This is a genomic window from Arthrobacter alpinus, assembly GCF_001294625.1.
Classification (GTDB): Bacteria; Actinomycetota; Actinomycetes; order Actinomycetales; family Micrococcaceae; genus Specibacter; species Specibacter alpinus_A.
In genome coordinates, this window is record NZ_CP012677.1 from 115,343 (window position 1) to 576,715 (window position 461,373).

Here is a 461,373-nt window from a genome sequence, read left to right on the forward strand (position 1 = left end):
GTGCCGCTGCCCTTTTCGCGCGCTGCGTCCAGGAGAGCGGACTACCTGCAGGAGTATTGAACGTCGTCGTCGGCGGAGGCAGAGAGATTGCCAATGAACTCGTTGGCCACCCTGGTATTGATGTAGTGTCCTTCACTGGCTCGACCGAAGTTGGCTCCGCGATCGCACGGCAAGCAGCAGGAACGATCACCCGCGTACACCTAGAGCTAGGGGGTAAATCACCCAGCCTAATTGCCCCAAGCGGCGACCTTACCACGGGTGTTAAAGTGACCCTAGCAAACTGTTTCCTGAACTCGGGTCAGAGCTGCAACGCATTGACTCGTCTCCTGGTACCCAGAGAGAACCTGAGCCAAGTAGAACAGCAGATTCTTGGGTTGATGCCACGCCATCAGCCGGTGGACCCATGGTCGAATGGTGCCCGCATGGGTTCAGTCGTTTCGGTCGCACGCCAGGCCTCCATCTGGAGCGATATTCAGGCCGCCAAAGACCGCGGTGACACGATTCTTGCAGGCGGCACGGGGCTCCCGGATGGCATCGAACGAGGGGCTTTCGTGCGGCCCACTGTCTTTTTCGACACGGACCCTAATAGCCCAATAGCGCAAGAAGAGGTCTTCGGCCCTGTTCTCACCGTTCTCGCCTACGACGATCTGAACCACGCCCTCGAACTGGCAAACGCAACCCGCTACGGGCTCGGCGGGAGTGTTTGGGCCTCGACGAACCACGAAGCGGCTGACATTGCACGCGAAATCCGTTCAGGCCAGGTAGATCTTAACGGCGGAGCATTCAACCCCGCCGCTCCTTTCGGTGGCTTCAAAGCATCAGGATACGGTCGAGAACTCGGCCGGTACGGGATTGCCAGCTTCATCGAACCGCAGTCGCTGCAGAACTGATCGGAGATACAAAATGTCTTACTTCATCATCGACCACCCGCGCCCGGGACTGGCGATCGCCACAATTAACCGACCCGAGAAGCTAAATACGATGACCGGGCCGCTTCTTGAGGAAGCGGTAGAACAGTTCGCCGCCCTCGACCGTGATCCTGAAACTCGAGTTCTCATCCTTACCGGAGCAGGACGCGCGTTCTGCGCAGGGGGTGACCTCAGCGAGGGCCCCGGGGGCGCTGTGACTGCGGGTCTATCGGGAGAAGCCGCCGGGGACCTCCTTCTCGATTTTATGAAGACAAGCACAATCCTCAGCAAAGGAAACTTCACCACCATCGCCGCAGTCAATGGAGCTTGCGCAGGTGCTGGACTTTCTTGGGCAGCGGCATGTGATCTGCGAGTAAGCGCCTCGGCCGCAAGATTTAATACAGCTTTTCTAAATGCCGGCCTCTCAGGGGATTTCGGAGGCTACTGGTTTCTTGAACGCCTCATCGGACGAGGACGAGCTATTGACCTATACCTTCGGCCGCGACCATTCGATGCTCAGGAAGCCCTCGACATTGGTTTCGTATCCGCTGTCGTACACAACGCTCTTGAAAGCGCGTCGGAAATCGCAGATAAGCTTCTTGACTGTGCCCCCATTGCGCTTCAATCGATGAAACGGAATTTCGTGGACTCCAGTTTGCCGCTTGGTGAATACCTCACTCAGGAGGCGCACCGGCACTCCGCTTGCGTGGACGCGAACGACGCAGCAGAAGCGGCGCGGGCGTTCGTGGAGAAGCGTGCTCCCCATTTTGTTGGTCGCTGAATGCTCCCATCTATGGAAAATGATCTTATGAACATTACTCAAGAATTTGGTGAGGATGTCCCAACCGATAGACTCTCATCGATGCCGAATGTCCAGTCTGAGAAGCCAAGACGCAAGTCTCCCTCGCGCGTAACATCTGTCAATACGCGCGACGCGATCGTAGCGGCTGCAGTGAGCGCATTCTACGATAATGGATATCATGGCACTGCGATACGTGAGATCGCGTCGCGTGCGGACCTCTCGTTGTCGGCTCTGTACCACTACTTCGCGTCAAAGCAGGAACTGCTGGCAGGCATTATTGACGGTTTCATGGTCGAATCCGTTCGGGTGATCGACGCGGCGGTACAGTCCGCTGGTGCAGATCCTGGGGCTCGACTCCGTGCCGCGGCTCGCACCCAAGTCCACCGAAACGCCACTAACATTGCGCTGAGCTTCATCACCAACAGTGAGATCCGGAGTCTCGAAGGCGCAAATCAACTACGCCACATCGGTCATAGGGATCAGATTCAGGCACTTTTTGACGATGCGGTCATGGACGGAAGGAAGCAAAGGCTGTTCGATGTCACATACCCGAAGGAAGCCAGCCGTGCGATCGTCACAATGTGCACCGCCGTCGCAACATGGTACCGGCCCACCGGGCCGCTCACTCCTGACGAAGTTGCCGACCGCTACGGTGAGTACGCACTGAATCTGGTGAACGCAAGCTAGCTCACATCGGGTCACTAATTGCGCAGCTCGAAGCCGAACGACGCCCATGTGTATTCGCAGAGCAGAACCCAAAACTATGCCATTTTCGCTCTTGGATATTGGTTGGCCCGGGGCCGGCTGGCAGATTGGTGCCACGCTTGGCTGGGTGCGACTCGCTCATTTTAAGGCCCACTCCGCTGGCTTGATAGAAGGTTGTCCGGCCCGGCCATAAGTTTGGGCAGTGACCCACTAGCGAACTGCCTCGGCGTGACTCTCCTCGGATTGGCACTATAGAAGCCGGTCCGAAGGAAGAGCTTTAGATGACCATCGTGACCATCGTGACCAGCCAGGACACCCATGTAATAAACGTGGACACCCATGCCAACCCGGGCACCGCCGCCATGCTTGCCTTGGCGACCGGTCCAGTCGTTGACATCGCCACTTTTACGGCAAGGCTGCCGAGCATCGCCCGGCCCACCGGCTGGATAGGCAGGCGGTACTCAGCCGGACAGGTCTAGGTCATCGTGGAGGGCACTAATGCCTGCGGCGCCTGCCTGACACGGGCGCTCCGTGGGGCCGGGTCCAGTGTTTGTGACGTGCACCCACAAAGGATCTCGTAGCGGGGTGGGGTACAAAATTCAATTGATGCGGTGACAGCAGCACAGTCTATCCTTGGCATAGAGGTCGATTCCTTGCTCGGGCCCAGTGCAGATTGTGGCCGGAGCTTTTAGCAGATCCGCTTGGAAATGCGCGCAAGATAATGGATCGTCAAGGGTCAGCTGAGTGCTCGGGAGTAACCGCGATTACCCGGACTACCGTACTAGAAGTCGATGCCGGGAATCATTCAGGCGTCTCTTTCCAGCAGACTCTTTTTGTGCCCCGATTGTTCCGCCTAACGACAGCGACACGCCCTTAGCCAGCATGAGGCGTGTCGGGTGGCCTGAACTTACGTCAGATCAGCAATATCGGATGTTCGGATGTAATTCCTAGTACGCTGACTCAGATGATTTTAGGGTGAAATAGCATATTGAAGAATGCCGGGCTCGAAGTCGCGCGCAAGCCGGTGCGGAGTTCCCACCACGTCATACAAAACTCATACTTTTGAAGACCCAACGACCATAATTTAGTATCTTGCATCGTTGCAATGACGCCATGCGGGAACAGGCCAAAAGGGCCTATAGGCAACTCAAAATGGCCGCTTGTTGGTGAAGCGGGGTTCGTAGGCGTTGATAACTGACGAAGGGTTTTGAGCTCTTGACATGCTCTGACCTGCAGCAATAGATTCCACTGCTAATTCTGCGAAACTCTTTGGCTAGCCGTCTCGTCGAGCAGTTTCGGTTGGAATTCCACAGATGTTCAGCGGTTGGATTGGTTGCTGTCATCACGTTTTTCGCTTGTTCACCAATTTATGAGAGCTTGGCAGGAGCTGAGTTGCGTTCATTCATCAGGGTGTACCTCGGGGCAGGGGAGTGGCTGGTGGTTGTCTTGTCAATGGTTCCATTGATGGGACCGACTAAAATTGTCATTAGCACTGTGAGTCGATGGTTCACATATTTGATGCGAATCGTGTCTAGGGCAGGTCCGTTCGGCCAGCGCTCTGTGCTGCTCCAATGACGCCGGCAGAATTGTGCAATTGAGCTGGTCTAATAGGTGTGGCCAGACGTATCTGCGGGAGAAATTCTTCATGCCGGACTGAGATTCCGCCGCCTATGATGATCAGGTCGGGGGAGAATAAGAACTCTACATGCGATAGGTATTGCTGGAGGCGCGAGGAGTAGTCAATCCAGCTCAGTCCTTCATTTTCGCGCGCGACTGCTGAGGTTGTGGTTTCGGCCTTGAGTCCGCCAATTTCTAGGTGGCCCAGTTCAAGGTTGGGTACAAGGTTCCCGTTGATCATCAGGGCCGAACCGATTCCTGTGCCGAGGGTGAGGACTAGTACCGCTCCTTTGTGCCCTTTTCCTGCGCCGTGGCTTGTTTCAGCCTGGCCGGCAGCATCAGCGTCGTTAACGACATGGACCGTTCGTTGGAGTGCTTCTTCGAGGAGCATTTCAACTTTCTGACCGATCCATTCGTCGCTGATGTTGGCTGCTGAAAAGGCTGTTCCCTGTCGGATGATGGCAGGGAATGCGACTCCCACGGCAGCGAATTGCGATGGAGTGGTTTCCCAGGATTGAACATCAGCGACTATTGCGCGCACAGCTTTAGCAATGGCTGCGGGGTTGGCCGGCTGGGGTGTATGTTGCTGGGCGATAGGGCTGACGAGGGTTCCGGTCGTCGTGTTCACCACCCCGTATTTGATGGCGGTGCCGCCAACGTCGATGCCGATGCGCAGGGAGTCGTGGGTAGTTTTCTCCAAGGAGGGTCCATTCGTTGTTGCAGTGCTGGGTTGGATGTGCAACGGACACTGCCGCCCGCCCCAGATTCTGTGCGGGCGGCAGTGTCCGGCTTATTGGTTCGCAGGTTCTAAACGAGCCAAGCGGTGGCGTCGGCGGGCAGCTTGCCATCTTCCAAAGGAACGCTGCTCAGCGCTACTGTTCCTTCGGGGAGCTCGATGGCGGTCGTGCCGAAGTTGGTGATGACGTTCCAGCGGTTGGGACGGGCGAAGTGCAGCACGTCAGGGTTGCTGTTGGTGATCCAGGCAAGCTCCTCGGAAGTTTGCAACGATCTGCGCAGGTCCAAGGCCTTGCGGTACATGTTCAGCGTTGAGCCTTCCAATGCGTTTTGGACCGAAACTGCGTGCTGGGCAAACCACGCAGGCTGTGGGAGGTGTGCTTTGGCGCTGCTGAACCCAAACGAAGTCTCTGAGCTGGTCCAGGGCAGCGGTACCCGGCAGCCGTCACGACCCTTCTCAATGCCTTTGTTGCGGAAGAACGCGGGATCTTGGCGATCGGCGTCGGGGATGTCAGCCACCTCATGCAGGCCCAGTTCCTCGCCCTGATACAGATAAGCCGAACCTGGTAGTGCCAGCATAAAGAGGGTCGCTGCTTTAGCGCGGCGCAGACCGAGCTCGCGGTTCAGCTCAGTCGGGGCTCCGCCTGCCAGGATCCAGTCCTTGCCGTCTTGGGTCTTTGCTGGATCTGCCAGCTTCGGCAGCCCGTAGCGGGTGGCGTGGCGCACCACGTCGTGGTTGGAGAAGACCCAGGTGGAGGAAGCGCCGGTGGCGACAGACTCCGCCAGATTCTTCGTGACGATCGAGGCGTAGGAATCTGCCTCAAAATCCGCCATGAGGAGATCAAAGTTGAACGCCTGGCCCAAACCTTCGGTGGAGGCGTAACGGGCACGGCGGGACTGGTCCACCCAGGCTTCGGCAACTGCTGTGCGCGGAGGGTTGTACTCGTTGAACAGGGCCCGCCACTCGGCATAAATTTCGTGAACCTCGTCCCTGTCCCACAAGGGGTTTGTGCCGTTGTTCAGTTTCTCCAGTTGGAGAATCTGTGCTTGGGACGGCAGTGGTTCGGTCAGGTCCTTCATCAAGGCGTGCGCCACATCGATGCGGAAGCCGTCAACGCCCCGGTCCGACCAGAAGCGCAGTGTTTTCAGGAAATCGTCGCGGATCTCCCTATTGGCCCAGTTGAAGTCGGGTTGTTCGGAGGCGAAGAGGTGAAGGTACCACTGGCCGTCGGGAACCTGGGTCCAGGCCGGTCCGCCAAAGACGGAGACCCAGTCCGACGGTGGCAGCTCGCCGTTGGTGCCTTGTCCGTCACGGAAGATGTAACGGGCGCGGGCCGCGGAGCCCTTCTCCGCTGCGAGGGCTTCCTGGAACCATGCGTGCTGGTTCGAGGAGTGGTTGGGGACGATATCCACGATGAGCTTGATGCCGGCTGCGTGCAGGGTCTCTGTCATCTCATCAAAGTCAACCAGAGTGCCCAAACGGGGGTCAACGTTGCGGTAATCGGCTACATCGTATCCGCCGTCGGCGAGCTCGGAGGGGTAGAAGGGGCTGAGCCAGACTGCGTCCACACCTAGTTCTTTCAGGTAGGGAACCTTGGCTGTGATGCCCTTGATGTCGCCGAGTCCGTCAGCATCCGCATCGTAGAAGCTGCGAGGGTAGATCTGGTAAACAGCGGCTTGGCGCCACCAATGCGGATCAACGACAAGCAGATCCGGCGAGGGGGCGGAAAGCGTAGAAGCAGACATGGAATGTTCCTTTTTCAGTAGTGCGTTTTTTGTGGGTCGTTGAGGTGCAGGGTGCTATTTGACAGCGCCGCGCATGACGCCGGACATGATCCAGCGCTGTGCGAAAAGGTAGACGAGCAGCGTTGGTGCCAAAGCCATGAGGTAGGAAGCGAAGGCAAGGGAATAGTTGGTGTTGAACTGGCCTTGGAACAACTGCTGGACCACTGGCAGGGTTTGCAATGCGGGGTCGGCTATGAGCATCTGGGGGAGCAGGAAGTCGTTCCAGGAGCCCAGGAAGGCGAAGATGCCCACGGTGGCGCTCATGGGGGCGAGCAGCGGGAAAATGACTTTACGGAACGTCTGCCAAGTGCTCGCGCCATCGAGCCTTGCCGCTTCTTCCAGCTCGATCGGGATGGACTTCAGGAAGGCGATGAAGAGTAGTGAGTTGAAGGAGATGCCACCCACGATGTGGATGAACGCCACGCCCAGCGGGTTGTCGATGCCGAACATGGCCGTCTGCTTGATCAAGGGAAGGATCACTACCGGGAAGGGCACAAACATGGCCGAGAGCAGGTAGATGTAGGAGAGTCGGAAGAATTTCCGGTCCCAATTGCGCACAATGGCGTAGGCCACCATGGAGCTGGCGCCCAGGGCGCCCAGCACCGAAATGACGGTGATGAAGGCCGTGGACATGAAGGCGGCAGGGTAATTTGTCATCTCAAAGGCTTGTCCGAAGTTTCCCCACTGGGGATCCGTGGGCCAGGCGAAGCCGGTTCCGGAGGCTGCTTGTTCGGGGGATTTCAGGGCCATGCTGATGGTGAAGTACAGCGGCACCAGGATGGTCAGGGATGCCACGAGCATCAGCGCTGTCATCCACCAGTTGATCTTGTAGCCCTCACGGTTCATCCGGCGAATCTTGGTGGGTCGGGGTACATCCAGTTGTGCCGGGCCGTGGAGTTCTGGCTGCAGTTCCGTCAATGGTGTTGTCATTACAGTGAAACCTCCCGACGGCGCAGAATTTGCAGCTGCAGCAGTGAAATGATGAGCGTGATGATGAAGAAGATGATGGCGTTGGCCATTTGGTAGGAGTAGTCGCCGCCAGCAAAGCCGGAGAAGATGCGCATGGCAACTGATTGGGTGGCCGTTCCGGGACCGCCGCCGGTCAAGGCGACAATGATCTCGTAGGTGCCCAAGTAGCCCTTGAATCCAAGGATGATGTTGATGACGACGTATCCAGCGATCAGGGGAAGAGAGATGCTGCGCACTTGGCGCCATGCTCCTGCCCCGTCCAGGGAGGCTGCCTCAAAGAGGTCCGGTGAGATGCTTTGCAGGCCTGCTAGGTAGATGATGGTGGCTCCGGGGGCGGCTTGCCAGACGGTAACGAAAACGATCGCCGCCCAAGCCCAGTGCTCATTGGCCAGGATGCTCGTGGCCAGCGGGGCGATTCCCAAACTGTCAGCGATGGTCGGCACGGTGTTGGAAAACAGGTAGTTGAAGACATAGGCAATGATCAGTCCCGAGAGCACCATGGGGATGAAGTAGATGCCGCGGATCCCGGTCTTCCATTTGATTCGGGAGTTCAGGCCGAGAGCCAACAGCAGGGCCACTACGTTCACGGTAATGGTTGCCACGATGGCGAAGAAGAAGGTGAACGCGTACGAGGCAAGTATTTCCGGGTCGGTAAAGATGTTCTGGAAGTTCCGCAGGCCCACCATTTTCCAGTCGCCGTAGCCGGCGTAGTTGGTGAAGCTGAAGAAGCCACCAATGACGGCCGGGACGGTGCTGAACAATGCGAACAGCAGCAGGACCGGGATGATCATCCAGTAGTAGGTCGGATCGACCTTGCGGCTGGGGCGCAGCTGCTGCGCAACTGCGAGAGTGGAGGCTTTCCTGTTCTTCTTTTTATCGGTGCTGGGCATCTCTGGCGCGCTGACGTCGGCTGGGACGGTCATGATTCTCTCCTTCAAGGGACTAGGCGTTGCGGGTGGCAACGCGGTGCCAGGCGTCGTCGAGGGTGGTCAGGAATGCTTTGTCGTTTCTATTCAGGGCCAAGGTTTGGAAGTAGTTGTTCAACGTGATGGCTGGTGGAAAGTAGTTGGTCACATTGAGGTAGTACTTGCCGGAAGTGATCAGCGGCTGAAGTCCGGAAATCTGCGGGTTGGCGTTCACTGTGGCTTCCTTCAGGGGCGAGAAAGCGGAGAACTTGGTGTTGTAGGCATTGACCACAGCTGGGTCCATGAGGTAACTGACGAAGCGTTTGGCCGCTTCGAGCCTTGGTGTGGAGCGGACGATGGAAAAGGTCATGTCCAAGGTGACTTGAGCCTTTGTTTCAGTCGGATCCTCACTCATGGGCAGGGCAAAAGTACCCACTTTGAGATCAGGATTGATGGTGGTCAATTCCGACAGTGCCCATGGACCCTGCATGTACATGGCTGCGCCGCCCTTGGCGAAGGCTGCATTGCCATCGGTATAGGATCGGCTGCCAGCATCCTTTTGCATGAAGCCTAAGATTTTCAGGAACTTATCTGTGGCGATTTTGAAATCGCTGCTGAAGGAGACAGTCGGATCGCTTTTCAAGTCCTCGGCTGTTAGTGGCATGCGTGAGAAGAAATCAGCAAGGTCTACTGTGCCCCCAGATGCATAGCCATAGGGTTGGCCCAGCGTCCACGAGTCTTTGAATGTGCCGTAGATGGGCGTCAGACCGGCAGCTTGGAAGGTAGTGCAGGCTCCCAAAAACTCACTCCACGTGGTGGGCACGTCGACACCGTGCTGGTCAAACAGTGCCTTGTTGTAGATGACGCCAGCTGCTGCCAGTGAGAAGGGCAGCGCACTCAATTCCGAGTCTTGGTATTGCCCGAAGGATTTGATGAGTTCAAGAGACTTAGGATCTGCCATGGCTGCTGCCGGAAGGTCTGAGAGGTCGGCGAAAATGCCTTTCTTGGTGAAGTCGGCGACTGTCACCGAGTAGGCGTTAGTCACCACATCGGCTGGGTTGTCGCGGATCAATCCTGGAACCCAATTGCCGGCATTAAAGTCCTGAACGACACGGATATCCGGATTCTTTGACTCGAAGTCCTTGATGAGAGCGTTGAAGTACTCCACGACTTCGGGCTTGTTTTGCTGCAAACGAATGGTGGTGATGGTATCCGCAGAGGTGCCAGAGCAAGCAGGCAGGGCGAGACCTACTGCAGCGACGGCTGCCATGGACAGCAACTTTCGACGGGTCAGGCCGGAGGGGCTCACAGTACGGTTCCCGCGGAGGATGGGGAAACAGCCTTCATTAAAAACTCCCTTGTTCTTTCGGGCGGGGGTGGATCGCACACGCTGCGCTGATGACAATCCGTCATAAGATTTAGGGTCTATATTTAGACTCAAAATTTAATCGCTGTTAGTATTATTCACAACACACGCCTAGACGTCAAGGGGATTTTATTTGGAACTCACTGCAAATGCCCCTCAGCAGCTGCGTCACACCAACATGGGTGCCGTATTGGCTGTCATGCGGCGCTCTGGCCCGGTCACCGGCACCGACCTCATCGAGGCAACCGGCCTGGCACGCGCAACGGTTATTGCCGTGTGTGACGATCTGATCCAAGCCGGCTGGGTGCGCGAGTTGGCGCCGCAGAAAATGACAGTGCAGAAGGGCCGTCCAGCAAGAGTGTTCGAATTTGATGCGCGAGTCGGAGTCGTTGTTGGCCTAGATTTTGGGTCTGAAAAGACCACTGCACTTGTTGCCGATCTCCGGGGAAATATATTGGCGAAGGCCACCGAGAGCCTGGGTGGATTCACGGCCCCGGATGCCGAGCGCCTAGCCACCATCGACAAGGCGCTCCGGAAGGCATTGGCTGACGCCGACGCACGGCACGCGGACGTCTTGGTTGCTGGTGTGGGCATCGCGGCACCGGTGGACCGCAGCGGCAATATTTCCCACAGCCAACCTTTTTGGGAGAGCTTGGACATCGGCATCCAAGAGAACCTGCGTGACCGTTTCGGCTGGCCGGTGCTTTTGGCAAATGACGCTAACCTTGCGGCCATGGCTGAACATTGGATGGGTGTCGGCCGTGGTGTCAACGACCTGGCCGTCATGTTGGCAGGGGAGCGCATTGGCTTTGGATTCATGGATTCCGGACAGCTATTACATGGCGCCTCCGGGCGCAGTGGTGAAGTCGGGCTCCTCGACCTGGTCGATGGTGTCGGGACACCAGACGGCATTGCAGCTTTGGCTCGTGACATGGCTGTTGCTGCTTGCAAAAAGGACTCTCCTGCGACAGTTCTGGCAACGCTGGCCGATAACAGCGAAGTGGGCATCACCGCCGAGGCCGTCTTTGCCGCGGCAGCCCAAGGTGACCTTGTCTCTCAGCAGATACTTGATGCCATAGGTAGGCGCATGGGCCGCGTCGTCGCCGTAATGGCAACGTTCATGGATCCGGAACTGGTGGTTATTGGTGGGGCAGTGTCAGCAGCTTCGAGCATTTTGTTGACACCACTCCGATCGGAACTGGCTCGCTATATGCCCAACCCGCCGAGGGTCGAGGTGTCCACGCTGGGGGACGCAATCGTCACACTCGGAGCCGTCAGGTTAGCTTTGGACTACGTGGAAAAGCACGCTTTGAACCTGCGCTTGGACGTGTAACCCCGAATGTACGCGCTATTTGGCCATCCCCGGTAACGGTTTTCTTGACGAGAAATTCGTTGGCTGTGGTGCGGTGGATTGCGTCGCGTTCGGCACTACTCATCCAGAACCCGAGTTTGACACTGACCCATCGTCTGTCGACCGAAGTAGTGGCGACACCGCCAACCGCTCGAATCTAGAATTCGATGCCACGTCGTAGATGATCAGCCAATTAGTCAGTCCCATCAAAGGAACCTTTGATAGGATGACGGGCTCTCACCGCTTTGCACTGCAAGTATGCGTTTCTGGACGTTGCCGCTTTACTGGTGGCGTCACCGTATGTGTACTCAACCGATCCTATCGGGACAGCAACACGCCCAGGATGAGCGTGGGGTGTGCCAATTGGGGAATGCCGGTGTTGGGTCTTGAGGATTGGTTCGGCGAACACAACAACTTGCAGACTTGCTCGGGTGAATCAAGAGTAAAATGAAATGCACACCGTTGGTGTCCTGTTGGCGATGCTCGAGGGCGCGCAGCAGCCAGGCAGGTAGTTCCCACCACGTCATACAAAACTCATACTTTTGAAGACGCAACAGCGACTATTTAGTATCTTGCATTGTTGCAATCAAAGTATGCAGGAACAGGCCAAAACGGCTTATCGGCAACCTCGAATGGACCCCTGTTTCGCAAGCGGGGTTCATAAACGTTGATAACTGACGATTGGTTTTCATCGCTCTATATGCTCTGACCTGCGGTGATAACTATCGTTGCTAGTTCCATGTGGTTGTATTTCTGGCCGTCCAGCGCCGGCTGTTTCGGTTCGAATTCGAGTGTCTCCTGGTCTTAGGGCGACCACCAGACATTGACCGTCGATGGCTACTCAAACACCAGTACTCGCCTCACGGTCTCATTCGGAGACGATGTCTAAAGCATCCCGGACCATACGAATCGGTGAATTGCTTGACAAGCCCCTACGCCAGCTTCTGACAGCCCTTGACACACATCGCTGCCGCAGTGGGCGGAGTTGTCAGACGTCTGCAGTAGCTCCACAAAACCCAAACTCGGTACGAGCCCTAAAAATGGCAAGTCGCCGACGATTCGAGTTGGAGACGTCGTCAATATCGATTGGATATGAATCGAACTCATCCGTGAGGTGGGCCGCCATTCGCTCTCGTACCTCGATGGAAATCGCGGTTCTCCATTCTTCCGTGTCAAAGCCGAGGTTTTGTCTATTGGTTTCGAATCCGGTCCAATTCTCGACATTTACCATCGCGATGGCGACCAACTCAAATGCGGCGACATCTCCGTCGACGATTCGATCGAGCAGCCCGGTGAGTGCCCCCGGACCCTTGGTTCTGGCGACCAGCGAAAGTCTGAACCTTAGTGATCCAAGTGGCTCGAGTGCAGATCGACCTTCGCCCGCAAGCGCGTCCACGAAATGACCAGTGAAGTCGGCCAGAATTGCTTTGGTATTCTCATCGCGGATGCTTCCCCACGATGCTCCCACCTGACGCAGGATGTCGAAGCAAAGATCTTCACTGAAGCGCTCAAGGAGTCCATCGCGAGTGAACTCGCCGGCACCATAGCCACGTAGAACCTCGTCGGACAACCAGTCAAGAATAATGTCGACCGTTGACTCCCGATCGTTTCGGCTGGACTCGACGCGTTTGTACTCGACGAGGAGGAACATGACGAGTTTTTCTACTGCGTCATTCCCACCCAAGAGTGTCCTACGGTGTTCGTGGAGCTTGTTGAAAGCGAGTCGTGCTATTGAGGGGTGGGCGGTTGTAATTGTCTCCAAGACGGCCGTCTCCGCCATGTCGTCAGGCTCTCTGCTCAGCAACGAAGAGATTGCTCGAGCCACCATCACGTCTGAGACGTCGTTTTCCGGAACGCCCAGGCTGTAGTAGCGCTCGGTGTAGAGCCAGTTGGAGAACGCTTGTGGGTGAAGTACATCGCGACGCGGAGCCTGAATTTCCGGGAAGAGAAAGCAGACGCTGTCCCATGCGCCTGTGATGTCAGTTGGGTCTGCCCAAGTTTCAGATGGCCCACTGGATCCGGCGGGGTCCGTAAAAACTGCTGGATAGCACCTTGTTGTTAACGGGAGATCTGTTGAAGAGCCCAGGAATTCCCGTCGGGATCGCTGAAGTAGGCGTAACGGACGCCCCCGCCCATATCGCTGACCTCGGACACCTCTACCCCGGTGCCAAGAAGTGTCCGGCGGATGGTGTCAAGATCATCCACCACTAAATGCAAGCCATGGACTGGTGCTGCTGTGGGATCGCTGATACCCACGCCAACAACAATGGAGCACGCTGATCCGGGGGGTGTCAGCTGGACCACGCGCATGCCGTTGCCGGGCTCAATGTCATGATCTAGTTTGAAACCCACTTGATCAATGTAGAACGCTTTGCTGCGGTCAACATCCGTTGAAGGCAGCGGAACCAATTCCAAACGCATGTCCATGGGAACTCCTTACTAACGGCAAAATTTGAGAAATGTCTACAGGGCTTGATTGCCTCACTGCCATGGTAATCACTAGAGGCAAGTAGACGCTGCCAGTACACTTTCTTCGAGGGGATGACTTAGTGATCCGCCACGATGGCCGCGCTGTAACCCGGCAATGTCAACGCGGGCTCGGAACCAGCACCAGCTAGCTGGGTCCCGCCGTCAGTGGCTAACAGTAGATGCTGTCCATGGACAGGCACGTCCACCATTGTGGTGGAAAAATTCAGGCCCACACTGATCCCGCCCCTGCGCAATACCAGCCACTTCGCGTCCTCGTCAAAGCGGACCGAGGTGGCAGCAAAGTCCGGCTGGCTGAGTTCGGGGGTGGAACTCCGCAAAGAGATCAGCCTCTTGTACAAGTCTAAAAGCCGCGCATGATCGCCGTGGGAGACTTCTGACCATTTGAGCTTGGATCGGGTGAACGTCTCAGGGTCCTGCGGGTTGGGGACCACCGTTGGGTCCCATCCCATAGCCGCGAACTCTTCCAAACGACCCTTCGCAGTGGCTTCAGCCAGCGCCGGCTCGGGATGGGAGGTAAAGAATTGCCACGGCGTGCTGGCCCCAAATTCCTCCCCCATGAACAGCATGGGTGTGAAGGGCGAAGCCAGTGTTGCCACAGCGGCGAGCGCTAGCTGCCCGTACTCCAGAGTCTGTGACAAACGATCACCGGCTGCACGGTTGCCGATCTGATCATGATTCTGATTGCAGACCACCAAGGCGGAGGGATGCACCACCTTTTTGTCGATCTCCCGGCCGTGATGGCGGCCCCGGAAACTGGAGTAGCTCCCGTTGTGAAAGAAGCCCTCCTGTAATACCTTGGCAAGCGCTCCCACTGAATCAAAATCGGCGTAGTAACCCGCTGTCTCGCCGCTGACATTGACATGTACGGCATGATGGAAGTCATCACTCCATTGCGCTCGCAGCCCGTTGCCATTTTCCGATCGCGGATACAGCAGCCTTGGATCGTTGAGATCTGATTCTGCGATCATGGACACAGCCCGGCCGGTCTCGGCAGAGATGGCCTGGGACATTTCTCCCAGCTCTTCAAGAAGGGGCCGTGCCCGCTCATCCTGCAACGCGTGGACGGCGTCCAGCCGCAGGCCATCCACATGGAAGTCCCGCAGCCACATAGCAGCGTTTTGAAGAATGTAGCTCCGGACAGTGTCCGATCCCGGTCCGTCCAAATTCACGCAATCGCCCCAAGAGTTGCCGGCACCCTCTTTGAGGTAGGGGCCAAAACGGGGAAGGTAGTTCCCGCTGGGACCTAAATGGTTGTACACCACGTCTTGGATGACGCCGATCCCTGCCCTGTGTGCCGCATCGACAAAGCGCTGGTAGGCGGCCGGGCCGCCATAGCCCTCATGGACCGCATACCAGAGCACGCCGTCGTATCCCCAGTTGTGTGTGCCGTTAAAGTCATTGACTGGGAGCATTTCAATGAAGTCAATGCCGAGCTCTGTCAGGTAATCCAGCTTCTGCGCTGCCGCATCCAACGTGCCCGCATCGGTGAACGTGCCAAGGTGCAGTTCATAAATCACCGCACCGGTCAGCTCCCGGCCGTGCCAGTGACCGTCCTTCCACGGGTGCGCGGTGGGATCGAAAGTGCGCGAGAGCGAATGGACACCGTTGGGCTGCCGGCGGGACCGCGGATCCGGCAGGGGAGTGCTGTCCCCGTCCAACAGGTAGCCGTAGTCCACCTCGGCGCCCGTGGGGGCACCGTGACAGGTCCACCAGCCCTCATCCCCGGCTGGCTCGTCGCTGCACCGGGTCATGACATGTTCGTTCCCGTCAGCGCGCAGAATCACAGTATCTGCGGCCGGAGCCCACACATCGAAGCGTCCGCGCTCTGTTCCCTGGTGGTTCAAGGCACTCTCCTTTTCACTCTTGAGGGATTAAACGGGGGTAGCGGCGGGGGCCAGGCCACCTGATAGCGGCTCGAGGTGGCTCTCGGGTTTCAGGAGGGCCACGGGGTGGCTGGAAAGGATGTCTCCTACGGGTACCTCGCCTGCCGTGAAGCTGCGGCCCGTCAGCTCATCAGACATAGTGCTGGCTAGGTGGATGTAAGTCTCTTGCCAGCCACCCATTTGTTTCAGCCCATGGGGAAGCCTGGTTGCCAGTGTCAGTGCACCTTGGCCGTCACCGCCGTCGCGGCTGAAGGCCAGCAGGTGTTTCGCTGCCGGACCTTGGGCATACACGGGGGTGTAGCCGCCAAACAACTGCGGGTAAGTGCGGCGCAGCCGAAGCGCACGCGAGGTCACCAGCAGCTTTGTTTGCTCCCCAGCGGCCGACGCCGGCAACGAGCCTTCGTCCAGCTGCTCTAGCATCCGCTGGCGTGCGCGGAAATCGACGGGCCGGCGGTTGTCCGGGTCCGTGAGGGAACGGTCCCACAGCTCAGTACCCTGATAGACGTCCGGAACGCCGGGCATAGTGAGCTGAACAATTTTTGCGGAGAGAGAATTGGATGCCCCATAGGGCTCCAACAAGGCAACCAGCGTCTCCAGCTCGCGGTGCGCCTGCGGGTTGTCGAAGGCAGCATCAACCACCTCCGCCAACCGCTCCTCGAAGCTCTCCTTCGGGTGTGCCCAATCGGTTGATTTCCCGGCTTCACGGGCTGCCTTTTCAGCGTAAGCGTGAAGCCTGCCGCGGTCCGCCGGCCAGACACCGGCTATGGCCTGCCAGAGCAAATTGGCCAGCGGTCCGTCAGGCAGCGGAGCCAAGTCCTGCATGCGCTGCACAAACTGCCCCCACACAGCCGGCAGTTCCGCCAAAACAGAAATCCTGGCCCGAGTATCCTCGCTGCGTTTGGTGTCATGGGTGCTCAACGTTGTCATAGATAGCGGGATTCGCTCCTGACGGCGGCGCATCCGGGCGTGGAATTCTGCCGGTGGGATGGCGAACTCCGTGGGGTCCGCCCCCACCTCCGTCAAAGTGCCCAAGCGGTTGTGGCGGAAGAAGGCGGTGTCCTCCACCCCTTTGGCCATGACCATACCGGAGGTTTGTTGGAAGCGGCGGCCCAGCTCAGCGCCGTCGTCCGGGCCCACCTCCAGCAGCAGCGGCAAAAGGATCCCCACCGCATCCTGGAGGTCGGGGCGCCTGCGGGCAGCCTCCTCGCACGCCACCTGCAAAATCTGCACACCCTCTGGCAGGTACGTCCGGTAGATGGGGAAGCAGGCGATGATTTCAGAGAGCACATCAGCCCAGTGCTCAACACCCAATCTGGTATTCCCCGGCACCAGCCGGGCCAACCGCAGCATTTCCGAGTGCAATATTCCATCCGTGACCCGCCGCTTGGTGCCGTGGATGGTCTCCTCGTAGTCCGGTATTGGACCGCCGCGCAGCGTGGCACTGACAGCATTGATGCCCGGCTGCCCGGTGTTGTCAATGAAAACCCGGTCTATGTCCGCCAAAGCGTCGTAGCCCGTAGTGCCCTCGCAATCGAAACTTTGGAGAAGATCCTCGCCCGGCTCGAGGATCTTCTCCACCAGCACATACCTGCCGCCAATTCCCTCCCTGAGCCGGTGCAAGTAACCTTCCGGATCAGCCAGACCGTCGGGATGGTCGATGCGCAGCCCATCCACCAGATCCTCATCAAACCAGCGCAAAATCTCCTGGTGGGACTGGGCAAAAATCTCCGGGTCCTCTACACGCAGACCGGCCAGCGAGTTCACGGCGAAGAACCTGCGGTAGTTCAAGTCAAAGTCTGCCCGGCGCCACCCGATCAACTCGTAGTGCTGCCGGTCATGAACCTGGGCCGGCGTCTGGCCCTCCGAGAAAGTGCCCTGTGCTAGCGGGAAGCGGTGCTCGTAATAGCAGAGCTCGCCATCTTTGATCTCAAGGACATCAACATCTTGATCATCTTCAAGAATGGGGATGCGGATCCGTCCCGCTCCGGCCGCCCAGTCGACGTCGAACGCGCTGGCCCACGGCGAGTCCTGCCCCTCTTTCAGGAGGGACCACCACCAGGGGTTCGCCTTGGGTGTTGCTACCCCCATGTGATTGGGCACAATGTCCACCAGCACGCCAAGACCGGCCTCGCGCGCCGCCTGGGAGAGAGCAATCAGCCCCTCCGGACCGCCACGGTCGGCATCAATGGTGGAGGTGTCCGTGACGTCGTACCCGTGTTTTGAGCCCTTCTCCGCCGTCAAAATGGGGGAGAGATACACCCAATCCACACCCAGCAACTTCAGGTAAGGCACGGTGTTGGCCGCATCAACCAAGGTGAAGTCGGCGTTCAGTTGCAGCCGGTACGTAGAAGAGGGCGAACTCATAACACAGCTCCTTCGACTGGGGTGTCACCTTCGGGTTCGTCCGTGGTGTCCGGGGTCATGGCAGCCAAAGACGCTGCGGCGGAGTCGTCAACCAGTTCTTCTGGGCCGGAATAGGCGCGCAGGACCATCGTGGACTTTCCCGCCAATTCAACGGTTACGCCAGCATCGGGCAGCTCTGTATCGGCGCCTCCTGCAGTGTCCACCAGAATCTCCCAGGACGGAGAATATTCTTTAGGGGGAAGTTGGAAGTTCAGGGCTTGGTCATCGGCATTGAACAGAAGCAAAAAGCTCTTGTCAGTGATGCGGCGTCCGCGGCTATCTTTCTCCCTAATACCTTCTCCGTTGTAGAAGACGCCCACGCAGCGGCCAAATCCACTGTCCCAGTCTTCGGGGCGCATATCCGCCCCGTCTGGCCTGATCCAGACGATGTCCGGGAGAGCTTCGCCTTCTCCGCGAACAACCGGCCGTCCGTCGAAGAAGCCGCGGCGCCGGAAAACGGGATGGTCGGAGCGGATCTGGTTCACCTTGGCCGTAAACTCCACCAAGGGCTGGTCCACAGCATCCCAATGCACCCAGCTGAGCTCGGAATCTTGACAGTAGGTGTTGTTGTTACCTTGCTGGGTGCGGCCTAGTTCATCCCCGTGCACAATCATCGGAACGCCTTGAGAGAGCAGGAGCGTGGTGATGATATTGCGTTGCTGGCGTGCACGCAGGGTCAGCACAGCGGGGTCATCTGTGGGGCCTTCAACACCACAGTTCCAGGAGCGGTTGTGCGACTCGCCGTCGTTGTTGTCTTCGCCGTTGGCCTCGTTGTGCTTCTCGTTGTAAGAAACCAGGTCGCGCAGGGTGAATCCGTCGTGGGCCGTGACGAAGTTGATGGAGGCTACGGGACGTCGTCCAGAATTTTCATACAGGTCCGCAGAGCCGGTCAGTCGGGACGCGAACTCGGCGAGTGTTGCCGGTTCTCCACGCCAGAAATCCCGCACCGTGTCCCGATATTTGCCGTTCCATTCTGTCCACTGGGGCGGGAAGTTACCCACTTGGTAACCGCCGGGGCCAACGTCCCAGGGTTCGGCAATGAGTTTCACCTGGGAAATGACCGGATCCTGCTGGATCATTTCAAAGAAGGTGGAAAGCTTGTCTACGTCATAGAATTCACGCGCCAATGTGGACGCTAAATCGAAGCGGAAGCCGTCCACATGCATTTCCAGCACCCAGTAGCGCAAGGAGTCCATGATGAGTTGCAAGGAGTGAGGATGCCGGACGTTTAGCGAGTTGCCTGTTCCGGTATAATCCATGTAGTACTGGGGGTCATCTTCAACTAGACGGTAGTACGCGGCGTTGTCGATGCCCTTGAACGACAGGGTTGGGCCCAAATGGTTGCCTTCTGCGGTGTGGTTGTAGACCACATCGAGAATGACTTCGATCCCCGCTTTGTGAAGATCGCGGACCATGGCCTTGAATTCTTGAACCTGCCCGCCGTGCTCACCGGAGGAACTGTAGGTGTTTTGCGGGGCAAAGAAGCCGATGCTGTTGTATCCCCAATAGTTGCTGAGGCCCTTCTCCACCAACGTCCCATCGTTGACAAACTGATGGACGGGCATAAGCTCGACTGCGGTGATGCCAAGTTTTTTGAAATGGTCCAACATCACCGGATGGGCAACGCCGGCATAGGTGCCGCGCTGCTCCTCGGGTATTTCACTCTGGAGCGCAGTGAGGCCCTTAACGTGGGCTTCGTAAACAACACTCTCGTGGTACGGGATGCGCAGATGCCGGTCCCCATCCCAACTGAAAAACGGGTTGATGACCACGCTGTACATGGCGTGCGGTGCTGAATTTTCTTCCTGCCGCGCGTCCGGATCATCGAACTGGTAGGAAAACAGCGACGGATCCCAGTCAATTTGGCCGTGGATGGATTTTGCATACGGGTCCATTAGTAGCTTATTCGGGTCGAAACGTAGGCCTTGTGCCGGGTCGTACGGTCCATGAACGCGGTAGCCATACTGCTGGCCTGGTTGGACCTCAGGAAGATAGCAGTGCCAGACGTGGCCATCCACTTCCTCCATCTCGATGGCGGTCTCCGTCGAATCATCGGCCAGAAGACACAACATCACTTTCTCGGCGCGCTCGCTGAAGAGTGAAAAGTTGGTGCCCGTTCCATCGAAGGTGGCTCCCAAGGGGTAGGCATTTCCAGGCCAAACTTCCAAGTGTCCTCCAAAGTGAGAGATCAGTGATGTGCAGTTCCGGACCCGAATTCAGATCGTGCAGGTCACAATACCCGATCGACACGGGTAGTTTGTGGGTAGGTGACCACCGCTACTGATGCGTCAAGGGCACTCGAGTGCGCGCGAAAGCTACTTCCCGTACTGCCGGTGAGTAGCGTGCCGCCCCGTTAGCCCAGCGGATACTGGCAAAGGTTCCACTGCGGACTGCGGATTTGGGAGCGCCATACCTAGACCACGTTCAGCGCTGAAGGTACTTGTGGCGCCGAACTGTGGGGATTCACAATTTAAATCACCAGCCACCGGATGGTGAAGAATATGTCACCCCCGGGTGCTGGGAATAATCGCAGACTCTGCCTTCGGAAGGGACCGATGAATGCTTCATCGGAGTCCGTTCATTGGCGCATTGCAGTAGCGCAGCCGATGTGAAATCGACGGGAAAGTTCACCCAGCTCTAGGCCGACCAGACAAGAAGATGTACCCCTGGCAGATGGGAACATCAAATTGCGGTCTATTGAACACTCCGCGTCATAAGTCGCTAAACCGTGGCGTAAGCCGTTACGCTGAGTGGCTTCTCTTATATCCCTAAGAGAACTGACAACGAAGAGAACGGGAGTTTCGCTCATGCGTGGAAGTAACCTTGTCTTGTATAAACTATCGTCGGTATCCTCGTGGCCATCGCCTAGATCATCTGGATCGTTTCAGCTATTTAGGTGAATACCGGCTCGCCACCGGTCAGAGTTTCTGGTCAGTGCTGAAAGAAGCTTCTTCTGAGAGGCTTGGGAAACAGTTTGTCCTTTGTCCTAAGCCTCTCAGTTTTTAATTTCATACTGCTGCAGGTTTGACTGCTTGATTACCACACTTCGAGGCGTCCATTAAAGATTTTGAAACTATTATAGAGATGTTGAAACTCTTATTTGCTGTTTCGCTAGGCGTAGGAAAAGGTCAGTAGAGCTTGTTTGCTCCGCCGTCGGCCATCAAGGTTTGCCCTGTCATGTAGCGTGAATCGTCGGAGAGCAGGAATGCCACAATTGGGCCCATCCATCTCGGAACCACCGAAGTGGCCCAGCGGCACCTTCTTCAACGTGTTCTATTACATTTCCGGGAATGCCTCGCTCCATGCCTGAACCCGGCATTTTCATGATGGTGGTGTTGTGCCTGGGATTCGACATCTCGGGATCTGACCGACTCATTAAATACTCATTAAATTGGGTGACAACTACCGACTCTTCAGTACCATCCATTGTTGCGAGGCTTACGCACCAACAAAGGTCAGGAACGGCTTTTGACAAGTCGAATTGGACGATCGAGACGACAGCGGGTTCATAAGCTTTGATAACTGACGATCGTTTTTTAGTGCTCAACATGCTCTGACTTGCGGTTATAGATTTCGTTGGTGTTTGCGCACAGTTGGAATTCCGATCCTCCAACGCCGGCTGTTTCGGTTCGAATGAAGTGCCTGATCGCGGTGCCGACGTATTTTGAGTGGGTCTGATCGGGTGGATAGCCTGGCCTTGGTGCCACGGGGATGAAAGCTCCGATCTACGTCTCTTGTTCTGAGAGGCGACCACTCTGGGAACGTTTTCTTGATGTGTGGGGGCGTGGAGGAGGCATGCGTTCATACTTCAGTTCTATGGTGCCGCCCATGACTGCGGGACTGCCTCGCTTAGGTATGGGCGTATTAGTAGATCGTTATGCACTAATACATATAGTCATAATGGTTCATGATGGTATACCATTATGACTATGGTTCAATCGTGGATGACTACAGAGGAAGCTGCGGAAGAGCTGGCGGCCACGCGGGCTATGGTCCATAAGCTCTTGAAGAGTGGAGGTCTGCTTGTCGCTGGCCGTGCTGGACGCTCGATCCTCATCGATAGCGCCTCAGTCCAACGGTACAAGAACCGGCGCACCCTGAAGGGGCGAAGTTGGAACGCCGCTACGGCTTGGGCCGCGCTCAACATCATCGAAGGCGGAACCCCCGGCTGGATTGACGCGACGGCCCGGTATCGTATCAAGCAACGCCTCAAAATCATGGATCCCGCCGAACTGGCCGCCGCTGTAGGCACCAAAGACAAAGTCAAGCGCTACCGCATTGCACCTGCTGGCATTTCCCGTGCCGCAGACTACTTCCTGCCTACCGGAACTACTGCCCTGAACGATTCAATGGTTGCGGATCGCTTCGGGCTTGCCGCCGGACGGACGGATGTTCTGGAAGGCTACCTCGACACAGTCAGGGAGACGATGATTGTCAACGGACTGTCTTTGGTGGAGGACCCTGCCGGGAATATCATCATGCACATCGTCGATGACGGATACGCCTTCGAGGGCCCCGGCACCCCCGATGCTGTCATCGCCGTCGACCTCATGGAATCACTGAACTCTAGGGAGAGGGCTGCCGGCGAAAAAATGCTCAAGGACATCCTCACACAGTGGAAAGAAGCCAATGGTGGTTGAACGCGAAATTTGGACTGTTGAGGCACCTGCCGGAGGGTGGACGTCACCTTGGCCGCAATGCATGGAGTTGGCCGCCGCGATCCCTTCCGAACAGTGGACACTGGTCGGAGGACTCATGGTTCAGCTACACGCAACGGCAGCTGGTCTGCCGGTTAGTCGGGCCACCACGGACGTGGACATGGTGTTACACATCGAGACAGAGGCAACCACTGCTCCCAAGATGCAACAAGCCCTCGGGGCCCTGGGTTACGAGATCGAGCAATCGATCGACAAGGACGCACCCGCGCAACGCTTCATTCGGGGCAAGCAGCAGGTCGACGTCATGGTCGCCGACCACACGGCGCCGAGGAACATAACGAAGATGGCCGGCAGAGAGCCGTTCCAGATCGAGGGAGGCACACAGGCTCTCCAACGCACAGTAAACGTGGTGATCACTGGCGATGATGGTGCCGAGACTCGACTGAGCATCCCCAACCTGCATGGCTCCCTCGTTCTCAAAGGTGCCGCCTACATGACGGATTCACGTGATCGAGGCCGGCACTTGGACGACGCAGCCGTGCTGTGCGCATGCATTAAAGACCCCTACGCCATCGTCGAGGAGCGTCATGGCTCTGACAGGAAAAGATTCAAAGCTCTGTTCGCTGCGCTCGAGTCTCCGACGCACCACGGATGGATGCAGCTCGAAGAATCAAACCGACAAGCTGCACAAGACGTACTGCGAATCCTGGCAACCGCCGACAAGCTGCCTGCGCTGCCTCCGATCGGCCGATTGGGAGGCCCGACCTGAGTCAGCCTACGAAGCCATCTAGTCTTGTCGGCCACCTCGTAAAGCTGGCCGCAAATCGTGAACCGTCCCGCGAATCAAGCCACGTTTTAGTGGCGTCGCCGTCACACCTATCCCGACCCGTTGCGATCGAGGGCAGAAAGGTGTTCAAGATCAGAGTCAGGTGTGACGGTCAGCAAAATCCCGCGTCGGTGCGCTGACGATCCGTTCCGTGAAATTTGCGGTTTAACGGCTAGCCGCGAAGAAGCAAGAGTAAAATGAGAAGCACAGCTTCGGTGGCTAATTGGCTATGCTCGTGGTCGTGAACCAGTCTGATGGGAGTTCCCACCACGTCATACAGAACCCATACTTTTGAAGACGCAACGACCACTATTTAGTATCTTGCATTGTTGCAATCGCATCATGTAAGAACAGGCCAAAGCGGTCTATTGGCAACACTGAATGGACTGTCCCTTCGCAAGCGGGGGTCGTCGGTTCGAATCCGACAGGAGGCCCATTGGTGGTCGATAGTTGCTGATAGCCCGCAGTAGTGGGCGTTTTTGGCCACGACGGAACCGTTTTCAGGGGTATGGACCGCATAGAGCGCAAAGGTCGTCGGCCCGAATCTGGCCGAGGCCCTCGGGCATCGGGGAGCCAAGAAGCCCGGATTTACGGGCTTTTTGGACAGTTGCGGGGTGTGTTTTCTGCCCAGCAACATGCGCGTTTAAGCGCCTTGGCTGTCGAATACAACTGTCGTCGGTTCGAAGGGCTGGTTTGGGGTGGGGTGGTGGCGTCTGACCTTCGGTTTTGCTGTGGAAGCCACAGCTCTTTGGCGCACCGTTTCGAACAGACTCATTAAAAACTCATTAAATTGATCGTCAGGTTGCCTCGGTGCATCGAAGGATTCCCTTGCCTTGGCCCGGTTCCGCCGTGGTGGCATTTTGGTTGCCGTGCAATCGGTGTCCCCTGGGATATTGGTGCACGATGTTGCCTAAAATCGGGTGTCGTTGCCTGATTCTGACCAGTTGGCCCGACCCGACCTGTTGCCTGGGTCACGCAAGTTGACAGGCGGGATCCAGTACACGTCTGCCTACCGGCCAAACTGCGAAGCTGCCCCCGCCTTTTGGGTGGCGATCCGGTGCGGGCGCCAGCAGGTAGACGGCACCGCAACGCGGCAGTCATGCTGGCGAGCTGTGCGGGCGGGATCCGGCCCAGATCAACGGCAATCCCAACCTGAACCGAACCGCTCGACCTCACTAGCCCCAACCCTGGAGCAGCCAACGCAGCCTAACCGTCGGGCGGGCAGGTTCAAAGGAACCGACACCTTTCCCTTCCTGGCGTCGCAGCAGGGAATGCCGCTGTGGGCTGTTGAGCGCATCGATCTGAGGCTAATCCTAGGAGTGACCAAGAACTCGTCAGCGTTGGTTCGTTGGCACCATGTCCATGAGATCGGCTGTTGTCGCGGGTCAAGCCGGATCAGGCTGGCGATTCTGGCATCGCTCCGAGCCGGCGCAGTAACTATCAAAGCAACGTCGCACGTGCGGGCGATTGCGTCTCGGGACAGCCGGTCACCCGTGCGCGTTTAGCTTGAATTGTGCTAGTAATGGCCGTCGGTGCCATTGTGGACGGCAAACGCAGCTTTTAGTGTGTCTTGGGTCACTAATTTTCACTGTTGAAAGAATGAGGAATCCATGGACAAACGCATTCGTCTACCAAAGGAAAATAGGAAATCTAGATTTGGGCTTGCTGCCGTTTCTGTGGCTGTCTTATCACTGACCCTGCTCGTTCCGCCCGCGCAAGCTGACCCTGTTGCTGACCAAGCACTATCAGCGACACTCCAAAACGCAGCCTCCTCGGGGTTTCTGAAGGAGTTCCATGGCCAGGATCAAGTCTTTGACGGCACTCGGACTGTGGAAATTGACGCGGCAGGAAAAGGCCGTCTGAAAGCGAATCAGCAGGGCACGATTCTTGTTCGCTTCTACTCGGACAATGCTACAAACCAGGTACTTCTTGCCGGCGGATCAGGAACGTCGGCAAACAGCTATGGTGCAATTCTGGCCAACGGTGTGGGCACGAGCAATCGTGTTCGGGTCGACTTCCCGGCTGGGATGCAGGCGAATCTGGATGGCCCGGCGGTCACTGGTGCTTGGCATACATTTGCCTACAGCGTCGACGCGACGCCAGGGGGAACCACAGCCCGCACGGTCACCAGCATTGATGGCTCGACCACAACACAGTTTCCGAATTTCGCTTCATGGTTCAGCACCAACCCACAGATCAACGCCCTGGACTATCTCACCATTGGCGGCGCTCCCGGAGTACTCGCGAACTCCTCGAATAACGGCCTGTTCAATGGAAAGATTGCATTCGTTGCGTTCGTGCCGACGAAGTATTCACAGGCACAACTTAGTTCCATTACGAGTGGAATGTGGGATGGGACGCAGGTCTTCTATAGGGGTGATGCGACCACCTCGAAGTTCTTCCGAATCCCTTTCCTACTCAACACATCCGCTGGTACGTTGATTGCGGGGACTGACGTCAACAGGGCCACGACAGGCGACTCCGCAGACAATATCGATGCCGCCCTCCGGCGTAAGGCGAACGCTTCATCACAGGCTCCTGCGGCAGGCTGGGACCCCGCGACGGTTCCCTCCGCGTTGCATATGAAGGACTATGCTGACGAACCTGGTTACAAACAGTCCAGCGCTTCGGTGATTGACGGCGCAATTGTTCAGGACACGCTAAATACCCAGCGCATTTTTACACTGACCGACGCGTTCCCCTGGAATGGCGGTGTATTTGAAAAACTAAACGTTCTTGCCGACGGCGGCGTCCAGGGCGGTCGAGCCCGCAGCATGGCCTACGGGGACGGTTTTGCCACGATTGCTGGCAAAAAGTACTTGCTGTTGTCGAGTCAGAACATCAAAGGCAGCGCCGACGGCCTGACAAACAACATCAACAACAACACCGATCGTTCGAAATTTGACTACGTTGCCGACGTCAACGGGCCCAAGGACTCCTCCGGTCGAATCTCCGTTTACAACCTCCAAGGAACGCCGCGGCCCTATTCGTCCACTGCCACGCATGTGTCCGACTCGAATCTGGCCCTCGGAACACTCACCAACTATTCTCTAGACGCCGAATTTGCCCTCTTCAACTCAGGGACGCCCCTGATAGTGCAGCAGAAATCAACGAGCGGTGGCGGACTACAAGTACCGCTGAAGATCTTTTACGAAGCCTCGCCGTTGCAGATGTACAACACGAGCTACATTTTGCAGACCCACTCGGACGACGACGGGCAGAGCTGGGTTTCGGACCAATTGATCTCAGGCATGGTGAAACGGGAAAACTCCAGGTGGTACTTGCTTGGCCCGGGACGATCCATCCAGATTCAGAAAGGGGCCTTCGCCGGCCGGCTCGTCGTTCCGGTCTACTACCAAGGTGGAACGTCGACCGAAGTAATCTTCAGCGATGACAACGGCAAAACCTGGAGCCATGGGGAACCGCTTCCCACGTCACTGGCAAGCCACGAGTCCTCGGTCGTCGAACTCCCCGATGGAAGCCTGCAAATCTACGTCCGCAACACTTCCTCCAGCGGCGGTAAGGTACTGACCTCTGCAAGCGGAAACGGGGGAGCGAGCTGGAGGGCCGTTGGCTCCGCCTTTGGCGACAATTCTGCGGGAATCAATTCCCAGATCTCAACGGTGACACTCCAGGCCCCGGTCGTTTCGCCAACCACCGGCACGGCGCAGCCAGCCTTCCTGATGACAACCGCGATGTCTAGTGCCAGGACCAACGGCGTCGCGAATATCGGCCTCGTTCATGAGGACGGCAACTACGCCGGCGGAGCCAAGAAGTACCGCATCGAGTGGATCAAGCAATATCAACTGACAGGCGCGAACGAGAAGTTCGCATACTCTTCAATGGCCCAGCTAAACAACGGCAAGGTCGGGATTCTTTATGAAGCTGCGCCGACCGGTTCTTGGTCCGATGGACTTCAAGCCATGTATTATAGAGAACTTGAGATCAGCGACCTTCTAAACTAAGTGATTGCCGTCGGGAGGGAATTTGATGCAGGCGCAACGGATGAAAAGTCGGATTCCTTAAACATGGAGGACCGATTGCCGTCAGTTCGCCTGACAGTGCTCCACGCCGAGGCGTATCAATTTCCATCCAGCTGGATGTTCCCTCCGACGGCAATTCCCTATTCAATCGCACGCATTGTTACCGGCGGTACCGGGATCTTCATCGTTGACGGTGAACAGTTCCCGGTACTGCTCGGAGACGTTGCGCTCATCCCCGAGGGCGCCACCCTCGAATGCCGTTCCACATCGGTGAACTTCTCTTTCATCTCAATCAGGTTTACGACCTCCGCAAGCATTGCGGGCCGAGATTTCCTTTCCGAGCACCTTGGCCTGCAGCGCATCACGCCTAATTGTGCTGAGACCGATTTGCTGCACCATTTCCATGAGCTCGAATCGGGGTGGGCTGCCTCGGGGCAGGGCCGAGCATTCCTGCTGGCCGGGCATCTTAACCTGATCATCGCTGCTCTATCCGCTCGCCCAGGTGGCGCCAACTTGCCTGGCAAGGTGAAGAAAAATCTGATTCTTCCGTCTGCCAACGCACTGGATCCTCGAATCGAATCGATCGTGGAACTGTTGGCGGGGAATCCTCGAACTAATCCAAATATCAAGGCGCTGTGTGCACAAGCCCACCTAAGTGAGTCAGCCCTGCGCCGGCTGTTCAAAGGTCAAATGGGAAAAACAATCAGTGAATATCATCGAGATTTACGCATGATGGCTGCCGCCAGAGAGCTCTTCCTGACAAACAGAAAAGTCGGAGAAATCGCCCACGACTTTGGCTACCACGACGCCAACTATTTTGCCCGGTTGTTCCACGGAGTCTTCGGAATCCCACCCACGGCTTACCGAAGACTGACACGTCAGGGGTAGTAGGAAGTGTGCGCGCCGAGCTAGGAGAAGAATGGGAGGTCAGGAACTGCGGTGGGGGAGTCGTGGAACGGCTGCCATCTTCTGAACTTGCCCTCGGAGCGGTTCGTAGCGATCGAGAATTGCGGCTTGATAGCGGCGCCCTCGGGAATGCAGTGCCATCTCGTACATAACCCTGTGAGTCTTGGCGGTTTCAAGGAGTTCTTCTTGGCTGGGAGTGCGAATGGTGTTGGCAACGGTGGAGTGGACTTCCCAGAGCGCCGTTCCCAGCTGTGTGGCGAGTTTGTTTCCCGCGTGGCCCAATAGCTGCTGGTGGAAGCGCTTCTCAGCGGCAACAACTCCCGCTGGGTTGTTGGCTGCCGCATGAGTGTCCATGTCCGCCAGGGTTGCCTCAATGGCGGGGTCGGGAGTCTGCGCCAGACCGGCCATGACATGATCCGTTAGCGCAATATCGAAGGCCTCACGCAAATCGATCAAGTCATCAACGACCTCAAGATCACCTTGGCTGCTCAGGAGCCCCTTGAAAATCAGACTCTCAATAGTGCCAGCGAATGACATTTGACCGACAAATGTCCCGTGCCCGTGCCGGATCTCGATGATATCGAGCGCAGCCAAGGTTCGCAGAGCTTCCCGCACACTGGAACGGCTGGCACCCAAAATTTCAGCGAGATCCGTCTCGCTGGGCAGGGGATCGCCAGGGAGCATGCGCCGGTCCAGTATGTAGCGCTTAAGCCTGTCTGTGAGGCTCTCTCGTTCCGCATGGGGCGCGGCCCATCCACCGATGTCTTCATTAGTGCTCATGTGCCAATCCCTTCTTGATGCCGCCATTGCGTTACGGAGCGACGTTTCAAAGCTACAGCTAAGTACATCACTGTCTGATCTCCTATGGCTAGTCCTCGGACGTACGAGGACCAATGAGCGGCAAAATTACGCAAGTTTCTGGATATTTTCTGAAAATACTTGACTTGAATCACATTGGTCATGAACTATAGGTCCTACAGTGTCAGACATCTGGCAACGAAAAAGTAGTACCAATCACATCACTTACCCGAAGGAGAAGCATGCGTGACACAGTCGAACACCGCGGTCTCGATCGCCGTGCGTTCTTGAAGTACACCGGTTTGATCGGCGCTGCTGGCGCCGTGACAGCAGGGGTGGCCGCCTGCGGCGGTCCCAAGTCCAGCGGATCCGTTGCAGGCAACGCCGCGGCCATGGACCACATCGACGTGGCCATTGGTTACAACAACAACAGCAGCTGGGACCCGCTGAACACGGGCTCAGCCTTTGCCATGGCCGCGCACAACCACATTTACGAAGGGCTGTGGGATGCCGAAGCTGTCACCCGCAATCCGTACGCAGCGCTGGCCAGTGAAATGCCGGCAGATCCGAAGTCATCGGAATGGACCGTCAAGCTGCGCTCCGGCGCAACGTTCCATGACGGCAAGCCGGTGACGGCTGATGATGTGGTGTTCTCCTTCGGGCGCGTTCTGAACACTGACAAGAAGGTTCTGACCAACGCCTTCTTTGCTTCCTGGCTCAACGGCGTCAGCAAAGTGGACGACTCTACGGTGAAGATTTCGATGAAGTTCCCGTTCGCGGCCGCCGTTCAGCGCTTCTCGATCGTCAAGATCATGCCCAAGCATGTATTTGACGCCCAGGATGGAGACTTCCTCAAACAAGGTAAGAACGCCGTTGGTTCTGGCCCCTTCAAGGTCAAGAGCCACCAGGACACCTCGTTCACCGCCTTCGAATCGCACGCCGGATACAACGGCGCCCTCAAGCCGACCTTCAAGTCGATGCAGTGGAATGTTTCCGTCGATGCGGCCGCGCGGGTGGGCTTGCTGACCTCCGGTGTGGCCGGAGTCCAGATTTCGGACAACATCCCGCAGGACAATATTGATCAGCTCAAGGGCAAGGGCCTGAACGTTGAAGGTGTAGACAGCATGAATTTGCTGGGACTGGTCTTTAACACCAACAAGGCCCCATTCAATGACAAGCGCGTGCGCCAGGCTCTGCGGATGGCCATCGATACGCAAAAGCTCATCGACGTCGCCATCGCGGGGCAGGGCACTCCGGCCACGTCATTCCTGCACAAGGCCAGTCCTGAATACTACAAGGCGGCCACCCAGTACGACTACAACCCCGAGAAGGCCAAGCAGCTCCTGGCGCAAGCAGGAGTCAAAGACCTGGCTGTGACGTTGTTGTCCACCAACATCTCCTGGACCAAGGTGGCCGTCAATACCATCAAGGAAGGCTGGGACGCCGTGGGCGTTGCCACCACCTTGGACATCCAAGAAACGGCGGCCTTCAACTCCAAGGTTGCCGCCGGTGAACCCGTTGACGCGCTGACGTTCTCCGGAAACCCTAACCAGTTTGGTGCTGATGCGGATCTGAATATTCGCTGGTTTTACTCGAACTCCAATACGTTCCTCCCCTGGAATAAGTGGGGTGAAACGGCCGAGTTCAAGGCTCTGGATGCTCAGCTCAACGCCGCCATCCAAGCCAGCAACCCGGCCGAGCACAAGGCCAAGACGAATGCTGCCCTGGACACCATCGCCGATGAAGCGGTGATCTACCCGGTGATGCACATGAAATTGTTCACCGCCTGGGATCCGAAGAAGGTCAACGGGGTCAAGGCCTTGGACATCCCAGGAGTGAACCTTCTGAAAGCCACCCGAACGGCGTAGTTGCTCGCGCCACCAGCTGTGCGCCGGGGCCTCGTAGGACAGGCCCCGGCAAGCGACCCCTAACTTCCCGTACTCAAAGGAGCCCGTAGTGGTAATGGTTCTACGACTGCTCGGACGACGTGTCATCTCCTTGGTGCCGCTTGTTCTCGGCATCATCTTGTTCGTCTTCACCGTCATGCAATTTTCCAAAACCGATCCAGCCGTGGCGGTTTTTGCAGACGCACCCGTCTCCGCGGACCAGCTGGAACAGTTCCGGCAGGAACACGGGCTCAATGATCCGTTCTTTATCAAATACTTTGTTTTTGTTGGCCTGGTCATTCAGGGTCAACTGGGTAAGAGCTTGGCAACAGGCGAGAGCGTCGTGAACATGATTTCTACGGCGCTTCCGCTGACACTTCAGCTAACTTTCCTGGGCCTGATCATCGCCCTGAGCGCGGCGTTTATCCTTGGCACCGTTTCGGCCATCTACCGGGATCGGTGGCCGGATCAACTGATCCGCATCATCACACTTCTTGGCGTCGCTGCCCCTTCCTTCTGGATCGCACTCCTGCTCGTGCAGTGGCTGGCAATCGACAACCCCATATTTCCCTCCAGTCGGTACATCAATCCGGGGGACTCCTTCTCCGGTTGGCTGCAGAGCATGACTTTGCCCGCGTTGTCCCTGGCCTTCCCCATCGCGGCACAGATGACCCGCATCATCAGGACCTCCATGGTGGAGGAACTCGACCGGGACTATGTGCGTACTGCACGCGGCGGCGGACTACACCCCGTGGTCGTCGTAGGACGCAATGTCCTGCGTAACGCATTGATCAATCCACTGAATGTGCTCGGACTTCGCGTCGGATATTTGATGGGCGGCGCCGTCGTTATTGAACAGATGTTCAACCTGCCTGGCATGGGCCAAGTCATGATCGAAGGCGTCAAGAACAACGAACCCGCCATTGTCCAAGGCGCAGTCCTGACCATCGCCTTGGGTTTTGTGGTCATAAATCTGATCGTTGACATTCTCTCCATGATCGCCAACCCCAAGCTGAGGAGCCACACAGCATGAGGAAACAACTTGCACAACGCCTTTCACGTCCGGGCTTGAAACTGGGTAGGCTCACCGTCTCCGGCTGGATTGCCGTCGTCGTTCTTGGTTTGGTCATCTTGGGTGCGATCTTTGGCCCCATGATCATCACAGCAGATCCAAACCTGCAGACAATTGCGAGCAACAAGGCCCCTAGCTGGGCGCACCCGCTGGGCCTTGACGGGCAAGGACGGGACCTGCTGGCACGACTCGCGACCGGTGCCCGCTGGTCTCTGGCCATCGGTCTCGGAGCGACTGCCCTGGCCTTGGTCGCCGGTGCCGTGATCGGTTCAATCGCCGCCACGAGCCGCAAGGTGGTCGATGAAGTCATCATGCGGATACTGGACATCATCATGGCGTTTCCAGGCATAGCCCTGGCCGCCGTACTTGTTGCCGTCTTTGGCCGAGACCTGCCGGTGCTCATTGCGGCCATCGGATTCCTGTACACACCCATGGTTGCCCGAATCGTCCGCGCCAATGTCTTGGACCAGTACGGCGAAGACTATGTGGCCGCCCAAAAGATCATCGGGGCCAAAAAGTTCTTCATCGTCACCCGGCATGTGGCCATCAACTGCGCCGCACCGATTCTCGTTTTCTGCACGGTCCTGGTTGCCGACGCCATAGTCTTCGAGGCGTCGTTGTCCTTCATTGGCGCCGGCGTCCAGCAGCCCTACGCCTCATGGGGCAGTGTCATCGCCGAAGGCAAGGAACTACTCATGCTCGGCGGATGGTGGGCCACCACCTTCCCTGGTCTGCTGATCTTCGTCACCGTGGTGTCCCTGAACGTCCTTGCAGAAGGCATCTCCGACGCGCTGGCAGCACCCACGGCCCGAGCCGCCAAAGCTGCCACCACGGCGCACAAAGCAGAACAAGCAGAATTCGACGACGTCCGCTCTGAGACTGGGGTGGTAGATCTGCCGGGCCTTGCCGCCGCGGCCGCCCGCATCAAGACCCGGCTCAAGGATTTCTCAGGCCACGCCCCGGTCCTGCAAGTGAAAGACCTGACCATCTCATTTCCCGACCGACACAACGGCGTCAACGTGGTGAACGGCGTCAGTTTCGACGTTCGCCCCGGGGAAGTCCTGGGATTGATTGGTGAATCCGGTTGCGGAAAATCCTTGACCTCATTGGCCATCATGGGCTTGGAACCCAGGGGCGCAAAGATTGGCGGGTCCATTCTCTTCCTGGGACAAAACCTACTGGAGATGAAGCCCGCCAAACGCCGGGCACAAATGGGACACGGAATCTCGATGATCTACCAAGACGCCCTGTCCTCACTCAACCCGGCCATGACCATTCGCGCCCAACTGGGCCAGTTTGTTCGCCGCGGTGGGAAGCGTAGCTGTGAGGAGCTCCTGGAACTTGTGAATCTGGACCCCAACAGAACCCTCAAGGCCTTCCCCCACGAGCTATCAGGGGGACAGCGCCAACGCGTCCTCATTGCCATGGCACTCTCCAGGGAACCCAAACTGATCGTTGCCGATGAACCCACGACCGCACTGGATGTCACCGTCCAGGCCCAGGTCATGAAACTGCTGTTGCGTCTCAAGGACGAACTCGGGTTTGCCCTGGTGTTGGTTTCCCACGACCTGGCGCTGGTCTCGGACATCGCCGACCGGATTGTAGTCATGTACGGCGGGCAAGTAGCCGAAGCAGGCTCCATCGATGCCGTGATCGGCCAGCCCGCCCACCACTACACCCGCGGCCTGCTCTCAGCGGTGCTGTCCCTGGAAGCGGGGGATGAGAACCTGACACAAATAATGGGCGTCGTACCCTCTCCCGCCGATTTCCCTGCTGGGTGCCGCTTTGCCGACAGGTGCCCGGCGGCAACGGACATCTGCAGAACCGACGAACCACCGGTGCGCCAGACCCAGGAAGACCATATGGTGGCCTGCCACCATCCAGCCGTTGAACTGCCCGAACCAATGAAAGTGAAGGCCCTGGTATGAGTGCAGTGCAAACTGGGGCAGCCACCCTGGCCGGGGACCAAGACCAGCGGAGGCCTGTCCTGGAACTGAAAAATATTCATGTCCGGCACAGCATCAAGGGCCTAAGCCTGTTCGGCAAGGAAACGGTATTTGCCCTGACAGGTGCCAACCTCAGTGTCTCCGCGGGTGAAACTGTGGGGATAGTCGGAGAATCCGGCTGCGGAAAGTCCACACTCGCAAAGGCCATTGTCGGCCTGCAAAAACCGTCCGACGGTGAGATCTACTTCAACGGGGCTTCCCTGTGGGACATGTCGGCAGACCGCCGTCGCACGGAGTTTGGCCGCAACGTCGGCATGATCTTCCAGGACCCGTCGACGGCCCTCAACCGACGCCTGGCCATCCGACGGATCCTGCGCGACCCGCTGGATGTCCATGGGATCGGCGACGGCGCCTCCCGAGACCGCCGCGTGCGGGAGCTGATGAATCTCGTGGGTCTGCCGGAGAGTGCCGCCGACGCATTGCCAACACAGCTTTCGGGCGGGCAACGCCAGAGGGTCGCCATCGGCAGGGCCTTGGCACTGGGACCCTCTCTGCTGGTGGCCGATGAACCCACGTCCGCGCTGGATGTTTCGGTACGGGCCCAAATCTTGAACCTCCTGCTCAAGCTGCAGAAGGAGATGAACCTGGCCATGATCTTCATCTCCCACGACATCCAAACCGTCAGGCGCATGAGCGACCGCATCGCAACGATGTACCTGGGCAGGATTGTCGAGGAAGTTCCTTCAGCACTAACCCCCGAAGGTGTCGCCCACCCCTACACCAAGGCGCTGCTCTCAGCCACGCCCAGCATTCTGGATGAGATCAACCCAATCAGCCTCGAAGGTCCCGTGCCATCGGCCGTTCGACCGCCGTCGGGGTGCCCTTTCCGTACCCGTTGCTGGAAAGCAAGCAGCGAATGTGCCCAGGAGATGCCACCGGTGAGCGTCCTCAGCCAAGAACCGTTGCACACGCTGCGTTGTTTCCACCCTGTGAACAGCGGCGATGCAAGCGCGCCGACCCCATCCATTTAGTTACTGCCCACCACTTTGTACCACCCATATTCCTAAGAGGTTGACCATGCATTTCACTCCCATCCGTGTAGCCGTGCTCGGCTCCGGATTCTTCGGAAACACGCTTGCCATGGCATGCAAGGATCACGACGACTTCGACGTCGTTGCCATCTGCGATCTTGACGCGGCATCCGCGCACGAGCTCGCGGGCAGGGCCGGGGCCCGCGCGATCTCAGATCCTGCAGAGCTGGCCACGGCCACTGACATTGACCTGGTCATGATCGCCACACCCAACCACACCCATGCCACGGCCACCATGGCGTTGCTTCAAGCGGGCAAGAGTGTTTTTGTGGAAAAGCCACTGGCCATCACGGCAGAAGATGCCCTGGCGGTTATGGCCGCCGCAGCACTCAGTGAAGGCCGCCTCCTGGTGGGCCATGTGGAGCGGACCATGCCAGGAATCAAAAGACTGTTCCTTGAGGCGCGGTCCGGGGCACTGGGAACCTTGTTGGAGGGCTATGGGAGCCGCTCCCGGCTGGTCCATGTACCAGAAGGAGCAGAAGACTGGTGGAAGCTCGACCGGAGCCGAAGCGGTGGCGAGCTATTGCATGAGATTCACGAACTTGACTTGTTGACGTGGGTCTTCGGTGAGCCGGTGGAAATCCGCACCACTGCTGGGGCACCGCGACCGGTGGGTACTCGTGTGGAAGACAGTGTGCACAAGACCACCTTGAAGTTCGCCTCGGGCGCCGTCGCCTATCACGAGCTGTCCACCTCCGCCCATGTCCCCGACTGGAAGTTCCGCGTCTCAGGCACCGAGGCTGCCGTAGAGGCAGACCTTAGAACTGCCGTGGTTCGCCGCTTCGTGGACGGCGTGGTGACCGAACAATGGGGCATCTTCGATTCGGAGCGAGCCAACGATTCACTGCGGGAGTCTTCCCAAAAGAAGCAGTCCTACAACGCGGCAGGAGCAGTGGGTCCGTACTGGATGCAGGCGGCCGTGGAAAGCGAGCTGTTGGAAATCCTTGCCGCGATGCGCGGGCAGGACAGTGTCTTGCTGGAGTCCCCGGCAACAGCAGTCCTGGCCGGGGTTGAAGCCATGGCGCAGGCCGAGGCAGCACGGGCCGTGGCCAAGATTGAGTCCAGCCCAGCGCTGGCCGGTGTTTGATCGTGGGGAGCACCGTCGCGATCATCGGTAGCGGCAACATTGCCCGTGACCACCTCACCGCCCTGCGCGCCATACCTGGCGTCGATGTTTCCTACGTTTACGGCTCCAATCTTGAGCGTGCGGCCTCCCTGGCTGCCCTCTACCCGGGAGCGAAAGCCACCACGGACATTGGTCAGATCCTCAAGGATCCTGCCATAACGGCGGTGGACATTGCCAACGCGACCCCGGATCATGCACGGTTCGCCATTGCCGCCGGTGAAGCGGGCAAACACGTCCACGTGGAGAAGCCGGCAGCCCTGAACCTGGCGGACTTGGACGCGATGATAGCGGCCACCGAAGGGCGCGAGCTGAGCCTGATGGTGGGGCAGACAGTCCGCTTCCAACCCTCTATAGCAACCATTGCGGCGTCCTTGCAGGGCGGCGAGATTGGGACTCCACGGCTAGCCCATGTGAGCTGGTATACCGGCTACGTGTGGCCAGGTGGGTGGCGCGGATGGCAACTGGATGCCGCCAAGTCCGGCGGTCACCCCGTGCACAATGGCAGCCATTGCATTGACCTGGCCATCTGGCTGCTGCAACGCACACCTGTCAGGGTTTTTGCCCGCTCCTTTCCCAGCTATGCCGCGAAGATGCCGGTCCATGACAGCTTCCAACTCACAGTGAAATTCGACGACGGCTCCTTGGCTCTGTTGGAGATCTCCTATTCGCTGCGTAAACATGCCGACACGTTGCGCCGGATTGTGGTTGCCGGGTCGGAGGGCACCTTGGCGCACAGCACCGACGACGACCCCGGGCTCACCAGCGACGGAGCACGGCCCGCACCAAGCTCCGTGGAAGGTGCAATGACGGCACAGCTAAGCCACTGGATTGACCTGGTCGAGGGACGCGCCGATCCCATCGTGAAGACAGCTGAAGTCCGGGCCGCGCTTGCCACCGGGCTGGCTGCCCAGCAATCTCTAGATACCGGGCGGGCCATCGAACTTTCCATTCCATCCATCCACGCGAAAGGCGCCATCCTGTGAACGCCACCACTTGGCTGAAACCCAAACTTCGGATCGGCTTCCTTTCCGGAATCCGCCATGCGGTACCGTACGCCGAAATTCTGGCTGACCTCCCCGACGTCGAACTTGTTGGGGTGGCTGAGGAGCCCCAGTCACCCGCGTGGATGAAGGAGGACAGTGCCAAGGCCGCAGCGGCCGTCGGGATCACCTATTTCGATTCTCTCGGGCCCCTGCTTGACGCGAACGCAGTCGACGCGCTCATCGTGTGCAGCGAACCCACTAGGCATGCTGCCCTGGCGGCCCGGGCCTTGGCGGCGGGCCTGCACGTCCTAGTGGACAAGCCCATTGGCACCAGCCGGGCAGACATCGACCAACTGGTCCGAGCGGAGGAGGCTGCGGTTGGCACTCTGAGCGTCATTAACAGGCTGCATTCTCCCGCGGTGCAGCGTCTGCGGCGTTGGATCGATGCGGGCACCATGGGGCTTCCCCTGCACGTGGACGTTGAGTGGTTTGCCAGTGGGGCACACTTCGCGACCTCGGTGGAGCGACCCGAGCTGGTGGTGGATCCTTCGCTGTCAGGGGGAGGGGAGCTGTTGAATTTCCTTTTGTACCCGGTGGACTACATCCGCTTCCTGACAGGGCTGGAAGTGGTGGAAGTTCATTGCGAGGCGTCAACTTTGTTTGGCACGCTGCACGAAGAAAACGGCGTGGAGGATTGTGCCATCGTCTCGCTGCTCCTCCAGAACGGGGTCACGGCCACTGTCACGCTGGGCAGGGTTCCTGCCGCACCGGGCCTAGGCCCGGTCTCGTCGAGCATTAGGATTCTTGGATCGCACGGTAATGCCAGTTCCGACGACGATAAACCTCAGGTCAGCCGGTATGACAGCGCGGGTGGTGTCGCGGCGCTGCCCATCGGCGGTCCCAGTTCCGTAGCGATTTTGCGTATCATGCTGAAGCAGTATGTTCAGGACCTGCAGTCAGGGTCCACGCCGGGGTATGGCATCTCTGACGCTGCGGCAAGTTTGGCCATCATCGAGGCGGCCTATGAGTCCGTGGTTCAAGGACAACCAGTTACCGTCGCATCGTACGGTTGAGTTCGCCGTGCGGGCAGATACCCTGGCGCTGGTGGGAAGAGCCGCCTTTGTGTTTGGCCCAAATTCGCGGGTAGCAGTGGTTTCGCACGTCTCTGGCCAGGGTTAGCGCGATGGTGAACCATCCGCGACCCCAATGTCGGGGTCAAAGCAATCCTCACCCGGCGCCACCAAAAGCGATACAGAATCACCCCGCACTCGCTACCAAAAGCCTCTTCCATACAAAGGTCCGTGGGCAAGTACAGTGCTGTTGCTGTGGGCAGGATAATATGGGCGACCCACCCACGGCTTCGAGTGTTGCGGTGCTGCGGCGGCTCTTTCGCTAGGCCGTTGTAGGCGCCAATATTCGGAGCCCAGGTCGAGTTCACTGGCCAGCTGAAGATGTCGGTTCCTCCGTTGCTAGGAACGATCACTCCCGCACTGATGGCAGGCGATCCAGCACCAAGAGCAAACTGCGGTGAGGCGAACCAGTCGTTTCCGTGATAGCTCGGTTGGATCATCAACGGGTCGGCAACGACGCTGCTAGCGTCCTGGCCGGTGGCGGTCTGGAAGGCGGCGAGAGAGCTGTAGGAGGTGTTGTTGTAGGTGAAAGTGGGAGTCCCCCCACTGGCAAAGTAGCGGTTGTTGTTCAGCGTGGCGTTGTTCGTCGTGGTCGAGATCATGGGGCTTGCTGATCCGCGGTAGATGAGGTTGTTACGGACCTTTACCGTCGCCGGGGCAAGGAAGGGGCTTTGGAGTCTGATGCCCTGCCCGGAGCTGGCCCTGGTCAGGGTGTTGTTGTAGATGTCCAGTGAGGTCACACCCCCGGTGGCATAGGGTTTGCTGACCATAATGTCGGGGGCCGAGGCGTATTTCGTGCCGTTGTTGGACATAATGTTGTAGCGGATCACCGCATCGCTGGGACCGTCGCCGGCGATGACTGAGGCGCCGTAGTTGTGGTTGTCATGAAGAAAGTTGTACTGGATCAAGTTGTTGGTTGTCATTCGGTCGGCGTCTAGGCTTGAACCGTCGTTGCCGGAATATCCCTCCCGGTTGCCCCAGGCATTGTTCCACTGGGCAGTGACGCTGTCGGTTGTGTCCCACCATGCCCCTTCCCCGTTCATGCCGGACGGGTTGGCCGGGCTGGCACCTGATCCCGAGCCGTTGTTGTAAAGCTGGTTGCCACCGATGAGCACGTTCGTGGCACCAAAGACTTGGAGTCCGGTGGCGTCGTTGTCGTGCAGTTTCGAGTATTGGACGCGCACGTTCTGAACCCCTGTTTTAGGTTGCGGGGTGGTGTCTGTTGCCAGATTCATGTGGCAACCGGGGGTGTTTTCACCGTTATATCCGTTGGATGCAGGGTCGTATTCGGCCATGTGGTAATGTCCCAGCTGCACGCCGGCGATGTGGTTGTTGTTCGCTTCGACGTTGTCCAGGAGGATTCCGGAAATTGACGTGGTGGCCTCGCAGGGTTCGATGACGATTCCGCCGGCGCCGACCACCCACTGGTTGAATGCCCCGACCCAGCCGTTGTCGTGGACGTGGACATTGCGGATGGTGATGCCGCTGTAGGCGGTGTTCGGGGTGGTGGCAGTGATGTGGATGTTTTGCCAGTACCCGCCGGTAACTTCCAGGTTCTGGATGGTCCAGTTGTTTTGGTTGGTCAGGCTAATTGCAGCTTCCGGGCCTGTAGGCCCGGTGGGCCCGGCAATGATGGGAGCAGCGCCTGTGCCGTACGCGTCGAGAGTGATGGGCGAGCCCGCAGTACCCGATCCGAGGGGGATCAGAGCTCCAGAGCAGGTAGTTCCTCTTTTGAAGTAGACAGTGTCGCCTGCGGCGAATGTCTGGGAGTTGACGGTGGCGAGGCCGTTCCAAGGAGATGCCTGGGTTCCTGTGCCGCTGGTGGAGCCCGAACAATCGACATAGTGCGTCGAGCTTGACGCCGAGGCAGGGACGGCAGCTCCGAAGGCACTGAGGACCACTGCGGCGGCGACAAATACGCTGATGGACGCACGGCGATGTGGGGGCTTGGCGCTTGGCTGGCGGTTACTTGTGGACGGTGTTTTCGGTGACAAAGCTGCTCCACGTTGAGTTGTCCGTGGTGATTCCCTGCGCATTGCGCGGGCATGGTGCACGATAATCCTGGCGGGATGCTCGCTAGGTGGTGCATCCCGCCGGACTTTTCTGTTAGCTGCAGCTATTTGACGGTAAGCCCTTTTGCCTTGATTTCTGAAGTGGCCTTTTCCTGCAGCCCGTCGATGATTGTTGGGATGGGGTTGTCTTTGCTGGCCTTGACAAGACTATTGGTGATCTCGGTGTTGAGTTCAGTTTGGACCGGTCCCCACTGCCAGTCGTACTTCATGTTCTTGGCTATGTCCTTGAACGGCGCATATATCGGGGAGTTCCCGAAGAATGGCACTGGCTGGTCCACCACTGGATTGCTCAGTCCGGCTACCGATGCGGGCCAGAGGCCACCTTTACTGACAAGTTCCTTCACTGAGGCCGGGTCGGTGCTCATCCATTGGGCGAACTTGACAGCGGCCTCGGGCGTTTTGCAGCCTTTGAGGATGGCGGTCGAGGATCCTCCCATGTCAGCGTTGGTCTGTGGTGAATCGGTCCAGACCGGCAGGGGTGCCACTGCCCATTTTCCGGAAGTTGAAGGTACATTTTGTGCGATAACGGCGGTATCCCAGAGCCCGAATGGTTCAGAAAGGATCTTTCCTTCGGCCATCTGCTTGTATAGCGCGGGGGTGTAGCTTTCCTGGGATGTGATGGATCCGTCGTCGATCATGCTCTGCCAGAAGGCGGCGACTTTCTTCGTTGCCGCGTCATTGACGTGCACTCCCCAGGAGTCCTTGTTGAGGGTGAACCAGCTGGCTCCTGCCTGGCGGCTTACGCCGGCCCAGAAGGTTGCGTCGTTGCTGAAGTAGCCCAAGGATACCGTGGGATCGGCCGCCTTGACTTTGGCTGCGTCCGCTTTGTAGTCTTCCCATGTTTTGGGTGCCGTGATGCCATACTGCTCGAAAAGGTCCTTTCGGTACAGGAGGGCCATGGGTGCGGTGTCAACGGGGATGCCGTAGACGCCGTCGGCGATGGACACCGATTTCCAACCTGCGGGGGTGAATTGGCTGTCCATGCCTTTGGTGTACTTGCTGATGTCCTGGGCGGCTCCCTGGACCACGAAGTTGGGTAGCGACTCGTATCCGATTTGGGCCAAGCAGGGTGCGTTGCCCGCTTGAACTGCCGTGAAGACTTTCGGATAGGACTTGACGCCGGAAGGTGTTTGGTTGAACTTGACCTGGGTGTTCGGATTTTGCTTGTTCCAGAGGTCAATGGCTTCTTTGTATCCCGGGGCCCAACCCCAGAAGTCCATGGTGACTTTTTCTGTAGTGGCGCCAGTACTTGCACCGCTGCCTATTGTTGCGGAGCCTGAACAGCCAGAGAGTGCGATACCGGCTGCTAGGGCGGCGGCCGCAATGGTCCATGCCTTCTTCGTGGTGTTTTTCATATTTTTCCTTTACTTGATTCCGCCGGCGGTGAGGCCCGCTTTCCAATACCGCTGCATCGTGAGGAACAAGGCGATGAGAGGCAAAACTGAGATGAATGCTGCAAAAATGACGATGTTCGTCGGAACTGCGGCCCCCGTGACCATGGTTTGTTGCCAGGTTACGATGCCGACTGAGAGGGGCTGCAATTCCGGGCTGGAGACCATCATCATGGGGAGGAAGTAGTTTGCCCAGGTGCCTACGAACTGGAGGAGGAATATCGTGACCAATGCCGGTCCCATAATTTTCATTCCGATGGAAAGGAAGATCCGCAGTTCTCCGGCACCGTCGACACGGCCGGCTTCCAGGAGCTCATCCGGGATGGTTGCTGCGTAGATCCGGGCTAGATAGATACCGAAGGGGCTGATAAGGAGGGGGATCATGACTGCCCAAGGGGTGTTGATGATCCCGATCTTTGAAAAGAGCAGGTAGAGAGGAACCGTGAGAAGCATGATCGGCATAAGTGTTGCGCCAAGGACAGTATTGAACACAGCTTCTCGGCCACGGAATTCATATTTGGCCAAGGCATAACCGGCCAGGGCTGATACCGCTGTACTGACGACAGCGCCAACGATCGAATAGAGGAAGGAGTTGCCCATCCATCGGAAGAAGATGCCGTCTTGGCGCGTTAGAAGGTCTCGGAAATTGTCAAAGAAGTGTAGTTCGGAGAACCAAAATGCGTTGGTTGAAAATAGGTCGCCATTGTTCTTCGTTGAGGCCACCACAAACCACCAGATGGGTATGAGGAAATAAAGCGCAGCCATGGTCATCACGGCTAGGACGCCGTACTTGGTCAGCGCCGCGTGCTGACGCCGTCGATCAGCGGGCTCCACTCGCTGACTCAAGGGCTGGTCACTGTGGGGATCACTGATCTTAGAGGCAGACGCCACTCGTTCAGCTACGTTGGATGCTCTTTGTTGCATTTAAAATGCACCTCCACGGCGCTGCTGGTACTTAAGGAATCCGAAGGACAGGACAAGTGTCACTAGAGCCAGAATGACCGAGCGGGCCGCAGCACCGTTGAAATCGTTGCTCATCACCGCCGCATAAACGGCCATAACCGGGCTGAAGGTTGGGTCCACATTGGGCGCAGAATTGCGCAAGATGGCGGGCTCTGTGTAGAGCTGGATAGTGCCGATAATCGAGAAAACACTCGCCATGACTACTGCCGGCCGTATGAGTGGGACCTTGATTGCCCAAGCGGTTCGCCATGGTCCAGCACCGTCAATCGTGGCAGCTTCAAGTACCTCTGCGGGGAGGGCCTTCAGTGCCGAGTACATGATGATCATGTTGTAGCCCGTGAATCCCCAAGTGATCATATTGCCGATGGTGAAAGGGATAGCGAAGGGGGTGGTCATATCCAGCGTAAATCCCAGAGCCTTCGCAATAGAAGTGAAGGGGGAGAGGGAGGGCTGGACTAGAAAGGCCCACATGAGGGCACTGACGACTCCCGGTATCGCGTAGGGCATGAAGTAGATGAGGTTGAAGGAACGTTTGCCAATGGTTCGGCGGGCGTCCAACAGTAGGGCCAGACTCAGGGCTAGTGCCAACATCAGGGGAACCTGGATGACGCCGAGGATGATGACCCGAAGTATGGAAGTCGTAAAGGCCGGATCTGTTAAGGCAAGCACGTATTGGTCGAGTCCGGAAAAAGTGCTTCCGCCGGATGCCTTGGGACCAAAACCGGTGCCACTGGATAGCTGCATCCGGTGAATGCTTTGCCAAGCCGTGTAGCCGATAGGTATAACAAACACTGCCGCGAACAAGACGATAGCTGGTGCTAAGAATCCCCAGGGTGCTTTGGCTGACTTGGAAGAACGAGTCATAACGGTTGTTTCGCTGCTTGGGACGGTCATGCGTCTACCCCTTGCATTGTCCATCGACGATGATGGCCGGAGTTCGCTGGATGATCAGCCACCGCTCTTCGTAGTCGCGTGAAGAATGAAGCATCGTGTGGATACGTTTCGAGTGTGAGTTCGTGGCCAGCGACTTCGTCAATGAGCTCACATACGCTTTGGCGCCCAATTTGTGCGGCAAGGTGGGAGAGCAGGCGGTGGTCATCGGCCGCTTGGTCCATGTATTTGAGTCGCAGCGACGAGACAGGTGAACCGTTTGCTCCCGGATAGACAATAAATGGATCGCCTGCTGGAAACGCCATGCCGGCATCAGTCACGAGGTAGGGGTTGATAGTTTCCAAAGAATACTGGCTGTTCCAGAAGTTGAACCCCCAGTGGAGGAAGCCGCCGATTCCGCTGCGGAACAGTTGGACTCCAATGATGCGGGTTCGTGAGCCCGGCATGCCAATGTGTCGGTTCGTGAAGTTCGTTGTGTATGCGCACGAATAGTACGCCCACACGTCTGAGACGCCCGCGGCCATGACGCCCTCGACCTCGCCGACAATAGATACGGCGCGATCCACTAGGCCGCTTAGGGCGTAGCTGGAATCCGATATGGCATCCATGATTGGCATGCCCTTCAGGTGGGGTGTCACCAGAGAACGCGCATAGGAATAGCTGTCAATGTCGTCGGAGCCGGGCTCGTCAGAGATGTGCCATACACAGTGAGCAGTCCATCCTTTATCGGTGAGAAAACCGACAAGGGCGGGCAGTAGGGCACTGAGGAATTCTCCGTACGAACCATCTCCTACGTCGGTTTCCCAGCCAAAAATCCGGGTTTCAGCCATCGAACCGGCGGCCGTTGTGGCCATGACTTTCGGGGCGTGTTTTGCGCCCCATTGGGTAAACAGCGGACCAAATTCGATGGTAGTGATTCCGGAGGTCAACGCCATCGAAATCCATCGTTCGAGTCTGGTGAAATCGAAGCGATAGCCTCCGTTTTCGGCGCTGACACCAACGAGCTGGACGGTAAGACGTTCGCCGCCTCGGGCGGTATCTAGGGTCGGGGTGAACAACGGCGTCAGAAGGGTGTCGATTGAATGTTGTCCCATGAAGGCGACGTAGCTTTCGACGATCTTCCAGTGTTCCTCACTGAAAACGTCCACGTTGTAGTACGTCGCGAGGCAGTCCGTGTGGAGCCACTCGCTGTGGCTAAATGTGGGGGTCCTATCGACCAGCACCGCGGACGGAACCACAGTCACGTGGATGGACGCACTGGCATGCAACTTATCAACGTCGTCAATGAATTCCACAGAAACCGTGTAGGTGCCGGGAGCTGCGTCTGCTGCTATGGGATGGTCGATCCAGACCGATTGCCAATGCTCGGGTAGGAATCGCACCCTGGGAATGTTCCCCGAGGGTTCGTCGTCTAACGATTGGAGAATATCGGGTAGGAGGGCCGGCTTCGTCTCTAAATAGTTTTTATCGGCGCCTGGGTAGGTCGTCAGTGTGCAGGGCACGAGCTTCACCAGGAAAACTTTTGCCGAGTCGGCCAATGGCAACCCGGAGACAAGCTTGACCTTGCACCTGACCCGGTCGTAGTCCTGGAATTCCTCGGCCCTAAAGGCGACCTGGAGTCCGAGAGTTTCTCCTGGAAAGGCCAATAGGTTGTCGCGGTCGGCGAGGTTGCCTACGGCGGTGTCCGTGGGCCGGATTTTCTCGAGGTTATCGACAAAGACCGCCGTGGCCTTTTGCTGAACGTGATTCTGCATTGATTCCTTCATTCGGACAAGGGGAGAATGTGACCTGTCGCACTTCATTAGGGTCCAACTACAACATCCAATGAATCAGTTGTCAAGGAGTCCTTCATAACTTGTGGATTTATTGCGCTTTCTGGTCCCAGGTGTTCGGTTCGAGCTCTTACCCCCCGTAGAATCGCCTCATGACGGATCCCTTGATTGAACGTGGCGGCTTACAGGCACTTAGGACGCTCAATAGGATTGCCGTACTCAACTGCCTCCGCGACTCAGGCAGGGAACTGACGGTCACGGACCTGCATCGATCGACGACCCTGTCCCGGCCAACGGTCAAGCTGGCCCTTGGGGACCTCCTGCGCGATGGTCTGATCGTGTCTCCTGAAGAGTTGGGGGGGACAACCCTGCGCGGTGGAAGACCCGCCAGGAGGTATACATACAACGCGCATTCAGGGTACGTGGTGGGCGTTGTCATCGGGATGCAGCGTATTGAAGTTGCGTTGGCTGACATGACAGGAACAATAGTTGCTAGGCAGGAGGTGCCTGCCGCCTCGGGGATTGAACGGCGTAGCCAGTTGCACGTGGCACTGTTGAAAATCATCGAAAAAACCGGGCTGCAACTGGGCTGCGTTCGCTCAATGACTATTGGAACATTGGGCATCGTGACACCAAACGGAGTGGCAATGCGGAACGAGACGGTGCCGGAACTCTCTCAGGAGGGGTACTTCGAAAGCCTGCGCTCCGACCTCCCGTTTCCTGTGGCCATAGAGAACGATGCCAACCTCGCTGCCGCGGCAGAATTCGCAGCTCGCTCCGCCATCGAGGTCACGGATATGGTGGGTCTTCATGTCAACACGGCCATTGGCAGTGGGGTCGTGCTTGATTCAAAACTTTACCGAGGAGCCAATGGTGCCGCAGGTGAAATGGGGTTCGATCAAAGGATGGGTTGGGACAAATCCCACGAAGTCCTTGTCCAAGCCGCTGATGACCACAATGTCAGTGTCCGGGCACTCTTCCGACTGGCCGGGGAAGGCGCTGCATGGGCTAGTGACTGCGTAGAGCAATTCGCTGATGCTGTTGCTCCAGGGGTGATCGCTCTCCTCCTGACTTTGGACCCGCCCTTGATGGTGATTGGAGGCGATGTTTGTCTTGCTGAAAATGTATTCGGGTCGCGCTTAATTCAAGCCCTGGAAGTTGTCCTGCCCGTCGTACCAGCCATCAGCTTTTCAACGCTTGGGCGCGATTGTGTCTTGCTCGGCGCCATCCAGCGCAGCCTTGATGAGGCGCACCAAAATCAAACGAACCAGGAGATCTCGGAGCGCCCGGACCTCCGATGATCTCTCGACGGCAGTCGGGCACCGGGTTGTCACCTGGGAGGGTGTCGCTTGGAAACGCGTAGTTGGTTTCCGTCCCCGCGGAGTGTCGCGAAAATCTGGTTTGCTATTCTGCCAGTGGCCAGGCACGCTCTCGGTGATCGAAGGTACAAGTCATCCAATGTGCAAGGACCATCTTCTCTCCAGATGTTTTCCGTTTGCCTAGGAAGTCTGACGAGAGACCAATGAATGTTCGATCCCGCGCAGTGGCCGTGCTTATATTGTCATTAGGTTTGATCGAATCTGCCAGCGTACTCGTCGACTCCGCAACCCACGACGCGTTGCCAGTCGACGCCTGTCCGGCGGCTTCCATGTGCACATAGCGGGTGGACAGCACCGTCTGGGACACCGCCGCGGCGGCCAGGTATCTTGACCGTGGCAACCAACGGCCGAAACGTGTGTGGGATGTAACCGACTCATTAGAAACGCATTAAATTGAACGACAACTGCCGCCCCTTCAGTACCATCCATTGTTGCGCGCTCGCCGCCCTGCCAAAAGCCAAGAACGGCTTTTGGCAAGTCGAAATAGGCGATCGAGTCGACAGCGGGGTTGATATGCGTTGAAAACTATTGATAAGTATCAGGTGTCGAACATGCCTCAGACCTGCGGCGATAGTTTTCCACGTGAACTGGATAGGTTGATTTCACGCTTCTATCCCAGGCAGCAATATCGGTTCGAATGTCCAAGGATCAAGATCGGCGGAATGTTGCCCTGACGTGGGTTTAGTTGCCCTGACGTGGGTTTATGTGTGGATCTGCAGGCACTGAAAGGCGCCTGATCTGTTTGGCCCATTCATTTGGCCCCTCCCCACTGCGGGCGATCGTTGATTTTCCGCCTGCTGCGAGGCGCGCTCCTAGGAGTGGCCAAAACGAATGGGCGGTGCCAAGCCGTCTTAGCAACATTGTCGTTGAGTAGCTTGGTGAATACTTCGCGTGGCGTGAAGAATCCTGGGACGGCGCGGGGGAGGTCGTTGAGCTCGTCGGCAATGGATTTCAGAATAACTACCAGCCACCAAACCTTTCATAAGCGCCCCGACTGCAACAATCAGGGCATTGCACCAGGTGCCCCCGGTGACGGTCACCATGCCGTTCAGTGAGAGGGGCGCAGCCGCGGCGGCTGTGGCAATTCCTGCCGCAGCCCCCCTTGCCCACTGCCAGCGGGGAAGCTGACGCCATTCAGCACCCAGGGAAATCAGCTGCGCGTGGACTCTTCCCCGGTCAATGCCGGCCGGAATTTCCGGTTCGATCCTGCTATTCGTGGTCATGTCTGTTCCTAGCTGTGCAGGGATTGTGCGGGTGCCGGTGGGTGGCGACAATCCGTGCGGTGCAGACGATGGCAGTCACCACTGCCATCCCGAGGAAACCGTGTCCGGAGTATCCCCCTGAAGTAAGGACCCGGCCGGCCAACGCCCCGGTACTCGACGCGTACCGGCTAGATACCGCCGGATCCAGGTCCATGAGGGCCAGCTTTGCGCCGCCGGAAGCTGTGATGAAGGGCTTGCTGCTTCTGCAGGCTTCTCGTCGCCTCAGCTGGGCGGGCATCAGGCTCGAGGGCCGGGGCGTGGGCCCGGTGGTTTCCTACGAGACCGTAACGGCGGCCATTTTCGCCCGCAATTCTTGAATGTCCAGCTCCTTGATGCTGCTGATGAGCAGCTCTAGGCCGGCCGCGTTCATCGCATTCGACTGTGAGAAGACGCCGATCCCTTCTCGGAAGGCCATCAGGGTAGGAATGGAGGTGATGCGGGCGGCGGCGGAGAGTCCGGGCTCGGCCTCGGTTTCCACCTTTGCGAAGACTATGTCCGCATGGATCTCGGATATTTGGCTGTGGTTGGGGCGAACATCCGGCAGGGCCCACACCAGGCTGCCCAGAAGTTCACCAGCACGATGTCGTTGCCGCTGACGGTGTCGTTGAAAATCTTTTCCCACATATCGATAGTTGCCATGACAGAGTTTTATACCCTAGTGGGTATATTATTTAAGGTTTGAAGCGGGCTGTGCAGTTTCGCATAAATACCCATGGGGGTATTATGATGGGAGAAGAAAACGCCCATCCGGCTCCTGAGCATCGCGAAAGGACACCAGTAATGAAGAGCATTGCTAGGCAAGACTGCGATGCGGTCAAAGTCATGGAGGTGTCACCGAGGGGTGCTGTAAGGGTCACTCGGTCACTGACCAGAGTGGTGGCAAATGAGGATGGCCTCGACCGTCACCCGCCTCTATCGCGCCCAGGGGCACCCTTCCAGTTGATCGCCGGCATCGAATCTGGGACTGAGAGCAGCAACGTAGTCACCTAGCTGGCAACCACCCAAGTGGCCCTGGTTGAGGCATATTGAAAGTTATCTCGACGGCGATGCGGGACTGCCTCACAGGGCCAGTGGACGTCCCCGCTTCAGGGGCGGTGAGGTCTGAGAAGCTGGATCGGCGGCACACGCTGGCGGAAATCAGCACACTCTGCATGCTCTTGACCTGAGCATGCACCTGCCTCCTCCCGGAGGAATCCCTAAGTTCACTTCTTACGGGGCGAGAGCCCTGGAGACTATCGAAAGGTCCAACCCATGGAAATCAACCCACAGCAGCTCGCTGAACAGCTCAAGAGCGGCTACGACGCCCAGATTGTCGATGTCCGTGAAGCAGCTGAAGTCGCCGACGGCATGATTCCCGGCGCCAGGCACATCGCCCTGGGCGAGTTAGCGGACCGTCTCAGCGACTTGGACAAGTCCCGTCACGTCATCGCCGTATGCCGCAGCGGGGCCCGCAGTGCGGCTGCCGCAGACCAGCTCGCCGCCGCAGGTTTCACCGCCTACACCGTGCCGGGCGGGATGCTCGATTGGACAGCCGCAGGCTTTCCCGTCAGCTGACCCCCACCAGACCGTCCGGGCGGCATGCCTCAAGTGCCGCCCGGACTTCCACTTTCCCAGACCCTGTCCCTGACATGTCCAATCGGACGGTGGATGGCGGCTTCACACAAACGCGGGGCCGCCGCCGGAAATGCTTCACAACAGACCGAAAGAGATCATGAATTCCTTGAAGACGACCAGCACCATTGATTCCCCTCCTCAGTCCATCGATGCCTCAACCTTGAAGTTCTGGGAAGACAACCACAAAGATCTGATGATCATTGATGTGCGCAATGGCGCAGAGTTTGATTCCCTGCACATAGTGGGCTCCTACCATGTGCCCCTGGCGATGCTCAGCGAGCACGCGGAAGAGTTCGCTGCGAAGATGGGCACGCGTGTGGTGCTTGTCTGCCAGACGGGCAACCGGGCAGAGCAGGCCCGCAAACACCTTGATTCCGTCGGTCTGGCTGGTGCCAGTGTCCTCTCCGGAGGAGTCCCCGCCTACGCCGCTGCCGGCGGAAACGTCGTCCGTGGCAGTGGACCCTGGGCTCTGGAACGCCAGGTTCGGATGACCGCCGGCTCCCTAGTGCTCGCCAGCGTCGTCGCGGCGAAATTTGTCTCCCCCAAACTCGGCCTGATCGCTGGTGGGATCGGGGCCGGACTGACATTCTCTGCTGCAACGAACAGTTGCGCCATGGGACAGATGCTCTCCAGGATGCCGTGGAACCGCTCCGCCAGCGAGCCCACCGCCCACCAGGCGCTACAGAACCTGAGCACGCGGGCATGATCGTAACCGCGGCCGCGTTTGGGCTGATCGTCGGCGCACTGCTGGGCCTGGTCGGAGGCGGCGGATCCATCCTCGCCGTGCCCGCCCTGGTCTACGGCGTGGGGCTGCCGCTTGCCGCGGCGATCCCGACGTCGCTGGTCGTTGTCGGCGCTTCCTCCGCCGTCGCGGTCCTGCCCCGGCTACGCAACGGAGTGAACTGGCGCCTGGCCTTGATCATCGGCGCCGCCGGAACTGCGACGGCGTACCTCGGAGCGGCAGTCAACCGTCTCCTGGACCCCAAAATTCTGCTGCTGGCCTTCGCCGTCATCATGGTCTTCGCCGGCATCCGGATGCTCATGCCCACCACTAGTGCTGGAGGTGCCTGCGCGCTGCCCGGCGGCGGGATCAACTGGCGCAGCTGCCTTCCCAAGGCAATCGCCACCGGCGCCGTCGTCGGATTCCTCACCGGCCTGCTCGGGGTCGGTGGCGGCTTCTTGATCGTCCCGGCACTCACCCTGGTGCTCGGACTCCCCATGGCACTGACGGTCGGGACGTCTCTGGTCATTATCGTCATCAACTCAGCTGCCGGCTTCGCCGCCCATCTCGGAGACCTACAGATCGACTGGACAGTCGCGGCAGCCTTCGCCGTAACCGCGATGGCTGCCTCACTCGTGGCCGGACGGATCGGCACCAGAATCCCGGACAGGGCCCTCAAACGCGGCTTTGCCATCCTCGTCCTGGTGATCGCCGCCTACGTCGCACTACAGGCACTACTCTCCTGAGGTACACGGCAAGGAGACAAAGGAAGCGCCGAAGGACATGTCCTCCGGCGCTTCCTTTGTCCCAACAGCTATTTCTGGGTCCGTCAGGGCAGATTTACCGTCCGAACAGCTTCGCAAAGAAGCCCTTGCCAGCCGACTTTTCCTGCTCATGCCCGCGACAGCGCTGGGAGGCCGGAACCCCGCGCATGACCTGGTCAACGTGCTGGCCACAGCCCGCCCACGTCGTCTTCTGGCACTTTTTACATGTCACCGCACGGCACATCTGCTTGCTCCTTCGTCTGGATGGATTGTCCCATCAGTATACCCCATGGGGTATTGAGTATTCTCCGAAATACTTCACCCGCCGCACTGGCACCCCATGCGCCGGGTGGGGTATGACGCGAGTATGCCAAAAGAGAGCGCAAGTCATGCACCAGCTCGTTGCTAAGCCGAACCGGGGACCGCGCGGAAGGGGTGATCGGTATGGTTAGGCAGGCTGGATGGGGGAAGTAAGTGCACTCCGTGAGGGATCAGCGTTGTTGCATCTGGGCCAACGCGTACCTTTCCCGGAAGAAGAAGGCTAGAGGGCAGGTTTGTGGTCGGTGTCACGCATCCGTACAGCCACGAGGATTCCCGATAATACGGTGACGGCGCCAACGACGGCGACCGCCGCTGGGATGCCGTAGGCGTCCGCGAGGATACCGGCGATCAGGGCGCCGACGGCGAATCCGCCGTCGCGCCAGAGTCGGTAGATTCCGACGGAGCGTGCACGCCAGGCTGGGTGGGCGACGTCACCGATTGCGGCCAGTAGGGTGGGGTAGACCATGGCGGTGCCGGCGCCCAGCAGCACGGCGGCAGCGAGCCAGATCCCGAAGTCTTGCCCGAGGGCAACCATTCCCAGGGCTACTGCTTGGACGAGCATGCCGCCCACGATCAGGGGTTTGCGTCCGTACCTGTCTGACAGGGCGCCGGTGACGAGCTGGCCCGCACCCCAGACAGCTGGGTAAACGGCCGCTAGGATACCGATGCGCTCGATGCTCAGTCCGGCGGACGCGAACAGGACGGGGAACAGCCCCCAGGCGAGGCCGTCGTTGAGGTTGTTCACCATGCCGGCCTGGCTGACCGAGGACAGGGATTTGTCCCGGAAGCTGGTCAGCGTGAAGACCTGCCGATTGCTCAGATCCGCACGTGCACTGGGATGGGCCACGGTGTGGTTGGCGGCTTCCAGTTGGGCATGGTGGTGGGTTTCCTTCACGGACAAAACGGAAAGGCCCAGGCCCAGGGCGATGTAGGCGGCGCCGAGTAGGAACGGTCCCGGACGGAGCCCATAGTTGGCTGCAATGTAGCCGGTGGCCAGTGCTGTGGCGGCGACGCCGAGGTAGCCGGCCGCTTCGTTCAGGCCCATGGCCAAGCCGCGACGTGAGGGTCCGACGAGGTCCATCTTCATCATCACGGTGGTGGACCAGGTCAGGCCCTGGCTGATGCCCAGGATCACGTTAGCGGCCACGATCCAGCCCCAGGAAGGCCCCAGAATCAGTAGCAGTGGGACGGGGATGGCGATGAACCAGCCGGTAACGAGGACTGGTTTTCGACCGTAGCGATCGGAAAGGGTGCCGGCGAAGTAATTCGTTCCGGCTTTGGCCAGCCCGAAGGCCAGGATGTACGTCAGCGCGGATGTGTAAAGGTCCAAGTGGAAGACCTGGTCCGCCAGCAGTGGCAACACCGTCCGTTCCTGGCCGAGGGTTCCGCCGACAAGGGCGTTGACGGCTACCAGGAGCATGAACTGGGCCAGGTTCTGGCGCAGCCCCAGCGTGACACCGGGCCGCGCTCCGGGACGCTGCGTTGAAGAGGTGTTGCCGGATGTCATCGCTGCACTCCAGTTGTCGGTGATACATGCGTTGGCGGCAGTCGGGACACCCGACCGCCGCCAACGCTGTCAATCGTTTAATTCAGGTACTGACAGTCTCAGTTGCTGGGCACAGCTTCCCGTTCCTGCTGCCAGGCGGCGTAGCTGCCGTCGAGTTCGACGACGTCGTAGCCGGCCCGGCGCAGGGCGGACGCCGCTACCGAGTTCCGGACCCCGCTCTGGCAATAGGACACGATGGTTCCCTCCGCCGGCAACTCGTCCACGTGCCACATGACACGGCCGCCGCTGAGCTGGTGGGAGCCAGAGATGTGACCGGCGGCGTGTTCGGTGCGGTTGCGGACATCTAGGAGCATCGCTGCGTCGAAACTGTCCAGTTCTTCAGGCTGGATGAGCTGCGGGGTGCTGGCAGGCAAGCCCTCGATGCTAGTGACGTAGCCGGCGACAGTGTCGATGCCGACCCGGATCAGGTGGTCCCACATCTCCTGCGCGGCAGCCTGACTGGGGGCCAGGAGCACGAGTGGGTTGGTGTCCGTTTCAGGATTCACAACCCAGGCACCGAAGCTTGCGGTGGACTTCCCGGCCGGGATGTTCAGAGACCGGGCAACCGTGCCTTCGTGGACCTCAGCGTTGGAGCGGGTGTCAACAAACGTCACCGCGTCCTGGGAAAGGTCGCGGACGACGTCGGCCGTGGCAAGTTCTGCCAGTTGGGCGCGTGCGCCCATCACGGCAGGCCCTTCCCGGTTTTCGCGCTTCATCCGGGCGAAGTAAGCATGGGCGTCAGGCTGGCCGTCGAGGAGTTCGTTGATGAAACCTTCCTCGTCGTTGGCCGCGAGATACGGGCCCCACCAGGCGTAGAGACGCTCGTAGCCGACCGTGGAGGACGGGATCGCACCCAGGGCCTTGCCGCAGGCACTGCCGGCACCGTGGCCGGGGTGGACCTGGACGTGGTCCGGCAGGGTCAAGAACTTCTCTCTCAGGCTCGAGAAGAGCTGCTTGGCCCCGGCGAAGCGGGTATCAACGCCGCCGGCCGCCTCGTCGAGCAAGTCCGGCCGGCCCAGGTCACCGGAGAACACGAAGTCACCCGAGAGCAGGTATCCCGGAGTGTCCGCGAACGCGCCGTCGGTGATCAAAAAGGATAGGTGCTCGGGGGTGTGCCCCGGGGTATGAAGGGCCTTGACGGTGATGTTCCCGAGGGTGATCTCGTCATTATCATTGAGGCGTTCGGCCTCGAAACCGTACTGCCAGTCCGTCCCGCCCTCACCGGAGACGTACGCGGTGGCTCCGGTCGCGGCGGCCAGTTCACGGGTACCGGAGAGGAAATCAGCATGAATGTGGGTCTCGGTGACCGCCACAATTCTCATTCCGTTCGCTGCAGCCAGGGACTGGTACACGGCGATGTCACGTCGAGGGTCGACAACGAGTGCTTCACCCTTGGCTTGGCAGCCAATCAGGTAGCTGGCCTGGGATAGGTCTTCGTCATAAATGCGCTCGATAAGCATGGGGCTCTCCTTCGGTGGGCGGTGGGGATTTTCCGGGAGGGATTCTCCGTTCCTCTACTCACAAAGATAATACCCCATGGGGTATCTGGCAAGCGGGGCGTAACCGCCCGGGCGCGGGGACCTAACCGCTAGCCTTCATACCCCATGGGGTATATAATGTAGAAAATACCTGCCGAGCTTTGGAGCCCACCATGGAACTTGATTCAACAGAAATCACCCCGATTATCAACCGCCTCAAACGCGCCCAGGGCCAACTCGCCGCCGTCACCGGCATGCTCGAAGAAGGCCGGGACTGCGAAGACATCGTCACACAGCTCGCAGCGGTCTCCAAAGCGTTGGACCGGGCAGGATTCGCCATCATCGCCACCGGCCTGGAGCAGTGCATCACCAAAGAAGATGCCAGCATGAACAAGAAAGACCTCGAAAAACTTTTCCTGTCCCTAGCCTGAGCGGCAACAACCACACCAAAACTAAACCCACGGACGGCGAGGTTGTCTCGCGGGCCGGTTCCAGACAGCCCTTAGGGTCCAATACGGCCGGTCCCTTATTGGCAATCCTTACGCCGGTCCCGTCAGGTCTCGCTGGGGCTCCCGGGGTGGTCGGCGGAACAGCGGTCGCAGGAGAAGAGCGGAGAAGGAAAAAGATGAATGGATATGGTTCGGCGATGGGTTGGACGTGGTTGTTCTGGCTGCTCCTGATTATCGGCATTGTCCTGCTGGTCATCTTTGCCGTGCGAGCCTTTTCCGGGGGAATCACCCGGCCCGGGACCGGCCGGCGTCCAGGCGCGGGTACGGAACCCTCCGGCATTATCGGTGAGACTACCGCCCGACGGATCCTGGACGAACGCTACGCCAAGGGTGAATTGAACGCAGAGGAGTACCGTGAACGACTCAAGGTCCTCGGGGACGATACCTGATGCAACCCCTCATCCGCCGCAGTGCCCTGTTCCTAGGAGGTGTCGGGGCCATGGCCGCTGCAACGGGTGCGGTGGGATTGTTGTGGGGGCAGGGCCCTGGATTCCAAGCCGCCGTCGGCCAGGAGCTGATTGTGTGTGATCGACTAGTTGTAGGCCGTTTCAGCTCGGGTTTCCTGCCAGGTTAGTGGCTGGTTTCCAGCCAAAAGAGCGCTAAGAATTAGGCCAGGTGTTTCCCGGAAATTTTGTGGTTTCGGGATTGTCGGAAAAGTTGAGATCACCGTGTGGTCCGGGCCCTTGCGTGGCGTGTTGCAGATATGGGCCCGCCACCCCCAGATAGGTTCCTTACGGCGCTGCTATTGACAGAGCGAGTGCGCCGGAAGGGCTGGAAAGCAGATGACGGTACCCATGTCCGTTCAAGAAAATATCAGAAGTTTAGACTCCCAGGGAGTTTCCGGGCGGGAAATCGCCAAGAGGTTGGGCGTGAGCGGGGAATTCGTGGCGAAATACGCTGATGATTTGGATTACTCACCAGCGCCACCGGCACCCAATACACGGCCAGGTGGGACGGTATTGACCGGTTTCGAACACATCATTGATCAGTGGCGTAGCGAGGACGCACGCCGCCACCGTAAACAGCGCCACACAGCCAAGCCGGTCTTTGACCGGTTGATTGAAGAGCATAGTTACACGGCAACGTACTCCCCCGTGCAGCGGTACGTGAAGAAGTGGAAAGCAAGGAACCGCCACGACAAGGAAGGCTTCACGGAGTTGGTGTGGCCGGCAGGGACGGCCCAGGTTGACTTCGGGCAGGCCGAGGCGATTATTGCCGGGATCCGGCAAGTATTGCACGTTTTTGTGGTGACGTTCCCGTTCTCAAATATGCGTTTCGCACAGGCATACTGGGGTGAGACGGCCGAGTGCGTCACTCATGGGTTGCGAACCGTGTTCAAACATATGGGAGCCGCACCTCGCCATCTGGTCTTTGATACCGCCACCGGTATTGGTCGAAGGACCGGGACGAAGGTCATTCAGACGAAACTCTTCTCCGCGTTCAAGCTGCATAACCGGCCCCAGTCACGCTATTGCACCCCGTATTCAGGGCACGAAAAAGGCAACGTTGAGAACGCGGTGGGATTCCTGCGCAGGAATTTGATGGTCCCTGAACCGGAAGCTGCGACCTTGGAAGCATTGAACGAAGCGCAGTGGCGGTGCATATGTTGTCATTAGGTTTGATCGAATCTGCCAGCGTACTCGTCGCCTCCGCAAACCACGACGCGCTGCCAGTCGACGCCTGTCCGGCGGTTTCCATGTGCGCATAGCGGGTGAACAGCTCCGTCTGGAACACCGCCGCGGTGGCCAGTGATCTTGACCGTGGCAACCAATGGCCGAAACGTATGTGGGATGTAACCGACTCATTAGAAACTCATTAAATTGAGCGACAACTGCCGCCTCTTCAGTACCATTCGTTGTTAGGCACTCGCCGCACCGCCAAAGACCAGGAACGGGTTTTGACAAGTCGAATTGGAGGATAGAGGCGACAGCGGGAGAATTGCCTCTGTCTTTACGCAGGGCAATCCGACGAGGCAACCTTGAATCGAACTAATGCCAAGCCCGTCCGTTGGCAATTGAATCATCGACGCGGGCAGGCTCGAGCAATGCTTCCAACGCCAATTCTGCTGCGCCCGTAAGCCCTGCTGCTGAGCCCACTACGGAGGGGCGGATCTCCAAGCCACTGGTCAATGAAGGAAGAAAATTCCCGTAGACGGATTCGCGAATGCCTGCCAGCAAGGGTTCGGGTGATTCAGCCAAGTTTCCGCCCACAATAATGATGGACGGGTTCATGACAGCTGCCAAGATTCCCAGCATTTCGCCCAGCTCGCGGCCTGCCTGCCGGACAAGTTCCACGGCCTGCCCATCCCGTTTGCGCACCAGGTTGACGATGTCACGGCTGCTGTGGACTACTTGACCGCTGTCCATTAAAGCTTTGGCAATGGAGCGGCCACTGGCTACAGCCTCCAAACAACCCCACTGTCCACAACTACACTGAACCGTGCCACCGCGAGGGATATGCCCAATGCTGCCAGCTTCGCCGGCAGCACCCTGCAGAATGCGGCCATCGATCACAATGCCGCAGCCCACACCCATCCCAACTTTGAGAACAATCATGTTTTGGTACTTCTCCGGGCTTTGACGCTGCTCACCTCGGGCCATAATGTTGGCGTCTTTATCCACCAACACTGGGATCTGCGGAAAGACTTGCGCAAAGGCATCGGACACCGACCTGTTTTCCCAACCGGGGATTTCCGGGTGGGTCAGTGGCCCCTGCTGGACCGAGTTGGGCACGCCCACTCCGATAGCCCGAATACGCGAGGTATCCAGCTCCTCCTGGTGGCAGAGACCCTGAAGATCAGTGATTACACCACTGAGCACGGTCTGCGGGCTGTCGTCAGGATCCAAATCGTTCTCCGACGTGGCCAGCAGTGTGCCAGCCAAATCGGTGACACCTACACGCACGTGGCTTCCGCCAATATCTGCCACCAGTAAGTACCCGGCGAGATGGTTGAACGAATACGTTTCGGCAGGACGGCCGCCAGTTTTGCTCGGCTGCTTATTGGAGGAAACATATCCGGCACTTTGGAGGTGGTCAAGCCGTTCAATGAGTGTTGTACGCGCCAACCCGGACTCGCGGACCAGCTCGCTCTTGGTCCACCGGTCCGCAGTCCGAATCAGCCGCAACAGCACGCCAGGTCCTGTTGATCCCCAGGACTGGCCTGCCTTACCTTCTTTACCCATTTACTTTCAGTCTTTCGCTTGCCGTGTCCCACTAATGTAGGGGAAATACCGGCGAGTCACTAAAAGTCGCCGGGTTCCTGAATCAGTATCCCGCCGACTCGGAATCGGCTGCACCCTCAGACAGGACTGCGCGAGAACCGGAGACACCCAGTCGCGTGGCGCCAGCAGCAATCATCGCCAGCGCAACTTCACGGCTACGGATGCCGCCGGATGCCTTCACGCCCAGCTTGCCGGCAACAGTTTCGGACATGAGCCGAACAGCGTCCACACTGGCACCACCTGCCGGGTGGAACCCCGTGGAAGTCTTCACGAAGTCAGCACCGGCTGCTGCCGCTGCTCGGCAAACGGCAACGATTTGTTCATCGTTAAGCGCAGCAGACTCGATGATGACCTTCAAAATTGTAGGAGCCGGGACAGCCTTACGCACCGCCGCGATATCCGCCTCAACCTTGCCAAACTCACCCTCCACAGCAGCCCCAACATCAATGACCATGTCAATTTCATGGGCACCCTGCATTACCGCCAAGGCAGCCTCAGCAGCCTTGATGCTCGAGGCGTGCTTGCCACTGGGGAAGCCACACACTGCTGCGATCTTCAGTGACGCAGAATCCGGCAACTGAAGCGGGAGCATATTGGGGGAGACGCAAACGGAGTACGTGCCCAATCCCAGTGCCTCGTCCACAGTAGCTTGGACGTCGGCGGCTGTAGCCTCCGGCTTGAGCAGTGTGTGATCAATGAACTGGGCAAGATCTGTTGAGGAAAACTCGGTGCCTGAAAAAGTGTTCGTCATGGGAAAAGTCCTTCTACGTTAGTTAATGGCAGTCATGGTTACGGAAGCGCTGCTGCGCAAAGTTCTCTGCGCGGCCTCCAATACGGTCTCCAAGCTGATCCCCTTGCGGCGCAATACTTCGGCACCATTGCCCGAGAGGCCAAAGCCTTCAACGGAAACGGCCTCACCGTAGGTACCAAGGAATCGGTACCAACCCTGCGCGGAGCCCGCTTCAACGCTGACGCGGGCACTGACGGAGCGCGGCAGCACGTACTGCTTGTATTCCTCGGGCTGGGCATCGAACCATTCAATGCAAGGCATGGACACAACACGTGTTCCGATGCCCTGATCGGTGAGTGCGGTGGCAGCCTGCACGGCCAAGTGAACTTCAGAACCGGTGGCGATGATGATCAGCTCAGGTGCTTCTTCGGTGTCTAACAGAATGTAGCCGCCCTTCTTGGTTCCTTCGCGGACAGCATCCACCTGCTCGAGCGTTGGAATATTCTGCCGACTCAAGACCATGGCCGTGGGGCCGGAGTTTTCCTGGAAGACCCGCTCGTAAGCAGCCACGGTTTCATTGGCATCACCGGGACGGACAACCGACAAACCGGGGATGGCTCGGTGCGCCCACAAGTGTTCCACAGGCTCGTGGGTGGGGCCGTCTTCGCCAACGGCAACAGAGTCATGGGTCCAGACGTAGGTGACCGGCAATTGCATCAAGGCAGCTAGGCGTACCGAGGGGCGCATGTAGTCGGAGAAGACAAAAAACGTCGCTCCAAAGATGCGGGTCAGGCCATTGAGTGCGATGCCGTTCAGGATGGATCCCATGGCGTGTTCGCGGATGCCAAAGTGCAGGACGCGGCCATACTCATTGCCCGGCCACTCCGTGCTCACAACGCCGGGCGGCAACATGGACTGGAATTCGTTGGACCATGTTCCGTTGGTCTCGGCCAAGTCGGCGGATCCGCCCCAGAGCTCTTCAATGCTGTGGCCCGCGGCGGCGAGCACCTTGGAGCTGGCGATGCGAGTGGCCAGGCTGCTTCCCGGCTCAAAGGTGGGGAAATTGGCGTTCCAGCCTTCAGCCAATTCGCCCTTGAGAAGGCGGGTCAAGAGCGCAGCCTGCTCGGGGTGGGATTCTTCCCACGCGGCGAACTTCTCGGTCCACGGACCCTTGAGTTCCAGGGCACGGTCAGCGGCGGCTGCCCGAGTCGAGGTCAACAGCTCATCGGGCATGACAAAGCTCTTGGTGGGATCCAGGCCTAAGGCGGACTTGGTGGCAGCCACTTCATCCGCGCCGGGAGCGCCGGCGTGAGCCTTGGCAGTGCCGCCAAGAGTAGGCATGGGGAAGCCGATCCGGGACCTGAGCCGGATGAAAACAGGAGCATCTCCCGCATCCAACGACGCGTCCAGGCCCGTGCGGATAGCGGTCAGCGATTCGGCGTCCGCGATTTCCAGGACCCTCCAACCGTAGGATGCCATGCGTGCGCAGACGTCGTCGCTGGTGGCAATGGCGGTGGAACCCTCGATCGAGATCTCGTTGTCATCCCAGATCAGGACGAGGTTATCGAGCTTCCAGTGTCCTGCCAGCGATGCGACCTCGTGGCTGATGCCTTCTTGCATGTCGCCGTCGGAGGCTAGGCAGAAGATCTTGTAGTCAAAGGCACTGCTTCCCTTTGCGGCGTCGGGGTCCAACATGCCGCGAACCCTGCGCGCTGCCAATGCCATGCCAACAGCGTTTCCAATACCCTGGCCCAAAGGGCCCGTGGTGGTTTCAACGCCGGCCGTGTGGCCAAACTCGGGGTGTCCGGGGGTCAAGGAATCCAGTGTGCGGGCGGCCTGAAGATCAGCCATTTCCAGTCCGTATCCTTGCATGAATAACTGCACGTAGAGGGACAGACTGGTGTGTCCACAAGAGAGGACAAAGCGGTCTCGGCCCAGCCATGAGGGTTCTTTCGGGTCATGGCGAAGGTACTCCTGGAACAGAGTGGATAGGAAGGGGGTCAAGCCCACTGCCGTCCCGGCATGTCCTGATCCTTTGGCCTGAACCACGTCCAGCGGCAGTACTCGCGCATGCCTAATAGCATCGGCGGTGGATTCGAGGGTGAGGGCATTGGTCATGGGGCGCTCCTTGCAGAATTTATGAGGAAGAATCTACGGCCAAAAACATCTTATAGCGAAAGTTTATATAGTAATGACGAAATAAGCAATAAGTGCTGAAGGGCTGGTTGATTGTGCTCGAAGGCATCAAAAAGACGGCTGGACCACCCCGCAGGGTGGTCCAGCCGTCTCGGTCCAAGCTGCAAAAATTAGGCGTCGTGGTCTGTTTCCAAGATTTTGACGAGCCGCTCGAGCGCTTCTTCGGCTCCGTCGCCCTCGGTGCGTAGCACCACAACTTCACCAAATTCAATGCCCAGGCTCATGAGTCCGAGCATGCTGGCAGCATCCATGGCGTCCTCGGCAGGCTCACCTTGGCGGGCAATGGTGATGTCCAAGTCGAAATCTGCGGCGGCTTCGGAAAATATTGCTGCGGGGCGGGCATGCAGTCCCACACGGGTTGCAACAGTGGCGGTGCGTTCAATCATGAGTCTTCCTTCAGTTGGTGGGGGAGGGGCTTAGAGGCCGAGTTGTTCAAGGATCGGCAGTTGCTCACGAACAGCCTGCCGGGCCGCCGAGGCGCTCTTGGCGTGAAGTGCCACGGCAGCCAGTCGTTGGGCGTCGGCCAGGCTAACCGTGGTCAGAACCGCGGCCACCGGAGCCAGTGCGCGTGCGCTCATGGACAGTGTTGAGACACCCAGTCCCACAAGTACGACGGCGAGAGCCGGGTCCGCGGCGGCCTCGCCACAGACACCCACCGGCTTGGGTAAGCCCGTGGTGACCTGCGCTTGGAAGGCGCCGTCGGCCGTTAGCTTGATGAGCTGGAGCACGGCCGGCTGCCAGGGGTCATTGAGCGTTGCCAAGGGACCCAACTGGCGGTCAGCGGCCATGGTGTATTGGGTCAAATCATTGGTGCCCAAGGAGGCGAAGTCGGCCTCGCCTAGAATGGCCGAGGCCGTCAACGCTGCCGAAGGAACCTCCACCATGACACCGGCCGTGGCCAGCCCGGCAGCCCTGGCCATCGCGGTGAAGTTGGCGGCTTCCTCTGCGGTAGAAATCATCGGGGCCATGACCCAAACATCAGCGTCATGGGCGGCCGTGGCCATGGCAATGGCCTGTAGCTGGCGTTCCAGAACGCCAGGAGAGGTGGTGTCCGTCCGGTACCCACGAACACCGAGTGCCGGGTTGTGCTCATCAGCAACAGTCAAGAACGGCAATGGTTTGTCGGCGCCAGCGTCAAGGGTACGGATGACTACCTTTTTGCCGGGGAACGCTGCCAGCACGCCACCGTAGGCGGTAATTTGTTCCTCAACGGTGGGCTCGCTCTCGCGGTCCAGGAAACAGAACTCTGTTCGCAGCAGTCCTACGCCTTCGGCTCCCGCTGCGGCAGCCTTGAGCGCGTCCTCGCCGGTGCCAACATTGGCCAGAAGCGGAATATGTAGCCCGTCAGACAAGAAGTTTTCGCCACTAAAAGCAGGTATTTGGGAGGCTTGGGCCGCCCAGGTGGCGGCCGTTGCACGCAGAGCGTCGTCCGGGTTGGTGGTGATGCTTCCGGCTGCGCCATCAACGTAGACCTCAGTGCCATCGGCAATACCGTTCACGCCAGCGGCGGCAACAACGGCTGGCAGCCCCAGCATACGAGCGAGAATGGCAGTGTGTGATTGCGGGCCTCCGTCGGAGGTGATCAAAGCCAGGATCCATGCCGGATCTAGGGTGGCGGTGTCTGCTGGTGCCAAATCGGTAGCGGCCAGAATATAGGGGACATCGGAGACGGGGATGCCCGGTACCGGAAGTCCTTGGAGCGCTGCCACAATGCGTGAGCGCACATCCAGCACATCTGTGGCGCGCTCGGCCATGTAGCCGCCCAATGCAGTGAGCGTATTTGCCACTGTTTGACCGGCTTCCCAGATGGCTCGTTCCGGGGAGCGGGGGCCACCGGGGGCATCCGGGGAGAGCAATTTGATGGCGGCCTTGATGAGCATGGGATCGCCGGCCATCAGCGCTGTGGCTTGCAAGATTTCCTTGCTTTCTTCTGCTGCTGATTCGGCCCGGTTGCGCAGTTCTTCCTGCACAGCTTTGGAAGCGGTCCTGATGGAAGCCTTATTCGTTTCCAAAGATGCTTCAGCGTCGTGGGGAGCATCTACTGCAGGTTCTGAGATTGGCGCGGGCATTTGCAGCACAGCTCCCAGTACGCGTCCGGCGTTGACGCCTACTCCCTGAAACACCACGGCAGCTGGCTGGGTTCTGCGTGCACGTTGCAAAGCAGAATCCACATCGGTGAGCAGTTCATTCCAGCTGGCTACGAACTTCTTCAGGCCTTCAGCTTCCAAAAGCGCGGTGACCTCATCGTAGGAAACTCCGAGTTTTTCCAGTGCCACCATGGTGTCGGCCGCAGTTTGGGTGTAGCCGGTGATGGTGTCCCCGGCAATGACGCCATAGTCAAAGGTGGCTTGAAGTGTGGCTTCCGGCATGGTGTTGACGACGCCGTCCGTGACCAGCTCACTGACATACTTGGTGTCGGAATAGGCAGGATTCTTGGAGCCCGTGGAGGCCCACAGCAGGCGCTGCGGCACGGCCCCGAGCTCAGCCAGTGCCCGCCAGCGCGCAGTGTCCACGCTGGCACGGAAAATTTGGTGGGCCAAGATAGCGTTGGCCACCCCTGTTTTGCCTCTCAATGCCAGGGCTTCCGGGGTGCCCATGGCCTCTAGCCGCGCATCAATCTCAGCATCCACCCGGGACACGAAGAAGGACGCCACGGAGTGGATGGTGGAGAGATCATGACCGTTCTTGGTGGCCAATTCCAAGCCACTCTGGAAGGCGTCCATGACCTCGGCATAGCGAGTGAGGGAGAAGATGAGGGTGACATTGACACTGATGCCATCCCCCAGCACGGTGGTGATGGCGGCAAGGCCCTCGGTGGTTGCCGGAATCTTGACCAGGACGTTGCTTTTGCCGACTTTGGCATGGAGCTTTCGGGCCTCTACAACAGTGGCTTCGGTATCCCAAGCCAGACGCGGGTCCACTTCGATGGACACCCTGCCATCGACCCCGTTGCTCAAAGTAGCCACGGGGAAGAGAAGATCGCAGGCGTCGGTGACATCCGCCGTCGTAATTTCCCAAACGGCCTGCTCAGCGGTGGCACCTTGCGCTGCGAGAGCGGCAATGGTGACGTCATAATCGCTGCTGGAGGTGATGGCAGCATGGAAAATACTGGGATTTGTGGTTACGCCGACCACATTCTTCTTGCTCACGAGTTCTTGCAGGCTGCCGGTGGATAGCCGTGAGCGGGAGAGATCGTCGAGCCAGATGGACACTCCGGCGTCTGACAACTGGCCGGTTGGTGTGGAAGACATGTAATTCTCCTGGACGTTTCAAGGGGTGAGCCTGCCTAGAGCGGTGTGCTCTGGGCAGGCTCACGGGGTGTTGGTCAGTGGTCTGCGGTCCCTGAAAACATTTCGGATTTCAGGGACGTCGGACGTGGTGATACTTAAGAAGCGGTGCTTTCTGCAGCTACCTTCCGGTCGGCAAGCTCAGCCTTTGCCTGAGCAGCAATGGCAGCCTCGGCAGCCTTTTCTTCAGCAATCCAGGCATCGCGCTTGGCGCCTGGAACCCAGCCACGGTTGACAACCTTGACCTGGAAGATGATTCCGGCCGTCACCAAAACAACGGCAATCAGGACGGTCAAAACGGCGCCAAGGGCGCTGCTGCCAAGCAAGCTCACACCGACCAGCGTACCGAACCAGCCAAAGTCGGCATCACCAAAGGTGCTGTTTGCGAAGCCCAAGTCACCTAGAACCAGCAGCAGGATGGCAGGCAGGATGGTGATGATGACACCGTTGACGAAGCCGCCTAGTACGGCACCGCGGCGTCCACCAGTTGCATTGCCGTATACACCGGCACCACCACCGGTGAAGAAGTGGGGGACCATACCGGGCAGGATCAAAGCCAAGCCAAAGGCCGGGTTCAACCAGATGGCCAGCAGGCCAAGAGCCAACAGACCGCCAGCGAAGGAGCTCAGGAAGCCAATGAGAACTGCGTTGGCACCGAAGGGGAACACGATGGGGATATCCAGAGCCGGCTTGGCGCCGGGGACGACCTTTTCGGCGATGCCTTGGAAAGCAGGGACCAATTCGCCAAGGACGGTGCGCACACCGTAGAGAATCACAGCCACACCAACACCGAACTGCAGCGCCTGGGCCAGACCGGCCATGATGAAGGCTCCTCCATCGGCAGCGCCAAAGATGGCCAAGGCTTCGTCCATGGGCAGTGCGATCAGGCCCCAGATGGTGAAGACCATGTAGATGGCAATCATGGACAGGGAAGTTGCAACCATGGAATCACGCAGGAACTTCAAGCTCTGCGGGAACTTGATGTCTTCCGTTGACTTGCTGCGCTTGCCTGCAACCTGGCCGGCCGCACCGGCAGCCAGGTAGCCCAGCGAACCGAAGTGACCGATGGCGATGGAGTCGTTTCCGGTGATCTTCTTGGTCCACGGGTGAAGGAAAGCCGGCATGACCACCATGATGACACCGAGCAAAAGTGCTCCGATCAACACGACGAGCCAACCAAGGTCAGCGCCCAGACCCACTGAAAGCACCACGGTGAGCATGGTGGCCATGAAGACCATGTGGTGTCCAGTCAAGAACACGTACTTCAACGGGGTAAAGCGGGCCAACAAGAGCATGACAACGAAGCCAAGGGTGAGCACGTAGGCGCTTTGGGCACCAAACTCTTCCTGGGCCATGGCTGTGATGACCTCATTGGTGGGGATGACGCCCTGCGCGCCAGTGACCTTGAGAATGAGCTGGCCCAAGGGATCCAGCGAACCGACCACTACGTTGGCACCCGCACCTAAGATCAGGAAGCCAATGGCTGCCTTCAAACCGCCGCCAATGACCTGCCCGGCGTTCTTGCGAAGTGCCATCAGGCCCAAGGCGGTAATGATACCGATGAGGTACGCGGGGACATTGAGGATTTGTTGCCCAATGAAATTAAGTACTACTACGAGCCACTCCATAACGGATGTTCCTTTCGATGCGGGTGGGCCAGGTTACTGGAGGGCTTCGGTGATTTTGGTGGTGATTTCTTCCAGGTCAAAGAAGTTGTCGATGATGATGACCTTTGCGGGCACATCTCCGAGCTCGCCTGCCAGTTCGTCAGAGGTCAGCACGATCTCTGCTGTCTGGGCTGCGCCCTTGGCAACGCCCATGTCTGCGGCTTCAACGTCGGCGTCGATTCCGAGTTTTTCGAGTACTTTTTCTGCGTTCATCTTGAGTAGCACTGAGGTGCCGATACCCATGCCGCACACTGCAACAATCTTCATGGTGGTGCCTTTCATTGAGTTGATTCATTGAGTTGATTCGAAAACTGAGGGAACGATTAGGCTGCGGATGCTGCGTCAGTCAGAAGTGCGCGCAACTCATCTCCTGATTCGGCAGCCACCAGCTGCTCCAACTTGCCTTTTTGGGAGAGGATTCCAGCCAAAGCCTTCAAGACATCCATGTGAGTGGTGTGGTCAATCGCAGCCAGACCGATGACAAGGGAGACGGGATCGTTTTTCGGATGACCGAACTCCACCGGATCTTTGAGACTGACCCAGCTGAGCCCGCCCGTCAGGACGGCTTCGGAGGGCCGGCCGTGGGCCAAGGCTATGCCCGGGGCGATCACGATGTACGGGCCGTGCTCTTCGACCGCTGCAATCATCTGGTCCGTGTAGGCATCTGTTGTGGCGCCTCCGGCAACGAGGCCTGCGCCTGAGAGACGAATTGCATCACGCCAATTCTGGGCGCTCGCTTTGGTGGTGATTGAACAGAGGGCTTCAGCCAAATTAATTGCCACGGTGGATCTTTCGTCAGTGAAAAAGTGGAAGCACCATTTCCGGAGAACCTGTGCTTGAAATCACGCTAACATGCAAATAAGCCTTTTGTCTACAAATAGACCAAAGTCTTTCGAAGGGGTGCGGAGCCTAACCGGTGCACTGCAGCGCGGTGCGTTGGTGGGTGGCTATTGGGCCTTGGCGGCAGTGCGGGTAAGTCTGCTGATCCGGTCAGGGGCAAAAAGTGCATCCTGGGCAATAAGGGAGGCGCCTGTGACTCCAGCGATTGAGCCAAGTCGAGAAGGTTCCACCACGAGCCCCTTCAGCGAGTACTCTCTGGCGCCTGCAAAAATGGCTTCCCGAATGGTCGCCACAAAGGCTTCGCCTGCCTGAGCCAAGTTTCCGCCAACGATCACTGCCTGAGGATTGAGTAGACCCACCACGCCCGCCAATGTCTGGCCGATGTAGGTGCCATGTTCGGACAATAGTCGCAAGACTTCCCGGTCTCCGATCCGGGCAAGGTCGACGATGTCCTGGCTGGTGCGCACTTTGTAGCCGAGTGTGCGCAGTTCCTCGCGAATGACGCCGCCACTGGCGACGAGTTCAAGGCGCTGGAGGCGGCCACCATTGGCGTTGGGCCAGCTTAGATCGCCGGCGCCACCCCGCGATCCTTGATAAATGGAACCGTCGAGCACAAACGCCGAACCAAGTCCGATACCCGCCTTGAGAACCACGATATCGCTGTACTCGCGCCACCCTCGCCTGGCTTCGGCGAGGGCTAAAATGTTGACATCCCTATCGACAGCGAAGACGGCATGGCCGTACCTTTCCGCGAAAAACTCCCGGACCAAAACGTTTTCCCACTGTGGGTCCAGCTGAGGGCTACCCAGCCGGCCGCTCTCAAAGTCCACAGGGCCAGGGACTCCCACTCCAATTCCCACAACGTCCTGATGGGTTTTATTGAGGCGGCCCAGCATGTGGTCAAAGACTTGACCTGCCCAGTCGAAGATCTCCGTGGGGCCTTCGCTCGGGGCAATGTCGGCTTCGTCTTCGATGAGGACATTGGAAGCCAGATCTGTGATGGCCAAGCGGGTGTGGGACCCGCCGATATCGACGGCTAGGAGTAGGCCGGCGTCGGGATTGACAGCAAATTCTTCCGCAGGACGCCCGCCTTGAGAGTCGGACTGGCCCACGCTGATGATGAGTTTTGCTTCCAGAAGTTCGTCCAGCCGTCGGGCCAAGGTTATTCGAGACCAGCCAAGGTGATTAATGAGGCTACGCCGTGAGGTGGCCTGGCCGGAGCGAATGAGATTTAGGGCTACTCCGGAACCTGTTGAAAAGACATGCGGCATGAGTTCCAGCTCTCTCCTGGTGGCTGACGGGAATCTGCCTTGCAAGGGTAGTTAAGTACACATTTATACTAAAGATAGCAGAGTGGCTCATCCTTAGGCAGGGATTTTCCAGTCTCTGCAGGCAGTTGTACAAGCTGGCAATTGTCAGTTGGTATAGCCCCGGCGAATGTTGGCGGCAAGTGCGGGTACCGTCTTCCGCGGCGGAATTAGCTGGGGTTCTGGGCTGACGATTCAGCTACAGTTCCAGCTGTTTGAAGTACCGCTTCTGGCTTTCGTGAAAGAACTGTGATGATCGAACAGGGTGTCGCGCACGCTGGCATGCTGATCGCGCTTACAAGTCACCGTTGCTCGCCGCGTCCCCTAGTGATCACGTCTCTGAAAACCGTGGCCGGATACTAGATTCGGCTAGGCCGTCGATTCGAAGTCAACATTGGGTCAGGAATTTCCTGCCGACGTTGGGCTTTGCTTCAGTGGAGCAGCCCTGAGCTTGCCGGTAGCGAAGAGTTAAATTAGGACGCTGCCTTTCCGGCAGCGATTGTAGGAAGGGCACTGAGAGCTGGCATTAGAATTTCGGGACATCCGTTTCAAAAGCGGCAAAAAGAGTCTCGGGACTCGTGCGGTACCAGACATAAAAGCGGTCAGACCTGCTGGGACCGGCAGCAGCGAACTTGACCCAGCCTAACCCGAGGAGAAGTGACCTGCAGTGCTGAGCCTTTGGGCTATTGTGGCGACCCGGGGGCACGGGATGAATCAAGAGTAAAATGAGAAGGGCAGCAATGGTGGTTGACGTGCCAGGTTCGGGGCCGTTCAGCAGTCAGGTGGGAGTTCCCACCACGTCATACAAAACTCATACTTTTGAACACACGACAGCGCCTATTTAGTATCTTGCATTGTTGCAACCACATCATGCAGGAACAGGCAAAAAGAGCCTATTGCTAGCGCTTTGTTGACCCCTGATCAGCAAGCAGGGTTATAAACGTTGATAACTACTGAGGGATTTTGAGCACTCAACACACTCTGACATGCGGTGACAATCTCGGTTGGTATCTTATTGCTTCGCAATTCCGGGTGTTCAGCACTGACTGTTTCGGTTCGAATATCGCATGCCGCAGGCCCGCTCGATTCCATTTGAGCATAGAAATGCAACCGCCTTGGATTACTTGGCCTGTGCCCAGCGGGGGATGCTCAATGGAGATCATTCACTTGCAAGGTAGATCCGGTTAGGTCGTGGTGCAAAGCAATCAGGATGACGCTGCTAGTGCACTGACGGAGGCGGCCGATATTCGTAAATTTTTCTTCTACGATCTGCATCGAATAAAAGATCGTATAATTCTGCATATTCTTTAGGCAACAGAGGCGCCTCGGAGGGCGAGTTAGGCAGCGCGAGTGTCCTTCCGCGAGCACTAACTCATCCAGCGAAGTATTCACTCATAGTGTGGGTAGATCCTCAGGTTAGAACGTGTCCACAGTCACCCTCGACGCAGCTTGTAACTGAAGGTTGCGTTTGTGTCGAAAAAGTTGTTCGTTTGCCCCGGAACTTTGCCGCAGATTGGGCGCCCACACAGCGTTTTCCCACATAAGCAACGCTGCCGGTAGCGTGGAGCTATGACAGCATATAAGGTAGTGAACCCCGCCACTGGCACCACACTCGAGGAATTCCCAGAAGCCACCGATGCCGAAATAGCGTCCGCCATTGCCCAATCCCATGAGGCTTTTGCCAAGTGGCGCCACTCGCCGGTCCATGACCGCTCTAGCGTTTTACACAGGGTTGCGGACCTGTACCGCACCCAAAAGCAGTTCTTGGCGATGCTTATTACCGAGGAGATGGGCAAACCGCTGCGGGAGTCTATGGGGGAGGTAGATTTGGTGGCTGACATCTTCGACTACTACGCCACGGAGGGTCCTGGCTTCCTCGCAGATGAGTTTCTCACCGTTAGAGGCGGGGGTGAAGCCATTGTCCGCACTGCACCGGTGGGGCCGCTTCTTGGAATCATGCCGTGGAACTACCCCTACTATCAGGTTGCCCGATTTGCGGCTCCGAACCTCATGCTAGGTAATACAGTTGTGCTCAAACACGCCCCGAGCTGCCCCCGCTCAGCGCTGGCCATCGCACGGATCTTCGAAGAAGCAGCTCTTCCTGATGGCGCGTACATCAATCTCTTCGCCACTAATGATCAAGTGGCCACCATTATTGCCGATCCCCGGGTCCAGGGTGTTTCTCTGACGGGCAGCGAACGTGCGGGTTCGGCGGTCGGTGAGATTGCGGGCAGAAATCTGAAGAAGTTTGTCCTTGAACTGGGCGGCTCAGATCCCTTCATCGTGCTCGACTCCCAAGATATGGCGGCCACGGTCAAAGCCGCGGTGTCCGGGCGCATGGGAAATGGTGGACAAGCTTGCACTGCGTCTAAGCGATTCATAGTGCTGGAAGATATTTACGACGATTTCCTCGAGCCCTTTACTTCTAAAATGGCGGCTATTGTCCCAGACGACCCCACCAATGCCTCCACTCGCTTTGGACCCTTGGCTTCTGAAGTTGCAGTGGAAGGAGTTATTAGCCAAGTGGATGACGCAATCGCCAAGGGTGCAACGTTGTTGACAGGAGGAACGCGCCTCCAAGGCCCAGGCGCCTTCATGCACCCTACTGTGCTGGCAGACGTTACTCCTGACATGCGTGCTTTTCACGAGGAGATTTTTGGCCCGGTGGCTGTAGTGTACAAAGTCAAGAATGCAGAGGAGGCCATCGCCTTAGCTAATGGTTCGGCCTACGGTCTCGGCGGATCGGTCTTTAGCGCCGACCCCGAAAAAGCAAAGCAGGTGGCGGATCGTCTCGACACAGGGATGGTCTGGATCAACAGCCCCACTGGAACCCAAGCGGACCTCCCTTTCGGTGGTGTCAAAGCTTCCGGTGTTGGCCGGGAACTGGCCAAGTACGGCATGAGTGAATTCGTCAATAAGAAACTCATCCGTACTCCGCTTTCATAGCCCCAAAAAGCAGTAGCCCCGTTTCCCTCGAGGGAAACGGGGCTACTGCTTTTGCCTGCAACGCCTAACCCAGTGCCAAGATGTTCTCCAGTGGCTCGCCGCTCGCAATTCGCCCGAGAATGGCTGGCTCTGCAAGATCTGAGGCTTGTGCCTTGTCGAGCACAGCGGCGGCTGTCGCTTTGCTCAGGACCACCACACCGTTGTCATCACCCATTATCAGATCACCAGGGTGCACTGTTGCGCCCCCGATGGTAATGGGAACACCAAATACGCCGCGGCCTGAGTTGTGCCGCTTGGTGGTCAGGCAGGTGCTGCCCTGTGAGAAGACCGGTAGAACAGAACCGTCCTCCGCCGGTTCGCGGAGCTCGGCCACATCGGTGACGGGGCCGTTGACCACAATTCCGGCGGCACCCTTCGACCTGGCAGCCGCAGCAGTGACTGCGCCTACCGGGGCATGGATAGTATCGCCGCCCATGTCCAGAACCAGCACTTCGCCTCGGCGCAACCGAACCAGAGCTTGATTGACCGCGATGGCGTCTGCATCGGGAATGAGAGCGGTGGAGGCGACCCCGAGCATCCTGCTGCCAGGGACAACAGTGGCAATCATTGGCGAGCAAAAACCATCTTCCAAAAAATGCCCTAACGTGGGCAGGCTGAGCGTCCCGAGCTGGTCCAATAAGTCTTGCTCTACCAAGTCCACAGATGGTTCAGTCATTCGCTACAGCTCCTTGACTGGTTCGATGAGTGCGGCAACGCATTCGATTTCCAGGCTGACGCCCCACAGCGAGACACACGCTGAGGTTCGCGCCGGCTTGTGCGCTCCGAAAAACTCCTCATAGACGGAGTTGTACTCAGCCAGCTGCTCGATGTCCGTTAGGTAGGTGTTCACTTTAATAACATGCTCCAAGTCCGATCCGGCTTCTTCAAGAATGGCTTGAAGGTTTCGAATGGTCTGGCGCACTTGGTCCGAAAACTCCGCAGGCTGGTCAGTGAGGTCACTCCGGGCTGGGATTTGACCGGAAGTGAACACCAACCCGTTGGCTACCACGGCCTGGGAATAAGGTCCCACGGGCGCGACATGGCCAGGTGCGGCGTGAATGCGCCGGATGCTCATTTGGAGACCTCAACACTATCTGACGGGGCATCTTCGACTTCGTGGATATTTCCGTATCGGGTTTCAGTAAGGAGCAGAAGGGCCAGCAACGAGGCGACTGCCGCGCCCATGACGTACCAAGCGATGGATGAGCTCTGACCTGTCGCGGCAAGTAGAGCCACGGTGATAGCTGGTGTGGCAGCGGAGCCCAACAAGCCGGAGAGCATGTAGGCGATAGATAGGCCGGAGTAACGAACTTTGGAGCCGAACAGTTCAGCGAGGAACGTAGCAATGGGTCCGTAGTTGGCGGAGAACGCTAGCATCATCAGGCCATAGCCGAGGAACAATAATACGGGAGATCCAGTATCCATCATCCAGAAGAGGGGGAAAGCGAGCAAAGCCTCGGCGATCACGCCGGCAAAGATGATGGGCTTACGCCCCACCTTGTCTGACAACCTGCCAAAGAATGGAATGGCAAAGAAGGCCACGATGCAGGCGAACATGACTGCCCACAGCAGCAGTGTCTTTGAGTGGCCTAGCTCCTTGGTTCCGTAGTTGACGCCCGAAGCGACCAAGAGCGTGAAGGTGCTGCCGGTGGACAGCGTGGCGATGCCGCCAAGGACTACCTGGCGCCAGTATTTCTTCATCAGGACGGCAAACGGAATTTTGGCTTTGGCGCCGGTTTGCTGGACCTTCTTGAAGGAGGGCGTTTCTTCGATGTGCAAACGGATGTAAATTCCTACTGCAACCAGAACTGCGGAGAGCAGGAAGGGGACGCGCCATCCCCAACTCAGCAGGCTTGCCTCATCGAGAGTACTGGCCACGATCAAAAACGCAATATTGGCCAGCAAGGTTCCGATTGGGACACCGATCTGAACCATGGAACCAAAGAACCCGCGCCGATCCGCTGGAGCGTGCTCCACGGTCATCAGGACAGCACCACCCCATTCGCCACCCAGCGCGAGCCCTTGGCACAGTCGCAAGGTAAGCAGCAGTAGGGGCGCTGCGACACCAATGGTATTGAAGTCTGGAATCAAGCCAATTCCGAAGGTAGCAACACCCATGCCGATCAGGGAGATCAACAGCATTGATTTGCGGCCCACCCGGTCTCCGAAATGACCGAAAATGATGGCGCCAACCATGCGGGCCACGTAGGCCGAGGCGAAAGTCATGAACGCCAGTATGGTGCCAATCGCGCCGTCGAGATCCGGGAAGAAAATCTTGTTGAATACGAGGGCTGATGCCGTTCCGAAAAGGAACAGGTCGTACCATTCAACAGTTGTGCCAATGACACTGGCAGTGGCAATTTTCCGCATTTTGCTGCGGTCCAGTTTTTCGGCTTCCGCAGTGATACGTGTTACGTCGGTTGTCATGTGGGGCTCCAATGGTGATGATCCGGGGCGAGGAGAATAGGAAGGAGTAACTTCAACATCTTGTTCTACTATCCATTCGAGGTGCTGTGAGTCACAAGGCGGATCCGCACACGTTTGGGAGCCTGGGATTGGGCAGATGCACACTTACGATCCGTCATTACAGCAACAACGATGACTGATTACGCCCAGGCAATAACGACGCGGGCTATTTCGGTGGGAACCGTCAGATCGATCCCGGTCACTTCTTTGAAACGTCGCAACCTGTTGAGGATGGTATTTCGGTGGCAGAACAAGGTCTCTGCAGTGACCGCGACATTGCCGTTGAGTAAAAAGCAGGTCACCGTTTCCCTTAGCCGTTCAAGCTCTTCCACACGGCAGCTGCCTAACTGCAACTCCAGGAGCGCCCTGAGGTCGACGCCAGTCTCGTCTAAGCGAGTTCTCGCAAGTCGCGCCCAGTGCTTGTCCACCGTTACGGGAGCGTGGTCAGTGGGTTTGGTCAGTTCCGAGAGAGCGGCGGCGACTCGTGCGGCGCTTGCCAACCCCATCAGGCCATCTGCAGAGACTGCAACCCCGCAGGGGATGGTTGCCACCCCAGTGGGTAGTGCATCTAGGGTACCGAATTTAAGTTCCGTGATAGGCCAGAATACGTAGGTGTAATCGGCAGACTCGTGAAGGAAGATTGGATTTGAGGGGGTGGGAAACGCGGCCAGTTTGCGGAGCTCTTCCGCCCGCTGCCCTTTGCCGGCAGCAATGGCGTATTGGGCGTCTACATTGACATCGAAGGCACGGGCAAACCGCTCCCGTGTCTCAACATGTCGACCCTGAGCGCTGAAAAGAGCCGAGATGAATTCCTGTTTTACCCCGGCTTCTTGCTGCGCCATAGCGACTCGTGTTGATAGATAGCTTGAATGGATCGCGGACGCATAGTCGTCGACCACGCGCCAAACATCCTCGGCTCGTGAAGCCATTAGAGATGCATCAGCGGGGGTGGACAGGCGCAGGAGTGTGGACCAGATGATGGGAAAGTCTAGGCGCACTGCCGACATTAGGGCCTCGGCCGCCACTCCCTGGCGGGCGCGGCGCGCGCCCAAGCCGGTGGCGAACTCCACCATGCGTGGATAGTGTTCTTCACCGGCCATGGAATTGAGGATGAGACCGATAGATACGACCGCTGAATTTTCCAACTCTTCGACAGCAAAGGAATCGCCCGAGTAACCTGCAATGGCCTGCACCCGCTCCACGAATAGCTTTTGCATGGCGGGGAGCCTGCCTTTGAGCTCTGTCACCAGGAGAACCCAGCGACCCTCGCTCGTCTCAGGTTCATCGAGCGATGGACGGAGCGGAACAGAAGGAATGTGCATAAGCACAGCCTAGACGAGGAAAATCGTTGAGCCTGGCTAGTTCCCCCCACAACCACAACTGCCATCATGGGTAGTGGCGGTCCTCACGGACGCCACTATTGTGAAAACACTTGAAAGGTTGTCTGACATGAGCTCCTCCACTTTGGCACCAGAGCGGGCCGTCTCCGCAGGGCATCTCATCGTCGCCCAGCTCGAAGCGGCAGCCATTCCTCGGGTCTATGGTGTTCCGGGGGAGAGCTATCTCGACGTGCTTGATGGGCTCCATGAATCACCTATCACCACCGTTGTCACAAGGCACGAGGGCGGTGCCGGTTTCATGGCACTAGCGGAGGGAAGACTCACAGGGTTGCCGGGCATCGCCATGGTGACCCGCGGACCAGGCGCCGCCAACGCGTTCATCGCCGTTCACACCGCATACCAAGACGCCACCCCATTGATTCTCTTCGTCGGGTTGATCCCCGTAGCGGACCGAGGCCGCGAATCTTTCCAGGAATTCGATATCACCTCCTGGTTTGGAAGCACGGCCAAGAAGGTCCTGGTCCTGGACGATGCTGCCTCAGCGGCCTCGATGGTTGAGGATGCCATTCACACTGCAATGAGCGGCAGGATGGGCCCGGTGGTCATCGGACTGCCAGAAGATGTGCTGACCCACATGGTCCCCGGTGGCACCACTGTACCCATGCGCGCACGGGCCCAGAGTGGGCCGACGTCGACCGCGCTCGCCGAGCTGGGAGGCAAGCTGTCAGAGGCAAAAAAGCCACTGATCATCGTGGGTGGCGAAGGTTGGACGCAGGACTGCGGCACAGCGCTGGTATCTTGGGCCGCCAGCCACGGAGTGCCAGTGGTCTCAGATTTCCGGGCCTACGACGCGGTGCCGCACGCGTTCCCGGGCGGCAACAGCTATGTTGGCAGCCTCGGCTACGCCCGAAGCGACGCGAACGCCCAGCGGCTAGACGAAGCAGATCTGCTCTTGTTCATCGGATGCCCCCGCGCAGACGTTCTCAGCGACGGGTTCACTCGTGGACTCACTGCAGAGACTGTAGTGGCAATGCCTGGAGACACTTTGGGGCACTTCGGTCGGATTGACCAACACATCGTGGCAGATGTCAGGACCTTCGCTAATGAACTCGCCGAGCTGGACTTGAAGATGGCAGTTCTGCCGGAATGGCTCAAGCGTGCACGCGAGGAATATGAAGCATACTCAACGCCTCACCTAGACGGCGGTTCCCACGTAGACATGAGCGCTTGCATGACGGTCCTGCGCGAAGAGCTAGAAGCAGATGCGATCATCACCTACGGTGCGGGCAACCATGCCCTGTGGCCCGCGCGGTACCTCCAGCACACTGCGGCGCAGTCCTTGGTGGCCCCCCGAAATGGCGCCATGGGAGTCGGCATCCCTGCAGCCGTGGCGGCAAGCATGGTGTACCCAAACCGCCAAGTAGTTTCCGTTGCCGGAGATGGCTGCTTCATGATGAACGGCCAAGAGATAGCAACGGCCATCGCCTACGGTGCGAAGTTTGTCGTGATCGTCGTCGACAACCAATGCTTCGCAACCATCCGAGAGCACCAAGAAAACCACTACCCCGGAAGGCCATCCGGTACGGGGCTCGTGAACCCGGACTTTTCCGCACTAGCCCGGTCTTACGGCGGCTATGGGGAGCGGGTGGAGCGGACCGAGGATTTCCGCGGCGCGTTCCAGCGGGCGGTCCAAAGCGAACTACCCGCCATCCTGCACGTGTTGCAGGATCCACTAACCAGGTCCCCGAAAACATCAGATTAGCCGTCTCGCTCCGCGGTAGCCTCCCCACACAATGCTTAAGGAACCCTCATGTTGAAAACAATTCTCGAACCCAATCCAGGCAACTTCACAGGTGACGACGCCGATTTCATGGCAGACTTCGCCATGCTGTGCACCTTCGGTGCCACCACCAACGGAGGCGTTGACAGACTAGCCGCATCCGCCGCCGACGGCCAACAACGAACGTGGTTCACACAGCTGTTGACGGACCAAGGTTTCACCGTCGAATTTGATCAGATCGGCAACCAATTCGGGACTTACGAACTGGTCCATGGTGCCCCTTACGTTCTCGTGGGTTCCCACCTAGACTCCCAGCCCACTGCCGGCCGGTACGACGGCGCATACGGCGTACTTGCCGCTGCACACGCCGCTTTCCGCGTAGTTGCTGCCTATAAGAATTCCGGATCACTGCCGAAGTACAACATAGCCGTTGTCAACTGGTTTAACGAGGAAGGTTCACGCTTCAAACCCTCCATGATGGGCAGCTCCGTCTACACCAACAAGCTGGAACTCGATCAGACACTGTCGACGCAGGACCGCGACGGCGTGACGGTAGCCGAGGCGCTCGCAGCTATTGGATGCCTCGGTGTGGGGTCAGGGCCGCAGGCCGCGTGCTGTGCGGAAATCCACATTGAGCAAGGCCGCAGCATGGAGCGTGGAGGGATCACCATCGGCATCGTCGACTCAAACTGGGCCGCCAATAAATACGAATTTATTGTCAATGGTGAGCAGGCACATACCGGATCCACTATCATCACCGACCGCAAAGATGCCCTGTTGGGCGCATCCATGCTGGTGGTAGCCGCTAGAGAGCTCGCCGATAGCTTCCCCGGCGTCCTCCATACTTCCGTGGGTCAACTAGATGTTTACCCCAACTCACCGGTGGTGGTTCCCTCACGAGTCACTTTGTTGTTAGACCTGCGCTCTGCGGATGAAGACGTGCTAGCGCAAGCCGACCTCCAACTCCACGGGCACATTGAAAAGATCGAGAGGCTGGCCAATGTGACGATTGCTAAGGAGGCTTCGCACTGCTGGCCGGTGACACCTTACCAGCCAGCCGGCGTCGAACTAGCAGAGAAAGCCGCAGCCAACCTTGGACTTCCCCACCAGCGTGTAAAGACCTTGGCAGGCCACGACTCCACCAATATGAAAGATATTGTCCCCACTGTCATGTTGTTCGTACCTTCAGTTGATGGCATCTCGCACAATGAGCATGAGTACACGCGTGATGAGGATATTGTCTCCGGCCTCCACATGCTCACAGATGTAGTGGGGCGCCTCGCGGAAGGTGAGCTGAATTAGGCAGCGTATCTAGGATGGCTCAGCTCACCTACTTATGTATAAAGCCAATTGACGACCCTCGTTTTTCACTCTGCCATGGGTCTGCGGTTTCTGCGATTCGGAAAGCCAGGATGGGCTCTCACTGTCGCTTGTTGGCTGCACTCTCGTAGGGATGAACGCTGAGTTCATCCCTACAAGGATGTCGTTGCGGCGAACTGGGGATGAATCATTGCTTTCACGGTCTTCGGAACAATTTCTGGACTGTTGTTCTCGATATTTCTCTAACGGGCGACCCGATGTTAAGCCCAGGGCGGCTGAAAGGTCGTTTAGCTGGTAGTGATGCCTGCTAGCTTGAGTGCCCAGCTGGGGTGGTTGCGGGCTGCGCGAGTAGCTTTGGCGAGGTTGGTTTCGCCTTTGAGCTGGAGAATGGTGATCGCGATGTTCCTTAGAGATCCCATAACTCGTGGTGCTTCATCGTTCCTGACCTGGGAGTGGTCTTCCCTCCGGGTCACGTTGCGCCGGTGGTGGAGCCCTTTTTCAATGGCCCAATGGCCGCGGATCCACGCCCCCTATCTCTGAGCCGCCCCGGGAATTATGCCGCCTTTTTATTGGTGGCGACGTCGTACATATCCCCGATCGTGCCGATCGAGGCCACAACAAGTTCAGGATCAGAGTGAGGTGTGGGCGGTGTCATACCGTCGAAGCAACAAGTTGGTTGAGTAGAGGAGTTGCTGGTGGGGCGTAGGCGATTGTCGTTTTCGGATCGGGCGGACATCGCCGTAGGCATTCTGGCTGGCAAGTCTGATCGTCAGATCGGTGCGGATCTTGGCCGTGACCACACGATCATTTGGCGGGAACGCCACAGGAATTCGACGAAGACCCGCGGGTATCGTCCGGTGAGTGCGGACTGTGCTGCTGAGCGTCGGCGTAGCCGGCCGCAGGCACGGAAGATCGAGACGGATCCGGTCCTTGCCGCCCGGGTGAAGGCTGATCTGGCCAGGTCTAGGACGCCGCGGCAGATCGCCGGTCGTTTGCGTTTGGAAGCCACAGACGACAGCGTTGAGACCATGACGAAATCACCCGACGCCGAAGGCCGCACCGTCTCCCACGAGGCGATCTACCGCTGGATCTACGCCCTGCCCAAGGGCGAGCTTGCCAAGTCCGGAATCCTGCTGCAATCCAAGCGCACCAAACGAAAATCAGTGAAGCCGCTGGGTGAACGCACAGGTGGACGGATCATTGGCATGGTCAGCATCGACGACCGTCCAGAGGAAGCAGCAGATCGCCGTGTTCCAGGTGCGTGGGAAGGGGACTTGGTGGTCGGCAAGGGCGGCAAGAGTGCTATCGCAACCCTGGTCGAGAGGCACAGCAGGTTCTTGATCATGCTGGGCCTGCCTGAAGGCAAGAAGGCCGACGGCCTCGCCGACGTGCTGATCAACCGGGTCAATGACCTGCCGGCCCTGATGCGTGGTTCCCTGACGTGGGATCAAGGCACCGAGATGGCCCGCCACGCACAACTGACACTGGCCACGGACCTTCCCGTCTATTTCGCACATCCCCACTCGCCGTGGGAGAGGCCATCGAACGAGAACACCAATGGGCTGATCAGGGAGTACCTGCCCAAGGGCATCGAGCTGACCAGTCATCAGCCCTACCTGGACTCCATCGCTGATGAGCTCAACGACCGGCCCCGCGCCGTCCTGGGATTCCTCACACCACGAGAAGTATTCACCAAGCTACTCAACGACGATGTTGCTAAGACGGCTTGACACCGCCGTGCCCGATAGTCAGGAACCGCGTGGGGGCGCTCAAGTCCGGTACCTTGAATTGCGCTATCTGCAGGTTCAGCGTCATGGATCGGAAGTAAAATGAGAAGGGCAATATGTCGCTTCGTTGGCTCGACTGCGAGGACCGTGGCGCAGTAGGCGGGAGTTCCCACCACGTCATACAAAACCCATACTTTTGAACACGCAACAGCGACCATTTAGTATCGCGCATTGTTGCACTCACATCATGCAGGAAAAGGCCAAAACGGCTTATTGGCAACTCCGAATGGACCCCTGATGCGCAAGTGGGGTTCATCGGTTCGAATCCGATAAGGGGCCCTCAAGTTTCGGAGGGCCAAAAAGACCGGATTTGCGGGGTATTTGGTAGTGGCAGGGTGGGCTTCCACCCCGCCATTACGCGTTTAAATGGCGCGGGCGTATGAACGCTCATTTCAGAGGTTGGTATCGCCTGCCGGTCGTGTGAAGCCATGATGTGCTTTAGGTTAATTCGTCAGCAAATTGTGAGGCTCCAATGGCCGCGGCATCAGTTCCCAAACCGCTGCGTAGAACCTTGATTGGTTTCCCGGAAATAGGAGGGTTGCGTCGCAATTCTGACTCCATTGCCGGATACAAAATATCCCATGCGTGAGCAACACCTCCACCAACGATTAACGTGGAAATATCTAGAATGCCTGAGATCATCAGCGCAGCTTTTGCCAATCCCGTGCCAGCGTCGGCGAATAGTTCGAAAGCTATCTCATCACCCGCCCGGGCCAGCTCCGCAACGTTCTTGGTGTCGCAGGCTTTTCCGGTCGATTGGGCATACAAGGAGGCGATAGAGCGACCGGCGGCTATTGTCTCCAAATGGCCGTATCGGCCACAGGTGCACAAGCGGTCTCCGAAGCCGGGAATATGGCCGATCTCGGCTGCCGCTCCGTGCTCCCCGGCATGCAGAACGGAATTCAGGACAAGCCCTCCACCGACACCGGTTCCCAGCGTAATCCCAAAGAAATTCGCAACTCCATTGCCTGCACCAAATCGTTGCTCTCCAAGCACGAAGGCTGCAACATCATTGCCCACGCGTACGGGCAAAGCCAGGCTTGCGTTGAGTTTTTCAGCAAGTGGGTAGCCTGCCCATCCCGTGAAAGAATCGCTGGCAGCTTGGACCCTGCCGCCAGCGTCAATGATGCCAGCAGCACCCACTCCTACCACTCTCGGGGTCACTCCCGATCGGTTAGTGGCTAAGGTTGCTACTTCGTGGCAGGCATCCACAATAGCGTCTCCACCGTGTTTCGCGGGAGTGTCGGTGGAAGCCCGTCCTTTTACTTTTCCATAGGCATCCACCACGACTGCGGAAATACCAGTTCCGCCGATATCAATTCCTAATCTCGGATACACGGTTAGGATCCTTGCAACGAGGTTGACAACGATGCATTGCGCGCCTCGCGGCGCTGCTTTTGTACAATGGGATTCGGTGACGGTACTGAGGCCAGCAGGTGACGGGTGTATGCCGCTTCGGGGTGTTGCAGCACTTTGGAGGTCGGGCCTGTCTCGATCACGTTTCCGTGTTGCATGACGGTGACACGCTGAGAGACCGAGTGCACTACGGCTAGGTCGTGGCTGATGAACAGGCAGCCGAAGCCGTGTTCTTTCTGCAGGTCCAGCAACAGGGTCAGCACCTCGTCCTGCACCGAAACATCCAGCGCGCTGGTCGGTTCGTCGGCAATGAGTAATTCCGGGGCCAGAGCTAGGGCGCGCGCCAATCCAATGCGTTGCCGTTGACCGCCAGAAAGCTCGTGGGGGTAGCGGTTAGCGTTGGTGGATGACAGACGAACTGCTTCAAGTAATTCGCGCACGCGGGCATCTCGAGTGGCGCGACTGGGGCGTTTGCCGTTGACTCCGTGCATGATCAACGGCTCGGCAATCGAGTCGCTCACCGTCATGCGTGGGTCAAGTGATCCACCGGGGTCTTGAAAGATGATTCCGATGCGTGAACGCAACTTGCGGGTCTCCCGGGTCGACAGTTTTAAGACATCGCCACCAAAAAGGGTGATTTCACCTCCCGTAACGGGAACCAATCCCAGGGGAGCTCGTCCTAGGGTCGACTTTCCAGACCCTGATTCGCCCACGAGACCGACGATTTCACCGCGATTGATTACCAAGCTGGCCTGGTTGACTGCACGAAGCTTGCGTCCGCCACTGGTGTAGTCAACGCAGACCTTGCGCATTTCCAACACAGGGTTGGTCATCGAGCCATTTTTCGGGGGACTCGCACGGTATGACTCCTGAGCGCGTTCTTCGGTCACAATGCTGTCCCGCTGCGCCTCGGGAAGTGTTGGAACGGCTGCCAGCAGGGCTTGAGTGTAGGATTCTGCAGGATTGATGAGCACTTGGATGGTGGTGCCAGTTTCGACCACCTTTCCTGCATTCATGACAACTACCCGGTCCGACAAATCTGCAACAACGCCCATATTGTGGGTGATCAGCAACAGTGCGGTGTTGGTTTCTTTGACGAGGTTGCGGAGCAACTCGAGGATTTCAGCTTGGACCGTCACATCGAGCGCTGTAGTGGGCTCGTCAGCAATAATCAATGCCGGATCGCAGGCTAGCGCGATGGCGATAACTACACGTTGGCGCTGGCCGCCGGACAGCTGGTGCGGGAAGCTCTTGGCCTTGATAACTGGATCGGGAATGCCGACTCGAGCTAGCAGTGCAACGGCACCGGTCATCGCTTCGGCCTTAGAAACACCGCGATGGTTCAGGATGGCTTCGGCTACCTGTTTGCCGACCTTCATTGAGGGGTTCAGCGCTGTCATGGGCTCTTGGAAGACCATGGAAACAACGTTGCCGCGTTTGGAATTCATATCCGACTCTGAGGCGTTCAAGACATCGCTACCATTGACCTCGACCACGCCCGAGCTATGGGCAGTGGACGGCAGTAGCGCCATGGCCGTCAAAGAGGTGATGGTCTTGCCGCTACCGGATTCGCCAACGACAGCCACTACCTCTCCGCGGTCGACGGAGAAGGAAACCCCACGCACCGCGTTGACGACACCGATCTTGGTTTTGAAGTCCACGACAAGATTCTCGATCTTCAGCGCCGGGACGGTGGGGTTCTTTAATGAAGTGTCGATCATGACTGGCCTTTCACATCAAACATGTCGCGCAGTCCGTCACCAATGAAGTTGAAGGCGCTCACGATCAAAACTATGGCAATACCTGCGGGGAAGATCAGCCACCAGGCACCCGAATACACCGAGGAAATACCGTCTGTGAGCATTGCTCCCCAGTCGGTGGAGGGCGGCTGCAGGCCCATGCCCAGAAAACTCACGTAGGCCACGAGCAAGATGGCGTCGGCAACTTGGAAGGTCGCATTGACCACCACAGTGCCGATGGTGTTAGGGATGATGTGACGCAGGATCGCACGAGAGTTGCTGCCACCGGTGGCTTTGATAGCCAACACGTAGTCGCGGCTCTTGAGCGATAGCGCCTCTGCACGGGTGAGCCGGGCAGGGACAAGCCACGAAACGACTCCGATGATCAGCACCATCATCCACTCGCTCGGGCGGACGATTGCTGAGATGACCAGCAGTAAGAAGATGCCTGGGATAGCGATGCCCGCATCAACGACGCGCATCATGGTGGCATCGACCCAGCCGCCTAGGTAACCAGCGACAGATCCCCAGAGGGTTCCCAAGATGGTAGCGAGTACTCCCGCTGCAAGACCCACCAAAATCGAGGTGCGGCCTGCGATCATCAGGCGGCCCAATACGTCATAGCCCAGCCCATCGGTACCTAGCGGATGGCCATCTTCGCCGGGCTTGAGATCCGCCTTCATCAGGTTCGTTGAGATCTGCTCTGTGTGGTAAATGAAGGGTCCGATGAAGCTGAAGATCATCAGTGCAATAACGATGATGACACCGATGACTGCGAGCTTGTTGGAGAAGAACTGCTCCACCGCTCGGGCGGTAGGAGATTTGGGGAGAGCTTGGCGGCTCAGGGTTGTGGCACTCACTTAACACCTCCACGGGCGCGGGGATCGAGAACGAACTGGGTGATGTCGGCCAACAGAGATCCGACGACGGTAGCTACAGAAATGACCAGCACGCAGCCCAAGAGGACCGGGAAGTCGCTTGTTTGCGCTGCGTTCCAGAAGAGCAGACCCATTCCCGGGTAGTTGAAGAGTTGTTCGACGACTAGGGCGCCGCCGAACATGACCGGTAGATAATAGCCAAGCATGGTCACCACAGGCGTCAACGAGTTACGCAGTACATGGCGGGAAATGACTTTGTTCATCGGCGTGCCCTTGGCACGGGCCGTGCGAACGTAGTCCTCGTGAAGATTGTCGATAGTTGCTGATCGCATGTAGCGCGAGAATGTTGCAACGCCAGCCAAACCGCTGGTGAGGATTGGTAGGATCATTTCCTTGGGCTGGGACAGGATCTCTGCCACCGTATCGCCCTGTGGTGCACTGGCCGGAAGCCAACCTAGCAGCTGAGAGAAGAGCATGATCAGCAGCAGTCCGAGGAAGAAACTCGGTGTGGAGTACACAACGAAGTTTAATCCGGTCATCACGTAGTCAAAGGCCTTATTGCGACGCATGGCTTGGGCCATGCCCAAAGGGATGGCGACCAACAGGGCGCCAACGATTGCGGCAACGGACAAGATCATAGTCTTGGGAAGTCGTTGGGCAATGAGTGAGGAGACGTCTGTGTTCATGACGAATGAACGACCTAGACCTCCTTTCACCCACTGGCCCACGTAATTAAAGTACTGCTGGATGAGCGGGAGGTCGAAACCCTGCTCATGGTTGAAAGCCTTAATTTGGGCTTCGGTGGCCTGTTGGCCCAGGATGCCGCGGGCTGGTCCGCCGGGCAGAGCCTGGAGCAACAGGAACACAATAACCGAGACGATCGCGATGACGACCGCCGCCTGCACAAGTCTTTTGGCTAAAAACCAACTGAACAGCCGAATCCCTGAGCTATCGCGAATGGCGGTGGTGTTAGTCGACATCGACGATTCTCCCTTCTTGTTGCGTGGATACTTGCTTGGTGAGCTAGGAAGCTCGAATTACTTGTTCCAACCCCAGCGCTGTGGGAAGAAGTTGGCGGTGGGGTCCTGAGTGGTGCCTGTCATTCCGTCGCGGATGACTGAAACCTGGTAGACCGGGTTCGGCAACCACATCACCGGCAATTGCTCAGCCATCAGTGCCGAGTATTTCTGCATTGTGGCAGGGTCGTTGGTGAGCAGGGCATCGTTCATGAGCTTGTCAGCTTCTGTGTTCGAGTAATTGCCGAAGTTCACCGAGGCGCCGGTAGCGAAGATGCGTTCGCCGGTCGGGTAGGCCGGGAAGTACCAAGAGCCTGCGGCCCCGAAGTAGGAGAACTCCCAGTTGCAGTCAGCTGAAGCGGATTCACACGGAGCGGTTCGGTTCAGCACGGTGTTCAGCGGGGCTTTGTCGAACGTGACGCCAACGCCGATGTCACGGAAAGAAGACTGCATGGCGGCAAATTGCTTATCAGCCTCGTCCGAGCCCGACTGGACCATCATGGTTAGTTGCATCTTGGTTCCGGCTTTAACGCCCTCGCCGCACTGATTGTCTGCGGTTCCCTCGGATTCGCAGACCAAGACTCCATCAGATCCGGCTTTCCAGCCATGGTCAGCGAAGAGCTTCTTGGATTTTTCCAAGTCGAAGGGATAAGGGTTGTTTTTCTGTGTGTCGGAAAGGAACTGCGACGGAATATCCTGAGGGACCGGACCGTACACCGGGTTTGCCCCATCCTTCCAGACCACCTTGGAGATCGTAGGCTGGTCGACGGCCGACTGCAACGCCTGGCGGACGTAAAGCTGTTTGAACGTGCTACCCATCTTCGGGTTGTTGAAGTTGTAGGGCATGTAGGTTACTGCCCAGCCCTTCCAAGGATCAATCTGGTAAGCAAGGGATTCAAACTGGGACTTCTGGTCCATCAATGAGGTAGGAATGTAACCGTAGTCGATACCCTTGGCACGCAGCCTGTTCACTTCTGCGTCGGACGAGGTGAAAGGAAGCAAGTTGACCGTGGTGACGTTTGCTGAATCCGGCCCGTCATACTTCTCATTCTTAGCAAGGGTGACCTTGCCGGAGTTGTCGAAGCCTTTGAGCGTGAACGGACCCGAAACAGCCTGCCAAAGCGGGTTAGTGGCGTAGGAAGACATGTCTTCGGAGGACTTGGTCAGGTACTCAAAAATCTTCTTTGCGCCGTCAACCGTGCGGTCCTCATCCCCGACTTTAGCGTCATCGCCGGTCTTGGCCCAGGCATGGTGTGGCAACGGTTTGATGGAGGTCAACTGTGTGGAAGACATCCAGTCTTGGTTGTAGACCTTGTCGAAGGTCAGCGTGAAGTTCTTTTCATCACTGTACTTAATATCGGTGATGTTATCCGGAAGGCGTCCTTTCTTGTAACCGCCCCAAGTTTCCTTGTTGGCCTTGATTAAGTTGAACCAAAACTCAACGTCACGGGTGGTGATGGCAGTGCCATCGGACCAGTGCATGTCCCTCAAATGGAACTTGACGGAGGTGCCGTCGGCAGAATACTCCATTTTGTCGGCGATGCCGGTTTCCAGGTCGAGCTTCATCTCGCCCTTGGAACCGTCAAATGTCATCAACGGCGACCACAGCGATTGCGCAATGGAGGAGTTGTGAGTTGCCATCTTGCCAGCAATGCCGACGGGAAGGATCCAGTTGGGAGTTGCATTCGGCGGAAGTGCGTAGTTCACAACGTTGGTGTCAACTCCAGCTGGCACCGCTGCGGCACTTCCGCCGGTGGTGGGCTTTTCGCCTGCACCGCCGCTGGCACAGCCGGTGAGTAGTAAAGCGAAGACGGTCACGCCAGCGGCAATTCCGGCTCTCAGACGTTTGCGATCGTTAGACATTGGACGATCTCTCCTGATTCTTAGGGGTGGGTGTTATGTCAAAAACCATTAGTTCGCCATCGAACAAAGTTTCATTTCCGACGGAAGAACTATGTGTAATATAGAGCACAAGTGGTGGTGATTACACCTCAGATCGGTAACGATCGGATTTCAACTCCGAAAATTCAGGTGTTTACTAGCGAAAGTCGTAATCTATGAGCCACGAAAGGATGTGCTGATGAGTACTGGTAACCTCGCAGTCGATGTGCTGCGCAGCATTGCTGCGCAACCGATCACGCGTTCCGCTCTGGCCAGGGAGATGGGCCTTGCCCCGTCCACCATTTCAACGAAGGTCAACGACCTGATGAAAGCGGGCCTCGTGGAGGAAGGCGGGATGGCGCCCTCACAGGGGGGGCGGCCTGGCAGACTGCTGTCGATTTCCTACCGAACTGGCCGGATAGCCGTCATCGACATGGGTGTCAAGCATGCCAAGCTGGGCCTGGCTGACCTCTCGCGGACCATCCTGTGCAATGAGTCCTTCGAAGTCGATGTAGAACAGGGCCCTATTGCTACCGTTGAATTATTGGCGGCCAAGGTGCGGGCCATGCTCGAGCGTGAGGGTGGGGAACTGCTTTCGGTGGGCATCTGCCTGCCGGGGCCCATTGATGTGATTCGCCGCGTGGCGGTAGCGCCGTCGCGAATGCCTGGCTGGCACAACCAGGATGTTGGGGCATTGCTCGAGGAGGCTTTGGGTGTCCCGGCAATCACAGATAATGACGCCAATCTCGCAGCCTTAGGTGAGTACCTCACCCGTCCGGATGCCGCCGCCAACTCCATCACCGTTCTGGCCGGCACAGGCGTGGGAACCGGCATCATCGTCGGCGGCGAGCTCTACCGAGGGTCTTCATACGCGTCCGGGGATATCACCCACACCAAAGTGGAAGCAGCGGCGGATCGAATGTGTTCCTGCGGAAACCGCGGCTGCCTTGAAACGATTGCCTCCGGTGCTGCAATTGTCAGTGACTTGGTGAAGATTGGCACGCAGGTCAACGACATTTTCGAAGTTCTGAACCTGGTCCGCGATGGCGACCCCACTGCCAATGGAGTGGTGCGCGAGGCTGGCCGGCAGCTCGGTCTGGCATTGAGCACAGTGGTGAATTTTTTCAACCCGGGAGACATTTACCTTACTGGTGCGCTCTCGGGAGCAAGCGTCTACGTGGCTGCGGTACGGTCCCAACTTTACGAACGGTGCCTGCCGTTGGCGACGGCGGGGTTGCGCGTTGAAGCCGCCTACGAGGGAAGCGAGTCCGGACTCGTCGGTGCGGCCGAACTGGCCATCATTCATCTGCTGAGTCAGCCAACATTGAACGTTCGATTCTCCATGCCGGTCATCGAATAATCCACATCACTACTGCACCTCCAAACTTTTTTGGTCCTCTTATTTGCCTTAGGAGCATTACTCCCATGAACGCATCACCCCTCCAGCCACGTATCGGCATTGGCGGCATGTCCATCGAAGCGTCCAACTTCTCCCCGCACCGATCGGGTTTTGAAGCATTCAACTTCACTAAGGACGGCGTGCTGCTTTCGCGTTACACGGCGCTAACCCCCGGTCATGAGAACCACGATTCGGCTGTGGCCGACGTGGCGATCTGGGTTCCGCTGGTGCACGCGCGCTCGCTGCCTGGCGGCATGGTGCAACCGCAGGTCTATGAGGCGCTGAAAGCCGAATTGATAGAGATGATCCACGCACAGGGCCCGTTCGACGGTTTCTTCTTGGACATCCACGGCGCCATGACGGTGGTCGGGTACCAGGACGCCGAAGCGGACCTGACCAGTGCCGTTCGCGAGGCCCTAGATGAGGAAAGTACCAGAGCCGGAACTCCTCGCACGCTAATTTCAGCCACCATGGACCTACACGGTAACGTCTCAGCTGATTTGGTTCAATATTGTGATTTGATCACCTGCTACAGAATGGCACCCCACGAGGATGAGCAAGACACTAAGACCCGTGCGATGACGAATCTGATCAAACGGTTGGTTGAGGGAACCGGTGCCCCTGCCAAAGCCTACGTACGCATCCCAGTGCTGCTGCCCGGAGAAAAGACTTCCACCCGGCTGGAACCGGCTAAGGGAATCTATGAAGCAATTCTGCCGATTGAAGCCTCCGCGGGTATCGTCGATGCCTCGATCTGGGTAGGCTACGCGTGGGCAGATGAACCGCGTTGCTACGCCTCCGTGGTGGTTACTGGAGATAACGCAGAACTCGCAGCAACTAAGGCTACCGAGCTAGCCACCAGCTACTGGGATGCCCGTGACGACTTCGAATTCGTAGCTCCTGCTGCAGATTTGGACACGTGCCTGAACGCAGCACTGGCCTCGGATGCAAAACGCCCCTACGTGCTCTCAGATTCGGGCGATAACCCGACAGCTGGCGGGTCGGGAGATGTGACTTGGACGCTGACTCAACTGGTCAATGACCCGCGTTTTGGCGAAGGTGGCCAACGTACCGTGGTGGCATCCGTCTTTGATAAAGATGCCGTCGCGGCTTGCTTCGCTGCCGGTTTGGGCGCGAAGATCGAGGTTTCTGCCGGCGCGCTGGTTGACCACGTGCATTCGGGCCCCATAGTGCTTCGCGGCACCGTGCTCCATCTGACCGAAGGGGATGCCACTTCCGGCCGTGTCGCCGTCGTTAGGGTTGGATCAATCGAGGCCATCATCACCGAACGCCGCAAGCCGTACCACCAGATCGCCGACTTCGTCGCCGCCGGGCTCACCGTCACGGATGCGGACATTGTCGTGGTTAAGATTGGCTATCTTGAGCCCGAGCTCTTCGAGTTGGCAGCTGACTGGATGCTGGCGCTGACTCCTGGTGGAGTGGACCAAGATTTGGCTCGCCTCGGACACAAGAACATTGAACGTCCAATGTTCCCGTTCGACACCGGCATGCCTGCCCCGGATCTTACCGCCAGGATCTTTGCCTCCATCCCTGTCGGCGCATAGCCCATGGCTAAGCTTGAGATTGCGGTCCAGGACGCAGCAGGTGCGAAGATCGCGATGGAAAACGGCGTGGACCGCGTCGAATTGTGTACGGCTTTGAGTATGGGCGGATTGACGCCGTCATTGGGTACCATCGAGCAAGTGCTGGCGGTCGGCATCGACGTCCACGTACTGATTCGTCCCCGAAGTGGAGGCTATGTATATACGCCTGCTGAAGTCGAGCTCATGGTCGCAGACATTACTCATGCTGCCCGTGCCGGCGTTGCCGGGATCGTCATCGGCGCTCTTACCGAGGGTGATAAAGCACTGGACTTGCCGGTGCTGGCGGTCTTGAGCAAGGCAGCGCATCTAGTTAATCCAGACATAGAAATCACAGTCCACCGATGCGTGGATGTGCTGCTGGCAAACGATATCCCGGTACACGAGCTCGTCGCCCAACTGCGAGAGCTTGGTGCTGCGCGAATCCTCACTTCTGGCGGCACATCATCCTCACTGGCAGGAGCAGAGGTCCTTCGCATGCTGCAGGTGGAATCTGCCGGTAGCCCAGAGATTCAAGCTGGCGGCGGCGTGAAAATTGAGGACATTCCGGCGCTGGCCGGATTGGACGCCATTCACCTGTCTGCACGTACACGAACCGTGCGGGGTTCCAGCGGACCCGGTGGTGGAGAATCAGCATTTGATGTCACTTGCCCTAATCTTGTAATCGCAGCGGCTTCGGCCATCGAGGAACATTCCATGGCCTCGCGCAACAGGGTGAGGTTTCCTGAACAGTTGACCAGCGGTGAGCCGTTCGATGCAGCAGGGTATCTCCCCTGCAGTGTTCGCCTTCGGTAGTCAGACGGGCGACGTGCCCGCGCTGGCTGTGGGGTCGCGGTCCTCCTGGGCTGACATTCGTATGCAGTGTTCTGCCGAACCCATGAGATATGCGATTCGTTCGCCTGATCCTACATTGAAGATGTCTTGCATCTGATGTGTCTCAAGACTCGAGGCCTAAGAGCAGTCATGCGCTCCAGACCGTACTTGCCGGGTTGCGGTGCGCCCTAATCCTTCAGGCCACCTGTAACTCATCATTGTCAATGCAAAGCGGAGGGCGTTCCCAGCAAACAGTCGTTGCAAGTTTGGTTATACAGCCACCCTGGTGGGAACTTTGGGTGGTTGGACGACACTGGTTCCGTTGATGGGACCGCTTGTTAGCTCCGCTGGTTTCGAATGGCGAACGATGGAGCCGTTGATTTTCTATGTCTTGAATTGCGGGTGCTCGCGGGTACCGATGTTTGACGTGGTGGTTTTCTTTTTTAGATGTCATGGTCGTCGGGCCCGTAGATGAAGGCTTTGGCGTAATCAACTGCTTTTTTGAAGGCTTGGTTGCGCAAGGTGATGTGTTCGGTTACTGGGGATTCGAGATAGTCGGTGATTCCTGGCCGGAGCAACCAAATATCACCTGCCGGGGGTAGGTAGAAGACGGTGAAGGAGCGGTTGGTCTCATCGTTGGCCCATACGGGTACGACGGCTACTGCTGCGCCGGTGTCGACATTGATCCATTGAGCGCGGGGGAGTGGTTGCGCCTGCACTTCGGGGTCGAGGAAGGGTGCGGTTCCTTTGCCCCAGCGCTGTTCGAAGCGTTCGTTGAAGGCCGGTAGCAAGGGAGAGTCGTAACGACGCCATGCACTCATTTGAAATGCACCTCCTGGTAGGTGGTTCCTACCACAACGAATTGATGATTGACGCAGGCTTTCTGTGGGTTGCTGTTGATCTGTTATCTGGTTCTTGTCCCGGTGAAGGTGTTACTGGTCCGGGTAGCAAAGGTTCTAATTTGGTGGTGATTGTGACGTTCGCTGAGTGCTTGTTGGCTTGTATGGGCGAGTAGATCTTTAGCGTCCATAATCTGCTTGCGCGTTTGCGCACTCAGCGATGGTGGCGACCCTCCTGGGGGGTCCTCAGGTGGGGCTTCTAAGTTGCTTAGAGTTCGACTGGCACCGATAATTCGTGGCTGCACTGTCGCTGTGCGGTGATGGTGGTTGGATGGGGGCGGCCCCGGCTGTGTTACCGGGACCGCCGGTGATGGTTCAACGTAGCGACGGTTTTTTATCGGGCGCGGTTTGCGCAGTGGTTACCTTCCTATCTATCGGCTCTGTGCTGTTTGTTGTCCCTACAGATGCAATGTTTTCCGTTCGTGGATGGGACGTGTGGGTCTTTGAGCGTTTAGGCGTTGATCGCTTGGCGCTTCTTATCTTTAGTGTTGATAGAGATTTTACGTGGCTTGGCCTTCTCAGCCACCGGGATCCGCAGGCTCAGCACACCGCTGTCATAGTTCGCTTCGATATTCTCCGTGTCCAAGTTCTCACCTAGAACGAGTTGCCGGCTGAACACTCCACGCGGTCGCTCTGCAGCGAGCATTTCCACCGTCCCATCCAGATCTGTTCGTTCTGCCCTGACGGTGACGACATTGCGTTCCACATCTAGGTTGATGGAGTCTGGGCTAACGCCTGGTAGGTCAAACTCGACTTCAAAGGTGTCCCCATTTCGCCATGCATCCATGGGCATGGCCGCGGGCCGGTTAGTCGTCCCCAGCACCTGTTGGGCGATCCGGTCAAGTTCACGGAACGGATCTGTACGCATCAACATGGTTAGTCACTCCTTGTTAGTGTCACATTAATCTTCTGTAGTGACCTCTCAGATCTATGCTGAGAGGTATAGATTTTTTATAGCATGAATGAGAAGCTGATGCAAGAGAACTTTTCATGGACCTTCCAGGACAAGCCCGAGGAGTGCTGATGGTGAGCGAACAGCCACGAACCCGCGGGGTGTATGCCATCTCCGTGGCAGCGGAAATCGTAGGAATGGGACAGCAGAACCTTAGGCTCTACGAACGCAACGGTCTCGTTGAACCTGGACGCACCGATGGAGGAACGCGCCGATACAGTGAAAATGACTTGACCACGCTGCGCAGAATAGCCGAGCTGCTCGCTCTGGGACTGAATCTTTCCGGGATCCGTCTGGTTTTGGCTCTTGAAATCGAAAACACGGCTCTGAAAACAGAACTTTCTCACCGCGCCCGAAGACCAACATAAACGCCAGTAGTACCGAAAGACTTGGAATCCGTTTGGGGTGTTCTTGAGTTGCGGTATAGCGGGCTCGAGAGTTAAAACAAAATCTGGTTTACTCATCACGCTGCATCACGGCAACCAATATCTTCTCGGTGCGGCCGCGCCAGTCGGGAAGTGCCATATCCAGTGCATCTAGTCGCCATGGTCGCAGTGTTTTCTCAGCTCTCTTTTGATGTTGGCCGTGGAGCCAAAAAACCTAGTGTGTGCTCGCGCTCAGTTTCATAAGCCCTGTACCTGGGCAGCTGGCCAACGGCTACGATGCAGTCCCGGAACTCGGTGAGCCGAGTAAGCCATTGTTGGTCAAGTTCTTGTTGCCGGTTGGATGTGAGCCAACCGGGGAGACTGCACAGAAGAAATATTTTTGGTGTTGACAGGTTCCCGTGGTGGTAGGGGCGTCGTTGCTCGCGCAGCCAGATGTGGAGGGATCTCTCAACCGTGTCACCGTCATGGTGGGGGGGCGGTCGTGTTCGGCAAAAAAGATCTTGCGCTTCCTTCATTCGCCGGCGCCATCCAGTGCTGGGGCTGGCAGGATCCCTCGCGGCAAGGGCTGCCTCATGTCTTTCGCGGAGTCCGGGTTGGTAATATTCGTGGACTTGGTGGTGCCGGTCGACGGTGTTGCGCTGATGGTGACAGCGATCGGCTATTTCGCGCACGGCAAGACCGGCTGCGTACATCAGGTCCCATTCGGGATGCCTCGAGATTTCCCAGCCGCCCATGCCAGAGACACTAGCCCATAGCCCCGTGCTGGACCAGAGCTGCTATGCAGCTGTGGATATCTTGGGCGGGGCGGGCCACACCGTGCTGTGAAAAGGGTTCCACTTACCGCTACGACTCCCACATGTGTGGATGACCTGTAGTGCAATTTAGTCCCGAATAAGGGCAGCTCTTCCCGCCATTTTGTCTGACTTTTGACAACGTGCAGCTGATGTGGTGTCCGGGCGTTTTTGCGTTTACGTCCAGCTGTGTGGTGGAGTTTGCCTCGACACCGTGCGGGTCAGTTTTTTGATTATGTTGCAGTGAGTTCTGGGAGCAAAATCGCTTCCACTACGTGGGCTGTGGGTGTGGTGTGCATGGCCTTGAGTTCGGCCATGGAGGTTTCGCAAGAGGTAGCGTCGGTCCCCGGCTTCCCATTCGTCATGTTGCTCGACGAGGACGGCTCCGGCGAGCCGCAACAAGGCTGCGGGGTTGGGGAAGACCCGGACGACGTCGGTGCGTCTTTTGATTTTCTTGTTCACCCGTTCCATGGGGTTCGTGGACCAGATCTGGCGCCAGTGCCTGGCCGGGAAGCCGGTGAACGCGAGCACGTTACGCATGAAATGCACCCGGCAGCGCTGCCAACCCGCACCTTGGAACACCGTGGAGATGGCCTTCTTCAAGCCATTGTGGGCATCGGAGATAGCCAGCTTCACCCCGTCCAGTCCACGGGCCTTTAGCGACCGCAGGAACGAGGTCCAGAACCCCTCGTTCTCGCTGTCTCCGACATCGAAGCCCAAGACTTCCCTGCGCCCGTCAGCGGCCACACCGAAGGCGACCACGACCGCCTGGGACACGACCCGGTGCCCGACCCGTGCCTTGCAGTAGGTCGCATCAAGGAACACGTACGGGTAGTCCATGGCCGAGAGATCCCGGTCCCGGAAAGCACCGACCTCATGGTCCAGGTCCTCACAGATCCGGGACACCTCGGACTTGGAAAATCCCTGTATCAGCCCCGAGCGCCTTGACCAGATCATCGACCTTGCGGGTGGAGACACCGTGCAGGTAGGCCTCCATCACCACGGCGTAGAGTGCCTGATCCACGCGGCGCCGGCGCTCCAGCAACGCAGGGAAGAACGAGCCGTTGCGCAGCTTGGGGATCTTCAGGTTCAGGTCCCCGGCGGTGGTCGTCAACGTCCTGGGCCGGGACCCGTTGCGCTGGATTGTGCGGGCCTCGGAGCGTTGGAATGGGGCAGCACCGATCAACGCGGTGGCCACGGCCTCGATGAGCTACTGATACAGCGTTTCGGTCGCGGTGCGGATACGGTCGGAGACATCGGTGAGTTTAAGTTGGCCATGCAGGTCGAACAAGGCAGACTGGTCTAGAGCCATCGTGTGTTTGTGTCCTTTGTGAGTTCTTTGATCGGTACTCACTGACCATCGCACGATGGCTCTTCACATCAGAAATCCGATGCTCAGCAACCGGAAACTACACCACTCCATGGGACGTAACCGCGTGTTGTGCCGCTGGGGGAGTCCTGATGGGAAGGGTTTACTTTTTTGGACGTGGAGCAAGGCCCTGTCTGTCGTACCGATTTTCCAGCCGCTGGGGTCATTGCGTAAATTACAGCGCATCTTTGTTATGAAACCCGTAGGTGGTTCCAGCGAATCACTCATCGTGATTCATCCGCAGGGTTTACCCTGCCGTGCCCAGGAATCTCGGACGATAGTTTCGAACAGGTCATTGTCGATCCCGTCTAAACGGGTGGTGTAGGGGCAACTCTTCCCCACCCGATGGGGGCCCAGCTTCTCGAAACGCGGATCGGGATCGTAGGCGTTGTAGAGCCCGTAAACGGACAGTGCTGCTGACCTCGGTGACAATCCGATAACCAGTGAGTCACCCTCATGGCCAGAGGCGTAGCGCTAGTGGTAACTACCAAACCCGATTATTGAACCGGACTGCCCGGTCGGTATCTGATTGACGGGTTGCTATGGCTGGATCATGGTGGCGGGCCATTTGAGTTCACGACGGCAGCTGGGGTGCTGGTCCCGTCTCGCGCGTCATCGAGGCAGGGGGGCACATGGGCATCGATTTTTGGTGGGGACACCGTATGTTTGGGCGGTCCCACTGGCCAGGCAGGCGGAAGCAGGACGCACCCCTATGGGTTTCATGGAACGAACAATGAACGCAACGCAGCAGGTGCCGCACCCATAGGGTGCAGCACCTGCTGCGTTGCGGGGCGGCGGGGCCGCTAGTGAGCTCCGACGCTGACGGCAACTTCGTTGGGGACAACGTCCATTTTTTTGGAGGCCTTGACCTTTCCGGTGATGAGGTCCACGGCGTGAACGGTGTTCGCCGCGGGTTCAGTGACATAAGCGGTGTTGCCATTGACGGTGATTGCGGGGTGGGCATCCTGCCACTCGACGGGGCCGTCCCACCCAGCGATCACAGGGAAAGTATTGACGATCTTTCCATCGTTCGGGTCAAGGACGTGGATGGATCCGTCCGTGGAAAGGATGTAGGCCAGGTCCCCGGGGCCCCGGGCAACGTCTCGAAACGTGTAATTGACATTGCTGGGAAGTTGCACCACGTTGTAGCTTTTCTTCTCGGTGTCGATCAGGGCCACGGAGTTGAGCAGGTACCCTTCGGCGTCGGGATCATTCTTGTAGTCGCCAACTACAACGGGGCTGGTTTCCGAGACATAGGCGTTCCCCATCCGGCCGTATTTGTCCGGTGCGGTGAACTTGTGGAACCTGCGCTGGTGGTACATCAGTGCGCCGTCCTCGCAACCGAAGATCACGGCTTCATCAGCGGCAGTTCCCTCGCCGTGGATCCCGGGGCATTGTTTGCTCTCCGCGAAGGAATGCCAATGGTCCTCGTGGGCCTCCAGCGCAACGGCTCCGGAGCGTGAGGTCTCATCGCCGACTGTGGTGAGCAGTGTCCCGTCCGCCAGCACGATCGACACGCCATGGTGGGCCGAATCGGCCGTGTACGTCCGCGTCTGCGGCAATGCACCGCTGGCTTGTGCCAGCTCGTCGGTATTCAGGATGGTCGTGGTGCCGGTTCCGTCGTCGAAGAGGACCGTATTGCCGGCATGCCGGACTACATGGCCTGGCGCGGTTGCTTCGACCACCAGGTCGGTGAGCTTGGGTTTGGCCATGTCGAGCAGCTGGAAGCCGGCCTTCGTGGTGACGAAGACGTGCCGGCCGTCGCCGGCTGCGTTGAGTCTGGTGAACTCCTCGGAATCAATAGTTGTCACGAGCTCCAGGCTGGTGCCGTCCAGGATGCTGATGCTGCCCGCAGAAGAGACGGCAATACGGCCGTGGGCGTTATCGGAACCGCCGGACGCCGCGGCATTTGATCCGGCTGTGCCGGATGCGTTGCCGCAGGCAGTGGCCAGAAGCGCGATTCCTGCGAGAACGGCGGTGACGCCGATGCGGGCTTTTCTTGTGTGGACCATGGGTTGTTTCCTCGTTTTTATTTTTTGGGTGCAAGTGCTGTTGTGTGGGCGTACTCAAGGGGCGAGCCCCTGGACAATTCGTTGGGTGTTGGTGCGCATCATGTCGATATAGGTAGGTGCCTCGCCGTCGGGGCCGGTCAGTGACTCCGTGAACAATTCACGGACCTGTACGTCCACGCCGGCTTCCTTGGCCAGGACCTGGACCAGGCGGTCGGGTTGGGATGATTCGGCAAAAATAGTGGGAACGCCGGCGCTGGTGATCGCTTCACTGAGTTGGCGCAGGTCCGCTGCACTGGGCGCCGCGAGCGTGGTTCCTCCGGGAATGACGGCCCCAACGACCCGAAAATCGAACCGCTCCGCAAGATAGCCAAATACGTGGTGGTTGGTGACTAAGGCACGGCGCTCCCGGGGGAGTGCCGCGAAGGCTGCCGTCATCTCGCTGTCGAGTTCTGCCAGTTGGGCACGGTACGCAGACGCACTGGCGGCCAGCTTCCCGGTATCGATGCCAGCGATCCTTCCGGCGGCGGCCTCGATGGCGTCGACGATCGTGAACATGGCCCCCGGATCGGTCCAAAAGTGCGGGTCCGGGGCACCTTCCGCGTCCCCCACACTGTAGGATACGACGTCGATCATGTCACCGGCCACCAACAGGGGAGCGCCCGCGGCGGCCGCCCTGTCCAGATTCTGCTGCAGCCCTTCCTCCAAGCCCAGCCCGTTCGACACCACCAAGTCCGCAGCGCCCAGCTGGGCCGCCTGCTGTGCGGAGATATCGAAGGAGTGCGGATCGGCCCCGGGCTGCATGAGTGTGATCACGGTGGCCTGGCCGCCCAGGACCTGGCGGGTTACATCTCCGAGAATGTTCGTGGTGACCACGATTTGCGGACCCTGCGAGGGGGCAGGTTGCCCGCAACCCGCCATGATCAGCGCCGCCACCGCGGCAGCGGCCAGCCACAGCAGACGCCTCATCGGCCGGTTTCCACGAGATGCACTGGCTGTGTGGGCAAGGTGAGGGTCCGGGCAATGCGGGCACCATCGGCGTAGGCAATCTCAAACACCAAGCCTTCTGCTGGGGCGCTGACGTAGGCGCGCTCGCCGTCAACAGTGAGGTCTACCTTCCCGAGCAGTTCCGGTTCTGCCAGGGTGGCTGGCATCAGCGGCGCGGTGGAGGAGATGGGTTTGTTGCTCCTGCCGTCATACACCTGGACTGTGCCGTCGCTGCCAACGACGACGACGTGCCCGGCTTCGTCGTCCACCGCGGCAGCGGCGAGCACGGGTGTGGCGGTGGGAAGCCAGCTCCACGAGACGTCGCGGGTATTGAGCAGCCACACGCCGGCATCTTTCCCGAGGCCGGCCACGGTGGGACGGCCCTTTCGTCCGGCGAAAGACGTTGCCGGGGCAGTCGCCTCTGCCGGATAGGGAACGTGTTCGAGCGCCGGCTTGGTCCCATCGCTGGTGGCGATCACCGCACCGTCGGCGCAGCCGATCACGAGACCCACGCGGGTGGTGATGGTGCCCGCAGCGGCGGGGCACTCCGCCGTCGTCAGTTCCCTGCCTCCGGCATCAATGGCGCGCAGGCGGGCGGTGTTGCCATTTGCGTCGGCCTCGGTGACTACTGCGCCCTCACCCAGTGCAGCGATGATACCGGAGTGCGGGGCAACGTCCAGGCGGAGAGACTCGGTAATGGTTCCGTTTGAAAGCGCGGCATTGTCAAGGAGGACTGCGGAACCGGACGACGGAAAAAACAAGCCAGTGGTGCCGGCGGTGGAGAGTAGCCCCGTGGCGACAGTCGCCGCACCCTCCCCGGAAACGGTGCCGACCATGGTGGGTTCGGCGCGATAATAGTGGGAGTGGTCTCCGTGGTTCCAGGTCCACACACCACTGTCGATGATCTGCACACCGTTGGCACTTGCCGCAAAAACAAAGCGCCCATCACTGGTGACATGAAGTGGGGGTGCCACGGACCCCAGCTGAGTATCTGTGCCGCCGAGGAGATCGAGCATGGAAGCCTGGCCTACGGAGTCGACGGCCACAAGATGAAACTGTGGCTCAGCAACCTCTGTGGCGCCGGCGATCGCGCCGTGTTTTTGCGGGGTAGATTCCACCGTGCCAGGTTGTGAGGCAGGCACACTGTTGCATCCAGCAAGAGAAAGGAGAAGGGCGGCAGCCAGGATCGCGTGTGGTGTTCGAGTTCTCATTGTTACTTTCCAGTGGGTGGCAGGGAAACGGGGAGGGGTGAGCGTGCTGGGGCCAATTCCTGGACGGTGGTTGCCGCCACTCTGCGATGAACCCCAAGCAGGGTTGCGGTGCCATGTGAGAAGCCGGCAAGGGCGATGGCGGCAGCCGCGACGGAAGCCCCCGCCGCCGTGCCCGCGTACCAAGAGCAAAGTAGGCCTAGCCCGACGGCGAGGATGCCGCACGCGGAGGCCACCACCATGCGGGTAGGGATGCGGGATGTCCAGGGGCTGGCTGCGACAGCCGGGGCCAGGAGTAGCCCGACCACCAGCAACGATCCAACAGCCTGAAACGAGGAAATAACAGCTAGCGTCACCAAGCCCACCAGAGCCAGCTGCGCTAGGTGGGGACGAAGCCCCAGGGTCACGGCAATGCGGGTGTCGAAGGCCGCGGCGACGAAGCTGCGATGCAGGGCCGACGCAACAATTATTGTGACGATTGCAGCGCAGAGCAGGCCGATCAGATCCCCGCTTGTCATGGCGAGGATGTCACCGAAAAGCATAGCTGTGGCGTCGGTGGCAAAGGATCGCGAGTGCGAGACGATGATGACACCGAGGGACAGCATGGCAACAAACAGCAGCCCGATGCTGGTGTCGTAGGACAACCGGCCACGCCGCTGCAGTGCGCTGATCAGTGCAGTCATAACAATGGCACTCACCGCACCGCCAACGACGGCAGGTAACCCGGCAATTGTTGCCAGGGCAACTCCAGGAAGCATCCCGTGGCCTATCGCTTCACCAAGAAATGCCATGCCGCGGATAACAACCCACGTCCCCACCACACCACAAATGATGGCAACCAGGGCGCCGCCAAGCAGCGCTCGCAGAATGAAGTCCGCGGTAAAGGGGTCAGTAAGCCAATGCATGCCACAACACTAATGATAATGAGAACAATTATCAAATAAGTGATTAGGGTGAGGTATGACTTCTTCTGACTATGCCCTGCGTGGGCGAAACTTGTCCTTCAATTTTGATGGTGCTCCCGTGCTTCAGAATGTCGATGTTGACTTGCGATGGGGGACAGTGACCGCCATCGCCGGACCCAACGGAGCTGGCAAGTCGACGCTCATCGAGATTCTTGCCGGTGTTCGACGGGCCGTGGCGGGCACAGTGGTGCGGGCTGCCGAGGTGGCGCTGGTGGTTCAGACGGTGTCCGCCCCGGATGCGCTGCCCCTCACCGTTCAAGAGGTGGTGCTGATGGGGACCTGGGGCGCGACAGCGGATGCTTCCGTGAAAATTGATGCCAGGGAGCGACGAATCCGTGTCGCCCAAGCGCTGGACCGTGTTCAGCTCGCCGACCTGGCGGCGGCGCCCTTTGGTAATCTCTCCGGTGGCCAGCGCCAACGCGTCCTGCTAGCGCAAGGCATTGCCCGCAGGGCGCGCATCTTCCTCCTTGATGAACCTGCGGCGGGACTCGATGCGCAAAGTCGTGAACGCACTCGCGCCATCCTTGCTGCCGAAGCGAGTCGAGGCGCAGCGGTCGCCTGCGTCAGTCATGACGAGGATTCCATTGCTGACGCCACGTCCGTGATTCGGTTGGAGGGCGGATTTAGAGTCGGCTAGCCGGCAGCCCCAATGACCCATTGTTGGTGAGGTGGGGCTTAGATTCCCCGAGAGTTAGCCGGGCCCTACCGGGTTGAATCCCGACGATTCCCGCCGACTGGACTTCCACCGGCACTGTCAGTTTCCCGTTGGCCGGTCCAAAGGTCCGCCGCTGCAGCAAATCAGTCCCGGGGAACAGACGCACGCTGGCGAGCTCAATTTCACCGATGGTCTCGTCGAGTAAAACGCACTGAGATCCCCGCCTGGGCGGGGATCTCAGATGTCACTAAAATGTTGGAGCGATTAGTATCCGGTTGCGGTGCCGCCTTGCAATACTCGCTCAGTGCCGGACAGACCAAGGCGGGTGGCTCCGGCGTCGACCATTGCTTGAGCTGCGGCCCAGTCGCGGATGCCGCCCGAAGCCTTGATACCGATTCGCTGGCCCACCGTCTTGGACATCAGTTCCACGGCGTGGACGGTTGCCCCGCCGGCGGGGTGGAACCCCGTGGAGGTCTTTACGTAATCAGCGCCGCAGCTCTCCGCGATCTCACAGCATCGTACGATCTGATCATCCGTCAGGGCTGCTGTCTCCAGGATTACCTTGAGCACGGTGGGTGCAGGTACCGCTGCGCGTACTGTCGCAATGTCGCGGCGAACCGCGTCAAAGTCACCGGACAGGGCGGCGCCAACGTCAATCACCATGTCGATTTCGTCCGCACCATCCTGGACAGCGGACTGAGCCTCTGCGGCTTTGATGCTGCTGCGGTGCTTACCCGATGGGAAACCACACACAGCAGTGATTTTGACCGTCGGGGTGGTCAGGGGAAGCATCGACGGCGAGACGCACACCGAGTAGGCGCCCAGTCGTGCGGCATCGGCCGCAGCTGTTTCGGCTTCGGCCTGCGTGCCGGTGGACTGCAGGAAGGTGTGGTCCACCATGGAAGACAGTAGTTGCGGGGTCAGTTTCGTCATGTTCGTCCTTTATTCGTGGTTCGAGCTGAAGTGGGGTTGGCGAGTGACGCTACTTGCAAGTTGCCCGATCGCCCAGTCCGCGAAGGTAGTCACAGAATTCGCCGACGCTGGCACCGGTGACAAGTTTTCCTTGCAGCACCCGGGATCCCTCCACGGTTTCTCCGGATGCGACGGCGTGGCTGATCTTGATGACTTCCTGCCCCAGCGCAAACGGTGATTCTGCGTTCGTCGCAGACATTTCACCGTTCCTGACGGCGTCCAGGGCGTCACCAATTCCGTCGTTTCCGACGATCTTGATCGAGCCCAGCAGCCCGCGGGACTTGACAGCGGCTACGGCGCCCAGCGCCATTTCATCGTTGGCACCGTAGATGCCGGTGATTGCCGGATTCGCTTGGAGCATGTTCGTGGTGACGTCAAGGGACTTGCCGCGATCGAAGTCTCCGGATTGAATGGCAACCAGCTCGACACCGGGGCACTCCTTCATGCCCTCCTGGAAACCGACGGAACGGTCCCGTGCCACGCTGGTGCCCAGAATACCCTGAAGTTCGGCTGCTTTTCCGGTCCCGCCCATGGCTTCGCACAGAGCCTTGGCACCATTCTTGCCAGCTTGAATGGCATCGTAGCCAATGAAAGCGGCCAAGGTGCCCTGGTCGGGGACCCGGTCAAATGCGACAACGGGGATATTTGCTTGGTTGGCCTGAATGGTGATCGAGCCTCCGGCCTCACTGGAAGTGGGATCCAGAACCAATACGCTCGGTTTTTTCACCAAGGCTGTGGTGGCTTGATTCAAGGACTGGGTGTCGTTGTTGTTGGCGTTCTGGACGTCCAAGTTGAGGCTCAACTTCGCGGCCTGATCCTTGGCTCCGTCAGCTACCGAGACAAAGAACGGGTTATTGAGGGTGGAGATCACCAAGGTTGCTGATTTATTAGAAGCACCAGCAGCGTCGTCGCCGGTTCCACGGACCACGGTAGTAATACCAGCACCCACTACCAACAGGGCCAGAATCGTCACGGCAGCAATTTGGGGGGTTCGCGCCCGGGCGCCAATTTCCAAGGTGCCAGCCGCCGTCGTAGGTCCTGCAGTCTTGACGCCCGACGGCGGTGGCTGGCGGAAGATCCGCATCAGCACCCCTGAATTCCGGTCGATGTAGACGGCAAACAAGATCACAGCACCCTTGACCACGCCCTGCAGGAACGGGGAGACGTTGAGAAGGTTCAATCCGTTATCGATCATGGAGAGCAGGACGGCGCCGATGACGGTGCCGAGCAGAGCGCCGCGGCCACCAGCCAGGCTGGTCCCGCCAATGATGACGGCTGCGATGGCGGAGAGTTCAAGTCCGGTACCGGCGGTGGGCTGGGCTGTTCCGAGACGCGCGGTGAGGATGAACCCTGCAATGGCTGCCAAGACGCCGGAGATCATGAAGGCCATGATCTTCACGCGGGCTGTATTCACACCGGCCAGACGCGCAGCATCTTCGTTATCGCCGGTGGCGTACAGTTCGCGTCCGTAACGGGTGCGCGCCAAAATGTAGCCAAAGAGTACGGTGGCACCCACCATGATCCAGATGGGTGTTGGAATGCCCAGCAGGTTTCCTTGCCCCAGGGCCAAGAAGGCCTCGCTGGTGACCTTGACCGGGTTACCTTGGGAAAATTGCAGGGTCAGCCCAGCAAATATCGACATAGTGGCCAGGGTGGCAATGAACGATGGCATCCTGGTTTTGGTGACCAAAAGGCCATTGATGGCACCAGCCAAGGCACCTACCAGCAGTCCGGCCGCCAGACCGGCCACCGGCCCATGGTCGGTCATCACCGATGCTGTTATGATGGCGCTGAAGCCGAGCACCGCACCAACGGAGAGATCAATTTCGGCGAGAATGATGACGTAAGTCTGGCCGGCGGCGATCAGCGCCACGACGGCAGCAGTAAGTAGAATATTGAGCATGTTCGAGGACTGCAGGAACAGCGGCGTAGCGAAGACGAGGGCGATGGCCACCAGGGCCAACATCCACACCGCGCGCAGCTGGTCGTTGAAAAGGGAAAACTTTTTCATCGGGCTAGGGTCTCCATTGCGTGTTCAAGGACGGCTTGCTGTGTCAAGGCGGGCGCGGAAAGTTCAGCGTTGATGCTGCCTTCGTGCATGACCAGCACACGGTCTGACATTTCGACTAGTTCGGGAAGGTCTGAAGAAACAAGGACGACGGCCACTCCTTGAGCGGCGACGTCATTGATGATGGAATAGATTTCAGCTTTTGCGCCCACATCTACACCGCGAGTGGGTTCCTCCATCAACAAGATGGCCGGATTACTCAATAGGCAGCGGGCCAACAGGACCTTTTGCTGATTGCCGCCCGAGAGGGTCCCCACGGCATCCTCGATGCTGGTGCATTTGATACTGAGCCGGTCCGAAATTTCCTGGCACCGTTCCCGTTCCTGCTTGCGGGATACGACTCCGTTGCGCGTGACAGCACCGAGAGTGGCGAGAGATTCGTTGTGCGAGATGGGCTGCGCGAGGGTGAGGCCTTCCGCCTGACGGTCCGGGGTGAGGTACGCTATGCCTGCCCCGATGGCTTGTTGAGGGGACTTCAAGCTGACCTCCTTGCCATCTAACTGCACCACTCCACTAGCATTGTGCAATCCAAACAAGGCCCTGAGCACCTCGCCTTTGCCGCTTCCCATGACCCCACCGATTCCGAGCACTTCGCCGGCATGTACTTGAAAGGAGACACCATTGATGCCGACGCCGCGTAGCTCGTTAACGTGGAGGCGGACGCGGTCTGTGGCGTGGTGTTCCTTCGGGTAAAAGTTCTCCACTTCCCCGCCCACCATGGCTGCCACAACTGACTTCTCGCTCAGTTCCTTGGGCGTGCCACTGAGTGAAACCTGGCCGTCACGCATGACTACGATCCTGTCGGAAAGCGCAAAGACTTCGGGCAAACGGTGGCTGATGTAAATGATGGATACCCCGGCGGCCTGCAATTTGCGCACCTGGTGGAATAGCAGCTCGGACTCCCTGTCATCCAGGGCAGCCGTCGGCTCATCCAGGATCAGAAGGCGTACTGAGTGGTTTAGGCAACGGGCAATTTGCACCAGTTGTTGTTCGCCGAAGCTGAGTTTTTCCACCGGAAGGCGGGTGTCAACGTCGATCCCCACCTGAGCGAGAAGTTCGGCGGCACGGCGGTGCATCTTCTCCTTGTTAACGAAGAAGCGGCCAAACTCGGCGGTCCCGTCGTGGGCGAAAATGTTTGAGGCGACGTCCAGTTGCGGGAAGAGGTTGTTCTTCAATTCCTGGTAGATCACTTGGATGCCATCGGCCATGGCGTCCTGCGGTACATGGTAATTGCGTGCCTCGCCGTCGATCATGATCTGACCGGAATCTGGCTGATAGGCGCCAGCAATGATACGGGTCAGCGTGGACTTCCCAGCCCCGTTTTCGCCCACGAGGGAGAGAATTTCGCCCGGTTCGATACTGAGGTCGATGCCACGCAGGACGTTGTTGGGTCCGAAGGACTTCGTGATGGCTGTGAGTGAAATGGCCATTTAGTACACCACTCCAGCCACGAGGATCACGTTGGCGTAAGGCGTGAACTCGCCGGAGCGAACGGCCGCCTTGGAATTTTGGGTGCGGGATTTGAAGTCCGTGTGCGGAACCAGCTCGAGGGGGATGTTGTGCCGGTCAAGGCGTTTGCGCAGGGCCTGGTACATCTCGGGGCTGTGCGAGGTGATCTCACTGGCAGCAATGGCACCTTCAAATTCAGCCTCCGCCAGGACAACGTCCAGGCATTGGAGGAATTCAGGCACGTTGGCTGTCAGTGCTAGATCAATTCGTTCCACCCCGGCGGGGATGGGCAGGCCGGCATCGGTCACCACCATTTCATCGGTGTGGCCGAGTTCGGAGATGACCCGGGATAGTGCCGGGTTAAGGGTGCCGCTATTTTTTCGCATTTTTGCTCCACTGCTTTGTAGAGGGATGGGTGCTCGTAGGGAACAGATCGGACGTGCTGGTGTGTCTAGCGGCCCGCCAGGAACAGGTCGACGGTTTCGCGTTGGGGAAGGCTGGGGCTGGCTCCGGCTACGGTGACAGCGAGTGCGCCGCCGGCCATGGCGCGGCGCAGGGCCTGCTCCCAAGTGAGTCCTTCGGCGAGGGCGCTGCCAAGGTTGCCGGCGAAGGCGTCTCCGGCGGCGGTGGTATCCACAGCCGCAACCTCGAACGGCTTGTGGAGGCTGATCCGTGTTGTCTCATCGCCGGTTTCACCAACACGTTCGACGACGACGGCACCGGCACCGGCGAGTGTCACCACGGCCCGGGCTACTCCTCGATCGGTGAACCATCGCCCGGCCTTCGCTGCGGATTCCTCGTCTGTGACGCTGATTCCTGTCATGAGCCGGGCTTCGGTTTCGTTCGGCGTGACAATATCCACATGCTGCCAAAATTCCTCGTCCAGTGGTGCATCTGGCGCAGGAGCTGGATCCAAAATGACGGTGATGCCGCGGGATTTGCATCCCTTGACGGCTTCAAGGGCGGAATCATGCGGGATTTCGAGTTGGATCAGGGCAACCGTGGCGTCCAGTTCAGGTGCATTCAGTGACGCCCTGACGTGCTCTGGGCTCAGGAGCGAATTGGCGAGCGGGATCATGACAATGTCATTTTCCGCGGAGGAGTCCACCCTGATGTGGGCAATGCCTGTGGGTCCTTGACCGCGGAGGACATGGTCAGTGTTGATGAGTTCCTCGGCTAAGGTACCGAGCACCAGCTCGCTAAACGAGTCGTTGCCGACACTGCCAATCAGTGCAACGGCGCTGCCGGCACGAGAAGCAGCCAATGCTTGGTTGGCACCTTTGCCGCCAAGCACCATCGTGAAGGTGTTGCCGAGCACAGTTTCGCCCGGCTGTGGCAACCGTTCGCTGAAGCTGGTGAGATCGCAGGTAATGCTGCCAATCACCAGAACACTGCCGATTCTAGGCACAGTAAACGTCATGGGGGTTCCTTTTGTCTTGGAAATAGGGTGGGGAAGTCCGCGGTTTGGACTAGTGAATAGGTGGTTCCGAACAGGATTTTCGGATGGTCAGCTTCACCGGCAACACCATGTGCCGAAACTCTTGCGGCTTACCAGCATCAGCACCGTCGATGCGAGCCAGGAGAAGGTCGGCTGCGGCATGTCCTTCCGCGATGGCCGGACGAGAAATCACAGTGACCGGTGCGGGCAGCAGTTCGGCGAGGTCGAAATCGTCAAAGCAGAGAAAGGAAAGGTCCCCGGGAATGGAGACGCCCGCCGCATGGAACGCCAGGAGGGCTCCTTGGGCCATCGTATTATTGCCGACGAACACTGCCGTAATGCCGCTGCTAGTATCCATCAGTTCACACGCGGCCTGGTGCCCAAATGCCCTCGTGAACTCACCGATTTTGGTGTCCTCCTGTTTGACTTCAACGCCGGCTGCGGAGAGAACGTCGAGGAATTCGGTGTGCCGGACTTGGCCGGGGAGCGTTTCTTGCCGACCACTGATGACGCCAATTCGACGGTGCCCCAGTGAGAGGAGGTATTCGGCTGCCATTCGAGCACCGCCTGCGTTGTCAACATGAACCAGATCGAACTCGGGGTTCTCACCCACGGTCCGGTCGATGAGAACGACCGGCTTGCCCAGTTCCGTCAGCATGCGGCGGGTCCGTTCGCTCGCCTCAGCTGGCACAATGGCAACGGCGTCAACGGCATCGATGAGGCCACCCAATACATCAGATTCGGCCGTGAATTTTTCGTCGCTGCTGGCCACGATGATCCGGAAGCCCTTGGCCATGGCACGTTCTTCGATGCCACGAACCAACGCAGCGAAATAGGGGTTGGAGATGTCTGGGACAATCACGGCAATGGTGTGGTGGCGCCCCAGTCGAAGTCCGCGGGCACTGGCGTTGGGTCGGTAGCCCAGTTCGCTGATGGCCCGTTCCACAGCCGCCCGGTTGCGGATGTTCTCACCCGATAACATTCGGGAGATCGTGGCGATGGAAACGCCTGCGTGTTGCGCAACATCGTGGATGTTTGCCATGGTGCACGCTCTCCTTTGAGTCGTTTGAAGTCTTTTCGCTACCGGGAATTCCAATGTTCTGGAACGTTGCGTGAGTCCGATCACGCTCCGCTTGAATTACTGTAAACGTTTTCAGTTTGGATTGCAAGACGCGGTGGTGACCTATTGAACACGTCCTCGTAGCCGTAAACGTTGAGGTGACAGTAGTGACCACGTTAACGAGCCGTCAACTGTGGAGCCGTTACGCTGGCGCCCATCCGTACCTCAAGAGATTCGTCCCAAGCTGGAAGATGATCCGATCAGTTCGGTATGCATCAAGAGTAAAACTGTTAGCACCACCTTGGTGGCTGGTTGGCTACGCTCGAGGCAGGGAAGGAGTCTGGCGGGAGTTCGCACCACGTCACGCAAAACTTATCCTTATCAATGCAAAGTGGAGAGTATTTAGTATCGCTCGTTGTTGCGAAATGGCCATACGGGAACAGGCAAAAAAGGCCCATTGACGGCCCAAATTTGCCCCTTGCAGGACAGTGGGGTGACGAACGTTGACAGCTGACAACAATTTTGAGGAGCTGAACATGCCTCTGAACTGCGGTGAAAGTTTTCCACGTGAATCGAACAGCATAATTTAACCTGCCTATCCCACTTAGCAATAACGGTTGGAATCCCAAGGGTCCCCGGTGACTGGATTGCCCCGTCCCATGCCGACATTGCTGGCAATGCGCAGGGTGTGGCGCAGTCTCATCATGGCTTGCTCCATGCTGTCTCACAACGAAGAGTGCGTACCTTCGCCGGAACCGGATGGGCCGATTCAATCCAGGATGGGACCGATGCCGACAACGTCCACCTGATACGTTACCGCTGAAGCACATGACGTACTTGACCTGTAGCCTCGTTCCATTACTCCCGAGACGCGTAGGAGGAATGTGTGGTTCGCGCAGAAAATGGGGCTCTCCTGACGTAAGAGTGGGTTCGGTTATGTCTGGTAGGGGAGTTTGATGTCTAATGGGCCACAGGCGAGCATTATCAGGGCCAGGGCGGCTTCTGACTTTTTGTGCTACTGGAATGGGTTTGGGAACTCTTCGTGCTGTTCAAGATCATTTTCATAATCGAAGCTGTCGCGTTCACTGGTATCAGGCTATCCACCCGGACAGCGGAATTAATCGGCGGAAGCGTTAGCGGAATCCGGGCAATAAGATCAGAATGATCGCGTGGTGTGGCCTCACCCCTGTTACTAAGCACCGGATTGAGGCCAAGAGGGTACATAATTTAGGGCATGGAGATGGTTAGAGCGGGTCGGGTTACGCGAGTGCTGAAGCAGTGAGTCGGTGGCATGTTGGTACACGATCCGCTTCGAGGAAAGTGATGACGTCTGAAGGAGGCCCATACGGCAAGGCTGTCAGCGCAGTCCGGGCTGGCGAGCTCGATGCGGATAAGGCAGCAGACCAGCTGATCGACAGGATGACCGATCGGGAGCTCCTTGGACTGCTTGACGGCGACTCCCCCAAGCAGCTGCTGCCGCTCATCCCGGTGCTGCTGGATCGGCGGCCTTTCGTGGCCGGGGCGGTCCCGCGGCTCGGCATCCCTGGAATCCGGTTTAGCGACGGCCCCCGCGGCGTTGTGATTGGCACCTCCACCGCCTTCCCTGTGACGATTGCGCGTGCCGCGACGTGGGACCCGTCTCTGGAGGAGCGGGTAGGTCAAGCTATCGGGTTGGAGACCAGAGCACGGGGCGCCAACTACTCCGCCTCCGTGTGTGTCAACCTGCTTCGCCACCCCGCGTGGGGACGGGCGCAGGAGTGCTACGGCGAGGATCCGGTGCTCACCGGCCGGATGGGGTCGGCCCTGACCAGAGGTGTACGTGTGAACGTGATGGCGTGTGTGAAGCACTTCGCGCTTAACTCGGTGGAGAACGAGCGGTTCGAGGTCGATGTGTCGGTAGGCGAGCACGCCCTCCACGAGGTGTACCTGCCGCACTTCAAGGCCGTTGTGGATGCGGGGGTCGATTCCGTGATGAGTGCTTACAACAGGGTGCGGGGCGAGTATATGGACGTCAATCGTCCACTGCTCACCGATGTGTTGCGGGACGAGTGGGGCTTCTCGGGGTTCGTGACGAGCGACTGGGTATTCGGTACCCATGATGCGGTCCTCAGCCTTCAGGCGGGGATGGACGTGGAGATGCCGCTGCGGCTGGTGCGAGCCCGCGATCTGCCGGCCGCGCTCCACCGGGGTGAGGTGGCCCGTGCGACCGTGCTGCGCTCAGCGCGCCGCATCCTGCGCACCAGCGTGTTGCATGCCGCGACGCGGGAGGAGGCGGGGCCGAGCCCTGACCTCATTGCCTCGCCGGCGCATCGGGAGCTGGCCTACCGGGTAGCCGCAGAGTCGATCGTATTGCTGAAGAACGAAATCACCGGTGCTGCGCCGTTGCTACCGCTGGCTCCCAATACCGGGCACCTCGCGGTGATTGGGCGCCTCGCGGGGCGGGCGAATCTAGGCGATCACGGTTCCTCACGCGTTCGGCCCCCCTCCACGGTCTCGCCGCTGCAGGGGCTAAGGGAGGCGCTTCCCCAGGTACGGATCACGAGCACCTCCGGCAAAAACGTGCGTGCCGCAGTCGCGGCGGCGGCCGCAGCGGAAACGGTGATCGTCGTCGTCGGTTTAGACCAGCACGATGAGGGCGAGTCGGTCGTCACTGCTGGTGTCGACGTGGGCGTGCTCGGCCGGGCATTTGGCTCTGGGCGACTCCGGGCGCCGCTCATTGCCCTGGCGCATTTGGCGTCGTGGTTTGTACGGGGCGGCGACCGCGACTCGCTCGATCTGCGCCCCTCCGATGTGCGCCTTATTCGCGCGGTCACTGCAGTAAATTCACGGACCGTCGTCGTGCTGATTGGAGGCAGCGCGATCCTCACGGAGGAGTGGCGAGACCGCGTGCCGGCGCTCCTCCTCGCCTGGTACGGGGGGATGGAGGGCGGCCATGCGCTAGCGAGCGTGCTCACCGGCGTCGCGGAGCCCGGCGGACGGCTGCCGTTTGTGCTGCCGACGGACGCCGCGCATCTGCCATCATTCGACAGCGCTTCGAAGTCCGTCATCTACGACGACAGGTGGGGTCAACGCATGCTCGACGGTGACGGGCACGCGCCGGCATTCCCGTTCGGGTTCGGCCTGGGCTATACGACGATCGAGCAGCGGCTCCTCGACCACAGGTTCGACGACACGGGCGGCAGCGCGGACGTTCTCGTGACGAATACCGGTGATCGAGAGGGATCGACCGTCGTGCAGGTCTACGCCGCGGACACTTCCCTCCGCAGGCCGGTAGCCCAGCTGCTGGGCTTCCAGAAGGTGACGCTGCAGCCAGGCGCGGAGTCGACCGTCCGGGTCACATTGGATGCGGGGCCCACGCTGCAGCGCGATCCGGCGACACAGGGCTGGGCCCCGCGCGCCGGCGACTGGGCTCTGCTTGCTGCCCAGCACAGTCCCAGCAGTTGGGTGGACGCGCGCCGATTACGGTTCCCTGGGGCCTTGATCGAGGAAAACGGCGTCGTGGACGGTCAGCCGACCTGAGGTCGATGTGGGTCGTGCCCTGGTCACCCGGGGAGGGCGCGAGGCTGTGCCGAGAGCGCCTCAACGCGGACGGGGAGCAAGTCGTCGCCCTTCAGCATTGCGCGGAGCAACCGCCGCGCTTCCCACCGGAATGAGACCGGCGCCAGATCACGCCGCAGTAACAGGCCCCCATCCGGAGTCGCGTACCGCTTCTGCAGATCACCCAGTTCCTCCGATCGCAGCAGAGCCACCGTATTTCCTGTGGCCTGCTCGACCAGCCGGACCAGCGAGGATGGACCCGTGAGGTCAGTCGCGACGAACCGCTGCACGCTCGATGTAAGGATCGTTTTCTGCGCCGCGCGGCTCACGACCAGGGGACGGAACGGTCCGTCCAGCAAGCCGTTCAGTACGTCAGCCGCCGCGTCAGGGCGGCCGATTCCCTGCGCCGCTGCTTGCATTCGTTGCAGACGGCCCGGCTCGCGCAGCAACTCGTCGATCTTCCAGCCGATGGTGGCGGTATTGTTGCAGCGAACGGCCGCCCCCTGTTCCATCAGATAATCGCCGTTGCGGACCTCCTGCCCCGGGATGGGGTTGACCAGCACCATGGGTAGCCCTGCGGCCATGCACTCCGATGCCGTCAACCCGCCCGGTTTACCCACGAAAAGGTCTGCGCGGCGCAGCAGCTGCGGCATTTCCGTTGTGAAGCCGAGGACACGGTAGCGGTCGCCAGCGGAGGCCAGGAGCGCCTCGATGCGCTGCCGCAGCGCGTCGTTGTAGCCACACACAATTGTGGCCGTGAAGGGGGAGCGCATATGCAGCGTCTGCCGCACGACCGCGACGGCGTAGTCGCCTCCTTTCGCACCTGCCGAGATCAACAGCATCGGGGGCTCACTGACATCGCGCACGGGGGCAACATCCGGCGCAGCCGCGATCGGGATCCCCGTGGCCGCGACGCGGTCAGGAGGCAAACCGAGCGCCGTCAGCTCCACGCGCCCCTCCTCCCTGGCCACGAAGAGCATGTGGAATGCGCTCGTAAGCCACAGGCCCTGGAAGTCGTAGTCCGTCGTGACCACAGCAGTCCTAGCATCGATCACGCCGCGAAGAAGAAGTGATGCCATCAGCTGGGCTGGCAAGAAGTGGGTGCACACGATAGCGGTGGGACGGAATCGTTTGATCGCACGGATGACCGGAACCGCATTCACCCGTGTCCAGGGGTCGATTGGACCGCGGCGTCCGAACGGCGGATCACTGGCGTCATAGCCCCACTCGACCAGCCATGGCAACTCCTTGACTAGAACGAAGTAACCCTTCCCCAGCACGTCGCGGTAGAGCGCGCTACTCACCTGCAGCACATCCAGTACCAGCACCTCGACGATGTCCGCGCGCGCGGCGCACGCCTGTCGGACCGCCGCCGCGGCGCTGTTGTGCCCCGATCCCACTCCCGCGGAGAGGATCATGACGCGCTCCCCACTGACGCTGATTGGGCTCCGCGCTGACGGCCTACGCATGAAGACATTTTTCACGCCCATTCCCCCAACTGCTCATCGAAAATCAAAACTGCCTCTTTTTAGAGTAGTGCAATTAAGGCATACTCCGCATCTGCTACACCGAGCGCGAAAATCGTCATAAATTAGTGTGTTTTCAGAAGGGGTGAACAAAAATATTAGAGGTCGCACCGAGGGGTATCAATTTTAAGACTGCTCAGCACCGAAATTCGGGAAAAAACAGTACGGCTCCTTGCCCTTTGTTAGAATAACTTGATTTCCTGCATGAGTTGTACAACGAGGTTATTGAAACAGAAATGGTGCGAATCTTCGATGAGGGAATAAATCGTGGAGAGACCCTGATATATATCCACTGAATATTTTTTATCGATTGGGCCCTGACGTGGAGGCGGCCAGCCGCCCCGCCCAAGGGGGTTCTTCGCGGTTAGTTATGAATATCAGCCCACTAAAGGCTGAAGTAGAGGCCGGTTCGCGCAACTGAAAATGCTTGGACGCGGCTGTGAAATTCATTGCCTCATGGCGGTGTTCTGTTATCGCTCAATGTCGCAATCGGCGGAGAATTGACCCTACTATGGTGGCTGTCAAGGGAAGAGTAGTTGTAGTTGGCGGAAGAGATTTCGGGCGAGGGAGCGTTTCAGAACGCGTTTGATTTCCCGATAGCCGAGGCCTTCGGTGGTGCATGGTTCAACGAATGTCTTCGTGGGGCAGTCGAAGCGCATACGGGTCTTGATCACCACGTCCAAGGCCATCTTCAGTTGTCGGTCGCCTTGGCGATTGAGGCGGTGTCTGGTGGTGTTTCCTGAGGAGGCTGGCCGGGGTGACACCCCGGCGAGGGATGAGAATGCAGCCTCGCCGCGGATTCTGCCGTGGTGGGAGTAGGCGGCAATGATGATCCCGACTGTCACTGGTCCGAGTCCTGGCTGTCCTACGCGGCGTGGATGGCCTTGGCTAGATCGATGGCTTCCTTGCGGGCGCTTCTTTGCTCCATGCTGTCGGAGGTGCGGTCCCGCCAGAGACTAATCTCAATGAGTTGCTTGTCAGTGAGGGCACGGCGGGTATTCATTCCCAGATCTACGTGACCTAAGGCGTTGAGCGCATTGCGGTTAGCTTTGCCTTGCTCCTGAACCCTGCGTCGGATTGCCAGGAGCACGCTCAAGGCCGCCCGCTCGCCCTCGGCGCGGGGATGGAGTAACCGGTCTAACCCTGTACTCAGGATACTCAGCGCCGCCGCTTGGGCGTCGATGGCACCGTTTTTGCCAGCCCCGGTGCGGGCTGCCTTCTTGGGTGGTTTGGCCTCAACGACCGGGATGTGTGCAGCGGTCAGGGCTCGGGTTAGAGACGCCCCGTGGGAGCAAGTGCCTTCTACCGCGGCAATGATTTCCCCGGTAGTGTTGCGCAGGATCCATGCGATAGCGCGCTTCGTGCCAGCGGTCGTGACCGGGAAGGCCTCGCAGCCGGCGCAGGCACCGGCTGCGAGGATGGCGTAGGTGTGGGTTCATGCGTGGGTGTCTACACCGATGACGTAAGCGTATTTTCTGCAACGATGGTCATAACGGTGATCCTCCATTCCAGGGTGCTGATGACCGTTGTGGGCGGCATCGGCCTGGAATAAGGTTCTTATCAGGCAGCTCTCTAATGAGGCACAAACCAACGGTTCGGCCAACCTTTTATAAAGCCATGATGAGAGGCCGGGCTGTCATGGCGGACAAGTCAATTCCAAGGCACCGCTAAGGAATAACGGGCCAGAGAGTGTATGAGTCACGCCACGGCGGCTCTGCATCGATCCTGCCAGCGGGCACCTGGCCTGCCAATATCTATTAGTGAGAGTGCAGCGGGGGCTGTGGCGTGCATGGCTAGGCCCGGTCTGGTGCTGGCTGCATGAGGTGAGGGCCTTGGGAGAGAATCAGATTCCTAATGGGTAGTGGCAAGCCTGAGGCTAGCTGCCTGACTTGACCTACTCGGACCGGGTGTGACCCCCCAGAAAAACCCCATCGGAAGACGTGGAACCCGACGCCCACCCAGCGGCATCAGACCACACCCGCATGCCCAAGACCTTCAAATCAGACCGGCAGCTAGTCAAGCCTCTGCCGGGCCAATACCCAGACCGCCAGGCAAAATCTGGGTCAGGTAAATGACACCACGTTAAGGCATTAGAGAAACGGTTGATCGAAGTCCCCGAGCGGGATTGTCAGTATTTTGGAATTAGCTTCCAGAAAAGTGTTGCGTGGATCACAATATTAAACTAGAGTCTAGTTTCAGTTATTGAACGTGCCGCTGGATGTTGCTTACCCCTCTCGGGAATTGACGTCCGTGATCTTGGAGTGATTAGATGCCGCTGTACCTCGCCGAAGACCAAGCCGATCTGGCCACCGCCGTATCCGACTTTGCCGACCGCTTCGCCGATATCCGCCAAACCCACGAAAACCTTGACAGTTACGGTGCCGGGGGCCGGCCCTCCCATTGGGATGAGCTCGTGGCGAACGGGCTGCACGCCCTGCACATCAGTGAGGCGCATGGTGGGCAGGGCGGCAGCGTTGTTGACACGGGCGTTGTCGTTGAGGAATTCGGGCGCCGGTTAGTTCCCGGCCCGTATGTCTCCACCGTCCTGGCCAGCGCTGCCGTAGCCGGGGCCGCGGACTGCAAGGCATCCACACGAGGCCTAGACCTTTTCGCCGAAGGTGCCACCGGCGCCCTGATCATGCCAACCGCCGCAGTGACAGCTCTCGCCACAGGTGAGGGCTGGGCATTGAGCGGGCAGGTACCGGTAGCGTCGCTGCTCTCCGCCGAATGGCTCGTTGTCGGTTTCGCCGATGAGGCGGCAACCCGCTTTGCGCTTGTTAATGCCGAGAGCGAGGGACTCTCCAAAGTAGCCGGCAGCAGCACGGATCTGACCCGCGACGCAGGAACGCTCGTGCTGGAGGGATTGCTGATCGACGTTGATGACGTTCTGGCAGGCCTGGGCGTGCAGTACGTGGAAACCCTGCAGGCAGGTATGCTCGCCGCGGAAGCATCGGGGATCATGCGCTGGGCGGTGGAAGCCACCACGGACTACTCCAAGATCCGCGAACAGTTCGGCAAGCCCATCGGCTCTTTCCAGGCCGTCAAGCATAAGTGCGCCAACCTGCTCATCACCTCCGAACTGGCCACCGCTGCCGCTTGGTCGGCGCTGGTGGCACTGGATCAGGGTGTCGACCAGCAGGCGCTCGCGGCCGGCTCCGCAATCCAGGGCGGCATCGTCCCGTCGGTGGACGCCCTGACCGAGGCCGTCACGATCTTTGGTGGCATCGGGTACACGTGGGAGCACGACGCACACCTGTACCTGCGCCGTGCCATCGCCACCGTGGCCCAGGTGGCCCCGGTGGGTGCACGCGCCACCGCACTGGGCCGTGCGGCCCTGGAACTTGACCGCCGCATCGACATCGAACTGCCGGAGGAAGACCCCGCGTTCCGCCAGCGCATCGGTATGCTCTTAGATGACGCCGCAGCCCTGGCCAACGAACACGACGGCGGACGGTGGAACTCCCGCGGCTCGCAGCGCACGTTCCTCGCCGAGAATGGACTTGCGGCCCCGCACTGGCCGGCCCCCTACGGCCTCGGCGCAAGCCCCGCCGAACAAGTCGTCATTGCCCAGGAATACGCCCGCCGCAACCTCCTACAGCCCTCCTCCGTGATTGGCGAATGGGCCATGCCCACCATCCTCGCCTACGGCAGCGAGGATGTTAAGGAAAAGTTCGCCCTCCCCACCCTGCGCGGCGAACTCATCTGGTGCCAGCTCTTCTCCGAACCCGGCGCCGGGTCCGATCTCGCTGGTCTGTCCACCCGCGCCGTGAAGGTCGACGGCGGCTGGGAACTCAGGGGGCAGAAGGTCTGGACCTCCGGGGCCCACGAAGCGGACTGGGGCATCTGCCTGGCGCGCACCGACGCCGACGTGCCCAAGCACAAGGGCCTGAGCTACTTCCTCGTTGACATGCGCGCCCCGGGCGTAGACATCCGGCCGTTGAAGCAATCCACGGGCGACGCCGAATTCAACGAGGTGTTCTTGGACTCCGTGTTCGTCCCGGACGCCTACCTGCTGGGTGAACCGGGCCAAGGCTGGCGAATCACGGCCACCACGCTGCAAAACGAGCGCACCCAGATCTCTTCCGGCGTTTCGACCGGAACCGAGGAGTCCCTGCGCCGGCTCATCACTGATGGTGGCTACCCGGCAACCGACGACGCGGCCTACGCGGCACTGGGGCGCATCGTGGCCGTCAGCTCCGCGATTGGCGCGCTTAACCTGCGAGAAACCCTGCGCCAGGTCAACGGACTCCAGCCCGGCTTTGGCTCATCCCTGGCCAAGGTCGCCCACGCTCGGCTTTCCCGTGAAGCCGCTACCGTAGTTCTGCAGCTGGCTGGCCCGGCGGCACTGTTTGCTCAAGCCCCGGCGGACGCGGTGACCGGGCTGCTGGGAGTGCCGCAGGTCCTCATTGGTGGCGGAACGGTTGAAATTCAGCTCAATGTCATCGCCGAACGCATCCTGGGGCTGCCCAGAGGCTAGAGCCAACGCCGAACGCGGTAACCCGGCGGCGCCGAACAATCCTTCAGCACTCCAAGTTTTACCGAAAGGAACCCTTTTCGCATGACAACGATGACAGGCGAGGTTGCCACATTGAAGACCCTTGATACGGCGCGGCTGCGTGAACTTCTTGAACCCCGAAGTATTGTGATCATCGGCGCGAACACGAAGTCCAGCTGGTCGCAGTTCACCCACTCCAACCTCCTCGCCGGCGGTTTTCAGGGGGAGCTTCACATGGTCAACCGGCGAGGCGAGGAATGCCACGGTCAGCCGTCGTTCACCTCGATCTCCGAGCTGCCCACCGTGCCCGAGCTAGCCATTGTGCTCACCGGCACCAACTCGCTAGAGACCATCCTTGAAGAGGCCAGGCTAAAGGGTATCCGCAACCTGATCGTGCTGGCCGCCGGCCTGGGCGAGGCCGGGCCGGAGGGCCAGGCGCTTCAGTCGCGGCTCGTGGAGCGTGCCCGCGAAGCGGACCAGCTCATCCTGGGTCCGAATAACTTGGGCTTCGTGAACTCTCACGCGAAGGTGGCCGCTTTCAGCCACATGACGCAGATGCCCATGCTCCCCGGCGGTGTCGGCGTGGCCAGCCAGTCCGGTGCCTTGGCCATCTACCTCCTACCGCATATGGCCTCCCGCGGCGTGGGCTGTTCCATGGCGGTCACGGTGGGCAACGAGGCCATGATCACCGCCATCGACGTCATGGACATGCTGGTCGATGACCCTGGCACCCGCGTCATTGCCGCCTACCTGGAGCAAATTTCCAACCCGGAGCACTTCTTATCCGTCGCGAAACGCGCTCGCCTGGCCGGCAAGCCAATAGTGGTTTTCAAGGCAGGACGGGGCGAAGTCTCTGCCCGCGTGGCAGCGGCTCATACCGGCTCGCTCGTGGGGGATGACAAGATCATCGATGCTGCATGCAAGCAGTTCGGCGTGGTGCGCGTGGACAACATTGAGGACCTGGTGGCGACCGCCGGCATCATGGAATCTCACGGCCGAATTTTCGGCAACCGCATGGGTGTGGTGACCGGGTCCGGTGCCATGTGCGCACTGATCGCCGAGAAGGCCGAGGCATCCGGGCTGGAGATGCCGGCACCCGCACAGGGTACCGTGCAAGCACTGCACGACGCCGGACTGCCCTCCTTCTCCACTGTCAACAACCCCATGGACACCACCGGCTACATCTCAGTGGACCCGACCATCATCACCAAGGCCAACCAGTGTTTCATTGATGACGACAACTTTGACTTCATCGTCATCAACAGTGGCTGGCCCATGAGCAAGCCCATGGCTGACATGGGACGGCGGAACCAGGATGAGCTGCACCGTCAGCTCACCTCATCCCCGAAACCGGTCATCGGTATGAGTTTCCTGCCCACAGAGGTTACCGAGTTTGGGCGCAACTTTGCCAGCGAACACGGACTGCCGCATGCCTCTGACTCCTTTGACCGCGGTATCCCGGCACTAGCCCGCAGTACTTGGTGGAGCAAGCGGGTGGATGAACTGACTACCGACCCCGTCGTGGCACCGGCAGAAGTAATCGAAAAGCCCGCCGGTGCCGAGGGCTGGAGCGAAATTGAGGCCGGCGCGTTCCTGCGTAAACATGGTGTTCCCTATATTCCGGCCGCCATCGCCACCTCCGCTGAGGCCGCCGTTGCGGCAGCAGGGGACATGGGATACCCCGTGGTCCTTAAGGTTGCCTCCGAGGACATCGCGCACAAGACAGAGGTTGGTGGAGTGCGACTCATGCTGCGCGACGCCGAGGCGGTTGCCGATGCCTATGCTTTCATCATGACGTCGGTGGCCGACCTCGCCCCGGACGCGCACATCCAGGGAGTGGCCGTCTCGCCTATGCGCCCTGCCGGGAACGAACTGCTGGTGGGAATTGTCCGGGACCCGCAATGGGGACTGGTGCTCGCCGTCGGATTTGGTGGGGTCATGGTGGAAATCCTTCAGGATTCCGCACTGCGACTGCTTCCCGTGGGGCCGGATGAGATCCGCCGAATGCTCGAATCTCTCAAAGGTATTGACCTGTTGAAGGGTTTCCGTGGAAATGCCGCGACGGATATGAATAAGCTGGCTGAGATCATCTTCCGGGTCTCCCAGGTGGCCGTGGGCCTGGGTGAGCAGCTCGATGAACTAGAAATCAACCCACTGCGCGTTGCCGGTGACGAGATTGAGGCCCTGGATGCCTTGATCCGTTGGAAGCAGCCGTAATGCGCAGTCGCGAACCCAAGGCCCGGTGGTAGCGTTGGTTGTACACCGGATATCCCAGCAGGAGGCGAACTATGGTCGAATTACTCTCTGGCGAACGGACCGAGCTTCCGGCTTATCAGAGGCTGCGACGCCAACGGATCTTGGACGCGGCGAAATCGCTGCTGCACAACTACGAGTACGAATCGATTCAGATTCGAGACGTGGCAGCGGAAGCAAACGTTGCGCTGGGAACGCTCTACCGGTATTTCTCCTCGAAGGAACACCTTTACGCGAACGTGGTGTACGACTGGACCGTGCCGTTCAGTGCTGCGGAGCTGTCGGAGGTGGAGGAGCTCGGCACAATCGAAACCGTCTCCTTGCGGTTGCGCATGGCGTTGGCGGCGTTCGAACGGCGACCCAATTTCTACAAGGCCATCCTGATGCTGCGCTCCACAAACGATCCGGACGTTTCAGTACTCATGCAGCAACTCGGCACCTCGCTGGAGAAACCCATTCTTTCGGACCTCTCAATGCTTCCGCTGGACGAGGCCTCGGACATCACGGCCATGATCTGGTGCGTGCTGATGGACCTCGTCGCCAGGCTGCTTTCCGGGGACAAAACCATGGACGAGGCGTTGCGGATCTCAGACAGGTTCGTGCAGATGGTCGGTTTGCGACTGCAGCAGTTCGAGGCAGAAACCGCCTAACGACCGCGCAGGCCGCAGCTTCCGGGCCGGTGGCGTAATGAGCGCCCACGAGCTGGACCACTTGGCCATCGCCGTCCCCGCCTGGGGTCCGGCCGGTGCCGTCCTGAACCGCGAGCTGGGGGCCCGATGGGCCAGCGGATTCCGCATGGACGTCTTCAGCCCGTGCCAGCTGGCCGTAGCCCAGGACATGCGCCTGGAATTGCTGGAACCCGGCAGCGGGGAACACTCCTTCATCCAGCGCTTCCTTTCCAACAACCAAGAACGTCCCGCACCCCACCACATCACGTTCAAGGTCCACGATATCCGTGCGGCCATTGCCGGCGCACGTGATGCGGGGATCGAGCCCGTACTCGTCAACCTGGAATATTCGCAGTGGCAGGAGGCATTTCTGCATCCCAAGGACACCGGTCTGGGCTTCCTCGCCCAGATGGTCCAGACGTCCCACAGTGTCGAGGAGCTCACAGGTTCGGCGGTCAACTCACGCTCCTGCCCGTGGGAACAGTCGGACTCCGCACCACTGCGTCTGACCTTGATCCACGGCACGGTGGCCAGCTTGCAACAGGCACGGCACGTCCTGTGCAATGTGCTCGGCGCCCGTGAAATTCTCGCCGAGGCTGGCCCGCTAACGGCCGCCTTCCACTGGGATGAGGGTGCAGAACTGCTGCTGACCGAAACACCCCGCGGCGGCATCGAGGGGCAAAACCTTTCATCGCGCACCCACGGAATCCACGGCATCGTGGCCGTCCCGGCGGATGTGAAGTGGCAGCTTAGTGAGCATTGGGATGAGCTTGACGGGCTGCTTGCCGAAGGCACCCTGCACCCCGAGCTTGGCCTGAGTATCACTTCCGTCGGCCGCGTTCCCGCGGTGGCTGGGCCGTAGCCGCCGCGGCCCGTCGCGACCTCACCGCACCACTCATACGAACCTGAGGGGCACCGTTACCGTGTGCCTTCACAACAACCAACAAGCAATGAAGGAGACCACCATGGGACTTCGAGGGGAAGCCGCAATCCTGGGCTTTTACGAACTGCCGCCGGAACGCAAACTGGCACGCGAAAAGACCTTCAACCTGGAACAGTGGGCCCGCCTGTCCAAGGCGGCACTAGACGATGCCGGGCTTGATGCAACAGACATCAACGGCATCGTCACCCCGCTGATTGGCGAGGCGAGCATGTTTGTTCCCTCCACCATCACCGAGTATCTGGGCATCGATGCGAACTTTGCTGAGATCGTCGATCTCGGCGGGGCTGGATCGGCAGCCGCAGTCTGGCGGGCCGCGGCCGCCGTCGAACTTGGCCTCTGCGACGCCGTCCTCGTCACCTTCCCGGGGACGCACGACGTGCCTACGGATGATCGCCGCCCGTTTGTTATGGACGATTCGATGTACTTTGGCGCATCCTCCAACAGATACGGCTCGCCGCAGGCGGAGTTCGAGATTCCGTTCGCAAACCTGGGCCAGAACGGTCCCTACGCCCAGGTTGCCAAGCGGTACGGCCACGAGTTTGGCTACGACGAGCTGGCCATGGCGAAGATTGCCGTGGACCAGCGCACCAACGCCTGTGCCACACCGGACGCCATTTTTTATGGCAAGCCCATTACAGCCCAAGACGTCCTGGACTCCCCGATGGTTGCTGACCCGCTGCACATGCTGGAAATTGTGATGCCCTGCCAGGGCGGCGCCGCCGTGGTGATTGGTAATAAGAAAATGGCCGCCAAGTCCAAGAACCGCCCCGTCTGGATCAAGGGCTTTGGCGAACGCGTCCCCTATAAAACACCCACCTACGCGAGGGACCTCATGTACTCGCCCATGGTCCACGCCGCTGACCAGGCCTTCTCGATGGCCGGGATCACCCGTGATGACGTGGACATGGTCTCCATTTACGACTGCTATTCCATCACTGTGCTCATGAGCCTGGAAGATGCAGGATTTGCCGAAAAGGGCAAGGGCATGCAATTCGTGAATGAACACGACCTCACGTTCCGCGGCGACTTCCCCATGAACACCGCTGGTGGCCAGCTCTCCTTCGGTCAAGCGGGGGTAGCCGGCGGCATGCACCACGTGATCGACGGCGTCCGTCAGGTCATGGGGCGTGCCGGCGAAGCGCAAGTTACCGACTGCAACCGCGCTTTTGTCACCGGTAACGGCGGCATCATGAGCGAGCAAACAGCACTCATCCTTGAAGGGGAATAGGAACACACCATGAGCACCACATACACGCCACCGGTCTTGACCGCACCGCTTCCGGTCCCGACCCCGCTGACCCGACCTTTCTGGGATGGCTTGGCCGAGCGCAAGGTCCGTATCCAGTACTCCCCGTCGCTGGGCGAGTACATCTTCTATCCCCGCCCGCTCGCACCGCGCACCTTGGCAGACGACTTGGAATGGCGCGAGATTTCCGGGGCTGGAACGCTCTACACTTACACGATCACCACGCGCCCCGTGGCACCGCACTTTGCCGCGGCGGGCCCCATGATCCTAGCCGTGGTGCAGTGGGACGAGGGCCCCAAATTCTCCACGGAGCTTCTCAACGTTGCGCACGAGGACGTCCAGATCGGTATGCGGGTCAAGCCCGTTTTCTGCGATTACCCTGAAGCGGGCGTCACCATGCTCCGCTATGAACCGGAGGTCTGAAATGGTTGCCGTTACACAACAGAACCAGCCCGAATTCGTGCTGCCGGATGTAACCCTGCGCATCGGTTCCACTACGCGGAGCACGGGGGCCCAAACCCACGAGCACATCAACCCGGCCACGGGACGCCCCGACGCCGCGGTACCCATGGCCAGCACGGCCGATGTTAACGAAGCCGTCCGCATCGCCCAGGAGGCGTTTTCGGTGTGGAAGGCAACACCTGCCGTCCAACGAGGGCGCGCATTGCTCAAGCTTGCTGACCTGGTGGAAGAACACACAGCAGAGTTCGCTGCCCTGGCCACCGCCGACAACGGCGCCCCGACCATGACGGCGCGTAACATGGTCAGCGCCTCGGCCGAATGGATCCGCTATTACGGGGGATGGGCCGATAAACTGCCGTTGGGGCGCATCACGTCGGTGGCCGGTGCAGGCGGTTCCTTCGGGCACACCCTGCGCCAGCCCTACGGGGTGATCGGCGTGGTGATTACTTGGAATGCACCCCTGATGTCGTTGGCCATGAAGATCCCTGCTGCGCTGGCGGCTGGAAATACCGTTGTGGTCAAGCCGAGCGAGCTTACCCCTTTCAGCGCCATGCTTTTCGCCGACCTCGTCCATGAGGCGGGGATACCCGACGGCGTGTTCAACGTTGTCACCGGTGGTGCTGAAGCAGGCGCCACCTTAGTGAGCCACCCGTTGGTTAAGAAGGTCTCCTTCACCGGCGGCCCCGAGACGGCACGGAAGATCACGGCTGCGTGCGCACAGACCTTCAAACCGGTCTTGCTTGAACTGGGCGGAAAGTCGGCCAATGTGGTTTTTGCTGACGCCGACCTTGATGCGGCGGCTTTGCATGCCGCCTTCATGGCTTTCGGGATCATGACAGGACAGGCTTGCGCCTTGCCTACCAGGCTGCTAGTGCAAGATTCGATCCACGACGAGTTTGCGGCAAAGGTGGCCACCATTGCCGCATCCTTCAAAGTCGGGAGCCCGCATGAGCTGGACACCGTTTGCGGGCCGGTCATCAACCAAAGTGCCATCGACCGCATTGAGGCCATGATGGCAAAGGCCCGAGAAGACGGTGCCAGCGTGTTGACCGGTGGTGCCCGTCTTGGTGGGGAACTGGCCGAGGGCTTCTACTATCCGCCAACCGTGGTGGCGGACGTGGACCGGGAGAGTGAACTGGCCCTACAGGAAGTCTTTGGACCGGTCCTGGCCGTCATGCGCTTTAGCGATGAAGCCGACGCTGTGGCACTGGCCAACAGCACCGATTACGGACTCTCGGGCTACCTGTGGACCTCTGACGCCAAACGCGCCGTGAGGGTTGCCGAGCAGCTGGAAACTGGTGAAGTGGTGGTCAATGGGGCGCCCAGTGCCGTGGCCGAGCGCCCGTTCGGCGGTATTGGTCATTCTGGCAATGGCAACGAAGGAGGGCTCGAGGGGCTCGAGGAGTTCTTCTGGACCAAGTCCGTCGCCTACGGCACCATCTAGACGCCACGCCCGGCACTATCCATTCCGATCGGCTGGTCCTTTTTGCCCCGTAGTGCACCCACCCACGGTGCCGCGGAAAGCGTGTAAAAACCGTTGGGGCCGCCCCACCAGGTGGCACCAACGGTGCCCGGTGGGCGCACACACATGTAGGTCCGCCGTTTTCAAAGAATGTTCTTTACCCCGCCCGCCGATTCTGTGAGGGCACAACCACTTTCTTTTCAGCACACCTAAGAAAGGATGGACAAAGATGTCCTTCGCTGACCTCCGGAGAACCGGAACCCTGAAAAAACTCAAACGCCCCGGATTCGCGGCGGTGGTCACGGTTCTAATCCTGGCCGAAGTCGTCTCGGCGTTTGAACTGTCCATGATGTATGTGACGCTTCCGACGTTGATCAAAGAATTCCAAGTTGATGCCAGCACCGTTGCGTGGGTGGTCACGGCGTACCTCTTGGTTTCCGCCTCCGCCGGCGTCATGGGTGGGCGCTTCGGAGACTTGTACGGCCGCCGAAAGGTAATGATCATCGTCTTGATTATTGCCTTCGCTGGCTCGCTGCTCTCTCTGGTCGGTGGCAGCCTGGGCATGATCATCCTAGGCCGTGCCGTCCAAGGCACGGCGGGAGCCCTGATGGGACTGGCCTTTGGGCTGGCGCGCGAGCACATGGCTAAGGAACGCATCCCCGTGGGTGTCTCCATGATCGGAGCCTCTGCCTTGATCGCAGGCGCTGGCGGTGCGCTGATTGCCGGGATCATGATTCAACTCTTCTCCTGGCACCTCATTTTCATCTTTTCCGCCATCCTTGCACTGGTTGCCGCGGCAGCCATTGTGGCAGTCATCCCGCGCGACACCGTGAACCCCAGCAAGGAGAAGCCAGATTTTCTCGGCGCTGTCTTGCTGCCGGTTGCGGCGAGTGCAATCTTGCTGGCCCTTTCCGGCGTCTCAAAGACGGGATTTGGCTCGGTTGAGTTCCTCGGGCGGATGGCTGCCGGACTGGTGATAGCGGCCGTGTGGGTCTGGTGGGAATTGCGTGTTGAGTCTCCCATTGTGAATCTGAGGATGTTCAAGAACCGCCAGCTTGCCCTGGTCATGACAGCCACCATACTGGCTGCCCTGGGCCCGATTGGAGGCATATCGGTTCCCAGCCAAATGATTATGCAGTACCCCACTACGCTGGGCTTTGGCCTCGGTTTTACTCCCGCGACGGCTGGTGTTTTTAGCGCACTGACGGCCGTGGTCGGTTATCTGTTCTCGCCGCTGGGTGGCAAGCTGGCCTTCCGCTTCGGTGCGCGGTCCGTCTTCATCGCAGGACTCACCCTCATGGCCGTCGCCCTTCCCACTATTCTTCTCACTTACGGGAACGTGGTGGCGTTCTGCTTGGCCATGGCACTGAACGGGATAGGTGTTGCACTGACATACGGTGCCCTCCCCAATGTACTCATTGAGGCTATTCCCGAGACCCACACCTCGGAAACGGCCGGCACCAACACGATGGTCCGCAACATAGGTCAGTCCGCGGCCACGGCTATCGGGGCCATCGTCCTTGCCAGCTACCAGGACCCCAAGACCACCATCGTGGCGCAGACGGGCATCAGCGCAAGCCTTGTCATTGTGCTCGTGTTCGCCGTCATGGCCGTCGTTGTTGCCCTGCTACTGAAACGCCATCCCGTGCAATGGGTTCCTGAAACTTTGCAGGAACGCGCCCTACGGCGTGGAACGCCGGCCCCACTTCCTGCGATGGCCTCCGACTGATCCACCCCAGCACACTAAACCTCGCGGCGCCCTGCCCTCGCTCCCGCTCGGGAGGCTGGCAGGGCGCCGCGAGCTGTGGACACCGGCAAGGCAACATGGTCCCAACAATAGACAAGAACTAGAATCTTGTTATAGTATTTGTTAGAGAGTGATCTACGCCACCGTGCGGTGGCCGTCTGAACTGTGGGGTACATTCCCGCGAAAGGAGCAGGGCAGTGACGATCCACATGCACAACATTGGCAAGAAGAATGAGGGGGAGCCCTTCTCCTGGACGTCAAAAGATGCACTTTTGTATGCACTGAGCGTGGGTGCTGGTGCCTGTGACCAGAGCGGAAACCTGGCGTTCACTACCGAAAATTCCCGAGGCATCAAGCAAAAGGTCCTGCCGACGTTTGCCGTGGTGCTGGGCTCCTCCTCGGGCCCCATGGATGAACTTGGAGACTTCAAGCTCTCGCAGATCCTGCATGGCGGCCAGCAGATCACACTGCACGGGGCGTTGGCCGCCAGCGGAACCGTGATTCCGGTCAGCAGCATGAGTGCCGTGTATGACAAAGGAAAGAACGCCATCATTGCCTTGAGTACAGAACTGCTGGACGCGCAGACCCGCGAACCCGTGGCCACGAGCGTGACCACCATGATTATCCGTGGCGAGGGCGGCTTTGGCGGGCCCCAGGGTCCATCCGAAAGCTGGGAGGTCCCGGACCGTCCGGCAGATGTGACGGTCGTGGCGGCTACCACCTTGGACCAGGCCCTCATTTACCGGCTCAACGGGGATCGCAACCCACTGCACTCAGACCCTCAGTTGGCTAAGATGCTTGGCTTCGACAAACCGATCCTGCACGGGCTGTGCACCATGGGTTTTGCTGGCAGGGTGCTGCTGGAACACGTCTGCGGATCGGATCCGGAAATTTTCGGTTCGCTCAGCGTCCGCTTCGCCTCACCTGTGGTGCCTGGCGACGAACTAGTCACCACCATCTGGAGGAACGAGACCGGTGCCGTGTTCCAGGTCAAGGTTGGTGACACCGTTGTCCTTGACCGTGGCACCTACGTACAGCGCAGCGCCACAGTGGCACACGCCACCTCAGAACCAGCAGCGGCCAAGGCCTAGGGCCCTCCAGAAGGAAAGGAACGCCATGAAGATTGCAGTTCTCATCAAGCAGGTCCCCGACACGGGGGAAGAGCGCAAGCTCACCGCTTCCGGTGCGGTCGACCGGGACGCCAGTGACCGGATTGCCGACGAAATTACCGAGCGAGCACTCGAATTTGCCCTGCGTGAAAAGGATGCCGAGAAGTCAGTGGAGATCGTCGCTGTCACGATGGGCCCCGGAACCGGCACCGAAGCGTTGCGCAAGGCGCTCTCGATGGGCGCCGATTCGGCCATCCACGTGCTCGACGACGCATTGGCAGGCGCAGATACTCTCACCACCGCCAAGGCCCTGTCCGGTGCGCTGAAGGACGGCAGCTTTGAGCTGATCGTGGCCGGAAATGAATCCACCGACGGCCGGGGCGGCGTCGTGCCGGCCATGGTTGCCGAGCTGTTGGGATACCCGTTTCTAGGCTCGATGGACACCGTTGCTATCAGCCACGGCACTGTGTCCGGTCAGCGCCAGGATGTCGAAAGCGTCCAGTCCCTAACCGGCAGCCTCCCCGCCGTCATCTCCATCACCGAAAGCTTCGCCGAAGCACGCTTCCCCAAGTTCAAAGGCATCATGACTGCCAAGCGCAAGCCCGTGGCTGTTGTCAGTGCCACGGCCGCCGGCCATTCCGGAACCGGTCACGCGAACGGAAACGTGGTCCTGGCGGCAAGTCGCCGACCAGCACGAACGGCCGGCATGAAGATCATCGACGACGGGACCGCCGCCATCCAACTCGCTGACTACCTCAGCGCCGAAAACCTGATCTGAAAGGTCTGCCATCATGAGCAACATCCTGGTCAATATCGAAGTGGCAGCAGACGGATCGCTGCGCCCCACCACAGCCCACCTCCTAGGGATGGCAGCACGGCTCGGAGAACCCGTGGCCGTCCTGGCAGCGACCAAGGGAGAGTCGCTGGAACTCGTGAGGAAACTGGGCGAACTGGGCGCGGGGACTGTGGTGGTCGTTGAGTGCCCGGGGTCCTCAAACCACGTCGCTGCCGCATCGGTGGCCGCCCTGGCTGACGCCATGACGAGCCACGCACCGGCTGCCGTGCTGGCCTCCACGAGCCCGAGTGCACGCGAAGTCATTGGTCGCCTCGCGGCCCGTACCGGAAACTCCGTGATCGTCGAAGCCATCGACGTCACCAACGACAATGGCCGGATCGTGGCAAGCCATTCGATCTTCGGAGGAAGCTACACGACGGAGTCAGGTGTTGGTGCGGGCATCGCGCTGGTCACCGTCTCCTCTAGCAGCTCCGATGCAGCCCCGGCTGTTGCCTCTCCCGTAGTGGAAGTGCGCGTACTGGATGTTGATACCCGCTCGGTTGCGGCGATCACGCACGTGGCGGTCGCCTCGGTAGGATCGGGACGTCCCGAGCTGCGTTCGGCCCGCATTGTGGTCTCGGGGGGCCGCGGTCTGGGCTCAAAGGAAAACTTTGTGCTGGTGGAGGAAATGGCCGACATGCTCGGGGCGGGGTTGGGGGCTTCCCGTGCTGCGGTCGACGCCGGGTACGTCCGGCAGAGTTGCCAGGTCGGGCAGACGGGAGTCAGCGTTTCGCCCGAACTGTACCTAGCCGTGGGTATCTCCGGTGCCATCCAGCACCGGGCCGGCATGCAGACGGCCAAGCGGATCGTGGCCATCAACGCCGACGCCGACGCCCCGATCTTCGACGTCGCCGATTTCGGTATCGTCGGGGACCTTTTTACGGTTCTGCCCCAGTTGCGGGATGCCATTGCTGCACGCAGTGCCGCGCGCGCTGGCGTTTAGGGAGAGTGCCCGGTGTCGTTGACAACCAAGACCAACCCCCCTCCCCGACGCGAACGTCAACGTTGGCTGGGACTACTCAAGTGGGTCGCCATCGCGGTGGTGGCGCTGGCCGCCGTCGTGCTGGTTGCCCGCTGGGCACGCGAGTTAGGCCCCGTTCAAGACTTCCTGCTCCAGTACCCCGGCCACAGCGAACTGCCCGTGAATGCGCCCGTGGGGATTCCCGCCTGGCTGGGCTGGCAGCACTTCCTCAATGCCTTCTTTCTGGTGCTAATCATCCGCTCAGGCTGGCAGGTCCGGACCACGGCTAGGCCCAAAGCGTACTGGACGCGCAAGAACACGGGGCTGCTGAAAACCAAGGGAAAGCCGACCAAGATCAGCCTGGAACTATGGTTCCACCTCTCCTTGGATGTGCTGTGGCTGCTCAACGGAGCGGCGTTTGTGGTGCTCCTATTTGCCACGGGTGCGTGGATGCGCATCGTGCCCACGAACTGGGACATTTTTCCCAACGCGCTGAGCGCTGGCCTGCAATATGCATCGCTGACCTGGCCGGTGGAAAGTGGGTGGGTCAACTACAACGCCCTGCAGGTACTTTCCTACTTTGCTGTGGTCTTCATCGCCGCACCGCTGGCGGCGATCAGTGGCGTCCGGATGAGCCCGGCCTGGCCCAAAGGCAAGGCTGCCTTGGACAAGGCATATCCGATGGAGATCGCACGGAAGATCCATTTCCCGGTCATGGTGTTCTTTACCGGGTTCGTCGTGATGCACGTGACGCTGGTGCTGTGTACGGGGGCGTTGGCAAACCTCAATCACATGTTCGCCGCCCGCCAAGACGCCGGTTGGCTGGGTTTTGGCATCTTTGCCGCCTCACTGGCCGTCATGGTGGGGGGCTGGCTCCTGGCCCGGCCCATCTTCTTGCGGCCCGTCGCCGGGCTGATGGGAAAGATCTCTAAATAGGGGTTGCAACGTCTGCCAGAATTGGACACACTGTCCGCAGCTAGGGATCGACCGATTCCACGAACGGAAACCAAGGAGTCAGCATGCAGCTCGAGAATAAGGTAGTCATCGTCACCGGTGGTGCTTCAGGAATTGGGGGTGCGATCTCCAGGGTGTTGGTGGCCCGCGGCGCCAAGGTTGTAGCGGTTGATGTCAACGCAGAGGCCGGGGGATCGCTTCAACAAGATCTTGGGGAGAACGTCCAGTTCATTTTGGGCGATGTCAGCGAGAAAGCGGTTGCAGCGTCCGCGGTTGAACTTGCCAAGACAACCTTTGGCGGGTTGGACGGTTTGGTCAACAACGCCCATGCCTCGCGACAGGCAATGTTCAACGAGTTGACCGAGGAACAGTGGGATCTGTCCTTTAATACAGGTTTCCGGGCCACCCGCCAGTTCATGGCGGCTGCCTACCCGCTGCTGGCCGTCAACGGCGGTTCGGTTGTGAACTTCGGTTCGGGCTCAGCCATCGTTGGGCAGCAGACCCAGGCTGCCTATGCTTCGGCCAAGGAAGCAATCCGCGGGCTGTCCCGTGTCACAGCCAACGAATGGGCCAAGGACAACATCCGTGTCAACGTTGTCTCACCCATGGCACTCACCGCAGGTGTGAAGGCATGGAGCGAGGCGTTCCCCGAGATGTACCAGGATTCCCTCGCCAAGGTGCCCCTGGGCCGTTTCGGGGATCCAGAAGCAGATGTCGCACCTATCGTCGCATTCCTGCTTTCTGATGATTCACGCTATATGACCGGCCAAACCATCATGGCGGACGGTGGAGCCAACAAGATCTACTGATCCTTCCCACCTATAGGTTCCACACCGGACACGGCCAGCCTCAGACCTCCTGAGGGAGGATCTGGGTTCCCCTCGTTTCCAGGGATTTTGTCAGGCTGCATGTCGTAGGAAATCCGTTGACTCTCATGACCCGTCCGGAAGTATTGTAGGAATGTCGGAGTCGATTTTGGAGTTTGCGGGAATGCCGGATCCGGCGGTGCTTCGCCGGGTGGATTCGGAGTGCCAGACGACGGTCCTGCTCGCTGCGCGGGTGCGGTTCTTGTATGAGTGCGACGATGCGGGGTTACGCAATCTGGCGGTGGTCGCGCTCTCGGACGCCGGGGTGGCGTGCCGCCGGGCGTCGGAGTTGTTCGGGCTGAGCCCGGAGTAAGTGTCGATGTTGCGGGCCCGGGCCAGGACGTGGGCCGGGGAAGGTGTGAGCCAGACCGAGATCGCTGCCCGCCTCGGGGCGGCACGGTCGGTGATCAGCGAGATGCTCGCCGGGCACGGGGCTTGACAATCCGTTCCGCAGACATCGCATCTGGCGGCGGCTCAGGAATCGGGACCACGGCTCGCTGCCGTAAGTAGTGCATCAACACCACAAACGATGCAGCCGTCGGATGCGTCTGCCGTGTTTCCCCAGGGAGATCGTCAAGGAACCTCTGCAGCACCCCATCCGTCAGTGCGCCAGCGGCCAGTCACTGTCCCTGAAGCCAACGACTCAACCGCGCAACCAAGGATCCCAGCTGTTGTGTCTTCGACGGCGCATATCCACGTCCTACCAACAGCTCCCGGTAGCCGGCCAGATAGGGAGCCAAGGGGCCGTTTGGGCCCAGAAAATACTTCGTCATCATGCTCACCTTCCCGTATTGAGAAAACAAGCTTGCGCCACACGCGATTATATAGAAAGCGAATGGGTGCAGATCAGCACGCCGGCAACTGATTTCTCGGCCAGGGCTACCCGGTTTCTGCATAATTGCGCGTTCTACATAGTGGCGGTTATGCAGAATTCTTCATAAAGGCCATGCACCAGGCTCGGTGATCCACGGGCGGTGAACGCGCACCCGTCCAAGCTTCCACTCTGCCTTGATCTGAGCCACCGCGCGGCGGGTGGAACGCTCCGATCCCTCTTAACCCGTCCCCACCAGCTTCTGGTGGGTGGCATCGGTGCCCGTATCCGACCCCGTGAATTTTCCACGTGCTCCTCGATCTTGGGCAGGTACTCATCAGTGATCTTGTCTTTAGACACCGGCTCCGCCAAGGACCGGCCGGCATCCCGGTCAGCGACATGCTTGGCCACGATGTGGTGCGAACAGCCCGTCAGCTGGGTTGCGGCGCGAAACGACTTCGTAAGATCGAACGCTTCAAGAATTTCTATGAACTGGCTATCCCTGTAACTGCCGTGATTATGCGGTTCGTGGGACTCGCCAGGGACGTTCGGGTGGTGTTCCGGCGAGGGTGCGTGGCAGCGCGTGGGGTGTCGGCGGCGGGACAGGGGTTTCCGTCGACTTGCGGTGGGTGATGGCCAGATTCGTAGAGGTGGTGGGTGGGCCGGCTACGGCTGACTCGAGCAGTCGGAAGAACAGCAGGCCCCTCGTGTGTGAGTTACGTCGGTTGAAGCGGAACACGAACTCGTCCAGCTACCCCCGGAGACGCTCGGGCAGCACGCTGCCTTGGTAGGTGCCTTCAAGGACCCGTTTCGTCAGCGAGAACAAGAGGTGTACCCCCGGGAGAGACGGGTGCGCGGGCTGGCTCGAGGCTTTGACATTGTGCACCTCAATGGCGGCCGCTGCTCGTGGGTTAGGGGGGCCACCCATCCGTGATGAGTGTCGCCCCGGGGACACGTGGGCTCGGATGAAATCGGACCGGCTGGCCGATGAAGCATCGGCGATGATCTGTAGTCTGGCCCGGCCAAATCCTTCGCCCCGGCGCTCAATCGTGCCGGCCACGAGCGTCTTGCCTGCCGCACCGCGTCCGAAGGTGCCGGGGCTGCTCCCGCCGATGAAGGTCTCATCCATTTCGACCCGCCCACTGAGACTGTCACGCCCGGACTGGCTCATCACCGATCGTAGTTTATGCGTCATCGTCCATGCAGTTTGGTAGCTGCCAATCTCCGGCACCCGTTGCAGGGTCAGCGCCGACACCCCCTGCTTCGACGCCATCATCAGCCACGCCGCTTCAAACCAGACGGTCAACGGTGTGTGCGTGCGGTGGAATACCGTTCCCGCGACTACGCTGACACGGCGCCTACAGCCAGCACACCGGTGCATGCCCGGCACAACACCCCAATCGCCGACGTCCGCACACCATGGGCAAACGAACCCATCCGGCCAACGCAGCCAGTCCAGATAGTCAACACAGTCCGCGTCCGACCGGAACCAGGCCCGCAGCTCGGGCAGCGACCCAGGAAAATCCTGGCCCTCCAATGGCGAATCCATCATGAACGACACAATACGCGCAGCCCCAGACATCACGGCAGTTACATAGATAGCCAGTTTCTATGATTTCTCCGTCAGACTTCCTACAGAGCCTCTTCCTGGTTTGGTTTGGTGCGACTAGGCACCGACATCGAACCCCAGGAAGGGGCTTCCGCAGTTAACAACACGGCGATGCTAGAAAATAAGAGTGGGCAGATCTGATGACCACCAATGTGCATTTCTGCTGGCCATTAGTGGGCATTTTTTCATGGCCGGTAACACAAGTTCCCCCCAGGCTTTACTACTGCGTGGCACAGGACCGCGCAGTGTCGAACCGGTTCATTTCCCTGCCGTCCACCCGCAACCGCACTATCGGCGCACAACTGTTCCTCCCCGGAGCCGAAGGATTCTTGCACTGGGAATCAACTTTTACAATTCACTCCACTCCAGCGGGAGCATTGCCCCGTTCACAGACACCTGAGCGGGCAATGGCTTTCCGGGCAGAGACTCATTCTTGGTCTATCCTGCACCGGACGGGGAATTCTCCGAGTCCATCCGGTGCAAGGTGTTTGCAGAAGCCATGAATGACATGCGAGCCATGGAACTTCTGAGGACAATAGCATGTTCCGAGGAGGTAGCGCGGATAATTGATCCTGACTCCTCGATCACGCTCAGCCACTTCTCCTACGAGCCCGATCACTACCGATCGGTCATCAACCAACTAGCACTGCGATTGATGAAGTCAAATTAGTGAATGCGGTGGCTCCGCAGTGACGAGGCTGCAGCCCGTCGGTGGATGAGGGATTAGCCTGCGAACTGTAGAGCCGACTTGCTGACCAGAAACGGTTTGATGTGCTCGGTCGCTAGGGCCACATGTGCAGGGTGTGCTGAGTATGCGCGCCAAGACGACTCGTCATTGAACGACATCCGAAAGAAGACTGACGCGTTTCCTTCAGCAAGTCCAAGATCCGCGTGGACGTCAATTTCCTTGAGGCCTTCAATGACGCCGGACAGGGCTAGTAAGCCGTTGACGATCGCATTTTGCTGCTCCGTCGTCGCATCGTTTGTGAGGGTCAGCATGACATTGTGGTGGATCATTGTTCTCCTTGTTTTGGGTACTTATCGAGTTCTTCAAATGAAGTTGTGGGGGAGTCTAGACGTCACGGAGCACTGGCGGAACCTAACCAGTTAAGGATCTTCTCCGGGGTGACGGGCACCTCGTCGATGCGCACACCGTAGGGTGCTAACGCATCTTCGATTGCGGAAACTACCGCCGCTGGCGCGGCCATTCGGCCACCCTCACCGATACCTTTGACGCCTCGGTACGTGAACGGTGACGGTGTTTCCAAATGGCCCAACCGAATAGCAGGTACGTCGAGGAAGGTGGGCAGAAAGTAACTTCGAAAATCAGTGTTCTGTGGTCGGGCCTGTTCATCGAATGCCAGCTCTTCGGTCAGGGCCGTGGCGATGCCCTGGACCGTGGCGCCCACCACCTGACCACGTACCGCATCAGGGTTGACAACTGTTCCGCAGTCGTGCATCACGAAGTAGTCCAGAAACGTGACGACACCGGTCTGAAGGTCTACTTCAACCACCGGAATATGAACGGTGTGGCCCACGATCGGGGCGTAATTCCCCCAATCTGAGCCATCAGCATTCGGCATGCTGGACATTGGATGGTCGTAGGTGTGTGTGCTTTCCAGCCCACTTCGGGAGCCATCTGGCAGCCTGAGCGCTTGCCCGTTGGCTAGGCGGGCGATGGTGGCCAGTGTTGCGATGCTGTCGGGAGCACCTTGGACTGCAAAGGAGGTACGTGAGGGATCCCAGACTAGATCCGCTGGGTCGGCTTCCAACAGATTTGCGGCTAGCGGACGCATCTTTTCGATGACTTCCAGGACGGCACCGGCGACTGCTCCCGACAGCATAACCGTCATGCGGCTGGCTGATGGCCCCATGGCTGGTCCTGCCATTGAGGTGTCAAGTCGTGAGACCGAGACAGAGTCGACCGGTACTCCGAGTTCCTCGGCCACGACAGTTGCGGCGATTGTCTCCGTTGGTGTCCCTAGGGATGGGGAATGCAGGGCTACGCGCACCGTCCCCTGCGCGTCGATGCGCACGGATGCTGACTCAGCGGCAGTGGTGTTGCGACCGGGTTCCTGATCGAACATCAGCCACAGGGCTGTGCCGGTCTGGACGCTTCGCTCTTGGCAGGAAACCAAACCGATACCGATGGCGTGGGTCGCATCCTTGGACTCGCGCGCCTTAGCCTGACGTTCGCGCCACATGTCGTACGAGGACTCTTCTAGTGCTCGGTGGAGAGCGGTGGGATAGTCCCCAGAGTCGTATAGGTTTCCCGTCGCGGTGCGGTACGGGAATTGCTCAGGTTGCAGCAGGTTCAGTTCCCGGATTGCTACCGGAGATAGGCTCAACTCAACGGCAGCCGCGTCCACCAGACGCTCCAGCATGAAGTTGTGTGCTGCTCCGCCGAACCCTCGATAGGCCGCTTGGGGTACCTTGTTACTCAGTACTGCGGTGAAATCAAAAGCGAAGGCAGGGATGTCGTATGGACCAGTTGCTTGGGCAAGGGGCTCAGCGTTGTTGATTGGGCCCAAGATGAACGCCGAGCCGTAGTCTTCGACGATTGAGAACCGGAGCCCCAACATCTTGCCAGAACTGTCTAGGGCGAGTTCGGCGTCGTAGGAACGATCTTCACCGTGGTTGTCACCGCCCACAAGGTTCTCGACGCGACCCTCAATATAGCGCACCGGTCTGGCGGTCAATCGTGAGAGCAGCGCACAGATCACCATTGCTCGGGGTTGCCAGAACTTGGCACCGAAAGCACCACCGATGTCGCAGGCAATGCCTTTGATACGATGTGGTGGCAAACCCAACGTCGGTCCCAACGTCCACAGCAAAACATTGCTCTGGTGATTGCTCCAGAAGGTCAGTTCGTCAACGCCCGGCTCCCACTGTGCGACACAGCCGAACGTTTCCAACGAAGCTCCCGTTTGCCGGGGCCATTTCAGTTTGCGCCGGACGACGTGGGCCGCATTTTTGAAGACACCAGCTGCGTCTCCAAAATCATGTTGCCGATGCATAATCAGGTTGCCTGCAATGTTTTCGTGAACGAGCGGCGCACCTGGGGCTAGTGCCGCATCTGCATCCGCTATCGGTGGCAGGTCCTCGTAGGTCACCCGTATGAGCTTGATTGCATCTTCTGCTATCGCCCGGGTCTTGGCGGCAACAGCAACGACCGGCTCGCCCACGTGGCGGACCTTGTCGGTGGCGAGGGCGTGGAGAGGGATGTCCAGTGGCGGATTGTGCATCTGGGCCATCGTGTAGATGTTCGATGTGGATTCCTGTACGTCTGCACCGGTGATAACCGCGTGCACACCCGGAAGGGCTCGCGCTTGTGTCACGTCGATGTCGATGATTCGCGCGTGAGCTGTGAGACTTCGCAGCAACGCAACGTGTAGCATGCCAGGTAGTTGGAGGTCGGCCACGAATTTTCCACCGCCGCGCACGTGTCGTGCCGACTCGATGGTCTCGCGCGGTTGGCCAAACGCGTGCGATGGGCTTGTAGCAGGTGTGGTTGGGGCTGGTGAGCTCATGGCGGTTATTCCTCCCGCTCTTGATCCTGTTTTATCATCGATGCAGCAAGTTGCACGGACTCGACGATCTGGTCGAATCCGGTGCACCGGCACAGGTTGCCGTGCATCCAGTCACGGATGGTCTCAGGACTTGGGTCTGGGTCATGTTCGAGCAGGGATTGGGCGGTGAGCAACATGCCCGAAGTGCAGAATCCGCATTGAAGTCCGTGTGCTTCTCGAAAAGCTCGTTGTATGGGAGCTAACACTGTTGGTGACTTGGCCAGACCTTCAATGGTGCCGATGGCATCCCCCTCGGTCTGGGTTGCGAGCACTAGACAACTACGCTCTGGGCGGTTGTTGATCAATACCGTGCATGCACCGCACACTCCGTGCTCACAGCCAAGGCGGGTACCGGTCAATCCGCATTCCTCGCGGAGGGCATCGGCGAGAGAAGTTCGATCCTCGACAAAGACTTCGTGGACAATACCGTTAACTTCAAGATTCACTGCTCTCACGTCCCGCTCCCAACTGCTTCGTCAAAGGCTCTGCTAGCAAGTATCGGAGCGACCTGGCGTCGGTAGCCGGCCGTAGCGCGTTCGTCATCAAACGGCAACAAGCGTGTGGATAGATCTTTGAGAAGCTTGGCTCGATCGGTGCCCACCAGCAGGATTGGGGTCGGTGCTGCTCCGAAGACGACTAGTCGCAATAGTCCAGATGACTCTCGCGTTGCGACCGCCCCCACCACTGGCCAGGTGATGTGCGTTCGCCGGACCAAATGAAATCCCGATCCAGACAGCGCATTTTTAGGAATGCGGATTCGCACGATCAGCTCGTTTGGGCTCAGGACAGTTCGGTGCTGGCCAATTTGAAGGTCCGCGGCATCAAGGGTGCGCTTTGTTGTGTCCACGAGGGCATTGAGGACAATCAGTGTGCTGGGCAATTGAGATGTGGAGTCCGCCCAGGCAAGGCTCCCGCCCAACGTGGCACGGCTTCGGATTCCGACCGCTCCCACTGAACCGAGAACTCTTATTAAAAGGGGGGCCGTAGTGGCCACCTCAGGTGAATCGCTGATGTCCCACATTGGAACGCCAGCGCCAATCGTCAGAAATTCAACGTCTTGAGTGATTCCTCGAAGCTCTGCCAGCTTGGAGATGTCTACAAGACTGTTCTCGGACCGGTCGCCTAAGCGCAGTGCAGGAAGTAGACTTTGCCCGCCGGCAAGCACCGCTGGCACCGGCTCTGAACCGAGCATCAGCGACGCCTCCAGCAGGTTTGCTGGCCGTTGATATGACAGCGGAGCGAGCTTCATGATTTACCTAGCCTAGTGTTCACGAAGGAGCGCCCCGTGTCCGGAAAGTTGGTCGGTGATTCCATTTTCTCGTAGCGCCAGCCACCACGTTGCAGCATTGATCGCAATCACCGGTTTGCCCAAGATCTGCTCCATTTCGTCGGCCAGCCCGACCGCCGAGAGGTTCGTTCCCACCTGGACGATGGCATCCACCCCGTCGTGATCTACCTCGTAGATGGCCTCTCGCAAAGTTTCTTTGGGTACTCGCGCAATCGAGACAGCTGTCGGACAGCGCAGCCCTTTAATTTTGGAAACGGGGTGTCCAATTTCCTCGAAGAATCGCACCACGTTTTTATCCCCCACCTCTTGGTAAGGGGAAATAACACCGATCTTTTTGGCTCCGAACAGTTCGAGTGCCTTCCGGCACGCATCGGCACCTGTGGCGACACGAAGCCCGGAAAAAGACTCGATATCTTGGGTGAACTTTATGTTGCCTTCCACACCACCCCAAAAAGTTTCTGCGCTCATCCCCATCACTAGGTAGTCAGGTTCTGCGGTCAACACTCGGGAACACGCTTGGTCAATCTCGCCACGAATCTGCCCCAGCAGCGCCTCGAAGGCCGAATCGCTGGTGATTTCTTGGTCTCTGATATGGATCCGACCAACATGAGCCGTCACTCCAGGAACTCCCATGCGGTAATAGTCCGGCTCAACGACCGTGTTTGTTGAAGGAGCGAGAACTCCAAAAACTCCGCGCCAACCAAGTACATCCGTCATCTGGGGTGCCTTCCGTTAATGTTCATTTTGTGCTGATTGTATACTATCTACTGCGCCATGGACGATACCCTGCCGGCCTGTGATCGCGAGTTCGATAACAAGATCGCTGGTATTCATGCTTTGTCAGTCTGTTTCTGCAGTGAATCTACCCATTTCTCGCTACCGGGTCAATAAGATTGCATACAATTCAACTCTATTTCGCGGCTGCTTCAGCGGGCGACGAACTTCTCCAACAGATTCTGAGCCCCAGGTGTAGCGATGGCTCGGGCGATCGTCCGGGCTTCTTCGGCACCCACCTCAGCTCTAGTGGATTCCCATCCGCCACGTATCAGGCGGCGCGTCTGTCCAAGTGCTAAATGCGGTCCAGCTGCGAGGCTCTTAGCTAAATCAAAGGCACGCTTCGTCGGCGAACCATCAGTGGCAACCTCGGCGATCAAGCCCCAGGCGAGGGCTTCATCTGCAGTCACGGCTCGATTCGTGAGGGCCATCGCCAAGGCCCTCTGCTGTCCGATGGCTCGCGGTAGAAGGTACGACGTGCCGCAGTCGGGTGTAAGTCCAACCCCGGAGTAGGCCAGCACGAACTTGGTAGACGGATCTGCGATCACCAGATCGCAGCTGAGAATTAGTGCTATACCGGCTCCTGCCACAGCGCCCTGAACGGCCGCGACCACGGGCTTCTCTAGCTGTGCCAGTTTTCTCAGCGCCCTGTCGAGTGTTTCTGCAAGTCCTTCTAGGTAGAGTGCATGGTCGTCCGCAGCGAGCATTGAACGCAGGTCCCCGCCGGCACAGAAGCGCTTACCTGCGCCGGTGACCAAGATAGCGCGAACGGCTTCGTCGGCTGCCGCCCTGTCGATCGCCATTTCTAACGCCTGGGCTGTTGGCTGATCGATCGCATTGGACTCCTGAGGTCGGTTGAGCTCGATGTGAGCGACGGCGTCAGAGTTCTCGTATCTGATGAGATCACAGGCGGCGGTTGGATTGGTATCGGTCATGGCGGGGGTCCCTATCTCGAAATCGGTAAGATTGTATGCAGTATCTACCATTATGCGGACCAAAGGGCTATTGACAGACCGCTAGACGTTCTGGTTGCATACAATATGTGACCCAGACCATAGCACCTACCCAGTCCGCCAACTACGTTGGGACATCGCAACGCAAACACAATGGAGACAAATTCCTGCGTGGTGAGATGATATACATCGACGACGTCCGGATCCCTGGAATGCACTTTGCAGGGATCGTTCGTAGCCCGCATCCGCATGCCCGGATCAAGTCGGTGGATCTGAGTAAGGCCAGTAATGCCGAGGGAGTTGTCTTTGTTCTGTCCGGAGAAGACGCGGCGAAATACACTGATCCTATCCCTCATTTTATTAGTCCAGAAGCCTTTGGTGGCAAGACTACGGATGTGCGATGCCTAGCGGTCGACAAGGTCGTGTATGTGGGTGAGCCGGTGGCTGCAGTTGTTGCGCAGACACGTCAGGACGCCGAAGCTGCTGTGGAGTTGGTGGAGGTTGAGTATGAGGTCCTCCCTTTTGTCATCGATGGCGAAGAGTCGCTGAAACCGGAAGCTCCACGCATCTACGAGCATTGGGACGACAACAAGGTCATCAGCATTCCGTTCATTAGCGGAGATACCGAGGCCGTATTCGCCGAAGCCGAGCACATTCTGGAGGACGAACTTAAAATCCAGCGGTACTCCACCCAACCCATTGAACCGCGCGGGTACGTGGCGGTTTATGACGTACGGGAGGGGAGCTACACCTTCCATGGTGCTTGCCAGAACCCCCATCCTCTCCGCTGGGTTCTCTCACACACGCTGCGTGTTTCGGAGAACGACGTTCGCGTGATTGCGCCTACAGTGGGTGGCGCCTTCGGTTTAAAGATGCATGGGCACCCTGAAGAACCTTTGATCTGCATTCTCAGCAAGCTCAGTGGCAAGCCTGTAAAGTGGATCGAGGATAGGACCGAGACCATGCTGGTCGGAGCCCGCGAACAGATGCACCGCTTCAAGGTCTCCTTCACCTCTGCCGGCAAAATTACGGCGCTGAAGGACCACTTCATTGCCAACGTGGGTGCCTTGGGAGCCCCTCCCGGCTGGGGCATGGTCTTCCTGAGTGGCCTGGCCTTTCCCACGGGCTACAAGATCGGCGCCACCGATGTGCTGGCCACGGTGGTAGCCACCAACAAGAGTCCATGGAACGCTGCCCGGGGCTATGGCAAGGAAGCCACTGCCTTGGTCATGGAGCGCATCATCGATCTGGTGGCTCGCGAACTGCAGATGGATCCGCTGGAAGTCCGCCGCGTCAATCTCATTGAGGCCCATGAGTTTCCGTACAAGACCGCTGGCGGTCTCAACATTGATTCCGGTGACTACCACGCCGCCTTAGACAAGGCAGTCACTATGATCGGGCTTCCTGCTCTGCGGGCAGAGCAGGAAGAACTGCGCAAAGAGAATCGCTATCTCGGTATCGGTTTTGCTTTTGAGCTCACACCGGAGTCAGGCGATATTCCCGGAACGTTGGTCGGCGGATTCGACACCTCCACAGTAAAGATGGACCCCTCCGGGAAAGTGACCGTGCTGACGGGCGTGACCACACCGGGTGGAGGAAACGACACGTCGATTTTACAGATTGTTGCGGACCAGGTCGGCATCGAGATGTCAGACGCGAGGATCATTCAGGGCGACACTCTGCTGACGCCGTACGGATTCGGCAACTACAGCGGGCGAAGTATGGTGACCGGTGGAAATGCCGCCTACCTGGCAGCAAAGGATATTCGCGCGAAGCTGTTGGTAATCGCGTCTCGACTGCTCGAAATCGATGAGAGCGACATTGACCTACGGGGTGGTTGGGCCAGAAGTCTCAGCGATCCGAGCAAGGCGATCAAGATCTCAGAAATCGCCTACACGGTCTACACCTTGGCATTTGCTACAGCCACCGGAGTGGAGCCACCGCTGGAGTCCACGCGCGTTTACCAGCCTGACAACATTCAACACACCCCCGACGCGGAGGGGAAAATCAACATCTATCCGACCTATTCCAATGCCGTGCACGTTGCAGTGGTCGAGGTGGACGCCGAAACAGGACACGTCAAGGTCCGTCGGTTTGGCACCGTCCATGACGCAGGGACTATTATCAATCCGCGTTTCGTGGAAGGACAGATGGAAGGTGCAACCACGATGGGAATCGGGGCTGCCTTGATGGAGCACTCGATTCACGACCCAGCAACGGGCCACCTTTCCACCAACCGTTTCAAGACTTACCTCATGCCGCGAGCCAGCGACGTTCCCATGTTTGAATCGGTGCACCAGATAACACCCAGCCCCTACACCGCGCTCGGAACCAAGGGAGCTGGGGAGGCAGGGGTAGGTGGGGCGCAAGCAGCGGTCTCCAACGCGGTGCATGACGCTTTGGCGCCACTGGGAATCACGATCCGTCAGATGCCACTGAACCCACAGAACGTTCTTCACGCCATCACCACCCAGCGAACGGGGCAGCAAGCATGATTGCACACCGATTCAAGTACTCACGTCCTCGCTCCGCAGAGGAGGCTGCCGCTGAATTGGCGCAGATGGACGGGCACGAAACAGCCATTATCAGTGGTGGCACGTGGGTAGTGCCTGAAATGAGTCAGCACCTTCGAAAACCAGAACTGGTCATCGATCTGAAGTCAGCTGGACTCGCAGGCGTACGCGCCGAAGCCGATGCCGTTGTGATCGGCCCGGCTACGACATACACCCAACTGGCACAGTCCAAGCACACCCCGAATTTTCTGAAAAAGGTTGTAGTGGGAGTCACCGGTGGCTCGCAGATCCGGAACCGTGGCACGATTGGCGGTTCGGCTTGCTACGCGAACCCTGCATCAGATATCCCCGGCGCGCTGGTGACACTGAAGGCGACGCTGCATCTTCGCTCCCATGGATCCACTAGAACTGTCGAAGCTGAGGATTTCTTTCTGGATGCCAACGTAACGCGCCTAGAACCTGGCGAGATCTTGGAATCGATCAGAATCCCGTCCAAGGAAGCTGGAAACCTCTTTTCCTATGAAAAGTTCAAAACCGCCCAAGGAAGCTGGCCAATAGTCACCGTCGGTTGCATTGCCTTTGAAGAGGATGCCGCACGGCGAGTTGTCGTGGGCGGTGCCGGAGCCACTCCGTTCGTGGTGGACCTGGACGGACAAGAGAGCGAGGAAGAAATCGCCGAGCGGGTACGTGAGGCAATGCGCCAGCCTTGGAGCGACGTCTTCGCAACCGCAGACACCCGCCGTCATATCGCGTGCGTCATGACGCAACGTGCCGTACGAGAAATTGCCGCCACCAAAAAGGGAGAACACTCATGACCAACCGGCAGCATAAACTTCCCGTGAATGTGGTTGTCAACGGCGTCAGGCACGAGGTCCACGTCGATCCACGTCTGGCGTTGGTCGACTTCTTGCGTGAAGACTTGGAGTTGACCGGTACCAATGTGGGCTGCCGTACCGGCGATTGTGGTGCCTGCACCGTTAGTGTTGACGGAGACGTTGTCAAGTCCTGCCTATCCTTGGCGGTGAGTGCTGACGGTAGCGAGATTCGTACCATCGAAGGTTTCGCCGGAGAAGGTGAAGAGTTGTCACCCATCCAGACGGCATTCTGGAACGAGTTCGGCTTCCAGTGCGGATACTGCCTTCCTGGGATGCTCTTCTGCACCGAAGAATTGTTGGATGAAAATCCTGACCCAAATGAAGCCGAAATTCGACACGCTATTGATGGCAATCTGTGCCGCTGCACTGGTTATCACGGAATCGTCCGGTCGGTGAAGGCCGCTGCCTCGGCCCGACCATGCGCATCGCGATGCGCTCCCGCTCCCGCTCCCGAGTGAGTCGATACATTGTGCGTCCCAATGACGCCACGTGCTTCTTCGTGCTCACATGCGCGTCCCAATCGTGGCCACCCAAGCAGAAATGTAACTAATGCGAACAGTAGTCATAGAAGCCCCAGGGAATGTCGACGACATGGTGGTCAAGGTATCACCGCGGCCTAGGCCACACGCGGGAGAGATTCTGGTACAGGTAGAAGCCGCAGGCGTCAACTTCATTGACATCTACCGACGCACCGGTGCTTACCCGGTGGACTATCCACACGTTCCCGGCCTTGAAGGTGCCGGCGTCGTCACTGAGCTTGGCGACGGCGTTACCGAGTTCGAGGTCGACGACCGAGTGGCGTGGGTCTGGGTGCCGGGGTCGTACGCGGAGATGCTGGTTGTTCCGGTGGAAGCGGCTTTGCGGTTGGAAAACTCCGTAGATAGCGTGACGGCGGCCGCCTGCCTTCTTCAAGGCATGACCGCTCAGTACTTGGCGGACTCAACTTTTGCGATTTCTCATGAGCACACCGTATTGGTTCATGCAGCCGCAGGTGGAGTCGGGTTGATGCTGACGCAGCTGGCTGCAGCACGAGGCGCGCGCGTCATCGGTACGGTATCCAGTGCCGAAAAGAGTGCAATGGCGTATGCGGCAGGTGCCGAGCACGTCACCCGTTACGACTTGCTAGCCGACATAACACAGCAACTGCCCTTGCTGGTCCGTGATTTGACCGATGGCGTTGGTGTCGACGTCGTCTACGACGGAGTCGGACGAACGACGTTTGACGCATCGTTGGCATCATTGAAGCCACACGGCCTCCTCGCACTCTACGGGCAGGCATCCGGTCCGGTTCCGCCTTTGGACTTGGGTCGCCTCAATGCCGCAGGGTCGCTGTATGTGACGCGGCCCAACTTAATGCACTTCATATCCAATCGGGGAGATTTGGAACGCCTAAGCGCTCAGGTCATGGAATCCATCGCGAACAAGGTCATTGAAGTCCAGATTTCTCGATCATTTCCATTGGACGAGGCTCCAGCAGCACATCGTTTTCTTGAGAGTCGACAGAGCACAGGCAAGATAGTCCTGACAATGGATCCAGTATCTTCAAATTCGTCCTGCCCAGACAGCGGAGGTTGAACAGAATCCATGTGCCCGACTTCGATCAAGTCCTGTGCAGAGCTTACCGATAGGCCCCGGTCGACCTGGTATCCGTCAGATGACGGGCTCGCCACTATAGGCTATCGGGTGTTGGCCATGCAGGTACCTCTGCTCGTGGAAGGCGCTCCGGGTACCGGCGGCAAGAGCGCATTGGCCAAAGCGCTCGCTCAGACGCCCGATATCGAGTTGATCCGGTTTCCGGGCTATGAGGGGATCGACCCCAGTCACGCGATCTACGAATCGGATTTCAATCGGCATTTCCTGCATTTGGGTGCTGCGGAGACTACGGGGGATTCCATCGCAGGACAGTGTGAAGCCCTAGGGGGAACCGAGCGCTCGACCTACGACGAACGGACCCTCCTCACCCGGCCGATCATGCAGGCTCTGCGCCAGAGCTGGGGCGTCGTTGTCGTCCTCGCCAGCCATGGCTGGGAAAGCGATGATCCGGCTCTGCTGGGAGAGCGGCTAGGGCAGAGCGGCATCGTGGCCGCGCTGCTTCCTATCGACCCCCTACCGTCAGCCGACTCACTGTGGAGATTTGAAGATATGTTGGAGGTGCTTTCTGATGCGTGATGTACTGGCCGAGCTGAAATCGGAGTGGGAGCTCGGAAATACGGCAGGATTAGCCACCGTTGTCAGGACGTACAAATCCGCTCCGCGCCTGGCCGGGGCCTCCATGCTAGTCACGCGCGATGGACGAGCCGTCGGATCGGTATCCGGCGGCTGCGTGGAAGGTGCGGTGTATGAGTTGGCCCGGGAAATGGAACACACCGGCACCGCGGTGCTGCAGCGCTACGGGGTGAGCGACGATGACGCGTTTTCTGTGGGGCTGACTTGTGGTGGGATCCTGGACATCTTTGTTGAACCGGTAAGCCCGGCAACGTTTCCCGAGCTTGAGGCGGTCTGGGATGATATTGGCGCTGGAAGACCGGTAGCCGTGGCCACAGTTATCAGACACCCGTCGGCCGACTGGGTGGGGCGTCGGCTGGTGGTGCGCCCCGCCGACAGCGACGGCTCGCTCGGCCACGCATCCGCCGACCATGCCGTTGCCGAAGATGCGCGCGGCCTGTTGGCCGCGGGGCGCACTTCGACTCTGGGCTATGGTCCGCAAGGACAACGACGGGGCGAGGGGATGGAGATCTTTGTGGCCAGCTATGCGCCGCGACCGCGAATGCTCATCTTTGGGGCTATTGACTTTGCCGCCGCGGTTGCCAGCCAGGGATCGCTTCTGGGCTACGACGTGACCGTCTGCGATGCGCGAAACATTTTCGCCACTGCAGCCCGATTCCCTGATGCGGACCAAGTGATCGTGGACTGGCCGCACCGGTACTTGAAAGGCCAGCTCGAGGCAGGTTTGCTGGACGGGCGCACAGTGATCTGCGTGCTGACCCACGACCCAAAGTTTGATGTGCCCTTGTTGGAGATCGCCCTGCGGATCCCGGCGCTGGCCTTTGTCGGAGCCATGGGATCACGGCGTACCCATGAGGATCGGATGGAAAGGCTGGTGCAATCGGGACTACGTGCGGAGGAACTCGCGCGGCTGAGTAGTCCAATTGGACTCGATCTGGGATCCCGTACGCCGCAGGAAACGGCAGTCTCAATTGTCGCGGAGATCATCTCAAAACAGTGGGGCGGAAGCGGCGAGCCGCTAAGTGGAATCTCCGGATCAATTCACGGTTCCTCGCACGAATCTCGAGAGCCATGGCCGAGTATCGAAATCAACTCAAAGAAATAGCATCGCAAGCGACAAGATTAGTCAAACGTCTCGCAGCTTCGGCTAGCAGCCCTGGTGTTTCGTCAGTTTGCATGTGAAAAAGCTGGACTGTGGAATCGTTCCGCCTGGGGAGACGCTGTCGGTACCTGGCGACAGAAAGCAAAGCTATTGGACGGAGTTCGCGGTTACTACTGCATTCCTGGCGGCCAGAATGTGAACGCGCATTACAGCCTCCGCCCATTCCCCGTCGCGGGCTTTTGCGGCCGCCACGAGTTCGGCATGATGCTGCATGCTTCGTTTGAGTTCCTCAGGGGTGTAGCTCATGAAGGTGTGTGCCACCATTGTTGGCCGCAGGATTGCCCGCAGCGCAATGGAAAGGTGCCTGTTGCCACACAGTTCTACGAAGATGCCGTGAAATGCGCCGTTGAGAGCGCTCAGCTCGTTGTGCCGGCCGGCTCGCACAGCTTCTTCCATTTGGTTTGCCAACAGCTCAAGCCGCTCAACGTCCACATCGGTGAGGTGGGGTACTGAGAGGAGGGCGGCATGGGGTTCAAACCCAGCGCGAACGTCATAAAGGTCAGCGATGTCCCCGGCGCTAAAGGAGACAACCTGTGCTCCTTTATTGCGGCTGATCTCCACTAGGCCTTCTGCGGCCAATCTTTTGATTGCCTCGCGAATAGGAGTCCGGCTGACCCCGATGCTCTCGGCCAAGGTTTTTTCCCTAAGCCAAGCGCCGGGTGGCAGGATGCCTGAAGCCAGCATGGAGCGCAGTTGATCGTAAACGCTCTGTTCTGCGCCCTGCCCGAATTCGTAATCCGGTGTGGTCGAATCGATGTTCATGACTGTCGCACCTTGCATGTTGGACGATGGGTTTTACTCACGGGAGGCAGGTGTTGCCAGATCCAGTCTAACTCTGGCAACACCTGCACGGTTTATGCCGTGTGCCCTGGCTGGGGAGTCTTTCCGTTTTCGATGTAGGCGATGATACTTTGGCTGTCCATCACTTCAGCGTACTTGGCCTGAAGGTCGTATAGAGACGCTTCATGCACGCCATCATTGCGGTCCGCCACACCGTCGCTGACAACGAGGGGAATGAAGCCGTGTTGAATGGCATCCACAGCCGTGGCTCGGACGCAGCCGCTGGTACTGGTTCCTATAATGATGACGGTATTTATCCCCTGGGATCTAAGCGTGGAGCTAAGGCTCGTTCCGAAAAAGGCGCTGGCATATTGTTTTACTATCACGGTTTCTTCAGACAACGCCTCCACCTCGGGCATAAGCTGACCATGTATTGTCTCGCCGATGAGGGTTTTCAGTGCAGGGATCTTTTTGACGAAAACGCCGCCGTCCAGGGCGTTTGGACCATAACGGACGATGGTGTGTATTACCGGCACTGCTCGGCGTCTGGCTGCTGCGATGACTGCTGCCGCCACTCCCAAGCAGTCTGACGGGGGCAGGCACAAGGGGCTCTGCGGATCGAAGTAGGCCCGCATGAGATCTATCGAGATCACGGCCGGGCTGCTTCCGGGCGTCAGGGCTCCATTGAAGCCCTCGTTGAAGTCGTCCACGGCTGTCATTACACAGTCACGGGCGGCATCGGTGCCGGCAACCCGGTCTCTGCGAGGCAGTTCGCCAGCAGGGATTCCATATCACCACCACGGTTGAACAGGGGCAGCGGCTCAACACGGGTAGAGCGCAGCCGGGTCCGCAGCGCGTCCGTTGCACTGGAATCGAGTTCCCCATCTTCGTTGCACACCACACCGTTGCGCAGGGCGCCTTCGGGGGTGACGAGTCCTCGACGCACCTCCTTGCATACCAGCTCGGGATCCCGTTCCAGCGGATCTCCCCAGCCACCTCCACCCCAAGTCACGAAATGTAGGACGTCGTTTATCCCGACGGAGATGTCGTGCACTTTGCTGGGCAGAATCTCCTTGCTGCCGTCGGCCCGGTCGATCCATTTCTTACCTCGGTCCCCGGGTTCTCCGCCCTTGACTCCCCACGGATACGTCAACCAGCGGTCATCGTGGATCGCGATGGTGCCCGGCTCCAGGAAGCGGTAGGCGACGTCGACTCCGTTCCCACCGCGGTGCAGGCCCGCACCGCCGGAATCAGCGATGGTTTCCCAGCAGTCCACCACTAATGGGTAGTAGGATTCCAGATACTCACAGGGAATGTTGACAAAGGACGGCCATAGCGAGTGCCCGTCCGGGCCATCTCCCATGGGGCGACCGGGAATGCCGCCGAAGCCGATGGAATAGAGCTGGAACCACTCCCCTTTTCGTTCCCCACTACTATAGTTGCCGGAGTACATGAAATGGGGGGAAGAGGAGAAGCCGGCGGCGTTAAGCAGATCGGGGTTTGCCTGACCGAGCAGCCCGCCAAAGAGATCGAAGAGGCGGCCGATCCCGTGGTTTCTCCCATTCAGGGCAGCCGGGTATTGGGGCTTCCAGAACGAATTCTCGGGGATCTTTACATCCACCAGGGGATAGAAACCGTCATTCCAGAGAATTTGCGGGTCTGCCACCGTGATCATGTAGATGCCGAAGAACATGCGGATCAGATTCTCATTGATGTAGTAGTTGATGGGCCCCTGGGCCTGGGGGCTGCTGCCGGTGAGGTCAATCAGCACCTTCTCCCCGGTCCTGGTGATCGCCATCCTCAGCTCGTAGGGACCATGACCGCGGCCGTCGTCGTCAATGTAGTCGGTGAAGGAAAGTGTTTCCCCTTCCTTGAAGACCAGGGTAAGCAGGACTTTCATGGCCCGAAAGTTGCGGTCCAAGAGTGCGTTCAGTGCCGAGGTGTACACATCGACTCCAAAGCGTGCGCACATCTCCTGGACCCGTCGTGAAGCAGTTCGGCAGGCGGCGACGATGCCGTTGAGGTCAGCCCGGTTCCAGTCCGGTTTACGGACCTGGTTCAAAATGATCCCCAGCGACGTCTCGTCGCGTACGCCCTGCTTGTATAACTTGAACGGGGGAATGATGACGCCTTCTTCAAAGATGGTGCGGGCGTCTGTGGGCATGGAAGCCGGGGTTTTGCCGCCGACATCTGTCATGTGGCCAAATTGTGATGCCCAGCCGACGATTCGCCCTTCAAAGAAGATGGGCATGACCACCAGCCAGTCGTTGGCGTGACTGATGGCGGCTCCGCACGAATAGGGGTCTGATGTCATCAGCACATCGCCCTCTTCGATGGTGCCGCTGAAGTTTTCCAAGAAGTCCGGAATGGATAGACCAAACTGCCCGACAATCATTTTTCCGGCCGGGTCCGCGATCAACGGAAACTCGTCATGCTGTTCGCGGATTCCGGGGCTCAACGCAGTGCGAAAAAGGGTTTCATCCATTTCATAGCGGGCGCTGCGGAGTGCGTTTTCGATCAGGTCAAGGGTCACAACGTCCACGTCCACTGCATTGAGGGGTTGTGTGGCGGTTTCAATTAAAGTTGCCATGGAGTCAGTCCTTTGTGGTTTCGGAGTCTTCAGTGGGACGGATGAGCAGGCTGCCGTGCGGGTGAACTGTCGCTGCATGACCTGGCAACACCAGGGTAGTGGAGTCCATTTCGGTGATGACTGCGGGCCCGTTAACCACGTTCCCTGCCTTCAGTAGACCCCGATCGTAAATGACGGCCGGAACATAGTTCCCATCGACGAACAATGTGTGCTTGCTCAATTTCGCCGGGGACGGATCGGTGCCGCCTGCCTCGAGTGTTACTGAGGCTACTTCTGGCCGTGGGCCGCTGACAGTAGCGCGGGCGGTGACAAACTCGTGCTCATTGTCCAGCAAAAAGGCGAAGAGGCGCTCGTGCTCAGTATCAAACTGGGTGCGGAGATGGTTCAGGCCATCTCCGCTAAGGAAGGTGCTTATATCCATGGTGATGGGGATTTCGAATCCTTGACCGTGATACCTCATGTCCGCCGAATAGCTAACGGTCAAGTCGTTCTCGTCCAGACCGGCGGCCAGAAGCGATTCCCGGGCAGTCCTTTCGAGTTCTTTGAGGATGTCATAGACCAGTTGGTCGCTGAGTTCGCTAAATCGCTGGACCAGGGTTCGGGCGGATTCATCACGCAGGCTAGTGGTCGCGTCCCCGTAGGCGCACAGGACGCCCGGTGACGGCGGGATGATGACCGGCCAGGCGCCAGTCAGCTTCCCGAGAGCATTGGCGTGCAGTGGCCCCGCCCCTCCGAACGCCACCAAGGCGAAGTCGCGTGGATCAAATCCCTGTTGCGTCGATACCAGTTTAAGCGCGCCGTAAATGTTCTCGTTGACGATGTGCAGGATGCCTTCTGCGGCACCCTCAATCCCGTCCAGTCCGATCGCTTCGGCGATGGTCTTCACGGCAGTTCCGGCAGCCTCAACGTCTAGGCCAATTTCTCCACCCGCTAGTTGGGGCAACAGATAGCCAAGGACCACGTTCGCGTCTGTAACGGTTGGTTCCATCCCGCCGCGGTCGTAGGAAGCAGGCCCGGGTGAGGCACCGGCTGATTGGGGCCCCACTCGCAGGGCCTGGGTCAGCGGGGGAACATGCGCTATGGAACCGCCACCGGCACCCACTGTTCTAACATCTACCGAGGTGGCGCGCACTGTGAGGTCACCGACAGTGGTTTCGCGCCCGATTCGCGGTGTCAAATTCTGGACAAGTGCCACGTCAGTGGACGTGCCTCCCATGTCAAAAGTCAACAAGTCGGAGAATCCCGCTTGTTCGGCGGCCCAGACGGCACCGGTCACGCCGCCGGCGGGTCCGGAAAGCAACAAGGACACAGGATTGTTCGCGGCTACTTTCCCGGAGACCAAGCCTCCGTCGCTGCGCAGGATGGACAACTGGGCATCGATCCCGGCCTCACCGAGCTTGTTCTCGAGATTGCCGACATAACGGGATACCTGACCTTGAACATAAGCGTTCGCGACGGTGGTGATGGTGCGTTCGTACTCACGGAGTTCGGGAAGAACCACGGAGGAGCGCGAGACGGGGATCCCGGGGAGTTCTTCAGCGGCGATCTGGGCAATGCGCGCCTCGTGGTCCCCATAAGCGTAGGAGTTGATCAGGCTGATGCTGAGCGCCTCGATGCCTTTCTTCTTGAGCTTGCGGAGCTGAGTCCTGACGTCCTCTTCGTTGAGGGGAGTGAGGACTTCGCCGTTGGTGCTCACTCGTTCAATGACCTCAACGGTGTCTTCGAGGTCGGCCAGCGGCTCAGGCTTGGGCCAAATGATCCATCCGGCCAGTCCGCCGGGAACAAACGATCGAGCGATTTGCAGCACCTGACGGAATCCCTTGGTGGTTACCAGACCAACGCGGGCCCCTTTTTTCTCTAGGATGGCGTTGGTGGCCACGGTTGTACCATGGAGGACTTCACGCACGTAGGATAGTGGAATGTTGGCGGCGGCGCAGACCTGTTCAATGCCGTGAAGGACGCCTATGGATTGATCCTCGGGCGTGGATGAGGTTTTGAAGCGGTGAGTTTCCCCAGTCTCCTCGTTGATTAGCAGAATGTCTGTAAAGGTGCCGCCGACATCTACACCTAGTCGAAATGCCATCAGTTCTCCTCTATATCTGTCTCTGCTCAATGCTGCGCGCTGGTGCGCCGCTGAGCTGGGCTGTAATGCAAAACGACGCCCATGCCATGCAGGGCCGACTGTGCGAACCACTTCCTCAGGTCCGGTGTCCCGTTGGAAAAATCCGCAGTGGACTGCTGTAACGCAGCTCACATAACTCAAGTTCAGGGTAAAGTCATAAAGATCAACTGTCAACCCGATTGCATACTATTTTGCCGAAATATTAAGGATTTACTTGACTAGCGACCATAATCCTGCAAAGTTGTATACATCTTTGCTGTTCACATTCAACCGTTGAACAACTTCCCCATCACCAAAGCCGTTTCCCGGGAGGGCTGCCATGACCACCACCATTGAAGCGAAATCTGACTCAGGACCACTGTCGGGCCTCCGCGTTATCGAGATGGGCCAGTTGCTTGCAGGGCCCTTCTGCGGGCAAATGCTCGGCGACATGGGAGCGGATGTTGTCAAAATTGAAGATCCGACCAAGGGCGATCCGCTTCGGCAATGGGGCCGGCAACTACCTGAGGGCCAGTCCCTCTGGTGGTCGATCGTGGGACGCAACAAACGTTCAGTTACCTTGAACCTGCGTGAACCCGAGGCGCAGGATATTGCACGAAAGCTGCTATCCACGGCCGACGTTCTTATCGAGAACTTCCGTCCAGGCACCATGGAGCGGTGGGGCATGAGCTACGAGGCTCTGGCGAAATTGAATCCGAAACTCATAATGGTGAGAGTTTCCGGGTTCGGTCAGGATGGCCCCTACTCCCAGCGAGCGGGGTACGGCGCCATCGGCGAGGCCATGGGTGGCCTCAGGTATGTGGTGGGTGATCCTTCGATGCCGCCATCGCGCGTTGGAATCTCAATCGGGGACACCCTCGCGGCACTGTTCGCGACGATAGGGGCGTTGGCGGCCGTCCGCGAACGTGGGTCCAGCGGGCGGGGCCAGATCGTGGACTCCTCCATTTATGAGTCCGTTCTTGGAGTGATGGAATCACTGGTGCCGGAATGGCAAGTATCCGGGTACCAGCGGGAACGCACCGGCGCAATTCTCCCCAACGTCGCCCCCAGCAACGTCTACCCCACCAAAGACGGCAAATGGGTGCTCATCGCCGCCAACCAAGATACGGTGTTCGGGAGGCTGGCTGTTGCTATCAACCAGCCTGAACTGGCCGCCGATCCGCGCTATGCAACGCACGGTGCCCGCGGAGAACGTCAGGAGGAACTGGACGGGATCATCGGTGAATTTACATCCACGCAGCTGGCCCAGGACCTAGAAGTCTTGTTGGAGAAGCATGGAGTCCCTGCAGGTAAGATCTTCCGGCCTGTGGACATGCTCACCGATCCACAGTATTTGGCTCGAGAATCCATCATTTCCGTGGACCACCCCGTCTTGGGTCCTGTCTCAATGCAAAACGTCTTCCCGAAGCTAAGCCGTACCGCGGGCACCGTCCGGTGGCCGGGCCCGGCATTGGGGCAGCACACCGCGGAGGTTCTCTCCGGGATCGGGATCACGGATTCTGATTTGTCGACACTGCGAGCTAGGGGCCTTGCATGAGCCTTCCACAGCTGCCGTCTTCCATTCGGCTGGTTGAAGTTGGTCTGCGCGACGGACTCCAATCGGTTGTTGAGCCAGTGCCCACCGGGGACAAGGTGGAACTGGTTCATATGCTGATCGATGCTGGAGTGAGGGAGATAGAGGCCGTCTCTTTTGCCCATCCCAGAGTATTGCCACAACTAGCGGATGCTAGTGAAGTCATGGCTGCGGTACCGCGTCCCCCCGGCGTTGTGTACAGGGGGTTGGCTCCCAATCTCCGCGGCGCACAGCGTGCTGCGGAATGCGGATTAGACGAGCTCGTCGTCGTCGTCTCAGCAGACAACCAGGTCAGCATGCGCAACCAAGGTATGAGCATAGATGAGGTCCTGGCGGACTTGGTTAAAATTGGTGAATTGACGCAGTCCGTCGGCACGCGTCTGGTTGTTGCCGTCGCTTGTGCATTCTTTGCGCCGGCCCGTGGACCTGTCAGCAGGGAAGAGCGGCTCCGCGTGGTGGAAGCTGCCATTGATGCAGGTGCCAGCGGTGTGTACCTCGCCGCTACCTCAGGTGAGGAACATCCTGGTGAAATGTACGATGGCGTCGCACAAGTGTGCCGGGACTATGCCGAGTTGGACGTGGGTGTGCATCTTCACAACCGCAACGGCTTCGCTCCGGCCAACGCTCTTGCTTCCATGATGGCTGGCGCCACTTGGCTAGAGGGATCCTTCGGGGGGCTAGGGGGGGATATGTGGTTCCCTGGAGATCCCGCCGTCTTGGGCAATGCGGCATTGGAGGATCTGATCCACCTGTGCGACGGACTTGGGATCGCAACCGGGATTGACCTTGCGAAGTACATGAAGGTCTCGGACCGGATCGCTCAACTTACCGGGCGCCCGTCGGCATCCTTCGTTTCGCGAGGGGGTACCCGCCACGACTTAGCCACGGCCCGTTGGCCGGCAAATATTTGAATGTCACCACCAAAGCAACGGTGTGTTGGAATCGAAATGGCTGGCACTTCACCGTGCAGAGGCATCCGAATAAGGCAGGTGAAGGAGCGTAAATCATTGTGCGCCGGAACCCCCTGTTGTTGCCAGTGATGGCTTCCGCAGCATAACAAATACGCCCATTGAGAGCAGTGAAAGGACGGTCATGGCGAAGACGCTGGCTGAAAAAGTTTGGCGTGATCACGTCGTCCGCCAGGGCGAGGGTGACGGCGATGCCGCACAGCCGGACCTTTTGTATATTGACCTTCACCTCGTGCACGAAGTCAGCTCGCCCCAGGCCTTCGAGGGTTTGCGGCTGGCCGGTCGGCCATTGCGCCGCCCGGATCTGACCATTGCCACGGAGGATCACAACACCCCCACGCTGGACATCTTCAAGCCGATCGCGGACCTTACCTCCCGCACCCAGATCCAGACGCTGCGCAACAATTGTGCCGAATTCGGTGTGCGCCTGCACTCGCTGGGCGACGCCGAACAGGGCATCGTGCATGTGGTGGGCCCGCAGCTGGGCCTGACCCAGCCGGGTATGACGGTGGTTTGTGGAGACTCGCACACTTCAACGCACGGTGCAGTGGGCGCCCTCGCTTTTGGTATTGGCACCTCCGAGGTGGAGCACGTCATGGCCACCCAGACACTGCCGCTGAAGCCGTTCAAAACCATGGCCATCAACGTCGAGGGCACGCTGCGCCCCGGCGTGACCTCCAAGGACGTCATCTTGGCCATCATCGCCCAGATCGGCACCGGTGGTGGCCAGGGCTACGTGCTCGAATACCGTGGATCGGCCATCCGTGCACTGTCCATGGACGCCCGCATGACCGTGTGCAACATGTCCATCGAGGCGGGCGCCCGTGCTGGGATGATCGCCCCGGACGAGATCACCTTTGCTTACCTCAAGGGCCGCGCTCATGCACCGGTGGGTGCGGACTGGGATGATGCCGTTGAGTACTGGAAGTCCCTGACAACAGAGGACGACGCCGAATTCGACGCCGAGGTGTTCCTAGACGCAAACACCCTGGAGCCCTTCGTCACCTGGGGCACCAACCCGGGGCAGGGCGTCTCCCTGAACGACGCCGTTCCGTTCCCGGAGGACTTCGGCGACGAAAACGCCAAGGCCGCCGCCGAACGGGCACTGGCCTACATGGACCTCGAAGCAGGCACCCCCATGAAGGACATCCGTGTCGACACGGTTTTCCTGGGCTCTTGCACCAACTCCCGCATCGAGGACCTGCGCGCCGCCGCGGACATCATCCGCGGCCGCGAAAAGGACCCCAACATCCGCATGCTGGTGGTGCCCGGATCCGCCCGCGTCCGCCTGGAAGCCGAAGCCGAGGGCCTGGACAAGGTGTTCGTCGACTTTGGTGCCGAGTGGCGTTTTGCCGGTTGCTCCATGTGCCTGGGTATGAACCCTGACCAACTGGAACCGGGGGAGCGTTGCGCCTCGACGTCCAACCGCAACTTTGAAGGCCGCCAGGGCAAGGGCGGGCGCACCCACCTGGTCTCACCCGTCGTCGCAGCCGCCACGGCTGTTCGCGGCACCCTCAGCTCGCCGTCGGACCTCTTGCCGGTGGTCGAGCCTGTCGAGACCACATCCGCCCAGACCGTAGCGTAAGGAGCTCACACCATGGACAAGTTCTCCACCCACACCGGTATTGGTGTCCCGCTGCGCCAAAGCAACGTTGATACCGACCAGATCATCCCGGCCGTGTACCTCAAGCGGATCACCCGTACCGGCTTCGAGGACGCCCTGTTCTCCAGCTGGCGCAAAAACCCCGAATTCATCCTCAACCAGGAGCCGTACAGCGCTGGCTCCGTGCTGGTGGCAGGCGCCGACTTCGGAACCGGTTCCTCCCGCGAGCATGCTGTTTGGGCGCTGAAAGACTACGGCTTCAAGGCCGTGCTCTCCTCACGCTTTGCCGACATTTTCCGCGGCAACTCGGGCAAACAAGGCTTGGTGGCCGCCGAGGTGGCCCAGGACGACATTGAGCTGATCTGGAAAGTCCTGGAGAACGCTCCGGGGACGGAGGTCACTGTGGACCTGGTGGCCAAAATGGTCACGGCGGGCACTGTTGTGGCCCCGTTCCAGATTGACGACTACACCCGCTGGCGCATCCTGGAAGGCCTGGATGACATTGGCCTGACGCTGCGCGACGAACCGGCCATCACCGCGTTCGAGGCCACGCGTCCGACCTACAAGCCCACCACGCTGCCGGCGAAAAGCTAGGTCTGTGGGGCGGTATTGGCTTGGAGATAGGGCTGTTCTGCGGCGGATTTGCCGGTTCTGCTTGGATCATTGTCGGGTATTAGCGCGGGATACTGGCTCGTTCCGCTCGATGAATTCAGATGCTGACTGTGTCCTCGGATAGAGGTATGAGTTCGTCTTTTCTTAGTTTCTGTATTTCGCTAGATCGCTGTGCTGGTGTGGAAATTGTGGAAACTGGCTATCCCTGTAACTGCCGTGATTATGCGGTTCGTGGGACTCGCCAGGGACGTTCGGGTGGTGTTCCGGCGAGGGTGCGTGGCAGCGCGTGGGGTGTCGGCGGCGGGACAGGGGTTTCCGTCGACTTGCGGTGGGTGATGGCCAGATTCGTAGAGGTGGTGGGTGGGCCGGCTACGGCTGACTCGAGCAGTCGGAAGAACAGCAGGCCCCTCGTGTGTGAGTTACGTCGGTTGAAGCGGAACACTAACTCGTCCAGCTACCCCCGGAGACGCTCGGGCAGCACGCTGCCTTGGTAGGTGCCCTCAAGGACCCGTTTCGTCAGCGAGAACAAGAGGTGTACCCCCGGCAGAGACGGGTGCGCGGGCTGGCTCGAGGCTTTGACATTGTGCACCTCAATGGCGGCCGCTGCTCGTGGGTAAGGGGGGCCACCCATCCGTGATGAGTGTCGCCCCGGGGACACGTGGGCTCGGATGAAATCGGACCGGCTGGCCGATGAAGCATCGGCGATGATCTGTAGTCTGGCCCGGCCAAATCCTTCGCCCCGGCGCTCAATCGTGCCGGCCACGAGCGTCTTGCCTGCCGCACCGCGTCCGAAGGTGCCGGGGCTGCTCCCGCCGATGAAGGTCTCATCCATTTCGACCCGCCCACTGAGACTGTCACGCCCGGACTGGCTCATCACCGATCGTAGTTTATGCGTCATCGTCCAAGCACTCTGGTAGCTGCCAAGCTCCGTCACCCGTTGCAGGGTCAGCGCCGACACCCCCTGCTTCGACGCCATCATCAGCCACGCCGCTTCAAACCAGACGGTCAACGGTGTGTGCGTGCGGTGGAATACCGTTCCCGCACCAACGCTAACCCAGCGTCCACAGCCAGCACACCGATGCATGCCCGGCACAACACCCCAATCGCCGACGTCCGCACACCATGGGCAAACGAACCCATCCGGCCAACGCAGCCAGTCCAGATAGTCAACACAGTCCGCGTCCGACCGGAACCAGGCCCGCAGCTCGGGCAGCGACCCAGGAAAATCCCGGCCCTCCAATGGCGAATCCATCATGAACGACACAATACGCGCAGCCCCAGACATCACGGCAGTTACATAGATAGCCAGTTTCTGGAATTTGAGGAGGCTGTGGCAGCCAGCAAGCAGGCCGCATTCTCGTCCTTGTTTCTCCAGCCCGCGTGGCAGGAGATGGTTGCCTTGGCGGGTGCTTATTTGCTCGAAGACTGGTTCCACGATGGCTTTGCGGCGGGCGTAGATTTGTGTTGCCTTTCTTCTTTTTCAACTTCCAGCCCATTCGTTCGCCCAGGGTCGAGTTGGACGGGTCCTGCCCCCCAAGCGATTCCGGGATCAGGTGTTGAGTTTCATGCGTCGGGTGGAGATAAGAAACTCGGTGGAATGGGCTGCTTCAACAGCCTTCACATGCTCAAGATTCGCTGCTGAACAATGGCATGTATCGGCACTATACATCTTGGGCATTGTCCCTATCGTTTCCACAATGTGTTCGATCATGAGAATTAGCTGCCGGATATCGGTGGGTTTGCTGTTCAACGTGGTCGCGATGATGACCTGGTAGTCAGCTGCTATAACGGCTTGGCCGTTGTAGCAGTAATGGTAGGAACCATCCGCGGTCTTCATGATCCGCGCATGCGGGTCGGCGGAGTTCCGCTGCGAAGTGGGCTTACGCTCGGCCGTCTGAGCAGCTGCCTCACCCCCGAGTTGATGTAACTACCGTTACACTTACGCGACTTCTCCTCAGCCAATACCTTTTGCTTGGCAGTGAGTCGGTCGTATGACATGGCCTCGTGTGGTGAGGCGTTCGCCCGGATCTTCGTCCTATCCAAAGCGATCTTGCCCACGGACGCCATCCCGGCCGCTTGGCACAATTGCAAGGCTTCCAGGAACTCGTTCCCCAACGCGGCCAAGTGTCGTTCACGGAATCTGCTAATCGTGCGGAGGTCCGGGGCGGTTCATATTGAGGCACCACGTACATACGGGAGGCAACTTCCCTCGTCTTTGCTATGTTTCAGGAGGGTATCCCTGCCTACCTCTGGAGACAAGAGAGCCATTCAAACCACTCAAAGGAGCCACGAGCGGTATCGGATCCCGGCAGAATACCTTGCCTGTGTCTGGTCTTGAACTGCTGGCTGAGAAAAGCCAATTACCACCAAGGAATCATGAATGAAAGATCTGGGCCGTCGTGATCCCCGCAGTGGCCGCGCTTTCATTTTGTTTGGGCTTGGCAATGAACAGAGTCTTGCTGGATGTTGCAGCTTCATTGCTGCTGCTCATCGCCAGCGATGCCGTTATTGCCCTCGGCATCAGGGACCACCGGCGGGGTGAAAACATGGACAACACCCTTGAGGCTGTTGCTCCCATGCTGGGTGTTCGAAGGCTGTCGCGGGCCCTGCCGCGAGTGAGCCTTTAGAAGTGCGGTTGGGTGGGAGGAGCCCTTGGGGGAGGGGTCAGGCATGGTCAAAGCCTTTCCACGACTATCCAATCGAGAGGTGCAGGAGTCAAGCAAGGCCGGTACGAAAAACCTCAACACCCAGGGGGCTTGGTATCCGCTGGCCGCCAGTTGTCGATCTTGAGAAGGCTCGCCGCGTTACCACCGAATATCTGTTGGACGTCCTCCTCAGGCATGCCCATTTCCCAGCAAATTCTCAACTGGTCGCTCAGGTAGCGGCGGGCGAAGCCTCTGGGGAACCAGGAGGAGTCCGATCCAAAGACAATTCGTTCCGGACCCATGGTTTCGTAGAAACGGCGAAACAAATCCTCCAGGGTGAGCTGTTGGGCCATGTATCTGACCCATTGGTTTGATCCAGAGGTATCCACAATGACGTTGGGGCATGCCCACATTAGGAAAAGCACTTCCTGAACGTGCTGAATGCCAAAGTGGGGGATGACAAATGTGACGTCCGGAAAACGTTTGGCCGTCCGCTCAAGCGAGGCTGGATTGCTGAACGCGTTGTGGGCAATGCCGCCGGCCGAACCACAGTGGCCGAAATGAATCAGCACCGGAACCTTATATCGGGCGGCAACGTCCCAGACGGGATCGCCTGCCTCGTCGTCCATGCGTGCGGAAGCCAAGGGTGCAAAGAGCTTCAGTCCGCGTAGCCCACCCTGGGCGACGCCGTCCTCGAATGTCTTGGCGGCACCCGGCGCAAAAGGATCGGTCATGGCTGCCATGCCAAGGAATCTGCCCGCTCCACGCTCCATCAAGGCAGTCATGGACTCGTCTCCGCCAGCAGTGACAAAAGCCGCGTACTCAATTCCATTTGTATCCAACTCTGACTTCCACCGATCTGCTTCGGCTTCCCAACCAGCGTCGGTGGAGAGGGGTTCGGGATCGGCGAAATCCCAGCTGCGCCGCCACTTCGCAGACGTCTGTGCCACGGCTTTCGCGCGGCTTGCCTGACCGGCGTCGAACCCGTCGCAAGCATCCCTGCCTGTGGCCGAGTCCGTGCCGAATTGACCACCTGACAATGCCCGAGTGAGAGGATCGTGGGGCATACGAAAATGCAGGTGGAAGTCAACGATCGATATGCCCTGAACAGTCGGGCGCCCATTTATCATTGCATTGTCCATCTCAGTGCTGCACCGCCGCTGCAGGGATTCTACACAGTGCTACATCAGCCCGTTCGTCAGGAACTGTCGAGACCATCTTGGTGGCGTACTCGACGGCGGCGGACAAGGCGTGTGCCGTAGCCGCACCCCGATCCAAGGAGACTAAGAACGCGGCATTGAACCCGTCACCTGCCCCCGTTGAATCGATCACCTGTACCGGCGCGGCCCTGTGCTCAAACCATTCCCCAAGCGGGGTGGCCACGCCGGCACCCCGGGCCCCCATTTTCACCACAACCAAGGTGTCTGTGGACATTGCAAGCTCGCGGGCCGCCCGTTCAGTATTGGCGTGTCCAGCCAAACCGTGAAGCTCATCGGCGTTTGGGAGGAAAATATCTACTTCCTTCATCGCCAGAAGCACTTCCGTGCGGGTTTCCGCCGTCCATCCTTGTGGCGGCCATCCGGTATCTAACACTGTTTGTGCCCCTGCGGCTTTCGCACGCCGGAACAGCTCTAACAGTGCAGGACCCTGCATGCCCGGCAAGAGAAAATAGCCAGCCAAAGCGAGAAATGACGATTCCAGCATTTGGTCTGTAATGTCCGAGGGGCACATGGCTGCCATGGGCCCCAAAGAGGATAGGAAGGCCCTGTCTCGGCCGGGAGCTTCCACTGCAACGGTCATTCCGCTCGCCGTTCCAGCGGTTCGCAACAGGTGCGACTCCAGACGGGGCCGGTCAAGCTCCGCCTCCAAGATCAATAGGGACGAATCGTCGCCCACCCGCGAAACTAGTTGCGTTGTTAGTTCAAGCCCGGCGCACCGCACAGCAAGGTTTCCTGCAGAGCCGCCTAACCGGATGCTAATGGAGGGGACAACTGTTTCAGTTCCCGGTGCTGGAAGCTCACGGGTGTCTGCGACGATAATGTCGAGGTTGGTGTTTCCGACGACGGTAATTCCAGCCTTCACCAGTGACCGTCCTGGACCGCGGCGCGGGCAGTGTGAAGCAGCCCGTCTCGGGTCTCCTCCAACAACGTCAGGCGTTCGCGAACTTTCCGCCCTAGTGCCGATGCACGATCCTGCGATGCTGCGGCGTTCTCGCGCACGGCAGCAATACCAGGGCTTCCGATCTGGTGGCGTTGCAGGATCAGCTCGGGCTGCTGTCCGGCGCTGAGCGTCATCTCCACCAGCCCTGCTGTTGCCTTCTGGCCGGCATTCTCGAAAGCTGCGCAGACGTCGTCGCCGGTCCAGTCAGCGGGGGCATGCTGACGCACCAGCTGACCCACAATGTCGTGGGCTGCACGCCACGGGATGCCATGGGCAGCCAAAGCCTCAGCCACGGCGGTGGTCGTGGTACCCAGGGCCACGATTTCTGCGGGATCCGGCAGTTGCCCTATTTCCAGATCCAGCAACAGGCCATCGAGCATACGCATGAATCGAACGACACGGTCCCCGGCACGCCACAGGTGCTTTTGCACATCTGTGGTGGCATTGTTCGAGTCTTCATACCAAGCCGAACCGATGTTGGCGTAGCTTGCGGCCATATCAGCGGCAGTAGCGCCCGCCATGGACACCATGTGCTCCAAAACCACGGGGTTTTTCTTCTGCGGCATGATCGATGACCCCTGTGTGTAAGGGGTGGGTGTCTGAACCCATTTGAATGTCATCCATTCCAGAAGTACCCGAGAAAAGCGGGCTCCGGTGGCTGTAATCCGAGCCTGGACAGCAGCCAAACGCATGAAGTGTTCGGCACCGGCCACAGCCTCGTAGCTGGAGGTGAAGCTGGAATCGAAGCCCGTCAGTCTGCCTACGAGATCGGAATCGATGGGCAAGTCTGTGCCGGTGAAGGCTGCGGATCCCAAGGGGGAAACGTTCAGTTCGGCGTAGATGCTGAGCATTTCCGTGGCTTGGCTGAGCATTGCCTCGGACAGGCCTGCCAGCACGTGACCGATGGTGGTGGGCTGAGCCGGACGGCGGTGGGTGAAACCGATGATGAGGCTTTCGGCATGCACGTCAGCCTGGGCGGCGGCGTCGGCAGCACATTGGATCACCAATGCTGTTTGTTCCAGAAGCTGACGGCGAAGCACCATCCGGAACACCCCGGCGTCGAGGTCGTTGCGGCTACGCGCAAGCTGCACATCAAGTTCCGACGTGGGAATGCCACATTCATGCGCCAATTGCTGTTCAAGGAAGTAGTACGGGTCCTCGACGCTGCCATCGAAGTGAAACTCCTGCTCACCATCCTGGGTCTTTTTCCATAGCGCCAACAAACCCTGCAGCAATAGCTTCCCCCGGCTCTGGGGCAAGATGTTCTGGTGCGTGAGCATGTACACGTGCGCCAGGCTGGCCTCGACCATAGCTGGGTAGATGTGCGGCGCAGCTTCCTCGAAAGCGACTCTGAGGTGGTTGTCCCAATAGATGGACAGTTCGGGGCGGTCCTTAAGCTCTGGACGTGGCATTGGCTGGTTCTGGGGCGTGCTCATGTGTGTCACCGTTTTCTTGGTTTTGCTGGAGTGCGGGGGAGAGGGCCGGCGTCATTGACAGGGAGGGGCCCATGGGCTTGAAATTGCGTACTTTCTTGATCCGTCGCGGAGTCTCCAGCCGTTGGGAAATGATCAAGACGATTAGAATGAGCAGCATTTGCAGGGTTCCGTAGGCGGCCGCTGTGCCGAATTCATTGGAGTAGATCCTGTTGTAGATCTCCACTGATAGTGGCGCGTAGCGGGCCGGGTAGATCACTACCGAGGCCACATATTCCCCGAATCCTTGGATGAAGGCCATCAGCGCGCCAGCCATGATGCCCCTAGACATCAGTGGCACAGTTACTGTCCGCAATGCCTGCCAAGGCCCTGCGCCCAAACTGCGTGCGGCTTCTTCTACAGAAGGGTCAATTTGCGCCAGTGAGGCGCTCGCAGACCGGAAAACGAGCGGCAGGAACCTCACGAAGTAGGCCGCCGGTAGGATCCACAGTGAGCCGATGAGCACCTGGCCAAAGTTAAACGGAGTAGGGGTGGCGAAGGCTGTCACAATATTCACACCGATGACGGTGCCAGGTAGGGCCCAGGGCAGCATGACCATGATATCGAGCATGGCTTTGCCTGGGCCTTTCCACCGAGTGACAACCCATGCTGCAAGGACACCGAAAACAACACAGCCGAGCATGGCTATGAACGCCATCTGCGCGCTGACCATGATGGGACGCAAGGTCGACGGGTCGGTGAAGAGGCGGGTGAAATTCTCGAGGGTGTATTCGGGCGGGAGGATCTGGATGGTCCATGATCCATCAACGGTGAATGACAACAAGGCGATGGTCGCCGCAGGAGCCATAAGGAATAAAACCAATAGCAAGGAACCAACTCCGGCGGCTACTTTCGGGACCATGCCGTGGAGGACCTTAACAGTTTGCGGTGTTCCCTTGGAGGAACCGCGGTGGATACGCCGATTTTCATACCAGCGCATAGCCAACAGGAACAAAATAGAGACCACTGAGAGGGCTACCGCTTGGGCGGCTGCAACATCGTAGGCGCCGCTGGTGCGGGAAGCGACGATCTGCATGGTCAACGTCTGGACGTTGTAGAACTGTGGAGCCGTGAATGAAGCCATGGAGACCATGAACGTCAACAGCGCGCCAGAAACTAAAGCCGGGGTGAGCATGGGCAGCAAAACAGTGCGCCACATGCGGAAACGACTGGCACCCAAGTTCAGTGCGGCCTCCTCCATCGAGGCGTCGGATCCGGCAAGAGCTGAGGTGACTGCGAGGTAGAAGTAGGGGTACATCGTCATGGTGTGGACTAGGAGCACTCCCCAAATGCCGTTGACGGAAAAATCCGCTGCGTCCACGCCGAAATAGCGGGCAAGGAAACGCGGTACGATGCCACTTTCGGCATACAGAAAGTAGAAGGAGATGGCACCGATGAGGGGCGGCAGCGCCATGGGCAGCAGTGCAAACAGACGCAGAACTTTCCGCCCAGGGAAGTCGAATCGTGAAAGTAGAACCGCCAGTCCCGTTCCTAGCAATCCAGTGGTCAGAACCGAAACCAGTGAAATGGTGATGGAGAGAATCAACGCATTTTTGGAGGCTCCCTCAAGGAATCCTGCGTAGGCGCTGCCGCCTCCCTCGGCGCTGGTGGTGGCCGTTGCGAGCATGGGAACCACGATGTACACCAACAGCACAAGAACCAGCGGCGCCGCAAGGATATAAACGAAACGGTCCGACGAGGTCAGGGAAGATCTCCGGCGGGGAACCGCCGTCGGACCGGTCATGGTTGGACCATCCATACGCGATCTTGATCCGGCTGCATGGACACCAGATCCCCTGGTTCTGCCCGATTGAAAGAATCTGGAGCGGAAACCACAATCTTCATGCCCTGCCATGCGATCTCATACACGTTGACTGCGCCAGTGAATTCGGAGGTGAGGACTCTGCCGGTGAAATTTCCGGGTTCTTCTCGACCTTCGATGACACTGAGGCGGATGGATTCAGGCCGGAGGGAAACTGCCGCTTCCTCGCCAACAACAACCCCGGCCGAATACGTGCCATCAATGCGTGGTGCGTTCAAGATGGTGCCGTCAGCAAGTTTGATACTGACGGTGGTTTTTTCGTGGCCAAGCACGGTACAGGGCAGCACGTTCGAGCGGCCAATGAAACGCGCCACGAATGAGGTGGCTGGCTGGCTGTAGACCTCGCGGGGAGATGCAACTTGGTGGAGCTTTCCTTCGTTCAGGACGGCCACCCTGTCACTCATAGCCATGGCTTCGGCTTGGTCATGAGTGACGTACAAGCACGTGGTGCCGGCGGCCTGTTGGGTGGATCTGATCTCTGCGCGAGTTTCTTCACGGAGCTTCGCGTCCAAGTTGGACAGAGGCTCATCCAGAAGCAGTGCTTTGGGGCTGATGACGAGTGCACGAGCAAGTGCAACTCGCTGTTGTTGACCGCCGGAGAGCCGATCGATGCGACGGTCGCCAAATTCTTCAAGTCCTACTTGAGCAAGTGCTTGGTCGATTCGTCGCTTTTTATCCGGTTTGGTTACCTTGCGCATATTCAACCCGTAGGCCACGTTGCCACGGACGGTCATATGAGGAAACAATGCGTAGTTTTGAAACACCATGCCCGTGTCCCGCTTATTGGGGGCCATGTTGGTGACGTCTTTGCCATCGAAGTGGATACTTCCACTGGTGGGCTGAATGAAGCCGGCAACCATGCGCAACGTGGTGGACTTGCCGCATCCGGACGGTCCCAAAAGCGTGAAAAGCTCTCCGTCTTCGATGGTGAGGGTTAGGTCGGAGACTGAGGGCTTGGCTCCGGAGTACGTTTTGGTGATTCCGTTGAGGTAGACGCGTGTCATGGTGTGCTCCACAGGGGGTCTGGTCGGGTACTGACAGGGGCGGGCCGTGATGTCCCGCCCCTTAGCGTTAGCTGGTACTAGCCTTGGTTCTTAATGTTCTCTGCCCAGTACTTGCTCCACTCGGGCTCGTTCTTGTTCACACGATCCCAGTTCACATCCATTTCCTTTAGGTCCAGGTCAGCCAACCATGAGGGCTCAGATGCCAAGGAGATCGTCGGGATTTGGAAGTACTTCTCGGCAAGCTTGCTCTGCTCGTCCTGGCCAACCAAGAAGGTAAGGAAGGCATCCGCGCCGGCTGAGGAAGGGCCGCCCTTGATCTTGGCTACGCCGTCAATCAACATCGGAGCACCTGAAGTGGGCACCACTGGAGTGAAGGGAGCCTTCTGCTTTTCGATCTGCAACATGATGTCTTGAAGGTTCCAGGCTGTGGCCGCAGCCTCCTGACGAGTGATGCGCAGGTACAGATCGGTGGGGTTGGCGGCGTAGACCTTGGTGTTGGCATCAAGCTTACGCAGCCAGTCGTAGCCTGCCTCCGCACTTCCGGCGCCGTCGTACTTCCTGTCGATCATGGATGCATAAATGCTGCGCATGGTTCCGGAGGCGAGGACGTCGCGGATAGCGATTTTGTCCTTCATCTCTGGAGCGATCAGATCATCCCAGTCCTTCGGCGCCTGCTCGGCGGTCATCATGTCATGGTTGTAGAAAATAACTTCAGCAAGTTTCATTTCACCGACCCAGAGACCATTAGGGTCACGCTGCGCGGCGGGCACAGCGTCGATGACATCCTGGGGCGCGGGGGAGAAGACGCCTTCAGTAGCGCCCTGCTGCATTTGCTGCTGAGTGCCACCCCACCAGATATCGCCCTGCGGGTTCGCTTTCTCGGCCTTGACACGCTCCAAGGCTTCCTGCGCGCCCAGGGTTAGTAGCTGCACTTTGCCAGCATATTTAGGGTTAGCTTTTTCAAAATCGGCCACTACTTCCGTAGCTAGGCCTTTATCGCGTGCGGTGTAGATAGTCAGTGAGCCAGATTCCTTGGAGCCGGCATCGTCGCCGGAGGCTGAGGTTGAGTCGAGACCGCAGCCTGTCATGCCCAGGCTAAGTGCGAGCCCGCCGGCAAGCAACATGAATCGCAGTGGATTTTTCGTCATTGATATCTCCTAGTGATTTTTGTCAGGTAGTTGGTTGGAAAATGAAAAAAGTGGTGTTCTGATTAGCTCGCAGCTTCGGTAAACAAGGTTTCAGGTGCCTTCAGAACTTTGGCAATGGCACCGTGCAGGATCCCGGTACTGCCAAGTTCCGCGAAGACGACGTCGGCGGAGGAGGGTGCGGATCGCTGCACCATTTCACGCAGTTCATCACGGGCAGTTTCGCCCAAGTGCACGGCGTGACCGGAAAAGATGACACGGGAGGGGTTGACGATGCAGACGCACACGATGGCGGCAAAGGCCCAGGCTTGGAGTACTTCAGCAAGTAGCTCGGCGGCTTGTGGTTGCGAAGATTGGCACAGGGATCCAATGACGTCTTCGCTGGGCAAGCGTAGACCGTTTTGGGCGCCCAGCTTTTGGATTCCCTGGGCGTTCCAGCGGGTTTCATAATCGCCGTGTTCCCCTTGCGGCTTGGCTTGCAGACTTTGCGGCAGGAAACCAATTTCCCCTGCAGAGCGGCTGGCCCCTTCGAGGACCTCGCCGTTGGCAATGATGGTTGCACCGATACCGTCATCCACGTGGATCAACACCAAGTTATCCACGCCGTTTCCTGCGCCAGAGCAACGTTCACCTAAAGCGATCAGGTTGACATCATTTTCCACGGTTGTGGGTAGTCCCGTTTTGGCCTCAAGTTCTTCAGCCAGACGGAGGTGGGCCATCGGACCAAACGCAGGGGCCAAGGCAAGGGAACCGTCGCTGGTCACCACACCCGGGAGGGCAATGACGATGTGGACAGGTCGGATTTGAGCCCGTCCATGCACTTCGGTGACTGATGTGGCAATGCTTTCCACCGGGTGTGTCGGATCAAAATCATGTTCCTGGAAATCCAGCCGCAGGCCGTCGAGGTCGACCAATGAGCACCAGACCCGTGAAGCGGAAAATCCAACGACTGCCACAGTCACGGAGGAGCGGTTGAGCTCAAACAAAGTCCTGCGGCGTCCTCCGGTGGATTCCTGCTGGCCCAGTTCCCGGAGGTAGCCGGCATCACTAAGGTCCTGCACAATGCCTGTCACAGTTGAGGGGCTGTAGCCGGTCAACTGTGCCAAATCGGTCCTAGCCAAGGGGCCTGACGACAGCAAAGTGCTGAAGATTGCTCCAACACGGATCCGACGCAGGGCATTTCGTCCTGTGGGAGCCGAGGGCTGTGATTTAAGTAACATACTTACTTTATACTTTGAATAAAGTAAGAATGCAAGTGGCGTTCGCCACATTTCCCGGGGCTCGAGTTCGATTGTCGGCTAAAGGAATCCCCGGGGCATTTGGCAGCTCGGGGACGTCGGAATCGCTCACCGTGAATTTCAGCGGTTGCGCCCGGGCTTTAAGTCATGGCTGCAGTTGGTCAACCGGGAGGCTTTATCAACAGGCTGTCAGAGAGTGCACTTTCCTCAATACTCCACCGCCCGCCAACTCTTTGGGTATCAAAGCGGACGTCGTGAATGAGCGTGAGCAACCTTTCTGGGTGGACTCCCAAGCCTTTCGCTGGGCCATGTTTATCAAGGACTCCTTACGGCAGCTGTCCACATACGGCCGATTCGTTGCGAAACCCGTAGTTACCTGATGCGAAACATCGGTATCTCGCGGTTGCGCACAACCGCTGAGGCGTGTCCTTGGGGATTCGCAATGATGGTCCAACTTGGGCTATAGACTCTGCAAATGAACGAATCGTTGCCGGAGCCCGTAGTTGACGTCATCCGAAAGACCGTGGGCCGCTCGCTGTTGGCGTTCGCCGCAGTTCAGGGTGCAGTGATCGGGGGCCTTGTCGTCCTAGACATGGTCAAAAAGAAGGGTCGGAGCAAGCGCAAGGGCTTCCCTCACCCGGGCATTTTTGACAGGACAGTCGCTGATACTGATATTACGACCTACACCTTTGGCGCGGACCTGTACCGTGACATGCTCCAAGCTATCCACGAAGCAAAAGACTGCATCCTGATAGAAACTTACATCTGGAAAAATGATGAAACCGGTCAACAGTTCAAGAACGCCATCAACGATGCGGCTGGGCGTGGCGTCAAGGTTTTCATCATTTACGACGGATTCGCGAACCTGGTTGTGCCGTCCTCTTTCTTCCAGTTCCATCCGGACATCCGCGTCCACCGCTTCCCCGTGCTGCGCACCTCGATGCTCACTCAAACCCTGCGCAGCACCGGACTGGACCACCGCAAGCTCCTGATCGTGGATGGACAGATTGGTTTCGTGGGCGGCTACAACATCGGGTCCCTGTACGCCACGGAATGGCGAGACACGCATCTGCGGCTGGTGGGCCCGTCCGTCTGGGATCTGCGCCAGGCGTTCGTGAACGTCTGGAACGAAAACGCGTCCGGAACCACACCTGAAGTTCCCCACACCACACCGGAGGTTTGGGAACCGCGGATCCGTGCGGTCAACAACATTCCGGCAAACCTTGTCTACCCGATCCGCGGCGTCTACCTGGACGCAATCACCCGCGCCACCCATCACATTTATGTCACCATGGCCTACTTCATCCCGGACCAGCAAATCCTGCGGGCATTGCAGGCTGCCAGCAGGCGAGGCGTTGACGTGCGCATTATTCTTCCTAGGGATTCAAACCACGTCCTCTCCGACTGGCTCTCCCGCGGGTTTTACCGCTCCCTACTCGAGGACGGGGTGACCATACTCCTCTACCGTGACGCGATGATTCACGCCAAAACGGCCACCATAGACGGGAGCTGGTCAACGGTGGGCAGCGCCAATATCGATAGGCTGAGCCTAACTGGGAACTATGAAATCAATCTCGAAATTCACGATGAAGGTTTCGCCTCAGATATGCAGAAGATATTCGAATTCGACAGCCGGAACTGCGAGGAACTGACGATCGCGGAATGGCAGCAGCGTTCGCCGCTTGCCCGGTTCAGCGAAACCGTCCTGATTCCTCTCCGGCCCCTCCTCTAGGCACCGACTCATGGCCGCTGGGCTGATCGCTTTGGTCCTATACTCATCCAGTAATTGTGGATCTTCCGGCGTCGTATCTTTGGCTGAGGACGCCTAAGTCCCACCCTGATATTTCAGAGTGGGACTTAGGCAAATAACGGATAGATTGTGCGTCTAGACCTTGTTTCGTACCTGGCGCAGGACTGCCATCACAGCGCCTACGACCAAGAGGATGATTCCGATCCAAAGTAGAAATGCTGCAGCCTTCACTGCAATGCCGAGGACGAGAAGTACGATTCCAACAATGATAAGTGCCAATACGATTCCCATTTCCCCAACGTACATCCATGGCTAATCAGAGGCAAGCAGAACCTGAGAATAGTTTTTATGAAAATACTTTCGAAACTCGGATGGCTGGCAAGCTGTGTTCTTCGCATGTTCGGGTGTCGCCGGCCGGGCGTGGACGAGTCTGAATAGTCCGGAGGCATTCGGGGGTTGACAATGACCGCCGTGGCTCGACCCATAGCAATGATAGCAATGAGTAGGGCTTGCCCTCCGGGCAGAGAGCAGGGTCCGGGTGGTGTGACCGGTGGGGGATGAGGAGTTGGCCGGGCATCGCATGGCGATACTTTAGTCATTGTGGGTGACGATGCTGCCTCCGCGGTCCAGGGTTCGTTGGTGGCGTCATCGTGACGGCGAGACCCGCCGTTCCGACCGGAGCGCTGCGTTATCCCAGACGGTGTCCTCAAGCTGGTTTTGTTGGTTCAGCCAGTGGCCGCCGGCTTGCCCGTTCTTGGCCGCTGCCGTTTCCGCACGAAGTGGCCCCTTCCCACCGGCGGCCATGGTAAACAATAGTCATTGGCATGAGTGTTTGGCAGAGAAGCAGGAGCGGGCGCGATAATGATCGTGAACAGCACCGAGCGGGACGAGGCGGCCTTACGGGCAGGGAAAATACCTTGCCCGGCGGGCTGTTCGAACCGGCTGCGCCGTCACGGGCACGACCGCACTGGCGGCCAAGGCTGCCGGGCCGGCTCGTACAACTTCCACCATCGACACTCAGGAATCAGCTTCCACACACCAGCAAACGGCCACTGTGGACTGGTCGGGGAAGTCGCTGCGCAACGCTCCGAAACACTCGCCGCAGCACGGGGAAAACACCCCAACCGCTTCAACAAAACCCCGACCCTAAAATTCTTGACCTAACCGGGCCCGCCTGGATCAACCAACCCAAGGAAACACTGAAAAACTAGCCGCCTAACTCCCGCTGGTACCGACCGACTTGAAAAATTCCGCCACCAATGTCAGCAGTGAGCAGGGCTGCGGGTTGATCCAGCGCTAAAGATCCTGCGCTAAACGAGCCCGACAAGTCGTTGCGCGTACCGGACGTAGTCGTTGGCAATGGAACCCGGGGAGAGTGGACCTGCCGTGCTGAACCACTGCGAGATGCCGGTGCACATGGTGATCAGTGCACGCGCAAGCTGGGAAGCGTCGGCCACATCGAAGGCGCCCCGTGTGGCCCCGAGCCGCAGAATGTCGATGAGCAGGTACTCCTGTCGGTCTCGCGCGGCGATGCTTCGCGCCTGCGCCTCCGGCTCCAGGCTGCGCAGCTCGGTCGAGGCGAGGAACGCCAGTTCCCTCCTGTGAGCGTGAAATAGGGCCAGGCACTGGATGTGCAGCCCCAATTGGAGCACGACGTCGTCGCCGGCCTCGGCATGCGCAGCCAGGCTCCGCCGCCAAAGATCATCCATGGCGAGGTCCATGATGGCCACGATGATCGCGTGCTTTGAAGCGAAGTGGTAGTAGAGCCCCGGCAATGACAACCCTGCGGCTCGTGCAAGGGTGCGGGTGCTTGTGCCGTGGTAACCATGTGCCACAAACGTCTTTACTGCGCAGCGCAGCAGCGGCGGCAACGAGTCCTGCTCAAAGTTACGCCAATCCATCTCGCCCATCGGCTCCGTGTCGACCTCCATTGCTGCCCTCCAGGTCTGCCGGATCAAATCCAGTCATGCGTCATGTGCTTGACACGCTGGGTGTGCCCGTCCAAAATGAGTTTACCGAACGATCGCTCAGTACCGAGGATAACGGATGCACATGAATCATGACAATGAAGTCAATGCTCGCCGCCTGACAGGCAAGACCGCCCTGGTTACCGGCGCCAGCCGCGGAATCGGGCTCGCCATCGCCCAGCGGCTGGTCGCCGAGGGTGCCCGGGTCGCCATTACGGCCCGCAAGGCCGATCCTCTCGCCGCGGCCGCTGCGTCCTTTCCCGCCGGAAGCGTGATCTTCGTGGCTGGCAAAAGTGATGACCCAGTTCATCGTGCCGAGGTTCTGAGCACCATAGCCGACGAATTCGGTGGGCTTGACATCCTCGTCAACAACGCGGGGATCAACCCGGTGTACGGGCCCTTGATGGGTTTGGATCTGGATGGCGCCCGCAAAATGATCGAGGTGAATGTGCTCGGCACACTGGCTTGGATTCAAGGCGCGTACCGCCATGAACGCCTAGACTTCGCAGCGCGCAAAGGCTCGGTAATTAACATTGCTTCAGTGACCGGCTACACGCCCGCCGAAGGAATTGGAATGTACGGCATTACGAAGGCCGCCATCATCCACCTCACACGCACACTCGCCGTCGAGCTTGGTCCCGACATTCGCATCAATGCTGTTGCTCCGGCCGTCGTGAAGACCCAGTTTGCCCGCGCACTGTATGAAGGAAAGGAAAAGGATGTGGAAGCTGCTTACCCGCTCGGCCGCCTTGGCACCCCTGAGGACATCGCCGGTGCCGTCGCCTATTTCGCGTCACATGACTCCTCCTGGGTGACGGGCCAGACGTTGACCCTCGACGGCGGACTGCTCGCGGCCGGGGGCACAGCGTGAGCGAGCTGCCTGCAGAGTTTGAGGACCTGCGCCTGCGTACCCGCGCATTCATCCGCACCGTCGTGGTCCCCGCCGAGCCCGCCCCCGGCGTCCGCCTCGGCGAAGAACTGCGCGCCACACTGATGGCCGCCGCCAAGGAGGCTGGCGTCTTCGCACCACATGTTCCGCGTGAATACGGTGGTCAGGGCGTGCCGATCGAGCACTGGTCGGCCATCTTCCAGGAAGCTGGCTACTCGCCGATCGGTGCGAGCGTACTGAACTGTATGGCGCCCGATGAGGGCAATATGCACATGCTCAATCTCATCGCCACTGAGGAGCAGAAGCGGCGTTACCTGGCGCCCCTCGCGGCAGGGGAGATACGTTCGTGTTTCGCCATGACCGAGCCACACCCCGGGGCCGGATCCGACCCGGCCGCCTTGCTGACCGAGGCGGTGCGTGTCAAGGGTGGTTGGTTGATAAACGGCCACAAGCGCTTCATCAGTGGTGCGGAGCTGGCCGGCTTCGTCATCGTCATGGCGCAGAACGCTGCCAGCGACGGTGTGCCGGCTGGGGCGACCATGCTGCTGGTGGACATGGATCATCCCGGTGTCAGGATTGGCGCGCAAATCCAAGCCATTGACCGAGCCATCGCAGGAGGGCACCCGCATGTGCACTTCGAGGACTGCTTTGTCACCGATGACGCCGTACTGGGTGCCCCGGGCGAGGGTTTCCGCTACGCCCAGATACGGTTGGGGCCAGCGCGCCTCACACACTGCATGCGTTGGCTGGGACTGGCTCGCCGTTCGCTGGACATTGTGCTCGACCGCACAAACGAACGTGAGATCTTCGGGCATCGGATGGCGGAGCTTGGCATCGCACAGGACATGCTCGCCCTTTCGGTGATTGACATCGAGACATCCGATGCGATCATCACCAAGACCGCGGCACTGCTGGAGACCGATCCGAAGGCCGGATCTGCCTTGTCCTCGATTGCCAAGGTGCACTGTTCCGAGGCGATCTTTCGGGTCATTGACCGTGCGATTCAGCTTTGTGGCGGTGATGGCGTCACCGACAACCTGCCGCTGGCAGCGTTTATGAACGAGGTGCGTCCGTTCCGTATCTACGACGGCTCGAACGAGACGCACAAATGGGCGATCTCCCGCCGGGCATCCTCGCGGCGACGCAAGGAAGTCGCTGCCGGAGCAGCGCGCATGGACATTTTCGACGCGGACACGGCCTGTGTGAAAAGTGCTGGCGGGGCTCACCGATGATTTCGACGCCGGACGGGGTAGAGGTTGTCGCAACGCGCGCGGAGGCAGCGGCCATGGCGCGTCCGCCCTTGCTGGTCCTGGAAGCGCTCACGGAGTTCCTGGATGCCGAAGACCTGGGTTCCGGGGCGATCTGCTGGCTACGGATTGGCGAGGGCCATTCGAACCTGACGTACTTGCTGCGAAGGGGTGCGCGCTCTCTGGTGCTGCGTCGGGGTCCCCGGCCCCCGCTGCCGAAGTCCACGCACGACATGGTACGCGAGTCGCGCATTCAGCGGATGGTGAAGGACGCCGGAATCGCGGTGCCGAACATCGTCGCCGTGTGCGCGGACCCTTCGGTGCTGGGTGTGCCGTTCTACGTGATGGACTATCTCGACGGTGTTGTCATCACCAGCGAAGAACCGCCGGATTTCGCCACCGTCGAACGGAGGCGTGCCACCGCGTTCGCCGCCGTCGACATGCTGGTTGCGCTGCACAGCGTCGATGTCACGCGGGGCGGGTTGGAAAACGTTGGGCGCCCCGACGGCTACTTGGAGCGCCAAGTGAGCCTGTTCTCCACTTTGTGGGACACCTCCACCCAGCGTTCGGTGCCGGAGATCAAGTCCGTCGCGGCCTGGCTTGCGTCGAACACGCCAACGAGCCAGCGCGCCTCCGTAGTGCACGGCGACTTCCGCATGGGTAATCTCATGTTTGAGCAGTCGGCCCCACCCCGGGTGCTCGCGATCTTGGACTGGGAGATGGCGACCGTTGGCGATCCGCTTGCGGACCTCGGCTACTTCCTGGCGACGTACGCAGAAAAGGGGGAGGCCTCCACGCCACTTGAACTCACCCAGGTCACCCGCTATGAGGGCTACCCCACGCGGGACGAGCTCGCTGTGCGTTACGGTGCCGCGACGGGTCTGGACCTTTCAGAACTGCGCTGGTATCAGGCCTTCGCACTGTGGAAGGCGGCTGTTTTTTGTGAGGCCATCTACACGCGCTGGCTCAACGGCGAGCGTCCTGGCGACACATTTGCGCCAACACTCGCCGACGGCGTGCCAGCACTTGCCGGGGCATCTGCCAGACTCATCGGAGCTGGGCTGAGAGGAACCCGGACGGATCCAGAGGCGGGTGAGCACGGGTGCAGCTAGTCGCACCCGACCACAAAGCTTGCCACGGTGGACACACTGCCGCCAAAGTTCAAGGTGGCGACGTTCTTGGCCCCCTCAACCTGGATCTCACCGGCCGCGCCGATCACTTGGCGGCGCGCGTCGTTGAGCATCCTCACTCCCGTTGCCCCCACCGGATGCCCGCCGGAGAGCAGCCCGCCAGAGGGGTTGATCGGAATAGATCCCGACATCTCCATCCGGCCATCCTCGATCGCCTGCCAGGCTTTGCCCGGCTCGGTGATGCCCAGGTGATCGATTGCCATGTAGGAGCTGATCGAGAAGCAGTCGTGAAGTTCGATGGCATCCAGGGCGTCGGGGCCCGCGATTCCGGCACGTGAGTAGCTGTCCAGGATCGCAGCCCGCAGGTGCGGGAACAAATACTCGCTGCCAAGAGATGCGTGCAGCTTCTCGCCGAGCGCCATTGAGGAGGTTTTATGCCCCCAGCCTTTGAGCCGCGGCGGCATCTGCACGTGGCCGTGCTTCATGCGCCAGCGCTGGGCGTACTCGCGGCTGGCCAGTACCACGGCACTGGAACCATCGCTGATGCGGCCGCAGTCGCTTTTGCGCAGCGAGCCTTGAACAAGGGGATTCACCTGGTCGTCGTCTACAAATGATGCCGCCGTCTCGACCCAGTCCCGGGTCTGCGCCAGCGGGTTCCTCCGAGCGTTCGCGCGGCTGTTCTGCACCAGCCTGGACAGGTGTTCGGTGGTCATTCCGCCGTAACGGCGGGAGATTTCTTCGGCGATTCGATCGAAGGCGGCCGGCCAGGCCAGTTCCCCGAGATCTTCCCTGGCGCGCCAGCTCGCACAGCCGAGGTTTTTTGCCGCGACTGTTCCTGGCACGTTGCGCATCTGCTCCACGCCGAGCACAAGAACGACGTCGTACAGCCCGGCTTCGATGTCGGCCATTGCACCCAAGGCTGCCATGCTTCCCGATGCGCAGGCTGCCTCGTGACGCGAGGACGGCAGCTCACGCCACTGGTCCATCACTGCCGGGAGCATGGCGCCTAGGTGTGACTGGCCGGTGAAGATCTCGCTGGAGTGGTTGCCCACGTGCCCGCGTTGAACATCGACGGCGTCGATCCTGGCATCGTCGATGGCGCCGACCGCGGCCTCGCGAATCAGCGAGAACACCGCATCGCCGATGCCCTCCGCGGCGAGGTTGCGCTTGAAGTCCGTCTGGGATCCGCCCAGCAGATAGACGCCTTTGGTGCTGTTCATGCTCAGTGGCTCCTTTGGATGCGGCTTAGGCGAAAGCTTCGATGACGATGGCTGTGGCAAGTCCGAGGGCTGCGGGAATGGTGACGAGTCCATATCCGCCGCCCTGCCTGCGGAGCTGGTCCAGGGCGTTGGCGACGAGGATGCCACCGCTGGCGCCTAGTGGGTGGCCGACGGCAATGGCGCCGCCGTTCGGGTTGACGATCTCCGCTGACACGCCTAGCTCGCGAGTCAGCAGCAGGGGTGTGACCGCGAAGGATTCGTTGACCTCAATGATCGACAAATCACGTGCTGAAAGCCCCGCCCGGGCAAGCGCTTTCAGGCTGGCGGGCACGGTGGCTTCCAAGCCCGGTGAGCGCACGGCCGCCTGGGCCCAGCCCAGCACTTGGCCACGCGGTTGTTGCTCGTGCTCCTTCGCCCACCCCGTGGAGGCGAGCACGAGGGCGGCAGCGGCGTCCGCAAACTGCGGGGCGGTGCCCACAGTGTGCCTTCCGCGGTCTGCGCCGCCGGTCAACTCGAGGCGGCGTTCGACCCGCTCCCAGAGCGGATCGTCGGCAAACAGCGGGGCAAGTGCCGCCATCGATTCCAGGGTGGTGTCGGCTCGTGCACCCTCATCGCTGGTCAAGACGACGCCGGATGGCGTGGCGACCGGGACGATGGAATCCCACACCGGTGCCGCACTCGATCGTTGCTGCGAGCGCAACCCGTAGGCGTCCAGCTCGGCGCGGGAGATCCCGGCTCGGACTGCGGTGGCATCGGCTGAAACGCCGATCGAGACGAAGCCGGTTTCCTCACCCACGCCCGGGTCAATCGCGAAGGATGGCTGGTCCGCCAGCATGGGTACGCGTGACATTGATTCGACTCCAGCGACGACGATCAGCTCGGCACCGCCGGAGAGAATCTGTGCGGCGCCGGCGCTGATGGCGTCCAGGCCCGAGCAGCACAGACGCGAAACCATGCCGGTCGGTACGGCGTCCGACCAGCCAGCTAGCATTGCCGCCACCCGGCCGACGTTTCCGCCCTGTTCCCCGACAGCCGTACTCACCCCGACGATCACATCGTCAACTCGATGCTCGGGCAGCCCGCGCACTGTGAGTTCGCGCAGAAGCACAGACAGAAGCTGTGCCGGGGAAAGCTCGGCAAGTGTGCCGCCCCCGCGTCTAACCCGTGCTCGCGGGGTGCGTACGGCGTCGAGGATCAGGGCACCTTTCACGCCTGAGCCTGCGCCAATACCTTGCGCAGCTCGCGCTTGATGACCTTGCCGACCGGGTTCCGCGGCAGCACCTCAAGCACGCGCAGGTTTTCGGGCAGCTTGTAGGAGGCGATGTGTTGCTCGCGCAGGAACGCCACGAGTTCGGGCAGGTCCAAGGTGGTGTCGGGGTGAAGCGAGACGAACGCAGCGACCTTTTCCCCCAGCATCTCATCCACGTCGCCGACGACGGCGACATCCGCCACGGCAGGGTGGCGCATGATCAGTGTCTCCAGCTCGACAGGAGCAATGTTCATGCCGCCACGGATGATGATGTCCTTGGAGCGATCGACATAGCGCACGTACTGGCTTTGGTCGCCAGCGATCTCGAAAATGTCACCGGTCTTCAGGTAGCCTTCCGCATCGAAAGGGTTGGCGAGCGTCTCCGGGTTGAGGTAACGCGCGAACAACTGCGGACCACTGATGTGCAGCTCTCCGGGGATTCCGGGTTCGGTGATCTCCTCGCCGGTGACCAGGTCATAGATCTTCACGTCCGCCCATTCTGAGAGACCGATGGACCACTTCACGCCCTCTGCTCCGTAACGCGGGAAGTACTTTGCCCGGTCGTCGGGGTTCGGCACGTCAACATGGCTGGAGAGCAGGCCGACACCCTCGTTGGAGCCGAAGAAGTTGATGATGGGAATGTTGAACTTCTCCTGCCAGCCCCGCACCATGGCTGGGTTGAGCGGGGCGGAGCCAGAGCCGATCCGGGTCAGGCTGCTTAGATCGATCTTGCTCAGCAAGGCTTCGTTGTGCAGCAACATGGACAGCAGCGCCGGCGGGGCCAAGGTGTAGCTCACGCGCTCAAGGGCAATCTGGGCGAAGAAGGTGGGTGCGTCGAACGGGTGGTGTTGGACGAGCACGCAACCGGTGCGTATCCATGGCAGCAGCATTGCGCAGATGCCGGCCATGTTGATCATCGGGAACGCGTTCAAGATGACGTCGTCGGTGGTGGTCGCCGAGGCGTCCTGGCAGACCATGCTGAACACGAGCCAGTCATAGTGCGCCCGCATAACCCCCTTCGGCACGCCTTCAGTACCCGAGGTCCAGCAAATACTCACACAGTCATTGGGGTCATTTGGCGTGTTCTTCCGGTAAGTGGCGAGATCTGCCTCGTCGGCAGCCGTGGCCAGGGTCGGGAACAGGTGGATGACCCCCTCGCTGTCAGCAGCAAGTGCGTCTCCGGCCAGACCATAGCTGAACACCTCGCGGAGGGTAGGGATTTGCTCACGCAGCCGTGCGAAGTCATCGGCCGGATGCCGTTCACCGAAAGCGCGCGCAGCAATAACCCAGTCGAACTCCGCGGCATTGCCCATCGTGATGGCCTCGTGATCGCGGTACTGCATAGCGAGAGGAGATACTGTCGCACCCAACGTCCACGCCGCGATGAGCGCCTCTGTGAGCTCCGCACCGTTGGCCAGCTGGACACCAATGGTGTCTCCTCGCCGCACGCCAGCCTCGGCGAGACGTGCGGCGAGGGCCGTCACCTCGCTGTCGACCTCGCGCCAACTCAGGCGTCGGGCGGCACCCCCCGCAAGGGCGGCACGGTTCGCCGGGTCCAGAAGTGCGAGTGTGTCGCCACGTCGGGCGGCGGTCGCGCGGAACATTGCGTCAATGGTCTCCGCAGTCCACTGCCCGCTGGCAAGGAGGTCGTCGACGCGGGACTGGGGGTGCAGATTCAGACGGCTGGATTGCATAGGACTTCCTTGCTTAGTGGGGGTCCGCCCAACAGCATTGTCGAACGGAATCGCGAAAAGGTGAATCTGGGGTTTAGGAAAGCTGGTCGGCACGAATCCAGGTGGCGTGGAATCCGGCGGGGACGGACTGCGGAAGCTTGATGCGGGCCACAGGTCCGGCCGCGATGTCCTCGGCCGCGAGCACCAGGATTTCGCCCTTGCCCTCGGCCTCGTCGTTGACGAAGGTTACTAGGTAGCCGTCGCTGTCATGCTTGGAGCCGTCGCGCGGGGCGAACGGGCTCTCCGAACCCCAGCGCCCTGCGCCGAACTGGTAGCTCTCCTTCGCACCGGTCTGCGAGTCGTGGCGCACAATGCCGTCGAACAGCAGGGTCGGTTCATTCGCCAGGCTCATGTTGTAGGAGTAGCGGTGCCGTGTGCCGACGATGCGCTGGTCCATGCTGGGGAACTCGATATTCTGGTCGTCGAGCGGGCGCTCGCTGGTCTGCCCGGTCGCCAGGTCGAACTCGTAGCGGTAGAGCTGGGCGTCGAGTCGCATGTACGCGAGCATATTGCCCAGCGGGTGCTCGAAAGTGCTCTGATGCTGCGGGTTCTTCACCCGGCACACCTCCATGATGACCTTGGAGCCTTCCTCCCACGAATTGACCACATGGTAGATGTAGCAGGGCTTGGCCTCGAACCATCGCACGTCGGCGCCTGACCCATACCGGGGGATCACGGCAAACCGCGACACCAGGGACTTGTCGTAGAAGATGCGGTACTTGCCGTTGCGGCGTGCTTCTTGATCCTGCACCAGCGGCAAATCCATCAACACGGTGTAGTTCGGGGTGATCGCCATGTCGTGCGGTAAACGTGGTCCGGGGGTGTCTACCTGAGCAAGGTGCGTCTGCGTGCCGTCCGCGCCGATAATCCCGTAGCGCATGTAGTCCATGTCCGGGCCATAATCGAACCAGAGCAGCTCTCCGGTGCTCTCGTCGGCTTTCGGGTGTGCCATCATGTCACCGGCGAAGGTGCCCAAGAAGTCTTGGGCACCTAGGGTCTCCAGGGAGAGCGGGTCGACGGCGTACGGGTCCCCGCACAGGTACCAGGTGGCCAGGACCTGGCCGCGATGGAAAATGACGTCGGTGTTGGCGGAATCCTTGATGCCGAGGCCGTGACCGTTGCCGAACGGGTTTGATTCCGGATTCTCCATGAGACCGGTCCACAAGGACTTGCCGGCCGCGGATTCTTCGTGGAAAGCGCGGGTACGTATCCAGCGGTTACGATAGCGCACCTTGCCGTTGTCGAAATGCACCGCATGGATCATGCCGTCGCCGTCGAACATGTGGTAGCGGCCAGGAGAGTCGAAACGCCGGTTCGGACCGTTGCGCAGGTAGACACCATTGAGGTCACGCGGTATCTCGCCAATGACCTCGAGGTCTTCCAATGACAGCTCCGTTTGTACCGGCGCATAGACCCCCAACAGGTAGGGGTTGTCGAACGAGGCGTCCGCACCCATTGCCCGGGCGACGGCGATGGGCTTCTCCGGATTGGTGATGGTCATGTTCTGGACCTCGATTTCAGTCGTGTGAAGGGTGCAGTGGGCGGCGGGACTGGACGATGCGGAAGCGTCCGGCAATGAACGATTCGTCGGTAAGTGTGGCGGTGCCGGCGGGGTTGAGGCCGGAGACGTGAAAATCACTGAAAGCGGCGGAGAAGTTGATGGGCATGGCGCCGGTGACGTTGCTTGTCAGGGAAGCGCCCGCGGCAGCGAACGCTTCTTCTGCGTCGTCGATCAGGTCCTCATTGGTGGAGTACAGGAACGCGGTGATGGCCCCATGGAGGGCGGCATCCTCGGACGCGCGACGCAAGGCCGTGCGAGCATCAGGCACCCGGATAAGGAAGACAACCGGGCCGAAGCGCTCGTGTGTGAAGAGCTCCGCATCTTCGGGCCCGACCCGGACGATCAGCGGCGTGCTGGTCCGGGCCTCCGGATAGTTCGGGGCAGCCCAGCTGCGAGGAGTGCTGAGCACCTGCGCGCGGGAGCTCAACGCCTCGGTGAGCTTGCTGATCTCCTGGATCGTGCGGTCAGACTGGATGGTGCCCAGCACCGCTGCGGCACGCCGGGGGCTTTGGAGGATCGCTTCGACGGCGTCCACCAGAGCCTGTTCAACCCCCTCTGCGGTGAGTACGCCGTGGGGGGTTCCCACCCCGGACTCGGGAACGTAGATGTTCTGCGGGGCCGTGCACATCTGCGCGGAGAACAAGGTGATGGCGCTGGCAATTGCTCCGAACGCGGCGGAGGTGTCGGCGAACGAGTCCAGAACCACCGAGTTCAGGCCAGCAGTTTCGGTATATATGCGTGCCTGGCGGGCGTTCGCCTCTATCCAGGCACCGTAGCGCGGGGAACCGGTGAAGTCGACGACGCGCACCTGCGGGTCGGTGGCCAGCACCGAGGTGATCGGATCCGCGGCGGAGTCGACGGCAAGCTGCACAAGGTCAGCGTCGCAGCCAGCCTCGAGCAGGGTCTCGCGCATGATCTTCACAGCCAGCGCCATCTGCAGCACAGAGGAGGGGTGTGGTTTGACGATGACAGGGTTTCCCGCCATTAGGTTCGCGAAGATGGCCGGATACACGTTCCAGGCGGGGAAGCTTGCACAGGCCACGACCAGGGCAGGACCCATTGGCACGATGCGGTAGCTCTTCTGCAGTGAAATGAGCTCGGTGCCGAACATCTGCTCCCAGGTGGCGTTGGCGGGTACCCGTGAGAGCATCTGCCAGGCGGTGGCAATGGCTTCCAGGCCCCGGTCCAACGCATTCGTGCCGCTGCCGGACTGACCCATGCCCCGCCCCTGGCCTGTGGTGTGCATTGCAGCAAGGCCCAGCACCGGGTTCGCCGCAAACATCCGCTCAGTCATCTCGAGACAGACTCCGGCGCGCTCGCCGATGGTCCGGGCGCTCCAGCCGGTCAGTACCCCGCGTGCCCGTTCGATCAACGGGGCGGCCCCAGCTCGCGGATAGCTGACGCCGAGGGGGAGACGGGTCCACGGAGACACCTCGTCGGGCTGTGCCGTGATGGCCCCAACGTTGCCCGCGAGGTCCAGTGGAGTGTTAAGGATTGCGGAGAAGGCCGCATCGGCATCAGCGCCTGTGGGGCCGGCCGGTTCGCGGCCGGTGAACCCGCTGAAGGCCGCCCGGGTGCTGACCGCTTGGACGGCGGCTCTCAACCGTGCCTCATGCATGACGGCGAGATGGGTAGGCGTGAACGCCAATTTTTGCTCGGGGGTGGTGGTCATTGAGAACTCCTCATTTCAGTACCATAAGCGAAGTTAGGTGGATAGGCAAGGACTATTTTTACCTGTTCGGTTTATGTCATTTAGGCCAAAGGAGCAGCTGCGTGCAGCGAAAAAGTGCGATTCGTCCGCCGTCGTCGTCAAATACTTCCGCGTCCCACACCTGGGTACTGCGCCCGCCATGGACAAGCACCGCCACCGTGCGGACCGTCCCCGTGCGCGCGGTGCCCACATACGAGGTTTTCTGCTCCAAGGTGGTGAAGCCGGCGGCGCCGGACGGCAGTGACAGCCGGCATCCGAAGCCGGCGGCCGTGTCGGCCAAGGCCACCACGGAGGCGGCATGCAGGTAGCCGTTGGGGGCCAGCACAGCCGGGACCACTGGCATTTCCGCCTCGATGCGCCCGTGTAAGGCACCGGTGATCTTGATGCCCAGGGTGCCAGGCAGCCTCCCGATCCCGAGCGCCGTCAGCTCGGCCGGGTCCGCTGCGCCGGGGTAAGCGGGCGTTGGGCGTGCCCCGTAATCCCTATTCACTGCTCCACCTCGACGGCGACGGCGATGCCCTGCCCGACCCCTATGCACGCCGTCATGATGCCCAGGCCGCCGCCCCGTTCGCCCACGCCGTGGGCGCAATCGATCAGGGCTCGAGTGGCGGATGCCCCGAGTGGATGGCCGAGAGCTATGGCCCCGCCGTGTGGGTTGATCAGCACATGCTTGGGTGGGTCGAGTTTGGCCAGACAGGCCAGTACAACGGCAGCGAAGGCCTCGTTGATTTCCAAAACCGCGACGTCGGCCAGGGTCCGCCCAAGCTGGTGCAGGAGCTTGTTGACCGCTTCGACCGGGGCCAGGGCGAAACGGGAAGGGTCGACTCCAACGACGGCGGAGCCAACGATGCGCGCGATCGGCAAGACGCCGGATTCTGACACCCGCCTGCCCGAGACGATCAGCGTCGCGGCGGCACCGTCGCTCAGTGGCGAGGAATTCCCCGCAGTGACCGCCCCGCCGGCGGAAAACGCGGACGCAAGCACGGACAGTGCCCAGGCGCTAGTGGTGGGGCGGATGCACTCGTCGCGAAGAATCCCGGCCGTGGGGATGACCCGGCCTGCGTGGAAGCCGGTGTTCCAGGCGGCATCGGCGAGCGTGTGGGATCGCAGTGCCCAGGCATCCTGGCCTGCACGGCCAATTCCAAGCTCCTGGGCAATCAATTCGGCCGATCGCCCCAGGGTTTCCACCCAGGGCCCGGGAAATTTCGGGTTGACCATCCGCCAGCCGAGGGCCGTCGGCACCAGTTCCAGCTGCGTCGGCAGCCGGTCGTCGATGGGGGCGATCACCTGTGGGGCGCGGCTCATCCCCTCCACGCCGCCGGCGATCACGACGTCGGCATCCCCCGCCCGGATGGCACGCGCTGCCAGCACAATGGACTCCGCGCCTGATCCGCACAGGCGATTGACGGTTGTTGCGGGTGTGGAGACCGGGAGACCGGCAAGCAGTGCCGCCATGCGGGCAACATTGCGGTTGTCTTCACCGGCACCGTTCGCGTCGCCAAGGATGACGTCATCGACGCCGGCCGCCACTAGGGTCGGATTCCGTGCCACGATCTCGCGCAGGGGAGCCGCGGCCAAGTCATCAACCCTTGTGCGGGAAAGCGACCCTCGATATCGCCCGAAGGGCGTGCGAACGCTGTCAACGAGATAAGCGTGATTCTGGTCCATGGACGTCTTTGTCATAACCGTACCTTTCGCATCAGACTTCGTTTATAGTACTCATTATGACGATGGAAACGTTAGATGGGTTTAATGTGGTCGGTGATGTGCTCGACGCAGCCGCCCAGCGCTATGGTCATCAGACGGCGGTGCAGGATGCCACGGGCCTGCTCACCTTTACCGAACTCCGCGACCGGTCCAGGCGTCTCGCCGACGCTTTGCTTCGGAGCGGGCTCCGTCCCGGCGACCGGGTGATCGAAGCCCTCCCGAACAGCTGTGACTTGCTGGTCAGCGAAATGGCGCTGGCGCTGGCGGGTCTGGTCCGGGTGCCATTGAACCCCCGCCTTGGTACCCGGGAATGGCGTGGCATTCGTGAAGACTGCGGTGCCCGAGGCCTCATTGCAGAGGACCAACTGGCAGGTGTTGACGGCGCCCGGATCCTTGAGAGCATCTCGTGCGAGATCTCGGTGCGAACGGATGGGGGAGGCCTGGCGGCCCTGATCGAGTCCGGATCCTGCGACACGGCCCTGCCGGCCGCCGCACCGGAGGATCTGCTCGGCCTGGCCTACTCGTCGGGAACGACCGGACTGCCGAAGGGCGCGCTGCGCACCCACCGAATGCGTCTGGCCGCCACGCACGCAATGCTGCACCATGTTATTGAACCCACCGGCGTGCCCGCAGCCTATTTACACGCGGGGCCCGCCATCCACACCAGCGGCCTATTTATCTTGCCAATGCTCGCCCTGGGCGTCAGGCAGGTCATGGCGCACCATCCACAGCCCGCCGAAATCACCCGAATAGTCGTTGCCGAAGGCATCACCCACCTGGCCCTGGTACCGAGCGTCATCGACGCGCTCACATATCTGCCCACCTCCGATCGCGCCTCCTTCGCCGGGGTGCGGATGCTGGCGTATGCCGGGGCCCCCATGCGGCCGGCCCAGACCCGGCGCTGCGCCGAACTGCTAACCGATCGCCTGGTGCAGTACTACGGACTGGTCGAGGCGATCCCTCCGCTCACCGTGCTCAACATCGATGACCACGCCCGCGGCTTGGGAGAAGAGCCGTCCCTGCTCACCTCGGCCGGCCGGGTGGTATCGGAGGCGCGGATGGAGATTCTGGCGGACGACGGCGTCGGCGAGATTGTGGTCAGCGGTGCCATGGTGGCACCAGGGTATTGGAACGCCGCCGAACGGGCCGACCTGGGCAAGTCGTTCAGGGCTGATGCCCTACTCACGGGCGACGTGGGCCGGATCGTGGACGGATACTTGTATCTCACCGATCGCAAGAACAACATGTTGATCAGCGGCGGATACAACATCTATCCCGCCGAAATCGAAGCAGCCGTCGAATCATGTGAGGGCCTACGCGACGTCGTTGTGGTCGGTCTCGCTGATGAGCGCTGGGGGGAGCGAATCACCTTGGCCTATACGACAAAGTCCGGGCACGATCTAAACGACGGTCAGCAAGAAGAGCTCCGTGAGCGTTTAGCGGCCCTGACCCGGCACAAGCAACCGAAGGCGTGCCATTTCATGCCCGATTTCCCTCTCGGAGCCACCGGCAAGATCGACCGGAGATCCGTCGCGGCGCGACTTGCCGCCGTCGAACTTTCCCTCCAGCCCAACTGCTCCCGAAAGGACCCTACCCCATGACCCCCTTGGAACTACTTGAGCGCCTGCGCATCCCGGTGATGGCAGCACCGATGTTTCTGGCATCCGGGCCCGAGCTCGTCATCGCGGCGAGCCGTGCCGGCATCATCGGCTCGTTCCCCACGCCGAACTGCCGCACGGCCGAGGAGCTCGATGCGTGGCTGACCCAGATCACCACAGCACTGGGCACCGGCGCCGACGCCCAGCCCTGGGCGCTGAATCTCATTACGCACTCGACGAACACACGCCTCGGTGCCGACCTGGAAATGGTTGAGAAGCACCGCCCGCCGATCGTTATCACTGCCCTCGGCTCGCCCCGGCCCGTGGTGGAGGTGGTGCATTCCTATGGTGGGATCGTGCTCGCAGACGTTGTTTCGATGAAGCTTGCCCGCAAGGCCGCAGACGCCGGGGCCGACGGGCTCGTGTGCGTATCTTCGGGCGCGGGCGGACATACCGGCCACCTATCGCCGCTGCCGTTCATCGCCGCCGTGCGTGAGCGCTTCGATGGCCTGGTGTGTGTGGGAGGTGGCATCGCAACCGGTGCAGGTATTGCTGGCGCCGTTGCTGCCGGGGCTGATCTGGTCTATATGGGCACGCGCTTCCTCGCCACGAAGGAGAGCATCGCCTTGGAGGGTCACAAGAAGATGGTGGTCGACAGTGAGATAGATGACCTTGTTGTCTCTGCGGCCATCACCGGCACGCCGGCATCCTGGTTGCGTGCTTCGCTAGAAGCCGTCGGCATCGATCCCTCCGCAACGGGCGCCACCTCACGGGACTACTCCATGGAGGCGTCCAACGTTCGACGTTGGAAGGACACCTGGGCTGCAGGTCAGGGGCTCAACAGCATTGACGCGATCGAGACCACAGCGGATATTGTCGATCGCTTGGTGGCCGAGTACGGCGCTGCGTGGGATCGAGTCGACAGGATTGCCACCACCCGCTGACTATACTGGCAAGGTGTCAGTAACTATTCCGCCCGGTGGCAGTGCAATCGGGTCAGCACTGCTCGCGCTCGGGGACCGCTGGACACTGCTGATCCTCCAGCGGGCCTTCGTTCTCCACACCCGCCGCTTTAGCGACTGGCGTGCGCAGCTAGGCGTCAGCGACTCTACGCTGGCCGCACGGCTGCGTGATCTGGTCGCCGCCGAACTCCTCGTACGCGCACCTTACGATGACAACGGCCGTACCCGCGAAGAGTATCTGCTCACGCCGCGGGCGCTGGAGCTGTACAGCCTGTTCCTGGTGATCTGGGGTTGGGAGCAGGCCTCGATGCCAGGCGCCAAAGACGCGCCGCATCTGATCCACGATAAATGCGGGCAGTCGATTCTTCCGCACCTGGGGTGTGGTGTCTGCGGGACCGCCCCGGTCACGGCGCGCGAGACCACCGCTGAGCGCGCTGAGCATGCCGAGTTCGCGAAGATCAGTGTGCCCAGGCTGCACCGTCGCGCCCAAGAGACGGGCACCCCGACGGATGCCATTTCCTATTTCCCGCAGACGATGGGGATTCTCGGCGACCGCTGGAGTACAGCGATCCTTGCAGCATCCTTCATTGGCATCCGGCGTTTCAACGCTTTCAAGTCGGAGCTTGGCATTGCTCCGTCGATCCTCTCGGACCGGCTGCGACGCTTCGTCGGCGTCGGCGTGCTGCACGCTCCCAATGACGCGGGCGAGTACCGCCTCACCGCCAAGGGCATGGGCTTCTTCCCAACCTTTGCCCTCATCGTGGACTGGGCTCAGCGATGGTATGCCGCTGCGCCCAGTCGTGAGCTGACCATCCGACACACCGCCTGCGGGGCGCCGCTGCACCCAGTCCTTTTCTGCTCACTGTGTGGTGAGCTGCTAGAGCGCACCACCGTCCACTTTGAGTTCTCACCGACCACAACGCAGAGAGTCTGAACCGGGCCGTCGATCTGTCCTGGATTGTGCTGGTCCTCCCCATCGCCGACCCGGCCCGGGTGCTTGGCGATGTCTTCTTCGACGGCGTCACCACCTTGCTCGACGGCGACGGACTCACCGCCATGGTCTGAACCCCGGACCAGAACTGGTGGCGGACGCACACCAGCCAGCTGGGCACGTTCTGAAGTTTGTCCAGATTGATGTTCAATGGCACGCGGGTTACCAGCGGTGTCCTTGTCAGTGCCTTCGCCTCGTGCCTGGGCCAGAACCTACGTGAGCTCGTCGGGAGGAGAATCCCCTAAATACGAGTAGCACCACGACCATCTCCACGGTGTTCATCATCATGGGTATCCTGTTGGCCGGTGTTGGCCGGTGTTGGCCGGTGTTGGGCCGGCATGCGGCAAATGCGGCGATTGACCACTTTCGTGGTGAGAGTGGCTCGCGGGAACGATTGGGAGTGGCCTAACGCTGTTCGTGATCGAATGATGGGTGTTTCATGGGCGATCCCCATTACAGGGTGCGGAGTCAGATTGACCTCAACCGGCTCAGGCGGCAAACATCTGAGTTTTAGTACCATGCGTTGTCATGCATCATTGCAGCCAATAAAGGTCAAAAATAGCCAACAACAAAATGGAAACGGTAATCTAGTCGACAGCTGGTCAGGGGGAGGTCCCTGGTGCCGGATCATGGTGAGGTGTCATCGTGCGTTTTGGGTGACCGGAGGATCTCCATCTCTTGATGGAAACGATTCCGAGATGCGTACTTTCTTCAGTTACCGCGATCGCGGTAACTGAAACGGGGGTCACATTCGAAACCTCATACTCTGATTGAACCCTCCCACTCGCGGGCTCCCCACCAAGATTGTATTCAAAGGCTGCACCATGATTTCCAAACGTAGTGCTATGAAGATTGGTACGCTGCTCTGTGCCGTAATGGCTCTCTCCGCCTGCGGCGGTGCATCGAACTCGAAGGGTGCCGCGGAGTCCAGCGAACCAGTCACCGGTGGTGAGCTTGTTGTCGCGTCTCTCCCATCGATGATCGACGGGTCTGACGCCTGTGGGTCAACAGGGAGTTGTGTCATGCAATGCCCACAAAGCGTCACAGTTCGGAAATGATGATCTTCTTCATGGTGAGCATGCGCTGGTAGGCGCCTGGGTACTTCATCAGTTCGCCCATGTTCTGGGGCACGATCTGCCAACTCACGCCAAAACGGTCCACCAGCCAGCCACATTGTTCGGCTTCGGGTACCTCGGAAAGTTCCTCCCACAATTTGTCGATCTCATCCTGGCTCGCGCAGGAGACTTGCAAGGAGAGCCCTGGTGTGAAGGTGAAGTGGTGATCCGTGCCGCCGTCCATGGCGGAGAACCACTGGCTGGCGAGGTGGAACTCGGCGAAGAGGATGCCACCGGAGTCTCCTGGCTTAGGTACCACCATTTCGGTGCCCGAATCCGGGAGAAGGCCGGCGTAGAGGTCGATGGCCTGCTGGGCCTGGGCCACAGGGCCGGTGAACAGGAACTGTGGAATCAGCATCGGTCGTTGGTTTCCGGCCGGGTCGGCCAGCATGAGCTGCCAGTTCACCCCCAAACGGTCCTCGACCCAGCCGTACAGCTTGCTGTGCGGGTACTCGCCCAATGCCATGCGCACCTCGCCCCCATCTGCGAAGGCTTCCCACACGCTGTGGATGCAGGTGCGCGCCTCCTCTTCGCCGCCGTCGAACATCAGCGGATCCATGTTCAGGATGAACGACAGGGCAGGCGTTGGACGGAACTCGGTCCCGGCATTAATGAGGCGGATCTGGTAGCCGCCAACGCTCACATCAACCACCAGCGGTTTCCCTGCAAAATCGCGTTGGGAGTCCGGCAAGTCCTGCCCCGGATAGGACATGGTGACCTCAGCCGACGTTTTCGGAAGCACGGCAGAATAGAATTCGCCGGCCTCCACCGCATTGCCCTGGCACCATACGTTGGGCACGATCCGTTGCATGATTCCTCCTCGCGAACTATTTCAGCATGGCACGATCGTCAGGCGCCATCAATAGATGACGAATCGGAAATGTGCCCGCACCGGGGATATTCCACCGTCTAGACGCACAGGCCCACAGCCGGACGAGGTTGAACTGGACAGCGCCAGGGGAGGGGCGCCGTCGTCCGCTTCCAAAAAACGGGTGCTGGCCAGGACGAACTTACCTCTGAATACAGAGCCTGGCTCACCCAACGAGGAACAATATAGCCCAGCGTAAAAAACTGATTGACAGTTATAGGAGCATCGCGTAGGGGGTAAGCGCCTTCGTGATCGCCCGACGTTGACTCATCGTAAGCTCCATGCCTCACAGTATCCCGCCAGCAACCACCAGCAGGAACGATGCGCCGCTACCTGGACACTACCAAATGATTCTTCGATAGCAGCTAGGCGGGCATGTTTGCTGAGTAAATGCGGAAGTTCGCTTTCCACCGTGGGGTGTCGTACCGTGAGGAATAGCCCTATCAAGCCGTTGGGGAACGGATAAGAGGAGAAATCATGAATAAGTTGGCCAAAGGTGCTATTGCCGCGGGTGCCGCAGGAATCTTGTTGCTCGGTGGTCTCGGAACGCTGGCTTTCTGGAACGACTCAACGGCCGTCAACGGTGGGAACGTGACCACTGGAACACTGGCCCTCAGTGATGCGGTATGTGACGGCGGGTGGGTATATGCGGTCGGCAATGCCGGAGTAGGCGCCCCGGTAGGGCTGATTGTTCCGGGCGACACGATCTCCAAGGAATGCACGTTCGCGATCACTGCAACCGGTGACAACCTGGAAGCGGACCTCGTCATCCCTGCGGAGGTAACCTTCACTAGCAGTCCCGATGCCCCCACGCTCAATGCAACGGCCTCGGCGAGTTACACGACTGCTGGCGGTGTGACTGGCGCTACCGTAACTTCTGCCAATGACGGGGACATTGTCACAGCCACTATCAAGGTTGTGTTTCCGTTCGGGGATGCCGCCCTTGTCAATACCAACGACACGCAAGGGATCCTATCTACCTTGGACGACATCACCGTCTCGCTCGCCCAGACGGAGTCCTGATCTTTCGCATCGAGCGCTGAGTAATGGTTGTCCGGTCCTTACTTCGCTGGTTCGGGCAAGTTGTTGCGTGGCTGCTGATCCTTTCGGTGGCAGCGAGCGTGGCGGTGGCGGTGGTAATCCCGAGGATCACTGGCGCAACACCGTACACGATTCTTACCGGATCGATGCAGCCGGAGTTGCCTCCCGGGACCTTGGTGGTGGTGAGACCGGTTGATGCTAACAAGATCAGCATCGGCTCGGTCATCACCTACCAACTCCAATCAGGCAAGGCTACCAACGTCACCCACCGTGTAGTGGCTCAAGGCTTCGACACCAAGGGCGGACTGCGTTTTCAGACTCAGGGAGATGCCAACAACGTTCCTGACGAGAATTGGGTCAAACCAATTCAGATCAAAGGCGAAAAGTGGTACGCAGTTCCCTACCTAGGATACGTCAACAACATACTCATCCGAGAGGAGAGACAGATGGCGGTATACATCGCGGCTGCGCTCCTTCTCGGGTATGCGGCATTTTCGTTCATCGGAGCCATCCGAGATCGTGGAGGTCACCGCAGAACCTCGGCCGACTCTTGAGGCGCCGTTTCTGGAGTGTTTTGGTGTGTACCGCGGTCCTCTTCTGCCTGGTGGCGCCAGCCGCGTACGCAGCCGATGAGTTGCATGTCAGCTGGGACGGCGACGCTTGGTCAGAGCAGTTGAGTGAACCGCTGTTCGATCCCGCACTGCGCTGGGTTCCCGGCGACTTTGAAGTAAAAGTTTTCTATATCCGCAACCATGCCAAGGGTGGAGCGACTCTCACGATAGCGGTTACCACTACCGATCGTGATCACCTTCTGCGCTATGAGGACATCAGGCTCTCGGCGCGCGTCGCTTCAGGTGATTGGGTGGATTTGGAGCGCACGGAGCAGAACTTCCGGCTAAACAATGAAGCGCTGCATGCTGGTGAGGTACGTAAAGTAGAGGTGCGCGCTCATTTTGATTCGGACTCACCGAACCGCTCTCAAAACAAAGAACTGGCACTGAATTTTCGCGTGGTTCTTTCCGATGAACAAGTCGCAACCGAAGACCCTGAGGGGCCAGGAACTAATGACGAGGAATCCACTGGGCCTCTTCCGCAGACGGGAGCGTCAGACGTCCGCTGGTCAATCATTACTGCCGGAATCGCCATGGGTGTCGGCATTGCACTCCTAGGGATGCGTAAGCGAGAGGAGACCGAACATGAGAGATCACACTGAACCCCGTTTTGGCGGTTTTTGGCGGGGGTTGGCCTCACGCAAGGTTCGTGCTGTGCTCTGTCTCGGAATCTTCGCCGCCCCTGCAGCCGTGGGAACCATGGCCTACTGGACCGATGAGGCCACCATAGAGTCCGGTACGTTCACTGCAGGCACATTGGACTTGACCGTGGGCGGCGCAGTGGAGGACAGCAACTACCTCCCAGGCCCCGGCGGCACACACGAATACTCCACTTTAACCATTGCGGATCTGCTCCCTGGCGAGAGCATTGCCCGCCCGTTCATCGTACGAAATTTCGGCACCACAAGATTCATCTATAACGGGTTTGTCCACACCACGAACAACGCCCTCGCTGCATCCGGCAACGAGGGTGGACTGCAGGTCGCAATCTATGCCGGCGGCTCGCCGACCAACGCTGGCACACAAGCAGCCGGGGATCGAAGTGGCAGCTGCCCCGGCGGGGACTTGCTCAAGAACCAGGAAGTTAGCACTTCAACCAATACAGTGGAACTTGCCCCTGCGGACATTCCCCTCGCCCCGGGCGCGACGCAGACTCACTGCGTCGTAGTCCTCCTCGACTTGGTGGCACCGAACGCGCTCCAAGGAGCGCGTACCCAACTGATAGTGGAGCTGGACGCCAAACAGATGGGGGCTCCATGACAACGCCAGAACCGACCATTCGTAAGACGGGCCGCCGAGCGGTTGAGGTACTCCTCTGGTGCGGTGCCGGTCTTGGTAGCTTGAGCATCATTGCCGCTCTCGCTGCGGTGATCTTTGGCATTGTGCCGTTGGTGTTCACCTCGGGCTCGATGTCACCAGAAGTACCAACAGGCTCCCTCGGCCTAGCTCGTACCGTGGCTGCCAGCGACCTCCGGGTCGGGGACGTCGTCAGCGTCACCGCATCCGACAAGACTCGGGTCACGCATCGGGTTCTCGCCGTCGAGCAACAATCGGACATCGCTGCACTGACCCTCAAGGGTGACGCCAACCCTGGACCAGACCGAGAAACGTACGCCGTCACTGAGGCAGACCAGGTTTTCTTCACTGCGCCGTACCTCGGCCGGATTATCATGATCCTCACCAGTCCATGGGGGATGTTCGTTGGCGGTCTCACTGCTGCGGCACTTCTGCTATGGGCATTCCGTCGCCAGCCGTCGGCTGGCGACGACTCGGACTCCGGCTTAGAAGACGAGACTGCGAAAAAACCGCCGGAAGCGCCCCCCGTGAAGTCCGGCTGGCACCGCGCGCACCAAAGGAAGGTCCGGATAAGGGCGACCGTGTTAGCCGTGGGCATCCCCGCCCTCCTGCTCACCACTGTGGCCTCCGGTACTTCCGCATATTTCACCGATACCGCCGAAGTGACGACGACGGGCTTCGTCGCGCACCGGGTGCTACAGCCCGGCCCCGCCACTTGCACAGCCAACGCGAATAGCATCACCGTTGGTACGACGCCCCTAGCTGATCCTCGCTATACCTACTGGGCCCGTGTCTACACCCCAGCTGGTGTCGCGATCTCTGACTACAAACAGATGACCGGTAATCCGGCCACGGCCAGATTAAACACATCCAATTTCACGCCGCCACTTGCCCTGAGAACAACCTACACGGTTCGTATTCACTCCAGAGTCGGGGCCCCGGGGCCCACCGGGTCATCGGGGTGGGAATCACAGGTATTCCGGCGGGCAGAGTTCAGCACGACAGGTACGACCCTCCAATGCGGCGCGGCCATCGTGCCTCCGAACATCGTGTTCACTCAGCCGACCAATGGCTTCACCGGAACCAAGGCGCAGCTACAGGCTCGGCTCGACCGTGATTGCGATCGAATTGTTGGGGGTATCTGCGGAACAGCAATCGACCCGAATGGAACGGTTGTGTCCGTGGAGTACATCCTTCAGCGGACCAATATTGGCACGTATTGCTATGTCCCAGGCGGCAACCCCAACGGATACCCTGCGGGTGGGTCATGCAGATACCGGAGTGCGGAACGAAACGGGGACACGTGGACGATCCCCGGTAACCTCTTCGGCGGACTCATAGGTTGGAACTACACGCTCACCATCAAGGCGACAGACAACCACGGAGCCGTCACGGAGAAAGCGATCGAGTTCAGGGTGACTCCCTGACGCTGGCCATTCCGAGCAATCGTATGCTGAGATCCATCGCCCCTCTCTAAGTTCCGGTTCCGTACTCCCCGGGTAAAGGACGCGAACTCCTGCACATCCGGGTCGACCGGCCCAAGCTCACCTGAAGTTACGTAGGTTAACACAGGAAGATCCCCGGATTTCCCGGGATCTTCCTGTGTTTGTGCTTGGGTGTCTGGCTACTTCCGGGTGCAGACGCAGGGTCTCAGCCATGACCCGTGCGAGTGTGGCCCGTCTTGCCTCAACATGCGTGAGCGGGGCATCAGCGTTCAGGTCACGCAGTTCCTCAGAAATTGTGGCCTGCGACTGCTACGACTCCTGTGCCGAGTAGCTCCAGATCGAAGTAGAGCATGCTGTGATCGCAAAGGAAGCCATCGATGCCAGTTCCACAGCGACAGCAACTCCGAACATGCGTGACGCGCTTCTCCGGCCCATCTGCGATGAGACGACCTAGGCGCCGCTGACAAACTCAGCCTGCCCTCCGCCGTACAACACGTCAATGTTGTACACATTGCCGCGGGCGGGCAGAACCACCGAGCAGGTAAAGCCGTCGTACGTACTTCCCGAGTACGCTGAAAAGCACAGATAACCGACAGGAGTGCGGGAAGGCCCAACCAACTTTGAGCAGCACGACGGCGGCGCAGGTGTTGGCCGAGCTGGCTACCCTGGAAGACCCGAGGGCCCGCGCCATCAATGAGCGGCACGGCGACGACCACGGGGTGAACCTGGGCAAACTGCGCGCCATTGCGAAGCGGCTGAAGATGCAGCAGGAGATTGCCCGGGAACTGTGGGCCAGCGGCGACACCGCGGTACGGTTGGTGGCACTGCTGATCCGCCGCCCCAAGGACTTCGGCCGCGATGAGCTGGACGCCATGTTGCGTCAGGCCCGTCCCCAAAATACACGACTGGTTGGTTAACTACGTGCTGAAGAAGAGCCCGCATGCCCAGGAGCTGCGGGTGGCCTGGTTCACGGATCCGGACCCCGTGGTGGCCAGTGCCGCGTGGGCGCTGACAAGTGAACAGGTGGTTACGAATCCCGAAGGCCTAGACTTGCCGGGGCTGCTGGAGATCATCGAGGTACAGATGAAGGACGCCCCGGACCGCCTGCAATGGGCCATGAACAACTGCCCGGCCCCGATCGGGATCGAGCACCTCGAGCTCAGGACCAGGCTCTGAGCATCGGGGAACGCCTGGAAGTCCTCAGGGACTACCCGACGCCGCCGAACTGCACCTCGCCGTTCGCACCCATCTGGATCACCGAGATGGTCCGGCGGAAGGGCGGGGCAAGCTAAGCGAACCGCCAGGTGGAGTTCTTGGCAGCCCCCTACACGCTGGTTGTCATGGCCGGAATCGCTTTCTCACAACTTGCCCTGGTCGCCGTCTGGGTGTTCAGTCCATGGACCAGCGTGATGCTCGCCGTGGGCAGGGTCACGGTCTCCGGCACGGCATTCGTGCGCCTCATGCTGGTCCTGATGTACTGCGCCTAACCTTGCCTAGAGCAGTCCGAGCTGCGCAAAAGCCGCAGCCATGCCCGCCCGGCTCGGCGGTGGCGCCGTGCGGTCGATCCCCAGAAACGCGATAGCAACGGCCACGCCGTCGGCCTTGCTGATGCCGCGCTGGAACAGTTCCCCGGAGTGCATACCCTCGGTTGCCATCGAATTGGCGACGACGTCGATGTCCGGCCCGATCTCGCAGGCCAGGGCGGCGAGGGGAATCGGGGACTCGAAGACGGATGCCTTGGCGAAGCGCGGAAGCAACTTCCCCAGGGTGCGCAGCGGTCCCAGAATGCTTGAGGAGCCGCTCTGGTGTCTATCCGGTGACTCCTTGAAGTGTGCCTCGACGATGACACGCAGGCGATCCTGCGCGGCCGGGGGCGCATGGAGTTATTCCTGCGCCTCAAGGATGTACACGGCATGGTGGACGTTAAGGGCCGGCACGGTCCTGGCCGCCAGGTCTGCGGGGAAGCGGCGGTCAAGGAGGACTTCACCGGCCACCTCTACCTAGGCGCCAGCACTGGCGATTAGGCCGTCAAAGCCCGCCTCGAGGATGTGCTCGGGGAGCATCGACACTGGCCGGCCGGTGCACAAGAAGACTTTGTGGCCGGCAGCACGTGCCGACCGGACAGCCCGTACATGGGCATCCGGGACAACCCCGTAGTCGGCGTAGGTCCCATCAACATCGAGGAAGACGGCATGGATGGTCTTTGCGGTGGTGCGTGGCTGGGCGGTCATGATCAGGGAGTCTACCCGGGCAAAGTCTCCAGCCGGCGGAGTATGCCGCGTGAATCTAGTGGCGCACACAGGCTACGACGTTGGTACGGTCCGCCGGCTCCAGCAGGTCGCGGTTGTGCTTCCACTTGTTGTCGATGCGATGCGCGGTGGCAAGTTCCGTCAGCCGCGGCTCAGGAACCAGCAGCCGTCGCGCTTCGAGCCGTGAGGTAAGGCGACTTGGACACTCGCCAAGCCGCCATAGCTCACGGGTCGCGTGCGTCCTACTCCAGGATTGCGGAAACACAGTGAAGAAGACTGGCCTGCTGGGTGCGTTGAGCTGGCAGAGCACCGCCCTGTACTACCAGATCATCAACGAACACATCAAGGAAGAACTGCGTGGCCGGCGAGATCGAGGACGCCATTGCTGTTCCGTTCCTGCATCTGGCTGACATCACCGCGGTTGCCGTGGCAAATGCTGGAATCGGAACCATTGGATTGCTGGGCGCCCAATTCACGATGGAAGAAGACTTCTCCATCGAGCACCTGAAATCCCAGAGATTGCCAGTAGTGGTCTCCCTCGCCGGACGACGGGGCAACCGTCAACCGAATCATCTTGAGGGAACTGGTGCTGGGTGCATTTAAGGACGAATCCCGCAGTGGGTACCGACGCATCATCAACGATCAAGGCGCCCAAGGCATCGTCCTTAGCTGTACCGCGATCGAGATGCTCATCGGCGCAGAGGGGCTCGGCGCTACCGGTGTTCTCGACCACCCGGCTTCACGCCGAGTCTGACGGTGCGCCGCCGAGGTAGACGCTAAGCCGCGTCTGTCTCGGCGGTTCCCGTCTACCTCGGCGAGGTCCGCGCAGAGCTCAGCCCCGCCGGGTGGCGAGGTCCGCGCGGAACACTAGGCGTCGACGTCTCGCTTGAAGACCAGCATCAGGGCCCGCATGCCCAGCACGAACCCGCCAAAGAGCAGGGCGAATCCAAACACGCCGTATAGGTGGATCTGCCCGGTCAGCAAGGGGCCTTCGTTGCTGGTGATCAGCATGATGGAGCCCAGTACGGCCGACCCCGCCAAAACGGCCACGATCAGCTGCTGGAACAATCCGGTGAGGTAGCGCCTGTCCGAAGGATGGGCCAGGACGCGCACGTTCATGTTGAAGCGCCCGTGTTCGAGGTCCTCGGTGATCTTGTTGAGGCGTCGCGGGAGCCGGTTGAGCAGCGGCAGTAGTTGCATGGCGCGTTGCTCCAGCTCGTCCTTGACGCTGCCGAGCTTGAATCTGTCGGCCATGAGCCGGCTGCCCTCGGCGCGGGAGGCGGCTACCAGATCCATGGTCGGGTCGATGATTTGCAAGGTGCCTTCGACGGCGGCCAGGGCCCTGAAGGCGGCGCCGATCTGGGCGGGCACGGCGAACTTGTAGGCGATGACCAGTGACATCAGATCGCCGAACATCTTCTGGCTGCCGCCGGGGCCAAACCCGACCCGGTAGCGGGTGAGCAGCTGCCCGAGTTCGCGTTCCAGCGCCCTTTCATCCAGGGTGTCGGGACGGTCCAGCAGTTCGATGAGCGCGTCGGTGGCCCCGGCACTGTCGTTTTTGTCAATGGAATACAGCATCATGCCCAGTGCGGTTTGCGTGGCCGGGTCCAAGCGGCCCACGGCACCGAAGTCCAGCAGGCCCAGGGTCCCCTCCGAGGTGATGAAGATGTTTCCTGCGTGCAGGTCGGCGTGGAAGACGCCGTCTGAGACGATCTGCTCAAGGGTGGCGCCGAGCAAGGTGGTGGCCAGGGCGCTGCGTTCCTCAGCGTTCAGACCGGCCAGCAGGGTGCCGGCTGAGCTAACGGGGCGCCCTGGCAGCGTGTCCATGACCAGCAGCCGTTCGCTGGAAAATTCCGGGTACGCGTGGGGAACGGAAACGGAAAAGTTGCCCGACACCGCCAGGGAATGCTCAATGCTGCGCATGTTCTCCAGCTCGATCCGGTAGTCAAGTTCCTCCTCTAGGGACCCGGCAAAGCCCTGCGCCAGGGTGTACACACCCAAGGACTTGCCCCACGGGGTGGTCTTGTTCAGCCAGTGCGCAAGCCGCAGGATGATGTCCGTGTCCAGGTTGACCTGGTCCAAGGCCCCGGGGCGCTGGACCTTGATCACCACGGAGGTCCCGTCAAGCAAGGTGGCCTGGTGCACCTGGGCCACGGATGCCGCCGCCAGTGGGATCGGGTTGATGTCACTGAAAACTTCGGCGACCGGGCGGTCCAGACGTTCCTTGATCGCGGCAGAAATCCGCTCCCACGGTTCCGGACTTGCCTTGGTTTGAAGTGTCTGAAGTTCGCGAATGTACGTTTCGGGAAGCAGGTCCTGGCGGGTGGAGAGCATCTGGCCCAGCTTGACAAACGTGACCCCGGCCTCGTTGAGCGCGTTGCGCAGGGCGCGGGCCGTTTTGGCCTCCCGCTCGGTGCTGTCGCCGTTGCCAAAGCCGCGCAGCCGCGAACCAAGCCCGTGGCGCACGGCGATCGCGACAACGTCGGAATACCGTCTGGTGCGACGTCGTCGTGCCTTCCAGCCCGTGAAAAGGGAGCTGAAACGGGGCAGGGAACCGGTGGGGAACGCCGCCTCGATGAACACGAGGGCGCCCACGCCGAGGGCAAAAATCCAGCCGACGGCCAGCACCAGGAACAGCACGGCCACGGCTGGCGCCACATTCAGGCCGTTGGTGTTCTGGTCCGTGGCAGCCCGGAATAAGTACTGAACGGTCAGCCCCATGGTGGCGCTCATGATGAACCCCACCATGATGGAGCGCGGCCAGCCAATGGGCACACCCACCACGCGCCGCACCACGGTGGCCGCAAGCCACGACTGCAGCAGCAGGAACAACAAGCCCGCAATACTGAGCACGACGATCAGCACAAAGTCCACCACGGCCACTAGTTGCCGCCCGGGAGGTTGGCGGTGCAGGCAAGATTCACGAAGGCTCCTATGGGCGGGACGGATATGTCCTTACTTTAGCCTCGGCGGGCATCCGCAGGAAGTCGCTGGGTGTTTCCGGGGAGAGCCCTTCGCTGGGCACGCAGGTGCCGGCGGAGAGGCACATTCCCTGGATTGGGCAGACTAAGGTCAGGAGCAGCAAGCTCCTGTAGCCCAGGTGGGGGAAAAACCAATTTTGAATCCAACGGGCAGGAAAAGGCCGGAATCATGAAACGAGCAAAGTTGCAGGCACAAGGCACTGCGTCCGCAGCGCTCAGCCATGACCGACAGGAGGCTGGACAGCCCACGAGGCAGCAGGACGACGGCGGTGTCCAGCTCCCGCTGGATCTCCCACCCTCCGAGCCCGTGGCGGTTGGTGGGCCGAGGTTCCCTGGCACGTGGCTACATCCTCACCCTGGGCGTGCTCGGAGCCCTGGTGACAGGCTTGGCAGTCTACAACCTCCGCGGCATCGTCTTTTCCGTGTTCCTGGCCATGTTCGTCGCCGTTGGCCTGGATCCGCTGGTGCGCTGGCTGCAACGGCGCGGGCTGGCCCGAGGCTGGGCGACGGCGGCCGTGATCATGCTGATTGTTGCACTCATGGTGGGAGTGCTCTTGATGGTGATCCCCCTGCTGGTGGGACAGGTCCAGAACCTCATCACCGGCATCCCCGCAGAAATTGTGCGTCTTCGAGACCACGGCTGGTTTGATGAGGTGAACGCCGCCAGCAACGGCGTGCTCGGAAACATCCTGACCTGGATCTCCGGCGAGGGCACCCGTCCGCAGTTCCTGGCCACCGTTGGCACCGGAGCCGTCGGCCTGGGCTTCACCATCGCCAACGCCATCGGCTCGGGGTTCTTCATCGCCAACTTTTCCATCTACTTTGTGGGCACCTACGACTCCACCAAGAACGCCGCATTTGGCTTTGATCTCGGCTTCGCGCCGAGAGAACGTGGCCGGCTACACCAACCGGATCCTAGAAAATGTGGGCCGCTACCTCAGCGGGATGGTGCTGCTCGCACTGGCCAACGCGACGTTCAGCGTCGTCGTGCTGCTCATTATGGGTGTGCCCGGCCCGTTCGTCATCGGGATCGTGGCCTTCCTGGTCACCCTGATCCCGATGATCGGCACCGTCCTGACCACCTTTGCCATGTCACTGCTGGCCCCGGTCCATTCCCCGACGGCCGGCCTGGTCGTCTATATTGCCATGCTGGTGTACATGCAGTTGGAGGCCTACGTGTTCACCCCGAAGGTCATGAGCAAGGCCGTGAAGATCCCGGGCTCGGTGGTGCTGATCTCCGCGGTGGCCGGCGGGCCCCTCTTCGGGCTGCCCGGGGCGCTCGTGGCCATCCCCATTTCCGCCGGCGTGATCCTAGTCCTGAGTGAAGTGGTCCTGCCCGCCAAGAACCGCAGCTGACCGGGCAGCCGTCCAGCGAACGGATGGCAGCTACCAGCAGGCAGAACCGCAGGCCGAACCGCAGTGCGCAGCCTGTTGCCAAAAAAGAAAATTGTGACTATAGTCTCACAGGTCAGGGTAAGAATATGAGACCTCCTGTTGGAGGTCACGTTCTGCCCTTTTTTCATGCGGAGGGAGCAGCATTTCCAGCGGGCACGGTTTCCTGAGCGAAAAGGTGACACCGTTGTCAAATATTGTTCTCCGAGGTGTGCACGACGTTGTGTCATACATCGACTCCCGTCCCAAGATTTCCGGTCGTGCAGGCCTGATCTGGTGGCTGGCCCTTGGTGGCCTGTTCCTGGATGCGTTCTCCAACTCCGCGTTGGCCGCGGGCCTGGGCCCCATGACCAAGGACCTGCACCTGTCCGCCATTCAGGTCGCCACTCTCACCTCCCTCGCTTCCTGGGTAGCCATTGTTTTCAACCCCATCGGCGGCTGGCTGGCAGACAAGTACGGGCGCATACCCCCGCTGATCATCGCCAAGGTTCTGGCGCTCGTCGGTGCCGGGTTGGCCGCTTTTGCCCCCAGCTTTGAAATGGTCATGGCTGGCCGATTTTTTGTGGGCGCCGCCTACGGAATCGACTTCGCCATCGCCATGGCACTGCTGGCCGAATTCACCCCGGCCCGCTTCAAGAGCCGCCTGAATACCTGGCAGGGTGTCTGGTACACGGCTGTAAGCTCCAACCTCATCCTTGCCGTCCTGTTCTACAACATGGGCGTCGGCGCAGCCATCTGGCGCTACGCTGTTGGCTCCGCCGGCGTGGTTGCCTTGATCATGTTCATTTTCCAGCTCACATACCTGGTGGAAAGTCCCACATGGGCCGCCCGCAAGGGGATGCTGGAACGCGCCGCCACGTACATGACCAAGATCTATAAGGAACCGTTCGTCGCCGCGGACGTTGAGGACCGGGCCCCCATCCTGAACCAGGCAACCAAGGGCTTCGCCAACGTTGCCCTGATCTTCAGGGGAATCTACCTGCCGCGGACCATCTTGGCCGGCACGGTACAGATGGCCCAGTCCATCCAATACTTTGCCGTGGGCTGGTACCTGCCCATCATCAGTCTGACGCTCTTTGGGCAGAACTTTGTGGTGGCCACGCTCGGTGCGCTTGTCTTCAACCTGTTCGGCATACTTGGTGGTTTCATGTCGCCACAGATCGGCAAATTCTTTGGCCTGCGCAAGGCGTCAGCCTTGGGCTTTGGGGCTGTGTTTGTGATGCTGGTGATCCTTGGCCTCTTCTACGAGACCATGCCGATCTTCCTGGCATTCCTGGTGCCGTCGCTGTTCATCCTCTTCCACTCCGGAGGTCCCGGCGCGAATGGCAAGAGCCTGTCCACACTGTCCTTCCGCAGTGAACTCCGGGCCGGTGCCAACGGCATCATTGGGGCTATCGGGAGCACTGGCGCCGCCCTGGGCCTGTTGGTCTTCCCCATCCTGAAGGAAGACTTGGGCCTAGGACCGACGTTCCTGATCCTCTCCGTCGTCCCGCTGACCGCCTGCATCATCTGCTCGGTGATCAAGTGGGATCCCACCCGGACAAGCATCAGCCCCGACGAGGAGACCAACGCACCGCAATTCAAGAGTGACGTGGCCCTGGCCACTGCACTAGTCAAGTAGGAGCCAGGAGATGAGAATCCCAGCAATCCTGTCCATCGACGAAGGCACCACGGGAACCCGCGCAGCCTGGGTGACACAGGACGGCGGAGTCCATGGCCTGGAATACCGGCCCTTGTCCGTGCACAGCCCCAGACCGGGTGTGGTGGAGCAAGACGCCAACGAAATCCTTCAAAAGACCATCGAATCCGTGCACGCAGTGCTCGCATCAGCGAAAGTTGCGGGGGTGGAAGTCAAGGCTCTTGCCATCGCCACCCAACGCGCGACGGCGGTCCTGTGGGACACAGCCACAGGCGCCGCCTTGGTGCCTGCAATGGTGTGGCAGGACAACCGCTTCGCTAAGGAATTGGCTGAGCTGGGCCCTGACTGGGACGAACGTCTCCTTGCAACGGTTGGCCGTCCCACAGGTGTGAGATCCCCCTACCTGTGGGCGGCCCATCACCTGCGTGAGACCGCTGAAGTCAAGGCCGCCTATAGGCAGGGGCGGCTCGGCTTCGGCACCATTGAAACGTGGCTCCTGTGGAGTCTCACAGCGGAGCGTGCCTACATCGCCACCAGCACCAATGCCACTTCGGCGGGTGCCTATGTTCTGGCAACCCACGAATACGAGACCGACTGGATCACGGCATTGGGCTGCCCCCTGGATCTGCTTCCTGAGCTGCGTCAGGACTCCGACTTCTTCGGGCACACCGACGAAAAGCTCCTGGGCATCAGGATTCCGGTCTTGGCAGCCATGGGTGATCAGCACGCCAGCACCGTGGGTCTGGGCTGCCTGGAGGCTGGACAAGCCATGTGCGGACACGGGACCGGAAGTTTTGTGGACATGCTCACCGGCCCCACCCCACCCTTAAAGCCGGGAGTGTACGACGGGACGCTGACCATGGTTGGTTGGCGCCGTCACAACGAAACGTTCTACGCCGTGGAAACTTTCACGCCCACCACGGGATCTGCTTTGGACTGGGTGTGCAACACGTTGGGCTGGTTTGAATCGTCCCGCAAAATAAGTGAGCTGGCGGCCACCGTACAAAGCTCCAACGGGGTCTTGTTCATCCCGTCACTGACAGGCATCCGCACCCCGGTGGTTGAACCGGGTTTGCGGGCCTCACTCACCGGATTGTCAATGGCCAACACGCGGGCGGAAGTTGCCTATGCAGTGCTGGAAGGGATCGCCCATTCGGTGGCCAGCAGCATGGAAGCGAACGCAGAATCCGCCGGCATGGCCGTGACGGAAATTGTGGTTGGCGGCGGGCTTTCCGGCAGTGATGCCCTGATTCAGATGCAGGCGGACCTCACAGGTATCCCCATGCGCCGGCTGCCCGGAACGGAGTTTGCCACCCTGCGTGGGGTTGCTTTCATGGCGGGATCTGACGGGCTCCTCTGGGACTCGCTGCAAGATGCCGTGGCAGCTCTTGGACCCGGCGACGTTTTTGAATCGCGCACTTGTGAACCCGAACGGTTGGCGCGGCGCAGTGACTGGCATAGGCGCATTGCCAGCGACCTGGGCCTAGTACATCCCGGATAACAGATTTTTCACCTGCTCATCAATACAGTTCTCAATGCAACTCTCGGAAGTGATAAACACCATGATTTCCCTACCTTCACGCAAACCCAAGATGGGCCGGGCCAAAATGGTCTCGGACACACCCCTGCCCTTGGCGCGTCACGAACAAGTCGACCGACTCGACAACGGGCATTTTGACATCATTGTGGTCGGTGGCGGAGTTACCGGCGCCTACACGGCCATGGATGCGGCACTGCGCGGCTACAAGGTGGCCCTGTTGGAAAAGGATGACTTTGCCTCAGGCACGTCCTCGAAATCCTCGAAAATGATCCACGGCGGGTTGCGCTACATTGAGCAGGGGAACCTGCCGCTGGTGCGCCACTCCCTCCTGGAACGCCAGCGGCTGCGCAAGAATGCGCAGCACCTGGTCCAGCGCCTGCCGTTCTTGTTTCCCGTGCTCTCAGACAACGGCGTGTTCGACCGCCGCCTGGCTGCCGGCTTTGAAAGCCTGCTGTGGACCTACGACCTGGCTGGCGGCTGGCGCGAAGGCGTTATCCACCAAAAGCTGACCAAGAACGAGGTCCTGGCGCACTGCCCCACGTTCAAGGCCGAAAAGCTTGAAAGTGGCTTCATGTACTACGACGCCCGGGCCGACGACGCCCGCCTCACCCTTACGCTGGCCCGCACCGCGGCGTACCACGGAGCCGTGGTCCTCAACGGGGCAAAAGTTACCGACGTCACCCGCCAGGGCGGCAAGGTCAACGGGGTGGTGGCCGAGGTTGACGGGCGGGAGATCCGCGCCCACTCAAGCGCTGTGGTCATCGCCACGGGTGTATGGCTGCGCGACTGGACAGGGGCAGGCAAGGACGTGGACGCGCCCACCATCCGCCCCGCCAAGGGCGTGCACATCGCCGTCCCGTGGACCAAGATCCGCAACGACTGCACCGTCACCATCCCGGTCCCCGGCCGCAACCGTCGTGCCACCATCACCCGCTGGGGGGACACTTCCTACCTGGGCACCACCGACGAGGACTACAACGGCAACCTCGACGACGTGAACTGCACCCGGGAGGAAATGGAATTCCTGCTCGACGGCGCCCGCACGGCCTTGAACATCGACATCGAGCCCGAGGACGTGGTGGGCAGTATTGGCGGCTGCCGCCCGCTCGTGGCACCGCCCGGCGGAAAGACTATTGAGGTCAAGCGCAACCACGAGATCCGCACCGACCCCGACGGGCTGGTCACGGTGGTGGGCGGCAAGCTGACCACCTCCCGACACATGGCCGAGCAAACTGTGGACGCAGCCCAAAAGGTGCTCGGTGAACGGCGCCGCTGTAAGACCAAGTCCGCGTACTTGCTGGGTGCCGCTGGCTACGATGCGGAGGCGATTGTGGCCTCAGGAGGGCTCGCCTCCCATCTGGGGGAGCGGTACGGCACCGAGTCTCGGTTCGTCACCGACATCCTGGCCAGCGACCCCAGCTTGAACAAGCCGATAGTGGAGGGGCTGCCGTATCTGGAAGCAGAAGTGGTGTACTCGGCACGCCACGAACTGGCCCGCAGCGTGGACGACATCCTCTCGCGCCGCACCCGGGCACGCATAATGGCCCGCGACGCCTCCGCAGCGGCGGCCGAACGCGTAGGTGAGCTCTTGATGAAGGAACTTGATCTGCCGGCACTTGAAGTTCAGGCCCAGGTGGCCTCCTACCGAAACCAAACCGCGCATGAACGCGCCATCCTCATGGGAGAAAAGTAATCATGATCAGTAAAGAAGCACTCAAACGTGGATACAACCGTGGCAACTACACCGTCGGGGCACCCACCCAGCCGGCATTTGCGCAAAACCTTGGCCCTGTCTCCGGCGACCCGGTCTTTGGCACCACGCCGGTGACGGTTCCCGCCGAGGTCCTGGCGGAGCTGGCTGCTGTGGCCGATTCCGTGGTGACGGACCCCGCCGAGGTGGCCGACGGCACCCGTGACTGGTGGGCGGGCACCATGATCGCCGAGACTGGCGGCCGCCCGGCCGCCCCGGAAGCGGTCATCGTGGCCGTGTCCAGCACGGAACAGGTGCAGGCCGTCATGCGTATTTCGCACGCCCGTGACCTCCCCGTCACCGTTTCCGCAGGCCGCAGCAACGTCACAGGCGCCGCACTGCCACTGGCCGGGGGGATCGTTCTTGACGTCTGTGGCTTGGACAAGTTCCTGGGCTTTGATGAGGAAAGTCAGATCATCGAGGTTGAGGCAGGGGTCTTTGGGGACATTTTCGAGGAGAAGATCCAATCCGAATATGGCATGACCATGGGCCATTGGCCGTCCTCCTACGCCATCAGCACCGTGGGTGGGTGGGTTGCGTGCAGGGGAGCCGGCCAGCTTTCAACACGCTACGGAAAGATTGAGGACATGGTCTTTGGTATGGATGTGGTGCTGGCCAACGGCGATCTGGTGACGCTGGGCAACAGCTCCCGCGCCGCCGTCGGACCTGACCTCCTGCAACTGTTCATCGGCTCCGAGGGAACCCTGGGTGTGGTGACAACCGTCAGGTTTCAGCTGCACCGTCTGCCCGACCACGGCCGGGCGATCGCCTACGGGTTCAACACTTTCGCGGAGGGTTTGGAGGCCTGCCGCGAGATCATGCAGCAGGGCGCAACGCCTGCCGCACTGCGCCTGTACGACAACCTCGAAAGCGGTGTGCAGTTCGCCCTGCCCGACACTAACGTCCTGCTGGTGGCGGACGAGGGCGCCACGGAATCCGTAGAGGCGACGCTGGCCATCAGCGAGCGGGTGTGCGCCGAGACCGGCAGCAAGCTCGACGGTGACGCCATCTTTGAGCGCTGGCTCGAGACCCGATACCTGACAGGCAAGAGCGCTGAAGGCTTCAAACGTAGCCCCGGTCTGGTGGCCGACACCTTGGAAATGATCGGCCCGTGGAAGGGCCTGGCCGAGGTTTACGACGACGTCGTCGCCGCGGTAAACTCCGTTTCGGGCACACTTGCAGGTTCAGCCCACCAATCGCACGCCTACATCGACGGCGCATGCCTGTACTTCTCCATGCGCGGCGACGTAGACGTTGACAAGCGGGCACAGTGGTACCGGACGGCCTGGGATGCGGCGAACGATGTCATCATCAGGCATGGTGCCACGCTCAGCCACCACCATGGAGTTGGGCTGTTGCGCGGACCCTATATGGAACGGTCCCTGGGAACCGGATTTGGCGTGCTGCAGACCATCAAAGCTGCGTTGGATCCCAAAAACCTGTTGAACCCGGGCAAACTGGGGTTGTAACGCACCCATCAGGGGCCCTTCAAGCAACGCAGAAAGCGAGCACAAAATCATGCGTGACCTTCCCGAAGACCTGGCTGGGATGTTGGCCCGAAACCCGGTCATCGCAGCCGTATTTGGCGTTGAGAACGTGACTGGCTTTCTGGCGTCGGAGTGCCGCGTGTGCCTTTTGGCCAACGTGGCACTCCACGAACTTGAGGGCCTGATCGCTGTCTTGTCGGCAGCAGGCAAGTTCACCTTCGTGAACGTTGACAACTGCTCCGGGCTTGGCAGCGACCGTGGCGCTATTGAGTATCTCAAGAAGATTGGCACCCAAGGAGTGGTTAGCACCAAAACCGCGCTCATCCAACGGGCCAACGCCATGGGAATGGTGACCATACACAAGGTGTTTGTCACCGACCGCTCCAACCTGCCCCGCAGTGCCCTCGCCGTGGAACAAAGCAAGCCGGCCCTGGTGCAAATCATGCCGTGGCCGGTGGTGGCAGTGCTGGAGCCGGGTGAAATCCGTGCACTGTCACCGTACATTGCCGCCGGGTTCATCAAGACCGCCCCGGATGTGGCGGCCGCCCTCCGTGAGGGCGCCACGGGGGTCTCCACCAGCAGTCCCGAATTGTGGGACCTGGCCGTGCGCCAGTAGTTCCCTTTCCTCTCAACTAAGGATCACAGCCATGTCATCGAAATATTTTCAGGTCATTGCCCACTACTTTCCCCAGCCCGATGAGGTTCAGAACGTCTTGGGGCTGCTAAGTGGGCTGGCTGCGGCAAGCCGGACCGAGGAAGCCAACCTCTCCTATGAGTTTTTCCGTGGCGAAGAGGATCCCGCCCACATCGTGATCCTGGAACGATACACGGATGCCGCCGGTTTTGCCGCGCACCGCGGGTATGATCACTTCAAGACCATCGGCCTGGGCCAGATCATTCCCAAGCTGGCCTCCCGCCGCGTTGAAAGCTATGAAGGGTCGACGGATGCCTGAAGCGACGCTGATGACCAGCGCAATACTCCGCCACTCCACCGCCGGCCGGCCCTACAAGGACAGCCAGCCGCTCACCCTAGAACGGCTACCCATCCCGGTGCCACGTGCCGGTGAAGTCCTGGTGAAGATCGAACGTGCCAGCCTTTGCCACTCGGACCTCTCCGTCATTAACGGCTCCCGGATCCGGCCGCTGCCCATGGCCCTGGGGCATGAGGCCAGCGGCACCGTGGCCGACGTCGGTCCCGGCGTGGACGGGGTCAAGTTCGGTGACCGGGTGGTTCTGGTTTTTGTCCCCAGCTGCGGGCACTGCAAGGCCTGCGCCAGTGGGCGGCCGGCCTTGTGCCATCGCGGCGCCGAAGCGAATGGCGCCGGAGAACTCCTGCACGGTGAAGCGGTGCTGCGTTCGCAGTCGGGGGAGAGGATCAACCACCACCTCGGTGTTTCCGCCTTCTCAGAATATGCCGTGGTGGCCCGCGAGTCTGTGGTGGTGATTGACGACGACGTCCCGTTGGATGTCGCCGCCATGTTTGGTTGCGCCGCACTCACCGGCATCGGCGCCGTCATCCATTCCGCGAAGGTCACTGCGGGGCAAACAGTGATTGTGTTCGGTATGGGTGCCGTGGGTCTCGCCGCGGTCATGGCGGCCGTCCAAGTCCCTTACGCCACCGTCATTGCGATTGATCCGCTGCCAGAGAAACAAGCGTTGGCATTGAAATGCGGTGCACACTTTGCCGGGGCCCCGGACGAGGCGGCCGCGCTGGTGGCCGCCCACTCAGGCTTCGGTGCGGACGTGGCCATCGAAGCCGTGGGCAGTGCCAAGGTCATGGAGGCCTGCCTGGCCCTGTTGGGCAGGGGAGGGGCGCTGGTCTCGGTGGGGCTGCCCCACCCAGAGGCGATGCTGCACGTCCAGGCCCTGCAATTTGCCGGTACCGGCAAGCGACTGTTGGGTTCCTACATGGGCGACGCCGACCCCGCCCGCGACATCCCCGCCTACATCCAACTGTGGAGGAACGGGAAGCTGCCCCTGGAACTGCTGCATACGGACACCAAGCCGCTGACCGAGATCAACGAGGGGCTGGATGCGCTCGCTGACGGACTGGTGGTGCGCCGAGTGTTCACCTTCGAGGGCCTGTGAACACCTAGCGCTGCGCGAGCCGTGAGATATGGCGACTTACGCGGGGCGTAAGTCGCCATATCTCCAGGGTCACCGGGCGGGCGTCCCAATGGACGTCAGACGAACAGTGTTTCGCCCACGAAGCCGCCGGGCTGGCACCCCGGCGGGATGGCGAACACGGCCGAGCCCACCGGTGTCGTCCATTCATTGAGCAGGTCCAGCTCATCCAGCCGCTGCTGGATGGGCACGAACTGCCGGTTAACGTCGGCCTGGTAGGAGGCAAAGACCAGGCCGGACTCCGAAGCCCGGCCCGCCCCGGGAGCCACGTCGTAGTTGTAGGCGCGCCGGTAGATCCGCTGCGATTCATCCTCCGGCCGGGCCCGGCGCAGGTGCGAAAAGTCGGCAATGACCGGGAATCCTGCGGCGTTCACGGCATCGAAATCCGGTTCGTCGTGCTCCTGAACCCCTGTCAACGGTGCCCCGTTGTCCATTCTGCGCCCGATTGACTCGTCGCGCCCGGGCCGGTCCAGCCCGTCCCATTTGTCCAGGTCCATGCGGATCCGCCGGATTACCAAGGATGTTCCGTGCTCCGTCCACGCCGGATTGGCGGCGTCACCCCACACCACCGCCCCGAATTTCTGGCTGCCCGGCCCAGGGTTGGCAGTGCCGTCCACCTGGCCGAAGAGGTTGCGCATGGTGGTCCCGGTCTCGTCGCTGCCGCGGGCGCGCCGGAACCCCTGCTGGACCCATTTCACGGTGGCGAAGCTCCGGCTGTCCTTCAACAGCATCCTTTGCGCATGCGCCACCGTCATTGGGTCATCCGAGCAGATCTGCAGTAGCAAGTCCCCACCGCTGAATTCGGGCACCAGGCGGTCGATGGAAAACGCCGGTAACGGTTTCAGCCAGGCCGGAGCCTTCGCGGGGGCGACGACGGACATCAGACCCGGTCCGAAGCCAAACGTCACCGTCAGCCGGGCCGGCCGCACCGCCATCTCACCCTCGGTGTCCGCCAGGGCGGCCTTCCCGCCGGTCAGCTTCGCGGCGTCGTCGCTGAGCAGTTTCAGCAGCGCCCTGACCCGGTCCGGGACGGTACCCGGATTCAAGTCCAGGGCGATGAAGCTGCCGTGGGCCTGCGGGGGTGTTTGAACCCCCGCCTGCCGGACACCATAAAAGGGCACGATGGTCTCGCCATGGAGCTGGATGTCCAACGCCGGCGACGCCGGATTCTGTGCCGTCCCGGTCAGGGTGGCTCCGACGGCGGCCAACGCGCCCAGGCCGGCTGCTGCACCACCAAAGATCAGGTGCCTGCGCTGCAGGCCCCCGCCCCCGGGGTTGCCAGGGGGCGGGATATCCCGCCCCGTTGATGGGTGATTGCCCATGATGTCCTTCCCCGGGCCGTTACTTGGTGTGGGATGAGGTGTCGGACTCCGGGGTGCTGTGGCTGGAATCGCCATGTTCCATGCCGCCGTGCCCGGCGTCTTCGACTGAGCCGCCGTCGTAGTTCTCATTGGCGCCGCTGAAGTCCTTGCCAGGGGCGGTGAAGGTGAGTGTTCCGCCATCGGAGAGCTTGAGGGTGAAGGTGACATCGTCGCCGGCCTTGATGGGTTTTTGCAGACCCATCAACATGATGTGGTTGGCGCCTGGCTCGAGCTTGAACGTGCCCTTCGACGGGACCGTGAAACCGCCTTCCTTGGCCCGCATCTGCATGGACCCGCTGGCACCAGGCACCGTTTCGTGCAGTTCCACCATGGGTGAAATGTCCGTGGCGGCACTGACTACCGTGACGTCCGCGTCGCTGCTGTTGCTGATCACGCCAAAGGCGCCCGTCATGCCTGACTCCGAGGCCTTGATCCAGGCGTCGCTGACAGTCACAGCCGGCGTTCCGTGGCTGGCTGTAATGCTGGCCGGAGCCGCTGTTTCGTTGCTGGCGGCGCCACAACCGGCTAGGGCCAAGGATGCCGCGGCGAGAAGGGACAGGGCCGGAATGAGGGAGATCTTGTTCATGATAAAACTCCTGAAGCTGTGCCCCTGCCACCGCTGATGGGGCCGTGGCGGAGGGGAAAATTTGATGTGTTTAGTTGCTGGCCGGTGGGCGGCGCATCCGGCGCAGCACGACGACGTAGATAAGGTAGGTGCCCAGGCCCGCCGCCGCGCCAATCCCGGCAGGCAAAAGCCAGGCCGGAACGCCGTTCGCGGAAGTTGCCGCCAACGCCTCCGTGGTGGTTGCCAGGGCCTGCCCGGACGTGGTTGCAGCCTGTGGAGCCGGAACGGAACCGGCCGTGGCGGCGTCGCCCACCAAGAACGTGTAGCTGCCGTTGATGGGGTGACCGTCGCTTGAGACCACCCGCCAGCGGACCTGGTATTCGCCGTCGGGCATGCCGGCGGGCAAGGGCTGCGTGAGCTTCTCGCCGTTTAGGACAGGTGCGTCCTGAACCCAGTTTTTGGTGTCCGAGCCGATGACCCGGACCTCGTGGCCGAGGTTCAGCAGTGTTCCGTTGAAGCGGATTTCAATGTGGAGCGGGGCCGTTACAAGGCGCTGCCCGGGGGTGGGTGTGGACGAAATGATCTGGTCGTGGGCGGCTGCCAGGGGTGCCCCGGCCAGGGACAAGCCCAGGCAGAGCAGGAGAACTGCCAGCACAGAGGCGCCGATTGAACCAGGATTTCGCCATGAAAGTGAGTGCAAATGATTTTTTGCCATGGCTGCTTCCCGCCCCGCCGCCGCTTGGGCGCACGCAGGGCTTTGGGTGGTAAAACGCTGGGCGTTTTAGGACACGGGGAAAGGCAGCGGGGGCCGCGGTGGCGCATGGACAGCAGCGGCACGCCAAGACTGCGCAGGGCCCGGACGGGCCAGCTGTCCGGGCGGATCTGGGGGCCCGAGTCGACGGGAACCGGCGCGAACAGCGGAATCAGGCGGACCAGCCGGAGCCGGAGCGCCTGGAGCAGCCGGACGGCAGCGACTTCGCCGTGGCGCAGTACGGTAATGGTGGCGACCGCGGCGAGGGCATGGCCCAGCCACATGAGGGCGGAGTCGTGGTCCATGGCCGTGGGCACCATGGCGGTGACCGCATCCACTTCCCTGGTGTCCATGAGGTGGCCGGCATGGCCCATTTGTACGCGGGGTGCCGTCATGGCGGAGGATGCGGTACCGGCGCTGAAAAGCCAGTGGAATACGGTTTGGCTCAGTGCCACTGCGGCAGTCAGGCGCCACAGCGACAGGACGCGGCCGGCCAGAAGAGTGCAGACAAGGCCGGAAAGCGCGAGGGAAAGAACAATGACAGGCAGGCTGGGGATGCCACCGCCGGCAATGGAGTGCGAGAGTGCTGCGGCGAAGGTTGCGGCAGCTGCGCCGGACCATCCGCGCGCAAGGCGAATGCCGCGTGCTGCCATCACCGCCCCCTTGTCAGATCTCCGCCGGTTTGCCCGGACAAGACGAGTATGGCACATTTCTACAGCGTGTCGAAAATGCCGGTCGATTTCACCTCGGCTGCCGATCTGATAGAACGGACCAAAGCGCGGAGGTTCGCGAAGGGTGCAAACACGGGCTCGGCGTCGCACTTCATTGCAGCGTCAAGACTGAAAAACCGGCACGAAGTGCCGGGTCAACCTGCCGTATTGAGGAGTAAGAGATGGTCAAGGATTTCAAGATCGTCCACGAATCGGAGATCGACGGGACTCCGGATGCGGTGTTCTTTGCTGCGACCGAAGGCAACTCCGGCTGGCTGTGGCCCTCTCCGGGCGGGCTGGAGAAGACGGTGGGAGGGGCCGGTCCCATGGGCAGCACCGTCACTGCCTGGGACCCGCCTCACCACTACGCCAGCCGGATGGAGGGCCCCAATGGCTTCTACAACGAGCTGGAATTTGAAATTTCTCAGCGACCGGGCGGCAAATCATGGCTGCGGTACGTCCATAGCGGCGTCCTTTTTGGGGACTGGGAGAAGCAGTACGACGGCGCCGCCAAGCACAGCGCGTTCTATATCCACACGCTGGGCCAGTACGTAAAGTACTTCGCGGGGAAACAGGCCGGGTTCGCCGATGTGCAGGGGCCCGCTGCGTCATCGTCGCCGGAGGCCTTTGAGGCGGTCAAGGCCGCGTTGGGAATTCACGGCGCCGGAGCCGGCGGACACGTCAGCGTCGCCATTGCGGGGCTCGGCACGGTAGACGCCGTGGTGGACTACCTGGACCCGAATTTTGTGGGCCTGCGCACCGAGGACGCCATGTACAGGTTCTTTGGACGAAACGCCTTCGGCGCGGTGGTGGGCATGACTGTGCACCTGTTCGCCGACGGTGCCGACGCGGAGGCTGCGGGCACGGAGGTTGCGGGCGCGGCCTGGAGTGCATGGCTGAACAAGCTGTTCGCGTAGGTAGCAGGCGACGGCCCGCAGTCGGGCGTTCCCTGCCGCCGTCCCCATGAAAAATGATCCCGTTCCCGCTCTATGATCCCTCAATTCCGGGCTCATAAAGCGGGAACGGGATCATTTTTGCCTTCTCAACGGCGCCGAACCGCAGGTGTACGGGGGGGCTCGGGCATGCGGGGAAGACCCTTGCTTGATGTGCATTTTTGCGCACCGTATCTGCGCGATTGGGCTTTGATGTTCGGGGGTGAACCCTGCAATACTCGCAGGAAACAACCACAACGTGGGCCACATCACAATGTGGAGAAGTTACCTAATTGTCAATGTCGACAGGCGCGCACTTGGTGCGGAGGAGTAAAAATGAGCTCACCAGCTGGTATATCCCCATCTGTAAAGGATTCGGGGCTGCGGAAGGTCGTGGCAGCCTCCATGGCCGGGACCGTCGTGGAATGGTACGAGTTCTTCCTCTACGCCACCGCCGTCACCTTGGTGTTCGGCAAGATGTTCTTCCCCAACTCCGGATCAGAGCTCGACGCGATCATGGCAGGTTTTTTGACCTACGCCGTCGGCTTTGTTGCCCGGCCCATTGGCGGTATCGTCTTTGGTCACTTCGGCGACAAGTTCGGCCGTAAGAAGCTGCTCCAGCTGAGCATCATCTTGGTCGGTGTTTCCACGTTCCTGATGGGCTGCCTGCCCAGTTTTGCTCAGGTCGGCTACTGGGCGCCGGCACTCCTGGTGGGGTTGCGCTTCATCCAGGGCTTCGCCGTCGGAGGCGAATGGGGCGGTGCTGTCTTGCTGGTGGCCGAGCACAGCCCCAACAAGTCACGCGGCTTCTGGGCGTCTTGGCCGCAGTCGGCGGTGCCGCTTGGTAATCTGCTCGCCACGGGTGTCCTGCTGACCTTGTCCTCCATGCTCAGTGAGGCCGCATTCCTGGGCTGGGGCTGGCGCGTCGCTTTCTGGCTCTCCGCCGTGATCGTGCTGATTGGTTACTACATCCGCACAAAGGTCAACGACGCCCCCATCTTCCTTGAAGCCCAGGCGGAAATGGAAGGAAATCCGCAGTCCGGTTATGGTGTCTTGGAGGTCCTGCGCCGCTACCCGCGCGGCGTGTTCACCGCCATGGGACTGCGCTTTGCCGAGAACATCCTGTACTACCTGGTGGTCACGTTCTCCATCACTTACCTGAAGATCATCGTCAACATCGACACCTCCCGGATACTGTTGCTGCTGTTGGTGGCTCACGGCGTCCACTTCTGTGTGGTACCCCTGGTGGGCAAGCTCTCCGACACGATCGGGCGCAAGCCCACCTACATGCTCGGTGCACTCACGGGCGCCACCTGGGGCTTCTTTGCATTCCCCATGATGGACACCCGCAACGACCTGATGATCCTGGCCGCGGTCACCATCGGTTTGTTGTTCCATGCACTGATGTACGCCGGCCAGCCTTCCATCATGGCTGAGATGTTCCCGACCCGGATGCGTTATTCGGGTGTTTCGCTCGGTTACCAGGTCACCTCCATCGTGGCCGGTTCCATGGCCCCGTTCATCGCCACCGGACTGGTGGAACATTACAAATCCTCGGTCCCCGTGGCACTGTACCTGCTCGGAGCCTGCATGGTGACGGTGGTCGCGGTGCTGTTCCTGAAGGAGACCAAGGGCGTATCCCTGCAGGACATTGACGACGCCGATGCTGCCGGAACGCTGGCCCTGGGCCGTGCGGCCGCCGCCAAGTCCGCAGCAAAGGTGGGTTAGGAATGTCCGCAAATACGGCGGGGACCGGTTTCTTGGCCGGACGGCGTGCCCTTGTCACCGGCGGTGCCGGCGGTTTGGGGGCCGCCTGTGCCCGGGCGCTGGCGGCCCAAGGCGCCTATGTCGTCGTTGCTGACCGGGACGGCGCGGGGGCTGCCCGGGTGGCGGCCGAGGTCGGCGGCGAGTCGTGGGAGGTGGATCTGTTGGACACCCGGGCCCTGGAATCGCTCTCCTTGGAAGTGGACATCCTTGTCAACAACGCCGGCATCCAAACCATCAGCCCCATCGAGGACTTTGACCCGGCCGCCTTCCGTCGTATTCTGGCCATCATGTTGGAGGCGCCGTTCCTGCTGATCCGCGCAGCACTCCCGCACATGTATGCCCAAGGATTTGGGCGGATCATCAACATGTCATCCATCCACGGGCTGCGCGCATCGGCCTACAAGTCCGCGTATGTGGCAGCCAAGCACGGCCTGGAGGGGCTGTCCAAGGTCACTGCCCTGGAGGGTGGGGCGCATGGGGTGACCAGCAACTGTGTGAACCCGGGCTACGTGCGCACGCCGCTGGTGGAGGGGCAGATCGCCAGCCAGGCAGCCGCCCATGGCATCCCCGAGGAAAGGGTGCTTGCACAAATCATGCTGGACAAAAATGCCATCAAGCGGCTCATCGAGCCGGAGGAGATTGCCGGGCTCGTCACCTGGCTTGCCTCGGACCAGGCAGCCATGGTCACCGGCACCTCCCACATTATGGACGGCGGCTGGACGGCGTAAGGTGCCGCCCGCCGTCGTCCATCAGCCGGGGAGGAGCTGTTGGCGTCGGGCTCGGGTTTCCTGCAGGAACGCAGCCACGACTGCCTGCACGGCGGGCGAACGCAGCGACTCGGGCCGGGACGCAGCCCAAAACTGCACCTTTTGCTCTACTTCTTTGGGCAGGACGCGGACAAGTCCAGGTTGCCCGTCCGCCATGAACGCGGGCAGCATGCCAATCCCGGCATTGGCCCGCACGGCCTCGATCTGGGCGAACACGCTGGTGGCCTGGAAATCCGCTGGCTTGGCGGTCAGGGTCCGGTGCTGTTGGACCAGCTCCGCCACTTGCAGGGTTGATTCCACGTAGGAGATGAAGCTGTGGGTGGCCAGCGCGTCAACCGTTTCCGGCATGCCGTTCTTGGAGACATACTCCGGGCCCGCATAGAGCCGCAAGGTGTAGTCGGAGAGCAGGATGGTCTGCGCCCGACCGGCGTCCACGCTTCCCGGCACCACCTCGATGTCAACGCCCGAGCGGTTTTGGCTCAACCGGCGCGTGCCGCTGAGCAGTTCCACCCGTAGCAAGGGGTGCTTGCCTTGCAGCCGGGCCAGCGCCGGTGTAGCGATGAGTGCGCCAAATCCGTCGGATGCGCTCACCCGCACCACCCCGGAGACCGCGTCCACGCCGTCCTGGATGCCCGACGTGAGGACGCTCAGGCTTTTTTCGATGCCTTCCGCCGCGCCAACGGCGGCCCGGCCCAGCTCCGTCAACTCCCAGCCCTGGGGTGTGCGTTCTAGGGTACGCCCGCCCAGTTGCTTGTCCAAGGCCAGTATCCGGCGGGAGACGGTGGTGTGGGTTGTCTCCAGCGCATCGGCCACTGCGGTGAAACGGCCAAGCCGGGCCACCGTGAGTAGGATCAGCAGGTCGTCGGGACTGGGGAACCTCTTGAATTCCACCATGGGAGGGCTCCTTACTAATTAGGTGGGCGGACGCCCCGCCGCGTGCTGTGCATGAACGCACATGCACTCTGCCTTTTTCGGTCTTGTTTGCACTCTATCAGGGTGTGATGCTGGTCATATCCGCCAATGTCGGTGGACTAAGGACATAATGGGAATCGTCAGGCAAAGGAGCTTTCATCATGGCAGTTGTGGCATGGATTGGTTTGGGCAACATGGGTGGACCCATGACGGCCAACATGGTCAAGGCCGGGCAGGCGGTACGCGGCTTCGATCTGAGCGAAGACGCGCTCGCCGCTGCCGTTGCGAACGGTGTCACCCCTACCTCCTCGATCGCCGACGCGGTCCAGGGCGCCGACGTTGTCTTCACCATGCTCCCCAAGGGTGACCATGTGCGCAACGTGTACTTCGGTGACGGCGGAATTCTGGCCAACGCGGCCAAGGAAACCCTCCTCATTGACTCCTCCACCATTGACATCGAGTCCGCGCAGGCCGTGCACGACGCCGCTGCTGCCGCCGGCTTCCGCTTTGTCGACGCCCCCGTCTCGGGAGGCATGAGCGGAGCGGCTGCCGCCACCCTCACCTTCATGGTCGGCGGCGAAGGCGGCGCCGTGGCCGACGCCTGCTCCTACATCGAACCAATGGCCGCAAATATCATCCCCACCGGTGGCGCCACCACCGGCCAGGCCGCCAAGATCTGCAACAACCTGATGCTGTTCATCAACCTGGCCTCCACTGCCGAGGGCGCTGTACTTGCCGACCGGCTGGGCCTGGATAAGCAGGTCTTCTGGGACATCGCTTCCGTCTCCTCCGGCGACAGCTGGGCGCTGCGCACCTGGTACCCGTTGGCCGGCGTGGTCCCCACCTCAGCCGCCAACCGCGACTTCGCCCCCTCCTTCACCGCCGAACTGGCCAACAAGGACATCGGCCTGGCCATCGCAGCCGCCCGCAGCACGGACACCCCGCTGGAGATCGGCGAGCACGTCCAGCAGCTGTTCCAGCGCCTCATTGACCAGGGAGAGGGCGGCAATGACTGCTCCCAGATCGTGTCCCTCGTGGATGGGTCCTTGAAAACTTCCGCTTCCATTGCTTCTGCCTAAGGAAATTGCCATGACTGATGTTCAAACAGTTCCGGCCGTCCGGGACTGGCCCATGTGGATCGGTGGCGAGGAAGTGGCTTCGGCTGGCGGTGAATGGCGCAATGTTGACAACCCCGCCCGCCGTGAAGCCGTCATTGCCCGCGTCCCTTCCGGCAACGTGGCAGACGTTGAAAGGGCCGTTGCCGCGGCCCGGGCCGCCTTCCCGGCCTGGCGATCCCAGCACTTCAGCGGCCGCTCCAAGGCGCTGCTGGCCATCGCCGACGAGCTCGAGGCCCGCACGGAGGAATTTGCCGTGCTGACTGCGCTGGACACGGGCAACGCGCTGCGCACGCAGGCCCGCCCCGAGGCCACCACCATGGTCTCCATGTTCCGCTACTTTGCCGGCGTGGCCGGTGAGGTCAAGGGCACCACCTTGCCAGCGGGGGAAAACCAGCTGCAGTACACCCGCCTTGAACCGCTGGGCGTGGTTGCCGCGATCCTGCCGTGGAACTCGCCGCTGATGATCGCCGCGTTCAAGATCCCGGCCGCCCTGGCCGCTGGCAACACCGTCATCATGAAGGCCGCCGACGACGCCCCGCTCACCATTTTGCTGCTCGCGCAAGTGTGCAACAAACACCTCCCGGCCGGCGTCGTCAATGCCATGACAGGGCGCGGTTCCGTCATCGGTGAGGCCCTAGCCAACCACCCCGGCGTGGACAAGGTCTCCTTCACCGGCTCCACCGAGGTGGGGCGCGGCGTGGCCGCCCAAGCCAGCGCCCGGCTGGCACACATGTCCATGGAGCTGGGCGGGAAGAACCCCTCCATCGTGTTCCCTGACGCGGTCGACGACGAACTCATCGACGGCCTGCTCCTCGCCTCCCGCTTCACCCGCCAAGGCCAAAGCTGCACCGCCGGCTCCCGCCTGTTCCTTCATGAGGATATTTACGACGACGTTTTGGCCCGCCTGAGTGCCAAGCTGGGTGCGCTGAAGGTGGGGGACCCGCTCGATGAGGCCACAGACATGGGCGCTGTCATCAACCTCAAACAGCACACCGCCATCACCGGCTACCTCGACGAAGGCCGCGCCACCCCCGGCATGAAGGCTGTGCTCGGCGGCAGCGCCCCCACCGACGCTGCACTGACCGAGGGGTACTACCACCTGCCCACAGTGTTCAGCGGGGTTCGGAACGAGTTTCGGCTGGCGCAGGAGGAGATCTTCGGCCCGGTCCTGGTGGCGATCCCGTGGAAGAACACCGCGGAGGTCATCCGCATGGCCAACGACACCAACTACGGCCTTGCCGCGTATGTGTGGAGCCATAACCTGGACGACGCGCTGAACACCGCCCACCAGGTAGAGGCTGGATGGGTGCAGGTCAACCAGGGCGGCGGCCAGGTGGCCGGGCAGTCCTACGGCGGCTACAAGCAAAGCGGTATGGGCCGGGAAGTCTCGCTGGAAGGCATGCTGGAAGGGTTCACCCAGACCAAGCAGATCAATGTTCGGCTGCGCGGAGTACCCAATGGGTGAGAACTCCTCGCTGCCCCTAGATTCAACGCCGCCGCTGGAGGGTATCCGCATCCTGGATCTGAGCCGCGCCCTGGCCGGCCCGTACGCCACCGCATTACTGTCCGACCTTGGCGCCACGATCATCAAGACCGAAAGCATCAAGGGTGGTGACTCCAGCCGGTCTTGGCCCCCCTTTGAGAACGAGCACAGCCTGTACTTTGACTCGACTAACCGCGGCAAGGAGTCCATTGCCATCGACTTCTACAGCCCGGCCGGGCGGGACTTGTTGTGGCAGTTGGCGATGAGCGCCGACGTCGTGGTGGAGAATTTTCGGCCCGGCGTGTTGGCAACCATGGGCCTTGACCCGGAGGATCTGCGCGCGTCCAAGCCGGAGATCATCATCGCCTCGGTGAGTGGTTTCGGGGCTACCGGACCACTCTCGCAGGCGCCCGGGTTGGACCAGGTGGCGCAGGGCATGAGCGGGCTGATGTCCGTGACCGGTCCCGACGCCGAGAACATGTTCCGGGTGGGGGTGCCCATCGTGGACCTGGTCTCGGGCATCAACACCGCACTTGCCATTGCGGCCGCGTTGGTGGGCAGGGCTCGCACCGGCGTGGGGATGGAGGTCTCGACGTCGCTGCTGGAAACCAGTCTGGGGTTGGGCGCCTTCCAGGCCCAAAAGTATTTGAGTACGGGCGAGGTTCCCGTACCGTTGGGCAACACGCACGCGGCGCTGACCCCCTACGGGGTGTTCGCCACCTCGGACATCCCCATCATCATCGCGGTGGGCAACGAAAAGCAGTGGCGCAAGTTGGGCACCCTGCTGGGTGCCCCGGAGCTGGCGGAGCGCCCTAAATACGCAACAGGCAAGTTGCGCCACGCCAACGAGGCCGCGCTGAAGGTTGAGCTGGAGGAGTTGCTGGTCCACCGCACCGCCAACGAATGGCTGCCCATGCTGCGCGCCGCCGCCATTCCGGCCGGACCCATCTACAACTATGAGCAGGCGTTTGCCGATGACCAGGTAAAGGCGCTGGGCATGGTGGAAACCGTGCACCGCGCCGACGGCTCCGAATTGCCGCTGGTGCGTGGCCCCATCTCTGTCAACAGGGTGGCGCCGCGTATCCGCAAGGCCCCGCCGTCGTTGGGGGAGGACACCCTTGCCGTCCTGGCTGGGTTGTCGCTGACGGAGGACCAGATCGCCGGACTGGTGGAGGCGGGTATCGTGCTGGCTGCGCCATCGGTGCAGCCGGGGCTCGTGCCATGAGCGCAGTAGCTGTTCAGGAAGTGATAATTCAGGCAGGGGAGAGGGCAGGCATGCTGCGCATTGAACAGGCCGGACCGGTGGCCACACTCATCATGGACAACCCGGGCATGCGCAACGCCATTACCCAGGACATGTGGCAGCAGTTCGAGGACCTGCTGGCGCAACTCGATGCCGACGACACTGTCAAAGTGGTGGTGGTGCGCGGGGCTGGATCCCACTTTTCGGCGGGCGCGGACATCGCCTCGGTCCAGAAGATCCTGCACGACCCGGCCACCGGACAAAGCGACGGCGGTGACATCACCGTCGCGGAGAGTGCCATAGCCCGGTTCCGCAAGCCCACCATCGCCGCCATCGACGGCTACTGCGTGGGCGGCGGCTGGCAGATCGCCGGCGCCTGCGACATCCGCCTGGCCTCCGAGCGGGCCGTGTACGGTATCACCCCGGCCAAGATCGGCATCGTGTATCCGCTGTCCGGGATCAAGCGCCTGGTGCAGCTGGCGGGCCCGGCCACCGCAAAGTACCTGCTGATTAGCGGCGACTTCGTCAACGCCCAAGAGGCGCTGCGGCTTGGCCTGGCCACGAAGGTGATCGCACTGGACAGCTTCTGGAATGACGTTGAGGCTTTTGCGCTGCACCTTTCGGCGCGCTCGCAGTTCTCCGCTCAAGGGCACAAAGCGCTCATTAATGCCATGAGTGCCGGGGCCGGCGACGCCTCGGTGGATGGGCTCAGCGCCTACTGGCAGGGACAGATGGCGGTCAGCGAGGACGCGGCCATCGGCGTTGCCGCCTTCCTGGCCAAGGAGACGCCCCACTTCACCTGGTTGCGACCGCACGAGGACTGAACCGGGGCGCGTCACAAGCGCAGTGTCCTTTTCAGTACTCGGCTGCACATCCCTGATACGTCCGTAGTGGCAATCTCCTGTCGACGCCCTGGACACGGTCACCTGGCAGGCACCGGAACACTGTCCATGCGAAGCCTCAAGGCCTTCAGACGACGTTCAACAGCACCTTCCGTCGACCGCACCAACGCCATCGACCTGAACTGTACTGGGGGAAAGGGAGTGAAACTGATCAACGCGCTGCGCAAGTCACCGACACCATGTCATCTGTAACCACCTAGCAGCACAATCCACGCAGGCGCGAGATGCCGGTCATACCACCGAGAGCTGAGCCCGGTGACGCAGAGGAAAGTCCCAAAACAGTGCGTGGGGCCTCGTCGCAAGCATCGGGGAGCCCATCCTCTCGAGGACCCCGAGCGTTTGGCCGACGCCATGGCAGCCGGTGGCGCGGTCCGTCCTGGCGCGGTCCGTCCTGGAGCAGATGCTCAGCCCGCGACCGACGACGTGAACGCAGTGGAGAGCAGCACCAGACAAACGGCCACAACAGTATGGAAGAAGCTCTCCGGCGGGTTGATTGCCGACCCCGGATTGCATGGGAAGTCCAAGTCATGGAATTCTCCTGCCGCTGGATAAGCTCGGAGAACTTGAAATCAACATGCATTCGGAGCAGTTGCGCCAAGAAGGCAGCTGGGACTACCTGGTGTATCTGACTTCCCTGCCGAAGTATGAGAATGACGAGCCGTTGATATCCAGCCTCAACATCACCAAGCTCTCGGCCGTGATCGTTTTGACCGCCTTGGGCATCGTGCGCAAGAAGCGCCTGCAGCGGGCCATGGAACAGGCGTTGTCCAAACTGCACGGAGTGGATGATCCTTTCCTTGATGAAAAAGGCCATGTGTCGATGGTGATCAAACCGCTCGCGTTAGAACCTAGGGTTGATGCGGTCGAGGCCAAGGAAAACTCCACAGAGACCGCCAAGAGCCTCAGGGGATGGATCTTGGTGCTCATTGGCATGGTGCGAAGCAACCGGCCCTGTCCACCGCGGCCTTCGGTGTTTTCTACACCAGCATCTGGAGCATGGCAGACTACTTGCCGACCCGCCGTTTGATGCTCATCAGCCAGCTCTCAATCATGGTCATGGGAACCTGGCTCGTGGCGCACAACGGACTGTGGGAGCGACCGCGCGGATCCAAGCATGTGAAAAATGCGTGTGATGTAGAACCTAGCCACGCTGATAACCATCGTGATCGCGATACTCATCATGTATCTGGCACTTTTAGCCGTCATTTTGACCGGGGCGCTGATCATCATCGACCCGGTGTTCCTCTCACTGCAGATTGAAGGCGAAATCGGTTTTCGCGAATACGTGAACCTCTCCTGACTCTCGGCATCCCGGGGCACTATGGCCGGGGCAGTGGGATCAAGTTTCGACAATGAGGAATCCGTGCGGAAGGCGACCTTCAGCCGCCGGGACTATGAGCGCCGGCAGATCCGCCTAGAGAAGGAAGCAAACGAGAAGCAATGAAAGTGCGACAGGACCATGCAGTTTCGGAGCGCCGAGGCCCATCAATCCTGCCTCGTTTTACCGGAGGTCCAGACAGCCATAGGCGCCGCACGGCCGCTGCTGTCCGGCGCTCCTGGCGGATTTCTCTTCAACGTTCTCGGATCCCCACTTAGCGACTGAACCGCGGTCCTCCGCGTGCGCGCTCCCTGACCCGCTGTCGGAACTCCTCGGGCATCCCGTACGACGTTCCGCTTGCGGACGCATCTACTCGACGCCGTGTGTATAGTGCCACGTCAACTTCTCTCCTAGGCTCAATCCCAGCGTCTTTCGGATCGTCGTCCGAAGGGGTGGCATGTGGGTGCCCCCACTGACGGGCAGCATGGTTGCGTCGTAGGCCTCACCTGCAAGGGTGCCGAAGAACGTGGCGGATTGGGCCAACGTCAGGAAAGTGAGCGGTGCATGAGGGTTGCTGCGCCTGGCCCAATCAGTTCATTGACGGCTACGGGCCGTCCTGATACGGAGAGTAGAAGGGCAATCATGGGGCCCCGGACCTCGTGGCCGGACCCATGTTCGAAGGCGCCGTCAGAGGCGATAAATCGCAACCCCTCTGCGTATTCTTTGCCGCCGCCGATCTTGACGGAAGTTCTCAGCTGGTAGTCCAGCGCGGTTGCTACGTGAGCCGGGGAATAGTCCCGCCTGATCGCAACGGCGCGGCGGATGTCCTCTCCGTGCACGAAGGCTTCGACCAGCCGAGTTGCCAGCGGCGCCGGGGGGCCTGATGTCCGGGTCGACACGGCACAAAACTCAGCCAGTGTAAGACGGGGATCGTGGGCGCGTTCTCGGGTGACCCCCGTGGCATTGTCGCGATCGAAGTTGAAGCCGGCAGCCATCATGCGTCGGGCAAAGCCCAATCGGGTTGTCTTCGCAGTATCAACGAGGTGAGCGAGCACGTCATGTACATTCCAGCCGACGCACAATGAGGGCGTCTGCCACTGCGCCTCCTCGAGGAGCTCTAGGTCATGGATAAGGGCACGACGTTCGTCGTGCACCACTGGCCAGATGATGGAGCCCTGCCTCGACGTCATCACACTAATAAATCAGTAGCAAGCACTTCGGTGCAAGTAGCAGCCTTGCTTGGGCCCTGCACCAAGTCTCGATAGCAGGAAACCCCTTGACGCTGCGATTGATGCCGTTTCACCGATTGCTTCATTGAATCGTCCCGAAAGAGGTACGACTACTGGGCACGACAAAACGCGAGTATTCATAATCAGTCGAAGTGGGATGTGCTTCTCAGGTGTAGCAGGCATGCCCCGTGTGAGGGAAAACATGCACCGATACAAATTTTGCACTTGTGCAAGAAGTGCGCTGGTGCATAAACTGTAGTCATGCAAAAAAAACCTGTGCCCCTGCGCGAGCGGAACCGGCTGGATACGTGGGCGTTGATCCACAACGCGGCGTCGTCCCTGGCGCTCGAAGGAGGATTGACCCATGCGACGGTGGAAGCCATCGCCGAATCCGCCGGAGTCTCCAAGCGAACGTTCTTCAACTACTTCCCCACGAAGGAAGACGCCGTGCTGGGCATCCAGGCGCCCACTCTCACCGCGGACGCGGAAAACGCGTTCCGGACCAGTGAGAGTCCGGACCTGTTCGGACGCACGGTTCACCTGATGGTGGCCGTGATCCGCACCATGTTCCCGGCTGAATCCTTCACCTCGCAGCGCAGGGAGCTGTCAAAGCAGTTCCCGGAGCTGCGCAAGCGGATGGTGGAACATGTCGGTGCCGCCGAGCAGCTCGTGGAGTCAGTGCTGATGGAGCGCTATAACGACCACGACGCGTTCCGTGCGGGGCTGCCCGGCGGCCGAGACAGCGCCGCGGCGCTGCTCATGCTGGCCGGCACGGTCACGCGCTTCACCTATAAGCGTGATCCAGGTGCAGCGTTCTCCGACGGGGCAGGGGCAGTCGATGAAGCCATTGAAATCTTTAGAGAGGTAATACAAGCAACCTTATGAGTACCCCAACACCAGCTATTGCGCCGGCCGACCCCGGCGCCAAGCGCAAAATCGTCTTACTTTTCACCGGCTTGATGGTCACGATGCTTTTGGCGTCGCTGAACCAGACCGTCCTCTCCAGTGCGCTGCCCACCATTGTGGGCGAGCTCGACGGTGTCGAGCACATGGCCTGGATCATCACGGCTTTCATCCTGGCCTCCACCATCATGATGCCGGTATATGGGAAGTTGGGTGACCTGCTGGGCCGCAAGCCCATGCTCTTGACCGCCATCATCCTCTTCACCGTGGGCTCCATCATCGGCGCCCTGGCCCCTGACATGAGCACCCTGATCGTGGCCCGCGTCATTCAGGGACTGGGAGGCGGCGGTCTGATGATTCTCTCGCAGGCCACCATCGCCGATGTCGTCCCTGCCCGTGAGCGTGGCAAATACATGGGCATCATGGGTGGGGTGTTTGCGTTCTCCTCCGTGGCCGGACCGCTGATCGGTGGAGGGTTGACAGAGGGTCCTGGCTGGCGCTGGACGTTCTGGATGAACGTGCCGTTGGCCGCGCTGGCCATCTTGGCCACCATCTTCTTGCTTCACGTGCCGCGCAAGACTTTCGATGTGCGCCCCAAGATCGACTACCTCGGCATGATGCTGATTGCTCTGGCCACCACGGCACTAGTTTTGGTGGGTACCTGGGGCGGCTCCGAATTCGCCTGGAATTCCCCGGAAATCCTGGGGTTGATCTTCGCCGCAGTGGTCACTGGTGTTTTGTTTGTCGTCGTGGAAAACCGTGCCGCCGAGCCCGTCATGCCCATGATGCTGTTCAAAAACCGCAACTTCAACCTGACAACCATCGCCGGGCTGCTGACAGGCATCGCCATGTTTGGTGCCATCGGTTACATGCCCACCTACATGCAGATGGCCACCGGCTACTCCGCCACCCAGGCGGGCCTGCTGATGATCCCCATGATGGCGTGCATGCTAGTTGTTTCGGTGATTGTTGGCCGACGCGTTTCCACCACCGGACGGTACAAGGTTTCCCCCATTGTGGGCTCAGTGATCCTGGCCGCATCGTTGATGCTCCTGTCCACCATTCACGCCGATTCGCCGATCTACCTGATCTGCATCTACTTAGGCCTCATGGGCATCGGCTTGGGTGCTAGCATGCAGATCCTGACGCTGGTGGCGCAAAACTCCTTCCCCATGAAGTTTGTGGGCACGGCCACCGCCGGCCAAAACTACTTCCGGCAGGTAGGCGCCACTTTGGGTTCCGCCGTCGTCGGCGCCATGTTCGCCAACCGGCTCAAGGAACTCATCGTGGAGAAAATGCCGGCCGGATCCGGTTCAGGGAGCGGGAACTCCTTCACGCCAACCCTGGTCAATGCCATGCCGGCCCCCATCAGGACGGCCGTGATCGAGTCCTACAACGAAGCGCTGATCCCGCTGTTCCTCTTGATGGTTCCGCTGGCCCTGCTGGCCGCCGCTGTGCTGTGCTTCGTCAAGGAAGTGCCGTTGGAGACCAAGCTGGACCGCGACTCCACGGTGGATATCGGCAATGCCTCCATCGAGGAATTTGAGCAGGCCATGGTGGGGAACGACGCCGGCCACCAGGATAAGCGCGAATCGTCGGTTACTCCGGCGGGGAAGTAGGCGACGCCAAAGCCACACGCTGACGCGGTGGTGACCAAGAATCAACAGATTCGTGGGCACCACCGCGTCAGCGTCGTTTAAGCCCGTACTTTTGGTGTGTCCTCGGTGATCTTGCCCCGGGACACGCGGAACTTTCGGTCCGTTTGGCCAGCCAGGGCCTGGTCATGGGTGACCACCAGGATGGCGGTTTCCTTCTCGTGGGCCAGCTGGTGCAACAGTTTGATGATCATCTCCCCGGTCTCGTCGTCCAAGGTGCCTGTGGGTTCATCGGCCAGGATCAAATTGGGGTTGTTGGCCAGCGCCCGGGCAAGGGCGACACGCTGCTGCAGGCCACCAGAGAGACGGTTGGCTTTGCGCTGGTGCATTTCCTCGGTCAGGCCCACCTGGTTGAGTCGTTCGTCGGCGCGTTCGCTGCGCTTGGCATGTGAGACGCCGGCGAACTCCATGGGAAGCATGACGCCTTCTTGGGCCGAGAGATTGGGGATCAAATCGTACGCCTGAAACACAAAGCCAATGTCGTCCCTGCGGTATGCGGTGAGTTTACCGTCGGGCAGTTTGGAGATGTTCACCCCGTCCACAATGACATCTCCGGAGGTGGCTTTGTCCAGGGCTCCCAGAAGGGAGAGCAGGGTGCTTTTGCCGCCGCCGCTCTTGCCAAGGATCGCGGCAAACGTTCCTTGCTCGATGGCGAAACTTACCCCGTTGACGGGTCTGATGGTCTGATCGCCAGACTTGAATGACTTGACGACGTCGGTAACACTCAGCATCGCTTATTCTCCTCGCAGGACTTCGATGGGGCGGACCTTTGCTGTCAGCAGGGCGGGGATGAGTGCGCCAATGGCGGCGATGAGCAAGATCCCCACAATGCCAAGGACCAGGGTTTGCGAGCCGACTGAGGTGCTGATGGTGCCGATCAGCTGGTCGGCGCCGGCCAGTGCGCCACGAGTGCGGGTAAAGCCGCCGCCTGCCCCGCCTGCCGCGCCTGCGGCTTCACCGGCTTCACCGGCTTCACCGGCTTCACCGGCTCCGCCGAAACCGCCCCCACCAGTACGGGTGGCGGTGGCCCCGGAGGAGGTGTTTGCGGCAACCAGGGCGCTGACAATCGGGTTGCTGCTGAAGGCCGCCACCACGGCACCCACCACCGTGCCTAGAACCACCAGGACCATGGCTTCAAGACACCAATTTCGTGGCGGCGTTCACGGACCACCATGATCATGATCAGCAGGATAATCAGGCCGGCCGTTATCAGGGAGGCGATGAGGGGGATGCTTTGTACGCTCCCTAGGGAGCTGATGGCGGACTGCAGATTTGCCGAACCCGAAGTAGCGTCCACACTGCTGGCTCCGAGTGCTGCGGTCAGTGCAGTTTGGGTGCTTGCGATGTTGTCGATGCTGTCGACCACAACGGTGAAGCTGCTGAGCTGGCCGGCTTGGTTGGTCAGGGTATGCGTGGCCGCCAGCGGCAAATAGATGCCGTAGTTATTGAAGGCGTCACCGGCGTCGAAGATGCCGGAGACCGTCATGGCAGGGTCCTGCACGGTAAACGTTGAGCCCACCGTGAGGTTGTTCTTGGTTGCCAAGGGACTGCCCGCCAAAGCCTGGGTGGAGGCGTCTGCAAAGTCCGTCAGCGCCGTCCCGCTGGTGAGATTGATGGCCGTTCCGGTGGCGGTGGTGGAGGCGGAAACACCAGTAGCCTGAATCGGAATGCTAAAGGTTGGGGTGGTGGTTGAATCGCGGTGCTTCCTGAGCTGCTGGAGCCGCCGTTGCTGTTGTTTCGTTACCCCAGGGTTCCCGGGGGGGCCACTACGGATTCAAGACTGGTGGTGCCGCTGGCACCAAATCCGCCGTCTGGTCCGCCCCGTGCGGGTTGCCGCCACCCAAACCGCCACGTGAGCCTGCCGGGTTGACGGTGAGGTTGTTTCCCACGAAGCCTTAAGTGAGTCGACCTTGCTGCCGACCGCCTGGTTGGACACCAACATGGCCAGGGCTCGGCCAATGGCCACCGCCAAAATGACCGCGACGGCGCCGCTACGCACCTTATTGCGAAACGCGTTGCCCACGCTTCGGGAAACCACACCCATGACCTGTTCCTGCCATTTTGGCCGCCCTCGCGGCGGCCGTTGCCTCCAAGTTCTGCGCGCTGGTGTGGCGTCTACAAGGTGCGGGCTGTGAGTGGGCTGTGAGATGGTTGGCCGGTAGACTGGGGGAAGCGAATACATGCCGACGTAATTGAGGGTCTCTTGCTGGAATTTACCGCCCGATTTGCCACCGCCGCCGAGATTGACCAATGGGACACCTTGGTTACGGCGAACCCCAACGGGGGCAATCTGCTGCAGTCAGCCGCCTTCGCGGCAGTCAAAAAAAACTACGGATGGAATACTCAATTCATCGCCTTCCAGGGCCCCGGCTACACCAGCTACAACCTGGTGCTGGAAAAGGACTTCCCGCTGCTGGGCAAGTTATGGTATCTCATCAAGGGCCCAGATGTGCCCACCGTGGAGGACATTCCGGCGATGATGCAGGCGCTGCGCGTCTTCAACCGCAAGGCCAAACTGAACGTGTTCGCCGTGAAAATCGAACCGGATGTTGTTGACTCAGAGGAAGCCAGGGCGGTGCTTGTCAGCGCTGGCTTGGTGAAGTCCGCGGACCTGCAGCCCAACGACCACACTGCCTTGCTGGACATCTCCCCGGAACCCAACCAGTTGCTGCGCAATCTGCATTCTCGTGGTCGCAACGCCGTCCGACGTGCCCTCCGCGAAGAGGTTGAGGTGGTTCGTATGGAACCCACCGAATCCACCATGCGCAGCATGTATGAGCTCATGGTGGGCACCATCACCGCCAAATCCACCAGCAAGGCCCGCGACTTTGCGTACTATCGCCAGTTCTGGAGCGAATTTTGTTCGCGCGATCAGGGCCGTTTTTACTTTGTCTACGAAGACGGCGTCCCCTCGGTGGGGGCGTTTGTTATCAACTACGGAATCAAAGCCACGTATAAGGACGGCGGGTCGCTCCAGCAGCGCAAGCAGTACGGCGATTCCCACCTGGTGCAGTGGGTGGCCATCAACGACATGTTGGAGCTCGGGGCCCGGGAGTATGACTTCTGCGGGACGCCGCCGTCGGCCAGGCTCAAGGACCCCACCCACCCCCACCACGGCCTGGGCCTGTTCAAGACAAGCTTCACCAAGACTGTCACCGATTTTGTGGGCTGTTACGACCTGGTGCTCAGCCCGCTGCGGTATAAATTGTTCACAAGCTTCGCCGAACGAGTGTTCCGACAGTTGTATACGCGGCGCACCGGGCAGCAGTTCTACTAAACCTTTTGTGATGTTCGACGTCGGCACCGGCCGCCGTCGGGCACCGCGGGTCCTGGCTTCAAGGAGAGCGGATGAGCGACAGCTCCAAAGACCGGGAACACCAAAACCGGCACCACCAAGACAAAGCGCCCAAATCTAGGACGGCACCGCCCGCCGGGATGATCCCGCTGGTCCCTCAACCGCGGCCCAACAACGCTGCACGCAATGTGCTGCGCCGCCTGGTCCAGAGCGAAACGCCTCCCACGGCGCCGATGAACATTGTCCAGCGCCTGGCTGGCAGCCCGTACGCCAATCCCATGATCCAGGTGGGCAAGGTCGAAGAATCTTCCCGAAAGAGCATTGACTTCGCCTTGCTCCTGGCGGAGACCATGTTCCGCTACGGGGCAGGCGCCATGGAAGTGGAAACCTCCATCATCGCCGTCACAGCCGCTTTTGGCCTGCGCGGAATCGAAGTGGACATCACCAACCAGTCGGTGATCATCAACTACGCCCGGCGTGATGGGATCCCCATCACAGTGCTGCGGGTGGTGCGTTCCTGGACCAACAATTATGCCGGGCTGGTGCAGGTGCACGAGTTGGTGAGCGAGATTGTCAGCGGAGGGGTTGCTGTGCCGGAGGCCCACCAGCGCCTCTATGTCATCATCAAGCGGCCCAAACCGTTTCCGCGGTGGATGGTGTCAGTGGCCGAGGCTGTATTTGTGGCCGCCGTGGTGGGTGTCATTGGCGGCTCCGTCTTTGGCATGCTCGTGGCGTTGCTGGCCATCCTGCTCGTCAGCCAGGTGGCGCGGGTCCTAGGAAAATGGCTTGTTCCCGACTTCTTCATCACGGCCGTCAGCTCCTTCATTGTCACCGCTGTGGCAGTCTTGTGCTTCATGTTCCATGTCCCGTTGAGCCCGTCGCTGGTGGTTGCGGGAGGGATCTTGTTGATGCTGCCGTCGGGGCGGCTGGTCTCGGCCGTCCAGGATGCCATCAACGGTTTCCCCGTCACAGCTGCGGGCCGATTCCTCTCAGCGTTCCTGACCTTTGGTGCCATTGTGGGTGGCATCGCCGTCGCCCTCGTCACCAGCGCGCTTTTTGGCGCCGAACGTCTCAATGTTGCCGAACCGATCGCAGGCTCGCAGCCACTAATTTTGGTGCTTCCGCTTGTTGCCGTGGCCACGGTGGCCATTTGCATTGCCGAGCAAACTGCCGCCCGGCTGCTGCTGCCCACCATGGCTGTTGCATTGGTGGGATACCTTTCCTACTACGTCAGCTTGGAGGTGGGCCTGGGTGACCGGTTCGCGCCGGCGCTAGCGGCCGTCATCGTCGGCGTCCTGGCCCGCGTTGTTGCCCTACATTTTCGCTCACCACAATTGGTGGTGGCGGTCCCGTCCATCATCTTCTTGCTGGTGGGACTGTCCATCTTCCGGGCCATGTTCGTGCTAACCCTCACCCCCGAGGATTCCGGCGTCGGGGCCCTGGGACTCTTCAACGCTCTGGTGGTCATCTTGGCTGTGGCGGCCGGCGTGGTCCTAGGCGACAACATCGCCCGCCCCTTCGCACGCAGAAACGGTGTCAAGGACAAGCGCAGGAACCGACGGCGGTAACCTGTCACTTGGGCCTGGAGGCGGGGCGTCGGTGGCTACAGGATCTTGCCGATGGGCTGCTTCTTCTCCGCCTGGAAGTAGTCCTCGGTGCGGCCGTAGGCCCAGTAGCCCGAGATTGAGACCTGGGAGCGGTCCAGGCCACGCTGTTTGAAGAGGACATCGCGGAGCTTCTTGACGTATTCGCGTTCCCCGTGGACAAACGCATCCACGGGGCCCTCCATCCACGGACCGGCCGTAACGGCGTCTATCAGCGCGGTGCTTTCGGCTGGGGTGGCGCCATCCCTGAAGAGCCAGGTCACGGCCAGGCCCTCTGGCGCGTGAATCGGCTGGAGGTCCGCGGCGGTGTCGACCTCAAGAAAGGCGTGCCCCAGGGCGTCGGCCGGCAAGGACTCAATGGCGGCCGCGATTGCCGGCAGGGCTGCCTCGTCACCGGCGAACAGGTACCAGGCGGCGTCGGGGTCGGGCCGGTAGGCACCGCCGGGGCCCGAAAAGATGATGCGATCCCCGGGTGCGCAGCTGGCGGCCCATGGCCCGGCCAGGCCGGTTTCCCCATGCAAAACAAAGTCGATGGCCACTTCCTGTGCCGCCATGTCAACCCAGCGCAGCGTGTAGGTGCGGGTGGCCGGCCACTGCTCGCGGGGCATGGACTCGCGCAGGGCAAAGACATCCACTGGTTCGCTGTAGTTGACCCCGGGCTGCAGGAAATGGATTTTCACATACATGTCGGTGGCGTCCTTGGCGAGAAAATCTGTCAGCGCCGGCCCACCGGCCACGATGCGCACCATGTGCGGGCTGAGCACTTCCTTGCGCAACACCGCCAGGGCGAATTGGGCGCGGGGCTTGACCGCGGGGGCTGTAAACGGTTTGGTGCTGGCTTCAGCGGGGTTCACTTGTTCACTCCTGAACGGGCGGCGGGATGAAACACAAAGGCGGCGAAGTTAGGTATACCTAACACTACCAGCTTGCCGGGGACTAGGCCCGGAGCGCCCAATCGATGGGGGAGGCCCCCTGCTCTGCCAGGGAGGCGTTGACGCGACTGAAGGGCCGTGAGCCAAAGAACCCGCGTGAGGCCGACAACGGGCTCGGGTGGGCCGATTCGATGATGGAGGTCCGGCCTAACGTGGGTGCCAGCTTTTGTGCGTCTTTCCCCCACAGGACGCTGACCAGTGGCTTGTCTCGGGCCGCCAAAGCCTCGATGACCGCGCCGGTGACCTCTTCCCAGCCGCGACGGCGGTGTGAGCCTGCCGCGCCCGGCGCCACCGTCAGCACCCTGTTCAGTAGCAGGACACCCTGCTCCGCCCAGGCGCTGAGGTCGCCATGGGGGGCCGGTGCGATGCCCAGGTCGCTCTGGAGTTCCTTGTAAATATTCTTCAGGCTGCGCGGCAGCGGACGGGTCGTCCTGTCTACGGAAAACGCAAGACCCACCGAATGGCCTGGGGTGGGGTAGGGGTCCTGGCCCACTATGAGGACCTTGACCGCGGCCAGCGGGGTTGACAGCGCACGCAACACCTTGGTGGGTGGAGGCAGGAAGGAAGATCCGGCGTCGTATTCACGCTGGAGCATGCGACCCAAGGACTGCAAGCTGGCCTCCATCGGCAGCAGTGTTTGTGCCCAGTCCTGGGCCAGCAAGGACAGCGGGTCGCGGGCCAGCGCCGTCAGGGCCTGCAATTGGGCCCCGTCCCAGGCGGGGGACGAATGGGGGGAAGGAAAATCAAAGAGGCTGGGGGTGGAGTCCATGGTCCCATTCTCACGGTTGTGGGGCCAAGTTGTTCCCTCCACAGGCCGGGCCAGGTGTTGTGTTTTCCACAGCTGGGCGAATGACATGGTTGTGGTTCGCCCCTATCATGGAAGGGAAGAGTGGCTCCGCGACGGCGCCGCTGAAAAAAGTCAGACGCTGAATTGGAGAATTTGTGGCGGAAACATCCGGGCAGGTGCCGCATGCGCCGGACCCTGGGGGAGAAACTGGTGCTGGTTTAAGCGAACGGGACACTGCGATGCTGGACCTTGAACGGCAGTGGTGGAAGTACGCCGGCGCCAAGGAACAAGCCATCCGGGAGCTGTTTGACCTGTCGGCCACGCACTACTACCAAATCCTGAACGCTTTGATCGACACGGACGCCGCACTGATGCATGACCCCATGCTGGTCAAGCGGTTGCGTAGACTACGTATGACGCGCCAGAAGGCACGAACCGCACGCCGGCTCGGCAATTGACGCCCACTCACACTGCCTCACCTCTGAAGGACAGCACTGCACTATGAGCAATTACCCGCGCGATGAATTCGACCGTGTCCCGGAAAATTCGGCACGCCACGGCGTTCACCGAGCCTCGCTGGAAACTCCCACGCGCTCTCTGTTGCCGCTGATGATCTTCGGTGTGGCGGCGTTGTGCATCGGCGTGTTGGCGTTCTTCGTCGTGCCCAAAATCGCTGGCAACGACACGGCCGCCCCGCCGCCCCCAGTGGGTCAAAGCGCTGCGGCGACGACGGCGCAAACCTCTTCCGATGTGCTGCCGAGCCCCACCTCTTCTGCGACGCCGACAACGACGCAGGCGCCAACCCCCGAACCCACTGCTGCACCCACCCCCGACTCCGTGGTTGACAAGAGCACGCCGGTGGCCGTGTACAACGGGACAGGCACACCCGGGCTGGCTGCAAAGTACGCCGCGCTGGTGACCGCAGGCGGCTGGACGGTGTCACAATCTGCCAACTGGGGCGGGCTGCCCCAGGCGACGTCAGTGATTTTCTACAGCGGCGTGACACAAAAGGCCAATGCCCAGGCACTGGGAACACTGCTGAACATCACAAACTTGGTGGATACCGCCGAGCTGAAGATTCCGCTAACAGTGGTGCTGGGGCCTGGAGCGTAGCTTTCAGAACCCGCGCCGTGTGCATTTGCTGTGCACCTGGATCGGGTCCGCAAATGTCAAGAGGGAGTTCGCCCGCAGCACATTGACGGCCCCGCGCTTGCACTCTCGGGTGTCGAGTGCTAATTATTGACTTAGCACTCTGAGGTGGTGACTGCTAGTTTCTAAGCAGCGCATCGCCGTCGGAGGTCATAACTTTCCTCATGTGGTGAGGATTTTGGTGCAGGCGTGAAAGAGATCGCCGGTTCCTGATCCGTCCGTCGCGGGCACCGCACGCAGGGAAGCTGAGTCCCAAATGACCGTCCCGAAAGGACTGAAGCCTACATGGCCAAGATCATTGCATTTGATGAAGAGGCACGCCGCGGCCTTGAGCGTGGGTTGAACATCCTCGCCGACGCCGTCAAGGTCACCTTGGGCCCGCGCGGCCGCAACGTTGTTCTTGAAAAGAAGTGGGGAGCCCCCACGATCACCAACGATGGTGTGTCCATCGCCAAGGAGATCGAGCTCGACGATCCCTACGAGAAGATCGGCGCCGAGCTCGTCAAGGAAGTCGCCAAGAAGACTGACGACATCGCAGGCGACGGCACCACCACAGCCACCGTTTTGGCACAGGCACTGGTCAAGGAAGGCCTGCGCAACGTCGCGGCCGGAGCCGATCCGCTGTCCTTGAAGCGGGGCATCGAGAAGGCTGTTGCAGCCGTCATCGAGGAGCTGCTGGCTTCCGCCAAGGAAATCGAAACCAAGGAAGAGATTGCCGCCACGGCGTCCATCTCCGCCGGTGACACCGAGATCGGTGCACTCATCGCCGAGGCCCTGGACAAGGTTGGCAAGGAAGGTGTTATCACCGTCGAGGAGTCCAACACCTTCGGCCTGGAGCTTGAGCTCACCGAGGGCATGCGCTTCGACAAGGGTTACATCTCCGCGTACTTCGTCACCGACACCGAGCGCCAGGAAACGGTTCTTGAAGACCCGTACATCCTGATCGTGAACTCCAAGATCTCCAACGTCAAGGATCTCGTCGCCGTCCTGGAAAAGGTCATGGCTTCGAACAAGCCGTTGCTGATCATCGCCGAGGACATCGAAGGTGAGGCTCTTGCCACGCTGATCGTGAACAAGATCCGCGGCCTGTTCAAGTCTGTCGCCGTCAAGGCTCCGGGCTTCGGCGACCGCCGCAAGGCCCAGCTCGCGGACATCGCCATCCTCACCGGTGGTCAGGTCATCGCCGAAGAAGTTGGCCTCAAGCTGGAAAACACCACCCTTGACCTGTTGGGCAAGGCCCGCAAGGTTGTTGTCACCAAGGACGAGACGACCATTGTTGAAGGTGCTGGCGACGCCGAAGCCATCGCAGGCCGTGTGGCCCAGATCCGTGCCGAGATCGAAAACTCCGATTCCGACTACGACCGCGAGAAGCTGCAGGAGCGCCTGGCCAAGCTGGCCGGCGGCGTTGCAGTCATCAAGGCCGGAGCCGCAACCGAGGTTGAGCTCAAGGAGCGCAAGCACCGCATCGAAGATGCTGTGCGCAACGCCAAGGCTGCAGTGGAAGAAGGCATCGTCCCCGGCGGCGGCGTTGCCCTGATTCAGGCTGGCGTGAAGGCATTCGCTAACCTGAACCTGAGCGGCGACGAGGCCACTGGCGCCAACATCGTCAAGGTTGCCATCGATGCGCCGTTGAAGCAGATTGCCTTCAACGCGGGCATGGAGCCCGGCGTCGTTGTCGACAAGGTTCGCGGTTTGCCCGTAGGCCACGGACTGAACGCCGCAACCGGCGTGTACGAGGACCTGCTCGCAGCTGGCGTCAGCGACCCGGTCAAGGTGACCCGTTCCGCACTGCAGAACGCGGCTTCCATCGCCGGCCTGTTCCTGACCACCGAAGCAGTGGTGGCCGACAAGCCTGAGAAGGCTGCTCCCGCCGGCGGCGGCGGCGACGACATGGGCGGCATGGGCGGCTTCTAACCGCCTGCTCCACCCGTTATTGTTTGCACCATAGGCGTCCTTTCCCTTGCGGAAGGGGCGCCTTTGGCTTTTAGTGTCACCGCCATCTGAAAGTATGGATGCATGACTATTATTGCTGCCGCCGATGGTTCGGCCCTTGGAAATCCCGGACCCGCCGGCTGGGCCTGGTACGTGGATGAGAACTGCTGGCGTGCCGGGGGTTGGCCGCACGGTACCAACAACATGGGCGAGCTCATGGCCGTCCTTGACCTCTTCAAGTCAACGGCCCATCTGCCCAGAGAGCCGCTGCATATTCTGTGCGACAGCCAGTACGTCATCAACTCGGTTACCAAGTGGATGCCAGGTTGGAAGCGCAAGGGTTGGAAGAAATCAGACGGCAAGCCGGTTCTGAACCTTGAATTGCTCAAGGAGATCGACGCGGCACTGGTGGGCCGCAAATACACCTTTGAGTGGGTAAAAGGCCACGCCGGCCACGAGCTGAACGAGGCAGCGGATGTTCGCGCCCGTGACGCCGCCACCGCCTTCCAGGCCAAGCGCGCCCCGCGAGAAGGACCAGGCTTTCCCGGTGCGGACACGGCCCGGGCAGGCGCGTCGGCCTCGGCCGCTGCGCCTGTTCCCCCTAGGGAAACACCCGCCAGTCCCGGAGTTACCCCAACAGCGCAGGCACTTTTCCTCCTCCCCGACGAGCCACAGCAGCTGGATCTGTTTTTTGGCGTTGACGACGAGCCGGACCCCGCATACAACAGTGTCCCCGACGACGGGCTCAAGATACTGGTGAACCTGGAACGAGAGCTGATGGATCCAGAGTTCAGGACCGACGCGTCCAAGCTCGCGATGTTGCTGCACAAGGACTTCACTGAGGTGGGCGCCTCCGGGCGGTCCTGGACCCGCGAGGAAGCCATCACTGCCCTTGGTGGGGATCAACCCGCAGATGCGACACTGGAGGTCCTCACGCTTGATCTGGTGGATGCGGAAACAGCCCTGCTCACGTACCGGAGCGTGGAACCGCGCGGCAGCGTGCTGCGCAGTTCACTGTGGCGCCGTGACAGTGGCCGGTGGCAGTTGCGTTTCCACCAAGGAACCCCGGAAGCATAAGCGCTGCACGCCAGTCACCGGGCCGTGAACATCCTGGTGTTGGCGTCTTCGGCCTGTGAGTACTGCGTGGCCGCCATGGACAGCGCGGAATTGATGCTCTCCAAGGACGCCTCCACCCTAATCTGCGTGGCGTGCCATTCCTGCAGAAGTGCCTGAAAATTGGTGGCAGCCGAGCCCGTCCATGTGCCTTGCAGATCCAGAAGGTTCCGTTTCATGGCGTCCACCTCCATCCGAATACGGTCAACGGATGCCTTGACTGCAGTACTTTTAATGGCAAGATCGTCGCTGTTGACGTTAAAGATGGCCATGGCGCACTCCTTAGAAAGGGGTTGTTCAGCTGGGATACTACGGATACTTCCACCGTAGTTCCGCTTTGGAACAGTCAAAAGCGCTGGGCAGGCAATTGTGAACGACTCAGCCGATCGGTGCACCTGTGGAGGAATCAATGGTGCCGCCAGGAACCGGATCGTCGGCGCTCTCCGCCGCGTCGCCGTCGTCCAAGGCCTTGAAAGGCAGTTCAATGGCAAAGGTAGCGCCACCGCCTGGGGTCGCCTCCACCCTCACGGTACCGCCGTGGGAGGCCACAATGGCGGCCACAATGGCCAAGCCCAGGCCGCTGCCGCCGGTATTCCTGTCGCGGGAGGAATCAGCCCGGTAAAAGCGTTCAAAGACGCGCGCGGCGTCGTCCTCGGAGATGCCGGGGCCGTGGTCGCGGACCTTGATCACGGAGAACTTTTGGCCCACGCGATCCTGGATGCCTACCATGATTTCCACGCGGGTGCCCTCTGGGGTGTAACGCAGCGCATTACCCATCAGGTTCGCCACTACCTGGCGCAGTTTCGCCTCGTCGCCCACCGTGGGGGCAGGGGCTCCCTTGCCGCCGTCCAGGCCCACGACGGTGAAGACCCGCTCCCGTGCGCTGGCACGGGCGTCGAGGACGGCGTCGTGGCCAATGAGCAGCAGGTCAACAGGCCTGAGCTGTAGCGGGCGCTGTTCGTCAATGCGGGCCAGCATCAGCAGGTCCTCCACGAGGGAGCCCATGCGTTTGGCTTCACTTTCAATCCGCCCCATTGCCATGCCCACATCCTCCGGGCCTTGCAGGGCGCCGTGCCGGTAAAGCTCGGAGAAGCCGCGGATGGTGACTAGGGGTGTGCGCAGTTCATGGGAGGCGTCAGCTACAAAGCGTCGCATACGCTTTTCAGACGCCGTCCGGGCGGCAAAGGCATGCTCAATGTGGGCCAACATGGTGTTCAAGGACCCGGAAAGCCGGCCCACTTCGGTGGCAGGATTTTCGATGTCCACACGCCGGGAGAGATCGCCGGCAGCGATAGCGGCAGCGGTTTTCTCCACCCTTCCCAGCGGGCGGAAAGACCGCGTCACTGTCCAATACGCAATCATGGTGCCCAAGGTGACGGCAAGGATGGCCACGCCGGCAATGGCGACGGCTAGCCGTTCCATGGTCATATTGAGGTTCTCGTAGGGCAGACCAACCACCACATAGCCCTCGAGGTCACCGGATGCACTCGGGGCATCGGTGGGGCCCAGGGAAAACGACAGTGGCGCAATGACGGTGATCCGCCACGGGGCGGCGCCGTCGCTGCTGGGCACAGTGAACTTCTTGCCGTTCAGCGCCGTGGCCTGCGCCATGGTGTACGCAGGATAGACAGGTTTGTCCTTGCCAGAGCGGTTCTGGGCCGCTAGGGCTGAACTGTCAAAGTGGAAGCCCACATAGTAGTCAAAGCCAAACGGTGACGCGCCCGTACTCTGCGAATCAACGGTGCCAAAGACGGCGATGGATTTTTGGAACGTTGTCAGCTGCGAATCCATCTGGTCTTCCAGAAAGGAATGTAGCAAAAGAAACGTCGTGGCACCCAGCGCCAGCAGCGAAACGCTCAGCAGCGCGCTGATGATCGCCACCAACTGTGAGCGCAGTGAGGCGTTCTTCCACAACGTAATCAATGTTCTTAGCGCTTATCTGCCGCCCGCAGCACGTATCCCACGCCGCGCTTGGTCTGGATCAGTGCAGGGAGCGTCGCATCGGTGTCCACCTTGCGGCGCAGATAGGAGATGTAGGACTCCACAATGGAGGCGTCGCCGTTGAAATCGTATTCCCAGACGTGGTCAAGGATCTGAGCCTTGGAGAGTACCCGGTTGGGATTGAGCATCAAGTAGCGCAGCAGCTTAAATTCGGTGGGGGAGAGTTCCACAGTCTTGCCGGCGCGGCGGACCTCGTGGGCGTCGTCGTCGAGCTCCAGATCGGCGACGCGCAGGACCGCGTCGTCGTCCTCCGTGGGCTGGGTGCGGCGCAGCACAGCACGGATGCGGGCAACCACCTCATCCAGGCTGAACGGCTTTGTCACGTAGTCGTCGCCGCCAACCGTCAAACCGGTGACCTTGTCCTCGGTGTCGTCCCTTGCCGTCAGGAACAGGACAGGGAAGTGTCTTCCAGCGGCGCGTAGACGGCGGGTCACTGTGAAACCGTCCATGTCCGGGAGCATGACATCGAGCACGGCCAAATCTGGGTTGTGTTCCTCGGCGGCGGCCAGGGCCTCGCGCCCATTGGCTGCGGCAATCACTTCAAATCCGGCGAACCGGAGAGAGGTTGAGAGTAATTCACGGATATTGGGCTCGTCGTCAACAACGAGCAGCTTAGCTTCGGGTCCGGTCTTCTTCACCATTTGAGTCTCCGACCATTTGCTGGGAATAAGCTGAATATTCCGTGGGTAAGTACTGTCAGCATACGCTCAGGGAGTTCCCAGCGGCTAGTAGGGGATTGAAAAGATTTCCTCACGCTGGTGCTCAGTAGCGGTGTGTGGCAGCACGAGCTTCTTCAAAAACGCGCGGTCCTGGTGCTCCACCGCCCACTGGAACAAGAGTTCCCGCATCTCCTCCAGCACGGCCGAGCTGGCTGTCTCGACTGCCAGGTTGCGCAGCTCCCCAGGGTCGGCGACGACGTCGTGCAGTTGTTCGCGGTGAAGCCCCCAGTTGTAGACCGCGTACTTGTACCTGTCGTGTATCAGGGCGCGACCGGTTGTCACGGGTCCGCCCTGCGGGCCGTCGGTGAACGTCGTTTGTACCACCACGGGGGCCGGTGCTGAGGCCTCCGACGGCGAGCTCCGGGACAGCGCCGCACAGCAGACTGCCGAGCCGACGGCGAGCCCGACGGGTGTGTCGATGCCGGCTACCTCGCACAGCGTGGGCAGCAGCCCCAGCACGGCCGCCACGGGTGTGTCCACCTTCTGCGGTGCCGCGCCGGGCACCCGCAGCAGGTAAGGGACGCGAATCGATTCCTGATACAGAGCAGTCTTTTGGTTCCAGCCGTGGGAGGCGTCGCCGTCGCCGTGGTCACTGATGAACACGACGGCGGTCCGGGACAAGTCGATCCCCTCCAGCAGCGCCCCGATGCGCCGGTCCACACGCTCCACCAGTTCCGCGTAGGCGCCACGGTAGTGGCGCCAGTGGTCGGGACCGAAACCGGAGGCGCCGTAAACGTTGGCTGCACGGGTTTGTTCCACACCCAACGCCACGGGGGCATAGGGCGACGGCGGAAAGTTGGCGGGCAGCGGCGGTGCTGCGCCGGTGGAGGTGGGCTGCGCATCCCCGTAAGGCATCGGCTGGCTGCGGGCGTATTCGCAAATCGTATGAGGGTCGTCAAAGGAAGCCACCAGCAGGAATGGCTTGGTGTCCTGCCGGTCTTCCCGGGCGCCCAGCCAGCTGTGGCAAGATTCCACCAGTCCCTGGTCCCCGAAAGGGTGGATGGCGGTGAACCCGTCGGCCTCCTCGGCGCTGGCTGCCCGGGCGTGCCACTTTCCCGCATACGCACAGTCGTAGCCGTGTGCCGCAAACCAGTGGCCCAACGACTCGGGCCCGTGGCCCGGTTCCGGCAGGGAACCGGGGGCGCCCTTGGCGTTGGACATGATGCCCAACTGGTGCGGATACCGCCCGGTGACCATGGCACTGCGGGCGGGCACGCAGAGCGGAAATGGCGTGTAGGCCTGTGTGAACATCGTCGACGCGGCGGCGAGTCTGTCCAAGTTCGGCGTACGGAAATGTGCGTCGGTATCTTTGCTGCGTTCCAGGGCGTGGGCTGCGAACTGGTCTGCCATGATGAGCAGGATGTTCATGGGGCTCCGATCAGGGTGGCCAGGGCGGACTCTCCTGCCCAACGCTGTTTCGCGTCGGCCAGGGCGGTGCGCAGCCCGGCGGCATGGTGGCTGATGCGCGTTGCGTCGGTGATGTTGGACTGTTCAAACGGGGCGTTTGCGAGGTCGTACAAGGAAGTGGATAGCCCGTGGACGGGGTGGAAACTCGCCACGAACTTGCCTATGGCCGTGCGCAGGCCCCGGATGCTCACATCGTCGGCGTTGCGTGGGTAGTAGAAGTAGAGGGTATGCGGAGTCGTGAGGGGAGGGGTAAGCGCTGCCGCCGTGGGGTGGGTGTGGCTGAGCAGAGAGGCTGAGACGTCTTTGCCTTGCATGTGTTCGGGCACCTGCCCACCAAAGCCCAGGATCCCCAAAAGGGTGGGCGCGATGTCCACGCTGGACAGCCCGGCGGTGGCGGCGGCTTAATACGGGGGTGCGGTGGCGGCCGCCTCACGCCCGACGTCGGAGTGCACGTCAACGTTGGGCCGGTTCAGCAACTCTGCGGCGCTCAGCGCCGCGTAGCTGCGGTCGTGGCCGGGCGGCAGCTGGTCAAAGGGCTGGTGGGGTGGATTGAAGGGCACGGCCAAGGCGAAGGTGATGACAGCGGAGCCGGGCCCGGCGGTCCGGGCCAGAAAATCCACGGCCACGTCCGTCTCGTGGGACGCGGACCACCCAGCGACGTTGACGCGTTCGTGCCGGCCGGCGTCGGAGGTCCAATAGTGCAGGGTCAGGTGGGCGTCGTTGCAGCCGGAGGAGTACCAAAAGTCGAAGCCGTGGCGGCGGTCCGGCGGTGAGTAGGCGTCCCAGTAGCGGCCGTCCGCCAGTGGCCTCGCGCCGTTGACGGCGTCGGCGGGCACCGGAGCCTCCAGATGCCACTTTCCGATATAACCGGTGTTGTAGCCTGCATCCCTCAAGACGGCAGCCCATGACGGGGCGTCGGGCCGCAGCCCCACACCCCAGGCGGCGGTTTCCGAGTTCACATTGTGGGTGACCCCGTTCGCCTCCGGGTACTGCCCGGACATCATCATGGCCCGGTGCGGGCTGCACACCGGATAGTTGCTGGCGGCGTTGGCCAAGGCGACGCCGCTGGCCACCAACGCATCCAAAATCGGGGTGGAAACAGGGTCGCTGCCCGGCTCCAGGCACATGGCCCGGAACAGGTCGGCGACAATGAACAACACGTTGGGGGCTGGCATTACTTGCCCATGCCCAGGGTCAGCCCCTCTGTCAGACGCCGGCCCAGCCATACGTAAATGATCAGCATGGGAAGGACTACGATGCACAGACCGGCGAACAGGCCGCCCCAGTCGGCGCCGGAGTAGGTCTGCTGTTGCACAAAGGAGACCAAGGCCACCGGAAGCGTGTACTTCTCGGTGGACTGGATCAGCGTCAGGGCCAGCAATGTTTCATTCCAGTGCGCCACAACCTGTAGGACGAACGCTGTCAGGATGCCGCCCTTGGCTAGGGGGAGCGTGACCTGGACGAAGGTGCGCAAGGCGGAAGCGCCGTCGAGCGCTGCCGCCTCCTCCATCTCCATGGGCAGGCTGCGGAAGAACGCCGTCAGCAAGAACACGGTGAACGGCATGGACATGGCGATGTAGACCAGGTTCAGGCCGATCAGGCTGTCCGTCAGGTTCACCTCGTTGAGCATGATGAACAGCGGGATCAAGATGACCTGTGCTGGGATGCCCAGGCCCAGGATGAAGTACAGGCTCAGCCCGTTGGTCAGCCGGCTTTCCACCCGACTCAGGTAGTACGCGGCAGGTGCGGCCACGGCCACCGTCAGGAAGGAGGAGACGCCTGTGGTGATGACGGAGTTGAACGTGGCGGTGGCGAAGTCGCTCACGGTCCAGGCCCGGACAAAGTTGGAGAAGTCGAAGGTGTTCGGCATGCCCCAAGGGTCGCTGAGGATGTTGCGGGTGTCGCGGAAGGCCTGCAGGACCATCCACGCCAGCATGGCGATGCTGATGGCGACGACCGCCCACAACAGGAAGACGCCTACGCTGCGGAGAACGTTGTTCTCGGCCCGCAGTGCCGGGCTGACGCCGCGGTAGTACTTTGTCCGGGGCTTGGCGGCCTTCTGCTCTTGCGGCACGTCGGGTTCGGTGAGGATGCTCATGGAAGGTTCCTTAGAATTCAACGGCGTCACGGCGCATGGCCCGGCGCAGCAGCACGACAAGCACCGAAACAAGGGCCAGCGAGATGATGGCCGACGCCGTGGCGGCACCGTAAGCGGGCGTGGACTGGCCGGAGAAGGCGGTGACATAGGTGTAGACGGCGGTGGTCCAGCTTTGGGTGGGCGGGATGCCGGCGCCGCTGCTGCCGCCAAAGACCCAGATGATCTCAAAGATCTTGATGGAGGAGATGGTCCACAGCACCGCGCAGGTGCCGAACACGTCCCAGGTCAGCGGCAGGATCACATAGCGCAGCCGCTGGAAGGCGGTGGCCCCGGCTAGGGCGCAGTCCTCGTAGAAGTAGGGCGGGATGCGGTCGACGCCGGCCATCAAGATGGTGGTGAAGTAACCGGTGGTGGTTGCCACCAGAGTTGCCATGATGAGCGGGAAGATGTTTTCCTGGGCCAACCAGGCCGGCGGCTCGGTGATGCCCAACGGCTTGAGCAAGGTGTTGACCATGCCGCCGGGGTTGAAGATGAACCCGGCCAGGACTCCAAATACCAGGGCGTTGATCAGGTGCGGGAAGAAGATGACGTTGCGGACAATCTTTTTCCCCGCCATGTCACGCAGGACCAGGGTCATGGCGAACGCCAGGATGAAGATCGTGGCACCTACTACAAACAGCAGCAGCAGCGTGTTGCCGAACGACTTCAGGAACAGCGGGTCCTTGAAGACCTTCACGTAGTTTTGCAGGCCCACAAACTTCATGGGGCCCGAGCCGGCCCACACGTGCAGGCTGATCCAGCCGGCGCCGATGGCTGGGACGATGAACAAGACGGTGTAGAAGAGGAAGGCGGGGCCCACGAAGGGCACCAGGAGCTTGCGGCGTTGGCGGTCTATGCTGCTGCCGCCCTGCCCCGGCTTCGACGCCTTGGCCAGAGCCTTGGGTGAAGCCGGGGCTGCGGCTGCAGCTGTGCGGCGTCCAGTGGTGGTGGACATTTAGCTGTTGTCCTTCCAGTACCCGATCTGGGCGGCCTTCATCTTGGCAACAAATTCGCTTGCGTTGATCTTGCCCAGGAAGAGTTCGTCGTTGATGGGCCAGAGGATTTTCTCCACGTAGCCGGGAGCGGTGACGCCGTCATTTTGCAGGTAGACCTCTTCGGCGCTGTCCAGGGCCTTCTTCACGGAGGCGATCTCCGGGGACGTTGCGGCATCCTGCCGGATGGGTAGCACCTTGGCGTCGGTGCCGTAGGCGTCCTGGTACTTCTTGCCCAGCATGAAGGTAGCCAGTTTCAGTGCCAGCTTCGGGTTTTCGGCCTTCTTCGGAATGGCCCAGCCGACAAAATCGGCACGGACGGACTTGGGCTGGCCGGCAACAGGCGGGAACGGGAAGGAGGAGAACTTGAAGCCCTCGGAGGCGTAGGTGCTAGTCTCGGTGGGGATCCAGGAACCGTTGAGCAGCAGTTCCGCCCCGCCGTTGGCCCACACTTGCTGCTGTGCCGGCCACTTGCTGGCGTTGTAGCCCTTGACGAGATAATCGCCCTTGGCGATCTGCTCAACGTTCTTGGCAGCATCCAAGACCGCCGGTGCATCCCATGCGGCGCCGGTCTTGTCGGCGGCAACCTTGGCGAATGCGCCTGTGCCGCTGCTACGGATCAGGGCCGTGGTGAACCACATGGAGTTGTAGCCGGCAATGTCGCCGTCGGCTGACAGAGGTACCTTGCCCTCGGCCTTGTAAGTGTCCAGGACCTTGATGAAGTCATTCCACGACGCCGGAGGTGCACTTTCCAGCTCGGGGTGCTTGGCGGCGTCGTACCAAATACCGTCGGAGCTTAGGCTGTACGGCAGCATCCACGGCTGGCCGTCCTTGTCCTTGATGTTGCTGACCTTGACATACTTGGCCGGGATTAGCTCAGAGACCTTCTTGCCGTCAATCTCGGCGGCGTAGGCATCTGTGAGCGGCAGGGCCTGGCCGGTGTCCCCCAGTACGGGAGCCAGTTTGGCGTAGGGGCCGTCAACAATGTCCGGGACGTTGTTGGTGTTCAGTGCCGGGACAAGCTTTTGGACGTTGGAACGTCCCTGCCACTGTACCTTGACGGTGGCGCCGGTTTCCTTCTCAAAGTCGGCAATGGCTCCGGCGATGACCTTTTGCTGCGGCTCGCCTTCTTTCCACATGGACCAGTACGTCAATGTACTGCTCTCTTGCTTTTCTGCTGCCTGCGGGCCGTCTGTGCCGCCGCCGCAGGCCGTCAGGGCCAGTGACGCGCCAGCCAGGACTGCCAGCGTCCGTGTGAAACGGGATTTAGTACTCATGGAAGATACCTCGTGAAGTTGTTGTGCCGTAGGTCACGACTCAGTGACATGACTCAAACAGCTTTGAAAGAGAGTAATCAAGGAGTACTTCGAAACAACTTTTCCGTATGTTCATGCGGGTGAGGGGTGAAAGCGGCCGTAGGCGCCGGAGTTCACGGTGCCTCCGAAAGAGGAATCCTTGAAGTACAGTTCAAATACACCTTTATTCATTCCTTTTACTTCTGGCAGGCTCAAGACCGAGTGGGCTACGCAGAGAGGGCACCGTGAGCAAAAAAGCAGCATCCGGGCGCATCCGCGACACCGATAACAGGGGCCTGAAATTCCAGGCCCTGGCCGACGACCTCCGTCGCGGAATCCTGGCTGGCACCTGGGCCGTCGGGGCCAAACTGCCCACGGAGGCCCAGCTGGCTGCGGAGACGGGTATGTCCCTGACCACGGTACGACGCGCCTTTGACGAGCTGGTGCAGGCAGAAATTGTGGTGCGCCGGCAAGGTGCGGGGAGCTTTGTCGCAGGCCGTCAGCCGGTCCGCCGTCGTTCCCGGTTTGCCGTGGGCGTGCTCCTGCCCGACACCCAGCTCTATTACCCCCGTGTCCTGCAGGGCATTGAAGAGACGTTGTCCGCGCAAGATGTCAGCCTGCAATTGGCTACCTACAACTACCAGCCCGAACGGGAGGACCCGAGCATCGAGTTTCTGGTCAATTCCGGCGTCGACGGGCTGATCCTGGTCCCCACCCTGGACGGGATCGCCGATCCGCAGCAGCGGGTGCGGGAGCTGGCCGCCCTGCATGTGCCGGTGGTGTTGTTGGAGCGCAGCTTGATGGATCTGGGGCCGGGGGACCGAACGGAGCATGTCTGCTCGGACCACCAGGGAGGCGCGTACGACGCCGTTTCGCACCTGTTTGCCCTGGGCCACCCCCGCGTGGCGTTGCTGACCCGGACCCAGACTCCCACCGAGCCGGCGATCGTTGCCGGCTACGAGCGGGCTGCGGCCGATCTGGGCTTTGCGCCGTTGGTGTTCCGGGCGCTGAAACAGGAGTGGGAAGCCGGGGCTGCGGAGGAGCTGCTGGGGCAAGTGCGCAGTGCCGGGGTCACGGCGGCCCTGGTGTTCGGGGACCGGGAAGCGACCCTGTTGGAGGCGGCCGCACGCCGTGCCGGGGTCCGGATCCCGGAGGACCTGGCACTTGTCTCCTACGACGACGAACTGGCGGACCTGGCCGAGGTGCCGCTGACAGCGGTTGCCCCGGCCAAGCACCGGATGGGCAGGATGGCTGCGGAGATCTTGCTGCGGCGCTTGGTGGAGGGCGACGACTGCCCCATCCACCAAGTGAGGCTGCGCCCGCGACTTGTTATCAGGGAATCTTGCGGCGCCAAAAGGCAGTCCGCGCAGTAGAAATTCAGTGCAGTAGAAACAGGAATGAGTGGAAATGCGATTGGGAATTGTTGGGGCCGGCGCTGTTGCCAGCCTGCATGCGCAAGGTGCTGCTGTCCTGGAAGGGCTGGAACTTACCGCTGTCTGCGATCTGAGAGAGGATGCCGCAGCTGCCGTGGCCGGGCCGTGGGGTGCCGCCGTCTTCACCGACTACCATGCGATGCTGGCGGCGGGGGTGGTGGACGCCGTCGTCATCAACACCCCGCACAGCCTGCACAAGGACATGGTGCTGGCCGCTGCCGCGCACGGGGTGCACGTGCTGGTGGAGAAGCCCATGGCCACCACGCTTACAGACTGCCTGCTCATGGAGGAGGCGTGCGCCCGCGCCAACGTGGTCATGGTGGTGGGGCTGATCCAACACTTCATGGCGGAGAAACTGGCACTGCAGGGGGCCCTCGCCGCGGGAAAATTGGGCCGGGTGCTCATGGTCCACGACTACCGCAGCACCGATTATCGCCCCGGCGCCCGCCCGGCCTGGTTCTTTGACAAGGCTGTTTCCGGGGGCGGGGCGTTCATCAACATTGGCGCGCACTGCCTTGACCGCAGCCTGTGGGTGGGCGGCGCCCCTGCCGTACAGATCAACGCCACCACGCTGCACCGCTTCGGGGCGCCCGTGGAAACCGACGGTTGCATGGAACTGACCCTGGCCAACGGGGTGGAGGTCCGCATCACCATCGTCTCGGACACCCCGCAACACATCGATGAAATGCTGATTGTGTGCGAGTTGGGCACTGTCACCGTGGACCCGCGCAAGGGCACGTTCATGGAGATCGACGGTGCCAGCACGCAGCTGCACGCCACCACCGACCATGACATACAGGACGCTTTCACGGCGCAGTTGGCCGATTTTTCGGCCGCAGTGGGTGGCGCTGCGCCCAGGGTGAGTGGGGACCATGCCAAGCATGTGGTGGAACTGGTCCTGACCGCATATGAGTCTGCCGAGCGTGGTGCGCCAGTGCGACTGGACGCCGTGTGTGCAGTGAGCGGGGTTCGGGGCTGATTTCACTTTCCCTCTGCGCGAAACTTGCCGCCAGTTCTGCGCATAAGCGCCCATGCGCAGAACCGGATGTGGCTTTCGCGCAAAGAAAAAGCCACTTTCGCTATGCGCACGATTGAATGTGAATGCGGCGCATCGCTAAAGTGGCTTGGCGGATTTAGCGGTGCAGCCCGATCTCCACGGTGGAGCCCAACAAGCCTGCCGTACGGATGGTCACAACAGTGTTGCCCTGGGCATCCAGTGTCAGGGTGGCCCCCGACCCGGAGGTGATGCGCCGGTACTTGGTGCCGGCGAGCGTCACGGACACGGACTCAGCACCCTGGGTGGGCTCTGACACGGCCAGCGTGCCCTGGCCCGGATTGCCGTTGAACATCACGCACGCCGCGCGGTCGGCGGAGATGGAACCGACGGTGCCAGCCTGCCAGAACAGGGCCGCAGCACCCTTGTTGCCAAATTCCACGCCTTGGCCGATGGCGTCGTTGCGCAGGATCTGCGGCGCCTTCCAGTGCCAGCAAGACTTGCCCGAGCAATGCGGCATTGTTTTCGTGGGCGGAGCCGGGTGTGGCCCAGGCCGTAGCCATCTGGGCCAGCCGCTTGTAGGTGGTGACCATCTGCGCGTCAACTGTGAGGGCGGCGTCGCTGAAGACCTGGCTGCGTCCTGGGCCGCTCACCAGCAAGGCCACCGAGGTGTTGACGGCGGTGTCGAGGCCGGACAGTGCTGCGGCGAAATCCGGGTCCCCGGCGGTGATGAGCTTGCGCCCCGTGAGCTGGTCCACCCACCGCTCCCGCAGTGCCTGAAGTTGTTCGCCGGTGGCGCTCCCGGACGCCTGTGCAAGGGGTGCGAACCCGGTGGTGAGAAGCCCGGCAAAAGTCAGGGCGCCTGCACCCTGGAGTAGGTGCCATCGAGTCAGTCCATGCGTCATTGCAGAAGTCCCTTGTTCACGGGCCGCCGGCATTCGCGCCACCAGCCCTGGCCGTACTCGCAGTCAAGGACACCCAAAGAAGAGGAATAAAGGACTACCCAGCACGATGGTCCTCAAGGGCAGGGCCCCTAAAAGCCGTCCCAGTTGGGTGCCGTGAAAGCGCCGAGCGGGTCCGGGCCGCTGGCCCCAAGCACTCCAGCAGGCAGGGGGCTGTGCTGCCCGGCCCCGGCCACCGGCAGCGAGGCGCCGTCAAACTCGGGCACACCGTGCTGCGCAAACCAGCCAGCCAGCCGCGATCTCAAGCCCGCCACGGCAGGGTGCGCAACTGCGTCGTGCATCAGGTTCATGCGCTCGCCGGGGTCCGCGGCGAGGTCATACAGCTCGTGGGGGCCGTGGGGATGGCGATGGACGTACTTGAAATCGCGCGTTCGGATCATGCGCACCGGCCCGTATTCGTCATAGACCACGACGGCGTTCCCTGCCCGTGCGTCTGCGGTCCCGCCTGCCTCTGGCGTGCTGTCGGTGCGCAGCAGCGGTGCGAAGGAGCTACCGGGGCCCGTCTCGAAGGGTGCCGGGTCCAATCCGGCCAGGTCCAGGATGGTGGCGGCGACGTCGTAGGCGGAGAGGAGTTCCTGGCGGAGTTGCCCGGCGGCGATGCGGCCCGGCCAGTGGAAGATGGCCGGGACCTTGACGGAGGAGTCGTACATGTTTTGCGGGAACGTGCCGTTGCCTTTGCCCCACACGCCGTGGTGGCCGCAATTAAAGCCGTTGTCGCTGCTGAAGATCACCAGCGTGTTCTCCGCGATGCCCAGTTTTTCCAGGTGCTCCAGGAGCCCGGCGATGGCGGCATCCATGGCACTGACCGCGGCAAAGTAGCCCACCAATGCCGCCCGCACGTCCGGTTCCCCGCCGATGGCCACACCGTCCACGGTGGGCTGCCACGGGTGGGGCTCCTCCTGCGGGCAGCTGTCAAAGGCGCAGTCCGCGTACAGGTCCTGGAATTCCTTGGGGTGCTGGCCCTTCCACGGCTTGTGCGGCGCCGTGTAGTTCACCGTCAGGAAAAACGGCTCCTTGCGGGCGGCCTCCCGGTCCAGGAACGCGTGGGCATCGTCGGTGATGATGTCCGTGAGATAGTCGGTGACTTCCTCCCGGGTGCCGTTGCGGTACATGGTGGCGCCGAGGTACGGGCTGCCGCCGCCCTCGAGGCCGTACCAGTGGACGAAGCCCTTGCGAGGAGCGTCGTTGGCGCCAAGGTGCCATTTTCCGGACAGTCCCATCCGGTAGCCGTGATCGGCCAGCGCATCGGTAAATATTTCTTGCCCGGCCAGGTAGTCGGGGGCCTGGGCGCCCACCTCGACGCCGGTCAAGTAGTCGTGCACGCCGTGGCGGGACGGGATCTGCCCCGTCATCAAGCTGGCCCGGGCGGGGGAGCAGACGGGGGAGACGCAAAAGTAGTTCTCCAGGCGGGTGCCGTCCGCTGCCAGTGCGTCCAGGGTGGGGGTGTGGATGTCCTGGTTGCCGGCGCAGCCCAGCGCCCAGGGACCCTGGTCGTCGCTGAGGATGAAGAGGATGTTGGGCTGGCGGGCCGTACTGCTGGCCATGGATGCTCCTTCGAAGACGGTAGACCTCTATAAATACCATCTTTGCAGGAGAGGAATAAAGGATAAGTGGACGAACCGCTACATTGCTGGAAAGCGGTTTCCGCACTACTGTGGAGGGACATTCGTTGACCAGGAAAGGCATGTCCATGCGCTTGGCATTTTCCACCTTGGGTTGCCCCGGAGACTCATTGGAGCAGGTCCTGGCACTTGCACACGCCACTGGCGCCACCGGCGTGGAGCTGCGGGCAGCCGACGGGGAATTCGTCCACACGGGAATGGGCGCCCAGCAGCGCCGGGCGGTTCGCAAGGAGCTCGCCGACGCCGGCGTGAGCGTGCTGGCACTAGCCAGCTATGTCCGGGTGTGCGCCCCCGCAGCCGGGGACGGCGACAACGCTGCCGGGTACGGCGTGGACGACGGCGTGCTTGCGCACTTGCTGACCGCCGTCGACCTTGCCGCAGACCTTGGGGCCGCCCATGTGCGGGTCTTTCCCGGTGCGGGTCTGGCGCCGCACCTCCCGGGGACACCCCTGAGTGATGAGCTGGCAGCCGCGGATCGACGAGGCGCGGCACGGCTGAATGTAGCGGCCGCCCGGGCCGTGGAGCGCGGGGTGGTCCTGTCCTTGGAAACCCACGACTCGCACCCCCGCGGCGCCGATATTGTGCGCATCCTTGCCCATGTGGACCCCGGCGCGCCCGTGCGGGTCATTTGGGACCTCATGCACCCGTGGCGCCACGACGAGGCTCCTGATGTGACGGCCGGGCTGCTGGCGGATTCCCTGGCGTATGCCCAGTACAAGGACGGCACACGGATCACAGGCACCAACAACGTGACGCTGTCCCTGCCAGGCCTTGGGCAGTTGCCGCTCTTGCAGATGCAGGAGTTGGTGCGTGAGATTTCCGGAGGCGATCGTGACCCGTGGGTTTCGCTCGAGTGGGAGCGCGCCTGGCACCCCGAGCTGCCGCCTCTGCGCGAGGCACTTGACTCATTGAAAGCCGTGCTGGTGTAAACCACGAAAATTATGCCTAATACCTTCTTGTTTTCCTAACGATGTTAGGCGCACACTGGGGTATGAGCACAGTGCAGTACGGGCAGGCGGCGCGGGACCGGCGTACGGTGCACCGGGCCGCCACAGTGGATTAGATCCGCACAGCGGCCCTGAGTATGATGGAGAGGGACGGCGTGGCGGGCATGTCGCTGTCCGCTGTAGCCCGCAGTGTGGGCATGAAACCGCCGTCGCTCTATGAGTACTTCCCCTCCAAGAAGGCACTCTACGACGCGCTCTTTGAACAAGGCGCCACGTCCTTGCGTGCTTCTGTTCAAACGGCCGCAAGCATCCCTCCCGCTGGCGACCCGATTGCGGCACTGAGGGCCGGCGCCGCCGCCTACGTAGAGTGGTCGCTGACCAATCAAGTGTCCGCGCAGCTGCTGATCTGGCGGCCCGTTCCTGGATTTGAGCCCTCCGATCGCGCCTATGCGCCCAGCCTTGGCTTGATGTCGGACATGCGCGAGCTTTTGGAGTTTGCCGTCGAACGGGGGCGCCTGCGCCCGGCAGCCGCAAGCAACGACGCCATACTGTTGCTCACCTGCGTGATCTCCGGCGTCGTCTCCCAACAATTGGCCAACGAACCACTGGCCGGTGCACAGTCGGGGCGGTATGCCCGGCTGCTGGACCCGGCCATGGCCATGTGGCTCAAGCACTATGCCTACTAAGCGAGAACACCATGAAGAGCGTGCAAGAATCCCCAATTTCACTTTCCACTGAGCGTCAGCGCGCAGCCGCAGGCTATGGTTCGATCATGAGCGGGATCGCGGACCTTTTGGACGGGATAGGTGAAACGGATTGGGAGCTGTCCACCGAGTGCACCGGCTGGAGCGTCCGTGACATAGCGGCCCACCTGCTGGGCGCCCAAGAGGACGGGATGAGCGTTCCCACCGCGCTGCGTCGGCGGCGAACCGGCAAACGGCGCTATCCCGGCCTTTCGCTGCTAGATGCCGCCAATCAGGTGCAAATTGACAGCCATGCCCAGAAGTCGACGCAGGATCTCGCCCTGAACTACCGGGCAAACATTCCCAAGCTCGCAAAGCGCGTGGAGAGGTTCCCTAAAGTGCTGGCGCACATTCCGGTGGACAAGACCATGGCACCAGGAAATTCGCCACTGCGGCTGGGATATCTGTACAACGTGATCTACCTGCGCGACGCATGGATGCACGGCATAGATTTGGCCCGCACCACCGGACACCCGCGCCCCGTCAGCGACATGGAGGCCATGGTGGTGGAGCAAATCATGGCCGACGCCTCAATTCAATGGGGCGCCGGACCCGGGCTGGAGGTGGAACTGACAGGCGAAATCTGCGGATCCTGGCAGCTGGGCCGCCCCGGCCGGCCTTCCCTAGCCACCGCCGTCGGGCTCGACTTATGCCGGCGCCTCTCCGGGAGGGAACCGGATACTGAGGTTTTGGCTGTCTCGGCAAGCCCGGCACAGGTGGACAAGCTGGCGCGTCTACGGATCGTGTTCTAGCCGGGCAGGTGCGCGTAAATCTCCACTGGGCCCAGGATGCCGGCCTGGAACGCGGTGCGCAGATTGCCCAACGCCGCGGCGTCAACACCCACAGGCCCGCCACGGCCCGGACCGGCATTTATGGCCCGGTCAATGAAGTCAATCCCCTCCTGCACCGTCTTGGATTCCAGGTCCACCTCGAAGCCGGCCTGGGCCAGCGCATCACTGTAAGCCAGCGGTGGCTGCACAAAAGACATCTCGGCGGTGTTGGCCCACGGCAGCGGGTAGTCCTCGGGCTCCCCGCCCAAGACCATGATGTCGTACAAGGCGATGACACCGCCGGGGCGCAGCACCCGGGAGGCCTCAGCAAAGACCTGGTCCTTGTCGCGGATGTTCATGCCCACATGAATGATCACTGCGGTGTCAAAGGAGCTGTCCTCGAGTGGCAGGGTCAGGGCGCTTCCCTGGCTGAAGGTCACGGACCCCGCCAGTCCGGAGCGCTGTGTCAGGGACCGGGAAAGTTCCACGAACTCGGGCGTCAGGTCCACGCCGTGAACCTCGACGCCGTATTCGTGGGCCAGGTGCCTGGCCACACCGCCCATCCCGGAGCCGATGTCCAGCACCCGGATCCCGGAGCCAATGCCTGCCCGTTCGGCCAGCCGTGCGGTGGCGCCCGGACCTCCAATGTGGAGCTGGTCGGCACCGTGGAGGTCTGCGGGAACAAAATGCTCGGGGTCCTTGCCCTCTCTCCGGAGCATGCCCAGCAGTTGCGCCCCCGCATCGATGCGCCCGTAATGTGCTGCCACTGACTCTTCGAAAACCATGACGCCTCCACGCAAGCTCTACAATTGCCTGTGGCACCAGATTCTACTCTTCATGCTCCCCAGTGGCGGCAGGAATATCCGCGGCATCCACGGTGTCCCGGGCCACCAGCGCGTAGAACCGGGCGCTGCGGCCATCCGCCTTCGGGCGCATCAACCTGCCCAGCCGCTGCGCCGCCTCTTGCCGGAACCCAAAGGACCCCGAGACCTGGATGGCTACCGAGGCTTCCGGGAGGTCGATGGAAAAGTTGGTCACCTTAGAAACCACCAAGGTGGGAATCAGGCCGCGGCGGAATTCGTCAAAGAGCCGCTCGCGTTCCTTGACCGGGGTGGTGCCCTTGATCAGAGGGGCGCCCACGCGCGCAGCCAACTCCTCCAGCGGGTCGATGAACTGCCCAATGGCCAGTATTTGTTCGCCGGCGTGGGCTGCCACCCAGCGCTCGGCCACCACGGACTTACTGAGCGACGAGGCACACAAACGGTACTTTTCGACGTCGTCCGCCAATGCATAAGCCAGCCGCTCATGCCGCGGCAGGTCAATGCGCGCCTCAACACAATCCGCAGGCGCAATATACCCCTGGGCCTGAATGTCCTTCCACGGCGCATCGTAGCGTTTGGGGCCGATCAGGGAGAAGACCTCCCTTTCGCGGCCGTCCTCGCGCACCAAAGTGGCGGTCAAACCGAGGCGACGGCGGTCGGCCAGATCCGCGCTCATGCGAAAGGCGGGGGCCGGGAGCAGGTGCACCTCGTCGTAGATGATCAGCCCCAGTCGTTGTCATTGAGCAAGTACAGATGCGGATACACCCCGCCGCGGCGCCCACCAGCGTTTTCCCCGTGCGGCAGGGCAAAACCACGACGCCGGAGCCGGCGGCCCAGAAGTTCACCACTGCCTGGTTTTGGAAGGGTCGCAGCGACCATGCGTTGCCGGGAGCGTCGACGTCCCCGGAATTTAGGGCTATGGCGTGCGGCCTACCGTCCACGTACGCGGCCAGGTCTTCCGCCGGCCAGCCCGCCTTGAGCAAGAGTTGCTTCAAGGTTCCACGGGCGGAAGCCTGTACGGTCACGGTTAGCTGGTCGATTCGCGGGCCCAGCAAGGGCCCGATCCTTTTCGCCCGGGATACCTCCTCCAACACGGCACGGTCGGTGCTGCGCAGAACGAGCCCGTGGACAGGGTCCTTTTCCAACCGCAAACGCCCGTAGCGGAACATGATCTCGGCAATGTCAATGAGTAAGGGGTGTGGCACCGGAAAGCGCGAATAGCTCAGCAAGGTGTCCAGAACCTGTTCGGTGTCGATCCCGGCTGCCCGCGCATTCCACAGCCCAAGCGGTGTAATCCGGTAGCTGTGCATGTGCTCCGGCGCGCTCCAGCGCGGCAAACGCGGCGATGGCGTGGCGCGCCTCCGCAGCCTGCCCGTGTCCGACCCCCAAGAGAATGGTCTTGTCGCTTTGAACGCTCAACGGTCCGTCGTTCAAGGTGATTCCTCCTTGCCGGCCATCGATTCCACGGCCATCACCTGGGCCAAACGAGAAGTTCTTTCGGCACCGCCTGCCACTTCCATGGCCCGCAGCCGCCCCTCCAGCACGCTGCTTGGCCCGCCGCCTGCCGCGCCCAGGAGCGTGGCCCCTGCTGTTCCGTGGGCCGTTGCCGGGCGGCGTTGGCTGGGGCGTTGACTGGGGCGCAATCCTGGTTCAGGTAGTGCAGGCCTGGCGGGACCGGGGTGCTAGCGTGGCGGGTCAAGAACCCCAGGATGCCGTCGGCGGTGTATCCGACCGCCAGGACCCGGTTCAAGGATGCAGCGCTGAAACGAAACACCGCAGCCATGCCCCGGCCCTCGGGGTGGGCCAGCAACGCCAGTTCAGCGGCAAGTTCGGGAAGCAAATATCCGGGCGCCACCGCTGTGAGGTCACCTCGGAGCAGAAAATGATCCACCGCTGCCGGCAGTGTGCTTTCCAGCAGCGTCAATGCCTGACCCACCGGTCCTCATGAACGGCGGTGCTGCGTCCACGAGAAATACTGCTGCACCTGATCAGGTGTGGAGGCGAACGCCTGGCCTGCGAGCTGGTGGCCTGCGGAGGCTAGGGCCTGCAAACAAGCTCGGCGCAGGGCGGCTAGGCCCGGCTGTGTAACGTCTGGCACCAAGGCACCAAGGCACCAAGGCACCAAGGCACCGTGGGCAGGGGAGTCTGCGCCAGCCCCGGCGGCAAGCCTGTCGCTCAGGAGCCAGGACTTGACAAGAAATGCCCATTGTTCGGTCCGGCCTAGCGACAGCCAGTCCTCGGCTGTGGCCGCCCAGCGGGAACCAGCGGCGCAGCGGTCCGTACTGCGGGAGATGAGTTTCGCCATGGCCACCAACTCAAGATAAAAGTACACTTGTGCTATATCTATGGCGAGTGCTGTGGTTTTCGACGCTAAATGTCGCACCCCAAACTTTGGGGATCCGTAGTAGACCGGCGGATTGTAACTTTGGTGGTTTGGTGTTGTTCATGCTGGACAGCGGTATCGGTGCGGGAGGCCTTGCCAATGTATGGTTCGGCAAGGACTTGGCTCTGTGTGGTTGTGGAACAGAGGGCACCGCTACAGACCTCGATGCCAATCCCGCCGTCGAGTTCCAACATCAAAAATAAGGGACAAGTCCGAGGCCGCAGCCGGTGAACGGGTGCCCGAGCTGGTAGATGGTTGTGCCACGTGTTCGTGGTGACCCAGTAACGGTGCAAGGATGTCAAGGCGGCCCAGGCAATGGTGAGAAAAATTCCCTGAGTATGTAGGTTGGATTCGGTTGTTGGCCTCGATGGAAACAGCGTGCCCCGACCGCATGCGACGGTGCGGACAGGCGTGACCAACAGCCTAGGCAACCTACACGCATCTTGCGGGTGTAGCAGACGCCGTGGATATTCGGGGCGATTCCTGCCATGAGGATAATGATGCTCCAGCGTGGGTGCGGGGTGACTTCCCGACGGTATCGTAGGTATTAGGCTGATCTTTTCAGCCATCCGTGCGCTGTGAGTGGGTGCTCCTGCTTCCCGCCAACCCATGCAAAGGCAATGACGCCATGGTGATTTTTAGCCGTCCCCAACCGGGGACCCTGCCGACAACGCTCAAGCTCTTAGTGGCCATCATGATTCCGTCCGTCATCGTCAGCGTGCTCGGAGGGGCCTCGGCCAGCATGGGATTCGGGCTGGCCATGGGTCTTGGGATGGCGGTTACTCCCGTCAGCAAGCCGCGCCAGGCAGCACTACTGGTGATCGTTGGTGCCGCACTTGGCGGGTTGGCTTCCTTGGCAGGTTCAACGCCCTGGGCCATCGCCGTACTCATGTTCGTCTCTGCGATCCTCTCTGCAGCAACCAACCAGCGCTCTGCCGGACTGCTCTCGCTGACTCCCGTCATGGTGATCCTCTTTGGCCCCGGCCCCATCAACCTCCCCTGGTGGTCCGCGGTGCTGTGGATTCTTGCCGGAGGGTTGGCAGGAGCCCTCATCACCCGGCTACTCAAGTTCCAGGCCCCAACACTTCCCGTTGAAAAACGCACCGCGTTGGAGCATGGCATCGCGGTAGGCCTATTGTGTGCCGCGATCATGTACTGGGCCTTGGCCAACAGCATCCCACATGGGTACTGGGTCGCGGTGACCGTCCTGATGGCCCTGCGGCCATTGGCTAATCAGCGGCGCGAGACCCTCAACGGACGCCTCATCGGCACCTTACTGGGGGCCATTATCGCCTTGCTGGCCGTGTTGTTCCTACCCGTCTGGGGCGCAGTCATAGTGGCTGTACTGTGCCTGTTCTTCATGGTTTGGTATTCCATGGGAGGTGCATACCTCATGCAAGCTTTGGCTTTGACACCGATGCTGTTGATCTTCGCCTCCCTCGGAGACATCGATCGCGGATTCGAGCTAACCTTTGAGCGAGTCATTTTCACGGTGATTGGAATCGCCGCTGCTGTCTTGGTCGCCTTGTTGCTGCGACGCTGGGAATCACGGCGCGAGGACCTCTCCGCATAGGCACACAACACCACCCCGCATTTGACTCCCTATGGTGCCGCACCCTAATCTCCGACTCAGCCGCCGTGACACAGAAACGGCACGCCGAGCACGCCGAAAAGATCTCTGCCGCAACATCAACGACCGCATTCCCTCAATCACCGAACGTGAAGAACCACGCACCACTGAACCCACACGCCGCGGGCGGTGCCTGCGCACCTATGAAGAGGATGAATGATGAACCAGACCTTCATCGTCACCAAAGAACACCGCCGCATCACTGAGTTCGCCAATGCCGTGAGGAAAGAAAAGACCATTGGAATCTGCCACGGCGAGTATAGGGAAAAGCTTTACGCCCTGGCGAACAGATCCCGAACGGTCTTCTACGCGCCAGAAGTGCTCTGCCGTCCCAAGATGCTCATGGACGAGATAAACCGATACCAGGTCAGAATCGGTGGATGCATCGACGCGCATATCCACAGGAACGACCACCCCCCCGCATAATGAACGGCATCACCGGACTGGTCGAGCTACTGATCATTGACGAAGCAGAACGACTCACAACTACAGCCCTGGAACTCCTCCGCGACGAACATGGCCGGACACACTTAGCTATAATCCTCATTGGACTGCCCGGAATAGACTAACGATTCCGTCACTACCCACAGCTCTACAGCCGTGTCGGATTTTCCCACCGATACCGCGCACTCTGTCGTGAAGAACTCCTCTTTGTCCTCGATCGACATTGGAAGCGACTGGGTCGTACGCTCGATGCCGACGACTTCACCGATGCACAAGCAATCGCAGCGATCGAACGAGTCATGCGCGGCAACTTCCGCGTACTCGAACGACACTTTCCTCAAATTGCCCGCATCCTCAAAATCAACCAACTCGAAACCATCACAGACGACATCATCGAAGCCGCCGCGAGTATCCTTGTCATCGGCAACTAACGACAGCGAACGATCACAAAAAAGCCAGCTCACCCAGCTCGGCGAGAAGGTCCGCAACGGTGAACGGAGTCGCGCCCGGGAGGGTCGAGGCGGTGGCGGCCAGGCCGTGGCAGTCGGGGGCTTGTTCATGCAGGCGCTGCAACGCCGGGAACACCTGCAGGTGCGGCAGATTTAGCAGCTCCAGGGCGGACTCGGAGCCGGCCCGGCTGGTGGCTCGGGCCGCCAGCGCGGCGAAATCCGGCACGGACGGGTCCATCAGCCCGGCCGCTCACCAGCAACTGACGCAGCCGCTGGTCGGTTCGGGCGGCAAGGTGGCCCCTCGAGAGCGCGTGGGTGGACACGAGATTTGGTTACGGCGCCACTAGAGCCTCCGGCGCCGTGCCACAGAATGCAGCACGCTGCCGCCCATCATCAAAAACGCTGCGGGCAGGGCGATCATGGCAACCCAGTTGAACCCAGGCCAGGGAGTACCGCCGGCCCATTTGCTGATCAAAACGATGATCAAGGCCACAAGCGCGATCAATGCCAAGGCCATGGCAGCGTAGTTGAAAAGCTGCCAGAAGCGGTCGCTGGCAGAGAAGGTGGAGGGATGCTGGCTCATACCATAACGCTAACAGGGGACGGGGGCGCCACAAAGCGGCGGGAAGTTTCACAAACACGCTAACCTTAGAGGTAAATGACCAGCACGCCATGTGCCTGAGAAGTACCTGCCGCCCCTTTCACAGCGCACCGGTACGGCGAGTATTGCTCGCGCAGGGCGCAGGCGTGGTTCCGCACTGATGAAACAGACGAGGTAACGCAAGTGCCGATCGGCAAAGTTAAGTGGTACGACAACGAAAAAGGCTTCGGCATTTTGACTGCCGACGACGGTCGTGAAGTTTTCCTGCGCGCCAACGCGCTGGCGGCTGACACCGGGGAAATCAAGCCCGGCATGCGCATGGAGTTCGGTGTCGCGGATGGCCGCAAGGGCGCCCAAGCCATGGCCGCAAAGATCTTGGACCGCAGCCCCTCAGTGGCCAAGGCCAAACGGATGCCCGCCCGGGACCTGGCACCCATTGTGCAGGACGTGGTGTCCTTGCTGGAACACTCCATAGGCTCACTGACCAACGGCAAATACCCGGATGGTGACGCGAGCAAGATTGCCGCCGCGTTGCGCAAGGTCGCCGACAACTTCGACGCATAACGGTGCCCACGATGACCGAACTTCCCACGGAACCTGCCACTTCAAGCGAGAAGGTGGCAGGTCTCGCGCCGCGCCCGGGCGTGCCCGTCTGGCGGGTGGGCAAGCCTGACGCTTTCCTGGCCGACGCAACCGCCACGGCACTTGCCGCCGTGCAGGAGATTGCCACCGACCAGAACATTGGCAAGCATGTGGGGGTCCGCAGCGAAGGCGTCAGATGCGTCACGCATCTCTTCGAATGCAAGCTCCCCGGCTATGTGGGATGGCAGTGGTTTGCCACCCTCACACGCCTCTCACGCTCTAAGGACGCCACCGTCAACGAGGTGGGCATGCTGCCGACCAATGATTCGGTGCTGGCCCCGCCGTGGGTCCCGTGGGCTGAGCGCGTGCGCCCCGAAGACGCCGCAGCGGTCGAGCCCGTCGAGGCCGAGTCCGACGTGGTCGAGCCCGTCGAGGCCGAGTCCGACGACTGACCTACCGCCGGCCCGGCCGCGATGAGAACCCAACGCACGAAAAAAGGCGACTCCCACAGTTGGGAGTCGCCTTTTTTCGTACGTTCGGGGAGGACGGCAGATAACAATTGACACTGGCCGCAGCCAAGAACAGTATGTGCACATGGATGAGGCTGCAGTTGACGTGGTGCGGAAATTCTACGAGTCCATTGCCGAACGTGACATGGACAAAGCGGAGGGCTGTTTCGCCGCAGATGCGCTGTGGCATTTGCCCGGCAAAAGCCCGATTTCCGGTGACCATGTTGGCTGGGCCGCGATCAGGGACGAATTTCTACTCAAGCTGGCGCCGCTTTCCGGAGGGACCTTCCGGGCGGAGCTGCTCGACGTCGCGGTGGGTGAGCGGTATGTGGTGGCCATCCAACACGCAACCGGTGCGTTTGGTGGACGAGTCTTGGACATCACCGGGTGCCAGCTCATGCGTGTTGAGGCAGGATTGATACGCGAGGTGCGGGGGCACTATTCGAACCAGGAGCTGCTCGACTCCTTCTGGGAAGAACCGGCCAACTGACGGCCATCTCTGCCGTGAATGGCCCGGGCCGGCCCGATAAGAACCCAAGCCACGAAAAAGGCGACTCCCAAAGTTGGGAGTCGCCTTTTTTGTGGCTTCGAGGGCTGCTTAGAGGTTTTCGATGACGTAGTCGATGCACTTGGTCAGTGCCGTGACGTCGTCGGGCTCAATGGCGACGAAGGTGGCGATGCGCAACTGGTTGCGGCCCAGCTTCCGGTACGGCTCGGTATCGAGAATCCCGTTGGCACGCAGCACCTTGGAAACGGCGGCGGCGTCCACGGAGTCATCAAAATCGATGGTGACGATCACGTTGGAGCGGTCCTGAGGGTCAACCACAAACGGGGTGGCGACCGGTGAGGCCTCGGCCCAGGAATACAGGCGCCCTGCGGAGTCGGCGGTGCGCTGGGAGGCGAAGTCGAGGCCGCCGCTGGCGTTGAGCCACTTGACCTGCTCGTTGAGCGTCACCAGGGTGGAGAGCGCTGGGGTGTTGTACGTCTGGTTCAGCAGCGAGTTATCGATGGCGGTCTTAAGGTTCAGGAAGTCCGGAACCCAGCGGTCGGTGGCGGCGATCCGTGCAGCCCGCTCCAGCGCGGCGGGAGAGAACAAGCCAAGCCAAAGTCCGCCATCGGAGGCAAAGTTTTTTTGAGGGGCAAAGTAATACACGTCTGCCTCACCCACGTCCACGTGGAGGCCGCCAGCTGCCGAGGTGGCGTCCACGAGCACCAGGGCGCCGTCGTCGACCCCGGCAACACGCCTGACGGGAGCGGCAACACCGGTGGACGTCTCATTCTGCGGCCAGGCGTATACATCGACCCCGGCTTCCGCAGTGGAAACGGGGCGCGTGCCCGGGGCCGACTTGATGATGGAGGACGCCTCAAGGAACGGCGCGTTGTTCGTGGCGGAGGCAAACTTGGAGCCAAACTCACCAAAGGAAAGGTGCTGGGCTTTCTTCTCCACGAGACCGAAGGAGGCTACGTCCCAAAACGCGGTGGAACCGCCAACGCCCATGATGACTTCATAGCCGTCCGGTGCCGCGAAGAAATCCGACAGGCCGCTACGCACCTCGCCCACCAGGTTTTTCACGGGTGCCTGGCGGTGCGAGGTCCCCAGTAGGGACGCACCAGCGGCGGACAAAGCTGCCATCTGCTCCGGTCGGACCTTCGATGGCCCCGCGCCAAAACGGCCGTCGACCGGGCGAAGATTGGCAGGGATGGTGAGGGGTGTGGATTCGCTCACAAATATCTCCAAAAAGTATGCGATGGAAGTTTAAGGCGCCAATGGCTGTTGTCAATTCTGCCGTAAACCCGCGAACATCGAAAACGCGGGCCGCATGCTGAAACAATCCGGCCACTTTTCCGGATTGGTAACAAGGAGGTGTTTTCATCCCTTGTATTAAGCACGGTAACGTAGGGGTAAAGTCCGCCCCGGAATCTCGCTCAACATCAGGAGGAATCTGCCGTGACAGATCTTATCGACACGACGGAAATGTATCTGCGAACCATTCTTGAGTTGGAAGAAGAGAACATTGTTGCCTTGCGTGCGCGCATCGCAGAACGTTTACATCACTCCGGCCCCACCGTCTCGCAGACCATCGGGCGGATGGAACGCGACGGCCTGGTCATTGTTTCCGGTGACCGCCATCTGGAACTCACACCGGCGGGGCGCAGCAAGGCTACCCGTGTCATGCGCAAGCACCGGCTGGCAGAGCGTCTACTCTCGGACGTCATTGGCCTGGACTGGGCCTATGTTCACGAAGAAGCATGCCGGTGGGAACACGTCATGAGCGAGCGTGTGGAACAACGTTTGTTTGACCTGTTGGGACGCCCCGAGGAATCCCCTTACGGCAACCCCATCCCCGGGTTGGAAGAACTGGGCGGGCGGGCCGCTCCCGTGTTCGCTGCCGGCCTTGTCACACTCGTCGATGCCATGGCCACCTATTCCCCGGAGCAATCAGTGACAATTCACCGTTTGTCGGAGCGGATCCAAGTGGAACCGGAGCTGTTGACCCAGCTCGATGAAGGCGGGTTGCGCCCCGGTGCCAAAATCTCCCTGGCCCAGGTGGGCGAGTACATTTCGGTCCGGGTGCCCGGAATTGACGGGGCGCTGGAGCTGCCTCCGGAAGTCGCATCCCATGTGTTCGTCTCTATGGCGTAACCCCTGAATTTTGGCGGGTAGTGGGGTGCCCGAACTGCTTCCATATGTAACGGAATTATTACGACGGGGTCTTTTACCGTATAGTAACAAGCTGGCGCTGTAACCAAAGCGTTACCACCTTCTGACACTGAGCCTTGCCTTCAGGAGATGGATTGATACACGTTCAGGCAAGGACGGGGGAACCATAAAACGGCGAACTAAACAGTTCGCCTTGGGGTGAAGCCCGGTCTCGTAACGCACAAATGCTCAAGTCGCAGGCAGTTGCTTGCGCCTGGGGCGCCCGTGTGCACAGGGCCCGGGCCGGATCAAAAGTTGCACTCTCTGATCCGAATCCGACAGCTAACTCCGCAGGTGTCCCAAAGAGAGGTATTTAGTGTCAGAGGTTAAGCAGCACGGACGCCGTCGGGCGACCGAGCCAACTAGTCACGAGCTTGTCCCGTTTGTGGGCAGCCGCCGTGACGCCCTCGCCGCCGAGCGCTCAAGCGCAAGCTCCCAGGCTGGCCTGAGCCAGTTGCTGCGGGCAGGGCTTGCCAACGGTGCCGGCCAAAAAGTAGGCATAGCACTCGCCGCAACGGGCCTGGCCCTGGCGGTGACTGTTCCCTCTGCCACTGGCATGTCCCTGGCCAGCACAGACCTTAGCTCGGCGGCCACGGCGGAAATCGTGGTTTCCGCCGGCGCAGACATTCCCATTTCCTTCACAACTCCTGCCCTTGGCAGCGTGTTGAACCAGGACGGCCAGCTGCGCGAGACGCTCAAGGTCAAGGCCTCCAACGTCACCGCCCAAGCAGCCAAAGGCACACTGTCCGCCCCGTTGAAGACTCTCGTGGAGTCCTCGCCGTTTGGTGCCCGCATCAACCCGCTCACCGGCGCGGCCGGCGAAGTGCATACGGGGCAGGACTTTGCCGTCCAGTGCTCCACAGCCGTCTTTGCCGCAGCCAGCGGCACGGTAACTTTTGCCGGATGGCACTCATACGGTGGCGGCAACAGGGTGGTCATCGATCATGGCAACGGCCTCTCCACCTCTTACAACCACCTGAGCTCCATTGGTGTCAAGGTTGGACAAAAGCTTCAGCGTGGCGACCAGGTGGCGCTCAGCGGCACCACAGGCGCCTCCACCGGCTGCCACCTGCACTTTGAGGTAATCGTCGATGACGAGACAGTCGACCCCAAGGGCTGGCTTTAATCCCTCCACACGGGGAGCCAGGTCACAACTTAGAGACCTGACCGTGACCTGAACGTGACATTGGCAAAAAACTGTTGTACCGTCGTAATCGCGCTTACTTCGAATCAAGTTGGCGCCCACGAGTAGATTGCTTAGCTCTGCCACTGCTCATGGTCCGTTCGTAACAATCGTCTGGCAGAGACGGGGGAACCAATAACGGGCTTTGTATCTTGAAGTCCTTGGGGTGAAGCCGCAAAGCATTCATGAGGAGAAGCTTCTTCAAGGGAATGCGGAGCGGCCGGGTGACTCCCATCCGAATCCGACAGCTTACCTCGCAGGCTTTGGGAGAGGATCCTTCTTGTCTTCAAACACTACCCTTGGGCGCCATCGCGCCGAGGTTGTTCGGACCAGCCCGATGTCCGCCATCGCAAAAGCCGTCAGCTCCAACGTCGGTGGTGTGGGGCGTCAAGCAGCAGTGATTGCCGCGGCATCAGGTCTCGTTCTTACATCAGGTATTGCAGCAAATGCAGCAACCCCCACCGTGGAGCGCGCCTCCGACGGTGGAACCACGCTCAGCCTGAACACGGAGCTTGCCTCCGCTGTAACGGCGGCATCCACGGTGACGATCTCCTTCGCCACTCCCGTCGTCTCCTCTACGCCCGCCCCTGTTGTTGAGGCACCCGTAGTTGCAGCTAAGAGTAATGAAGTTGTCGCAGCGCCTGCCGCGAAGACAACTGCTCCGAAGGTCACCAGTGTAGAGACTCCGGCAGTTGCCGCCCCTGTAGTCCAGAGCGGCATCGGTGCAACCATTGCAGCGGCAGCTTTGGCTCAGCTCGGTGTTGCACAGGATTGCACGGCCTTGGCCAGCAACTCCTTGGCAGCTGCAGGCATCAACTACCACGGCTGGCCGGCAGGTTACCTGTCCTTGGGTCGCACGGTTTCCGCGGCTGAAGCCCAGCCCGGAGACTTGATCTACTACGCAGATGGCGGCATGGGCCTGGCCCACATCGCTGTTTACATTGGCAACGGCCAGGCCGTACACGGTGGATGGGGTGGCGGCATGACTGCCATCTTCTCCGCAAACATCGGCTCGGGTCCCGTTTTCATTGCGATGGGTCACTAAGCAACAAATCTTTGCAAGCAAGGACCCCATCATTGATGGGGTCCTTAGCTTTTTAACGATTAAGGACGCGTCTTTCTAGAGGCTGGCCCGCGGCGAAGTTGCCGCCGAGGCGGAAGGAGCGGGCTCAACGGCCGGTTTTGTGCGCCTTGGTGCCGGAGGTATCTGCGCCCGCTGACTCAATGGTGGTGGCCAGCGGGATCTCCTTGATGAAGAACAGCAGGATCCCCGCCAACAACAGCAACGGCACCATGTAGATGAAGATCGGTGTCAGGGCGTCGTTGTAGGCGCCCACCACGATGTTCCGTACGGCAGCGGGCAGTTCTCGCACAAGCTCGGGGGTGAGGGAGTTGGATCCACCTGATCCGCTTGCGCCGGTGGCGGGCAGCCGTTCCATCAAGAGGGTGGTCAGCCGTGTTGCAAAGAGGCTGCCGACGACGGCGGCACCCAGGGATGCGCCAATCTGGCGGAAGTAGTTGCTGGAGGCGGTGGCCATGCCCACCTGGGAATTGGGGAACTGGTTCTGGACAATGAGCACCAGGATTTGCATGCTCATGCCCAAGCCGACGCCCATGATGGCAAGGTAGGCGCAAATGAGCCAGACCGGCATGGCCGCCGTCATGGACGAGAGCAGCACCAGCGCCCCGGCCACGATGAACATCCCGGTGATGGGAAGCCACTTGTACCGCCCTGTCTTGCTCACCAGCTGTCCCGAGGCGATGGAGGTGACAAGCAGTCCGGCCATCATCGGGATCATGAGCAGCCCGGCTTGGGTGGCGTTGGCGCCGGTCACCATTTGAAGGTACGTGGGCAGGTAGGCCAGCGTGCCAAACATGGCGATCCCGGTGATTAGAGCCGCCGCCGTGGTCAGGTTGAAGTTGCGATCCTTGAACAGGTGCAAGGACATGATGGGAAGATCGGCTTTGTGCTCCACCCAGATGAAGGCGCCCGCGCATGCAACGGTACCCACTCCCATGGCCAAGATGGTGGGGGAGCCCCAGCTGTACTTGGTACCGCCCCAGGTGCTGACCAGCACCAAGAGGGTGGAGGTGATGCCCAGTAGCGCCATGCCTGCCACATCCACCCGGCCTTCCGGGCGGGCGCGCTTGGGCAATTTCAGGAAGAACACCGCCGAAATGATGGCCAGGATACCCAGCGGAACGTTCATCCACAGGCCCCAACGCCAGCCAATGCCATCGGTGAACCAGCCGCCTAGCAGCGGGCCTGCCACCGAGGACAGGGCAAAGACGCCGCCCATGATGCCCATGTAACGCCCACGCTCCCTAGCGGGGACGACGTCGGCAATAATTGCCTGCGAGAGCAGCATCAAACCTCCACCACCGAGCCCCTGGACGCCACGGCCGATGATCAGCCAGGTCATGTCCTGGGCCAGGCCACCGACAATCGAGCCGAGGATGAAGACGGAGATGGCGGTAATGAAGATGCCTTTGCGGCCCATCAGGTCGCCCAGTTTTCCGTAGATGGGCAGCATGATGGTTGAGGCCAGGATGTAAATGGTGATGACCCAGAGCATCTCATCCACACCGTGCAACTGGCCCACGATGGTGGGCAGTGCCGTACTAAAGATTGTTTGGTCCAGCGAGGCAAGAAGCATGGTCACGATCAGCCCGGCGAACACCAGCAAGATGCTGCGCTTCGTGGTGACGCCGGGGTTTGGTGGTATTGCGGTTGTTATTGACATGGGAGGTCCTAGAGTGAGGATGCCGCTGAGAAGGGGTGCGGAGGCGTACGACGGCGCGCTGGCGCGGGCATGTGCGCCGGTGCCCTTTACGGCCAGTGCTCGTTCGCGGTGACGCGCTGGATGAGCGCCGACACGCTGCGCACCAGCTCCTCGCGCGTGGCAGCGAAGTTTCCGGCCACCCACTTTTGCATGGCGTAGCGCATGGCACCCGACACGAGGGCCACTATCATGCGGGCCTCGTCCTCAAGGTCGGGTGTGGTTGAGAGATCGCGGCCCTGGAAATGGTAGCGGTCCATCACATAGCCCACAAAGGTTTCCGCGGTCTCGCTGATCCGTGCCTTTTCCCGGTTCAACAACTCGGGGGTTTGTTGGATGAGTTGGTGGCGGGCACGGACGAGGGCCACACCTGGATCCCCATCCACCATGGTTTCGGCGATCAGGCTGAACAGATCGCCAAACACGCTGGACCCGGTGCCCTCAACAAACCCGCGGACCCGCTCGGGGGAGGGCATGCTCTTGCCGGCGGTGATGAACGCGCCTTCCTTGGACCCGAAGTAGTTGAAGAAGGTGCGTTGGGAAATCATGCTGGCGTCACAGATCATCTCAACCGTGACATTTTCATAGCCATTCGTCAGGCCCAGCTCGATGGCGGCGGTCCGGATGGCAAGAAGTGCTGCCGTGCGCTTTCGCGCACGAAATGTCTCTTCCTGCACCGGGACGCTCATGCCGCCATCATCTCCTGACTCTGGTCGCCAATCCGCGGCGACACCGTCAGCATATTTACAGTGCCTGTAAATATGCAGTGAGTGCACATTCAACTTTAGGGTAGCCGTGGCCCGGCCAACGGCCTGTGGACTCGCACTACGATAAGAGTTATGAACGCGTGGAAAGAGCAACGATGCTGGCGGTGATCCTTGCCGGTGGCCGCTCCCGGAGGCTGGGCGGGGTACCCAAGGCAGGCCTGATGGTGGACGGTGCAACGCTCCTGTCCCGGACGGTGGATGCTGCTTCCGCGGTCACTGGCGCCGGAGCCGGCACCGGAGCAACTGGCAGCGCCGCGGACGCCAGCATCGCCGTCGTCGGGCCCGCTCAGGGAATGGAAACCTGGTTGGCAGGGTGCGCACACCGCCCCGGACTGCACATTCTCCAAGAAGATCCTCCCTTTGCTGGCCCGGCAGCGGGAATCGCCGCGGGTCTGCAGGCCCTCGGTGCTACTCAGGGGCATGTCCTGGTTCTGGCATGCGACATGGTGCACGCTGGTGCGTTGGCGCAATGGCTGGAGCAGGCAGTGGCCGGGTGCGGGCCCCTTGAAGGCGTCATAGCCGTGGACGGGGGACGCTGGCAGCCGCTGGCCGCCATCTACCCCGTGGCGCCGCTGAACGAGGCCATTGCGGAGGCGCGGGAGGCGCACCGGCTGCAAAACGCTTCTGTCTTCTCCTTGCTTGCTACTGTGAAGTTGAGGGAATGCGCCGTCCTTGCAGGCTTGACGGCGGACATTGACACCTTCAATGACGCCCGGAGTCACGGCATCGCCGTTCCGGACGTGAAATAGCTTTGTGAAACAGCTTCATGCGAAAGGGCTTTAAATGGAGAACCAAGACGAGGTCTTGCAAGCATGGCTGGACAAGCTGCTGGACGCCTTCGAGATCGCCGACATTGACGTTGACGTGCACGCGGTGTTGAATCTGGCCGGCGTGGCAGCACATTCGATTGTGCGCCCCGCGGCCCCGCTGACCACCTTCGTGGCCGGGCTGGCCGCCGGCCTCGCCGCAGGGTCAGGGCAGGCGTCCGAGGCTGGTGCCATGGCGGCGGCACTCGGCCTGGCCAAGAAGCTGGCAGCGGCGCAGGCCCCTGCGGCCGAGTAGACCGCCATGGCGCCAGGGAATCCCGAGCCGCGCGTGCTTGCCCATACCTGGGAGGAAGCCCGGGCGCTGGCCTATGCCGTGGCCGCGCCGCTTCCGGTGAACAGCGTGCCGTTGGCGCAGGCGGGCGGCCGGAAACTGGGCGCGGACGTGCTGGCCCTGCACAACATGCCGCACTACGCCTCCTCGGCCATGGACGGCTGGGCCGTCGCAGGGAGCCCGCCATGGATCCTTGCCGAACCCGGCCGCCGCCTCACGGCCGGACAGGCGGCGCCCATCGTCACCGGCGGCCTGGTCCCTGCCGGGGCCAAGGCAGTCCTGCGGGCCGAGTCTGGGGAAATTTCCACAGACGACGAAGGCCTGCCGGTGCTGGTACGCAGCGGCGCAGCCAGCCCCGGGGAGCCGCGGAACGGCCAGCACATCCGCCCCGCCAGCGAGGAGGCGGCAGACGAGGAACTCTTGATCAAGGCCGGCACCATGCTCAACCCCGCCCACGTCGCCTTGGCGGCCCTAGGCGGCCACGACCGGCTCCCGGTGTTCGGACGGCCCACGGTGTCGCTGGTGTTCACTGGCGACGAGGTGGTCTCCAGCGGCATTCCGGCCCCCGGCCGCGTCCGTGACGCGTTCTCACCCCAGCTCGGAGGCGTGGTGGAAATGTTAGGGGGGGCCGTCGTCGCACTGCAACGGGCGCCGGACACCCTACCCGGCATGCTCGCCGCGCTCCAGGACACCGAAACCGAACCGGCGGACGTCGTCATCACCACCGGCGCCACGGGGCACTCACGCGCGGATTTCTTGCGCCGGGCTCTGACGCACATGGGGGCCAAACTGCACGTCAGTTCCATTGCCATGCGCCCCGGCCACCCCACCTTGCTGGCGGAGCTGCCCGACGGCAGGTTCCTCGTGGGGCTGCCCGGCAACCCGCTGGCCGCCATGATCGGGCTGCTGATCGTAGGCGCCCCGTTGCTGGCCAGGCTCGGAACCTTGCCCGTTCCAGTCACCTTTGAGGTTGCGTGCGGCTCGCCCATCAAGGAATACCACGGGCCCACCAGACTCATGCCGTACCGGCTGGTTTATGGGCTGGCCTCGCCCTGCGCCTACACGGATTCGGCCATGATGCGCGGCCTGGCGGCGGCCGACGGCGTGATGGTGGTGCCCCCGCACGGCGCCAAAATGGGCGAGACACTTACGGCGGTGGCCCTACCTTGGGTTTGAGCATCCGCTGCTCCGACGGGCGGGTGCTGGGCGGAGAGCTATTCGCCGTACCCGACGGCGTCGAACGGCTCGGCACCGTGGTCATCGCCTGTGCCACTGCGGTGAAGGCCAGCTACTACCACCGCTACGCGGCGTTCCTGGCAGCGCACGGATTCGACGCCGTCACCTTTGACTACCGGGGCATTGGGGCCTCCGTCGGCGGCTCCCTGCGTGGACAAAAAGTGCGCTGGTACGAATGGGGAACCCTGGACATTGACGCGGCGCTGACGTGGGCGCTGGAGCGTTCCGCCGGGCTCCCTGTGCACCTGGTGGGGCACAGCTTCGGCGGTTTCGGGGTTGGTCTGGCACCCCACGCAAGCCAGGTGCAACGCATCCTCACGGTGGGCGCGCAGCACGCGTATTGGCGGGACCTGCGGTTCAAGGACCAAGTGAGGCACTGCGCCCAGGCTGCGGTTGCTGTGCCGCTGGTGGGAGCTTGCGGCTACTTTCCCGCCAAACGCCTGGGCTTGATGGAAGATCTGCCCGGCGGTGTGGCCGTTGATTGGGCACGCAGTCGCAAGGACTTTACGACGGCGACCACCGGCGACCAGCGTGCGGCCCTGTTGGCGAGCCTTGCCCGTGTCACGGCGCCGATTCTGGCACTGGCCAGCACCGACGACTCCTACGCCACCATCGCCGCCATAGAACGGGCCGTGGCCTACACGCCCAACAGTGCCGTCCGCATCATCCACCTGCGCCCCGAACAGTACGGGGAGTCCTCGCTGGGACACTTCGCGTTGTTTCACAGCCGTTTCCGGCGCACCTTTTGGGAGCAAACACTGCGCTGGCTCAAGGCCGGTGACTGGCCCGCTGCCTGAAGTGCCGGAACCGTGACCAGCGCAGGACACCAGGTCCTGTTAGCGCAGCACAGAGCTGAGCAGCAGGCTCGTCTCGCTGTTGACGATGCCCGGTATGGAGCGGATTTTCCCCAGCACCAGGCCAAAGTCGGCCAGGGTTTGGGTACCCGGCTCGGCCGCCAGGTCCCAGCCGCCGTTGGTGGTGTGAACTGCCCGTATTTCCGGCAGGCCCTTGAGCTCACTGATCACCCGATCCGTGTCACTGCCCTCCACGGCAAGGAGCGAAACGGCCCGGATGGTCGGCGGGTCCAGTTCGTCGCGCACGCGCACGGAGAATCCCACCACGGTCCCGGAGGTGAGCAGGCGTTCCAGCCTGCTGTTCATCCTTGCCCGGGAAACGTCAAGGCGCCTGGCCAGGCTCGCCACGGGTTCCCGGCCATTTTCGCGCAGTGCCGACAGGAGTGCGCGATCACGATCATCCAAGGCAGCCAGGGAAACAGTGTACTGACGTAGGGTGCATTCTGCGTTATTCTTGCGCTAAATGTTGGTATTTTGACCATTGAACATGCAAATCGCCGCCTCGTAGAGTGAAGGAAAACAAGATCGAGGAGAGACCATGACGCGTTTTGTAGATGTGAAGACATGATTGGCTGGGTGGCTTCCCGCGGGCACTAAACCATCATGGCCCAAATGGTGGCCTACCTGGAAGACGATTTCCGCCGCTGGGAGGAATTCGAGAAAACTCCCCGCGTCGCCAGCCACAGTCCCTTCGGCGTGATTGAACTGATGCCCGCCAGTGACCGTGACACTTATGGGGTTAAGTACGTGAACGGGCACCCCTCGAATCCGCACGGCGGCAATATCGGCCATGGTGGCCAAGAAACTGACACGGACAAATTCTGAACATCTGGCCCTCATCGGTACCGGCAGCCAATCCGAGTTCCAGGCGCTGGCGTTACGAGGCGTCCTGGGCATCGAAAAACTCACCGTTTGGGATACCGTCCCGGCTGCTATGGAGAAGTTTGCCAACCATATGCGCCCACTCGGCTTCGACATCACTGTGGCACATTCCGGCGCCGACGCTGTCAGGGGAGCCGACCTCGTCACCACCTGCACAGCAGACAAGTCCAAGGCCACCATTCTCACCGCCGATTTATTGGGGCCGGGCAAGCACCTCAATGCCATCTGCGGGGATTGCCCGGCAAGACAGAACTGGACCCCGAGATCCTTCGTCGCGGGGACGTTTTTGTCGAGTTTGATCCGCAAACCCGCATCGAAGGGGAAACTCAGCAGATGCCGGCCAGTTTTGCCGTCACCGAGTTCTGGCGGGTGCTGATTTGTCAGGCTGCCGGGCGCACCTCGGAGGATCAGGTGACGATTTTTGACTCTGTCGGCTTCGCGATTGAGGACTTCTCCGCGCTGCGCTACGTCCGGGACTGCGTCGATGGCACAGGTTTCTATGACGAGATCGACCTAGTGGCGAACCCCGACGATCCCAAGGACCTGTTCGGCCTCATCGGAGCCTTGGTCCCGACAAGTTGACCCGCCGGCTACGCGACTGGCTCGAGCCGGATCACCACGGACTTGGAGGTTGGTGTGCCGCTGACGTCGGCCTTGGAGTCCAACGGGACCAGGACGTTGGTTTCCGGGTAGTAGGCGGCGGCGCAGCCTACGGGAGTGGAGTACGCCACCACCCGGAAGTTAGGTGCCCGGCGGTCCACGCCGTCCTTCCATTCGGAGACTAGGTCCACCATGGTGCCGTCTGCGATGCCGAAGGAATCAAGATCCTTTTGGTTCACAAACACCACACGGCGCCCGTTCTTGATGCCGCGGTAGCGGTCGTCCTTGCCGTAGATGGTGGTGTTGTACTGGTCGTGGGAGCGCAACGTCTGCAGCAGCAGCCGTCCCTTCGGCACCTTCGGGTACTCCATTTCATTGGCCGTGAAATGGGCCAGCCCCGAATCGGTCGAAAAGGAGCGCGAATCACGCGGGCCGTGCGGCAGGACGAAACCGCCGGGCACATCGATTTTGGCCTCAAAGTCCTCGAAGCCGGGGACGACGGCAGCAATGTGCTTACGGATCAGGCTGTAGTCGGCGTTCATGGCAGACCAGTCGGCGACGGGGGCACCCGGGCGGGTGCCGCCGTCGTCCGTTTCAAAGAGCCGTGTGGCGAGAGCGCACACGATCGCCACCTCGGAGAGTAGGTTCTGTGACGCCGGGGCCAGCCGGCCGCGCGAGGCGTGCACGGCGCTCATGGAGTCCTCGACCGTGACGCGCTGGTCCCCACCCGCCTGGGTGTCGCGCTCGGTGCGGCCCAAGGTGGGCAGGATCAGCGCCGTCCGGCCGGTGATCAGGTGCGACTTGTTCAATTTGGTGGAGATTTGCGCTGTCAGGGAAAGCCGGCCAAGCGCAGCCTCGGTGACATCCGAGTCGGGGGTGGCGCGGACGAAGTTCCCGCCCATGCCTAGAAATACGCCCGCCTTGCCGTCGCGCATGGCCTCGATCGCGGCCACCGTGTCGAAGCCGTCGGGGCGGGGGGAGGCGAACTTGAATTCCTTATCGAGGGCGTCGTGGAAGCTTGCGGGCATGCGCTCGAAGATGCCCATGGTGCGGTCGCCCTGCACGTTCGAGTGGCCGCGGACCGGGCACACGCCGGCGCCGGGCTTGCCGATGTTTCCCTGCAGCAGCAGCACGTTGACCACATCGCGCAGCATGGCCACGGAGTGCTTGTGCTGTGTCAGTCCCATGGCCCAGCAGACCACGGTTGCTTTGGATGCCAGGAGCCGCAGGCCTGTGGCGCGGATTTGCGCCTCGCTCAGGCCCGTGGCGGTGACGATTTCGGACCAGCTGACGGCCTCCAGCTGTGTCAGGTATTCGCCCAGACCCGTGGTGTGCGTTTCGATGAAGGCCGAGTCAAACACGCGGCCTTCGGTGGGGGACCCCGGACGGCGCTGCTCCTCGAGCAGGAACTTGCCCAGTCCCTGGAACAGTGCCTGGTCCCCGCCAAGCTTGATCTGCAGGAAGTCATCCGCCAGCGCCGAGCCGCCGCCCACCAGCCCGCGAACCGTTTGCGGGTTTTCAAAACGCATCAGCCCGGCCTCCGGCAGCGGGTTGATGGCGACAATGACGGCACCGTTCTTCTTGGCCTTCTCCAGCGCTGTGAGCATGCGCGGGTGGTTGGTTCCCGGGTTTTGGCCCGCGATCAGGATCAGCTCCGACTGGTAGATGTCCTCCAGCGACACCGAGCCCTTGCCGATGCCGATGGTCTCGGTGAGCGCCGAACCGCTGGATTCATGGCACATGTTGGAGCAGTCTGGCAGGTTGTTCGTGCCCAGCCCGCGCACCATGAGCTGGTACAGGAACGCCGCCTCGTTGGAGGTGCGCCCCGAGGTGTAAAAGATGGCCTCGTCGGGGTTTTTCAGGGCCTTGAGCTCGTCGGCAAGGATTTCCAGGGCACGCTCCCATGAGACGGGAACATAGTGGTCGCTGCCCTCGGCCAGATACATCGGGTCGGTCAGCCGGCCCTGCTGGCCGAGCCGGAAATCGTCCCATTCACGCAGTTCGCTGACGCTGTGTTCTGCAAAGAACGACGGCGGCACCCGCCTTTTAGTGGCTTCCTCGGCCACCGCCTTGGCCCCGTTTTCACAGAATTCGGCCTTGTGCCTTTTGTCGTTCTCGGGCCAGGCACAGCCGGGGCAGTCAAAGCCGTCTTTCTGGTTGATCTTCAGCAAGGTCTGGGCCGTACGGACGGGGCCCATCTGCGTCAGGGAGATTTCCATGGCGTGCATAATACCGGGGATTCCCACCGCCTTCTTTTGCACTCTGCCAACCGAAAGTTGCTGCTCGTCGATGTTTTCTTGGGGCGCCTTGCCAGCCAAAATGGGTCCCTTCGCCGTTGAGGATCTACTCTGATCATAGACGTGTTCGCTTTTTTGAGAGGATTGTATGGGACGGCTTGTTCAGCGGGTCAAGGCAACCAGGATTGACATCACCGGGGGCCGACGCGTAGTGCGCGAAGAGTCCTTGGCTGTAGAGGAACCGTTAGAAGTCCGGTTGGGGCACGACTCATTCAGCGTCACCATGCGTACCCCGGGTGATGACTTTGACCTGGTCGCGGGTTTTTTGGTGTCGGAGGGCATCATCTTTGAGCCTGAGCAGCTGATCTCGCTGAGGTTTTGCGCGGGCGAGGACGAAAACGGCCAGCAAACCTTCAACGTGGTGGAGGCGCAGCTGCGTCCCGATGTCGCCATGCCGTTGCCGGCAGCCCACCGCCACGTGACCACCTCCAGCGCGTGCGGCATCTGCGGCACGGCATCTATCGATGCCGTGCGTAAGTCCTCGCACTTCACCCGATCCGCGGCCGTTGACGAGCCGTTTGTTTCCGCTGCCGTGCTGGCAGCCCTGCCGGACACGCTGCGTGAGCAGCAGAAACTCTTTGACAAAACAGGGGGTGTGCACGCGGCCGGCCTGTTTGCCCCTGACGGGGAACTGCTCTCACTGCGCGAGGATGTGGGCCGTCACAATGCGGTGGACAAGGTGGTCGGCGCCGCGTTCCGGGACCGGCAGCTACCCCTGGGCAAAACTATCTTGCAGGTGTCGGGTCGGGCCTCGTTCGAGCTCGTCCAAAAGGCCGCGATGGCAGGGGTACCGATGCTTGCGGCCGTGAGTGCGCCGTCGTCTCTGGCCGTTGAACTGGCTCAGGAAGCCGGTGTGACGCTCGTGGGGTTCAGCCGCGGCAACACGCTAAACGTCTACACGCACCCGGGCCGCGTGGGCTAGTTATCGCCGGTAAAATCAGTGATTTCGGGGATCGTGGGCCGTTGTGGCATGCCGACCGCCGTAGGATTGATGGTGTTTTCCCGGCCCAACTCGGTGACCTGAAAGGAAATACCCATCCGCGGGTTGAGGTCCTTGTGGTCGACGGCGGCAAGGGCGAATGCCTTCAATGATGCCCTCATGACAGGCTCATGGGATGCCGTACCTGCCTCCGCCTAGATGCTCCCGTCCACGGAACCGGCATTCCGGGTCTTGGCGCTGCCCTTGGTTGCGCGCTGCGGGGTACATCGTCCAGTAGCAGGGACCAACTTACTTTGAATAGTTGCGAATTTCTTCAACGGTGGGGGATTGCGGCAGGCCCAGTACGTTCGGGCGGATACCGTTTTCCTCGTCACCTTCGGGGAAAACGTAGAACTCGACTTTACTCACCGACTTCAGCGATCCTGAGGCACCTGAAACGGCCCGCAAGGAGCCGGCCAGAACGCTTTCAAGGTCCGCAGCCGGATCAGCCGTCACCCGAACATTGATGACGGCGCCCATGCCGCCCGGGTCCGTGTAACGCACCTTGCTGGTAACGACGTCGGGCGTGGCCTCCAAGGCGGCTGTGGCGTCGGCAACAAAAGTGTCCCCGGCTTTCTGTGGACTACTAGAGCCACAGGCACCGAGCAACCCTGATAGAAGTCCCACGAGCAAGAGAATACCAATTTTGCGCTGCATGATTGTCCTTGTTGTGTTACTTGCGGCTGAAGTCAATGTCCACCGCAGAGACTCTGCTGGGGTCATCGGTAATGAAAACCTGCGTTGACGGATCATTTTCGAAGCGTCCAATATCAGGGTACTTGCCTAGCTGGGTCAGGTCCTGCCTGTACGTGTTTTGGTCGTGCATGGCGGGAATGAAGTCGCCGATGGGGCCGGAGAAAGGCGGATTGTCCGTTGGGACCACGTGGACATTGGGCGCTTGCTGATATGTAGTCAGATCGCTCATGGTGCCGCCGCCATCAAACATGGGGACGATGTCAGCGGGGTGTGCGATCGCCAGGTAGTTGATGTTCGGATCAATGGCGTAAGGCTGCGTGGGTGAGCCTGCTGTCAAGACGGTGGTGAGATTGTATTGCCCCGTGAAGCTCGGATCGGTGGCCAACTCTTGGGCGATCATCCCGCCCTGGCTGTGGCCCACCAGCATGACCGGCGCCTCGGGCGGGATGCCCGCCCTTGCCATCGCTTCGGCGACAGCCCTGCTGGCCGCTGATGATTGTCCGGAGGCAAGCCTGACGTTGCTGGTGTAGTCCAACGGATTGTTGTTTGAGTTGGCAGTGTTGGATTCAGTGCCTGGAATATTGACGATGTAGGCGTATGTGCCGTCGGGCTGCCGGACCGACACGATGCGGACCCCGGCCGTCGGGTCCCCGTTTGAATCAGTAGCTTCGTATGCGCTCAGGACGCTGTCGAAGATGTCAGCCACACTGGTTGGCTGTGTCAGGGAAGACTCGCTGCTGTTGGTCACCGCCTGCGGACCACCCACCTCCACCATTCCGTCATCAAAGAATTTTGGATTCACGAGGCCACCGGTCAAAGTTGTTGTTATGGCATCAACGCCGCTTCCCGCGACAAGACCCAGCGACGCCAAAACAGAAATTAAAGAGGGCGGCCCGTTAATAAGAGCCGCAATGGGAATCGCCGCCAGATACCCCAGATTGCCATAAAAGTTCAGGTTTGCGTGGACCACCGGGTTGGCCAGAATTTCTTGTCCGAGCCAGTCAAGGCCGTCCTTGACGTCGTCGAACACGTTGCCAACGCCGTCTGTGATGTCCTCCCACAAGTCCTTGGCCCCGTCGATCAGTTCTGCCAGGGGCCCGCCCCCGCCGTCCACGGCACTGGCGCGTTCCTGCTCGGCAATTTCACGCAGCAGCGCCATTGCAGCAAGTTCCAAGTTTTGGGCGGTGTGGTTCAAGATGGTCCGGTTGCCCGGCCACTGCGACCGGAAACGTTGGCTGTCGGGCCCCTGCCAGCCTGCGCGGGCAATCGTCTGGTTCAATTGCGCGCCCGTGCGGTTTAGCTGGTGGGCAGAGTCTTTCAGCGCGTTGACCAGGTCCAAGCAGTCCTGTGGGTCAAGTCCCTGTAGACCGCCGCTCATTTGGCTTCTTCCTTTTGCGCCGCAGCCAGTGCGTCGTGTGCGCCAACCACGGCAAAAACGAGTTCGTTGGCGATGTGTCCGGCAGGCACCTCGGTCAGGCGCAGTTCCGGGGTTTCGCTGACGCGGGTTGTCACCGAATACAGTCGGTCGTCCTTGACCGACCACATCCCGGCCCAAATCCTGGTCGGCATCCCCTGCATTGCTGTGACAACACTGAGCGTAATGTTGGCGTCCTCGTCGTTGACAAGGCTGGCGACCGGTTCCGGCAATGTTGCCGGATCGGTGCCGGCGCCGAGAACAGCAGGGGGCTTGGCATCCAGAGGCGCGGCTTTGGCGGCTGCGCGGACAACGTCAAGGGGTGGCAGCAGCCGGGCAGCTGCGCCCCACACATTCTCCTCGTCAAAAAGCGTGATTTCCATGCTGTCCTCACTGCCGGTAATGACGGTGCCCTGCCCCTCACGCTCGGACAGGTGCCGTTGGTGCGCCGCCAATCCGCGCCCGGCCCGCAAGCCCAGCACGCTGGTGGTGCTGACCCCGTTGTACGTGGCGCGGGCCGTGACGGTGATGGGTGCCGTCAACAGAAGTGCGACGGCGCCCATCCACTGCCGCTTCACCTCACCTGGACCCGGGGATATGTCAAGCGAGTTCAGCTCGGCCCAAGCTGCCGCTGCGGCTTCTTCTTCCAAGGGGGCGGCTTGCGCTCCTGCCGGCTGTTCGTTGTGCAGACCGAGCGTGGCACTGGTCGATTCGCACAGCAGCGCCCAGGCGGCAGCACTCATCTGCACGCGGCGTAAAATGATCGGACGTTCTGGCACTGTGGCGGTCATGGGTTCCTCTGCTGGCAGCTGGGCTAGCCCTTGTGCCCGGGCACGGGAAACAACTTCCTCCTAAGTTACTTCACAGCAGTGTTGGCTGGCGATGGGGTGCAGTCCCCATTCCGCCGATCTTCGGGCCACCGGCAAGCTGTGATTCCACCGGCAAGCTGCCTCACAGATCCGAAAAAAGGGAGAGCGGGCTAGATCTCATGGAGGAGGCGACGGACGAACGCCTGGGTACGTTCTTCCTGCGGATTGCGCAGCACCTGGCTGGCCGGGCCGCGCTCCACCACCACGCCACCGTCCATGAACACCACTTCGTCGGCCGTCTGCCGGGCAAAGGCTAGCTCGTGGGTGACGATCACCATGGTCCAGCCTTCCTCCGCGAGTTCCTTGATGACGGCCAGAACGTCATCCACCAGCTCGGGGTCCAACGCTGAGGTGGGCTCATCAAACAACAGCAGTTGCGGCTTCAACGCCAGCGCCCGCACAATACCCACACGCTGCTGCTGGCCGCCGGAGAGCTCAAAGGGGTGGGCGTCGCGCTTGTCAGCCAACCCAACCCGCGCCAGCAGTGACTCGGCCTCGGCTACCACCTGAGCGCGCGGCCGTTTCTGCACCTGTACGGGCCCCTCAATGACGTTTTGCAGGACAGTCATGTGGGGGAACAGGTTGTAGTGCTGGAAGACCATGGCGCTGCGGTCGCGCAGCGCGGCTACCTCCTTGGCCCGGACCTTCTTGGGTACGGAGGCGTCGTTAAAATCCAGGGTCAGTGCCGGCAGCTCGGGCACGACGCCGCTGCCTCCACCGCTGCCCGGGCCGGCCGCCGCGGAGGAGCTTTGGGCACCCACGGTGACCGATCCGGCGTCCGGCAGCTCCAAGCCGTTGAGTGAACGCAAGATGGTGGTCTTGCCAGAACCGGACGGGCCGATCAGGGCCACCACCTTGCCCCGGGGGACGGCCAAGTCAATGCCGCGCAGCACCGTGTTGGCGCCGAAGGACTTGCTCAGGCCGCGGACCTGCAGCACGGGCTCAATGGGCAACATAACGGTCCAATCTCTTTTCCAGACGGGTCTGTGCCGTGGACAGCGCCAGACAGATGACCCAGTAAATGAGGGCGGCCTCAAGATAGAGCAGCATGAACTCCTGGCTAAAAGCGGCCACCTGCTGGGCCACCCGGAACATCTCGGTGACAAGGATCAGCGACGCCAAGGAGGTGTCCTTCACGAGCGAAATGAACGTGTTGGACAACGGTGGCACCGACACCCGCGCGGCCTGCGGCAAGATGATGCGCAGCAGCGTCTGATTGCCGGACATGCCAATCATGTGCCCGGCCTCCCATTGGCCTTGGGGCACCGAAAGGATGGCGGCGCGAATGACTTCCGCCGCGTAACCGCCCACATTCAAGGAGAAGGCGATGATGGCGCTGGGCCACGGATCAATCTTCACACCAATGGCAGGCAGCCCGTAAAAAATCACAAACAGCTGTACCAGCAAGGGGGTGCCGCGGATGACGGAGACGTAGAACCGACCGGCGCCATTGGCCAGCTTGTTGGAGCTGATCCGCATCATGGCGACGACCAGGGCCAACACCAAACCGACGGCGAAGGAAGCCAGCGCCAAGGGAATGGTGCCTTTCACGGCGCCAAGCAGCAGCGGCCCCAACGAACTCCAAAACAAGTCAAAGTCCATGACTGAACCCTAGCCCCTGGTGGCCGGCGGGAAGATTACTTACTGACGTCTTGGCCAAAGTATTTTTCGCTCAATTTTCCTAGCGTGCCGTCTGCGGACAGGTCCTTCAACGCGGTGTTGACTGCCTGCGTCAATGCGGTGGAGCCCTTCCGGAACGCAAACGCCGACTCGGAGGATTCCTTGGTGGTGGCGGCGACCTTCAGCCCGGAGTCAGGGTTAGTGACCTGGTAGTCAAGGAAGGTGAGCTTGTCATTGACGATGGCGTTGACGCGGTCATCCTTGAGCAAGGCGACCGCCTGAGCCCACCCCTCAACGGCCTCCACTTTGGCACCGCTGTCTGTGGCTAGGGTGAACCAGTTACTTGTCAGCGACTGGGCTGTGGTCTTGCCCTTCAAATCCGTAAAGGAGGTGATGTCGTTGGTGCTGTCCTTGACGACAATGACGCCCTGGGAGACGGTGTACGGAGTGGAAAGCTCGTATTTGGCCTGGCGGTCGGGGTTGACGGTGACCTGGTTGGCGACGGCGTCGAAGCGCTTGGCTTCGAGGCCGGCGAAGATGGAATCCCACTGGGTTTCCTCAAACTTGGCTTTCACACCCAGTTTTGCGGCAACAGCCGTGGCAACCTCGACGTCGTACCCGGTCAGGGCGCCCGCGCCGCCCTCATGGAAGCTGAACGGCTTGTAGGTGCCTTCCGTGGCGAACACGATTGCCCCGGCGCCCTTGACAGAGCTCAGGGAGGTGTCGGTGCCGGAGGAATCGCTGGCCCCGGGCGTGCCTCCGCACGCGGCAAGCGCGATCGACGCCGCTGCAAGCATGCCGACAAGCCCAAAAGTACGACGATTCATTCTCAAGTGTTCCTTTGCTGTAAAAATGTTCTAAGCCCGGCTGCCAAGTAGGGAGCGGGCCGCCCATAGTTGGACGTTAGCACCGCCAAACCCCAAAACAAGAGGCAATATTTCAGTTTGTTACGAAATTATGAAGCATGTGAATTGACGCACAGGCGGTTATTGCGCTAGGAGCCGATTGATGGAACATGGAATTCCCAAGCCTGAGCCGGGGGTTTAGGCTGATAGCTTGCCCTCATTAACTGTTAAGGAACACACGCATGAGTATGGAAGGCGCGGCATGGAGCTCACTTTGGAGCACCATGCGCTCGGACAAGGGCGATGGCGGCATCTCCAAGGACACCCTGCGCAGGACCGTACTGTTTGCCAAACCGTACAGCCGCAAGCTGCTGGTGTTTGTGTTGCTGTCTGTGGTCTCTGCTGCCTTGGCCGTGGCCACTCCTGTGCTGGCCGGGCAGGTGGTAGACGCGATTGTGGCCAAAACCGCTGTGAAAACGGTGGTGAACCTAGCCCTGCTCATTGCCTTGGTGGCAGTGCTCGACGCCGGGCTGTCGCTGGTGATCCGCTGGATCTCGGCCAACCTGGGTGAGGGTGTCATCCTGGATTTGCGAACCGCGGTGTTTGACCACGTCCAGCGGATGCCGATCGCGTTCTTCACCCGGACCCGAACCGGTGCCCTTGTCAGCCGGCTCAACAACGACGTCATCGGCGCCCAGCAAGCCTTTTCCGGCACGCTCTCGGGCATCGTCTCCAACTCGGTCCAACTCGTTTTGACGCTGATCGTCATGCTGAACACGTCCTGGCTGGTGACCGTGCTGGCCCTGGTGCTGCTGCCCATCTTCTTGATGCCGGCCCGCCGCTTCGGCCGCCGCCTAGCGGGGCTGCGGCGCGAAGCCGCCGATCTGAATGCGGACATGAGCACACAGATGACCGAGCGTTTCTCGGCCCCCGGCGCTACGCTCGTGAAACTGTTTGGCCGCCCTGCAGAGGAATCCCGCGAATTCGCGGCCCGGGCAAACAGGGTCCGTGACATTGGCGTGCGCACCGCCATCATGCAGTTCGTGTTCTTCACCGCCTTGATGTTGGTCTCCTCCCTAGCCCTGGCACTCGTCTACGGGCTTGGTGGAACACTGGCCATCGGCGGCTCACTCAACGCCGGCGACGTCGTCGTCCTGGCCTTGCTGCTGACCCGCCTCTACGCACCACTCACCGCTCTGGCGAACGCACGAGTGGACATCATGAGCGCCCTGGTCAGCTTCGACCGGGTCTTTGAGATCCTGGACCTGAAGCCGCTCATCACCGAGAAGCCCAGCACTGTGGCCCTGCCGCCGGGCCGGTTGAGCGTTGAGTTCTCCGACGTCCGCTTCGCCTACCCATCAGCCGACAAGGTTTCCCTGGCCTCGCTGGAGGATGTGGCAGTGCTGGATACCCGTGGCGGGGAGGATGTGCTGCACGGGATTTCCTTTAAGGCCGAGCCGGGGCAGACCATCGCCTTGGTGGGCTCCTCGGGGGCTGGGAAGTCAACCATCGCCCAACTGCTTTCCCGCCTGTACGACGTCGACTCCGGCAGTGTGCGCATCGGCGGGGTCGATGTGCGGGACCTCTCCTTCGACGGATTGCGCGCAGGCGTCGGTATGGTCACCCAGGACGGCCACCTGTTCCACGAGAGCATCCGTTCCAATCTGCGCCTAGCCAAGCCCACCGCAACGGATGAGGAAATTTGGGATGTGCTGCGCCGGGCCCGCTTGGAAGCCTTTGCGTTGGCGCTGCCCGACGGACTGGACACGGTGGTGGGGGAACGCGGCTACCGGCTCTCCGGTGGTGAGCGCCAGCGCCTGACCATTGCCCGGTTGCTGCTGGTGCAGCCGGCGGTGGTCATCTTGGATGAGGCGACGGCTGCCCTTGACTCCACGAACGAGGCCGCGGTCCAGGCGGCGTTGGGTGAAGCGCTGGAAGGACGCACGGCGCTGGTGGTAGCCCACAGGCTCTCCACTATCCGCTCCGCAGACGTGATCTTGGTGGTGGAAGGCGGGAACATCGTGGAGCGCGGAACCCACGATCAGCTCATCGCCGTCGCCGGGCGCTACGCCGAGCTACACGCCACCCAGTTCGCGCAGGCGGTGGCTGCCGTGACCGATGCATCAGCAGCGGAGCTCGGTGACAGCTAGGCAGGCTGGTGGTGCCGGCAACCCCTGAATCGAACGTACAGCAGATGTTGATGTTCGTCGGTAACATCAACACCTGCTGTACGTTCGACGCGGGGGCAGTGTGAACGAGGTGCGATTCAGGCCGGGCGCGGGGCGAACATGATGACGCTGACGCCGAGGAGGCAGATCAGTGCGCCGGTGACGTCCCACCGGTCTGGGGAGAACTTGTCAAAAATCATCCCCCACGTGAGTGAGCCGGCGATGAACACCCCGCCATAGGCCGCCAGGACCCGGCCAAAGTTTGCGTCCGGCTGCAGCGCGGCAATGAAGCCATATGCGCCCAGGGCCACCACGCCCAGGGCCGCCCACCACCACGCCTTGTCCTCACGCACCGCCTGCCACACCAGCCAAGCACCGCCAATTTCAGCCACGGCGGCCAGCACAAACAAAATAACGGCCTTGGTGATGGTCATGGCCTATTCTCCCAAAGTACGCGAGGGCCTGCGCCCGTCGATGCCTAGGAATACCAAGGCAAGAAGGATAGGGCCGTAGGTCAGCAGTGCAGAGAAGCCCAGCACCTCACCCAAAAACAATGAAACGCCCACCAGCAACACCGGCTCCACATAGCTGAGCAGCCCAAACAGGGACAGTGGGAGCCACTTGCTCGCCAGCAGGTACAGCACCATGGCGAGCCCGCCGAGAACTCCGATGACCAAAACAGCCCACAGACCCCCGTTTGACGGACCGCCGGACACGCCGCCGGACGCGCCATGGGGGCCCGCCACGATGAGGTAGATGCCTAGGGGTAGCATCGCCAACAGTTCCGCCCCAAACGCGGCCAGGGTGTCGAAGCCGATCTTGCGGCGCAACACAAAGTAGATCGGGTAGGCCAGGCAGACCAGCAGGGTGGGCCAGGCCAGTCCGCCTGCGCTCAGGGCCTGGTGCAGCACGCCCAGGCCGGCGGCGGCCACCGCCAGTTTCCGCAGGGGACTGAGCTTGTCCCCGAAGAACAGACGCCCCGCCAGCACCATTGTCAGCGGGAGCAAGAAGTAGCCGAAGGACACCGACAGTGCCATGCCGTTCAGTGGCGCCCACATGAAAAGCCACAGTTGCACGCCTACCAGCCCCGCGGCAAAGGCCCCGGGAAGCAAGAGTGCGGGCCGTCGTCGAACACGCACCAACAGGGTGCGCACCTCCGCACGGCCCCACGCCACAAACGGCACAATAAGAGCCAAAGTCAGCAGGGTGAGCACCACACGCCAACCAAAAATTTCGCCGGAACCCCACCCTGGCAGGGACCCGGCGATCAGGAAGATGGCGGCAAACAATGCCGACGCCGCGATGGAAACCGCGGCCCCACGCCCGGCGTTGGGGGTGCTCATGAGAAAGGCCTTTGCTGACGGGCAAAAAACGACGGTGCCGGGGCCGGAACAAACACGGCTACGGAAAAAAGAGTGCCCCCGCCGGGGATCGAACCCGGATTAGCCCTTTAGGAGAGGGCTGTCTTATCCATTGGACTACAGAGGCGCGTCAACTAGCCTAGCGGAACAGCATCTGAGATAAGAAACTGGACACCACGCGGGCGGACGGCGAACTAGGAGGCTGCCGGGGAGGGTTTGCGCCTGCGCCCCAGGAACAACGCCACGCCCAACGTTGCCAGCGAAATCACCAATAAGAACCACGACGCAACCACCAGGGCCGACGCCATGGCGACGGCGCCGGCGTCGAGCGTCTGGGCGGAGAGCAGGCCGTCAATGGCAAAGTTCGCCCAAATCTGGACGATGGCGAACAGGATGGGGAACGCCCAAAAGATGCGGCGCAGCGGCTTCTTCGCCACGTTCACGGCAATCATCGTCATGGACGTGATGCCAAAGACCAGCGGAAACAACATGCCTGCCGTCTTGTGTAGAAACTGCAGCTGGCCGTTAGCGGCGGCATCCATTGCCGCACGCAACGCCTCAATGTGGGCCACATCAAAGCCAAACACCATGGAATCGGGCATGGACAGGCCCCCGGAGAGATCCGTCATCTGGCTCAACGTGAGCACATGCAGGTACCAAAACAAGAACAAGCTCGCAGCGGCACCGGCGATCAAGATCATGTTGGCGTTGTTCGCAGCCTTCGCCGGCGTGCGTTGCGTGCTCGGGTTGGTGGCAGCCGTGCGCGGCGGCGAAGCATGCTCGCCATGCTTGGCGGCGCGTTGTGCGGGAGTTTTAGCCATGGAACCATTATCGCCCACGATTAGGGTGGGTGCATGACCGAACAACTTGACCATCGCCTCAGTGACGTCCAACTCGCAGCCGCGCTGGTGCGCAACGCCGGCGGGCTCGCCCTTCGCATGCGCCAGCGCGGGCTCCAGGAGCTGCGGGACACTGCTGCCCAAAAGTCATCGGTGTCCGACGTCGTGACCTCCGCCGACCTGGCCGCTGAAAGTTACGTCGTGGAACAGTTGCGCCGCTGCCGCCCGGAGGATTCCATCCTGGGGGAGGAGGGCGCCGGCTACACGGGCACCTCGGGGCGAATCTGGGTGATCGACCCGGTGGATGGCACGTATAACTTCTACAGCGGTTCCACCTACTGGTGCTCGGCCCTGGCGCTGACAGACGCGGCAGGGGTCTGGCCTGCCGGGCCGGACAGCCTGACGGACGCCGCGGTTCTGCTCGGGGCCATCTACCAGCCCCAGGAAGAGAAGTTGTGGCTGGGGGGAACCTTGCAGGCCGCCACCCTGAACGGCAAACCCATCGTCGTGGATCCGTGCCAACACGTGGGCCAGCTGTCCGCTGGAACCTACATCCACCCCAAGTGGCTCGGGGATCCGCAGGCGGGAGGTCCATGGCAGCGGGCCGCCCAACTGCCGGCTGCGCTTCGCATGCTCGGCTCCGGCTCCTGCGACCTGGGCCGGGTGGCGCAAGGTGAGCTCGGAATGTGGTTCCAACACAGTGCCCCCTCCTGGGACTGGCTCCCCGGGAAAGGGATCGTACATGCGGCGGGAGGGGACACCGCGGTGGTGCGGGTCAACGGGCTCGACTGGTTTGTGGCCGGGCCGGCCGTGGCCGTCGCCGAACTCAAGGCGGCGTTAGCAGCCGGGGCACTGTAGTGCGGATATGCACAAGCACCGCGGGTTCAGCGCACAGTGTCAGTGAGGCCAACTAGACTGGGAGTCACCATGGATATGTTGTTTGACCCTTACGCCAAAAAGCCCAAAGCTGCAGATCAAGGGGCCCTGCCCGGCCTCCACGGAAGCCTCCACGCCGAGCTTCCGGCCTGGATGCCGTCGGAAGATCCCGGTGCGGACGCACCCGAATCCGCAGAGCCCGCCTCCGGCGAGCCCGAATACCTTCGCGCCACCAGCGGCCTCGGGGCCGCCTCTGCTCCGACACACGGCACCAGCCGTTGGCCGGACCCGGCCGAGCTCCTGGAGGGCATGAACCCGGAGCAGGAAGCCGCCGTGGTCCATGCTGGCTCGCCGTTGCTCATTGTGGCAGGGGCAGGCTCGGGCAAGACCCGCGTGCTCAGCCACAGGATCGCGTACCTGCTGGCCACCGGCCGGGCCCACCCCGGCCAGATACTGGCCATCACCTTCACTAACAAGGCCGCGGCGGAAATGCGTGAGCGCATCACGGCGCTCATCGGCGAACCCGCCAAGACCATGTGGATCTCCACCTTCCACTCCTCCTGTGTGCGGATCCTGCGCCGCGAGGCCAAGACCATCGGGCTGAACACCAACTTTTCCATCTATGACTCCGCCGACTCCCTACGGCTGATCACCTTGATCTCCAAGGGCTTGTCGCTGGATCCGAAGAAGTTCGCGCCCAAGGCGATCATGCACAAGATCTCGGCGCTGAAGAACGAGCTCATCGACGCCGACGAGAACTCCGCCAACACCAACTTCCAGGACCCCTTCGCGGCCGCCGTGGCGGAGGTCTACTCCGGCTACACCCAGCGCCTACGCCAGGCCAACGCCATGGACTTTGACGACCTCATCGCCCAGACCGTGTACATGTTCCGGGCCTTCCCCGGCGTTGCCGACGCCTACCGCCGCCGTTTCCGGCACGTGTTGGTGGACGAGTACCAGGACACCAACCACGCCCAGTACGCGCTAGTGCGCGAGATTGTGGGCGAGGAGGGACCGGTATCCGGGGGGCCCAGCTCGACCTCCGGGTGGGAGAGCATTGAGCCGGCCGAGCTGACAGTGGTGGGCGACTCCGACCAGTCCATCTACGCCTTCCGCGGGGCCGACATCCGCAACATCGTTGAGTTCGAAAAGGACTATCCCAGCGCCGACACCATCAAGCTGGAGCAGAATTACCGCTCCACCCAGAACATCCTCTCCGCCGCCAACGCCGTGATCTCGCGCAACCCCAACCGCCGTGAAAAGCGTCTGTGGACCGCAGAGGGTGACGGTGAGAAGATCGTTGGCTACGTTGCCGAATCCGAGCATGAGGAAGCCCGGTTCATCGCCGAGGAGATTGACAGGCTCCAAGACGAGACCGACATCCGCCCCGGCGACGTCGCCATCTTCTACCGCACCAATGCCCAGTCCCGCGCCATCGAGGACATCCTGGTCCGTGTGGGCCTGCCCTACCGGGTGGTGGGCGGCACCCGCTTCTATGAGCGCAAGGAAATCAAGGATGCGCTGGCCTACTTGCGCGCCCTGGTGAACCCGGATGACGACGTGAACTTGCGCAGGATCCTCAACGAACCCAAGCGCGGGATTGGCGACCGGGCCGAAGGGGCCGTGGCGGCGCTGGCCGAGCGCGAACGCATCTCCTTCTCCGCGGCGCTGGCCCGTGCCGAAGAGGCACCGGGCATCGCCTCCCGCTCACTGAACATGGTCAATGCCTTCGCCAAGATGATGGCGGACTTGGGCGAGGTGGCCGCCACTTCGGGGCCTGCAACTGCCCTTGAGGCCGTGCTGGAACAATCTGGCTACCTGGAGGCGTTGCGCACCTCAAACGATCCCCAGGACGAGTCGCGGGTGGAGAACCTGGCCGAGCTTCTCGCCGTCGTGCGTGAATTTGAGAAGGACAATCCCGAGGGGAAGCTGGGGGAGTTTCTGGAACAGGTCTCCCTCGTAGCCGACGCCGACCAGATCCCCGACGCCCCCGGCGGATCCGAAGCCGAAGCTGCCGCCGCCGTCGCGGAGGCCAAACGCCTTGGCGTGGTGACGCTGATGACCCTGCACACGGCCAAGGGGCTGGAGTTCCCCGTGGTGTTCCTGACGGGCATGGAACACGGCATCTTCCCGCATTCACGCTCCGCCACGGACCCCAAGGAGCTCGCCGAGGAACGCCGCCTGGCCTATGTGGGCCTGACCCGTGCGCGCAAACGCCTGTACCTGACGCGCTCGGAGGTGCGCAGCCTGTGGGGGCAGAGCCAGTACAACCCCGCCAGCCAGTTCATCGACGAGGTCCCCGCGGAACTGATCGAATGGAAGCGTGAGGGGACCTCCCGCGTGGCCCCCACGGGTGGGGGCGGGTTCGGCACCAGCCGGTACTCCGGGTCCTCCTGGGGAGCAGGGTCCGCAGTGGGCGGGCTCGACGCCGGCCAGCTTCCCGCCAGCCTCTCCGCCAGGACCGCGGCGGGCCGGGTCCAGCCGCAAAAGGAAGTCATCTCCGTGGTGGTCGGGGACAGGGTCAACCACACCTCCTTCGGGGATGGTACCGTCACCGCCGTGCAAGGCGCCGGGGACAAGACCGTGGCTACCGTGCAGTTCAGCATCGGCGAGAAACGGCTGCTGCTGCGCTATGCGCCCGTCACCAAGTTGGAACCTTGATCCGGCACCGCGGGGCGCTGGCCGCCGCAGCCATGGCCTGCGTGCTGGCCCTGACGGGTTGCGTGAGCGTGCCCATCAAGGACGGAGCCCCGGCACCGGCCGGGGAAGAGGCTGCGCACTTGAGCTATCTGGACAGGCTCAAGGCCACACCGGTGGGCGTGCCAACGGAGGCGGTCAGCAGCACTGAATTGCCGCAATTTGTCAGTGATTCACGCAATGTGGCCTGCGTTTTCACCACGTCCAAGGCCGGGCACCTGAACCAGCCCTGGGAGCCCAACAACTTCGGCGACAGCGCCAACGCGACGGCGCCGGCCATCCCGGTTGTCAATTGCCGGATGGCTGTCTATCCGCAGCCCCGGGCCGGCGATGTTGTGGACAATTGCGCCGGGACCAACATTGGCTACCTGGGCGGCACGGCACTGTTATACCCCGACAAGGTGGTTTACGGCGGGTGCCGGGCCGGTGTCACCGCAGTGGAGGCGTCCGTGGTGTCGAAGGACGCCTCCAACCAGTTCGCTGGCGGCTTCCCTGTGCTGGCTCCAGGCACAGCCATGGAAGCACAGGGATATCGTTGCGCGCCGATGGACACCGGTGTGGCGTGCGCGAACCTGACCGCCGGTATTGGCTTCTTTCTGGCCGCAAACACCTACGAACTCTTCGGGCCGGGGCCAGCACCCTTGCCGGGCGCCACCACCCCAGCCACAGCCCCGGTGCGATGACCGCACGGCCCAGGTGCCGTGCGTCGTGCGCCCAAGTGCGCCAATTGTGAGACGAATAACCACCAGAGACGGTGGTGTAAGGGCGGAATATGTGCTTTACCACTAACGCGGTAATGTGTAAAAAGGGGTTTCGGCCCCCTTGATCACTACTTCGACGTAGAAGGACACAAATCCGTGGACCTGTTTGAATACCAGGCGCGCGACATGTTTGAGGCTCACGGCGTTCCCGTGTTGGCCGGCATCGTGGCGCACACCCCTGAAGAAGCAAAGGCAGCAGCCGAGAAAATTGGCGGCGTCACCGTCGTCAAGGCACAGGTAAAGGTCGGTGGCCGCGGCAAGGCCGGCGGCGTCAAGGTGGCAAAAAATGCTGATGAAGCATTCGCGCACGCCTCCGCCATCCTCGGCATGGACATCAAGGGCCACACCGTCAACACGGTCATGATTGCCCAGGGTGCAGACATTGCGCAGGAGTTCTACTTCTCCGTTTTGCTGGACCGGGCGAACCGCAACTACTTGGCCATGTGCTCGGTGGAAGGCGGCGTCGAGATCGAGGTGCTTGCAGTCGAGCGCCCCGAGGCCCTGGCCCGGATCGCCGTTGATCCTGCCGTGGGCATCGACGCGGCCAAGGCCGACGAGATCGTTGCCACAGCAGGCTTCAGTGCCGAATTGGCCCCGAAGGTTGCCGCTGCGATCATCAAGCTGTGGGACGTCTTCGTCAAGGAAGACGCCACCCTCGTTGAGGTCAACCCGTTGGTCCTCACCGGCGCCGGCGACATCGTCGCCCTTGACGGTAAGGTTTCTCTGGATGAGAACGCCGACTTCCGCCACCCGCACCACCTCGAGCTCGAGGACGCGGCAGCAGCTGACCCGTTGGAGGCCAAAGCCAAGGCTGCGGACCTGAACTACGTCAAGCTCGACGGTGAAGTTGGCGTCATCGGCAACGGCGCAGGCCTGGTCATGTCCACATTGGATGTTGTGGCCTACGCCGGGGAAAACCACGGCGGCGTCAAGCCCGCCAACTTCCTGGACATCGGCGGTGGAGCATCCGCAGAGGTCATGGCCGCTGGTCTGGACGTCATCCTCAACGACCCCCAGGTCAAGAGCGTCTTTGTTAACGTCTTCGGCGGCATCACCGCCTGTGACGCTGTCGCCAAGGGCATTGTTGGCGCGCTGGCCGAACTTGGTGCAGCAGCGAACAAGCCGCTCGTGGTCCGCCTCGATGGCAACAACGTTGAAGAAGGCCGCCGCATCCTCAACGAAGCCAACCACCCGTTGGTCACCCTGGCCGCCACGATGGACGAGGGCGCCGACAAGGCTGCCGAGCTCGCCCACGCTGCAAAGTAGAGGTTTAGAAAACACATGTCTATTTTCTTGAACAAGGACTCTAAGGTCATCGTCCAGGGCATCACCGGCGGCGAAGGCACCAAGCACACCGCCCTGATGCTCAAGGCCGGTACTCAGATTGTTGGCGGCGTGAACGCACGCAAGGCCGGCACCACGGTTGTCCACGGCGACGTTGAACTCCCCGTTTTCGGTACCGTTGCAGAAGCTGTTGCCGAGACCGGTGCAGATGTCTCCATCGTGTTCGTCCCCCCGGCTTTCACCAAGGACGCCGTCGTCGAGGCCATCGAAGCCGGCGTTCCGCTGGTTGTTGTCATCACTGAGGGTGTGCCGGTCCAGGACTCTGCCGAGTTCTGGGCACTGGCTCAGTCCAAGGTTGACGCTTCCGGAAACCAGGTTACCCGCATCATCGGGCCGAACTGCCCCGGCATCATTACCCCCGGCGAGGCACTGGTTGGCATCACGCCGAACAACATCACCCAGAAGGGCCCCATCGGCTTGGTTTCCAAGTCCGGCACCCTGACCTACCAGATGATGTACGAGCTGCGCGATTTGGGCTTCTCCACCGCGATCGGCATCGGTGGCGACCCCGTCATCGGCACCACGCACATCGACGCACTTGCTGCATTCGAAGCGGACCCCGAGACCAAGGCCATTGTCATGATCGGTGAAATCGGTGGCGACGCTGAAGAACGCGCGGCCGAGTACATCAAGGCCCACGTCACCAAGCCGGTTGTTGGCTACGTGGCAGGCTTCACCGCTCCCGAGGGCAAGACCATGGGCCACGCCGGCGCCATTGTCTCCGGCTCCGCGGGCACGGCTCAGGCCAAGAAGGAAGCCCTCGAGGCTGCCGGTGTCAAGGTTGGCAAAACGCCGTCCGAGACCGCAACGCTGCTGCGCGAAGTTTACGCAGCCCTGTAGAGATTTCTTGCTCCACGCGAAAGCGCGGCCGCCGCACCAGTTTCCCTGGTGGGGCGCCCGCGCTTGCGCGTTTAACGCAAACGGCAAAGTACGACGGCGCGCCACTCGCCTGAGCCGGGCAGCACCTTCAAGGCCCGCGGGGTGGATGGTAACGCTCTGTGCCCAGGACATGACCAAAGTAGGCGCAGACCTCGGACACGGTCGCCTCCTGCGTGTGGATGCGACCCCGCCAAGGGTTGAAGCCAATGCCGGCGCTCCCGTCTGGCAAACGAACTCTACCCCTCCAGGAAGGAATCATCATGTGGCATGACTACGGACTAACCTGGGGCGACGCCAGCCGGGTGGTGCTCTCCGCCATTGCGCTTTATGCCCTCGTGCTCATGCTAATCAGGCTCATGGGACAGCGTACGATGGCGAGCCTTTCCAGTTTCGACCTTGCCGCAGCAGTGGCGCTGGGCGCCGTCGTTGGACGCGCAATCCTTGGCTACACACCCACCCTCACGGCCGGTGTGCTGGGCCTGGTCACGTTGCTGGTGCTGCAGGCACTCACTGGGCAGCTGCGCCGCTTCCCCAGGATTGTCACGATCGTCAACAACAGGGCATATCTGCTCATGGCCGGGAGTGAGATTGTGGCGGCGAACCTCAGGAGAACCCACGTCTCCGAGGATGAAATCAGCGCCAGGCTGCGTCTGGCCGGCATCCGGAGCCGCAAGGAAATTGCCTGCGTTATCCTCGAGGCGACGGGGGAGATCAGCGTGTTGCGCATCGGCGTGGCCATTGAACTTGAGCTTCTGGAGAATGTGAAGGGAGCGGAGCTGATTCCCGCGTCGTACCTGGCCTTGCGCGGGGACTGACCTGACGGTCAGGAAGTAGCAGCACCTCCGCAGCGGGCGGATCCAGTGTGCTGCCGGGAACCCGGTGCAGGTGGGAGTTACGCTTCCGGCGACACCATGGGCAGCCCCTCAGCCGCCCAGCCACTCATACCGCCTGCAAGAGTGTCCGCGTTGAAGCCCAACTCGGTCAGAGCCTGCGCAACACGGGTGCTGCGACCGCCCCCATGGCACACGGCAATGATGCGGCGGGACTTATCCAGCTCGCCAACGCGCGCCAGGACGTCACCTGCCGGAATGTGCACGGCATCCTCGATCATGCCCGTGGAAAGTTCGCGGGCCTCGCGCACGTCAATGATCTGGACATCCATGTCCGCGGCCAAGACGTCGGCGGTGGTGATTTCTTGCACGGGGGCTCCTGGAGGGTAGTTGCTGGCCAATCGAAGTACTCTCTCACAGTATCGGCAATCCGCGCGTCGCCGGGGTCGATAGGCTGGGGACGTGAACGCACCCCTGGCTCCGCGCGCCCGAACCGTCGATATTGAGGACGTTGCGCGTTTCGACGTGCTCCTGGCGGAAGGGGCAAAATCCATGCATGGGTGGCATTTTCAGGCCGTGGATCTTCGGCGGCGTTCGCAGGAGTTAGGCCGGCTCAAGGCAAGCGGTGCCATTTTCATGGGCTGCCTCTTCGAACCGGGAATCGAGGGCCTGCTACGGTCGCGCGGGGCCCTGATCTTCCCCACCCTGCCCAACATCCCCTTCAACGCCTACCGAGGGCACCTGTACACGGGCGCGGAACTCTACGCCGGCATTGGCGACACGGAATATGAAGCGGTGCCCGATGCCCAGATTTATCAGTGGACCTTGCAGGCGGGGGCCAGCCGCGCACTCAATGCCACGCTCGCCACGGCCATGCACGACCACGCCATCTCGGACGCCCTCGATGACTTCCTTACGGAGTCCGAGGCGGCCGGAACACTGGTTGTGGGGGTCATGGGAGGCCACGCAGGCGCACGCGACAGTGCCGACTATGCGCAGGCCGCACAGTTGGGCCGGACCCTGGCCCGCCAGGGGTTCATGGTTGCCACAGGGGGTGGCCCGGGCGCCATGGAGGCGGCAAACCTGGGCGCCTACCTTTCCCTGTACGACGACGCCGCCCTGGACAGTGCGCTGGGCACCTTGGCTGCCGTCCCCGGCTTCCGGCCCTCGATCACCAGGTGGGCGCGTGCCGCGGCAGCCGTGCTGAGCCAGTTTCCGGCGGGGGCCTCCACCCTTGGCATCCCCACCTGGTTTTACGGCCATGAGCCGCCCAATATGTTTGCCACCCACACGGCCAAGTACTTTGCGAACTCCATCAGGGAAGCCGTGTTGCTTGAGCGGTCCACCGGCGGGACCATCTTTATGCCGGGCGCAGCCGGAACGGTGCAGGAGATCTTCCAGGACGCGTGTGAGAACTACTATGCGGCGGACACGGCCGTCACACCCATGGTCCTTGTGGGCCGCCGGCACTGGGAAAGCGAGCTGCCGGTGCGGCCCTTGCTTCAAGCGTTGGCGGGCGGGCGGACCATGGCCGGGCACGTGCACGTGGTCGATTCCATCGAAGAGGCGTGCGCGCTGTTGGCGAAATGAAAGCTGGCCGACTTAAGGCGGGACTAAACTCCGCCGAGCCGGTTGGTGATTTGTTGGGCGGTCCGTGCACAGGCCTCGCCCAGGGTCGCCAGCCGTTCCGGGGAGACCCGGAACCGGGGCGCCGGGATCAGCACCGCCGCCACCAGATTGCCTCGGTGGTCGCGGACGGGCGCGGCAACACCCACCTCGTCCAGCGAGGATTCACCGTAGTTGGTGGCGAAGCCCCGTGATTCGGCATCCTTGAGCCGGAGCAGGTAAGCCTCCATGCTGGCCTCGTCCACGCCGGCATAGGTGATGGTGCCGTTGAGGATTAAGGCGCGCACGCGTTCTTCTGACTCGGCTGCGAGGAACACCTGCACGGAGGCGCTCATGGCGTCGTGGTAGCGGGCGCCCAACGGGGTGGTGTGCTTGACCTGCTGGGGGCTGGCAATTTGTTCCACACACATGGACTCGCCGCCGTGCCAGACCATCAGGGCACTGGTTTCCGTTGTCAGTTCGGTCAAGCGGAGCAGCAGGGGATAGGCCACGCGCCGTTCCTCCAGTTCGGCCAGCAGGGGGCCGGCCACGGCGATCAGTCCCAGTCCTAGCTTGAACCGGCGCGAGTCCGGATCTCGCTCCACCAGGTCCTCCTGCTCCAAAGTGGTCAGGATTCGGGACACGCTACTCTTGTGCATGCCGACGCGCTGGGCGATCTCGGTCACGCCCAGCAGCGGTTCCTCTGCCGAAAAGCAGCGCAGCACGGCGATGGCGTTGACAATCACCGAGGTGCCGCGGGATTCGGAGTTGCCGTTGCCGGCGTCGGCCTTGGCTGCGGGAGTCATCATGATCCCCATCTTTCCCTATTCTTGCGGACGTTAAACACATTCGCGGCGCCACCGTGAGTTCGTGGCGCCGCGAAAGGGTTGTTAGGCGTTGATGATGTTGTTTTCGGGGCCGAAGCCGAATTTGGTGATATTTTCGGCGCCGTCCTCGCCCACCACGAGGATGTCGTGCTCGCGGTATCCGCCGGCGCCGGGCTGCCCGTCCAGGACGGTGATCATCGGTTCCATGGAGACCACCATGCCCGGTTCCAGGACGGTGTTGATGTCCTCGCGCAGCTCCAGCCCGGCTTCGCGGCCGTAGTAGTGGGAGAGGACTCCGAAGGAGTGGCCGTAGCCGAAGGTGCGGTTGGCGAGCAGGCCGCGGTCGATGTAAATCTCATTGAGTTCGGCGGCGATGTCTTTGCAGACGGCGCCGGGCTTGATCAGTTCCAGGCCGCGGCGGTGGACTTCGACGTTGACGTTCCACAGTTCCAGGGAGCGGGCGTCGGGCTCGCCAAGGAATAAGGTGCGTTCCAGTGCGGTGTAGTAGCCGCTGGTCATCGGGAAGCAGTTTAGCGAGAGGATGTCGTGTTCTTGGAGTTTGCGGGTGGTGGCCCAGTTGTGGGCTCCGTCGGTGTTGATTCCGGACTGGAACCAGACCCAGGTGTCGCGGATTTCCGAGTCGGGGAAGGTCCGGGCGATCTCGTGGACCATGGCTTCGGTGCCGATCAGGGCCACCTCGTATTCGGTGATGCCTGCGGTGATGGCGGCCTTGATGGCTTCCCCGCCAAGGTCCCCGATGCGGGCGCCGTGCTTGATGACAACAATTTCCTCGGCGGATTTGATCATGCGCTGGCGCATGGCGTCCTGTGCCACGTCAACTAGCGTGGCGCCGTCGAACGCTGCCTGGAGCTTGTTGCGGTTGTCCAGTGGCAGGGTGTCGTCCTCAACACCGAGGCGCCGGACCGTGACGCCGCGGGTGCGCAGGGCTTCCTGGATGGCGAAGATGTAGTTGTCCCGGCGCCAGTCCGTGTAGACAATATTGTCCCCGTAGCCGCGGCGCCAGGGCATGCCGGCGTCGATGTTCGCGGTGACGGTGACTGTGTCGTCCTGGGTGACCACCATGGCGTAGGAGCGGCCAAAGTAGGTGAACAGGAAGTCGGAGTAGTACTTGATGCCGTGGAAGCTGGTCAGGACGACGGCGTCGAGGTCCTTCGCTGCCATGATCTTGCGCAGTCCGGCAATGCGTCGCTCCATCTCGGCGTCGGTGAATGTCAGCTGCACCTTCTGGCCGTTATGCAGCACTTTCAGGCGCTCCAACTCAGAAACGGAGGTGGCGTTTTCGGGGGTGATGATGCTCATGGTGACTCCTTGTTGATATTGCGTATGTAAATTCGAGGGAATGGTGGGGCTGTCAGTGCTTCAAGGGGGCCTTAGAGGTTTCCTTGGCCAGTGACACAGCGATCAGGGATACGACGGCGGCACCCATCAAGTACCAGCCTGGGGCCAGGTCGGAGCCGCTGAGCGAGATGAGCAGTGTCGAGGCGAACAGTGCGGTGCCGCCAAAGAGAGCGTTGGTCAGGTTGAAGCTCACGGCAAATCCGCTGTAACGGACCTTGGTGGGGAACAGCTCGGCCAGGAAGCTGGGGAGTGTTCCGTCGTTGAGGGTCAGCATGGCGCCCAGCAGGATCTGGACCATGATGATGATCAAGAAGTTGCCCGTGCCCAGGAGCATGAACGCCGGCACCGTCAGCACCACGAACAGGATCGAGGCCGTGATCAGGACGCGTTTGCGGCCGAACCGGTCCGAGGCCATGCCGGTCAGGAAGATGAAGCCGATGTAGGTGGCCAGGGCAACCGTGGTGGCGATGAAGGACAGGGAGGCATCTAGGCCCACAACCTCGCTGAGGTAGGTGGGCATGTAGCTGAGGACCACGTAGAAGCCCACGGCGTTCAGGACCACGGCGCCGACGGCGATCAGCAGCGGGCGCCAGTGTTCCCGGAACAAGGACAACACCGGCGCCTTGATGGCTTCGTCTTCCTTCTCCAGGGCCAGGAATGCCGGGGTGTCCTCGAGCTTGACGCGGATGTAGCGGCCGATCAGGCCCATCGGTGCCGCGAGCAGGAAGGGGAGCCGCCATCCCCAGGAGTTCAGCTGGTCCGTGGACATGGACACGGACAGCAGCAGGGCAATCAGGGAGCCCAACAGCAGTCCGGCCGCCGTGCTGGCAGGGACCACGGCGGCGTAAAGGCCACGCCGGTTCGCCGGGGCATACTCCACCAGAAACGCGGAGGCACCGGCATATTCGCCGGCCGCCGAGAAGCCCTGGACCACGCGGACCAACAGCAGCAGGATCGGTGCCCAGATGCCGATCAGGCCGTAGCTGGGGATCAAGGCAATGGCAAAGGTCGCCGCGGACATGATCAGGATCGACAGGGACAGGGCGTTCTTTCGGCCCACCTTGTCGCCGATGTGCCCCCAGATGAAGCCGCCGAGGGGACGGACAAAGAAGGAGATGGCGAACAGGCCAAACGTCAGCAGTAGTGCCGTCTGTTTGTCCGCTTCGGGGAAGAATACGTGGGAGATGGTGACAGCCAGGTAGCCGTAGACGGCATAGTCGAACCACTCAACAAAGTTCCCAATGAAACTCGCGCCAACCACGCGGCGCAGGGTGCTCTTGGAAACACCCCTGCCGTCATTGGGTGTGGGCTGGCCGCTCAGACTTGTCTGCTCCGGAATGGGAGGCATCGTTGCCGTCCGGCCGGTGCTGGAGGGTTCGTGATTTGTCATTAGGTCCACCAAAAGTGTTTGAGGTTGCGTTCAGCGCAACACTGTTGCACTAGACTATGTGTGGGCCGGGTCACTGTCAAGGGTCTTAGTGGCCAGCATTTTCTTCCTCGTCAAGGCAAAGGCGTCACTGCGGGAATTTATCCGCAGTGACGCCTTTGTTGCATTCCGTGCAATTGAGTTGAACAGGCGAAGCATGGCTCCTAGGCGGGCACGCCTGCCGGTTTACGGGTCAGCTCGGCGGCCAGGTCTTGGGCCAGGTCCTCAACTACCTGTTCGTACAGCAGGATGCCCTTGTTCGCACTGGAACCGGCCGCAGACGACAAGCAGCCCGTTGCGGGTGTCCTCTCCGGCACCACCGGGAGGCGGTCGAAACGCGGCAGCATCGCTGCCGGACCGTCCACCAGCCGGTCCAAGGCGACCCTGGCCGGTTCCAAGTGAAGCATGAGTGAAGTTTCCAACACCCCGCCATGCTCGATGTCCCAACCCGGGAAACCATCCGGGTAGACAAGAGCGAGCGTGTCCTGGCTGACAAAGTCCCAATAGGACAGCAGTAACACGCTCTGTTGCGCCCCAGACCCGATCCCCAGATCTTCCAGAGCCAGATCGATCCCCTCATACAGGAACTGGTAGTTCTCAAAGTGTCCGTTGATAAAGACCACGTGCCGGACGCCCTGATTGAGGAAGGACTTGACTAGATTACGCGCCACACCGATTAGTGAGGCGCCATCCAGGCTGGTAGTTCCGGAGAGGTGATTTCCGCCCCCGGACTTCTGCTGTGACTTGTACCCGTAGGCTATGGGCTGCGCAACAAGTGCACCCAGCCGCGTGGCGACGGCCTCGGCGAATCGCGAGGACAAGATGGTGTCCGTCCCCAGCGGCAGGTGCGACCCATGCTGTTCCAGCGACCCGACGGGGATCAGGACAATCGCGTCCCCGGATGCAAGGACTTCACGGTAGGCGAAGGCGTCCATGTCTTCCAGAAATACTGATTTGTCCATAGTGATGATTCTCCTCATTGCGTGCGGCTTACAAGGTAGTGGGCTGCGGCGACCGGGCGGCCGCCGCGAAAGGGTTGTTAGGCGTTGATGATGTTGTTTTCGGGGCCGAAGCCGAATTTGGTGATATTTTCGGCGCCGTCCTCGCCCACCACGAGGATGTCGTGCTCGCGGTATCCGCCGGCGCCGGGCTGCCCGTCCAGGACGGTGATCATCGGTTCCATGGAGACCACCATGCCCGGTTCCAGGACGGTGTTGATGTCCTCGCGCAGCTCCAGCCCGGCTTCGCGGCCGTAGTAGTGGGAGAGGACTCCGAAGGAGTGGCCGTAGCCGAAGGTGCGGTTGGCGAGCAGGCCGCGGTCGATGTAAATCTCATTGAGTTCGGCGGCGATGTCTTTGCAGACGGCGCCGGGCTTGATCAGTTCCAGGCCGCGGCGGTGGACTTCGACGTTGACGTTCCACAGTTCCAGGGAGCGGGCGTCGGGCTCGCCAAGGAATAAGGTGCGTTCCAGTGCGGTGTAGTAGCCGCTGGTCATCGGGAAGCAGTTTAGCGAGAGGATGTCGTGTTCTTGGAGTTTGCGGGTGGTGGCCCAGTTGTGGGCTCCGTCGGTGTTGATTCCGGACTGGAACCAGACCCAGGTGTCGCGGATTTCCGAGTCGGGGAAGGTCCGGGCGATCTCGTGGACCATGGCTTCGGTGCCGATCAGGGCCACCTCGTATTCGGTGATGCCTGCGGTGATGGCGGCCTTGATGGCTTCCCCGCCAAGGTCCCCGATGCGGGCGCCGTGCTTGATGACAACAATTTCCTCGGCGGATTTGATCATGCGCTGGCGCATGGCGTCCTGTGCCACGTCAACTAGCGTGGCGCCGTCGAACGCTGCCTGGAGCTTGTTGCGGTTGTCCAGTGGCAGGGTGTCGTCCTCAACACCGAGGCGCCGGACCGTGACGCCGCGGGTGCGCAGGGCTTCCTGGATGGCGAAGATGTAGTTGTCCCGGCGCCAGTCCGTGTAGACAATATTGTCCCCGTAGCCGCGGCGCCAGGGCATGCCGGCGTCGATGTTCGCGGTGACGGTGACTGTGTCGTCCTGGGTGACCACCATGGCGTAGGAGCGGCCAAAGTAGGTGAACAGGAAGTCGGAGTAGTACTTGATGCCGTGGAAGCTGGTCAGGACGACGGCGTCGAGGTCCTTCGCTGCCATGATCTTGCGCAGTCCGGCAATGCGTCGCTCCATCTCGGCGTCGGTGAATGTCAGCTGCACCTTCTGGCCGTTATGCAGCACTTTCAGGCGCTCCAACTCAGAAACGGAGGTGGCGGCGGAGGAGATGTCGATGGTCATGGGATGTTCCTTATGCGTGTGGTGGTGAAATATTGGGGGGGGTGCTATGCGATGTGAGCTGGCTCCACGCGCTTTTCCTCAGTGGCGTCGCCGTGTTCTGCCAGCACGTCGTCTTCATTGAGACCACCGCGGATGCCGAGGGGTACGCCAGCCTTGATGCGCTTGCGGAACCGTGGGTATCCGAGGGCGAAGTAGAGGCCGGCTGAAGTGACTGTGCCGGCCAGCCAGGAGAGGTCGATTCCACCCATGGCCGTTGCGATGGGTCCCTGAAGTGCCGGAATCCCGCCGTACATGAACATCCAGGTCATGAGGATTCCAACAAAGAAGGCTATGAAAGCGATCGGATTAAAGTTCTTAAGGGACGTGGACTTCGGATCCAGGAACAGGTACGAGTAGTCCTTGTGGTGCCGTTCAAAGATGAAATAGTGGACTGCCATGATGCCGCCCCAAGTTGCCACCCAGGCCACAATGGTGCCCAGCCATGTATCGAGGATCGTCGCGAAGTCCTCCGCGAACATGAAGAAGATGACGGCAATCATGGATAGGATTCCCACCAGGATGGAGAGCTTGCGGCGGGAGAGCTTCACATCCAGGGCCTGGAAGGCGACACCGAAGGTGTACAGGTTGATGATATTGGTCGCAATGGGGCCGTGGATCACGAGCAGGATGACCGGGATGGCCATAGTGCCAAAGTTGGAGACAATCAGTTCCCCTGGATCGGCCGAACCGTTTTTGGTTGCGAGGCTGGCGCCAAGGATACCCAGCCAGACGACCGGCAGGAACTGGCCCAAGACGCTGACCAGGAAAAGCTTGGCCGGTTTGACCTTACGGCTGACAAACCGGGAATAATCAGGGGCGTAAGTGAACCAACCGATTCCCCAGCCAATGCCGATCACGGTCATAATCGCGGACATGGCGGCGATGCGCGGCATGCCCTCCAAAACGTGGCCGGCCGGTCCCGCGTAGCCCCAGTTAATGTCAAGGTGCGTCCACGCGATGATGGACATCGCGACCAGAACGATAACGGTTGGTGGCATGGTGATGCGTTCAAACTTGGCGATGGCACGATAGCCTCGGTAACAGATGGCCACCTGGACTGTCATGATGACGGCGGCGACGGCGATGCGAACCAGCAGGTTGCGCTGGCTGGGGTCAACCCACCCGATCATGCCGAACAAGGCCATGACAAGGTCCAGGATGACCCACGTGTTCACAGCTGACCAGCCAATGGCTATGGTTGCCTGGATGGCGGCCGGGAGATATGCGCCGCGCCGGCCAAAGGCCCCGCGGGCCAGCAGCATGCCCGTAGCTCCGGTCCGCTGGCCCAGGATCACGAAGAATCCGAAGCCCGCCATGCCGATGGCGTTTCCGACGATCAGCACGATAAGGGTGTCGCGCAGGCCAAGTCCAAGTTGGATTCCCAGAGCTCCGAGGATCCAGTTGATCGGGGCAACGTTGGCGCCTGCCCAGATCCAGAACTGACCGGAGAGTTTGGTGGTTCGCAACGATTCGGGGATGGGTTGCAGGACGTCTTCAACCTCGACAATCGTAGTTTCCTGCGACCGTCGGCTAACTTTGCTCATGCAAATCTCGATTCACTTCGTCGTGATTGGTTTGGAAGATTGCTTTAGCCTATTAGTGATCTGACGCACATGACATATACATTTTGATTACACTAATCGCAGATGTTGCGACAGTATGTCTCCAATTAATGGCAGGATAATCATGATCACACTCGCAGAAGTCCTTGCTTCCACGGCCATGTCGGAGGCAGACCCCATACTGCGCGGGAATGTTCCCGGTACGTTACGGCGCATTGTCCGGTGGGTGCATTCAAGCGAAGTGCTTGAGATTGCCCCGCTTCTGCGAGGAGGGGAGTTGCTGCTCTCCGGCGGCGCGGCGTTGCTGGCTCTTCCCCCGCAGGAGCAGGACCTGTATATCCGCAGCCTGGCGGGCCGGAATATCGCGGCTCTGGCCCTGCAGACTGCCGGTCAGGGTGCACCTCTGTCTGCCCGGCTCATAGCGGCGGCAGACAGCTATGGACTGCCCGTGATCGAGTTGCGCTCGGTAGCGCCGTTCGTTGACATTGCCGAGGCAGTGAACCGCCTTGTGGTCAATGAGCAGGCGGCTGCCCATCAGGTGGTCGACGAGGTCTCCCGCCGCATTGCACGCCAGATCACCGACAGGGGCCCGCACCTGCCGTCCATCCTTGAAATGGTTGCCACGGCCTTGGTGGCTGAGGTGTCGATGGCCGCTTCTGACGGTCTGCCCATGGGCCATGCAGGCAGCGCCATCGCAGGGGACGGGTCAACAGTGGTGACCGGCATTGTGGTTGGCGGACAGCTGGCCGCCGAACTGACTCTCCGTTCCCTGTCGGCAGACCCGTTTTTGTTGGAGCTGGCAGCCGATCGACTCTCGGGAATTCTGGCACTGGCCCTAGCGCAGGCTTTTCGCCCCACGCCCGCACAAGTAGCCAATGCGCGGCTGATGGAGGCCGTGATCGAGGGTGTCGGTGTCGGAAACGTCGAGCGGCTTTGGCTGGCAGCCGAGTTGCTGCCGGGCCAGGCGGCGGTCATGGCCATCTTTCGGGCCTCAGGCAGGGAGGCCAACTTCTCCGCCGTCGAAAGAGTCCTCCGTGCCGGGGGAGGGAAAATCAAGTCGCATTTGTGGGACGGGGACCTGGCCGTGCTGTTCGCCTTGCCCCGAAGCAAGACGCGGAAGTCACGTGAAGCTCTGCTCCATGCGGCGCGGGAGGCCCTGCGCGGCACTGACACCTGCGCGGCTTTCGGGCCGACCGTGGACGACGGTTTCCGCGCTCACGAGTCCTATGTGGAGGCGCAGGAAACCATGGGACTCGGAATGCCTGCCGCGGGCGAGGTGCTCGACGCCATTGAATTTTTGGGCCGGCGAATCGTGAGGGCGGTGCCCGACTCGGGCTTTCTGGAGTTGTATGTACGCGCGTGCATCGGGGAGGTATTGGACTGGGACCGTAAGCACGGCACGGCCCTGCTTGCAAGCCTGCTGTGCTGGCTGGAATCGGGGTGCAACACGACGGCGTCCGCCGTCACCTTGAACGTTGAGCGGCAGACCATGCACAAGCGGTTGAACAAGATCCGGGACCTGCTGGGCGGGGATCCGCGCACCTCGGGCAGGCTGTTTGCCATCCACGTCGCTGCGGCGGCGGCCGCATACGCCGCACTTGCTCCGACTATTTCCAGGCGAGCTATTCACTAGCTACAGCACGCTGCGGATGGTCTTTTCAAAGCTGGTCACGTGCTCCAACGCCAGCCTGCCGGCCAGTTCGGCGTCGCCGTCGGCGATTGCATTGAGCAACTCGACGTGTTCAATGATATGTCCGGCCACTGACGGAATTTTGTCCAACACCAGGCACCAGATGCGAGTCGCCAGGTTGTCGTACCGGATAAGCACGTCCTCCAAGTGCGGATTCGCGGCGGCCGCATAGATCTGCCGGTGCACCATGATGTCATATCGCATGAGCGAGAGCTGGTCCGTGCCGCCGGGGCCTGAACCTGCAATGTCGGCAGCCAGTTCCCGCAGTCGGCTTCGCATCTCCAGTGTGGCGGTCTGCGCCGCTCTCCGGGCCGCCAGTGGCTCCAGGAGTTCGCGGATCTCGGAAATATCTGCCAGTTCCGTGATGTCGACTCGGGTCGCAAATGTTCCCCGTCGCGGATAGGAGACCACCAAATGGTCGCTTTCCAGCCGCTTGAGCGCCTCGCGTACCGGGGTGCGCCCAATCCCGAGCTTCGTCGCCAGGGCCGAGTCGTTAATGGCATCGCCCGGTCGGATCTCCAACATGATCAGCTGGTCGCGCAGGTGCCGGTAGGCCTGCTCTGACAACGGCAGCCCCGCTTGGGCGGCTGCCTCGTCTTTCACTGCAAGACTCATCGGTGGCTCCTCCTTGGGTTCTGGATGGCGTCGCCTCAACTGGCTGGCGGCACCGTGTTTGAACGACGCCCTTGACGCCGAGTGATCTACAACATATTATTGCACTCAATCTAATATATCAGTCATGTATTAGTTGACTAGTAGTTGTTGACTACTAAAGACTTGCAAAGGAGCAACCCATGGTAGACGTGCTTACAGACACCCTTTCCAGCGTAGACGCCGAAGTCGACGCGGCCATCACAGCCGAACTTCTGCGCCAGCAATCAACGCTGGAAATGATCGCCTCCGAGAACTTTGCCCCCACCGCTGTCATGGAAGCCCAAGGCTCGGTGCTGACCAACAAGTATGCCGAGGGCCTCCCGGGTAAGCGCTACTACGGCGGCTGCGAGCACGTTGACGTGATTGAGCAGCTGGCCATCGACCGGGTCAAGGCCCTGTTCGGTGCCGAGGCCGCCAACGTCCAGCCGCACTCCGGCGCACAGGCCAACGCCGCCGCCATGTTCGCGCTGCTGGATCCGGGCGACACCATCATGGGCTTGGATCTGGCCCACGGCGGGCACCTGACCCACGGCATGCGCATCAACTTCTCCGGCAAGCTGTACAACGTGGTCCCGTATCATGTGCGCGAATCCGATATGACAGTGGACATGGCCGAGGTTCAGGCGCTGGCACTGGAACACCGGCCCAAGCTGATCGTGGCCGGCTGGTCCGCCTACACCCGCCAGCTCGACTTTGCCGAGTTCCGCCGCATTGCGGACTTGGTTGGCGCCTACTTGATGGTGGATATGGCCCACTTTGCCGGCCTCGTGGCAGCCGGACTGCACCCAAGCCCGGTGCCGTACGCCGACGTCGTTACCACCACCACGCACAAGACCCTGGGCGGCCCGCGCGGCGGCGTCATCCTCAGCAAGGAATCCCTGGCACGGAAGATCAACTCCGCCGTGTTCCCCGGTCAACAGGGCGGCCCCCTGGAGCACGTCATCGCGGCCAAGGCCGTGTCGTTCAAGATCGCGGCCACGGATGCTTTCAAGGAGCGTCAGGAACGCACCCTGGCAGGTGCCAAGATCCTGGCTGCGCGCCTGCTGGAGGCGGACGTCGCCGAGTACGGGATCTCCGTGGTGGGTGGCGGCACCGACGTTCACCTGGTTCTTGTGGACCTGCGTAACTCCGAGCTTGACGGCCAGCAGGGTGAGGACCGTCTGCACCGGATCGGTATCACCGTCAACCGCAACGCCGTCCCGTTCGATCCCCGACCCCCGATGGTCTCTTCCGGGCTGCGGATCGGCACCCCGGCTCTGGCAACCCGCGGATTCGCAGCTGCAGAGTTCACCGAGGTTGCCGACATCATCGCCGAGGCTATCAAGGGCGAGCTCAGCGAAGAGGCCGCTGTGCTACTCCGGGACAGGGTCACCGTCCTGGCCGAGAAATTCCCGCTCTACCCGAACCTGTCCGCCGAGACCCTCTTGAATGGAGTTGCCCCGTGAGCACCGAACAACTGCCCGAACACCCGGAATTCCTGTGGCGCAACCCGGATCCGAAGAAGTCATACGACGCCGTGATCGTTGGTGGCGGCGGCCATGGACTGGCTACGGCATACTTTCTGGCCAAGAACCATGGCATGACGAACATCGCCATCTTGGAAAAGGGCTGGCTGGCCGGTGGCAACATGGCCCGCAACACCACCATCATCCGCTCCAACTACCTGTGGGATGAGAGTGCAGCCATCTACGAGCACTCCCTGAAACTGTGGGAGATTCTGCCAGAGGAACTCGACTACGATTTCCTTTTCAGCCAGCGCGGGGTCATGAACCTGGCCCACACGCTCGGTGACGTGCGTGAAAGTATGCGCCGTGTGGGCGCCAACCAGCTGAACGGGGTCGACGCCGAGTGGCTGGACCCGAAGCAGGTGAAAGAGCTGTGCCCCATACTGAACATCAACGACAACATCCGTTACCCCGTGATGGGCGCCACCTACCAGCCCCGGGCCGGTATCGCCAAACACGACCACGTGGCTTGGGCGTTTGCGCGCAAGTGCGATGAGCTGGGCGTGGACATCATCCAGAACTGTGAGGTCACCGGCTTCATCAAGGACGGCAATCGCGTCACCGGCGTCAAGACCAGCCGCGGCACCATCAACACCGAAAAGGTGGGGCTCTGCGCCGCGGGCCACAGCTCGGTGCTGGCCGAGATGGCAGGCTTCCGCCTCCCCATCCAGTCACACCCGTTGCAGGCACTGGTCTCGGAACTGCACGAACCGGTGCACCCCACAGTGGTCATGTCCAACCACGTGCACGTCTACGTCTCCCAGGCCCACAAGGGTGAACTGGTGATGGGGGCCGGCGTCGACTCCTACAACGGCTATGGCCAGCGTGGTTCTTTCCATGTCATCGAGGAACAGATGGCGGCCGCAGTGGAACTTTTCCCCATCTTTGCCCGCGCCCACGTGCTGCGCACCTGGGGTGGGATCGTGGACACCACCATGGACGCCTCGCCCATTGTGGGCCTGAGCCCGGTGGAGAACATGTATGTTAACTGCGGCTGGGGGACCGGCGGGTTCAAGGGCACGCCCGCCGCCGGACTGACCTTTGCCCACACCATCGCCACCGGCGCCCCGCACACGCTGAACAAGCCGTTTTCCATGGAACGCTTTGAAACCGGCGCCCTCATCGACGAGCACGGCGCCGCAGCCGTGGCCCACTAGTACCGGCCCCACCAGACAAGGAGTACAAGATGTTGTTGTTTTCATGCCCCAACTGCGGGCCGCGCAACGAAGGCGAATTCCACTACGGGGGACAAGCTCATGTGGCCTACCCCACACACCCGGGGGACCTCTCCGACCGAGAATGGGCGGAGTATCTGTTCTTCCGAGAAAATACGAAAGGGCTGTTTGCGGAGCGGTGGGTGCACAGCACCGGCTGCCGCAAATGGTTCAACATGGTCCGGGACACTGTCAGCTATGACATCCACGCGGTCTACCGCATGGGCGAGCAGCCACCGACGGACCTTGACCCGGCAACCACACCGGCAAACGCACCAGCCCAGCCGCTGGCGCCCGCCCAGGCAAGTAACACCAGCACATCGGAAGGAGTGTAGCCATGACACCGCAGAACAAGCAGCCCAACCGGCTCGCAAGCGGCGGCCGGATCGACCGCAGCACCACCTGGAACTTCACCGTCGACGGCGTCGGCCACACCGGCCACCCGGGCGACACCATCGCCTCCGCGCTGATCGCCAACGGCCGTCTGGCCGCAGGCAACTCCCTCTATGAGGACCGCCCTCGCGGCATTCTCTCTGCAGGCGTTGAGGAATCCAATGCGCTCATCAAGGTTGCTGGACGATTCCCCGGCCACGCGGCCGAATCCATGCTTCCGGCCACGGCCGTCTCCCTCGTTGACGGGCTCGACGTCGAATTCCTTTCCGGCCTAGGCAGGCTCGATCCGTCCCAGGACGAGGCTGTCTACGACAAAAAGTACGTCCACACGGACGTCCTGGTGGTCGGCGGAGGGCCCGCAGGGCTCGCCGCGGCCCGCGAGGCGGCCCTTACAGGCGCCCGCGTCATCCTCATCGACGACCAGCCGGAACTGGGCGGGAGCCTGCTTTCCGGACGCGACGAACGCGTCAACGGCATCCCGGCTCTGGACTGGGTGGCCGGGGTTCAGGCGGAACTGGGCGCAGCCGCTGAATGCACGGTGCTGCACCGCACCAGCGTGTTCGGCTCCTACGACAGCAACTTCCTGATCGCCGTGCAGAACCGCACCGACCACGTTGCGGCGGCCCCAGGTGACGGCGTCTCCCGCCAGCGCATCTGGCACATCCGCGCCAAGCAAGTGGTCCTGGCCACTGGCGCCCACGAACGCCCCATCGTGTTTGAAAACAACGACCGCCCCGGCATCATGCTTGCCTCGGCGGCACGCAGCTACCTCAACCGCTACGGCGTGGCGGCCGGGTCCAAGGTGGTCATCGGCACCACGAACGACAGCGCCTATCAGCTCGCCGCAGACCTGCTGGCCGCGGGCATCGAGGTGGCCGCCGTCGTTGACGCCCGCCCGCAGCTGTCGCCGCTGGCCGCTGCCGCAGCGCTTAGCGAGGACGTGCGTGTCATCACTGGCAGTGCCGTGGTCAACACCGCCGGTGCCACGGCGCTGGAGGCGGTCATGCTCGCCGGGATCGACGCCGACGGCGCGCCCGTCGGCGCGGTGGAGGAAATCGCCGCGGACCTGCTCGCCGTCTCCGGCGGCTGGAGCCCGGTGGTGCACCTGCACAGCCAGGCGCAGGGCAAGGTGCGCTGGGACGTGGAGCTGGCCGGCTTTGTGCCGTCCACCGTGGTAAGGAACCAGCAAAACGTTGGCGCCTGCCGCGGCAGCTACGCCCTCGCTGACTGCGTGGCCGAGGGAGCTAGTGCCGGTTCTGTTGCCGCCGTCAACGCCGGGTTCGCCACGGCCGCCGCCGTTGCTGCCGCCACCGCAGTGGCGGCGCGCCCCGCACGCCCGGCCCAACCCACGGGCCCCACCCGCGCATTGTGGCTGGTGGGCGGTACGCAAGGATCGGCGTCGGACTGGCACCACCACTTCGTGGACTTCCAGCGCGACCAAAGCGTTGCCGACGTGTGGCGCTCCACCGGTGCCGGACTGCGCAGCGTGGAACACATCAAGCGCTACACCTCCATCAGCACCGCTAACGACCAGGGTAAGACCTCGGGCGTGAACGCGATTGGCGTCATCGCCGCAGCGTTCCGCCAGCAGGGCACCGTGGTGGACCCGGACATCGGCGCGATCGGCACCACCACCTACCGGGCACCATTCACACCCGTCGCGTTCGTGGCTCTGGCCGGCCGGCAGCGCGGGGACCTGTTCGACGCCGCCCGCCGCACCTCCATCCATTCCTGGCACGTGGACCGCGGCGCCCTGTTCGAGGACGTGGGCCAGTGGAAACGGCCCTGGTACTATCCGCAGCCGGGCGAGGACATGGACGCGGCCGTGCTGCGCGAGTGCGCTGCAACGCGTGAGTCCGTGGGATACATGGATGCCACCACCTTGGGCAAGATCGAAATCCGCGGCCAGGACGCCGGGGAGTTTCTGAACCGGATCTACACCAACGCGTTCAAGAAGCTCGCCCCCGGCTCCGCCCGCTACGGAGTCATGTGCACCCCGGACGGGATGATCTTCGACGACGGCGTGACCCTGCGCCTGGATGAGGACCGCTACTTCATGACCACCACCACCGGCGGCGCCGCCAAGGTGCTGGACTGGCTGGAGGAATGGCAGCAGACCGAATGGCCCGAACTGGACGCCACCTTCACCTCGGTGACCGAGCAATGGACCACCATCGCTGTTGTCGGGCCCAAGTCCCGGGCCGTGCTGGCCAAGCTGGCCCCGGATCTGGACCTCTCCAACGAGGCCTTCGGATTCATGGCGTTCCGAGAGACGGTGCTAGCCTCCGGCGTTGCGGCGCGGGTGTGCCGCATCTCCTTCTCCGGCGAGCTCGCCTACGAGATCAACGTCCCGGCCTGGTACGGACTCTCGACCTGGGAGGACGTGACGGCGGCGGGGGAGGAATTCAACATCACCCCGTACGGCACCGAAACCATGCACGTGCTCCGTGCCGAAAAGGGCTACCCGATCGTCGGCCAAGACACCGACGGCACTGTCACCCCGCAGGATGCGGGCATGGACTGGGTGGTTTCCAAGGCCAAGGACTTCATCGGCAAGCGATCCTACCAGCGCGCCGGCGCCGTCCGGGAGGGCCGCAAACACTTGGTCAGCGTGCTGCCGGTGGACGGTTCCATCCGCCTGCCGGAGGGCACGCAGCTGGTGGCGGCCGGGGTCAGCGTGAACCCCGCCTACGGGCCCGTGCCCATGCAGGGATTCGTCACTTCCAGCTACCACAGCGCCGCCCTGGGACGGTCCTTCGGGCTGGCCATGATTAAGGACGGACGCAACCGGATCGGTGAACGCCTCATCGCTGCCGTCGGGTCCGAGCTGGTGGACGTGGTTGTTGGGGAAACAGTACTTTTTGATGCCGAAGGGAAGCGCCGAGATGGTTAACACAGCAGCAAACGCAAATGTACAGGCACTGCGACGGAGCCCGGCTGCGCACCTATGGACGGACTTCGAGGTGGCCGTAGTGGTGGGGGAGTACGGGGTTGCCTTGCGCGAAATCCCGTTCCAGCGGATGGTCGGGATCCGCGTGGACCCCCTGTCCGAGGCTGGGCAGCGGATCGGTGCGCGGACGGGCGGGTTGCCCGCCAGTTGCGGGCAGGTCACGGCCGGGCCGGGCGGGGTGAATACCCTGTGGCTGGGGCCGGACGAGTTCCTCACCATCGCCCCCGACGACGGCGGCGCGGACGGTGGCGGGCTGGCCGCCAGCCTCGTTGAGGCACTGGGTGACGGTGCCGGGCAGGCCATCGAGCTCTCCAGCAACCGCACCACCTTCGAGCTGGCTGGGCCCAGCGCCCGGGCCGTGCTCGAGAAGAGTTGCGCGGCTGACCTGCACCCGCGCTCCTTCGCTACCGGCACCGCCATCACCACGGAAATCGGCAAGATCCCCACCATCTTGTGGAAGACCGGCGATGACGCGTTCTTGATATTCCCGAGGGCTTCTTTTGCCGACTACCTGGGACGCTGGCTGTTGGACGGCATGCGGGAATTTGCCGCAGGGAACACGTCATGGCACTAAGCGTCCTGGACCTGTTCTCCGTCGGCATCGGGCCCTCCTCTTCCCACACTGTGGGCCCGATGCGTGCGGCGAAGCGTTTTGCCGACGGACTTAAGCGTGACGGCGTACTCACCGGTGTGGTCCGCATTGAGGCCCAGCTATTCGGCTCGCTCGGCGCCACGGGCCGCGGCCACGGCTCGGACAAAGCCGTGGTGCTGGGGCTGCAGGGGCAGGACCCGGAAACTGTAGACACCGCCACAGCCGACGACCAGGTTGCAGCGGCGGCGCTGGATGCGCAGCTGATGCTCGGGGGCCGGCACCGCGTGGACTTCAACTACGAGAAGGATGTGGTGCTGCACCGGCGCAAGTCGCTGCCGGCCCACCCCAACGGCATGACGTTCCGGGCGCTGGACCACGCCGGTGCGGCGGTGCGCGAACGCACGTACTACTCCGTGGGCGGCGGCTTTGTGGTGGACGAAGAGGCTGTGGGGGCGGACCGGGTGGTCATGGACGAAACCGTCCTGCCGCACCCGTTCAGCACCGCCGACGAGCTTCTGGCCATCTGCGCCCGGGAGGGCATGAGCATCTCCGAGGTCATGATCTCCAATGAACTGGTGTGGCATTCGGAGGAGGAATTGCGGGCCAAGCTGCTGAACATTTGGGCCGTCATGCAGGCTTGCGTGGCCAACGGTTGCGCCGCCGAGGGCATCCTGCCCGGCGGGCTGAGGGTGACGCGCCGTGCGCCAGGGCTTTTCCGCACGCTGCAGGCGCCCGAGGACGCCTCGGACCCCCTGCGAGCCATGGAGTGGGTCAATCTCTTCGCCCTGGCAGTCAATGAGGAAAACGCTGCGGGCGGGCGCATTGTCACCGCCCCCACCAACGGGGCTGCCGGCATTATCCCGGCCGTGCTGCACTATTACATGAAGTTTGTGCCGGGTGCCAACGACGACGGCGTCGTGAAGTTCTTGTTGACGGCCGCGGCCATCGGCATGCTCTTCAAGCTCAACGCCTCCATCTCCGGCGCCGAGGTGGGCTGCCAGGGCGAGGTGGGCTCGGCGTGTTCCATGGCCGCCGGCGCCCTGTGCGAGCTACTGGGTGGAACACCCGTGCAGGCCGAGAACGCCGCGGAAATCGGCATTGAGCACAATCTGGGCCTGACCTGCGACCCCGTGGGCGGGCTGGTGCAGATCCCGTGCATTGAACGCAATGCGATCGCCAGCGTCAAGGCGATCAATGCCGCACGGCTGGCCCTGCACGGGGACGGCAGCCAGAAAGTTTCATTGGACAAGGCGATCAAGACCATGAGGGAAACAGGTGCCGACATGATGAGCAAATACAAGGAAACCTCCCGCGGGGGCCTAGCCGTGAATGTGATCGAGTGCTGACATGGACACTTTGGTAGAGCCGGTTGAAACGGCCCAATATGTGCTCACGCTGGATTGCCCGGACGGTCCCGGGATCGTCCACCAGGTTTCCGGCGTTTTGTTGGGGCAGGGCGCGGACATCATCGACGTGCGTCAGTTCAGTGACCGTCAGCACCTGAGGGTGGTGGCCGGGGCGCCGGAACCGGACGGCCGCTTCTTCATGCGGCTGCACTTTGAGGCGCCGGCTGGGGAGCTGACCCAGGATGCGCTGCGTGCGGCGCTGGAACCGGTGGCGAAACAGCACGGCATGCGTTGGGAGCTGCGCCCGCACGGCGCCAAGCGGCGGGTGTTGATCATGGTCTCCAAGTTTGAGCATTGCCTCAACGACCTGCTGTTCCGCACCCGCACAGGGGAGTTGCCGGTGGAGGTGGTGGCTGTGGTTTCCAACCATCCAGACCATCAGCGGCTGGCGGAGTGGCACGGCATCGCCTTCTTCCACGTACCCGTCACCGCCGACACCAAACCACAGGCGGAGGCGCGGCTGATGGAGCTGGTGGACCAGTTCGACGTCGAACTGGTGGTGCTGGCCCGCTACATGCAAGTCCTCAGCGACGGGCTCACCCGCCACCTGGAGGGACGCGCCATCAACATCCATCACTCGTTCCTGCCCAGCTTCAAAGGCGCCAAGCCCTACCATCAGGCCTATGCGCGCGGTGTGAAGACCGTTGGGGCCACGGCGCACTACGTCAACAGTGAACTGGATGAGGGGCCCATCATCTCCCAGCAGGTGGTCGAGGTGGACCACACTTTCGGTCCGGAGGATCTGGTGGCTGCCGGGCGGGACACCGAATGCAAGGCACTCAGCAACGCCGTGCGCTGGCATTGCGAGGGCCGGGTGATAGTCCAGGGGAACAGGACCATCGTGCTGCGCTAGCGCGGAGAACCTTCCGCTATGCGCAGGACCCGCCCGGATTTCGGCGCAACTTGTCCAGTGGCGCCAAACTCGTCGCGAGTCGTACGCATGATGGATGGTCCTAGCCGCCCACGATCCCGCCAAAAGCCAGCCCGAGCAGATACGTTGCCGCCGCTGCACCCATGCCGATACCCAGCTGGCGCAGTCCCCGCCACAGCGGTGAGGCGCCTGAGAGCAATCCGACGACGGCGCCAGTCCCCATCAGCGTCAGGCCCACCAACACACAGGCCAGGACTAGGGCGCTCACCCCCGTCATGCCAAACACAAACGGCAGGATGGGGATGATGGCGCCGGAGGCAAAGAAGCAGAAGCTGGAGGTGGCGGCGCCCCAAGCAGTGCCGAGGGTTTCGTGGTCGTCCGCGGACTTGAACTCGTCGGGGCGCAGGGACAGGCTGGGATCACAGTCGCAGGTGAAGCCACCCATGCGCTCGGCCGCACGGTGTTCGGCTGCTTCGCGGGACATGCCACGGGCCAGGTACACCAGCACCAGCTCGTTGTTCTCCAGATCCAGCGACGGAGCTGCGGACAGGGTGATCTGGGTGGGTTGGGAGGCGTCCAGGAGTTCACGCTGGGACCGCACAGAAACAAATTCGCCCGCCCCCATGGACAAGGCGCCAGCCAGGAGCCCCGCCACACCGCTGAATAAAACCACCTGGCTGCCCACGCCCGTGGCCGCCATGCCCACGACGAGGGAGAGGTTGCTGACCAGTCCGTCATTGGCGCCAAAAACCGCCGCCCGGAACGATCCGGAGAGACGGATGCGCCCCCGCGTGGCCAGGCCTCGGACCACCTCTTCGTGGATCGATTCGTCGGCGGCCATGGCGTCGGTGGCGTCGGCGTCGGTGGCATAGGGGGAGCGGGATTCCGAGCGTTGGGCCAGGGCCAGCACAAAGACGGAACCGAAGCACCGGGCCAGCAGGCCCAGCAACTGATTGCGGGCGGACGCGGCCACCGGCGGCTCGGCGTGCTCGCCCAGAAGGTTCAACCAATGCTTTTCGTGGCGGCCCTCCGCCTGCGCCAGGGCCAGCAAGATGGCTTTTTCCTCGCCCTCGCGGCGTTTGGCCAGGTCGCGGTAAACGGCGGCTTCGGCCCGTTCGTCGGCCAGATATTGGCGCCAGCGACTGATTTCTACGGGGGTGGGAATGCGTTCTGGCACAGTAGGGAACTCCTCAAGTAAGCCATTACTGTAGCGCGTATTGGTGGCAATTTCCGGCCGGTGATCCTTGAAAAATAGTTTCGGCCTACCGCACTTTCGCCCGGCTAGCCACGGAGAAAAGGACGTGCGCAAAAAGGGTGCGGATATGCTGGGAATCACGCAGCGTTGGCGGCCACGGATCGGAAGCAGGTCAGTGAAAATGGTTGAGGTGCTTTTCCCGATGATGACCGGGGACCCGCAGGACCAAGGCGTGCTGACCCTGTGGCTGGTGCCCGACGGCGACGCCGTGCGCCCCTACCAGGTGCTGGCCGAGGTCACCATCGACAAGTTCGACGCCGAAATCAACGCCCCCGCCGCGGGCGTGCTCACGTGGCACGTCCAAGAAGGTGACGAGGTGGCGCAGGGCGCCGTTATTGCCACCATCGCCTAGCCGCCGGGGTTGCGCCGGCCTAGTACTTTTCGAGTTTGAAGCCCAGGCTGCGGCTCTCCCGTGAACCGGTCTGCGCCATGGTGACCACCAGCGTGCCGATTTCCGGTACCCAGCGGGCGGCACGCACCGCCGCCGCCAGCGCGTCCACCAGCAGTGCCGGTGCGGCGCAGAAGTAGCTGTGGTGACCCCTGGGGGTGAAAAAGGTGACGGCGCCCAAATTCACATCCACGGCCGGCAGAACGGGGATGCCGGCTGAGGGTGGGGCCGTGCGGGGAGCGGCGTTGTGAGAAGAGCGGCTACGGTCTGCGGAAATAGTTGCCATGATCAAACCTTTGATGGGGGTGCTCTTACCCGCGGATCCAGTCACCGCAGGTCACTTCCTCATCCGAGCCACCCTGTGAACATGGGGTTGGCGTGCGACCAGTCGGAGCTTGGCATCGCATCTCGTGAAGCTGGTTTCCACCGTAGCGCTTTAAAGTACGACGGCGGTTGATGACGTAATTTATTACGTCACCAACCGCCGTCCTACGTTGGTCGAACTACACGGTGGTGCTGTTCTTGCCCGTCATGACGGTGTCGATATCATCTGAATTGGAATCAGTGGCAGCCGCTGCGAGGCGGTCGTCCCAAATCTTGCGGATGTTCGCGGGCGTTGCCGGGGTCAGTAGGGAGACCGCGATGTAGACCACCAGCGAGGCGAGCAGGCCAAAGTAGATCGGCTCGTTGGCGTAGATGCCATCGGCGCTGGGGATCACGCCGGTGGCGTACAGCACCAGCAGGGCGATGGTCAGCAGGCTGCCAACCACCATGGACCAGGCGGCGCCAAGTCCGTTGCCACGCTTCCACACCAGGCCGCCGATGATGGACACCAGCAAACCGCCAACCAGGATGTCGTAGGCGATGGTCAGGGCGAACACCACGTCGTTGACAACAATGGAAATCAGGACCACTAGGAGCCCCAGGCCCAGCACGTACCAGCGGTTGGCGTTGACGTCATGCTCGGGGTTGGAGCTGTCTGAGGTGTCGATGGTTTTGCCGAACCAGCTGGCCACGAACGGGACAACGTCCTTGCGGGCCACGGTGGCGGCGGCAATCAGGGAACCCGATGCGGTGGACATCATGGCGGCCACGGCGGCGGCCATGACGATCCCACCAATGCCGATGGGCAGCAGGTGGGTGGCCACTTCGGCGTAGACGACGTCCTTGCCCAGGTTGGCGACGTCGATGGTGGGCAGAGCTACCTTGGCGGCCAGTCCGATCAGGGCGCCGGCCACGCCATACAGGATGCAGTAGATGCCGGCGGTGGCGCCGCCCCAGCGGGCCACCTGTGGGTCGCGGGCGGTGAAGACACGCTGCCAGATGTCCTGGCCAATCAGCAGGCCCAGGGTGTAGACCACGAAGTAGGTGATGATGGTCTGGATGCCGATGCCGTCCCACGCGAAGAAGCTGGCGTCAACGCGTTCCTTGATGCCGTCGATGCCACCGGCGGCGTTCCACGCGAACGGGAGCATGAGGAAGAAGATGCCCACGGTCTTGATCACGAACTGCACCTGGTCGGCCAGGGTGATGGACCACATGCCGCCAACGGTGGAGTAGATGAGCACAATGGCCCCACCCACGGCAATGGCCAGCCAGCGGTCCCAGCCGAACAGCACCACAAAGATGGTGGCGTAGGCGCCGGTGGAAGTTGCCGAGATCATGATCGTGTAGGCGAGCATGACGATGCCCGACATCTTGGTGGTCTCCTTGCCGTAGCGCAGGCTCAGCATTTGGGAGACCGTGTAGATCTTCAGCTTTTGGATGGTGGGGGCAAACAGCAGGCTCAGCAGCAGTACCCCGATGCCAATAGCAACCACCAGCCACATGCCTGAAATGCCGAACTTGTAGCCTAGCCCCACGCCTCCCACGGTGGAGGCTCCACCGAGGACGACGGCGGCCATGGTGCCGGTGTAGAGGAAGGGGCCAAGGCGTCGGCCGGCCACGAGGAAGTCACTATTGTTCTTGGTTCGGGACTTGCCCCACCAGCCGAAGGCCAGCATGGCCACCAAGTAAATGACGACTATTGCAATGTTCAATGTCACGTAGTGCTCCAAGGTGCTGTGAGGGGGATTCCCCAAAAAAATTGCCTGGTAGGCAACATCTGTTGTCCAATAGGCTAAACTGTGATTGAGGTAACAGTCAAAAAATCGAAGTGTGTGTGATGCCCGTATAGAGTCACGGTGGGCGCATCAGGCCCGCAACCAAGAAGGAGCGAGAATGAAAGCGTTGCCCGTAGAGCCTAGTACGGCACCGGTGGCCATAGGATCCCGAATTCGGGCAGCGCGCCAGTCCCAGCGACTCACTATTGAGCATGTGGCAGATGCGACCGGCCTGACCAAGGGGTTTCTTAGCCGGGTGGAACGCGATCTAACCTCACCAAGTGTGGCGTCTTTGGTGACATTGTGCCAAGTTCTCTCCATCTCCATCGGGGACCTCTTTGCCGTCCCCGAGACGCACTTCACCCCTGCCGGCGAGGGACCGCGCATCTCCCTAGGCGGCGACGGGATCGTGGAGCGGCTGCTCACGGCCAGGTCCGAGCGCCGGCTTCAGATCCTCTCGGCCACCATTGCCCCGTTTGGGCGAGGCGAATCCGAGCTTTACGCCGTGGACTGCGACGTGGACGTGCTGCACATCATCAGCGGTGAGCTGACTCTGATCATGACAGCGGAATCCTATGACTTGCAGGCAGGGGACACGCTCTCCTTTTCAGGACGCGAACCACACTCCTGGGAAAACCGCTACGGCACCCCCGTCGAGGCGCTGTGGATCCTGGTTCCTGCAGCCTCCGGTCCGGGAGGCTAGCGGAGCCGGGTGCGCTCGGAGCCGGGCGCGCACGGAAAGTGCGCCCTCGCGGGGTTAGCCGACGTGAACCCAGGGGCGCTTGGTGAGGTCCGGCTCGGCCTCGCGCAACACTTCCCGAGTGACGGGGGCGATCTCGCCTTCGCCAAAGAACAGGAACTTGAGCAGGTTGTAGATCGGGTTCCCTTCGTTCCACCGGAAGTAAATGTGCGGGATCAGGCCCGTGGCGTCGCGGACGTGCAACAGCACCGCGGCAATCGTGTTGGGCACATTGGAGCCGTGGACCTCCAGGATCTTGTAGCCGTGGCGCATCACGCCACGGATCTCCAGTGCCGTTTCAAAGTCGGAGGAATCATCGACAATGACCTCCATGAACAGCACGTCGCGGGGATCCCCCATCGCGTTGACCGCCACCGCGTGGTTGAGTTTGCGGCGGTAGGCTGCGGCGTTGCGGGTCTTGGGGTCGTGGGAGATGATCCTGATGGTGCCCTCGTCCACGGATGCCACAAAGTTCATGGCGGCCTCGTCCATGCGGATGTAGGTGGCCCGCAGTTCGAAGGCCCGGCGCATGCGCGAGAGCAGGCTGACCACCACGATCCCCAGGATGAAAAGCAGGGCGATCTTCAGCCCGTCGGGGCGCTCGATCGAGTTCGCCACGGTGGTGTAGAGGAAGGCCAGCGACACAGCGCCAAAGCCGATGGTTTGCGCCCGCTGCTTTTTTCGCCGGGCGGAGAGCGTGACGGCGATGGCCGCCGAGGTGATGAGCACCAGTACGCCGGTGGCATACGCACCGCCCTGGGCGTCGACGTCGGCCTTGAAGACCAGTGTGATGATGACGGCGATGACGGTGAATACCAGGACCAGCGGGCGCACGGCGCCGGCCCAGGCTGGGGCCATGCCAAAGCGCGGCAAGTAACGCGGGACCAGGTTTAGCAGACCGGCCATAGCTGAGGCTCCGGCAAACCACAGGATGGCGATGGTGCTGACGTCGTACGCGGTGCCGAAGCCTTCGCCGAGCAGTTGGTGGGCTAGATAGGCAAGGGCGCGGCCGTTGGCGGCGCCGCCTGGCTGGAATTCTGCGGCCGGGATCAAAATGGTGGTGGCCAGGGACGAGGTGATCAAGAACGTGCTCATGATCAGCGCCGCCGTAGTCAGCAGACGCTGGGCGCCCTTGATACGACCCTCGGGATTGGCCTCGGTGTCACTGGGGCGGCCCTTGATCTGCGGCATGACGGCCACACCGGTCTCAAAACCGGACAGGCCCAGGGCCAGGCGGGGAAAGACCAGCAGCGCCACGGCCACCACCATGACTGGACTGCCGTGCTGGGTGGTCAGTGCGGTCCACCAGTCGGCCGTCAGCAGCGGACTGCCCACCACATGCACCAGCGAAACGCCGATCACCACCAGATTCAGGGTCAGGAAAATGCCCACCAGGACCACGGCAATACCGATGGCCTCCTTGAACCCGCGCAGGAATACTGCGGCCAGCGCGGCAATCAGGACCAGGGTGATAATGACGTTCTGGCCATCAAGGAACTTCGGGGCAAACGGGTTTTCCAACACATGCGCGGTGGCATCGGCGGCAGACAAGGTGATGGTGATCATGAAGTCGGTCGCGGCGAAACCCAGCAGGGCCAGCACGAACAGCTTCCCCCACCACTTCGGCAGGAGGCGTTCGAGCATGGCGATGGAGCCGGCGCCGTGCGGGCTTTCGCGCGCCACGCGCTTGTAGACCGGAAGGGCGCCAAAAAGTGTGACCAGGACCAGCACGATGGTGGCAAGGGGGGCCATGACCCCGGCGGCCAGGGCGGCGATGGCCGGCTGGTAGCCAAGGGTTGAGAAGTAATCCAGCCCCGTCAGGCACATGACCCGCCACCAGGAGTGGGGTTTGTCGGCTGGGGACGGTTTTCCGTGAGGGCCCTGCCGCTTGCCCGAACTTTCAGGCATCCCTTCCAGGAGCCAGTGGCGCAGTGCCTGCGTACCCTTGGGCTTGAATCGATCCCCTGGGTCCGGCGGCGCCTGGGAGAGGGATGTCATGCGAGGGTCCTTTCTAGCAAGGATGCACGGCCGATCGGCCGCAGTACCTCACAAAATGCGCTGTTGCTGCTCAGTGAGACTAACACCGCCGCCGAGCCGCGGCCCCGGTTTTGACGAAATCTATACGGAGGCGCGGTGAGTGAGCTTATCCGGGTTCCCTGTATTTTATCTAAGGAAAACTTTTGGTTCACATTAGACAACTTCAGTTGTACGATGGTGAACGAACGTGTGACGCAGGTCAACTCTTAAAAACGAGGACATCCATGAAAGAGCTCCGTATCGAGGCCAACGGCAACCTTGGCCCGATCGATTCCTCCCGCATCCCGCGCTACGCAGGTGCGGCCACCTACGCACGCCTCCCACGCCTGGACCAGGTCGCCGCGGCCGATGTCGCCGTCGTTGGAGTCCCCTTCGACAGTGGCGTCTCTTTCCGCCCCGGGGCCCGCTTTGGCGCCAATCATGTGCGTGAGGCATCCCGCCTGCTGCGCCCCTACAACCCCGCCTGGGACGTCTCACCGTTTGAAAACTGCCAGGTGGCCGACGCCGGCGACATGGCCGTAAACCCGTTCAACATCAACGAGGCCATCGAGACCATCCAGCGAAACGCACTGGACCTGACCGCCGGCGGTGCCAAGCTGCTGACCATCGGTGGCGACCACACCATCTCCTTGCCGCTACTGCGAGCCGCGGCCGAACGCGCTGGCGGACCCATCGCCATGCTGCACTTTGACGCCCACCTAGACACCTGGGACAGCTACTTTGGCGCCGAATACACCCACGGAACACCCTTCCGCCGCGCAGTGGAGGAGGGCATCCTGGACACCGAGGCCATCTCCCATGTGGGAACCCGTGGCCCGCTGTACGGTAAGAAGGACCTGGACGACGACCACCGCTTCGGCTTCGGTATCGTCACCGCCGCCGACGTTTACTACCAGGGCGTGCTGGAAACCGTCGCGAAAATCCGCGACCGGATCGGCAGTCGACCGCTCTACATCTCCGTCGACATCGACGTCCTGGACCCGGCGCACGCCCCCGGTACCGGCACTCCCGAGGCCGGCGGCCTCACCAGCCGCGAACTCATCGAGATCATCCGCGGCTTCCGCGGCATGAACCTGGTGGGTGCGGACATCGTGGAGGTGGCTCCGGCTTACGACCACGCCGAAATCACAGGTGTGGCAGCCAGCCATGTCGGCTTTGAATTGGTCACGCTCATGGCTGACAACTTTCGTGAGGGGGACCGTTTCGGGACCCCCACCGGCTACGCGGCCCAGGCGCTGGACGCCGAAGAACGACGTCGGCCCGCCGGATTTGCGCCGACCGCCACCGAAGGAGCAGCCAAATGACGGACGTCCAGATCCTGGTCGAGGCCCAGCCCCAGCGCAATGGCGGGGACCTTGTTGTGGAGACGTTGGCTGCCCTGGGCGCGAAGACGGCATTCGGCATCCCCGGACAGCACGCCCTGGGGCTCTTTGACGCCCTGGGCCGCTCGCCCTTGCACTTTGTCTCCTCCCGCGTGGAAAATAACTCCGCTTTTGCGGCCGACGGTTACTCCCGTGCCACCGGCGAGGTGGGTGTGCTGTTCTTGTCCACCGGACCAGGCGCCCTGACGGCGCTGGCCGGGTTGCAGGAGGCTTACGCCACGTGTGTTCCCATGATTGTGGTGGCCAGCCAGATCCCGTTGGAAGGCCTGGGTGCCCGGCGCAAGGGCATGCTGCACCAGCTCGATGACCAGAAGGCGTCAGCGGCCAACGTGACCAAGAGCCAGCGGCTGATCCAGCACGCCTCCGGCATCCCGTCCGCCATCCAGGATGCCTGGACGGAGGCGGTGTCCTCCCCGCAGGGCCCGGTCTGGATCGAGGTGCCGCAGAACGTGCTGCTCGATCCCATCTTTGTGCCCGCGGTCGAGGACGCACTGGCGGACCCTTTCGACAACCCGCCGCGCGTCGAACTGGTCCGGGAGGCCGTGAAGTGGCTGTCCGCCGCCGAGCGCCCGGCCATTGTGGCCGGTGGCGGCGTGCGCCGCGGGAACGCCCACCAGCAGTTGCTCTCGATCGCGGAGAAGCTCAACGCCCCGGTGGTGTGCACTCCCGGCGGCAATGGTGCGTTCCCGTGGAACCATGAGCTGTCGCTGCAGTCGTGGGTGGAGGACAAGCACGTCACCGAGGTTCTCGAAGATGCCGACGTCCTAGTGGTCATCGGGTCTTCCTTAGGTGAGGTCTCCAGCAACTACTTCACCATGGAGCCGCGCGGACGCATTATCCAGATCGACGCCGAACCCCGCGTTCTGGAATCCAACCGCCCGGCCCTGGGTATCCGTGCCGACGCCGGCCAGGCGCTTAGTGCCCTTGACGCCGCACTGACGGAACCTCACGGGGACAAGGCCCAATGGCACGGAACCACCCCGCAGGCCGTCGTCGCCGAAACGCTCGCCAAGGTGCAGGCGCGCTTGGACGGGCAGGATCTGGCGCTGGAGCGCAAGTTCATGGCCGACATCCGTGAGGCAGTTCCGGCGGACATGCAGACCTTCTGGGACATGACCATCTCCGCCTACTGGGGCTGGAGCTGCTGGGATGCCAGGGACGGCGAGTTCCACTCCGCCCAGGGCGCCGGCGGACTCGGCTACGGCTTCCCGGCCGCCATTGGCGGGGCGCTCGGCTTGCAGAGCCAGGGCAAGCCCGCACGCGTCCTGGCGGTTGCAGGCGATGGCTCCTCCATGTACTCCATCTCGGAGCTGGCCACCGCCAAGCAGCATAACGCCCCGGTCACCTGGCTCATCGTGGACGACGGCGGCTACGGCATCCTGCGCGAGTACATGATCGACACCTTCGGCAAGGCCACCCACACGGAGCTGGCCCGGCCCGACTTCGTGAAGCTGGCCGAGGCGTTCGGTGTTCCCGCCCGACGCGTGGCGCCCGAGGATGTCGGGGACGCGTTGAAGGCGGGTTTCGCCGCTGACGGGCCCAACGTCGTCGTGGTTGATGTCTTGTTGAAGATGTTTGGGCCCACTCACCTGGACATCTAGGGCCGCCCCTCCCTCGAACGTACAGTAGTTGTTGATGTTGGCGAACAACATCAACAACTACTGTACGTTCGGCATTCAGGTGGTGGATCGCCGCTGGTTCAACGCGGATCCTTCCGCTTTGACGATCCCGCTGGTGAAGTGGGTGTTGAAACCCTCCTGGTCGGTGCCGGAAACCGCGTATACCAAATCCCGCTGACGTATCGTGGAGCGCCGCTGGAGGGTGCGCAGGCATTCCTGGTGGGCACCATGAAGCATTCAGTGCTCGGGGACCGGTGGGTGTACGACGCCACAGCCGACCCCGTCTATGTTGGCGAGCTTGCCGCGGCGTTGCTGGCCGGCAAGCCGCAGGCAGTGAAAACCCGTGAAACTGATGGCAAGATTGAAACGTTGCCGGACACCGCGGAGCTTTTCAGTACCGGAACTTCGGGAACGCAGATCCCCACGCCGGAGATTGCCGCTCCCACCACGGCGCACGGGATCGTCAACATTCCGGTGGGTGCGCTGACGCTGAGCGTTGTCCGCGAACTGGATCTGGCTGGCGTCGTGCCTGCAAAAAAGGCACTCGGCGTGACGTGGGCGGGCAGGAAACCCCTGTTCTGGCTGCTACTTTTTAGGTCGCTTGTCGGCGTTGCGGTGACGGAGCCACAGGGTAACGCCGAGGACGACGGCGGTCACGAGGACCGCGAGCAGGATCCACGCTGATGCGGGGGTGGTGCAGATTCCAATCATCGGGACGCATGCCATGGTGCCGCTGGCCGTCCATTTCCAGTGGACCTCCACCACGTGATACAAGGAACGTTAGGATTCGGTCATGACAGAGACATCCGTCCGCCGCGTCATCCGCCTGTTTCCTGACTACGGCCATCGGTGGCCACTATGGGAGGACAGTACGGCCGGGCGAGTGACGAAATACACAATGGAGCCCGCGGACTTTGGGCTGTCAGAGAGTCTCACGCTCCGGCTTCGCACGTGGTATGACGCCTGGGATGCCGAGAATTTGTACGACGGCGGTTGGAGTTCGCCTGAAAATGAAACTGCGTGGAACGTGGAGGGTGCCAGTATCGCCGAGCAACTTTGCGAAGAAGTCAAAGCCTTCGCTGACGTGGAATACACCGAATAGAATCAGCGCCCGCTGAAGGATTCCCACCACGGGACGGATGCATGGGCCCACTAATCCACACCCCAGCCGGGCGACATTTTAGCCGGTCTCTGGCGACCAGCCGGGCCCGTCCTGCGCGGAGCGCAGCTCGCTTGCGATCGAAATTCTGGACGAACGGATCTTCGCCGAAGTGTTCCCCTGTGGCACAATCCTGCTTGTGAAGAACATCAATTTGACTGGACAGCTGATATGCCAAAGTGACGAAGAGATGGCTGTCGTTACAGAGTTGTTGCCTCGGCATATTGAATTGGCGCGTGCTGAACTTGGGTGCATTTCTTTCGAGGTGAACCAGACAAGTGACCCACGAGTATGGAACGTCTCCGAGTCTTTCCAAGATGCCGGCTCCTTTGAGCTTCACCAAGTGCGCGTCAAAGTTAGCGACTGGGGGTATGTGACGGCGGGCATCAAGCGAAACTATTCCGTGTCCGGCCTATAGATCCGGGGTTCACGCTTGAGTCAAGGAGTTGGTGACTGTGAAAGAGCTTCCGAACATTCCCCCGTGGGGGATCGTCCTGTGTGTTTGTGTGGCCGTAGCGTCAACTACCTTTTTAGCCATCGGGCTTTTCCACGCGCTAGCGGGTGCCGGGACGACGCAAGTCCTCTTTGACGCCTTAATTGCCGGTGCTCTGGCGCTCGGTGCCTGGTCCGTCCCAGTCAGGGGAAACCCTGCGCTTTCGAGGCATTCGGAAGGCCCGCCCAACCGTCGGAGCCCTCTTGACTAGTGGTGACATGAGCCACCAAGTGCTAAGTCACTCCAAAGTGTCCCGGCTCGCAGGTGCTGTGCAGGTGACGTCCGAAAAATGACAGCGTTGCCCTCAACCCATTCTTGAACATGTTCAAAAAGCGTGCTTTACTCATAGTTGAACGTGTTCAAACGAGTGGAGTTGGCGATGGACAACAAGAGCATGCAAACCAAGGACCTGGTGCTGCAAACGGCATTGGGGATGTTCCGCAGCAAGGGCTTCACGAAGACCACCATGCGGGGCATCGCCGCAGAAGCCGGCGTCTCGCTGGGTAGCGCCTACTACTACTTCGCCTCCAAGGACGAGCTTGTTCTGGAACTGTACAGGGAGTCGGTGGGGGAGCAGCGTGCCGCGGCCTCCGCGGCAATGGCCGACACCACGGGCCTGGCCGTGCGCCTGAAGGCCGCGCTGCATGCAGGGGTCGACGCGCTCACCCCGTACCACCACTTTGGCGGGGCCTTCATCTCCAGTGCACTGCCCCCGCAATCTGCCGTCAATCCCTTCGGGGAGGCCTCGGGTAAGGCCCGTGAAGACGCCATCGCCATCTTCGCCGAGGTCATCGAAGGCACCAAGGTCCCCGTGTTTCTCCGGGCACAGTTGCCGGAACTGCTGTGGCTGGGATACATGGGCGTGGTGCTGTTCTGGGTCTACGACCGCTCCGAGGACCAGCGCCGCACCCGCACCCTGATCGACGGCGCGTCACCGCTCATTGCAAAACTGCTCTCGTTCTCCCGGCTGCCGGTGGTGCGGCCCCTGGTCGAGGAAGCGCTGGCGCTCAAGGTACGGCTCCGGCCATGAGCACCATGGTGATTGCAGGTGCCTCCGGCTTCATTGGCAGCTACTTCCGCCGCGAACTGACCGACGCCGGATGGACAGTGCTCACCATCGGCCGCAGCGGTGATGCCACCTGGGGAGACGCGGCCGCCATGACCGCCGTCTTGGAGGGTGCCGACCTGCTCGTGAACCTGGCCGGCAAGTCGGTCTCATGCCGGTACACCCCGGCTAATAGGGCCGAAATCTTCCGATCGCGGGTGGAGACCACGGCCGAGCTGGGCCGTGCCATCGCCGCGTGCCAAGTGCCGCCGCGCGACTGGTTTAACGCGAGCACCGGCACCATCTACCGCGATGCCCGGGACAGGGCGCAAACGGAGCGCGACGGCGAACTTGGCACCGGCTTTTCGGTCGAGGTGGCGCGGCGCTGGGAAGCAGCCCTGGCTGCAGCAGTGACGCCGGAGACGCGGAAGATCCCCTTGCGGATCACCATCGTGATGGGTCCCGGTGGCGGCGTTATGCGCCCCTTCGTCACTCTGGTGCGGCTGGGACTGGGCGGGCGCATGGGCGCCGGCACACAAAAATACAGCTGGATCCACGTGACGGACCTGCTGCGGGCGGTGCTTTTCATTCACGAGCAGCCAGGGATTGCAGGACCCGTCAACATCGCTTCTCCCAAGCCGGTGACGAACGCCGAGCTCATGGCCGAGGTCCGCCGCGCCGTGCGCATGCCTTTCGGCGTGCCAACGCCTGCCTGGTTGCTTGGCATGGGCGCCGTGCTGATCTGCACCGAGACCGAGCTGGTCCTCAAAAGCCGCTGGGTGCTGCCTCAAAAACTCACCGACGCCGAATTCACCTGGCGTTTCCCCTCGCTGCGCGGCGCCCTGGCTGACATCGTTGCTGGAGTTCCGGTGGTCGCCCCTGTCCGGACCCCTAGGGCCCAATCGTGACCGGGTTCCGGATGCGCTACGGCGTACCCGCCTTCCTGCTTGGGTGGCTGGTCACGTTCCTGACCTTTTGCTTGGTGGTTGCGATTGTCCTGGACATCTCCTCTCTCGCCGGTGGTATGGGCGGTTCAATAGGGATCGTCGTGTTCGGCTATGCGGTCCTCTTTGGGGTTGTCCCGGCAGTGGTCGTCGGGATGCCGTTGGCCGCGTTGACCGCCTGGCCCCTGCAACGGATAAGGAACCAGTGGTGGCACGTGGCGGTCCATGCCGTCGCCATCGGTACGGTGGCCGCCGTCATTGCGCTTGTGGGTTTCCGGATCGGCGGCCTAGCCGCACTGTCCCTGGTTTTTGCCCTGTTCGCCTTCGGTGCAGCGGCGGGCCGGGCCAGTGTCATCAAGGTGGTGGCTCGTCGTAACGTTAGGTAATCGCGGGGCTGCTAGCCGCCGATGGAGGCCCGGTGGAAGTCGGTGTGCCAGAGGTCCACAACGGTGCCTGCGCCATCGGTGACGAGGTATTCCGGCCAGCGGTCGAACGCGGAGCAGGGGTGTGAAATGCCCAGCTCCACGATGTCCGTCACGGCCAAACCCTCGGCGCCCAGCAAAACGGCGTGGTGGTCAAAGAGTTTGTGCACGGTCGCCGTGGCGTCCGCCTTCTCAAGACCAGCGGCGGAGAACGCGGCTAGGAAAGGTGGCAGGCCGGCGTCGTACGGCAGATCCCGCTTGCCAGCGCCCAGTACCACCAAGCCATCCTCCGGGGCTGAGACCACCAGCGCCCGGACAGTCAACGCGGGTATGAGACCCGGGATGGGGTTGACGCCCGCGTAGGTGCCGTGGTCGTGCGTTGCATAGCAGCCGGAGCGCAGCATGTTGATGGTGCCGGGGACGCCGGAGGGTAGGAATTCGATCACCCGGTCCGGGAACGCAGATCCGCCCATGGAAAAGATCGGCGCCGGCGTTTCAAACTGCCCGGCAAGTTCCATGAAGATCTCGCGGGCCAGCCGGCAGTGGCGATCCACGGCGTCCAGGTTGATGGCGTCGCGGGAGTTCGGTGCCACGCCCTCGTAGCCGGACACCCCCACCAGACGCAGTCCAGGTGCAGCCGTGATGGCCAGCGCCACGTCGTGGGCCGCGGAGGCGGAGCGCACGCCCGTCCGCCCGGCCAGGGCCCCGACGTCGACCAGCATGTCCAGGGCCCGGCCGCTGCCGGCAAAGAGCGAAGCCGCAACGGCCACGCCAGCTACGGAGTCGGCGAAGATGCGCACAGTGAGGGAAGGGTCCGCCTCGAGCCACGCCTTGAGTCGGCCTAGGCCGTAACTGTCCACCACCTGGTTGGCGATGAGGACGTTGCGGTGGCCCCAGCCCAGCACGGTGCCCACCTGGTCAACGGTCGCCACGGTCACCCCGACGGCGCCCGCGGCAAGCTGTCGCCCGATGATGGGTGCGGACATGGTGGTTTTCACATGCGGGGCCAGGACCACGTTTGTGTCGCGGCACCAGGCGGCCATGATCTCGATGTTGCGCTCAAGGGCGGCGGCGTTCAGTCGCAGCTGGGGGTAGGCGGATTCGTTCACCAGTTTCTCCATTTCGGTACCACGCGGGCCAGGATGCCGGTATTTGCACGATGGTGGCAAGTCTATCGGCGCAACGGGTGGCGAAGTGGTTGGATTAGCCTATGACAATTGCTGCCATGCCCGGGTCGCCGGCCGCCCCAACCCTGACCGTCACCACCTGCACCGTTGAGCTGGCCGAGCTGGGCCAGGACTCGCCCCTGCCCTCGGTGCAGCCGCTGCTTGAACCGCCCTATGTGGTGGGCGGCGAAGGGATCCCGGAGGAGGTTGCTGCCGGATCACGCTGGGGCAAGGCGAAGAACTTGTACCCCTACCCGATGCAGGACGCCTATACGCGGGAGACCAGCGCAAGCGAGCTGACCGCCGTCGTGCTGGAAAACGATCACGTCAAGGCGACGTTCCTGCCCCAACTGGGCGGGCGGCTGTGGGCGCTGACCGACAAGGCCACGGGCAAGGAGCTGGTGCACACCCAGGACCGGATCCAGTTCGCTAACCTGGCCCTGCGCAACGCCTGGTTTGCCGGCGGGATCGAGTTCAACATTGGCACGCGCGGGCACTCGCCAACTACGTGTTCGCCCCTCCACAGCGCCATGGTGCGCACCCCGGAGGGGCAGGAAGTGCTGCGCATGTGGGAGTTTGACCGCCTGCGCGAGGTGGTGTTTCAAATTGACGCCTGGCTGCCCGCCGATTCTAAGGTGGTGTTTGTGGCGGTGCGCATCCGCAACCCCAACGATTTCACCGTCCCCATGTACTGGTGGACGAATGCGGCCGTCCCGCAAACCGCCGCCACCCGGGCTATCGCCCCGGCCGCCCGAGCTTATGCCACTGACTATGACGGGTCCTTGTCCATTGTGGCGCCCACCGATTTTCACGGGGTCGACGCCACCTATCCAGTGCGCAACCTCCACGCCGCCGACTTCTTCTTTGACCTTGGCCCGCAGGAGCGCCGCTGGGAAGTTGTCATGGACGATGCCGGGGACGGACTTGCGCTGGTTTCCTCGGATGCGCTGCGGGGCAGGAAACTGTTTGTGTGGGGCGAGAACGTGGGCGGGCACCGCTGGCAGGAGTGGCTGACGCCCACCGCGGACGGGGTGCCGCGCCACTACGCCGAGATTCAGTCCGGGCTGGCCCAGACCCAGTTTGAGCATGTGCCCATGCCGGCAGGCGCATCCTGGCAATGGGTGGAGGCCTACGGCAACGCCGCCTTGGACCCGGAGATCGGCAACGGTGCCTGGTCCGGGGCCGTGGCACATGGGGCACAACGTATTGCGGCATTGGTTTCGGAGGCCGCCGTGGATGCCGCGCTCGCCGACGCCACCCGCTGGGCGGACCTGGCTCCGAGCGAACTGCTGGTGGCGGGCAACGGCTGGGGCGCGCTTGAGGGGGTGCGGCGCCGTGCCGCAACCCTTGATTGGATTGACGAGACCGGAACACCGTTTGCCCCCGAAACCCTCACCATGGACCAGGCCCCATGGCTGGAGCTGTTGGCCGCCAACGACGGCATCGTGGAAAAGCCTTTTGAAGCCTCCGCCGCGTCCGTGGTCCGGCACCCCTTTGCCGGTGCCGCAACGTTTGTGCGCGGACTGGATTGGGAAGACCTGCTGACGGCCGGACGCAATTCCAGCGCCGAAGCCCGCTTTCACCACGCCTCCATGGTCCATGCCAGGGCGTCGTCCTCGGCAACGGACATGGAAGTGGTGGCGAAATTGTACCGCGGAGCGCTCGCCGACACCGAGCTCAGCGATGCCAGCCGTGCCCTAGCCCACCGTGGTTTGGGCCTGACTCTGCTTACCCTGGAGGACACGGCAGGGGGTGTGGCGGAGCTCGTGGCCGCGTGTGCCATGGAACCAGACAACCGCTGGCTGCTGGTGGAGGCCATGACGGAGTTGATCGCCGCGAACCGCCCCCAAGCAGCCCTGGAGATGGTGGGCAGGGCGCCAAAGTCCTTGGCCGACGTCGGACGCGTTGCGTTCCTGCGCGCCCTGGCCCACGCGCGATCGGGGGAGTCCGGGAAGGCCGCGGAGCTGCTCCGGGCCGGGCTGGAAGTGGCGGATCTGCGTGAGGGCGAAAATTCCATCACGGCCCTGTGGCAAGAGGTTTGCCCCGACGACGAGGTGCCGGAGGCGTACCAGTTCAGCATGCGCTAAGCCCCGTGACTGGTTAGCTTTGGCTGTTTAGGGGACTCTAAGCAGCCAAATTTCTCAAGTGACGCAGGCACCGGCACCGGCCCAGGTGGCGCTTGTGCCGATTTTTGACACCCGAGGTGAGCCGTGTCATAGTCTCCTATATGAACTTGTCAGACAGCTGGACAGCCGGACAGTCGCAGATTGTTCGTGTCAGCGCCGCCGAAGCAGTTTTCAAGGCCATTCGCGCAGCCATTGAGGGCGGGGAACTGGCCATTGGGACAAAGCTCAGCTCGGAGACGGCCCTGGCGCAGCAGTACGGCGTCAGCCGCTCAGTGGTACGGGAGGCGTTGCGCTCCTGTATGGCGTTAGGGCTGACCTCCACCCAAACAGGCAAGGGCACCTTTGTGGTGGCCAGCCGTGCCACAGGCGATCTGGTGCTGGGGCAATACTCCGCCCGCAGCCTGATGGAGGCCAGGCCCCACATTGAGGTGCCGGCCGCGGAACTTGCCGCCCTGCGGCGCACTGATGATCAGCTGGAGCAGCTGCGCGGCATTGTGGATGCCATGGTGCACGAGGACGACCCCGAAATTTGGGTCAGCCTCGACGCCAGCTTCCATGCCGCCGTAGCCCGGGCCAGTGGCAACGGCGTGTTTGAACAAGTGGTCAACGACATTCGCGACGCCATGGCCAAGCAATCCGAAACCATCAACCTCATCACGGGACGGCAGCGCCAGTCCGACGACGAGCACCTGCTGATCTTGGACGCCATCGCCCACGGTTTCACCACGGAAGCAGGCCATGCCATGGCCGTCCACCTCTCGGCTGTGGACGACGCCCTCACCATGATCAGGGGAGAAAGCACCTCATGAACCTCACCGAATTTCCGGCCCACGTCCCCTTGGCGGTACAAACTCGCGGTGACATGGTGGAAAGCGTCCATTTCGGATCGCTGGTTGCCCTGAATGCCAACGGAGAAACGCTCGTGACGCGCGGGGATCCCGGTGCCCGCATCTACCCGCGATCGGCGTTGAAGCCGCTGATGGCCGTTGCCATGCTCCGCGCCGGACTGGACATTGAGAACGAGCACCTGGCCCTGGCCTCCGCCAGCCACTCCGGCGCAGCCAGCCACCAACGTGTGGCTACGGAAATTCTTACCGACGCGGGCCTGGCGCCGAAGGACCTGCGGAACTCCCCGGATCTGCCCTACGGGGTTGCCGAGCGCGAGCAGTGGTTGCGCGACGGGCACGGCGCCACCGCGCTGGCCCAGAACTGTTCGGGCAAGCACGCGGCGCTGCTGGCCACCTGCGTGGTCAACGGCTGGCCCCTAGAAAGTTACCTAGACCCGGCGCATCCTCTGATGGCACTTATCCGTGACACGGTGGCTGAGCTGACGGGCCAAGAGCTCACCGAGATCAGCACCGACGGCTGCGGCACGGAGGTCTTCGCGCTGTCCCTGACCGGCATGGCCCGCGCCTTCCGCACCCTGGTGACGGCGGTGCCTGGCACCCCCGAGCGCCGGGTTGCCGATGCCATGCGCGCCCATCCGGACATGGTGGCCGGTGAAAACCGTGACGTGAGCGTACTCATGAACACGGTGCCCGGGCTGCTGGCCAAGGACGGTTTTGAGGGCATCCAGGTGATCGCCCTGGCCGACGGCGGTGCCGTGGGGCTGAAGATATCCGACGGCGGCGACCGGGCACGCATGCCAGCTGCGGTTCCGGCGCTGGTGGCGTTGGGCGTGGAGCCGGCGCTTCTCGGCCGGTTCAACCAGCTGACTGTCCTCGGTGGCGGCCAGCCTGTGGGATCGCTTGAAGGCATCCCCTACTAACTTCTTCACCCAAACAAAACCCGCGCAAAAAGCCCGAGCAAAATTGTCCCGCGCAACGGCGCGCAACCTATTTTTCAAGGAGAAATATGTCCATCGCCACCACGCCGCTCGATCCGCTCCAACTCCCGGAATCGCTGGAATTGCGCAGCGAACACGACCTCATTGGCGAGCGGGACATCCCCGTTCACGCCTACTGGGGCGTGCATACGCTGCGTGCCGTGGAGAACTTCCCCATCACCGGCCAGCCCCTCTCCACCAACACCAACCTGGTCATCGGCCTAGCCATGGTGAAACAGGCTGCCGCCCAGGCCAACCATGAGCTCGGCCTTCTCGATGACACGCGCGCCGGTGCCATCATCGCCGCCTGCCAGGAGATCATCGCCGGGGAACTCCACGAGGAGTTCGTGGTGGATGTCATCCAGGGAGGTGCGGGGACGTCGTCGAACATGAACGCCAACGAGGTCATCGCGAACCGGGCCCTGGAGATCCTGGGCCACGAAAAGGGCGAATACCAGTTCCTGCACCCCAACGACCATGTGAACCTGAGCCAGTCGACCAATGACGTGTACCCGACGGCGGTGAACGTGGCCACGATCTTCACCGCTAAGACACTGGTGGCGGCCATGGAAGTGCTGGGTGAGGCCTTCAGTGAAAAAGCCGTTGAATTCCGCACGGTGGTTAAGATGGGCCGCACCCAGCTCCAGGATGCCGTCCCCATGACACTGGGGCAGGAGTTCAACACCTACGCCGTTACCCTTGGCGAGGACCGGGCGCGGCTGGCTGAATCGGCCTTGCTGGTGCACGAGATCAACTTGGGCGCCACAGCGATCGGCACCGGACTCAACGCCCCCAAGAGGTACTCGGAGCTGGCGTGCCGGCATCTGGTGGAGATTTCGGGCCTGCCCCTGACCACCTCCGTTGACTTGATTGAGGCCACCCAGGACGTGGGCGCGTTTGTGCACCTCTCGGGTGTCCTGAAGCGCGTGGCCGTGAAACTGTCCAAGATCTGCAACGACCTGCGTCTGCTCTCCTCCGGACCGCGCGCCGGTTTTGGTGAAATCACTTTGCCAGCGGTGCAGTCGGGTTCCTCGATCATGCCGGGCAAGATCAACCCGGTGATCCCAGAAGTGGTAAACCAGGTGGCCTATGAGGTCATCGGCAACGACGTCACTATCACCATGGCCGCCGAGGGTGGGCAGCTGCAGCTGAACGCGTTCGAACCGATCATTGTCCACAGCCTGACCAAGAGCATGCGCCACCTGGAAGCAGCCTGCCTGACCCTGGCGAATAAGTGTGTGCGCGGCATCGTCGCCCATGAAGACAAGCTGCGGGAGCAGGTGGAGCACTCCATTGGCCTGGTCACCGCGCTGAACCCGGTCCTGGGCTATGCGGCGTCGACCCGGATTGCCCTGGAAGCACTGTCCTCCGGCCGTGGCGTGGCCGAACTGGTGTTGGAGCACAAACTCCTCACGGCGCAGGAACTGGATGAGCTTTTGCGTCCGGAACGTTTGGCCAACCTCAGCGATTAATCGCCGGCCCCGCCATTGTGCGGGCTGTATTTCACGATAGGTATTCTCATGCACCACGAAACAAAGTCCGATACCTCGGACTTGGTCCAGGATGTGCCCAGCGCCTCCCTCACTGCTGAGGATGCAGGACTGCACAAGGGCTTGAAGTCCCGGCAAATTCAGATGATCGCCATTGGCGGAGCAATCGGTACCGGCCTGTTCATGGGCGCTGGCGGGAGGCTGGCCAGCGCCGGTCCCGCTCTGATGTTCAGCTACGCGATCTGTGGTTTCTTTGCGTTCCTGATCCTGCGGGCACTGGGCGAACTGGTCATCCACCGGCCGTCATCGGGTTCGTTCGTCTCTTACGCCCGTGAGTTCTATGGCGAGAAGGCGGCGTTTGTCTCCGGCTGGCTGTACTGGCTCAACTGGGCTATGACCTCCATTGTGGACATCACGGCCATTGCGCTTTACATGCACTTCTTCTCCAAGTATGTGCCGTGGATTGGCTCGGTACCACAGTGGTTCTGGGCGCTGGCGGCGCTGCTGCTGGTACTGGGGCTGAACCTTGTCTCGGTGAAGGTGTTTGGCGAAATGGAGTTCTGGTTTGCCTTGATCAAGGTGGTTGCCTTGGTCTCCTTCCTGATCGTTGGCACCTACTTTGTCATCTTCGGCACCCCCGTCGCGGGGCAAGAAGTCGGCTTTAGCCTGATAACAAGCAATGGCGGGTTCTTCCCGAACGGGTTGTTGCCGGTGGTAGTTGTCATGCAGGGCGTGGTGTTCGCCTACGCCTCCATTGAGCTGATCGGCACGGCCGCCGGGGAAACCGAAAACCCGGAGAAGATCATGCCCAAGGCCATCAACACGGTGATCATCCGCATTGCCGTGTTCTACGTTGGTTCGCTGGTGTTGCTATCCTTGCTGCTGCCCTTCTCCGCGTACAAGGCGGGGGAGAGCCCGTTCGTGACCTTCTTTGGCTCCATTGGGGTGGCCGGCATTGACTCCATTATGAACATGGTGGTGCTCACCGCGGCCCTGTCGTCGTTGAACGCCGGGCTGTACTCCACCGGACGCATTCTGCGGTCCATGGCCTTGTCTGGATCTGCGCCTAAATTTGCGGCCAAGTTGAATAAGCGAGGCGTTCCCTATGGGGGCATCGCCTTGACAGCCGCGGTGGCCGTCCTTGGCGTTATTCTCAACGCCATTGTGCCTGCCGGCGCTTTCGAGATTGTGCTCAATGTGGCCGCCCTGGGGATCATCTCCAGCTGGGGCATGATCATCTTGTGCCAGCTGGCACTGCACAGGTTGGTGAAGCGAGGCGAGGCCGTACGGCCCTCGTTTAAGATGTTCGGCGCACCCTACACCGGCTACCTGACGCTTGCGTTCCTGCTGGCAGTCCTGATTCTCATGGCGTTCGACAGCCCCGTGGGCACCTGGACTGTGGCCTCCGTTATTGTCATCATCCCGGCGTTAATAGTGGGCTGGTACCTCTCCCGTGGCCGGATCAATGAAATTGCCGCAGCCCGCCACGTCGACATCCACGCCCATCCCGTGGCGGCACACCACAGTGGCGCGTCAGCCGGTGCCGGGAATAAGTGACCCTCTCCTTGAGTTGACTAGATTAGATGCAAACGCATGGACAATGCGTCAGTGAACTAGGAGTCAAAGTGAAGCGCACCATTGTGGTTATCTCGGCCGGTCTCGGCATCCCGTCGACAACCCGCATGCTCGCGGACCAGCTGGCCGCGGCCGTCTCCACCCACCTGGGCGAGCTGGGAGCGCAGGCTGTGCTCGACGTCGTGGATCTGCGCGACTACGCCACCGACATCGCCAACAACATGGTCAGCGGCTATGCCGGCCCAGCGCTGAGCGATGTCATCAACCGTGTCGCCGCGGCCGATGCCATGATCGCTGTGACGCCCACCTTCAGCGCATCCTACAGCGGCTTGTTCAAGTCATTCTTCGACATCCTTGACCCGAAGTTCCTTGACGGAATGCCGGTGCTGCTCGGCGCCACGGGCGGATCCTCGCGACATTCCCTGGTGCTGGATATGGCAATCCGCCCCCTTTTCAGCTACCTGCGCGCCCACACCATGCCCACGGCCATCTACGCCTCCCCGGAGGACTGGGGACAATCAAGCGGGGTCACGGGCCTGGAATTTCGTATCAGCCAGGGTGCTGGGGAACTGGCCGCAGCGCTGGTTTCCACACCGGTTTCCTCCGTCTCGGCTTCAGCGCCAAGCACGACGCCGGTGACCGGGTTTCAGCCCGACCACCGGGCCAAGCGCGGCGCCCGTGAGCGGACGGAGATGACCTCGCTGCCGTTTGAGCAGCTCCTGGCCCAGACGCAGCGCCGGTAATCCAGCCACCCCGGCGGCAGGCTCAACCGCGGTTAGAAGATCGGTTGCACGGGCTTGAACGTCAGCGGCGGGGGATCCAACTTATCCAGAACCACGCGCAGCCCTGTCCGGTACACCTCGGGGTGAATTTCGGGGCTGGCGTGGCCTGTATTCGGCAGCTCGTAGACAAAGACGGGGTTGTGCGGGAACAGCTGCTCCCAGCCCACAATGGCCAGGCGGGCGTTGACAATGAAATCGGCCGGGTCATACATGAGCCCGATCCCGGTGCTGCGGGGGATGCCGCCGTCGTACTGGGTGGGGAACGCCTGCAGGAACGTGGCCTGGGTGGTATTGAGAATCAGGGAGTTGTTTGCCGGGTCAAAGGAACTGTCAATTCCGGAACGCGCCGCGTCGTACATGCCCTGTCCGTTGGGGTTGGCCAGCCCGTTCCACACGCCCACGGTCAGGCGCCCCAGTAGCCCCAGGTACGGCACCACGCGGCCGGCCAGGGAAATGTACTCCTTGCCCGGGTCCAGTACGTCGCGGACATTGCTGGGGCTGGACCCCATCACCACCATCTTGACGTGGATCCCGTTTTCCTCCAGCAGGGAAGCGAGCACCACGGCGGCCATGCCCCCGAAACTGTCGCCGTAGAAGTAGACGGTGTCGATCTTGCGCGTGTACGTGTCCTGCTGGATGGCGATGAACAACGCGGCAATGTCGATCCCGCCGTTGGAATACCCAATGTAGGAGGCCGGAGCGCGCTCGTTCATGGTCGGTTGCAGCGCCGCCAGCTTGCGGCCCACGTCACGGTAGCTGACGCCAAAGCCACCCAGCAGGTACCAGGTCTTTCCCGGGAAACGGTTGGCGGCTGTCCGGTTTTTGTCGTTGTCAGGGGTGGTGATACGGAATTGGGTCCGTTCCGTCACGACGCTTTCAGCGGCAATGTTGGCTCGGAACACGGTGGACAGGGCGGCCGCGCCCATGATCCCAAGAAACATCCGACGGCGGTAGTCGGGCGGTGAATTGGCGTGCCGGTAGCGTTTGGGAGCCGGTTTTTCTGGGTCGCCACCGGTGTGAGGCGGTTGAGGAACTGCTTTCTTGGCTTCCATGATAAATCCCCTTTATTCTTTCACGGCGTGCTGGCCCTACGAAATGCGTGCGCCACCGGCAGTCACCTCGGGCTCAGCCGCTGATCGAGGACACAGCGCGCGCTGTGGTGCTGGAACCTGCGCCATGGTGCGGTTGCATGGAAGCCGGCAAGGTGTGGGCGGGTGGCGGGAGGGCCTGAAGGTCTGCGGGGAAGTGGCCTAGAATGGTGAAAATGAACGCTCAAGAGAGCCACCAGATCCAGGATGTGGTGCCCGGTCGCCCAGCGACCCAGGCCGCTGTTGGGCGCCGGTACTCGGGCCAGGAGAGCAGTGAAAGGGTCCGGGAGCGTCGCGCGCGGTTGGTCGAGGCGGCGATCGAGGTCTTCGGTACTACCGGCTACGCCAGCTCCAAGGTCAAGGAAATCTGCCGGGGCGCAGGTTTGAGCGAGCGCTATTTTTATGAGTCCTTTGTGAACCGCGAGGACCTGTTGTACGCCGTATATGTTGACCTAACGGAGCGGATCTTCGAGGTCACCCGGCGTGCCCTTGAAGAAGCCGGGGATGACATTGTGGCCGGTGCCAGAAATGGCTTGGCCGCTTTTGTGAGATATCTTCTCGATGACACCCGGTATGCGCGGATTGCGCTGATTGAAGTGGTCGGGGTATCCGAAAAGCTGGAGCGTCAACGTTTCGCGGCACTGGATGCCTTTGCCGAAATTGTCCGGCACCAGGTCCTCACCCAGCCGGTGCCGCAGCGAGAAGACCTCGAACCCCACGCCAACAACCACACAGACCGAGTTTGGATTGCCTCGGTGGCGCTGGTGGGCGCCGTTAATCATGTGATGGTTGACTCGTTGATCGCCGGGTATCCGGTCTGCGCGGAACTGATCGTTGACGTGTGCTTTGAGTTCTTTGAAAACACCCGAACGGCCCTGCCGCGCGCCTGACGGTGACGTTGCCGTCGTCGTTGTCATGCCCGGGATGAAGCGGATGTAGGCTTCCGGCGGGGCCATGGCGTTTTTAGCGCGCCGGGGATTTCCGCCAACCCCAGCCCTGGCGAGCTTGATCAAGGCGTTGGCCGGGTTGTATTCCCATTTCCCACTATGGACCCGCCGTCAGCCAGCCGTCCACGGCATCGGGAAGTTGCTTGGCAGCGGTTCGACGCCGGTTGCCCGACCGTGCCGTTTTCCTTGGGTCCCGCTGTCAGGACTGCCGTGTGGCCAGAGGGTTTGCAAGCATATTGGCTCCGTGTTGGAAGGGGTGGTGGACTATTCCCATTTCTGGTGGTGCGCGTGCAGAGAATCCCAGGGATCCGGCCCGGGGGCCTGAGTGTGGCTGTGCTGCGCGGCCCCGGCAGCCACAAAATAACGCGAGAGAATCACCTTCACGACCCCGCCCCTCGCCGTGGCTATCGGAGCCGTGGCTGGCCATCTTGTGGATCGCGCGCGCATTCCATTTCTATCGCAGCGCGCCTGTGGATGGGTGGATTTACCTGTCTGCTGCATTGGTCCGGTCCCTGGACACGGTCATGCGGCACGGGCGCTGCCAGCAGCTCGAACCTGGGGTGGCAGGTACCGGCAGCGGTCCAGTGACCGCCACCGCCAACGCAACCGGGGGAGCGCCGCGAGGATTACAGGCCATGCCGCGTTGGCTTTGGATCTCCACGGCCGCGGGTGTGGGTGTGCTTCTCATGGCGGTGGTCTTTCTTGCCCTGGGCAGTGGCAGCGCCATGGCTTTTATGGTGGCCGTAGTGGGTGCCGCCATGTTGCTGGTGGCGTGGCCGAACCCGGCGCCCGCAGTGGAGGCCCAGCCCGCAGCCACCCAGCCGGCGCCCCCGCGGATGCGGCGTGCCGCCTGAGGATGGGCCGCGGTGCTGTTGTTCCTGGCCCTTTGGGAGCTGGTGACCTACTTCATTGACAGGTTCGCGCCCGCTGACGCCCAGCGACTTCCGTCGCTGACGGACCTGCTGCAACCCTTGTATGACGCGGAATCCAGCTGCTGGTTCATGATGCTGCCGTGGCTTCTCGTCTGCGGGTCTCTGGTCCGGGTGGTGCGCAGGCCATGATCTACGCGATGGTTTTGGCTGGATATGTGTTAGTACCTGTTGCTGGAGTGGCGCTGGCCGGTTGGGCGCACCTGAAACCGGACTCCCTCACGGGCCTGGCAAAGCTGCTTGGGCGTGTGTTAGCGGGACGGGCGGCCCGGATTACGCTGCTCCTGTTTGTGTGGTGGTTGGGTTGGCACGTTCTGGTGGGCTGACACACTCCGTGCAGAACTAGCGTGCCGGTGTGACCGGTGGCACGATTGGGGAATGCAATTCTGGGAGTTTGTGGGAACCTACTGGTGGTTGGCGTTTCCTCTGGCCGGCATAGTCGGCGGCTGGGGCAGGGCCGTGTCCATGAACAATGAGCGCCGTCACCAGCGCAGGATCGAAATGTACAAATTGCAGCATCCCGAAGTGGCCGGGTCGGGCATGTCCACCCCGGTGTCCTCGACTGATTCCGTGGGGCACCTGAACCTAGCCAAGGACCCGCAAGAGTTCACCACAAGTGACGTGGACAAGGCCACGGATGCGCACGACGCCGTGAACCGCCGCTGGCTGGACTACGAGCTAGACGTGGGAAAGCTCATAGATTTCCCCATGATGACCGATGTTCGCGAACCCTTGACGGTTGCTTTCTTGCGGGCCAAGCGCGACGCCGATGCGCTTCGTCCTGTGACTGCCCAAGAGATCACCTCCAAGATCCGCTGGGACGACTACCGCAACGCTGTCAACGCATACGCAGTGGCGTTTGATATTGCGGAAAAGGAAGCTAAGCGCATCAAGGACACGGCCTTCTCCGAACCTCAGCGCCAACGCCTCAACACGGCCCGCAAGCTGGTCAACATCGCTGAAAATGAGGCCGCAAGCCCCGCCGAGCGACAAACCGCGTACAAGCGGGCCCGCCATGAATTGGAGGGCTTGATGGTGCTTCCAGACATCACTACCGCTGCCCTGGAACAAAAAATTGCCACCATGATTGAGGGCGGCAAGTAGTCACCGTTTTCCCTGCAACCTCTCGATGCCCAAGGAGACACCATGGAGACCACTCGCCCCAGCAGATTCTTCGCCGAAAGTCCGTATGCGGGGGTCATGGCGCTGAGCAACCCAGGTCCGGGAAATGGTGGCAGGGAGCCGCGCGCTCTTCAACGACGGGCTGCCGAGCATGTCGCTGAACGGGCCGTGGCGGTTCCACCTGTCGCAGTCCCTGGCCACGGCGCCGGTGGGTGTTGAGGAAGAAGCGTTCGACGACGGTGCCTGGGACACGCTGCCCGTCCCGTCGAGCTGGAACTTCCACGGCCACGGCCGGCCAGCTTATACAAATGTGCAATTCCCGTTCCCGCTCGACCCTCCCCACCCGCCGGACGCCAACCCCATCGGCGACCACCGGGTCACTTTTGACGCAAGCGATGACTACATCGACGGTGCCATCTTGCGCTTCGACGGGATCGAGAACGCCGGCACCATCTGGCTCAATGGCACGCTGTTGGGTATCACCCGGGGGTCCCGGTTGCCGCAGGAGTTTGACGTTGCGGGCATCCTTCGTTCCACGACCAACGTGCTGGTGGTTCGCGTGGCCCAATTCTCTGCCGCCAGCTACCTGGAGGACCAGGACGCGTGGTGGCTGCCCGGGATTTTCCGCGACGTGACCCTGACGTCCAACCCGCCGTCCATATCGGTGCGGGACGTGTTTGTGGGGGCGGGATACACGGCCGAGGGCAAGGGAATACTGCACGTGGAGCTTGACCGGGCCTTTCCCGGGACCGAGGCTGGGATCAAGGAGCTGGGCTTCAGCATGGCCCTGGACAGCGGAAGCGCTGACGTGGAGGTGGGCCCGGTGGATCCGTGGACCGCAGAAACGCCACGGCTCTATGCTTTGACGGTGGAGACACCCCACCAAACGCTCAGTTTCAACGTGGGATTCCGCTCCATCACCGTCAAGGACGCCCAGGTCCACATCAACGGTGTGCCCGTGCTGTTCCGCGGCGTGAATAAGCATGAACACGATCCCGACCTGGGCCGTGTGATGGATGGCGGCCGGCTGGCACGCGAGCTGAAGCTGATGAAGGCCCACAACATCAACGCCATCCGCACCTCCCATTACGCCCCGCACCCGCGGCTGTTGGAGCTCGCCGACGAGCTGGGCTTCTATGTCATTGACGAGTGCGACTACGAGACCCACGGTTATGAGGCAGGCGGCTGGGCGGGTAATCCAAGCGCCGAACCACAGTACCGGGACGCGCTGTTGGACAGGATGAAAAGGCTGGTGGAGCGGGACAAGAACCACGCCTGCGTCATCATGTGGTCACTGGGCAATGAAGCGGGCAAGGGTGAAAACCTGCGGGCCATGGCCGAATGGACCAAGGCCCGTGACCCCGAAAGGCTGATCCACTACGAGGGGGACTGGGACTGCCCATACGTGGATGTGTATTCACGCATGTACGCCACACCGGCCGAGGTTGAGCTGATCGGCCGCCAGGCCGAAGAGCCGCTGGAGGACGCAGCGCTGGACGCCCACCGGCGGAACCTGCCGTTCATCCTGTGCGAGTACGTCCACGCTATGGGCAACGGCCCGGGCGGCTTGGCAGACTACCAGCAGCTTTTTGAAAAGTATCCCCGCCTGCAGGGAGGGTTTGTATGGGAATGGATAGATCACGGAATCCGACAGCACACACCGGACGGCGAGGCCTACTTCGCCTACGGAGGGGACTTCGGCGAGAAGGTTCACGACGGGAACTTTGTCATCGACGGGCTGGTCTCGGCGGACCTGGAACCGCGGCCAGGACTCCTTGACTTCAAGAAGGTCATCTCCCCGGTGCAGATGGACATCGACCCTGCCTGGACCGCTGTCGGTATTCTCAACAAGTACGACTTCCTTGACCTGTCCCACCTGATGTTCACCTGGCAGGTGGATGGCCCCCACGGCGAGCTAGCCACCGGCAGGCTGGAAATACCGGCTACGGCGGCGGGTGTGGGCTCCGGCGTCGAGCTTCCCCCCCGAAGCACGCGCTGAACACGGGCCCGAACGGGTACTGACGGTGACCGCGGCCCTGGCTTGGAATGAGCCGTGGGCGTCGGCAGGCCACGAGATTGCCTGGGGACAACAGGGCTCCGTGGTCCCGGCGGCGGCGCTTGTGGACGTGAACGTGGATGCGACAGTCGCGACCCACAGGGACGGTGTAGCCGTAGTCCTGGGGGCCGCCACTTTCAGCACGGCCACGGGGGAGTTGACGGCGTTCAAGGGGCTGCCGGTGAACGGTCCCCGACTCAACCTCTGGCGCGCCCCAACGGACAATGACAACGGCATGGATTGGACCGGTTCCGGTCCCACCCGCGATGCTGACGTGTGGGCGTCGGACAGGCTTCGCCTGCTGGAGGGCAGGCTCATCTCGATGCAGGACGACGGCGGCGGCCTGGCCGTGTGCGTGCGCTACGGAGTACCATCCGCCCGCCAACACGTTGACGTGAGCTACCTGTGGAGGGCCGATGGAGAACGGCTGGAACTGTCAGCACATGTGGAACCGGGTCCGGGCTGGGGCTCCACCTGGCCACGGATCGGCTTTGACTTTGAACTGCCGGGGGAGTTTTACGAGGCGTCGTGGGCGGGGTTTGGCCCCGGACAAAAATACCCCGACACCGGGATGGCGCAGCGGCTTGGCTGGTTCACTGCAACCGTGGAGGAGCTTCAGGTGCCGTATGTGCGGCCCCAAGAGAACGGGGCCAGGTCCGGTGTTTCAACGCTCCGGCTCGGGGGTGCTGAAAAGGCTGGTTTCTCGATCACATTTTCCGGCGGCGATTTCTCCTTCACCGCCCAGCCCTGGTCCCAGGAGGCCGTGGCGGTGGCCAAGCACACCCCCGATCTGGTGGCGGACGGCATCACCTACCTAACGCTCGACGCTGCCGTGCACGGTATTGGCACGGCGTCCTGCGGCCCCGGAGTGTTGCCGAAGTATCGGCTGGCCCCGGGGCCGGCGGACTTTCGGGTCGTTATCTCATAACCCACGCCACTGGGGAAGAGCTACAAGGCCCTGCACTGGCCAATATTGCGGCCGGAGACAGCGTTGGGTGCACCATGGGAGTCGCCAATCTGAGGGGCCGGTATGTTGGCCACGCAGTTGAGCTTGACGGTGTTGGCCGCGGATGCGTGACATGGCCGGATCGGAAGACCGCGGTCACGACCAGAGCGATCCTATTCCCATGCCCGGTGCGCAACCAGACTTTTAACAGCTTTTAGGTAGAGTTTTTCAACAGGTAGGCCTGTTATGCTCCAATCACTTTCTAAGGACGCAAAGATGTCACGCACAGTCGTTATCACCGGTGCAAGCGATGGGATTGGTGCCGCCGCCGCAAAGATGCTCGCTTACCCGGGTGACACCTTAGTGGTGGTGGGGCGCTCGCCGGAGAAGACCCAGGCCATAGCCCGCGAGGTGGAAGCCGACTACTTCCTTGCAGATTTTGCCGATCTGTCACACGTGCGGGCGTTGGCGGCATCGCTGGCACAGAAGTACCCGCGCATCGAGGTGCTGGCCAACAACGCCGGTGGGATCATGGGAGGCTACGAGGAGACCATTGACGGGCATGAAAAGACATTTCAGGTGAACCATCTGGCCCCGTTCCTGCTCACCAATCTGCTGATGGACACGCTGGTTTCCAGCCGGGCCACCGTCATCAACACCTCAAGTGGTGCCAACAAGGTCATGGCGAAGTTTGACATCGATGACCTGGACGCGAAAAAGCACTACTCGGCGAACGCTGCCTATGGGAATGCGAAACTGGCCAATGTTCTTTTCACCAAGGAACTACACCGGCGCTACGGCGATCACGGGATCTCTGCGGCAGCCTTCCACCCTGGCATTGTGGGGAGCAACTTTTCCGCTGAGTCCAGGGGAGTCACCCGACTGGCCTACAACGGACTTGCCAAACGCTTCATGCTCGCCCCCGCGCAAGGCGCGGACACCCTTGTGTGGCTTGCCACCACCACACCGGGTGTCGACTGGGTGCCGGGGGAATACTATGCCAAGCGCAAGGTTGCCAAGCCCAACAAGATCGCCGAAGACGCCGCGCTGGCCAAGGAGCTGTGGGAGCGTAGCGCTGCCATGGTGGGCCTGGGCTGAGAGTCCATAGAATCCGTGGCTTAGTTCGGCAAGGTTCCGCCCGTGTAAATGCCCTCCGCGATTTGACGGACCAGCCAGGGGCTGAACGCGAATGGCGCCGCCATTACCGCTTCCTCGACATCAACGATCGGTGCCCACGCCCACTCACTGACCTCGTGCGGGTTGGGTGAGATCACGCCGTCGTCCACTACGACGGCCGTAAAAACGGGGCAGATCTCATTTTCCACAACTCCGGAGGCATCCACCGCACGGTACCGGAAGTCAGGCAGAGCCGGCTGGATCGCGGTGACACGCAGGTTCAGCTCTTGTGCGGCACGCCGCACAATGGCCTGTTCAAAGGATTCACCGGGTGTGGGGTGTCCGCAAAAGGAGTTGGTCCATACCCCAGGCCAGGTCAGCTTCGTCAAAGCCCGCCGCGTGAGCAATGTGTGCCCTTCGCCGTCGAACACATGGCAGGAAAAAGCCAGATGGAGGGGAGTGTTGCTCCCGTGGACAAGGGACTTGTCTGCGGTGCCAATCTCGGTGCCGCTCTCGTCGAGCAACCGGACCAGTTCGATTCGTGAACCCATGATCGTGACGTCCTTTCCGACGGCGTCCTTCCAGTCTAAGGTTTCACCTCGTCATGGGTGACAACCTCGTGCAGCTCGAGCCCGCCGGCCTTGAGTTTCCAATAGTGCAACCGCAGCGCCCCTGAGGTACCTTGCTCAACAGCAAGCCGCATGCAAATGTCCTCGCCCCGCGTGCGTGCAGGGGCGTGGGCGCCGTCGTTTTCGCGCAAAAAGTGCGGCTTGCGGTTGTGTAACGGACCCTGCCGCGCAGCCACCAAATCCACCACGGCACGCAGCGCCTTGGTGCGTTGTGCCGCCGTCAGTAGCGCCATGGAGGCAAGGAATTCAGGCCCAATGACGTAGGTACCCAAAGGTTCGGCTGCCTTGTCTGTGGCGGGCACCCGCTTCGCCCACTGTGCGTTCAGTTCAAAAGCGAATTGCTGTTCCGGGGTTGAAAACAGTCCGGTGAATCCTGTCTCGGAGCGCGATGCCACCGACCGCAGCTGCTGTTTGGTCCCTACCAGCTTCGTCTTAGTCCTCGCCAGCTCGGCCTTGAGTATGTCCACCTGGTGTTGCGCTTGATGGTGTTGCCGGGCCAGTTCCCGGACTTCACCGTGAGCTTGCTCCACCTGGTCTTGCAGGGCACGGGCGATCTTGTCCGTGGCCCCGCGTCGGGTGGCGGCTTCCAACAGTTCCGTGATGGTGTGGCGGGCTTTTTCGAGCTCCATTTGCGTGGACTTGAGTGCGGATCTTCGCTCGGCAGGGGACGGTGCGGGGCCGTGGCCACGGGGCACGACGCCGGTCCCGGCAGTTTCGCAGCCCGGCGCACGTGCGTGCGCCTCGCCAGCGGTCGTGGTGCCCGGGCCGGCCACAGTTCCCGGAGGGGCAAAAATACTGGTGTAGGGGCGTGCAGGATCCAGCCAAGGAGGACCGCCCGCCGTCAGTGCCGGGGCCGGCACCCACGGTTCGTCGTCGTCCACATCCAGCATTGAAAGCACAACTGTGCCATTTTCGTAGAGCACGCGAACACGCACCACTTCACCCTCGGTGAGCAGGTCCTCCGCGCAGTCGAGCTCGTTGGAAGAAATCCGTTCCACACCGATCCGAAACTCGGCCCCGGGCCACAAAGTGACCCGGGCGTGATTAGATGTCGCCGTTCGGACACGTGCTAGGGCCACATCGCCGTCACTGTAGACGGTGACGGGGGAGCCCGGCGTGAGCAGCGAGCCGTGGATGTCCAGTGTGCTGTCCTGCAAATTCAGCAGCCCTGTCACCTGTTGGCCCGGCGTCAGCAACCAGTCCAGGGGGACGCCGGGCAGAAGGGTCTCTGCGCGAATCGTGACGGTTTGCTCCGTGGATACAAGGTTTACCAGGGCGCGGCTGTTGTCTTCGGAAGCGAAGCCTCTGACGATCCCCGTGACCATCACGGCCGCGCCCTTAGATGCCGACGGGGGTGGCGGTGTCCTACTGTGTGCCGCAGTCCGGATATCGCCCAAAAGCTGTTCCGCAAGCCGGGCCAGATTACATGCCCCACGCACCAGGTGTGCCCCGGGCGTGATTGCGGCAAAGCCGGGGCCCGCGGGATAGACGCGGGCGCCCGTGCCATAGATTTGCAACTTAGGCGGCAGTCCGTCCTCCAGCTTGCGGGTCTCGACGCCATTGGCGATTTCGAAAACGTCGGCCTCGTCGCCAAGAATCCGAGCCAATGCGGCGGCGTCGATGCGATGGCTACCGGCGTCGTGCGTGTAACTGACGACGACAGCTGCCCGGTTCCGCTCCGTCCCCATCAAATGCTGGGAAAGGGATACCCCGGAACTGCATTGGGTAAGGAGATGGCGGGGGCCCGGTTCTGCTGCTGGCTCGGGGAGGGGCTTGCGCCGCTTTTGTGCCGGCATACCTGCTCCTTTCCCGACGGGGCGGCAGGAACCGCAGCCGTGTCGCTCACAATACCGCGTGCCGGGCAGGGAGCGAAAGCAGCCAGCCACTAGACCTGTGCAATGTCACATGCTACTGTGTGTTTCTCGTCACAAGGCGACAAAGGTGTCCCTAGTCCATAGCAAATTTGGAGTCGAAAGCATGTCACTACTTCGTGAAGCCAGCCCGCCCCCGGTGGCCAACTCCGGCGGAACCCCGGCTGGTCTCAAGCGCGTCGTCGCTGCGGCGATGGCCGGCACGGTTGCTGAATGGTATGAGTTCTTCTTGTACGGAACAGCGTCGGCGCTCGTTTTTGGAACGCTCTTTTTCAAGCAGACAGGCAACCCGGTCGACGGCATTATCGCCGCTTTCGCCTTGTATGCCGTCGGTTTCGCGGCCCGCCCCTTGGGGGGTCTGGTGTTTGGCCACTTTGGAGACAAGTTGGGCCGGAAGCAGTTGCTGCAACTGAGCCTGGTCGCTGTCGGAATCACCACGTTCCTCATGGGCTGCCTGCCCACCTTTGACCAGATCGGTTACTGGGCTCCCGGGCTGTTGGTGTTCCTGCGCCTGGTCCAAGGCTTTGCCTTTGGTGGCGAGTGGGGCGGCGCCATCATTTTGGTCAGCGAGCACAGTCCGGACAACCGGCGCGGTTTTTGGGCCAGCTGGCCGCAGGCCGGGGTGCCCGCCGGGAACCTGGTGGCAACACTGGTGCTCCTGGCACTGTCCAACGCGTTGCCGGAGTCGGAGTTCCTAGCATGGGGATGGCGCGTGGCCTTCTGGTTCTCCGCCGTCGTTGTCTTGATTGGCTACTGGATCCGGACCAAGGTTGATGACGCTCCCATCTTCAAGGAGGCGCAGGCTGCGCAAAGCCAGGGTGGCAAGCAGCAGCTGGGTGTTTTGGAGGTCCTGCGCCACCACTGGCGTTCGGTGCTCATCGGCATTGGAGCACGCTTTGCCGAGAACATCCTGTACTACATTGTTGTGACTTTCTCCATCACCTACTTAAAGCTGGTGGTTGAGGTGGATACCAGCCGCATTCTGCTGCTGATGTTTGGCGCCCATGCTCTGCACTTCTTCATGATTCCGTTGATGGGCTACCTCTCGGACATTATTGGCCGCAAGCCGGTGTACCTGGTGGGAGCTGTCCTCACGGCCTTCTGGGGTTTTGTGGGCTTCCCTATGATGGACACCGGCAACGACTGGATCATCATGGCCGCCATCTCACTGGGCTTGGCGATCGAGTCCATGACCTACGCGCCGTATTCGGCGCTCATGGCTGAAATGTTCCCCACGCGCGTGAGGTACACCGCGCTGTCACTGTGTTATCAATTTGCGCCTTTGCTGGCGGGATCGCTGGCGCCGTTGATTGCCTTGACCCTGCTCAGGAACTACAACTCCTCCGTGCCCATTGCGCTGTATTTGGTGGCGGCATCAGTGATTTCCATCGTGGCGGTAAGCCTGGCGAAGGAGACGAAGGGCAAGTCGCTGCGCGAAGTTGATGAGGAATCTGCCATCCGAACGGGCATTAACTAGCTTTATACAATGTGACATTGTACTGTGGGGGTATTGGATCTTCCGCAGCGGTCAAGATATTTACAAAGGAGTAAAAATGAACAGCAAACCATGGCACGGCGTACAGGTGGCAACGGCGCTTCCCTTCAACGACGATCTCAGCGTTGACTACGACGGCTACGCAGAGCATGTGCAATTCCTTGCCGCCCACGGCTGCGACGGCGTTGCGCCCAACGGGTCGTTGGGGGAGTACCAGACCCTGTCAGATGAAGAGCGTGCCCGCGTGGTGACCACCGCAGTCGAGGCAGCCCCTGCCGGATTTGGCGTGATGGCCGGCGTTGGCGCCTACGGAGCACTGCAAACCCTGCGCTGGACGGAGCAGGCCGCAGAGGCCGGCGCCCAGTCCGTCATGCTGCTACCGCCGAACACCTACCGCGCCAACGAGGAAGAGGTCATGGACCACTTCCGCACGGCGGCCAAGGTGGGGCTCCCCATCGTGGCCTACAACAACCCGCTCGACACCAAAGTGGACTTGACGCCGAAGATCATTGCCCGGCTCCACAGCGAGGGACTCATTGTGGGCGTGAAAGAGTTCACTGGGGATGTGCGCCGTGCGTACGAGATCAAGGAACTCGCGCCGGAGATGGACCTGCTCATCGGTACCGATGACACGGTCCTTGAAATGGGTATTGCAGGGGCTGTCGGCTGGGTTTCGGGCTACCCGAATGCGATCCCGGAAAGCACTGTTGAACTGTACAAGCTCTCCACCTCCGGCAACGTGACCGACATTGAGCGGGCCAGGGAAATCTACCGCGACCTCCACGCGCTGCTGCGGTGGGACACGAAGACGGAATTTGTCCAGGCGATCAAGCTTTCCATGGACATCGTGGGACGCAAGGGCGGCGCCTGCCGTCCGCCCCGCGGCGTGCTCAGCGACGAGGTCATCTCAGCGATCACTCGCGACACCAACAACGTCCTGGCAATGGGCTACAAGTAGCCGCTGCCGTTCCAATAAAGCGAGCGTCGTTGCAGGTACAGGCACTAGATTTAGCCTGGTTCCTGCAACGACGCTTCACTGTTTTCAGTTGCGGGCGCGGCTTGCGCAAATCTCAGTCATGACCACGGGCATGCTCGGCCAGTAGCCACTCGTTGCAAGCCACGGAGAATTCCCGCATCCGGGCCTCGGCGGCGACAGGATCGTGTGCCTTGATGGCATCGGTTATCAGCTCATTCAATGTTGCTGTCAGCTCACAAAAACTCGGGTCCACAAACGGCATCATGCTCATCGTGCCGGAATCGGCCTGTAGGTTCCAGAGCTCGTGAGCCAGCCGTTCCGAGCGTGCAGCTATCGCCACAGCCAGTAGGAACTCGGACACTGCCCGACGCCAGAAAAATGCGGGGTCGCCGTCAGCGGGACCCTCCTTAGGCCGAATGTACATCCTCATCGACGCGACGTCCTTGGAGTCGGCTCGTATAGCGGCAGCCCCCGCGCACGCCACAACAATAGCCTGAAAATGCAGACACAGTTCGGTGATCTGGTGCGGGGTCATTGCCAGCAATTTCTCGTGCGTCTGGGCGTCCGTCGGGGAGGCGTTCTCCGTGATGAAACTCCCACCGTTGCGTCCGCGCGTGGTGCGAATCAGTCCCCGCGCACGCAGGATGCTGAGTGCTTCACGTACTGTGACGGCGGAAACGCCAAGGGCTGCGGACATCTCAATTTCATTGGGCAAGCGCTGCTCGCTCACGAGCAGGCCGGATTCCACTGCAAGTTGCATGCGCTTACACACCTCGTCAACAAGCCCGCTGGTCTTCAGTGGCGCGAAGACGACAGCCAAGCGGAGTGAGGCCTGGATAGGGGAAAGCGACATGGTGCGCATCCTTTCCGTCGAACCATCAGCGACGTGCTAGACGGTCCTATCGATTCTACCGGGAGATGGTGGCCGGGCCGTCCTCGGATGGGGACTTCTGCATGGGCAGTGCACCCCATCGACGGGCGGGGTGGGCCGGGATAGGTTTCTACTAAGAGGTGTTCCGGGTCATCCGGACGGCGCCCACAAGAGTTCAAAGGATGTGCATCATGGCTGGAATGATTGGTAACGACCCGCAGGACATGGGTGAATTGGCTGCGAAGTTGAGCCAGGCAGTGGATCAGATCCACCAGATCACCTCGATGCTCGATGGCAAGGCGCAGTCGGTGCGTTGGGAGGGTCCTGATGCTAATCGTTTCAAGTCCAGTGAATGGCCCCAGTACAAGAGTGCTTTGACTCGTGTGGCCCAGGACTTGGAGGCCGTCAAGGGGATTGTGAACAAGCAGAAGCAGCAGCAGATCAACGCTTCAGCCTGATTCCCACGCACTCCCACCACTCGCTTCGCTCGTGAGGGATCTATCCGGGCACTGAGGGGGAGCTGCTAGAGGCTTTCGGGCTCGGGTTCACTGGCTTTTTCCAACGCAGCGGCATGTTCGTTCATCTCTGTAATGTCAGGGGAGGCCAATTCCGAATAGACCTCAGCCAGGGGGTCGGGTTCGACGGGGTCGTGGGTTATATCTGTGTCACGGTCTGGGTGTTTGCTCATATCCACACCATAGTCCGGGTGCGAAAGATTTATTAGGGCCTGTTCGACGACGGCGAGGGCGGCAGGTGGTGTGGGAAGCGTTCCCGCCTCTGGCTGCGGCTAGATATCTTCCCGGGGCAGGGCCCGGCGCCGGGCTTCCCAAGGGCCGATGCGCAGCCACGGCTCCCAGCCGTCGCCCTTACGGTTGGGTGGGGGCCCGGCGGGGGCAAGGGTGGGAAGATCTGCAATTGCCTCTTTCAGGATGCTCCTGCATTCTTCTTCGGTCTGCTCGGAGATGAACTCCTTGCGGGATTTCAACAGCACCTTGCCCAGTTCGCAGCGGTACTGGGTGACGAAGGCCAGGAGCCCCAAAAGTCCGGCCACGGCCCAGGCGACCGCCAAGGAATAGTCGGTTCCGGCGTCGTCCGGCTCCACCAATTCCTGCACGGCAAGGTAGAACGAGAAGAGGGCGATCAGGGCGAAAGGCGCCAACCATTTCCCCGCTGCCAGGCGGTAGTTGAGGAAGATGCGCCGGTGGAAGTACTTGCCCCGTGCACGGTGCTGCGGATCGTGGTTGAGGTGACGGAGTTGCTGGCGCAGGGTGGGCCGTTCAAGGGACTCCTGAGAGGTGAAGTACGTGTCGAAGTCGCCGGAGGTGAACGTCTTGGTCCGGTTCGCCTGCCGCATTTGGCGCAACTGCTCCAGCTCAGCCGTGTAGTGCGCAATTTGCCGGGGACTGTCCAGAGCGCCGAATTTCCGGGCGTCGTGGAGATCGGCCAGCAGTTCGGGCAGCTCGATTCGCACGTTCCTCAGGAAAAGGTTGGCGATGACCAAGATGGCGACAGCGTAAATGACAAGTGTCAGCAGAGTGAAGTCGAATCCCGGCAGAGCAAACAGGCCAATCGGATCCCTGACTTCTTCAAAGTGAGCCGCAGCAATGCTTGATGTGATGCCCACAACGTAGTTGGCGACGAGGGTGAGCAAGCCAAGGATCAGCACCGTGTAGAAGAAGAGGCGGCCCTTTTCCCTGGTTTGCTGGTTAGGCCCGGCGACCACCGCAAGTTTTCTGCGCTGGCGGGCGTTTTCCGCGCTTTGAATGGCGATGGAAATGAGGCAGACAATAAGGAAGGAGACCACTATTAATGGACCGTCGTCCTCGATGAATATCGTCACTTCATTCCTCTGCCTTGGGTGCTGACCGCTGGGTGCAGCATTCTCAGCATTACTCTATGCGGTTGCCGGCTTATTCACTGGGTTTCAGCCCCCGCCACAAAGAACGTGATGGACGATAACCTCCTCTGGTCCAACAGCACATCCCACTCATAGGTCTCGCCAGCATTCAGCGGAAGCCCGCCAGAAAAGTTCAGCACCATGTTTGAACTGCCGGGAAAGCCCAACGGCGGCTGCTGGATGTTCGGTTCGCCCGAGAACCTGAAATCCAAATCCTGGGTGAACCGCATGATGCCCTGTCTTTCGGGGCCGGCGACAGTCACTGGCTGGCCGTCGGTGTTCACCAGGACCATCTCCACCGCGGCTGCGGAGTCACTAAACAGTGGAATGCTCACAGTGACGTTCACAAACACGGAGAAGGACGCGGTCAGGCCGGTTACCGGGTTAAGGCCCAGGGGCTGGATGCCGCCGCCAATAATGTTGACCTTGCCGACGGCATCGACGTTGACAAAGTCGGCAATCATCACTGTTGCGCTGGCGGTACTTGAAATCGAGGTAATTCGCAAGCCTCCAAAGCTGCCCGGGGCTCCGTGCTTGGCAAAGGAGAAAGGAACACGCCGCCAAACCGGTCCTCCCAGACGCCCTAGGCCACACCATCCACACAGGCAAGGGAGTGTTCCTAGCAAACTCTGCGCAGGTAGTTGCCCGGCACCGGCTGTGGAGGGCGTTCGCCGGTGCAGTGCGGGCACGCGGCGTTGTTGGCTGTCATCTCATCATCCTAGGCGCGGACTCAGGCCTCCTGCGCTCGTCAAGTTTTTGAGACAGTTTGATTGATTTTTCTTCTTACGCTGCTGCGTGGTTGATTTGATTCTGGTATTCGGTCAGGGCCTGTGCCGGCGGTAGGCCTTGATTGTTGCTATGGGGTCGGCGCCTGTTGTACCAGGACTCGATGTATTCCATGACCGCGGTCCGAGCGGACAGATGGTTGGGAAAATCGTGATGATGGTACATCTCGGTCTTGAGGTGCGAAAAGAAATTTTCGGCCACGGAATTGTCCCAGCACACACCCGTCTCACCCATGGACTGGGTGATGCCGTTCCCAGCGCACCACCGTTGGAAAGCGCCCGAGGTGTATTGCGCGCCCCGATCGGAATGAAATATGGCCCCGCCCGGGTGAAGGCGGCCATGGTCCCGGGCCATGGTAAGTGCATCAGTAATCAGCTCGGTGCGCATGTGCGATGCCATCGACCAACCCACCACCATTCGGGTCGCCAAATCAATGACCGTGGCTAGGTACAGCCACCCAGACCCTGTCTTCAGGTAGGAAATATCCCCGACGAGCTTTGTTCCCGGCACTGTGGCAGTGAAGTCCCGCCTGCCGTCGGCATCGAGCATGTGGTTCTTGATGTGTTCGGTCCTCGCGGCAGGATCCACCACTGTGGTCTTCTTCCATGCCCGCATCCGTACTGCCCGGATGCCCTGTTTGTTCATGATCGCCCCGACCGTTCCCGCAGCGACCGGGATGCCTTCATGGCCCAGGATCGTGGTGATTTGATCCCTCCCGGCCATGCCCTTCTCCCGCTCAAACACACGGCACACCTCCTCGGTGAGCTCTTCATGGCGGATCTGGGTCGGGGTAGGTTCCGCCGGCTTGCACCAGCGGTAGTACGAGGACCTGGGCACCTTCAATTGCTGGCACATCCAGTCGATCTTGTAGTTGGCCTTCTCCTGCCAAATAAACGTGTAGTAATCGTCTATCGTTGCTTCGCGGCGAAGAAGGCACTGACTTTTCCCAGGAACTCGATCTCCCGTTTCAGCTCAGCATTCTCCGCCTGTAACGCCTTGTATTTCGCCCATTCCACCGGGCCCGGATCATCCTTCGACGCTTCCGGGTGGTCTTCCTTCCAGGCCCTCACCCAGTTCCCCAACGTGCCGTCACTGACACCAATTTCCTTAGCTACCTGCACGATCGGACGGCCCGAGGAAATCAACAACTCAACAGCCTCGGCCTTGAACTCCGGGCTGAACTTACGACGATTAGACATGAAACAGATTCTCCTAAACTCTGTCTCAAATCACCATACGGGCGCACTCCCTCAGCACCTTCATGAACGTGGCGTTCGGGTTGTGTTGCCTTCACCTGGCTGTGGGATCCCATTTCTGTGCCCGGGACAAGGCCAAGCCAAGTTGGTTTCCGCCGGCCTCACGCAACTGCTCTGAATCGCCAACTACGACCAGCAAGGTTCGTGCGCGCGATAGCCCAACATAGAGGCGCTCGGCGGCACTTTCCATCTCCTTGAAGCCGTTGACGCACAGGATCACCACGGAGCGTTCCAGGCCCTTGAATCCCAAGACGTGGCCATAGAACTCGCCTTCATTGGCGTGGAACTCGCGCCAGTACTCATCGATCGTGTTGTCCTGGAAGTAGCCAAGGTGAATGGGGTGGCGGGAATTGGTTGTCAACAATGCGATCTGGTTATTTGCCCAACCATCATTGATGAGGGCATCAACGCAGTCGCTGGCCACATCCATGGCGTCCTCTGGCGAGCATTCAACCCGTCGCACGGCCAGGCCGGTACTGCCACGCGGGGTGAACTTTTCCCCGGCGAAGCTCTTGAACGTCTCGGCGATCTTCTTGGTATTGCGCAGGTTATCGTCAATGTGGATCGGAACAAGGTCCTTGAGGGCCATCGCCGAATCCCACCGCTTGTACACGTCCTGTCCGTCGTCCATAAACGCGTAGATTTCAGAGCTGTCCGGGTGCCTCAGGCATTCCCGCAAAGCGTCCCACCACTCCGGCGCAAAGTCCTGTGCCTCATCGACGATGATCGCGTCGAATTTTTCATCCGCCGGCAACGCCGTGGCCAGTTCCTTCAACATCCGGGGCATCTCTATATCGAAATAGTCCTGCCCGATACCCGCCGGCACGCCGAGCGAGAGCACGTACTCATGGAACTCGCCCGTGAATGCGGGCCTTGCACTTCTCCAGTGCGCCACCTGATTGGACAGGTACAGGCCAAGGCCCTTGTTGTAGCAAAAAAGCCCCACACGCTTGCCTGACTTGCACAACTCGCGGGCCTTCTCCACCGCCAACCAGGTCTTGCCGCTGCCAGCGCCGCCGGTGAAGCGGATGCGCGGCAAAGAGCGGGTGGCCGTGATTAAAACCGCCTGCCGCTCGGTCAGGTGGTCCTGCTGGTGTTCTTCTTCCGCGTATCCAGCCGCACTGCCCTGGGACTGTTCGAGATTGCCCTCGAGCCAGGGGATGATGCGCTCCAAGTACGACGGCGCCAACGGGACAGTGCCGCCGCCTTCGGTCTCGATCGCGTGACGGATCTTCTCGGCCGGATTCTTGCAGTCGGCATGGTCCAGGATGATTGTGCGAGGGTTTCCGGATTTGACCCAATCTTGGGGGACCGCGGAGTAGGGGAACGCGGCCAGGTAGGCGAAGCGGCTGGTCATTTTTGAGCCGGTTTGGTCTGTGATCCATTCCTTGAACGCGTGCATCGATCCTTGAGACTGGGCCAACGGGTCCTGGAGTCTGTGTTTACCGTCCTTCCCTCCGGACTGGAACCATTGGCCGTGCTCGTTGGTCACGAGTCCGCCCTTGACCTCAATCGCCGCCATTCCCACCCCTGGCCAGAGCACCAGGATGTCGATCTCATGCTCGGCGCGGCCGTGTCGGGCCTGGACTGAGTGGGCTAGGACGACGTCGTCGGGCAGGCTGGCCTTCAGGGCAACCCAGACCGCCTTCTCGGCAAGCTGGCCCTCGGCGAAGTCCGGTTCTGGTGGAATACAACGCAAGGCAGGGTCCTTTCGACGGTGGCAACAATCCAAAGCTACCGGCCGACCGCCAAAGTTGGGGTTCCTCCCTTGGACATGAGTGCAATTCTTCAAGAAAGGAGTCGGCGTGAGTGGCCAGAATGCGAATGCGATCCTCATTGCGGCGGATCCATATGTGTTCCCGCTCAAGGGAGTGGCGGTTCTCGACAATAAATCCGTCACCGGTTCCGTCCGGGGTGGCAAGGTGCATTGAATTCGTGCCACACATCAGGTACTGATTGTGGACGACCCCAAACTCCTGCCGGGCCCATTCGGCAATGATGGGTTCACGATCGCGCCCATGCTAGAAAACCACGAAATCACGGTCCTGGGAAGAAATAGGGGTCCCTTTGACGGAATATGCGTACTGAATAGCTGATGTGAGGTCGAAATCTAAGGGAGCGCTGGGCCCAGGTGCAGCAGGCAATTGATTAGACAGGCCGCCTGCCGGATCAGACCGTCCCTCCATATCGATAGGCGCAGCTGCTTGAATTCCAGTAGCCATGGCTTGAGTCTCCACGGTCTTTGAGCTGGCCTCCGCCGCCACCACTGGCCCCGGTCGGCGCTGGAGTCTCCGGGGCGTTTCCACACGGCTGGAACCTGTTGGAGGTAAGGTTGGGCCATTTCGCCCGCACTTTAGTTTCTGGTTCCGCTGGGCTAAGGCGCCCAAGGCATTGGCCACGAGAATTGCCACAGCCGCCAAGGCAGCGAAGAATATCAAGACAGCAGTTAGCTCCAAAGTGAATCCTTAAATGTTGTGTTTCAGGTTGCCGCTGGCAGGAAAGGCGCTCACCCTAAGTTTTAGCATCATGGTCAGACAGTCGGGGGTCGTCATCGTTCGTTCGTCTTTGTCGCACCCACCGCATACCCTGGCGAAGTGAACACATTTGATGGGGATGAAGTGCCGGAACAACTGGCCGAGGGACTCTACGAGCTCCTACACACCAACACCCTTGGCCGCCGGCTTGCTGCTGTGCCGGATTTGCAGCCCACCGTCGAGGGCATCGGCAAGGATGCCTCACCAGAAGCGCTTGCCAGGCACGTTGGTGAAGCCGTCGAACAGATGCTCGTGCAAACCCGGGAAGAGGACCGGGTTGCTAGGACCAACCAGCTTCTGACGCTGATCAGTCCTGGACACCAGATCACCCAAGGACCTACCCAGCTCCGGTCCCTTCACAGACCTGATGGGCTGAAACGGCGCCAGTTGCGCAGGCCAACAACAAACCTCAGTGACAGTGCGCTGCTGACAAATGGCAAGGATGATCCGAACCTTGCTGCAGAGATCCGTGCCGAGATGGAATCGGCAGACTCGGTGGACCTCTTGTGCGCGTTCATTCGCTGGACGGGCATTCGCCTTCTGGAACCGGCCCTTGAGGGATTGCGGGAGCGTGGCGGCAAGCTCCGGGTGATCACCACCACCTACATGGGCGCCACTGAGCGTCGGGCCATCGACCACCTCGTCAACAAATATGGCGCCGAGGTCAAGATCAGCTACGAGACCCAATCGACCAGGCTTCATGCGAAAGCCTGGCTCTTCCATCGCAGCACCGGCTTCAGCACCGCCTACGTTGGCAGTTCCAATCTGAGCCAGGCGGCCATGCTGGATGGCTTGGAATGGAACGTCCGTCTGTCAAACATCGGGACTCCGGCACTCCTGCAGAAATTTGCCATCACCTTTGACAGTTACTGGGAACAACGCGCGTTCCAGTCCTACAACCCCGAAACAGATGCAGCGAAGCTTGATGCCGCGCTCCAGCGCAACGGCGGCAAACAAACCGCGGCCCCCACGGGCTACACCGGGCTGGAAGTTGAGCCGTACCTTCACCAAGTGGAAATGCTGGAAGATCTTGAGGCCGAGCGCGTCAAGGGTTTCCACCGCAACCTGCTCGTCGCAGCCACTGGCACGGGCAAAACGGTGATCGCCGCCCTGGACTTCAAGACGCTGTGCCAACAAGCGGGCAAGGACCTCTCGCTCCTTTTCGTCGCCCACCGCAAGGAAATCCTTCTGCAGTCCATGACGACGTACCGCAATGTGATGCAGGACGGCTCCTTTGGCGAGCTCTTCGTCGGCGATCACAAGCCCGAACAGTGGAAGCACGTCTTCGCCAGTGTTCAATCGCTCTCGGCCAAGGGCATCCTGGAGCTGCCCGCGGACCGGTTCGACGTCGTCGTCATTGATGAGTTCCACCACTCTGCCGCGCCTACCTATCGCTTGCTCATCGATCATCTGGCGCCCAAGGAGTTGCTGGGACTGACGGCCACTCCTGAACGCGGGGATGGAATTCACGTCGCCGAAGAGTTCTTCGATGGACGCACAGCCAGTGAATTGCGGCTTTGGGATGCCCTCGCTGCTGATCTTCTGGTGCCATTCCATTATTTCGGTGTCTCCGACGACGTCGACCTGAGCCACCTGGAATGGAAACGCGGCTCCTACGACCTCCAGCAACTCAGCGCCCTCTACACGGGCAACGACGCGCGGGCGGCCAAGGTCATCAAAGAGCTGCAGGACAAGGTGACGGACACGGCAGGCATGCGGGCCATCGGCTTTTGCGTCTCGGTGCAGCATGCCGAGTACATGGCGGCGGTGTTTAACCGTGCCGGGATTGTGTCGGTTGCGGTGTCCGGCAAGACGGACGACGGAGAACGGGCCCTTGCACTTGAACAGTTGCGTCAGCGGGTGGTCAATTGCATCTTCGCCGTCGACTTGTTTAATGAGGGCCTGGATCTGCCGCAAGTGGACACGATTCTGCTGCTTCGTCCGACTCAGAGCGCCACAATTTTCATCCAGCAACTGGGGCGCGGGCTGCGCCGTTCACCGGAGAAGTCTGTGCTGACTGTGCTTGATTTTATTGGACAGCAACACCGCGAATTCCGCTTTGATGTCCGATTCAGGGCGATGACCGGCTATGGACGCAAGCAGTTGGAGAGGGCTGTCGACGACGAATTTCCATACCTGCCGTCCGGTTCACAGATTGTACTGGATCGTGTTGCCAAGGATGTTGTGTTGGCGAACCTGAAAGTGCAGCTGAACCTGAACAAGCCGAAGTTGGCAGCCGACATCAGGTCCTATGGTGAGCTGTTGTTGGATGCCTACCTGGAGAAATCCGGGAACGACGTCAAGACGGTCTACAAGACAACCAGGAATTCCTGGACCGAGTATCTTCGCCTGGCTGGTCTCATTGACTGGGTATCTCCGGCCGAGGCAGCGGCGCAAGGAAAGCTCGAGCAATTCTCCAGCGTCGAGGAAAAGAAGCTCCTTGGCCGGATGGCCGCACTGATCCACGTGGATGATCGCGAGCGCGCGGAAGCCTATTCGCGGCTGGTGTCAGCGCAGGCTCCCAGCTATGCCAGTCTTGGCCCGCGTGAACAAGTCTTTGCCCGCATGCTGTTCTTCACCTTGTGGGACGACGCCGGCGGTTTCGGATCCTACGATGAAGGCTTTGAGTGCTTGCGCCGGCATCCCTCCGTCTGCAACGAGATTCAGCAGGTTGTTGCCCTGGGTGCCGCAGCCTCAAAGCGGGCAGGAAAAAGCCTCGGCATGGAATTTTCTGCCATTCCACTGTTTTCACACGCCACCTATCGGCGCGAGGAAATCTTGGCAGCCCTGGATTATGGCTCATTGGAACTCGGGAAGAACATCAAACACCGTGAGGGTGTTGCCTGGTGTCCACAAAGCAGGACAGACGCATTCTTCGTGACCTTGAACAAGGACGAGGCGAACCACTCCGCCACAACGATGTACAAGGACTATGCACTCAGTCCTGAGCTATTTCACTGGGAATCCCAAAACGCCACTTCGCCGTCGAGCCCCACTGGCCAGAGGTATCTGAACCGTAAAGCCCATGGCTCAAATATTCTGTTGTTCACCCGTGATGCGGCGGAAGACGAGACCGGTTTGACCATTCCCTACACGTGTCTGGGACAAGTCGACTATGTCCAGCACAAGGGCGAAAAGCCCATTGCGATCACCTGGAAGCTGCAACGGCCCATGCCCGCCGACGTTTATATTGAGGCCGCTGCAGTTGCGCAGTAGCTATTCCACCGAATCTCCCGCTTTGGGTTGCTACGGTGGTCTTCGAGAATAACCACGGAGAAGGACGGCAAGGATACATGGATGCACGCACGATTGTCATCACGGGGGCCAGCAGCGGAATCGGCGAGGCCGCGGCTCGTACTTTGGCCCAGACAGGGGATACGATCGTCGTGGTTGGCCGCTCTGCGAAACGAACCCAGGCTGTTGCCGGGGAAATCGGTGCAGAGCATTTCGTGGCCAACTTTGAACGATTGGACGAGGTGCGAGAGCTCGCCGGAGCCTTGCGGGAACGGTACGGGCGGATCGACGTACTGGCCAACAACGCCGGCGGAATCATGGGGCGGCGTGAGCTGACCGTGGATGGGTTTGAGAAGACGCTACAAGTGAACCATCTGGCACCTTTCCTGCTCACAAAACTGCTGGCCGATATCCTCGTTGCCAGCGACGCCCGAGTCATCAACACTTCCAGTGTCGCCCATAAGCTATTCGGAAAACTGGATATCGAGGATTTGAACGTAGGCAAGAAATACTCCGCCAACAGGGCCTACGGGAATGCGAAGTTGGCCAACATCTTGTTCACCAAGGAACTTCACAGACGATTCAGCGGCACCGGATTGACGACGGCGGCCTTCCACCCGGGCGGGGTGGCCACCAACTTCTCCGCAGGGTCAACGAGTCTCATGCGCTTCGCCTATGGCAGCGGAATGCGGCAGTACATGTTGACACCGGCGCAGGGTGCGCAGACCTTGGTATGGCTGGCTATTGGGCAGCCTGGACTGGATTGGGAATCCGGGGAGTACTATGCAAAACAGAAGATTGCGCGGACAAGCAAACAGGCGCATAACACCCGCCTGGCCGCAGACCTTTGGGCGCGCAGCGAAAGCATGGTGGGGCCTTGGCTCGGGACTTCGTCACCTACTGGATAGTGGGCATTTTGGGTGCCACAGTAGGAACGTACCCGCTTTTCTAGGAGGACAACTGTGAGCGCTCGAGACAACACAAACCGCCGACTCAAGGAAGTTCTGGACATCATGGCCGCAGGGTCATGGCTGGACGAGAAGCCGAACGGGGGAGCAGTTCTGGCCGAGGCAGTTGCCCGCATTCCCTTCGCTAAGGATGAAGCCGAACTGCTCAGCGGCGGCATCCCCGTGGTCACAAGAACCTGACCAAGGCAACAGCTGATTTGGTCAAGGCCGGCTGGATGACCAAGGGTCGCAGCGGGTGGGAGATCACCGACGACGGCCTGAAAGCAACCGTCGCGTTCGTCCACGTCGCATCGTTGACAGCAGCCCTTGCCAACGCCACCCCAGTTCCGGCTGACACGCCGCTACCGGCGAAGCCGGCCGCCAGGAAACCCGCCGTCAAGAAGCCGTCCACCAAGGCTGCACCCAGGAAGCCCGCCTCGAAGGCACCCGCAGGAGAGCCCGGCGTCGTACTGGGGGACCAGCCACAGTCCGTCGCCCTGGCTGGCGACTTTGGCACCGTTTTGGGTGCCATGGAGAACTGGGACCCGGGTCATGCCGGCGTGCAGATGGTGTTGGATGCCCATTCCGGCATCTGGAAGCTGAGCGCCGAACTGCCAGCCGGAAATTACAGCTACAAGGCCGTGGCGAACGGTTCCTGGGATCAGAACTATGGCGCGTTCGGGTTTCTGGACGGGGCCAACCACGAGTTCACGCACGACGGCGGTCACGTCACTTTCCATTACAACCACGCCACGAAGGACGTGCTGCGCGGCGCCTAGCGAATCCCCGCCCTTGCAGTTCCGGCCTGCCAGCAGTCCCGAACTGGAACGGCCCGGGCTGGAGCTATTCGGCGTCGTGCAGGCTAATGGTGACCGAGCCCTTCCCCTCTGTGGACACGTGTTCGAGTGTCAACAGGCCGTGTCCTGGAACTGCCATCGATTCGGTTTCCGTGAGTGTCATGGTCTGGTCCCCGGCTGCGAGCCTTGTTTTGCGCTGATGGTTTCCATGGTGCTCTCCTATTTCTTGGGCGCGGTACCGGAAGCAACCGAGTCGGAGTTCTGCTTGTATTCCTTTTCGGTCAGCCACAAATCGCCCCAGCGCTGGTTTGGCCCATCTGGTGGGGGTGTCGCCGTCGAGATTTCCACCGTCGGGTCCCCAAGGATTGAGCAGGTGGATCATCCGTTGGCTCTCACCTGTTTCGGGGTTGATGTGCTCCGCAACTGAATCCACGATGTATTCGGGATTTGGGACGGCGTGGTTGTGGTCAACCCTATGTTGAAAGAACCAGGCCCCGTTGGGATCAGTTTTGGTGCCGACGGTGACCGGGTCGTTCTTTAGCCGCTCAGAGATGTCATCAAAGTTTGATTCCCCCGTGGACTTGATTGGCTGACCGGTGATGGCCTCGATCCCGTCTTTGCCATGGGCGTCGCTGGCTGCCCTCTCGGGGACGGTCGGTTCAACCTGGATATAGACGGACTCCCCATCCTTGAACATTTTAACTGTCCATGTCCCGTCCGGGTTTTGCCACACATGGTCCCGGATCCATTGTGGATCGTTCTTTGCCACCGCGCCGGCCGCCGCCAGGAACCAGTAGTCACCCACGTTTCTCTGCCGCATGTTGTGCGGGTCAAGGTCGGTTGTCCAAGGGAATCTGAATGGGCAGCGGGTGGTACTCGCCCATGCCACCAGTCTCGGGGTCTCCCGGTTTGTCCCTGCTGGCCTGCTGGTTGCCGCCGTGCATGCCGTCGTCGCCCGCACTTGCTTTCTCCTGCTCGTCGGCGTTCTTGTTCAGGGCCTCAGCGGCCTGGCGCAAGCCTAGTCTCGTGCGCGTCAGCTGGCCCCGATGCTGCGGGTTCCACGTCGTTGTGAACCGCTGGGCATCTTGACCGTTCCCTCTGATGTGGACAAGTGCGGCAGAAAATGTGGCGGCCGTGCGCTCCAACTGTTCACCGCATACGGGCGATTCGGTGGAACCGGTAAGGTGAATCCATGGTGAATGGACGACGTCGACCCGGCCTTGCGCTGGTACTGGTGGTTTGTACGGGGCTGGCCGCTGTGGCTTGCTCCGGCCCGTCGTTGCCCAGCGCAGCCGAGGCGGGGCCGCAATTTCAGCAGTTGTCCACTGATTTGGCGGACGCCCTGGCACGGGATTACTCGGGACAGCAGTGGCTTCCGGTGCAGGGCGCCAGACCCGCATGGTGGCCCATGACGACGGCAAATGCTCCCTCACGATCGGCACCTTGCGTTCACAGGATTCGTTGCGCGAGCTCGCCGACGGCTGGGAGCCGGTAATGAAAACCATCAACCCGATTCTCAGTGATGCCGGCTTTTTGCGAAATTGCGGGCATGGACTCCCTCAAAGGGGGCTGGACCGGGATCAGTTCGACCGACAAGCACGGTGGTGAACTGAGAATGTATGAGAAGGGTGCCACCGATATTTCGCTCGCAGTCCTGGTCTCCGACAAGGACTGTTCCGCAAGCCTGGCCCCGTAGAGCAGGTTCCGGTACGACGCCCGGCACCTGCCCGCCCTACAATGTCAGACCCTCCTTCTACAGTGAGTTCTAGATCGGATTCCGCTCGAATCCGGCGCTGGAGGGGGCAATAGTTGCCTCCTCGCATCACTCGCATGAGGAGAACTACTTTGGGGAATGAAACAACGGACCAGCAGCAAGGGTCCTACTATGCGCCGCCGTCGACCATGCCGCCAGCCGGTGGTCCGGGCTATCCGCCGCCCGGCCAGTTTGCGCCGCTGCCGGAACCCGCTGGCAACAAGGGCGCCGGCAAGGCCCTGGCCATCACCGCCTTGATCCTTGCGGTTGTCTCGTTGGTGTTGTGCTGGGTTCCGATCGTGAACAACCTGGTGTTCTTCCTTGGACTGCTGGCCCTGGGCTTCGGCATCCCGGCCCTGATCATTTCGGTCAAGAAGCGTTCCAAGGCCAAGGGAACTTCCATCGCTGCGGTGATAATTGCCGTGGTTGCCCTGGTCGGGGTGCTGGCCTCGCAGGCCATGTACTCGTCCATGCTCGACGGCATCAGCAAGTCCATCAGCGACAGTGCGGATGGGGTGGTTGACACCGCACCCAAGGACCAGAAAAAGGCCGACGACGCCAGCCTCGCCTTGGGTGCCACGGCCAAGGTCGGTGGTGACTATGAAGTAGCCGTCATGAGGGTCAATCCCAATGCTGGCGATGCGATTGCGGCGGCCAATCCCAACAACGTCCCGGCCAAGGGTCAGTACGTGTTGGTGGACATCTCCGTAAAGTATGTCGGTGCCAAAGAAGGCAACCCGTGGATTGATCTGACCCCGAAGTTTGCTGGCGGCGACGCCCGCCAGTACGACACCAGCACCTGCATGGCAGCGCTGGAGAAGTCAGGAACATCCCTCCCAACCCTGGGAACCGGTGCCACTGCTGACTACCAGGTCTGCATGGATGTTCCGGCAGGCGCAGTTGCCGACAGCAAGGTCTTTGTCGAGCCCATGTTCTCGATCAAGCAAGACCAGCGCGTGTACTGGAACGCCAAGTAGATCCGTGAGCCGTGGCGGGCTGGTCCACAGCGACTGGCCCGCCACTTTTCATACGTCGGGGGCACGGATCTGAGTCTGGTGTTTGTATTGATGCCAGGGCCGTGACTTGCAAAACTTGTGCCAGAGCAATCCCCGCACCTGTTGATGTGGGGATTTTTGCGTATTTGGCCTGAAAAGTACTAGTCCTAATGAAGGTTTGCACTAATAATTTCATGCAGAATTGCGCCGGATAATTCAGGTCCAGCAATGGTGCAACGCCAATCGCCGTCACGGAAACGTGGCGGCTTCAACTGTTAACAGGGGCAAATCTTATGGCGAAAATAGCAGTCTTCCTTGACTAGTCGAACGTTCATCTACTGGGGCATGGCATTTATTCGCCGAACTTGGATAGGGGGAGAACACATATCAACCCGCTGCTGATAGCGGACCGAATAGTGGAGCTCATGTCGATTCAATCGGAGGTTGATCAGGTGTATCTGTACCGCGGAAGCCCCGACTTCCAGCGGGATCCTCAAGCCGGCCAAATCTCTCGGGACGAGAGAGCGCGCTGGGGGAAAGATCCCAAAATTGCTGGCCACCATGAGCCGATGCTCTATGGGTGGGGGAGAGAGACGCCGAAGGAATCAGGGGTGGACATGCGGCTGGGGCTTGACCTGGTCAAAGCCGCCGAGTCCCGCGCCTTCGAAAAGATTGTGCTCTTTTGCGGTGACAGTGATCTGGCCCCGTCGGCCCAGGACGTCATGAAAACAACCACGCCGTTGGAACATGAGGCGTGGGCAGATGGGCAAGACAAGCCAGGAAATGCCCTCACCGAAATCTGCCGGCGGAAGTTCTTCCGCGTGCGGACGCACCTCCAAAGATAGCGGGGGACTTCTGGGACGGCCAGGACCGCCCGCTCCGAACCGCTGCATAGACCAACTCAAATAGGACTGAACATCATGAAGAAGAATGACTGCACGTGCTCGGGGCGGGTCACAACGTTGCGGAACCAAGTGGTGATTGCTACAGGCAAGGTTTCGATCCGTGGCGAGCACGAGCACCGGGACGAGGTTCACGCCCTGCTGGAGCGGGCGGGTGCAAGGGTGACAACCAAAATGTCAGGGAACATCTCTGTGCTCATTCACGGCGACTTAAGCGGTCAGATAGTTGCCGACCAAGTCCGGGAGTACAGTCAGAAGATCCTGGATCTTCTGACTGAATCCACCTCTGCCCACCATGTTTGTGCGGTGTCTTCCCGCGGTTTATCTGAGTTGTTGGAGGGGAGAGCGGCCGTGTGCCTGCACCGCCACGTCGTCGGGCAGTGAACACCGGCAGTGATCAGGGAGTTAGCCTGAGACGGTTGGCGGCCCGAAGTAGGTGCCGGAGACGTAGATGAATGTCGCCACGCTGAGGGCGCCGGTGATGATGGCGCTGATCCACAGGCCACGGCGTCGCTTCATGGCAGCCAGTCCCAACAAGACGGGAAAGGCGATCATGCAGAGCATCATGGCTGCGCTGAGGATTCCTTGCATGATCAGTCCTGCGGGATCGGGCTCGCCGCCTGCCGAGAAAATCAGCAGGTAGGCGAGTATTCCCATCGCGGCTACCGGCGCGGCCACCACGATCCACCCGATCAGCGTAATGCCGATGGCCCAACCCACCGACCGTTGCGGCTTTTGCAACGGGCTGGAAGTGGGAGAGGCCAACCGTGGGGATCGGGTTTCGTGGCGCGGTTTGGTCATGGGTCATTTGTAGCAGGTATGCCTGACTAAATACTGCCAACCCACACAACAAGCAGGAAAATGATGGCGCCCGCGGTGGGAATGCCTGTCCACAGGGCAGCGCGCCACATGGCTCGCTCCCGGTGGATCACGGCCTGGCCGACGAAGTGCGGCGCGGCGATCATGCAAAATAGCAGGACGGCACCGAGGGCAATCAGCGCAATCTTGCCGATATTTGCCAGGCTCGTATCGGGGTTCATGACCAGTCCGAAGATCATCGTCGCCATCACAATCAGGGGAACAATGACTATTGCCCAACACACAAGGGAAGCCAGGGTGCCGGTCAGCTGCGAACGGGGTGCCAGCAGTTGTTCACTCTTAGCTGTCGGCGACATTGTGGGATCAGTCATGCTCTATTTCTATCAGTCTTCACGAGGTGCCGCCGTCGCACTTAAGAAGTACGAAAACTATAGACGAAAGTCATGACTGGGTGTATTGTTGGTCACCGTCTATAGTGGTCTGGATGACATTCAAGCTATGTGTGTCAAGCTTTTTGAAGGAAAGGGCCACCGTGCACGATCGAATTCGCCATACCGGGTTGTTGGAAAAGAGGATGAGTGCGGCGGCTGCCGCGGCACTCATCAAACCTGGGATGACGGTGGCCATGAGCGGTTTTACCGGTGCCGGCTACCCCAAGGCCGTGCCGCAGGCGCTTGCCTCCCAGATGGAGGAAGTGCACGCCAAGGGCGAGTCGTTCAAGATCAAGGTCCTCACCGGCGCCTCCACGGCCCCCGAGCTCGACGGCGTCCTGGCGAAGGTGGGCGGCATGGAGCTGCGCCTGCCGTACATGTCTGACCCGGCGCTGCGCAAGCGGATCAACGACGGCGAACTCGACTACATGGACATCCACCTCAGCCATGTCGCCCAGCACACCTGGTTCGGCTTCTACGGCGGCATCAATATCGCCATCGTCGAAGTCGTTGGAATTCTGGAGGACGGCCGGCTAATTCCGTCATCGTCCGTGGGCAACAACAAGACCTGGCTGGACATGGCGGATGCCGTGATCATTGAGGTCAACAGCCAACAGTCGGCGGCCATGGAAGGCATGCACGACATTTACTATGGCACCGCGCTGCCTCCGCACCGCATGCCGATCCAGCTGACCGAGCCGGAAGACCGCATCGGCGTCCCGTACCTGCACGTCGACACGGAGAAGATCATCGCCGTCGTCGAGACGAACGCGCCGGACCGCCTCTCCGCATTCGCCGCACCGGATGAGGCCTCCAACCAGATCGCCGACCACCTGCTGGACTTCCTGGACGGCGAAATCGCCAAGGGACGCATGAGCGACAAGCTGCTGCCGTTGCAGTCAGGCGTGGGCAACATCGCCAATGCCGTGCTGGCCGGGCTGTCCCGAGGCGGCTACCGTGGCCTGAAGGCGTACACCGAGGTCATCCAGGATGGCATGCTGGAACTGATCAAGGACGGCACCCTGGCGTTCGCCTCAGCCACCTCTTTCTCCCTGTCTGAGGCCGGCATTGAGGAATTCAACCGTAACGTTGACTTCTACCGGGAGCGCATTGTCTTCCGCACGCAGGAGATTTCCAACCACCCTGAGCTGATCCGTCGGCTGGGCTGCATCGCCCTGAATGGCATGATCGAGGCCGACATCTACGGCAACGTGAACTCCACCCACGTGGTGGGCTCACATGTCATGAACGGCATTGGCGGCTCGGGCGACTTTGCCCGCAACGGCTTCCTGTCAGTGTTCATGTCCCCGTCCACAGCAAAGGGTGGGAAGATCTCCGGCATCGTCCCGATGGCCAGCCATGTTGACCACACCGAGCACGACACCATGATCCTGATTACCGAGCAGGGCCTGGCCGATCTGCGCGGGCTGGCCCCGAAGCAGCGCGCCCGCGTCATCGTGGAAAAATGTGCGCACCCGGACTACAAGCCGATGCTTGAGGACTATTTTGCCCGGGCGTCGCGCGACTCCTACGGCAAGCACACCCCGCACCTGCTGGGCGAGGCACTGTCCTGGCATCAGCGCTTCATCGACACAGGCGACATGCGCCCGTAGGTTGGCGCAGCGGTGATCGAGCTCGTCGAGATCCTGCAGAAGTGCCCCGTTCCCGTGTCCCCTTTGGACACGGGAACGGGGCACTTCTTTGTCGTTTCACGCTGATCGGCGCCCCGGTCAGGCAGTGTGTGCCGCGACGGCGTCGGCCAGTTCTGCGGCCATCATGTCCATGTTGATCATGGTGGCGGCGTTGGCGCCGTCCTGGGCTGCGGCCAGCACCGTGGTTTTCATGTCGGTGACATTGCCCGCTGCCCAAACTCCGGGAACGGCGGTCAGACCCGTCTCGTCGGAGTCGATGGTCTCACCGAATGGATTTGCCGAGGGCATAAGGCCTAGTCCGGCGAGAAACCCTGCTTGCGCCATCACCCGGGACTGCACAGTCAAAGCTTGGACCGAATGCAAGGAGCCATCCGTCAATTCGACACTGCTCACCGCGCCGTCCGTACTGTGAATCCGGGCTACCGGACTGGAAAACACGGGAATGCCGCGGGCCGAGAGCTGGAGAAACTCTTCCTTGGTGGGCTGCATTGAGTCGTTGAGGAACAAGGTGATGTTCGCCGACCATTGCCGGAAAAGCAGCGCCTGGTGCACGGCGAAGGAACCGTTGCCGATCACCCCGATGGCCTGGTCCTGGATTTCCCAGCCGTGGCAGTACGGGCAGTGCACTAGGTCTTTGCCCCAATGTTCGTGCAGCCCGGGGATGTCCGGAAGCTCATCCACCAAACCCGTGGTGACTAGGATGCGCGGCGCCTCAAACACGGAGCTGTCCTCCATGGAGATACGGAACCCTTCATTGGTGCGTTCGGCGCCAACAACTTCTCCGTGCTCAATCTGCACGTCGTAGGGCTCCAAATCCGCGCGGCCCAGGCGGGTCAGCTCAAGAGGAGCAACGCCGTCGCGGGTGAGGAAGCCGTGGGCGCCGGCAGCGGGCGCATTGCGCGGGGCCCCGGCGTCGATCACCAGGACCGAGCGGCGCGAGCGGCCCAAAAGAAGCGCCGCACTGAGTCCGGCAGCGCCCCCGCCAATGATGATTACCTCTGTCATGATGTCCGCCTTCTGCTGGATTGAATGTCCTTCCAGCGTGCGCCCCGGCATCCCAAGTTGGCAAAGTTTGTTGCTGAAGTGGCAAACTCTCCTTATGAGTGATGACACCGAGGAAGTGCTGTCCGGTGTCGGTCCCCGCCTCAAGGGGCTGCGGCTACAGCGGAACAAGACACTGGCGGAGATGTCGGAGGAGACCGGGATTTCCGCCAGCACGCTGTCCCGGCTGGAATCTGGGCAGCGCCGGCCCAACCTGGAACTGCTGCTGCCGCTGGCCCGCGCCTACTCCGTACCCCTGGATGAGCTGGTGGGTGCCCCCGCGACAGGGGATCCGCGCATCCACCTGCGCCCGGTCATCCGCAACGGGCAGACCATCCTGCCGCTGAGCAAGGGCGCCGGGGGCGTGCAGGCGTTCAAACACCTGCTGCCCGGCGGCCCCACGCTGCCGCAGCCGGAGCCGAAGGTTCACGAGGGCTATGAGTGGATGTACGTGCTGCGCGGGCAGTTGCGCGTGGTGCTGGGGGCGCGCGACTTTGTACTCAAACAGGGCGAGGCGGCGGAGTTCGACACCCGCACCCCGCACTGGTTTGGCCGCGCCACCACGGACAGCGTGGAATTCCTGACGCTCTTTGGCCCGCAGGGCGAACGCGTGCACGTGCGTGCGGCCCCGGCCAGGTAGAGGCCGTTTGCTACCGTGGGGACAACTTCAACGGTGAGGCGGGCGCGATGGCAACGATAGTGCTGGTGCATGGGCTGTGGTCGGACGGGTCCAGCTGGGCTGCGGTCATCACAGAGCTGGCGTCCCTGGGGCACCATCCGGTGGCAGCCCAGCTGGCCCTGGAGTCCATGGGCGACGACGTTGCCTCCGTGCGCCGCACCCTCGCCACGGTCACTGGGCCGGTTTTGCTGGTGGGGTGGTCGTACGGTGGCGCAGTGATTGGCGAGGCTGCACGGGATGTTCCCGCCGTCAAAGCACTCGCCTATGTGGCCGCGTTTGCTCCCGCCGAGGGCGAATCCGTCAGCGAGCTGTCCAGGCGGCATCCCGGCAGCCTGATCCCGGCACACGTGATGGTTTCCGACGGCTACACCTATATACACCGGGACCATTTCGGCGAGGTGATAGCAGCCGATGCTCCCGCCGGCGCCATTGCCATAGCAGCAGCGGTGCAAAGACTGGTGCGGATCGGCCTTGACCGGGCCAGGGCCGGGCGACCCGCGTGGCTGGACCTGCCTTCCCACTACCTGCTGGCCACCCAGGACTGTGCCGTGCCGCCTGTGCTGCAGCACGAAATGGCGCAGCGGATGGGTGCCACCGTCACCTGGATCGATTCCAGTCATGCACCCATGCTGTCCCGGCCGCGCGAGGTTGCGCAGTTCTTGGACAGTGCGTGCGCGGCTCTCGGGTAGCCTTCTTGTCTTGTAGCCGGCTGCGGTTCTTTCGCTATGCGCTGGATACCTCGCCAGTTCAGCTCATCTTGTCCTGTGGCGCAAAACCCACGCCCGGTTCCACGCATGCGGGAAGCGAAATTTTGGTATGCGCAAGACCCGCTCCTGGTCCTGCGCATATGGAAACTGTGGGCGCCCCGCCCAACCCTCGACGCCGGCGTCGGACCGGCCTACGCTGGATGACAAGGGCTCGGTTCCTTCCCGTGCCACGCGAAGAGGGTTTCACCATGGACACACAACAGGTGACGGACACGCTCGGGCGGCCGTTGCGGGACTTGCGGATCTCGGTCACCGACCGCTGCAACTTCCGCTGCGTCTACTGCATGCCCAAGGAGATCTTTGGCCGCGACTTCGCGTTCATGCCCAAGGAGCAGCTGCTCACCTTCGAGGAAATCACCAAGCTGGCGTCGATCGCCATGGCCCACGGCGTGCGCAAGATCAGGCTCACCGGCGGGGAACCGTTGCTGCGCAGGGGCATAGAGGACCTGGTGGGCATGCTCGCCGCGCTGCGGACCCCGGAGGGTGAACCGCCGGATCTGGCCATGACCACCAACGGGACTGTGCTGGCCCAGAAGGCGCAGGTGCTCAAGGCTGCAGGCCTGGACCGGGTGACGGTCTCGTTGGATTCCCTGGACGACGCCGTCTTCCAAGCCATGAACGACGTCGCCTACCCCGTTGCCAAGGTCCTGCACGCCCTCGACGCTGCGCAGGAGGCAGGGCTGGGGCCGGTCAAGGTCAACATGGTGCTCAAGCGGGGGCTCAACGACCAGGACATTCTCGCCATGGCTCGGCATTTCCGCGGCACACCGTTCATCCTGCGGTTCATCGAGTACATGGATGTGGGGTCGTCGAACGGTTGGAAGATGGACCAGGTGGTGCCGTCGGCGGAAGTGGTGGAACGCATCAACCGGGTCTTCCCCGTGGAGCCGCTGGAGGCCAACTACCGGGGCGAGACCTCGCAGCGTTGGCGGTACAAGGACGACGGCGGCGAGTTTGGCGTGATCTCCAGCGTCACCCGGGCGTTTTGCGGCGGGTGCACGCGTGCCCGGTTGTCCGCTGACGGGAAACTGTTCACCTGCCTGTTCGCCACGAAGGGCCACGACCTGCGGACATTGCTACGGGGCGGCGCCACGGACGCAGAGTTGGAGGACGCCCTGGCCGCGCTCTGGGGCGCCCGCTCCGACAGGTACTCGCAGCTGCGCAGCGCCAACACGCCGGGGCTGAAGAAGATCGAGATGAGCTACATCGGCGGCTGAGGGTTTCGGCACGCTCAACCACCGAAGGCGTAGCCTGTAGCCATGACCGCCACTGACGCCGGAACCAGCGAATCGTCCGCCAGCTACCCCACGCATCAGGTGCTGAACCAGCCGCCGCCGCGGGTCGGGATCAACGAGTACACGGCCAACATCCCGCTGGCCCAGTACCTGCAAACTGTTGGTGAGGCCGGCGTGAGTGCCACGGGCGGGCTGGAGGCGGTGGGCGCCGTCGTCGGCTCAGCACAGTTCCAGGAGGACGCCCGGCTGGCGCACAAGAACGCGCCCATCCTGCACACGCACAACAAGTACGGGCAGCGGATCGATGAGGTGGAATACCACCCGTCGTATCACCGGATCATGGGGGAGGCCGTGGCCGCGGGCGCGCACACCTCCGCCTGGGCACGGCCGGAGGTTGGCGCCAATGCCACGCGGGCTGCGGCGTTCATGCTGTTTGCGCAGGTGGAGCCGGGCCATGCTTGCCCGATTTCGATGAGCCATGCCGCCGTCGAATCTCTGCAGCTGGCACCGGATCTGGCAGCGCAGTGGCTGCCGCGACTGTACTCGCGCAGCTACAGCCCGGAGTTGGTGGCGGGCAAGGCCGGGGCGCTTTTCGGGATGGCCATGACGGAGAAGCAGGGCGGCTCCGATGTGCGGGCCAATACCACCGTTGCGGTGCCCGACGGGGAGAACTTCCTGCTCACCGGGCACAAGTGGTTTTGCTCGGCCCCGATGTCGGATGCGTTTCTTGTCCTGGCTCAGGACGACGCCGGGCTGGGATGCTTCTTGGTGCCACGGACCTTGCAAGATGGGGAGCGCAACACGTTCCTGATCCAGCGGTTGAAGGACAAGGTGGGCAACCGCTCCAACGCGTCCTCCGAAGTTGAGTTCGCCAACACGGTGGGCTGGCGGATCGGCGATCCCGGCCGGGGCGTGAAAGCCATCATGGGTATGGTCAGCCAAACCCGCCTGGATTGCGTCCTGGGCTCGGCGGCCGGGATGCGCCAGGCCGTGGCCGAGGCCGTGTGGCACGCGCGCCACCGCCGCGCCTTTGGTGCCAAACTCATCGATCAACCGGCCATGAGCAATGTCCTGGCAGACCTGTCCCTGGAATCGGAGGCCGCCACCGTGGTCAGCATGCGCCTGTCCCGCGCCTTTGACCACGACGCCGTCCCCTCCGAGCGCGCGTTCCGCCGCCTAGCGACGGCGGTCACCAAGTATTGGGTCTGCAAGCGCGGGCCCAACCACGCCTACGAGGCCATGGAATGTTTGGGCGGCAACGGCTACACCGAGGACTTCCCCCCTGGCCATGCGGTACCGGGAACAACCGGTGATGGCGATCTGGGAGGGGGCAGGTAACGTAATCGCCCTGGACGTGCTGCGGGCCATGGCCACCGAGCCCGAATCGGTGGACGCATTCTTTGCCGAACTGCGGCTGGCCGCGGGGGCGTCCCCCACCTTTGACGACTTCACGGCGCGGCTGCGCGAGCAGGTGTCTGCAGTGAGGGCGGCCCCGCAAGACCATGCCGGGCAGGCCCGGAATGTGGTGGAGAAGATGGCGTTGGCGCTGCAGGCCGCACTGCTGATCCGTTTCGCACCGGCGGCCGTGGCGGACGCCTTCACCTCCTCCAGGCTGGGAGGGGACCGCTCCTTCAACTACGGCAACCTGCCAGCCGCCTCGGATTTCGCGGGGATCCTGGCGCGGACGTAGGGCGGCTGAGAACCTCATTGTCAGTGCCTGGTGACACGCCGCAAACACTCCTGGCAGACGCGGGGATTGGTCGCTGGAAAGGTCCACCGAAAATCCAACCGACCGCACACACGCCGGGCCGGTCTACGCTGTGGCCGCCGCCGGGACCGTGCACGCATTCTCCTGCGACACCCGACGCAGCAGCGCCCACGCCAGTAGCCCGATTGACAGCAGCGCCAGCAGCGGCTGCACCGGCTCAAAGAACGTCATGGCTCCGGAGGACCCCAGCGCCAGCAGCACCAATTTATTGCAGACCGGGCAGCCCACGGCGAAGAAAGTCAGCAGCGAAGCGAATACGCCGGACTTGTTCGTTGCGCCCGTGCCGGCCAGCGGGGATGCCACATACGTTGCCACGAGCAGGCCCGTCAGCACCGAGCTGGCGGCCAGGGCGGCGTAGGACCACCACGTCGGCGGGATTTCGCGGCCAAAGAACGGGTTCGGGATCAGGTCGGTCGGAATGGCGACCACCACATACGTGGTGACCGCCGCGGCGGCGCCCACCAACCAGCGCCGCCGCGGCCACCCACGGAGATTGCTTACAACAGTGCCGAGCATCTCAGTGCCCGTCTGCGGTGCTGCGCGCGGCGGGGGCCTGTTCGGCCGGCCGCTCGACACGCTTTTCGGCACGGTGGGTCCGCCACAGGTAAGCCCCGCCTGCAAGGAACAGCACCACCAGCGCGGCAATGCCGAAACCAACGTTGGAGACCTTGGTGGAGATCCCCACGATCCACGATTCAGCCTCGTATTGGGCGTCGATGGTCAGGATGCCGCCCAGGGAGGAGGTGCCCTGGGTGGCCAGTAGCAGCAGGCCAATCCCTATGGACAGCACGCCCGAGACAACCATCCACACGGAGTTCTTCCACGGGCCCAGCTGGAAGCGGCGCGGTTTCAACCAGCCACGCTCGCCCAGTCGCAGGCGAGTCCAAAGCAGCGACAGGACCCCCAGCGGCAGGGCCATGCCGAGTGCGAAGATCGCCAGCATGATCCCGCCGTAGACCGGATTGCCGCCCGCAGCAGCCACAGCCAGCACCGAACCGAGGATGGGGCCGGCACACACCCCGGCCACGCCGTACACCGAGCCCAGCACAAAGACGGACACCGCAGAGGTACCGTCGGCACCGGCCCGTCGGCTCAGGCCCGGGAAGTCAACTCCGATGATCTGCAAAATTCCAATGACAATGACCACGCCCGCCGCAACAGTGATCAGCACGGTCCGGTTTTGCAGCACCAAGGAGCCGAGCAGCCCGGCCAACAGGCCCAGGGGCACAAGCGTTGTCAGCAGACCGGCGTAGAACAGTGCGGTCCGGCCCAGCAGTTTGGTGGGGCTGGCGAAGGCGTAGGCAAAGAACGCCGGAAGTAACATGACTGAGCAGGGGCTCAGAACGGTCAGGATGCCACCCAGAAACGCCCCTGTATATCCAATGTCCATGGGCTACTTGACCTGTGCCAATGCTTCATCGATGACCTGGCTGAACACGTCAAGGGGTTGTGCCCCGGGAATGGCCTGGTTGTTAATGACAAAGGTGGGCGTGCTGTTCAACCCCAGCGAGGTGCCCTCGGCCAGATCGGCTTTCACCCGGGCCCGCAGTTCGGGGCTGTTGAGGTCCGCGGCGAACTTGGCCATGTCCGGGATGCCAACTTGTTCGGCAAACTTCAGCAATTCCGGCTCGGCCAGTTCGGCCTTGCCCTTTTCCGGGGCCGCGGCATAGACAGCCTCATTGAACTCCCAGAACAAGCCTTGTTCCCCGGCCGCCCGAGCAGCCACTGCGGCCTTCTCCGAGGATTCCCCAAAGACCGGCAGGTCGCGCCACTCAATGCGCAGTTGACCGCTATCAACATATTTCTTCACGATTTCGGGCTGGGTCTTGCGCGCGTACACACCGCAGAAGGGGCACCGGTAGTCGGAGTACTCCATCATGACAACGGGTGCATCTACCGAGCCAAGGGCCAAGGGGTCTGATGGGATCCGCCGCGCCAGAGTGAACTCCTCCGCCGGAGCCTCGGAGCCGGCGGAGGAGGCAACCGCCCCGGCCGACGGTTCCGCGGGCTTCGCCCGGTTCTCACCGGCGGTCGCGCCAACGAAAACAATTGTCAGCACAAGAGCAACACCGAGCACAAGGGACAGGAGGATATTCCGGGTTTTTTTCGTATTCATGAGCAAACTTTCAGGATTGTGCAGGCACGGCTCTCCCGCGGCCGCAGTTCACTGCGGTCCGGCGGCAGTGCGCCATGCGTATATACAAGGACACGTTCGACGCCGGCCTCCACCCATGCTTCTTGGGCCGGGGTGGGCGCGGGCGCACGTGGTCTACGTCCTTACAATCCCTAGATCCAGATGTGTCAGTGCCGCAGGGTCCCTGCTCGAGAACTGCAGCACGGACGTGTCCGCCCGGGCGCGGTCTGGCCGTGCGGAGTCCGGGTTCGCCGGTGAGGGCTGCAGATGTGCCGGATTCGGTGCAACGGTGTTGCGTTCCACCTTGGCTTTGTCCCGTCCGGGTACGCACTTGGGGGAACCCGGTGCGGTGGACTGCACGGCGGAACTCTGAGCCGTGGCGGACTGCACGGTGGAACTCCGGGCCGTGGGGGAAGTCACTGTGGCGGGGGAGGCCTGTGCTCCCGTGCAGCCAATGACTACAAGTGCGAATGCTGCGAACGCCAGCAGGAGTGCGTGGGTGAGGAGACGGAAGCTAGGGCTTGTGCCTCGCATCCGTTGTCCTTTCACCCGTGGTGCCTACCTGGGCCGGTCATGGCACATTTTGCCTACTATACGTCAGCTGCCTGTTGCCCAGTCGGGGGAAGGGGCGCAGGAAAGCCGGCTTGCGGCGTGGTTCTCTCCTGCATGGAGAGAAATTCGTCCGCCGGGACCGTGAACAGCAGGGTAACAATGAGTGTCATGTCACGGTGCGGACTTTTAAGATCCGCGGCAAATCAACGATTTTTTGCGCTCCATGGTGCATCGCCAGGTCCTGCGTGATGTACCTCTCAGGAAATACTGGCATTCCCGCAATAGATATGTATACTTGGACGTAGTTGTAGTGTTGCGTTTTTTGTAGTTGAAGCGGCGACACCCCTTCGGGGGGACCGTCGCTTTTCTGGAGAAGCGGACTTACACCGTAAATCGGAGGCCCGAAGGTCGGGCGGAATCTCCAACTTCAGAAGGAAATAGAAATAATGGCTACAGGTACCGTCAAATGGTTCAACGCTGAAAAGGGCTTCGGCTTCATCTCTCCGGATGACCAGAGCCAGGATGTTTTCGCGCATTACTCCGCGATCAACTCCTCGGGCTACCGCTCCCTCGAAGAGAACCAGAAGGTCTCTTTCGATGTTGAGCAGGGTCCGAAGGGTCCTCAGGCAGTAAACATCCAGGCTATCTAATTTCTAAAGAAACCGTGCGGGCAACCGCGCACCTTCTTTAGTCTTTACAGGCTGGAGCGAATAGGGTCCCGGAATCCGGGGCCCTATTCGTGGTTAACCACCCTATTGCCTGCGACTTCCACCCACGACGCCGCCCACGACTGCGCTCCCACGTCCCGAACAAACCCCTTGCCGGAAGCTGTGTCCGAAGGGCATCGGCGCTTCTCACAGGCGCAGCGGGCTCGGTGTGACACCATAGAAGACGATGAATACCAAAGCTGCCCGCAGCCAACGCGCCGGACTTCCCATGCCGCTGGGCTTGCAGGGAGCCTTCGAGGCTACCCAAGTCTTTGTCATTTCCGGGTTGGTGGTGGTGATTCCCGTGGCTGCCGTCTGGTTCTCCGGCGGTTTCGCCGAGCAGAGCGCATCAGTTATGGCCCGGCTTGCCGGTCAAATATGGCTGGCCATCCACGGGGTGCCCTTGCACCTGACCGTGACCACGGGCCCCAGCTCTGACTCCGTACAAACAGGGGTGTTCAGCTTCTTGCCCGTGGGACTGGTCCTGATCCCCTTCTTCCTGTCCTGGCGAGCAGGGCGCAGGCTTGCTCGGGCCTCCTACACCGACCAGTTGTGGCAGCCCCTGCTCGGTGCCATTGTGGTGTACGGCGGTGCCGGACTGGCCACAGGGTTTGTCTGCAGCACCCCCGACGTGCAGGCTGGGCTGCTGTCGAGCATGCTCCTTCCCCTGGGCACGGCAGCCCTCGGGCTAATTATTGGCGCTAGGCTCGAGGCCGGTTCGTGGGGCCGGCTCATCGGTGTCAACGCCGCCGACTGGATTTCCAAAACCAGCCAGGACCAGCGTTGGGCGGGGTCCTACGCCTGGACAGTGGTCCGCTCCGGTTTCCTTGCCGTGGTGGCGTCCTTGTCATTGGCCTCATTCCTGTTGGCGGTGAACATTGCGGTGCGCTGGGCAGACATCGTCAGCGTGTACCAGGGCCTTAAGGCAGGCGCCGTGGGCGGTGCCGTGTTGACATTGGCCCAGCTGGGCTACGCGCCGAACCTGGCGGCCTGGGCTCTGGCCTGGTCCAGCGGGGCCGGGTTTTCCTTGGGTGTCGGATCCTCAGTGAGCCCGCTTGAAACAGCTGTGGCGCCCGTCCCGGCCATTCCCCTCTTGGCCGCCCTGCCGGCTGGGAACCTGAGCTGGGGATTTGCCGCCCTGATCATTCCCGTCATCGGCGGACTGCTCGCTGGCTGGTGGTTTGTGCGTGCGGGGGAGAACCATTTTGACGAGTGGCTCTCCTTGAAAATTCGCCTTCGCTGGCTCTCCCTGCCCCTGTCGACACTGGTCCTGGGCGCCATAGTGGGCGCTGTTGGGGCAGTTGTCGCCGGGGCCCTCTTCTGGCTTTCCAGCGGTTCCATTGGCTTGGGTCGGTTGACTCAAATCGGGCCGGACCCCCTCGTTGCGGCACTGTGGGTGGGGGCGGAAGTCGGCATCGGCGTCGTACTTGGCGCGTTGCTGGCGCCGTGGATTGAACAGGACAAGGCCGCAACGCCGTTGCTGCGACGCGGCGAATAGTGTGCGTTCGGATGTGCACTAAAATTGTGGCCATGCGCATAGTTGTTTTAGTCTCCGGGACCGGCTCCAATTTGCAGGCAGTGATCGACGCCGTCGCCTCAGGTGGGCTGGGCGTGGAGATCGCCGCCGTGGGCGCGGACCGCCCCGGGACCTTCGGCGTGGAGCGGTCCGCCGCCGCCGGGCTTGAAACGTTTGTGGTGAATTTTAACGACTTCGCCACCCGTGCACAGTGGGACGCGGCGTTGCTTGAGGCGGTGGCCGCGTACAGTCCCGATTACGTGGTTTCCAGCGGGTTCATGCGCATCGTTGCCCCGTCCTTCATCGACGCGTTTGCCGGACGCTACGTCAACACGCACCCGGCACTGTTGCCGTCCTTCCCGGGCGCCCACGGCGTGCGCGACGCCATGGCCTACGGGGTGAAGGTGACCGGCTGCACCGTTCACTTTGCCGACGCCGGCGTGGACACGGGCCCCATCATCGCCCAAACCCCCGTGGCGGTGCTGCCCGGCGACACCGAGGAAACCCTCCACGAGCGCATCAAGGTTGCCGAACGTGAGCTGCTCATCACGGTGCTGGGCGAGCTCGCCCGCCCCTGAATCGGGCTGTCCTTAGAGTTCGACGGCGGGGGCCTGCTTGGAGTGCTTCCCGTCCAGTGCCCAGGTGGAGACCTTTCCTAGCAGCCAGCCCAGAATGATGGAGGCGACGATCGCAACGATCACGGCCGTCTGGGTGGAGATGCCTGGCCAGAACCGGGTGGCAATTCCCACGCCCACCGAGTACAGCGACCACACCAACGCCGAAATCAGGGAATAGGCCGCAAAACTGCGCAACGAGAACCCGGCCACGGTGGCGGCAACGTTGGAGGAGAGCCGGCCCAGCGGGATGAACCGGGACGTCAGCATGAACATGAAGGGCCGCTCCTGCAGCCTGCGGGTGCCGGCATCCACCGCGCGCTGGCGTCGCGGGCCGCGCGTGCTGCCCCATTTCGTGTGGCCAAACAGTTTTGTCAGCCAATAAGTGGCAAGGTCCCCTGCCAGTGCCCCGGCCATCATGGCCGCCACCAACAGCAGGGCCTTGGGACCGCCGTCGAGCCCGGCCACGGCGCCCAGGGCAACAAACACCGTGGTGCTGGGGATCGGTGGGATCAGGGCGGAGAGCATGAGAAAGATTGCGCCCACGGGGTAGATCCAGAGGGTGCCCAGGATTGCTGAGGAGTCGGACGCCAAATCCATGTAGTGCCTTTTCGAAAGTGGAAGGTCAGTGGCGGCACTTAGTGGTTCCGTCATCCCAATCCTACGGGGCGTACGCCGTAGCCCAGGCTGCGGTTACTTGCGGGCCCGGCCAAACACCAAGGAGGCGAGGGCGGTGGCGGCGGTGACGGTGTACACGGCAGGCCAGGCACCCATCTTTTTAGCCAAGGGGTGTGAGGCGCCAAACGCCAGCACATAGGTGGCGGTCAGGGCCACGGCGGTGCCAGTTCCCGCGTTCTTCTTCCAACCCACAAACGCTGCCGCGCCGGCTGCCGCGAGCACGGCGCCGCCCAGCTGGCGGTTCTTGGTGACGCGGGCGCTCTGATAGCCGCCCAGCAAACCGGCGGTGGACAGGACGGTGGGCAGCAAGGCACTCATGGTTTTCCTTCAGGTAGTTGATTGGATGATGCCCACGCTAGCGAGTCAAAATGGGTGAGCGCTGGGAGGACTCAGGGTGACGCGGCGGCTATTGCAGCGTGGCACCCTTGGTTTCCGGGGCGGCGACCGCCATCCAGAGCACGGCCAGCAGAACCAGTGCGCCGGTCAGTGCAAACGTCAACGGGAGCCCCAGGACAGGCCAAAGCAGGGAGCCGAAAATCAGTGGCACCAGTCCCGCACCCACCCGGGAAACGGTGGAGGCCCAGCCAAATCCGGTGGCCCGCAAGTGTGTCGGGTACAGCTCCGAAACATAGGTGTACAGCACAGGGATGGCCACTTGGATGACAAAGCCAAACACCAGCAACCAGATCTGCGCGGTCAACGGGGCATCCAGGACCAGGGCAAAGATGACCAGGGACAAGGCGGCCAGTGGGCCTGTGATGGCAAGGATCCACTTCCGCCCCACCCGCTCCACCAGTAGTGCCGCGGCCACCACGCCCAGCAGTCCGATGCCCGTCATTGCGGCCGTGGCCATGAACGCCTTGTTTTCCGCATACCCGGTTGCCACCAGAATGGAAGGCATCCACGTCAGTGCCCCGTAATACACCAGCAAAATGGTCAGGAACAAGGACCAGGCGATGCCGGTGATACGCCAGTTGAAGCGCCACAGCCCGGCCAGTTGATCGGTGACCTTGCCCAGGGAAAGCTTGGGGGCGTCGGCCGGCTCCGGGAGTTTCCAAGGCCCCACCTCGGCGCCGGTGCGGCGGATCAGCTCATCGATGACCTTCTTGGCCTCCATCGGTCGGCCGGCCCGGACCAGGTACAGCGGTGACTCCGGCACCCCCACCCTTACCCAAAACACCAACAGGGCCGGCAACACCATGACCAGCATCAGGTAGCGCCAGTCGTTTAGGGTGGCCATCAGCACGGCCGACACCACCCCGCACAGTGTCGCTCCGATGGGCCACCAGGCATCCATGGCTGTGAGCACCCGTCCCCGGTGCTTGCGCGGGGTGAACTCGCCCACCAGGGCGTAGTCCACGGGGATGCAGCCGCCCAGGCCAAAGCCGGCCAAGAAGCGGAAGATGCAAAACATGCTCAGGTCATTGGACGTCGCGCCCAGCACCGTAAAGAGGGAGAAGATCAGCAGGGTCAGTGTGAACGCCTTCTTGCGTCCAATCACGTCCGCGATGGAACCCCACGCGAACGCGCCCACGGCCATGCCAATGAGGTTTGCTGTGCCAATCCAGGCCGCCTGCCCCGGCTCCAGACCCCATTCCTTGGACAGCAGCGGGATGAGGAAACCGTTCAGTGTCACATCCCAGGCGTCGAACATGAAACCGAGCCCGCCGATGAGAAAGATGCTGCCCTGCACACGCCACCGCCACGGCAACTCCTGGACCACCACATCGCCGGTCAACATCGTCGCATTGGTGCTCATGGTGCCTTCCTCTGGTTCAAGATCAAGCTCCAGAATAAACGACGTCGGACACTGCCTTGCGCAATCTCGTTGCGTCATCGCCGGCCCGGCTGGGGGACACCCGGTTGCTCAGCAGTACAACCGTGAGATTTTCCCGCCTGTCGACCAGCAAGGAGGTGCCCGTGAAGCCGCCGTGGCCGCGTGCATGGGTTCCCCGGGAGCCCATCCACGGCTGCTGGTTGATCCGCACGCCCAACCCCTGCCCCAAACCTGGATCATTCGGGTTGAAATGCTGGCCCAGCAGTTCCGGCAGCTGGCGCCGCCACATCTGTGCAGCCATGACGGGGGAAAGGATGCCGGTTAGCCCTGTCCTCAGGGCCTCACCAAAAATGCTTAGCCCGGCCGCCGTGGCAAACATGCCGGCGTTTCCGCTTAGTCCGCCCAACGACCACGCCGCCTCGTCGTGCACAATTCCTTGGATGAGACCGCGGCCATATTCGGGCTGGTACTCGGTGGGGGCGCAACGTTCCACCTGCGGGGTGCCGGTGAGGCCGTCCGTGGCGAGCCTGTCCAACACCATGGCCTGGACAAGAGCAGGCCATGGCTGCCCGCTCACCGCTTCAGCCAGTACCATGACGGTGTTGAACCCCGTACACGAATACTCGAAACGGGTCCCGGGTGGGGCCTCCAGCGCCGTGTCCAGCAGATCCTCTAGCAGCAGCGCACGGTCGAAGGCGCGCCCTTCGTCCAGAGCCCGTTGCCAGCCGGACCATTCCGACGGCAGACCGGAGGTGTGGGTGAGCAGCTGCCGCAACGTCACACCGGCCTTGGCGCCCTGACTGTACGCCGGCAGCACCTGCCCCACGGGTTCCTCGAGGGTCAGCAAACCGGCGTCCACGAGGGCCAGCGCCGTGACCGTGCTGAACAGCTTGGTCACAGACGCCAAGTCAAAAAACGTGTCCGAGGTGGCGGCACCGGCTGTGATGATGGGCAGCGCTTCGCCCCCTAGTACGACGGCGCAGCCCACCGCAGGTGCGAGCCCGTCAGTGACGGCGAGGTCTAGGAGGCGCCGGATAGCTGGTCCCACGTGTCGGCGATTTGGCGCCATGGCTGAGTCCCGTCGTCGAACTTTAAGGGGTGCCGGCGCTGATGGCGGCCGGCAGGAAACCGTGGTTTTGCTCCAGCAGGGCCGCGGCAGCGTTGGCGGGGATCCCCGCCATAATCGCCAGGATCGCCGCTTTGACGTGACCGTCGGTCTCGAGGAGTGTGTTGGCGGCGGTGCCTGCGTCGCAGCCGGTGGCCCGCATCAGGGTGCGTTCGCTGCGAGCCCGCAGCTTGTCGTTGGTGGCGCGCAGGTCAACCATGAAGTTCTTATAGGTCTTGCCTAGGCGAACCATGACGATGGTGCTGATCATGTTGAGGACCAGTTTTTGGCAGGTGCCAGACTTCAGCCTGGTTGAACCGGTGAGGAACTCGGGGCCTACCTCAATCTCCAAGGAAGTGTGCGCGGCTGCACCCAGTGGGGAGTTGTTGTTGCATGAGAAGCCGACGGTGAAGGCGCCTCGGGCCCGGGCAGCGTTGATGGCGGCGATCACGTACGGCGTGCGGCCCGAGGCGGCGATGCCGATCACGGAGTCGTTGCCGTTGAGATTAAGGGCCGCCATGTCGGCTGCGCCGGCGGCCTCGCTATCCTCGGCGTTTTCCACCGCCTGGTTGACTGCCTTGGTGCCGCCGGCGATGACCCCCACCACCAGTGACGGGTCGGTGCCGAAGGTAGGAGGACATTCGCTGGCGTCCAGGATGCCCATACGGCCGGGGGTGCCGGCGCCCACATAGATGAGCCGGCCGCCGTCGTGCATGCGCCGGGCAATCTCATCGATGATGCCGGCAATGGTGGGCAGCGCCGTCTCAATGGCGGAGGGCACCAGTGCGTCCTCGCTGTTCATGGCCGCCACCAGCTCCCCGGTATTAAGGGCGCCCAGGTCCGGGTATCGGCTGTTGGAGGACTCGGTGGTGAGGGTGCCCAGTTCGGTGCGAATGGCGGCAATGGACTCAGAAGTGGACAACGTGGTGGCCTTTCGTCGGTGGGACGTTCGGTGGGACGTTCGGTGGGGCGTCCGGGTTGGGCAACGCGGCAATTACGGTGTCAGCAGGCGCACCACAGCGGCGGCGCTGACCCGGCTAAAGCCGTGGCAGTGGATGGTTGCCAGTGCCGTGGCGGACGGCGTGCCAGCGGCGGGTGCCAGCCCGGCGTTGATGCACACGGCGTGCGGGGCCACCGCGGCCACAGCAGCCAGGGTAGCCCGCTGTTCCGGGCTCGACAGGCAGTCGACAAGCACCAGCACAGGTTCGCCCAAGGACTCCTCTGTGCCCGCCAGCTCCGCCAGGGCTTGAGCGTCAACGGCGGCCGCGGCCACCTCCTGAACCTCGTGCCAGTCCATCAGGGCCGAGGCGAGGAAATTTTCGGTGGGCCCGGCGGCCATGTTGTGGCCCGTCCTGGCGTCGATCAGGGTAACCACGGCCTCCGAGTCGGTAAGGACTGCCGCGCCCTGATCCACGCGGCAGGCCCGGGCAGCGACCTCAACCCAGTCCGGCTCCGTCACGGGGAGGGGCGCGGCCGGTTCCTGCTGGGACCACTGCACAAACGTTGCCACCCGTGCGCCCGCCCGGCGCAGCACCTCCACGGGCAAGCGACCCGACTCCGCGGCCGCCAGCAAGGCGTCATACACCTCCGTGTAGCAGGACGCGTCGTCCCGGCCGGAGGTGTAAGCGTTCAGCGGGTTGCCCACGCACAACAGGTCCGAGCCCGCCAGCAGGGCCAGCACGCCGCCTTCGCCCGGGCCCACCGTGGCCCGCACGGCGGCCATGTCCAGGGCGTCGGTGATCAGCAGCCCGTCGAAGCCCATGTCGCGCAGCAGCGCCCCCGCCAGCGGATTCAGCGTCGCGGGGGCCTCACCCAGTTCCGGGATGATGATGTGGGCGCTCATCATGGCGGCGACGCCGGCATCCGCGGCGGCCTGGAACGGGGGCAGGTGGTGTTCGCGCATGTCCGCCATGGAAAGCTCCACCCGGGCCGCATCCATGTGTGAATCGGCCACGGTGTCCCCGTGTCCGGGGAAGTGCTTGGCGCAGGCACCGACCCGCATCGCCTGAATGCCTTGGACAGCGGCCACCGTATGGGCGCTGACCAGCGCCGTGTCGGCGCCGAACGCCCGGACACCGATGACGGGATTGAGCGGGTTTGTGTTCACATCCGCCACCGGCGCAATGGTCAGGTTCACCCCCGCCTCCCTGCACAGGCGCCCGATCGCACGGCCCGCAGCGGCCGTCGTCGACAGTTCATCCAGTGCCCCCAAAACCGCGGCGCCGGGGATGCTGGAGCCCTCGCGGGCCTGCAGGCGGGTGACATTTCCGCCCTCCTCATCGACCCCAATCACGGCGTTGGGGTTGGCGGCACGGATCCCGGCGGACAGTGCAGCCACCTGGCCGGGCGCGTCCGGGTCAATGTTGTGGGCAAAATATACGACGCCGGCTAAACCGTTTTTGAGGGCGCCCGCCAACCAGCCAGGTACCGTCGTTCCCACAAATCCGGGCAAAATAACGGCGTTGACCAGCCCGCGCAGCTCGGCGGCGGTTGTGGGGGAGTGGTTCAGATCACGTGTGCTCATGCATGAAATCCTACCGGCGTGGAAGTGTCCTAAACTTTATATGTCGCCATTACCGAGCTACCTACGGAGAATTTCTGTGACCAGCGTTCCGCTTAACCGTGTTCCCATCCGCCGGGCTTTGATCTCGGTCTATGACAAGACCGGTTTGGAGGAGCTCGCCATCGGCCTGCACGCCGCCGGTGTTGCCATTGTTTCCACCGGCTCCACAGCCGCCAAGATTGCCGCGGCCGGCGTTCCCGTAACCGAAGTTTCCGAGGTAACAGGTTTCCCCGAAGCTCTGGACGGCCGTGTCAAGACTTTGCACCCGCTGGTCCACGCCGGCATCCTGGCCGACCGCCGCCTGCCGGACCACGTGCGCCAGCTCGAAGAGATGAACGTTGAGCCCTTCGACCTGGTGGTGGTGAACCTGTACCCGTTCGTGGACACCGTCAATTCCGGTGCCAGCCAGGACGCCGTGGTTGAGCAGATCGACATTGGCGGCCCCTCCATGGTGCGCGCCGCAGCCAAGAACCACCCCTCCGTTGCCGTGGTTGTTGACCCGGCCAAGTACGGCGAGGTCATTGCCGCTGCTGCCGCCGGCGGCTTTGAGCTCGTGGCCCGCCAGCGCCTGGCCGCCGCCGCGTTCGCCCACACCGCTGCCTACGACAACGCCGTGGCTGCGTGGACTTCCGCGCAGTTCCTGGACGTTGACGGTGACGGAATCATCGACTGGCCCTCCTACGCCGGCTACTCCCTGGAACGCTCGGAAGTGTTGCGCTACGGCGAAAACCCGCACCAGCAGGCAGCCCTGTACGTGGACAAGGCCGCCCCGGCAGGTATTGCCCAGGCCGACCAGCTGCACGGCAAAGCTATGAGCTACAACAACTTCGTCGACGCGGACGCCGCCTTGCGCGCCGCCTTCGACTTTGCCGAACCCGCCGTGGCCGTGGTCAAGCACGCCAACCCTTGCGGTGTGGCGGTAGCCTCCCCGGACGCCGTCGACCCCATCGCCGACGCCCACGCCAAGGCCCATGCCTGCGACCCACTCTCCGCTTTCGGCGGCGTCATTGCGGCTAACCGCACCGTCACCGCCGCCATGGCCCGCACCGTTGCAGGGATCTTTACCGAAGTTGTCATTGCCCCCGACTTCGAGCCCGAAGCCGTACAGATCCTGTCCGCGAAGAAGAACATCCGCCTGCTGGCCCTGCCGGAGGGCTACGGACGCTACCCGGCCGAGGTTCGCCAGGTCTCCGGCGGCATGCTGGTGCAGATGGCCGACAAGATCGACGCCGATGGAGACAACCCGGCCAACTGGACGCTCGCCGCCGGCCCTGCCGCCGATGCCGCCACACTTGCGGATCTCGCCTTCGCCTGGACCGCTGTCCGTGCCGCCAAGTCCAACGCGATCCTGCTCGCCAATAACGGTGCCGCCGTGGGTATTGGTATGGGCCAGGTCAACCGCGTGGATTCCTGTAAGCTCGCCGTCGAACGCGCCAACACCCTGGGCGTTTCGGTTGAGTCTGACGTTGACGCTGCTGGCGGAGCCTCGGGTGCCACCGGCGTTTCGGTGCTGCGCTCCATCGGGGCCGTGGCCTCCTCGGATGCGTTCTTCCCCTTCGCCGACGGCCTGGCAATCCTGCTCGACGCCGGCGTTCGCGCCGTGGTTCAGCCCGGCGGTTCCGTCCGCGACGACGAGGTCATTGCCGCGGCAAACGCTGCCGGCATCACCATGTACTTCACCGGTGCGCGCCACTTCTTCCACTAGAAGTCCTGAGCCCTAGTACGACGGCGGCGGGTCACCTTTCATGTCAAAGGTGACCCGCCGCCGTCGTACTGTGCACAAACGCCGTATCACCGGGTCAGGCGACGTTGGGCGAAAATGCGCCAGAAGGTGATGTGGTGTTACTGGGCCGGGCCGGGAATCCGGGCGCCCAACTCCGTATCAAGGCGCAGCAGGCCGTTGCCGTCCTCGCCGATCAGCTTCACGCGGCCAATGATCTCGGCCACGGTGGCCTCCTCTTCCAACTGTTCGCTGACAAACCAGTTCAGCAGTGGGATCGAGTCGATGTCCCCCTCGGCCTGGGCCATCCGGTACAGGGCGCGGATGGACTCTGACACCTTCTGCTCATGCGCCAGCGAGGCCTTGAAAGCATCCAGGACGGTGCTGATCTCCAACCCCGGGGCCGGTATGGCCGCAATCCGGGGGTGGGCGTCTCGGTCGCTCATGTGGGTGATGAACTTCTGGGCGTGCACCAGTTCCTCGTCGGACTGCGCCAGGAACCATCGTGAAATTCCGGGCAGATTTTGGACGTCCATTTCAATGGACAGCTGGCGGTAGACAACGGCCGCCTCGATTTCCATGGTCACTTGGTCGTTGATGGCTTGTTCCAATTTTCCGGTGAGTTTCATGGTTCCACGCTAGCGCAGACGGGCCCCGCTGTCAGACATTTGGGCCGGCCGGGCCGCCGCCCGCGCTGCCCACCGGCGCTGACTGACCGGTCACAAACCCTCCCCCGGCCAGGGCCGATAGCGGGCAAATGCGCCCCCTCGGGTAGGTTGGAGGGGAAAGAAAACAAAAGCAGTTGAGCAGATATCCGCTGAATTTTCGTAGGAGACGCCTCACCCATGGCAAAGATTATCTACACCCACACCGACGAAGCGCCCATGTTGGCGACCTATTCATTGCTCCCGATCGTTGAGGCCTTCGCCTCCACGGCAGGCGTTGACATCGAGACTCGCGACATTTCGCTGTCCGCCCGCATCATCTCCGTCTTTGGCGACTACCTCGCCGAGGACCAGCGCATCGCAGACGCACTCGCCGAACTCGGCGCACTGGCCAAGGATCCCGACGCCAACATCGTCAAGCTGCCCAACGTCAGCGCCTCCATCCCTCAGCTCAAGACGGCCATCGCCGAACTACAAGGCCAGGGCTACGCGCTTCCGAGCTACCCGGATGACCCCTCCACTGACGAGGAAAAAAACGTTCGCGCCCGCTACGACAAGATCAAGGGCAGCGCCGTGAACCCGGTGCTGCGCGAAGGCAACTCGGACCGCCGTGCGCCCCTGTCAGTGAAGAATTACGCCCGCGCCAACCCGCACACCATGGGCGCCTGGTCCGCTGACTCCAAGACCAATGTCGCCACCATGAGCAACGGCGACTTCCGCCACAACGAGAAGTCCGTGGTCATCGCCGCCGATTGCATGATCAAGATCCAGTTTGTTGCCGCCGACGGCACGGTCACAGTGTTGAAGGACGCCTTCGCAGTGCTGGCAGATGAGGTCGTGGACGGCACCGTCATGCGTGCTGCCGCCCTGGATGAGTTCCTCACCGCCCAGGTGGCCCGCGCCAAGGCAGAAGGCGTCCTGCTCTCCGCGCACCTGAAGGCCACCATGATGAAGGTCTCGGACCCCATCATCTTCGGCCACGTCGTCAAGGCGTACTTCCCGGAACTGTTCGCCAACTACGGCGACGCACTGGCCGCCGCCGGCCTGAGCCCGGCCAACGGCCTGGCGTCCATCCTCAACGGCCTGGACGCCCTGCCTGCAGAGGTTCGCGAGGGCATCGAAGCCGCCATCAAGAAGGGATACGACGACGGTCCCGCCTTGGCAATGGTCGATTCCGATAAGGGCATCACCAACCTGCACGTACCCTCCGACGTGATCGTGGACGCCTCCATGCCGGCCATGATCCGCACCTCCGGCCACATGTGGGGCGCGGACAACCAGGAGCATGACACCCTGGCCGTCCTGCCGGACAGCAGCTACGCCGGCGTCTACCAGGTGACCATTGATGACTGCCGCAAGCACGGCGCGTTCGATCCGACCACCATGGGCACCGTCCCGAACGTGGGCCTCATGGCCCAGGCCGCCGAGGAATACGGCAGCCACGACAAGACCTTCGAGCTCAGCGAAGCCGGCACCGTGCAGATCGTCAACAGCGCCGGCGAGGTCCTGATCGAGCACAACGTCGACACCGGTGACATTTGGCGCGCCTGCCAGGTCAAGGACATCCCCGTCCGCGACTGGGTCAAGCTGGCGGTCACCCGTGCCCGCGCCTCCATGACTCCGGCCATATTCTGGCTGGATGAGACGCGCGCCCACGACGCGAATTTGATCACCAAGGTCACCGAATACTTGAAGGACTACGACACGCAGGGCCTGGACATTCGCATCATGTCCCCGGAAGAGGCAACCGCCTTCACCCTGGAGCGCATCCGCCGCGGCGAAGACACCATCTCCGTCACCGGCAACGTGCTCCGCGACTACCTCACGGACCTGTTCCCGATCCTGGAACTGGGCACCAGCGCCAAGATGCTCTCGATCGTGCCGCTAATCGCCGGAGGAGGCTTGTTTGAGACCGGCGCCGGTGGTTCTGCCCCGAAGCATGTGCAGCAGTTGATCAAGGAAAACCACCTCCGTTGGGATTCCCTAGGAGAGTTCCTGGCCCTGGCCGTGAGCTTCGAGCACCTTGCCGTCACCAAGGGCAACGCCCGCGCGCAGATCCTTGCCGACACCCTGGACCGCGCCACCGGTACGTTCCTGTTGGAGAACAAGTCCCCCAAGCGCAGGGTCGGCGAGATCGACAACCGCGGCAGCCACTTCCATCTCGCCAAGTTCTGGGCACAGGAATTGGCCGCCCAGAACGACGACGCGCAGCTGGCTACGGCGTTTGCCTCCGTGGCCAAGGAGCTCACTGACAACGAGGATGTCATCATTGGTGAGCTCGCCGCTGTTCAGGGCTCCCCGGTCGACCTGGGCGGCTACTACCACCCGGATGAGGCCAAAGTTGCCGCCATCATGCGCCCGTCGGTGACGCTGAACAAGATTATCGCCACACTGTAAGCTACGCGATATCGAAAGCCCGCCTCCCACAGGAGGCGGGCTTTTTCGTGACCGGGTGTGCCGCCGTCGTCCATGGTCGGGACTGGCAATTTCGGCCGTTACCAGATCTTTACGCGTAAATGTGTGATCCGCCACATTTGTGAGGGTAATGTCAGATCACGTGAAGCGCATGACGATGGCAGGACGATGACGTCCTGCCAAGCATGCGGCCTAGTCTGGAAGGCAATTTTTATGAATCGTAAAAAAGTAATGACCACGATTGCGACCGTAGCGACTCTCGGTCTGCTCCTTGGTGGGTGCGCGAATCAGGCAGCCGCGCCCGGCTCCACCAGCACCGGCGCGGGCGGTGGATCGGGCCTGAATCTTGATATTCCGGTGCTGACGTCCATCGAGACTCCCAAGGACGCGGTGCTGCCGGCAGGCGACGGCAAGGCTGTCTGCCCGGCGTCGACCACCTTGGCCTATATTGGTGCAGAAACCGGCGCAAACGCCCAGCTCGGCATCAACATCTTCAACGGGGTCCAGCTCGCCATCAACGAGCACAACAAGTCCAACCCCGGATGTCAGGTGGCGTTCAAGAAGTTTGACACCGAAGGTGATCCCACCAAGGCCACGGGCCCGGTAACACAGGCAACCAAGGAAGACGGCATCATCGGTGTGATCGGTTTGCCGTTCTCCGGTGAGTCGAAGGCCACCGGCAATATCTTCGAACAGGTCAAACTCGTCCACATCACCCCCGCTGCAACTAACCCGGGCCTGACCACAAACGGCTGGACCACGTTCTTCCGTGGCCTGGGCAATGACGCCGTGCAGGGACCCGCAGCCGCCACGTTCATGACTAAGACGATGGGGGCCAAGAAGGTCTACCTGGTACAGGATGACTCGGACTACGGGATTGGTTTGGGGGCTACCACCACCAAGGGTTTGGGTGACGCCTTGATCGGCTCCGACAAGGTCACCACCGGGCAGAAGGACTTCTCGGCCACGATCTCCAAAATCATCAACTCCAAGGCCGACGCGGTGTTCTACTCCGGCTACTACGCCGAAGGCGCACCGTTTGACCAGCAGTTGGTAGCCAAGGGCTTCAAGGGCGCGTTTGTGGGCCCCGATGGCTTGAAGGATGACCAGTTCATCAAGCAGGCAGGCGATGCGTCAGCGAACGCCTTCTTCACCTGCCCGTGCATCCCCGGTGAATTGATCCCCACGTTCGCCTCCGCGTACACCGCATTGACGAACGCAGCTCCCGGCACGTACTCCATTGAAGGTTACGACGCGGCCACCGTGCTGTTGTCAGGCATTGACAAAGGAAACCAGGACCGTGCGAAGTTGCTTGACTGGGTCAAGAACTACGACGCATCCGGTTTGAGCAAGCACTACAAGTGGGACGACAAGGGCGAGCTTCAGGCCCCGGCCGTCTACGGTTACCGTGTCAAGGACAGCAAGATCGTTCCCATCGGCGCCATCGGATAGTCCAGCACCTCTTAGATGCTGTGGGGCGCGCAGATCCGGCGCTCCACAGCATCTACGTGGTTACGGCCCTCTCGTCCGTTCAACGAGTCCGGTGCGGGACAGCGACGTTCCGTGCCTGACTGGATCAGGAAGTACATATGCTCTCCACAGTACTGACAGCAATCCCGGCAGACAGCGACTGGATCAACTTCGACGTTCCCTCGCTCATCCAAAACTTTTGGAGCGCCACCTTCGACGGACTCACCTTCGGCGCCATCTACGCGCTGGTGGCCCTCGGCTACACGCTGGTGTACGGCGTTTTGAACTTGATCAACTTTGCCCACTCCGAAGTTTTCATCATGGGCTGCTATGCCGTCTTCTTCACCCTCAGTTTCTTGGGCTTTGGCCCATCGGCGCCTAACCTCAGCATGGGTGCCATCATTTTGAACCTGCTACTGGCACTCTTAGCAGCAGTGGTGGCGTCGGCTTTGACCGCGCTGGTTGTGGAACGGTTAGCCTACCGGCCGTTGCGCAAACGCAACGCCCCGCGCCTGGCCTACTTGATCACCGCCATCGGCGCCTCTTTCACCATCCAGTACCTGCTCTTCCTCAGAAGCCCGCTTCCCGAGCCGGCTCTGACCATGTTTATCCCGACGCCGGTCTTTGACGTGTTCGGCACCATCGTCGATTCGCAGCAGATCATCATTGTGGTGGCCGCCGTCATCATGATGGTGGTGGTGGACCAGTTCATCCGCCGCTCCCGGACAGGGCGTGGCATCCGAGCCGTGGCCCAAGACCCGGACACGGCAACGCTGATGGGTGTGAATAAGGAAAAGATCATTGTCACAACCTTCGTGATCGGCGGTATCCTGGCCGGTGCCGCCGCATTGTTCTACGTTATGAAAATCCCCTCCGGGGTGCAGTACAACGGAGGTTTCATTCTCGGTATTAAGGCCTTCGCGGCCGCCGTCCTCGGCGGCATCGGCAACGTCCGCGGCGCACTTCTTGGCGGTTTGCTGTTGGGTCTGATCGGCAACTATGGCCAGATTCTGCTGGGCAGTTCACAATGGACTGACGTCGTGGCGTTCGTGGTGCTGGTACTGGTGCTATTGATCCGTCCCGAAGGCATCCTGGGCACTTCCCTGGGAAGGAGCAAGGCATGAGTACAATAGATGGCCCCACACCACTGCCCGGTGCGAAAGCCGGCCAGGCCAAGGCTGACCGGCAGGCCTCCGATAAAGTCCCCGGTGGCAGCGCTGACGCCTCACGTAAGCACGGCTGGTTTGGTCGTTGGGGCGATAAATGGCGGGACATGCCTCGCCAGAAGCAGTGGCTTTACCTTGTTGTCATTGTGGTGGTTGCCTACCTGCTTCCGATCATCAACCCGCCCATCCTTTCCACCGAGCCTGGTAACGACTTCCCGCTGGCCTTGTTCTCCATGGCCGTGTATGCCCTGGCAGCGGTCGGGTTGAACATCGTGATCGGCTACGCGGGCCTGCTGGACCTGGGATACATCGCATTCTTTGCCGTGGGATCCTACACTGCGGCGATGCTGACAAGCCCGGATTCACCCTTCTTTAAGGTCCCGTACTTGTGGACCATCCCGTTGGCCGTTGTGGTGGCCCTATGCGTGGGAGTGATCCTGGGCATCCCCACCCTGCGCCTGCGCGGTGACTACCTGGCCATTGTGACACTTGGATTTGGTGAGATCATCCGCATTCTGGCCACCTTGATCCCGGCCATGAAAGGCCAGGTGGGGTTCCAAAATGTTGGCCGTCCTCCAGGGATGGGCTCGGATGGGATACCCATCTTCGCCAATTCCAACGGCACACCGTGGTATTGGCTGGCTCTGACGATCTTGATCATCGTGCTGTTCCTGGCCGGCAACCTTGAGCGCAGCCGTGTGGGCCGTTCCTGGATCGCCATCCGCGAGGATGAGGACGCCGCCGAGACCATGGGCGTGCCCACGTTCAAGTACAAGGTGTGGGCATTTGCGATGGGTGCCGGTGTGGGCGGCATGGCAGGTGCATTGTTTGCCGGCCAGATTGGCTTCGTGAACAACCAGAAGTTCGACGTGGTAACCTCCATCATGTTCGTCGCCGCCGTCGTGCTTGGTGGAACGGGCAACAAGGTTGGTGCGGTTTTGGGTGGCGCCCTCGTCGCCTACATTCCGCTGCGGTTCACCGCCATAGCCGAGTACAAGTACCTGATCTTTGGTCTGGCCCTGGTCATCATCATGATCTACCGGTCACAGGGGCTGCTTCCCGCGCGGCAGCGGCTTCTCGCCTACGGGCATATCGCGTATGCCAAGGTGCGAAGAAACCGGTCCACGCCGCCTGAGCTTGTCACCGAAAAGGAGGCATAGCCATGGGTGCACATAGTGAAGATCTGCCAGTTTCCAGTGACATTTCGGCCCAGGAACCCGGTGCCGTTGCCGTCTCCGAGGCCGTAGCCGAGGCTGCAGCCCCGGAACGCGAGATCGACGTTGCCGTGGGTGACGCCCTGGTTGAGGTGAAGAATCTGACCATCAAATTTGGTGGGCTAGTGGCCCTTGATGATGTCAGTTTCACCATCAAGCGTGGTGAAATCCTGGGCCTGATCGGCCCCAACGGTGCAGGGAAAACTACCTGCTTCAACGCCATGACCGGTGTGTACAAGCCAACCAGTGGGCAAGTCCTGCTGGAGGGACAGGTACTCAATGGCATGAAGCAGCACAAGATCACCCGGGCCGGTATGGCCCGCACCTTCCAGAACATCCGCCTCTTTGGCGAGATGACCGCGTTGGAAAACGTGGTGGTGGGTCTTGACGCTCGCAACAAGACCTCGGTCATTGGGGCGCTGTTGCGGCTCCCGCGCCACATCCGTGAGGAAAAAGCCTCGATCGAACGTGGCATGGCATTGCTGGAATTTGTGGGGATCGCCCAGGACGCGGGCTCACTGGCCCGCAACCTGTCCTACGGCAGCCAGCGGCGCCTGGAGATTGCCCGCGCCCTGGCCACCGATCCCAAGCTGCTGTGCCTTGACGAGCCGGCGGCAGGGTTCAACCCGGCGGAAAAGGAAGAGCTCATGGGGCTCATCCGGACCATTCGCGACGACGGTTATACGGTGCTGTTGATTGAGCACGACATGAAACTGGTCATGGGAGTGACCGATCGGATTGTGGTCCTGGAGTTCGGCAAGAAGATTGCCGACAACGTGCCGCATGTGATTAGGGAAGACCCGAAGGTCGTTTCCGCCTACCTAGGGGAGCCTGAAGATGACTTTGCTTGAGCTTGACGACGTCTCGGTCCACTACGGTCGGATCCAGGCAATCCACAACATGTCCTTCACGGTGGAAGAAGGCGAAATTGTCTCCCTGATCGGGGCCAATGGGGCCGGCAAAACCACCACCATGAAAACCATCTCCGGGCTGCTGAATCCCTCGGGTGGCACCATCAAGTTCATGGGCGAGGACATCACCAAGATGAAGGCGCACATCCGTGTGGTCCAGGGGATTTCTCAGGCACCCGAGGGTCGCGGCATTTTTCCTGCCATGACCGTCCTGGAGAACCTGGACATGGGCACCTTTGGGCGCAAGGACAGAAACGGGGTTCCGGAAGATCTGGAACGCGTTTTCCATCTGTTCCCGCGGTTGAAGGAACGTGAGAAGCAGTACGGCGGCACCATGAGCGGTGGCGAGCAGCAGATGCTGGCCATCGGGCGTGCCCTGATGTCCCGGCCCAAGCTGCTGCTGTTGGACGAGCCCTCCATGGGGTTGGCTCCGCAGTTCATTCGCCAGATCTTCAAGATCATCACCGAGATCAACACCCAGGGCACCACGGTGCTGTTGGTGGAACAAAACGCCAACCAGGCTTTGGCCCGCGCACACCGGGCCTTTGTGCTGGAGACCGGAGCCATCACGCACAGCGGCACCGGCAAGGAACTGCTGGCAAACCCGGCCATCAAGGAGGCCTACCTGGGCGTCGGGTGACCACTGCTCCCGTTGAGGGGACACATCACCCCTCCCATCTCAAGGGTCACCTTGGGCTGGGTGCCGGGGTGATGTGTCCCCTCAACGGCGTTTCGGGTGATGTGTCCCCTCAACGGTGGTTAGAGGTCGGTGCGGGTGTCGTTGGGGTAGCTGACTCCCAGCTGGCGGCGGGCGCCGTCGAACAGCTCCATGATGGCCAAGGTGTCATCCAGCGGCATGGTGGAACTCTCACTCAGTCCAGCCTGGATGCAGCGGGTCACCTCGCGCAGCTGGTACGTGTAGCCGCTGCCAGGGTACTCAAATTCCTCAATGCGCTCACTGTTCCATCCCACCGAGATGCGCAGCCCCTTAGGATTGTTGACCGAGCCAACCGTCTCGATGTAGCCGGCGGTCCCGGCCACCGTGGCCACGCGCGGCCCGTGGGCGGTCAGATAGCTGATCAGCTGGGCCTGTGCACCCGATTCGTAGCCGAGGGTGAGCGTGTTTTCACTGTCGACGCCGAGGGCCGTGAGCGTGCCGGTCGCTGACACCGTGGCCGGCTTTCCCAGCGTCGCCCAGGCCCAGAGCAACGGGTAGACGGAGATGTCCAGGAGGGCGCCGCCGCCATCGGCAGGGGCCCAGATCCGGGCCGTGTCGTCCAGGGGTGCCGGGAAGCCCAGATCGGCCCGGACCCACCGCACCTCGCCGATTTCCCCTGACGAGATGATCTCCAGCGCACGCTGAAAACCGGGCACAAACCGGGCCCACACGGCCTCCATGAGGAACAACTGCTTCTCCCGGGCCAGGACGATCAGCGAACGTGCCTCGGCCGCGGTGATGGTCAGCGCCTTCTCGCACAAAACGTGTTTGCCGGCTTCCAAAGCGGCCTTGGCAATGTCGTAGTGCTGGGCGTGGGGGGTGGCGATGTACACCACATCCACGGTGGGGTCCTGGACCAGCTGGACGTAGCCTGGGGCACCCGTCCCGGCCGGCCCGCCGTCGTAGTAGCAGGTGGCGAAGCCGAACTCCGCGGCAAAGGCTGCTGCGCTGGACTCGCTGCGTGAACTCACCGCCTGCAGGACGGCATCCTCGAGCAGGGCCAGATCGGCTGTGACCGTGTGGGCGATGTTTCCCGTGGCCACAACACCCCAGCGCAGGGGAGTGCCCGTGGCTGCAAGGGTCTCGGGGTTGAACGTGGTGTACCAGTGGGGACGGCCGACAAAACGGGGAGTGGTCATGGGCCAATTCTGCCAGTAACGCCCAGGCACGGGCGAACATGACTACCGGACATGGACGAAGGCCCCGTCCGGCGTCGTGGTGTACGACGCCGAACGGGGCCCTGGTGCTGTGATGCTGCCTTGGGTGCTGGACTACTTGGTCAGCGGGCCCAGGACCTTGTCATTGGCGAACTGCTCAGCGGCGTTTGCCTTGGTGACGATCTGCGGAACCAGCAGGTAGGCCGGAACAACCTTCACGCCGTTGTTGTAGGAGGTGGGGTCGTTGATCTCCAGCTTCTTACCGGCCTGCAGATCCTTGGCCATCTGGATGGCGTGGGTGACCAGCGCAGTGGTGTCCTTGTTGATGGTGGAGTACTGGATCCCGGCCATGATCGACTTGACCGACTCGACTTCTGCATCCTGGCCGGTCACAGTCGGGACAGGCTTTCCGGCGGCGGTGACCGAGGTGATGATGGCACGGGCCAGGGTGTCATTCGGGGACAGTACGCCGTCCAGTTCGGCACTGCCGTAGCTGCCAACAAGGAGGGAGTCCATGCGCTTCTGGGCGTTTTCTGCCTTCCAGCCCTGGGTTACAGCCTGCTCAAAGGACTTCTGGCCGGAAACGATCTTTACCGTCCCGTCGTCGATCTTGGGCTGGAGGACCTTCATGGCGCCGTCAAAGAAGACCTTGGCGTTGGCGTCATCGGGGGAGCCGGCAAAAAGCTCGATATTGTACGGGCCGCTCGGCTTCTTCGCCTTCATGCCGTCCAGCAGGGCCTGGCCCTGGAGTTCGCCGACCTTGAAGTTGTCGTAGGCCACGTAGTAGTCCACGTCGGGGGTGTTCAGCAGCAGGCGGTCATAGGCGATGACGGTGGCGCCGGCATCTTTGGCCTGTTTGAGCTGGGTGCCCAGCTGGCCGCCGTCGATGGCACCTACAATGATGACCTTGGCACCCTTGGTGACCATGGCGCTGATCTGGTTCTGCTGCTCCGATACACCGCCATTGGCGAACTGTACATCACCCTTGAAGCCCGCCGCCTTCAGGCCGTCGTTGAAGAGGCTTTCGGCAAGTACCCAGTTTTCGCTGGTTTTCTGGGGAAGGGCCACGCCAATCAGGGAATCTGCGGCGAAGCCGCCAGCAGCATCGGATGATGCTGCCGGCGTATCTGCGCGACCACAGCCGGTCAGTGCCAGGGAGGACACGGCCAAGAGGACGGCCATCGACTTGACAGTCTTGTTCAGTTTCAACATGGGGGTTCGCTTTCTATTGGATGGTGCAACGTGAGATGGAGAGGTCAAAGTTTTAGGATTCGGTCTTGACGGTGTCTTTCAGTGGCACGGCAACCTCAAGATCCGGGTTGCCCCTGCCACCGAGTTTCTTGGTCATGAAGCCAATGAAGGAGGGCTTGCCCTGGCTCTTGTTGTAGACGTCGAAGACCACGGCGGCTAGCAGAACCAGGCCCTTGATGATCTGAGTCCAGTCGGAGCCGGCGCCCAGCAGTTGGAGGCCGTTGTTGAGTACCGCCATGACCAGGCCACCAATCATCGAGCCCACCACGGTACCCACGCCGCCGGTGACGGCCGCGCCGCCAATGAAAACGGCCGCGATGGCATCCAGTTCCCAGCCAACGCCGTCGGAAGGCCCGGAGGCGTTGGAGCGGGCCACGAAGATCATGCCGGCCAGACCGGCCAGGATAGCCATGTTCATGATGACCAGGAAATCCGTGCGCTTGCTCTTGACACCGGAGAGCGCGGCGGCGTGCCTGTTGCCGCCCACTGCGTAGACATGCCGGCCAAGGGTGGTGCGTGAGGCGACGAAGCCGTAGACCAGAACCAGCACGCCCAAGATGATGCCGGGAACCGGGAAGGACGTCCCGGGACGGCCGGTGGCAAAGAGATAAGTCACGTAGAGGATGACGGCGCACAGGACCACAAGCTTGAACACCATGACCCATAGTGGTTTGACCTCCGAGCCCAGGGCCAGCGACTTGCGGCGGCCTCGCAACTCACCCCAGGTGAGGGCTGCGACAGCCGCGAAGCCGATCAGCAGTGTCAGGTTGTTGTAGCCGGTGTCCGGGCCGATCTCGGGCAGGTAGCCGGCCCCGATGAACTGGAAGTCCTTGGGAACTGGGATGGTCAATGACTTTCCGAACAGCTGGTTGGCGCCACGGAACAACAGCATGCCTGCAAGAGTGACGATGAACGCCGGGATGCCCACATAGGCCACAAAGAAGCCCTGCCATGCGCCAATTAATGCGCCCAGGGCTAGGCCCACCAGGATTCCCATGTACCAGGGCAGGCCCCAATCCCGCATGGTGAGGGCGACGACGATGCCCACGAAGGCGGCAACGGAACCCACGGAGAGGTCGATGTGGCCGGCGATGATGACCAGCACCATGCCAATGGCCAGGATCAAGATGTAGGAATAGCCGTTGACCAGGTTGATCATGTTGTCGGAGGTCAGGATCAGTCCATCGGTCCGCCATTGGAAGAATAAGACCAAGGCGATCAGGGCAAAGATCATGCCGAATTGGCGGGTGTTGCCGCCGAAGAGTTGTTTGATGGCGTTCATGGTGTGTGTCCTGTTTCTTCCCTTGGGCTAGGTAGAGGTTTTGGCAGCGGTCATGCGTTTCATCAACGCCTCCTGGCTGGCATCGTTTTTGTTCAGGACGCCGGTGATGGCACCCTCAAAGATGGTGTAGATCCGGTCGGAGATTCCGAGCAGCTCGGGCAGTTCGGAGGAGATCACGATCACTCCTTTGCCTTGGTTGGCCAGCTCCTGGATGATCCCGTAGATCTCATACTTGGCCCCGACATCGATGCCGCGCGTGGGCTCGTCCAAAATGAGCAGATCCGGGTCCGTGAACATCCATTTCGACAGCACCACCTTTTGCTGGTTTCCGCCGGAGAGTTTCGAGACGCCCTCGTCAACGCTGGGGGTCTTGGTGCGCAACTGCTGGCGGTACTTTTCTGCCACCGCGTATTCCTTGCCAAGATCGACCACTGTGTGTTTTGAAACAGCGCCAAGGTTGGCGGAGACGGTGGTGGTCTTGATGTCGTCCAGAAGATTCAGGCCAAGAGTCTTGCGGTCCTCGGTGACGTACCCCAGACCGTGCTTGATGGCCTGTGGGACGGATCGGAGCGTGATTTCCTTGCCGTCCTTGATGATCTGGCCGGAGATGAAATTGCCGTAGGAGCGGCCAAAGAGGGAACGGGCAAGTTCGGTGCGTCCTGCACCCATCAAACCGGCAAAACCCACAATTTCGCCACGCCGGACATTGAAGGCGGAATTCTTGCAAACAAGCCGGTCTGCGATCTGCGGGTGGGCCACGGTCCAGTTCTTGACCTCGAAGAAGACCTCGCCAATGGTGGGGGTGTGTTCGGGAAACCTGGACTCAAGGGTGCGCCCCACCATGCCCTTGATGATGCGGTCCTCGTCGACACCGTCGGCCTTGACGTCCAGGGTCTCGATCGACTTGCCATCCCTGATGATGGTGATGGAGTCGGAGACCTGCTCAATTTCGTTGAGCTTGTGGGAAATCATGATGCAGCTGATGCCCTTGCCCTTCAGTCCCCTGATCAGGTCAAGGAGATGCTGGGAATCGTTCTCGTTCAAGGCGGCCGTTGGCTCATCGAGGATGAGCAGCTTGACAGACTTGTTCAGGGCCTTGGCAATTTCCACGAGCTGCTGCTTGCCGACGCCGATCTCCTTCACCGGGGTGTCGGGGTCATCGGACAAACCGACACGGGCCATCAGCTCCAATGCCCGCCTGCGGGCCTCGCTCCAGTTGATGACGCCAAACCTGGTGGGCTCGTTGCCTAAAAAGATGTTCTCGGTGATGGACAGCTCAGGAATCAGCGCCAGTTCTTGGTGGATGATCACGATCCCGGCGTTTTCGCTGGCGCGGATGTCCTTGAACTGGCAGATCTCGTTCTGAAAGACGATGTCGCCCTCGTAGCTGCCGAACGGGTATACGCCCGAAAGAACCTTCATGAGCGTTGACTTGCCTGCACCATTCTCCCCACAAATGGAGTGAATCTCGCTGGCCCGGACAGTGATGGATACCTCGGAGAGAGCCTTGACTCCGGGGAACTCCTTCGTGATGGATCGCATCTGGAGAATAACTGGGTTCGCGGACACCATAATGCTTACGCCTTCCACAACGGACTTCTTTGTCGATGCCCCGCCAGCGCTTTATTTGAAGGCGGGTTGTTAGCTTTTCCGTGGAGCGACTTGGCTTTCACGGTAGTACCACAAATGAAGGGTACTGAAGAAAGTTAACTCGATCACACTCTTGTGGTCAAGTCTTTAACGCTACGAGTTGGTAACGGTTTAGGAGATCAACGTTGTAGGATCGTTTTGGAAGACCAAAGCGGCGGCACCGAGGGCCTCTGCTCGGGACCTAAGGGGCGACACGGCGAGTGTGATGCTGTCTCCGATAACAGGTACTGCATGGCGTCGAAGCCCACGCCGGATCGGTGACAAGAGCACTTCACCAAGCTCCGCCAAGGGGCCGCCAATAACGATGACGCTCGGGCTGATCAAATTGGCCACATTCGCCAAGGCTCGGCCAACAGCTGTCCCGGCGTCGTCGATGATGCGCAGTGTTGCCGGATCGCCTGCCGCAGCCTGGCTGAGAATATCGGCGGTGGAGATCGGCACCTTGCGGCCCCTGCTCAGCTGCTCGACCATGACGGCGGTTGAGGAGACAGTTTCCAGGCACCCCCTGTTCCCGCAGCGGCAAATGGTGCCATGTTCATCGATGGTGACGTGGCCAATTTCCCCCGTCACACCGAAGCTGCCGTGAAAGAGTTCGCCGTTGAGGACGATACCGGCACCGATGCCGCTGCCAATCTTGACGAACACCAGATTTCGAACACCACCTTGGTCTCCCCAGGTGAGCTGTGCCAGTGCGCCCAGATTCGCGTCATTGTCGACAAAGACCGGCATTTTCAGGGCATCCTCGAGCTCACGGTGGAGGTTGATCCCGACCCATTCGGGCAGGATTGCACCGCGGATGACCTTGCCGTTGCGGTTGTCGATCGGGCCCGGAATTCCGGCGCCGGCACCGATGAGTTGCGCGCGGGAGACGGTTGCCTCGGCCATGAGCTTCTCCAACAAGTCGGCGGCGGCGGCGATCCCCTCCGCGGCCCGGTGTCCCATGGGAAGAGGCATTTCTTTTTCTGCCACCACGTGATAGCCGGTGTTTGCCAGCACTACGCGAACGTGGGTGCGTCCGAAGTCGATGCCCGCTGCTATGGCGCCGTCCCCGTTGTACCTCACAGACATGGCCCGCCGCCCCGAACTGGTGACCGGGGTCAGGGTCACGAGGTCTGCGGCTGCCATGCTTTTGACGATATTGGAGACAGTGGCAGTGGAAAGGCCCGTGCTGCGGGCGAGGTCCGCCTGGGTCGCCGGACCGCCCTTGAGCAGTTGCTCCGTGAGTCGGCGTTGGTTTCGGTGGCGAAGTGAGGTTTGCGAGCCGGGGTTGCTGGCTCTACTGGTTGTCACATTCGAGGAGCGGTCTTCGTCGGCCATACTAAGAAGACTGCACTACGCTCACCTTGTAGTCAAGAAGTTAATGCAATATTAACTGCTTTGTTCAAGGTCTAAACAAATGGGCGGGGACGTTCAGCCAGCCGTTTTCGCGGCGCCTTTATGCTTTTCAGCTCGGGTGGTCCCCCTGGCGAGTTTAGGCGTGGATCGCCTTGTGCTTGCCAGCCAGAACCACATAGTGGGCTGCGTTCTCGCGAACGTGTTCGCGTTCTTCGGCAGCCAATTCGCGGCGCACTTTTGCCGGCACTCCCGCCACGAGCGATCCTGGCGGGATGATGGCACCTTCGAGAACAACCGCGCCGCCGGCCACGAGGGATCCGGCACCGATCACGGCGCCGTTCATGATGGTGGCGCCCATGCCGATTAGACAGTTGTCTTCCACAGTGCAGCCGTGGACCACGGCGCCGTGCCCCACACTGACGTTCTCGCCAATGCTGGTGGGGAAGCCCGGATCCGCGTGGAGCACCACATTGTCCTGCAGATTGGATCCGGCGCCGACAGTGATGGTGTTCGTGTCGGCGCGAACCACCACACCGTAAAACGCGCTGGATGCCGGGCCCATGGTTGCCTGGCCGATGATGTGTGCCGAGGGGGCCACAAAGGCGCTCGGGTCAACCGCGGGGGTAAATCCGTCAAAGGTGATGAGCTGGTTCATGAGGGGTCCTTCTCTGTGTGAACGGGAAAAGCGCATGGAACGCATCGAGCCTGACGGTCCAATGCCGAGGTAGACGTCAAGCTACCACCATCTCGGCACGTTCCGTCTACCTCGGCCGAAACTGGCTTGGTCAGTCGAAAACGACGGTGCGGTGCCCGTCGAGCAGCACCCGGTGCTCGGCATGCCACTGCACGGCCTGGGCGAGGGTGCGGGCCTCCACAGCACGTCCCACCGCGACGAATTTCTCCACAGAGTGCCCGTGGGCCACCCGGATCACTTCCTGCTCGATGATGGGCCCCTCATCGAGCACCGCCGTCACATAATGGGCTGTGGCGCCAATGATCTTAACGCCGCGAGCGTGGGCCTGGTGGTAAGGCTTGGCACCCTTGAAGGACGGCAGGAAGGAATGGTGGATGTTGATGGCCCGCCCGGCCAGCTGGTTGCACAGTTCATCGGAGAGCACCTGCATGTAGCGGGCCAGTACCACCAGTTCTACGTCGTGCTCCGCCACCAACTCCAGGAGGGCGGCCTCTGCTTCGGCCTTGGTCGCGGCGGTGACCGGGATGTAATAGAACGGGATGCCGTAAAACTGTGCCAGGGGCTCGAGGTCGCGGTGGTTGGAGACAATGGCCGGGATTTCAATGGGCAGGGTGCCTGAACGCTGCAGGAACAGCAAATCGTTGATGCAGTGGGCTGCCTTGGATGCCAGGATCAGCGTGCGCACCGCGGAGCCGGCCCTGTGCAACTGCCACTGGAGGTTGAACTCGGCCCCCACCAGCTCAAGGTGCTCGCGGAGCCGGGAGAACGTCGTCGAGGTTTCCACGGCAACACGCATGAAGAAGGTACCGGTGTCAGGGTTGCCGTACTGTTGCGAGTCGGTGATGTTGCAGCCCGCCTCCAGCAGCGAACCCGTCACGGCATGCACGATGCCTGGCCGGTCATCGCACGAAAGCGTCAGGACAAAACCGGCAGTAGTGTCCGGGCGGGAGGGCGTCGGGACAGGGGGGATCGCGGCGGCGGCGTTCAAGTCAGTCACCTGTGCAACGTTACCGCCAGTAGGCGCCCCTGTACTACAGTTAAGGGGTTGCGACTGGCGATGAGGTGGGACACCACCGGGGAGCAGCACGATGGATGACCTCAAGGATCGTACGCCTGGGACGAGAGGTCACAAATGCCAATGTCATGATTGGCGGTGAACGTCAGCTACCGTCGGGGACACACAGCAGTATTAACGCGCTTGTGCCATAACTGACGATGCACAAAGTGCCGTGCTTAATGTGAGTCGCTACGCCTGCGCTGTTGCACGTTCACCGGATAATCTGGCATGGAAGAGAATGTTCGTGTCGTCCATCCAGGAGTCTTTACGTGTCTTTTAACACCACCTCGTCCGTGACCAATGCCCCGCTCTCCGAGCTGGACCCCGAAATTGCCGCCGTCCTCAAGGACGAGCTTGGCCGCCAGCGTGACACGCTGGAAATGATCGCCAGCGAAAACTTCGCACCCCGCGCCGTCTTGGAAGCCCAGGGCTCCGTCCTGACCAACAAGTACGCCGAAGGTTACCCGGGACGCCGCTACTACGGCGGCTGCGAGTACGTTGACGTCGCCGAAAATCTGGCCATCCAGCGAGTGAAGGACCTGTTCGGCGCCGAATACGCCAACGTCCAGCCGCATTCCGGTGCCCAGGCCAACGCCGCAGCGCTCGCCGCCATGATCAAGCCCGGCGAGAAGATCATGGGCCTCTCTCTGGCCCACGGCGGTCACCTGACGCACGGCATGAAGCTGAATTTCTCCGGCAAGCTCTATGACGTTGCCGCGTACCAGGTGGAGCCGGACACCTTCCGCATCGACATGGACAAGCTGCGCGACCAGGCTATTGCCGAGAAGCCCCAGGTCCTGATCGCCGGCTGGTCCTCGTACCCGCGCCAGCTGGACTTTGCCGCATTCCGCTCCATCGCCGACGAGGTTGGCGCACTCCTCTGGACGGACATGGCCCACTTCGCCGGACTGGTTGCAGCAGGCCTGCACCCGAGCCCGGTGCCGTACTCCGACGTCGTCACCTCCACAGTCCACAAGACCCTGGCAGGACCTCGCTCCGGTGTGATCCTGGCGAAGGCGGAATGGGCCAAGAAGCTGAACGCCGCCGTGTTCCCCGGACAGCAGGGCGGCCCGCTCATGCACGTCATCGCCGCCAAGGCCGTGGCTTTCAAGGTTGCCGCAGGCGAAGAGTTCAAGGAACGCCAGGCCCGAGTGCTGGAGGGCGCCAGGATCATCGCCGAGCGCCTGAACGCGCCCGACGTTGCAGCAGCCGGGGTGTCCGTGCTGACCGGCGGCACCGATGTTCACCTGGTCCTGGTTGACCTGCGCAACTCCGTCCTGGACGGCCAGCAGGCCGAGGACCTCCTGCACAGGGTCGGCATCACCGTGAACCGCAACGCTGTGCCGTTTGACCCCCGCCCCCCGATGGTGACCTCCGGTCTGCGCATCGGCACCCCGGCACTGGCCACTCGTGGCTTCGGTGCGGCCGAGTTCACCGAGGTTGGCGAAATCATCGCGGCAGCGCTCAAGGGTGGCGCCGACGTCGACGCCCTCGGCGCCCGCGTCAAGGCCCTCACCGCCAACTTCCCGCTTTACCCCGGCCAGGAAGAATGGTAAAGGGCATGACTGCTCAAATCCTTGACGGCAAGGCCACAGCCGCAGCCATCAAAGCCGAGTTGACCGTACGGGTGGCAGCCCTTGCCGCCCGTGGTATCACGCCGGGCCTGGGTACCATCCTGGTTGGCTCGGATGCGGGCTCGCAGTGGTACGTGGGCGGAAAACACAAGGACTGTGCCGAAGTTGGCATCAAGTCCATCCGCATCGACCTGCCCGAGACGGCCACGCAGGAGCAGGTCCTGGCCGCCGTGCACCAGCTCAATGAGGACCCGGCTTGCACCGGCTATATTGTGCAGCTGCCGTTGCCTGCGCACATTGACCAGGACGTGGTGCTGGAAGCTATCGACCCGGACAAGGACGCCGACGGCCTGCACCCCATGAATCTGGGGCGCCTGGTCGCCAACGTGAACCGGCCCATGGTCTCCCCGCTGCCGTGCACGCCCAAGGGCTGCATCGTGTTGCTGGAACGCCACGGCATTAAGCTGGACGGCAAGAAGGTGCTGGTGGTGGGCCGCGGTGTGACGATCGGTCGGCCCATGGGCCTGCTGCTGACCCGCCGCGACATCAACGCCACCGTTGTCCTGGCCCACACCGGAACCAAGGACCTGGCAGCTGAACTGCGCCAGGCGGACGTGGTAGTTGCCGCCGCCGGCGTACCGCACATGATCAAGGCCGCTGACTTGAAGCCAGGGGTGATCGTGCTCGACGTCGGTGTTTCCCGTGTGGACGACGGCAACGGCAAGGCTGTTGTCACCGGCGACGTGGAACCTGCGGCCGCCTCTGTGGCCAGCTGGATCTCCCCGAACCCGGGCGGTGTGGGTCCCATGACCCGTGCCATGTTGCTGGCCAACGTGGTGGAGGCCGCCGAGCGCGACTAACCTTGGACCACGCCCGTGAGTGCCCTGAGCCGACGTTGCGAGCCTTGGGAACGAAAAGGAGGCCGACGCCGGAACTCATGTTCTGGCGTCGGCCTCCTTTTTTGAACTGGCGGCTACACCGTGGCGAGATCCTTGCCCGTCTCCGGTTCTGACGCTGAGCCCGACTCCGGTTCTGATTTCGAATCTGACGCTGAGCTAGGCGTCGGACCGGCCGCTGCAGGCTCGTCGTCGAAGGGGTGCAATTCGGTGCGCGGTGGCTTGATCGCGTCGATGATGGCGAGCAGTATCAGGGACCCGACGCCCCAGATCCCGAACGTCAGCAGGTGATGTGCCACAGTGTCGCCACCGAAGTACAGGATTGATCGGACAGCTTCCACTCCGGCTGGCATGGGCAGGATGTCATGCAATACCCGGAAGATGGCCGGCTCCATATAGACGGAGAGTCCGCCACCGGAGGCCGGTATGCCAATCAGCAGTAGGATGCCGATGGCCGGGATGATGGACAGCATGCCGATGAGGCGCTCAATCACCGCCGAGAACATGGCAACGCTGAAGACCGAGAGAGCGCCCACGCCCCACAACTGCCAGAAATGGCCGTCAACGCTGCCGGTGATGGGTCCGGCAATCAGCCACAGGACCGCAGAAATAAACACCGACCAGGCGGCGACGATCGGCACGAGCCTGCGTAAGGGGCGCGAGGATGGTGCTGCGCTCGAGCCAACGATGATGATCATGAAGCCCGCTAGCATCCACCCCATGGCGAGGTACATGCTCACTGAACCCATGTTGTCGTTAGAGTGCAGCGGAGCCAGTTCATGCTTTACCAGCTCGAGCTTCTGCGCGGCGGCGATCTGGCCGAACACGTTGCTAACCACTTGTTGTGCGCTTGATCCGCCGGCCTGATTGGTGAGCAAGATTGCTTCAGGTTTGTCTGCAGAGGGAAGGATGAAGGCAGCGGTGACGGTGCGGTCCTGCACCTGAGTATTTGCTACCTCGACCGAGTCAAGGGCACGTAGGTCAAACAGGCCCGGCATCTTTTCGCTGAGCCCGTCAACAGTTTGCTGGGCCTGGGCGACCGTGGATCCGACAATCGAGATGGGCATGTTCTGGGGAGCAGGTGCGGACATGGCGCCGAGCATGGCGGAGATCATCATGACTACCATTCCCAGTGGGAAGAGCAGCAGGGCTCCGTAACGCCAGAATCGGCTCTTGGGTCGCGGCCCGCCGTGCAGTGATGGAATGGTGGGCTTGGGGCCGGTGGCGTTGGGCTTGCGGCGACTTTTGAGTGCATCAGCACCCAGGGTCAGCAGCAAGGCCAGCACACCACCGACGATCAAGACCATCACGTGGCGCCAAACCCCGGCGCCATCAAAATACAGGACCGAACGCAGGGCCTCGCCAATGGCTGGGGTCGGTAAGAAGGAATGCAAGAAGGCGTAGAAGCTGGGCATGGTGTGCACGGACAGACTCAGATTGGAGGCCGGCATGCCCAGCACCGTCAACAACAGCAGGGCGGCGATGACGGCCATCGGGCCCAAGAAGCGCGTGAGCAGTAACTGCACGGCTCCAATCGAGAAGACGCCCAACCAGGCAATGCCCAGAACTGGCAGTGTGTGGCCCTCAATCACGCCAAGGATGGGCCCCGTAACAGCCCAGACAATGCCAGCAACCAGTGCCGCCCAGCCAGCCAGCAAGGGGATGGCCCTGCGGAAACGCAAGAGTTCCGGTGAGTTGGAGAGCACCATGCTAAAGGGTAGATACCCGGCCATCACCAAGGCGGTTGCCATGAACATGGCACCCAAACCGGCGATGTCGGTTGACGGGAGCGGGACGAGGTCCTGGGCTTGCAGTGTCAAACCCTCGGCTAGCACCTGGGGGACCAGCATGGCCCTGACCACGGAAGCTTGAGAAGAGCCCGCTGCACTCGCCGTGTAGACAGCGGCCGTGCCATCAGCGATGGACACGGCTCCGGAGACTTCGCGGTCAATCACAAGCTGGCGAGCATCTTCGACGGAGTCGACCATGCGGATGGCGACGGCGTCAGGATTCGACGCCACGAGGGAACCGATGAACTGGTTGGCCTGAGCGGAGGTGCCCACTATGGCAATCGGCATATTGTTCGGCGCGGGAGCGTGCATGGTACCCAAGTAGCCGGTAATCATCATGCCCACCATGATCAGTGGCATCGCGAACATGGCTACATAGCGCCCAATGGTCTCTGCCCTAGCCCTTTTCGCTGCGGCTGCGGCTGTTGCGCCTTCGGGTGAGAGTTCGACGGCGTCATTCTCGGGATAGCCGTCGCCGGGGGGCTTGGTGGTAGGTTGGGGGGACTTTTTGTTCAACGTCTAGCTCCTGAGTGTCGCGTGAGTATGCGGGCTTGTGACAGGTTCATCGAAGTGGCTGCCTGTGTAGCCTGGCCTGTGGTTGGATAAGCCAACAGTCTCACTTTACGCCACGTGGCGTAAAAAAGAAAAGTGAGGCAGACTGGTACGTGGTCATCGGCATCTTTGCCTTGCCATTGAACAACGATGAAAGAGAATCTCGCATGGGACGGCACAGTGACAAGGCGCGGGAAGTCCTGCTGGATACCGCGGCTGAGCTCTTCGCCCTCCACGGCATCGATGCCGTGTCCAACCGTCGGATTACCGAGCATGCCGGCACCGCTAACCATTCTGCGATCGCTTACCACTTTGGCGATCGGGAGGGACTGTTACGGGCGCTGCTCAGCCGCCACCTTCAGGAGATGAACCGTCGCCGTGCCGTCATGATATCCAAGGTGGCGGATGACGCTGACCTCACGGACATCCTGGCCTGCATGATCTTGCCCTGGATTCAGTATTTGGCAGATCGGCCCGTGACCAGCTGGCATGCACGTTTTTTGTTTCAAGTACGCACCATTCCATCCATGACAGATGTTCTGAAAGCTTCGGCTGGACTAAATCCCGAAGTTGAAGCGTTGACGCATCGCTTGGAGTCTGCGCTGGGGCATTTGCCGTCGTCGGTGGTGCGGGGGAGAGCTGCGATCCTGGGGCCCATGGTCCTGGGAAGCTGCGCCGCCTATGAAGAGCGCGTGCAGAAGGGGGAGAAATCCAACTGGACGGGGGTAGGTTACTTCCTGATCGACTCGTGTGCGGGCATGCTCGCAGCGCCTGTAACCCACCCGGACGAGTACGTCACCTTCACCGAGGAGGCGTTTCTTCTCTAGATGTCCGCGCTTGGCAGAGCCTAGCCCCGGTACAGTGCCGCCTGCACCCTTGACTGCAAGCCCAGCTTCGAGAGCGTCCGTGACATATGGGTCTTGACCGTGGCCTCGGAAATCCCCAGCCGCCGCCCGATCGAATAGTTACTCAGGCCCTCGCTCAGACAATCAAAAACTTCCCGTTCCCGCTCCGTGAGCAAGTCCAGCAGAGACGGTTCAGGGCGCGACCCGATCCCGCCGCCGTGGCTGAGCGCTGCGTCGATGATCCTGGCTGTGACTTCCGGTGCAATGACCTGGTCCCCGTCGTGGACGCGTCGTATCGCCTCGGTGATGGCGCCCGGGTCGGCACTTTTGAGCAGGAAACCAGCTGCCCCGGCGCGCAGTGCCCCGAACAAGTACGAATCATGGTCAAAGGTGGTCAACACCAGCACCTTGGCCAGGCCCTGGCCACAAATGAGCTCCGTTGCGGCCACACCGTCCATGACGGGCATGCGCAAGTCCATCAGGACGACGTCGGGCCGGAGCGTGCGTGCCATGCCCAGGGCACTGGCGCCGTCACCTGCCTCACCTACCACTTCCATGTCAGAGGCAGTGTCAATAACCATGCGCATGCCCAAACGGATGGCGGCATGGTCATCGGCGAGCAACAGGGAGATCCGGGGCTGCGTGGTACCTGGGGATGGTGTCATGACGGGTCAACTTCAGAGGGGTTCGGCAGCCGAAGCAGCACTTTCCACTGCCCCCCGGCTGCTCCGGCGGTGATGGATCCGCCGGCGTGGGCGGCCCGGAAATGCATGCTGGGAATGCCGGTTCCGGACCCGGGGCCCGCAGCTGTGCCGTCGACTGTGCTGTCAGCTGTGCCGTCGACTGTGCCGTCCGGTGTGCTGTCGGCTGTGCCGGGCGCAGAGTTGGGCAGCGGGTTGCTCACCACCAACAGCACCTCATCGCCACGGCCGGGACCACGGCTGGGACCACCGCCGTGGGCTAGGCTCACCACGATTTCCACAGGCTGGCCCGGTGCGTGTTTCGCGGCGTTGACGAGGGCCTCGGCGGCTATCCGGTAGAGGGCGGTTTGGACCGGCGGCGGCAGGTGAGCGCCGCCGCCGGGCAGGGAATTTTCCAGCCGCACGTCCCGGCCGGCACTGCGGTACGCTCCCACGAGTTCGGCCAGATCCTCGAGTTCCCCAGTGGATTCCGGCGCGGCGCCGGTGTGCAGCAGCCGGATCATGGCGTTGAGCTCGTCTAATCCGGCCACGCTCTCAGCCCTGATGCGGCGCAGCAGGACGGTGCTGGGGGCAGTGGCAGTAGGAGTAGCCATGTGCAGTGCGGCCCCGGACTGCAAGGCGATGGCCGAAAGTCGGGCCGAGATGACGTCGTGGAGTTCGCGCGCCATATGCTGGCGTTCCCGCTCCAGGGCGAGATCGTGGCTGCTACGTTCAGCCAGCAACCGCTGCCGGGCCGCGTCCTGGACGGCATCGGCGCGGGCCGATTCGCTCGCCGCCAGTTGATTTGCCTTGCGCAGATTGCCCGCCCATTCCACCGGGGTCAACAAAGTGACAACGGCAATGACTGCGGCGGTGACGGTTGCGGCAGCGCTGCGGGAGACGGTGAAGGCCGCCACCAGCAGCAGGACAGCCAAGACCCAGGCACTGCGGGCTGCCAGCTGGGACGCGCGGGGGGAGCCAAACAGCACGAGTGAAAAGAAGAACTCAAAGGCCAGGACAAAAGCCCCGGAATGCCCGGCGAGTACAAAAGCAACCGCAGCGCTTCCACACAACCATGCCATTGTCAGGGGTCGGGCGCGCCGCAACAGGACACCTGTGCAGCCCGCCACGGCGATGACTGGCCAGGCGGACGCGAAAGCCGCCACCTGGAGCTCGCCGAAGGACCTCAGGTTGAGTTCGGCCAAAAGCCAAAACACGACAAAATAGCCGCCGGCCAGTGCCATGTCCTGAACATGGATTGTCGCCATGCTGCGAACATCCATGCGCCGCCAACGGTTTAACAGGCGAACAGGCACCGCGACGGCGGCGGTTGTCGTGTTTTCCATGAACCCATCTTCCGCCGCGCAGTTCCCCTCAGGCAAGCCAACCGCGGCGCCATACAACTAAGGTATGACCCGCAGCTGCCCCCGATGGCCGACGCCGGGTGTGCGCACGTTTGGCACGCTGGGAACATGACGATTGCAATTTATGCTCAGTTGGCGGTTTTGGCCCTCATCGACAGCACCAGCATAGGGACCTTGCTGATTCCGCTCTGGCTGTTGCTGCGCCCCGATGCCCGGCGGGTGGCGCCACGGATACTTCTCTACTTGGGCGTATTGGCCGGGTTCTACCTGTTGATCGGCATTGCGGTGCTCGGTGGTGCTGGCTGGGTGCTCAGCGGGCTCGGCGCCGATTCGCTTACGCATCTCCCCGCCGTCCAATGGGGCATGGTCCTGGCCGGTGGCGCCATGCTGGCCTACTCCCTGTTTGCCGGTTCGGGCAAAAAGCCGGCGAAGGTCGTGGCGGGCGCACCGGGTGCAGACGTCGCGGAGGTGACGGCGACCGAACAAAAGTGGCAATCGCGCCTGGCCGCGGCGCTGCGCAGCCCCGGCGGCATGGTGACCCTGGCGCTGCTTGCCGGACTGTTGGAACTGCCGACCATGCTGCCGTATCTGGCCGCGATCGGTTTGCTGGCCAATGCAACCCTGGCACTGCCGGTCGAGATCACCATCCTGACCCTGTACTGCCTGCTCATGCTGCTTCCGGCACTCGCACTGCTGGTGCTCCGTGTGGCATTGGGTGCCCGGCTGGATCCGCTGCTGCTTCGCATCAGCAGCAAAATGGGCAAGTTCGCTGGCGAAACCCTGCTGTGGGTTGTGGGCATCGTCGGGTTCTTGCTGCTGCGCGCGGGCTTGTCCGCGGTGGCGCCGCTTGCCCCGTGGAACCCCTTTAAGTAACGACCCGGCAGACGCCCTGTGGCGCCCGTTCGCCGGTGGTGGAAGATGCTCGGCAGGACCTGCACAATTTGAGAGAATGGATACATGACTTCTCTTGGAACCGGCAAAATGTCCAAACCCAGCAAGTTCACCGGCCTAGGCACCGTCGTGCTGGCCATCGTGTTCTTGGTGGCCATCGTGTTTGCCGCAAACAACAGCACGGTGCTGGGCTGGGTCATCGCCGCGATCGCCTTCGGCTGGCTGGCCCTCTCCACGGCCGTCTATATCGGCGTCCACAAGGCGGCCGCCTTTGGTGCCCGTCAGGTAGCCCTGGCCCAGGCCCAGATGGCGCAGCACAACAGTGCCAATGCCCCGGCCGACGGCGGCACCTACCTGGTGAACGACGACGCCGGGTCCCGTTCCGGTGCCAAGGCTCAGCAGCTCAAACTTGACCACTCGTTCAAGATCATCAGCGTCCAGGTTGGGGTGGTCAACGAGTACCTTGGCAAGGACGACGCCATGGTGGCCCGGGCCCTGGAAACCATCGACATCACCGCCCGCAACGGCCGCGGCATGATCAACCCGAACTGGGAAGCTCAAGAGGCGAAGATGGACGCCGCCATGGAGAAGAAAAACGCGGCCCGTGCCGCCGAAGCCCGGACCGCAACACCGGGAGTCGACGACGAACCCGTAACCGGCGTCGTCGTGGACTAAGGCAGCGAACCGACACGCAACAGGTAAGGTTGAGCAAGTGAGCATGGGAACAGAAAACGGTCATTTGAGGATCGCAAGCGTCAATGTCAACGGCATCCGTGCCGCCTACAAGCACGGCATGGCCGACTGGCTGGCCGCCCGCGACGTGGACATCTTGTGCCTGCAAGAAGTCCGGGCACCCGATGCCATTGTTGAGGGTTTCCTGGGCGAGGACTGGCACCTCTTGCACGCTGAGGCCGAGGCCAAGGGACGTGCCGGTGTCTTGATCGCCACGCGCAAGGACTCCCTGGCGCCGGTTGCCACGCGTCTGGGCATTGGTGAGGACTACTTCGCCACCACCGGGCGCTGGGTTGAAGCCGACTACGCCCTGACGGGCTCAGACGGCACGCCCACCACGCTGACCGTGGTTAGCGCCTACGTCCACTCCGGCGAGGTTGGCACACCCAAACAGGAGGACAAATACCGCTTCCTGGACACCATGATCACCCGCCTTCCCCAGCTGGCCGCCGCGAGCGACCACGCACTGGTGGTGGGCGACTTGAACGTAGGCCACACAACGTTGGACATCAAGAATTGGAAGGGCAATGTGAAGCGCGCAGGCTTTCTGCCCGAGGAACGAGCCTACTTTGACCGCTTCTTTGGCGAGGAGATCGGTTTCAAGGACGTGGCCCGCGAGCTGGCCGGCGACGTCGACGGGCCTTACACCTGGTGGTCCAACCGCGGCCAGGCGTTCACCAACGACACCGGTTGGCGCATCGACTACCACATGGCCACGCCGGGCCTGGCTGCCCTGGCGAGCGACGCCGTCGTGGACCGTGCAGCGTCCTACGAATCCCGCTTCTCCGACCACGCACCGCTGGTCGTCGACTACAAGTTCTAAAGGACTCGCCTCTCCCATGACTGATACCACTACCCGTCCCCGTGTTCTTTCCGGCATGCAGCCCTCAGGGGATTCGCTGCACCTGGGCAACTACTTAGGGGCCCTGGTCAACTGGGTCAAAACGCAGGACGACTACCAGACGCTCTTCTTCATCCCCGACATGCACGCCATCACGGTTATTCAGGATCCGGCCGAGTTGCGGGAGCGGACACGCAAGACGGCGGCACAGTACATCGCTGGCGGCATCGACGTGGAGAAGTCGGCCCTGTTTGTGCAGTCACACGTGCCCGAACACGCCCAGCTGGCTTGGGTGCTGAACTGCATCACCGGGTTCGGTGAGGCGGCACGCATGACGCAGTTCAAGGACAAGTCCGCCAAGGGCGGCGCGGATGCAGCCAGCGTGGGCTTGTTCACCTACCCCGTCCTGATGGCCGCAGACATTCTGCTGTACCGCCCCCAGGGCGTACCGGTGGGGGACGACCAGCGCCAGCACGTGGAGCTGGCCCGGGACCTGGCCAAGCGGTTCAACCACCGCTTCGGTGACACTTTCGTGGTGCCGGAGGCGTTCATCCAAAAAGAGGGTGCGCGCATCTATGACCTGCAAAATCCGACGGCGAAGATGTCCAAGTCCGCGTCGGGGCCCAACGGGCTGATCAATTTGTTGGATGAACCCAAGGTCACCGCCAAGCGCATCAAGTCGGCCGTCACCGACGCCGACACCGTCATTGCCCACGACCGCGAGGCCAAGCCCGGCGTCACGAACCTGCTGGAAATCCTCTCCACGTTGACGGGGACGCCGGTGGAGACGCTGGTGTCCGGGTACGACGGCAAAATGTACGGCCACCTGAAAGCTGATGTGGCCGACGCCGTTGTGTCCCGCCTTGAGCCCATCCGGGCACGCACACTTGAGCTCCTTGACGATCCCGCCGAATTGGACTCCCTGCTGGCCAAGGGTGCGGCGAAGGCCCGGGAGATTGCGTCGGTGACGCTGGCGGACGTGTACGCCAAGGTTGGTTTCTTGCCGCCGCTCGGGACGGTTGGATAATCATGCCGGGCATTGGCCAGAGCGGGGCGTCACCGGCGCCCCACCCCGACAGCCTGGGGGTCATCATTTCGATGCCCCCGGCCCTTGCCGCGGAATTACGCGCATGGCGGGAAATGTTCGGCGGCCCCGATGTGGCGGCGGTTCCCCCTCACATCACCCTGATCTCCGGCCGGGCCACCGGTACCTGGGCGCACGCTGCGGAGCATGTCCGGTCCGTGGCACGGTCCTGGGCGCCCTTCGAGGTGTCCTTGCGCGGGACCGGAACCTTCGCGCCTATCTCACCGGTGGTCTTCCTGAATCTGGTGGATGGTGTGGATAACTGCCTGGATTTGCATGAGAGGCTGCTGGACGGGCCGGTGGAGCACCTGCTGGATTTTGTTTTCCATCCCCACCTAACGGTGGCTCACGACCTGGACGCCGAGACCATGGCACGGGCCGAGCGGGAGATGGCAGATTTTTCGGCCGACTTCCAGGTGCTCAGCATAGGCCTCTACGACTACTCGCACGGCGGCTGGTCACTGTGTGAGGAGTTACCCCTTGGAAAAGCCGAAGGCGCATAAGGAGGTTATGACAATGGCCTACTTTCCGGGCACTGTCGCCCCCGGCATCCGGGCCAAGCGTTCCCTCGCCGCGCCCCTCAAACCGCCACCGAGCCCCCTGGACTGCCCAGCGCTGGCGGCGTGGACCGAGTCCAAGCAGGCGGCACTGAGCTCGGCCATGGATGGCGGATCCTTGGTTTCCCGTGGGACCGCCTTCTCGCAGTGGTTCAATGCGCGGCTTGGCCAGCTGTTCCCCATGCGTGTGCTGAACCTCTATGGACGCCGCCGGGGGCCGCTGCTGGCAGCCGGCAACGCCTACCTGATGTTCTTTTCCGTTGGTGCCATGCTGGTGGCCGGCTTCGCCATCTTCGGCCTGCTCGCCGCGGACAACCAGGTGCTCCGCGACGCCGTGGTCAACCTTGTCGCAGAAAGCACACCGGGGCTGATCGACACCGGTGACGGCGGCCTGGCCACACCCGAGCAGCTGTTGGGCACCAGCGGTTTCGGCCTGACCTTGGTGATCTCCTTGGCCGCCTTGATTGTGACGGCCATGGGATGGATCAACGGCCTGCGTGAGGGCATCCGCTCGGTGCTGGGCCTGGCCCGGGATCGCACCAACCCCATTTTGTCCAAGCTGCGCGACGCCGGAACCCTGGTGGTGCTGGCCGTGGCACTGGTGATCACCAGCGTTCTGGGGGTACTGAACACGGCCGCCGTAGGCACCATCAGCGACTGGCTGGGCTGGGGCAGTTTCTTGACCGGCTTTGCCGCCCAGGCCGGTTCCCTGATCTTGATGTTCATCCTTGACGTGGCCGTGGCCATGGTGATGTTCAGCCTTGCCGCTCGCGTTCTTATGCCGTCCAAGGTTCTGCTGCTGGCAGCAGTCTTCTCCGGTGCAGGTGCCACCGTTTTGCGCTTCTTCAGCGCATTGCTGCTCAACGGCATCACCAACAATACGCTGCTGGCGCCCTTCGCCGTCATCCTGGGCCTCTTTGTCTGGTTCTACCTACTCAGCCAGGTGTACCTGATTGCCGCTGCCATAGCGGCCGTGCGGGCCGCGGACCTGCGCACCCGCACATCCCCCTCTCCGAGGTAGACGCACCTGTACCTCCCCCCACGCCGAGGTAGACGGAAGCGTGCGATACATCAGAATCGCTCCGTCGACCTCGGCACGGATCCGTCGGTTTCGGCGTCGGGGGTGTCATTGGTTCATGGCGGCTTTGATGCGCGACTTGAAGGCGGGCTCGTTGAAGAGGTCCTTCCATTCGAGTCGTAACACCGTCCAGCCAGCCTCGATCAGGTCCGACTCGCGTTTTACGCTCACGGTAGATCGCCTCATCTGTGGGCCTGTGGTCGGAGTATTTGCCCTTCCCGTCAAATTCAAGAATGAGGCGGCGCTGCGGCCAGGCGAAGTCCGTCCGTTAGCGGCCAAGCCGGGTCGAGATCCATAACTGTAGCTCCGACATTTCAATGAGGAGTTCGCGCATCAGGTCCCGTGCCAGTGTCTCGCCGGGAGATTCCGAGCGGCCGTTGGCGTTGCGCAGCACCTTGCGGAGCGTCCGGATCCCGCGGTGGGTCCGCAACTTCTCCGCCTCCGCTAGGAGCTTGCTCAAGGAGGCTCCGAGCCGCAGCGCATGGTCGGTCAAGATTAGGGCTTGCCGGTAGTGCATTGTTAGGCAGCAGTCGATGACGGTCCGTTCCAAGGTGGTCACGCGGACTCGGTCGATCGTCATGGTCTCCTCCGGGCCAAGCGCCCGGCTGTGGACGCGGGTGTACTTGCCGAAACCAATGCTGGATGGCTTGCCGGCCTGGGTGAGATGGATGAAATCGTCGGCTTGCCACAGATAAAGCCCGTGGAGCCTGGCCGCCGAAACATGGCTGTCGACGAAGCCGGCCCGGAAGGTGGTTAGAGTCGCGAAATGATGAATCAGGATACTGTTGCGCAGGCGGCTCACGGCGGTTTGTTTGGCCCAAAACGAACCGCGGATTTAACAGCCGTGGCGCAGGCGGACCAGTACGCCGGTGGCGAGCAGGCGGCGAATCGACCGCGAGCCGAACCCCGCTTCACAGAGTTGAGCAGTCCGCCACACAACCCGCTTTGCCGTGAAGGCAGCCGTGAAGCGTGCGGTCGTCGCCACATTAGCGGACGAGCTGGCTCCCGTGTCCGCAACTCCACCGCCCGTGGTGGCTGCGCCGTCGTGCTTTAAAAAGGAAGATTGAGGTGTCATCTTTCAAGGATGGCGTCAAAAGGGCCACCAAAACCGGCCAATTTCCAATCTGTGGATAACCCCGTTTCGCTGAGGTCGACGCAAAAACGCCGCCCCCAAAATTGGGGGCGGCGCCTTCGCTTGAAGGGCAGGTGCTAGAGCTGGCGGGACAAAATAGCCTGCTTGACCTCGGCGATTGCCTGCGTGATCTGAATGCCGCGCGGGCATGCTTCGGTGCAGTTGAAGGTGGTGCGGCAACGCCACACACCTTCCTTGTCGTTGAGGATTTCCAGGCGCATGTCGCCGGCATCATCGCGTGAATCGAAGATGAAGCGGTGTGCGTTGACGATCGCCGCCGGGCCAAAGTACTGGCCGTCGGTCCAGAACACTGGGCAAGAGGACGTGCACGCGGCGCACAGGATGCACTTGGTGGTGTCGTCGAAACGCTCACGCTGCTCGGCGGACTGGAGGCGTTCCTTGGCGGGCTCGTGGCCGCGGTTGACCAGGAACGGCATGACCTCGCGGAAGGATTGGAAGAACGGTTCCATGTCCACGATGAGGTCCTTCTCCACCGGCAAACCCTTGATGGGCTCAACCGTGATGGGCTTGGTGGTATCCAAGTCCTTCAGGAGCGTCTTGCAGGCCAGCCGGTTGCGGCCGTTGATGCGCATGGCATCGGAACCACACACGCCGTGGGCGCAGGAACGGCGGAAGGTCAATGAACCGTCCTGCTCCCACTTGACCTTGTGGAGGGCGTCCAACACGCGGTCCGTGCCGTACATGGTCATGGTGAAGTCTTCCCACGTCGACTCGGAGGAGACCTCCGGGTTGTAGCGGCGCACACGTAAGGTGACATCGAAAGTGGGGATTTCACCGCCGCCACCGAGGTGGGCGGGCAACTCAATCTTGGAAGCCGGCTCTGGAGCGGTTTCAGCGGTTTCTACGGTGCTCATTAGTACTTCCTCACCATCGGCTGGTAGCGCGTGATAACGACGGGCTTGGTCTCCAGACGGATACCGGCGATGGACTCCGCGGAGCTTTCCACCGTGACATTCGAATCCAGGTATGCCATGGAGTGCTTCATGAAATTCTCATCGTCCCGGTCCGGGAAGTCCTCGCGGTAGTGTCCGCCACGGGACTCCTGGCGGTGCAGGGCCGCCACGGTCATGACCTTGGCCAGTTCCAGCAAGAAGCCCAGCTCAACGGCCTCGAGCAAGTCAAGGTTGAAGCGCTTGCCCTTGTCCTGGACGGTGATGCGGGAGTAGCGCTCCTCGAAGGAGGCGATATCGGCTAACACCTTGTCGATGGACTCGGCCGTACGGAAAACCTGCATGTTCGCGTCCATGGTGTCCTGCAGGTCCTTGCGGATCACAGCAACCTTCTCGCCGCCGTCGGAGTTGCGTACGTGATCCAACAACGCAACGGTGCCAGCTTCCGGATTCTCCGGCAGGTCAACAAAATCAGCCGTGAGAGCGTATTCGGCAGCGGCCACACCGGCGCGCTTGCCGAACACGTTGATGTCCAGCAGTGAGTTGGTGCCCAAACGGTTGGAACCGTGAACGGAGACACAGGCGACTTCGCCGGCGGCGTACAGGCCCGGGACGACTGTGTCGTTGTCCTGGAGGACCTCGGTGGTGATGTTCGTGGGAACACCACCCATGGCGTAGTGGGCCGTGGGGAACACCGGGACGGGCTCGGTGTACGGCTCGACACCGAGGTAGGTGCGGGCGAACTCGGTGATGTCCGGGAGCTTGGCGTCAATGTGAGCCGGCTCCAGGTGCGTCAAGTCAAGGAGAACGTAGTCCTTGTTCGGGCCACAACCGCGGCCTTCACGAACCTCGTTGGCCATGGAACGGGCGACAATGTCACGCGGAGCCAAGTCCTTGATGGTGGGGGCGTAGCGCTCCATGAAGCGCTCACCCTCGGAGTTACGCAGGATTGCACCCTCGCCGCGGGCGGCTTCGGAGAGCAAGATGCCCAAACCGGCCAGGCCTGTCGGATGGAACTGGAAGAACTCCATGTCTTCGAGCGGGATGCCCTTGCGGAACGCGATGCCCATGCCGTCGCCGGTCAGGGTGTGTGCGTTGGAGGTCGTCTTGAAGACCTTCCCGGCGCCGCCGGTGGCCAGGATGACGGACTTGGCCTGGAAGATGTGCAGTTCGCCAGTGGCCAGGTCGTAGGAGACCACGCCAGCTGTCTTCTTCTGCAGGTAGACGGTGCCATCCTCGCGGGTGGCTTCCTCTTCAACCGTCAAAAGATCCAAGACGTAGTACTCGTTGTAGAACTCAACATTGTGCTTGACGCAGTTTTGGTACAGAGTCTGCAAAATCATGTGACCTGTACGGTCGGCGGCGTAGCAGGCGCGGCGGACCGGAGCCTTGCCGTGGTCGCGGGTGTGACCGCCGAAGCGGCGCTGGTCGATGCGGCCCTCGGGCGTGCGGTTGAACGGCAGGCCCATCTTTTCCAGGTCGATCACTGCATCGATGGCCTCTTTGGCCATGACCTCGGCGGCATCCTGGTCAACCAGGTAGTCCCCGCCCTTGACGGTGTCAAAGGTGTGCCATTCCCAGTTGTCTTCCTCCACGTTGGCCAGGGCCGCACACATGCCACCCTGGGCCGCTCCCGTGTGCGAGCGGGTGGGGTAGAGCTTGGTCAGGACGGCGGTGTGGGCTCGCTGGCCTGATTCGATGGCGGCACGCATTCCTGCGCCACCGGCCCCGACGATTACGACGTCGTATTTGTGGACCTGCATACTGGATGCTCTTTCTCTCATTTACTGCACTAAAACATCTTTTGTCACTGCTGCGCCCTGAAACCAAGGCGGCGTCCGCGAAAAGTTACGGAACGGTGCAGAAGGACGGAAGGTCGGTGACTGCACCGGCCGGGCACGGATCAAAGGTGAAGATGACCAAGGTGCCCAGCACGATGATCACGGCGGAGGCAACGAACAGGACCGTCTTCAAGGTCATACGGGTGCCGGAGCGCTCCGCATAGTCGTTGATGATGGTTCGCACACCGTTGGTGCCGTGCAACATAGCCAGCCACAGCATGGCCAGGTCCCACATCTGCCAGAACGGGTTTGACCACTTGCCGGCCACGAAGCCAAAGTCGATGGCGTGGATGCCTTCGCCAACCATGAGGTTCACAAAGAGGTGGCCGAAGATCAGCACGATCAACACAACACCTGAGAGGCGCATGAATAGCCAGGCGAGCATCTCAAAGCTGGAACCGGAACCCTTGGAGCGGGTGTATTTGGGCGACACGCCACTGTTGGAACGTGGTGCATCAATAATGTTGGAACTCATTTAGTGCCCCCCGAAGAAATTAGAGAAGACAATGGTGAGGTGACGGATCAGGAACGGGATCATGGTCACGGCCCAAAGCGCCAGAACGCCCCACAGCAGTTGACGCTGATATTTGGGGCCCTTCTTCCAGAAGTCAATGGCAATAATGCGCAAACCGTTAAAGGCGTGGAACACGATTGCTGCGACCAGGCCGGCTTCGCCCAATCCCATGATGGGGTTCTTATACGCCCCAATAACTGCTGTGTACGCTTCCGGAGACACACGCACCAAAGAGGTGTCCAGAACGTGCACCAACAAGAATACGAAAATCACCACACCGGTAATACGGTGTCCCACCCAGGACCACATGCCTTCACGGCCGCGGTACAGAGTGCCAGCTGGTTTTGTCGGCACTGAATAAACCTTCCTGCATCACCGTGACGCTGGCGTGGTTCCACGCGGGGAAACGCACACGGCGTGAGCACTCATAACTGAAGCCTAAATTTAGGCTTTGCTAACAGCATATTCAACTTAGGCGCTCCTTGCTCTGTGTAATAAATCACAAGACGGGCACAAATGCCTGGTGCCGGTGCTCTGCCGCGGGAATTTACGGGCACGACGCCGGATGTCCAGCAAGGGCGCGGGGGTGATAGTTCCGCTGAAACAACGCTCTGTTAGCCACATCGATTACGCTGGGGTTGATGAATACGCAAAGCTCGACCCTCGCCGGCCAGCCAGGCACAGACCCCTTCGAGAAGTTTTTCGCCGTGATCCCGGCCGGGGGTGTCGGAACCAGGCTCTGGCCCCTGTCCCGCGCCGCGGCGCCGAAGTTCCTGCATGATCTAACCGGCAGCGGCAGTACCTTGCTACGGGCAACCTATGACCGGCTGGAGCCGCTGAGCGGAAACCGCGTCATGCTGGTGACAGGGGAAGCCCACCGCGACGCCGTTTGTATGCAGCTGCCCGAGGTGGCGGACGAGGACCTGGTGCTCGAAACCGAACCCAAGGACTCCGCAGCGGCGATCGGCTTGGCCGCGGCCATCTTGTTCCTGCGGGATCCGGAGACCATCATGGGCTCCTTTGCCGCAGATCAGGTCATCAGCCCGGTGGAAAAATTCCAGGACGCCGTCAAGGAGGCCATCTACACGGCCGCGACAGGCAAGATCGTCACGATCGGCGTTAAGCCTACCCATGCCTCCACTAGTTTCGGCTACATCCGTACCGGAGCGGCACTGGAGATTGCCGGGGCCCCCAGCGCCCACGCCGTCGTGAAGTTTGTGGAAAAGCCCAGCGAAAAAGTTGCTCACGAGTACCTTGTCAGCGGCGACTACAACTGGAACGCGGGCATGTTCGTGGCCCCGGTGGAATTGTTGCTCCGCCATCTGAAGGCCAATGAGCCGGCGCTTTATGAGGGCCTCATGGAGATCGCCGCGGCCTGGGACACCCCCGACCGCATCGCCGTCAAGAAACGGGTGTGGCCCACCCTGCCTAAGATCGCCATCGACTACGCCGTGGCCGAGCCGGCAGCCGACGCCGGCGACGTCGCCGTCATCCCGGCAACGTTCAGCTGGGACGATGTGGGAGACTTTGCCGCGATCGCCCGCCTGAACAACGCACGCGAAGTCGACGCCGTCACCGTCATGGGTGAGGGCGCCCGCGTCTTCAGTGAGGACAGCAGCGGCATCGTGGTCAGCGACACCAAACGGGTCATCGCTTTGATCGGTATTGAGGACGTGGTGGTGGTTGATACCCCCGACGCGCTCCTGGTCACCACCCGCGCGCATTCGCAGTTGGTCAAACGCGCCGTCGACGGACTGAAGGCCAAGGGCGACACCGACGTCCTGTAGTCCCCAGCCGCTCCCACTGCTCGCAAGCTCGCAGCGGGTCCCTCGCGGCTGTGGGCCCAACAGATCGCTTCCCGTGGCTCGCAAGCTCGCAGCGGGTCCCTCGCGGCTGTGGGCCCAACAGATCGCTTCCCGTGGCTCCCACTGCTCGCAAGCTCGCAGCGGGTCCCTCGCGGCTGTGGGCCCAACAGATCGCTTCCCGTGGCTCCCACTGCTCGCAAGCTCGCAGCGGGTCCCTCGCGGCTGTGGGCCCAACAAACCCTGTGGGCCAGCACGCGTTTGCCACGCCCTGCCTTGCAGTGAAGTAACGCGGCGCCGCCAATGACGCCACAGCTGAGGTAGGTGGTTAGAGTTTGTGATGTGCGCAATTACTCGCTGGAAACAGAACCCACAGAACTTGTCGGCCCCTGGCTGGAGCCCCTGATCGATGAGATCATCGAGTTCCGGCGCGACTTGCACGCACACCCGGAGCTTTCCTTTCAGGAATACCGGACCACCACGGTGATTTATGACAGGCTCCTGGCGGCCGGGCTAGCGCCACGCAGGCTTGAGGGCACCGGGGTCATGGTCGACATTGGTGAGGGCCCAATTACGACGGCGTTGCGCGGGGACATCGACGCCCTCCCCGTCATCGAGGAGACGGGCCTGCCCTACGCCTCTCGCAACCACGGGGTGACTCACGGCTGCGGCCATGATTTCCACACGGCAACCATGCTGGGCATCGCCTTGGTGTTGGCCAAGATGCATGCAGCCTCCCCGCTAGGCGGGAGCATCCGCCTCATTTTCCAGCCCGCCGAGGAAACCATGCCCGGCGGCGCGCTGTCCTGCATCGACCAGGGCGCCCTGGATGGGGTGCCGCGCATCATGGCCCTGCACTGCGATCCCCGGATCGACGTGGGCAAGATCGGCACCCGCATCGGGCCCATCACGAGCGCCTCAGACACCATCAAGATCGAACTCTCCGGCCGTGGCGGGCACACCTCCCGCCCGCACCTGACTGAGGACCTGGTCTTCGCACTGGCACAAATCGCCATCGACGTCCCGGCAGTGCTGTCCCGGCGCGTGGACGTCCGCAGCGGCGTCTCCATGGTGTGGGGATCTATCAACGCCGGTTCCGCCCCCAATGCGATCCCCGGCAACGGCGTCATGACCGGGACCATGCGGTGCCTTGACCGGGAGGCCTGGCATGCGGCCGGCGAACTACTCGACGAGGTGGTGGCGCAGATTGCCGCCCCCTACGGGGTTGATGTGCACCTTGAACACACCCGCGGAGTGCCGCCTGTGGTCAACTCCGAGCATGAAACAGCGTTGATCGAGGCGGCGGCCCGTGCGGAACTGGGGGAGGAGTCAGTGGTTTTGGCCCCGCAGTCCATGGGCGCGGAGGACTTTGCCTGGTTCCTGCAAGGAATCCCTGGTTCGTTGATGCGCCTTGGCACCCATGTCCCCGGTGGCGAGGAATACGACCTTCACCGTGGCGACTACATTGTTGATGAGTGCGCCCTGGCGGTGGGGATTCGGGTGCTGTGCGCCGCAGCGTTGCGAACCCTGCGGGCTCCGGCGCACTGAGCGGCGCGCTGAATGCGTGCCGCTGCGTTGGGCGCTGAGTGCGCGCGGCGTAAACCTCTTCGGTAACAGTTCTCCAACGATGCACCCAAGAACCCTCCGAGCCCTACCGGACGGTTGAAACTGCCACTAGTGTACTGACTAACATTGTGTTATCGCTGTGGGTTGTGCGAATACAAGTTGAGACCTTATGGAGGAATTTTGAAGACATCACTATTGGGCGCGTTTAAGCGCACAGCCACCGTCGGCACCGTGGCATTGGGAGCAACGGCGCTCCTTTTGACAGGTTGCGGGCAGGCGCCAGCGCCTGCCGGCGGTGGGAGCACGAGCGGCACCGACGCCGCATCCAACTACCTGGGCTGCATTGTCTCGGACTCGGGCGGATTCGATGACAGGTCCTTCAACCAGTCCTCATATGAGGGCTTGAAGAAGACCCAGAAGGATTTGGGCATCAAGATGAAGGAAGCCCAGTCCACCACCAAAGCGGATTTTGAACCAAACCTGAACCAGATGGCCAACGCTGGCTGCAAACTGACCTTCACGGTTGGCTACCTGTTGGCAGATGCTACCAAGAAGGTGGCCACGGCCAATACGGACCTGCACTTCGCCATCATCGATGACAACAGCATCGTGCTGCCCAACGTGAAGCCGATTGTCTACGACACGGCACAGGCCGCGTTCCTGGCCGGCTACACGGCCGCGTCGGTTTCCAAGACCGGCAAGGTGGGCACCTTCGGCGGTGTCAACATCCCCACCGTCACGATCTTCATGGACGGCTTTGCCGAAGGGGTGAAGTACTACAACGAGAAGATGGGCAAGAGTGTCCAGGTTCTGGGCTGGGACGCTGACACCCAGCAGGGCGTCTTCGCCAACACCTTTGACATCATCCAGGAAGGCACCAAGGCCACCAACAACCTCATCGGCGATGGCGCGGACGTCATCTTGCCGGTCGCAGGCCCGCTGGGCACCGGTGCAGGTGATGCCATCCTGGCCGCGAACAAGGACGGCAAGGACGTCAAGCTCATCTGGGTTGACTCCGACGGCTTCCAGACCGCACCGACCTTCAAATCCATCCTGCTGACCTCGGTCATCAAGACCATGGGCGAGGCAGTGGAAACCATCGTCAAGGACGACCTGGCCGGCAAGTTTGACCCGACACCGTACATCGGCACACTGAAGAACGGTGGCGTGGGTTTGGCCCCGTTCCACGACCTGGACGCCGCCGTCAGCGCGGACACCAAGTCACAGCTGGACGCCATCAAGAAGGGCATCATCGACGGCTCCATCACGGTTGCCTCGAAGGCCAGCCCCAAGTAATAACCCTTGGACCTGCTGCGCCGCACCGCCAGCGTTTGCTGGCGGTGCGGCGCAGCTTGGGTTCAGCCACCACTTCCGCACACCTTCTTACGTAGACGGGTTACAACCTTGAAACTAGAACTCAGGGGCATCACCAAAAGTTTTGGTGCCCTCGTGGCCAACGACCATATTGACCTGGTGGTTGCCTCTGGTGAAATCCACGGCCTCCTAGGCGAAAACGGCGCCGGCAAATCCACCCTCATGAACGTGTTGTACGGCCTGTATGAACCGACTGCCGGCGAAATTCTCATTGATGAGAAACCCGTGAAATTCTCCGGCCCAGCGGATGCCATGGCCGCGGGCATCGGGATGGTGCACCAACACTTCATGCTTGTCCCAGTGTTTACGGTTGCCGAAAATGTGGCCCTGGGTGGGGAGAGCACAAAATTTGCCGGCATCCTGAACCTGGAGGACACCCGCAGGAAGATTCGCGAGATTTCCGCAAAGTTCGGCTTTAACGTCGACCCGGACGCCCTGGTTGAAGACCTGCCCGTGGGCGTACAGCAGCGGGTGGAAATCATTAAGGCCCTGGTCCGCAACGCAAAAATCTTGATCCTGGACGAGCCCACGGCCGTGCTCACACCCCAGGAAACGGACGAGCTGATGGAGATCATGGGCCAGCTGCGGGCCGGTGGCACCTCGATCGTGTTCATCTCGCACAAGTTACGCGAGATCAAGGCTATCTCCGACACCATCACGGTGATCCGCCGTGGCAAAGTTGTCGGTTCCGCCGAACCCACGGCCGCCACCACAGAACTGGCCTCCATGATGGTGGGCCGCTCCGTGAACCTGACCCTGAACAAGGCCGACGCCCAACCCGGCGAGGTCACGTTCATCGTGAAGAACCTCAGCGTCATGAACGACGCCGGACAACGGCTTTTGGACGACGTGTCCTTCTCCGTCGCCACGGGTGAGATCCTCGCCGTCGCCGGTGTCCAGGGAAACGGCCAGACCGAACTTACCGAGGCCGTGCTGGGCCTGCACAAGCATATAAAGGGTTCCATCACACTGCACGGTGAGGAACTGGTTGGCAAGAGCGTGCGCGAAGTCCTTGACTCAGGCGTGGGGTTTGTGCCCGAGGACAGGCAGGATGACGGGCTGGTAGGGGAGTTCTCCATCGCAGAGAACCTGATCCTGGACTTGTATACCAAGGCACCATATTCCCGTGCCGGCACCCTGAACCGGGCTGTCATCGCGAAAAATGCTACAGAAAAAGTGGCCGAGTTTGATGTGCGGACCCAGTCCGCCCAATCAACCGCCGACACCCTCTCCGGTGGCAACCAGCAAAAGGTGGTGCTGGCCAGGGAATTGGCCCGGCCCCTGAAACTGTTCATCGCCTCCCAACCAACACGCGGCGTGGATGTGGGATCCATCGAGTTCTTGCACAAACGGATCGTGGCCGAACGCGACGGCGGCACCCCCATTGTCATCGTCTCCACCGAACTTGATGAAGTGCTTGAATTAGCGGACCGCATTGCGGTGCTGTTCGCTGGCAAGCTCATGGGCATCGTGCCCGGAAAATCCAGCCGCGAACTGCTCGGGCTGATGATGGCCGGGCTGAACGCTACCGACGCGCAAGCACAGTTGGACGCCCCTGCGGCAACAGACAAGGGAGAACGCCCATGAGTGAAACACCCACTATTTCGCCACCCCCACCGGAAGCCGGCCCTACCAAACACGGCGAGGGCGCCAAGCACGAGCACGACGGCCAAGCCACGCAGGTGATCCGGGAGATCATGAGCGGCAACGCCATCATTTCCGTGCTGGCGGTCGTTGTGGCACTGGTGATCGGCGGAATCCTGATAGCCGTCACCGACGCCAGGGTAATAGCCTCCTCAAGCTACTTTTTTGCCGACCCCGGGGCAACTTTTTCCGCCGTCTGGGCGTCCATCTCCGAGGCCTACGGGGCGTTGTGGCGAGGAGCCACCTACGACCCGACCGCCCGGACCTGGCAGGGCCAGCTGGGGATCTTTGAAACCTTGACTTTTGCCACCCCGTTGATCCTGGCGGGGCTGGCCGTAACGCTGGCCTTCCGCACGGGGCTGTTCAACATCGGTGCGCAGGGCCAGATCATCATGGGTGCCACGTTTGCCGGCGTCGTTGGTTTCCAAATGCATCTTCCCCCCGTCGTCCACCTGCTGGCCGTCATCCTTGCCGGTGCACTGGGCGGTGCCATCTGGGGCGGCATTGCCGGTTTCCTGAAGGCCCGGACAGGCGCCCACGAGGTGATCGTGACGATTATGCTCAACTACATCGCCGTTTCCTTGGTCCTGTACCTGCTCAAGAACCAGCTCAAGGCCCCGGACAGCACCAACCCCATCAGCCCGCAAATGGACGCCAACGCCATGTTCCCGCTGTTGCTGGGACCCAATTTTAGGGTGCACGCCGGGCTAATCCTGGCCGTCCTGGCCGTCATAGCTGTGGACTGGCTGCTGAACCGTTCCACACTGGGCTTTGAATACCGGGCCATCGGAGCCAACCCCAAGGCCGCCCGTACCGCGGGCATGCTGGTCTCACGCGGCTACATCACCGTCATGCTGATCTCTGGTGCCCTTGCCGGGCTGGCCGGGGTAAGCCAAATAGCGGGCACGGAAAAGTCCCTCGACTCCGAAATTGCCGGAAGCATCGGCTTCGACGCCATCACGGTGGCGTTGCTGGGCCGCTCCAAACCATGGGGCACGTTTTTTGCGGCCCTCCTGTTTGGTGCGTTCAAGGCTGGCGGGACCTCCATGGCGGTCAACGCCGATGTCTCCATCGACATCGTCGCGGTAGTGCAGTCGCTGATTGTGCTGTTCATTGCAGCCCCGCCGCTGATCCGCTCCATCTTCCGAATCAAGGCAGTTAGCCATGAAGGAGCCAACGCATGAGCGTCGTAGCGAAGGCAGCGCCGTCAAAACTTGCTGACCGGGTGGCCATCCGCAGCTGGCGAACTCCCATGCTGCTGGCAGTGCTGGCCTTGGTGGCGGTGGTGCTCTTTGTCATCCTCGGCCCCGAGGGCCACGCCACCTTCCGCATATCCCAGGACAACGACACCTGGCAGGTCCCGAACCTGGTGCTGCCGGCCAAGGCCTTCGGTGTGGTTGCCTCCCTGGTCCTGATGGGGCTGGCAGTTTTGGCCTGGGTCCAGTTGAAGCAGCAGGCCCGCGTGGCCAAATGGGTGACTATGGCGTTTGCCGTGGTCTTCGTCATTGCTTTGATGGTGTGGATCATTGGCGGGACCAAGACCCAAAACATCACCTTGGTGGGCTTGTTTGCCGGGGCCATGCTCATCACCACACCCCTGGTGTTTGGCTCCCTGTCAGGGGTTTTGTGTGAGCGTTCCGGCGTGGTCAACATCGCCATTGAGGGCCAGCTGCTGGCCGGCGCCTTCACCGCGGCACTGGTTGCCTCGATCACCCAAAATGCGTTTGCGGGCCTCTTCGCCGCCGCCGTGGCCGGCATGCTGGTGTCCTTCCTGCTGGCAGCCTTCAGCATCAAATATGTGGTCAACCAGATCATTGTGGGCGTGGTGCTGAACGTATTGGTGTCGGGCCTGACCGGGTTCTTGTTTGAGAAGATCATGAAGACCAAGGTCGACGGTGTGGCCATCTACAATCAGCCGGTGCACCTGCCGGATTTGCCCATCCCGTTCCTGTCCCAAATCCCCGTCCTGGGGCCCATGCTTTTCCGGCAGTCAATCATTGGCTACTTCATGATGGTCCTGGTGGTGGCGCTGTGGTTCGGCTTGTTCCGCACCCGCTGGGGGCTTCGCATCAGGGCCGTGGGCGAACACCCCATGGCCGCGGACACGGTGGGTATCAACGTCAACCGGACCAGGTTCTTGAACGTGATGGCCGGAGGGGCGGTGGCTGGGGTTGGCGGCGCCTACTTCACGCTCGTGGCCGTGAGCAGTTTCAGCAAGGACATGACCGGGGGCCTGGGCTTCATCGCCCTGGCAGCGTTGATCTTTGGCCGCTGGAACCCGATTGGTGCTGCCCTCGCGGCACTGCTCTTCGGTGTCGCCGGCAACCTGCAAAGCATCCTCTCACTGGCGGGGACTCCCATTGACGGGCAGTTTCTGGCCATGCTCCCGTACGCGTTGACCATCCTGGCCGTCTCCGGATTCGTCGGCAAGTCGCGGGCTCCCGCGGCCGACGGCGATCCGTACATCAAGGGATAGGGGACTTTTCATGACCACTGAAATCGACGACGTCCTCTGGGAGTCCTTGCGGAAGGCGGCCACCGCCGCCATGGGCAACGCGTACGCACCCTATTCGAAGTACCCCGTGGGTGCCGCAGCCCTGCTTGATGACGGGCGCACCATCAGCGGCTGCAATGTGGAAAACGCCAGCTACGGGCTGACCCTCTGCGCGGAATGCACCCTGGTGGGCGCCCTGCGCATGGGAGGCGGCGGCCGGATTAGCGCCTTCTACTGCGTGGATGAGGCCGGTGCCGTGCTGATGCCATGTGGGCGCTGTCGCCAGCTGTTGTATGAATTTGCCGCCCCCGGGATGGTCCTGATGACCAGCCATGGAATCAAGACCATGGGGCAAATCCTGCCCGACGCATTTGGCCCGAAGAACTTGGAGAACCCGTCATGAACACACCTGATTCGGCACGCTACGCGGGAGCGGCGTTTGACGCCGTCGACATCATCAGGACCAAACGGGACCGTGGCACGCTCAGCGCCGAACAGATCGCCTGGACGATTGACGCGTACACCCGCGGCACCATAGCCGACGAGCAAATGGCTGCCCTTAACATGGCCATCTTGCTCAACGGCATGAACCGTGCGGAAATCTCCCAATGGACAGCAGCCATGATCGCCTCGGGGGAGCGGATGGACTTTTCCGGCCTCCGCACCCCGGCCGGTACTCCCATGCGCACCACCGACAAGCACTCCACAGGAGGTGTGGGAGATAAGATCACCTTGCCGCTGGCGCCCCTGGTGGCGGTCTTCGGCGTGGCCGTCCCGCAGCTGTCCGGCCGAGGACTGGGCCACACCGGCGGCACCCTGGACAAGCTCGAGGCCATCCCCGGCTGGCGGGCCAACCTCAGCAACGAGGCGATGATGCGCCAGCTCTCCGAGGTGGGGGCCGTCATCTGTGCCGCCGGTGCCGGCCTGGCCCCGGCCGACAAGAAACTGTACGCACTGCGTGACGTCACTGGAACGGTGGAAGCGATCCCGCTGATCGCCTCCTCGATCATGAGCAAGAAGATCGCCGAAGGCACCGGTGCGCTGGTGCTGGATGTGAAAGTCGGGTCCGGGGCGTTCATGAAGGATCTGGCCATGGCCCGCGAACTGGCACAAACCATGGTGGCTCTGGGCAAGGACGCCGGTGTTAACACCGTGGCACTGCTCACCGACATGTCCACGCCACTGGGCCTGACGGCGGGCAACGCCATTGAGGTTCAGGAGTCGGTGGAGGTGCTGGCCGGCGGGGGCCCCTCCGACGTCGTCGAACTCACCGTCAGGCTGGCCGAGGAAATGCTGATGGCGGCAGGCGTGCACGGCGCCGACCCGGCAGCCGCGTTGAAGGACGGGCGGGCCATGGACGTGTGGCGGCAGATGATCGCCGCCCAGGGCGGCGACCCGGACGCGGCGCTGCCCGCAGCCAAGGAATCGGAAGTCATCCTGTCCCCGGCAAGCGGGGTGCTAAGCGAACTTGACGCACTGAGCGTGGGGGTGGCCGCATGGCGCCTGGGGGCCGGGCGGGCCCGCAAGGAAGACGCAGTCCAAGCCGGCGCGGGGGTTCGCATGCACGCCAAACCGGGCGACGTGGTGCGTGCCGGTGAGCCGCTGATGACGTTGTTGACTGATACTCCGGAGAAATTCGACCGGGCCAAAGAGGCGCTTGCCGGCGCTGTAAGAATTGCACCAACAGATGTGCCGCCCCTGCGCGAGTTGATCATCGAACGCATCGATTGAGGTGCCGGCGGGGGACAGGTGGCGTTGTCATCCCCTGGGTGTAAAAAACGCCGCCAAATATCCCCCGCAAGGTGGATACCTGCTTTCACAATTGCGTGACAAACTAGATAGTGACAACCGCCAGAGGAGAGGAAACATCCCCGGTGGACTTTTTGCACATCATCGATCAGATCAACTTTGTGATTGCCCATTCGGCCGCCCAGTGGTGGATCATCCCGCTGGTTAGTCTGTTTTGTCTGATCGACGGTTTTTTCCTCTTCCTGCCCAGTGAGACGGCCATTGTGGCCCTGGCGTCCATCTCGGCACGGATAGGTTCGCCGAATATTTGGCTGCTCATCCTCGGTGCCAGCATCGGGGCCAGCATCGGGGACAATATCGCCTACCTTTTGGGGCGAAAGCTGGGCACCAGCCGGTTCAAGTGGATGAGGCGCCCCCGCGGCGCCAAGGCGTTCGCCTGGGCCGGGCGTGAACTGGAAAAACGCGGCGCCATCCTCATCTTCACGGCCCGCTACATTCCAGTGGGCCGCATAGCCGTGAATTTCTCAGCAGGCGCCACAAATTTCCCCTGGCGCCGGTTCGTGATTCTGGACGGCATCGCCGTGGTCACCTGGGCAGGCTATTCGGTGGCCGTGGGCACCTTCGCCGGCCGCTGGGTCCACCACAATCCCCTGCTGGGAGTGGGTATCGCCATCGCATTCGCCATTGTGATCGGCTTCATTGTTGACCATGCCATGAAGTATTTGCACCACCTGCTGGAAAAGCGCGGAAAGGTGGCGCCACGCAACGAACCCGGTCACAGGGCCGCCCAGATCGTGGCGCAGGCCCTAGCCCATGAGCAAGCCCGGGAGCGTGAACCAGCTGCAGCCCCGGATGCCGATATGGGCACCGCAGCGAACACGGCAACGCCGCCCGTCACCGAGGTGACTGGGGCCGGCGTCGTGCATGCAAGTCCTGGGATTGGCGGAAGTCAAGATACGCCCGTAGCGCACGGCACGGGCAAGAACTAGCGCAGGCGCCGCCAACATCCCTAGAGTGGGGTTTGTGACTAATCTAACTGACACCCAGAGCTCCGATTCCTCAACCGCCGTTGACCTCAAGTCCCTGCCCAAAGTGTCTTTGCACGACCACCTTGACGGTGGTTTGCGCCCGGCCACCATCATTGAACTGGCTGCCGAGGCCGGCTATGAACTGCCCGCCACGGATCCGCAAGAGCTGCGCCAGTGGTTCGTCGACTCCGCGGATTCCGGCTCCCTGGTGCGCTACCTCGAAACCTTTGACCACACCGTCGCCGTCATGCAGACCCGTGCGGCCCTGGTCCGTGTAGCGCGGGAGTTCGTGGAGGATCTGGCGGACGACGGCGTGGTGTACGGCGAGGTTCGCTGGGCACCCGAGCAGCACCTCACCGCCGGTCTTTCACTCGATCAAGCTGTCGAGGCCGTGCAGGACGGGTTGGAGGAAGGCATGGACCTTGTGGACGAGGCCGGCGGCTATATCGAGGTGGGCCAGATTGTCACCGCCATGCGCCAGGGTGACCGCGGCTCCGAGATCGCCCAGCTGGCCGTGCGTCACCGCGACAACGGCGTGGTGGGCTTTGACATCGCCGGTGCCGAGGATGGCTTCCTGCCCTCCCTTTTCACCGAAGCGTTCACCTACCTGGCGGAGAACAACTTCCCCGTCACCGTCCACGCTGGTGAGGGTGCCGGGCTGGATAGTATCCAGGACGCCCTAGTCCACGGCCGGGCACTGCGCCTGGGCCACGGCGTGCGCATTGCCGAGGACATCCACCTGGACGTCCAGCAGGAGGACGGGCACGACGTCGGCACCGTCACCTTGGGCGATCTTGCCCAATGGGTGCGTGACCGGGAGATCCCGCTGGAGCTGTGCCCGTCGTCGAACCTGCAGACAGGCGCCATCTCCAACTTTGGCACCACTATCGGTGAACACCCCATCGACCTGCTGCACCAGTTGGGCTTCAACGTCACCGTCAACACCGACAACCGCCTGATGAGCGGGGTGAGCCTGACCAGCGAGTTCGAACTGCTGATGGACACTTTCGGCTACAGCTTCGAGACCGTCTTGGAACTGACACTGAACGCCGTCCACGCAGCGTTCCTGCCCATCGAGGCCCGTGAGCAGCTCGCCGACTACATCATCGAATGCTACGACGACGTGTTTCACAACGACGATTCCGGTGATGCTTCCGGCGACGCTGAAGACCACGCTGGCCACGTTCATGGCTGACACCGGTGACAAGAAGCACTGATACCAACACCGACGCCGTGGCGGTGCCATGTGACCGAGCCGACTCTGCTCCCGCGCAGACGGCCCGGTTGCTGGGCATCATCGCCAATCTGCGCGAGCACTGCCCCTGGACCGCAGCGCTCACGCATGCCTCGCTCACCGAGTACCTGCTGGAGGAAAGCTACGAGCTGATCGAAGCACTTGAAGGTGGCGCGGCTTCCGAGGTGGCCGGAGAACTCGGGGACGTGCTGTTCCAGGTGGCTGTGCACGCGCGTCTGGCACAGGAGTCAGGCTCGTTCAACTTTGCCGACGTAGCGCGCGGGCTGGGAGATAAAATGGTTCGCCGCAACCCCCACGTATTCCGTCCCGACGGTTCTTTGCAGGACACCTTTCCGGCGAGCGTTGCCGAGATCGTGGCGACGTGGGACGCGGTCAAGCGTGCCGAACGGGCACAAGCTCCAGGGGCGGCCGGGGCCGGGCGGGCCGATGCCTTTGCCGGTATCCCGGCGGCCCTGCCGGCGCTGGCGCTGGCGCAAAAAAGCCTTGACCGGGCCGAGCGTGCCGGCCTGCCCCTGGGCGGCGGGGGTGCTTGCGGTGATGGCGAGTCCGGCATGACAGAAGGCGAACTCGGGGAGTTGTTGTTCGACGTCGTCCGGTCAGCACGCGCCCAGGGCCTGGATGCGGAGCGGGCCCTGCGGCACGCCGTTCGGGCCTTCCAGAGGCCACAATTTTTCACTGACCTGCACAACCACTAGCTATTTACGGGCCCAGCGTGAACCACGGCCAATGGACACCTGGGCCGTGGTGTACTACCCGCCCGAGAGGGCACTTTTCTATATTTGAGGACTCATCGCTGTGGAACAAATCTCTGAAAAACAAATCCGCTCCTGCTTCGTGAACGCCAGCCGTTCAGAAGCTGCCAAGCTGACCCTGCCAACCAACTTTGCAACGCTTGACTGGGAATCGCTTGATTTCCTGGGCTGGCGCGACGCAAAAATGCCGATGCGCGGCTACCTTGTCATCCGCACTGACCAGCGGGTGGTGGGCATTATGCTCCGGGCGCCGGAAGGCGGCAGCGGAGCCAAGCGCAGGATCCTGTGCGAACTGTGCCGCGACGTTTACTCCGAAGAAGATGTCCACCTGTGGGTCAGCAAACGTGCAGGCCAGTCGGGTCGTGATGGAAACTCGGTGGGGACGCTGATCTGTGCGGACTTCATCTGCTCGGCCAGCGTCCGCAAGGAACCGTCCGCCAACGAGATCGAGCCGGACCCGGCAGTCGTCGTCGAACGCCAAATTCGGGGACTGCGCGAGCGCACCGAACGCTTTCTGGCCCGCGTTCAGAGCTAAAGCCGTGACCGGTGGCGTCGACGGTGCTTGTGCAGGCCCGGGCCGGGGGCCTGCGCCGGACTAGTTTCGGTGCGCACCGGCTACTTCACCCCGGATAGGCGGTCCTGGAGGGTGCACTGGCGCGCTCCGCGTAGCAATGAGTGCCGGGTCACGCTTACGCGTTAGGATTGAGTCCGACAGCGTGGTCGACAACTATCCGCTCGAAGCTGACGATTAGGAGCAACACGTGGCACTTATTGAAGCCATTCATGCACGCGAAATTCTGGACTCCCGAGGAAACCCGACCGTCGAGGTCGAAGTTCTTCTAGAAGACGGCTCGGTAGGCCGCGCAGGGGTTCCCTCTGGCGCCTCAACCGGTGCTTTCGAGGCCGTGGAACGCCGCGACGGCGACAAGGCCCGCTACCAGGGCAAGGGTGTTTTGCAGGCAGTTGAGGCTGTCCTGGAAGTCATCGCACCCGAGCTCGAGGGCGTGGACGCCATGGAACAGCGTCTGATCGACTCCATGATGTTGGAACTGGACGGCACCCCGAACAAGGGCAAGCTCGGCGCCAACGCCATCTTGGGCGTCTCCTTGGCCGTTGCCAGCGCAGCGGCAGCCTCCGCCGATCTGCCGTTGTACCGCTACCTGGGTGGTCCGAACGCCCACGTTCTGCCGGTCCCGCTGATGAACATCCTCAACGGCGGCTCCCACGCCGATTCCGACGTCGACATTCAGGAATTCATGATTGTGCCGTTGGGTGCAGCCACGTTCTCCGAGGGCCTGCGCTGGGGTGTTGAGGTCTACCACAACCTCAAGTCCGTCCTGCAGGAAAAGGGCCTTTCCACCGGTTTGGGTGATGAGGGCGGCTTCGCACCGAACCTCCCTTCCAACCGCGCAGCACTTGACCTGATCCTGGTTGCCATTGAGCGTGCAGGCTACGTTGCAGGCAAGGACATCGCCCTAGCACTGGACGTGGCCTCCTCCGAGTTCTTCAAGGACGGCGCCTACCAGTTCGAGGGCAAGGCACTCACGGCAGCCCAGATGAGCGCCTACTACGCCGAACTCGTCGCCGACTACCCGCTCGTCTCCATCGAGGATCCCCTGGATGAGGACGACTGGGAAGGCTGGAAGACTCTGACCGACGCCATCGGCGACAAGGTGCAGATCGTGGGCGATGACTTGTTCGTCACCAACCCAGAGCGCCTGTCCCGCGGCATCGAGACCAAGACAGCCAACTCGCTGCTGGTGAAGGTGAACCAGATTGGTTCCCTGACCGAGACCCTGGACGCAGTCTCCATGGCCCAGCGTGCCGGCTACACCACCATCACCTCGCACCGCTCCGGCGAAACCGAGGACACCACCATCGCCGACATCTGCGTAGCCACCAACGCCGGTCAGATCAAGACCGGCGCCCCGGCACGCTCCGAGCGAGTTGCCAAGTACAACCAGCTGCTGCGCATCGAAGAAGACCTCGAAGATGCTGCACGCTACGCCGGCCGCAGCGCCTTCCCGCGTTTCAAGGGCTAAATCCTGCAGTAGGGTGCGGCAACTCGCTAAGGTGGAATACACACCTAAACCAGTTGCCGCGCCTTTCGGCGTTAACGAGGGACTTTCCCCGTTGGCCTGCCGAAGTTCCCAGCAGAAGTATCAGGAGATTCATGGCCACGCGTCGTCCCAAAGTGCCCAGTGCGCAGTTCACCACCGGGTCAGCAAAGGCGCCAGCTGTTTCAAAGGAGCAGCCCACGCCCGCTGAAACAACCGTGACGGCGGCCTCCAAAAAGAATGCGCATCGAACCCCGGTGTCGGCCGGAAAATCACGCTCCGTCAAGGATCCTGGCCGCCCAGCCGCCGCAGCGCCCACCGCCATGGGCGACAACCGCGAGCATGCCACGCCGGGGCTTGACCGTGGCCGGCAAGAAGGCGTCATTCACGACGCCAGCACCACGCCGGTGCCGGCCCGCTCATTTTCCGGCCGGCTGCTGGTCATCGGCCTGGCCATGGCGGCCCTTACAGTGGTTTTGGCCCCCAATGTGCACACGTTCATGGAACAACGGGCGGAGATCTCGGCCCTCAAACTGGACATCGCGGAGAAGACGGCGCAACAAACCAGTTATCAGTCAGAGCTTGCCCGCTGGAATGACCCCGCCTTCGTCAAGCAACAAGCCCGCGACCGGGTCAGCATGCTGATGCCGGGAGAAACAGGGTATTGGGTTTATGGCGCCGACGGCGTTGAGGCCATAGCGGGTTCGCCCGACGCCGCCAAGGCAGCCGCGGCGGCAGCCACCTCGGCCAAGAATGCCACCGAGATCAGCACCGAACCGTGGGTGGACAGGCTCTTGTCCTCCGTTCAAAAGTCCTCCGAAGTGGCAGTGCAGACACCTGTAGCGCCGCCAGTTCCTTCGAACCCACCAGCAACTCCACCAGCAAACTAATAACGCCCGAATTTTAAGTGCGGACTGGCACGCTAAAATAGTTAGCTGGATAGAACAGCTATCCAAGTGCGGGCGCCCCATTCCCCGGGGATGTGCGCACATGAGAATTCCTTCAGGAAGGACGCCGGTGCCCGTATCAGCAAGCTCCGCGACAAGCGGGCGCGTACCCACGCAGCACGATCTCGACACGTTGAGCCGCCAACTCAACCGTCCCGTACGCGACGTCGTTGAAATCCCGGCCCGCTGCGTGTGCGGCAACCCGCTGGTCGCAGCTACGGCTCCACGGCTAAGCAACGGAATCCCTTTCCCCACCACGTTCTACCTCACACACCCGGTTATCACCGCGGCCGCTTCACGGATGGAAGCAGCTGGCATGATGACTCAGATGAGCGAACGCCTGGCCACCGACGCCGATCTAGCCGCTGCCTACCACAAGGCACACGAGGCCTACATCGCCGCACGGGTCGCTATCGGCGAACGGGCCGGCACCGGGCCGGTTCCGGAAATTGCCGGCATTTCCGCTGGCGGCATGCCCACCCGGGTGAAGTGCCTGCACGTTCTGGCCGGACATGCCCTGGCCGCCGGACCGGGAGTCAACCCGCTAGGCGATGAAGTGCTGGCGGCGTTAGCTCCATGGTGGACCGCGGAGAAATGCTATTGCGAAGGCGCCTGGAACGACAGCGCGCCTGTGCCCAGCAAGGACCTGAGCCGCCATGTGAAACACCTCAATGCCCTGGCGGCCAAACAAGCTGGCGAACAAAAAAGCTAAGCCACACCGCCCGCCAGATAACGCCACTCAAAAGTTTGCCAGCCAGTTTTCGCCCAACCCGAAGGGACGGTTTGCCAGATGCGCGTCGCCGCCATTGATTGTGGGACCAACTCCATCCGCCTGCTCATCGCCGACGTCGCCACGGGCGGCCACGGGCGGGAACGCGAAACTCCCATACTGACCGACGTCCTTCGCGAAATGCGCGTGGTGAGGTTGGGACAGGGCGTTGACGCCACGGGAATGCTGGCCGACGAGGCGCTTGAGCGCACCTTTGCCGCGACGGAGGACTACGCGGCACTCATCCGGGACCACAGCGTAGACCGCATCAGGTTTGTTGCCACCAGTGCAACACGCGACGCCGGCAACCGTGACGTTTTTGTTGCCGGCATCAAAGACCGGCTGGGTGTGGAACCTGTCGTTGTCTGCGGAGCGGAGGAAGCCGGACTGTCCTTTACCGGTGCCGCCAGCGTCCTGCCGACACTGAAGGATGAACTGGTTCTGGTCGTTGACTTAGGCGGGGGCAGCACCGAGTTTGTGGTGGGAAACGCCGACGGCGTCCAGGCCGCCATCAGCACCGACATGGGCTGCGTCAGATTCACCGAACGGTATCTGCTCAGCGACCCGCCCACCGCTACGGAAATCGCAGCGGCCGAGGCAGCCGTGGAAGCGAAACTGGTCGATGTCCTGGCCGTGGTACCCCTGGCCGCTGTGACGCGGGTGGTGGGGGTGGCAGGCACTGTCACCACCATCACGGCCCAAGCCCTCGCACTGGCCAGCTATGACAGCGAGGCCATCCATGCCGCCGTCGTACCCCTGCAAGACATGGACAAGGCGGCTGGCGAACTGCTGGGCATGAGCCGGGCAGAACGAGCCAGCCTAGGCTTCATGCACCCGGGGCGTGTAGATGTGATTGGCGCCGGTTCGCTCATCTGGCGGACGGTGCTGCGCAGGCTTGCCGTGTTGACCCAGGGGCGCCTGGAATCGGCAACCGCCAGTGAACACGATATTCTGGATGGAATCGCCCTAGGCGCGGCCGGGAGACTCGACTGAGCCCGGACGCCCTCGACGGAAACGAGCATTCATGGCCTTAGCGCCACGGCCACAACAACAACGGACACGGTTGCGCAGCATCGCAGCCGCCGCCGTGACTCTGGCGATGGCCGCGTCAATGGCCTTGGCAGGCGCCCCTGCGGCCTCGGCCGACGACATCCGCAACCGCCAATACTGGCTGGAACAGTCAGGAATCACTAAAGCCTGGGAAGTTTCGCAGGGCGAAGGCGTCAAGGTTGCCGTCATCGACAGCGGGATCGACACCACCCACATTGACCTCAAGGGTGCAGTGGTGGGCGGAACCGACATGTCCGGCTCCGGAGACGCCAAGGGCACCAAGGGTGTGGGCGCCGAGCCCGAGCACGGCACGCTCGTGGCCACCATGCTCGGCGGCCGCGGACACTCCGACGCTTCAGCGAAACCGGGTTCAGAGCCCGCCGTCGGCGCCGGCCCCGACGGCGTGATCGGAGTGGCACCCAAAGCCGAAATGCTCAGCGTGTCCGTCTGGCTCGGAAGCGAAAACCCGTCAGGAAAGAACATTGACGACCAAATCCCCGCCGCGGTGACATGGGCTGTTGACAACGGCGCCAAGGTCATCAACATGTCCCTGGGCAGCACCTCCACTGCATGGCCGCAGAGCTGGGATGACGCCTTTGCCTATGCCGAAGCTAAGGACGTGGTCATCGTGGCAGCCGCAGGAAACCGCAAGTCCGGGAGCGAACAAGTCGGCGCGCCAGCCACGATTCCCGGCGTCCTAGCCGTGGGTGGTCTGGACAAGGACGGCAACGCCAGTGTGGACTCCTCCTCCCAGGGCATCAGCATTGGGGTGAGCGCCCCTGCCGAGGATCTGGCCGGCGGGCTGCCGGGCGGCGGCTATGCGCGGTGGAGCGGGACCAGCGGTGCAGCACCCATCGTCTCCGGGGTGGCGGCCCTGATCAGGTCCAAGTACCCGGAAATGTCTGCGGCGCAGGTCATCAACCGGATCATCTCAACCGCCAAACCCAAGGGTGACGGCGTACCTAATGCGTTGTACGGGTACGGGATACTGGACGCCGACGCGGCCCTGAAGACCGATGTGCCCGTCGTCGAGAAAAACCCGCTCGGCAGCATTGCCGACTGGATTCATGTGCACCGCCGGGGCCAAGTCAGTGAAGCGCCGCCCACAGTTAGCTCCGCGCCCACCGCACCACGAAGCAAACCGACACTGATCGAGGCAGCGGCCCCCCAGGCCCTGCCGGCGGAAAAGCTGACAAGTAGCGCCCCGGCACTGATCTCGCTGGGATTCCTGGGCCTGATAGTGCTGATCCTAGCCGGTGGAGGCACGCATCTATTGCTGGTGCGACGCCGGCTCCTGACGGCGGGAGGCGCGGGACCCTCGGGAACTGCTGGAGCCGACGTCGCATCCGGCACAGACGGTGGCGGCACCACAGCCGAGAGGGTCGGTCACAAGCACTAGCCCCCATGCCGTTCCCACCCGGCGTGCACCCCCTGCGTGGGCGTGCCCGCCGAACAGGGCCTGGAGCACTCAAAACGGGGCTGAGCAACTGCGTTACGCAATGCCTGTAACCTGTTAGTGAATATTTTCACAAACGGTAGTATCATGTGAATATGGCAATTTCACCCACATTCTCAGCACGACCACGCGTCCTTGTAGTTGGCGGCGGTTACGTCGGCCTGTACACGGCCCTTAACCTGCAGAAGAAGATCGCAAAGTCCGGTGGCATCGTCACCCTTGTTGATCCCCTGCCCTACATGACGTACCAGCCCTTCCTGCCCGAGGTTGCCGGCGGCAACATCGAGGCACGTCACGCAGTGGTGTCGCACCGCAAGCACCTCAAGCACACTGAGCTGATCCAGGGCTCCGTCACGAGCATCGACCATGAAAACCGCACGGCAGTCATTGCCCCGGTTGACGGTGCCACCCCGTTCGAGCTGCCGTACCACGACGTGGTCATGGCTGCCGGTGCCATCACCCGCACCTTCCCGATCAAGGGCCTGGCCGAATCAGGCATCGGCCTAAAGACCATTGAAGAAGCCGTTGCGCTGCGCAACCAGGTGCTCTCGCTCATCGAGCAGGCCGGCACCGAGACCGATCCGGCTGTGCGCAAGCGCCACCTGACGTTCGTCGTCGTCGGCGGCGGCTTTGCCGGCATCGAGACCATTGCCGAGCTCGAGGACATGGCCCGCGCCGCCGTCAAGCTCAACAACCGCGTGGAGCAGTCCGAACTGCGCTTCGTGCTCGTGGAAGCCATGGGCCGCATCATGCCCGAGGTCACCGAGAAGCAGGCCGTCTGGGTTGTGGAGCACCTGCGCAGCCGCGGCATGGAAGTTCTGCTAAACACCTCCCTGGACAACGCCGAGGGCGACGGCATCAAGCTCATCAACCTGCCGGACAAGAGCGTGGCGCAGGAATTTGATGCGGACACGCTGATCTGGACCGCCGGCGTCATGGCCAACCCCATGATCCGCGCCACCGGCTTCCCGTTGGAACCCCGCGGCCGTGTCTCCACCAACACGAATCTGCAGGTCACCGGAGAATTCGGCGTCATCGAGAACGCCTGGGCTGCCGGCGACATTGCAGCCGTCCCGGATGTCACCGGCGGACTGCCGGACGGCACCTGCGTCCCGAACGCCCAGCACGCCCTGCGCCAGGCCAAGCGTCTCGCCAAGAACTTGTGGGCCAGCCGCTTCAACAAGCCGTTGAAGGGCTACAAGCACAAGAACCTCGGCGCCGTTGCAGGCTTCGGCGAGTGGCAAGGTGTTGCCAAGATCATGGGCATCCAACTCAAGGGCCCCCTGGCCTGGCTGGCACACCGCGGCTACCACGGCCTGGCCATGCCCACGGTGGAGCGCAAGTTCCGCGTCATCATGGACTGGTTCGTCACCATGCTGGCGGGCCGTGACTTGGCCCAGCTGGAAAACCTGCAGGCCCCCCGCCGCACCTTCGTCGCCGCCGCAACCCCGGCACCCAAGCCTGCTGCAAAGCCGGCCGAGGTAGCCAAAGAAGAAGTGACAGCTTCGAAGTAGTTCGGGCCTTTTACGCATATTGGGCATAACCGGCGATTCTCCGCATACCTGTTGTTTTTCAACAGCTGGTATGCGGAGAATCGCCGGTTGTGGGCGCGGAAACGGGGAATAGACTAATCCGATGATCATTAGACGTGAAAAGCCAGCCGACAGGCCGGAGATCTTTGCCCTGATTGAGCAGGTGTTCCCGGAACCGGTGGAGGCAAAACTTCTGCGGGAACTCTTTGCCTCGAGGGAGTACCTGCCGGAACTGTCGATTGTCGCAGAATCGGAGTCCGGGGAGATCCTTGGCCACGTGATCAGTACCCGCGGCTGGGTGGGGGAGAGCCCCGCTTTAGGGCTCGGTCCCATTGGGGTGCTGTCCGCCTACCAACAACAAGGTGTGGGTTCGGCACTGATGCAGGCTTCCATCGACACGGCCAATGCCGCGGGTGAACCCGTTGTCCTCTTGCTGGGCAGTACCGACTATTATCCGCGGTTTGGCTTTGTCCCGGCTGATTCCGTGGGCATCATTTCCCCGGACCCGTCGTGGGGTTCACATTTCATGGCCCTGCCGCTGGCTGGATTCCATACCGGCATCCGCGGCCATTTCAAATATGCGGAACCTTTTAACAACTTGTGAGAGTTTTCGGCCCCTGCCCAAATTCCAGTAGTGTTAACGACACCGGGTGCCATACCCGCGCCCCAGTAGCCCAATGGCAGAGGCAACAGACTTAAAATCTGTAAAGTGTCGGTTCGAGTCCGACCTGGGGTACCACTAAAGCCGCGGTCCGGAAGCCCTTGTGAGGGATTCTGGGCCGTGGCCCTTTCTCATTGGGGCACCAGCCACAGCGAGAGTTTTAGCCGCGTTTCAAGTGCCTGAACTGACGTTTGGAAGAACAGCAGATGAACATTAGCTGGTAGATCCCTGATAATGACGCTCTGCGGGAACAAACTGGATGCTCCGAGCGTCGTACTTGATAGAGTAGAAGCACTATTTACCCCCAATCTGGAGGAATCAGCACAATGGCACTTGGTGGAAACCCGGTCTTTGCCAACAACAAGAACTTCAAGGAAGTTCCCGCCTCACAGGGCGGCTACATTAACGGCGGTACGGACACCATGCCGGGGCAGGCACAGCTTTCTGCCCGTCAGTTGCAGGACCTGTACAACAAGCCCTCTGCCAAGGGTGCGCAGACCGGGCGCATGAGCTACGACGACGTCATCATGAAGACTGTCTTCACCCTGGCATTGGTTCTTGTTGGCGCGGCCCTTGGCTGGTTCGTGCCGGTGCTGATGTGGCCCGGCATGATCGTGGGCCTTGTGCTGGGCCTGGTCAACTCCTTCAAGAAGCAGCCCTCCCCGGGGCTGATCCTTAGCTACGCCTTGTTTGAAGGCATGTTCCTGGGGGGCATCTCCGGAATTCTGGAACAGGTCTACCCGGGTATCGCCATCCAGGCCGTGCTGGGTACCCTGAGCGTGTTCCTGGTGACGCTGGTACTCTTCCGCAACGCCAAGATTCGTGCCACACCCAAGATGACACGCTTTTTCATCATCGCCCTGTCCGGCTACGCGCTGTTCTCCCTGATCAACTTCTTCCTGATGGTCTTCAACGTCACCACGACCCCCTGGGGCATCAACGGGATGAACATTCCCGGAACCAACATCCCGTTCGGTGTGGTCATCGGCCTGTTCGCCATCGGGCTGGCCGCGTTCTCGCTGATCGTTGACTTTACCTCGATCGAAAAGGGCGTCCAGAACGGCGTGCCCGCCAAATACGCCTGGACGGCCGCCTTTGGCCTGACGGTGACCTTGGTGTGGCTGTACCTGGAGATCCTGCGCCTGCTTGCCATCCTGCGCGGCAACAACTAGCGTCCCGCCCCAAGAATTAACACCCGGATAGCCCGGTCTGTATACCAGGCCGGGCTTTAATCCCATTTACCAAAAAAATCCGGCAGAACCTGCTACCCTGCCACAAGCGAAAGTACCTCATGAACGTATCCCCTCTGATCTGGGGCATCACCATTGTCGTCATCCTGGCCCTGCTGGCCTTTGACTACTTTTTCCACATCCGTAAGGCGCACATTCCCACCCTGCGTGAGGCCGCCATCTGGTCCTCCATCTATGTGGGGCTGGCCCTTGTCTTCGGCGTGGTGGTCTGGATCCTCGGCGGTGCCACCATGGGCGGGGAGTACTTTGCCGGCTACATCACTGAAAAGGCCTTGAGTGTCGACAACCTCTTTGTCTTCCTTGTCATCATGGCTAGCTTCAAGGTACCCCGCGAAGACCAGCAGAAGGTCCTGCTCTTCGGCATCGTCTTCGCCCTGATCGCCCGCACAGCGTTTATCTTTGCCGGTGCCGCGCTGATCAACACCTGGTCCTGGATGTTCTACATCTTCGGCATCATCTTGCTCATCACGGCAGGGAACCTGCTCAAGGAGGAGGACAGCAACGACGAAGGCGCCGACAACTTCATCATCAAGTTGGCCAAGCGCCTGTTCAACACCTCTGATCAGTACGACGGTGACAAGCTTTTCACCAAGATCGACGGTAAGAAGGTCCTCACTCCGATGCTGCTGGTCATGGTCGCCATTGGCGGCACCGACCTGCTCTTCGCCCTGGACTCCATTCCGGCCATCTTCGGCCTGACCCAGAACGTGTTCATCGTCTTTACCGCGACGGCCTTCTCCCTGATGGGCCTGCGTCAGCTGTACTTCCTGCTGGACGGCCTCCTGGATAGGCTGATCTACCTCTCCTACGGCCTGGCCACCATCCTGGCCTTCATCGGTGTCAAGCTGGTCCTGCACGCCCTGCATGAGAACAACCTGCCGTTCATCAACGGTGGCGAGCACGTCCCGGTCTTCGAGATCTCCACGGGCCTGTCCCTGATGGTGATCATCGGCGTCCTGGCCGTGACCATCATCGCCTCCCTCGTCAGCAAGTCCGGTAAGGCCCAGACGGTCCTGAACAACGCCCGCCGCCACGCCGAAAGCTACCTGGATCTGGACTACACAGCAGATCAGGGCGAGCGCGAGCGTGTCTACAGCCTGCTCATGGTCGAGGAGAAGGCCATCGAAACCATGGAGCCGAAGTACCGTGACAAGCACAAGGACTCCGAGGAGATCTTTGAGCAGATTGCCACGGCTCACCAGCAGCACAAGGATTACCTGAAAAAGTAAGCCCGCTCTAAAAATCTGTGACGCACTTGTTGCGCCCTTTCGTGAATTTCACGGTTTGGGTCCAACGAGTGCGTCACAGTTGTTTAAGCACGACGGCAGGACTCGCCTTGCGCAGTTATTGGAGCCGTCGCGCTCCGGGTGCGGGCGAGACGGCAAAGATGTCAGGAGTGGTGAACCCCGCGTCGGCAAAGGCAGCCAGCACGGCAGTGCGGACGGCTGCTTCGGAGGCGGCGCGAATCAAGGCGATGGCCGAACCGCCAAAGCCGCCACCTGTCATGCGGGCCCCCAACGCCCCGTGCGCCAGGGCCGTGTCCACGGCGAGGTCAAGTTCGGGGCAGGAGATTTCAAAGTCGTCGCGCATGGAGGCGTGGCTGGCGGTGAGAAGCGCACCAATGGCCCCCGGCCCGGCGTCGTCCAGCACGGCAACAGTGTCCAGGACACGCTGGTTCTCCGTGACGATGTGGCGCACCCGGCGGAACGTTTCAGGGTCCAGCAAGCCGGCAGCCTCCCCCAGATCCGCCGCGGTGACATCGCGCAGGGCCGCAACACCAAGGACCTGCGCACCGAGTTCACAGGAGGCGCGCCGGGCAGCATAGCCGCCCGTGGCATGGGCGTGCGTGACCTTCGTGTCCACGACCAGGACCAGCAACCCGTCCGCGGCCAGATCCAAGGGAACCGGCCGAGAGGTCTGTGTGCGACAGTCCAGGAACACGGCATGGCCCTGGGTTGACAGTAACGACGCCGACTGGTCCAGGATGCCCGTGGGAGCACCCACCACCTCGTTCTCCGCCCGCTGGCCCACCAACACCAGCTCCTTGGAACTCAATCCGGCGGCGGCCAGCTCGTTGAACGCGCTCGCCACGGCGCACTCGATGGCTGCCGAGGAGGACAAGCCGGCCCCTGACGGCACCGTAGAGTGCAAGAACAGGTCAAAGCCGCCAACGCTGACGCCCATCTGGCCCAGCACCCACACCACGCCCAGCGGGTAAGCCGTCCAGCCGCTCATGGTGTCGTGCGAAAGCGAGTCCATGTCCACCGTGACCACGCCCTGGTCGCCGTAGCTGGAGAGCAGCCGTGCGGTGCTGTCCTGGCGCAGGCCAATGGCAACACCGGCCGTGCGGTCAATGGCGAACGGCAGCACAAAGCCTTCGTTGTAATCGGTGTGCTCACCAATCAGGTTCACCCGCCCGGGAGCGGACCACACACCATCGGGTGCCTGCCCAAACGCGGCGGTGAACGCTTCCACGATCTGTTCCGGGCTCAAGGATTCACTCATCGGATCCTAACTTTCTGATCTGTCACTTTGGCTCCGGCGGGAGCTTTTAGTGCGGTGGAGGTGGCACGCAACACGGCCGCCGTTTGCTCAGGGGTGGTGTCGTTGATAAAGGCGCCCATGGCGGCTTCGGAACCGGCTAGGAACTTCAACTTGTCGGCGGCGCGGCGCGGGGAGGTGAGTTCTAGGTGCAAGCGGCCCGGCGCGCGGAGTGCCGAATCCAGCGGCGCCTGGTGCCAGGCGGCAATGTACGGCGTGGGGGTGTCGTAGAGGTTGTCCACGCGGCGCAGGACATCAAGGTACATGACGGCGAGCTCGTCGCGTTCGGCGTCGTTGAGCGCCGTGAAGTCGGCTACCTGCCGGTGCGGGGTGAGGTGGATTTCCAGGGGCATGTGCGCGGCAAACGGCACATAGGCGCTGAAGTGCTTGCCCTGGGCGATCATCCGCTCGCCTGACGCTGACTCCTTGGACACGATGGAGCCCAGAAGTGTCTCCCGGCCGTCGTGGGCCTGAAAGTGTTTCAGGGCGGCTGTGGCCATGACGGCGCTGCGCGGTGGTACGTAGGAATATGCATAGATCTGCCCGTGCGGGTGGTGCAGCGTCACGCCAATGTCTTGGCCGCGGTTCTCAAAGGGGAAGACCTGTTTGATGCCGGGCAACGCGCTCAGCGCCTCTGTCCGTTGCGCCCATGCGTCAATGACGGTGCGGGCACGTTGGGTGGACAGCCCACCAAAGGAGCCGGTGTGCTCCGGGGTGAAAGCCACCACTTCGCAGCGGCCAAACGCGCGCCCCTTGGTGCCCCAGACCGGGGCCTGGGCAATGGCGCCCAGGGCTGGTCCCAGGGAGGGGAAACGGTTCTCAAATACCGCAACGTCGTAGCTTGAATCGGGAATCTCGGACAGGTTCTCCCCGGTGGTGGGGCACAACGGGCACTGGTTTGCGGGTGGAAGGTACGTACGGGTCTGGCGGTGTGCGGCAATGGCCACCCAGTCGCCCGTCAGGGCGTCGAAGCGAAGCTCGCCGGTGTTCTCTTCCGAGCGCGGATCAAGCGGCCTGGTGTCCAGGGCCGTGTGAGCCTTGGCGTGTTGGCCGTCGTCAAAGTAGATGAGTTCCCGGCCGTCGGCCAAGTGGGTGCTGGTGGCAATCGTCATAGGGGCTTTCCTGTTGTGGGCGCAAGGGCATTCGGGGTGGCGGGTGCCGCAGCTGTGAAGTTTGGGACAAGGGAGGCGAACAGTTCGCGCATGGCCACGCTGGTGCCGTCGTCGGTGATGATCGTGTCCACAGCACTCACCGCAGCAATCGTGGCCAGCGCACGGACTTGGAACTTGGTACTGTCGGCTAACACCACCAGGCGGCTGGTGGACTCGATGAACGCGGCGTTGGTCTCGGCCTCGAGCAGGTTGGGGCTGGTCAGGCCACGCTGGGCATCCAGACCGTGCGCGCCCATAAAACACAGGTCCGTGTTGAGGGTGCGCAGCGCCATCAGCGTGATGGGACCCACCAGGGCTTCCGACGGGGTGCGCTCGCCACCGGTGACAATGACATGGCACTGGGAATCGCCTTGATGGCGGTACAGGAGTTCGGCCACTTTCAAGGAGTTGGTCACCACTGTCAGGTTGTGCAGTGTTTCCATGGCGGCGGACAGGTGAACGGCCAGCTGGTAGGTGGTGGTGCCGCCTGTCAGGGCCAGCGCCATGCCGGGCCGGATCAGGGCCAAAGCTTCGCGGGCGATGGAGGTCTTGGCTTGCAGTTCTCTATCCACATTCAGCGAGAACCCAGGTTCCAGAGCGCTGAGCCGTACCAGGCCCATGGCACCGCCGTGGACTTTTCTGGCGAGCCCTTGCTGATCAAGGGTTTCAATATCGCGGCGGATCGTCATCTCGGAGACATTGAGCGTCGCGGCGATATCGGTCACCCGCACTGCCTCGTGGAGTTGGAGTTCCTTCAAGATGCGTGACTGACGTTCAGGTGCCAGCATGGGAATCCTCTGCTCAGGAGCTACATGTTCGGACTAAAAAGAATACTTTCAAACAAATTCTTACATCATTTGGGGTATTTTGCTAGTAACGTGGCGATGCTGGTCCGCTTGCCAGCGTGTTGGGCGTGTAGCTTGGCTGTATGAACACTCCAAGGATTCTTGCCGCCAGCGGCCAGCAGTTCACTTTGCGACGCGGCGGCGGTTGCGTCATCGTCGCGTCCCTAGCGGCAGGGCTACGCTACTACGACCGCGCCGGTGTTGAACTGGTGGAAAGCTACGGCACGGACGGGACCGCTCCCGGCGCGGCCGGCATCACCCTTGCCCCGTTCGCCAACCGGGTGGACGGCGGGCGATGGGAGCTAAATGGCACCGTCCAGCAACTGGACATCACCGAAGTTGAGCGCAACAACGCCATTCACGGATTGCTGCGCAATACCGGTTACACGGCACTGGAGTCCTCCGATCATCACGTGCTGCTGGAGGCAGGCATTTTCCCGCAGCATGGCTACCCGTTCCTGGCCAGGCACCAAGTCCGGTACGAGCTCCTCGAGTCCGGGGAACTGCGCGTGGAACAGACGCTAATCAACGACTCACCGACACCGGCGCCCTTCGTCCTGGGGGCGCACCCGTACTTCCGCATAGGAAATACGGCGCCGGAGGAACTGACCATCATGGTGGACGCGCAGACTCGCCTGGCAGTCACGGACCGCATGATCCCCACGGACCGGGTTCCGGTGGGTGGCATCTACGATTTACGCCACGGGCGCCCCGTCAAGGACGCTGTCATGGATACCGCTTTCACGCACCTTGCCGGCTCCGCCGCGGACGACGGTCCTTCCGCGGACGACGGCGTGACCCGGCACACGCTGCACGCACCGGATGGGCGCAGCGTGAGTTTGTGGCACGACGGCACTGTGCGCTACGTCCACGTCTACATCACCGAAACTTTCCCCGGCCGCTCCCTGGCCGTCGCCATGGAGCCCATGACCGGGCCGGCCAACGCGTTCAACTCCGGCGAGGGCCTGAAGTGGCTGGAGCCAGGAGCCTCATTCACCATGCGCTGGGGCATAGATTCTGTCCTCGAATAAGGGACTTCCCACCAGCTGCGACACGGCGCAAATGGACGGCGTTTAACATATCTTTGCCGGGTAGGGAATTATTGACATATGACGCCCTCGCAACAGCCCTCAGAGCGCTACCAAGACAGTGAACAATCAGTGGTCCCCTTTGGCATGAAAGTTGCCGGAGCATGGGCCTGGCGGGTCGGTACGATCGTCGTGGTCGCCGGCATACTGATTTGGTTGCTCAGCTACGTCACTATTTTGATTATCCCCCTCATGGTGGCCGCACTGCTGGCAGCCCTGCTGCTTCCTGTGGTCAAGGGGCTGGGTAAACTCGGCCTCCCACGCGGGCTCAGCGTTGCCATCGCCGAACTGGGGCTCATTGCCGTGGTGGTCGGCGGCTTATACCTGGTGGGCCGGCAAATGGTCTCCGGCGTCACCGCACTGAGTGAAGGCGCCGTCACGGGCGTGATCCAGATCCAGGACTGGCTGATGAGCGGGCCGCTGAGCCTGAGCAGTGATCAAATCAGCAATTATCTCCAAGACGTCCTCAACGCAGTGCAGAACAATGGCAGCACCATTGTTTCCTCCGCGCTGGGAATCGGCAGCGGATTTGGGCACTTCGGTGCGGGGCTTTTGCTCACAATGTTCATCTTGATCTTCTTCCTTCTGGAGGGCGAGAAGATCTGGGCGTTCATGGTTCGTCTCTTCCCGCGCCGCTCCCGCCCGGCAGTGGATGGGGCTGGCCGCCGCAGCTGGCTTTCCCTGGGCAACTACGTGCGCGTGCAGATCCTGGTGGCCGCCGTGGACGCCGTGGGCATCGGCGCCGGAGCCGCCATCATCCAGGTTCCTCTGGCCCTGCCCTTGGGAGTGCTCGTCTTTATCGGCTCATTCATCCCGGTGGTCGGTGCCCTGGTGACAGGCGCCGTCGCCGTGCTGCTGGCCCTGGTGGCCAACGGCTGGGTCAATGCACTGATCATGCTCGGCATCGTCTTGCTGGTACAGCAGCTGGAAAGCCACCTGCTTCAGCCGTTCATCATGGGCCGGGCCGTGTCCTTGCACCCCGTGGCCGTCATCTTGGCGGTTGCGGCCGGATCCAGCGTCGCCGGCATCCTCGGCGCCTTGTTCGCGGTGCCGGTGCTGGCTGCGGCAAATTCCTTCATCCGCTACATCGCGGGCAGAAGCTGGGAAGATGATGCCGCCCTGCCCGACATCTATGGTCTGCGGGCCGGTGGGGCGGCCGTGGCCGCCGAGTCGCAAGCCACCGCCGCGCAGTCCACCCCTTCGCACGAGCCGCCTATGGCGCCGGGGTCACCCAAGGACCCCAGCTAGAACATGCCCACTTTCCATTAGTCCCCGCTCCACCGAAGAAATCCTGAGAAAGAGAACAGTAAAGTGAACGCAACAAGCGACCTTCCCGTAACCCTTGCCGATGTTGAAAGTGCGCGGGAGCTGCTGCAGGAAATTATTGCGCTCACACCCATCGAAAGCTCGCGCGCACTAGGCCGGATGACCGGCTCGGAGGTCTTCTTCAAGTGCGAGAACCTTCAGCGGGCAGGCTCCTTCAAGGTCCGTGGCGCTTATGTTCGCATGGCACGGCTGACACCCGAGGAACGGGCCCGCGGCGTGGTGGCGGCCTCGGCAGGCAACCATGCCCAGGGCGTGGCCGTGGCCGCGAAGGCACTGGGCATCCAGGCCCGGATCTACATGCCCGTGGGCGTTGCACTGCCGAAACTGGCTGCCACGCGCGGGCACGGGGCCGAGGTGGTGCTACACGGCTTCAACGTCGATGAATCCCTCGCCGAAGCCGAGCGGTATGCGAATGAGACCGGCGCCGTGTTTGTGCACCCCTTCAACAACGTCGATGTGGTCTCGGGGCAGGGGACCATCGGTTTGGAAATTCTTGACCAGGTGCCCAACGTGGACACCATCATCATGGGTGTTGGCGGTGGTGGGCTGCTCGCAGGCGTCTCCGTGGCCGTCAAGGCCCGGGCCAAGGAACTGGGGCGCGAAATCAGGGTGATCGGGGTGCAGGCCGAGAACGCCGCCGCCTACCCGCCGTCGTTGGCAGCGGACGCACTTGTGCCCCTGAAAAAGGTCTCCACCATGGCCGACGGCATCGCGGTGGGCCGGCCAGGCCAGCTGCCCTTCTCCATCATTCGTGAACTGGTCGACGACGTCATCACGGTCAGTGAGGATTCCCTAGCCCGGGCGCTGATATTCCTGCTGGAACGCGCCAAGATGGTGGTCGAGCCTGCCGGGGCCGTGGGCGTTGCCGCGCTGATGGAAGGAAAGATTGAAAATCCGGGCACCACGGTGGTGATCCTCTCCGGCGGCAACATCGACCCGATGCTCATGCTCAAGGTCATCCAGCGCGGTCTTGCAGCCGCCGGGAGGTTCCTGACGGTGCGCATGATGCTCAACGACAGGCCGGGCGCCCTGGCCACCATTTCACGGATCATCGCCGAGAACGACGCCAACGTCACCGGAGTGGACCACACACGCGTGGGTGGTTCCATCTCCATGGGCGATGTTTCCATCACGGTTGACCTGGAAACCAAGGGTCATGAACACTGCGAACTGGTGCTCACCGCGCTGCGCGCCGAAGGCTTCCAGCCCATAGTGGTCCACTAAAGCAATGAAAAAGCGGTGACTGGACAGCTGTCCAGTCACCGCTTTTTTTGTTGGGGCTTACGCCTTGTGTGGCTTGGCGGCGAGAATCTCGACGTCGATCGTCTTACCGTTCGGTGCAACGTAACTGATCTTGTCGCCAACCTTGTGACCCATGATGGCCATGCCGAGAGGTGAGCGTTCGCTAAAGACATCCATGTCGGTGCTGCCAACTTCACGGCTGCCGAGCAGGAACTGTGTCTCATCTCCTGCGATCAAGGCCACCACCACCATGCCTTGCTCCACAACGCCATCGTCGGCGGGGGCTTCGCCCACATGGGCGTCGCGCAGCAGCTCGCTCAGTTGGCGGATGCGGGCTTCGATCTTGCCCTGCTCATCCTTGGCGGCGTGGTACCCGCCGTTTTCCTTGAGGTCACCTTCGGAGCGGGCCTGCTCGATCTTGCTGACGATCTCGGCCCGTCCGGGGCCGGAAAGCTGCACCAGCTCGGCCTTCAGTCGATCGAATGCTTCCTGCGTCAGCCAGGCTGCTGACGCCCTGTTGGTGGTAGGCACGGTCTTCTCCTTGAGTGTACAAAAAAGCAAAGACCCCGCCAAAGGCCGTTCCAAAGGTGAAACGCAGCTGGGGCGAACATCGCGTGATGTGCACGTTCCAAACGCGGAACATTCAAAGGTGACCAAGCGGGGCACAAGTAATAGTACTCAGTTTAGTCAATAACTTGGATAAACCCAAGAATCGTTGCGGGCGTGTTACCCCTACTCGACGATCCAACAGTTTTCGACAACTCCGGTTACTGCGAGGGAGTCGGTGCGCATCTGCCCGCGCACCGTCGTCGTCCGCCCGTTTTCACTGCCATCCGCGGTACCGTTGGGGCCAATGGTGATGATGTTCCAACCCACGGTCGCGTAGGTGGAGTTCATGGCCTTCACCGCGCACTGGGCTGTGGCGCCGGGATCTTTGGTGACGGCGATGTCAACAGTGGCCAATGTGGGATCCACCACTTCATAGCTGACAAGTTTTTGCGAGATTCCGGTATTTCCTCCCACCACCACCCAGAGAATCCACGTCAGTGACAGGGCACCCACAACTGACAGGATAATTATTTTGGCTTTTTTGGACAGCGCTCGCTTTGGAGTGCCGTAACGATTAGCTAGGCTGGTAGCTGCTGGAGAATTCAAATTTGTCACTGCATCCACGCTCGTGTTCCGCGGTTCACATCGCGGGCTGGCCGTCCCCCTAGGGAACGGAATACGGACAGGGCAAGTTTAGCGTTCATTCGAGCAGACTTCATCTTCCACCATAGCTCTAAGAATCGAAGGTAGCCGACGTGACCACCACCAAGGGGAATCCCGCCGAACCGCTGCGCTTGTTGGCTGTCCATGCGCACCCCGACGATGAGGCCAGCAAGGGTGCCGCCATGATGGCCTCCTACGCCGCGGCCGGTGTCAGTGTCATGGTTGCCACCTGCACAGGAGGCGAACGCGGAGGCATTCAAAACCCGGCCATGGAGGGTGACCCCCATTCGAGCCGTGACATGGGAGGCGCCCGCCGTCTGGAGATGGCGAAGGCAGCCGCCATCTTGGGAATTGAGCAGCAATGGCTCGGCTTTGCCGATTCCGGGCTACCGGAGGGGGATCCGCTGCCAGCCCTGCCCGCCCATTGCTTTGCGCTGACGCCGCTGGAAATTGCTGCGGCGCCGTTGGTGCGTTTGGTGCGCAGGTTCCGCCCGCACGTGATCATCTCCTATGACGAGAACGGCGGCTATCCGCACCCGGACCACATCATGGCCCACAAGGTCACGGTGGAGGCTTACCACGCTGCCGGGGATCCCGGCCGCTACCCGGGGACCGGTGCAGCTTGGGAACCGCAGAAGCTGTACTACGATCTCGCCTTCAACCCCCAGCGCTTCCGTGCCCTGCATTTCGCGTTGGAGGAAGCCGGCTTGGCTTCCCCGTACGCACAGAGACTGGCGGCCTGGCTGGAGGCGGACACCGAGGGGCACACCCCCCCGGTCGGCTCACACCCCGCCACCACCCAGGTGGATTGCGGGGAGTACTTTGAAAAGCGCGACGATGCCTTGCGCGCCCATGCCACACAGGTTGACCCTGCCGGTTTCTTCTTTGCCGTCACTCCTGAGATGCAGCGCAAAGTGTGGCCGTGGGAAGACTATTCGCTGATAGATTTCCGGGTACCGACCACCGTGCCCGAAAATGACCTGTTTGCTGGCCTACGATAGGTAGTGGACGTTTCCCGCGTGCACCTAGCCGACGGGGATGAAACGAAAGACGAATTGTGCACACATTGATTTTGATCGCCACCACCACCCCGCCCAGCCCGCCGCTGCCGACATTGCGCCCGGGCCTGAGTGAAGACCAGATCACGCCGGGACTGTTGGGCTTCGTCATCACCTTCAGCATTGTGGTGGTCATGTTTTTCTTGATCCGCGACATGACCAAGCGTGTACGCCGCGTTCGCTACCGCGCACAGGTCGAAGAGGGCCTAGTGGGTGGCTCGCACGGGCCCGGCGCGGAGTACATGGGCATTCCCATCATGTCCGAGGAGGCTACCCGTGCGGCCGCGTATTCAACCAACGAGGACGACGACGGTGAGGACGGGCCCGGCACTGACACGGGTGCGCCCGCAGGAACTGTAAAGAAAAACTAGGGCCACATCATGAATCGGCTTGCTGGCGAACCTAGCGCTTATCTTCGCCAGCACGCCGAAAATCCTGTGGAGTGGCAGCCGTTTGACGACGCCGCGTTCGCCGAGGCCCGCCGGCGGGATGTGCCCGTCTTCCTCTCGATCGGTTATGCCGCCTGCCACTGGTGCCACGTCATGGCGAGGGAGTCCTTCGAGGATCCGGCCATTGGCAGTTACCTTGGCGAGCACTTTGTGGCCATCAAGGTGGACAGGGAGGAACGCCCAGACGTTGACGACGCCTACATGGCGGCCACCCAGGCCCTCAGCGGCCAGGGCGGCTGGCCAATGAGCGTCTTCCTCACCCCCGACGGGCTGGCGTTTTACGCCGGCACGTACTTCCCGCCCCATCCCGTGGACGGGCGGCCCTCCTTTGCGCAAGTGCTGAGCGCTGTCACAGAGGCGTGGACGCAACGCCGCATGCAAGTCCTTGAAACGGCAGACTCACTCGCGGAGGCCTTGGCCCAGCCGCTGCTCCAAGTGAGCGTCGGCGCTGTTGAGCTGACGACGCCGGACACTCCCGATTGGTCTGCGGGGGCATCCTGCGCTGTTCTGGCTTTGGCACGGGCACAGGATCCGGTCAACGGCGGATTTGGGATGGCACCGAAATTCCCGCCGACGCCGGTCTTGGAATTCCTGCTGCGCCACGCTGCTTCTTCTGACGCATCCTCCTCCGGTGCTGTGGCCTTCGGGCTGGCGGGTCGGACGCTGTCCGCGATGGTACATTCAGCGTTGTTTGACCAGCTGGGCGGCGGGTTTGCCCGGTACAGTGTCAGCGCCGACTGGTCCGAACCGCACTATGAGAAGATGCTCTACGACAACGCCGGGCTGCTGCGGGTGCTGGTGCATTGGATTCGGCTGGCCCAGGCGGGCGGCGCTGTGGCCGACAACCATACCCAGGACCTGCCGGAACGGTTGGATGTGGCTGATGCCCGGGCCGCCGTGGAGGCGAGTGTTGGCTGGCTCATGCGCGAAATGCGGCTTCCCACAGGCGCCTTTGCCTCCTCCCTGGATGCGGACACCGTGATCGACGGGGTGCACCGCGAAGGCGCTAGCTACCAATGGAGCATGGCTGACTTCACGGCGGCAGCCTTGTCGACGTTCGCAGCCGAGCGCACCCTGGCTGCCGGGCACCTGGTGGCTGTGGAAGAGCTGATAGTGCAGCAGCGTCAGGACGCGTTGCAGTTGGCCGCCTCGGTGGCACGGAGCATGGGCGTCGACGGGGCGCCGGCCTTGCCGCTTAATCCGGGACGTTCCTTGGGCGGGCAGCAACGCGCCTCCTGGCTGCGAATCAAGCCCGCCCTGTTGGTGCAACGAGCCCACCGTCTCATGCCCTCACGCGACGACAAAGTGGTGGCATCATGGAATGCGATGCTCATGGCGGCCCTGGCGGAAGCAGGCGCTGTCCTGGCCGAGCCCGCCTACGTACGCGCCGCCGTCGTACTGGGCGAATACTTGCAGAGCGTCCATTGGGACGGCGCGCAACTGTTCAGGGTCTCCCATGAGGGAACGGCGCGCGGCATCAAGGGCTTGCTGGAGGACTATGCTGCCTGCGCCAACGGCTACCTGACCCTGTATGCGGCCACGGGGGAGCAGCGGTGGTTTGAGTTTGCCGGAGAACTCATGGCCGCGCTGGAATCCGAATTCATCGCCGACGGGGTGGTGCTCAACCATAACGGCGCCTCAGCGGGCCCCAGCCAAGGGCTGCACGGCTCACGTTTCGCCGATCCCTTTGACAACGCAACCGCCAGTGGGGTGGCCATGCTGGCCGACGCCGTCATCGCCTGGGCGGCCTACACCGGCTCAACCCGGCACCTGGAACTCGCGCACCATCTGCTGGGAACCGTGCCCGAGATGGCACGGAGGGCGCCCCGCTCCGCCGGCGGAATGCTGGGCGCGTCCCTTGCCCTGGCCGCGGGACCCCGGGAAGTGGCCGTTGTGGGCCCGGCCGGGGCACATCGCGACGCGTTGGTGCAACGGGCCTGGGCGTCGGGGTCACCAGGGATGGTGATTGCCGTGTGGGACGGGGTGGGAGCCGCCCCTGTGCCGCTGCTCCAGGGTCGGGGCGGCTCACCCACCGCCTTGGCCTATGTCTGCCAGGGCATGGTGTGCGCCCGGCCCGTGAGTGATGTGCAGGAACTGGGAAAGCTGCTGCTCTGAGCTTTCAGGCCCGCCGTTTGCCAGCCACCCCCCCTTTGTGACGAGCATCCGCCGGGGCCAGCACGGTGATCGGCTAGATTGTTCTGAACACCTCCCCGTCCGGCGGGCAGTGGGGGATCTTCCGAAATGGGCCTGGTGTGCGAGTACTGCGACGTGTGATTTTCCCCTTGCGTGGCTACTGATTTTTTAGTGCGATAGCCATCGCGTTGGTGAAGATGGCCTTTATCGACGGCATCAACGCCGAAGGTGAGTCGCTGGTGCCGCAGGCGCGGATCGAGGCCCCCCCATTGCACCGGTTCGGGCCACCGTGACCAACACGGTGGCACATGCTCTCCAGTGGCGAGCAGCAACGCGTGGCCATTGCCGGTGCCCTGGTGCGCCGGCCGCGGCTGATCCTCGCCGATGAGCCCACCGGTGCGCTGGATCTGGAAACCGGTCAGGCGGTGATGGACCTGTTGGACACCATCGCCACGGAATCTGGTGCGGCACTTCTCACCATCACCCACGATGCCAACGTGGCCGCCCGTGCCCGCACCCGCTACCGGCTGGACGCCGGCGTGCTGTCAGCCACTGACCAGCTGCTCGGTGCGGGCGCAGGGGTGCCGGCATGACGGCGCTGATCTCCACCGTGGTGGAGGCCTTCTCCGAGCTGCGCATCCACAAGACCCGCGTCCTGCTGTACCTGATCGGAGTTGCCCTGTCCGTCGCTGTCCTCACCTCCGTGGTGGGGGTGGGCAACTTGGCCAGGGAGGGTATGCGGATGAACTCCGAACGTGATGGCGGCCGCGAGGCCACCCTCTCGGTGTCCGTCTACTCGGATCCCATGGGGCAGCCACGGATTCCGCCAGGACTAGCCGTGTGCTCGATGCCGCCATTGAACGGTACGGGTTCACGCACGCCTCCCGCATCATGCAAACCCAGGGCAGGTTTCAGTTCCCCCAGGGGGTCCAAAACGTTGAACTGAAGGTGGTGGATCCGCAGTACGTGTCATTCACCGTGTGGACGTCACCCAAGAAGGCTGGTTTGCCGCGGACGACGCCGCCCGGCTGGCTCCCGCCGTCGTCGTCAACGAAGCCTTCTATGCAGCCGCCGGACGGCCGAACCTGGTTGCACAGCCGCAAGTGCAGGTGTTGGGGAAACAAAATTCCACCGCGGTCATCATCGGGGTCATGCCCAACGCCTATCCGGAAGCGATGCCGCAGGCGTTCATGCTCACGGAGGCGGCGGCGGCCGTGGGCATTGGTGAGATGCAGGGCGGCGGCATGGGCCAGGAACTGCGGATTGGGCGCCGGCTGGCATGGCCGAACAGCTGGTGGGTGTGCTGGGCCCGCAGCTGCAGGCGCAGTTGCCCGGCAGGTTCGTGAACGTGTATCGCAGCGACTACGCCGCCTACGGGGACCCCTTTGCCATGGTGCAGTTGCTGGTTTCGGGCATTGCGGCCCTGATCCTGCTGCTGGGCGCCGTGGGGCTGTTGAATGTTTCCATGGTTACCGTCCGGTACCGGGTGCGCGAGATCGGCATCCGGCGCAGCTTCGGCGCCACGTCTGGGCGGATCTTCACCGGCGTCATGATGGAGTCGGTGGTGGGGACCACCATGGCCGGCGCGCTGGGTGTGATGCTGGCAGTGGTCGTGGTGAAGAACCCGTTCATCGAATCGAAGGTGGCGCCCGGCCTGGACCTTTACCCGGCCTTCCCTGTGGAGGCCGCACTGTTGGGGTTGGGGGCCTCGGTGCTGGTGGGGGCGCTCGCCGGTGCCATCCCGGCGCTCGTGGCGATCAGGGTCAAGGTCATGGACGCCATAAGGTTTTAGCACGCCCCGCTACTGGTGATTATTGCTTTGCGGGACAGGGAAGCTGGCAGTGTATGACGTGCAGATCGACCGTGTTGTTCTGGGTCGTAAAGATACCTAGTTCGGTGAAAACCCATCGTTGGTACACCTCCCTTGCGGTGGTGGCCTGCCCATAGACCCCGAGCACTACGTGGGTTTCCGCCCTGCCGGAAAAGATGGTAGCTAGGGCTGACTTGGCAATTCTCTGGCCACGCGCCGCCGGGTCAACGGCTAGTTCATGAACGACGAGGACCTCCTGCGGGTCCGTAGGGAGCTGCGAACTTTTCCCAACGCTTTGGGCGATCGTTGCGAGAATGTTCTGCCAAGAGTCATCGCCATGCAAGCTGTGAACCAGAGCAAACCCAAGGAGTTGCTCCTCATGTGAGCAGGTGAGAAGTCGTCCGGCGGATTGGGCCAATTGGGCTGGTCCCCAGTCCACGATCTGGAGTAGCTCCGCAGGGTCTTCACAATAGGGCTCGGCTGCAAAGATCTCGACGAAGAGAGCGGAAACCTTAGACCAAAGTGTAGGGCTAGCTGAGCCGTTGAAGGTCTCATAGAGGGCAGGCATCACAGGTTTTCTCGCGCTGGCAAGTTGAACCACCGCAGGTGTAGTTGCTAGTTAAGGACCACCAGCACGACGGCGAGGAAATGGGTGGCGAACCCTGCCACGGTCAACGCGTGGAACAGTTCATGGAAGCCAAAGTGCCGGGCACTGAAGTTGGGTTTCTTGATCCCGTAAATGACAGCTCCTGCAATGTAGAACGCGCCACCCACGCAGATCAAGATGGTGGGCAGGGCCCCCGCCGCCCAGAATTGCGGCAGGAAGAACAGCGCCGTCACGCCCAGCAAGACGTAGATGGGCACGTACAGCCAGCGCGGGGCGCCCACCCACAGCACCCGGAAGAGCACCCCCGCCAGAGCT

At 61.4% G+C, this 461,373-nt stretch carries 410 protein-coding genes, 2 tRNA genes, 15 pseudogenes and 3 riboswitches (2 of these 430 only partly in view); of the genes and pseudogenes, 232 read left to right on the forward strand and 195 right to left on the reverse strand.

Features of this window, described 5'->3' with window-relative positions; genetic code table 11:
• The 4 genes from AOC05_RS00425 to AOC05_RS00440 all read left to right on the forward strand — a co-directional run.
• Positions 1-890, forward strand: the 3' portion of a protein-coding gene (locus AOC05_RS00425; protein ID WP_197277863.1) for an aldehyde dehydrogenase family protein. 580 nt of this gene lie to the left of the window's left edge; only the last 890 of its 1,470 coding nucleotides appear in the window; its start codon lies off the left edge, out of view; its stop codon occupies positions 888-890.
• Between the two features lie 13 nt (positions 891-903).
• Positions 904-1,689, forward strand: a complete 786-nt coding sequence (locus AOC05_RS00430) for an enoyl-CoA hydratase/isomerase family protein (RefSeq protein WP_062004714.1) — start codon at positions 904-906, stop codon at positions 1,687-1,689.
• A 12-nt stretch (positions 1,690-1,701) separates the two neighbouring features.
• Positions 1,702-2,397: a TetR family transcriptional regulator gene (locus AOC05_RS00435; protein WP_186760274.1), complete on the forward strand. Its 696-nt coding sequence runs from the start codon at positions 1,702-1,704 to the stop codon at positions 2,395-2,397.
• Between the two features lie 299 nt (positions 2,398-2,696).
• Positions 2,697-2,894, forward strand: a complete 198-nt coding sequence (locus tag AOC05_RS00440; RefSeq protein WP_062004718.1) for a hypothetical protein — start codon at positions 2,697-2,699, stop codon at positions 2,892-2,894.
• 1,052 nt (positions 2,895-3,946) lie between these two features.
• Here the strand turns inward: AOC05_RS00440 and ppgK are convergent.
• The 5 genes from ppgK to AOC05_RS00465 form a co-directional block, all read right to left on the reverse strand.
• Positions 3,947-4,732 (reverse strand): polyphosphate--glucose phosphotransferase, encoded by a 786-nt coding sequence (gene ppgK, locus AOC05_RS00445; protein ID WP_062004720.1) that lies wholly within the window; start codon positions 4,730-4,732, stop codon positions 3,947-3,949.
• A gap of 107 nt (positions 4,733-4,839) precedes the next feature.
• Complete coding sequence (locus tag AOC05_RS00450) at positions 4,840-6,513, reverse strand: glycoside hydrolase family 13 protein (RefSeq protein ID WP_062004722.1); 1,674 nt, start codon at positions 6,511-6,513, stop codon at positions 4,840-4,842.
• 54 nt (positions 6,514-6,567) lie between these two features.
• The gene (locus AOC05_RS00455) at positions 6,568-7,482 is read right to left on the reverse strand and encodes a carbohydrate ABC transporter permease (RefSeq protein ID WP_082357643.1); all 915 of its coding nucleotides are present in this window, start codon (positions 7,480-7,482) and stop codon (positions 6,568-6,570) included.
• Positions 7,482-8,444 (reverse strand): carbohydrate ABC transporter permease, encoded by a 963-nt coding sequence (locus tag AOC05_RS00460; RefSeq protein WP_157374855.1) that lies wholly within the window; start codon positions 8,442-8,444, stop codon positions 7,482-7,484. The genes AOC05_RS00455 and AOC05_RS00460 overlap by 1 nt, the downstream gene beginning before the upstream one ends.
• 19 nt (positions 8,445-8,463) lie before the next feature.
• The gene (locus AOC05_RS00465; RefSeq protein ID WP_231687153.1) at positions 8,464-9,735 is read right to left on the reverse strand and encodes an ABC transporter substrate-binding protein; all 1,272 of its coding nucleotides are present in this window, start codon (positions 9,733-9,735) and stop codon (positions 8,464-8,466) included.
• A gap of 190 nt (positions 9,736-9,925) precedes the next feature.
• Between AOC05_RS00465 and AOC05_RS00470 the strand changes: the two genes are divergently transcribed.
• The gene (locus AOC05_RS00470) at positions 9,926-11,125 is read left to right on the forward strand and encodes an ROK family transcriptional regulator (protein ID WP_231687154.1); all 1,200 of its coding nucleotides are present in this window, start codon (positions 9,926-9,928) and stop codon (positions 11,123-11,125) included.
• 1,006 nt (positions 11,126-12,131) lie between these two features.
• On the opposite strand, the gene AOC05_RS00475 is transcribed toward AOC05_RS00470, so the two are convergent.
• The 6 genes from AOC05_RS00475 to AOC05_RS19920 form a co-directional block, all read right to left on the reverse strand.
• The gene (locus tag AOC05_RS00475; protein ID WP_197277864.1) at positions 12,132-12,827 is read right to left on the reverse strand and encodes a hypothetical protein; all 696 of its coding nucleotides are present in this window, start codon (positions 12,825-12,827) and stop codon (positions 12,132-12,134) included.
• Positions 12,828-13,201: 374 nt separating this feature from the next.
• On the reverse strand, positions 13,202-13,570 hold the full coding sequence (locus AOC05_RS00480) for a VOC family protein (RefSeq protein ID WP_062004727.1): 369 nt from the start codon (positions 13,568-13,570) through the stop codon (positions 13,202-13,204).
• A gap of 119 nt (positions 13,571-13,689) precedes the next feature.
• Entirely contained in the window at positions 13,690-15,477 is a 1,788-nt protein-coding gene (gene treZ, locus AOC05_RS00485; protein WP_062004729.1) for a malto-oligosyltrehalose trehalohydrolase, read from the reverse strand.
• A 27-nt stretch (positions 15,478-15,504) separates the two neighbouring features.
• On the reverse strand, positions 15,505-17,880 hold the full coding sequence (gene treY, locus AOC05_RS00490) for a malto-oligosyltrehalose synthase (RefSeq protein WP_062004730.1): 2,376 nt from the start codon (positions 17,878-17,880) through the stop codon (positions 15,505-15,507).
• Positions 17,877-20,087 (reverse strand): glycogen debranching protein GlgX, encoded by a 2,211-nt coding sequence (gene glgX, locus AOC05_RS00495; RefSeq protein ID WP_062004732.1) that lies wholly within the window; start codon positions 20,085-20,087, stop codon positions 17,877-17,879. Before glgX ends, treY begins: the two co-directional genes overlap by 4 nt.
• Before the next feature lie 960 nt (positions 20,088-21,047).
• Positions 21,048-21,143: an SDR family oxidoreductase gene (locus tag AOC05_RS19920; RefSeq protein ID WP_230085452.1), complete on the reverse strand. Its 96-nt coding sequence runs from the start codon at positions 21,141-21,143 to the stop codon at positions 21,048-21,050.
• 720 nt (positions 21,144-21,863) lie between these two features.
• Between AOC05_RS19920 and AOC05_RS00500 the strand changes: the two genes are divergently transcribed.
• From AOC05_RS00500 to AOC05_RS00515, 4 genes are all read left to right on the forward strand, one after another.
• Positions 21,864-22,559: a helix-turn-helix domain-containing protein gene (locus tag AOC05_RS00500; protein WP_197277865.1), complete on the forward strand. Its 696-nt coding sequence runs from the start codon at positions 21,864-21,866 to the stop codon at positions 22,557-22,559.
• A 115-nt stretch (positions 22,560-22,674) separates the two neighbouring features.
• Entirely contained in the window at positions 22,675-23,346 is a 672-nt protein-coding gene (locus tag AOC05_RS00505) for a hypothetical protein (protein ID WP_230085454.1), read from the forward strand.
• A gap of 1,667 nt (positions 23,347-25,013) precedes the next feature.
• Positions 25,014-27,368: a sialidase family protein gene (locus AOC05_RS00510; protein ID WP_082357645.1), complete on the forward strand. Its 2,355-nt coding sequence runs from the start codon at positions 25,014-25,016 to the stop codon at positions 27,366-27,368.
• Positions 27,369-28,274, forward strand: a complete 906-nt coding sequence (locus AOC05_RS00515) for a helix-turn-helix transcriptional regulator (protein WP_062004740.1) — start codon at positions 27,369-27,371, stop codon at positions 28,272-28,274.
• A gap of 39 nt (positions 28,275-28,313) precedes the next feature.
• Here AOC05_RS00515 and AOC05_RS00520 read toward each other — a convergent pair whose 3' ends face one another.
• Positions 28,314-29,072 carry a FadR/GntR family transcriptional regulator gene (locus tag AOC05_RS00520; protein WP_062004742.1) on the reverse strand — a complete coding sequence of 253 codons (759 nt, stop codon included), beginning with the start codon at positions 29,070-29,072 and terminating at the stop codon, positions 28,314-28,316.
• A gap of 260 nt (positions 29,073-29,332) precedes the next feature.
• Between AOC05_RS00520 and AOC05_RS00525 the strand changes: the two genes are divergently transcribed.
• The 7 genes from AOC05_RS00525 to AOC05_RS00555 all read left to right on the forward strand — a co-directional run bounded on the left by AOC05_RS00525 (position 29,333) and on the right by AOC05_RS00555 (position 38,267).
• Positions 29,333-30,958, forward strand: coding sequence for an ABC transporter substrate-binding protein (locus AOC05_RS00525; protein ID WP_062004744.1), 1,626 nt, complete (start codon positions 29,333-29,335; stop codon positions 30,956-30,958).
• Positions 30,959-31,052: 94 nt separating this feature from the next.
• Positions 31,053-32,009, forward strand: a complete 957-nt coding sequence (locus tag AOC05_RS00530; RefSeq protein ID WP_197277866.1) for an ABC transporter permease — start codon at positions 31,053-31,055, stop codon at positions 32,007-32,009.
• Complete coding sequence (locus tag AOC05_RS00535; RefSeq protein ID WP_062004747.1) at positions 32,006-33,976, forward strand: dipeptide/oligopeptide/nickel ABC transporter permease/ATP-binding protein; 1,971 nt, start codon at positions 32,006-32,008, stop codon at positions 33,974-33,976. The genes AOC05_RS00530 and AOC05_RS00535 overlap by 4 nt, the downstream gene beginning before the upstream one ends.
• Positions 33,973-35,025, forward strand: coding sequence for an oligopeptide/dipeptide ABC transporter ATP-binding protein (locus AOC05_RS00540; RefSeq protein WP_062004749.1), 1,053 nt, complete (start codon positions 33,973-33,975; stop codon positions 35,023-35,025). The genes AOC05_RS00535 and AOC05_RS00540 overlap by 4 nt, the downstream gene beginning before the upstream one ends.
• A 46-nt stretch (positions 35,026-35,071) precedes the next feature.
• Positions 35,072-36,172 (forward strand): Gfo/Idh/MocA family protein, encoded by a 1,101-nt coding sequence (locus AOC05_RS00545; RefSeq protein WP_062004750.1) that lies wholly within the window; start codon positions 35,072-35,074, stop codon positions 36,170-36,172.
• Positions 36,173-36,174: 2 nt separating this feature from the next.
• Positions 36,175-37,194, forward strand: a complete 1,020-nt coding sequence (locus tag AOC05_RS00550) for a Gfo/Idh/MocA family protein (protein WP_062004752.1) — start codon at positions 36,175-36,177, stop codon at positions 37,192-37,194.
• Positions 37,191-38,267, forward strand: a complete 1,077-nt coding sequence (locus tag AOC05_RS00555) for a Gfo/Idh/MocA family protein (protein ID WP_197277867.1) — start codon at positions 37,191-37,193, stop codon at positions 38,265-38,267. The genes AOC05_RS00550 and AOC05_RS00555 overlap by 4 nt, the downstream gene beginning before the upstream one ends.
• Here AOC05_RS00555 and AOC05_RS00560 read toward each other — a convergent pair.
• The 5 genes from AOC05_RS00560 to AOC05_RS00580 all read right to left on the reverse strand — a co-directional run bounded on the left by AOC05_RS00560 (position 38,231) and on the right by AOC05_RS00580 (position 45,395).
• Complete coding sequence (locus tag AOC05_RS00560; RefSeq protein ID WP_062004754.1) at positions 38,231-40,318, reverse strand: right-handed parallel beta-helix repeat-containing protein; 2,088 nt, start codon at positions 40,316-40,318, stop codon at positions 38,231-38,233. The two genes, AOC05_RS00555 and AOC05_RS00560, sit on opposite strands and share 37 nt — an antisense overlap.
• Positions 40,319-40,440: 122 nt before the next feature.
• Positions 40,441-41,751 carry an ABC transporter substrate-binding protein gene (locus AOC05_RS00565; protein ID WP_062004756.1) on the reverse strand — a complete coding sequence of 437 codons (1,311 nt, stop codon included), beginning with the start codon at positions 41,749-41,751 and terminating at the stop codon, positions 40,441-40,443.
• A gap of 9 nt (positions 41,752-41,760) precedes the next feature.
• A complete protein-coding gene (locus tag AOC05_RS00570; RefSeq protein WP_230085628.1) occupies positions 41,761-42,558 on the reverse strand; it encodes a carbohydrate ABC transporter permease in 798 nt (265 codons plus the stop codon).
• 153 nt (positions 42,559-42,711) lie between these two features.
• The gene (locus tag AOC05_RS00575) at positions 42,712-43,494 is read right to left on the reverse strand and encodes a carbohydrate ABC transporter permease (RefSeq protein ID WP_197277869.1); all 783 of its coding nucleotides are present in this window, start codon (positions 43,492-43,494) and stop codon (positions 42,712-42,714) included.
• Positions 43,495-43,640: 146 nt separating this feature from the next.
• A complete protein-coding gene (locus AOC05_RS00580; RefSeq protein ID WP_197277870.1) occupies positions 43,641-45,395 on the reverse strand; it encodes a DUF4091 domain-containing protein in 1,755 nt (584 codons plus the stop codon).
• Positions 45,396-45,565: 170 nt separating this feature from the next.
• On the opposite strand from AOC05_RS00580, the pseudogene AOC05_RS20640 reads away from it, so the two are divergent.
• Both AOC05_RS20640 and AOC05_RS00585 read left to right on the forward strand, forming a co-directional pair.
• Positions 45,566-45,691 (forward strand): annotated as a pseudogene (locus AOC05_RS20640) (hypothetical protein); the annotation flags it as partial.
• A gap of 147 nt (positions 45,692-45,838) precedes the next feature.
• Complete coding sequence (locus tag AOC05_RS00585; protein WP_231687155.1) at positions 45,839-46,714, forward strand: ROK family protein; 876 nt, start codon at positions 45,839-45,841, stop codon at positions 46,712-46,714.
• A gap of 1,614 nt (positions 46,715-48,328) precedes the next feature.
• Here AOC05_RS00585 and AOC05_RS00590 read toward each other — a convergent pair.
• Positions 48,329-48,693: pseudogene (locus AOC05_RS00590) on the reverse strand (thioredoxin family protein).
• Between the two features lie 612 nt (positions 48,694-49,305).
• On the opposite strand from AOC05_RS00590, the gene AOC05_RS00600 reads away from it, so the two are divergent.
• The 3 genes from AOC05_RS00600 (at position 49,306) to AOC05_RS00610 (ending at position 51,135) form a co-directional block, all read left to right on the forward strand.
• A complete protein-coding gene (locus tag AOC05_RS00600) occupies positions 49,306-49,608 on the forward strand; it encodes a rhodanese-like domain-containing protein (protein WP_062004761.1) in 303 nt (100 codons plus the stop codon).
• Between the two features lie 157 nt (positions 49,609-49,765).
• The gene (locus tag AOC05_RS00605) at positions 49,766-50,374 is read left to right on the forward strand and encodes a rhodanese-like domain-containing protein (RefSeq protein WP_062004763.1); all 609 of its coding nucleotides are present in this window, start codon (positions 49,766-49,768) and stop codon (positions 50,372-50,374) included.
• The gene (locus AOC05_RS00610) at positions 50,371-51,135 is read left to right on the forward strand and encodes a sulfite exporter TauE/SafE family protein (protein WP_062004765.1); all 765 of its coding nucleotides are present in this window, start codon (positions 50,371-50,373) and stop codon (positions 51,133-51,135) included. Before AOC05_RS00605 ends, AOC05_RS00610 begins: the two co-directional genes overlap by 4 nt.
• Positions 51,136-51,694: 559 nt before the next feature.
• Here the strand turns inward: AOC05_RS00610 and AOC05_RS00615 are convergent.
• Positions 51,695-52,981 (reverse strand): MFS transporter, encoded by a 1,287-nt coding sequence (locus tag AOC05_RS00615; protein ID WP_062004767.1) that lies wholly within the window; start codon positions 52,979-52,981, stop codon positions 51,695-51,697.
• Positions 52,982-53,079: 98 nt separating this feature from the next.
• On the reverse strand, positions 53,080-54,480 hold the full coding sequence (locus tag AOC05_RS00620; protein WP_062004769.1) for an MBL fold metallo-hydrolase: 1,401 nt from the start codon (positions 54,478-54,480) through the stop codon (positions 53,080-53,082).
• 191 nt (positions 54,481-54,671) lie between these two features.
• Between AOC05_RS00620 and AOC05_RS00625 the strand changes: the two genes are divergently transcribed.
• The 3 genes and pseudogenes from AOC05_RS00625 to istA all read left to right on the forward strand — a co-directional run.
• Entirely contained in the window at positions 54,672-54,929 is a 258-nt protein-coding gene (locus AOC05_RS00625; protein ID WP_062004771.1) for a metal-sensitive transcriptional regulator, read from the forward strand.
• 194 nt (positions 54,930-55,123) lie between these two features.
• Complete coding sequence (locus AOC05_RS00630; protein WP_062004773.1) at positions 55,124-55,396, forward strand: SHOCT domain-containing protein; 273 nt, start codon at positions 55,124-55,126, stop codon at positions 55,394-55,396.
• A 405-nt stretch (positions 55,397-55,801) separates the two neighbouring features.
• Positions 55,802-56,593: pseudogene (istA, locus tag AOC05_RS00635) on the forward strand (IS21 family transposase); the annotation flags it as partial.
• A 402-nt stretch (positions 56,594-56,995) separates the two neighbouring features.
• Here istA and AOC05_RS00640 read toward each other — a convergent pair.
• The 10 genes and pseudogenes from AOC05_RS00640 to AOC05_RS00680 form a co-directional block, all read right to left on the reverse strand.
• A complete protein-coding gene (locus AOC05_RS00640; RefSeq protein ID WP_082357651.1) occupies positions 56,996-58,189 on the reverse strand; it encodes an ROK family protein in 1,194 nt (397 codons plus the stop codon).
• A gap of 82 nt (positions 58,190-58,271) precedes the next feature.
• Entirely contained in the window at positions 58,272-58,979 is a 708-nt protein-coding gene (gene deoC, locus AOC05_RS00645) for a deoxyribose-phosphate aldolase (RefSeq protein WP_062004779.1), read from the reverse strand.
• An 18-nt stretch (positions 58,980-58,997) separates the two neighbouring features.
• Positions 58,998-61,076: a transketolase gene (gene tkt / locus AOC05_RS00650; RefSeq protein ID WP_062004781.1), complete on the reverse strand. Its 2,079-nt coding sequence runs from the start codon at positions 61,074-61,076 to the stop codon at positions 58,998-59,000.
• A gap of 188 nt (positions 61,077-61,264) precedes the next feature.
• The gene (locus AOC05_RS00655) at positions 61,265-61,540 is read right to left on the reverse strand and encodes an HPr family phosphocarrier protein (RefSeq protein WP_062004783.1); all 276 of its coding nucleotides are present in this window, start codon (positions 61,538-61,540) and stop codon (positions 61,265-61,267) included.
• A gap of 30 nt (positions 61,541-61,570) precedes the next feature.
• Positions 61,571-63,223, reverse strand: a complete 1,653-nt coding sequence (ptsP, locus tag AOC05_RS19185) for a phosphoenolpyruvate--protein phosphotransferase (RefSeq protein ID WP_062009168.1) — start codon at positions 63,221-63,223, stop codon at positions 61,571-61,573.
• Between the two features lie 72 nt (positions 63,224-63,295).
• Positions 63,296-64,405, reverse strand: a pseudogene (tal, locus tag AOC05_RS19190) (transaldolase); the annotation flags it as partial.
• 134 nt (positions 64,406-64,539) lie between these two features.
• Positions 64,540-66,069: a PTS ascorbate transporter subunit IIC gene (locus AOC05_RS00665; RefSeq protein WP_062004786.1), complete on the reverse strand. Its 1,530-nt coding sequence runs from the start codon at positions 66,067-66,069 to the stop codon at positions 64,540-64,542.
• A 33-nt stretch (positions 66,070-66,102) separates the two neighbouring features.
• Positions 66,103-66,375: a PTS sugar transporter subunit IIB gene (locus AOC05_RS00670; protein WP_062009170.1), complete on the reverse strand. Its 273-nt coding sequence runs from the start codon at positions 66,373-66,375 to the stop codon at positions 66,103-66,105.
• A 56-nt stretch (positions 66,376-66,431) separates the two neighbouring features.
• Positions 66,432-66,890 (reverse strand): PTS sugar transporter subunit IIA, encoded by a 459-nt coding sequence (locus AOC05_RS00675; protein WP_062004789.1) that lies wholly within the window; start codon positions 66,888-66,890, stop codon positions 66,432-66,434.
• A gap of 165 nt (positions 66,891-67,055) precedes the next feature.
• Positions 67,056-68,108 (reverse strand): ROK family protein, encoded by a 1,053-nt coding sequence (locus tag AOC05_RS00680; protein WP_231687156.1) that lies wholly within the window; start codon positions 68,106-68,108, stop codon positions 67,056-67,058.
• A gap of 1,716 nt (positions 68,109-69,824) precedes the next feature.
• Here AOC05_RS00680 and AOC05_RS00685 point away from each other — a divergent pair.
• Positions 69,825-71,201 carry an NAD-dependent succinate-semialdehyde dehydrogenase gene (locus AOC05_RS00685; RefSeq protein ID WP_062004793.1) on the forward strand — a complete coding sequence of 459 codons (1,377 nt, stop codon included), beginning with the start codon at positions 69,825-69,827 and terminating at the stop codon, positions 71,199-71,201.
• Positions 71,202-71,265: 64 nt separating this feature from the next.
• Here the strand turns inward: AOC05_RS00685 and AOC05_RS00690 are convergent, their stop codons facing one another.
• The 4 genes from AOC05_RS00690 to AOC05_RS00705 all read right to left on the reverse strand — a co-directional run bounded on the left by AOC05_RS00690 (position 71,266) and on the right by AOC05_RS00705 (position 75,028).
• Positions 71,266-71,916 (reverse strand): RraA family protein, encoded by a 651-nt coding sequence (locus tag AOC05_RS00690; RefSeq protein ID WP_197277872.1) that lies wholly within the window; start codon positions 71,914-71,916, stop codon positions 71,266-71,268.
• 3 nt (positions 71,917-71,919) lie between these two features.
• Positions 71,920-72,315 carry a RidA family protein gene (locus AOC05_RS00695; protein ID WP_197277873.1) on the reverse strand — a complete coding sequence of 132 codons (396 nt, stop codon included), beginning with the start codon at positions 72,313-72,315 and terminating at the stop codon, positions 71,920-71,922.
• Positions 72,312-73,667 carry an MFS transporter gene (locus tag AOC05_RS00700; RefSeq protein WP_062004795.1) on the reverse strand — a complete coding sequence of 452 codons (1,356 nt, stop codon included), beginning with the start codon at positions 73,665-73,667 and terminating at the stop codon, positions 72,312-72,314. Before AOC05_RS00700 ends, AOC05_RS00695 begins: the two co-directional genes overlap by 4 nt.
• Positions 73,668-73,846: 179 nt before the next feature.
• Positions 73,847-75,028, reverse strand: a complete 1,182-nt coding sequence (locus AOC05_RS00705; RefSeq protein WP_082357653.1) for a helix-turn-helix domain-containing protein — start codon at positions 75,026-75,028, stop codon at positions 73,847-73,849.
• Positions 75,029-75,155: 127 nt separating this feature from the next.
• On the opposite strand from AOC05_RS00705, the gene AOC05_RS00710 reads away from it, so the two are divergent.
• From AOC05_RS00710 to AOC05_RS00720, 3 genes are all read left to right on the forward strand, one after another.
• The gene (locus AOC05_RS00710) at positions 75,156-76,808 is read left to right on the forward strand and encodes a thiamine pyrophosphate-dependent enzyme (RefSeq protein ID WP_062004799.1); all 1,653 of its coding nucleotides are present in this window, start codon (positions 75,156-75,158) and stop codon (positions 76,806-76,808) included.
• 48 nt (positions 76,809-76,856) lie between these two features.
• Positions 76,857-78,128, forward strand: coding sequence for a M20 family metallo-hydrolase (locus AOC05_RS00715; RefSeq protein ID WP_062004801.1), 1,272 nt, complete (start codon positions 76,857-76,859; stop codon positions 78,126-78,128).
• Between the two features lie 713 nt (positions 78,129-78,841).
• Positions 78,842-79,876: an IS30 family transposase gene (locus tag AOC05_RS00720; protein ID WP_062004804.1), complete on the forward strand. Its 1,035-nt coding sequence runs from the start codon at positions 78,842-78,844 to the stop codon at positions 79,874-79,876.
• 495 nt (positions 79,877-80,371) lie between these two features.
• On the opposite strand, the gene AOC05_RS18630 is transcribed toward AOC05_RS00720, so the two are convergent.
• The 5 genes from AOC05_RS18630 to AOC05_RS00750 are packed head-to-tail and all read right to left on the reverse strand — an operon-like array spanning position 80,372 to position 86,488.
• On the reverse strand, positions 80,372-81,271 hold the full coding sequence (locus tag AOC05_RS18630) for an ROK family protein (RefSeq protein ID WP_186760641.1): 900 nt from the start codon (positions 81,269-81,271) through the stop codon (positions 80,372-80,374).
• Positions 81,272-81,273: 2 nt separating this feature from the next.
• Positions 81,274-83,010 (reverse strand): ABC transporter ATP-binding protein, encoded by a 1,737-nt coding sequence (locus tag AOC05_RS00735; RefSeq protein WP_062004810.1) that lies wholly within the window; start codon positions 83,008-83,010, stop codon positions 81,274-81,276.
• On the reverse strand, positions 83,007-83,888 hold the full coding sequence (locus AOC05_RS00740) for an ABC transporter permease (protein WP_062004812.1): 882 nt from the start codon (positions 83,886-83,888) through the stop codon (positions 83,007-83,009). The genes AOC05_RS00735 and AOC05_RS00740 overlap by 4 nt, the downstream gene beginning before the upstream one ends.
• The gene (locus AOC05_RS00745; protein WP_062004814.1) at positions 83,885-84,886 is read right to left on the reverse strand and encodes an ABC transporter permease; all 1,002 of its coding nucleotides are present in this window, start codon (positions 84,884-84,886) and stop codon (positions 83,885-83,887) included. Before AOC05_RS00745 ends, AOC05_RS00740 begins: the two co-directional genes overlap by 4 nt.
• Before the next feature lie 57 nt (positions 84,887-84,943).
• Positions 84,944-86,488 (reverse strand): peptide ABC transporter substrate-binding protein, encoded by a 1,545-nt coding sequence (locus AOC05_RS00750; protein ID WP_230085466.1) that lies wholly within the window; start codon positions 86,486-86,488, stop codon positions 84,944-84,946.
• 514 nt (positions 86,489-87,002) lie between these two features.
• On the opposite strand from AOC05_RS00750, the gene AOC05_RS00755 reads away from it, so the two are divergent.
• The 3 genes from AOC05_RS00755 to AOC05_RS00765 all read left to right on the forward strand — a co-directional run bounded on the left by AOC05_RS00755 (position 87,003) and on the right by AOC05_RS00765 (position 90,598).
• The gene (locus AOC05_RS00755; protein WP_062004817.1) at positions 87,003-88,163 is read left to right on the forward strand and encodes an ROK family transcriptional regulator; all 1,161 of its coding nucleotides are present in this window, start codon (positions 87,003-87,005) and stop codon (positions 88,161-88,163) included.
• Between the two features lie 65 nt (positions 88,164-88,228).
• Positions 88,229-89,767, forward strand: coding sequence for a M81 family metallopeptidase (locus AOC05_RS00760; protein ID WP_062004819.1), 1,539 nt, complete (start codon positions 88,229-88,231; stop codon positions 89,765-89,767).
• Positions 89,768-89,770: 3 nt separating this feature from the next.
• The gene (locus tag AOC05_RS00765) at positions 89,771-90,598 is read left to right on the forward strand and encodes a copper homeostasis protein CutC (RefSeq protein ID WP_082357655.1); all 828 of its coding nucleotides are present in this window, start codon (positions 89,771-89,773) and stop codon (positions 90,596-90,598) included.
• A 461-nt stretch (positions 90,599-91,059) separates the two neighbouring features.
• On the opposite strand, the gene AOC05_RS00770 is transcribed toward AOC05_RS00765, so the two are convergent.
• Together AOC05_RS00770 and AOC05_RS00775 are read right to left on the reverse strand one after the other, a co-directional pair.
• Positions 91,060-91,437 (reverse strand): hypothetical protein, encoded by a 378-nt coding sequence (locus AOC05_RS00770; protein ID WP_062004822.1) that lies wholly within the window; start codon positions 91,435-91,437, stop codon positions 91,060-91,062.
• Positions 91,438-91,966: 529 nt separating this feature from the next.
• Complete coding sequence (locus AOC05_RS00775) at positions 91,967-92,389, reverse strand: Hsp20/alpha crystallin family protein (protein WP_062004824.1); 423 nt, start codon at positions 92,387-92,389, stop codon at positions 91,967-91,969.
• A gap of 149 nt (positions 92,390-92,538) precedes the next feature.
• On the opposite strand from AOC05_RS00775, the gene AOC05_RS18635 reads away from it, so the two are divergent.
• A complete protein-coding gene (locus tag AOC05_RS18635; RefSeq protein WP_082357656.1) occupies positions 92,539-92,835 on the forward strand; it encodes a MerR family transcriptional regulator in 297 nt (98 codons plus the stop codon).
• A gap of 1,042 nt (positions 92,836-93,877) precedes the next feature.
• Here AOC05_RS18635 and AOC05_RS00790 read toward each other — a convergent pair.
• From AOC05_RS00790 to aztB, 5 genes and pseudogenes are all read right to left on the reverse strand, one after another.
• Positions 93,878-94,956: pseudogene (locus tag AOC05_RS00790) on the reverse strand (IS256 family transposase).
• An 860-nt stretch (positions 94,957-95,816) separates the two neighbouring features.
• A complete protein-coding gene (gene aztD / locus AOC05_RS00795) occupies positions 95,817-97,025 on the reverse strand; it encodes a zinc metallochaperone AztD (protein WP_062004830.1) in 1,209 nt (402 codons plus the stop codon).
• Positions 97,026-97,079: 54 nt separating this feature from the next.
• Positions 97,080-97,991, reverse strand: a complete 912-nt coding sequence (aztC, locus tag AOC05_RS00800) for a zinc ABC transporter substrate-binding protein AztC (protein ID WP_062004832.1) — start codon at positions 97,989-97,991, stop codon at positions 97,080-97,082.
• Positions 97,988-99,151, reverse strand: a complete 1,164-nt coding sequence (locus tag AOC05_RS00805; RefSeq protein WP_231687157.1) for an ABC transporter — start codon at positions 99,149-99,151, stop codon at positions 97,988-97,990. The genes aztC and AOC05_RS00805 overlap by 4 nt, the downstream gene beginning before the upstream one ends.
• Positions 99,152-99,222: 71 nt before the next feature.
• Positions 99,223-100,122, reverse strand: coding sequence for a zinc ABC transporter permease AztB (aztB, locus tag AOC05_RS00810; RefSeq protein WP_062004836.1), 900 nt, complete (start codon positions 100,120-100,122; stop codon positions 99,223-99,225).
• Positions 100,123-100,177: 55 nt separating this feature from the next.
• On the opposite strand from aztB, the gene AOC05_RS00815 reads away from it, so the two are divergent.
• Positions 100,178-100,819, forward strand: coding sequence for an ATP-binding cassette domain-containing protein (locus tag AOC05_RS00815; protein WP_062004838.1), 642 nt, complete (start codon positions 100,178-100,180; stop codon positions 100,817-100,819).
• A gap of 282 nt (positions 100,820-101,101) precedes the next feature.
• On the opposite strand, the gene deoC (AOC05_RS00820) is transcribed toward AOC05_RS00815, so the two are convergent.
• From deoC (AOC05_RS00820) to AOC05_RS00845, 6 genes are all read right to left on the reverse strand, one after another.
• Positions 101,102-101,770 carry a deoxyribose-phosphate aldolase gene (gene deoC, locus AOC05_RS00820; protein WP_062004840.1) on the reverse strand — a complete coding sequence of 223 codons (669 nt, stop codon included), beginning with the start codon at positions 101,768-101,770 and terminating at the stop codon, positions 101,102-101,104.
• Between the two features lie 49 nt (positions 101,771-101,819).
• Entirely contained in the window at positions 101,820-103,820 is a 2,001-nt protein-coding gene (locus AOC05_RS00825) for a substrate-binding domain-containing protein (RefSeq protein WP_062004842.1), read from the reverse strand.
• Positions 103,817-105,307, reverse strand: a complete 1,491-nt coding sequence (locus AOC05_RS00830; RefSeq protein ID WP_062004844.1) for a sugar ABC transporter ATP-binding protein — start codon at positions 105,305-105,307, stop codon at positions 103,817-103,819. The genes AOC05_RS00825 and AOC05_RS00830 overlap by 4 nt, the downstream gene beginning before the upstream one ends.
• Complete coding sequence (rbsD, locus tag AOC05_RS00835; protein WP_062004845.1) at positions 105,308-105,712, reverse strand: D-ribose pyranase; 405 nt, start codon at positions 105,710-105,712, stop codon at positions 105,308-105,310.
• A gap of 65 nt (positions 105,713-105,777) precedes the next feature.
• Positions 105,778-106,746: a ribokinase gene (locus AOC05_RS00840; RefSeq protein ID WP_062004847.1), complete on the reverse strand. Its 969-nt coding sequence runs from the start codon at positions 106,744-106,746 to the stop codon at positions 105,778-105,780.
• Between the two features lie 49 nt (positions 106,747-106,795).
• A complete protein-coding gene (locus AOC05_RS00845; protein WP_062004850.1) occupies positions 106,796-107,806 on the reverse strand; it encodes a LacI family DNA-binding transcriptional regulator in 1,011 nt (336 codons plus the stop codon).
• A gap of 1,341 nt (positions 107,807-109,147) precedes the next feature.
• On the opposite strand from AOC05_RS00845, the gene AOC05_RS00850 reads away from it, so the two are divergent.
• The gene (locus tag AOC05_RS00850) at positions 109,148-111,343 is read left to right on the forward strand and encodes a beta-glucosidase family protein (RefSeq protein ID WP_062004851.1); all 2,196 of its coding nucleotides are present in this window, start codon (positions 109,148-109,150) and stop codon (positions 111,341-111,343) included.
• A 23-nt stretch (positions 111,344-111,366) separates the two neighbouring features.
• Here AOC05_RS00850 and AOC05_RS00855 read toward each other — a convergent pair whose 3' ends face one another.
• Complete coding sequence (locus AOC05_RS00855) at positions 111,367-112,830, reverse strand: MGDG synthase family glycosyltransferase (RefSeq protein WP_062009174.1); 1,464 nt, start codon at positions 112,828-112,830, stop codon at positions 111,367-111,369.
• Positions 112,831-113,408: 578 nt separating this feature from the next.
• Positions 113,409-114,378 (reverse strand): annotated as a pseudogene (locus tag AOC05_RS18640) (transposase).
• A 778-nt stretch (positions 114,379-115,156) separates the two neighbouring features.
• On the opposite strand from AOC05_RS18640, the gene AOC05_RS00875 reads away from it, so the two are divergent.
• The 14 genes from AOC05_RS00875 to AOC05_RS00940 all read left to right on the forward strand — a co-directional run bounded on the left by AOC05_RS00875 (position 115,157) and on the right by AOC05_RS00940 (position 131,201).
• On the forward strand, positions 115,157-117,364 hold the full coding sequence (locus AOC05_RS00875; protein WP_062004859.1) for an acyl-CoA dehydrogenase: 2,208 nt from the start codon (positions 115,157-115,159) through the stop codon (positions 117,362-117,364).
• An 81-nt stretch (positions 117,365-117,445) separates the two neighbouring features.
• Positions 117,446-119,599 carry an acetate--CoA ligase family protein gene (locus AOC05_RS00880; protein ID WP_062004861.1) on the forward strand — a complete coding sequence of 718 codons (2,154 nt, stop codon included), beginning with the start codon at positions 117,446-117,448 and terminating at the stop codon, positions 119,597-119,599.
• A gap of 71 nt (positions 119,600-119,670) precedes the next feature.
• Positions 119,671-120,285, forward strand: coding sequence for a TetR/AcrR family transcriptional regulator (locus tag AOC05_RS00885; RefSeq protein ID WP_062004863.1), 615 nt, complete (start codon positions 119,671-119,673; stop codon positions 120,283-120,285).
• A gap of 37 nt (positions 120,286-120,322) precedes the next feature.
• Positions 120,323-121,165 (forward strand): VOC family protein, encoded by an 843-nt coding sequence (locus AOC05_RS00890; protein WP_062004865.1) that lies wholly within the window; start codon positions 120,323-120,325, stop codon positions 121,163-121,165.
• A 103-nt stretch (positions 121,166-121,268) separates the two neighbouring features.
• Positions 121,269-122,474, forward strand: a complete 1,206-nt coding sequence (locus AOC05_RS00895; RefSeq protein ID WP_062004866.1) for a thiolase family protein — start codon at positions 121,269-121,271, stop codon at positions 122,472-122,474.
• A 9-nt stretch (positions 122,475-122,483) separates the two neighbouring features.
• Positions 122,484-122,915, forward strand: coding sequence for a Zn-ribbon domain-containing OB-fold protein (locus AOC05_RS00900; protein WP_062004867.1), 432 nt, complete (start codon positions 122,484-122,486; stop codon positions 122,913-122,915).
• 1 nt (position 122,916) lies between these two features.
• Positions 122,917-124,398 carry an aldehyde dehydrogenase family protein gene (locus AOC05_RS00905; RefSeq protein WP_062004868.1) on the forward strand — a complete coding sequence of 494 codons (1,482 nt, stop codon included), beginning with the start codon at positions 122,917-122,919 and terminating at the stop codon, positions 124,396-124,398.
• Positions 124,399-124,645: 247 nt separating this feature from the next.
• On the forward strand, positions 124,646-126,145 hold the full coding sequence (locus AOC05_RS00910) for an MFS transporter (RefSeq protein ID WP_062004869.1): 1,500 nt from the start codon (positions 124,646-124,648) through the stop codon (positions 126,143-126,145).
• Between the two features lie 215 nt (positions 126,146-126,360).
• The gene (locus AOC05_RS00915; RefSeq protein WP_154604994.1) at positions 126,361-127,254 is read left to right on the forward strand and encodes a MaoC family dehydratase; all 894 of its coding nucleotides are present in this window, start codon (positions 126,361-126,363) and stop codon (positions 127,252-127,254) included.
• A 25-nt stretch (positions 127,255-127,279) separates the two neighbouring features.
• The gene (locus tag AOC05_RS00920) at positions 127,280-128,050 is read left to right on the forward strand and encodes an electron transfer flavoprotein subunit beta/FixA family protein (protein WP_062004870.1); all 771 of its coding nucleotides are present in this window, start codon (positions 127,280-127,282) and stop codon (positions 128,048-128,050) included.
• Positions 128,051-128,063: 13 nt separating this feature from the next.
• Positions 128,064-129,050, forward strand: a complete 987-nt coding sequence (locus AOC05_RS00925) for an electron transfer flavoprotein subunit alpha/FixB family protein (protein WP_062004871.1) — start codon at positions 128,064-128,066, stop codon at positions 129,048-129,050.
• Positions 129,051-129,116: 66 nt separating this feature from the next.
• On the forward strand, positions 129,117-130,004 hold the full coding sequence (locus AOC05_RS00930) for a cytochrome b/b6 domain-containing protein (RefSeq protein ID WP_154606434.1): 888 nt from the start codon (positions 129,117-129,119) through the stop codon (positions 130,002-130,004).
• Between the two features lie 83 nt (positions 130,005-130,087).
• Positions 130,088-130,831 (forward strand): SDR family NAD(P)-dependent oxidoreductase, encoded by a 744-nt coding sequence (locus tag AOC05_RS00935; protein ID WP_062004873.1) that lies wholly within the window; start codon positions 130,088-130,090, stop codon positions 130,829-130,831.
• A gap of 151 nt (positions 130,832-130,982) precedes the next feature.
• Positions 130,983-131,201 (forward strand): hypothetical protein, encoded by a 219-nt coding sequence (locus AOC05_RS00940; protein ID WP_062004875.1) that lies wholly within the window; start codon positions 130,983-130,985, stop codon positions 131,199-131,201.
• A gap of 631 nt (positions 131,202-131,832) precedes the next feature.
• Here the strand turns inward: AOC05_RS00940 and AOC05_RS20495 are convergent.
• Together AOC05_RS20495 and AOC05_RS00950 are read right to left on the reverse strand one after the other, a co-directional pair.
• Positions 131,833-132,188 (reverse strand): annotated as a pseudogene (locus tag AOC05_RS20495) (IS21 family transposase); the annotation flags it as partial.
• Between the two features lie 262 nt (positions 132,189-132,450).
• Positions 132,451-133,251, reverse strand: a complete 801-nt coding sequence (locus tag AOC05_RS00950; protein ID WP_231687158.1) for an IS1595 family transposase — start codon at positions 133,249-133,251, stop codon at positions 132,451-132,453.
• A gap of 197 nt (positions 133,252-133,448) precedes the next feature.
• Here AOC05_RS00950 and AOC05_RS20645 point away from each other — a divergent pair, with 197 nt between their 5' ends.
• Positions 133,449-133,811, forward strand: a complete 363-nt coding sequence (locus tag AOC05_RS20645) for a glycoside hydrolase domain-containing protein (protein ID WP_420480374.1) — start codon at positions 133,449-133,451, stop codon at positions 133,809-133,811.
• The gene (locus tag AOC05_RS20650) at positions 133,742-133,978 is read left to right on the forward strand and encodes a glycoside hydrolase domain-containing protein (protein ID WP_082357657.1); all 237 of its coding nucleotides are present in this window, start codon (positions 133,742-133,744) and stop codon (positions 133,976-133,978) included. Before AOC05_RS20645 ends, AOC05_RS20650 begins: the two co-directional genes overlap by 70 nt.
• Positions 133,979-134,031: 53 nt before the next feature.
• On the opposite strand, the gene AOC05_RS00955 is transcribed toward AOC05_RS20650, so the two are convergent.
• From AOC05_RS00955 to AOC05_RS00980, 6 genes are all read right to left on the reverse strand, one after another.
• Positions 134,032-134,325, reverse strand: coding sequence for a Dabb family protein (locus AOC05_RS00955; protein ID WP_062004881.1), 294 nt, complete (start codon positions 134,323-134,325; stop codon positions 134,032-134,034).
• A gap of 62 nt (positions 134,326-134,387) precedes the next feature.
• Positions 134,388-136,838 (reverse strand): xanthine dehydrogenase family protein molybdopterin-binding subunit, encoded by a 2,451-nt coding sequence (locus AOC05_RS00960; RefSeq protein ID WP_082357658.1) that lies wholly within the window; start codon positions 136,836-136,838, stop codon positions 134,388-134,390.
• A 5-nt stretch (positions 136,839-136,843) separates the two neighbouring features.
• On the reverse strand, positions 136,844-137,332 hold the full coding sequence (locus tag AOC05_RS00965) for a (2Fe-2S)-binding protein (protein ID WP_062004886.1): 489 nt from the start codon (positions 137,330-137,332) through the stop codon (positions 136,844-136,846).
• Positions 137,329-138,126, reverse strand: coding sequence for an FAD binding domain-containing protein (locus tag AOC05_RS20655; RefSeq protein ID WP_062004888.1), 798 nt, complete (start codon positions 138,124-138,126; stop codon positions 137,329-137,331). The genes AOC05_RS00965 and AOC05_RS20655 overlap by 4 nt, the downstream gene beginning before the upstream one ends.
• A gap of 12 nt (positions 138,127-138,138) precedes the next feature.
• Positions 138,139-138,882 (reverse strand): arylmalonate decarboxylase, encoded by a 744-nt coding sequence (locus AOC05_RS00975; protein ID WP_062004889.1) that lies wholly within the window; start codon positions 138,880-138,882, stop codon positions 138,139-138,141.
• A gap of 209 nt (positions 138,883-139,091) precedes the next feature.
• The gene (locus AOC05_RS00980) at positions 139,092-139,874 is read right to left on the reverse strand and encodes an enoyl-CoA hydratase/isomerase family protein (protein WP_062009176.1); all 783 of its coding nucleotides are present in this window, start codon (positions 139,872-139,874) and stop codon (positions 139,092-139,094) included.
• Between the two features lie 107 nt (positions 139,875-139,981).
• Between AOC05_RS00980 and AOC05_RS00985 the strand changes: the two genes are divergently transcribed.
• The 6 genes from AOC05_RS00985 to AOC05_RS01010 all read left to right on the forward strand — a co-directional run bounded on the left by AOC05_RS00985 (position 139,982) and on the right by AOC05_RS01010 (position 146,611).
• On the forward strand, positions 139,982-142,387 hold the full coding sequence (locus AOC05_RS00985) for a xanthine dehydrogenase family protein molybdopterin-binding subunit (RefSeq protein ID WP_157374861.1): 2,406 nt from the start codon (positions 139,982-139,984) through the stop codon (positions 142,385-142,387).
• Positions 142,384-143,220: an FAD binding domain-containing protein gene (locus AOC05_RS00990; protein ID WP_062004893.1), complete on the forward strand. Its 837-nt coding sequence runs from the start codon at positions 142,384-142,386 to the stop codon at positions 143,218-143,220. The genes AOC05_RS00985 and AOC05_RS00990 overlap by 4 nt, the downstream gene beginning before the upstream one ends.
• Positions 143,217-143,738 carry a (2Fe-2S)-binding protein gene (locus AOC05_RS00995; protein ID WP_062004895.1) on the forward strand — a complete coding sequence of 174 codons (522 nt, stop codon included), beginning with the start codon at positions 143,217-143,219 and terminating at the stop codon, positions 143,736-143,738. The genes AOC05_RS00990 and AOC05_RS00995 overlap by 4 nt, the downstream gene beginning before the upstream one ends.
• Positions 143,739-143,829: 91 nt before the next feature.
• Positions 143,830-144,855 carry a quinone oxidoreductase family protein gene (locus AOC05_RS01000; protein WP_062004898.1) on the forward strand — a complete coding sequence of 342 codons (1,026 nt, stop codon included), beginning with the start codon at positions 143,830-143,832 and terminating at the stop codon, positions 144,853-144,855.
• A gap of 108 nt (positions 144,856-144,963) precedes the next feature.
• On the forward strand, positions 144,964-145,449 hold the full coding sequence (locus tag AOC05_RS01005; RefSeq protein ID WP_154605006.1) for a hypothetical protein: 486 nt from the start codon (positions 144,964-144,966) through the stop codon (positions 145,447-145,449).
• The gene (locus tag AOC05_RS01010) at positions 145,442-146,611 is read left to right on the forward strand and encodes an XdhC family protein (RefSeq protein ID WP_062004902.1); all 1,170 of its coding nucleotides are present in this window, start codon (positions 145,442-145,444) and stop codon (positions 146,609-146,611) included. The genes AOC05_RS01005 and AOC05_RS01010 overlap by 8 nt, the downstream gene beginning before the upstream one ends.
• Positions 146,612-146,755: 144 nt before the next feature.
• Here the strand turns inward: AOC05_RS01010 and AOC05_RS01015 are convergent, their stop codons facing one another.
• The 4 genes from AOC05_RS01015 to AOC05_RS01030 all read right to left on the reverse strand — a co-directional run bounded on the left by AOC05_RS01015 (position 146,756) and on the right by AOC05_RS01030 (position 152,121).
• A complete protein-coding gene (locus AOC05_RS01015; protein ID WP_062004905.1) occupies positions 146,756-147,430 on the reverse strand; it encodes a GntR family transcriptional regulator in 675 nt (224 codons plus the stop codon).
• A 92-nt stretch (positions 147,431-147,522) separates the two neighbouring features.
• Positions 147,523-148,167, reverse strand: coding sequence for an isochorismatase family protein (locus AOC05_RS01020; protein ID WP_062004907.1), 645 nt, complete (start codon positions 148,165-148,167; stop codon positions 147,523-147,525).
• Complete coding sequence (locus AOC05_RS01025; protein ID WP_062004909.1) at positions 148,167-150,038, reverse strand: hydantoinase B/oxoprolinase family protein; 1,872 nt, start codon at positions 150,036-150,038, stop codon at positions 148,167-148,169. Before AOC05_RS01025 ends, AOC05_RS01020 begins: the two co-directional genes overlap by 1 nt.
• A 4-nt stretch (positions 150,039-150,042) precedes the next feature.
• Positions 150,043-152,121 (reverse strand): hydantoinase/oxoprolinase family protein, encoded by a 2,079-nt coding sequence (locus AOC05_RS01030; RefSeq protein WP_062004910.1) that lies wholly within the window; start codon positions 152,119-152,121, stop codon positions 150,043-150,045.
• Between the two features lie 358 nt (positions 152,122-152,479).
• Here AOC05_RS01030 and AOC05_RS01035 point away from each other — a divergent pair, with 358 nt between their 5' ends.
• From AOC05_RS01035 to leuD, 4 genes are all read left to right on the forward strand, one after another.
• The gene (locus AOC05_RS01035) at positions 152,480-153,697 is read left to right on the forward strand and encodes a CaiB/BaiF CoA transferase family protein (RefSeq protein ID WP_062004913.1); all 1,218 of its coding nucleotides are present in this window, start codon (positions 152,480-152,482) and stop codon (positions 153,695-153,697) included.
• Complete coding sequence (locus tag AOC05_RS01040; protein ID WP_062004915.1) at positions 153,694-154,644, forward strand: hydroxymethylglutaryl-CoA lyase; 951 nt, start codon at positions 153,694-153,696, stop codon at positions 154,642-154,644. Before AOC05_RS01035 ends, AOC05_RS01040 begins: the two co-directional genes overlap by 4 nt.
• Positions 154,645-154,825: 181 nt before the next feature.
• Entirely contained in the window at positions 154,826-156,286 is a 1,461-nt protein-coding gene (gene leuC / locus AOC05_RS01045) for a 3-isopropylmalate dehydratase large subunit (protein WP_062004916.1), read from the forward strand.
• 12 nt (positions 156,287-156,298) lie between these two features.
• On the forward strand, positions 156,299-156,898 hold the full coding sequence (leuD, locus tag AOC05_RS01050; protein ID WP_062004918.1) for a 3-isopropylmalate dehydratase small subunit: 600 nt from the start codon (positions 156,299-156,301) through the stop codon (positions 156,896-156,898).
• A 472-nt stretch (positions 156,899-157,370) separates the two neighbouring features.
• On the opposite strand, the gene AOC05_RS01055 is transcribed toward leuD, so the two are convergent.
• Positions 157,371-158,171: an IS1595 family transposase gene (locus AOC05_RS01055; RefSeq protein WP_231687159.1), complete on the reverse strand. Its 801-nt coding sequence runs from the start codon at positions 158,169-158,171 to the stop codon at positions 157,371-157,373.
• A gap of 294 nt (positions 158,172-158,465) precedes the next feature.
• Positions 158,466-158,753, reverse strand: a complete 288-nt coding sequence (locus tag AOC05_RS01060; protein WP_062004922.1) for a hypothetical protein — start codon at positions 158,751-158,753, stop codon at positions 158,466-158,468.
• A gap of 607 nt (positions 158,754-159,360) precedes the next feature.
• Here AOC05_RS01060 and AOC05_RS01070 point away from each other — a divergent pair.
• Entirely contained in the window at positions 159,361-159,543 is a 183-nt protein-coding gene (locus tag AOC05_RS01070; protein ID WP_154605010.1) for a hypothetical protein, read from the forward strand.
• Positions 159,544-159,656: 113 nt separating this feature from the next.
• Here the strand turns inward: AOC05_RS01070 and AOC05_RS01075 are convergent, their stop codons facing one another.
• The 7 genes from AOC05_RS01075 to AOC05_RS01105 form a co-directional block, all read right to left on the reverse strand.
• On the reverse strand, positions 159,657-160,703 hold the full coding sequence (locus tag AOC05_RS01075; protein ID WP_315899742.1) for an amidohydrolase family protein: 1,047 nt from the start codon (positions 160,701-160,703) through the stop codon (positions 159,657-159,659).
• A gap of 1 nt (position 160,704) precedes the next feature.
• Positions 160,705-161,643 carry a carbohydrate kinase family protein gene (locus tag AOC05_RS01080; protein WP_062004929.1) on the reverse strand — a complete coding sequence of 313 codons (939 nt, stop codon included), beginning with the start codon at positions 161,641-161,643 and terminating at the stop codon, positions 160,705-160,707.
• Positions 161,640-163,157 (reverse strand): lyase family protein, encoded by a 1,518-nt coding sequence (locus tag AOC05_RS01085; RefSeq protein WP_197277875.1) that lies wholly within the window; start codon positions 163,155-163,157, stop codon positions 161,640-161,642. The genes AOC05_RS01080 and AOC05_RS01085 overlap by 4 nt, the downstream gene beginning before the upstream one ends.
• Entirely contained in the window at positions 163,114-164,937 is a 1,824-nt protein-coding gene (locus AOC05_RS01090) for an ABC transporter permease (protein WP_082357662.1), read from the reverse strand. Before AOC05_RS01090 ends, AOC05_RS01085 begins: the two co-directional genes overlap by 44 nt.
• Positions 164,934-166,019: an ABC transporter ATP-binding protein gene (locus tag AOC05_RS01095; RefSeq protein WP_062004931.1), complete on the reverse strand. Its 1,086-nt coding sequence runs from the start codon at positions 166,017-166,019 to the stop codon at positions 164,934-164,936. Before AOC05_RS01095 ends, AOC05_RS01090 begins: the two co-directional genes overlap by 4 nt.
• A 77-nt stretch (positions 166,020-166,096) precedes the next feature.
• Positions 166,097-167,167: an ABC transporter substrate-binding protein gene (locus AOC05_RS01100; protein ID WP_062004933.1), complete on the reverse strand. Its 1,071-nt coding sequence runs from the start codon at positions 167,165-167,167 to the stop codon at positions 166,097-166,099.
• A 62-nt stretch (positions 167,168-167,229) separates the two neighbouring features.
• On the reverse strand, positions 167,230-168,270 hold the full coding sequence (locus AOC05_RS01105) for an ROK family protein (protein WP_062004935.1): 1,041 nt from the start codon (positions 168,268-168,270) through the stop codon (positions 167,230-167,232).
• A 607-nt stretch (positions 168,271-168,877) separates the two neighbouring features.
• Here AOC05_RS01105 and AOC05_RS01110 point away from each other — a divergent pair.
• Positions 168,878-170,134: a phospholipase D-like domain-containing protein gene (locus AOC05_RS01110; RefSeq protein WP_062004938.1), complete on the forward strand. Its 1,257-nt coding sequence runs from the start codon at positions 168,878-168,880 to the stop codon at positions 170,132-170,134.
• A 1,328-nt stretch (positions 170,135-171,462) separates the two neighbouring features.
• On the opposite strand, the gene AOC05_RS01115 is transcribed toward AOC05_RS01110, so the two are convergent.
• On the reverse strand, positions 171,463-172,083 hold the full coding sequence (locus tag AOC05_RS01115) for a TetR/AcrR family transcriptional regulator (protein ID WP_062004940.1): 621 nt from the start codon (positions 172,081-172,083) through the stop codon (positions 171,463-171,465).
• A 121-nt stretch (positions 172,084-172,204) separates the two neighbouring features.
• Here AOC05_RS01115 and AOC05_RS01120 point away from each other — a divergent pair, with 121 nt between their 5' ends.
• Genes AOC05_RS01120 through AOC05_RS01130 form a run of 3 tightly spaced genes read left to right on the forward strand, consistent with a single transcriptional unit; the run spans position 172,205 to position 175,367 of the window.
• Positions 172,205-172,990 carry an SDR family oxidoreductase gene (locus AOC05_RS01120; RefSeq protein WP_062009178.1) on the forward strand — a complete coding sequence of 262 codons (786 nt, stop codon included), beginning with the start codon at positions 172,205-172,207 and terminating at the stop codon, positions 172,988-172,990.
• The gene (locus AOC05_RS01125) at positions 172,987-174,240 is read left to right on the forward strand and encodes an acyl-CoA dehydrogenase family protein (RefSeq protein WP_157374866.1); all 1,254 of its coding nucleotides are present in this window, start codon (positions 172,987-172,989) and stop codon (positions 174,238-174,240) included. Before AOC05_RS01120 ends, AOC05_RS01125 begins: the two co-directional genes overlap by 4 nt.
• A 53-nt stretch (positions 174,241-174,293) precedes the next feature.
• Positions 174,294-175,367 (forward strand): phosphotransferase family protein, encoded by a 1,074-nt coding sequence (locus AOC05_RS01130; RefSeq protein WP_062009180.1) that lies wholly within the window; start codon positions 174,294-174,296, stop codon positions 175,365-175,367.
• Here the strand turns inward: AOC05_RS01130 and AOC05_RS01135 are convergent.
• The 7 genes from AOC05_RS01135 to AOC05_RS01165 form a co-directional block, all read right to left on the reverse strand.
• Complete coding sequence (locus AOC05_RS01135) at positions 175,364-176,605, reverse strand: acetyl-CoA acetyltransferase (protein WP_062004942.1); 1,242 nt, start codon at positions 176,603-176,605, stop codon at positions 175,364-175,366. The genes AOC05_RS01130 and AOC05_RS01135 overlap by 4 nt on opposite strands.
• A gap of 25 nt (positions 176,606-176,630) precedes the next feature.
• Complete coding sequence (locus AOC05_RS01140; RefSeq protein ID WP_062004944.1) at positions 176,631-177,815, reverse strand: thiolase family protein; 1,185 nt, start codon at positions 177,813-177,815, stop codon at positions 176,631-176,633.
• Positions 177,812-179,548, reverse strand: coding sequence for a class I adenylate-forming enzyme family protein (locus AOC05_RS01145; protein WP_062004946.1), 1,737 nt, complete (start codon positions 179,546-179,548; stop codon positions 177,812-177,814). Before AOC05_RS01145 ends, AOC05_RS01140 begins: the two co-directional genes overlap by 4 nt.
• Before the next feature lie 73 nt (positions 179,549-179,621).
• Positions 179,622-181,088 carry a carotenoid oxygenase family protein gene (locus AOC05_RS01150; RefSeq protein WP_062004948.1) on the reverse strand — a complete coding sequence of 489 codons (1,467 nt, stop codon included), beginning with the start codon at positions 181,086-181,088 and terminating at the stop codon, positions 179,622-179,624.
• A 16-nt stretch (positions 181,089-181,104) separates the two neighbouring features.
• Entirely contained in the window at positions 181,105-182,820 is a 1,716-nt protein-coding gene (locus tag AOC05_RS01155) for an aldehyde dehydrogenase family protein (protein ID WP_062004950.1), read from the reverse strand.
• A 76-nt stretch (positions 182,821-182,896) separates the two neighbouring features.
• A complete protein-coding gene (locus AOC05_RS01160) occupies positions 182,897-183,349 on the reverse strand; it encodes a PaaI family thioesterase (protein ID WP_062004952.1) in 453 nt (150 codons plus the stop codon).
• The gene (locus tag AOC05_RS01165; protein ID WP_230085476.1) at positions 183,346-184,542 is read right to left on the reverse strand and encodes a thiolase family protein; all 1,197 of its coding nucleotides are present in this window, start codon (positions 184,540-184,542) and stop codon (positions 183,346-183,348) included. The genes AOC05_RS01160 and AOC05_RS01165 overlap by 4 nt, the downstream gene beginning before the upstream one ends.
• 47 nt (positions 184,543-184,589) lie before the next feature.
• Here AOC05_RS01165 and AOC05_RS01170 point away from each other — a divergent pair, with 47 nt between their 5' ends.
• The 3 genes from AOC05_RS01170 to AOC05_RS01180 are packed head-to-tail and all read left to right on the forward strand — an operon-like array spanning position 184,590 to position 188,060.
• A complete protein-coding gene (locus tag AOC05_RS01170) occupies positions 184,590-186,167 on the forward strand; it encodes a class I adenylate-forming enzyme family protein (protein WP_197277876.1) in 1,578 nt (525 codons plus the stop codon).
• The gene (locus tag AOC05_RS01175) at positions 186,164-187,108 is read left to right on the forward strand and encodes an NAD(P)H-dependent flavin oxidoreductase (RefSeq protein ID WP_062004956.1); all 945 of its coding nucleotides are present in this window, start codon (positions 186,164-186,166) and stop codon (positions 187,106-187,108) included. Before AOC05_RS01170 ends, AOC05_RS01175 begins: the two co-directional genes overlap by 4 nt.
• 13 nt (positions 187,109-187,121) lie before the next feature.
• Positions 187,122-188,060 carry a winged helix-turn-helix transcriptional regulator gene (locus AOC05_RS01180; protein ID WP_062004958.1) on the forward strand — a complete coding sequence of 313 codons (939 nt, stop codon included), beginning with the start codon at positions 187,122-187,124 and terminating at the stop codon, positions 188,058-188,060.
• 1,098 nt (positions 188,061-189,158) lie between these two features.
• Here AOC05_RS01180 and AOC05_RS01185 read toward each other — a convergent pair.
• On the reverse strand, positions 189,159-190,043 hold the full coding sequence (locus tag AOC05_RS01185; RefSeq protein ID WP_062004961.1) for a VOC family protein: 885 nt from the start codon (positions 190,041-190,043) through the stop codon (positions 189,159-189,161).
• A gap of 534 nt (positions 190,044-190,577) precedes the next feature.
• Here AOC05_RS01185 and AOC05_RS01190 point away from each other — a divergent pair.
• From AOC05_RS01190 to AOC05_RS01220, 7 genes and pseudogenes are all read left to right on the forward strand, one after another.
• Entirely contained in the window at positions 190,578-191,123 is a 546-nt protein-coding gene (locus tag AOC05_RS01190; RefSeq protein ID WP_062004963.1) for an alternate-type signal peptide domain-containing protein, read from the forward strand.
• A gap of 23 nt (positions 191,124-191,146) precedes the next feature.
• Positions 191,147-191,695 (forward strand): signal peptidase I, encoded by a 549-nt coding sequence (locus AOC05_RS01195; RefSeq protein WP_062004965.1) that lies wholly within the window; start codon positions 191,147-191,149, stop codon positions 191,693-191,695.
• A 23-nt stretch (positions 191,696-191,718) separates the two neighbouring features.
• On the forward strand, positions 191,719-192,354 hold the full coding sequence (locus AOC05_RS01200) for an LPXTG cell wall anchor domain-containing protein (protein ID WP_062004967.1): 636 nt from the start codon (positions 191,719-191,721) through the stop codon (positions 192,352-192,354).
• Complete coding sequence (locus AOC05_RS01205; RefSeq protein ID WP_062004969.1) at positions 192,338-193,012, forward strand: TasA family protein; 675 nt, start codon at positions 192,338-192,340, stop codon at positions 193,010-193,012. The genes AOC05_RS01200 and AOC05_RS01205 overlap by 17 nt, the downstream gene beginning before the upstream one ends.
• A complete protein-coding gene (locus AOC05_RS18650; RefSeq protein ID WP_082357667.1) occupies positions 193,009-194,475 on the forward strand; it encodes a signal peptidase I in 1,467 nt (488 codons plus the stop codon). The genes AOC05_RS01205 and AOC05_RS18650 overlap by 4 nt, the downstream gene beginning before the upstream one ends.
• Positions 194,476-195,113: 638 nt before the next feature.
• Positions 195,114-195,785 (forward strand): annotated as a pseudogene (locus AOC05_RS01215) (DNA alkylation repair protein).
• A gap of 21 nt (positions 195,786-195,806) precedes the next feature.
• Positions 195,807-195,980, forward strand: coding sequence for a hypothetical protein (locus AOC05_RS01220; RefSeq protein WP_154605019.1), 174 nt, complete (start codon positions 195,807-195,809; stop codon positions 195,978-195,980).
• A 6-nt stretch (positions 195,981-195,986) separates the two neighbouring features.
• Here AOC05_RS01220 and AOC05_RS19925 read toward each other — a convergent pair whose 3' ends face one another.
• Positions 195,987-196,250 (reverse strand): hypothetical protein, encoded by a 264-nt coding sequence (locus AOC05_RS19925; protein WP_062004973.1) that lies wholly within the window; start codon positions 196,248-196,250, stop codon positions 195,987-195,989.
• A gap of 72 nt (positions 196,251-196,322) precedes the next feature.
• Between AOC05_RS19925 and AOC05_RS19930 the strand changes: the two genes are divergently transcribed.
• Positions 196,323-196,517, forward strand: a complete 195-nt coding sequence (locus tag AOC05_RS19930; protein ID WP_062004975.1) for a hypothetical protein — start codon at positions 196,323-196,325, stop codon at positions 196,515-196,517.
• Here AOC05_RS19930 and AOC05_RS19935 read toward each other — a convergent pair.
• Positions 196,494-196,724, reverse strand: coding sequence for an HAD family hydrolase (locus tag AOC05_RS19935; RefSeq protein WP_062004977.1), 231 nt, complete (start codon positions 196,722-196,724; stop codon positions 196,494-196,496). The two genes, AOC05_RS19930 and AOC05_RS19935, sit on opposite strands and share 24 nt — an antisense overlap.
• A gap of 375 nt (positions 196,725-197,099) precedes the next feature.
• Between AOC05_RS19935 and AOC05_RS19940 the strand changes: the two genes are divergently transcribed.
• Together AOC05_RS19940 and AOC05_RS19945 are read left to right on the forward strand one after the other, a co-directional pair.
• Positions 197,100-197,345 (forward strand): aspartate/glutamate racemase family protein, encoded by a 246-nt coding sequence (locus AOC05_RS19940; RefSeq protein WP_062004981.1) that lies wholly within the window; start codon positions 197,100-197,102, stop codon positions 197,343-197,345.
• Positions 197,329-197,496: a hypothetical protein gene (locus AOC05_RS19945; RefSeq protein WP_222439976.1), complete on the forward strand. Its 168-nt coding sequence runs from the start codon at positions 197,329-197,331 to the stop codon at positions 197,494-197,496. Before AOC05_RS19940 ends, AOC05_RS19945 begins: the two co-directional genes overlap by 17 nt.
• 113 nt (positions 197,497-197,609) lie before the next feature.
• On the opposite strand, the gene AOC05_RS01250 is transcribed toward AOC05_RS19945, so the two are convergent.
• Positions 197,610-199,619 carry an ABC1 kinase family protein gene (locus AOC05_RS01250; protein ID WP_230085477.1) on the reverse strand — a complete coding sequence of 670 codons (2,010 nt, stop codon included), beginning with the start codon at positions 199,617-199,619 and terminating at the stop codon, positions 197,610-197,612.
• A gap of 325 nt (positions 199,620-199,944) precedes the next feature.
• Here AOC05_RS01250 and AOC05_RS20660 point away from each other — a divergent pair.
• The 9 genes and pseudogenes from AOC05_RS20660 to AOC05_RS01295 all read left to right on the forward strand — a co-directional run.
• A pseudogene (locus AOC05_RS20660) lies at positions 199,945-200,490 on the forward strand (AI-2E family transporter); the annotation flags it as partial.
• A gap of 91 nt (positions 200,491-200,581) precedes the next feature.
• A complete protein-coding gene (locus AOC05_RS20300) occupies positions 200,582-201,079 on the forward strand; it encodes an AI-2E family transporter (RefSeq protein WP_062004985.1) in 498 nt (165 codons plus the stop codon).
• Between the two features lie 223 nt (positions 201,080-201,302).
• On the forward strand, positions 201,303-202,736 hold the full coding sequence (locus AOC05_RS01265) for an MFS transporter (RefSeq protein WP_062004988.1): 1,434 nt from the start codon (positions 201,303-201,305) through the stop codon (positions 202,734-202,736).
• A 10-nt stretch (positions 202,737-202,746) separates the two neighbouring features.
• Positions 202,747-204,255: an FGGY family carbohydrate kinase gene (locus AOC05_RS01270; RefSeq protein WP_062004991.1), complete on the forward strand. Its 1,509-nt coding sequence runs from the start codon at positions 202,747-202,749 to the stop codon at positions 204,253-204,255.
• Positions 204,256-204,316: 61 nt separating this feature from the next.
• Positions 204,317-205,987, forward strand: a complete 1,671-nt coding sequence (locus tag AOC05_RS01275; RefSeq protein WP_062009186.1) for a glycerol-3-phosphate dehydrogenase/oxidase — start codon at positions 204,317-204,319, stop codon at positions 205,985-205,987.
• 2 nt (positions 205,988-205,989) lie between these two features.
• A complete protein-coding gene (locus AOC05_RS01280) occupies positions 205,990-207,513 on the forward strand; it encodes an FAD-binding oxidoreductase (RefSeq protein ID WP_062004993.1) in 1,524 nt (507 codons plus the stop codon).
• Between the two features lie 49 nt (positions 207,514-207,562).
• Positions 207,563-208,147: a glycerol-3-phosphate responsive antiterminator gene (locus tag AOC05_RS01285; protein ID WP_062004995.1), complete on the forward strand. Its 585-nt coding sequence runs from the start codon at positions 207,563-207,565 to the stop codon at positions 208,145-208,147.
• A gap of 31 nt (positions 208,148-208,178) precedes the next feature.
• Positions 208,179-208,484: a putative quinol monooxygenase gene (locus AOC05_RS01290; RefSeq protein ID WP_062004997.1), complete on the forward strand. Its 306-nt coding sequence runs from the start codon at positions 208,179-208,181 to the stop codon at positions 208,482-208,484.
• Positions 208,477-209,619, forward strand: coding sequence for an alcohol dehydrogenase catalytic domain-containing protein (locus AOC05_RS01295; protein ID WP_395939437.1), 1,143 nt, complete (start codon positions 208,477-208,479; stop codon positions 209,617-209,619). The genes AOC05_RS01290 and AOC05_RS01295 overlap by 8 nt, the downstream gene beginning before the upstream one ends.
• 95 nt (positions 209,620-209,714) lie before the next feature.
• Here AOC05_RS01295 and AOC05_RS01300 read toward each other — a convergent pair whose 3' ends face one another.
• From AOC05_RS01300 to AOC05_RS01315, 4 genes are all read right to left on the reverse strand, one after another.
• Positions 209,715-210,977: a Dyp-type peroxidase gene (locus tag AOC05_RS01300; RefSeq protein WP_082357670.1), complete on the reverse strand. Its 1,263-nt coding sequence runs from the start codon at positions 210,975-210,977 to the stop codon at positions 209,715-209,717.
• A gap of 19 nt (positions 210,978-210,996) precedes the next feature.
• Complete coding sequence (locus AOC05_RS01305; protein WP_062004999.1) at positions 210,997-211,602, reverse strand: copper chaperone PCu(A)C; 606 nt, start codon at positions 211,600-211,602, stop codon at positions 210,997-210,999.
• Positions 211,603-211,672: 70 nt separating this feature from the next.
• On the reverse strand, positions 211,673-212,236 hold the full coding sequence (locus tag AOC05_RS20460) for a copper resistance CopC family protein (protein WP_197277877.1): 564 nt from the start codon (positions 212,234-212,236) through the stop codon (positions 211,673-211,675).
• On the reverse strand, positions 212,125-212,985 hold the full coding sequence (locus AOC05_RS01315) for a hypothetical protein (RefSeq protein ID WP_197277878.1): 861 nt from the start codon (positions 212,983-212,985) through the stop codon (positions 212,125-212,127). The genes AOC05_RS20460 and AOC05_RS01315 overlap by 112 nt, the downstream gene beginning before the upstream one ends.
• A 239-nt stretch (positions 212,986-213,224) precedes the next feature.
• Between AOC05_RS01315 and AOC05_RS01320 the strand changes: the two genes are divergently transcribed.
• The 3 genes from AOC05_RS01320 to AOC05_RS01330 all read left to right on the forward strand — a co-directional run bounded on the left by AOC05_RS01320 (position 213,225) and on the right by AOC05_RS01330 (position 216,469).
• Complete coding sequence (locus tag AOC05_RS01320) at positions 213,225-213,959, forward strand: hypothetical protein (RefSeq protein ID WP_062005003.1); 735 nt, start codon at positions 213,225-213,227, stop codon at positions 213,957-213,959.
• A 351-nt stretch (positions 213,960-214,310) separates the two neighbouring features.
• Positions 214,311-215,702, forward strand: coding sequence for an MFS transporter (locus tag AOC05_RS01325; protein ID WP_062005004.1), 1,392 nt, complete (start codon positions 214,311-214,313; stop codon positions 215,700-215,702).
• Positions 215,703-215,704: 2 nt separating this feature from the next.
• The gene (locus AOC05_RS01330; RefSeq protein WP_062005006.1) at positions 215,705-216,469 is read left to right on the forward strand and encodes a 3-hydroxybutyrate dehydrogenase; all 765 of its coding nucleotides are present in this window, start codon (positions 215,705-215,707) and stop codon (positions 216,467-216,469) included.
• A gap of 21 nt (positions 216,470-216,490) precedes the next feature.
• Here the strand turns inward: AOC05_RS01330 and AOC05_RS01335 are convergent, their stop codons facing one another.
• A complete protein-coding gene (locus tag AOC05_RS01335) occupies positions 216,491-217,402 on the reverse strand; it encodes a LysR family transcriptional regulator (RefSeq protein ID WP_062005008.1) in 912 nt (303 codons plus the stop codon).
• 179 nt (positions 217,403-217,581) lie between these two features.
• Between AOC05_RS01335 and mmsB (AOC05_RS01340) the strand changes: the two genes are divergently transcribed.
• The 6 genes from mmsB (AOC05_RS01340) (at position 217,582) to AOC05_RS19200 (ending at position 223,466) form a co-directional block, all read left to right on the forward strand.
• Positions 217,582-218,499, forward strand: a complete 918-nt coding sequence (gene mmsB, locus AOC05_RS01340; RefSeq protein WP_062005010.1) for a 3-hydroxyisobutyrate dehydrogenase — start codon at positions 217,582-217,584, stop codon at positions 218,497-218,499.
• Positions 218,500-218,509: 10 nt separating this feature from the next.
• Positions 218,510-220,003 carry an aldehyde dehydrogenase family protein gene (locus AOC05_RS01345; RefSeq protein ID WP_062005013.1) on the forward strand — a complete coding sequence of 498 codons (1,494 nt, stop codon included), beginning with the start codon at positions 218,510-218,512 and terminating at the stop codon, positions 220,001-220,003.
• Positions 219,996-221,246 carry a CaiB/BaiF CoA transferase family protein gene (locus tag AOC05_RS01350; RefSeq protein WP_062005015.1) on the forward strand — a complete coding sequence of 417 codons (1,251 nt, stop codon included), beginning with the start codon at positions 219,996-219,998 and terminating at the stop codon, positions 221,244-221,246. Before AOC05_RS01345 ends, AOC05_RS01350 begins: the two co-directional genes overlap by 8 nt.
• Positions 221,243-222,088: an enoyl-CoA hydratase/isomerase family protein gene (locus tag AOC05_RS01355; protein WP_197277879.1), complete on the forward strand. Its 846-nt coding sequence runs from the start codon at positions 221,243-221,245 to the stop codon at positions 222,086-222,088. Before AOC05_RS01350 ends, AOC05_RS01355 begins: the two co-directional genes overlap by 4 nt.
• Positions 222,089-222,677: 589 nt before the next feature.
• Positions 222,678-223,193 (forward strand): hypothetical protein, encoded by a 516-nt coding sequence (locus tag AOC05_RS01360; RefSeq protein ID WP_157374867.1) that lies wholly within the window; start codon positions 222,678-222,680, stop codon positions 223,191-223,193.
• A gap of 135 nt (positions 223,194-223,328) precedes the next feature.
• Entirely contained in the window at positions 223,329-223,466 is a 138-nt protein-coding gene (locus tag AOC05_RS19200) for a hypothetical protein (protein WP_154605029.1), read from the forward strand.
• Between the two features lie 563 nt (positions 223,467-224,029).
• On the opposite strand, the gene AOC05_RS01365 is transcribed toward AOC05_RS19200, so the two are convergent.
• Positions 224,030-224,674, reverse strand: a complete 645-nt coding sequence (locus AOC05_RS01365; RefSeq protein WP_062005021.1) for a maleylpyruvate isomerase family mycothiol-dependent enzyme — start codon at positions 224,672-224,674, stop codon at positions 224,030-224,032.
• A gap of 300 nt (positions 224,675-224,974) precedes the next feature.
• On the opposite strand from AOC05_RS01365, the gene AOC05_RS01370 reads away from it, so the two are divergent.
• The gene (locus AOC05_RS01370; protein ID WP_062005022.1) at positions 224,975-225,598 is read left to right on the forward strand and encodes a TetR/AcrR family transcriptional regulator; all 624 of its coding nucleotides are present in this window, start codon (positions 224,975-224,977) and stop codon (positions 225,596-225,598) included.
• Complete coding sequence (locus AOC05_RS01375) at positions 225,595-227,235, forward strand: MDR family MFS transporter (protein WP_082357672.1); 1,641 nt, start codon at positions 225,595-225,597, stop codon at positions 227,233-227,235. The genes AOC05_RS01370 and AOC05_RS01375 overlap by 4 nt, the downstream gene beginning before the upstream one ends.
• 77 nt (positions 227,236-227,312) lie before the next feature.
• Here the strand turns inward: AOC05_RS01375 and AOC05_RS01380 are convergent, their stop codons facing one another.
• Genes AOC05_RS01380 through AOC05_RS20510 form a run of 4 tightly spaced genes read right to left on the reverse strand, consistent with a single transcriptional unit; the run spans position 227,313 to position 229,160 of the window.
• On the reverse strand, positions 227,313-228,002 hold the full coding sequence (locus tag AOC05_RS01380; protein ID WP_062005024.1) for an ABC transporter ATP-binding protein: 690 nt from the start codon (positions 228,000-228,002) through the stop codon (positions 227,313-227,315).
• Positions 228,003-228,005: 3 nt separating this feature from the next.
• Complete coding sequence (locus AOC05_RS20500) at positions 228,006-228,401, reverse strand: hypothetical protein (RefSeq protein ID WP_062005026.1); 396 nt, start codon at positions 228,399-228,401, stop codon at positions 228,006-228,008.
• Positions 228,383-229,045 (reverse strand): ABC transporter permease, encoded by a 663-nt coding sequence (locus tag AOC05_RS20505; protein ID WP_335337617.1) that lies wholly within the window; start codon positions 229,043-229,045, stop codon positions 228,383-228,385. Before AOC05_RS20505 ends, AOC05_RS20500 begins: the two co-directional genes overlap by 19 nt.
• Positions 229,038-229,160 (reverse strand): hypothetical protein, encoded by a 123-nt coding sequence (locus AOC05_RS20510; protein WP_315899746.1) that lies wholly within the window; start codon positions 229,158-229,160, stop codon positions 229,038-229,040. The genes AOC05_RS20505 and AOC05_RS20510 overlap by 8 nt, the downstream gene beginning before the upstream one ends.
• Before the next feature lie 314 nt (positions 229,161-229,474).
• On the opposite strand from AOC05_RS20510, the gene AOC05_RS01400 reads away from it, so the two are divergent.
• Together AOC05_RS01400 and AOC05_RS01405 are read left to right on the forward strand one after the other, a co-directional pair.
• Positions 229,475-230,548: a lipid II:glycine glycyltransferase FemX gene (locus AOC05_RS01400; RefSeq protein ID WP_062005032.1), complete on the forward strand. Its 1,074-nt coding sequence runs from the start codon at positions 229,475-229,477 to the stop codon at positions 230,546-230,548.
• 71 nt (positions 230,549-230,619) lie between these two features.
• Entirely contained in the window at positions 230,620-232,134 is a 1,515-nt protein-coding gene (locus AOC05_RS01405) for a threonine/serine ThrE exporter family protein (protein ID WP_315899747.1), read from the forward strand.
• 35 nt (positions 232,135-232,169) lie between these two features.
• On the opposite strand, the gene AOC05_RS01410 is transcribed toward AOC05_RS01405, so the two are convergent.
• Both AOC05_RS01410 and AOC05_RS01415 read right to left on the reverse strand, forming a co-directional pair.
• A complete protein-coding gene (locus AOC05_RS01410) occupies positions 232,170-233,024 on the reverse strand; it encodes a siderophore-interacting protein (protein WP_062005034.1) in 855 nt (284 codons plus the stop codon).
• A gap of 82 nt (positions 233,025-233,106) precedes the next feature.
• Positions 233,107-233,871 carry a uracil-DNA glycosylase gene (locus AOC05_RS01415; RefSeq protein WP_082358094.1) on the reverse strand — a complete coding sequence of 255 codons (765 nt, stop codon included), beginning with the start codon at positions 233,869-233,871 and terminating at the stop codon, positions 233,107-233,109.
• A 257-nt stretch (positions 233,872-234,128) separates the two neighbouring features.
• Between AOC05_RS01415 and AOC05_RS01420 the strand changes: the two genes are divergently transcribed.
• The 4 genes from AOC05_RS01420 (at position 234,129) to AOC05_RS01435 (ending at position 238,047) form a co-directional block, all read left to right on the forward strand.
• A complete protein-coding gene (locus AOC05_RS01420) occupies positions 234,129-234,347 on the forward strand; it encodes a DUF3263 domain-containing protein (RefSeq protein WP_154606440.1) in 219 nt (72 codons plus the stop codon).
• A gap of 43 nt (positions 234,348-234,390) precedes the next feature.
• On the forward strand, positions 234,391-235,002 hold the full coding sequence (locus AOC05_RS01425) for a LytR C-terminal domain-containing protein (protein WP_062005036.1): 612 nt from the start codon (positions 234,391-234,393) through the stop codon (positions 235,000-235,002).
• 321 nt (positions 235,003-235,323) lie between these two features.
• A complete protein-coding gene (groL, locus tag AOC05_RS01430; protein WP_062005040.1) occupies positions 235,324-236,952 on the forward strand; it encodes a chaperonin GroEL in 1,629 nt (542 codons plus the stop codon).
• Positions 236,953-237,054: 102 nt separating this feature from the next.
• On the forward strand, positions 237,055-238,047 hold the full coding sequence (locus AOC05_RS01435) for an RNase H family protein (protein WP_062005042.1): 993 nt from the start codon (positions 237,055-237,057) through the stop codon (positions 238,045-238,047).
• 14 nt (positions 238,048-238,061) lie between these two features.
• Here the strand turns inward: AOC05_RS01435 and AOC05_RS01440 are convergent, their stop codons facing one another.
• The 9 genes from AOC05_RS01440 to AOC05_RS01480 all read right to left on the reverse strand — a co-directional run bounded on the left by AOC05_RS01440 (position 238,062) and on the right by AOC05_RS01480 (position 246,616).
• Entirely contained in the window at positions 238,062-238,355 is a 294-nt protein-coding gene (locus tag AOC05_RS01440) for a WXG100 family type VII secretion target (protein WP_062005044.1), read from the reverse strand.
• A gap of 106 nt (positions 238,356-238,461) precedes the next feature.
• Complete coding sequence (locus tag AOC05_RS01445) at positions 238,462-240,006, reverse strand: sensor histidine kinase (protein WP_082357674.1); 1,545 nt, start codon at positions 240,004-240,006, stop codon at positions 238,462-238,464.
• Between the two features lie 5 nt (positions 240,007-240,011).
• Positions 240,012-240,722, reverse strand: a complete 711-nt coding sequence (locus AOC05_RS01450; protein ID WP_062009198.1) for a response regulator transcription factor — start codon at positions 240,720-240,722, stop codon at positions 240,012-240,014.
• Between the two features lie 87 nt (positions 240,723-240,809).
• Positions 240,810-242,171, reverse strand: a complete 1,362-nt coding sequence (locus AOC05_RS01455) for a sulfatase (RefSeq protein ID WP_062005046.1) — start codon at positions 242,169-242,171, stop codon at positions 240,810-240,812.
• Entirely contained in the window at positions 242,168-242,584 is a 417-nt protein-coding gene (locus tag AOC05_RS01460) for a hypothetical protein (protein WP_062005048.1), read from the reverse strand. Before AOC05_RS01460 ends, AOC05_RS01455 begins: the two co-directional genes overlap by 4 nt.
• A gap of 27 nt (positions 242,585-242,611) precedes the next feature.
• Positions 242,612-243,385: a sulfatase-like hydrolase/transferase gene (locus AOC05_RS01465; protein WP_062005050.1), complete on the reverse strand. Its 774-nt coding sequence runs from the start codon at positions 243,383-243,385 to the stop codon at positions 242,612-242,614.
• Positions 243,385-244,308, reverse strand: coding sequence for a carbohydrate ABC transporter permease (locus AOC05_RS01470; protein WP_082357676.1), 924 nt, complete (start codon positions 244,306-244,308; stop codon positions 243,385-243,387). Before AOC05_RS01470 ends, AOC05_RS01465 begins: the two co-directional genes overlap by 1 nt.
• A 10-nt stretch (positions 244,309-244,318) precedes the next feature.
• Complete coding sequence (locus AOC05_RS01475) at positions 244,319-245,302, reverse strand: carbohydrate ABC transporter permease (protein WP_082357677.1); 984 nt, start codon at positions 245,300-245,302, stop codon at positions 244,319-244,321.
• Entirely contained in the window at positions 245,303-246,616 is a 1,314-nt protein-coding gene (locus tag AOC05_RS01480; protein WP_062005052.1) for an ABC transporter substrate-binding protein, read from the reverse strand. It abuts the gene before it with no gap.
• Positions 246,617-246,879: 263 nt separating this feature from the next.
• Here AOC05_RS01480 and AOC05_RS01485 point away from each other — a divergent pair, with 263 nt between their 5' ends.
• Both AOC05_RS01485 and AOC05_RS01490 read left to right on the forward strand, forming a co-directional pair.
• Positions 246,880-248,007 (forward strand): substrate-binding domain-containing protein, encoded by a 1,128-nt coding sequence (locus AOC05_RS01485; protein ID WP_062005054.1) that lies wholly within the window; start codon positions 246,880-246,882, stop codon positions 248,005-248,007.
• 34 nt (positions 248,008-248,041) lie between these two features.
• Complete coding sequence (locus AOC05_RS01490; RefSeq protein ID WP_062005057.1) at positions 248,042-249,046, forward strand: Gfo/Idh/MocA family protein; 1,005 nt, start codon at positions 248,042-248,044, stop codon at positions 249,044-249,046.
• 154 nt (positions 249,047-249,200) lie between these two features.
• On the opposite strand, the gene AOC05_RS19660 is transcribed toward AOC05_RS01490, so the two are convergent.
• From AOC05_RS19660 to AOC05_RS01505, 4 genes and pseudogenes are all read right to left on the reverse strand, one after another.
• Positions 249,201-249,350: a hypothetical protein gene (locus AOC05_RS19660; RefSeq protein ID WP_197277958.1), complete on the reverse strand. Its 150-nt coding sequence runs from the start codon at positions 249,348-249,350 to the stop codon at positions 249,201-249,203.
• A gap of 57 nt (positions 249,351-249,407) precedes the next feature.
• Positions 249,408-249,581: pseudogene (locus AOC05_RS20665) on the reverse strand (polysaccharide lyase beta-sandwich domain-containing protein); the annotation flags it as partial.
• Positions 249,553-249,999, reverse strand: a pseudogene (locus AOC05_RS18675) (hyaluronate lyase); the annotation flags it as partial. The pseudogenes AOC05_RS20665 and AOC05_RS18675, both read right to left, overlap by 29 nt.
• Positions 250,000-250,094: 95 nt before the next feature.
• Positions 250,095-251,567, reverse strand: a complete 1,473-nt coding sequence (locus tag AOC05_RS01505; protein WP_062005064.1) for a sulfatase-like hydrolase/transferase — start codon at positions 251,565-251,567, stop codon at positions 250,095-250,097.
• 146 nt (positions 251,568-251,713) lie between these two features.
• Between AOC05_RS01505 and AOC05_RS01510 the strand changes: the two genes are divergently transcribed.
• From AOC05_RS01510 to AOC05_RS01520, 3 genes are all read left to right on the forward strand, one after another.
• Positions 251,714-252,574 carry a sugar phosphate isomerase/epimerase family protein gene (locus AOC05_RS01510; RefSeq protein ID WP_082358095.1) on the forward strand — a complete coding sequence of 287 codons (861 nt, stop codon included), beginning with the start codon at positions 251,714-251,716 and terminating at the stop codon, positions 252,572-252,574.
• Positions 252,575-252,756: 182 nt separating this feature from the next.
• Complete coding sequence (locus tag AOC05_RS01515) at positions 252,757-253,278, forward strand: TetR/AcrR family transcriptional regulator (RefSeq protein WP_231687212.1); 522 nt, start codon at positions 252,757-252,759, stop codon at positions 253,276-253,278.
• Between the two features lie 11 nt (positions 253,279-253,289).
• The gene (locus tag AOC05_RS01520; protein ID WP_082357679.1) at positions 253,290-254,087 is read left to right on the forward strand and encodes a maleylpyruvate isomerase family mycothiol-dependent enzyme; all 798 of its coding nucleotides are present in this window, start codon (positions 253,290-253,292) and stop codon (positions 254,085-254,087) included.
• Here the strand turns inward: AOC05_RS01520 and AOC05_RS01525 are convergent.
• The 4 genes and pseudogenes from AOC05_RS01525 to AOC05_RS01545 form a co-directional block, all read right to left on the reverse strand.
• Positions 254,084-254,890, reverse strand: a complete 807-nt coding sequence (locus AOC05_RS01525) for a class I SAM-dependent methyltransferase (RefSeq protein ID WP_062005073.1) — start codon at positions 254,888-254,890, stop codon at positions 254,084-254,086. The genes AOC05_RS01520 and AOC05_RS01525 overlap by 4 nt on opposite strands.
• Before the next feature lie 85 nt (positions 254,891-254,975).
• Positions 254,976-256,360 (reverse strand): annotated as a pseudogene (locus AOC05_RS18680) (DEAD/DEAH box helicase); the annotation flags it as partial.
• 37 nt (positions 256,361-256,397) lie between these two features.
• On the reverse strand, positions 256,398-256,862 hold the full coding sequence (locus AOC05_RS01540) for a helicase-associated domain-containing protein (protein WP_062005079.1): 465 nt from the start codon (positions 256,860-256,862) through the stop codon (positions 256,398-256,400).
• Between the two features lie 6 nt (positions 256,863-256,868).
• Positions 256,869-257,258 carry a hypothetical protein gene (locus tag AOC05_RS01545; RefSeq protein ID WP_062005081.1) on the reverse strand — a complete coding sequence of 130 codons (390 nt, stop codon included), beginning with the start codon at positions 257,256-257,258 and terminating at the stop codon, positions 256,869-256,871.
• 679 nt (positions 257,259-257,937) lie between these two features.
• Here AOC05_RS01545 and AOC05_RS01550 point away from each other — a divergent pair.
• Together AOC05_RS01550 and AOC05_RS20670 are read left to right on the forward strand one after the other, a co-directional pair.
• Positions 257,938-258,882, forward strand: a complete 945-nt coding sequence (locus AOC05_RS01550) for an FUSC family protein (RefSeq protein ID WP_062005084.1) — start codon at positions 257,938-257,940, stop codon at positions 258,880-258,882.
• A 336-nt stretch (positions 258,883-259,218) separates the two neighbouring features.
• Positions 259,219-259,814 (forward strand): annotated as a pseudogene (locus tag AOC05_RS20670) (AAA family ATPase).
• A gap of 13 nt (positions 259,815-259,827) precedes the next feature.
• Here the strand turns inward: AOC05_RS20670 and AOC05_RS01560 are convergent.
• The gene (locus AOC05_RS01560; RefSeq protein WP_062005086.1) at positions 259,828-260,058 is read right to left on the reverse strand and encodes a hypothetical protein; all 231 of its coding nucleotides are present in this window, start codon (positions 260,056-260,058) and stop codon (positions 259,828-259,830) included.
• Between the two features lie 117 nt (positions 260,059-260,175).
• Positions 260,176-260,415, reverse strand: a complete 240-nt coding sequence (locus AOC05_RS01565; RefSeq protein WP_062005088.1) for a hypothetical protein — start codon at positions 260,413-260,415, stop codon at positions 260,176-260,178.
• 201 nt (positions 260,416-260,616) lie between these two features.
• Here AOC05_RS01565 and AOC05_RS01570 point away from each other — a divergent pair, with 201 nt between their 5' ends.
• From AOC05_RS01570 to AOC05_RS01580, 3 genes are all read left to right on the forward strand, one after another.
• Positions 260,617-260,997 carry a cold-shock protein gene (locus AOC05_RS01570; protein ID WP_062005090.1) on the forward strand — a complete coding sequence of 127 codons (381 nt, stop codon included), beginning with the start codon at positions 260,617-260,619 and terminating at the stop codon, positions 260,995-260,997.
• 11 nt (positions 260,998-261,008) lie between these two features.
• Positions 261,009-261,467 carry a DUF3027 domain-containing protein gene (locus AOC05_RS01575; RefSeq protein WP_062005092.1) on the forward strand — a complete coding sequence of 153 codons (459 nt, stop codon included), beginning with the start codon at positions 261,009-261,011 and terminating at the stop codon, positions 261,465-261,467.
• Between the two features lie 142 nt (positions 261,468-261,609).
• Positions 261,610-262,014 (forward strand): nuclear transport factor 2 family protein, encoded by a 405-nt coding sequence (locus AOC05_RS01580; RefSeq protein WP_062005094.1) that lies wholly within the window; start codon positions 261,610-261,612, stop codon positions 262,012-262,014.
• Positions 262,015-262,122: 108 nt separating this feature from the next.
• Here the strand turns inward: AOC05_RS01580 and serC are convergent, their stop codons facing one another.
• Positions 262,123-263,250 carry a phosphoserine transaminase gene (gene serC / locus AOC05_RS01585; RefSeq protein ID WP_062005096.1) on the reverse strand — a complete coding sequence of 376 codons (1,128 nt, stop codon included), beginning with the start codon at positions 263,248-263,250 and terminating at the stop codon, positions 262,123-262,125.
• Between the two features lie 222 nt (positions 263,251-263,472).
• Here serC and AOC05_RS01590 point away from each other — a divergent pair, with 222 nt between their 5' ends.
• The 3 genes from AOC05_RS01590 to AOC05_RS01600 all read left to right on the forward strand — a co-directional run bounded on the left by AOC05_RS01590 (position 263,473) and on the right by AOC05_RS01600 (position 266,453).
• The gene (locus AOC05_RS01590) at positions 263,473-264,168 is read left to right on the forward strand and encodes a metal-dependent transcriptional regulator (protein ID WP_062005098.1); all 696 of its coding nucleotides are present in this window, start codon (positions 263,473-263,475) and stop codon (positions 264,166-264,168) included.
• Positions 264,169-264,308: 140 nt separating this feature from the next.
• Positions 264,309-264,539, forward strand: a riboswitch (cyclic di-AMP (ydaO/yuaA leader).
• A gap of 2 nt (positions 264,540-264,541) precedes the next feature.
• Entirely contained in the window at positions 264,542-265,351 is an 810-nt protein-coding gene (locus AOC05_RS01595; RefSeq protein ID WP_269464995.1) for a M23 family metallopeptidase, read from the forward strand.
• A 155-nt stretch (positions 265,352-265,506) separates the two neighbouring features.
• Positions 265,507-265,685: riboswitch (cyclic di-AMP (ydaO/yuaA leader) on the forward strand.
• A gap of 3 nt (positions 265,686-265,688) precedes the next feature.
• Positions 265,689-266,453 (forward strand): NlpC/P60 family protein, encoded by a 765-nt coding sequence (locus AOC05_RS01600; protein ID WP_062005102.1) that lies wholly within the window; start codon positions 265,689-265,691, stop codon positions 266,451-266,453.
• Between the two features lie 124 nt (positions 266,454-266,577).
• On the opposite strand, the gene AOC05_RS01605 is transcribed toward AOC05_RS01600, so the two are convergent.
• Both AOC05_RS01605 and AOC05_RS01610 read right to left on the reverse strand, forming a co-directional pair.
• Positions 266,578-268,152 carry an MDR family MFS transporter gene (locus AOC05_RS01605; protein ID WP_062005104.1) on the reverse strand — a complete coding sequence of 525 codons (1,575 nt, stop codon included), beginning with the start codon at positions 268,150-268,152 and terminating at the stop codon, positions 266,578-266,580.
• A gap of 86 nt (positions 268,153-268,238) precedes the next feature.
• Positions 268,239-268,877, reverse strand: a complete 639-nt coding sequence (locus AOC05_RS01610) for a TetR/AcrR family transcriptional regulator (protein WP_062005106.1) — start codon at positions 268,875-268,877, stop codon at positions 268,239-268,241.
• A 158-nt stretch (positions 268,878-269,035) separates the two neighbouring features.
• Here AOC05_RS01610 and mobA point away from each other — a divergent pair, with 158 nt between their 5' ends.
• From mobA to AOC05_RS01630, 4 genes are read left to right on the forward strand one after another with little or no spacing between them, the layout of a single operon-like run.
• Positions 269,036-269,704, forward strand: a complete 669-nt coding sequence (mobA, locus tag AOC05_RS01615) for a molybdenum cofactor guanylyltransferase (protein WP_230085495.1) — start codon at positions 269,036-269,038, stop codon at positions 269,702-269,704.
• 34 nt (positions 269,705-269,738) lie between these two features.
• Positions 269,739-270,017 carry a DUF6457 domain-containing protein gene (locus tag AOC05_RS19975; RefSeq protein WP_062005110.1) on the forward strand — a complete coding sequence of 93 codons (279 nt, stop codon included), beginning with the start codon at positions 269,739-269,741 and terminating at the stop codon, positions 270,015-270,017.
• 6 nt (positions 270,018-270,023) lie between these two features.
• Complete coding sequence (locus AOC05_RS01625) at positions 270,024-271,229, forward strand: molybdopterin molybdotransferase MoeA (protein WP_082357680.1); 1,206 nt, start codon at positions 270,024-270,026, stop codon at positions 271,227-271,229.
• Positions 271,220-272,086: an alpha/beta fold hydrolase gene (locus AOC05_RS01630; protein WP_082357681.1), complete on the forward strand. Its 867-nt coding sequence runs from the start codon at positions 271,220-271,222 to the stop codon at positions 272,084-272,086. Before AOC05_RS01625 ends, AOC05_RS01630 begins: the two co-directional genes overlap by 10 nt.
• Before the next feature lie 39 nt (positions 272,087-272,125).
• On the opposite strand, the gene AOC05_RS01635 is transcribed toward AOC05_RS01630, so the two are convergent.
• Positions 272,126-272,548: an Lrp/AsnC family transcriptional regulator gene (locus tag AOC05_RS01635; protein ID WP_082357682.1), complete on the reverse strand. Its 423-nt coding sequence runs from the start codon at positions 272,546-272,548 to the stop codon at positions 272,126-272,128.
• 207 nt (positions 272,549-272,755) lie between these two features.
• On the opposite strand from AOC05_RS01635, the pseudogene AOC05_RS01640 reads away from it, so the two are divergent.
• Positions 272,756-273,607, forward strand: a pseudogene (locus AOC05_RS01640) (ornithine cyclodeaminase).
• A gap of 8 nt (positions 273,608-273,615) precedes the next feature.
• Here AOC05_RS01640 and AOC05_RS01645 read toward each other — a convergent pair.
• Positions 273,616-275,943: an FdhF/YdeP family oxidoreductase gene (locus AOC05_RS01645; protein ID WP_062005116.1), complete on the reverse strand. Its 2,328-nt coding sequence runs from the start codon at positions 275,941-275,943 to the stop codon at positions 273,616-273,618.
• A 67-nt stretch (positions 275,944-276,010) separates the two neighbouring features.
• Here AOC05_RS01645 and fdhD point away from each other — a divergent pair, with 67 nt between their 5' ends.
• Positions 276,011-276,844 (forward strand): formate dehydrogenase accessory sulfurtransferase FdhD, encoded by an 834-nt coding sequence (gene fdhD, locus AOC05_RS01650; protein ID WP_062005118.1) that lies wholly within the window; start codon positions 276,011-276,013, stop codon positions 276,842-276,844.
• Here the strand turns inward: fdhD and AOC05_RS01655 are convergent.
• From AOC05_RS01655 to AOC05_RS01685, 7 genes are all read right to left on the reverse strand, one after another.
• The gene (locus tag AOC05_RS01655; protein WP_062005120.1) at positions 276,841-277,023 is read right to left on the reverse strand and encodes a hypothetical protein; all 183 of its coding nucleotides are present in this window, start codon (positions 277,021-277,023) and stop codon (positions 276,841-276,843) included. The genes fdhD and AOC05_RS01655 overlap by 4 nt on opposite strands.
• Positions 277,024-277,150: 127 nt before the next feature.
• Positions 277,151-277,558: a hypothetical protein gene (locus AOC05_RS01660; RefSeq protein WP_062005121.1), complete on the reverse strand. Its 408-nt coding sequence runs from the start codon at positions 277,556-277,558 to the stop codon at positions 277,151-277,153.
• Between the two features lie 16 nt (positions 277,559-277,574).
• The gene (locus AOC05_RS01665; RefSeq protein WP_062005123.1) at positions 277,575-278,975 is read right to left on the reverse strand and encodes a hypothetical protein; all 1,401 of its coding nucleotides are present in this window, start codon (positions 278,973-278,975) and stop codon (positions 277,575-277,577) included.
• Complete coding sequence (locus AOC05_RS01670; RefSeq protein ID WP_062005124.1) at positions 278,972-279,802, reverse strand: hypothetical protein; 831 nt, start codon at positions 279,800-279,802, stop codon at positions 278,972-278,974. The genes AOC05_RS01665 and AOC05_RS01670 overlap by 4 nt, the downstream gene beginning before the upstream one ends.
• Positions 279,803-279,990: 188 nt before the next feature.
• Positions 279,991-280,836: an amino acid ABC transporter ATP-binding protein gene (locus AOC05_RS01675; RefSeq protein ID WP_062005125.1), complete on the reverse strand. Its 846-nt coding sequence runs from the start codon at positions 280,834-280,836 to the stop codon at positions 279,991-279,993.
• Positions 280,823-281,482: an amino acid ABC transporter permease gene (locus AOC05_RS01680; RefSeq protein WP_062005126.1), complete on the reverse strand. Its 660-nt coding sequence runs from the start codon at positions 281,480-281,482 to the stop codon at positions 280,823-280,825. Before AOC05_RS01680 ends, AOC05_RS01675 begins: the two co-directional genes overlap by 14 nt.
• 35 nt (positions 281,483-281,517) lie before the next feature.
• The gene (locus tag AOC05_RS01685) at positions 281,518-282,327 is read right to left on the reverse strand and encodes an amino acid ABC transporter substrate-binding protein (protein ID WP_062005127.1); all 810 of its coding nucleotides are present in this window, start codon (positions 282,325-282,327) and stop codon (positions 281,518-281,520) included.
• A 260-nt stretch (positions 282,328-282,587) separates the two neighbouring features.
• Between AOC05_RS01685 and AOC05_RS01690 the strand changes: the two genes are divergently transcribed.
• Positions 282,588-284,495, forward strand: coding sequence for an ABC transporter ATP-binding protein (locus AOC05_RS01690; protein ID WP_062005129.1), 1,908 nt, complete (start codon positions 282,588-282,590; stop codon positions 284,493-284,495).
• A 116-nt stretch (positions 284,496-284,611) separates the two neighbouring features.
• On the opposite strand, the gene AOC05_RS01695 is transcribed toward AOC05_RS01690, so the two are convergent.
• From AOC05_RS01695 to AOC05_RS01710, 4 genes are all read right to left on the reverse strand, one after another.
• On the reverse strand, positions 284,612-284,947 hold the full coding sequence (locus AOC05_RS01695) for a YnfA family protein (RefSeq protein ID WP_062005131.1): 336 nt from the start codon (positions 284,945-284,947) through the stop codon (positions 284,612-284,614).
• Positions 284,948-284,950: 3 nt separating this feature from the next.
• On the reverse strand, positions 284,951-285,856 hold the full coding sequence (rarD, locus tag AOC05_RS01700) for an EamA family transporter RarD (RefSeq protein WP_082357683.1): 906 nt from the start codon (positions 285,854-285,856) through the stop codon (positions 284,951-284,953).
• 73 nt (positions 285,857-285,929) lie between these two features.
• A tRNA-Arg gene (locus AOC05_RS01705) sits at positions 285,930-286,001 on the reverse strand.
• Positions 286,002-286,068: 67 nt separating this feature from the next.
• Complete coding sequence (locus AOC05_RS01710; RefSeq protein ID WP_062005132.1) at positions 286,069-286,695, reverse strand: hypothetical protein; 627 nt, start codon at positions 286,693-286,695, stop codon at positions 286,069-286,071.
• Between the two features lie 33 nt (positions 286,696-286,728).
• Here AOC05_RS01710 and AOC05_RS01715 point away from each other — a divergent pair, with 33 nt between their 5' ends.
• From AOC05_RS01715 to AOC05_RS01740, 6 genes are all read left to right on the forward strand, one after another.
• Positions 286,729-287,571 (forward strand): inositol monophosphatase family protein, encoded by an 843-nt coding sequence (locus tag AOC05_RS01715; protein ID WP_062005133.1) that lies wholly within the window; start codon positions 286,729-286,731, stop codon positions 287,569-287,571.
• A 75-nt stretch (positions 287,572-287,646) separates the two neighbouring features.
• The gene (gene pcrA / locus AOC05_RS01720; RefSeq protein ID WP_420480386.1) at positions 287,647-290,250 is read left to right on the forward strand and encodes a DNA helicase PcrA; all 2,604 of its coding nucleotides are present in this window, start codon (positions 287,647-287,649) and stop codon (positions 290,248-290,250) included.
• Complete coding sequence (locus tag AOC05_RS01725) at positions 290,247-290,969, forward strand: hypothetical protein (RefSeq protein ID WP_062005136.1); 723 nt, start codon at positions 290,247-290,249, stop codon at positions 290,967-290,969. The genes pcrA and AOC05_RS01725 overlap by 4 nt, the downstream gene beginning before the upstream one ends.
• A gap of 174 nt (positions 290,970-291,143) precedes the next feature.
• Positions 291,144-292,313 carry an ADP-forming succinate--CoA ligase subunit beta gene (sucC, locus tag AOC05_RS01730; protein WP_062005138.1) on the forward strand — a complete coding sequence of 390 codons (1,170 nt, stop codon included), beginning with the start codon at positions 291,144-291,146 and terminating at the stop codon, positions 292,311-292,313.
• A 15-nt stretch (positions 292,314-292,328) separates the two neighbouring features.
• Complete coding sequence (gene sucD, locus AOC05_RS01735; RefSeq protein WP_062005140.1) at positions 292,329-293,231, forward strand: succinate--CoA ligase subunit alpha; 903 nt, start codon at positions 292,329-292,331, stop codon at positions 293,229-293,231.
• A 299-nt stretch (positions 293,232-293,530) separates the two neighbouring features.
• Entirely contained in the window at positions 293,531-294,085 is a 555-nt protein-coding gene (locus AOC05_RS01740) for a DUF421 domain-containing protein (protein WP_062005146.1), read from the forward strand.
• A 77-nt stretch (positions 294,086-294,162) separates the two neighbouring features.
• Here AOC05_RS01740 and AOC05_RS01745 read toward each other — a convergent pair whose 3' ends face one another.
• Positions 294,163-294,471, reverse strand: a complete 309-nt coding sequence (locus tag AOC05_RS01745) for a rhodanese-like domain-containing protein (protein ID WP_395939438.1) — start codon at positions 294,469-294,471, stop codon at positions 294,163-294,165.
• 91 nt (positions 294,472-294,562) lie between these two features.
• Between AOC05_RS01745 and AOC05_RS01750 the strand changes: the two genes are divergently transcribed.
• Entirely contained in the window at positions 294,563-295,690 is a 1,128-nt protein-coding gene (locus AOC05_RS01750) for an LOG family protein (RefSeq protein WP_062005149.1), read from the forward strand.
• A 23-nt stretch (positions 295,691-295,713) separates the two neighbouring features.
• Here AOC05_RS01750 and AOC05_RS01755 read toward each other — a convergent pair whose 3' ends face one another.
• The 6 genes from AOC05_RS01755 to AOC05_RS01780 all read right to left on the reverse strand — a co-directional run bounded on the left by AOC05_RS01755 (position 295,714) and on the right by AOC05_RS01780 (position 303,196).
• A complete protein-coding gene (locus tag AOC05_RS01755; RefSeq protein ID WP_082358098.1) occupies positions 295,714-296,511 on the reverse strand; it encodes an IclR family transcriptional regulator in 798 nt (265 codons plus the stop codon).
• Positions 296,512-296,595: 84 nt separating this feature from the next.
• Positions 296,596-297,852: an aminopeptidase P family protein gene (locus AOC05_RS01760; protein WP_062005153.1), complete on the reverse strand. Its 1,257-nt coding sequence runs from the start codon at positions 297,850-297,852 to the stop codon at positions 296,596-296,598.
• Between the two features lie 52 nt (positions 297,853-297,904).
• Positions 297,905-299,239 carry an MFS transporter gene (locus tag AOC05_RS01765; RefSeq protein ID WP_395939440.1) on the reverse strand — a complete coding sequence of 445 codons (1,335 nt, stop codon included), beginning with the start codon at positions 299,237-299,239 and terminating at the stop codon, positions 297,905-297,907.
• Between the two features lie 242 nt (positions 299,240-299,481).
• A complete protein-coding gene (locus AOC05_RS01770) occupies positions 299,482-300,279 on the reverse strand; it encodes a creatininase (protein WP_186758987.1) in 798 nt (265 codons plus the stop codon).
• 77 nt (positions 300,280-300,356) lie between these two features.
• Positions 300,357-301,613 carry an aminopeptidase P family protein gene (locus AOC05_RS01775; RefSeq protein ID WP_062005161.1) on the reverse strand — a complete coding sequence of 419 codons (1,257 nt, stop codon included), beginning with the start codon at positions 301,611-301,613 and terminating at the stop codon, positions 300,357-300,359.
• Positions 301,614-301,657: 44 nt separating this feature from the next.
• Positions 301,658-303,196, reverse strand: a complete 1,539-nt coding sequence (locus AOC05_RS01780) for a purine-cytosine permease family protein (protein ID WP_062005163.1) — start codon at positions 303,194-303,196, stop codon at positions 301,658-301,660.
• Positions 303,197-303,338: 142 nt separating this feature from the next.
• On the opposite strand from AOC05_RS01780, the gene AOC05_RS01785 reads away from it, so the two are divergent.
• On the forward strand, positions 303,339-304,847 hold the full coding sequence (locus AOC05_RS01785) for a PucR family transcriptional regulator (RefSeq protein WP_062005165.1): 1,509 nt from the start codon (positions 303,339-303,341) through the stop codon (positions 304,845-304,847).
• Here AOC05_RS01785 and AOC05_RS01790 read toward each other — a convergent pair whose 3' ends face one another.
• On the reverse strand, positions 304,848-305,519 hold the full coding sequence (locus tag AOC05_RS01790; RefSeq protein WP_062005167.1) for a GntR family transcriptional regulator: 672 nt from the start codon (positions 305,517-305,519) through the stop codon (positions 304,848-304,850). It abuts the gene before it with no gap.
• A 179-nt stretch (positions 305,520-305,698) separates the two neighbouring features.
• On the opposite strand from AOC05_RS01790, the gene glyA (AOC05_RS01795) reads away from it, so the two are divergent.
• The 7 genes from glyA (AOC05_RS01795) to purU (AOC05_RS01825) are packed head-to-tail and all read left to right on the forward strand — an operon-like array spanning position 305,699 to position 314,471.
• Complete coding sequence (gene glyA / locus AOC05_RS01795; RefSeq protein WP_062005170.1) at positions 305,699-307,003, forward strand: serine hydroxymethyltransferase; 1,305 nt, start codon at positions 305,699-305,701, stop codon at positions 307,001-307,003.
• Positions 307,000-308,220 (forward strand): sarcosine oxidase subunit beta family protein, encoded by a 1,221-nt coding sequence (locus tag AOC05_RS01800; RefSeq protein ID WP_062005172.1) that lies wholly within the window; start codon positions 307,000-307,002, stop codon positions 308,218-308,220. Before glyA (AOC05_RS01795) ends, AOC05_RS01800 begins: the two co-directional genes overlap by 4 nt.
• A 29-nt stretch (positions 308,221-308,249) precedes the next feature.
• The gene (locus AOC05_RS01805; RefSeq protein ID WP_062005174.1) at positions 308,250-308,612 is read left to right on the forward strand and encodes a sarcosine oxidase subunit delta; all 363 of its coding nucleotides are present in this window, start codon (positions 308,250-308,252) and stop codon (positions 308,610-308,612) included.
• Between the two features lie 2 nt (positions 308,613-308,614).
• Complete coding sequence (locus AOC05_RS01810) at positions 308,615-311,563, forward strand: 2Fe-2S iron-sulfur cluster-binding protein (RefSeq protein ID WP_062005176.1); 2,949 nt, start codon at positions 308,615-308,617, stop codon at positions 311,561-311,563.
• Entirely contained in the window at positions 311,556-312,194 is a 639-nt protein-coding gene (locus AOC05_RS01815; protein ID WP_062005178.1) for a sarcosine oxidase subunit gamma, read from the forward strand. The genes AOC05_RS01810 and AOC05_RS01815 overlap by 8 nt, the downstream gene beginning before the upstream one ends.
• Positions 312,185-313,558: an L-serine ammonia-lyase gene (locus tag AOC05_RS01820; RefSeq protein ID WP_062005180.1), complete on the forward strand. Its 1,374-nt coding sequence runs from the start codon at positions 312,185-312,187 to the stop codon at positions 313,556-313,558. Before AOC05_RS01815 ends, AOC05_RS01820 begins: the two co-directional genes overlap by 10 nt.
• Before the next feature lies 1 nt (position 313,559).
• Positions 313,560-314,471, forward strand: coding sequence for a formyltetrahydrofolate deformylase (gene purU / locus AOC05_RS01825; protein WP_062005182.1), 912 nt, complete (start codon positions 313,560-313,562; stop codon positions 314,469-314,471).
• A 100-nt stretch (positions 314,472-314,571) separates the two neighbouring features.
• On the opposite strand, the gene AOC05_RS01830 is transcribed toward purU (AOC05_RS01825), so the two are convergent.
• Positions 314,572-315,666 carry a VIT1/CCC1 transporter family protein gene (locus tag AOC05_RS01830; protein WP_231687160.1) on the reverse strand — a complete coding sequence of 365 codons (1,095 nt, stop codon included), beginning with the start codon at positions 315,664-315,666 and terminating at the stop codon, positions 314,572-314,574.
• A 199-nt stretch (positions 315,667-315,865) separates the two neighbouring features.
• Here AOC05_RS01830 and AOC05_RS01835 point away from each other — a divergent pair, with 199 nt between their 5' ends.
• A complete protein-coding gene (locus AOC05_RS01835) occupies positions 315,866-316,096 on the forward strand; it encodes a biotin/lipoyl-containing protein (RefSeq protein ID WP_062009212.1) in 231 nt (76 codons plus the stop codon).
• Between the two features lie 19 nt (positions 316,097-316,115).
• Here AOC05_RS01835 and AOC05_RS01840 read toward each other — a convergent pair whose 3' ends face one another.
• Both AOC05_RS01840 and AOC05_RS01845 read right to left on the reverse strand, forming a co-directional pair.
• The gene (locus AOC05_RS01840) at positions 316,116-316,418 is read right to left on the reverse strand and encodes a hypothetical protein (RefSeq protein ID WP_062005184.1); all 303 of its coding nucleotides are present in this window, start codon (positions 316,416-316,418) and stop codon (positions 316,116-316,118) included.
• A 16-nt stretch (positions 316,419-316,434) separates the two neighbouring features.
• A riboswitch (SAM riboswitch) is annotated at positions 316,435-316,548 on the reverse strand.
• Positions 316,549-316,635: 87 nt separating this feature from the next.
• Positions 316,636-318,135 (reverse strand): sodium:solute symporter, encoded by a 1,500-nt coding sequence (locus AOC05_RS01845; protein WP_082358100.1) that lies wholly within the window; start codon positions 318,133-318,135, stop codon positions 316,636-316,638.
• Between the two features lie 217 nt (positions 318,136-318,352).
• On the opposite strand from AOC05_RS01845, the gene AOC05_RS01850 reads away from it, so the two are divergent.
• Positions 318,353-318,937 (forward strand): helix-turn-helix domain-containing protein, encoded by a 585-nt coding sequence (locus AOC05_RS01850; protein ID WP_062005187.1) that lies wholly within the window; start codon positions 318,353-318,355, stop codon positions 318,935-318,937.
• A 54-nt stretch (positions 318,938-318,991) separates the two neighbouring features.
• Here AOC05_RS01850 and AOC05_RS01855 read toward each other — a convergent pair whose 3' ends face one another.
• On the reverse strand, positions 318,992-320,971 hold the full coding sequence (locus tag AOC05_RS01855) for an APC family permease (protein ID WP_062005189.1): 1,980 nt from the start codon (positions 320,969-320,971) through the stop codon (positions 318,992-318,994).
• A 263-nt stretch (positions 320,972-321,234) separates the two neighbouring features.
• On the opposite strand from AOC05_RS01855, the gene speB reads away from it, so the two are divergent.
• The 8 genes from speB (at position 321,235) to AOC05_RS01895 (ending at position 328,038) form a co-directional block, all read left to right on the forward strand.
• Positions 321,235-322,314 carry an agmatinase gene (speB, locus tag AOC05_RS01860; RefSeq protein ID WP_062005191.1) on the forward strand — a complete coding sequence of 360 codons (1,080 nt, stop codon included), beginning with the start codon at positions 321,235-321,237 and terminating at the stop codon, positions 322,312-322,314.
• Positions 322,311-323,993, forward strand: coding sequence for a thiamine pyrophosphate-binding protein (locus AOC05_RS01865; protein ID WP_062005193.1), 1,683 nt, complete (start codon positions 322,311-322,313; stop codon positions 323,991-323,993). The genes speB and AOC05_RS01865 overlap by 4 nt, the downstream gene beginning before the upstream one ends.
• A gap of 138 nt (positions 323,994-324,131) precedes the next feature.
• On the forward strand, positions 324,132-324,695 hold the full coding sequence (locus AOC05_RS19665; RefSeq protein WP_062005195.1) for a maltokinase N-terminal cap-like domain-containing protein: 564 nt from the start codon (positions 324,132-324,134) through the stop codon (positions 324,693-324,695).
• A gap of 109 nt (positions 324,696-324,804) precedes the next feature.
• Positions 324,805-325,113 carry a hypothetical protein gene (locus AOC05_RS01875; RefSeq protein WP_062005197.1) on the forward strand — a complete coding sequence of 103 codons (309 nt, stop codon included), beginning with the start codon at positions 324,805-324,807 and terminating at the stop codon, positions 325,111-325,113.
• A 247-nt stretch (positions 325,114-325,360) separates the two neighbouring features.
• Positions 325,361-325,588 (forward strand): putative quinol monooxygenase, encoded by a 228-nt coding sequence (locus AOC05_RS20515; RefSeq protein ID WP_326832377.1) that lies wholly within the window; start codon positions 325,361-325,363, stop codon positions 325,586-325,588.
• A gap of 454 nt (positions 325,589-326,042) precedes the next feature.
• On the forward strand, positions 326,043-326,693 hold the full coding sequence (locus AOC05_RS01885; protein ID WP_062005199.1) for a TetR/AcrR family transcriptional regulator: 651 nt from the start codon (positions 326,043-326,045) through the stop codon (positions 326,691-326,693).
• Positions 326,690-327,616: a TIGR01777 family oxidoreductase gene (locus tag AOC05_RS01890; protein ID WP_062005201.1), complete on the forward strand. Its 927-nt coding sequence runs from the start codon at positions 326,690-326,692 to the stop codon at positions 327,614-327,616. Before AOC05_RS01885 ends, AOC05_RS01890 begins: the two co-directional genes overlap by 4 nt.
• Complete coding sequence (locus AOC05_RS01895) at positions 327,613-328,038, forward strand: hypothetical protein (protein ID WP_062005203.1); 426 nt, start codon at positions 327,613-327,615, stop codon at positions 328,036-328,038. The genes AOC05_RS01890 and AOC05_RS01895 overlap by 4 nt, the downstream gene beginning before the upstream one ends.
• An 11-nt stretch (positions 328,039-328,049) precedes the next feature.
• Here AOC05_RS01895 and AOC05_RS01900 read toward each other — a convergent pair whose 3' ends face one another.
• Positions 328,050-329,183: an alanine racemase gene (locus AOC05_RS01900; RefSeq protein ID WP_230085504.1), complete on the reverse strand. Its 1,134-nt coding sequence runs from the start codon at positions 329,181-329,183 to the stop codon at positions 328,050-328,052.
• Positions 329,184-329,284: 101 nt separating this feature from the next.
• Here AOC05_RS01900 and AOC05_RS01905 point away from each other — a divergent pair, with 101 nt between their 5' ends.
• The 6 genes from AOC05_RS01905 (at position 329,285) to AOC05_RS01930 (ending at position 336,999) form a co-directional block, all read left to right on the forward strand.
• Positions 329,285-331,327 (forward strand): DUF5107 domain-containing protein, encoded by a 2,043-nt coding sequence (locus AOC05_RS01905; protein WP_230085511.1) that lies wholly within the window; start codon positions 329,285-329,287, stop codon positions 331,325-331,327.
• 140 nt (positions 331,328-331,467) lie between these two features.
• A complete protein-coding gene (locus tag AOC05_RS01910; protein ID WP_062005207.1) occupies positions 331,468-332,175 on the forward strand; it encodes a FadR/GntR family transcriptional regulator in 708 nt (235 codons plus the stop codon).
• On the forward strand, positions 332,172-333,134 hold the full coding sequence (locus AOC05_RS01915) for an asparaginase (protein ID WP_062005209.1): 963 nt from the start codon (positions 332,172-332,174) through the stop codon (positions 333,132-333,134). Before AOC05_RS01910 ends, AOC05_RS01915 begins: the two co-directional genes overlap by 4 nt.
• An 86-nt stretch (positions 333,135-333,220) precedes the next feature.
• Positions 333,221-334,663: an aspartate ammonia-lyase gene (locus AOC05_RS01920; RefSeq protein ID WP_062005211.1), complete on the forward strand. Its 1,443-nt coding sequence runs from the start codon at positions 333,221-333,223 to the stop codon at positions 334,661-334,663.
• 48 nt (positions 334,664-334,711) lie between these two features.
• The gene (locus AOC05_RS01925; RefSeq protein ID WP_062005213.1) at positions 334,712-336,238 is read left to right on the forward strand and encodes an amino acid permease; all 1,527 of its coding nucleotides are present in this window, start codon (positions 334,712-334,714) and stop codon (positions 336,236-336,238) included.
• Positions 336,239-336,264: 26 nt separating this feature from the next.
• Positions 336,265-336,999: an FMN reductase gene (locus tag AOC05_RS01930; protein WP_062005215.1), complete on the forward strand. Its 735-nt coding sequence runs from the start codon at positions 336,265-336,267 to the stop codon at positions 336,997-336,999.
• Positions 337,000-337,031: 32 nt separating this feature from the next.
• Here AOC05_RS01930 and AOC05_RS01935 read toward each other — a convergent pair whose 3' ends face one another.
• Positions 337,032-338,090: a hypothetical protein gene (locus tag AOC05_RS01935; RefSeq protein WP_062005217.1), complete on the reverse strand. Its 1,059-nt coding sequence runs from the start codon at positions 338,088-338,090 to the stop codon at positions 337,032-337,034.
• Between the two features lie 212 nt (positions 338,091-338,302).
• Here AOC05_RS01935 and AOC05_RS01940 point away from each other — a divergent pair, with 212 nt between their 5' ends.
• From AOC05_RS01940 to AOC05_RS01970, 8 genes are all read left to right on the forward strand, one after another.
• On the forward strand, positions 338,303-339,016 hold the full coding sequence (locus AOC05_RS01940) for a TetR/AcrR family transcriptional regulator (protein WP_186758999.1): 714 nt from the start codon (positions 338,303-338,305) through the stop codon (positions 339,014-339,016).
• Positions 339,017-339,708: 692 nt separating this feature from the next.
• Entirely contained in the window at positions 339,709-339,927 is a 219-nt protein-coding gene (locus tag AOC05_RS19210) for a hypothetical protein (RefSeq protein WP_157374868.1), read from the forward strand.
• A 12-nt stretch (positions 339,928-339,939) separates the two neighbouring features.
• Entirely contained in the window at positions 339,940-340,134 is a 195-nt protein-coding gene (locus tag AOC05_RS01950; protein WP_062005223.1) for a hypothetical protein, read from the forward strand.
• Positions 340,135-340,142: 8 nt separating this feature from the next.
• The gene (locus tag AOC05_RS20675) at positions 340,143-340,328 is read left to right on the forward strand and encodes a DUF6186 family protein (protein WP_395939442.1); all 186 of its coding nucleotides are present in this window, start codon (positions 340,143-340,145) and stop codon (positions 340,326-340,328) included.
• A gap of 52 nt (positions 340,329-340,380) precedes the next feature.
• The gene (locus AOC05_RS01960) at positions 340,381-341,106 is read left to right on the forward strand and encodes a hypothetical protein (protein WP_062005228.1); all 726 of its coding nucleotides are present in this window, start codon (positions 340,381-340,383) and stop codon (positions 341,104-341,106) included.
• A gap of 124 nt (positions 341,107-341,230) precedes the next feature.
• Entirely contained in the window at positions 341,231-343,123 is a 1,893-nt protein-coding gene (locus tag AOC05_RS19670; RefSeq protein WP_197277881.1) for a glycoside hydrolase family 2 TIM barrel-domain containing protein, read from the forward strand.
• 25 nt (positions 343,124-343,148) lie between these two features.
• Entirely contained in the window at positions 343,149-344,108 is a 960-nt protein-coding gene (locus AOC05_RS19675) for a beta-galactosidase small subunit (RefSeq protein WP_197277882.1), read from the forward strand.
• A gap of 294 nt (positions 344,109-344,402) precedes the next feature.
• Positions 344,403-345,224 (forward strand): SDR family NAD(P)-dependent oxidoreductase, encoded by an 822-nt coding sequence (locus tag AOC05_RS01970; protein ID WP_062005229.1) that lies wholly within the window; start codon positions 344,403-344,405, stop codon positions 345,222-345,224.
• Between the two features lie 20 nt (positions 345,225-345,244).
• On the opposite strand, the gene idi is transcribed toward AOC05_RS01970, so the two are convergent.
• Positions 345,245-345,793 (reverse strand): isopentenyl-diphosphate Delta-isomerase, encoded by a 549-nt coding sequence (gene idi, locus AOC05_RS01975; protein ID WP_062005231.1) that lies wholly within the window; start codon positions 345,791-345,793, stop codon positions 345,245-345,247.
• A 35-nt stretch (positions 345,794-345,828) separates the two neighbouring features.
• Positions 345,829-347,667: a hypothetical protein gene (locus AOC05_RS01980; RefSeq protein ID WP_157374869.1), complete on the reverse strand. Its 1,839-nt coding sequence runs from the start codon at positions 347,665-347,667 to the stop codon at positions 345,829-345,831.
• Between the two features lie 181 nt (positions 347,668-347,848).
• Here AOC05_RS01980 and abaF point away from each other — a divergent pair, with 181 nt between their 5' ends.
• Positions 347,849-349,219 carry a fosfomycin efflux MFS transporter AbaF gene (gene abaF, locus AOC05_RS01985; protein WP_062005236.1) on the forward strand — a complete coding sequence of 457 codons (1,371 nt, stop codon included), beginning with the start codon at positions 347,849-347,851 and terminating at the stop codon, positions 349,217-349,219.
• 76 nt (positions 349,220-349,295) lie between these two features.
• Complete coding sequence (locus AOC05_RS01990; RefSeq protein ID WP_062005237.1) at positions 349,296-350,195, forward strand: dihydrodipicolinate synthase family protein; 900 nt, start codon at positions 349,296-349,298, stop codon at positions 350,193-350,195.
• Positions 350,196-350,307: 112 nt separating this feature from the next.
• On the opposite strand, the gene AOC05_RS01995 is transcribed toward AOC05_RS01990, so the two are convergent.
• A complete protein-coding gene (locus AOC05_RS01995) occupies positions 350,308-351,066 on the reverse strand; it encodes a FadR/GntR family transcriptional regulator (RefSeq protein WP_062005239.1) in 759 nt (252 codons plus the stop codon).
• A gap of 209 nt (positions 351,067-351,275) precedes the next feature.
• On the opposite strand from AOC05_RS01995, the gene AOC05_RS02000 reads away from it, so the two are divergent.
• A complete protein-coding gene (locus tag AOC05_RS02000) occupies positions 351,276-351,542 on the forward strand; it encodes a hypothetical protein (RefSeq protein ID WP_062005241.1) in 267 nt (88 codons plus the stop codon).
• 65 nt (positions 351,543-351,607) lie between these two features.
• Here the strand turns inward: AOC05_RS02000 and AOC05_RS19215 are convergent, their stop codons facing one another.
• From AOC05_RS19215 to AOC05_RS02025, 5 genes are all read right to left on the reverse strand, one after another.
• Positions 351,608-351,772 carry a hypothetical protein gene (locus tag AOC05_RS19215; RefSeq protein ID WP_157374870.1) on the reverse strand — a complete coding sequence of 55 codons (165 nt, stop codon included), beginning with the start codon at positions 351,770-351,772 and terminating at the stop codon, positions 351,608-351,610.
• Between the two features lie 99 nt (positions 351,773-351,871).
• Positions 351,872-352,924, reverse strand: coding sequence for a hypothetical protein (locus tag AOC05_RS02005; RefSeq protein WP_062005243.1), 1,053 nt, complete (start codon positions 352,922-352,924; stop codon positions 351,872-351,874).
• Positions 352,925-352,998: 74 nt separating this feature from the next.
• Complete coding sequence (locus AOC05_RS02010; RefSeq protein ID WP_157374871.1) at positions 352,999-353,487, reverse strand: hypothetical protein; 489 nt, start codon at positions 353,485-353,487, stop codon at positions 352,999-353,001.
• A 277-nt stretch (positions 353,488-353,764) separates the two neighbouring features.
• Positions 353,765-354,966 (reverse strand): IS3 family transposase gene (locus AOC05_RS02015; protein WP_231687161.1). Its coding sequence is split into 2 segments (ribosomal slippage): positions 353,765-354,714 and positions 354,714-354,966, totalling 1,203 coding nucleotides; the frame shifts between segments, so codons are not numbered across the junction.
• 91 nt (positions 354,967-355,057) lie between these two features.
• Complete coding sequence (locus AOC05_RS02025) at positions 355,058-356,722, reverse strand: NERD domain-containing protein (protein ID WP_062005251.1); 1,665 nt, start codon at positions 356,720-356,722, stop codon at positions 355,058-355,060.
• A gap of 106 nt (positions 356,723-356,828) precedes the next feature.
• On the opposite strand from AOC05_RS02025, the gene AOC05_RS20370 reads away from it, so the two are divergent.
• The 5 genes from AOC05_RS20370 (at position 356,829) to AOC05_RS02040 (ending at position 362,517) form a co-directional block, all read left to right on the forward strand.
• Complete coding sequence (locus AOC05_RS20370) at positions 356,829-356,954, forward strand: hypothetical protein (RefSeq protein WP_257720350.1); 126 nt, start codon at positions 356,829-356,831, stop codon at positions 356,952-356,954.
• A 699-nt stretch (positions 356,955-357,653) separates the two neighbouring features.
• Positions 357,654-360,773, forward strand: coding sequence for a DUF3427 domain-containing protein (locus AOC05_RS02030; protein WP_420480387.1), 3,120 nt, complete (start codon positions 357,654-357,656; stop codon positions 360,771-360,773).
• Between the two features lie 77 nt (positions 360,774-360,850).
• On the forward strand, positions 360,851-361,699 hold the full coding sequence (locus AOC05_RS02035; RefSeq protein WP_062005253.1) for an SDR family NAD(P)-dependent oxidoreductase: 849 nt from the start codon (positions 360,851-360,853) through the stop codon (positions 361,697-361,699).
• Between the two features lie 54 nt (positions 361,700-361,753).
• Positions 361,754-361,939: a hypothetical protein gene (locus AOC05_RS20520; RefSeq protein ID WP_326832368.1), complete on the forward strand. Its 186-nt coding sequence runs from the start codon at positions 361,754-361,756 to the stop codon at positions 361,937-361,939.
• 35 nt (positions 361,940-361,974) lie between these two features.
• Positions 361,975-362,517, forward strand: coding sequence for a hypothetical protein (locus AOC05_RS02040; RefSeq protein ID WP_326832369.1), 543 nt, complete (start codon positions 361,975-361,977; stop codon positions 362,515-362,517).
• A 64-nt stretch (positions 362,518-362,581) separates the two neighbouring features.
• Here the strand turns inward: AOC05_RS02040 and AOC05_RS02045 are convergent, their stop codons facing one another.
• Positions 362,582-363,355 (reverse strand): hypothetical protein, encoded by a 774-nt coding sequence (locus AOC05_RS02045; RefSeq protein ID WP_062005255.1) that lies wholly within the window; start codon positions 363,353-363,355, stop codon positions 362,582-362,584.
• 10 nt (positions 363,356-363,365) lie between these two features.
• Complete coding sequence (locus AOC05_RS19220) at positions 363,366-363,551, reverse strand: hypothetical protein (RefSeq protein WP_157374872.1); 186 nt, start codon at positions 363,549-363,551, stop codon at positions 363,366-363,368.
• Between the two features lie 533 nt (positions 363,552-364,084).
• On the opposite strand from AOC05_RS19220, the gene AOC05_RS19225 reads away from it, so the two are divergent.
• The 4 genes from AOC05_RS19225 (at position 364,085) to AOC05_RS02065 (ending at position 366,569) form a co-directional block, all read left to right on the forward strand.
• Positions 364,085-364,231, forward strand: coding sequence for a hypothetical protein (locus AOC05_RS19225; protein WP_154605074.1), 147 nt, complete (start codon positions 364,085-364,087; stop codon positions 364,229-364,231).
• A gap of 149 nt (positions 364,232-364,380) precedes the next feature.
• A complete protein-coding gene (locus tag AOC05_RS02055; protein WP_062005259.1) occupies positions 364,381-365,265 on the forward strand; it encodes a hypothetical protein in 885 nt (294 codons plus the stop codon).
• A 629-nt stretch (positions 365,266-365,894) separates the two neighbouring features.
• Positions 365,895-366,128: a hypothetical protein gene (locus AOC05_RS19680; RefSeq protein ID WP_186759005.1), complete on the forward strand. Its 234-nt coding sequence runs from the start codon at positions 365,895-365,897 to the stop codon at positions 366,126-366,128.
• Positions 366,129-366,203: 75 nt separating this feature from the next.
• Positions 366,204-366,569, forward strand: a complete 366-nt coding sequence (locus tag AOC05_RS02065) for a hypothetical protein (protein WP_062005263.1) — start codon at positions 366,204-366,206, stop codon at positions 366,567-366,569.
• Positions 366,570-366,590: 21 nt separating this feature from the next.
• Here the strand turns inward: AOC05_RS02065 and AOC05_RS02070 are convergent, their stop codons facing one another.
• Together AOC05_RS02070 and AOC05_RS02075 are read right to left on the reverse strand one after the other, a co-directional pair.
• A complete protein-coding gene (locus tag AOC05_RS02070) occupies positions 366,591-366,986 on the reverse strand; it encodes a hypothetical protein (protein WP_062005265.1) in 396 nt (131 codons plus the stop codon).
• Positions 366,987-367,012: 26 nt separating this feature from the next.
• On the reverse strand, positions 367,013-367,375 hold the full coding sequence (locus tag AOC05_RS02075; RefSeq protein WP_062005267.1) for a hypothetical protein: 363 nt from the start codon (positions 367,373-367,375) through the stop codon (positions 367,013-367,015).
• 161 nt (positions 367,376-367,536) lie between these two features.
• Between AOC05_RS02075 and AOC05_RS02080 the strand changes: the two genes are divergently transcribed.
• Complete coding sequence (locus AOC05_RS02080; protein ID WP_154605076.1) at positions 367,537-369,048, forward strand: acetyl-CoA hydrolase/transferase family protein; 1,512 nt, start codon at positions 367,537-367,539, stop codon at positions 369,046-369,048.
• Positions 369,049-369,165: 117 nt separating this feature from the next.
• On the opposite strand, the gene AOC05_RS02085 is transcribed toward AOC05_RS02080, so the two are convergent.
• Positions 369,166-370,092, reverse strand: coding sequence for an NAD(P)/FAD-dependent oxidoreductase (locus AOC05_RS02085; RefSeq protein ID WP_062005269.1), 927 nt, complete (start codon positions 370,090-370,092; stop codon positions 369,166-369,168).
• Between the two features lie 94 nt (positions 370,093-370,186).
• Here AOC05_RS02085 and AOC05_RS02090 point away from each other — a divergent pair, with 94 nt between their 5' ends.
• The 5 genes from AOC05_RS02090 (at position 370,187) to AOC05_RS19980 (ending at position 374,499) form a co-directional block, all read left to right on the forward strand.
• Positions 370,187-370,768 carry a helix-turn-helix domain-containing protein gene (locus AOC05_RS02090; RefSeq protein ID WP_082358103.1) on the forward strand — a complete coding sequence of 194 codons (582 nt, stop codon included), beginning with the start codon at positions 370,187-370,189 and terminating at the stop codon, positions 370,766-370,768.
• A gap of 47 nt (positions 370,769-370,815) precedes the next feature.
• A complete protein-coding gene (locus AOC05_RS02095; RefSeq protein ID WP_062005273.1) occupies positions 370,816-371,496 on the forward strand; it encodes an alpha/beta fold hydrolase in 681 nt (226 codons plus the stop codon).
• A gap of 266 nt (positions 371,497-371,762) precedes the next feature.
• Complete coding sequence (gene moaA, locus AOC05_RS02100; RefSeq protein WP_062009227.1) at positions 371,763-372,791, forward strand: GTP 3',8-cyclase MoaA; 1,029 nt, start codon at positions 371,763-371,765, stop codon at positions 372,789-372,791.
• 42 nt (positions 372,792-372,833) lie between these two features.
• A complete protein-coding gene (locus AOC05_RS02105; protein ID WP_231687162.1) occupies positions 372,834-374,147 on the forward strand; it encodes an acyl-CoA dehydrogenase family protein in 1,314 nt (437 codons plus the stop codon).
• A complete protein-coding gene (locus AOC05_RS19980; RefSeq protein ID WP_231687163.1) occupies positions 374,122-374,499 on the forward strand; it encodes a hypothetical protein in 378 nt (125 codons plus the stop codon). Before AOC05_RS02105 ends, AOC05_RS19980 begins: the two co-directional genes overlap by 26 nt.
• A gap of 123 nt (positions 374,500-374,622) precedes the next feature.
• On the opposite strand, the gene AOC05_RS02110 is transcribed toward AOC05_RS19980, so the two are convergent.
• The 4 genes from AOC05_RS02110 to AOC05_RS02125 all read right to left on the reverse strand — a co-directional run bounded on the left by AOC05_RS02110 (position 374,623) and on the right by AOC05_RS02125 (position 377,245).
• Positions 374,623-375,093 (reverse strand): hypothetical protein, encoded by a 471-nt coding sequence (locus tag AOC05_RS02110; protein ID WP_062005275.1) that lies wholly within the window; start codon positions 375,091-375,093, stop codon positions 374,623-374,625.
• Between the two features lies 1 nt (position 375,094).
• On the reverse strand, positions 375,095-375,967 hold the full coding sequence (locus AOC05_RS02115) for a cytochrome c biogenesis CcdA family protein (RefSeq protein ID WP_062005277.1): 873 nt from the start codon (positions 375,965-375,967) through the stop codon (positions 375,095-375,097).
• A 3-nt stretch (positions 375,968-375,970) separates the two neighbouring features.
• Positions 375,971-376,693 carry a DsbA family protein gene (locus AOC05_RS02120; protein ID WP_062005279.1) on the reverse strand — a complete coding sequence of 241 codons (723 nt, stop codon included), beginning with the start codon at positions 376,691-376,693 and terminating at the stop codon, positions 375,971-375,973.
• Positions 376,694-376,846: 153 nt separating this feature from the next.
• Positions 376,847-377,245: a hypothetical protein gene (locus AOC05_RS02125; protein WP_062005280.1), complete on the reverse strand. Its 399-nt coding sequence runs from the start codon at positions 377,243-377,245 to the stop codon at positions 376,847-376,849.
• 464 nt (positions 377,246-377,709) lie between these two features.
• Here AOC05_RS02125 and AOC05_RS02130 point away from each other — a divergent pair, with 464 nt between their 5' ends.
• The 3 genes from AOC05_RS02130 to purN all read left to right on the forward strand — a co-directional run bounded on the left by AOC05_RS02130 (position 377,710) and on the right by purN (position 380,064).
• Complete coding sequence (locus AOC05_RS02130; RefSeq protein WP_038467205.1) at positions 377,710-377,913, forward strand: cold-shock protein; 204 nt, start codon at positions 377,710-377,712, stop codon at positions 377,911-377,913.
• A gap of 244 nt (positions 377,914-378,157) precedes the next feature.
• A complete protein-coding gene (locus AOC05_RS02135; RefSeq protein ID WP_062005282.1) occupies positions 378,158-379,468 on the forward strand; it encodes a DUF6350 family protein in 1,311 nt (436 codons plus the stop codon).
• Positions 379,469-379,500: 32 nt separating this feature from the next.
• Positions 379,501-380,064 carry a phosphoribosylglycinamide formyltransferase gene (gene purN, locus AOC05_RS02140; protein WP_062005284.1) on the forward strand — a complete coding sequence of 188 codons (564 nt, stop codon included), beginning with the start codon at positions 379,501-379,503 and terminating at the stop codon, positions 380,062-380,064.
• A gap of 12 nt (positions 380,065-380,076) precedes the next feature.
• Here the strand turns inward: purN and AOC05_RS02145 are convergent, their stop codons facing one another.
• The 6 genes from AOC05_RS02145 to AOC05_RS02170 all read right to left on the reverse strand — a co-directional run bounded on the left by AOC05_RS02145 (position 380,077) and on the right by AOC05_RS02170 (position 386,184).
• A complete protein-coding gene (locus AOC05_RS02145) occupies positions 380,077-380,700 on the reverse strand; it encodes a DedA family protein (RefSeq protein WP_062005286.1) in 624 nt (207 codons plus the stop codon).
• 93 nt (positions 380,701-380,793) lie between these two features.
• Entirely contained in the window at positions 380,794-381,096 is a 303-nt protein-coding gene (locus AOC05_RS02150; protein ID WP_062005288.1) for a hypothetical protein, read from the reverse strand.
• Between the two features lie 88 nt (positions 381,097-381,184).
• On the reverse strand, positions 381,185-382,537 hold the full coding sequence (locus AOC05_RS02155; RefSeq protein WP_062005291.1) for an MFS transporter: 1,353 nt from the start codon (positions 382,535-382,537) through the stop codon (positions 381,185-381,187).
• A gap of 22 nt (positions 382,538-382,559) precedes the next feature.
• Positions 382,560-383,624, reverse strand: coding sequence for a serine hydrolase domain-containing protein (locus AOC05_RS02160; protein WP_082357689.1), 1,065 nt, complete (start codon positions 383,622-383,624; stop codon positions 382,560-382,562).
• Between the two features lie 22 nt (positions 383,625-383,646).
• Positions 383,647-384,582 carry an N-acetylmuramic acid 6-phosphate etherase gene (murQ, locus tag AOC05_RS02165; RefSeq protein ID WP_062005295.1) on the reverse strand — a complete coding sequence of 312 codons (936 nt, stop codon included), beginning with the start codon at positions 384,580-384,582 and terminating at the stop codon, positions 383,647-383,649.
• A gap of 72 nt (positions 384,583-384,654) precedes the next feature.
• Positions 384,655-386,184, reverse strand: a complete 1,530-nt coding sequence (locus AOC05_RS02170; protein ID WP_062005297.1) for a glycoside hydrolase family 3 protein — start codon at positions 386,182-386,184, stop codon at positions 384,655-384,657.
• 76 nt (positions 386,185-386,260) lie between these two features.
• On the opposite strand from AOC05_RS02170, the gene purH reads away from it, so the two are divergent.
• On the forward strand, positions 386,261-387,928 hold the full coding sequence (gene purH / locus AOC05_RS02175) for a bifunctional phosphoribosylaminoimidazolecarboxamide formyltransferase/IMP cyclohydrolase (RefSeq protein ID WP_230085516.1): 1,668 nt from the start codon (positions 386,261-386,263) through the stop codon (positions 387,926-387,928).
• A 137-nt stretch (positions 387,929-388,065) separates the two neighbouring features.
• Here the strand turns inward: purH and AOC05_RS02180 are convergent, their stop codons facing one another.
• Positions 388,066-388,572: a ferritin gene (locus AOC05_RS02180; RefSeq protein WP_062005301.1), complete on the reverse strand. Its 507-nt coding sequence runs from the start codon at positions 388,570-388,572 to the stop codon at positions 388,066-388,068.
• Between the two features lie 216 nt (positions 388,573-388,788).
• Between AOC05_RS02180 and AOC05_RS02185 the strand changes: the two genes are divergently transcribed.
• From AOC05_RS02185 to AOC05_RS02210, 6 genes are all read left to right on the forward strand, one after another.
• Positions 388,789-391,005 (forward strand): NADP-dependent isocitrate dehydrogenase, encoded by a 2,217-nt coding sequence (locus tag AOC05_RS02185; RefSeq protein ID WP_062005303.1) that lies wholly within the window; start codon positions 388,789-388,791, stop codon positions 391,003-391,005.
• Positions 391,006-391,254: 249 nt separating this feature from the next.
• Positions 391,255-392,475 (forward strand): branched-chain amino acid ABC transporter substrate-binding protein, encoded by a 1,221-nt coding sequence (locus AOC05_RS02190; RefSeq protein WP_231687164.1) that lies wholly within the window; start codon positions 391,255-391,257, stop codon positions 392,473-392,475.
• A gap of 137 nt (positions 392,476-392,612) precedes the next feature.
• Positions 392,613-393,617: a branched-chain amino acid ABC transporter permease gene (locus AOC05_RS02195; RefSeq protein WP_062005307.1), complete on the forward strand. Its 1,005-nt coding sequence runs from the start codon at positions 392,613-392,615 to the stop codon at positions 393,615-393,617.
• Entirely contained in the window at positions 393,614-394,819 is a 1,206-nt protein-coding gene (locus AOC05_RS02200; RefSeq protein WP_062005309.1) for a branched-chain amino acid ABC transporter permease, read from the forward strand. The genes AOC05_RS02195 and AOC05_RS02200 overlap by 4 nt, the downstream gene beginning before the upstream one ends.
• Before the next feature lie 2 nt (positions 394,820-394,821).
• Positions 394,822-395,724 (forward strand): ABC transporter ATP-binding protein, encoded by a 903-nt coding sequence (locus tag AOC05_RS02205; protein WP_062005311.1) that lies wholly within the window; start codon positions 394,822-394,824, stop codon positions 395,722-395,724.
• Positions 395,717-396,424 (forward strand): ABC transporter ATP-binding protein, encoded by a 708-nt coding sequence (locus tag AOC05_RS02210; protein WP_395939443.1) that lies wholly within the window; start codon positions 395,717-395,719, stop codon positions 396,422-396,424. The genes AOC05_RS02205 and AOC05_RS02210 overlap by 8 nt, the downstream gene beginning before the upstream one ends.
• 119 nt (positions 396,425-396,543) lie before the next feature.
• Here AOC05_RS02210 and AOC05_RS02215 read toward each other — a convergent pair whose 3' ends face one another.
• From AOC05_RS02215 to purU (AOC05_RS02245), 7 genes are all read right to left on the reverse strand, one after another.
• Positions 396,544-397,641, reverse strand: a complete 1,098-nt coding sequence (locus AOC05_RS02215; protein ID WP_062005315.1) for a Gfo/Idh/MocA family protein — start codon at positions 397,639-397,641, stop codon at positions 396,544-396,546.
• Positions 397,642-397,773: 132 nt separating this feature from the next.
• The gene (locus AOC05_RS02220) at positions 397,774-398,871 is read right to left on the reverse strand and encodes a sugar-binding protein (protein WP_062005317.1); all 1,098 of its coding nucleotides are present in this window, start codon (positions 398,869-398,871) and stop codon (positions 397,774-397,776) included.
• Positions 398,872-398,923: 52 nt separating this feature from the next.
• On the reverse strand, positions 398,924-400,192 hold the full coding sequence (gene mmsB, locus AOC05_RS02225; RefSeq protein WP_062005320.1) for a multiple monosaccharide ABC transporter permease: 1,269 nt from the start codon (positions 400,190-400,192) through the stop codon (positions 398,924-398,926).
• 27 nt (positions 400,193-400,219) lie between these two features.
• Positions 400,220-401,764, reverse strand: coding sequence for a multiple monosaccharide ABC transporter ATP-binding protein (mmsA, locus tag AOC05_RS02230; RefSeq protein WP_062005322.1), 1,545 nt, complete (start codon positions 401,762-401,764; stop codon positions 400,220-400,222).
• 189 nt (positions 401,765-401,953) lie between these two features.
• Entirely contained in the window at positions 401,954-403,159 is a 1,206-nt protein-coding gene (locus tag AOC05_RS02235) for an ROK family transcriptional regulator (RefSeq protein WP_062005324.1), read from the reverse strand.
• A 154-nt stretch (positions 403,160-403,313) separates the two neighbouring features.
• Entirely contained in the window at positions 403,314-403,832 is a 519-nt protein-coding gene (locus AOC05_RS02240; RefSeq protein WP_062005326.1) for a gamma carbonic anhydrase family protein, read from the reverse strand.
• A 130-nt stretch (positions 403,833-403,962) separates the two neighbouring features.
• Positions 403,963-404,841: a formyltetrahydrofolate deformylase gene (gene purU, locus AOC05_RS02245; protein WP_062009229.1), complete on the reverse strand. Its 879-nt coding sequence runs from the start codon at positions 404,839-404,841 to the stop codon at positions 403,963-403,965.
• Positions 404,842-405,197: 356 nt separating this feature from the next.
• On the opposite strand from purU (AOC05_RS02245), the gene glyA (AOC05_RS02250) reads away from it, so the two are divergent.
• Positions 405,198-406,484: a serine hydroxymethyltransferase gene (gene glyA, locus AOC05_RS02250; RefSeq protein ID WP_062005328.1), complete on the forward strand. Its 1,287-nt coding sequence runs from the start codon at positions 405,198-405,200 to the stop codon at positions 406,482-406,484.
• Positions 406,485-406,489: 5 nt separating this feature from the next.
• Positions 406,490-407,362 carry a bifunctional methylenetetrahydrofolate dehydrogenase/methenyltetrahydrofolate cyclohydrolase gene (locus AOC05_RS02255; RefSeq protein ID WP_062009231.1) on the forward strand — a complete coding sequence of 291 codons (873 nt, stop codon included), beginning with the start codon at positions 406,490-406,492 and terminating at the stop codon, positions 407,360-407,362.
• Positions 407,363-407,475: 113 nt separating this feature from the next.
• Here the strand turns inward: AOC05_RS02255 and AOC05_RS02260 are convergent, their stop codons facing one another.
• Positions 407,476-409,704, reverse strand: coding sequence for an ABC transporter permease (locus AOC05_RS02260; protein ID WP_157374873.1), 2,229 nt, complete (start codon positions 409,702-409,704; stop codon positions 407,476-407,478).
• Between the two features lie 149 nt (positions 409,705-409,853).
• Here AOC05_RS02260 and AOC05_RS02265 point away from each other — a divergent pair, with 149 nt between their 5' ends.
• Positions 409,854-410,567, forward strand: a complete 714-nt coding sequence (locus AOC05_RS02265; protein ID WP_157374874.1) for a TetR/AcrR family transcriptional regulator — start codon at positions 409,854-409,856, stop codon at positions 410,565-410,567.
• 20 nt (positions 410,568-410,587) lie between these two features.
• Here AOC05_RS02265 and AOC05_RS02270 read toward each other — a convergent pair whose 3' ends face one another.
• Positions 410,588-411,250 (reverse strand): response regulator, encoded by a 663-nt coding sequence (locus tag AOC05_RS02270; RefSeq protein ID WP_062005333.1) that lies wholly within the window; start codon positions 411,248-411,250, stop codon positions 410,588-410,590.
• Positions 411,247-412,611 (reverse strand): sensor histidine kinase, encoded by a 1,365-nt coding sequence (locus AOC05_RS02275; protein WP_062005334.1) that lies wholly within the window; start codon positions 412,609-412,611, stop codon positions 411,247-411,249. The genes AOC05_RS02270 and AOC05_RS02275 overlap by 4 nt, the downstream gene beginning before the upstream one ends.
• A gap of 126 nt (positions 412,612-412,737) precedes the next feature.
• Between AOC05_RS02275 and AOC05_RS02280 the strand changes: the two genes are divergently transcribed.
• The 6 genes from AOC05_RS02280 to AOC05_RS02305 all read left to right on the forward strand — a co-directional run bounded on the left by AOC05_RS02280 (position 412,738) and on the right by AOC05_RS02305 (position 417,755).
• Positions 412,738-413,502, forward strand: a complete 765-nt coding sequence (locus tag AOC05_RS02280) for a GAP family protein (protein ID WP_195849396.1) — start codon at positions 412,738-412,740, stop codon at positions 413,500-413,502.
• 84 nt (positions 413,503-413,586) lie between these two features.
• Positions 413,587-414,195 (forward strand): hypothetical protein, encoded by a 609-nt coding sequence (locus AOC05_RS02285; protein ID WP_082357690.1) that lies wholly within the window; start codon positions 413,587-413,589, stop codon positions 414,193-414,195.
• A 43-nt stretch (positions 414,196-414,238) separates the two neighbouring features.
• Positions 414,239-415,075: an exodeoxyribonuclease III gene (locus tag AOC05_RS02290; RefSeq protein WP_062005340.1), complete on the forward strand. Its 837-nt coding sequence runs from the start codon at positions 414,239-414,241 to the stop codon at positions 415,073-415,075.
• Between the two features lie 16 nt (positions 415,076-415,091).
• Positions 415,092-416,120, forward strand: coding sequence for a tryptophan--tRNA ligase (trpS, locus tag AOC05_RS02295; protein ID WP_062005342.1), 1,029 nt, complete (start codon positions 415,092-415,094; stop codon positions 416,118-416,120).
• 2 nt (positions 416,121-416,122) lie between these two features.
• Positions 416,123-416,680, forward strand: coding sequence for a 2'-5' RNA ligase family protein (locus AOC05_RS02300; RefSeq protein ID WP_062005343.1), 558 nt, complete (start codon positions 416,123-416,125; stop codon positions 416,678-416,680).
• A gap of 13 nt (positions 416,681-416,693) precedes the next feature.
• On the forward strand, positions 416,694-417,755 hold the full coding sequence (locus tag AOC05_RS02305; protein ID WP_197277883.1) for a YihY/virulence factor BrkB family protein: 1,062 nt from the start codon (positions 416,694-416,696) through the stop codon (positions 417,753-417,755).
• Positions 417,756-417,860: 105 nt separating this feature from the next.
• On the opposite strand, the gene AOC05_RS20375 is transcribed toward AOC05_RS02305, so the two are convergent.
• The 6 genes from AOC05_RS20375 to sdhC form a co-directional block, all read right to left on the reverse strand.
• Positions 417,861-417,983 (reverse strand): hypothetical protein, encoded by a 123-nt coding sequence (locus tag AOC05_RS20375; protein ID WP_257720351.1) that lies wholly within the window; start codon positions 417,981-417,983, stop codon positions 417,861-417,863.
• Positions 417,984-418,080: 97 nt separating this feature from the next.
• Positions 418,081-418,614 (reverse strand): hypothetical protein, encoded by a 534-nt coding sequence (locus AOC05_RS19985; protein ID WP_230085521.1) that lies wholly within the window; start codon positions 418,612-418,614, stop codon positions 418,081-418,083.
• Positions 418,615-419,021: 407 nt separating this feature from the next.
• Positions 419,022-419,819, reverse strand: a complete 798-nt coding sequence (locus tag AOC05_RS02315) for a succinate dehydrogenase iron-sulfur subunit (protein ID WP_062005347.1) — start codon at positions 419,817-419,819, stop codon at positions 419,022-419,024.
• The gene (gene sdhA, locus AOC05_RS02320) at positions 419,819-421,618 is read right to left on the reverse strand and encodes a succinate dehydrogenase flavoprotein subunit (protein WP_062005349.1); all 1,800 of its coding nucleotides are present in this window, start codon (positions 421,616-421,618) and stop codon (positions 419,819-419,821) included. Before sdhA ends, AOC05_RS02315 begins: the two co-directional genes overlap by 1 nt.
• Before the next feature lie 85 nt (positions 421,619-421,703).
• On the reverse strand, positions 421,704-422,171 hold the full coding sequence (locus tag AOC05_RS02325) for a succinate dehydrogenase hydrophobic membrane anchor subunit (RefSeq protein ID WP_062005351.1): 468 nt from the start codon (positions 422,169-422,171) through the stop codon (positions 421,704-421,706).
• A complete protein-coding gene (gene sdhC / locus AOC05_RS02330; protein ID WP_082357691.1) occupies positions 422,172-422,564 on the reverse strand; it encodes a succinate dehydrogenase, cytochrome b556 subunit in 393 nt (130 codons plus the stop codon).
• Positions 422,565-422,851: 287 nt separating this feature from the next.
• Here sdhC and AOC05_RS02335 point away from each other — a divergent pair, with 287 nt between their 5' ends.
• The 22 genes from AOC05_RS02335 to AOC05_RS02440 all read left to right on the forward strand — a co-directional run bounded on the left by AOC05_RS02335 (position 422,852) and on the right by AOC05_RS02440 (position 446,825).
• On the forward strand, positions 422,852-423,997 hold the full coding sequence (locus AOC05_RS02335) for a mannose-1-phosphate guanylyltransferase (RefSeq protein ID WP_062005353.1): 1,146 nt from the start codon (positions 422,852-422,854) through the stop codon (positions 423,995-423,997).
• Between the two features lie 357 nt (positions 423,998-424,354).
• Positions 424,355-425,560, forward strand: a complete 1,206-nt coding sequence (locus tag AOC05_RS02340; RefSeq protein ID WP_062005355.1) for an amidohydrolase — start codon at positions 424,355-424,357, stop codon at positions 425,558-425,560.
• Between the two features lie 198 nt (positions 425,561-425,758).
• The gene (locus AOC05_RS02345; protein WP_062005357.1) at positions 425,759-426,874 is read left to right on the forward strand and encodes a BMP family lipoprotein; all 1,116 of its coding nucleotides are present in this window, start codon (positions 425,759-425,761) and stop codon (positions 426,872-426,874) included.
• Between the two features lie 108 nt (positions 426,875-426,982).
• Complete coding sequence (locus AOC05_RS02350; RefSeq protein WP_062005359.1) at positions 426,983-428,539, forward strand: ABC transporter ATP-binding protein; 1,557 nt, start codon at positions 426,983-426,985, stop codon at positions 428,537-428,539.
• Entirely contained in the window at positions 428,536-429,780 is a 1,245-nt protein-coding gene (locus tag AOC05_RS02355) for an ABC transporter permease (protein ID WP_062005360.1), read from the forward strand. The genes AOC05_RS02350 and AOC05_RS02355 overlap by 4 nt, the downstream gene beginning before the upstream one ends.
• The gene (locus tag AOC05_RS02360) at positions 429,777-431,072 is read left to right on the forward strand and encodes an ABC transporter permease (protein ID WP_062005362.1); all 1,296 of its coding nucleotides are present in this window, start codon (positions 429,777-429,779) and stop codon (positions 431,070-431,072) included. The genes AOC05_RS02355 and AOC05_RS02360 overlap by 4 nt, the downstream gene beginning before the upstream one ends.
• 10 nt (positions 431,073-431,082) lie before the next feature.
• Entirely contained in the window at positions 431,083-431,493 is a 411-nt protein-coding gene (locus AOC05_RS02365) for a cytidine deaminase (RefSeq protein ID WP_062005364.1), read from the forward strand.
• Positions 431,490-432,821 (forward strand): thymidine phosphorylase, encoded by a 1,332-nt coding sequence (locus AOC05_RS02370; protein ID WP_062005366.1) that lies wholly within the window; start codon positions 431,490-431,492, stop codon positions 432,819-432,821. Before AOC05_RS02365 ends, AOC05_RS02370 begins: the two co-directional genes overlap by 4 nt.
• Positions 432,822-432,964: 143 nt before the next feature.
• Positions 432,965-433,828: a DedA family protein gene (locus AOC05_RS02375; RefSeq protein WP_062005367.1), complete on the forward strand. Its 864-nt coding sequence runs from the start codon at positions 432,965-432,967 to the stop codon at positions 433,826-433,828.
• A 34-nt stretch (positions 433,829-433,862) separates the two neighbouring features.
• Entirely contained in the window at positions 433,863-435,062 is a 1,200-nt protein-coding gene (locus AOC05_RS02380) for an adenosine deaminase (RefSeq protein ID WP_082358106.1), read from the forward strand.
• 89 nt (positions 435,063-435,151) lie between these two features.
• Complete coding sequence (locus AOC05_RS02385) at positions 435,152-435,817, forward strand: MazG nucleotide pyrophosphohydrolase domain-containing protein (RefSeq protein ID WP_062009235.1); 666 nt, start codon at positions 435,152-435,154, stop codon at positions 435,815-435,817.
• Between the two features lie 100 nt (positions 435,818-435,917).
• Positions 435,918-436,409, forward strand: coding sequence for an FBP domain-containing protein (locus AOC05_RS02390; protein WP_062005369.1), 492 nt, complete (start codon positions 435,918-435,920; stop codon positions 436,407-436,409).
• 226 nt (positions 436,410-436,635) lie between these two features.
• On the forward strand, positions 436,636-437,916 hold the full coding sequence (gene eno / locus AOC05_RS02395) for a phosphopyruvate hydratase (protein ID WP_062005371.1): 1,281 nt from the start codon (positions 436,636-436,638) through the stop codon (positions 437,914-437,916).
• 131 nt (positions 437,917-438,047) lie between these two features.
• Complete coding sequence (locus AOC05_RS02400; protein ID WP_062005373.1) at positions 438,048-438,821, forward strand: FtsB family cell division protein; 774 nt, start codon at positions 438,048-438,050, stop codon at positions 438,819-438,821.
• 100 nt (positions 438,822-438,921) lie between these two features.
• Complete coding sequence (locus tag AOC05_RS02405) at positions 438,922-439,590, forward strand: DUF501 domain-containing protein (RefSeq protein ID WP_062005375.1); 669 nt, start codon at positions 438,922-438,924, stop codon at positions 439,588-439,590.
• A gap of 78 nt (positions 439,591-439,668) precedes the next feature.
• The gene (locus AOC05_RS02410) at positions 439,669-440,640 is read left to right on the forward strand and encodes a Ppx/GppA phosphatase family protein (RefSeq protein ID WP_062005377.1); all 972 of its coding nucleotides are present in this window, start codon (positions 439,669-439,671) and stop codon (positions 440,638-440,640) included.
• 31 nt (positions 440,641-440,671) lie between these two features.
• Entirely contained in the window at positions 440,672-442,096 is a 1,425-nt protein-coding gene (locus AOC05_RS02415) for a S8 family peptidase (RefSeq protein WP_082357692.1), read from the forward strand.
• Positions 442,097-442,248: 152 nt separating this feature from the next.
• The gene (locus AOC05_RS02420) at positions 442,249-443,667 is read left to right on the forward strand and encodes an NAD(P)/FAD-dependent oxidoreductase (protein ID WP_062005379.1); all 1,419 of its coding nucleotides are present in this window, start codon (positions 442,249-442,251) and stop codon (positions 443,665-443,667) included.
• A 121-nt stretch (positions 443,668-443,788) separates the two neighbouring features.
• Complete coding sequence (locus AOC05_RS02425; RefSeq protein WP_062005381.1) at positions 443,789-444,289, forward strand: GNAT family N-acetyltransferase; 501 nt, start codon at positions 443,789-443,791, stop codon at positions 444,287-444,289.
• 59 nt (positions 444,290-444,348) lie between these two features.
• Positions 444,349-444,424: transfer RNA gene (locus AOC05_RS02430), tRNA-Leu, on the forward strand.
• A 248-nt stretch (positions 444,425-444,672) separates the two neighbouring features.
• Positions 444,673-445,518, forward strand: a complete 846-nt coding sequence (locus AOC05_RS02435) for a Bax inhibitor-1/YccA family membrane protein (RefSeq protein WP_062005383.1) — start codon at positions 444,673-444,675, stop codon at positions 445,516-445,518.
• A 119-nt stretch (positions 445,519-445,637) separates the two neighbouring features.
• Positions 445,638-446,825, forward strand: a complete 1,188-nt coding sequence (locus AOC05_RS02440; RefSeq protein WP_062005385.1) for a TerC family protein — start codon at positions 445,638-445,640, stop codon at positions 446,823-446,825.
• Between the two features lie 115 nt (positions 446,826-446,940).
• Here the strand turns inward: AOC05_RS02440 and galK are convergent, their stop codons facing one another.
• Genes galK through AOC05_RS02455 form a run of 3 tightly spaced genes read right to left on the reverse strand, consistent with a single transcriptional unit; the run spans position 446,941 to position 450,076 of the window.
• Positions 446,941-448,101 carry a galactokinase gene (gene galK / locus AOC05_RS02445; RefSeq protein ID WP_062005387.1) on the reverse strand — a complete coding sequence of 387 codons (1,161 nt, stop codon included), beginning with the start codon at positions 448,099-448,101 and terminating at the stop codon, positions 446,941-446,943.
• Positions 448,098-449,249 carry a galactose-1-phosphate uridylyltransferase gene (galT, locus tag AOC05_RS02450; RefSeq protein ID WP_062005389.1) on the reverse strand — a complete coding sequence of 384 codons (1,152 nt, stop codon included), beginning with the start codon at positions 449,247-449,249 and terminating at the stop codon, positions 448,098-448,100. Before galT ends, galK begins: the two co-directional genes overlap by 4 nt.
• Positions 449,246-450,076 carry a DeoR/GlpR family DNA-binding transcription regulator gene (locus tag AOC05_RS02455; RefSeq protein WP_082357693.1) on the reverse strand — a complete coding sequence of 277 codons (831 nt, stop codon included), beginning with the start codon at positions 450,074-450,076 and terminating at the stop codon, positions 449,246-449,248. Before AOC05_RS02455 ends, galT begins: the two co-directional genes overlap by 4 nt.
• Before the next feature lie 140 nt (positions 450,077-450,216).
• On the opposite strand from AOC05_RS02455, the gene AOC05_RS02460 reads away from it, so the two are divergent.
• The 3 genes from AOC05_RS02460 (at position 450,217) to ilvA (ending at position 453,771) form a co-directional block, all read left to right on the forward strand.
• Complete coding sequence (locus AOC05_RS02460) at positions 450,217-451,164, forward strand: aldose 1-epimerase family protein (protein ID WP_062005391.1); 948 nt, start codon at positions 450,217-450,219, stop codon at positions 451,162-451,164.
• A 78-nt stretch (positions 451,165-451,242) separates the two neighbouring features.
• Positions 451,243-452,469, forward strand: coding sequence for an AI-2E family transporter (locus tag AOC05_RS02465; RefSeq protein ID WP_062005393.1), 1,227 nt, complete (start codon positions 451,243-451,245; stop codon positions 452,467-452,469).
• Positions 452,470-452,532: 63 nt separating this feature from the next.
• A complete protein-coding gene (ilvA, locus tag AOC05_RS02470) occupies positions 452,533-453,771 on the forward strand; it encodes a threonine ammonia-lyase (RefSeq protein WP_062005395.1) in 1,239 nt (412 codons plus the stop codon).
• Positions 453,772-453,828: 57 nt separating this feature from the next.
• Here the strand turns inward: ilvA and greA are convergent, their stop codons facing one another.
• Together greA and AOC05_RS02480 are read right to left on the reverse strand one after the other, a co-directional pair.
• The gene (gene greA / locus AOC05_RS02475) at positions 453,829-454,320 is read right to left on the reverse strand and encodes a transcription elongation factor GreA (RefSeq protein WP_062005398.1); all 492 of its coding nucleotides are present in this window, start codon (positions 454,318-454,320) and stop codon (positions 453,829-453,831) included.
• A gap of 201 nt (positions 454,321-454,521) precedes the next feature.
• Positions 454,522-454,851 (reverse strand): DUF4307 domain-containing protein, encoded by a 330-nt coding sequence (locus AOC05_RS02480; RefSeq protein ID WP_230085525.1) that lies wholly within the window; start codon positions 454,849-454,851, stop codon positions 454,522-454,524.
• 242 nt (positions 454,852-455,093) lie between these two features.
• Here AOC05_RS02480 and mca point away from each other — a divergent pair, with 242 nt between their 5' ends.
• The 7 genes and pseudogenes from mca to AOC05_RS02515 all read left to right on the forward strand — a co-directional run bounded on the left by mca (position 455,094) and on the right by AOC05_RS02515 (position 460,433).
• Positions 455,094-456,002, forward strand: a complete 909-nt coding sequence (gene mca, locus AOC05_RS02485) for a mycothiol conjugate amidase Mca (protein ID WP_062005402.1) — start codon at positions 455,094-455,096, stop codon at positions 456,000-456,002.
• 56 nt (positions 456,003-456,058) lie between these two features.
• Complete coding sequence (locus AOC05_RS02490) at positions 456,059-456,430, forward strand: hypothetical protein (RefSeq protein ID WP_062005404.1); 372 nt, start codon at positions 456,059-456,061, stop codon at positions 456,428-456,430.
• Between the two features lie 9 nt (positions 456,431-456,439).
• A complete protein-coding gene (locus tag AOC05_RS02495) occupies positions 456,440-458,623 on the forward strand; it encodes a thioredoxin domain-containing protein (protein WP_062005406.1) in 2,184 nt (727 codons plus the stop codon).
• 329 nt (positions 458,624-458,952) lie between these two features.
• A pseudogene (locus tag AOC05_RS02500) lies at positions 458,953-459,234 on the forward strand (ATP-binding cassette domain-containing protein); the annotation flags it as partial.
• Positions 459,231-459,587, forward strand: coding sequence for a hypothetical protein (locus AOC05_RS02505; protein WP_062005407.1), 357 nt, complete (start codon positions 459,231-459,233; stop codon positions 459,585-459,587). The pseudogene AOC05_RS02500 and the gene AOC05_RS02505, both read left to right, overlap by 4 nt.
• A 34-nt stretch (positions 459,588-459,621) precedes the next feature.
• Positions 459,622-459,987: a hypothetical protein gene (locus AOC05_RS02510; protein WP_062005409.1), complete on the forward strand. Its 366-nt coding sequence runs from the start codon at positions 459,622-459,624 to the stop codon at positions 459,985-459,987.
• Positions 459,921-460,433 carry an ABC transporter permease gene (locus AOC05_RS02515; protein ID WP_062005411.1) on the forward strand — a complete coding sequence of 171 codons (513 nt, stop codon included), beginning with the start codon at positions 459,921-459,923 and terminating at the stop codon, positions 460,431-460,433. The genes AOC05_RS02510 and AOC05_RS02515 overlap by 67 nt, the downstream gene beginning before the upstream one ends.
• Positions 460,434-460,452: 19 nt before the next feature.
• On the opposite strand, the gene AOC05_RS20680 is transcribed toward AOC05_RS02515, so the two are convergent.
• Both AOC05_RS20680 and trhA read right to left on the reverse strand, forming a co-directional pair.
• The gene (locus AOC05_RS20680; protein WP_062005413.1) at positions 460,453-461,019 is read right to left on the reverse strand and encodes a GNAT family N-acetyltransferase; all 567 of its coding nucleotides are present in this window, start codon (positions 461,017-461,019) and stop codon (positions 460,453-460,455) included.
• 47 nt (positions 461,020-461,066) lie between these two features.
• On the reverse strand, positions 461,067-461,373 hold the 3' end of the coding sequence (gene trhA / locus AOC05_RS02525) for a PAQR family membrane homeostasis protein TrhA (protein WP_062009238.1). 341 nt of this gene lie beyond the right edge of the window; only the last 307 of its 648 coding nucleotides appear in the window; its start codon lies beyond the right edge, outside the window; it ends in the stop codon at positions 461,067-461,069.

What these genes read in the sequence shown, in the direction of transcription:
- AOC05_RS19215 (WP_157374870.1), bottom strand. Translation starts at nt 351,772, where the DNA reads ATGAGCAAACACCCAGACCGTGACACAGATATAACCCACGACCCCGTC.
- AOC05_RS01810 (WP_062005176.1), top strand. Translation starts at nt 308,615, where the DNA reads ATGACACCGCAGAACAAGCAGCCCAACCGGCTCGCAAGCGGCGGCCGG.
- AOC05_RS19975 (WP_062005110.1), top strand. Translation starts at nt 269,739, where the DNA reads ATGGAGAACCAAGACGAGGTCTTGCAAGCATGGCTGGACAAGCTGCTG.
- glyA (WP_062005170.1), top strand. Translation starts at nt 305,699, where the DNA reads ATGGTAGACGTGCTTACAGACACCCTTTCCAGCGTAGACGCCGAAGTC.
- AOC05_RS18650 (WP_082357667.1), top strand. Translation starts at nt 193,009, where the DNA reads ATGACAACGCCAGAACCGACCATTCGTAAGACGGGCCGCCGAGCGGTT.
- deoC (WP_062004779.1), bottom strand. Translation starts at nt 58,979, where the DNA reads ATGACGAACACTTTTTCAGGCACCGAGTTTTCCTCAACAGATCTTGCC.
- AOC05_RS00630 (WP_062004773.1), top strand. Translation starts at nt 55,124, where the DNA reads ATGAATGGATATGGTTCGGCGATGGGTTGGACGTGGTTGTTCTGGCTG.
- AOC05_RS00765 (WP_082357655.1), top strand. Translation starts at nt 89,771, where the DNA reads ATGGCTAAGCTTGAGATTGCGGTCCAGGACGCAGCAGGTGCGAAGATC.
- AOC05_RS01690 (WP_062005129.1), top strand. Translation starts at nt 282,588, where the DNA reads ATGAGTATGGAAGGCGCGGCATGGAGCTCACTTTGGAGCACCATGCGC.
- AOC05_RS01095 (WP_062004931.1), bottom strand. Translation starts at nt 166,019, where the DNA reads ATGACACGCGTCTACCTCAACGGAATCACCAAAACGTACTCCGGAGCC.
- AOC05_RS00705 (WP_082357653.1), bottom strand. Translation starts at nt 75,028, where the DNA reads ATGCACATTCCTTCTGTTCCGCTCCGTCCATCGCTCGATGAACCTGAG.
- AOC05_RS02515 (WP_062005411.1), top strand. Translation starts at nt 459,921, where the DNA reads ATGGCCGAACAGCTGGTGGGTGTGCTGGGCCCGCAGCTGCAGGCGCAG.
- AOC05_RS01015 (WP_062004905.1), bottom strand. Translation starts at nt 147,430, where the DNA reads ATGAACATCGATTCGACCACACCGGATTACGAATTCGGGCAGGGCGCA.
- AOC05_RS00990 (WP_062004893.1), top strand. Translation starts at nt 142,384, where the DNA reads ATGATTGCACACCGATTCAAGTACTCACGTCCTCGCTCCGCAGAGGAG.
- AOC05_RS01780 (WP_062005163.1), bottom strand. Translation starts at nt 303,196, where the DNA reads ATGAGCAAAGTTAGCCGACGGTCGCAGGAAACTACGATTGTCGAGGTT.
- AOC05_RS02170 (WP_062005297.1), bottom strand. Translation starts at nt 386,184, where the DNA reads ATGAGCACACGTGATCTGAACCACTCCCCCACAACCGCCGCCGAGCTG.
- AOC05_RS00840 (WP_062004847.1), bottom strand. Translation starts at nt 106,746, where the DNA reads ATGACGTTTACTGTGCCTAGAATCGGCAGTGTTCTGGTGATTGGCAGC.
- AOC05_RS00500 (WP_197277865.1), top strand. Translation starts at nt 21,864, where the DNA reads ATGACTACAGAGGAAGCTGCGGAAGAGCTGGCGGCCACGCGGGCTATG.
- AOC05_RS00580 (WP_197277870.1), bottom strand. Translation starts at nt 45,395, where the DNA reads ATGCAGAATCACGTTCAGCAAAAGGCCACGGCGGTCTTTGTCGATAAC.
- AOC05_RS00670 (WP_062009170.1), bottom strand. Translation starts at nt 66,375, where the DNA reads ATGAAGATTGTTGCAGTGTGCGGCATGGGTATCGGCACCTCAGTGCTA.
- AOC05_RS01035 (WP_062004913.1), top strand. Translation starts at nt 152,480, where the DNA reads ATGACCACCACCATTGAAGCGAAATCTGACTCAGGACCACTGTCGGGC.
- idi (WP_062005231.1), bottom strand. Translation starts at nt 345,793, where the DNA reads ATGGGTTCACGAATCGAACTGGTCCGGTTGCTCGACGAGAGCGGCACC.
- AOC05_RS02190 (WP_231687164.1), top strand. Translation starts at nt 391,255, where the DNA reads ATGACCACGATTGCGACCGTAGCGACTCTCGGTCTGCTCCTTGGTGGG.
- AOC05_RS02075 (WP_062005267.1), bottom strand. Translation starts at nt 367,375, where the DNA reads ATGACTGATCCCACAATGTCGCCGACAGCTAAGAGTGAACAACTGCTG.
- AOC05_RS02035 (WP_062005253.1), top strand. Translation starts at nt 360,851, where the DNA reads ATGGATGCACGCACGATTGTCATCACGGGGGCCAGCAGCGGAATCGGC.
- AOC05_RS02270 (WP_062005333.1), bottom strand. Translation starts at nt 411,250, where the DNA reads ATGACACCATCCCCAGGTACCACGCAGCCCCGGATCTCCCTGTTGCTC.
- AOC05_RS00440 (WP_062004718.1), top strand. Translation starts at nt 2,697, where the DNA reads ATGACCATCGTGACCATCGTGACCAGCCAGGACACCCATGTAATAAAC.
- AOC05_RS01605 (WP_062005104.1), bottom strand. Translation starts at nt 268,152, where the DNA reads ATGTCAATAACAACCGCAATACCACCAAACCCCGGCGTCACCACGAAG.
- AOC05_RS00450 (WP_062004722.1), bottom strand. Translation starts at nt 6,513, where the DNA reads ATGTCTGCTTCTACGCTTTCCGCCCCCTCGCCGGATCTGCTTGTCGTT.
- AOC05_RS00980 (WP_062009176.1), bottom strand. Translation starts at nt 139,874, where the DNA reads ATGACCGATACCAATCCAACCGCCGCCTGTGATCTCATCAGATACGAG.
- AOC05_RS01785 (WP_062005165.1), top strand. Translation starts at nt 303,339, where the DNA reads ATGATCACACTCGCAGAAGTCCTTGCTTCCACGGCCATGTCGGAGGCA.
- AOC05_RS01995 (WP_062005239.1), bottom strand. Translation starts at nt 351,066, where the DNA reads ATGTCGCTTTCCCCTATCCAGGCCTCACTCCGCTTGGCTGTCGTCTTC.
- AOC05_RS01525 (WP_062005073.1), bottom strand. Translation starts at nt 254,890, where the DNA reads ATGGTTTTCGAAGAGTCAGTGGCAGCACATTACGGGCGCATCGATGCG.
- AOC05_RS00640 (WP_082357651.1), bottom strand. Translation starts at nt 58,189, where the DNA reads ATGGGTAAAGAAGGTAAGGCAGGCCAGTCCTGGGGATCAACAGGACCT.
- moaA (WP_062009227.1), top strand. Translation starts at nt 371,763, where the DNA reads ATGGACACACAACAGGTGACGGACACGCTCGGGCGGCCGTTGCGGGAC.
- AOC05_RS02085 (WP_062005269.1), bottom strand. Translation starts at nt 370,092, where the DNA reads ATGACAGAGGTAATCATCATTGGCGGGGGCGCTGCCGGACTCAGTGCG.
- AOC05_RS01040 (WP_062004915.1), top strand. Translation starts at nt 153,694, where the DNA reads ATGAGCCTTCCACAGCTGCCGTCTTCCATTCGGCTGGTTGAAGTTGGT.
- AOC05_RS01205 (WP_062004969.1), top strand. Translation starts at nt 192,338, where the DNA reads ATGAGAGATCACACTGAACCCCGTTTTGGCGGTTTTTGGCGGGGGTTG.
- AOC05_RS00925 (WP_062004871.1), top strand. Translation starts at nt 128,064, where the DNA reads ATGAGCAACATCCTGGTCAATATCGAAGTGGCAGCAGACGGATCGCTG.
- AOC05_RS01490 (WP_062005057.1), top strand. Translation starts at nt 248,042, where the DNA reads ATGCGATTGGGAATTGTTGGGGCCGGCGCTGTTGCCAGCCTGCATGCG.
- AOC05_RS02095 (WP_062005273.1), top strand. Translation starts at nt 370,816, where the DNA reads ATGGCAACGATAGTGCTGGTGCATGGGCTGTGGTCGGACGGGTCCAGC.
- AOC05_RS01280 (WP_062004993.1), top strand. Translation starts at nt 205,990, where the DNA reads ATGATCAGTAAAGAAGCACTCAAACGTGGATACAACCGTGGCAACTAC.
- AOC05_RS02355 (WP_062005360.1), top strand. Translation starts at nt 428,536, where the DNA reads ATGAGTGAAACACCCACTATTTCGCCACCCCCACCGGAAGCCGGCCCT.
- AOC05_RS01510 (WP_082358095.1), top strand. Translation starts at nt 251,714, where the DNA reads ATGCGCTTGGCATTTTCCACCTTGGGTTGCCCCGGAGACTCATTGGAG.
- AOC05_RS01130 (WP_062009180.1), top strand. Translation starts at nt 174,294, where the DNA reads ATGGCGCGTCCGCCCTTGCTGGTCCTGGAAGCGCTCACGGAGTTCCTG.
- AOC05_RS00955 (WP_062004881.1), bottom strand. Translation starts at nt 134,325, where the DNA reads ATGATCCACCACAATGTCATGCTGACCCTCACAAACGATGCGACGACG.
- AOC05_RS00455 (WP_082357643.1), bottom strand. Translation starts at nt 7,482, where the DNA reads ATGACAACACCATTGACGGAACTGCAGCCAGAACTCCACGGCCCGGCA.
- AOC05_RS01330 (WP_062005006.1), top strand. Translation starts at nt 215,705, where the DNA reads ATGTCCGCAAATACGGCGGGGACCGGTTTCTTGGCCGGACGGCGTGCC.
- AOC05_RS00620 (WP_062004769.1), bottom strand. Translation starts at nt 54,480, where the DNA reads ATGCTTATCGAGCGCATTTATGACGAAGACCTATCCCAGGCCAGCTAC.
- AOC05_RS01070 (WP_154605010.1), top strand. Translation starts at nt 159,361, where the DNA reads ATGAACAGAGTCTTGCTGGATGTTGCAGCTTCATTGCTGCTGCTCATC.
- AOC05_RS01295 (WP_395939437.1), top strand. Translation starts at nt 208,477, where the DNA reads ATGCCTGAAGCGACGCTGATGACCAGCGCAATACTCCGCCACTCCACC.
- AOC05_RS01465 (WP_062005050.1), bottom strand. Translation starts at nt 243,385, where the DNA reads ATGCCAGCCCCCAACGTGTTGTTCATTGTCGCCGACCTGTTCCGGGCC.
- AOC05_RS19935 (WP_062004977.1), bottom strand. Translation starts at nt 196,724, where the DNA reads ATGACCGCCCAGCCACGCACCACCGCAAAGACCATCCATGCCGTCTTC.
- AOC05_RS00715 (WP_062004801.1), top strand. Translation starts at nt 76,857, where the DNA reads ATGTTGAAAACAATTCTCGAACCCAATCCAGGCAACTTCACAGGTGAC.
- AOC05_RS01470 (WP_082357676.1), bottom strand. Translation starts at nt 244,308, where the DNA reads ATGAGCATCCTCACCGAACCCGACGTGCCGCAAGAGCAGAAGGCCGCC.
- AOC05_RS02335 (WP_062005353.1), top strand. Translation starts at nt 422,852, where the DNA reads ATGAATACGCAAAGCTCGACCCTCGCCGGCCAGCCAGGCACAGACCCC.
- AOC05_RS01935 (WP_062005217.1), bottom strand. Translation starts at nt 338,090, where the DNA reads ATGGAAGCCAAGAAAGCAGTTCCTCAACCGCCTCACACCGGTGGCGAC.
- AOC05_RS01325 (WP_062005004.1), top strand. Translation starts at nt 214,311, where the DNA reads ATGAGCTCACCAGCTGGTATATCCCCATCTGTAAAGGATTCGGGGCTG.
- AOC05_RS02185 (WP_062005303.1), top strand. Translation starts at nt 388,789, where the DNA reads ATGGCAAAGATTATCTACACCCACACCGACGAAGCGCCCATGTTGGCG.
- AOC05_RS02440 (WP_062005385.1), top strand. Translation starts at nt 445,638, where the DNA reads ATGAACGTATCCCCTCTGATCTGGGGCATCACCATTGTCGTCATCCTG.
- AOC05_RS00625 (WP_062004771.1), top strand. Translation starts at nt 54,672, where the DNA reads ATGGAACTTGATTCAACAGAAATCACCCCGATTATCAACCGCCTCAAA.
- AOC05_RS02420 (WP_062005379.1), top strand. Translation starts at nt 442,249, where the DNA reads ATGGCAATTTCACCCACATTCTCAGCACGACCACGCGTCCTTGTAGTT.
- AOC05_RS02205 (WP_062005311.1), top strand. Translation starts at nt 394,822, where the DNA reads ATGGGTGCACATAGTGAAGATCTGCCAGTTTCCAGTGACATTTCGGCC.
- AOC05_RS00685 (WP_062004793.1), top strand. Translation starts at nt 69,825, where the DNA reads ATGACAGCATATAAGGTAGTGAACCCCGCCACTGGCACCACACTCGAG.
- AOC05_RS01960 (WP_062005228.1), top strand. Translation starts at nt 340,381, where the DNA reads ATGCAATTCTGGGAGTTTGTGGGAACCTACTGGTGGTTGGCGTTTCCT.
- AOC05_RS01480 (WP_062005052.1), bottom strand. Translation starts at nt 246,616, where the DNA reads ATGAGTACTAAATCCCGTTTCACACGGACGCTGGCAGTCCTGGCTGGC.
- AOC05_RS01195 (WP_062004965.1), top strand. Translation starts at nt 191,147, where the DNA reads ATGGTTGTCCGGTCCTTACTTCGCTGGTTCGGGCAAGTTGTTGCGTGG.
- AOC05_RS02090 (WP_082358103.1), top strand. Translation starts at nt 370,187, where the DNA reads ATGAGTGATGACACCGAGGAAGTGCTGTCCGGTGTCGGTCCCCGCCTC.
- AOC05_RS01060 (WP_062004922.1), bottom strand. Translation starts at nt 158,753, where the DNA reads ATGAAGACCGCGGATGGTTCCTACCATTACTGCTACAACGGCCAAGCC.
- AOC05_RS00900 (WP_062004867.1), top strand. Translation starts at nt 122,484, where the DNA reads ATGAGCACCACATACACGCCACCGGTCTTGACCGCACCGCTTCCGGTC.
- AOC05_RS01440 (WP_062005044.1), bottom strand. Translation starts at nt 238,355, where the DNA reads ATGGCCATCTTTAACGTCAACAGCGACGATCTTGCCATTAAAAGTACT.
- AOC05_RS01815 (WP_062005178.1), top strand. Translation starts at nt 311,556, where the DNA reads ATGGTTAACACAGCAGCAAACGCAAATGTACAGGCACTGCGACGGAGC.
- AOC05_RS01370 (WP_062005022.1), top strand. Translation starts at nt 224,975, where the DNA reads ATGCAAAAAAAACCTGTGCCCCTGCGCGAGCGGAACCGGCTGGATACG.
- purU (WP_062005182.1), top strand. Translation starts at nt 313,560, where the DNA reads ATGGACACTTTGGTAGAGCCGGTTGAAACGGCCCAATATGTGCTCACG.
- AOC05_RS00520 (WP_062004742.1), bottom strand. Translation starts at nt 29,072, where the DNA reads ATGAGCACTAATGAAGACATCGGTGGATGGGCCGCGCCCCATGCGGAA.
- galK (WP_062005387.1), bottom strand. Translation starts at nt 448,101, where the DNA reads ATGAGTGAATCCTTGAGCCCGGAACAGATCGTGGAAGCGTTCACCGCC.
- purN (WP_062005284.1), top strand. Translation starts at nt 379,501, where the DNA reads ATGCGCATAGTTGTTTTAGTCTCCGGGACCGGCTCCAATTTGCAGGCA.
- AOC05_RS19670 (WP_197277881.1), top strand. Translation starts at nt 341,231, where the DNA reads ATGGTGGCAGGGAGCCGCGCGCTCTTCAACGACGGGCTGCCGAGCATG.
- AOC05_RS01110 (WP_062004938.1), top strand. Translation starts at nt 168,878, where the DNA reads ATGAACGAATCGTTGCCGGAGCCCGTAGTTGACGTCATCCGAAAGACC.
- AOC05_RS00735 (WP_062004810.1), bottom strand. Translation starts at nt 83,010, where the DNA reads ATGATCGACACTTCATTAAAGAACCCCACCGTCCCGGCGCTGAAGATC.
- AOC05_RS01675 (WP_062005125.1), bottom strand. Translation starts at nt 280,836, where the DNA reads ATGTTGCCCATTGAGCCCGTGCTGCAGGTCCGCGGCCTGAGCAAGTCC.
- AOC05_RS01355 (WP_197277879.1), top strand. Translation starts at nt 221,243, where the DNA reads ATGAGCGCAGTAGCTGTTCAGGAAGTGATAATTCAGGCAGGGGAGAGG.
- AOC05_RS00710 (WP_062004799.1), top strand. Translation starts at nt 75,156, where the DNA reads ATGAGCTCCTCCACTTTGGCACCAGAGCGGGCCGTCTCCGCAGGGCAT.
- AOC05_RS01695 (WP_062005131.1), bottom strand. Translation starts at nt 284,947, where the DNA reads ATGACCATCACCAAGGCCGTTATTTTGTTTGTGCTGGCCGCCGTGGCT.
- AOC05_RS02325 (WP_062005351.1), bottom strand. Translation starts at nt 422,171, where the DNA reads ATGAGTTCCAACATTATTGATGCACCACGTTCCAACAGTGGCGTGTCG.
- AOC05_RS19920 (WP_230085452.1), bottom strand. Translation starts at nt 21,143, where the DNA reads ATGGGCCCAATTGTGGCATTCCTGCTCTCCGACGATTCACGCTACATG.
- AOC05_RS00430 (WP_062004714.1), top strand. Translation starts at nt 904, where the DNA reads ATGTCTTACTTCATCATCGACCACCCGCGCCCGGGACTGGCGATCGCC.
- AOC05_RS02200 (WP_062005309.1), top strand. Translation starts at nt 393,614, where the DNA reads ATGAGTACAATAGATGGCCCCACACCACTGCCCGGTGCGAAAGCCGGC.
- AOC05_RS01855 (WP_062005189.1), bottom strand. Translation starts at nt 320,971, where the DNA reads ATGACATCCCTCTCCCAGGCGCCGCCGGACCCAGGGGATCGATTCAAG.
- sucD (WP_062005140.1), top strand. Translation starts at nt 292,329, where the DNA reads ATGTCTATTTTCTTGAACAAGGACTCTAAGGTCATCGTCCAGGGCATC.
- AOC05_RS00975 (WP_062004889.1), bottom strand. Translation starts at nt 138,882, where the DNA reads ATGACGGATGTACTTGGTTGGCGCGGAGTTTTTGGAGTTCTCGCTCCT.
- AOC05_RS00535 (WP_062004747.1), top strand. Translation starts at nt 32,006, where the DNA reads ATGAGGAAACAACTTGCACAACGCCTTTCACGTCCGGGCTTGAAACTG.
- AOC05_RS01970 (WP_062005229.1), top strand. Translation starts at nt 344,403, where the DNA reads ATGTCACGCACAGTCGTTATCACCGGTGCAAGCGATGGGATTGGTGCC.
- AOC05_RS01190 (WP_062004963.1), top strand. Translation starts at nt 190,578, where the DNA reads ATGAATAAGTTGGCCAAAGGTGCTATTGCCGCGGGTGCCGCAGGAATC.
- AOC05_RS01000 (WP_062004898.1), top strand. Translation starts at nt 143,830, where the DNA reads ATGCGAACAGTAGTCATAGAAGCCCCAGGGAATGTCGACGACATGGTG.
- AOC05_RS19210 (WP_157374868.1), top strand. Translation starts at nt 339,709, where the DNA reads ATGCCGCGTTGGCTTTGGATCTCCACGGCCGCGGGTGTGGGTGTGCTT.
- AOC05_RS00505 (WP_230085454.1), top strand. Translation starts at nt 22,675, where the DNA reads ATGGTTCAGCTACACGCAACGGCAGCTGGTCTGCCGGTTAGTCGGGCC.
- AOC05_RS02215 (WP_062005315.1), bottom strand. Translation starts at nt 397,641, where the DNA reads ATGACCACTCCCCGTTTTGTCGGCCGTCCCCACTGGTACACCACGTTC.
- AOC05_RS00760 (WP_062004819.1), top strand. Translation starts at nt 88,229, where the DNA reads ATGAACGCATCACCCCTCCAGCCACGTATCGGCATTGGCGGCATGTCC.
- AOC05_RS20655 (WP_062004888.1), bottom strand. Translation starts at nt 138,126, where the DNA reads ATGAAGCTCGCTCCGCTGTCATATCAACGGCCAGCAAACCTGCTGGAG.
- AOC05_RS01625 (WP_082357680.1), top strand. Translation starts at nt 270,024, where the DNA reads ATGGCGCCAGGGAATCCCGAGCCGCGCGTGCTTGCCCATACCTGGGAG.
- AOC05_RS00480 (WP_062004727.1), bottom strand. Translation starts at nt 13,570, where the DNA reads ATGGACATGCGTTTGGAATTGGTTCCGCTGCCTTCAACGGATGTTGAC.
- AOC05_RS02415 (WP_082357692.1), top strand. Translation starts at nt 440,672, where the DNA reads ATGGCCTTAGCGCCACGGCCACAACAACAACGGACACGGTTGCGCAGC.
- AOC05_RS02370 (WP_062005366.1), top strand. Translation starts at nt 431,490, where the DNA reads ATGAACACACCTGATTCGGCACGCTACGCGGGAGCGGCGTTTGACGCC.
- fdhD (WP_062005118.1), top strand. Translation starts at nt 276,011, where the DNA reads ATGGGACGGCTTGTTCAGCGGGTCAAGGCAACCAGGATTGACATCACC.
- AOC05_RS00890 (WP_062004865.1), top strand. Translation starts at nt 120,323, where the DNA reads ATGAGCGCCCACGAGCTGGACCACTTGGCCATCGCCGTCCCCGCCTGG.
- AOC05_RS01155 (WP_062004950.1), bottom strand. Translation starts at nt 182,820, where the DNA reads ATGACCACCACCCCCGAGCAAAAATTGGCGTTCACGCCTACCCATCTC.
- leuD (WP_062004918.1), top strand. Translation starts at nt 156,299, where the DNA reads ATGGACAAGTTCTCCACCCACACCGGTATTGGTGTCCCGCTGCGCCAA.
- AOC05_RS01905 (WP_230085511.1), top strand. Translation starts at nt 329,285, where the DNA reads ATGACAATTGCTGCCATGCCCGGGTCGCCGGCCGCCCCAACCCTGACC.
- AOC05_RS20675 (WP_395939442.1), top strand. Translation starts at nt 340,143, where the DNA reads ATGGTTTTGGCTGGATATGTGTTAGTACCTGTTGCTGGAGTGGCGCTG.
- AOC05_RS02120 (WP_062005279.1), bottom strand. Translation starts at nt 376,693, where the DNA reads ATGAATACGAAAAAAACCCGGAATATCCTCCTGTCCCTTGTGCTCGGT.
- AOC05_RS02360 (WP_062005362.1), top strand. Translation starts at nt 429,777, where the DNA reads ATGAGCGTCGTAGCGAAGGCAGCGCCGTCAAAACTTGCTGACCGGGTG.
- AOC05_RS01980 (WP_157374869.1), bottom strand. Translation starts at nt 347,667, where the DNA reads ATGCCGGCACAAAAGCGGCGCAAGCCCCTCCCCGAGCCAGCAGCAGAA.
- galT (WP_062005389.1), bottom strand. Translation starts at nt 449,249, where the DNA reads ATGACGATTGCCACCAGCACCCACTTGGCCGACGGCCGGGAACTCATC.
- AOC05_RS01685 (WP_062005127.1), bottom strand. Translation starts at nt 282,327, where the DNA reads ATGAATCGTCGTACTTTTGGGCTTGTCGGCATGCTTGCAGCGGCGTCG.
- leuC (WP_062004916.1), top strand. Translation starts at nt 154,826, where the DNA reads ATGGCGAAGACGCTGGCTGAAAAAGTTTGGCGTGATCACGTCGTCCGC.
- AOC05_RS01170 (WP_197277876.1), top strand. Translation starts at nt 184,590, where the DNA reads ATGGAAACGTTAGATGGGTTTAATGTGGTCGGTGATGTGCTCGACGCA.
- AOC05_RS02070 (WP_062005265.1), bottom strand. Translation starts at nt 366,986, where the DNA reads ATGACCAAACCGCGCCACGAAACCCGATCCCCACGGTTGGCCTCTCCC.
- AOC05_RS00770 (WP_062004822.1), bottom strand. Translation starts at nt 91,437, where the DNA reads ATGAGTGCATGGCGTCGTTACGACTCTCCCTTGCTACCGGCCTTCAAC.
- tkt (WP_062004781.1), bottom strand. Translation starts at nt 61,076, where the DNA reads ATGACCAATGCCCTCACCCTCGAATCCACCGCCGATGCTATTAGGCAT.
- AOC05_RS00460 (WP_157374855.1), bottom strand. Translation starts at nt 8,444, where the DNA reads ATGACCGTCCCAGCCGACGTCAGCGCGCCAGAGATGCCCAGCACCGAT.
- AOC05_RS00745 (WP_062004814.1), bottom strand. Translation starts at nt 84,886, where the DNA reads ATGTCGACTAACACCACCGCCATTCGCGATAGCTCAGGGATTCGGCTG.
- AOC05_RS00700 (WP_062004795.1), bottom strand. Translation starts at nt 73,667, where the DNA reads ATGACAACCGACGTAACACGTATCACTGCGGAAGCCGAAAAACTGGAC.
- AOC05_RS01425 (WP_062005036.1), top strand. Translation starts at nt 234,391, where the DNA reads ATGAGCAATTACCCGCGCGATGAATTCGACCGTGTCCCGGAAAATTCG.
- AOC05_RS01915 (WP_062005209.1), top strand. Translation starts at nt 332,172, where the DNA reads ATGAACCTCACCGAATTTCCGGCCCACGTCCCCTTGGCGGTACAAACT.
- AOC05_RS00565 (WP_062004756.1), bottom strand. Translation starts at nt 41,751, where the DNA reads ATGAAAAACACCACGAAGAAGGCATGGACCATTGCGGCCGCCGCCCTA.
- AOC05_RS01715 (WP_062005133.1), top strand. Translation starts at nt 286,729, where the DNA reads ATGACCGAACAACTTGACCATCGCCTCAGTGACGTCCAACTCGCAGCC.
- AOC05_RS01770 (WP_186758987.1), bottom strand. Translation starts at nt 300,279, where the DNA reads ATGGACAAATCAGTATTTCTGGAAGACATGGACGCCTTCGCCTACCGT.
- AOC05_RS00850 (WP_062004851.1), top strand. Translation starts at nt 109,148, where the DNA reads ATGACGTCTGAAGGAGGCCCATACGGCAAGGCTGTCAGCGCAGTCCGG.
- AOC05_RS00525 (WP_062004744.1), top strand. Translation starts at nt 29,333, where the DNA reads ATGCGTGACACAGTCGAACACCGCGGTCTCGATCGCCGTGCGTTCTTG.
- AOC05_RS00885 (WP_062004863.1), top strand. Translation starts at nt 119,671, where the DNA reads ATGGTCGAATTACTCTCTGGCGAACGGACCGAGCTTCCGGCTTATCAG.
- AOC05_RS00960 (WP_082357658.1), bottom strand. Translation starts at nt 136,838, where the DNA reads ATGAGCTCACCAGCCCCAACCACACCTGCTACAAGCCCATCGCACGCG.
- AOC05_RS01175 (WP_062004956.1), top strand. Translation starts at nt 186,164, where the DNA reads ATGACCCCCTTGGAACTACTTGAGCGCCTGCGCATCCCGGTGATGGCA.
- AOC05_RS01025 (WP_062004909.1), bottom strand. Translation starts at nt 150,038, where the DNA reads ATGGCAACTTTAATTGAAACCGCCACACAACCCCTCAATGCAGTGGAC.
- AOC05_RS01840 (WP_062005184.1), bottom strand. Translation starts at nt 316,418, where the DNA reads ATGGCAACTATTTCCGCAGACCGTAGCCGCTCTTCTCACAACGCCGCT.
- AOC05_RS01275 (WP_062009186.1), top strand. Translation starts at nt 204,317, where the DNA reads ATGATTTCCCTACCTTCACGCAAACCCAAGATGGGCCGGGCCAAAATG.
- AOC05_RS01665 (WP_062005123.1), bottom strand. Translation starts at nt 278,975, where the DNA reads ATGAGCGGCGGTCTACAGGGACTTGACCCACAGGACTGCTTGGACCTG.
- AOC05_RS01775 (WP_062005161.1), bottom strand. Translation starts at nt 301,613, where the DNA reads ATGACCATCGACATCTCCTCCGCCGCCACCTCCGTTTCTGAGTTGGAG.
- AOC05_RS02435 (WP_062005383.1), top strand. Translation starts at nt 444,673, where the DNA reads ATGGCACTTGGTGGAAACCCGGTCTTTGCCAACAACAAGAACTTCAAG.
- AOC05_RS01765 (WP_395939440.1), bottom strand. Translation starts at nt 299,239, where the DNA reads ATGCCTCCCATTCCGGAGCAGACAAGTCTGAGCGGCCAGCCCACACCC.
- AOC05_RS00905 (WP_062004868.1), top strand. Translation starts at nt 122,917, where the DNA reads ATGGTTGCCGTTACACAACAGAACCAGCCCGAATTCGTGCTGCCGGAT.
- AOC05_RS01805 (WP_062005174.1), top strand. Translation starts at nt 308,250, where the DNA reads ATGTTGTTGTTTTCATGCCCCAACTGCGGGCCGCGCAACGAAGGCGAA.
- AOC05_RS02150 (WP_062005288.1), bottom strand. Translation starts at nt 381,096, where the DNA reads ATGAGTGCCTTGCTGCCCACCGTCCTGTCCACCGCCGGTTTGCTGGGC.
- AOC05_RS01290 (WP_062004997.1), top strand. Translation starts at nt 208,179, where the DNA reads ATGTCATCGAAATATTTTCAGGTCATTGCCCACTACTTTCCCCAGCCC.
- AOC05_RS02285 (WP_082357690.1), top strand. Translation starts at nt 413,587, where the DNA reads ATGACTTCTCTTGGAACCGGCAAAATGTCCAAACCCAGCAAGTTCACC.
- AOC05_RS02315 (WP_062005347.1), bottom strand. Translation starts at nt 419,819, where the DNA reads ATGAGCACCGTAGAAACCGCTGAAACCGCTCCAGAGCCGGCTTCCAAG.
- AOC05_RS02180 (WP_062005301.1), bottom strand. Translation starts at nt 388,572, where the DNA reads ATGAAACTCACCGGAAAATTGGAACAAGCCATCAACGACCAAGTGACC.
- AOC05_RS01055 (WP_231687159.1), bottom strand. Translation starts at nt 158,171, where the DNA reads ATGATGGATTCGCCATTGGAGGGCCGGGATTTTCCTGGGTCGCTGCCC.
- AOC05_RS01920 (WP_062005211.1), top strand. Translation starts at nt 333,221, where the DNA reads ATGTCCATCGCCACCACGCCGCTCGATCCGCTCCAACTCCCGGAATCG.
- AOC05_RS01135 (WP_062004942.1), bottom strand. Translation starts at nt 176,605, where the DNA reads ATGAACAGCACCAAAGGCGTCTATCTGCTGGGCGGATCCCAGACGGAC.
- AOC05_RS18635 (WP_082357656.1), top strand. Translation starts at nt 92,539, where the DNA reads ATGGTGAGCGAACAGCCACGAACCCGCGGGGTGTATGCCATCTCCGTG.
- AOC05_RS01865 (WP_062005193.1), top strand. Translation starts at nt 322,311, where the DNA reads ATGACGGACGTCCAGATCCTGGTCGAGGCCCAGCCCCAGCGCAATGGC.
- AOC05_RS02220 (WP_062005317.1), bottom strand. Translation starts at nt 398,871, where the DNA reads ATGTTGAAACTGAACAAGACTGTCAAGTCGATGGCCGTCCTCTTGGCC.
- sdhA (WP_062005349.1), bottom strand. Translation starts at nt 421,618, where the DNA reads ATGCAGGTCCACAAATACGACGTCGTAATCGTCGGGGCCGGTGGCGCA.
- AOC05_RS00540 (WP_062004749.1), top strand. Translation starts at nt 33,973, where the DNA reads ATGAGTGCAGTGCAAACTGGGGCAGCCACCCTGGCCGGGGACCAAGAC.
- AOC05_RS02110 (WP_062005275.1), bottom strand. Translation starts at nt 375,093, where the DNA reads ATGCTCGGCACTGTTGTAAGCAATCTCCGTGGGTGGCCGCGGCGGCGC.
- treY (WP_062004730.1), bottom strand. Translation starts at nt 17,880, where the DNA reads ATGAGTTCGCCCTCTTCTACGTACCGGCTGCAACTGAACGCCGACTTC.
- AOC05_RS01710 (WP_062005132.1), bottom strand. Translation starts at nt 286,695, where the DNA reads ATGGCTAAAACTCCCGCACAACGCGCCGCCAAGCATGGCGAGCATGCT.
- AOC05_RS00575 (WP_197277869.1), bottom strand. Translation starts at nt 43,494, where the DNA reads ATGCAGCTATCCAGTGGCACCGGTTTTGGTCCCAAGGCATCCGGCGGA.
- AOC05_RS01150 (WP_062004948.1), bottom strand. Translation starts at nt 181,088, where the DNA reads ATGACCATCACCAATCCGGAGAAGCCCATCGCCGTCGCCCGGGCAATG.
- AOC05_RS02235 (WP_062005324.1), bottom strand. Translation starts at nt 403,159, where the DNA reads ATGGCCGACGAAGACCGCTCCTCGAATGTGACAACCAGTAGAGCCAGC.
- AOC05_RS00815 (WP_062004838.1), top strand. Translation starts at nt 100,178, where the DNA reads ATGACTTCTTCTGACTATGCCCTGCGTGGGCGAAACTTGTCCTTCAAT.
- AOC05_RS01990 (WP_062005237.1), top strand. Translation starts at nt 349,296, where the DNA reads ATGAACAGCAAACCATGGCACGGCGTACAGGTGGCAACGGCGCTTCCC.
- AOC05_RS01030 (WP_062004910.1), bottom strand. Translation starts at nt 152,121, where the DNA reads ATGGCATTTCGACTAGGTGTAGATGTCGGCGGCACCTTTACAGACATT.
- AOC05_RS02130 (WP_038467205.1), top strand. Translation starts at nt 377,710, where the DNA reads ATGGCTACAGGTACCGTCAAATGGTTCAACGCTGAAAAGGGCTTCGGC.
- AOC05_RS01820 (WP_062005180.1), top strand. Translation starts at nt 312,185, where the DNA reads ATGGCACTAAGCGTCCTGGACCTGTTCTCCGTCGGCATCGGGCCCTCC.
- AOC05_RS00755 (WP_062004817.1), top strand. Translation starts at nt 87,003, where the DNA reads ATGAGTACTGGTAACCTCGCAGTCGATGTGCTGCGCAGCATTGCTGCG.
- AOC05_RS01320 (WP_062005003.1), top strand. Translation starts at nt 213,225, where the DNA reads ATGGTCAAGGATTTCAAGATCGTCCACGAATCGGAGATCGACGGGACT.
- AOC05_RS02275 (WP_062005334.1), bottom strand. Translation starts at nt 412,611, where the DNA reads ATGGAAAACACGACAACCGCCGCCGTCGCGGTGCCTGTTCGCCTGTTA.
- AOC05_RS02460 (WP_062005391.1), top strand. Translation starts at nt 450,217, where the DNA reads ATGAACACTCCAAGGATTCTTGCCGCCAGCGGCCAGCAGTTCACTTTG.
- AOC05_RS00910 (WP_062004869.1), top strand. Translation starts at nt 124,646, where the DNA reads ATGTCCTTCGCTGACCTCCGGAGAACCGGAACCCTGAAAAAACTCAAA.
- AOC05_RS01680 (WP_062005126.1), bottom strand. Translation starts at nt 281,482, where the DNA reads ATGGACTTTGACTTGTTTTGGAGTTCGTTGGGGCCGCTGCTGCTTGGC.
- AOC05_RS01405 (WP_315899747.1), top strand. Translation starts at nt 230,620, where the DNA reads ATGAGCGACAGCTCCAAAGACCGGGAACACCAAAACCGGCACCACCAA.
- AOC05_RS02290 (WP_062005340.1), top strand. Translation starts at nt 414,239, where the DNA reads ATGGGAACAGAAAACGGTCATTTGAGGATCGCAAGCGTCAATGTCAAC.
- AOC05_RS01655 (WP_062005120.1), bottom strand. Translation starts at nt 277,023, where the DNA reads ATGAGGGCATCATTGAAGGCATTCGCCCTTGCCGCCGTCGACCACAAG.
- AOC05_RS20500 (WP_062005026.1), bottom strand. Translation starts at nt 228,401, where the DNA reads ATGGTCCTGGTGGTTCTAGGCACGGTGGTGGGTGCCGTGGTGGCGGCC.
- AOC05_RS01435 (WP_062005042.1), top strand. Translation starts at nt 237,055, where the DNA reads ATGACTATTATTGCTGCCGCCGATGGTTCGGCCCTTGGAAATCCCGGA.
- AOC05_RS00600 (WP_062004761.1), top strand. Translation starts at nt 49,306, where the DNA reads ATGGAAATCAACCCACAGCAGCTCGCTGAACAGCTCAAGAGCGGCTAC.
- AOC05_RS01360 (WP_157374867.1), top strand. Translation starts at nt 222,678, where the DNA reads ATGGGAAGTCCAAGTCATGGAATTCTCCTGCCGCTGGATAAGCTCGGA.
- aztD (WP_062004830.1), bottom strand. Translation starts at nt 97,025, where the DNA reads ATGGTCCACACAAGAAAAGCCCGCATCGGCGTCACCGCCGTTCTCGCA.
- AOC05_RS02045 (WP_062005255.1), bottom strand. Translation starts at nt 363,355, where the DNA reads ATGCGGCAGAGAAACGTGGGTGACTACTGGTTCCTGGCGGCGGCCGGC.
- AOC05_RS01100 (WP_062004933.1), bottom strand. Translation starts at nt 167,167, where the DNA reads ATGACGAAAAATCCACTGCGATTCATGTTGCTTGCCGGCGGGCTCGCA.
- AOC05_RS01565 (WP_062005088.1), bottom strand. Translation starts at nt 260,415, where the DNA reads ATGAGCCAGCATCCCTCCACCTTCTCTGCCAGCGACCGCTTCTGGCAG.
- AOC05_RS01925 (WP_062005213.1), top strand. Translation starts at nt 334,712, where the DNA reads ATGCACCACGAAACAAAGTCCGATACCTCGGACTTGGTCCAGGATGTG.
- AOC05_RS00845 (WP_062004850.1), bottom strand. Translation starts at nt 107,806, where the DNA reads ATGGCAAACATCCACGATGTTGCGCAACACGCAGGCGTTTCCATCGCC.
- AOC05_RS00875 (WP_062004859.1), top strand. Translation starts at nt 115,157, where the DNA reads ATGCCGCTGTACCTCGCCGAAGACCAAGCCGATCTGGCCACCGCCGTA.
- AOC05_RS02505 (WP_062005407.1), top strand. Translation starts at nt 459,231, where the DNA reads ATGACGGCGCTGATCTCCACCGTGGTGGAGGCCTTCTCCGAGCTGCGC.
- AOC05_RS00435 (WP_186760274.1), top strand. Translation starts at nt 1,702, where the DNA reads ATGGAAAATGATCTTATGAACATTACTCAAGAATTTGGTGAGGATGTC.
- AOC05_RS01940 (WP_186758999.1), top strand. Translation starts at nt 338,303, where the DNA reads ATGAACGCTCAAGAGAGCCACCAGATCCAGGATGTGGTGCCCGGTCGC.
- AOC05_RS01670 (WP_062005124.1), bottom strand. Translation starts at nt 279,802, where the DNA reads ATGACCGCCACAGTGCCAGAACGTCCGATCATTTTACGCCGCGTGCAG.
- AOC05_RS02000 (WP_062005241.1), top strand. Translation starts at nt 351,276, where the DNA reads ATGGCTGGAATGATTGGTAACGACCCGCAGGACATGGGTGAATTGGCT.
- AOC05_RS01575 (WP_062005092.1), top strand. Translation starts at nt 261,009, where the DNA reads ATGACCGAACTTCCCACGGAACCTGCCACTTCAAGCGAGAAGGTGGCA.
- pcrA (WP_420480386.1), top strand. Translation starts at nt 287,647, where the DNA reads ATGTTGTTTGACCCTTACGCCAAAAAGCCCAAAGCTGCAGATCAAGGG.
- AOC05_RS00510 (WP_082357645.1), top strand. Translation starts at nt 25,014, where the DNA reads ATGGACAAACGCATTCGTCTACCAAAGGAAAATAGGAAATCTAGATTT.
- AOC05_RS00940 (WP_062004875.1), top strand. Translation starts at nt 130,983, where the DNA reads ATGTCGGAGTCGATTTTGGAGTTTGCGGGAATGCCGGATCCGGCGGTG.
- AOC05_RS01660 (WP_062005121.1), bottom strand. Translation starts at nt 277,558, where the DNA reads ATGCAGCGCAAAATTGGTATTCTCTTGCTCGTGGGACTTCTATCAGGG.
- trpS (WP_062005342.1), top strand. Translation starts at nt 415,092, where the DNA reads ATGACTGATACCACTACCCGTCCCCGTGTTCTTTCCGGCATGCAGCCC.
- AOC05_RS00995 (WP_062004895.1), top strand. Translation starts at nt 143,217, where the DNA reads ATGACCAACCGGCAGCATAAACTTCCCGTGAATGTGGTTGTCAACGGC.
- AOC05_RS01885 (WP_062005199.1), top strand. Translation starts at nt 326,043, where the DNA reads ATGGACAACAAGAGCATGCAAACCAAGGACCTGGTGCTGCAAACGGCA.
- AOC05_RS01835 (WP_062009212.1), top strand. Translation starts at nt 315,866, where the DNA reads ATGGTTGAGGTGCTTTTCCCGATGATGACCGGGGACCCGCAGGACCAA.
- rarD (WP_082357683.1), bottom strand. Translation starts at nt 285,856, where the DNA reads ATGAGCACCCCCAACGCCGGGCGTGGGGCCGCGGTTTCCATCGCGGCG.
- AOC05_RS00665 (WP_062004786.1), bottom strand. Translation starts at nt 66,069, where the DNA reads ATGGAGTGGCTCGTAGTAGTACTTAATTTCATTGGGCAACAAATCCTC.
- AOC05_RS01845 (WP_082358100.1), bottom strand. Translation starts at nt 318,135, where the DNA reads ATGCTGGCCTTCGGCTGGTGGGGCAAGTCCCGAACCAAGAACAATAGT.
- AOC05_RS02365 (WP_062005364.1), top strand. Translation starts at nt 431,083, where the DNA reads ATGACCACTGAAATCGACGACGTCCTCTGGGAGTCCTTGCGGAAGGCG.
- AOC05_RS01120 (WP_062009178.1), top strand. Translation starts at nt 172,205, where the DNA reads ATGAATCATGACAATGAAGTCAATGCTCGCCGCCTGACAGGCAAGACC.
- AOC05_RS02125 (WP_062005280.1), bottom strand. Translation starts at nt 377,245, where the DNA reads ATGCGAGGCACAAGCCCTAGCTTCCGTCTCCTCACCCACGCACTCCTG.
- abaF (WP_062005236.1), top strand. Translation starts at nt 347,849, where the DNA reads ATGTCACTACTTCGTGAAGCCAGCCCGCCCCCGGTGGCCAACTCCGGC.
- AOC05_RS01115 (WP_062004940.1), bottom strand. Translation starts at nt 172,083, where the DNA reads ATGGAGGTCGACACGGAGCCGATGGGCGAGATGGATTGGCGTAACTTT.
- AOC05_RS02065 (WP_062005263.1), top strand. Translation starts at nt 366,204, where the DNA reads ATGAAGAAGAATGACTGCACGTGCTCGGGGCGGGTCACAACGTTGCGG.
- AOC05_RS01550 (WP_062005084.1), top strand. Translation starts at nt 257,938, where the DNA reads ATGGTGATTTTTAGCCGTCCCCAACCGGGGACCCTGCCGACAACGCTC.
- rbsD (WP_062004845.1), bottom strand. Translation starts at nt 105,712, where the DNA reads ATGCGAAAAAATAGCGGCACCCTTAACCCGGCACTATCCCGGGTCATC.
- AOC05_RS01890 (WP_062005201.1), top strand. Translation starts at nt 326,690, where the DNA reads ATGAGCACCATGGTGATTGCAGGTGCCTCCGGCTTCATTGGCAGCTAC.
- AOC05_RS02155 (WP_062005291.1), bottom strand. Translation starts at nt 382,537, where the DNA reads ATGAGCACCAATGCGACGATGTTGACCGGCGATGTGGTGGTCCAGGAG.
- mmsB (WP_062005010.1), top strand. Translation starts at nt 217,582, where the DNA reads ATGGCAGTTGTGGCATGGATTGGTTTGGGCAACATGGGTGGACCCATG.
- AOC05_RS02400 (WP_062005373.1), top strand. Translation starts at nt 438,048, where the DNA reads ATGGCCACGCGTCGTCCCAAAGTGCCCAGTGCGCAGTTCACCACCGGG.
- ptsP (WP_062009168.1), bottom strand. Translation starts at nt 63,223, where the DNA reads ATGCCCGCGCCAATCTCAGAACCTGCAGTAGATGCTCCCCACGACGCT.
- AOC05_RS02405 (WP_062005375.1), top strand. Translation starts at nt 438,922, where the DNA reads ATGAGAATTCCTTCAGGAAGGACGCCGGTGCCCGTATCAGCAAGCTCC.
- AOC05_RS01910 (WP_062005207.1), top strand. Translation starts at nt 331,468, where the DNA reads ATGAACTTGTCAGACAGCTGGACAGCCGGACAGTCGCAGATTGTTCGT.
- AOC05_RS01380 (WP_062005024.1), bottom strand. Translation starts at nt 228,002, where the DNA reads ATGCTGAGTGTTACCGACGTCGTCAAGTCATTCAAGTCTGGCGATCAG.
- AOC05_RS00895 (WP_062004866.1), top strand. Translation starts at nt 121,269, where the DNA reads ATGGGACTTCGAGGGGAAGCCGCAATCCTGGGCTTTTACGAACTGCCG.
- AOC05_RS01520 (WP_082357679.1), top strand. Translation starts at nt 253,290, where the DNA reads ATGAAGAGCGTGCAAGAATCCCCAATTTCACTTTCCACTGAGCGTCAG.
- mmsA (WP_062005322.1), bottom strand. Translation starts at nt 401,764, where the DNA reads ATGGTGTCCGCGAACCCAGTTATTCTCCAGATGCGATCCATCACGAAG.
- AOC05_RS00610 (WP_062004765.1), top strand. Translation starts at nt 50,371, where the DNA reads ATGATCGTAACCGCGGCCGCGTTTGGGCTGATCGTCGGCGCACTGCTG.
- AOC05_RS02105 (WP_231687162.1), top strand. Translation starts at nt 372,834, where the DNA reads ATGACCGCCACTGACGCCGGAACCAGCGAATCGTCCGCCAGCTACCCC.
- aztC (WP_062004832.1), bottom strand. Translation starts at nt 97,991, where the DNA reads ATGAGGCGTCTGCTGTGGCTGGCCGCTGCCGCGGTGGCGGCGCTGATC.
- AOC05_RS00775 (WP_062004824.1), bottom strand. Translation starts at nt 92,389, where the DNA reads ATGTTGATGCGTACAGATCCGTTCCGTGAACTTGACCGGATCGCCCAA.
- AOC05_RS00570 (WP_230085628.1), bottom strand. Translation starts at nt 42,558, where the DNA reads ATGACCATGGCTGCGCTTTATTTCCTCATACCCATCTGGTGGTTTGTG.
- AOC05_RS01850 (WP_062005187.1), top strand. Translation starts at nt 318,353, where the DNA reads ATGAAAGCGTTGCCCGTAGAGCCTAGTACGGCACCGGTGGCCATAGGA.
- AOC05_RS00530 (WP_197277866.1), top strand. Translation starts at nt 31,053, where the DNA reads ATGGTTCTACGACTGCTCGGACGACGTGTCATCTCCTTGGTGCCGCTT.
- AOC05_RS01145 (WP_062004946.1), bottom strand. Translation starts at nt 179,548, where the DNA reads ATGCAATCCAGCCGTCTGAATCTGCACCCCCAGTCCCGCGTCGACGAC.
- AOC05_RS01345 (WP_062005013.1), top strand. Translation starts at nt 218,510, where the DNA reads ATGACTGATGTTCAAACAGTTCCGGCCGTCCGGGACTGGCCCATGTGG.
- AOC05_RS20645 (WP_420480374.1), top strand. Translation starts at nt 133,449, where the DNA reads ATGACCACCAATGTGCATTTCTGCTGGCCATTAGTGGGCATTTTTTCA.
- AOC05_RS00830 (WP_062004844.1), bottom strand. Translation starts at nt 105,307, where the DNA reads ATGGCCATTTCACTCACAGCCATCACGAAGTCCTTCGGACCCAACAAC.
- AOC05_RS00750 (WP_230085466.1), bottom strand. Translation starts at nt 86,488, where the DNA reads ATGAAGCTCGACCTGGAAACCGGCATCGCCGACAAAATGGAGTATTCT.
- AOC05_RS02465 (WP_062005393.1), top strand. Translation starts at nt 451,243, where the DNA reads ATGACGCCCTCGCAACAGCCCTCAGAGCGCTACCAAGACAGTGAACAA.
- AOC05_RS01335 (WP_062005008.1), bottom strand. Translation starts at nt 217,402, where the DNA reads ATGGTGGAATTCAAGAGGTTCCCCAGTCCCGACGACCTGCTGATCCTA.
- AOC05_RS01090 (WP_082357662.1), bottom strand. Translation starts at nt 164,937, where the DNA reads ATGACCGGTCCGACGGCGGTTCCCCGCCGGAGATCTTCCCTGACCTCG.
- AOC05_RS00655 (WP_062004783.1), bottom strand. Translation starts at nt 61,540, where the DNA reads ATGATTGAACGCACCGCCACTGTTGCAACCCGTGTGGGACTGCATGCC.
- AOC05_RS01505 (WP_062005064.1), bottom strand. Translation starts at nt 251,567, where the DNA reads ATGGCCAGCAGTACGGCCCGCCAGCCCAACATCCTCTTCATCCTCAGC.
- AOC05_RS02135 (WP_062005282.1), top strand. Translation starts at nt 378,158, where the DNA reads ATGAATACCAAAGCTGCCCGCAGCCAACGCGCCGGACTTCCCATGCCG.
- AOC05_RS01270 (WP_062004991.1), top strand. Translation starts at nt 202,747, where the DNA reads ATGAGAATCCCAGCAATCCTGTCCATCGACGAAGGCACCACGGGAACC.
- AOC05_RS00855 (WP_062009174.1), bottom strand. Translation starts at nt 112,830, where the DNA reads ATGCGTAGGCCGTCAGCGCGGAGCCCAATCAGCGTCAGTGGGGAGCGC.
- AOC05_RS20515 (WP_326832377.1), top strand. Translation starts at nt 325,361, where the DNA reads ATGGCTGTCGTTACAGAGTTGTTGCCTCGGCATATTGAATTGGCGCGT.
- AOC05_RS01010 (WP_062004902.1), top strand. Translation starts at nt 145,442, where the DNA reads ATGCGTGATGTACTGGCCGAGCTGAAATCGGAGTGGGAGCTCGGAAAT.
- AOC05_RS00825 (WP_062004842.1), bottom strand. Translation starts at nt 103,820, where the DNA reads ATGAAAAAGTTTTCCCTTTTCAACGACCAGCTGCGCGCGGTGTGGATG.
- AOC05_RS01610 (WP_062005106.1), bottom strand. Translation starts at nt 268,877, where the DNA reads ATGAGCGTCCCGGTGCAGGAAGAGACATTTCGTGCGCGAAAGCGCACG.
- speB (WP_062005191.1), top strand. Translation starts at nt 321,235, where the DNA reads ATGAAAGAGCTCCGTATCGAGGCCAACGGCAACCTTGGCCCGATCGAT.
- AOC05_RS01515 (WP_231687212.1), top strand. Translation starts at nt 252,757, where the DNA reads ATGTCGCTGTCCGCTGTAGCCCGCAGTGTGGGCATGAAACCGCCGTCG.
- AOC05_RS01305 (WP_062004999.1), bottom strand. Translation starts at nt 211,602, where the DNA reads ATGAACAAGATCTCCCTCATTCCGGCCCTGTCCCTTCTCGCCGCGGCA.
- AOC05_RS00605 (WP_062004763.1), top strand. Translation starts at nt 49,766, where the DNA reads ATGAATTCCTTGAAGACGACCAGCACCATTGATTCCCCTCCTCAGTCC.
- AOC05_RS00690 (WP_197277872.1), bottom strand. Translation starts at nt 71,916, where the DNA reads ATGACTGAACCATCTGTGGACTTGGTAGAGCAAGACTTATTGGACCAG.
- AOC05_RS01350 (WP_062005015.1), top strand. Translation starts at nt 219,996, where the DNA reads ATGGGTGAGAACTCCTCGCTGCCCCTAGATTCAACGCCGCCGCTGGAG.
- AOC05_RS01165 (WP_230085476.1), bottom strand. Translation starts at nt 184,542, where the DNA reads ATGACAAAGACGTCCATGGACCAGAATCACGCTTATCTCGTTGACAGC.
- AOC05_RS02305 (WP_197277883.1), top strand. Translation starts at nt 416,694, where the DNA reads ATGGCCTACTTTCCGGGCACTGTCGCCCCCGGCATCCGGGCCAAGCGT.
- AOC05_RS02145 (WP_062005286.1), bottom strand. Translation starts at nt 380,700, where the DNA reads ATGGATTTGGCGTCCGACTCCTCAGCAATCCTGGGCACCCTCTGGATC.
- mmsB (WP_062005320.1), bottom strand. Translation starts at nt 400,192, where the DNA reads ATGAACGCCATCAAACAACTCTTCGGCGGCAACACCCGCCAATTCGGC.
- AOC05_RS00545 (WP_062004750.1), top strand. Translation starts at nt 35,072, where the DNA reads ATGCATTTCACTCCCATCCGTGTAGCCGTGCTCGGCTCCGGATTCTTC.
- AOC05_RS02300 (WP_062005343.1), top strand. Translation starts at nt 416,123, where the DNA reads ATGCCGGGCATTGGCCAGAGCGGGGCGTCACCGGCGCCCCACCCCGAC.
- AOC05_RS01580 (WP_062005094.1), top strand. Translation starts at nt 261,610, where the DNA reads ATGGATGAGGCTGCAGTTGACGTGGTGCGGAAATTCTACGAGTCCATT.
- AOC05_RS01455 (WP_062005046.1), bottom strand. Translation starts at nt 242,171, where the DNA reads ATGAACATCCTGCTCATCATGGCAGACCAGTTCGCAGCCCACGCCCTG.
- AOC05_RS02195 (WP_062005307.1), top strand. Translation starts at nt 392,613, where the DNA reads ATGCTCTCCACAGTACTGACAGCAATCCCGGCAGACAGCGACTGGATC.
- AOC05_RS01420 (WP_154606440.1), top strand. Translation starts at nt 234,129, where the DNA reads ATGCTGGACCTTGAACGGCAGTGGTGGAAGTACGCCGGCGCCAAGGAA.
- AOC05_RS01475 (WP_082357677.1), bottom strand. Translation starts at nt 245,302, where the DNA reads ATGTCCACCACCACTGGACGCCGCACAGCTGCAGCCGCAGCCCCGGCT.
- AOC05_RS01300 (WP_082357670.1), bottom strand. Translation starts at nt 210,977, where the DNA reads ATGGGCAATCACCCATCAACGGGGCGGGATATCCCGCCCCCTGGCAAC.
- AOC05_RS01930 (WP_062005215.1), top strand. Translation starts at nt 336,265, where the DNA reads ATGCAAACGCATGGACAATGCGTCAGTGAACTAGGAGTCAAAGTGAAG.
- AOC05_RS01375 (WP_082357672.1), top strand. Translation starts at nt 225,595, where the DNA reads ATGAGTACCCCAACACCAGCTATTGCGCCGGCCGACCCCGGCGCCAAG.
- AOC05_RS01085 (WP_197277875.1), bottom strand. Translation starts at nt 163,157, where the DNA reads ATGAGCACGCCCCAGAACCAGCCAATGCCACGTCCAGAGCTTAAGGAC.
- AOC05_RS02455 (WP_082357693.1), bottom strand. Translation starts at nt 450,076, where the DNA reads ATGCTGGCACCTGAACGTCAGTCACGCATCTTGAAGGAACTCCAACTC.
- groL (WP_062005040.1), top strand. Translation starts at nt 235,324, where the DNA reads ATGGCCAAGATCATTGCATTTGATGAAGAGGCACGCCGCGGCCTTGAG.
- AOC05_RS00920 (WP_062004870.1), top strand. Translation starts at nt 127,280, where the DNA reads ATGAAGATTGCAGTTCTCATCAAGCAGGTCCCCGACACGGGGGAAGAG.
- AOC05_RS20680 (WP_062005413.1), bottom strand. Translation starts at nt 461,019, where the DNA reads ATGCCTGCCCTCTATGAGACCTTCAACGGCTCAGCTAGCCCTACACTT.
- AOC05_RS01790 (WP_062005167.1), bottom strand. Translation starts at nt 305,519, where the DNA reads ATGAGTCTTGCAGTGAAAGACGAGGCAGCCGCCCAAGCGGGGCTGCCG.
- AOC05_RS01875 (WP_062005197.1), top strand. Translation starts at nt 324,805, where the DNA reads ATGACAGAGACATCCGTCCGCCGCGTCATCCGCCTGTTTCCTGACTAC.
- AOC05_RS02040 (WP_326832369.1), top strand. Translation starts at nt 361,975, where the DNA reads ATGACCAAGGGTCGCAGCGGGTGGGAGATCACCGACGACGGCCTGAAA.
- AOC05_RS01185 (WP_062004961.1), bottom strand. Translation starts at nt 190,043, where the DNA reads ATGCAACGGATCGTGCCCAACGTATGGTGCCAGGGCAATGCGGTGGAG.
- AOC05_RS19225 (WP_154605074.1), top strand. Translation starts at nt 364,085, where the DNA reads ATGGACTCCCTCAAAGGGGGCTGGACCGGGATCAGTTCGACCGACAAG.
- AOC05_RS01415 (WP_082358094.1), bottom strand. Translation starts at nt 233,871, where the DNA reads ATGGACTCCACCCCCAGCCTCTTTGATTTTCCTTCCCCCCATTCGTCC.
- AOC05_RS01740 (WP_062005146.1), top strand. Translation starts at nt 293,531, where the DNA reads ATGTGGCATGACTACGGACTAACCTGGGGCGACGCCAGCCGGGTGGTG.
- AOC05_RS00880 (WP_062004861.1), top strand. Translation starts at nt 117,446, where the DNA reads ATGACAACGATGACAGGCGAGGTTGCCACATTGAAGACCCTTGATACG.
- AOC05_RS00695 (WP_197277873.1), bottom strand. Translation starts at nt 72,315, where the DNA reads ATGAGCATCCGGCGCATTCACGCCGCACCTGGCCATGTCGCGCCCGTG.
- AOC05_RS02425 (WP_062005381.1), top strand. Translation starts at nt 443,789, where the DNA reads ATGATCATTAGACGTGAAAAGCCAGCCGACAGGCCGGAGATCTTTGCC.
- AOC05_RS01285 (WP_062004995.1), top strand. Translation starts at nt 207,563, where the DNA reads ATGCGTGACCTTCCCGAAGACCTGGCTGGGATGTTGGCCCGAAACCCG.
- AOC05_RS01755 (WP_082358098.1), bottom strand. Translation starts at nt 296,511, where the DNA reads ATGACTCCCGCAGCCAAGGCCGACGCCGGCAACGGCAACTCCGAATCC.
- AOC05_RS01315 (WP_197277878.1), bottom strand. Translation starts at nt 212,985, where the DNA reads ATGGCAGCACGCGGCATTCGCCTTGCGCGCGGATGGTCCGGCGCAGCT.
- deoC (WP_062004840.1), bottom strand. Translation starts at nt 101,770, where the DNA reads ATGACGAAACTGACCCCGCAACTACTGTCTTCCATGGTGGACCACACC.
- AOC05_RS01760 (WP_062005153.1), bottom strand. Translation starts at nt 297,852, where the DNA reads ATGAGCATCATCACCCCCGAAAACGCCACCTCCGTTTCTGAGTTGGAG.
- AOC05_RS02160 (WP_082357689.1), bottom strand. Translation starts at nt 383,624, where the DNA reads ATGGCGCCAAATCGCCGACACGTGGGACCAGCTATCCGGCGCCTCCTA.
- AOC05_RS00950 (WP_231687158.1), bottom strand. Translation starts at nt 133,251, where the DNA reads ATGATGGATTCGCCATTGGAGGGCCAGGATTTTCCTGGGTCGCTGCCC.
- aztB (WP_062004836.1), bottom strand. Translation starts at nt 100,122, where the DNA reads ATGCATTGGCTTACTGACCCCTTTACCGCGGACTTCATTCTGCGAGCG.
- AOC05_RS00935 (WP_062004873.1), top strand. Translation starts at nt 130,088, where the DNA reads ATGCAGCTCGAGAATAAGGTAGTCATCGTCACCGGTGGTGCTTCAGGA.
- AOC05_RS02410 (WP_062005377.1), top strand. Translation starts at nt 439,669, where the DNA reads ATGCGCGTCGCCGCCATTGATTGTGGGACCAACTCCATCCGCCTGCTC.
- AOC05_RS02495 (WP_062005406.1), top strand. Translation starts at nt 456,440, where the DNA reads ATGAATCGGCTTGCTGGCGAACCTAGCGCTTATCTTCGCCAGCACGCC.
- AOC05_RS00615 (WP_062004767.1), bottom strand. Translation starts at nt 52,981, where the DNA reads ATGACATCCGGCAACACCTCTTCAACGCAGCGTCCCGGAGCGCGGCCC.
- AOC05_RS01075 (WP_315899742.1), bottom strand. Translation starts at nt 160,703, where the DNA reads ATGGACAATGCAATGATAAATGGGCGCCCGACTGTTCAGGGCATATCG.
- AOC05_RS02280 (WP_195849396.1), top strand. Translation starts at nt 412,738, where the DNA reads ATGACGATTGCAATTTATGCTCAGTTGGCGGTTTTGGCCCTCATCGAC.
- AOC05_RS01365 (WP_062005021.1), bottom strand. Translation starts at nt 224,674, where the DNA reads ATGACGTCGAGGCAGGGCTCCATCATCTGGCCAGTGGTGCACGACGAA.
- AOC05_RS02240 (WP_062005326.1), bottom strand. Translation starts at nt 403,832, where the DNA reads ATGAACCAGCTCATCACCTTTGACGGATTTACCCCCGCGGTTGACCCG.
- AOC05_RS19980 (WP_231687163.1), top strand. Translation starts at nt 374,122, where the DNA reads ATGGCGATCTGGGAGGGGGCAGGTAACGTAATCGCCCTGGACGTGCTG.
- AOC05_RS02115 (WP_062005277.1), bottom strand. Translation starts at nt 375,967, where the DNA reads ATGGACATTGGATATACAGGGGCGTTTCTGGGTGGCATCCTGACCGTT.
- AOC05_RS02255 (WP_062009231.1), top strand. Translation starts at nt 406,490, where the DNA reads ATGACTGCTCAAATCCTTGACGGCAAGGCCACAGCCGCAGCCATCAAA.
- AOC05_RS01020 (WP_062004907.1), bottom strand. Translation starts at nt 148,167, where the DNA reads ATGACAGCCGTGGACGACTTCAACGAGGGCTTCAATGGAGCCCTGACG.